This window comes from Bdellovibrio sp. BIS2 (assembly GCF_055398295.1).
In genome coordinates this window covers 2,012,075-2,467,512 of sequence record NZ_AP035879.1, presented here as the reverse complement: position 1 = coordinate 2,467,512, position 455,438 = coordinate 2,012,075, and the positions used below count along the sequence as shown (strand labels likewise).

424 protein-coding genes, 4 tRNA genes and 1 riboswitch (2 of these 429 running past the window's edge) are annotated in these 455,438 nt (G+C 50.5%); of the genes, 247 read left to right on the top strand and 181 right to left on the bottom strand.

Annotation, left to right across the window (positions count from 1 at the left end; all coding sequences use genetic code 11):
* A protein-coding gene (locus ACZ520_RS11850; protein ID WP_088564847.1) for an acyl-[acyl-carrier-protein] thioesterase crosses the window boundary here: on the bottom strand, positions 1–683 show its 5' portion. The gene continues 91 nt to the left of window position 1, outside the view; 683 of the gene's 774 nt are visible here — the first part of the coding sequence; the start codon lies at positions 681–683; its stop codon lies off the left edge, out of view.
* A 234-nt stretch (positions 684–917) separates the two neighbouring features.
* Between ACZ520_RS11850 and ACZ520_RS11845 the strand changes: the two genes are divergently transcribed.
* Both ACZ520_RS11845 and ACZ520_RS11840 read left to right on the top strand, forming a co-directional pair.
* On the top strand, positions 918–1,181 hold the full coding sequence (locus ACZ520_RS11845; RefSeq protein WP_038451964.1) for a helix-turn-helix domain-containing protein: 264 nt from the start codon (positions 918–920) through the stop codon (positions 1,179–1,181).
* A gap of 161 nt (positions 1,182–1,342) precedes the next feature.
* Positions 1,343–1,948, top strand: coding sequence for a hypothetical protein (locus ACZ520_RS11840; protein ID WP_464125680.1), 606 nt, complete (start codon positions 1,343–1,345; stop codon positions 1,946–1,948).
* A gap of 10 nt (positions 1,949–1,958) precedes the next feature.
* On the opposite strand, the gene ACZ520_RS11835 is transcribed toward ACZ520_RS11840, so the two are convergent.
* The 5 genes from ACZ520_RS11835 to ACZ520_RS11815 all read right to left on the bottom strand — a co-directional run bounded on the left by ACZ520_RS11835 (position 1,959) and on the right by ACZ520_RS11815 (position 11,318).
* Positions 1,959–4,748, bottom strand: a complete 2,790-nt coding sequence (locus tag ACZ520_RS11835; protein WP_464125678.1) for a POTRA domain-containing protein — start codon at positions 4,746–4,748, stop codon at positions 1,959–1,961.
* On the bottom strand, positions 4,745–8,713 hold the full coding sequence (locus ACZ520_RS11830; RefSeq protein ID WP_464125676.1) for a translocation/assembly module TamB domain-containing protein: 3,969 nt from the start codon (positions 8,711–8,713) through the stop codon (positions 4,745–4,747). Before ACZ520_RS11830 ends, ACZ520_RS11835 begins: the two co-directional genes overlap by 4 nt.
* Positions 8,710–9,771, bottom strand: coding sequence for a hypothetical protein (locus ACZ520_RS11825; protein ID WP_088564851.1), 1,062 nt, complete (start codon positions 9,769–9,771; stop codon positions 8,710–8,712). Before ACZ520_RS11825 ends, ACZ520_RS11830 begins: the two co-directional genes overlap by 4 nt.
* Positions 9,772–9,860: 89 nt before the next feature.
* Positions 9,861–10,427: an elongation factor P gene (gene efp / locus ACZ520_RS11820; protein WP_088564852.1), complete on the bottom strand. Its 567-nt coding sequence runs from the start codon at positions 10,425–10,427 to the stop codon at positions 9,861–9,863.
* Between the two features lie 66 nt (positions 10,428–10,493).
* On the bottom strand, positions 10,494–11,318 hold the full coding sequence (locus ACZ520_RS11815) for a tetratricopeptide repeat protein (protein WP_374030593.1): 825 nt from the start codon (positions 11,316–11,318) through the stop codon (positions 10,494–10,496).
* A gap of 85 nt (positions 11,319–11,403) precedes the next feature.
* Here ACZ520_RS11815 and ruvC point away from each other — a divergent pair, with 85 nt between their 5' ends.
* The 7 genes from ruvC to ACZ520_RS11780 all read left to right on the top strand — a co-directional run bounded on the left by ruvC (position 11,404) and on the right by ACZ520_RS11780 (position 19,957).
* Entirely contained in the window at positions 11,404–11,904 is a 501-nt protein-coding gene (gene ruvC, locus ACZ520_RS11810) for a crossover junction endodeoxyribonuclease RuvC (RefSeq protein WP_226988183.1), read from the top strand.
* Positions 11,901–12,491 carry a Holliday junction branch migration protein RuvA gene (gene ruvA / locus ACZ520_RS11805; RefSeq protein ID WP_088564854.1) on the top strand — a complete coding sequence of 197 codons (591 nt, stop codon included), beginning with the start codon at positions 11,901–11,903 and terminating at the stop codon, positions 12,489–12,491. The genes ruvC and ruvA overlap by 4 nt, the downstream gene beginning before the upstream one ends.
* Positions 12,488–13,477: a Holliday junction branch migration DNA helicase RuvB gene (gene ruvB / locus ACZ520_RS11800; protein WP_088564855.1), complete on the top strand. Its 990-nt coding sequence runs from the start codon at positions 12,488–12,490 to the stop codon at positions 13,475–13,477. The genes ruvA and ruvB overlap by 4 nt, the downstream gene beginning before the upstream one ends.
* A gap of 109 nt (positions 13,478–13,586) precedes the next feature.
* The gene (locus ACZ520_RS11795) at positions 13,587–16,973 is read left to right on the top strand and encodes a Calx-beta domain-containing protein (RefSeq protein ID WP_464125672.1); all 3,387 of its coding nucleotides are present in this window, start codon (positions 13,587–13,589) and stop codon (positions 16,971–16,973) included.
* Positions 16,974–17,207: 234 nt separating this feature from the next.
* Positions 17,208–18,212, top strand: a complete 1,005-nt coding sequence (locus ACZ520_RS11790; RefSeq protein ID WP_416480391.1) for an asparaginase — start codon at positions 17,208–17,210, stop codon at positions 18,210–18,212.
* Between the two features lie 21 nt (positions 18,213–18,233).
* On the top strand, positions 18,234–19,142 hold the full coding sequence (lpxC, locus tag ACZ520_RS11785) for a UDP-3-O-acyl-N-acetylglucosamine deacetylase (protein WP_088564858.1): 909 nt from the start codon (positions 18,234–18,236) through the stop codon (positions 19,140–19,142).
* Between the two features lie 89 nt (positions 19,143–19,231).
* A complete protein-coding gene (locus tag ACZ520_RS11780; protein ID WP_464125669.1) occupies positions 19,232–19,957 on the top strand; it encodes a hypothetical protein in 726 nt (241 codons plus the stop codon).
* Positions 19,958–20,150: 193 nt separating this feature from the next.
* Here ACZ520_RS11780 and ACZ520_RS11775 read toward each other — a convergent pair whose 3' ends face one another.
* Positions 20,151–20,405 (bottom strand): hypothetical protein, encoded by a 255-nt coding sequence (locus ACZ520_RS11775; RefSeq protein ID WP_464125667.1) that lies wholly within the window; start codon positions 20,403–20,405, stop codon positions 20,151–20,153.
* A gap of 278 nt (positions 20,406–20,683) precedes the next feature.
* The gene (locus tag ACZ520_RS11770; protein ID WP_464125665.1) at positions 20,684–22,336 is read right to left on the bottom strand and encodes a hypothetical protein; all 1,653 of its coding nucleotides are present in this window, start codon (positions 22,334–22,336) and stop codon (positions 20,684–20,686) included.
* Between the two features lie 175 nt (positions 22,337–22,511).
* On the opposite strand from ACZ520_RS11770, the gene ACZ520_RS11765 reads away from it, so the two are divergent.
* The 3 genes from ACZ520_RS11765 to ACZ520_RS11755 all read left to right on the top strand — a co-directional run bounded on the left by ACZ520_RS11765 (position 22,512) and on the right by ACZ520_RS11755 (position 25,015).
* Entirely contained in the window at positions 22,512–23,309 is a 798-nt protein-coding gene (locus tag ACZ520_RS11765; protein ID WP_088564861.1) for a nitrilase-related carbon-nitrogen hydrolase, read from the top strand.
* Positions 23,310–23,479: 170 nt separating this feature from the next.
* Positions 23,480–24,586 carry an alanine dehydrogenase gene (gene ald / locus ACZ520_RS11760; RefSeq protein WP_374033432.1) on the top strand — a complete coding sequence of 369 codons (1,107 nt, stop codon included), beginning with the start codon at positions 23,480–23,482 and terminating at the stop codon, positions 24,584–24,586.
* 177 nt (positions 24,587–24,763) lie between these two features.
* Positions 24,764–25,015, top strand: a complete 252-nt coding sequence (locus tag ACZ520_RS11755) for a hypothetical protein (protein ID WP_374030588.1) — start codon at positions 24,764–24,766, stop codon at positions 25,013–25,015.
* A gap of 9 nt (positions 25,016–25,024) precedes the next feature.
* On the opposite strand, the gene ACZ520_RS11750 is transcribed toward ACZ520_RS11755, so the two are convergent.
* A complete protein-coding gene (locus ACZ520_RS11750; protein ID WP_464125662.1) occupies positions 25,025–25,753 on the bottom strand; it encodes a ComEC/Rec2 family competence protein in 729 nt (242 codons plus the stop codon).
* Positions 25,750–26,664, bottom strand: coding sequence for a ComEC/Rec2 family competence protein (locus tag ACZ520_RS11745; protein WP_417868580.1), 915 nt, complete (start codon positions 26,662–26,664; stop codon positions 25,750–25,752). The genes ACZ520_RS11750 and ACZ520_RS11745 overlap by 4 nt, the downstream gene beginning before the upstream one ends.
* Before the next feature lie 303 nt (positions 26,665–26,967).
* Between ACZ520_RS11745 and ACZ520_RS11740 the strand changes: the two genes are divergently transcribed.
* The 3 genes from ACZ520_RS11740 to ACZ520_RS11730 are packed head-to-tail and all read left to right on the top strand — an operon-like array spanning position 26,968 to position 30,152.
* On the top strand, positions 26,968–27,495 hold the full coding sequence (locus ACZ520_RS11740; protein ID WP_374030585.1) for a tetratricopeptide repeat protein: 528 nt from the start codon (positions 26,968–26,970) through the stop codon (positions 27,493–27,495).
* Between the two features lie 27 nt (positions 27,496–27,522).
* Positions 27,523–29,160 (top strand): LysM peptidoglycan-binding domain-containing protein, encoded by a 1,638-nt coding sequence (locus tag ACZ520_RS11735; protein WP_464125659.1) that lies wholly within the window; start codon positions 27,523–27,525, stop codon positions 29,158–29,160.
* A 44-nt stretch (positions 29,161–29,204) separates the two neighbouring features.
* On the top strand, positions 29,205–30,152 hold the full coding sequence (locus ACZ520_RS11730) for a DNA-processing protein DprA (RefSeq protein ID WP_464125657.1): 948 nt from the start codon (positions 29,205–29,207) through the stop codon (positions 30,150–30,152).
* A gap of 172 nt (positions 30,153–30,324) precedes the next feature.
* On the opposite strand, the gene lptF is transcribed toward ACZ520_RS11730, so the two are convergent.
* Positions 30,325–31,428: an LPS export ABC transporter permease LptF gene (gene lptF, locus ACZ520_RS11725; RefSeq protein ID WP_088564870.1), complete on the bottom strand. Its 1,104-nt coding sequence runs from the start codon at positions 31,426–31,428 to the stop codon at positions 30,325–30,327.
* 159 nt (positions 31,429–31,587) lie between these two features.
* Between lptF and ACZ520_RS11720 the strand changes: the two genes are divergently transcribed.
* The 5 genes from ACZ520_RS11720 to ACZ520_RS11700 all read left to right on the top strand — a co-directional run bounded on the left by ACZ520_RS11720 (position 31,588) and on the right by ACZ520_RS11700 (position 35,318).
* Positions 31,588–32,610, top strand: a complete 1,023-nt coding sequence (locus tag ACZ520_RS11720) for an ANTAR domain-containing protein (protein ID WP_088564871.1) — start codon at positions 31,588–31,590, stop codon at positions 32,608–32,610.
* A gap of 70 nt (positions 32,611–32,680) precedes the next feature.
* Entirely contained in the window at positions 32,681–33,007 is a 327-nt protein-coding gene (trxA, locus tag ACZ520_RS11715) for a thioredoxin (RefSeq protein ID WP_011164878.1), read from the top strand.
* Between the two features lie 120 nt (positions 33,008–33,127).
* A complete protein-coding gene (locus tag ACZ520_RS11710) occupies positions 33,128–33,826 on the top strand; it encodes a hypothetical protein (RefSeq protein ID WP_464125654.1) in 699 nt (232 codons plus the stop codon).
* Between the two features lie 133 nt (positions 33,827–33,959).
* Positions 33,960–34,640 carry a hypothetical protein gene (locus tag ACZ520_RS11705; RefSeq protein WP_232469240.1) on the top strand — a complete coding sequence of 227 codons (681 nt, stop codon included), beginning with the start codon at positions 33,960–33,962 and terminating at the stop codon, positions 34,638–34,640.
* A gap of 30 nt (positions 34,641–34,670) precedes the next feature.
* The gene (locus ACZ520_RS11700; protein WP_088564873.1) at positions 34,671–35,318 is read left to right on the top strand and encodes an iron-containing redox enzyme family protein; all 648 of its coding nucleotides are present in this window, start codon (positions 34,671–34,673) and stop codon (positions 35,316–35,318) included.
* Positions 35,319–35,387: 69 nt separating this feature from the next.
* On the opposite strand, the gene ACZ520_RS11695 is transcribed toward ACZ520_RS11700, so the two are convergent.
* From ACZ520_RS11695 to mreC, 6 genes are all read right to left on the bottom strand, one after another.
* Positions 35,388–35,948 (bottom strand): hypothetical protein, encoded by a 561-nt coding sequence (locus ACZ520_RS11695; protein ID WP_374030576.1) that lies wholly within the window; start codon positions 35,946–35,948, stop codon positions 35,388–35,390.
* A 192-nt stretch (positions 35,949–36,140) separates the two neighbouring features.
* Entirely contained in the window at positions 36,141–36,860 is a 720-nt protein-coding gene (locus ACZ520_RS11690; RefSeq protein ID WP_088564875.1) for a lytic transglycosylase domain-containing protein, read from the bottom strand.
* Between the two features lie 307 nt (positions 36,861–37,167).
* On the bottom strand, positions 37,168–38,292 hold the full coding sequence (gene rodA, locus ACZ520_RS11685; RefSeq protein ID WP_464125651.1) for a rod shape-determining protein RodA: 1,125 nt from the start codon (positions 38,290–38,292) through the stop codon (positions 37,168–37,170).
* A 2-nt stretch (positions 38,293–38,294) separates the two neighbouring features.
* Positions 38,295–40,280, bottom strand: a complete 1,986-nt coding sequence (gene mrdA / locus ACZ520_RS11680) for a penicillin-binding protein 2 (RefSeq protein WP_088564877.1) — start codon at positions 40,278–40,280, stop codon at positions 38,295–38,297.
* Positions 40,277–40,813 (bottom strand): hypothetical protein, encoded by a 537-nt coding sequence (locus ACZ520_RS11675; RefSeq protein ID WP_015091519.1) that lies wholly within the window; start codon positions 40,811–40,813, stop codon positions 40,277–40,279. The genes mrdA and ACZ520_RS11675 overlap by 4 nt, the downstream gene beginning before the upstream one ends.
* Positions 40,810–41,832: a rod shape-determining protein MreC gene (mreC, locus tag ACZ520_RS11670; protein WP_464125648.1), complete on the bottom strand. Its 1,023-nt coding sequence runs from the start codon at positions 41,830–41,832 to the stop codon at positions 40,810–40,812. Before mreC ends, ACZ520_RS11675 begins: the two co-directional genes overlap by 4 nt.
* 203 nt (positions 41,833–42,035) lie before the next feature.
* Here mreC and ACZ520_RS11665 point away from each other — a divergent pair, with 203 nt between their 5' ends.
* Both ACZ520_RS11665 and ACZ520_RS11660 read left to right on the top strand, forming a co-directional pair.
* Positions 42,036–43,076 carry a SurA N-terminal domain-containing protein gene (locus ACZ520_RS11665; protein ID WP_088564879.1) on the top strand — a complete coding sequence of 347 codons (1,041 nt, stop codon included), beginning with the start codon at positions 42,036–42,038 and terminating at the stop codon, positions 43,074–43,076.
* 131 nt (positions 43,077–43,207) lie between these two features.
* Positions 43,208–43,720, top strand: coding sequence for a hypothetical protein (locus tag ACZ520_RS11660; RefSeq protein WP_374033034.1), 513 nt, complete (start codon positions 43,208–43,210; stop codon positions 43,718–43,720).
* A gap of 1 nt (position 43,721) precedes the next feature.
* Here ACZ520_RS11660 and ACZ520_RS11655 read toward each other — a convergent pair whose 3' ends face one another.
* Positions 43,722–44,483: a type 2 periplasmic-binding domain-containing protein gene (locus ACZ520_RS11655; protein WP_464125646.1), complete on the bottom strand. Its 762-nt coding sequence runs from the start codon at positions 44,481–44,483 to the stop codon at positions 43,722–43,724.
* A 171-nt stretch (positions 44,484–44,654) separates the two neighbouring features.
* On the opposite strand from ACZ520_RS11655, the gene ACZ520_RS11650 reads away from it, so the two are divergent.
* The gene (locus ACZ520_RS11650; RefSeq protein ID WP_374030569.1) at positions 44,655–45,461 is read left to right on the top strand and encodes a substrate-binding periplasmic protein; all 807 of its coding nucleotides are present in this window, start codon (positions 44,655–44,657) and stop codon (positions 45,459–45,461) included.
* 139 nt (positions 45,462–45,600) lie between these two features.
* Positions 45,601–46,680, top strand: a complete 1,080-nt coding sequence (locus ACZ520_RS11645) for an endonuclease/exonuclease/phosphatase family protein (protein ID WP_088564883.1) — start codon at positions 45,601–45,603, stop codon at positions 46,678–46,680.
* On the opposite strand, the gene ACZ520_RS11640 is transcribed toward ACZ520_RS11645, so the two are convergent.
* The 3 genes from ACZ520_RS11640 to ACZ520_RS11630 are packed head-to-tail and all read right to left on the bottom strand — an operon-like array spanning position 46,677 to position 48,388.
* A complete protein-coding gene (locus ACZ520_RS11640) occupies positions 46,677–47,393 on the bottom strand; it encodes a substrate-binding periplasmic protein (protein WP_374033413.1) in 717 nt (238 codons plus the stop codon). The genes ACZ520_RS11645 and ACZ520_RS11640 overlap by 4 nt on opposite strands.
* A 24-nt stretch (positions 47,394–47,417) precedes the next feature.
* On the bottom strand, positions 47,418–47,822 hold the full coding sequence (locus tag ACZ520_RS11635) for a cytidine deaminase (protein ID WP_011164863.1): 405 nt from the start codon (positions 47,820–47,822) through the stop codon (positions 47,418–47,420).
* On the bottom strand, positions 47,819–48,388 hold the full coding sequence (locus tag ACZ520_RS11630; protein WP_088564885.1) for a Maf family protein: 570 nt from the start codon (positions 48,386–48,388) through the stop codon (positions 47,819–47,821). The genes ACZ520_RS11635 and ACZ520_RS11630 overlap by 4 nt, the downstream gene beginning before the upstream one ends.
* A gap of 174 nt (positions 48,389–48,562) precedes the next feature.
* Here ACZ520_RS11630 and folE2 point away from each other — a divergent pair, with 174 nt between their 5' ends.
* The 5 genes from folE2 (at position 48,563) to ACZ520_RS11605 (ending at position 55,676) form a co-directional block, all read left to right on the top strand.
* Positions 48,563–49,477, top strand: a complete 915-nt coding sequence (gene folE2 / locus ACZ520_RS11625) for a GTP cyclohydrolase FolE2 (protein ID WP_417868562.1) — start codon at positions 48,563–48,565, stop codon at positions 49,475–49,477.
* A 97-nt stretch (positions 49,478–49,574) separates the two neighbouring features.
* Entirely contained in the window at positions 49,575–50,072 is a 498-nt protein-coding gene (locus ACZ520_RS11620) for a Fur family transcriptional regulator (RefSeq protein ID WP_088564887.1), read from the top strand.
* Positions 50,073–50,528: 456 nt separating this feature from the next.
* A complete protein-coding gene (locus ACZ520_RS11615; protein WP_464125642.1) occupies positions 50,529–51,794 on the top strand; it encodes a hypothetical protein in 1,266 nt (421 codons plus the stop codon).
* A 150-nt stretch (positions 51,795–51,944) separates the two neighbouring features.
* Positions 51,945–54,545: an excinuclease ABC subunit UvrA gene (gene uvrA / locus ACZ520_RS11610; protein ID WP_088564888.1), complete on the top strand. Its 2,601-nt coding sequence runs from the start codon at positions 51,945–51,947 to the stop codon at positions 54,543–54,545.
* A gap of 99 nt (positions 54,546–54,644) precedes the next feature.
* On the top strand, positions 54,645–55,676 hold the full coding sequence (locus tag ACZ520_RS11605; protein ID WP_232469241.1) for a DUF475 domain-containing protein: 1,032 nt from the start codon (positions 54,645–54,647) through the stop codon (positions 55,674–55,676).
* Between the two features lie 36 nt (positions 55,677–55,712).
* Here ACZ520_RS11605 and ACZ520_RS11600 read toward each other — a convergent pair whose 3' ends face one another.
* Both ACZ520_RS11600 and ACZ520_RS11595 read right to left on the bottom strand, forming a co-directional pair.
* Entirely contained in the window at positions 55,713–56,603 is an 891-nt protein-coding gene (locus ACZ520_RS11600) for a DMT family transporter (RefSeq protein WP_374030565.1), read from the bottom strand.
* Entirely contained in the window at positions 56,596–57,318 is a 723-nt protein-coding gene (locus tag ACZ520_RS11595; protein ID WP_088564890.1) for an FAD-binding oxidoreductase, read from the bottom strand. The genes ACZ520_RS11600 and ACZ520_RS11595 overlap by 8 nt, the downstream gene beginning before the upstream one ends.
* A 144-nt stretch (positions 57,319–57,462) precedes the next feature.
* Between ACZ520_RS11595 and ACZ520_RS11590 the strand changes: the two genes are divergently transcribed.
* From ACZ520_RS11590 to ACZ520_RS11550, 9 genes are all read left to right on the top strand, one after another.
* The gene (locus ACZ520_RS11590; RefSeq protein ID WP_232469244.1) at positions 57,463–59,511 is read left to right on the top strand and encodes a hypothetical protein; all 2,049 of its coding nucleotides are present in this window, start codon (positions 57,463–57,465) and stop codon (positions 59,509–59,511) included.
* Between the two features lie 265 nt (positions 59,512–59,776).
* On the top strand, positions 59,777–60,385 hold the full coding sequence (locus ACZ520_RS11585; RefSeq protein WP_088564892.1) for a DUF3943 domain-containing protein: 609 nt from the start codon (positions 59,777–59,779) through the stop codon (positions 60,383–60,385).
* A 1-nt stretch (position 60,386) separates the two neighbouring features.
* Positions 60,387–61,046 (top strand): hypothetical protein, encoded by a 660-nt coding sequence (locus ACZ520_RS11580; RefSeq protein ID WP_416480411.1) that lies wholly within the window; start codon positions 60,387–60,389, stop codon positions 61,044–61,046.
* 11 nt (positions 61,047–61,057) lie between these two features.
* Positions 61,058–61,624: a phosphatase PAP2 family protein gene (locus ACZ520_RS11575; protein WP_464125638.1), complete on the top strand. Its 567-nt coding sequence runs from the start codon at positions 61,058–61,060 to the stop codon at positions 61,622–61,624.
* A complete protein-coding gene (locus ACZ520_RS11570) occupies positions 61,621–62,322 on the top strand; it encodes a phosphatase PAP2 family protein (protein ID WP_464125636.1) in 702 nt (233 codons plus the stop codon). Before ACZ520_RS11575 ends, ACZ520_RS11570 begins: the two co-directional genes overlap by 4 nt.
* A 150-nt stretch (positions 62,323–62,472) precedes the next feature.
* Entirely contained in the window at positions 62,473–63,525 is a 1,053-nt protein-coding gene (locus ACZ520_RS11565; RefSeq protein WP_374030560.1) for a hypothetical protein, read from the top strand.
* A gap of 188 nt (positions 63,526–63,713) precedes the next feature.
* Positions 63,714–67,115 carry a hypothetical protein gene (locus ACZ520_RS11560; RefSeq protein WP_464125634.1) on the top strand — a complete coding sequence of 1,134 codons (3,402 nt, stop codon included), beginning with the start codon at positions 63,714–63,716 and terminating at the stop codon, positions 67,113–67,115.
* The gene (locus ACZ520_RS11555) at positions 67,112–70,213 is read left to right on the top strand and encodes a S8 family serine peptidase (RefSeq protein ID WP_464125632.1); all 3,102 of its coding nucleotides are present in this window, start codon (positions 67,112–67,114) and stop codon (positions 70,211–70,213) included. Before ACZ520_RS11560 ends, ACZ520_RS11555 begins: the two co-directional genes overlap by 4 nt.
* Before the next feature lie 54 nt (positions 70,214–70,267).
* A complete protein-coding gene (locus ACZ520_RS11550) occupies positions 70,268–71,173 on the top strand; it encodes a hypothetical protein (protein WP_088564899.1) in 906 nt (301 codons plus the stop codon).
* Positions 71,174–71,244: 71 nt separating this feature from the next.
* Here ACZ520_RS11550 and ACZ520_RS11545 read toward each other — a convergent pair whose 3' ends face one another.
* Both ACZ520_RS11545 and ACZ520_RS11540 read right to left on the bottom strand, forming a co-directional pair.
* Positions 71,245–71,967, bottom strand: coding sequence for a rhomboid family intramembrane serine protease (locus ACZ520_RS11545; protein WP_464125630.1), 723 nt, complete (start codon positions 71,965–71,967; stop codon positions 71,245–71,247).
* A 113-nt stretch (positions 71,968–72,080) separates the two neighbouring features.
* On the bottom strand, positions 72,081–72,476 hold the full coding sequence (locus ACZ520_RS11540) for a hypothetical protein (RefSeq protein ID WP_464125628.1): 396 nt from the start codon (positions 72,474–72,476) through the stop codon (positions 72,081–72,083).
* Between the two features lie 265 nt (positions 72,477–72,741).
* Between ACZ520_RS11540 and ACZ520_RS11535 the strand changes: the two genes are divergently transcribed.
* Entirely contained in the window at positions 72,742–73,371 is a 630-nt protein-coding gene (locus tag ACZ520_RS11535; protein WP_416480418.1) for a hypothetical protein, read from the top strand.
* Here ACZ520_RS11535 and ACZ520_RS11530 read toward each other — a convergent pair whose 3' ends face one another.
* Positions 73,372–74,034, bottom strand: coding sequence for a hypothetical protein (locus tag ACZ520_RS11530; RefSeq protein WP_088564901.1), 663 nt, complete (start codon positions 74,032–74,034; stop codon positions 73,372–73,374).
* Positions 74,035–74,205: 171 nt separating this feature from the next.
* Here ACZ520_RS11530 and ACZ520_RS11525 point away from each other — a divergent pair, with 171 nt between their 5' ends.
* Positions 74,206–74,853, top strand: a complete 648-nt coding sequence (locus tag ACZ520_RS11525) for an HD-GYP domain-containing protein (protein WP_015091488.1) — start codon at positions 74,206–74,208, stop codon at positions 74,851–74,853.
* A 36-nt stretch (positions 74,854–74,889) separates the two neighbouring features.
* Here the strand turns inward: ACZ520_RS11525 and ACZ520_RS11520 are convergent, their stop codons facing one another.
* The gene (locus tag ACZ520_RS11520) at positions 74,890–75,693 is read right to left on the bottom strand and encodes a DUF1338 domain-containing protein (RefSeq protein WP_088564902.1); all 804 of its coding nucleotides are present in this window, start codon (positions 75,691–75,693) and stop codon (positions 74,890–74,892) included.
* Positions 75,694–75,831: 138 nt separating this feature from the next.
* Here ACZ520_RS11520 and ACZ520_RS11515 point away from each other — a divergent pair, with 138 nt between their 5' ends.
* The 4 genes from ACZ520_RS11515 (at position 75,832) to ACZ520_RS11500 (ending at position 82,229) form a co-directional block, all read left to right on the top strand.
* Complete coding sequence (locus ACZ520_RS11515) at positions 75,832–76,848, top strand: M14 family zinc carboxypeptidase (protein ID WP_464125625.1); 1,017 nt, start codon at positions 75,832–75,834, stop codon at positions 76,846–76,848.
* Positions 76,835–77,575, top strand: coding sequence for an alpha/beta fold hydrolase (locus ACZ520_RS11510; RefSeq protein WP_464125623.1), 741 nt, complete (start codon positions 76,835–76,837; stop codon positions 77,573–77,575). The genes ACZ520_RS11515 and ACZ520_RS11510 overlap by 14 nt, the downstream gene beginning before the upstream one ends.
* 168 nt (positions 77,576–77,743) lie before the next feature.
* Positions 77,744–79,180 (top strand): transposase, encoded by a 1,437-nt coding sequence (locus ACZ520_RS11505; protein ID WP_232469247.1) that lies wholly within the window; start codon positions 77,744–77,746, stop codon positions 79,178–79,180.
* The gene (locus ACZ520_RS11500; RefSeq protein ID WP_416480421.1) at positions 79,170–82,229 is read left to right on the top strand and encodes a hypothetical protein; all 3,060 of its coding nucleotides are present in this window, start codon (positions 79,170–79,172) and stop codon (positions 82,227–82,229) included. The genes ACZ520_RS11505 and ACZ520_RS11500 overlap by 11 nt, the downstream gene beginning before the upstream one ends.
* 77 nt (positions 82,230–82,306) lie before the next feature.
* Here ACZ520_RS11500 and ACZ520_RS11495 read toward each other — a convergent pair whose 3' ends face one another.
* From ACZ520_RS11495 to rpmG, 3 genes are read right to left on the bottom strand one after another with little or no spacing between them, the layout of a single operon-like run.
* Entirely contained in the window at positions 82,307–82,954 is a 648-nt protein-coding gene (locus ACZ520_RS11495; protein WP_088564907.1) for a hypothetical protein, read from the bottom strand.
* On the bottom strand, positions 82,936–83,472 hold the full coding sequence (gene dcd, locus ACZ520_RS11490; protein ID WP_088564908.1) for a dCTP deaminase: 537 nt from the start codon (positions 83,470–83,472) through the stop codon (positions 82,936–82,938). Before dcd ends, ACZ520_RS11495 begins: the two co-directional genes overlap by 19 nt.
* Positions 83,473–83,478: 6 nt before the next feature.
* Positions 83,479–83,658: a 50S ribosomal protein L33 gene (rpmG, locus tag ACZ520_RS11485; protein ID WP_011164830.1), complete on the bottom strand. Its 180-nt coding sequence runs from the start codon at positions 83,656–83,658 to the stop codon at positions 83,479–83,481.
* 137 nt (positions 83,659–83,795) lie between these two features.
* Here rpmG and ACZ520_RS11480 point away from each other — a divergent pair, with 137 nt between their 5' ends.
* The 3 genes from ACZ520_RS11480 (at position 83,796) to ACZ520_RS11470 (ending at position 85,769) form a co-directional block, all read left to right on the top strand.
* Positions 83,796–84,674: a ChaN family lipoprotein gene (locus ACZ520_RS11480; protein WP_464125620.1), complete on the top strand. Its 879-nt coding sequence runs from the start codon at positions 83,796–83,798 to the stop codon at positions 84,672–84,674.
* A gap of 61 nt (positions 84,675–84,735) precedes the next feature.
* Entirely contained in the window at positions 84,736–85,140 is a 405-nt protein-coding gene (locus ACZ520_RS11475; protein WP_088564909.1) for a response regulator, read from the top strand.
* A gap of 62 nt (positions 85,141–85,202) precedes the next feature.
* Positions 85,203–85,769 carry a helix-turn-helix domain-containing protein gene (locus ACZ520_RS11470; RefSeq protein ID WP_011164827.1) on the top strand — a complete coding sequence of 189 codons (567 nt, stop codon included), beginning with the start codon at positions 85,203–85,205 and terminating at the stop codon, positions 85,767–85,769.
* Here the strand turns inward: ACZ520_RS11470 and ACZ520_RS11465 are convergent.
* The 3 genes from ACZ520_RS11465 to ACZ520_RS11455 all read right to left on the bottom strand — a co-directional run bounded on the left by ACZ520_RS11465 (position 85,766) and on the right by ACZ520_RS11455 (position 90,607).
* A complete protein-coding gene (locus tag ACZ520_RS11465) occupies positions 85,766–86,347 on the bottom strand; it encodes a superoxide dismutase (RefSeq protein WP_011164826.1) in 582 nt (193 codons plus the stop codon). The genes ACZ520_RS11470 and ACZ520_RS11465 overlap by 4 nt on opposite strands.
* A 145-nt stretch (positions 86,348–86,492) precedes the next feature.
* Positions 86,493–88,442, bottom strand: coding sequence for an ATP-binding protein (locus ACZ520_RS11460; protein ID WP_464125617.1), 1,950 nt, complete (start codon positions 88,440–88,442; stop codon positions 86,493–86,495).
* Positions 88,439–90,607: a FecR domain-containing protein gene (locus tag ACZ520_RS11455; RefSeq protein ID WP_417868529.1), complete on the bottom strand. Its 2,169-nt coding sequence runs from the start codon at positions 90,605–90,607 to the stop codon at positions 88,439–88,441. The genes ACZ520_RS11460 and ACZ520_RS11455 overlap by 4 nt, the downstream gene beginning before the upstream one ends.
* Positions 90,608–90,806: 199 nt before the next feature.
* On the opposite strand from ACZ520_RS11455, the gene ACZ520_RS11450 reads away from it, so the two are divergent.
* From ACZ520_RS11450 to ACZ520_RS11430, 5 genes are all read left to right on the top strand, one after another.
* Positions 90,807–92,558, top strand: coding sequence for a SpoIIE family protein phosphatase (locus tag ACZ520_RS11450; protein ID WP_464125615.1), 1,752 nt, complete (start codon positions 90,807–90,809; stop codon positions 92,556–92,558).
* 32 nt (positions 92,559–92,590) lie between these two features.
* The gene (locus ACZ520_RS11445; protein ID WP_088564914.1) at positions 92,591–93,061 is read left to right on the top strand and encodes a hypothetical protein; all 471 of its coding nucleotides are present in this window, start codon (positions 92,591–92,593) and stop codon (positions 93,059–93,061) included.
* A 130-nt stretch (positions 93,062–93,191) separates the two neighbouring features.
* Complete coding sequence (locus ACZ520_RS11440) at positions 93,192–95,090, top strand: response regulator (RefSeq protein WP_464125612.1); 1,899 nt, start codon at positions 93,192–93,194, stop codon at positions 95,088–95,090.
* Between the two features lie 524 nt (positions 95,091–95,614).
* Positions 95,615–98,356 (top strand): PKD domain-containing protein, encoded by a 2,742-nt coding sequence (locus ACZ520_RS11435; RefSeq protein ID WP_464125609.1) that lies wholly within the window; start codon positions 95,615–95,617, stop codon positions 98,354–98,356.
* Positions 98,353–99,066 carry a hypothetical protein gene (locus ACZ520_RS11430; RefSeq protein WP_464125606.1) on the top strand — a complete coding sequence of 238 codons (714 nt, stop codon included), beginning with the start codon at positions 98,353–98,355 and terminating at the stop codon, positions 99,064–99,066. The genes ACZ520_RS11435 and ACZ520_RS11430 overlap by 4 nt, the downstream gene beginning before the upstream one ends.
* Before the next feature lie 13 nt (positions 99,067–99,079).
* Here the strand turns inward: ACZ520_RS11430 and ACZ520_RS11425 are convergent, their stop codons facing one another.
* The 7 genes from ACZ520_RS11425 to ACZ520_RS11395 all read right to left on the bottom strand — a co-directional run bounded on the left by ACZ520_RS11425 (position 99,080) and on the right by ACZ520_RS11395 (position 104,868).
* Positions 99,080–99,595 (bottom strand): hypothetical protein, encoded by a 516-nt coding sequence (locus ACZ520_RS11425; protein WP_464125604.1) that lies wholly within the window; start codon positions 99,593–99,595, stop codon positions 99,080–99,082.
* Positions 99,582–99,812 carry a hypothetical protein gene (locus tag ACZ520_RS11420; RefSeq protein WP_464125601.1) on the bottom strand — a complete coding sequence of 77 codons (231 nt, stop codon included), beginning with the start codon at positions 99,810–99,812 and terminating at the stop codon, positions 99,582–99,584. The genes ACZ520_RS11425 and ACZ520_RS11420 overlap by 14 nt, the downstream gene beginning before the upstream one ends.
* A gap of 169 nt (positions 99,813–99,981) precedes the next feature.
* A complete protein-coding gene (locus ACZ520_RS11415; RefSeq protein ID WP_464125598.1) occupies positions 99,982–100,524 on the bottom strand; it encodes a hypothetical protein in 543 nt (180 codons plus the stop codon).
* 22 nt (positions 100,525–100,546) lie between these two features.
* Positions 100,547–101,278 carry an SGNH/GDSL hydrolase family protein gene (locus ACZ520_RS11410; RefSeq protein WP_464125596.1) on the bottom strand — a complete coding sequence of 244 codons (732 nt, stop codon included), beginning with the start codon at positions 101,276–101,278 and terminating at the stop codon, positions 100,547–100,549.
* A gap of 18 nt (positions 101,279–101,296) precedes the next feature.
* The gene (locus ACZ520_RS11405; protein WP_464125593.1) at positions 101,297–103,075 is read right to left on the bottom strand and encodes a hypothetical protein; all 1,779 of its coding nucleotides are present in this window, start codon (positions 103,073–103,075) and stop codon (positions 101,297–101,299) included.
* Positions 103,075–103,680, bottom strand: coding sequence for an ATP/GTP-binding protein (locus ACZ520_RS11400; protein ID WP_011164811.1), 606 nt, complete (start codon positions 103,678–103,680; stop codon positions 103,075–103,077). Before ACZ520_RS11400 ends, ACZ520_RS11405 begins: the two co-directional genes overlap by 1 nt.
* A gap of 45 nt (positions 103,681–103,725) precedes the next feature.
* Complete coding sequence (locus tag ACZ520_RS11395; RefSeq protein ID WP_374030534.1) at positions 103,726–104,868, bottom strand: phospholipase D-like domain-containing protein; 1,143 nt, start codon at positions 104,866–104,868, stop codon at positions 103,726–103,728.
* Positions 104,869–104,937: 69 nt separating this feature from the next.
* Between ACZ520_RS11395 and ACZ520_RS11390 the strand changes: the two genes are divergently transcribed.
* Positions 104,938–105,666: a hypothetical protein gene (locus ACZ520_RS11390; RefSeq protein ID WP_088564929.1), complete on the top strand. Its 729-nt coding sequence runs from the start codon at positions 104,938–104,940 to the stop codon at positions 105,664–105,666.
* Here ACZ520_RS11390 and ACZ520_RS11385 read toward each other — a convergent pair whose 3' ends face one another.
* Positions 105,667–106,509 (bottom strand): MBL fold metallo-hydrolase, encoded by an 843-nt coding sequence (locus tag ACZ520_RS11385; RefSeq protein ID WP_464125589.1) that lies wholly within the window; start codon positions 106,507–106,509, stop codon positions 105,667–105,669.
* Between the two features lie 4 nt (positions 106,510–106,513).
* Positions 106,514–107,806: an enoyl ACP reductase FabMG family protein gene (locus ACZ520_RS11380; RefSeq protein WP_374030531.1), complete on the bottom strand. Its 1,293-nt coding sequence runs from the start codon at positions 107,804–107,806 to the stop codon at positions 106,514–106,516.
* A gap of 166 nt (positions 107,807–107,972) precedes the next feature.
* Here ACZ520_RS11380 and ACZ520_RS11375 point away from each other — a divergent pair, with 166 nt between their 5' ends.
* Both ACZ520_RS11375 and ACZ520_RS11370 read left to right on the top strand, forming a co-directional pair.
* Positions 107,973–108,713, top strand: coding sequence for a helical backbone metal receptor (locus tag ACZ520_RS11375; RefSeq protein WP_374027320.1), 741 nt, complete (start codon positions 107,973–107,975; stop codon positions 108,711–108,713).
* A gap of 96 nt (positions 108,714–108,809) precedes the next feature.
* Complete coding sequence (locus ACZ520_RS11370) at positions 108,810–109,913, top strand: alkaline phosphatase D family protein (protein WP_464125585.1); 1,104 nt, start codon at positions 108,810–108,812, stop codon at positions 109,911–109,913.
* 45 nt (positions 109,914–109,958) lie between these two features.
* Here the strand turns inward: ACZ520_RS11370 and ACZ520_RS11365 are convergent, their stop codons facing one another.
* The 5 genes from ACZ520_RS11365 to ACZ520_RS11345 form a co-directional block, all read right to left on the bottom strand.
* Entirely contained in the window at positions 109,959–110,570 is a 612-nt protein-coding gene (locus tag ACZ520_RS11365; protein ID WP_374030529.1) for a hypothetical protein, read from the bottom strand.
* A gap of 64 nt (positions 110,571–110,634) precedes the next feature.
* Positions 110,635–113,931 carry a hypothetical protein gene (locus ACZ520_RS11360; protein ID WP_464125582.1) on the bottom strand — a complete coding sequence of 1,099 codons (3,297 nt, stop codon included), beginning with the start codon at positions 113,929–113,931 and terminating at the stop codon, positions 110,635–110,637.
* Complete coding sequence (locus tag ACZ520_RS11355) at positions 113,918–115,051, bottom strand: hypothetical protein (protein WP_416480446.1); 1,134 nt, start codon at positions 115,049–115,051, stop codon at positions 113,918–113,920. Before ACZ520_RS11355 ends, ACZ520_RS11360 begins: the two co-directional genes overlap by 14 nt.
* 213 nt (positions 115,052–115,264) lie before the next feature.
* Positions 115,265–115,735: a hypothetical protein gene (locus ACZ520_RS11350; RefSeq protein WP_464125579.1), complete on the bottom strand. Its 471-nt coding sequence runs from the start codon at positions 115,733–115,735 to the stop codon at positions 115,265–115,267.
* Positions 115,736–115,827: 92 nt separating this feature from the next.
* Positions 115,828–116,196, bottom strand: a complete 369-nt coding sequence (locus ACZ520_RS11345) for a hypothetical protein (RefSeq protein ID WP_464125577.1) — start codon at positions 116,194–116,196, stop codon at positions 115,828–115,830.
* Positions 116,197–116,575: 379 nt separating this feature from the next.
* Here ACZ520_RS11345 and ACZ520_RS11340 point away from each other — a divergent pair, with 379 nt between their 5' ends.
* The 10 genes from ACZ520_RS11340 (at position 116,576) to ACZ520_RS11295 (ending at position 127,154) form a co-directional block, all read left to right on the top strand.
* Positions 116,576–117,280 (top strand): MotA/TolQ/ExbB proton channel family protein, encoded by a 705-nt coding sequence (locus ACZ520_RS11340; RefSeq protein WP_038449640.1) that lies wholly within the window; start codon positions 116,576–116,578, stop codon positions 117,278–117,280.
* 16 nt (positions 117,281–117,296) lie between these two features.
* Positions 117,297–117,752, top strand: a complete 456-nt coding sequence (locus ACZ520_RS11335; RefSeq protein WP_011164797.1) for an ExbD/TolR family protein — start codon at positions 117,297–117,299, stop codon at positions 117,750–117,752.
* Positions 117,753–117,762: 10 nt separating this feature from the next.
* Positions 117,763–118,260 carry an ExbD/TolR family protein gene (locus tag ACZ520_RS11330; protein WP_226988172.1) on the top strand — a complete coding sequence of 166 codons (498 nt, stop codon included), beginning with the start codon at positions 117,763–117,765 and terminating at the stop codon, positions 118,258–118,260.
* 67 nt (positions 118,261–118,327) lie between these two features.
* Positions 118,328–121,291 carry a tetratricopeptide repeat protein gene (locus tag ACZ520_RS11325; RefSeq protein WP_464125573.1) on the top strand — a complete coding sequence of 988 codons (2,964 nt, stop codon included), beginning with the start codon at positions 118,328–118,330 and terminating at the stop codon, positions 121,289–121,291.
* Positions 121,288–121,542 carry a hypothetical protein gene (locus ACZ520_RS11320; RefSeq protein ID WP_088564940.1) on the top strand — a complete coding sequence of 85 codons (255 nt, stop codon included), beginning with the start codon at positions 121,288–121,290 and terminating at the stop codon, positions 121,540–121,542. Before ACZ520_RS11325 ends, ACZ520_RS11320 begins: the two co-directional genes overlap by 4 nt.
* Positions 121,539–122,669: an AgmX/PglI C-terminal domain-containing protein gene (locus tag ACZ520_RS11315; RefSeq protein WP_015091448.1), complete on the top strand. Its 1,131-nt coding sequence runs from the start codon at positions 121,539–121,541 to the stop codon at positions 122,667–122,669. The genes ACZ520_RS11320 and ACZ520_RS11315 overlap by 4 nt, the downstream gene beginning before the upstream one ends.
* A gap of 3 nt (positions 122,670–122,672) precedes the next feature.
* On the top strand, positions 122,673–123,833 hold the full coding sequence (locus ACZ520_RS11310; RefSeq protein ID WP_088564942.1) for a hypothetical protein: 1,161 nt from the start codon (positions 122,673–122,675) through the stop codon (positions 123,831–123,833).
* The gene (locus ACZ520_RS11305) at positions 123,830–124,537 is read left to right on the top strand and encodes an outer membrane beta-barrel domain-containing protein (protein ID WP_088564943.1); all 708 of its coding nucleotides are present in this window, start codon (positions 123,830–123,832) and stop codon (positions 124,535–124,537) included. The genes ACZ520_RS11310 and ACZ520_RS11305 overlap by 4 nt, the downstream gene beginning before the upstream one ends.
* Complete coding sequence (locus tag ACZ520_RS11300; protein WP_464125569.1) at positions 124,534–126,129, top strand: tetratricopeptide repeat protein; 1,596 nt, start codon at positions 124,534–124,536, stop codon at positions 126,127–126,129. The genes ACZ520_RS11305 and ACZ520_RS11300 overlap by 4 nt, the downstream gene beginning before the upstream one ends.
* Before the next feature lie 2 nt (positions 126,130–126,131).
* Entirely contained in the window at positions 126,132–127,154 is a 1,023-nt protein-coding gene (locus ACZ520_RS11295) for a VWA domain-containing protein (protein WP_464125567.1), read from the top strand.
* A 196-nt stretch (positions 127,155–127,350) separates the two neighbouring features.
* Here the strand turns inward: ACZ520_RS11295 and ACZ520_RS11290 are convergent, their stop codons facing one another.
* Together ACZ520_RS11290 and ACZ520_RS11285 are read right to left on the bottom strand one after the other, a co-directional pair.
* Positions 127,351–128,643: a 3-deoxy-D-manno-octulosonic acid transferase gene (locus ACZ520_RS11290; RefSeq protein WP_464125564.1), complete on the bottom strand. Its 1,293-nt coding sequence runs from the start codon at positions 128,641–128,643 to the stop codon at positions 127,351–127,353.
* The gene (locus ACZ520_RS11285) at positions 128,640–129,686 is read right to left on the bottom strand and encodes a glycosyltransferase family 9 protein (protein ID WP_374030512.1); all 1,047 of its coding nucleotides are present in this window, start codon (positions 129,684–129,686) and stop codon (positions 128,640–128,642) included. The genes ACZ520_RS11290 and ACZ520_RS11285 overlap by 4 nt, the downstream gene beginning before the upstream one ends.
* A gap of 120 nt (positions 129,687–129,806) precedes the next feature.
* On the opposite strand from ACZ520_RS11285, the gene ACZ520_RS11280 reads away from it, so the two are divergent.
* The 5 genes from ACZ520_RS11280 (at position 129,807) to ACZ520_RS11260 (ending at position 136,794) form a co-directional block, all read left to right on the top strand.
* Positions 129,807–131,174 carry a hypothetical protein gene (locus ACZ520_RS11280; protein WP_088564948.1) on the top strand — a complete coding sequence of 456 codons (1,368 nt, stop codon included), beginning with the start codon at positions 129,807–129,809 and terminating at the stop codon, positions 131,172–131,174.
* Complete coding sequence (locus ACZ520_RS11275; RefSeq protein ID WP_464125560.1) at positions 131,164–133,497, top strand: hypothetical protein; 2,334 nt, start codon at positions 131,164–131,166, stop codon at positions 133,495–133,497. Before ACZ520_RS11280 ends, ACZ520_RS11275 begins: the two co-directional genes overlap by 11 nt.
* Before the next feature lie 15 nt (positions 133,498–133,512).
* Positions 133,513–134,577, top strand: coding sequence for a hypothetical protein (locus ACZ520_RS11270; protein ID WP_464125558.1), 1,065 nt, complete (start codon positions 133,513–133,515; stop codon positions 134,575–134,577).
* Position 134,578: 1 nt separating this feature from the next.
* Positions 134,579–135,760, top strand: a complete 1,182-nt coding sequence (locus ACZ520_RS11265) for a THUMP domain-containing class I SAM-dependent RNA methyltransferase (protein WP_464125555.1) — start codon at positions 134,579–134,581, stop codon at positions 135,758–135,760.
* Positions 135,761–135,843: 83 nt separating this feature from the next.
* Entirely contained in the window at positions 135,844–136,794 is a 951-nt protein-coding gene (locus ACZ520_RS11260) for a hypothetical protein (RefSeq protein ID WP_232469254.1), read from the top strand.
* A gap of 196 nt (positions 136,795–136,990) precedes the next feature.
* On the opposite strand, the gene ACZ520_RS11255 is transcribed toward ACZ520_RS11260, so the two are convergent.
* The 3 genes from ACZ520_RS11255 to ACZ520_RS11245 all read right to left on the bottom strand — a co-directional run bounded on the left by ACZ520_RS11255 (position 136,991) and on the right by ACZ520_RS11245 (position 138,871).
* A complete protein-coding gene (locus tag ACZ520_RS11255; protein ID WP_015091436.1) occupies positions 136,991–137,242 on the bottom strand; it encodes a hypothetical protein in 252 nt (83 codons plus the stop codon).
* On the bottom strand, positions 137,226–137,507 hold the full coding sequence (locus ACZ520_RS11250) for a BrnT family toxin (RefSeq protein WP_464125552.1): 282 nt from the start codon (positions 137,505–137,507) through the stop codon (positions 137,226–137,228). The genes ACZ520_RS11255 and ACZ520_RS11250 overlap by 17 nt, the downstream gene beginning before the upstream one ends.
* Before the next feature lie 176 nt (positions 137,508–137,683).
* The gene (locus ACZ520_RS11245) at positions 137,684–138,871 is read right to left on the bottom strand and encodes an endonuclease/exonuclease/phosphatase family protein (RefSeq protein ID WP_464125549.1); all 1,188 of its coding nucleotides are present in this window, start codon (positions 138,869–138,871) and stop codon (positions 137,684–137,686) included.
* Between the two features lie 149 nt (positions 138,872–139,020).
* On the opposite strand from ACZ520_RS11245, the gene ACZ520_RS11240 reads away from it, so the two are divergent.
* Entirely contained in the window at positions 139,021–139,941 is a 921-nt protein-coding gene (locus ACZ520_RS11240; RefSeq protein WP_088564955.1) for a hypothetical protein, read from the top strand.
* Here ACZ520_RS11240 and ACZ520_RS11235 read toward each other — a convergent pair.
* Positions 139,938–140,687 (bottom strand): RluA family pseudouridine synthase, encoded by a 750-nt coding sequence (locus ACZ520_RS11235; RefSeq protein ID WP_416480458.1) that lies wholly within the window; start codon positions 140,685–140,687, stop codon positions 139,938–139,940. The genes ACZ520_RS11240 and ACZ520_RS11235 overlap by 4 nt on opposite strands.
* A 235-nt stretch (positions 140,688–140,922) precedes the next feature.
* Between ACZ520_RS11235 and ACZ520_RS11230 the strand changes: the two genes are divergently transcribed.
* Positions 140,923–141,561, top strand: coding sequence for a DedA family protein (locus ACZ520_RS11230; protein ID WP_088564957.1), 639 nt, complete (start codon positions 140,923–140,925; stop codon positions 141,559–141,561).
* A gap of 54 nt (positions 141,562–141,615) precedes the next feature.
* Here the strand turns inward: ACZ520_RS11230 and ACZ520_RS11225 are convergent, their stop codons facing one another.
* Positions 141,616–142,674, bottom strand: a complete 1,059-nt coding sequence (locus ACZ520_RS11225) for a hypothetical protein (RefSeq protein ID WP_416480459.1) — start codon at positions 142,672–142,674, stop codon at positions 141,616–141,618.
* A gap of 80 nt (positions 142,675–142,754) precedes the next feature.
* Here ACZ520_RS11225 and ACZ520_RS11220 point away from each other — a divergent pair, with 80 nt between their 5' ends.
* The 3 genes from ACZ520_RS11220 to ACZ520_RS11210 are packed head-to-tail and all read left to right on the top strand — an operon-like array spanning position 142,755 to position 144,598.
* Positions 142,755–143,579 carry a TatD family hydrolase gene (locus ACZ520_RS11220; RefSeq protein WP_088564959.1) on the top strand — a complete coding sequence of 275 codons (825 nt, stop codon included), beginning with the start codon at positions 142,755–142,757 and terminating at the stop codon, positions 143,577–143,579.
* Positions 143,580–143,597: 18 nt separating this feature from the next.
* Complete coding sequence (locus tag ACZ520_RS11215; RefSeq protein WP_088564960.1) at positions 143,598–144,452, top strand: tRNA threonylcarbamoyladenosine dehydratase; 855 nt, start codon at positions 143,598–143,600, stop codon at positions 144,450–144,452.
* On the top strand, positions 144,449–144,598 hold the full coding sequence (locus ACZ520_RS11210; RefSeq protein WP_198298056.1) for a hypothetical protein: 150 nt from the start codon (positions 144,449–144,451) through the stop codon (positions 144,596–144,598). Before ACZ520_RS11215 ends, ACZ520_RS11210 begins: the two co-directional genes overlap by 4 nt.
* A 12-nt stretch (positions 144,599–144,610) precedes the next feature.
* Here the strand turns inward: ACZ520_RS11210 and ACZ520_RS11205 are convergent, their stop codons facing one another.
* On the bottom strand, positions 144,611–145,384 hold the full coding sequence (locus ACZ520_RS11205; protein WP_464125543.1) for a hypothetical protein: 774 nt from the start codon (positions 145,382–145,384) through the stop codon (positions 144,611–144,613).
* Between the two features lie 132 nt (positions 145,385–145,516).
* Positions 145,517–146,353 (bottom strand): hypothetical protein, encoded by an 837-nt coding sequence (locus ACZ520_RS11200; RefSeq protein WP_464125541.1) that lies wholly within the window; start codon positions 146,351–146,353, stop codon positions 145,517–145,519.
* A gap of 141 nt (positions 146,354–146,494) precedes the next feature.
* On the opposite strand from ACZ520_RS11200, the gene ACZ520_RS11195 reads away from it, so the two are divergent.
* Together ACZ520_RS11195 and ACZ520_RS11190 are read left to right on the top strand one after the other, a co-directional pair.
* The gene (locus ACZ520_RS11195) at positions 146,495–147,547 is read left to right on the top strand and encodes a class I SAM-dependent methyltransferase (protein ID WP_232469256.1); all 1,053 of its coding nucleotides are present in this window, start codon (positions 146,495–146,497) and stop codon (positions 147,545–147,547) included.
* Between the two features lie 143 nt (positions 147,548–147,690).
* On the top strand, positions 147,691–148,662 hold the full coding sequence (locus ACZ520_RS11190; RefSeq protein WP_088564963.1) for a deoxyhypusine synthase family protein: 972 nt from the start codon (positions 147,691–147,693) through the stop codon (positions 148,660–148,662).
* A gap of 62 nt (positions 148,663–148,724) precedes the next feature.
* Here the strand turns inward: ACZ520_RS11190 and ACZ520_RS11185 are convergent, their stop codons facing one another.
* A complete protein-coding gene (locus tag ACZ520_RS11185) occupies positions 148,725–149,288 on the bottom strand; it encodes a hypothetical protein (protein WP_088564964.1) in 564 nt (187 codons plus the stop codon).
* Between the two features lie 136 nt (positions 149,289–149,424).
* Here ACZ520_RS11185 and ACZ520_RS11180 point away from each other — a divergent pair, with 136 nt between their 5' ends.
* Positions 149,425–150,216, top strand: coding sequence for an MOSC domain-containing protein (locus ACZ520_RS11180; protein ID WP_088564965.1), 792 nt, complete (start codon positions 149,425–149,427; stop codon positions 150,214–150,216).
* Positions 150,217–150,221: 5 nt separating this feature from the next.
* Here the strand turns inward: ACZ520_RS11180 and ACZ520_RS11175 are convergent, their stop codons facing one another.
* Positions 150,222–152,768, bottom strand: a complete 2,547-nt coding sequence (locus tag ACZ520_RS11175) for an NHL repeat-containing protein (protein WP_464125536.1) — start codon at positions 152,766–152,768, stop codon at positions 150,222–150,224.
* Between the two features lie 255 nt (positions 152,769–153,023).
* Between ACZ520_RS11175 and ACZ520_RS11170 the strand changes: the two genes are divergently transcribed.
* From ACZ520_RS11170 to ACZ520_RS11160, 3 genes are all read left to right on the top strand, one after another.
* Positions 153,024–155,111: an AarF/ABC1/UbiB kinase family protein gene (locus ACZ520_RS11170; RefSeq protein ID WP_464125533.1), complete on the top strand. Its 2,088-nt coding sequence runs from the start codon at positions 153,024–153,026 to the stop codon at positions 155,109–155,111.
* Positions 155,112–155,220: 109 nt separating this feature from the next.
* A complete protein-coding gene (locus tag ACZ520_RS11165) occupies positions 155,221–156,585 on the top strand; it encodes an MFS transporter (protein ID WP_088566811.1) in 1,365 nt (454 codons plus the stop codon).
* A 61-nt stretch (positions 156,586–156,646) separates the two neighbouring features.
* Positions 156,647–159,427: a hypothetical protein gene (locus ACZ520_RS11160; protein ID WP_464125530.1), complete on the top strand. Its 2,781-nt coding sequence runs from the start codon at positions 156,647–156,649 to the stop codon at positions 159,425–159,427.
* 7 nt (positions 159,428–159,434) lie between these two features.
* Here ACZ520_RS11160 and ACZ520_RS11155 read toward each other — a convergent pair whose 3' ends face one another.
* Positions 159,435–160,778, bottom strand: coding sequence for an MATE family efflux transporter (locus tag ACZ520_RS11155; RefSeq protein ID WP_464125528.1), 1,344 nt, complete (start codon positions 160,776–160,778; stop codon positions 159,435–159,437).
* Positions 160,765–161,325 carry a NifU family protein gene (locus tag ACZ520_RS11150; RefSeq protein ID WP_088564967.1) on the bottom strand — a complete coding sequence of 187 codons (561 nt, stop codon included), beginning with the start codon at positions 161,323–161,325 and terminating at the stop codon, positions 160,765–160,767. The genes ACZ520_RS11155 and ACZ520_RS11150 overlap by 14 nt, the downstream gene beginning before the upstream one ends.
* Positions 161,326–161,585: 260 nt before the next feature.
* Here ACZ520_RS11150 and ACZ520_RS11145 point away from each other — a divergent pair, with 260 nt between their 5' ends.
* Genes ACZ520_RS11145 through ACZ520_RS11130 form a run of 4 tightly spaced genes read left to right on the top strand, consistent with a single transcriptional unit; the run spans position 161,586 to position 165,322 of the window.
* Positions 161,586–162,509, top strand: a complete 924-nt coding sequence (locus ACZ520_RS11145) for a class I fructose-bisphosphate aldolase (protein WP_088564968.1) — start codon at positions 161,586–161,588, stop codon at positions 162,507–162,509.
* Positions 162,506–163,984, top strand: a complete 1,479-nt coding sequence (gene lysS, locus ACZ520_RS11140; protein WP_088564969.1) for a lysine--tRNA ligase — start codon at positions 162,506–162,508, stop codon at positions 163,982–163,984. The genes ACZ520_RS11145 and lysS overlap by 4 nt, the downstream gene beginning before the upstream one ends.
* 49 nt (positions 163,985–164,033) lie before the next feature.
* Positions 164,034–164,879 carry a sulfurtransferase gene (locus ACZ520_RS11135; protein WP_464125524.1) on the top strand — a complete coding sequence of 282 codons (846 nt, stop codon included), beginning with the start codon at positions 164,034–164,036 and terminating at the stop codon, positions 164,877–164,879.
* Positions 164,870–165,322, top strand: a complete 453-nt coding sequence (locus ACZ520_RS11130) for a YiiD C-terminal domain-containing protein (RefSeq protein ID WP_088564971.1) — start codon at positions 164,870–164,872, stop codon at positions 165,320–165,322. The genes ACZ520_RS11135 and ACZ520_RS11130 overlap by 10 nt, the downstream gene beginning before the upstream one ends.
* Here the strand turns inward: ACZ520_RS11130 and ACZ520_RS11125 are convergent.
* Genes ACZ520_RS11125 through ACZ520_RS11115 form a run of 3 tightly spaced genes read right to left on the bottom strand, consistent with a single transcriptional unit; the run spans position 165,256 to position 168,819 of the window.
* Positions 165,256–167,397, bottom strand: a complete 2,142-nt coding sequence (locus ACZ520_RS11125; RefSeq protein WP_464125520.1) for an ATP-binding protein — start codon at positions 167,395–167,397, stop codon at positions 165,256–165,258. The two genes, ACZ520_RS11130 and ACZ520_RS11125, sit on opposite strands and share 67 nt — an antisense overlap.
* 55 nt (positions 167,398–167,452) lie before the next feature.
* Positions 167,453–168,340: a trypsin-like serine peptidase gene (locus ACZ520_RS11120; RefSeq protein ID WP_464125517.1), complete on the bottom strand. Its 888-nt coding sequence runs from the start codon at positions 168,338–168,340 to the stop codon at positions 167,453–167,455.
* Positions 168,337–168,819, bottom strand: a complete 483-nt coding sequence (locus ACZ520_RS11115) for a DUF3465 domain-containing protein (protein WP_232469261.1) — start codon at positions 168,817–168,819, stop codon at positions 168,337–168,339. The genes ACZ520_RS11120 and ACZ520_RS11115 overlap by 4 nt, the downstream gene beginning before the upstream one ends.
* A gap of 199 nt (positions 168,820–169,018) precedes the next feature.
* On the opposite strand from ACZ520_RS11115, the gene ACZ520_RS11110 reads away from it, so the two are divergent.
* The 3 genes from ACZ520_RS11110 to ACZ520_RS11100 all read left to right on the top strand — a co-directional run bounded on the left by ACZ520_RS11110 (position 169,019) and on the right by ACZ520_RS11100 (position 171,166).
* The gene (locus ACZ520_RS11110) at positions 169,019–169,834 is read left to right on the top strand and encodes a S1 family peptidase (protein ID WP_464125514.1); all 816 of its coding nucleotides are present in this window, start codon (positions 169,019–169,021) and stop codon (positions 169,832–169,834) included.
* Positions 169,835–169,931: 97 nt separating this feature from the next.
* Complete coding sequence (locus ACZ520_RS11105; protein WP_015091405.1) at positions 169,932–170,681, top strand: ParA family protein; 750 nt, start codon at positions 169,932–169,934, stop codon at positions 170,679–170,681.
* Entirely contained in the window at positions 170,672–171,166 is a 495-nt protein-coding gene (locus ACZ520_RS11100; RefSeq protein WP_417868459.1) for a hypothetical protein, read from the top strand. Before ACZ520_RS11105 ends, ACZ520_RS11100 begins: the two co-directional genes overlap by 10 nt.
* Before the next feature lie 477 nt (positions 171,167–171,643).
* Here ACZ520_RS11100 and ACZ520_RS11095 read toward each other — a convergent pair whose 3' ends face one another.
* The 5 genes from ACZ520_RS11095 to ACZ520_RS11075 form a co-directional block, all read right to left on the bottom strand.
* Positions 171,644–172,375 (bottom strand): hypothetical protein, encoded by a 732-nt coding sequence (locus ACZ520_RS11095; RefSeq protein WP_374030485.1) that lies wholly within the window; start codon positions 172,373–172,375, stop codon positions 171,644–171,646.
* A gap of 110 nt (positions 172,376–172,485) precedes the next feature.
* Positions 172,486–172,863: a hypothetical protein gene (locus ACZ520_RS11090; protein ID WP_416480472.1), complete on the bottom strand. Its 378-nt coding sequence runs from the start codon at positions 172,861–172,863 to the stop codon at positions 172,486–172,488.
* A complete protein-coding gene (locus tag ACZ520_RS11085) occupies positions 172,864–173,808 on the bottom strand; it encodes an HD-GYP domain-containing protein (RefSeq protein ID WP_374030483.1) in 945 nt (314 codons plus the stop codon). It lies immediately after the preceding gene.
* Between the two features lie 123 nt (positions 173,809–173,931).
* Entirely contained in the window at positions 173,932–174,996 is a 1,065-nt protein-coding gene (locus ACZ520_RS11080; protein WP_464125510.1) for a lactonase family protein, read from the bottom strand.
* A gap of 18 nt (positions 174,997–175,014) precedes the next feature.
* Positions 175,015–175,761: a class I SAM-dependent methyltransferase gene (locus ACZ520_RS11075; RefSeq protein ID WP_464125508.1), complete on the bottom strand. Its 747-nt coding sequence runs from the start codon at positions 175,759–175,761 to the stop codon at positions 175,015–175,017.
* Positions 175,762–175,927: 166 nt separating this feature from the next.
* Between ACZ520_RS11075 and recG the strand changes: the two genes are divergently transcribed.
* From recG to ACZ520_RS11035, 8 genes are all read left to right on the top strand, one after another.
* On the top strand, positions 175,928–178,015 hold the full coding sequence (gene recG / locus ACZ520_RS11070; protein ID WP_416480474.1) for an ATP-dependent DNA helicase RecG: 2,088 nt from the start codon (positions 175,928–175,930) through the stop codon (positions 178,013–178,015).
* A gap of 117 nt (positions 178,016–178,132) precedes the next feature.
* The gene (locus tag ACZ520_RS11065; RefSeq protein WP_464125505.1) at positions 178,133–181,036 is read left to right on the top strand and encodes an RCC1 domain-containing protein; all 2,904 of its coding nucleotides are present in this window, start codon (positions 178,133–178,135) and stop codon (positions 181,034–181,036) included.
* Positions 181,037–181,117: 81 nt separating this feature from the next.
* Positions 181,118–181,522 (top strand): hypothetical protein, encoded by a 405-nt coding sequence (locus tag ACZ520_RS11060; protein WP_464125503.1) that lies wholly within the window; start codon positions 181,118–181,120, stop codon positions 181,520–181,522.
* A gap of 85 nt (positions 181,523–181,607) precedes the next feature.
* A complete protein-coding gene (locus ACZ520_RS11055) occupies positions 181,608–183,743 on the top strand; it encodes a S8 family serine peptidase (RefSeq protein ID WP_464125500.1) in 2,136 nt (711 codons plus the stop codon).
* A 217-nt stretch (positions 183,744–183,960) separates the two neighbouring features.
* Positions 183,961–184,455 (top strand): CarD family transcriptional regulator, encoded by a 495-nt coding sequence (locus ACZ520_RS11050; protein WP_088564983.1) that lies wholly within the window; start codon positions 183,961–183,963, stop codon positions 184,453–184,455.
* Between the two features lie 120 nt (positions 184,456–184,575).
* On the top strand, positions 184,576–186,048 hold the full coding sequence (gene gltX / locus ACZ520_RS11045) for a glutamate--tRNA ligase (protein WP_464125497.1): 1,473 nt from the start codon (positions 184,576–184,578) through the stop codon (positions 186,046–186,048).
* Positions 186,049–186,057: 9 nt separating this feature from the next.
* A complete protein-coding gene (gene cysS, locus ACZ520_RS11040; protein WP_464125495.1) occupies positions 186,058–187,506 on the top strand; it encodes a cysteine--tRNA ligase in 1,449 nt (482 codons plus the stop codon).
* Positions 187,506–187,976 carry a GNAT family N-acetyltransferase gene (locus ACZ520_RS11035; RefSeq protein WP_464125492.1) on the top strand — a complete coding sequence of 157 codons (471 nt, stop codon included), beginning with the start codon at positions 187,506–187,508 and terminating at the stop codon, positions 187,974–187,976. Before cysS ends, ACZ520_RS11035 begins: the two co-directional genes overlap by 1 nt.
* Here the strand turns inward: ACZ520_RS11035 and ACZ520_RS11030 are convergent.
* From ACZ520_RS11030 to ACZ520_RS11010, 5 genes are all read right to left on the bottom strand, one after another.
* Complete coding sequence (locus tag ACZ520_RS11030) at positions 187,960–188,763, bottom strand: hypothetical protein (RefSeq protein WP_464125490.1); 804 nt, start codon at positions 188,761–188,763, stop codon at positions 187,960–187,962. The genes ACZ520_RS11035 and ACZ520_RS11030 overlap by 17 nt on opposite strands.
* A 40-nt stretch (positions 188,764–188,803) precedes the next feature.
* A complete protein-coding gene (locus tag ACZ520_RS11025; protein ID WP_464125487.1) occupies positions 188,804–189,586 on the bottom strand; it encodes a hypothetical protein in 783 nt (260 codons plus the stop codon).
* A 57-nt stretch (positions 189,587–189,643) separates the two neighbouring features.
* Positions 189,644–190,135, bottom strand: coding sequence for a hypothetical protein (locus tag ACZ520_RS11020; protein ID WP_464125485.1), 492 nt, complete (start codon positions 190,133–190,135; stop codon positions 189,644–189,646).
* 75 nt (positions 190,136–190,210) lie between these two features.
* Complete coding sequence (locus ACZ520_RS11015; RefSeq protein WP_088564987.1) at positions 190,211–190,726, bottom strand: DUF3617 domain-containing protein; 516 nt, start codon at positions 190,724–190,726, stop codon at positions 190,211–190,213.
* Between the two features lie 12 nt (positions 190,727–190,738).
* Positions 190,739–193,045: a penicillin acylase family protein gene (locus ACZ520_RS11010; RefSeq protein WP_464125483.1), complete on the bottom strand. Its 2,307-nt coding sequence runs from the start codon at positions 193,043–193,045 to the stop codon at positions 190,739–190,741.
* A 124-nt stretch (positions 193,046–193,169) separates the two neighbouring features.
* Between ACZ520_RS11010 and uvrB the strand changes: the two genes are divergently transcribed.
* From uvrB to murJ, 3 genes are read left to right on the top strand one after another with little or no spacing between them, the layout of a single operon-like run.
* On the top strand, positions 193,170–195,245 hold the full coding sequence (gene uvrB / locus ACZ520_RS11005) for an excinuclease ABC subunit UvrB (protein WP_088564989.1): 2,076 nt from the start codon (positions 193,170–193,172) through the stop codon (positions 195,243–195,245).
* Positions 195,232–197,124, top strand: coding sequence for an excinuclease ABC subunit UvrC (gene uvrC / locus ACZ520_RS11000; RefSeq protein WP_088564990.1), 1,893 nt, complete (start codon positions 195,232–195,234; stop codon positions 197,122–197,124). Before uvrB ends, uvrC begins: the two co-directional genes overlap by 14 nt.
* Complete coding sequence (gene murJ / locus ACZ520_RS10995; protein ID WP_464125480.1) at positions 197,121–198,683, top strand: murein biosynthesis integral membrane protein MurJ; 1,563 nt, start codon at positions 197,121–197,123, stop codon at positions 198,681–198,683. The genes uvrC and murJ overlap by 4 nt, the downstream gene beginning before the upstream one ends.
* Here the strand turns inward: murJ and ACZ520_RS10990 are convergent, their stop codons facing one another.
* Entirely contained in the window at positions 198,684–199,088 is a 405-nt protein-coding gene (locus ACZ520_RS10990; RefSeq protein ID WP_088564992.1) for an Ig-like domain-containing protein, read from the bottom strand.
* A 77-nt stretch (positions 199,089–199,165) separates the two neighbouring features.
* Between ACZ520_RS10990 and ACZ520_RS10985 the strand changes: the two genes are divergently transcribed.
* Positions 199,166–200,362 carry an MFS transporter gene (locus ACZ520_RS10985; protein ID WP_416480483.1) on the top strand — a complete coding sequence of 399 codons (1,197 nt, stop codon included), beginning with the start codon at positions 199,166–199,168 and terminating at the stop codon, positions 200,360–200,362.
* Here ACZ520_RS10985 and ACZ520_RS10980 read toward each other — a convergent pair.
* Entirely contained in the window at positions 200,359–200,562 is a 204-nt protein-coding gene (locus tag ACZ520_RS10980; RefSeq protein ID WP_088564994.1) for a hypothetical protein, read from the bottom strand. The two genes, ACZ520_RS10985 and ACZ520_RS10980, sit on opposite strands and share 4 nt — an antisense overlap.
* A 149-nt stretch (positions 200,563–200,711) precedes the next feature.
* Between ACZ520_RS10980 and ACZ520_RS10975 the strand changes: the two genes are divergently transcribed.
* The 4 genes from ACZ520_RS10975 to ACZ520_RS10960 all read left to right on the top strand — a co-directional run bounded on the left by ACZ520_RS10975 (position 200,712) and on the right by ACZ520_RS10960 (position 204,528).
* Positions 200,712–201,209, top strand: a complete 498-nt coding sequence (locus ACZ520_RS10975) for a hypothetical protein (protein WP_038449588.1) — start codon at positions 200,712–200,714, stop codon at positions 201,207–201,209.
* Positions 201,206–202,480 carry an NfeD family protein gene (locus tag ACZ520_RS10970; protein WP_088564995.1) on the top strand — a complete coding sequence of 425 codons (1,275 nt, stop codon included), beginning with the start codon at positions 201,206–201,208 and terminating at the stop codon, positions 202,478–202,480. The genes ACZ520_RS10975 and ACZ520_RS10970 overlap by 4 nt, the downstream gene beginning before the upstream one ends.
* 12 nt (positions 202,481–202,492) lie before the next feature.
* Entirely contained in the window at positions 202,493–203,245 is a 753-nt protein-coding gene (locus ACZ520_RS10965; protein ID WP_088564996.1) for a slipin family protein, read from the top strand.
* 92 nt (positions 203,246–203,337) lie between these two features.
* Positions 203,338–204,528, top strand: coding sequence for a SpoIID/LytB domain-containing protein (locus ACZ520_RS10960; RefSeq protein WP_464125473.1), 1,191 nt, complete (start codon positions 203,338–203,340; stop codon positions 204,526–204,528).
* Here the strand turns inward: ACZ520_RS10960 and ACZ520_RS10955 are convergent.
* The gene (locus tag ACZ520_RS10955; protein WP_464125471.1) at positions 204,491–206,296 is read right to left on the bottom strand and encodes a methyl-accepting chemotaxis protein; all 1,806 of its coding nucleotides are present in this window, start codon (positions 206,294–206,296) and stop codon (positions 204,491–204,493) included. The genes ACZ520_RS10960 and ACZ520_RS10955 overlap by 38 nt on opposite strands.
* A gap of 641 nt (positions 206,297–206,937) precedes the next feature.
* On the opposite strand from ACZ520_RS10955, the gene ACZ520_RS10950 reads away from it, so the two are divergent.
* From ACZ520_RS10950 to ACZ520_RS10925, 6 genes are all read left to right on the top strand, one after another.
* A complete protein-coding gene (locus ACZ520_RS10950) occupies positions 206,938–207,708 on the top strand; it encodes a hypothetical protein (RefSeq protein ID WP_038449586.1) in 771 nt (256 codons plus the stop codon).
* Positions 207,709–207,830: 122 nt separating this feature from the next.
* The gene (locus tag ACZ520_RS10945) at positions 207,831–208,454 is read left to right on the top strand and encodes a hypothetical protein (protein ID WP_088564999.1); all 624 of its coding nucleotides are present in this window, start codon (positions 207,831–207,833) and stop codon (positions 208,452–208,454) included.
* Positions 208,455–208,547: 93 nt separating this feature from the next.
* Positions 208,548–209,426: a site-specific tyrosine recombinase gene (locus ACZ520_RS10940; RefSeq protein ID WP_088565000.1), complete on the top strand. Its 879-nt coding sequence runs from the start codon at positions 208,548–208,550 to the stop codon at positions 209,424–209,426.
* 82 nt (positions 209,427–209,508) lie between these two features.
* Positions 209,509–209,748: a magnesium chelatase domain-containing protein gene (locus ACZ520_RS10935; RefSeq protein WP_464125467.1), complete on the top strand. Its 240-nt coding sequence runs from the start codon at positions 209,509–209,511 to the stop codon at positions 209,746–209,748.
* A gap of 39 nt (positions 209,749–209,787) precedes the next feature.
* Positions 209,788–210,960, top strand: a complete 1,173-nt coding sequence (locus ACZ520_RS10930) for an ATP-binding protein (RefSeq protein WP_464125464.1) — start codon at positions 209,788–209,790, stop codon at positions 210,958–210,960.
* 62 nt (positions 210,961–211,022) lie between these two features.
* A tRNA-Cys gene (locus ACZ520_RS10925) sits at positions 211,023–211,096 on the top strand.
* 34 nt (positions 211,097–211,130) lie between these two features.
* On the opposite strand, the gene ACZ520_RS10920 is transcribed toward ACZ520_RS10925, so the two are convergent.
* Positions 211,131–211,790: a hypothetical protein gene (locus ACZ520_RS10920; RefSeq protein WP_464125461.1), complete on the bottom strand. Its 660-nt coding sequence runs from the start codon at positions 211,788–211,790 to the stop codon at positions 211,131–211,133.
* A 240-nt stretch (positions 211,791–212,030) separates the two neighbouring features.
* Between ACZ520_RS10920 and ACZ520_RS10915 the strand changes: the two genes are divergently transcribed.
* From ACZ520_RS10915 to ACZ520_RS10900, 4 genes are all read left to right on the top strand, one after another.
* Complete coding sequence (locus ACZ520_RS10915) at positions 212,031–212,480, top strand: hypothetical protein (protein WP_374030462.1); 450 nt, start codon at positions 212,031–212,033, stop codon at positions 212,478–212,480.
* Positions 212,467–212,769 carry a hypothetical protein gene (locus ACZ520_RS10910; RefSeq protein WP_464125458.1) on the top strand — a complete coding sequence of 101 codons (303 nt, stop codon included), beginning with the start codon at positions 212,467–212,469 and terminating at the stop codon, positions 212,767–212,769. Before ACZ520_RS10915 ends, ACZ520_RS10910 begins: the two co-directional genes overlap by 14 nt.
* Before the next feature lie 126 nt (positions 212,770–212,895).
* Positions 212,896–213,177, top strand: a complete 282-nt coding sequence (locus ACZ520_RS10905) for a hypothetical protein (protein WP_374030460.1) — start codon at positions 212,896–212,898, stop codon at positions 213,175–213,177.
* A 94-nt stretch (positions 213,178–213,271) separates the two neighbouring features.
* Positions 213,272–213,550 carry a metal-sensitive transcriptional regulator gene (locus ACZ520_RS10900; protein WP_417868431.1) on the top strand — a complete coding sequence of 93 codons (279 nt, stop codon included), beginning with the start codon at positions 213,272–213,274 and terminating at the stop codon, positions 213,548–213,550.
* 82 nt (positions 213,551–213,632) lie between these two features.
* On the opposite strand, the gene ACZ520_RS10895 is transcribed toward ACZ520_RS10900, so the two are convergent.
* Complete coding sequence (locus ACZ520_RS10895; RefSeq protein WP_374030458.1) at positions 213,633–214,388, bottom strand: hypothetical protein; 756 nt, start codon at positions 214,386–214,388, stop codon at positions 213,633–213,635.
* A 189-nt stretch (positions 214,389–214,577) separates the two neighbouring features.
* On the opposite strand from ACZ520_RS10895, the gene ACZ520_RS10890 reads away from it, so the two are divergent.
* From ACZ520_RS10890 to ACZ520_RS10865, 6 genes are all read left to right on the top strand, one after another.
* Entirely contained in the window at positions 214,578–215,207 is a 630-nt protein-coding gene (locus ACZ520_RS10890) for a hypothetical protein (RefSeq protein ID WP_374030457.1), read from the top strand.
* Positions 215,204–216,118, top strand: coding sequence for a hypothetical protein (locus tag ACZ520_RS10885; protein ID WP_374030456.1), 915 nt, complete (start codon positions 215,204–215,206; stop codon positions 216,116–216,118). The genes ACZ520_RS10890 and ACZ520_RS10885 overlap by 4 nt, the downstream gene beginning before the upstream one ends.
* A 28-nt stretch (positions 216,119–216,146) precedes the next feature.
* Positions 216,147–216,728, top strand: coding sequence for a hypothetical protein (locus ACZ520_RS10880; RefSeq protein WP_417868430.1), 582 nt, complete (start codon positions 216,147–216,149; stop codon positions 216,726–216,728).
* 14 nt (positions 216,729–216,742) lie between these two features.
* Complete coding sequence (locus ACZ520_RS10875) at positions 216,743–217,165, top strand: c-type cytochrome (protein ID WP_374030454.1); 423 nt, start codon at positions 216,743–216,745, stop codon at positions 217,163–217,165.
* Positions 217,166–217,245: 80 nt separating this feature from the next.
* Positions 217,246–219,324, top strand: a complete 2,079-nt coding sequence (locus ACZ520_RS10870; protein WP_464125453.1) for a copper-translocating P-type ATPase — start codon at positions 217,246–217,248, stop codon at positions 219,322–219,324.
* A 22-nt stretch (positions 219,325–219,346) separates the two neighbouring features.
* A complete protein-coding gene (locus ACZ520_RS10865) occupies positions 219,347–219,640 on the top strand; it encodes a hypothetical protein (protein WP_417868427.1) in 294 nt (97 codons plus the stop codon).
* A gap of 47 nt (positions 219,641–219,687) precedes the next feature.
* On the opposite strand, the gene ACZ520_RS10860 is transcribed toward ACZ520_RS10865, so the two are convergent.
* From ACZ520_RS10860 to ACZ520_RS10850, 3 genes are all read right to left on the bottom strand, one after another.
* A complete protein-coding gene (locus ACZ520_RS10860; RefSeq protein WP_374030452.1) occupies positions 219,688–220,011 on the bottom strand; it encodes a hypothetical protein in 324 nt (107 codons plus the stop codon).
* Positions 220,012–220,437 carry a hypothetical protein gene (locus ACZ520_RS10855; protein WP_464125451.1) on the bottom strand — a complete coding sequence of 142 codons (426 nt, stop codon included), beginning with the start codon at positions 220,435–220,437 and terminating at the stop codon, positions 220,012–220,014.
* A gap of 81 nt (positions 220,438–220,518) precedes the next feature.
* Entirely contained in the window at positions 220,519–224,046 is a 3,528-nt protein-coding gene (locus ACZ520_RS10850; protein WP_464125448.1) for a hemagglutinin, read from the bottom strand.
* A 302-nt stretch (positions 224,047–224,348) separates the two neighbouring features.
* Between ACZ520_RS10850 and ACZ520_RS10845 the strand changes: the two genes are divergently transcribed.
* Positions 224,349–224,501, top strand: coding sequence for a hypothetical protein (locus ACZ520_RS10845; protein ID WP_157678758.1), 153 nt, complete (start codon positions 224,349–224,351; stop codon positions 224,499–224,501).
* Positions 224,502–224,549: 48 nt separating this feature from the next.
* Here ACZ520_RS10845 and ACZ520_RS10840 read toward each other — a convergent pair whose 3' ends face one another.
* Entirely contained in the window at positions 224,550–225,119 is a 570-nt protein-coding gene (locus ACZ520_RS10840) for a class I SAM-dependent methyltransferase (RefSeq protein ID WP_088565004.1), read from the bottom strand.
* A 63-nt stretch (positions 225,120–225,182) separates the two neighbouring features.
* Here ACZ520_RS10840 and ACZ520_RS10835 point away from each other — a divergent pair, with 63 nt between their 5' ends.
* Positions 225,183–225,788 carry an HAD family hydrolase gene (locus tag ACZ520_RS10835; RefSeq protein WP_088565005.1) on the top strand — a complete coding sequence of 202 codons (606 nt, stop codon included), beginning with the start codon at positions 225,183–225,185 and terminating at the stop codon, positions 225,786–225,788.
* On the opposite strand, the gene ACZ520_RS10830 is transcribed toward ACZ520_RS10835, so the two are convergent.
* On the bottom strand, positions 225,785–226,864 hold the full coding sequence (locus tag ACZ520_RS10830; RefSeq protein WP_464125444.1) for a DUF3943 domain-containing protein: 1,080 nt from the start codon (positions 226,862–226,864) through the stop codon (positions 225,785–225,787). The two genes, ACZ520_RS10835 and ACZ520_RS10830, sit on opposite strands and share 4 nt — an antisense overlap.
* 98 nt (positions 226,865–226,962) lie before the next feature.
* On the opposite strand from ACZ520_RS10830, the gene mbhE reads away from it, so the two are divergent.
* From mbhE to ACZ520_RS10795, 7 genes are read left to right on the top strand one after another with little or no spacing between them, the layout of a single operon-like run.
* Positions 226,963–229,680 carry a hydrogen gas-evolving membrane-bound hydrogenase subunit E gene (gene mbhE, locus ACZ520_RS10825; protein ID WP_464125441.1) on the top strand — a complete coding sequence of 906 codons (2,718 nt, stop codon included), beginning with the start codon at positions 226,963–226,965 and terminating at the stop codon, positions 229,678–229,680.
* Entirely contained in the window at positions 229,677–229,973 is a 297-nt protein-coding gene (locus tag ACZ520_RS10820; RefSeq protein WP_417868416.1) for a sodium:proton antiporter, read from the top strand. The genes mbhE and ACZ520_RS10820 overlap by 4 nt, the downstream gene beginning before the upstream one ends.
* Before the next feature lie 2 nt (positions 229,974–229,975).
* Entirely contained in the window at positions 229,976–231,430 is a 1,455-nt protein-coding gene (locus ACZ520_RS10815) for a complex I subunit 5 family protein (protein ID WP_464125437.1), read from the top strand.
* Positions 231,427–231,765, top strand: coding sequence for a Na+/H+ antiporter subunit E (locus tag ACZ520_RS10810; protein ID WP_374033288.1), 339 nt, complete (start codon positions 231,427–231,429; stop codon positions 231,763–231,765). Before ACZ520_RS10815 ends, ACZ520_RS10810 begins: the two co-directional genes overlap by 4 nt.
* Positions 231,762–232,019, top strand: a complete 258-nt coding sequence (locus tag ACZ520_RS10805) for an MrpF/PhaF family protein (protein WP_088565010.1) — start codon at positions 231,762–231,764, stop codon at positions 232,017–232,019. Before ACZ520_RS10810 ends, ACZ520_RS10805 begins: the two co-directional genes overlap by 4 nt.
* Positions 232,016–232,351, top strand: coding sequence for a cation:proton antiporter (locus ACZ520_RS10800; RefSeq protein ID WP_088565011.1), 336 nt, complete (start codon positions 232,016–232,018; stop codon positions 232,349–232,351). The genes ACZ520_RS10805 and ACZ520_RS10800 overlap by 4 nt, the downstream gene beginning before the upstream one ends.
* A gap of 50 nt (positions 232,352–232,401) precedes the next feature.
* The gene (locus ACZ520_RS10795; protein ID WP_464125433.1) at positions 232,402–234,075 is read left to right on the top strand and encodes a glycoside hydrolase family 13 protein; all 1,674 of its coding nucleotides are present in this window, start codon (positions 232,402–232,404) and stop codon (positions 234,073–234,075) included.
* Here the strand turns inward: ACZ520_RS10795 and ACZ520_RS10790 are convergent.
* Positions 234,072–234,635, bottom strand: coding sequence for a HutD family protein (locus tag ACZ520_RS10790; protein ID WP_464125432.1), 564 nt, complete (start codon positions 234,633–234,635; stop codon positions 234,072–234,074). The genes ACZ520_RS10795 and ACZ520_RS10790 overlap by 4 nt on opposite strands.
* Positions 234,636–234,933: 298 nt before the next feature.
* Between ACZ520_RS10790 and ACZ520_RS10785 the strand changes: the two genes are divergently transcribed.
* A complete protein-coding gene (locus ACZ520_RS10785) occupies positions 234,934–235,257 on the top strand; it encodes a KH domain-containing protein (RefSeq protein ID WP_464125430.1) in 324 nt (107 codons plus the stop codon).
* Here ACZ520_RS10785 and ACZ520_RS10780 read toward each other — a convergent pair.
* The 4 genes from ACZ520_RS10780 to ACZ520_RS10765 are packed head-to-tail and all read right to left on the bottom strand — an operon-like array spanning position 235,254 to position 237,540.
* On the bottom strand, positions 235,254–235,661 hold the full coding sequence (locus ACZ520_RS10780; protein WP_374030443.1) for a serine protease spb1: 408 nt from the start codon (positions 235,659–235,661) through the stop codon (positions 235,254–235,256). The genes ACZ520_RS10785 and ACZ520_RS10780 overlap by 4 nt on opposite strands.
* Positions 235,662–235,669: 8 nt before the next feature.
* Entirely contained in the window at positions 235,670–236,563 is an 894-nt protein-coding gene (locus tag ACZ520_RS10775; RefSeq protein WP_417868408.1) for a serine protease spb1, read from the bottom strand.
* Entirely contained in the window at positions 236,564–236,986 is a 423-nt protein-coding gene (locus ACZ520_RS10770) for a FixH family protein (protein ID WP_464125427.1), read from the bottom strand.
* Positions 236,983–237,540, bottom strand: a complete 558-nt coding sequence (locus tag ACZ520_RS10765) for a thioredoxin-like domain-containing protein (RefSeq protein ID WP_464125425.1) — start codon at positions 237,538–237,540, stop codon at positions 236,983–236,985. The genes ACZ520_RS10770 and ACZ520_RS10765 overlap by 4 nt, the downstream gene beginning before the upstream one ends.
* 117 nt (positions 237,541–237,657) lie before the next feature.
* Here ACZ520_RS10765 and ACZ520_RS10760 point away from each other — a divergent pair, with 117 nt between their 5' ends.
* The 4 genes from ACZ520_RS10760 to ACZ520_RS10745 all read left to right on the top strand — a co-directional run bounded on the left by ACZ520_RS10760 (position 237,658) and on the right by ACZ520_RS10745 (position 244,797).
* A complete protein-coding gene (locus ACZ520_RS10760; RefSeq protein WP_088565019.1) occupies positions 237,658–239,748 on the top strand; it encodes a site-specific recombinase in 2,091 nt (696 codons plus the stop codon).
* Positions 239,748–240,473 carry a dolichyl-phosphate beta-glucosyltransferase gene (locus ACZ520_RS10755; RefSeq protein ID WP_464125423.1) on the top strand — a complete coding sequence of 242 codons (726 nt, stop codon included), beginning with the start codon at positions 239,748–239,750 and terminating at the stop codon, positions 240,471–240,473. The genes ACZ520_RS10760 and ACZ520_RS10755 overlap by 1 nt, the downstream gene beginning before the upstream one ends.
* A 334-nt stretch (positions 240,474–240,807) precedes the next feature.
* A complete protein-coding gene (locus ACZ520_RS10750) occupies positions 240,808–242,430 on the top strand; it encodes a S8 family serine peptidase (protein ID WP_232469269.1) in 1,623 nt (540 codons plus the stop codon).
* A 147-nt stretch (positions 242,431–242,577) separates the two neighbouring features.
* Complete coding sequence (locus ACZ520_RS10745) at positions 242,578–244,797, top strand: monovalent cation:proton antiporter family protein (RefSeq protein ID WP_464125420.1); 2,220 nt, start codon at positions 242,578–242,580, stop codon at positions 244,795–244,797.
* Here the strand turns inward: ACZ520_RS10745 and ACZ520_RS10740 are convergent.
* From ACZ520_RS10740 to ACZ520_RS10725, 4 genes are all read right to left on the bottom strand, one after another.
* Positions 244,794–246,197, bottom strand: coding sequence for an aldehyde dehydrogenase family protein (locus ACZ520_RS10740; RefSeq protein WP_464125418.1), 1,404 nt, complete (start codon positions 246,195–246,197; stop codon positions 244,794–244,796). The two genes, ACZ520_RS10745 and ACZ520_RS10740, sit on opposite strands and share 4 nt — an antisense overlap.
* 60 nt (positions 246,198–246,257) lie before the next feature.
* Entirely contained in the window at positions 246,258–247,268 is a 1,011-nt protein-coding gene (locus ACZ520_RS10735) for a gamma-glutamyl-gamma-aminobutyrate hydrolase family protein (RefSeq protein WP_464125416.1), read from the bottom strand.
* 118 nt (positions 247,269–247,386) lie between these two features.
* Positions 247,387–248,559 (bottom strand): hypothetical protein, encoded by a 1,173-nt coding sequence (locus tag ACZ520_RS10730; RefSeq protein ID WP_464125414.1) that lies wholly within the window; start codon positions 248,557–248,559, stop codon positions 247,387–247,389.
* Between the two features lie 29 nt (positions 248,560–248,588).
* A complete protein-coding gene (locus tag ACZ520_RS10725) occupies positions 248,589–249,725 on the bottom strand; it encodes a carboxylate-amine ligase (RefSeq protein ID WP_464125412.1) in 1,137 nt (378 codons plus the stop codon).
* Between the two features lie 571 nt (positions 249,726–250,296).
* On the opposite strand from ACZ520_RS10725, the gene ACZ520_RS10720 reads away from it, so the two are divergent.
* Positions 250,297–250,379: transfer RNA gene (locus ACZ520_RS10720), tRNA-Leu, on the top strand.
* A gap of 491 nt (positions 250,380–250,870) precedes the next feature.
* Positions 250,871–251,302 carry a hypothetical protein gene (locus tag ACZ520_RS10715; RefSeq protein WP_464125410.1) on the top strand — a complete coding sequence of 144 codons (432 nt, stop codon included), beginning with the start codon at positions 250,871–250,873 and terminating at the stop codon, positions 251,300–251,302.
* 99 nt (positions 251,303–251,401) lie between these two features.
* Here the strand turns inward: ACZ520_RS10715 and ACZ520_RS10710 are convergent, their stop codons facing one another.
* On the bottom strand, positions 251,402–251,839 hold the full coding sequence (locus ACZ520_RS10710) for a GNAT family N-acetyltransferase (protein WP_464125408.1): 438 nt from the start codon (positions 251,837–251,839) through the stop codon (positions 251,402–251,404).
* On the bottom strand, positions 251,832–252,428 hold the full coding sequence (locus ACZ520_RS10705; protein ID WP_464125406.1) for a histidine phosphatase family protein: 597 nt from the start codon (positions 252,426–252,428) through the stop codon (positions 251,832–251,834). The genes ACZ520_RS10710 and ACZ520_RS10705 overlap by 8 nt, the downstream gene beginning before the upstream one ends.
* A 124-nt stretch (positions 252,429–252,552) precedes the next feature.
* Between ACZ520_RS10705 and ACZ520_RS10700 the strand changes: the two genes are divergently transcribed.
* Entirely contained in the window at positions 252,553–254,049 is a 1,497-nt protein-coding gene (locus ACZ520_RS10700; RefSeq protein WP_464125404.1) for a MerR family transcriptional regulator, read from the top strand.
* A gap of 45 nt (positions 254,050–254,094) precedes the next feature.
* Here ACZ520_RS10700 and ACZ520_RS10695 read toward each other — a convergent pair whose 3' ends face one another.
* Positions 254,095–255,609 carry a DUF1254 domain-containing protein gene (locus ACZ520_RS10695; RefSeq protein WP_464125402.1) on the bottom strand — a complete coding sequence of 505 codons (1,515 nt, stop codon included), beginning with the start codon at positions 255,607–255,609 and terminating at the stop codon, positions 254,095–254,097.
* A 339-nt stretch (positions 255,610–255,948) separates the two neighbouring features.
* On the opposite strand from ACZ520_RS10695, the gene ACZ520_RS10690 reads away from it, so the two are divergent.
* Positions 255,949–256,218, top strand: a complete 270-nt coding sequence (locus ACZ520_RS10690) for a hypothetical protein (protein ID WP_157865691.1) — start codon at positions 255,949–255,951, stop codon at positions 256,216–256,218.
* 111 nt (positions 256,219–256,329) lie between these two features.
* A complete protein-coding gene (locus ACZ520_RS10685; protein WP_232469272.1) occupies positions 256,330–257,019 on the top strand; it encodes a carbonic anhydrase in 690 nt (229 codons plus the stop codon).
* A 30-nt stretch (positions 257,020–257,049) separates the two neighbouring features.
* Here ACZ520_RS10685 and ACZ520_RS10680 read toward each other — a convergent pair whose 3' ends face one another.
* Entirely contained in the window at positions 257,050–257,769 is a 720-nt protein-coding gene (locus tag ACZ520_RS10680) for a hypothetical protein (RefSeq protein WP_088565031.1), read from the bottom strand.
* Positions 257,770–257,965: 196 nt separating this feature from the next.
* Between ACZ520_RS10680 and ileS the strand changes: the two genes are divergently transcribed.
* Positions 257,966–261,136, top strand: a complete 3,171-nt coding sequence (ileS, locus tag ACZ520_RS10675; RefSeq protein WP_088565032.1) for an isoleucine--tRNA ligase — start codon at positions 257,966–257,968, stop codon at positions 261,134–261,136.
* Positions 261,136–261,885: a tRNA (N6-threonylcarbamoyladenosine(37)-N6)-methyltransferase TrmO gene (gene tsaA, locus ACZ520_RS10670; protein ID WP_464125399.1), complete on the top strand. Its 750-nt coding sequence runs from the start codon at positions 261,136–261,138 to the stop codon at positions 261,883–261,885. Before ileS ends, tsaA begins: the two co-directional genes overlap by 1 nt.
* Positions 261,886–261,910: 25 nt before the next feature.
* Here the strand turns inward: tsaA and kdsA are convergent, their stop codons facing one another.
* Positions 261,911–262,765, bottom strand: coding sequence for a 3-deoxy-8-phosphooctulonate synthase (kdsA, locus tag ACZ520_RS10665; RefSeq protein ID WP_088565034.1), 855 nt, complete (start codon positions 262,763–262,765; stop codon positions 261,911–261,913).
* A gap of 120 nt (positions 262,766–262,885) precedes the next feature.
* Between kdsA and gntA the strand changes: the two genes are divergently transcribed.
* From gntA to ligD, 4 genes are all read left to right on the top strand, one after another.
* Entirely contained in the window at positions 262,886–263,569 is a 684-nt protein-coding gene (gene gntA / locus ACZ520_RS10660) for a guanitoxin biosynthesis heme-dependent pre-guanitoxin N-hydroxylase GntA (protein ID WP_088565035.1), read from the top strand.
* Positions 263,560–264,159 (top strand): DUF1989 domain-containing protein, encoded by a 600-nt coding sequence (locus ACZ520_RS10655; protein ID WP_464125396.1) that lies wholly within the window; start codon positions 263,560–263,562, stop codon positions 264,157–264,159. The genes gntA and ACZ520_RS10655 overlap by 10 nt, the downstream gene beginning before the upstream one ends.
* 111 nt (positions 264,160–264,270) lie before the next feature.
* A complete protein-coding gene (gene ku, locus ACZ520_RS10650) occupies positions 264,271–265,101 on the top strand; it encodes a non-homologous end joining protein Ku (RefSeq protein ID WP_374030420.1) in 831 nt (276 codons plus the stop codon).
* Positions 265,102–265,104: 3 nt separating this feature from the next.
* Positions 265,105–267,429 carry a DNA ligase D gene (gene ligD, locus ACZ520_RS10645; RefSeq protein ID WP_416480514.1) on the top strand — a complete coding sequence of 775 codons (2,325 nt, stop codon included), beginning with the start codon at positions 265,105–265,107 and terminating at the stop codon, positions 267,427–267,429.
* Here the strand turns inward: ligD and ACZ520_RS10640 are convergent.
* From ACZ520_RS10640 to ACZ520_RS10600, 9 genes are all read right to left on the bottom strand, one after another.
* On the bottom strand, positions 267,413–268,531 hold the full coding sequence (locus ACZ520_RS10640; protein WP_088565039.1) for a DegT/DnrJ/EryC1/StrS family aminotransferase: 1,119 nt from the start codon (positions 268,529–268,531) through the stop codon (positions 267,413–267,415). The genes ligD and ACZ520_RS10640 overlap by 17 nt on opposite strands.
* A gap of 203 nt (positions 268,532–268,734) precedes the next feature.
* Complete coding sequence (locus tag ACZ520_RS10635; RefSeq protein ID WP_088565040.1) at positions 268,735–269,310, bottom strand: type 1 glutamine amidotransferase domain-containing protein; 576 nt, start codon at positions 269,308–269,310, stop codon at positions 268,735–268,737.
* A 9-nt stretch (positions 269,311–269,319) separates the two neighbouring features.
* Positions 269,320–269,508, bottom strand: coding sequence for a hypothetical protein (locus ACZ520_RS10630; protein WP_416480515.1), 189 nt, complete (start codon positions 269,506–269,508; stop codon positions 269,320–269,322).
* A gap of 55 nt (positions 269,509–269,563) precedes the next feature.
* Positions 269,564–270,520: a BON domain-containing protein gene (locus ACZ520_RS10625; protein ID WP_088565041.1), complete on the bottom strand. Its 957-nt coding sequence runs from the start codon at positions 270,518–270,520 to the stop codon at positions 269,564–269,566.
* Positions 270,521–270,685: 165 nt separating this feature from the next.
* The gene (locus ACZ520_RS10620; RefSeq protein WP_088565042.1) at positions 270,686–270,982 is read right to left on the bottom strand and encodes a hypothetical protein; all 297 of its coding nucleotides are present in this window, start codon (positions 270,980–270,982) and stop codon (positions 270,686–270,688) included.
* Between the two features lie 30 nt (positions 270,983–271,012).
* Complete coding sequence (locus ACZ520_RS10615) at positions 271,013–271,270, bottom strand: hypothetical protein (protein ID WP_088565043.1); 258 nt, start codon at positions 271,268–271,270, stop codon at positions 271,013–271,015.
* A gap of 120 nt (positions 271,271–271,390) precedes the next feature.
* Positions 271,391–271,825: a BON domain-containing protein gene (locus ACZ520_RS10610; protein WP_464125392.1), complete on the bottom strand. Its 435-nt coding sequence runs from the start codon at positions 271,823–271,825 to the stop codon at positions 271,391–271,393.
* Positions 271,785–273,398 (bottom strand): FAD-dependent oxidoreductase, encoded by a 1,614-nt coding sequence (locus ACZ520_RS10605; protein ID WP_464125390.1) that lies wholly within the window; start codon positions 273,396–273,398, stop codon positions 271,785–271,787. Before ACZ520_RS10605 ends, ACZ520_RS10610 begins: the two co-directional genes overlap by 41 nt.
* Positions 273,376–274,230 (bottom strand): YihY/virulence factor BrkB family protein, encoded by an 855-nt coding sequence (locus tag ACZ520_RS10600; RefSeq protein WP_088565045.1) that lies wholly within the window; start codon positions 274,228–274,230, stop codon positions 273,376–273,378. Before ACZ520_RS10600 ends, ACZ520_RS10605 begins: the two co-directional genes overlap by 23 nt.
* Positions 274,231–274,646: 416 nt before the next feature.
* On the opposite strand from ACZ520_RS10600, the gene ACZ520_RS10595 reads away from it, so the two are divergent.
* From ACZ520_RS10595 to ACZ520_RS10580, 4 genes are all read left to right on the top strand, one after another.
* On the top strand, positions 274,647–275,192 hold the full coding sequence (locus ACZ520_RS10595) for a hypothetical protein (protein ID WP_088565046.1): 546 nt from the start codon (positions 274,647–274,649) through the stop codon (positions 275,190–275,192).
* A gap of 156 nt (positions 275,193–275,348) precedes the next feature.
* A complete protein-coding gene (locus ACZ520_RS10590; protein WP_464125387.1) occupies positions 275,349–275,891 on the top strand; it encodes a hypothetical protein in 543 nt (180 codons plus the stop codon).
* A 28-nt stretch (positions 275,892–275,919) separates the two neighbouring features.
* On the top strand, positions 275,920–276,510 hold the full coding sequence (locus ACZ520_RS10585) for an outer membrane beta-barrel protein (protein WP_374030414.1): 591 nt from the start codon (positions 275,920–275,922) through the stop codon (positions 276,508–276,510).
* Between the two features lie 147 nt (positions 276,511–276,657).
* Positions 276,658–278,154: an FMN-binding glutamate synthase family protein gene (locus ACZ520_RS10580; RefSeq protein WP_374033248.1), complete on the top strand. Its 1,497-nt coding sequence runs from the start codon at positions 276,658–276,660 to the stop codon at positions 278,152–278,154.
* Between the two features lie 504 nt (positions 278,155–278,658).
* Here ACZ520_RS10580 and ACZ520_RS10575 read toward each other — a convergent pair.
* Together ACZ520_RS10575 and ACZ520_RS10570 are read right to left on the bottom strand one after the other, a co-directional pair.
* The gene (locus ACZ520_RS10575) at positions 278,659–279,081 is read right to left on the bottom strand and encodes a hypothetical protein (protein ID WP_088565051.1); all 423 of its coding nucleotides are present in this window, start codon (positions 279,079–279,081) and stop codon (positions 278,659–278,661) included.
* Between the two features lie 70 nt (positions 279,082–279,151).
* Positions 279,152–280,000, bottom strand: a complete 849-nt coding sequence (locus tag ACZ520_RS10570) for a DMT family transporter (protein WP_088565052.1) — start codon at positions 279,998–280,000, stop codon at positions 279,152–279,154.
* Positions 280,001–280,083: 83 nt separating this feature from the next.
* Between ACZ520_RS10570 and queA the strand changes: the two genes are divergently transcribed.
* From queA to ACZ520_RS10530, 8 genes are all read left to right on the top strand, one after another.
* Entirely contained in the window at positions 280,084–281,124 is a 1,041-nt protein-coding gene (gene queA / locus ACZ520_RS10565; protein ID WP_088565053.1) for a tRNA preQ1(34) S-adenosylmethionine ribosyltransferase-isomerase QueA, read from the top strand.
* Between the two features lie 4 nt (positions 281,125–281,128).
* Positions 281,129–282,304, top strand: a complete 1,176-nt coding sequence (gene tgt, locus ACZ520_RS10560) for a tRNA guanosine(34) transglycosylase Tgt (protein WP_088565054.1) — start codon at positions 281,129–281,131, stop codon at positions 282,302–282,304.
* A 127-nt stretch (positions 282,305–282,431) separates the two neighbouring features.
* Positions 282,432–282,773, top strand: coding sequence for a preprotein translocase subunit YajC (yajC, locus tag ACZ520_RS10555; protein WP_226988156.1), 342 nt, complete (start codon positions 282,432–282,434; stop codon positions 282,771–282,773).
* On the top strand, positions 282,773–284,467 hold the full coding sequence (gene secD / locus ACZ520_RS10550) for a protein translocase subunit SecD (RefSeq protein WP_464125383.1): 1,695 nt from the start codon (positions 282,773–282,775) through the stop codon (positions 284,465–284,467). Before yajC ends, secD begins: the two co-directional genes overlap by 1 nt.
* Before the next feature lie 9 nt (positions 284,468–284,476).
* Complete coding sequence (secF, locus tag ACZ520_RS10545) at positions 284,477–285,415, top strand: protein translocase subunit SecF (protein ID WP_416480524.1); 939 nt, start codon at positions 284,477–284,479, stop codon at positions 285,413–285,415.
* Between the two features lie 8 nt (positions 285,416–285,423).
* Complete coding sequence (gene recJ / locus ACZ520_RS10540) at positions 285,424–287,151, top strand: single-stranded-DNA-specific exonuclease RecJ (protein ID WP_464125380.1); 1,728 nt, start codon at positions 285,424–285,426, stop codon at positions 287,149–287,151.
* On the top strand, positions 287,148–287,843 hold the full coding sequence (gene queC, locus ACZ520_RS10535; protein WP_088565058.1) for a 7-cyano-7-deazaguanine synthase QueC: 696 nt from the start codon (positions 287,148–287,150) through the stop codon (positions 287,841–287,843). Before recJ ends, queC begins: the two co-directional genes overlap by 4 nt.
* A gap of 5 nt (positions 287,844–287,848) precedes the next feature.
* Complete coding sequence (locus ACZ520_RS10530) at positions 287,849–288,418, top strand: DUF366 family protein (protein WP_464125378.1); 570 nt, start codon at positions 287,849–287,851, stop codon at positions 288,416–288,418.
* A gap of 109 nt (positions 288,419–288,527) precedes the next feature.
* On the opposite strand, the gene ACZ520_RS10525 is transcribed toward ACZ520_RS10530, so the two are convergent.
* Genes ACZ520_RS10525 through ACZ520_RS10510 form a run of 4 tightly spaced genes read right to left on the bottom strand, consistent with a single transcriptional unit; the run spans position 288,528 to position 293,713 of the window.
* Entirely contained in the window at positions 288,528–288,956 is a 429-nt protein-coding gene (locus ACZ520_RS10525; protein WP_464125376.1) for a hypothetical protein, read from the bottom strand.
* A 10-nt stretch (positions 288,957–288,966) separates the two neighbouring features.
* On the bottom strand, positions 288,967–290,181 hold the full coding sequence (locus ACZ520_RS10520; protein WP_088565061.1) for a TolC family protein: 1,215 nt from the start codon (positions 290,179–290,181) through the stop codon (positions 288,967–288,969).
* Between the two features lie 11 nt (positions 290,182–290,192).
* Positions 290,193–290,591: a hypothetical protein gene (locus tag ACZ520_RS10515; RefSeq protein WP_464125373.1), complete on the bottom strand. Its 399-nt coding sequence runs from the start codon at positions 290,589–290,591 to the stop codon at positions 290,193–290,195.
* Positions 290,588–293,713, bottom strand: coding sequence for an efflux RND transporter permease subunit (locus ACZ520_RS10510; RefSeq protein ID WP_374030403.1), 3,126 nt, complete (start codon positions 293,711–293,713; stop codon positions 290,588–290,590). Before ACZ520_RS10510 ends, ACZ520_RS10515 begins: the two co-directional genes overlap by 4 nt.
* Positions 293,714–293,856: 143 nt before the next feature.
* Between ACZ520_RS10510 and ACZ520_RS10505 the strand changes: the two genes are divergently transcribed.
* Both ACZ520_RS10505 and ACZ520_RS10500 read left to right on the top strand, forming a co-directional pair.
* Entirely contained in the window at positions 293,857–294,138 is a 282-nt protein-coding gene (locus ACZ520_RS10505; protein ID WP_088565064.1) for a metal-sensitive transcriptional regulator, read from the top strand.
* A 6-nt stretch (positions 294,139–294,144) separates the two neighbouring features.
* Positions 294,145–296,319, top strand: coding sequence for a heavy metal translocating P-type ATPase (locus ACZ520_RS10500; RefSeq protein ID WP_464125371.1), 2,175 nt, complete (start codon positions 294,145–294,147; stop codon positions 296,317–296,319).
* Positions 296,320–296,332: 13 nt separating this feature from the next.
* On the opposite strand, the gene ACZ520_RS10495 is transcribed toward ACZ520_RS10500, so the two are convergent.
* From ACZ520_RS10495 to ACZ520_RS10485, 3 genes are read right to left on the bottom strand one after another with little or no spacing between them, the layout of a single operon-like run.
* Positions 296,333–297,922 (bottom strand): hypothetical protein, encoded by a 1,590-nt coding sequence (locus tag ACZ520_RS10495; RefSeq protein ID WP_464125369.1) that lies wholly within the window; start codon positions 297,920–297,922, stop codon positions 296,333–296,335.
* 43 nt (positions 297,923–297,965) lie between these two features.
* Positions 297,966–298,313 (bottom strand): DMT family protein, encoded by a 348-nt coding sequence (locus ACZ520_RS10490; protein ID WP_198298061.1) that lies wholly within the window; start codon positions 298,311–298,313, stop codon positions 297,966–297,968.
* Positions 298,310–299,917 carry a Na/Pi cotransporter family protein gene (locus tag ACZ520_RS10485; protein WP_374030399.1) on the bottom strand — a complete coding sequence of 536 codons (1,608 nt, stop codon included), beginning with the start codon at positions 299,915–299,917 and terminating at the stop codon, positions 298,310–298,312. The genes ACZ520_RS10490 and ACZ520_RS10485 overlap by 4 nt, the downstream gene beginning before the upstream one ends.
* Before the next feature lie 149 nt (positions 299,918–300,066).
* Between ACZ520_RS10485 and ACZ520_RS10480 the strand changes: the two genes are divergently transcribed.
* Complete coding sequence (locus ACZ520_RS10480; RefSeq protein WP_464125366.1) at positions 300,067–300,486, top strand: (deoxy)nucleoside triphosphate pyrophosphohydrolase; 420 nt, start codon at positions 300,067–300,069, stop codon at positions 300,484–300,486.
* On the opposite strand, the gene ACZ520_RS10475 is transcribed toward ACZ520_RS10480, so the two are convergent.
* The gene (locus ACZ520_RS10475; protein ID WP_416480531.1) at positions 300,471–300,860 is read right to left on the bottom strand and encodes a thiol-disulfide oxidoreductase DCC family protein; all 390 of its coding nucleotides are present in this window, start codon (positions 300,858–300,860) and stop codon (positions 300,471–300,473) included. The genes ACZ520_RS10480 and ACZ520_RS10475 overlap by 16 nt on opposite strands.
* A gap of 79 nt (positions 300,861–300,939) precedes the next feature.
* Between ACZ520_RS10475 and ACZ520_RS10470 the strand changes: the two genes are divergently transcribed.
* Positions 300,940–301,557, top strand: a complete 618-nt coding sequence (locus ACZ520_RS10470; protein ID WP_088565071.1) for an LON peptidase substrate-binding domain-containing protein — start codon at positions 300,940–300,942, stop codon at positions 301,555–301,557.
* Here the strand turns inward: ACZ520_RS10470 and ACZ520_RS10465 are convergent.
* Positions 301,550–302,458 (bottom strand): COX15/CtaA family protein, encoded by a 909-nt coding sequence (locus tag ACZ520_RS10465; RefSeq protein ID WP_464125363.1) that lies wholly within the window; start codon positions 302,456–302,458, stop codon positions 301,550–301,552. The two genes, ACZ520_RS10470 and ACZ520_RS10465, sit on opposite strands and share 8 nt — an antisense overlap.
* A gap of 89 nt (positions 302,459–302,547) precedes the next feature.
* On the opposite strand from ACZ520_RS10465, the gene ACZ520_RS10460 reads away from it, so the two are divergent.
* From ACZ520_RS10460 to ACZ520_RS10440, 5 genes are all read left to right on the top strand, one after another.
* Complete coding sequence (locus ACZ520_RS10460) at positions 302,548–303,480, top strand: cation diffusion facilitator family transporter (RefSeq protein ID WP_464125361.1); 933 nt, start codon at positions 302,548–302,550, stop codon at positions 303,478–303,480.
* Positions 303,481–303,695: 215 nt separating this feature from the next.
* Positions 303,696–306,716, top strand: a complete 3,021-nt coding sequence (locus ACZ520_RS10455) for a hypothetical protein (RefSeq protein ID WP_464125359.1) — start codon at positions 303,696–303,698, stop codon at positions 306,714–306,716.
* On the top strand, positions 306,716–307,177 hold the full coding sequence (locus ACZ520_RS10450) for a hypothetical protein (RefSeq protein ID WP_088565074.1): 462 nt from the start codon (positions 306,716–306,718) through the stop codon (positions 307,175–307,177). The genes ACZ520_RS10455 and ACZ520_RS10450 overlap by 1 nt, the downstream gene beginning before the upstream one ends.
* Positions 307,174–308,160: a hypothetical protein gene (locus tag ACZ520_RS10445; protein WP_464125356.1), complete on the top strand. Its 987-nt coding sequence runs from the start codon at positions 307,174–307,176 to the stop codon at positions 308,158–308,160. Before ACZ520_RS10450 ends, ACZ520_RS10445 begins: the two co-directional genes overlap by 4 nt.
* Before the next feature lie 19 nt (positions 308,161–308,179).
* A complete protein-coding gene (locus tag ACZ520_RS10440; protein WP_374030389.1) occupies positions 308,180–309,424 on the top strand; it encodes a penta-EF hand family protein in 1,245 nt (414 codons plus the stop codon).
* Between the two features lies 1 nt (position 309,425).
* Here ACZ520_RS10440 and ACZ520_RS10435 read toward each other — a convergent pair whose 3' ends face one another.
* On the bottom strand, positions 309,426–309,914 hold the full coding sequence (locus ACZ520_RS10435) for a TlpA family protein disulfide reductase (protein ID WP_464125354.1): 489 nt from the start codon (positions 309,912–309,914) through the stop codon (positions 309,426–309,428).
* Complete coding sequence (locus ACZ520_RS10430; RefSeq protein ID WP_416480535.1) at positions 309,915–311,315, bottom strand: ABC1 kinase family protein; 1,401 nt, start codon at positions 311,313–311,315, stop codon at positions 309,915–309,917.
* A gap of 48 nt (positions 311,316–311,363) precedes the next feature.
* On the opposite strand from ACZ520_RS10430, the gene ACZ520_RS10425 reads away from it, so the two are divergent.
* Both ACZ520_RS10425 and ACZ520_RS10420 read left to right on the top strand, forming a co-directional pair.
* Positions 311,364–312,671, top strand: a complete 1,308-nt coding sequence (locus tag ACZ520_RS10425) for a cryptochrome/photolyase family protein (protein WP_464125352.1) — start codon at positions 311,364–311,366, stop codon at positions 312,669–312,671.
* A gap of 9 nt (positions 312,672–312,680) precedes the next feature.
* Positions 312,681–314,051, top strand: a complete 1,371-nt coding sequence (locus ACZ520_RS10420; RefSeq protein ID WP_464125350.1) for a TIGR01777 family oxidoreductase — start codon at positions 312,681–312,683, stop codon at positions 314,049–314,051.
* Here the strand turns inward: ACZ520_RS10420 and gloB are convergent, their stop codons facing one another.
* Positions 314,052–314,807, bottom strand: a complete 756-nt coding sequence (gene gloB, locus ACZ520_RS10415; protein ID WP_464125348.1) for a hydroxyacylglutathione hydrolase — start codon at positions 314,805–314,807, stop codon at positions 314,052–314,054.
* Positions 314,808–314,916: 109 nt separating this feature from the next.
* On the opposite strand from gloB, the gene ACZ520_RS10410 reads away from it, so the two are divergent.
* Entirely contained in the window at positions 314,917–315,354 is a 438-nt protein-coding gene (locus ACZ520_RS10410; protein ID WP_088565082.1) for a (2Fe-2S)-binding protein, read from the top strand.
* Here the strand turns inward: ACZ520_RS10410 and ACZ520_RS10405 are convergent.
* Positions 315,351–315,614 (bottom strand): (2Fe-2S)-binding protein, encoded by a 264-nt coding sequence (locus tag ACZ520_RS10405; protein ID WP_088565083.1) that lies wholly within the window; start codon positions 315,612–315,614, stop codon positions 315,351–315,353. The genes ACZ520_RS10410 and ACZ520_RS10405 overlap by 4 nt on opposite strands.
* A 129-nt stretch (positions 315,615–315,743) precedes the next feature.
* Between ACZ520_RS10405 and greA the strand changes: the two genes are divergently transcribed.
* The 3 genes from greA to ACZ520_RS10390 all read left to right on the top strand — a co-directional run bounded on the left by greA (position 315,744) and on the right by ACZ520_RS10390 (position 319,025).
* Complete coding sequence (greA, locus tag ACZ520_RS10400; RefSeq protein ID WP_088565084.1) at positions 315,744–316,232, top strand: transcription elongation factor GreA; 489 nt, start codon at positions 315,744–315,746, stop codon at positions 316,230–316,232.
* 94 nt (positions 316,233–316,326) lie between these two features.
* Positions 316,327–318,228: an AsmA family protein gene (locus ACZ520_RS10395; RefSeq protein WP_416480537.1), complete on the top strand. Its 1,902-nt coding sequence runs from the start codon at positions 316,327–316,329 to the stop codon at positions 318,226–318,228.
* On the top strand, positions 318,228–319,025 hold the full coding sequence (locus ACZ520_RS10390) for a glycerophosphodiester phosphodiesterase (RefSeq protein ID WP_464125344.1): 798 nt from the start codon (positions 318,228–318,230) through the stop codon (positions 319,023–319,025). Before ACZ520_RS10395 ends, ACZ520_RS10390 begins: the two co-directional genes overlap by 1 nt.
* On the opposite strand, the gene ACZ520_RS10385 is transcribed toward ACZ520_RS10390, so the two are convergent.
* From ACZ520_RS10385 to ACZ520_RS10375, 3 genes are all read right to left on the bottom strand, one after another.
* The gene (locus ACZ520_RS10385; RefSeq protein WP_464125342.1) at positions 318,985–320,007 is read right to left on the bottom strand and encodes an alkane 1-monooxygenase; all 1,023 of its coding nucleotides are present in this window, start codon (positions 320,005–320,007) and stop codon (positions 318,985–318,987) included. The two genes, ACZ520_RS10390 and ACZ520_RS10385, sit on opposite strands and share 41 nt — an antisense overlap.
* Before the next feature lie 58 nt (positions 320,008–320,065).
* Positions 320,066–320,305, bottom strand: coding sequence for a Sec-independent protein translocase subunit TatA/TatB (locus ACZ520_RS10380; protein ID WP_011164633.1), 240 nt, complete (start codon positions 320,303–320,305; stop codon positions 320,066–320,068).
* 74 nt (positions 320,306–320,379) lie between these two features.
* Positions 320,380–320,853 (bottom strand): hypothetical protein, encoded by a 474-nt coding sequence (locus tag ACZ520_RS10375; protein ID WP_374033219.1) that lies wholly within the window; start codon positions 320,851–320,853, stop codon positions 320,380–320,382.
* A gap of 208 nt (positions 320,854–321,061) precedes the next feature.
* On the opposite strand from ACZ520_RS10375, the gene ACZ520_RS10370 reads away from it, so the two are divergent.
* A complete protein-coding gene (locus tag ACZ520_RS10370) occupies positions 321,062–321,952 on the top strand; it encodes a TIGR02285 family protein (protein WP_464125339.1) in 891 nt (296 codons plus the stop codon).
* Between the two features lie 3 nt (positions 321,953–321,955).
* Here the strand turns inward: ACZ520_RS10370 and ACZ520_RS10365 are convergent, their stop codons facing one another.
* From ACZ520_RS10365 to sohB, 6 genes are all read right to left on the bottom strand, one after another.
* On the bottom strand, positions 321,956–323,170 hold the full coding sequence (locus tag ACZ520_RS10365) for an ABC transporter permease (protein WP_417870127.1): 1,215 nt from the start codon (positions 323,168–323,170) through the stop codon (positions 321,956–321,958).
* An 11-nt stretch (positions 323,171–323,181) separates the two neighbouring features.
* Positions 323,182–324,153, bottom strand: coding sequence for an ABC transporter permease (locus ACZ520_RS10360; RefSeq protein ID WP_374033217.1), 972 nt, complete (start codon positions 324,151–324,153; stop codon positions 323,182–323,184).
* Between the two features lie 26 nt (positions 324,154–324,179).
* On the bottom strand, positions 324,180–325,871 hold the full coding sequence (locus ACZ520_RS10355; protein ID WP_464125337.1) for a peptide ABC transporter substrate-binding protein: 1,692 nt from the start codon (positions 325,869–325,871) through the stop codon (positions 324,180–324,182).
* 34 nt (positions 325,872–325,905) lie between these two features.
* Positions 325,906–326,889, bottom strand: coding sequence for an ABC transporter ATP-binding protein (locus ACZ520_RS10350; RefSeq protein WP_088565092.1), 984 nt, complete (start codon positions 326,887–326,889; stop codon positions 325,906–325,908).
* Positions 326,890–326,907: 18 nt separating this feature from the next.
* Positions 326,908–327,819, bottom strand: coding sequence for an ABC transporter ATP-binding protein (locus tag ACZ520_RS10345; RefSeq protein ID WP_088566822.1), 912 nt, complete (start codon positions 327,817–327,819; stop codon positions 326,908–326,910).
* Positions 327,820–327,889: 70 nt separating this feature from the next.
* Positions 327,890–328,909, bottom strand: a complete 1,020-nt coding sequence (sohB, locus tag ACZ520_RS10340) for a protease SohB (RefSeq protein WP_464125334.1) — start codon at positions 328,907–328,909, stop codon at positions 327,890–327,892.
* 110 nt (positions 328,910–329,019) lie between these two features.
* On the opposite strand from sohB, the gene ACZ520_RS10335 reads away from it, so the two are divergent.
* Positions 329,020–329,766 carry a hypothetical protein gene (locus tag ACZ520_RS10335; protein WP_416480545.1) on the top strand — a complete coding sequence of 249 codons (747 nt, stop codon included), beginning with the start codon at positions 329,020–329,022 and terminating at the stop codon, positions 329,764–329,766.
* Between the two features lie 233 nt (positions 329,767–329,999).
* Here ACZ520_RS10335 and ACZ520_RS10330 read toward each other — a convergent pair whose 3' ends face one another.
* Positions 330,000–330,716 carry a VC0807 family protein gene (locus tag ACZ520_RS10330; protein ID WP_464125332.1) on the bottom strand — a complete coding sequence of 239 codons (717 nt, stop codon included), beginning with the start codon at positions 330,714–330,716 and terminating at the stop codon, positions 330,000–330,002.
* Between ACZ520_RS10330 and ACZ520_RS10325 the strand changes: the two genes are divergently transcribed.
* Positions 330,715–332,517, top strand: coding sequence for a sensor histidine kinase (locus tag ACZ520_RS10325; protein WP_464125330.1), 1,803 nt, complete (start codon positions 330,715–330,717; stop codon positions 332,515–332,517). The two genes, ACZ520_RS10330 and ACZ520_RS10325, sit on opposite strands and share 2 nt — an antisense overlap.
* Here ACZ520_RS10325 and ACZ520_RS10320 read toward each other — a convergent pair.
* Positions 332,498–333,202 (bottom strand): hypothetical protein, encoded by a 705-nt coding sequence (locus ACZ520_RS10320; RefSeq protein WP_464125328.1) that lies wholly within the window; start codon positions 333,200–333,202, stop codon positions 332,498–332,500. The genes ACZ520_RS10325 and ACZ520_RS10320 overlap by 20 nt on opposite strands.
* Before the next feature lie 300 nt (positions 333,203–333,502).
* Between ACZ520_RS10320 and mutM the strand changes: the two genes are divergently transcribed.
* The 4 genes from mutM (at position 333,503) to ACZ520_RS10300 (ending at position 338,701) form a co-directional block, all read left to right on the top strand.
* Positions 333,503–334,315: a bifunctional DNA-formamidopyrimidine glycosylase/DNA-(apurinic or apyrimidinic site) lyase gene (gene mutM, locus ACZ520_RS10315; RefSeq protein ID WP_427720766.1), complete on the top strand. Its 813-nt coding sequence runs from the start codon at positions 333,503–333,505 to the stop codon at positions 334,313–334,315.
* Positions 334,316–334,452: 137 nt separating this feature from the next.
* Positions 334,453–334,668, top strand: coding sequence for a hypothetical protein (locus ACZ520_RS10310; RefSeq protein ID WP_011164613.1), 216 nt, complete (start codon positions 334,453–334,455; stop codon positions 334,666–334,668).
* A 258-nt stretch (positions 334,669–334,926) separates the two neighbouring features.
* The gene (locus tag ACZ520_RS10305) at positions 334,927–337,377 is read left to right on the top strand and encodes an acyl-CoA dehydrogenase (RefSeq protein ID WP_088565098.1); all 2,451 of its coding nucleotides are present in this window, start codon (positions 334,927–334,929) and stop codon (positions 337,375–337,377) included.
* A 106-nt stretch (positions 337,378–337,483) separates the two neighbouring features.
* Positions 337,484–338,701 carry a voltage-gated chloride channel family protein gene (locus ACZ520_RS10300; RefSeq protein WP_464125325.1) on the top strand — a complete coding sequence of 406 codons (1,218 nt, stop codon included), beginning with the start codon at positions 337,484–337,486 and terminating at the stop codon, positions 338,699–338,701.
* A 97-nt stretch (positions 338,702–338,798) separates the two neighbouring features.
* Here the strand turns inward: ACZ520_RS10300 and ACZ520_RS10295 are convergent, their stop codons facing one another.
* Positions 338,799–338,993 carry a hypothetical protein gene (locus tag ACZ520_RS10295; protein WP_015091261.1) on the bottom strand — a complete coding sequence of 65 codons (195 nt, stop codon included), beginning with the start codon at positions 338,991–338,993 and terminating at the stop codon, positions 338,799–338,801.
* Positions 338,994–339,115: 122 nt separating this feature from the next.
* Between ACZ520_RS10295 and ACZ520_RS10290 the strand changes: the two genes are divergently transcribed.
* Both ACZ520_RS10290 and ACZ520_RS10285 read left to right on the top strand, forming a co-directional pair.
* Positions 339,116–339,793 carry a response regulator transcription factor gene (locus ACZ520_RS10290; protein WP_464125323.1) on the top strand — a complete coding sequence of 226 codons (678 nt, stop codon included), beginning with the start codon at positions 339,116–339,118 and terminating at the stop codon, positions 339,791–339,793.
* A 55-nt stretch (positions 339,794–339,848) separates the two neighbouring features.
* A complete protein-coding gene (locus ACZ520_RS10285) occupies positions 339,849–341,141 on the top strand; it encodes a sensor histidine kinase (RefSeq protein WP_464125321.1) in 1,293 nt (430 codons plus the stop codon).
* Here ACZ520_RS10285 and ACZ520_RS10280 read toward each other — a convergent pair.
* From ACZ520_RS10280 to ACZ520_RS10270, 3 genes are all read right to left on the bottom strand, one after another.
* Positions 341,138–342,304, bottom strand: a complete 1,167-nt coding sequence (locus ACZ520_RS10280; protein WP_464125319.1) for a cation:proton antiporter — start codon at positions 342,302–342,304, stop codon at positions 341,138–341,140. The genes ACZ520_RS10285 and ACZ520_RS10280 overlap by 4 nt on opposite strands.
* A complete protein-coding gene (locus tag ACZ520_RS10275; protein WP_416480553.1) occupies positions 342,301–342,750 on the bottom strand; it encodes a hypothetical protein in 450 nt (149 codons plus the stop codon). Before ACZ520_RS10275 ends, ACZ520_RS10280 begins: the two co-directional genes overlap by 4 nt.
* 126 nt (positions 342,751–342,876) lie before the next feature.
* Positions 342,877–343,908 (bottom strand): hemolysin family protein, encoded by a 1,032-nt coding sequence (locus ACZ520_RS10270; protein WP_088565102.1) that lies wholly within the window; start codon positions 343,906–343,908, stop codon positions 342,877–342,879.
* 208 nt (positions 343,909–344,116) lie between these two features.
* Here ACZ520_RS10270 and ACZ520_RS10265 point away from each other — a divergent pair, with 208 nt between their 5' ends.
* Positions 344,117–344,689, top strand: a complete 573-nt coding sequence (locus ACZ520_RS10265) for a hypothetical protein (protein ID WP_088565103.1) — start codon at positions 344,117–344,119, stop codon at positions 344,687–344,689.
* Positions 344,690–344,753: 64 nt separating this feature from the next.
* On the opposite strand, the gene ACZ520_RS10260 is transcribed toward ACZ520_RS10265, so the two are convergent.
* Complete coding sequence (locus tag ACZ520_RS10260) at positions 344,754–345,179, bottom strand: response regulator (protein ID WP_011164606.1); 426 nt, start codon at positions 345,177–345,179, stop codon at positions 344,754–344,756.
* A 128-nt stretch (positions 345,180–345,307) separates the two neighbouring features.
* A complete protein-coding gene (locus ACZ520_RS10255) occupies positions 345,308–346,891 on the bottom strand; it encodes an Rnase Y domain-containing protein (RefSeq protein WP_374030358.1) in 1,584 nt (527 codons plus the stop codon).
* 212 nt (positions 346,892–347,103) lie between these two features.
* On the opposite strand from ACZ520_RS10255, the gene ACZ520_RS10250 reads away from it, so the two are divergent.
* The gene (locus ACZ520_RS10250) at positions 347,104–347,487 is read left to right on the top strand and encodes an OsmC family protein (protein ID WP_088566823.1); all 384 of its coding nucleotides are present in this window, start codon (positions 347,104–347,106) and stop codon (positions 347,485–347,487) included.
* Positions 347,484–347,885, top strand: coding sequence for an alternative ribosome rescue aminoacyl-tRNA hydrolase ArfB (gene arfB / locus ACZ520_RS10245; protein ID WP_088565105.1), 402 nt, complete (start codon positions 347,484–347,486; stop codon positions 347,883–347,885). Before ACZ520_RS10250 ends, arfB begins: the two co-directional genes overlap by 4 nt.
* Before the next feature lies 1 nt (position 347,886).
* Here arfB and ACZ520_RS10240 read toward each other — a convergent pair whose 3' ends face one another.
* Positions 347,887–349,125, bottom strand: coding sequence for an MFS transporter (locus ACZ520_RS10240; protein ID WP_464125314.1), 1,239 nt, complete (start codon positions 349,123–349,125; stop codon positions 347,887–347,889).
* 50 nt (positions 349,126–349,175) lie between these two features.
* Here ACZ520_RS10240 and ACZ520_RS10235 point away from each other — a divergent pair, with 50 nt between their 5' ends.
* Genes ACZ520_RS10235 through ACZ520_RS10225 form a run of 3 tightly spaced genes read left to right on the top strand, consistent with a single transcriptional unit; the run spans position 349,176 to position 350,779 of the window.
* Positions 349,176–349,565: a hypothetical protein gene (locus ACZ520_RS10235; protein WP_232469280.1), complete on the top strand. Its 390-nt coding sequence runs from the start codon at positions 349,176–349,178 to the stop codon at positions 349,563–349,565.
* Between the two features lie 6 nt (positions 349,566–349,571).
* On the top strand, positions 349,572–350,387 hold the full coding sequence (locus tag ACZ520_RS10230) for a sulfite exporter TauE/SafE family protein (RefSeq protein WP_088565108.1): 816 nt from the start codon (positions 349,572–349,574) through the stop codon (positions 350,385–350,387).
* Positions 350,384–350,779 carry a DUF1634 domain-containing protein gene (locus tag ACZ520_RS10225; RefSeq protein ID WP_088565109.1) on the top strand — a complete coding sequence of 132 codons (396 nt, stop codon included), beginning with the start codon at positions 350,384–350,386 and terminating at the stop codon, positions 350,777–350,779. The genes ACZ520_RS10230 and ACZ520_RS10225 overlap by 4 nt, the downstream gene beginning before the upstream one ends.
* Before the next feature lie 4 nt (positions 350,780–350,783).
* Here ACZ520_RS10225 and ACZ520_RS10220 read toward each other — a convergent pair whose 3' ends face one another.
* A complete protein-coding gene (locus ACZ520_RS10220; protein WP_015091248.1) occupies positions 350,784–350,996 on the bottom strand; it encodes a hypothetical protein in 213 nt (70 codons plus the stop codon).
* Between the two features lie 241 nt (positions 350,997–351,237).
* Between ACZ520_RS10220 and ACZ520_RS10215 the strand changes: the two genes are divergently transcribed.
* Positions 351,238–351,717 carry a DUF4442 domain-containing protein gene (locus tag ACZ520_RS10215; protein WP_232469281.1) on the top strand — a complete coding sequence of 160 codons (480 nt, stop codon included), beginning with the start codon at positions 351,238–351,240 and terminating at the stop codon, positions 351,715–351,717.
* Here the strand turns inward: ACZ520_RS10215 and ACZ520_RS10210 are convergent.
* Both ACZ520_RS10210 and ACZ520_RS10205 read right to left on the bottom strand, forming a co-directional pair.
* Positions 351,703–352,701: an NAD(P)H-dependent flavin oxidoreductase gene (locus tag ACZ520_RS10210; RefSeq protein WP_088565111.1), complete on the bottom strand. Its 999-nt coding sequence runs from the start codon at positions 352,699–352,701 to the stop codon at positions 351,703–351,705. The two genes, ACZ520_RS10215 and ACZ520_RS10210, sit on opposite strands and share 15 nt — an antisense overlap.
* Before the next feature lie 62 nt (positions 352,702–352,763).
* The gene (locus tag ACZ520_RS10205) at positions 352,764–353,390 is read right to left on the bottom strand and encodes a TetR/AcrR family transcriptional regulator (protein WP_088565112.1); all 627 of its coding nucleotides are present in this window, start codon (positions 353,388–353,390) and stop codon (positions 352,764–352,766) included.
* 605 nt (positions 353,391–353,995) lie between these two features.
* Here ACZ520_RS10205 and ACZ520_RS10200 point away from each other — a divergent pair.
* Positions 353,996–354,511, top strand: a complete 516-nt coding sequence (locus tag ACZ520_RS10200; protein ID WP_088565113.1) for a response regulator transcription factor — start codon at positions 353,996–353,998, stop codon at positions 354,509–354,511.
* Here the strand turns inward: ACZ520_RS10200 and ACZ520_RS10195 are convergent.
* Together ACZ520_RS10195 and ACZ520_RS10190 are read right to left on the bottom strand one after the other, a co-directional pair.
* On the bottom strand, positions 354,508–355,479 hold the full coding sequence (locus ACZ520_RS10195) for a universal stress protein (RefSeq protein WP_088565114.1): 972 nt from the start codon (positions 355,477–355,479) through the stop codon (positions 354,508–354,510). The two genes, ACZ520_RS10200 and ACZ520_RS10195, sit on opposite strands and share 4 nt — an antisense overlap.
* A gap of 152 nt (positions 355,480–355,631) precedes the next feature.
* On the bottom strand, positions 355,632–357,173 hold the full coding sequence (locus ACZ520_RS10190; protein ID WP_374030351.1) for an MFS transporter: 1,542 nt from the start codon (positions 357,171–357,173) through the stop codon (positions 355,632–355,634).
* 473 nt (positions 357,174–357,646) lie between these two features.
* Here ACZ520_RS10190 and ACZ520_RS10185 point away from each other — a divergent pair, with 473 nt between their 5' ends.
* Positions 357,647–359,263: a fumarate hydratase gene (locus ACZ520_RS10185; RefSeq protein ID WP_088565116.1), complete on the top strand. Its 1,617-nt coding sequence runs from the start codon at positions 357,647–357,649 to the stop codon at positions 359,261–359,263.
* Positions 359,264–359,294: 31 nt separating this feature from the next.
* Here the strand turns inward: ACZ520_RS10185 and ACZ520_RS10180 are convergent, their stop codons facing one another.
* From ACZ520_RS10180 to ACZ520_RS10165, 4 genes are all read right to left on the bottom strand, one after another.
* Positions 359,295–360,332, bottom strand: coding sequence for an AI-2E family transporter (locus ACZ520_RS10180; RefSeq protein WP_416480557.1), 1,038 nt, complete (start codon positions 360,330–360,332; stop codon positions 359,295–359,297).
* Between the two features lie 6 nt (positions 360,333–360,338).
* Positions 360,339–361,106, bottom strand: coding sequence for a nitroreductase family protein (locus tag ACZ520_RS10175; protein WP_464125308.1), 768 nt, complete (start codon positions 361,104–361,106; stop codon positions 360,339–360,341).
* Positions 361,107–361,436 (bottom strand): hypothetical protein, encoded by a 330-nt coding sequence (locus ACZ520_RS10170; protein WP_374030346.1) that lies wholly within the window; start codon positions 361,434–361,436, stop codon positions 361,107–361,109.
* A gap of 78 nt (positions 361,437–361,514) precedes the next feature.
* Positions 361,515–362,180, bottom strand: a complete 666-nt coding sequence (locus ACZ520_RS10165) for a PilZ domain-containing protein (RefSeq protein WP_374030345.1) — start codon at positions 362,178–362,180, stop codon at positions 361,515–361,517.
* A 593-nt stretch (positions 362,181–362,773) separates the two neighbouring features.
* Between ACZ520_RS10165 and ACZ520_RS10160 the strand changes: the two genes are divergently transcribed.
* Both ACZ520_RS10160 and ACZ520_RS10155 read left to right on the top strand, forming a co-directional pair.
* Positions 362,774–365,554 carry a CHASE domain-containing protein gene (locus tag ACZ520_RS10160; RefSeq protein WP_157678760.1) on the top strand — a complete coding sequence of 927 codons (2,781 nt, stop codon included), beginning with the start codon at positions 362,774–362,776 and terminating at the stop codon, positions 365,552–365,554.
* 1 nt (position 365,555) lies between these two features.
* The gene (locus ACZ520_RS10155) at positions 365,556–365,843 is read left to right on the top strand and encodes an Hpt domain-containing protein (protein ID WP_088565123.1); all 288 of its coding nucleotides are present in this window, start codon (positions 365,556–365,558) and stop codon (positions 365,841–365,843) included.
* Here ACZ520_RS10155 and ACZ520_RS10150 read toward each other — a convergent pair.
* The 3 genes from ACZ520_RS10150 to ACZ520_RS10140 all read right to left on the bottom strand — a co-directional run bounded on the left by ACZ520_RS10150 (position 365,838) and on the right by ACZ520_RS10140 (position 366,956).
* Positions 365,838–366,089, bottom strand: a complete 252-nt coding sequence (locus ACZ520_RS10150; RefSeq protein ID WP_088565124.1) for a GlsB/YeaQ/YmgE family stress response membrane protein — start codon at positions 366,087–366,089, stop codon at positions 365,838–365,840. The two genes, ACZ520_RS10155 and ACZ520_RS10150, sit on opposite strands and share 6 nt — an antisense overlap.
* Positions 366,090–366,205: 116 nt before the next feature.
* Positions 366,206–366,463, bottom strand: coding sequence for a CsbD family protein (locus ACZ520_RS10145; protein ID WP_374030342.1), 258 nt, complete (start codon positions 366,461–366,463; stop codon positions 366,206–366,208).
* Positions 366,456–366,956, bottom strand: a complete 501-nt coding sequence (locus tag ACZ520_RS10140; protein WP_464125303.1) for a hypothetical protein — start codon at positions 366,954–366,956, stop codon at positions 366,456–366,458. The genes ACZ520_RS10145 and ACZ520_RS10140 overlap by 8 nt, the downstream gene beginning before the upstream one ends.
* 202 nt (positions 366,957–367,158) lie before the next feature.
* Here ACZ520_RS10140 and ACZ520_RS10135 point away from each other — a divergent pair, with 202 nt between their 5' ends.
* From ACZ520_RS10135 to ACZ520_RS10125, 3 genes are all read left to right on the top strand, one after another.
* Positions 367,159–368,568, top strand: coding sequence for a sigma-54-dependent transcriptional regulator (locus tag ACZ520_RS10135; protein ID WP_374030340.1), 1,410 nt, complete (start codon positions 367,159–367,161; stop codon positions 368,566–368,568).
* Between the two features lie 124 nt (positions 368,569–368,692).
* Entirely contained in the window at positions 368,693–369,223 is a 531-nt protein-coding gene (locus tag ACZ520_RS10130; RefSeq protein ID WP_088565127.1) for an OmpA family protein, read from the top strand.
* Positions 369,224–369,283: 60 nt separating this feature from the next.
* Positions 369,284–371,083, top strand: a complete 1,800-nt coding sequence (locus ACZ520_RS10125) for an SLC13 family permease (RefSeq protein WP_464125301.1) — start codon at positions 369,284–369,286, stop codon at positions 371,081–371,083.
* Here ACZ520_RS10125 and lon read toward each other — a convergent pair.
* The 3 genes from lon to ACZ520_RS10110 form a co-directional block, all read right to left on the bottom strand.
* A complete protein-coding gene (gene lon / locus ACZ520_RS10120) occupies positions 371,058–373,439 on the bottom strand; it encodes an endopeptidase La (RefSeq protein ID WP_464125299.1) in 2,382 nt (793 codons plus the stop codon). The genes ACZ520_RS10125 and lon overlap by 26 nt on opposite strands.
* Before the next feature lie 63 nt (positions 373,440–373,502).
* Positions 373,503–373,910: a response regulator gene (locus tag ACZ520_RS10115; RefSeq protein WP_464125297.1), complete on the bottom strand. Its 408-nt coding sequence runs from the start codon at positions 373,908–373,910 to the stop codon at positions 373,503–373,505.
* Positions 373,907–375,247, bottom strand: a complete 1,341-nt coding sequence (locus ACZ520_RS10110) for an ATP-binding protein (protein WP_374030335.1) — start codon at positions 375,245–375,247, stop codon at positions 373,907–373,909. The genes ACZ520_RS10115 and ACZ520_RS10110 overlap by 4 nt, the downstream gene beginning before the upstream one ends.
* Positions 375,248–375,480: 233 nt before the next feature.
* On the opposite strand from ACZ520_RS10110, the gene ACZ520_RS10105 reads away from it, so the two are divergent.
* Together ACZ520_RS10105 and ACZ520_RS10100 are read left to right on the top strand one after the other, a co-directional pair.
* Positions 375,481–375,966: a hypothetical protein gene (locus ACZ520_RS10105; RefSeq protein ID WP_157678761.1), complete on the top strand. Its 486-nt coding sequence runs from the start codon at positions 375,481–375,483 to the stop codon at positions 375,964–375,966.
* Between the two features lie 131 nt (positions 375,967–376,097).
* Entirely contained in the window at positions 376,098–379,088 is a 2,991-nt protein-coding gene (locus ACZ520_RS10100) for a DUF3857 domain-containing protein (protein WP_464125294.1), read from the top strand.
* On the opposite strand, the gene ACZ520_RS10095 is transcribed toward ACZ520_RS10100, so the two are convergent.
* Positions 379,089–379,976 carry a 3'-5' exonuclease gene (locus tag ACZ520_RS10095; RefSeq protein WP_416480564.1) on the bottom strand — a complete coding sequence of 296 codons (888 nt, stop codon included), beginning with the start codon at positions 379,974–379,976 and terminating at the stop codon, positions 379,089–379,091.
* A gap of 138 nt (positions 379,977–380,114) precedes the next feature.
* Between ACZ520_RS10095 and ACZ520_RS10090 the strand changes: the two genes are divergently transcribed.
* Genes ACZ520_RS10090 through ACZ520_RS10080 form a run of 3 tightly spaced genes read left to right on the top strand, consistent with a single transcriptional unit; the run spans position 380,115 to position 381,730 of the window.
* The gene (locus ACZ520_RS10090; protein ID WP_464125292.1) at positions 380,115–380,729 is read left to right on the top strand and encodes a LuxR C-terminal-related transcriptional regulator; all 615 of its coding nucleotides are present in this window, start codon (positions 380,115–380,117) and stop codon (positions 380,727–380,729) included.
* Complete coding sequence (locus ACZ520_RS10085; RefSeq protein WP_464125290.1) at positions 380,702–381,196, top strand: ribonuclease H family protein; 495 nt, start codon at positions 380,702–380,704, stop codon at positions 381,194–381,196. Before ACZ520_RS10090 ends, ACZ520_RS10085 begins: the two co-directional genes overlap by 28 nt.
* Before the next feature lie 36 nt (positions 381,197–381,232).
* On the top strand, positions 381,233–381,730 hold the full coding sequence (locus ACZ520_RS10080) for a transposase (RefSeq protein ID WP_374030333.1): 498 nt from the start codon (positions 381,233–381,235) through the stop codon (positions 381,728–381,730).
* Here ACZ520_RS10080 and ACZ520_RS10075 read toward each other — a convergent pair.
* Both ACZ520_RS10075 and ACZ520_RS10070 read right to left on the bottom strand, forming a co-directional pair.
* On the bottom strand, positions 381,727–381,933 hold the full coding sequence (locus tag ACZ520_RS10075; RefSeq protein WP_464125287.1) for a SlyX family protein: 207 nt from the start codon (positions 381,931–381,933) through the stop codon (positions 381,727–381,729). The two genes, ACZ520_RS10080 and ACZ520_RS10075, sit on opposite strands and share 4 nt — an antisense overlap.
* Before the next feature lie 10 nt (positions 381,934–381,943).
* Complete coding sequence (locus ACZ520_RS10070) at positions 381,944–383,059, bottom strand: calcium:cation antiporter (protein WP_088565137.1); 1,116 nt, start codon at positions 383,057–383,059, stop codon at positions 381,944–381,946.
* Between the two features lie 225 nt (positions 383,060–383,284).
* Here ACZ520_RS10070 and ACZ520_RS10065 point away from each other — a divergent pair, with 225 nt between their 5' ends.
* On the top strand, positions 383,285–383,578 hold the full coding sequence (locus tag ACZ520_RS10065; RefSeq protein WP_088565138.1) for a hypothetical protein: 294 nt from the start codon (positions 383,285–383,287) through the stop codon (positions 383,576–383,578).
* A gap of 59 nt (positions 383,579–383,637) precedes the next feature.
* On the opposite strand, the gene ACZ520_RS10060 is transcribed toward ACZ520_RS10065, so the two are convergent.
* A tRNA-Met gene (locus ACZ520_RS10060) sits at positions 383,638–383,714 on the bottom strand.
* 137 nt (positions 383,715–383,851) lie between these two features.
* On the opposite strand from ACZ520_RS10060, the gene ACZ520_RS10055 reads away from it, so the two are divergent.
* The gene (locus tag ACZ520_RS10055) at positions 383,852–384,820 is read left to right on the top strand and encodes a hypothetical protein (RefSeq protein WP_464125285.1); all 969 of its coding nucleotides are present in this window, start codon (positions 383,852–383,854) and stop codon (positions 384,818–384,820) included.
* A gap of 52 nt (positions 384,821–384,872) precedes the next feature.
* Here the strand turns inward: ACZ520_RS10055 and trhO are convergent, their stop codons facing one another.
* A complete protein-coding gene (gene trhO, locus ACZ520_RS10050) occupies positions 384,873–385,925 on the bottom strand; it encodes an oxygen-dependent tRNA uridine(34) hydroxylase TrhO (RefSeq protein WP_374030330.1) in 1,053 nt (350 codons plus the stop codon).
* A 301-nt stretch (positions 385,926–386,226) separates the two neighbouring features.
* Between trhO and ACZ520_RS10045 the strand changes: the two genes are divergently transcribed.
* Genes ACZ520_RS10045 through ACZ520_RS10030 form a run of 4 tightly spaced genes read left to right on the top strand, consistent with a single transcriptional unit; the run spans position 386,227 to position 389,816 of the window.
* Positions 386,227–387,834 carry a peptide chain release factor 3 gene (locus tag ACZ520_RS10045; protein WP_088565141.1) on the top strand — a complete coding sequence of 536 codons (1,608 nt, stop codon included), beginning with the start codon at positions 386,227–386,229 and terminating at the stop codon, positions 387,832–387,834.
* Between the two features lie 33 nt (positions 387,835–387,867).
* Positions 387,868–388,785, top strand: a complete 918-nt coding sequence (locus ACZ520_RS10040; protein WP_464125282.1) for an ABC transporter ATP-binding protein — start codon at positions 387,868–387,870, stop codon at positions 388,783–388,785.
* Positions 388,782–389,555: an ABC transporter permease gene (locus ACZ520_RS10035; RefSeq protein ID WP_374030327.1), complete on the top strand. Its 774-nt coding sequence runs from the start codon at positions 388,782–388,784 to the stop codon at positions 389,553–389,555. Before ACZ520_RS10040 ends, ACZ520_RS10035 begins: the two co-directional genes overlap by 4 nt.
* A gap of 6 nt (positions 389,556–389,561) precedes the next feature.
* A complete protein-coding gene (locus ACZ520_RS10030) occupies positions 389,562–389,816 on the top strand; it encodes a hypervirulence associated TUDOR domain-containing protein (RefSeq protein ID WP_088565144.1) in 255 nt (84 codons plus the stop codon).
* A 51-nt stretch (positions 389,817–389,867) separates the two neighbouring features.
* On the opposite strand, the gene ACZ520_RS10025 is transcribed toward ACZ520_RS10030, so the two are convergent.
* Both ACZ520_RS10025 and ACZ520_RS10020 read right to left on the bottom strand, forming a co-directional pair.
* A complete protein-coding gene (locus ACZ520_RS10025) occupies positions 389,868–390,371 on the bottom strand; it encodes a hypothetical protein (protein ID WP_088565145.1) in 504 nt (167 codons plus the stop codon).
* Between the two features lie 349 nt (positions 390,372–390,720).
* Positions 390,721–390,990, bottom strand: a complete 270-nt coding sequence (locus tag ACZ520_RS10020; RefSeq protein WP_011164567.1) for a hypothetical protein — start codon at positions 390,988–390,990, stop codon at positions 390,721–390,723.
* A 190-nt stretch (positions 390,991–391,180) separates the two neighbouring features.
* On the opposite strand from ACZ520_RS10020, the gene ffh reads away from it, so the two are divergent.
* The 10 genes from ffh to ACZ520_RS09970 all read left to right on the top strand — a co-directional run bounded on the left by ffh (position 391,181) and on the right by ACZ520_RS09970 (position 397,087).
* Complete coding sequence (ffh, locus tag ACZ520_RS10015) at positions 391,181–392,512, top strand: signal recognition particle protein (protein WP_464125278.1); 1,332 nt, start codon at positions 391,181–391,183, stop codon at positions 392,510–392,512.
* A 68-nt stretch (positions 392,513–392,580) separates the two neighbouring features.
* Entirely contained in the window at positions 392,581–392,829 is a 249-nt protein-coding gene (rpsP, locus tag ACZ520_RS10010; protein WP_011164565.1) for a 30S ribosomal protein S16, read from the top strand.
* Between the two features lie 64 nt (positions 392,830–392,893).
* Positions 392,894–393,133 (top strand): KH domain-containing protein, encoded by a 240-nt coding sequence (locus tag ACZ520_RS10005; protein WP_038446499.1) that lies wholly within the window; start codon positions 392,894–392,896, stop codon positions 393,131–393,133.
* 111 nt (positions 393,134–393,244) lie between these two features.
* On the top strand, positions 393,245–393,763 hold the full coding sequence (gene rimM, locus ACZ520_RS10000) for a ribosome maturation factor RimM (RefSeq protein WP_088565148.1): 519 nt from the start codon (positions 393,245–393,247) through the stop codon (positions 393,761–393,763).
* Positions 393,756–394,583, top strand: coding sequence for a tRNA (guanosine(37)-N1)-methyltransferase TrmD (gene trmD, locus ACZ520_RS09995; protein WP_088565149.1), 828 nt, complete (start codon positions 393,756–393,758; stop codon positions 394,581–394,583). The genes rimM and trmD overlap by 8 nt, the downstream gene beginning before the upstream one ends.
* Positions 394,576–395,160: an RNA methyltransferase gene (locus ACZ520_RS09990; RefSeq protein WP_011164561.1), complete on the top strand. Its 585-nt coding sequence runs from the start codon at positions 394,576–394,578 to the stop codon at positions 395,158–395,160. Before trmD ends, ACZ520_RS09990 begins: the two co-directional genes overlap by 8 nt.
* Positions 395,161–395,210: 50 nt before the next feature.
* Positions 395,211–395,582 carry a 50S ribosomal protein L19 gene (gene rplS, locus ACZ520_RS09985; RefSeq protein WP_088565150.1) on the top strand — a complete coding sequence of 124 codons (372 nt, stop codon included), beginning with the start codon at positions 395,211–395,213 and terminating at the stop codon, positions 395,580–395,582.
* Between the two features lie 164 nt (positions 395,583–395,746).
* Positions 395,747–396,364, top strand: coding sequence for a ribonuclease HII (locus ACZ520_RS09980; protein ID WP_088565151.1), 618 nt, complete (start codon positions 395,747–395,749; stop codon positions 396,362–396,364).
* A 40-nt stretch (positions 396,365–396,404) separates the two neighbouring features.
* Positions 396,405–396,716, top strand: a complete 312-nt coding sequence (locus tag ACZ520_RS09975) for a YraN family protein (RefSeq protein ID WP_464128414.1) — start codon at positions 396,405–396,407, stop codon at positions 396,714–396,716.
* A gap of 32 nt (positions 396,717–396,748) precedes the next feature.
* The gene (locus tag ACZ520_RS09970) at positions 396,749–397,087 is read left to right on the top strand and encodes a hypothetical protein (RefSeq protein WP_088565152.1); all 339 of its coding nucleotides are present in this window, start codon (positions 396,749–396,751) and stop codon (positions 397,085–397,087) included.
* Here ACZ520_RS09970 and ACZ520_RS09965 read toward each other — a convergent pair.
* Positions 397,084–399,444, bottom strand: a complete 2,361-nt coding sequence (locus ACZ520_RS09965) for an LPS-assembly protein LptD (protein WP_232469287.1) — start codon at positions 399,442–399,444, stop codon at positions 397,084–397,086. The genes ACZ520_RS09970 and ACZ520_RS09965 overlap by 4 nt on opposite strands.
* 172 nt (positions 399,445–399,616) lie before the next feature.
* On the opposite strand from ACZ520_RS09965, the gene ACZ520_RS09960 reads away from it, so the two are divergent.
* Positions 399,617–399,943, top strand: a complete 327-nt coding sequence (locus tag ACZ520_RS09960) for an STAS domain-containing protein (protein WP_088565154.1) — start codon at positions 399,617–399,619, stop codon at positions 399,941–399,943.
* Here ACZ520_RS09960 and ACZ520_RS09955 read toward each other — a convergent pair.
* A complete protein-coding gene (locus ACZ520_RS09955; protein ID WP_464125273.1) occupies positions 399,940–401,073 on the bottom strand; it encodes a hypothetical protein in 1,134 nt (377 codons plus the stop codon). The two genes, ACZ520_RS09960 and ACZ520_RS09955, sit on opposite strands and share 4 nt — an antisense overlap.
* Before the next feature lie 141 nt (positions 401,074–401,214).
* Between ACZ520_RS09955 and ACZ520_RS09950 the strand changes: the two genes are divergently transcribed.
* Positions 401,215–401,805: a hypothetical protein gene (locus ACZ520_RS09950; protein WP_088565156.1), complete on the top strand. Its 591-nt coding sequence runs from the start codon at positions 401,215–401,217 to the stop codon at positions 401,803–401,805.
* Between the two features lie 33 nt (positions 401,806–401,838).
* Here the strand turns inward: ACZ520_RS09950 and ACZ520_RS09945 are convergent, their stop codons facing one another.
* Complete coding sequence (locus ACZ520_RS09945; RefSeq protein WP_088565157.1) at positions 401,839–403,047, bottom strand: vitamin K epoxide reductase/DsbA family protein; 1,209 nt, start codon at positions 403,045–403,047, stop codon at positions 401,839–401,841.
* A gap of 82 nt (positions 403,048–403,129) precedes the next feature.
* On the opposite strand from ACZ520_RS09945, the gene ACZ520_RS09940 reads away from it, so the two are divergent.
* Both ACZ520_RS09940 and ACZ520_RS09935 read left to right on the top strand, forming a co-directional pair.
* Positions 403,130–404,761, top strand: coding sequence for a ChaN family lipoprotein (locus ACZ520_RS09940; protein ID WP_464125271.1), 1,632 nt, complete (start codon positions 403,130–403,132; stop codon positions 404,759–404,761).
* Positions 404,758–405,162: a DUF4339 domain-containing protein gene (locus ACZ520_RS09935; RefSeq protein ID WP_088565159.1), complete on the top strand. Its 405-nt coding sequence runs from the start codon at positions 404,758–404,760 to the stop codon at positions 405,160–405,162. The genes ACZ520_RS09940 and ACZ520_RS09935 overlap by 4 nt, the downstream gene beginning before the upstream one ends.
* Here the strand turns inward: ACZ520_RS09935 and ACZ520_RS09930 are convergent.
* On the bottom strand, positions 405,155–405,427 hold the full coding sequence (locus ACZ520_RS09930; protein WP_011164549.1) for an HU family DNA-binding protein: 273 nt from the start codon (positions 405,425–405,427) through the stop codon (positions 405,155–405,157). The two genes, ACZ520_RS09935 and ACZ520_RS09930, sit on opposite strands and share 8 nt — an antisense overlap.
* A 171-nt stretch (positions 405,428–405,598) precedes the next feature.
* Between ACZ520_RS09930 and ACZ520_RS09925 the strand changes: the two genes are divergently transcribed.
* The 5 genes from ACZ520_RS09925 (at position 405,599) to pyk (ending at position 411,023) form a co-directional block, all read left to right on the top strand.
* Positions 405,599–406,312 (top strand): hypothetical protein, encoded by a 714-nt coding sequence (locus ACZ520_RS09925; RefSeq protein ID WP_416480576.1) that lies wholly within the window; start codon positions 405,599–405,601, stop codon positions 406,310–406,312.
* A gap of 41 nt (positions 406,313–406,353) precedes the next feature.
* Positions 406,354–407,028 carry a tetratricopeptide repeat protein gene (locus tag ACZ520_RS09920; RefSeq protein WP_088565161.1) on the top strand — a complete coding sequence of 225 codons (675 nt, stop codon included), beginning with the start codon at positions 406,354–406,356 and terminating at the stop codon, positions 407,026–407,028.
* Between the two features lies 1 nt (position 407,029).
* Positions 407,030–407,767, top strand: coding sequence for a hypothetical protein (locus ACZ520_RS09915; RefSeq protein ID WP_464125268.1), 738 nt, complete (start codon positions 407,030–407,032; stop codon positions 407,765–407,767).
* 86 nt (positions 407,768–407,853) lie between these two features.
* Positions 407,854–409,530, top strand: a complete 1,677-nt coding sequence (locus ACZ520_RS09910) for a hypothetical protein (protein ID WP_088565163.1) — start codon at positions 407,854–407,856, stop codon at positions 409,528–409,530.
* Positions 409,531–409,535: 5 nt separating this feature from the next.
* Positions 409,536–411,023: a pyruvate kinase gene (gene pyk / locus ACZ520_RS09905; protein ID WP_088565164.1), complete on the top strand. Its 1,488-nt coding sequence runs from the start codon at positions 409,536–409,538 to the stop codon at positions 411,021–411,023.
* A gap of 66 nt (positions 411,024–411,089) precedes the next feature.
* Here the strand turns inward: pyk and ACZ520_RS09900 are convergent, their stop codons facing one another.
* From ACZ520_RS09900 to ACZ520_RS09885, 4 genes are all read right to left on the bottom strand, one after another.
* Positions 411,090–412,073 (bottom strand): cyclic nucleotide-binding domain-containing protein, encoded by a 984-nt coding sequence (locus ACZ520_RS09900; protein WP_374033157.1) that lies wholly within the window; start codon positions 412,071–412,073, stop codon positions 411,090–411,092.
* 146 nt (positions 412,074–412,219) lie between these two features.
* On the bottom strand, positions 412,220–412,876 hold the full coding sequence (locus ACZ520_RS09895) for a CoA transferase subunit B (RefSeq protein ID WP_464125265.1): 657 nt from the start codon (positions 412,874–412,876) through the stop codon (positions 412,220–412,222).
* A gap of 9 nt (positions 412,877–412,885) precedes the next feature.
* On the bottom strand, positions 412,886–413,584 hold the full coding sequence (locus tag ACZ520_RS09890) for a CoA transferase subunit A (RefSeq protein WP_088565167.1): 699 nt from the start codon (positions 413,582–413,584) through the stop codon (positions 412,886–412,888).
* A 5-nt stretch (positions 413,585–413,589) separates the two neighbouring features.
* Entirely contained in the window at positions 413,590–414,765 is a 1,176-nt protein-coding gene (locus ACZ520_RS09885; protein WP_088565168.1) for a thiolase family protein, read from the bottom strand.
* A gap of 133 nt (positions 414,766–414,898) precedes the next feature.
* Between ACZ520_RS09885 and ACZ520_RS09880 the strand changes: the two genes are divergently transcribed.
* From ACZ520_RS09880 to ACZ520_RS09870, 3 genes are all read left to right on the top strand, one after another.
* Positions 414,899–415,879, top strand: a complete 981-nt coding sequence (locus tag ACZ520_RS09880; protein WP_232469289.1) for a DUF4097 domain-containing protein — start codon at positions 414,899–414,901, stop codon at positions 415,877–415,879.
* A 65-nt stretch (positions 415,880–415,944) separates the two neighbouring features.
* Complete coding sequence (locus tag ACZ520_RS09875; RefSeq protein WP_088565170.1) at positions 415,945–416,841, top strand: hypothetical protein; 897 nt, start codon at positions 415,945–415,947, stop codon at positions 416,839–416,841.
* 257 nt (positions 416,842–417,098) lie between these two features.
* Positions 417,099–417,196, top strand: a riboswitch (purine riboswitch).
* Entirely contained in the window at positions 417,189–417,668 is a 480-nt protein-coding gene (locus ACZ520_RS09870) for a hypothetical protein (protein WP_088565171.1), read from the top strand. Its footprint overlaps the riboswitch before it by 8 nt.
* Before the next feature lie 70 nt (positions 417,669–417,738).
* On the opposite strand, the gene ACZ520_RS09865 is transcribed toward ACZ520_RS09870, so the two are convergent.
* The 3 genes from ACZ520_RS09865 to ACZ520_RS09855 all read right to left on the bottom strand — a co-directional run bounded on the left by ACZ520_RS09865 (position 417,739) and on the right by ACZ520_RS09855 (position 423,327).
* Complete coding sequence (locus tag ACZ520_RS09865) at positions 417,739–418,494, bottom strand: substrate-binding periplasmic protein (protein ID WP_416480581.1); 756 nt, start codon at positions 418,492–418,494, stop codon at positions 417,739–417,741.
* Between the two features lie 96 nt (positions 418,495–418,590).
* Positions 418,591–422,580: a tail fiber domain-containing protein gene (locus ACZ520_RS09860; protein WP_464125261.1), complete on the bottom strand. Its 3,990-nt coding sequence runs from the start codon at positions 422,578–422,580 to the stop codon at positions 418,591–418,593.
* Between the two features lie 117 nt (positions 422,581–422,697).
* Positions 422,698–423,327 carry a hypothetical protein gene (locus ACZ520_RS09855; RefSeq protein WP_374030308.1) on the bottom strand — a complete coding sequence of 210 codons (630 nt, stop codon included), beginning with the start codon at positions 423,325–423,327 and terminating at the stop codon, positions 422,698–422,700.
* A gap of 94 nt (positions 423,328–423,421) precedes the next feature.
* On the opposite strand from ACZ520_RS09855, the gene miaB reads away from it, so the two are divergent.
* The 12 genes from miaB to ACZ520_RS09795 all read left to right on the top strand — a co-directional run bounded on the left by miaB (position 423,422) and on the right by ACZ520_RS09795 (position 441,225).
* Positions 423,422–424,783, top strand: a complete 1,362-nt coding sequence (gene miaB / locus ACZ520_RS09850) for a tRNA (N6-isopentenyl adenosine(37)-C2)-methylthiotransferase MiaB (protein ID WP_088565174.1) — start codon at positions 423,422–423,424, stop codon at positions 424,781–424,783.
* 2 nt (positions 424,784–424,785) lie between these two features.
* Positions 424,786–425,343: a bifunctional nuclease family protein gene (locus ACZ520_RS09845; RefSeq protein ID WP_088565175.1), complete on the top strand. Its 558-nt coding sequence runs from the start codon at positions 424,786–424,788 to the stop codon at positions 425,341–425,343.
* Between the two features lie 18 nt (positions 425,344–425,361).
* On the top strand, positions 425,362–427,602 hold the full coding sequence (locus ACZ520_RS09840) for a monovalent cation:proton antiporter family protein (RefSeq protein ID WP_416480584.1): 2,241 nt from the start codon (positions 425,362–425,364) through the stop codon (positions 427,600–427,602).
* Between the two features lie 59 nt (positions 427,603–427,661).
* Positions 427,662–428,879 (top strand): patatin-like phospholipase family protein, encoded by a 1,218-nt coding sequence (locus ACZ520_RS09835; RefSeq protein ID WP_464125258.1) that lies wholly within the window; start codon positions 427,662–427,664, stop codon positions 428,877–428,879.
* 41 nt (positions 428,880–428,920) lie between these two features.
* Positions 428,921–429,430 carry a gamma carbonic anhydrase family protein gene (locus ACZ520_RS09830; RefSeq protein WP_088565177.1) on the top strand — a complete coding sequence of 170 codons (510 nt, stop codon included), beginning with the start codon at positions 428,921–428,923 and terminating at the stop codon, positions 429,428–429,430.
* A gap of 77 nt (positions 429,431–429,507) precedes the next feature.
* Positions 429,508–430,971, top strand: coding sequence for an IMP dehydrogenase (guaB, locus tag ACZ520_RS09825; RefSeq protein ID WP_088565178.1), 1,464 nt, complete (start codon positions 429,508–429,510; stop codon positions 430,969–430,971).
* Positions 430,972–430,973: 2 nt separating this feature from the next.
* Positions 430,974–432,494, top strand: coding sequence for a glutamine-hydrolyzing GMP synthase (gene guaA / locus ACZ520_RS09820; protein WP_464125255.1), 1,521 nt, complete (start codon positions 430,974–430,976; stop codon positions 432,492–432,494).
* A gap of 138 nt (positions 432,495–432,632) precedes the next feature.
* Positions 432,633–433,601: a hypothetical protein gene (locus tag ACZ520_RS09815; protein WP_416480585.1), complete on the top strand. Its 969-nt coding sequence runs from the start codon at positions 432,633–432,635 to the stop codon at positions 433,599–433,601.
* 72 nt (positions 433,602–433,673) lie between these two features.
* Positions 433,674–437,213 carry a DNA polymerase III subunit alpha gene (gene dnaE / locus ACZ520_RS09810; protein WP_088565181.1) on the top strand — a complete coding sequence of 1,180 codons (3,540 nt, stop codon included), beginning with the start codon at positions 433,674–433,676 and terminating at the stop codon, positions 437,211–437,213.
* A gap of 2 nt (positions 437,214–437,215) precedes the next feature.
* Complete coding sequence (locus tag ACZ520_RS09805; protein ID WP_464125252.1) at positions 437,216–438,388, top strand: hypothetical protein; 1,173 nt, start codon at positions 437,216–437,218, stop codon at positions 438,386–438,388.
* A gap of 13 nt (positions 438,389–438,401) precedes the next feature.
* A complete protein-coding gene (locus ACZ520_RS09800; RefSeq protein ID WP_464125250.1) occupies positions 438,402–439,331 on the top strand; it encodes a hypothetical protein in 930 nt (309 codons plus the stop codon).
* Between the two features lie 229 nt (positions 439,332–439,560).
* Positions 439,561–441,225 carry a substrate-binding domain-containing protein gene (locus ACZ520_RS09795; RefSeq protein ID WP_374030302.1) on the top strand — a complete coding sequence of 555 codons (1,665 nt, stop codon included), beginning with the start codon at positions 439,561–439,563 and terminating at the stop codon, positions 441,223–441,225.
* Here ACZ520_RS09795 and ACZ520_RS09790 read toward each other — a convergent pair.
* From ACZ520_RS09790 to ACZ520_RS09775, 4 genes are all read right to left on the bottom strand, one after another.
* Positions 441,222–442,232: an LLM class flavin-dependent oxidoreductase gene (locus ACZ520_RS09790; RefSeq protein WP_464125248.1), complete on the bottom strand. Its 1,011-nt coding sequence runs from the start codon at positions 442,230–442,232 to the stop codon at positions 441,222–441,224. The genes ACZ520_RS09795 and ACZ520_RS09790 overlap by 4 nt on opposite strands.
* Before the next feature lie 105 nt (positions 442,233–442,337).
* Positions 442,338–442,736, bottom strand: coding sequence for a hypothetical protein (locus tag ACZ520_RS09785; RefSeq protein ID WP_038449303.1), 399 nt, complete (start codon positions 442,734–442,736; stop codon positions 442,338–442,340).
* Positions 442,736–444,634 (bottom strand): lipoprotein N-acyltransferase Lnb domain-containing protein, encoded by a 1,899-nt coding sequence (locus tag ACZ520_RS09780; protein WP_464125246.1) that lies wholly within the window; start codon positions 444,632–444,634, stop codon positions 442,736–442,738. The genes ACZ520_RS09785 and ACZ520_RS09780 overlap by 1 nt, the downstream gene beginning before the upstream one ends.
* Before the next feature lie 207 nt (positions 444,635–444,841).
* Positions 444,842–445,393: a TetR/AcrR family transcriptional regulator gene (locus ACZ520_RS09775; RefSeq protein ID WP_464125244.1), complete on the bottom strand. Its 552-nt coding sequence runs from the start codon at positions 445,391–445,393 to the stop codon at positions 444,842–444,844.
* 125 nt (positions 445,394–445,518) lie between these two features.
* Here ACZ520_RS09775 and ACZ520_RS09770 point away from each other — a divergent pair, with 125 nt between their 5' ends.
* Both ACZ520_RS09770 and ACZ520_RS09765 read left to right on the top strand, forming a co-directional pair.
* Positions 445,519–446,802 carry an acetyl-CoA C-acetyltransferase gene (locus tag ACZ520_RS09770; RefSeq protein ID WP_088565188.1) on the top strand — a complete coding sequence of 428 codons (1,284 nt, stop codon included), beginning with the start codon at positions 445,519–445,521 and terminating at the stop codon, positions 446,800–446,802.
* Between the two features lie 124 nt (positions 446,803–446,926).
* The gene (locus ACZ520_RS09765) at positions 446,927–447,322 is read left to right on the top strand and encodes a hypothetical protein (protein WP_374030298.1); all 396 of its coding nucleotides are present in this window, start codon (positions 446,927–446,929) and stop codon (positions 447,320–447,322) included.
* Between the two features lie 2 nt (positions 447,323–447,324).
* Here the strand turns inward: ACZ520_RS09765 and ACZ520_RS09760 are convergent, their stop codons facing one another.
* Both ACZ520_RS09760 and ACZ520_RS09755 read right to left on the bottom strand, forming a co-directional pair.
* A complete protein-coding gene (locus ACZ520_RS09760) occupies positions 447,325–448,125 on the bottom strand; it encodes a M48 family metallopeptidase (RefSeq protein WP_374030297.1) in 801 nt (266 codons plus the stop codon).
* Between the two features lie 125 nt (positions 448,126–448,250).
* Positions 448,251–448,326 (bottom strand) — tRNA-Val (locus ACZ520_RS09755).
* A gap of 133 nt (positions 448,327–448,459) precedes the next feature.
* Here ACZ520_RS09755 and ACZ520_RS09750 point away from each other — a divergent pair.
* From ACZ520_RS09750 to ACZ520_RS09740, 3 genes are all read left to right on the top strand, one after another.
* Positions 448,460–449,071: a glutathione S-transferase family protein gene (locus ACZ520_RS09750; protein WP_416480592.1), complete on the top strand. Its 612-nt coding sequence runs from the start codon at positions 448,460–448,462 to the stop codon at positions 449,069–449,071.
* A gap of 125 nt (positions 449,072–449,196) precedes the next feature.
* Positions 449,197–449,652, top strand: a complete 456-nt coding sequence (locus ACZ520_RS09745) for a hypothetical protein (RefSeq protein ID WP_464125241.1) — start codon at positions 449,197–449,199, stop codon at positions 449,650–449,652.
* Between the two features lie 80 nt (positions 449,653–449,732).
* Entirely contained in the window at positions 449,733–450,209 is a 477-nt protein-coding gene (locus ACZ520_RS09740) for a YcnI family protein (protein WP_374033134.1), read from the top strand.
* On the opposite strand, the gene ttcA is transcribed toward ACZ520_RS09740, so the two are convergent.
* Together ttcA and ACZ520_RS09730 are read right to left on the bottom strand one after the other, a co-directional pair.
* On the bottom strand, positions 450,206–450,985 hold the full coding sequence (gene ttcA, locus ACZ520_RS09735; RefSeq protein ID WP_374030293.1) for a tRNA 2-thiocytidine(32) synthetase TtcA: 780 nt from the start codon (positions 450,983–450,985) through the stop codon (positions 450,206–450,208). The two genes, ACZ520_RS09740 and ttcA, sit on opposite strands and share 4 nt — an antisense overlap.
* On the bottom strand, positions 450,969–452,024 hold the full coding sequence (locus ACZ520_RS09730) for a mechanosensitive ion channel family protein (protein ID WP_088565194.1): 1,056 nt from the start codon (positions 452,022–452,024) through the stop codon (positions 450,969–450,971). Before ACZ520_RS09730 ends, ttcA begins: the two co-directional genes overlap by 17 nt.
* A gap of 111 nt (positions 452,025–452,135) precedes the next feature.
* Here ACZ520_RS09730 and ACZ520_RS09725 point away from each other — a divergent pair, with 111 nt between their 5' ends.
* Positions 452,136–453,707, top strand: coding sequence for an OmpH/Skp family outer membrane protein (locus ACZ520_RS09725; RefSeq protein WP_464125237.1), 1,572 nt, complete (start codon positions 452,136–452,138; stop codon positions 453,705–453,707).
* Positions 453,708–453,894: 187 nt separating this feature from the next.
* On the top strand, positions 453,895–454,509 hold the full coding sequence (locus tag ACZ520_RS09720) for a L,D-transpeptidase family protein (RefSeq protein WP_088565196.1): 615 nt from the start codon (positions 453,895–453,897) through the stop codon (positions 454,507–454,509).
* Positions 454,510–454,581: 72 nt separating this feature from the next.
* Here the strand turns inward: ACZ520_RS09720 and ACZ520_RS09715 are convergent, their stop codons facing one another.
* Positions 454,582–455,438, bottom strand: the 3' portion of a protein-coding gene (locus tag ACZ520_RS09715; protein WP_464125235.1) for a hypothetical protein. It continues 112 nt past the right edge of the window; only the last 857 of its 969 coding nucleotides appear in the window; the start codon falls outside the window, past its right edge; its stop codon occupies positions 454,582–454,584.

Below are 455,438 nucleotides of genomic sequence, written 5' to 3'. Positions count from 1 at the left end.
GCCAACTGCACATCGGGGCTGGAGCAGTTGCGGTGGACTTCGACTTCATCACCCAGGTGGGTTTCCGCCAGGAAATTGACGGAGTAGGTGTTCAGCTTCAGGCTTTTATGCAGATCATAAGGAATGGCATCCAGAATCCACTGGGCGTACTTGGTGTTATTCACATGCTGGTTGATGTCCAGATCGGAGTTGCGCACACGGTACTTGGCGATTTTTTCGTAAGTGCCGGTCACCGGGATTTTTTCCGGCGTGATTCCCGTGGAACGGGCATGAGCGATCTGATCCCACGGGCGCAGGGTTTCTGCGGGCAGGATTTTTTTGCTCTGGCGATCCAAAGCCAGCCAACTTGTGGAACACAAGCCGATTTCTTCCCCCGACTGGGTGAGAATTGCAAATTCCCGGGCCACGAAAGCACCTTCCGGAGCCCGCAGCCAGGTTTGAATCTGGATGTTTTCCCCAAAGCGGGGCCAGGTCTTCATCTGCAGGCTTTGGCGGGTCAGAACCCAGAACAGTCCTTGTTGTTCCATATCCTGCATGCCAAAGCCCATTTTCTCGGCATGGATCCATGCGGTTTCCTGCAACAGGTTCAGCAACCCGTACAATCCCAAGCGTCCTAAGGGATTAACTAATAGACTTGTAATGTGGAAGTTCTCTGTCCAAGGGGCGTTGTTAATGTTTGCCATGCTCATATCCTTCAATCTTTTCTGCTGTAAAACAAGAAATGGCTCACATCTCAAACACGGAAAAGATTAGAAATTGCAAAAAAACAGGAAGTAATTTAGATCAAATAAGCTATAATGTATTTATCTGGATGAGAATATTTTGAAAGCTTTTTGAATGCAAAGGGCTTGTCACACTCGTCATGATGTGTATAAATAAATTCATCATTAGGTGGAAAACACATGAGACAAAAAAATATGTTAGCTGATTTTTTGAAGCAAAAACGTGTATCGGCAGGTCTTTCTCAGAGAGACGTTGCGGATAAATTGGGCTACTCCACTCCGCAGTTCATTTCCAACTGGGAGCGTGGTGTTTCTCATCCTCCAATCAACGCGCTGAAAAGACTGGGCGAACTTTACAAAGTTTCTGCTGATGATCTTTTCGAAGTGACATTGAACGCGACAATCCATGAAGTGACTCAGGATCTTCGCCGCAAGTTTGCCAGCAGCAAAGCTCGCTAAGCTACAGGTTTTTTGAAACTTGATTATCGAAGAGCTCCTTTGGGGGCTCTTTTTGTTTAAGTGACATAAATAAAATTTTGTTTCGAGAACGGCGCATCATGAGTGTGGCAACCCCAGGGCATCTTCAAAAATTCAAACTTCTCTGTGAAGAGTTGTCCTCTATGCTGGAGCAGGAGGGGTGGTCCGTTCGTCCTTATTCCCAGGACACTTTGCCTTACTTTCAACAGTTGAACGAATCCGAGCAGGCGCAGGCGACGGATCTGATGAATCAGTATCTGGAAATCTGCCGCTCGGTGCACCGCCAAGGCCGTCGTATCAAGGACATGTCATTCCTGGTAAAAACGGCCTTGGACTACTATGGGTATAAAATCAGCCAAGAGGGCATGGAACAACTGGTGAATAAGGAAGGGCGTATTGTTGAGTTTTATTCTCACAAGCACACCCAGTTTTTCCGTTCGTTCAATTTCTTTGAATTTTGCAGCTACACCATCGAAGACATCTTCTGTCGCAGTTGGCCTCATCTGTATTCCCGCGCTGAAGAAGTGACGATGCGTATTCTGGAACAGGCCAATTACGTTTTATCCGGTCGTTTGAATCAGCCGGTGATCATCACCGAAGTTCACAAGATCCAGGAACGTGTGTCCCTGGAGCGTCTGCAGATGTATATGACCCGTCTGTATCTGGAGCCTCTGATCAAGGACGGCAAAGTCGAAGGACTGATTGCCATCGAAGACTGTGTCTGGGATCTGGCTGATTTCACAATTTAAGATTTAAATTTTAGAAGGTTCCGATAGACAGGTGGAAGCGCCATGGTTCTTCACCTGGGCGCGCATCCAGTTTCCACGCCCACTCAAGACTTAACGGACCGACCGGGGTGTTGTAGCGTATGCCAAATCCGGTGGAATCACGGTAAGGGTCGGTGAAATGAAGGTCCGTGATTTTTACCGATCCGCCGTCGTAGAACACAGCGCCGCCCAGACTTTCCCAAACCGGGAAGCGCACTTCGGATTTGATCAGATACATGGTGGAATCCGTCGTCAGATAGTAAGTCGGATCGGTGTCGCTGAGGCCCAGATCCTGACGGTTCGGGAAGACCTCTTGAGTTCCGGCTTCATAGCCACGCACGGTGGATTGACCACCCAGCGTGAAGCCCTTTTTGTCCCAAGGCACGCCGCCGTCCTTGCTAAGATTTTTCAAATAACCGCCGCGCACCTGATTGGCCCAGACGACCGGTTGCTTGGACAGATGCCCCACGGTCCAATAGTGGGTGAAACTTAAAGTCGAACGCCAGTATTCAATCGTCGGGCTGCTGCCGATTTCCGGAGTTGAGTATTCCGCGTTCCAGCGCGTGAACGTCCCGCGAGTCGGGTTGAACGGGTTGTCGCGGAAATCCAGATCCAACTGCGGGCCGGTGGTGGCGATGTTTTGTTCCAGCGTATCGTACGGGTAAGAATCATCCAAACCGAAGTCACGGATGGTCGCCAAAGACCACAGATCCCAGATTCCCAGAATACGTGAAGTGAAGTCTTTTTCCAGAGAGTAAGTGGTCGAACGTACATCCGACACCTGCTTGATATCGTAATCAGTCACGGTACTGGAGCGGGTGACGTTGATACGGCCGCGCACGCGCGAATCAAAGATGTAAGGTTCAAGGTATCCAAGGACCACGCGGCTTTCCAGATACTTGATGTCAGCCACGTTGTAGTTCCCTTCCAGACGCAGGGAAATCCCGCGGCCGGTGCCCCACAGGTTGCGATAGGCAATCCCGGTGTATCCGCGCAAAGTCAGGGTTCTTTCGTTGGTGGCGCCGGCTCCCAGAGTAAAGACGCCCGGATCGCGTTCGGTCACTTTCACCAGCACGGTGCGGTTGGCGACGTTGGTTTTTTCTTCCAGTGTGCGGATTTCCACGGAACCAAAGAATCCGGTTCTTTGCAGACGTGCGACGGATTCTTCCAAATTGGAAGGTGTCAGCAGGTCGCCTTTGTCGAATTCAAGTTCCTTGTGAATCACGTAATCGGAAGTGAAGGTGTTGCCTTCCAGAATGATCGAAGCCACACGAACCTGGGGCCCTTCAAAAATTTTGAAATTTAAAGTGGCCTTGGTGTTGGTTTCATCATAGGTCACCAGATCCGCGCGTTCGTTCAGCAGCAGCATTTCGATGTAGCCCTGCTCGCGGTAATGATTTTTCAAACGGGCCACGGCCTCTTCGATCTGGCCCAGTTTCAGCGGCCCCGGGCGCAGGCGGGTGACCTTCAAAAGCTCTTCCGGGGTGAAGGCCTGATTGCCGGTGAAGGTGACAGATTCCACCACGGTCAGCGGGCCTTCATCCAGATTGATGTAAATCGTGACGGCGTCACGTTCTTTGTTGTACTGCGTGCGCGTGGAAAGAATCTTGGCCTGCAGGTAACCATTGTTCTGCAATTCCAGAATCAAATTTTTCAGGCCGGCGTCGATGTCGTCCTTGTTGTAATAACCGCTGTCTACGATGGCCGAACTGTGCTCTTCGATGAAGTTGATATAATAGCTGTCTTTTTTGCTATAGCGTCCGGTCAGGTTGTACTTTTGCACTTTCACCTGCGGGCCTTCCTCAATGTGGAAGGTCACCTTGCGCTGGAAGTTGCGCTGCTCTGATTCATCCGCTTTGACTTCGGCGCGGGCGTAACCCTTGGACAGGTAATAGCTGCGAATCTTCGCGGCCAGTTCGGCACTGACTGACGGGCTGGCAGAATAGTAGTTGTCCAGATCCAGCGCGTTTTCGATTCCACGGATCGCCAGGAAACGCACACCCTGATAGTCAAAGTTGTACTTTTCCGTTTTTTCCACACGGTAGGTTAAAGTCACCTGGGATTCGTCCGAGTTAAAGTCCGCCGTCGGTCCCACCAGATCGGCACGGATGTAGCGGTTCTTGGTCAAAAACTCGCGGGCGTCTTTTTGAATCTTGGAAAGGGTCGCATCGGTGTAGGGATCATTCAGGGCGCCGTCGATCTCTTTCATCAGGCGCTTGTTCAGATCCTCGTTCGGGCTTTGCAGCACGATATTGTGAACGCGGGTTCTTTTGTTTTCATTCACCCGCACCAGAATCGAAACCGACTCCGGGCTTTCCGGCGGCATTTCGATATCAATCACCGCATTGTAAAAACCGATGTCGCGATAAGCCTGGCGCAGTTTTTCTCCACCCTCGATCAGGGTCTGTTGGTCAAAGACGTCATCCGTCTTCACGCCGAACAGGTTTTCAGCTTCTGAAGAGGACATGGTTTTGTTGCCGTCAATCTGAACCTGGGAAATACGACGGGTCAGTTGGAAGTCCAGACGCCAAGGGCTGCCATTGCCATCATCAAAAACCCGCAGGCGTTGCAACTGGGGTTTTTGCTGCATAAAGCGCAGGATTTCGTCGACCTGATCCTGGCTCAGGCGTTCTTTGCGGGCATCCGGAAATCTTTTTTCCAGATCCTGCTGCAGTTCCTGTGGCAGCGTGGAATAGTTCAGATTTTTCTTCGCCGCCCACGCGGGAAGTCCCAGGGACAGAGCCAAAATCAATGCGGGTTTCAAAAGGGGTGTGCAGATCATTTAAACTCCCTTTTGAATTCCAGATCCAGACCGAAGATGCTTTGGGATTCCTGCTGCGTGGACTGCACGTTGGTGCTTTCCTCAGAACCACGGGTTTCAAATGAACCGATGGCCGTGATGTTGCTGTTCAGGAAGTATTCAAGTTTGATGTCATAAGACTGCGTATCACCCACGGGGCGGCTGCCGGACACTTTCATTTTTTCTGAAAGGCGGCGGCTTAAAGTGATTTTAGGAACTGAGATATTGCGGGTGGAATCGTACTGGGATGTCACGGCCAGGTTCAGGCCCAGGGTGCTTTCGAGCTGCTTGTTGATTGGTTTTGCCAAAACAGCGCCACCGATTTCAACACCCAGTTGTTCAGCCTGCTGACGGGACTGCAGGTTCTGATCCATTGCCGAGGATGTGACGCCCAAGGCGATCAAAGAGATAATGTCCTGCTCTGACAGCGGCGGAACGCTGTTTAAGTGAATTGTCAGATTCTTGGAAGGCCCTTGGGCCAGCAGGGTGATGTCGTATTCGTTGATGCGGGACACGGCTGAAATGTACAGGTTCGGATTGATCTCATCCGGATCGTTGAAGTCAATCATACCGCTTTGAACATCAAAGACTTTGTCTTTAAAGATGATCTTGGAACGTCTTTCCATGTTGATCTTACCCAGCAGAACCGGATTGGTCGGAGGCCCCTTGACCTGCAACTGCCCCGTGACTGAACCATCAATCAAAGAGTTTTTGATCACGATATTACGGCTGAGCAGAATCTGCAGATCCAGCAAAATGGCTTCAAACTGGCCTTCGCGCAGAAGCTTTGGCAGGTACAGGCTTTGACGAACACCCGTAACACCGCCGCCATCTTCGGTGAATTCTTTTTCGACCATGGCGCTGGTCACATGATAGGTTCCGGAAAGAGTGAACGGGAACCAGCGGCCCGAGAACAGCAAATCCGCACTGCCGCTGCTGCGCACTTTATCCGGCACATTGAAGGTGACACCTTCTAAGCGCGCACGGATGGTGGTGGGAATGTCTTTGATCCCGTTGATCTGAATGCCGCCGTCACCAGTCAAAGTTCCACCGGCAATCTGGCCGTTGATGGAATTAATCAAAATACGGCTTTGCGAGAACACCACTTCCGCAGAAACCTTTTCCAGCGGATGCGGGAACCCTTTGATTTTCACAAAGGTGTCTTTGGCGTTGGCGTTCCCCAGGATTTCAGGTTTTAGAACAGAACCTGAAACATTCGTGGAAAGATGAATCGGTCCCCCCATGTCTTCCAGGAACGGGGTGAAGATCTGCAGCAGGCGAAGATCCGCGTTGGCGGTCACACCCACGTTCAGATTTTCCGCCGTGAAGTTGGTGCCGCGGATCTGGATCAGATTGTTCGGACCTTGCAGGGTGAAGTTCCGGATACTGGCCACTCCGTGATCCATGGTGATGTCGATGGGGCCGTTATTCGCAAAACTGAGAGGTCCGCGCTTTAAGGTGAATGTGTCGATGTGAATTTTGCCCGTGGCTTTAAACAGTTCGCCGCTGTCAGATCTTAGGTCCACAGTTGAGGTCAGTGCGGAATCATACTCGTTGGCCAGATTCGCTCCACCGATCAGGCCGAGCAGGGTGGAATAATTCCAGTTGTTGGTATTAACCTTCATCACCAGTGGCGTGCGGCTGTTGGCGATCGGCAGTTGGAAATCGGCTTTGACTTTGTTTCCGAACAGGGTCATCTGACCGCCGAAGCTCTGGCGGTTGATTTTCAGGATCAGGTTTGAATTTGGAATTTCCTGATCTTCAAACAGGGTGTCGGTGATTGCGCCTTTCAAAAGAATCTGCGGCTGGGTGACGGATTCTTTCAGTTCAGCGGCAAAATTCAGGTTGCCGGTGATATTGGAATTGATTTTGCTGATGATGTCGGATTCTTCCAAACGCCAGTTTTTTCCATCCGCATACAGATTCATGATCTTGTCGGAAGAAATGCCCCCTTGCAGGGTGACGGTGGAATTGGCTCTTTGTAAAACAACTTTGTCAGCTTTGATGTTTCCCTGATTCGCGGAAGCATTGAATTGAAGCGAGTCGAAGTTTTCTAGACCAATGAAGACGTTCTTGAATGCTGATTCAAGCTTGTAATTCAGCTTCCAGAAATTCAGCGGACCTTCCACGTGGGCTTTGGCAGCGCCCACGCCCTGAACCTGAATTGGCAGCTTATAGATCGGCTCGAACACCTGAGCCACATCGGCAATGTCGGCCGTCGGCACGCTGAAATCGCCGCTCAGGGTTTCGTTATTCAGGTTCACATTCAGATCGCCCAGGTACTGGGTTTTGTTGATGGCACCGGCAATGTCTTCAAAGATCAGATGGCCTTTGCGGTACTTCAGGTCAGAAATCAGATTTCCCAGCGCAAAGTCTTCGAAGACAAAGTTGCGCGCATTCAGCTTCATGTCGAAGATCGCGGCGTCAGAATCCCCCGAAGTGGAACCCGAGATACTGGTGGATCCGACCATCTTCAAGTTTGCCAGATTGCGGATGTTTTTAAGATCCAGCTTGTCCGTCTTGAAATTGATCTTAAAGCCTTTGTCGAAATCAATCACCCCATCCGTGGTGCCCTGGCTGCTGCCGACGTTCAGAATTGCCGCATAGGTCACGCTTTGGGTGGTGACCTGGAACTGGCCTTTGGCTTTCATGCTGTCGATATTCACCAAAGGTTTTGTTTTGGGCTTCAGATCTGTTTTCACCCACAGGTCTTTACCTGCGATGGCCGCGTTAGTGCAGGTCACTTGGAAGGTTGGGCGGATGCGGCCTTCACATGGCAGTTCACCCTCAAGCCCGATGCCCACCGGGATGTTCGCCAGATCCAGGCTTTGGAAAAGTTTGTACAGATCCAGGCTGTGAACTGTGACCAGGGACTTAAAGCCGTAATTGCCGTCCAGCTCCAGTTGGGACTTGGTCAAAGTCGCTTCACCGGCCGGGTGGTTGACCTGCATTTCAGAAAGACTGATGACGCCGTTTTGGTATTCACCCTGAATGCGCGCATCGCCCAGTTCCAGTTTTCCCAAAGTGACGGAGCGGGTGTTGATGTCGGCGGAAGCTTTGACGTCATCAAGGCCGTTGAACTTGGCATCCATTTCGGTGACCAGTTCGCCGTTGATCACCGGCAGCTTGATGTCCGGGCGCAGACGCTTCATTTCATTGTAGATGTCAGTCAGGTTGACCTTTGCACTAAGATCCAGAACGCCGGAAGGTTTGATTGCGATTTTGGAAAAGTGGGTCAGTTCCCCGCGAGTCAGGATTTCAGATTCACCCAGGCGCACGCCCAGTTGAATGATTTTCAGCGACTGACGGGTTAGATATAGATGCGTGTCCAAAGATCCCGCAAAATCACCGACACGACCCAGCTTAACTTGCAGGGACGGGATGTTGGCTTTTGCTGTCAGATTTTTTCCCATGTTGGTTAACAGCAGGTCGCCGCTTTCAACATCGACATTCAGTTTCAATTGCTTTGAGGACACATTCACCAGAATGTTCTGCAGGAACACGCGCTGCAGAGGCAGCTTTTCCAGCAGGGCAAAGACTTCATCCATCGGAAGTTCTTTGGCCGGGGAGTCATCTTTCAGGAACGGATCGATATTGATTTGCGCGCGCGGGGATTCCGCCACCACCGCTGACAAAGTCAGGCGGCCACCCAAAAGGTGAAACACATCGACGAAGGCGCGCACACTGCCGATTTCAATCAAAGGCAGGGATTCAGCCAGTTCGCCTTTGCCGCGAATTTCAATCCCTTCCATGGCCACCGACGGGCGCAGGAATCTTAATGACAATTTTTTTGCGCGAATGCTGACGGGAAGGTTTTCGTCGGAATAGCTGTGGATTTTATTCAGCGTCCAGGTTTCAAGTTTCGGCGCAAGATAAGTCGATCCCACCGCCCATAAAACCAGAAAGCACGCCAGTGGCGTCAGTAAAATCCAAAAGGCCCTTCTCACTGGCCACCCCAGATGCTGAGCAGTGCGCTGGCCGCACGGTAGTGCGGACGGGCCGCCAGCAATCCTTCCATCACTTCAACGGCGGTGTGTTTTTGGCCAAGTCCCCACAGGGCCTGGGCACGCAGATAAGCCGTGGCAAAAAAAGTTTCCGGTTCGTGGGCAAAGACGACTTCGACTTTGGCGAGATCTGTCAGCAACTCGACAAAACGGCGGCACTTCAGCAGAACCTCCAGGCGGAACCAGATCAGGGCATCGGTTTCATCACTGAAGGACAGTAATGACAGCGCGTCTTCATAGCTTTCCAGCATGTAAGCGGCAATGGCGAAATCAAAAGCCATGGAAGGATCGGCTTCCGCGTGTTCATGCATACTTTGCATCAGCACTTGCAGTGCCTGTTCCGTTTCCGGATCTTTCGGCGAAAAATCCTCTGTCTTCACGCCCCGCGAGCGCGGCGTGCGACGGGAAAGAATTTCCAGGGCATAACGCTGCTTGTGTTCATTCACTTCGCGGCGGATGTCGCTGTCGCCGGGATAAAGTTTTTGCAGACGAGCCAGCAGGGATTTTTCCTGTTCATACAACTGCTGCGTGCGCAAAGTGATCAACTGATCCAGCAGCAGACGTTTGTTGTTCAGATAGTCTTTGTGAATTTTGTATTTGCGGTTGCTGCGCCACTCTCCCAGAGTTTGAATGGACTGGCGTAAAGCCAGAGAGCGGGATGCTTCCTCCTGGGCGCCGTCTTCCTCGATGCCGTCAATCAGGGCGCGCACGGATTTTTCATCCAGCTCTTCGTTGAAAGCGCTCAGGGCCTCCAGGAAGTACGGCCAGGGAATCGGGAAGGATTCATTTTCAAGATGGCGCAGAACAAATTCCACCAGCACCAGTTCGTTTCCGGACTGAATCAGAAAACGAGAAAGCGCCGTGATGTTATCAAGAGTAAAATGATCCGGAGAAGATTCGATACTGGAGACAAGACGGGATGCCACTTCAGCCAGATCGACAGTTTGATCTGAGCCTTGATTGAGTAAATTCTGGATTTCTAACTCAACATATGTGGACAAGAAAAAAGCCTCCGCAATTCATCTGAAACTTTATCTCATTATTTTGCGATAAAATTCAGTGGTTGCGGAGACTTAATACTAGGCGTTAATTACTTTTGGCTGACGCGCTCTACGTACTCACCTGTGGAGGTGTCAATACGAAGAACATCGCCTTCATTGATGTGCAAAGGAACGCCTACAGTCAGGCCGGTTTCCATCGTCGCTGGCTTGGTAGCGCCAGTCACACGGTCACCTTTGATACCTGGGTCTGTTTGTGCCACAGTCAGGTTCACAGCTTTTGGCACGTCACAAGCAACGGCTTTTTCGTTGTAGAACAAGATGACAACTTTCAGGTTTTCAGTCAGGTAGTACTTTGCTTCGCCCAGGTCGTCTTCAGACATGGCGATCTGCTCGAATGTCTCCTGAGACATGAAGTTGTAGCCCGTGTCATCCTTGTACAGGAAAGACATCTCTTTGTTTTCTACGTTTGGAACTTCAAATTTTTCACCGGATTTGAAAGTGGATTCAAGGTTCTGACCCGTCAGCATGTTTCTTAGCTTGGTGCGGGTGAACTGATTGCCTTTACCTGGTTTAACGTGTTGGAAATCCACGATCACGTAAGGCTTGCCCTCAAGCATGATTTTTAGACCTTTTCTAAAGTCCGACGTTTCGTACATTGTAAAATCCTTCCTAAATAAGATAAATCAAGGAAGGGCTATAATGTCCTAAACGGGCGTCAGAGGTCAACCTTGGGCGCGGTAGTCTTCTATTTTGCGAAGCATCATCTCAAGGACTTCCAGCTTCCGTTCGCGGATCAACTGCTCACGGGGTTGGATCGGTTTTAGGGGGATGGCCTCATCAGTGTCGTTATAGCGGACCTGAAGGGTTTTCATGCGTCTTTGGATCTCGGGATGGTCGCCGAATTCCACGCGGGTGTCTTTCAAAAGGGCATGGGCTTTTTCCAGATCGTTGCGCACAATAAAGGCATCAATCAGGGAAAGCATGCGCTCTAAAGCCTTGTTCGTGGTGATCGGAGCCGGGCGGATGACCACCTCTTCGATGCCAAAATCCGGGGTGCGCTCGGAGGTTGCTGGTGATTCCAGATTCACTTCCGGCAGTTTGGTCATGGCAAAGACGTCTTCGTCGTATTCATCCGCCGTCAGGGATTCCAGTTTTTGCACCGCTTTCTGGGCGCTTTTGGAATTTGGATTCAGGAACAAAACCATTTTAAAGGACTTCAAAGCTTCCTTCGGATTCTTTTGTGCCAGATGAACTTCGGCCATCAACTGGTGCGCCAGAATGTTTTCCGAGGACAGGGAGGTGGCTTTTTTCAGCGTCTCCAGAGCTTTGGAAAGCTCTCCCAAATCACGCATCACCTTGGCGTAAGTGACCAGGCCGCCGACAAATTGCGGGTGGCGTTGAACGCCTGCAGTCACGGTTTTGCGGGCTTCCTGCAGCATTCCCATTTCGCGATAAGCCTCGGCCAGCGGAGCAAAAACCTGAGAATTCGGATCTTTCTCGAGGAGGCTTTGGTACTTTTCAATGGTGCTTGCTTCAATTTTGGGCATGAATAGATACTAAAGCAGATTGATTGACTAAGCAATAGCTTCAGCTTCAAATAGGGGCGAGAGTTTAAAAACAGGGTGGTTGTCTTTGGTTATTCTTGGGGTCGATCCCGGTTCCCGCATTACAGGTTTCGGTGTTGTTCGCGTGGCGAACGGAAAGATTGAGCATATCAATCACGGCGTGATCGTCATGGACGGTGACGACGCCTTTCCGCGCCGGATGACCGAACTGGGTTCTGCGTTCCGTGAAGTCATGGAAAAGTACAAACCCGAACAGGTCGTCATCGAAAAAATCTTCCTGGGTAAAAATGCCGACAGTGCCTTCAAACTGGGGCATGCCCGCGGTGTGATCATGTATGAAGCCGGCCTGGGCGGCGCTGAAGTTCAGGAATACGCCACCCGGTCCGTTAAAAAAGGTGTCACCGGCAACGGCGGCGCCTCCAAAGAGGACGTGCAGGCCATTTTGAAAGTGATGCTGAGCCTAAAAACCATCAGCCGCATCGATGCCTCTGACGCCCTGGCCATGGCTTGTTACCATGCCTTTGAAATGAAAAAGAAAGCCCTAATGCAAAGAGCGGTGAGTTTATGATTGGATATCTGCGCGGTAAAATTATTGAAGTGATGAACGACTCCGCTTTGATCGACGTCAGTGGGGTGGGTTATGAAATCCACGCTTCCAGCAACACGCTGGGGGATCTGCAGACGCTTTTGGGAAATGACATCATTGTGTGGATTCATACTCACGTGCGTGAAGATGCTTTGCAGCTTTTCGGTTTCCACGACAAAGAGGAAAAAAATCTGTTCCTGTCTTTGTTAAAAGTAAACGGCGTCGGTCCGAAGATGGCTTTAAGCATTCTTTCCGGCGGCCGTCCGGCGCAAATTCATGAAATGATCGAAGCGGGTAATGCCAAGGCGTTGTCGGGTTTGCCAAAAGTGGGCAAAAAGACCGCCGAGCAGATTATTCTGACCCTCAAAGGCAAGCTTGTTTCCATCGAAGAAGGCGGTGTGGTTGCCAAAGCCAAATCCGTGGCGCACACGCAGATCACTTCAGCTCTTTTGAATCTGGGTTATAAATCCCAGTTGGTGGATCAGTTTGTTTCCTCCTTGCCAGCGGACATCGCGGTTGAAGACGGTATCCGCAAAGGCTTCCAGACCCTGTCTGGAGGATTGTCATGAGTCGTATTCTTGAAGGCGATCCGGTCGAAGGCGAAAAGAGCTGGGAAAACGAACTGCGTCCCCAGAAATTTGAAGACTTCCCCGGTCAGGATGATGTGAAGGAAAAACTGAAGGTGTTCGTGGCGGCGGCCAAACACCGTGGTGAATCCCTGGATCACGTTTTGTTGTGCGGGCCTCCGGGCTTGGGTAAAACGACACTTTCTAAAATCATCGCCAATGACATGGGTGCTGAAATCAAGATGACATCGGCTCCGGCGATCGACAAAAAGGGTGACCTTGCGGCGATTTTGACTTCATTGAAACCGCACTCGGTTTTGTTCATTGATGAAATTCACCGTTTGAGCCGTCATGTGGAAGAATACCTGTACACAGCGATGGAAGATTATTACATCGACATTGTGACCGGCGAAGGCCTGGGCGCGCGCTCGATGAAATTCACTTTGGCACCGTTCACTTTGGTGGGGGCGACCACACGTGCGGGGCTTTTGAATCCGCCGTTCCGGGATCGTTTCGGTATTGTGGAGCGTTTGCAGTTCTATGATAAGGATGCTCTTCGCCAGATCCTGATGAGATCTGCGGAAATTCTGAAAGTTGAAATCGACGAAGAGGGTGCTGATGAAGTGGCCCGTCGTTCGCGCGGAACTCCGCGGGTGGCGAACAGACTTTTGAAGCGTGTGCGTGATTACGCTCAAGTCAAAGGCAACGGTGTGGTGACGAAAGACATCGCCGTGTATGCGTTGAATCAGTTGGGTGTGGATCAGTATGGTTTGGACCTGATGGATCGCCGAATTCTCAGTCTGATACAGGACAAGTATGCCGGTGGTCCGGTGGGGATCGATACGATCGCTGCGGCCTTGAGTGAAGAGCGTGACACCCTGGAAGAGGTCTATGAGCCATTCCTGATTCAGGAGGGGTTCATTCAAAAAACCCAGCGTGGCCGTGTAATCACGGAATTCGCTAAAAACTCTGTCTTGGCGGACAAATAGCGAGTTCCGGAAACTCGCGGAAAATAGCAAAATTCTCATATTGAATCTACAGAAGCTCGGAAGCTGACCCGATAAAATCTAAGGAACACTTTGATTTTAAGGGGCGTCAATGAGCTATCAGAATGTCATCCGTATTTTCACGTCAGTTTTTCTGATGTTGGTGATGGTCGGCTGCGGAAACCTGAGTGCTGAAATGTTTGGTAAGGTCGGATCGATTTTGAATCCGTCTTTGCCGGGGCCGGCTCCTTTGCAATATCCAAAAATCTTGAAAGTCGATGCCGACACCACCGGAGCTTCTTCGGTTTCTACGCTTGCCTTGCCTCGCTATACCACGGCGGGGATTGTTCCTATCCAGGTGCACTTCAGCGGTCCGGTCAATGTGACTGGCAATCCCACGATTGAACTTGAAACCGGAGCGACGAAGCGTCTGGCGACATATGCCTCCGGTTCCGGCACGAGTATGCTGGTATTTGAATACGCAGTGGTTGCCGGGGATTCGGCTCTGACGTTGGATTACACGGGCACGCAGGCAATCAACTTAAACGGCGGCTCTATTGAGCCCGCAGAGGATGTCACAGGCACCGCTGATGAAGTCGCCAATCTGCTGACACTGCCAGCTCCAGGGGCGGCAGAGTCTTTGTCGCAGAGTACGCCGGTATTGATCCGCACCATCCCTGAGGTGAAAAGACTGAGCACCCCGGACACTGACGTGTACCTGGATGGCACCAGTTTGGAAGTCATTGTAAAATACGATCAGCCAGTGACCGTGACTGGAAATCCGCGCATCACCATTCGCATTGGCAGTAATAATCGTATCGCCAACTATGTGACTAAGGTATCCCCTTCGGAATTGCTTTTCCGATATGAGGTTGTTGTCGGTGATGATGATACGGACGGTATTGAAATGCCTGCGGCTATTGAACTGAATGGCGCCACTGTCACCAATCCCGCCAATGAAGTGGCGGTGACAGATCTGCCAGTCAAAGACACGACGGGGATTCTGACTTACACGTCGGCTTTGACGGCATCCTTTGTATCCAGCAGTCAGATTGTGAATGAAGATGCGGGCACTTTGAACATTCCGGTGGTGCTGAGTGCTCCCGCTCCGATCGCCTTTAAAGTGACAATCGCGGTCATGGGTGACGCAGGTGCAGAGGACTTCACCCTGACATCCAAAGAAGTCAATTTTGCCGTTGGTGAAACGACTAAATATATTCCGCTGACCATTCTTGATGATGCTGTAGCAGAGCCTGAAAAGCGGATTCGTCTGATTCTGGCGAAAAACTCCCTCGGAAACGGGGGGATGCTCTCGGTGCATGAGGTGTTGATCCGGGATGATGATTCCGCTGTTGTGGCACCCAAGGTTGTGTCGTTCAAGCAGGGCGTGGGTTTTGCCTGTGCACTGTATGACAATAACGATCTGAAATGTTTCGGTGCCAACGACTATGGCCAGCTTGGCAATGGGACTGTGGTCAACACGAATGAACCTTCCGCCACACCTGTTTTGCAGAATGTGGCGCATTTTGAGGTGGGCGGATACACCGTCTGCGCCGCGAACACTTCAGGCGAGATGTGGTGTTGGGGGCGGGATAATGCGAGTGCCCTGCCGGGATCCGTCGGTGGCAAAGTGCTGCAGCCAACGAAATATGTGAATTCCGGAGTCACTCAGGTGGCGGTCAGCTCGAATGCACTATGTTACCTAAAAACCAATAAAGACCTGATGTGTTGGGGCGATGACTATTCCGGTATATTTGGTACTGGATCGACCAATGCTTCGCGCACTCTGGCTGCTCCACAGCTTGTCACAGGGCAGGTGGAGGAAATGCGTCTTATCGCGGCTGTTACCGGAAACACTTTGTGTGCGGTTAAGTTGGATTCCGTAACTCCGTCGCAAAGAAATCTTTTCTGCTGGGGTAACAGATCGACCTGGTACTCTTCAGGAAGCACGTCCACTGTGCCCGCGACGCCCTTGGCAACCAATATCGTTTCCTATGACCTCTTCAATGACAACATCTGTGTGCAAAAAGATGAAGGTGCGCCGACAGTGCGCAAAAACTATTGTTGGGGCAGCGGCGGAAATGGTCAGTTGACTCCGGGAACCAGCGGGGCGGGTTCAACGGTTCCGGTAGAGATGAGTTCCGACTATAAAGACATGATGACTTCGCAAGAGTCGATCATAGGTTTGAAAAATGACGGAAGTATATGGACGTGGGGCTCTGGTGGCCGAATCCCAGGCGGCAATCCCGTTGTCGCAGCTTCGGCACCAGTGCAATTGATCAGCGGCGGAGTGAAAAGTCTGCTGCGAATGTCTAACAGATATGGCCCAACAGATGGTCTGGATCCACGCTGTGTGTTGATGTTGGATTCTTCGGTTCAATGTTGGATGGCCTCGCCGTTGCCAGTGAATAAAACACTGCCTGTGACGGTCATTCCTGCGGGCGTAGAATCAGTTTCAGTCAGCAATGTGTTCCATGAAAACTACTATTCGGCCTGTTCTTTGATGTCTTCGGGCGAAGTTCTTTGCTGGGGGCAAAACTCGGTGGGGCAAGTGGGTGATCGAACGCTGTTGCCTCGCTTGGTTCCGACTCAAGCCTTGTCGCGCAATCAGCGACAGATCGCCACAGGGCGAGAGCGCAGTTGTTCAGTTTCAACCTACGGGGAGCTGAGATGCTGGGGATATAACTCCGCAAACTTGAGTTTGGGTGTCAGTCCTTCCTTCACAAGCTTTAAAACTCCGAAGATTGTGATTGGTAAAGATGTCAGCAAGGTGGCATTGAATGATGACGGTGGGTGTGCGCTGTTGACGACCGGCGGACTGAACTGCTGGGGCGACAACAACAGCGGCCAGAGCAAGCCAGGAAGTGCCAGCGTCAACACTCTTCCAAATCTGGTGTTGTCGTCTGGAGTTCGGGATGTTGAAACGTCTTACCAGGCAGCCTGTTATATCGCAACCAATGATGATTTGTTCTGTTGGGGGGATAACACCCAAAAGCAACTGGGATTGGGAGACACTGTTGACAGAACAACGATACCAGCGACGCCGTTGTTGTCCGGGGTTGACTCCGTCTCTATGGGGGGGCATGAAACCAGTCCGGGCTCTTGTGCCGTCATGAAAAACGGGGACTTGAAGTGCTGGGGGAGTGGTTTGGCTTGTATGGGGACGAACGGCGACACTCCCACAACATTGCTGACGGATGTTAAGAAAGTCTCTGTGGGGCGTTCCCATATGTGCGCGATCATGGGTGACGAGCGCCGCTTGGTTTGCTGGGGGCAGAACCCGAAGGGGCAACTTGGGATAGGGACGACGGTTGATAAATGTTATTCTTCCGGTCCCGCAACCGTGGTTGCAGAAGGTGTTCGTGCTGTCTCTGCGGGCAGTGACAGCACCTGTTTCGTTCTGGAAACGGGTGAAATGAAATGCATGGGTGATAATAATAAAGGTGTTGTTGGAACCGCAGATCGCTTCCCATTCCCTCGCACGGTCTGGGGACTGTAGAATCAAAGGGCCAGGGATATCTTAAAAACGTGATTACTATTCGAAGCCGGCGTACCGCCGGCTTTGTCGTCTGTCGTATTTTGATCCTTTTGCAGGTTTTTATATTGGGGTCCCCTGCATCCTGATAGACTGATCAGCGGTTCGCCTGCGATGTTCGGGCGATGTTCTGCAGGACAATCTTTCGGAATCGTTTTGATATGAGAATCCTGGCACTAATTCTTTTGGAGAGCGTATATGGCATCAAAGCAGCCGTTGATCATTGAGGTGTTGCGCGGTCCCGTGGTGGAAAGCCAGCACCAGGTGATGGCCGTTGTTGTTAACGAGATCGGCAACCTTGTGCAGTACTGGGGGCATCCTCAGTATCTGACCATGCCTCGCAGTGCAATCAAGATGTTGCAGGCTCTGCCGCTGATTGAATCCGGTGCTGCGGAAAAATTCAATCTGGAAGACAAGCACATTGCTTTGGCCTGCGCCTCGCATCGCGGAGAAAAAGAGCACTTGGCCGCCCTGTCGCAGTGGCTGGAAAAAGCCGGCTTGAAAGAAGCTCAGTACGTCTGTGGTCCGCATTTGCCTTACGATGAAGCCAGTGCCCACGATATGATCCGCAAAAATCAAAAGCCCACCGTGCTTTGTAACAATTGTGCTGGTAAGCATTCGGCGATTATTTCGACCTGTCTGCATTTGGGCGAGGATCCGACGGGATATGAAAAGTACGAACACAATGCGCAGAAAAGACTGCGTAAGGTTCTAAGCGAAACCATGCGGATAGATCACTCCAAGGTTCCTTATGGAGTGGATGGTTGCGGTATTCCGACGTATGCCGTTCCGCTGCAGAATATGGCCATCGGGATGTCGACCTTTATTAATCCCAAAGAAGCTCCCGCGCGCAAAGTCGCAGCAGAGCGTATTTTGCACGCAGTCAGGTCCAACCCGTTTTATATTTCCGGCAGTGACAATTTTGCCACAGCTGTGATCGAAAAGTCACAAGGTCGTGCCGTGATCAAGGGCGGGGCTGAGGGTGTGTTCTGCGGGGTGCTGCCGGAAAAGAAGGTGGCTTTCGCGGTGAAAGCCGCTGACGGGGCCGGACGAGCCGCTCAGGCTGCCACGGCGATGTTGTTGTTGCAGTTGGGTGGCTTGAATGAAAGTGAATTCAAGGCGCTTTCTAAATTCACCGTGTCTCCTGTCACAAACTGGCGTGGCGACGTGGTCGGGCAAATCCGCATTGCGAAGGGCTCTTAGTTAGGCTAAATTGAAATCAAGATGTTCTTGCAAAAAACTATTCGTAAAAAGACTGTGGTTCAGGGGATCGGGATTCATTCCGGCGATCCTTGTACATTGACCTTCCGCCCGGCTCCGGCTGATACGGGGGTTTACTTCATCCGCACGGATCTGCCAGGCAGTCCTTCGCTGAAAGTCACAGCTCGCAACGTACAGGCAACATCTCATCAGACCACCATCGGTGGTCCGGCTTTTTCTGTAGCGACCATTGAACACTGTGTTTCAGCGCTTTCGGCGTTGCGCATCGACAATCTTTTCATCGAACTGGACGGCCCTGAGATCCCTATCGGTGACGGCAGTGCGCGAGTGTTTCTGGAAGCATTGCTCGCGGTCGGAATCGTGGAACAAGATCAGCCGCGCAAGTACTGCTATATCACTGAACCTATTTATTTCAGCGAAGGCGAAAAACACGCTTACGTGGTTCCGTATCATGGACTGCGCTTGACTGTGACCATTGATTTCCCCAATCCCACCATCGGAAAACAGACGCTGGATCTGGACATCAACGAACAATCTTTCGGGCGTGATGTGGCCAACGCCCGCACGTTTGGATTTATGAAGGATGTGGAGGCATTGAAATCCCGCGGTCTTGCCAAGGGCGGCAGTCTTGATAACTGCATCGTTCTTGACGGTGAAACTGTGGTGAATCCGGACGGGTTGCGCTGGGCGGATGAGTTTGTCCGTCACAAACTTCTGGATGCCCTGGGGGATTTGGTGACGCTGGAGATGCCATTGATGGGTCATGTGGTTCTTTATAAAGCCGGCCATGATGTCATGAACAAACTGGTGCGCAAGATCTGGGATTCTCCGACCAGCTATCGTCACGTGGAACTGGGTGCGGATATTTCCGACGAAGTTCGCCGTTATACGGGCTGGACTGTCCCAGTCTGAGACGAATCAGACTGATTCCATTTTTTCTCAACATTTGCCGATCAGTATAATGGTAAAGTAGCAATACTGTGCTTCTGGTGGGGGAATGTATGCAGAATCAAAAGAAAATCTGGGGCAGTGCCATCGTGTTTGCTGTCCTTGTCGTTTGTACCCTGAGTTTCCAAAACTGTGCGCCGAGCTCTTCTGGCTCGGCCTCCAGTGATAATAACAACTCCAACAGCACCGACAGTTCCGGGATTTTGAGTTATCCAAACTCGGGTACGCCGGTGGTTCTGGTTCCTGGTCAGGCAGTGACATTGAAACTGCAAAAGCCTTCCTATATGGGAAGTGCGGCTGACTATATCTGGATGGTGCCAGGGGATGATTATGCGCTGGCTTCTTATTATGGTCTGTTCACTGAAATCAACGGCTATATCTATGTGTCGCTGACGGTGAAGGCGTCTTATAAGTCGGCGAAGAATATGCGCCTGTATATCCTGAAAATCTCTGACTACTCTTATGCCGACACGACGGGTCTGGGCATCCGGGTGGATTCCTCGGCTTACGGCTCTCACTATTCCTCAGACATGGCGACCGAGATCTGTGACACGCGCGGCAGCTATGTGCCGACATTCATCTATGATCCAAGCAAGTCCGCTGCGGATGCTCTTATCGTCTTTGATAACGGTGCCGGTGTGGGATCTTTGGAGTGCAGTTTTGGCGGTACTTCGGTGGATTGCCTGAACACGCCAGCATGGCCATCTGATTGGGCTTCGAAGTCGCTGACGATCAGTGGCTATAACAGATGCGGGACTTCTACTTCTCGTACCTTCTAAGGGGGAAATCGTCTGATCACGCCCATTCCTTCGTTGGGCGTCGTCGGCGTACGGGGAGTACGCCTTCCTCCTTCCGCCTCGGACTGGGCGCAACCAGCCGATTTCTGTTTTGCGGGGGATGGGGGACTTGCTTGTTGCTCGCTTTGCTTGCAACTCGCGTTTGGGAAAAAGGGTTGGAGTCGCCAGCCCTTTTTTATTCGAGGCCTTGGATCTTTTTGCCGGATTTATCGAATTTGATCGTGAAGTTTTCGCCGCTGTTCATTTTTGATTGAATGAACTCGCAGTAGGGATGGCTGGTGAAGTCGTTGCCGGTTAATTCAAAGTAAGCTAGTTGTGGCGCTGAATTTTCAGCGGTGACATAAATCACCGTCCCGTAGCTCAGCGATTGCTCGCCTGCTTGTTGAATGCCGCATTGAAGTTGAAGTGCTGTCACAAAAGCCAAAATCATGACAGTGTTTTACAGCGTCTATCGATAAACGTAAATCCGCAGTTACATCTTTGAAATTATTTATTCTACAAGGTGATTCGTAATTCGCATCGGGGGAGTGGGGATGCGGTGGGCACGACGGACTCATGCCAGTGACGAAAGCGACCTCTGTGGGCGCCCGGATGGCGCGCACCCGCGCGCAGCGCGGGCCACAGCAGAGCCCGGACGGCGTGTCGCGAAGTCGCAGGCAGGAGGCCGGCGAGACCAGTGCAGCCCCGCTCTCCCGCCCGGGAGTATACTTATCTCTGAGACTTCAAGTAACCAACGATGTCTACATCCGGCGGATTCGCGATACCAACGCCCTGGATTGGACCTGTCAGCTCATTCAAGCTGTAGTCCATGCGAGCGTCATAACGACGTTCCCACTGGTTACGCAACCATTGCTCACGCTCATACCAAGAACGTTTGTTCGCGTCGTCCTGGCAGGATGCAAGTTCTGCCGGGATACGAGCGCCCCAGCGAAGCTCAATACAGTGATACGGGTCAAAGCTCATTGCAAACAGTCTTTGTCTTGCAGCTTCCAGATTCATCATCACAGTTTTTCCACTGGTAGTGGTGTACGAGAACTGACAAGCCTGGGCTTTTTGCGCGTAGATATTAAACAGATCCTGAGCCAGGTTGCCGCCATTGTAGCGGATGGATGGATCACGTTTTTTGTACTTTTCAATGTTCGCGCGGGTTGACGTCACCAGATCCATGTACGCCACTTTCAAACGGGCATCACGGGATGGGGTCGCATAGTTTTCCCACTCGCCTTCGGTACCGAAGATATTCACCGGCAGACGTTCTGGGTGAGGTTTCGCCGCCACACCGGAAGTTCTGGCAGCATCCACAGCGGCCACACGGTCTTTCAGACTGACGCAAATATCATCGGTCAGTTGCGCCATGTCTTTCAATGGATCGATGTGTGCTTCACCTTCAGTCAGGCTTAGGCGGATATAATCGTAATAAGTGACTTGCTGACCGCGGAACAGGAATTTGCCTTTGCTCCAGCCGGAATTGTCCGGCTGAGTTCCATAGAACTGCTCCAGGCTGTAATCACGCAGTTGGTAATTGTTTGCAGCCACGATTTTGCCGCCCGCATAAGCACCGGAGGAATCCTGTTTCGCATCAACCAACGTCAATGGACGGAATTTCTTAAAGCCCGCACCCTGATTCGGGTTTGATCGCACAAACTTCGGAGTGAACATACCCATCGTCAAAGAATTGTCCGGGTGAGCATCGATATAGAACACACGGCCGTCATCAGTGACTTTATACACCACAGCCACGTGGCCGTTTGGATCATAGATCACGGTGCCCGGACGGATGCCCTGACGGTCGATCTTCACCGGATAGAAATCAGTGTAAAGTTCCGCGTCTTCGCTGCCGGACATGCGCAAGGTGGCTGAATACGTCAGGCCAGGAACCACGTCATTCAGGATTTCCAAAGCATTTGGATAGGTGTTTTTGAAGATCCCGTTTTTAGTCAGGACATCATAACGTTTGGTGACCATGTTACCTTGGGAAGAATAACGAACGTCCTTTACCTTGTCGGTGTTCAGCGGACTTGGTTTAACCTCTGCTGTTACAGAGAACGGCAGACCGTTCTTCCAGGCGAAATAGCCACGCAGATAATAAGGAAGATCCGCGCAATCAGAATAGTATTTCAAACCCGACGGGTCGGTTCCATAATACATATTGGCGGTGCTGAGCATACAAGTGTTGACCTTGCCGCACTGGCGTTTTTCAACGGCGTCACCGAGGCGGGCCACGAACTGGCCGAATTGTTCTTCGTGATACTCCGTCCACGCAGGCTGGGTGATGCGCCATTGGGTGGCTGCATCTTTGCTTTGCGCGTGGGCGCTCAGGGACAACAGTAATATAGCGGAAACACGTACTGCTAATTTCATATTATTCTCCGAGCGGGGAGAATACTCGATGTCCGGGAAATCCGCCCCTGTCAGGATTTTGTACAGTAGAAACTTCCGGGTTGTCTAAAAACTGCCGGCAAGGGGCGACGGATTTCGCGTGTTTTTCGCAGGCTTTTATGGGAAGGAATAGAAATCACCTTTAAGGAGTAGACCCATGATCCGTGTCGCCGCCGCCCAGTATCTGTTGCAAAAGCATTCCAGCTTTGAGGGCTGGCAGCACTCGGTGGAATCCTGGGTGCGGGAAGCGGTTGAAAACAAAGCAACCCTGCTGGTGTTCCCTGAATATGGTTCTATGGAACTGGTGTCCTTGATGAAGGAAACGACTCAGCAGGACCCCAAGGCCCAGGTTCGTGAGCTGGACAAACTAAAAGACAAGTTCCTGGAGACCTATCAGGAGCTGGCCAAGAAATACCAGTGCGCGATCGTGGCTCCTTCGATCCCGGTCAAAACCGAGCAGGACACCTTCGTCAATCGCAGTTATTTTGTCGGTCCCAGTGGTGGAGTCGGGGTGCAGGACAAAAAGAACGTCACCAAACTTGAAGAAGAGTTGTGGGGAATCGTCAGCGGCGGGAACGCTTTCAATGTGTTTGAAACCCGCCTGGGTGACATGGCCGTTTGCATGAGCACCGATGTCGAATACCCGGGCCCGGCCGCATCAATGGCTGCTGAGGGCGCCAAAATTCTTCTGGCCCCCAGCCGCAGTGAAAACCAAATCGACTGCAACCGCGTGCACCTGGGCGCAAGAGCCCGCGCCATGGAAAACAACGCCTTCGTGGTCGTCAGCCAGCTTTTGGGGAAAGCCCCATGGACCGCCACCGTCACTGAAAACACCGGTTACGCCGCCATCTACAGCCCTTTGGAAGAAGGCCACCCCGAAGACGGCATCCAAGCCAAAGGCACCTTGAACGAACCCGGCTGGCTCTATAGCGAATTAAACCATTCCCCATCCTAATCCCGACCGAAAAGACGAAAAGGTGCCTGGTGATTTTTTACATCTACACTGCGTCAATGACGCGTCGTAGGTGTAAAAAATCACCAGGCACCTTTTTTGGGGTCGCTTGCTTTTTATTACCGATCTGGCATAGTTGCGGAGTTTCAAAACCGGAATAACAGGAGTAAATCATGATTATCGGTGTTCCTAAGGAGATTAAGATTTCTGAGAACCGCGTTGGTTTGACCGAAGCGGGCGTGCGTCAGTATGTGAGCGAAGGCCACACTGTGATCGTTGAAAAAGATGCGGGCGTTGGCTCTGGTATCTCTAACGAACAGTACGAAAAAGCTGGTGCGAAAATCATCGACACCAAAAAAGAAGTGTACGCAAAAGCGGACATGATCCAAAAAGTTAAAGAACCTCTTCCAGACGAATACGAACTGATGAGAGAAAATCAGATCCTTTACACTTACCTTCACTTGGCTGCCGAAGCGAAGCTGACGAAAGTTCTTTGTGAACGTAAAGTAAAAGCGATTGCTTACGAAACCATCCAGTTGGACAACGGCTCTTTGCCATTGTTGACTCCAATGTCTGAAGTTGCCGGTCGTATGGCGACTCAGATCGGTGCTTTCTACCTGCAAAAAGACCACGGTGGAAAAGGCATCCTGATGGGTGGCGTAACGGGTGTTAAACCAGCTAAAGTCACCATCATCGGTGGTGGTGTGGTTGGTACCAACGCAGCGAAAATGGCTGTCGGTTTGGGCGCTTCCGTAACGATCCTTGATGTGAACACAGCACGTTTGGAATATCTTGATGATATCTTCCAGGGCCGTTGCATGACTTTGTTCTCTAACGCGAAAAACATCGAAGACTCTGTCAGAGAATCTGACCTGGTGGTTGGTGGCGTTCTGATCACTGGTCACAAAGCTCCGACTTTGGTTTCCAAAGAAATGATCTCCAGCATGGCTAAAGGCTCTGTTGTTGTGGACGTTGCGGTGGACCAGGGTGGTTGTATCGAGACTTGCCGTCCGACTTCCCACACCAACCCAACTTACGAAGTTGACGGTGTGATCCACTATTGCGTTCCAAACATGCCAGGCGTTGTTCCTAGAACATCCACTTACGCATTGACGAACGTGACTCTGCGCTACGGTTCCATGATCGCAGCGATGGGCGTGGAAGATGCAGTTGCTAAATCCCCTGCATTGTTGAAAGGTCTGAACGTATACGGTGGCCACGTTGTTTACGAGCCGGTAGCGCGCGACCTTCACATGGAATACAAACCTTACAAAATCTAAGGTTTAAAATTTCTGAAATTTTAAAACCCGCATCTCGCAAGGATGCGGGTTTTTTTTATTTCCCGGAAAGTGCGCGGAATCCGTGCATTGTGGCAGCCCGGGCATTTTCCCGTGGTGAATCCGCCAAAAGCATTTCTAAAATTCTTCATCGGGCACCAACCCCATGGAGGATGAACAATGATCAAATGGATTTTACTTTTTGTCGTCGCAATCAGCCTGTCTGCCTTCGCCGAAGACCCGGTGGAGGTTTCTTCAGTCCGCGAGATTCAAGGCGAGTACGTGGTCGATCCCATCGTTGATAATTTCCGCATTTCCTGTCCGCGGGGCACTGAGGCGATTAACAAATACTGCTGGGACCGCGTAAAGAACGTTTATAATAAGTGCGGCGTCATCTGCAAAAAGATCGGCGACGAACGCTCGGGTCATTAACAGACGGAATCACTTCGCCGTACGTTGTTCCAGCCAAAGATTCCCCCAGTCTTCAGTTTTGAGCAGGGGGATCTTTTTTTGCTGCAGTCTTGCCACCACTGTCGGGTGGGGATGACGATAGCGGGGCCAGCGGGCCGAGGCGATACTGAACTGTAACTTTGGCAGGGCCTCCAAGAGCTCTTCGGAGGTGCTGGTCTTGCTGCCATGGTGGCCCAACACCAACACTTCAGCAGAGGTGAACAACTTGCGCGTCCTCCACAGTCGTTCTTGGGATTTTGGGGAATCTCCGGGTAACAGTACTGGCCCCGAACGCAGAATGTGGCTTTCGGCATTGCTGTCTTTATTCAGCGCCGGAGTCCACACCGGCAGATCCTTTTGCAAACACAAGGGCAGAGTGCGTATCAGCTTTTCCTTGTAGCGCGAGGACTTCCCCAAAGGCGGCAAAGCCAGACACAGGCCCTGAAGCTGTTTCAGTTGAAATGTCTTTGATAAAGCCCCGATATGATCCCAATCCCAGTGAGACAAAAACACCTGATTTTCTTTGCCGGCACAGGCAAAGTGAATGCGCTTCCACGGAAAGAATTCACCACCCATGTCAAAGTGGCGGCAGCGTAAAGCCGAAACCTCGCTGACCCATTGGCCCTGACCGACATTCCAGACGACATAATAGTGTCCGCTCAAAGCATGTTTCACGGGCGAGGCACTGAAAAGAATCAATAAAAAGAAAAAAAGACTCATCGGGAATCCCGGCCCTGCCACAGGTGCAAGCGCAGAAAGTGCATCACAACTTGCCAAAACACGATCCACCACCACAGTGCCGCCACCGACGGGGGGCGGGTTTTGTGCAGCACGATAGGCTCGGACAGGAACGTCAAAGTCTGGCGGAAGAAGTCCATCACCGTGTCAAAAACAAAGACTCCGGACGGCACGAGTGTCACCAGAAATGCCAGCGGCAGCAGGATATAGCTGACCACCGGCGCCAGCAGCAAATTGTAAATCAGACTGAGCGGATGCAGGCTGCCCAAGCCCCACAGCGGTGCGCTCATAAAGACAAAGATGCCGACTTGGGAAAGCAGCAGGCGGGGCAGGGGTGGCTTCACCCGCAGTAAACTTCCCCAGCACAGCGCCAAGGCGGCGCACCAGCTCATCAGCAGGGACAGGGAATCCCACCACGTCGGAAAAAGCGAGAGGGTGATTAGACCCGCTGCCAGCACCCCCAGATCGGGCGGCAGGTGCAGGCGAAAATGCTTCAGACTGTGGCGGGTGATCAGAGCTAAAAGTGCCCGCACTGCGGGTGGTTGCCAGCCCACGATCAGTGAATAAAAGCCCAGGAACAGGATTCTTACAAAGAGTGGAATTCGCAGAATGCTTAAGAGTTCATCAAGCAAAATCAGGTGAGATCCCGAAATAACAAAGATGTGAATCAGTGATGTGCGCTGCAGATTTTTTTGCAATTCTGCGTCTGTGATTTTTTCACCACAAAGAAGTGATGCTAAGGACTGCTGTTCTAGTGAATTCTTTGGCAGAAAGTGAACACACTTTTCCTGAAATTTCTGTGACAGATGTGTTGTGTTTGTCAGCAAAACATCGGGAGCGGCAATGCTTAAGCAAAGGGCAAGGCTTAGAAGAATGATCATGGTTCTAAGCACTTAGCAATTTTCATAACGCAGTGGATTTCTAAAATAGTCTGTTATTGGGTCCGCGCGTCTTCGAGGGACGGATTTTAAGATCTGAAATTCGAGAGCATAATTACAGGGCATTAATACTATTAAAGCTAACAATATTATATATTTAACTGCTGCTTAAGATCCGTGCAAATCGCTGAAAGCCTTGAAAATAAATAGGTCTAAGGTCTAGCATTACAATAACTCAACATTTTATGTGGATAACTCCTGCTTGTTTGCACTTCTCAAGGCGTGTCATACTAGTAAAAGATCAAGAGGTGTCGATAGATGAAGCAACTTAGACTATTAGCAGCAACGGTCCTTTTAAGCCTGCCTTTGGCCTCGTTCGCCAAACCAGCCACCACCAATGCAAAGAGCTCTTCGCGCGACCTGAGCCAGGAAGCTTTGCTTGTCGAACTGACGGGGAAAGACCTTTCGAAAGAAAGTGACATCGGTCTTTATGCTGAAATGGTAAGCGCCTATCAGAACAATGATGAAATCGCCTTTAAGAGCCGCCTGCAAAGCCTTCTGTCGCGCTATCCACAAAGCCCTTACGCCGACAATGCCTTGTTCGTAGCGGGTCGTATGGCTGTGGATAACGGCAATTACGCAGAAGCGATCAAGTACTTTGCGCAAATCGAAAAGCAATATCCGCGCAGCAACAAAGTCGCTGCAGCCAAATTTGCAAAAGCCATGACCTATAAAAAAATGAATCTGCCTGAGTTTTCTCGCAAAGCCCTGCTGGATGTCCGCTCCCGTTACCCGGGCAGCCCGGAATCTTTCCGTGCAGATGCTGAGTTGAAAATTCTGAAATAAAAAATCACGGCAAGGATGCAAAGAGTGATGAACAAGAAGTTCTCCGTAATGATGGCCCTGATCCTGACGGCAATGCTGGCGCAGGCGCAAGACAACCCACCGGATGCGACCTGGGAGTCGGATCCACTTGACGTGCTGGAAAGCCAGCAGCAGGAAGTGGTTGAGCCGAGCGTGCCTGAGTTTAAGGAAATTGACGAGCCTGGTGCAGATGTCCCGGCACCTCCGGCTCCGGAGGTGGCAAGCCCTGAACCAACAACAGAGGACGTCGCTCCATCCGCACCGGCCCCGGAAACCCAGACAGTGGAAACCTTCAGTCCGGCACCGGGCACTGGCGCCGTGGGGTCTGAACCCGATTACGCGCGTGAGGCGGAATTCCATCGCATCTACAAAAACTACAATGAACAACCCACTTCCGTAGAGCTGTGGGAAAAAGCCGTCGGCAATCGCGAGGCGGAAATCTATCAGGTGCAGAAAGGCGACACGCTGTGGGGGATCTCCACAACGTTCTTCGGTGATCCAAATTTCTGGCCGAAAATTTGGTCTTTGAACAACGGCGCGGTTTTGAATCCGCACGAAATTGATCCGAAGATGAATATTCAGTTCTTCCCTGGAACGGCGGATGAAGCGCCGACTCTGGATCTGGCGGCGGCTGATACTGCGGGCAAAGCGGATGGCACTGTGGTGACGGACGTGAAGCCGGAAGCGGGAGCCAAGGGTGATGCCGTGGTGTTGCCGCGTGGAAAAAAACGTGCTCCGCTGCTGAAGAATCTTCCCAACAGTCTGCCATCCTATCGCATGGGCGCGATGAATGACCCGAAGGTGGAACTTCAGATTGAGCTGCCGAAAAACCAGTTCCCTATTGCTCCTGAGTATCTGGAATACTATCTGGCGGACGCTCCGGTTCAGGGGGTTGGTCGTGTGACGGCTACTGAAATGGACATGAAGACGGCTGGTGAGTTCCAGTACATCTATGTGCGCTTGGACAGTAATGGCGGCAAAGACTTTGTGGCCCAGAAAAACCTGACTATGGTGAAAGACCCTTTGGTGAAAGACCGTCAGGGGCAAATGGTCGAGCTGCAGGGTGAAATCGAAGTTCTGGAAAAAGTGAACGACCAGCAGAATATCTACCGCGCGATTGTGAAAAAAGCCATTCAGCCGGTGGACGTGGGCGCGATCCTGACGCCAGGAAAGCTGCCGATGATTGATCCAACGCCGTCGGGCCTGGTGTCCGGCGTGGGGGCAAAAATCATGGGCGGGCAGTTCGATAAGAAGCGCAACATCTTTGGCAACAGCACTCTGGTGTTCCTGGATGGTGGTTCTGCTTCAGGGCTGCAGGAAGGTCAGACGCTGTCGGTGTTTGCGGATGAGCGTGTGCGCAACAAGAAAAACGAAGCGGTGATGAATGACCGCGTGGTGGGTTCGGTGAAGATCGTGCGTGTGTCGCCAAACTTTGCCACCGCATACGTGATCAAAGCTTCCGACAACATCCTGGTGGGCGACTATGTCGGCAAGCCGGTGGTTCAGGCCATGCGTGAAGCTCCGGTGGTTGAAGCTCCGGCCAAGGTGGATGAGGATTTTGAAAAGGAATTTGAAGATGCACCGAGCACTCCGGCAGAAGCTCCGTCGCCGGATGGCGGACTGGATGATTCCGATCTTGATTTTTAAGACCCTTTCAAAAAGGCTCTGCAAATTGCAGGGCCTTTTTTCTTATGAACGATCTTTATTCCATTTCGCAAATTTTAAAAAGTCACCCGCTGTACGCCCTTGAGCGCGACGGGATTCACGCCCTTTATCTTGAGCTGGCCCGTGCCGGAAGGCTTGCGGTCGATCAGGTGCTGGCCGAACTTCGCCCCCGGCTTCCGGATCTGGCCGACGCCCTGGTGAAAAACCATGAGCTGTTCAAAAAACACTGCGAGGAAAGTCTGCAACTGAAAATGCAGGGGGTGAACTTTGTCGTCTATGGCGAAGTGTTGTACCCGGAACTGTGCTATCAGATGGCGGATCCGCCGCTGACCCTGAGCTATCGTGGTTCGCCCGCGTGGTTGAATGCCAAAACCCTGTCGGTGGTGGGCAGTCGGGAGCCGGCGGCGGATTCCCTGTTGTGGATGGAAAAAGAGCTGGGAGCTTTTTGCGAGCAGGAAAGGCCTTGCATCATCAGCGGCGGTGCCCGCGGTGTCGATCAAAAGGCCCACAGTGTGGCTTTGCGCAAGTTCTGCCCGACGGTGGTGGTGCTGCCATCCGGTTTGGGTGAAGTTTATCCCGCCAACTTGAAAGAGTGGATGGGGCTTGTGATTGAGCAGGGTGGTTGTTTCTTAAGTGAATATGATCATCAGCAAAAAATGCACAAACATCTCTTCCATCATCGCAACCGCCTGATCGCCGCGTTGGGGCGGGCCAGTCTGCTGGTGGAAGCCCGTCGTCGCAGTGGAACGCTGATCACCGCCCATCAGGCCGCGCAGATCGGACGACCGGTTTGGGTGGTTCCAGGTCATCCTTTGGATCCGCACTTTCAAGGCGCTCTGGATTTGTTAATGGACGGTGGGCAGGCGGTTCGCGATGCCCAAGACTTGCTCATGTTTTTCCATTCGGAAAATGCTGGTGAACAAATATCACCAGCAGGGGTAGGTGAGGCAGTTGAGTCGCAACACTACCTGTAGTGGGGCTGCTAAGTGACCAAAATGCTTGGGAAAAAAATGAAATGATCTAAAAAAACCTTTTGCAAGCTCTTGGTATTGCCCCTACCATTTGAAGTAAGGGAGGGGCGATGTGGTCAGGGACGACCGTGGTAGTAAGGATGCTACTGCATCGCTCTATTTTTCAAGCCCGATCTTAGTTCCAGTTTCTTCTTAAAGTTTCCACACCCAAAGCAGCAAAAAGAACGTTCGGTGTCCAGATCGCAAGCGCCGCTGGTAAAGCACCACTGCGTGCCGCACCTTCTGCAGCCACGTACAAAATCCAATAGAAGATGATGATCCCAATACAAAGAATCATGCCTCCGGCTTTGGCGGCACGGCGGTTGGTGGTTGTTCCCAAGCCCACGCCGATCATCGCAAAGACGATACAAAGTACTGAGATGGCCCAGCGTTTGTGATACTCGCTTTGCAGAGTGCGACGGACTTCTTTGTCTTTGATGTCCTCTTTCAGACGGTTGCGGACTTCTTCCAAAGTCAAAGAGGGTGGTGACTTGGCTTTTTCTTCGATGTTCTGTGGTTCCGAGAAGCGCACATCATAGGTGTCAAAGCTGATTTTGGTATGGGTTTTTGCCTGACGGTGGATTTCACCCTGATTCAGTTGCAGCAAAATCTCATGTCCCGGACGTGTGGGATCCGGAACAATTTCGCCGGCCTTGGCAATGATGGTCAAAGGCACGTCACCGTTTTTCTCGTCATAGATAAAAACTTTTTTCAGCAGACCCTTGTCGGTGTTGACCTCGTTGGCGTAAATGACCATGTCAAAGAAGCCTTCGGCAAAGGTGCCTTCCTTGATGATGGCAGCGGCCTTGGTGTTGGCCAGACGGGAATAAAGAACCTCGAACTGACGATTGCCCCAGGGCGCGATGTTGAAGGACATCTGCGCGGAAATAACACCCACCAAAGTGGCCAGAACCAGGGCGGGCAGCAGCAAAGTGCCCATTGGCAGGCCCGAGGCTTTCATGGCCACGATCTCAGAATCCTGGCTGAGACGTCCATAGGTCAATAGAACCGAGAACAGCAAAGCCATCGGGAACAGAATCGGCAGCATGGAGATAATGACGTAACCAATGATTTCAGCGATGGTTTTCATGGCCACGCCATGGACCAGGGCAAATTCGGTCAAACGCAGAACCTGGAACATCAAAATAATGGAGACGAACACCAGCAATCCCAAAATAAAACTCGGGAGCATCTCAAAGAAAATGTACTGCGCGGCTTTTTTTCCGTTAAAAATACTCAAATCTGGTCTCCGTTTTGGTCGCCCCTGGGTCTCAGTGTCAGTCGCCGGGGGCTCCGTGTGTTGAACCTATTCTAGAGCGCCTTGGGCCCAAGGTCATCGCGCCCATTGTCCAGAAGAAGCCTTATTGACCCATGACTCTGCTTATCTGACAATAGAACTATGAACAAGATTCTTTTGGTTTACGAGGATTATGCTGACTTGATGTCTGTTGAAGGCACTTTGAAAAAGGTGGGCTTTGATGTCATCGGTCTGTCCAGCGAATACGCTGTGGCTGAGCAGATGCTGGCATTCAATCCGGATCTTGTTGTCGGTGCGGGGAAGGGCGGTAAAGTCAGCTCGCTGGGCGTGGGGAAACGTCTGAAAGAGATGACCCGCTGGCAGGGAAAATCCGTGCTTATTTTCCCGGCAAACTTTAAGCCCAATCCTCAGGATCTGATTAAGATCCGCGTCGACATGGTGCTGGAGTCTCCGGTGGCGCCGGTGCGCCTGGTGCAAGTGATCGGTCGCATGCTCGGGCATGATGAGGCCGTGCTGCTGGAGCGCCTGAACAAAGCCATGCACGTGGAAAGCCCGCAAAAGTCCGGGACCACGGTGGCGGGGGGCGGAAAGTTTTCTCCGGAAGAAGAAGCGATCTTTATCAAGGGCTCCACGGAAGAAGTTGAAGCCAACAGCGATCCGTCTTTGCGCACGGAAAGAATTGATGAAAACTCTGAAGGCCAGCTTGTAACTGATGAAGAGCAAAGGGAAAAGCCAACCTTCCGCTTTGGTGATCGGATGGCGGCAGCAGATGCTGAGCGCGGTGCGGCAGCGGAGGCGGCATCGGATTTTCCGGATGTCGATCTGAAGGCGTTTGAACGAGAGCTTTTGGGTGGCGGGGCGCCAGAGGTTGAAAAAGTCGAAGTTCCACTGCCGGGGACAGGCCTGGGGAATGAAGAAGACGAGCAGGCCCAGTTGATTGCACGCGCTCAAGAGAACTTGAAAAACGCTGATAAAGCACTTCAAGAAAAGATGGCTAAGTATGCGAAGCTTGTGGAAGATGTGAAGGTCTCTCCGAATAGCACCGTGACTCGGGTTGAGGCGCGTCGACGCCAAAAAGCCCTGGAAGCTGACTGGGATAGTCAAAACATCAACGAACTCGATAAGTTGCGCCAAGAGTTCACCAAAGCCCTCTTTAAAAAGTAATTGATCCTCACCGGGCTTGACGATAAGGTTTCCGTGATCACATTGAGTGTAGATATTACGGAGGCCATTCATGGGCACATTTACTAAAGCAGTTACAGACACGTCTTTCGATGCAGAAGTTCTAAACTCTTCGACTCCAGTACTGGTAGATTTCTGGGCCGAGTGGTGTGGACCTTGCCGTGCTTTGGCTCCTAAGCTTGAAGAAGTTGCACAGGAGTTGGGTGCGAAAGTGAAAATCGTAAAAGTGAACGTGGACGAGAATCCAAGCGTTCCTGGCAAATACGGCATCCGCGGTATCCCTGCGATGTTGTTGTTCAAAGGCGGCAGCGAAGTGGGCCAATTGGTTGGCAACCACCCGAAAGACGCTATTCTTGAATTCCTGAACAAAAACGTTTAATCGCGTCCCTGTTTAGAATTATTAGAAGTAGGTAAAGAAGGCTCCCAATGGGGGCCTTTTTTTGTTTGAATTGGACAAGAGTCCGGCGTTTCACTATGATACTTCACAGGATCCCAAACAATGTTTGTTGGGCCGACCGAGGATATCATGTACCCAGAAATTTACGTTAAAGACAGTGAACACGAAGTTCTGAACGAAGAGTTCAAGACGATCACCATGGATATTTCCCTGATGCTGAAAGCTGAAGGTAAAACCGTGCGCCCGTATGTTCCAGGTCTTCCGTATTTTTCCCGTTTGCCTCTGGATAAGAAAAGAGACGCCGTTGAAAAAGTGCGCTTCTATCAGGAGCTGTGTCATTCCCAGTTGGCTGAAGGCTACAAAATCAACGACAGTCTTTCTTTCACCTGGAAGGCATTCCGTCGTCTGGGACTGGTGCCAAGTTCTGATCTGTTCAGTCATATTCAGAACGAGGATATCATCGAGATCTATTCCAAAGAACACGTTCAGTTGTTCCGCAATTTCAATTTCTTTGACTGCTGCTCTTACACTCTTGAAGAACTGAACACCTATGAGTGGTGGTCTTTGTTTGAAAGAGAAGAAGCCGTCACCCAGAAAATCATCGATGCCTGCAATCTGGTGTTCAATGGTGAAGTGGATGGCACATTTGTTCCGGATGTTCCTGTTCATCAACTGCGCGAAGCCCGTTCGGCAGAGCGTTTGACGATGAACTGCGAAATTCGCAGAATGGCTCCGGTTTACCGCAACAAGCGCCCGGACTGTGTGATCGTTCTTGAGAAAGTTGAAATGATCCGCAACTGATTTTTTTGCAATGTGATTTTTTGAGAAACACAGCACACAAGTCACAGGTTCTCAGAATCAAACGTCTTAAATTAGTAAACACTATCAAGTTCACAACTGGAACATCCGAAACACTCTGCCGGAAGGAGAGTGTATGGGTAAGTTTCAGTATCACCTTTTCAATCCACGCGAGTTGAATCCCGAAACAGTAAAATTAAGCAACGACGTCTATGAAGTATGGAGGCGGGTCTATTCAGAGGTGCTGGGTAAAGTCGGCGAACCTTTGAATCCGGATGATTTTCATCGCAATGACATTGTTGTCTGCCTGACTGACAACGGAAAAGTTTTCGGTTTCCATTTGTACAGCGCCTTTGATCTGCGCTCGGACGCCCTTCGTGACCACCATTATATGAAAGCCTTTGATCAGGCGATTATCGACAAATTCAAAAGCCGTGGCATCAATACTTTGATGAGCATGGAGTACCTGACAGTGATTCCCGAATACCGTTCGCGCAATGCCGAGGTGAACTGGGCCGAAATCATCATCGCGCTGGGAAGCAAGGTGATGGAAGCTTCGCCATGGGACTGCTGGGTGGGCACAGCCCGCAAGGATCTGCACGTCCGGCGCAAAGCGGAAAAAAGCGGAACCGCCTATTTTGGCAGTGTGATGAAGATGAACTATGAGTGTGAAATCCTGATGACGGCAAAAGGGGAGGTTGTGCCTCTTCCGGATCCGAAGTCCAATGACCTGGTGGAAAGCCTGTGGGCCGATAAAAGATCCCACGTGACCTGTCTGCGTGAAGTTCGCAGAAACAATCTTAAAATTGCAGCTTAATGGTTTTATTAAACCTGAAAAGAGAGACACATGCCTAACAATAAGAACGTTAACGATGAACTGATGACCCTTCTGAGTTCCTCCAAAAAGCAGATCGAAGCTTTTCCGTGGGAGGACAAAAATGCCTATTCTGCCTGGGTGTCGCAGACATTCTATTTTGCCCGTCACACCACGCGGCTGCTGGCGATGGCTGGTGCGCGCACACCATTTGGAGCGCCCGAGTTTCATAATCGCTTCCTGGCTCACTGTGCAGAGGAAAAAGGGCACGACAAGCTGCTGGTGAATGATCTGAAAACTCTGGGAAGCAAAATGGAAGAGTGGCCGGAGATGCCAGGCACCTGCGCCCTTTATCAGACCCAGTACTATTATATCGAACATCATTCGCCGATGGCTTTCTTTGGTTACATTCTGGGGCTGGAGGCGCTGGCGGCGCACTTTGGTGATTACATGAATAAACGCATTGAAAAGGCCTGGGGACCGAAAGCCGCACATTTCATCCGCGTGCATGCTGAAGAGGACGTGGGGCATACGGAAGAGGCTCTGAGCAAGATCGCCTCGTTGCCACCCGATGATCAGGTGGTGGTGATGCAGAACCTGCGGCAGACCTTGAGCTATTATGAACAGATGCTGAACGAATGCCGCGAGATATCCCGGGCGCGGGGGCGCAACGCCGCTTAAAGCGCGCAGAAAACAAAAAAGCCGGAGGAACACTCCGGCTTTTTTTATTAGAGAAGAGAGAAATCAGAACTATTTGAAGCGAGCGGCAACCACGTCACAGATATTACCCTGCATCAGGGAAGCGCCACGATAGATTGTCGCATCCAGAACTGTCGGGTCCTTCAGTGTCTGCTGACGAAGAGCTTCGCAGTCGGATTCGTAGTTTTTGCAGATGCCACCGCTGTTTTCGTTTTCACAAACCCAGTAGAGGCTCTTTACTTTTTCGCCCACGATTTTCACATCCGCGATTTCAGAGTGAAGCTCGATAGAGCATCTGATTTTGGCGTGACCATTCTGATCCAGATCGCCGGCAACCCAACTGAAGGTGAAGTTTTTGTATTTAAGGTCAATCGCGCGCTGGGAGCCGATCACACGCTGGCGCTGTTCCAGATTATCGAAGAACTTCTCACAACGGGAACCCAACTCATCAACAGTGCCTTTGCGGGACCACTGCAAAACGCGTTTAGAGGGCTTTCCAGCGATGCAGGACGTGCCTTCCTCGTTACAGCCAATGCCAGTGTAATAAGGGGCTGCTTGGCCAATACTGCTTAATAGGAACAGGGCCACCAGGGCCGTCAGACTCTTTTTCATATGGTTTTCTCCTGATGGGAGGAAACCTTGCGATAAGTGTTCCAATGCGAGAAACCATTAAATAGTGGTAGAAGCCGGTGGGCTGTCAGAAACGCAAAAAAGGGGACAATCTTTGGCAACCTTAGCAGCCTATGGATTGAACCCCTGGTGAGGCGCTCGCTGTTCGAATTTGCGAGCGGGAACAGGATTGTCTTACAGAGCAGCCACGGTGTGTGGATTCTTGGAATTGATGTTGGAATAAAGAACGCTGTAGTTCTTCATTACTCGTGAGTTGTACTCTGCCGGTTTCACGTTTTTAGCCAGCAGACGGCGCACATTTGTTGGACCCATGTTATAGGCACTGACATACTTCATCGCCTTCTTGTCGAACTTCGCACGCAGATAGTTCATGTAAGCCATGCCGATCTTGATGTTCGCAGACGGGCTTTGCAAAGTCTTTTTACCGTTGAAAGGCAGGTCAAATTTTTTCGCGATCCATTCCGCCGTGTCGGGTTTGATTTGCATCAGACCAATTTCGCCGTGACGGCCGACAACCAGGGGATTGAATTTGGATTCCGTCTTGATCACCGCAAGAACAAACACCGGATCCATACCGTATTTGGCGCTTTCAGAAATCACCGTGCGGGCAATGGCGCGTGCCTGGCCTTTGAACTTTGCCGGCAGGTGAGTTTGCACTTTGGAAAGAATGGCTTCGTTCAAAGCCTTTTGGCCTTCGATTTTCTGGGCGTCACTGCCTTTATAGCCGCCACCCAGCAGTTCTTTCGCGTGAGAAACACGTGAAGCTTCGTTCACGCTTTCCATCGCTGGCACCTCAGGGCGCTGCCACTGGGTGAAAGAGAAGTTGTTAAATAGAACCGACGTGAGCGATGCGGTGACAAAGGCGATTCCGATTTTGAGATGTTTCGTTTTCATATCCGCGTCCTCCTGTTACAGAGGTATAGTTCAAGGGCCATGCCGAGTGGCCAGGTGTGCGGAATCTTTCAGGTCTTGCTTTGAAGCACCTTTTAAACGGAATCAATTGAGTCTGGCAAAGGGGGGTGTCAATCAAAGTATGAACACTGTCTGATTAGTGGTTAGTCGATCTGGGATAAATTCTGAGAATGAGACAGTCACTGAGAGACAGGGCCGGGCTGTGCCCGGATTCAGGGGAATCATCAAAATAAAAAAAAGCTCTGAAGGGGTGCTTCAGAGCTTTTTTGTTTCTTTGATTTTGGAATTTCTAGAACAGATATCTGCGGTAGGCGACGCTGGAAACCAATCCCAAGCCTGCCATGGTGGTCAGCATGCTGGAACCACCGTAGGACAGCAGTGGTAAAGGAACCCCTACGATCGGCAGCAGTCCAATCACCATTCCGATGTTCACAAACATGTGCCAGAAGATGTAACAAAGGACTCCCACGGTTAACAACGCTCCGAATTTGTCGCGGGCGTTCGAAGCGATACGTATTCCGGTGATGAACAGGAAGCAGAACAAACCCACCACTGCGATGGAGCCCACGAACCCGTGTTCTTCGCTAAGAACAGAATAAATAAAGTCCGTGTGACGTTCCGGCAGGAACTCCAGTTGGGACTGGGTGCCCTTCATAAAGCCTTTTCCGAAGAAGCGGCCGGAACCCACGGCGATTTTTGACTGGATGCTGTTGTAACCGGTGCCGCGCGGGTCACTGGTCGGGGACAGGAACGTCAAAACGCGGTTTTTCTGATAATCATGCAAAACGAATTTCCAGGCGATCGGAATCGCGATGATTCCCAGGGCGATGATCGTTGCCAGAATGGTTTTGCGGATTTTTGCAAAGATCAGCATGGATCCGCCGATCGCGGCCAGCATCATCGCGGTTCCCAAGTCCGGCTGCTCAACAACCAGACCAAACGGAATCAGAAGGGCTGTCAAAGGCAACGCCAGTTCCTTCAGGCCCATGCCTGAGCCGTGGGTGCTGCGAGTGGAAAGGATCTTGGCCATCAGCATGATTAACGCCAGTTTCATGGTTTCAGAAGGCTGATAACGGAAGAAACCCAAATCAATCCAGCGCTGCGCCCCCAAGGCGACCTTACCGAAGAAGGTCACATACAAAATCGCGCCCAGATTCAGGACATAAGCAATCAGGGCAATTCTGGTGACGATGGAATAATCAACAATGGTCACAACCAAAAAAACCGTCCAGCCCACGATCAACCACATGATCTGGGAAATGAACAGGGATGCCACGTCCTGAGTGGTCGGGCCGTGGGTCGCACTCCAAAGATTGATCAGGCCGATCACATTCAGGGCCAGGATCACGATGATCAGATTGATGTCTAATTTTTTGAAGAGGGTTCTTTCTTCAACATGCAAAGAGGTAAACACTCTTATTCTCCTTCAACTTCCGGTCCGGCGGCCGGTGCTTGCGCACGTTTTCCACCGGTGGCTTTCAACGCCGCTTCGATCACTTCAGGGTGATATTTCATGAAATAAGCTTCAACAATGTCGCGAACAATCGGGGCCGCACCGGAGCTTCCGTGGCACGAGTGTTCTGCCAAAGCGGCGATGGTGATTTCCGGATTGTCTGCCGGAGCAAACGCAATGAACCAACCATGGTGACGCATGTGAATCGGACGGCTTTCGCACTTCGCATAGATCTGATCCGCCGAGAAGCCCATAACCTGTGCTGTCCCGGTTTTACCGGCCATTTGCACGCCCGGAACCTTGTAGCGCTTCGCAGTTCCGCGCTCGCCATTGGCCACACGGCGCATGCCCTCTTTGACGGTTTTAAACGTTTCTGCAGAGATCTTCACACCATTAGGCTGAGTCTGTTGCAGATCACGAACCACCTGAGGGAAGTTTTCGCGCAGGACTTTTCCGTCCTGGTCGATGATCTTGCGAAGCAGGAACGGTTTTACAACTTTACCCTCGGTGCCGATCGCATTGTAGGCAATCGCCATGGAAAGCGGAGTTACGTTCACGAAACCCTGACCGATCGCTGTGGAAAGGTTTTCCCCCGGCTGCCATTCTTCGCCGACAGTGGATTTTTTCCAAGCCGAGTTTGGCATGGTTCCGGAAACCTCACGCGCCAGCTCGATACCGGTTTTCTGACCGATGCCCAGCAGACTGATATAGTCGAACATTTTATCAACGCCCAACGCGATACCCATCTTATAGAAGAACACGTTGGAGGATCGTTCCAAAGCTTCAAACACCGTGATGTTACCGTGACCGCCTTTTAAGTGGTCATGATAAGGACGACGGCCGAAGTAGAACACACCCGGAGCTGACACAATTGTGGTCGGAGTGATCACTTTTTCCTGCAAAGCGGGAACTGCCACCAAAGGTTTGAAAGTCGAACCCGGAGCATTGTGATCCTGGATAACTTTGTTACGCAGAGGTTTGAACGGATCGTTGATCAGTTTGGACCACGTCTGCGCGGAAATACCGGTGGAAAACTCATTCGGATCAAAGGACGGGGTGCTGACCCAGGCCAGGATTTCACCGTTGGTTCGCATTGCCACAACCGCACCAATGCGGTTTAAGCTCATGAAGGACTTAAAGGCGGCTTCCTGGATATCACGGTCAATCGTCAGAATTGCGTTGTTCCCGTGGACCGGGATCATGTCCTTGATCTGCTCACCGTAAATGTTTGGTGTCTGAGTCACCGTTTCCCGCCCGTGGGCGTCGACCTGGATGAAGCTGACACCGTCAGAACCACGGATGTCTCTTTCCAGGGTTTCTTCCAGACCTGATTTACCGATGATGTCACCCTGGTCAAACTTCAGTGCGCCTTTGTACAGGTCATTCAGTACCGGTAACTGACGCTTGGAAATCTCTCCGACGTAACCAAACAGTTGTGCGCCGTTGTCACGCAATGGATAGAAGCGCACGATGGATTCGCGGATCTCAAGGCCCGGAGTGTCCAGACGCATGCGTTTCAGACGGAAGACTTCTTCGCGGCTCAGGTTTTCTTTCAGACGGATCTGTGCAAACGGACCGTTTTGGCGGCGGCTTTTCTGAACCTTCAGAACCACTTTTTCCGGTTCCATGCCCAGAACCGGGCCGACAGTTTTTGCCAGCTCATCAAGGCTTTCGATGTACTGCGGGGACAGGATGGCCTCAAAGCCCGGCAGATTTTCCACCAGCACTTTGCCATCACGATCCAGCATCAGACCGCGCGGAGCGGTGATTTTGTTTTGTTTGATACGGTTTTTTTCCGAGAACTCGCGCAGCTCATTACCAGAAATGATCTGCAGATACCACAGACGCATCGTGAAGATGGTCAGGGCAAAGCCGATGGCGATATAAAAGATCTTGTACCGGCCCAGGTACTCTTTTGCCTCGTCCGGATTACTGACGTATGTACTCATAGCTCCAATCCTCCGGGCTCATGAACCAGCTCGTCCTGAGTGACCTTGTCGATCTTGGCCAGCAGCCAGTACATCGGGAATGCAAAGGAGGGAGTCAGGATGATTTGTACAAGGCGATCGACAATCTCAAAGCTCGCAGGGTTTTTCTCCAGCACCATGGATCCAAAGAAATAGATCAGGTGATAGGCCACGGCAGAGAATGCACACATAATCGTATAATATCCTGAGCCGGACCAAAAGACGCGACTCTTGATAGTATAGACCAAGGTAAAGAGAATAATGAGGCTGATCCACATCATCTTCAGCGGCATCGCGGTGAATGTGAGCAAAATGAAGCCCATGGCGTAAATCGTGAAGATGGCCGGGAACGGTTTACGATAAAGGATCATATATACAACCAGATTCAGCCACAGCAGCGGGGAAGGAACATTCCCGAAAAGCTGGAACCAGAAGGTTGTCTGGAATCCCGCCAGCAGCATCAGCACTGCCAGGAAAACCAGGAAATTCAAAAGGGCATTCCAGCGGATTTTCACTGTCTGTTCTCCTGAGGTTTAGGAGTCGCCGCCGGCTTGGCTGCCGGAGTTGCCGCTGGCTTCACAGCCGGAGTCGCGGCTGGCGTCGCAGCAGGAGCCACAGTCGCTGCCGGAGGCGTTGCGGGCGCAGCGCCTTCCGCCGTGGTTTCGGTTGTCGCAGTTGCAGATGCAGGCGCGAACTTGTCGCCGAAATCCTCATTGTTACCCTGAAGCACGACAAAGACCTCTTCCACTTTGTAAGGGTCCACCACCGGGCGCAGGTCGACTTTCAAGGATACGCTGAAAGTTTTCTTTTCCACGGAATCGACTACGGCCACCGGGAACCCTTTCGGGAAGATGTTGTCAAGGCCGCCGGTCACAACCAGGTCGCCTTCCTGAACGTCTTCTGTTCTTTCCACGTATTTCAGTTGCAGAGTGCTGCTGTACTGGGATTTACCCTCGACAATCCCGTGGGCACGGGTTCTTTGCACGATACCATCCACCACCGCATAGCGGTCGGTGATCAGCATCACATGCGAAGTGAAGGTGTCCGGCTTGAAGATGTAACCCAGAACCCCGCCAGTGGTGATCACCGCCTGGCCGGCTTTCAGGCCGTCTTGAGTTCCTTTGTTGATAGTGATGGTGTTGTGGTCAATCACCAGATCACGACCGATGACTTGTGCTGCCATCAGGGACATTTTGGTTTGTTCTTTGAACGTCAAAAGACCGCGCAGGCGGTCGTTTTCAATCAGCAACTCGTTCATTTTTTCCAGGCGCGCCTGAAGTTCATTGTTGGTGCTGGTCAGTTGTTCGCTGTGCTTCTTAATGTTGATAAGATCAAGATACATGGCGGTGGTGCCTTTGACGCCGGAACTGAAGCCATAGAAGGATTCAGAAACCGCGCTGCCCAGAAGGCTGAAGGGTTTTGCCAGCCAGTTGGACTCTTGCGGGCGCTGCTGCATGTTGATGGAAATCAGTGGCAGAGCCAGGACAATCCCGATCATCACAAGTTTCTTGAGATCAAAGTTGAAGAAATTCAAAGTCGTTCCTCTTTTTAAATACCATCTTTAAAACCAGCAAAGAGCATCGCGTCGTTTTCTGCGGACTGTGGCTTTGCTGTATTAATATTTCTCAACGCTAGTAAAAACCGCTAAGGAATACAACAATTTCCCCTTGAATATTTATAAAATTCGTAAGGTAATGAAGCGGTTTGTTTGATAGCTTGATTAAGGAAGGAAAAGTTATGAGCGATAATATGGCAGAAAAGATGAAGCGAGGAATCAACGCGAAGAGCGTGACGGCGATGGTTATTTTCGGTGCCATCATTATGGTTTTCGTCTTCTTCGGGATGCCCGAAAGAATGGGTGCGGGCGTTGGCTCCGTGGCTCGCGTGAACAACACTCTGATTTCTCTGGCGGACTTCCAAAATGAAGAAAACCGCATCCAGCAGTACTACCAAAACCTGTTCGGAACCCAGATGGACTTTAGCTCTCAGCGTCAACTTCTGCGCCAGCAAGCGCTGGAGAATCTGGTGCGCATGGAACTTGTGTCCCAGGCTGCTCAAAAGAACGGCATTTTGGCGACAGACGCGGAAGTTCGCGACTATATCGTGAAAGACATCCCGTTCCTTCAGCAAAACGGCATGTTCCAGAAAGAATACTACATGCGTTTTATCGAGCAAACGCGCACCACTCCGGCTAACTTTGAAGATAGAATCCGTAAAGACATCTCCAACGTTCGCACTCGTGCTTTGTTCGAACTGGCGACTCAACCAACAGCGGTGGAACTGAAAAAGATCCAGGATCTGCGCGCGGCAAAGATCAATGTTCTTTTTGTGAAAATCGACTCTGAAGCGGCGACTAAGGCTATGACCAAGGAAAAAGCCGACGCAGCTATCAAAGCTTTGGATGAGGCTTTGGTAAAAGGCGACGAAGCCGCAGTTAACGCACAACTGAAAGAGCTGAAAGCGACTTGGGAAGAAACCGGTTTGGTTGAACTGGGTTCTGAGACTTTCCCGAAAATCACCAGCTCAGTGGCTACGGAAGCGGTCTTTGAGCTGAGCAAAACAGAGCCTTTGTTGAAGCGCCTGGTTCGTGACGGCAACAGCAAATACGTTTTGAAACTGAAAGAAAGCAAAATTGAAGAAGTCAAAACCGCTCTGGAGCCAATGTCTGCAGAGATGATGCAAAAACGCCGTGGCGACGGCATGTTTGAAGCATGGATCAATATGTTCCGTTCCAAGTCCCACGTGACTATGAACACTCAAGTTCTGCAGTTGAACTAATGCTTCAATTTGTCAGAGAGATTCCCATTCGAATCACGTTAAAAGGAGCCCTGTCATCACGACGGGGTTTTCTTTTTCATCTGGCTGCCGGGTTTTCCCCGAAGAGCGGACGCATTGATCCCTTGTCCGGGATGAGTGTGAACCTGATGGACGTGGATCAGTGGCTGGGGGCTTTGAAGGCCGAGCTGGAGAGGGATTTGTTCGTTTCCAAAAGCGCCAGCTTGAATCACGCTTTGGCGGAAGTGATGGCGGTGGCTCGCCTGAAGCTTGCGGAAAATGCCGAGGCGGCAGACGCAGTGCTAACCAGCCTGACATTCCGTGAAGAGCGAGGCTGGAGTTTCCAGTGGAACTCGCAGCAATCCCCGGAACAGCAGCGTTTCGTTTATTCCCATTTCTTGGAACTGGTGCCTCAAGGGCAGGGCAGTCAGCTTCTGCGCCTTGATTTTGTCTGGTGCCGGGTCTTTGACTGCGAAGCAGACTATCAGCACGAAGGCTTCCGTCTGTTGAAGGGCCTGTCGTTGTCGGGGCTGGAGGATGTTCTGGCTCAGGCAGCGTCCCTGAAAGGCCATAAACTTTCCTCCGGCAGCAGTCTTGAATCCATCCGTGTCAATGTGTTGGCGGAAGGCGTTTGTCTGAGCGTTTAAGTTAATCAGTTAAGTGAGTTTTAAAATAGAGTTCCACCAGACGGTGGAACTCTTCTTTTTGAATAAGTCGGTTGAAAGTCTCAAGGTGTTCTTTGCCCTTGCCGCTGTTTTTGAAGGCGACGCCGTATTCATCCATGCGAATGATTTTGCCATTCATCTGAAGTTGATTCTGATAGGGGCGAAGGTTGGGGCTGCTTTTCATTAGATATTCAAACATGGTGGCGTCGATAAACGCCAGGTCCACACGTTTCTTGGCAAGTTTCAGCAAATTCTGCTCATCGCTGGAAACATTTTCGATATGGAACTTTTTCTTTTTCTGGGCTGGCACCAGGACTCGGGACAATTCATAACCCATCACATTGCCGATCTTATAGGGCAAAAGATCCTCGGGTTGATTCCAGATGATGGGCTTGTCTTTGCGTTCAGCAAAGCCCCAAGGGGTGACGTACATGATTTTGGAAAGCACATAGCCGGAAGCGATGTTTTCCTGGGCGGCGGGAAAAAATCCGGACACGTCGTCTTTCTGCAGAGCCTGAATTTTAGCCCGCAGGTAAGGGGTGAAAGTGACCTTCAGGTCATAGCCGTTCTTTTTATAGATCTGGCGAAGGGCATAGACCGCCGCACCTTGTTCCGGCAGAGAGTTGCTCATAAAGGGTGGCGCTTCCATGGTGAGCAGATGAATGACTGTGCCGGCTTTGGCAGCAAGACTTTGCTGTGACCATGCACAAGCAGTTAAAAGTAAAAACAGAACCTTGTGAACCAATGCGACCTCAGTAAGCTCCTGTTGTAAGAGATGCGGGCTCAGAAGACCAATTACCAAAACGCAATAGGAACAATCCTCATAGTTAATGATTTATTTTCCGGTGTTGGGGTTTTAGCGCATCATTGCTGTGCCTTAATGAAAATCAGTGGGAAAGAAACCGATAATAAAGGCATGAGATGGATCGTTCTGGCAGCTCTTTTGATGACCCCTCCAGCCTGGTCTAAAACTGTGAAGCTGAGCACAGATGACGGCTATGCACCCTATACCGGACAGAAGCTGTCACGGGGTGGTATGGTGACAGAGATTGTGCAGGAAGTGGTTTCCGGCATGGGGCATTCGATGGATCTGACCTGGTTGCCGTGGCGGCGCGGTTTTGAAAAGGCCCGACAGGCGCAGTTCGATGGCCTGTTTCCCTATTTGAAAACGAATGATCGTGAAAAAGAATTCCTTTTTTCTGAACCTCTTTATGAGGTCCGCAATACGGTGTTCACCGCAAAAGGGGAAAGCGGTTTCTATTCCAGTCTGGAAAGTCTGCACGGAAAAACCTACTGCCTGCCCCTGGGATGGGTTCCGGCGACTCCTGAACTGGCGGAGATGGTTCAGAAAAAACACGTGAAAGTGTTTGAAGCCTTAAACACTGCGACCTGTGCAAAGATGGTCAACAGTGGGCGGGCAGATTTCTTTGTCACCGATGATGCTCAAGGTGAAGCGGCTTTGCGGGAAACCGGGCTTGTTGAAAAAGTCAGCTTGATTCCGCATCTGCTGCCGAAAACGCAGTTGTATTTTATTGTCAGTCGCAGTCATCCAAACGGCGTGGAGTTGGTGAAGAAGTTCAACCAGTCCTTAAGCGATCTGAAAAAGTCCGGAACCTATGAGAAGATTGTTCTGCGCCATCTTCGCAGCGAAGGGGCTGCCACCGGAGAGTTCCCCCGCAACAGTAAAAAAAATCCTGTGAAAAAGTCCTATTCCGCGCTTTAATGCCGCACTCGGGTTCAGTGTCGATATCTTTGACAGTCCGGGGGCTGCGGCCTTCAATATAAAGCTTCCTCGGCTTTGCACGACTCTTGAAATATCAGTTCCCGGATGCCCTGAATTTTTAGGCGGCGAGGACTTCTTTATGAAACTTAAAGCATGGCTATTGGGTGGTGCTCTTCTGATGTCGGCTCAGGCCTTTGCCGAGCAGTATTGGGTTCCTGACAATCGACCGCCAAGATTCTGCCTGCAGAATTTCAATGCCTATGGTCCGGTGTACGCCAAGGGCATCGAAGAGCGCACGGGGCGCATGACGGCTCTTTTACAGGGCATTCCCAAGTGTGACGTGGTCCACTTGCAGGAAGTCTGGAATGATTCGCAAATCAATCAAATCGAAAATGACCTGAAAAGACAATACAGCATCAGTGCACCCAATAAAACCGAACGTATCGGGGTGATGTCTTTGTTTATGGGTGATGTGAAGGGCACGGAAACCCACTCTTTTGCGGTGAACAATGAAGGCGGTGTGCTGGATACGGTCCGTGAGGCCTTGAATGTGAAAAAAGCCTTCCACGTTGTTAAATCCGGATTCTTCGGTATCGACGAGGACTTTTATTTTATCAACACCCATTTGCACCCGACATCCGAAGCCGTGCGCCTGACCCAGGTTCTGGATCTGTTGCGCTGGCGCATGGAACATCAGGATCTGAAGATGCTTTTGTCTGGTGATTTTAACGCCAATGTCGACAGTGTTGAGCGCGGTTTTGTGATGGCGACTCTGGCCACGCGTGATGCGATGGAAGACGCCATGGGTGGATACCCTAAAAAAGGCTATTGCACTTACTGTGCAAGAAACCCGCTGGGCTGGCTGTTCAGTGATCAGGTTTTTGACTACATCTTCTATTCTAATGTTGGCGCTTCAGGCACGACCCTTCAGGTTGTGGACGGGCAGGTGAATATGCAGGGGACACCACGTCGTCCCTTGTCGGATCACTATGGTGTGCGGGTGCAGTTCTCGGTGGATCCGAAAACCTCTGAAACCAATGCGCTGGGGCTGGAGCTTCGCCGTTCCTATGCTTTGGATAACTTTGCCAAGGCTGAAAAAATCCTGGCGGCGGCCAAAGAGCCCGAGTTCAAGCCTTATCTTCAGGCTTTGCGCAAAATGACAGAACAACTGCAGGCCAAGTCGGGCGCGTTCTGGAATTACTTCTCAAGTTTCCGTTAATTCAAGGCGGACTTTGCCGGTGGCAGTTTCGAAATGCGCGCATTGATCTTGTCCAGATCGCGCGCCAGCTTGGATTTGTGTGAAATTCCAAAAACTCCGAATTCTTCAACAATAGGCGGACCAATGCGTTTGAAGGTCTTCAGCGGAATGCCTTCGCTTTTGGCGTAAAATTCCAGAACTTGAGTGTTGCAGATAAACAGGCTGATATCGCCGGACAAAAGCTTGCGCATGCCCTGAATCACGTCCTGCACTTCGACTTTTTTCGCCAGAGGGGATTTCAAGTAACTTCCGAAGGGCTCGGCGTATTCATAACCCAGAACATACCCCAGATTGTGATTGCGCAGTTCTTCTGTGGTCTTCCAGTTCAGTTGACTCAGGTACTGGCTGGAGGCCAGGGTCCATACGGCCTCTTCGGACGGAAAGACCTTCTTGGTGAACAGCAGATAGTCCTTTTTGGGATCGATTTGCATCGGACCGATGATGTCAACGCTGCCTTGTTCGGCGGCTTTCAGCGCGCGCTTCCAGGGAATAATGCGGATCTCGAGGTCTTTGCGGGGAATTTCCAGAATTTTTTCCAGGGCATCCACAGCCGTGCCCTTGGCTTCGCCATTTTGTTCATAGATGAACGGCGGATAGGGATCTGAGGCAAAGATGATTTTCTTAGCCTCAGCCCAGGGGGAAAAAAGAAATAAAACCAGCAGTAAAAACGGCATTGGATTTCCCTTTTCCCTGATTGTCTAATCCAAATGCTTTGGAGTAAAGGCTTCGGGGAAGATTTCCGGGAACTGGAAGGTCTTGATTTTACCCTGCAGGTTCGCGGTGTGAATCACGGTGTGTTCGTTGGCAAACTCTGCAATCACCTGACGGCAGAATCCGCACGGTGGCCATGGTTTTTCAGCATCGCTGACAACCAGCACTTCCTTGATCAGTTTTTGTGCGCCTTCGCTGACCGCTTTAAAGATCGCCACGCGTTCCGCACACACGGTGCCGCCGTAAGAGGCATTTTCAACATTACAGCCATTGAAAATCTGTCCGTCGCTCATCAGCACCGCCGCCCCAATCAGGGCGTCGGAATAAGGGGCATGGGCTTTTTTCTGGGCCTTGCAGGCGGCTTCAAATAGTTTTTTCTGTGTATCGTTCATAGGTTTGCATTCTCTAATATTTTGCCAAGCTCGATCAAGGGCAATCCTTGAATCGCGGTGAAATCCTGGCTTTCAATTTTATCAAACAGCATGATGCCGTGTTTTTCAATTTTGTAGCTGCCAGCGCAATCAATCGGATTGTCCAGTTGCACATAACGTTCGATCTGGGCGCGGGTCATTTTCTTCATGTGCATGCGGGTGATATCGGTATAGGCGATTTTCTTGTCGCCGTCATAAACGCAGATCGCGGTGATCAGATCATGAGTTTTTCCCTGCATGGACATCAGTTGCTCGACAGCGCGTTCCGCCGTGTGGGCCTTGCCGATAATGCGGCCTTCGAAGGACACCAGTTGGTCGCCACCGATGACGACTTTGCCGGCGGCTTTCAGGCTGGCCGCTTTGAGGTCCGCCAGTTTTTCCGCCAGAGCCTGCGGCGCCAGGGCCGGGTCTTTCTCTTTTTCTTCGTCAATCAAAGGCGCTTGGGCCGAATAGCTGTAAGCCAATCGAGAAAGAAGCTCTTGGCGGTACTTCGAGGTGCTTGCGAGGATCAGTTGCTTTTGTGACATAGGGGCCCAATATATCGCTTCTTATCGAGGGCGCCACCCATATTAAGGCTCTGTCTTGCGGTGCTTCAAAGGCTTCGGGGCAGTACCTGTCTGAAAAAGCTTCGCTGGGTGGGAAAAGTGAGAGCCATTTACAGGAAATTGCGATAAGACCAGCGGTGAATTGGATATAAATTTATGACGAAACAATCTCTTCCTGACGTAGCCAAAGAAACCCACTCTGAACGTTTTGCCCCGATCGACTGGGTCGGTATGGGCTCTATCGAACTGCCGGTGATGTTGAAGCAGGCTGATGGGGTTTATCGCATTCCCGCACGCGTGGATGCGAAAGTCAGTCTTGATAAAAAACCGTCCCGTGGCATCCACATGTCGCGCCTGTATCTTTTGTCTCAGGAGCTTCTGACCAAGTCGGAACTGTCCCTGGGGCTGCTGGGCAATGTGACCACAGAATTCCTGCGCACTCACGAAGACCTTTCCACCAAAGCTCTGGTGCAGGTGCAGTTTGAAGCTCCTCTGGTGCGCAAGGCTTTGAAAAGCAACAACCAGGCTTGGCGCTCTTATCCGGTGATCACTTCGGCCTTCAATGAAGAAGGGCAGATCAGCTACTTCGTTGAGGTTGTGGTGACTTACTCCAGCACCTGCCCGGCGTCGGCGGCGTTGTCCCGTCAGTTGATTCAGGATGGCTTTAAACAGAATTTTTCCTCTGACAAACCGCTGGATTTCGATGTGGTTCATTCCTGGCTGGGAACTCCGCAGGGGATCGTGGCGACTCCGCACGCCCAGCGCAGTTTTGCCCGTGTGAAAGCGGAAGTGGGGGCGAACTACAACTATGGCGATCTGATCGACATTGTTGAAGAAGCTTTGCAGACGGCTGTTCAGGGCGCAGTTAAACGCGAGGACGAGCAGGAGTTCGCTCTGCGCAACGGCCAGAACCTGATGTTCTGTGAAGACGCTGCCCGCCGTGTGAAGGAAGCTTTGGACGCCAAGGTGGATGTTTTGGACTACGTGGCTGAATTCAGCCATGTCGAGAGTCTGCACCCTCACAATGCCGTTTCTCATATTTCTAAAGGCTTGAAACTACGCAGTTTTTAGCCGTCCAGTGTCAGCTTACTGGAAACCAAATGAAAATGATTCTTAATAAATTGGACATCTTCGGGGCCTTCACCTATAACGAAGCCCTGAGGTGACCATGGGTAAAGACACAGTTCCATTTCTTCCAAGACAGCATGATGACGACATCGTCGTTCACGCCGATCAGTTCGACGAAGCTGAATTGAAGCGCATCATCCGTGCCTTGAACCTGAAAGTCACCAGTCAGCGTATGGCGATCTTAAAGGCCCTGCATGAAGGCCGTCGTCACGTCACCGCTCAAGAGCTTTACGAAAAACTGAATAAAGAACATCCGGACATTGGCTTTGCCACGGTTTACCGTTTCCTAAGAACCCTGACCGAAGGCACTTTCGTGACGGAAGTCCGCATGGGTGGCCTGCCAGCTCGTTACGAGTTGACCCCGAAAGGTCACCACGATCACTTGACGTGTGTGAAGTGCGGGAAGATCTGCGAGTTCGAGAACAAAGCCATCGAAGGACTGCAAGAGAAGGTGGCGAATCAGTTTGGATTTAAGCTGACCCATCACATCCTGGAGCTGTACGGGATCTGCCCCTCCTGCCAAGCCAAGAATCTTTAAGAAACGGCCGTTGAAAAAGGCCCATCTTCTTCGTTGGAGATCGGCCTTCTCGCTCCGACGTGCTCGGAGCACGCCTGCGCTGCGAGGGCCGACCTCCGCCTCGAATCTGGACCTTTTTGAACGACCTCTATAGTTGGGGATTGGCTGCGCTTCGCGGGCCGCCCGGACGGGGCTCGGCTGTGCCATCGCGTTTTTAAAAGGTGCCTGGTGACTTTTTACATCTACACTGCGTTATTGGGTGGGGGCTCAGTTTCGCCTGTCGTTGTGGGATTTTGGTCGGGGTCGGGACGTTCAAAAAGGTTCAGCGGCGAGGCGGAGGGTCTCAGCTGTAGCAGAAGCGTACTTAATGTGCGCTGGAGTGGAAGATGAGGCTCGACAACGAAGACGATGGGCCTTTTTCAACGTCCTGTTAAGTCTTGTTTTGGAACGGCCGATAACTTCTTTATGAAGTTGGCTATGAAACGGTGGGGAGTATTCCTGCTGATTCCTCTTATTTTGGGTGTGAGCAGTGGCGGGGTTGTTGAGCTCGAGGGCTACTTTAATGCTCGTTATTCGGCTAACTTTTTGAAATCCACTCGTAACGTCAAATTTGTCATGCCTCCGGGGACTCGGGGGAAAATTGAAGAAACAAAACAGTTTGCTTCGGGTAACTACGGTCTGAAAGTCGAAGTTCTTTCCGGGAAGCATAAGGGCGAGAAGGTTTGGGTTTATTATAAGCCTTCGGATCCGGGGATGAAACTTTTTGAAAATACCGAGGCGGCCGGCGAGGCTTTGGCTTCGGCGGATGTTGAAAAGGCCAAGTCGGCTGAGACGACTCGCAAGACTGAGGCTTTACGGGTTCCTGCGGCGGCGGAAAAAGCGGAAGAAAAGCAGGTTGTTCAAGAACTGAACCAGCAGATTCGTGATGCCAATAAAAAAGTTCAAGAGACCAAGCCTTGTGATGGCTGTGAAGTGACCAAGGAACAAGCTCGCGATACGGTGCCGAATGACTCTGCGAAGGTTGTAAGCACTTTTGCACCACGGTCTTCTTCCGATGCGCCGGTGTTGCGTTCTCCGACTCGGACGGTGAATCCATTTGGGATTCGTCCAACGCGCTGTCGAACTCTTGGGACCTATGACAGTTGTGTTTTTGAAGGGGACAGCTCCGAGGGGAAATTCAAACTTAGAAACATGGGCCCTAATAAAATTGTTTCCAAGGGAGAGTACCGCATTCGCGAATGGTCTTTCGAATACGAAGCCGGAGCCCGTCAGGATATTGGAATCAGCATCAGTGATTCTCCCAATGCGACAGTCAGCCATACGCAGGAAAGTTACATCATGCTGTTCCCGCGTAAAACTCTGCCGCACATCCGCGTGGAAGGGAACCGTCAGATCGTGACCCTGCCAACCGGGGAAACCGTGACTTATAATGCTCAAACCCGTGAAGTCATCGGTGGCGCCTTTTCTGAAGACGGTCCGATGACTGGCGGAGGTAAAATTTTGGCGCCTGCCAAAGTGTCCTACCGTGGTAACGGAGTTATGGTCCGGGTCGATCGTCGGGGTGAAGAACCTCGTCTGCTGGCAAACGGCACGGCGACGGTGACCAAACAAGGCAAATCCTGCAAAGTCCCTGTGCGCGATCTGTGGCCGAATCAGGCTCAGAACTCTCCCGTGCACTTTAAGTATTTCTCGGACTCCGACTTTGACTCTTATTTAAAACGAAAATGCGGCTTCGGCCTTTAATCGGCTGCTGAAAAGGGCCCATCTGACTGCGTTGTCAGGCCTTTCGCTTCACTGCGACGTGCTCCGTCTTGCCTATGGACCCTTTTGACCAGCTTGGCTTGTTCTTTTTCGGCTTTCTTTCTGCGAGGCTCGGGCTTAGACTTTGGAGTTATGTCGCATGCTGAAGATGGAATCGTAGTTAAGGGTGCAAAAGAGCATAATCTGAAGAATGTCAGTGTGACTATTCCGCGCAACAAGATCACGGTGTTTACGGGGTTGAGTGGCAGCGGGAAGTCGTCGTTGGCATTTGATACGGTCTATGCCGAGGGTCAGCGTCGTTATGTGGAAAGTCTTTCTGCTTACGCGCGCAACTTCCTTGAACAGCTTAAAAAACCGGAAGTGGATTCCATCACCGGGCTTTCTCCTGCCATTGCGATTGACCAGAAATCGGTCAGCACCAATCCGCGTTCGACCGTGGGGACGGTGACAGAAATTTACGACTATCTTCGTCTTCTTTTTGCCAAACTGGGAATTCCGGAATGTCCGACTCACCACATCCCGGTGAGCAGTCAAACCCCGCAACAGATCATTGAAGAGGTCTTTAAAAAAGGTGTCGGTACCAAGTTCTATGTGCTGGCACCGATGGCCTCCGGCAAAAAGGGTGAGTTCCTGGCCGAGTTCCAGCGCTGGGCCAAAAAAGGATTCGTGAAAGCCAAAGTCGACGGCAAGATGATTGAACTCGACAAGGCCACGAAACTTGCCAAAACCAAAACGCACGATATTGATCTGGTGGTGGATCAGTTGATCCTGAAAGACACGCTGAAACTGCGCCTTTCAGAAAGCATCAACACCGCTCTGAGCATGGCCAATGGCCGCGTGATCATCGAAACCCTGGACGGGGAGCGCACCAGTTATTCTTTGCACTCGGCATGTCCTGAGTGCGGTTACAGCTTCCCCGAAATTGAACCTCGCCTGTTCAGCTTCAACAACCCGCGCGGGGCCTGCCCGACATGCAATGGGCTGGGAACAATTGATCTGGAAGAAGAAGAGCAGTTCTCTGACGGCGAAGTGGGCGGCAAGAAGCTGGACAAAGTCGTCTATAAATACAAAGGCAAAAAAACTTCGGACGAGGATGACGAAGAGGGCGAAGAAATGGTTCTGAACGATTGCCCGGACTGTCACGGGGCTCGTTTGAAAAATGAAGCCCTGAATATCCGTCTGGGGGGAAAAACCATCGCCGAGCTGTCGGATCTGGGGGCGCATGAATTGCGCGACTGGGTGGCCAAGCTTCAGTGGAAGTCCAAAGATCAGTTGATTGCTGAAAAAATCGTTAAGCAAATTCTGGCCCGTCTGGATTACCTGATCCGCGTGGGCACGGGATATCTTTCCCTGAGCCGTCCTTCACGCACGCTTTCCGGCGGGGAAGCCCAGCGTATTCGTCTGGCAACCCAAGTGGGATCCTCTTTGATCGGCTGTCTGTATGTGATGGATGAACCAAGTATCGGCCTGCATCCGCGCGATCACCACCGGCTGCTCGATATCATCGGCGAGCTGAAAGAGCGTGGAAACACCATCTTGCTGGTTGAGCACGATGAAGACACCATCCGCTACGCTGACTTTGTTGTCGATCTGGGACCTCGTGCCGGGGTTCTGGGCGGAGAAATGATGGCGCAAGGCACGCCGGATGAACTGGCCGCCAATCCGAATTCTTTGACCGGAAAATATCTGAACGGTGAAATGCGCATTCCGATTCCGAAAGAGCGCCGCAAAGGCAACGGGCAGTTTGTGCGTTTGACCGGGGCGACGGGAAACAATCTGCAGAATGTGGATCTGGAAATCCCACTGGGGACTTTTACGACGGTGACTGGGGTTTCGGGTTCCGGAAAAAGTACGCTCATCATCGACACACTTTACAAGATTCTGGCGCAGCATTTTTACAAGGCTTTGGCGCAGCCGTCGCCTTATAAGAAAATCGAAGGCCTGGATAAGATCGACAAAGTCATCGACATCAACCAAAGACCGATCGGACGCACACCGCGTTCGACCCCGGCGACTTATGTGGGATTGTTCCCGATGATTCGTGATCTGTTTGCGAACCTGCCGGATTCCAAACTGCGCGGTTATGAACCGGGTCGTTTCAGCTTCAACGTCAAAGGCGGGCGCTGTGAAACCTGTATGGGACATGGGCAGATCCGTATGGAGATGCACTTCCTCAGTGACGTCTTCGTGACCTGCGATACCTGTCAGGGGCGCCGTTACAACCGCGAGACTTTGAATATCAAGTACAAATCCAAATCCATCGCCGACGTTCTGGAAATGAGCGTGGGGGAAGCTTTGGAGTTCTTCCGCAACCACACCCAGATCTATCGCAAGCTTGAAACTTTGCATCGAGTGGGTCTTGATTACATGACCCTGGGGCAGAGCTCGACAACGTTGTCGGGGGGTGAAGCCCAGCGTGTGAAGCTTTCCAAAGAGCTTTCCCGCCGAGGCACCGGCAAGACGCTGTACATTTTGGATGAGCCGACCACGGGATTGCACTTCGATGACGTCCGCAAGTTGGTGGAGCTGATTCAGGAGCTCGCCGATCAAGGGAACACCGTGCTGGTCATTGAGCACAACATGGAAGTCGTCAAATCCTCGGATCACGTTATTGATCTGGGGCCGGATGGCGGCAAGGGCGGAGGTCAGATCGTGGCCGCCGGAACACCTGAAAAGGTCGCCAAGGTCACTGCCAGCGAAACAGGCAAATTCCTGAAGCCACTGTTAAAATAGTCCTTTAAAAAAGCCCGGCTCGCTGCCGGGCTTTTTGACATCCCGTGTCCCCCGAGGCGGTCCTTGATTCTTGCTGGGGAATCAGTCAAATCTGTGGAAATGAAATACTTTACTGGTTCCTTTGTTTTTACTTTCTTCGGATTGGTAGCGTCCTACTTTGTGGGGCACTACTACGGCGGCACCGTGGCGGCGGGCTTTCAGGCTCTTTTTATTGCCACGATTCTGGCCATTCTTGAAATCTCTTTGTCTTTCGATAATGCGATCGTGAATGCGGTTGTTCTGAAAGAAATGACTCCGGTCTGGCGCCATCGCTTCCTGACCTGGGGTATGATCATCGCCGTCTTTGGTATGCGTTTGATCTTCCCGTTGTTGATTGTGACCTTCATGGCAGACGTAAATCCTTGGGAAGCCCTGGTGATCGCGGCGACGAAGCCGGATGATTACGCCAAGATGATGCTGGATGCACACTTGCAGGTGGCCGCCTTCGGCGGAAGCTTCCTGTTGATGGTGGCGTTGAAGTACTTCTATGACGGCAGCAAGGATCTGCACTGGATCCCGTTCATCGAAAAGCCAACCCGTTATATCGGCAGCAAAGTTGAAGCCATCGAAGTGTGCTTGACCTTGATTATTTTGATTCTGATCACCCACTTCCTGAAAAGCCAGGAGCAATTGCCGTTCCTGATGGCCGGTATGGCGGGCTTGATCACTTATGTGATCGTGGATGGTATCGGTTCCTGGTTGGAAGCGTCTGATGATCAAATGCACGACGTGCACAAAGCCAGCGCCGGTATGTTCCTGTACCTGGAAGTTCTGGATGCGTCCTTCAGCTTTGACGGTGTGGTCGGGGCGTTTGCAATCACGCACAACCTGTTCATTATCATGATCGGTCTGAGCATCGGTGCATTCTTCGTACGTAGCTTGACGATTATGTTCGTGGAAAAAGAGGCGCTGACGAAGTTTGCGTTCCTGGAGCACGGGGCTTTCTATGCCATCGGTCTTTTGGCAATGATCATGCTGGCAGATCCGTTCCTGCACATCCCTGAGTGGTTCACCGGATTGAGCGGGGGGATCATCATCCTGACCTCTTTCATCTGGTCTTTGAAAAAGGGCGATATACAAGCTTCTCACTAAAAACAAAAAAGCCTGCTTCAAATAAGCAGGCTTTTTTTATGTCTTGATGTTTTCAGTTTTGCTCGCGGTATCAGTCAGAATCTGCAGCACCGAGGCAACCATGATTATCACGGCCCCGGAAATCTGGAACCAGCTCAGCCGTTCACTAAGAATCAGGAATCCAAACAGCGCGGCGAACGGGGACTCGAGCAAAAACAGCATGCTGGCTGTGGAATCCGAAAGCACCTTTTGAGTGCGGATTTGCAGATAAAACGCAATGATGCTGGAACCCAGTCCCAGGCATAGGATTCCCAGAATCGGTTTATAGTCCGTCACATTCCAGGCGGTGCGTTCCTGAGTCAGCAACAGAGGCGTCAGCGCCAGCAGGCACCAGGCGGATTGGAAATTGTTAAAGCGAAACGCATTGCCCACTTTGTTTGAAATCTTTCCGATATAAATAATATGAAAAGCTGCAAACACCGAACAGCCCAAGGTCCACAGATCACCCGAGTTGATGCCGGATAGATTGGCATCGACCAGAATGAAAGTTCCCAGCAGCGCCAACGCGGTCAGGGCATAGTTTTTCCAGTTACCGGCAGATTTAAAGAACCACGCATTGAACAGCGGCACTAAAATCACATAAAGACTGGTCAGAAATCCGCTCTTGGTGGCGGTGGTGTATTTCAAACCGATGGTTTGCAAAAGCAGCATGCCGCCCAGAAGAAGCCCGGCGGGCAGGGCGCGGAAAATTTCTTCGCGCAGACTGGTGAAATTGGGTCCTTTGATGATCAGGTACAAAATCTCGCCCATGACAGAGGCGATGACAAAGCGGAAGAACAGGGTCTCTACCGGAGTGAAGGCCTCCAGAGCCCAGACAGTGGCCACAAAGCCGAAGCCCCAGAGGACTCCGGCGAAGATCAGCTCCAGGGCCGCGCGATTCTTAGTCAAACGCCTCGGCCCAGATTTTTGTTTTATCAAAGCCGTCAACTTCCAGAAGCTGGTGTTTTACGTCTTTGATCATGCCGCCGTTACCGCAAAGGTAGAACGTCGTCGGGATGTTTTTGTAATCAAATTCAGAGATGAAGTTTTGTACGTAGCCTTTTTTGCCCTTCCAGTCGTCTTGAGGACGGCTTAGAACAAATTCAAACTTAAAGTCAGGCAGGGCTTTTTGCAGCTCTTCGATTTCTTTTTGATAGTACATGTCCTTTTCGGTGCGCACGCCGAACAGCATGCGATAACGAAGATTTGGATACTGCTCTTTTTTGGAAAGCAGATAGCACAAGTGTTGGGACAGACCTGTTCCCGTATTCAGGAAGACGATTTGCTCTGTTGGAGGCTCTTGGAAGAAGACTTTTCCGAACGGGCCGGTGAAGTTCAGAAGTTCGCCGCCCTTAAGTTGCCACACGAAGGTCGAGGCTAAGCCATTTTCCACGAACTTGAAAAGCAGTCGGAATCCATTTTTGGTGCGGTCATCAGAGGCGATAGAGTAAGCACGCAATGCTGGTTTTGCCTCGCCCTGAGGCACGTGAAGCATGACGAATTGGCCTGCTTTGAAGCTGAATTCATTCGGAGTTTCCGTCTTCAGGACCAATTCACGCACCGTTGGGGTGTGGTCGATGATTTCTTCAACTCTCATGTGATAGATAGTACGAGCGGCAGACATAAGGCTCCTTCATAATCGGTCCCGTCTTCATAAACCGAAAAACCCAGACAGTCCAATATTTTAGCTTGTTACAAAACCTCGCATTCAATAAAATTGAAGCACAGCAGTGAGGTATATATCGTGAATAGTGCGCAGCATCTTGTATTGTCCGTATTATTGTCTTTTGCGTCCTTTGCACACGCTCAAACACCAGAGGGAACACCCGCAGCGGCGCCAACTTCGGCTCCAGCGGAAGCCGCTGAGTCCACGGAAGAGATTCCGGCGCCTCAACGCTCCTTGCTAAAAACCGCGGCGACTCGTGATTTCAATAAGCCCCTCTATTTTGACCAGTTGGATAACGGTGTGATCCTGCCTCCGTTGGAGATGGAATACGACCTGAGCGCGGCTGGTGGCAAAAACCTGAAAATCGGGAACGTGCAACTGAACGAAAAGAATTTCTTCTTCGCTCTTTTGCCACTGGGTAAAACTCACTCGCAGATCAATCAGATCCTGGGCAGCGGTGAAGCTGGTAAAGTGGCGTTGGTGATGGCGTGGCCGGAAAAGCTGATGAGTCACGGAACGATCGAAATGATCTCTCGCACAGGAACAGTTCTTTGGAGCTATTCTTTCACGGAAGCCGATCGCACCAAATGGCAAAAACAACTGGATACGTGGAGAAAAGAACTTGTTGCTAAAGGCGTTCCGTCAAAAGATGTGGTTCGCGCCGGTATCTTCGGCTCCCAGTTTGCGATTCAGGACGTTGAGTCCGCGAAAGCTCCATTCTGGGGTCAGAAAGAATCCTTCCGTTTCTGTGTGACTCAGACTGACGGCCGCAATTCCACGAAAATGTGTTCTCAGCGTTATGGTTCCAAATCCAGCGGCAAAACTGTTGTGATGGGTAAGGTGCGCGCAGATGCGGTGACTCCGCGAGTGCTGGTGAATAACGAAGAAGCGCCATTGAAAAATTCCGTACCCGTGGCAGCGGACATGCCAAGTTCTTTCTTTGCAGAATTGGGAACCGGGGAGTCTTATGAATTTGTGACTTTACCCAACAAACTGGAGCTGATGGATATCGCCGACACCAAAAAACCGGGTGTTTTGAGAATCGTCGGTTATGACACGCGCCCGGTGGGCCGCTCTGTGATTTTGAATCCGGATCAGTACAGTTCTTTGACCAAGATGCTGGGTTTTGAATCCACCATCGGCGACCCACGCAAGTTCTGGGCAGCGGCGATCAAGAAAGACGATCCAAAAATTTACCTTCCGGGGCAGGGCGGGGGTATCTTCAAACAGAAATTTGAACTGTCTGAAATTCCGCGCACCCAGTCCCGAGTTTATTTGAGCAAAAGGACTCCAACGGGAACATACATTGACGGCATCAAGCTGGAAGGCCGCAAACAGCCGGTGGCTCAGGTGTCTTCCGAGCAGAATTCCGTGAAGGAAAATCCGCAGGATCCGGCTTCTTTCGTGTGGGAATTCAAAGCCACCGAACGTGGTCAGATCAATCGCTCGTACTTGAATGTCGACATCGACGGCAAGACTTACAAATCTTACTATGAAATCTATAAAGGTTATCCGCGCGAGCTTTCCGGTCGTTTCACGGCGGTGCAGGCTTCCGGCGAATTCATCTTTATGGGTGAAGTGGCTTACAATCAGTGGTTCGAGGATCTGTTCGGTTGGACCAACTATTGGTTGTCCCGTCAGCGCTGGGGCTTCAGTGCAAAGTACTTCCAGTCCTTCAATCAGTTGAAAGTCGATGCTGCCGGCAACACAGCCCCGCTGAGTGTGATGACTGTGGATTTGAAATACCGTGCAACACCCGGCCTGTGGGGTCGCGATGAATCTGTTGGTGCGATGGTGTCCTATCAGAATGTGACCTTCGATCAATTGAAGGCGCCGATGTTGGGGGTAGGGGCCTTCTGGGCGCGCTCCATGCCGAAGGTGTTTGATGACTTCTTCAACCTTCTTCCGTTCATGCGTTATCCAAAATGGGTGGACATGGAATTTATCTACTACGCAAGCTCCATGGACTCGAATGTGAAACTGAATGCGCCGATGTCTCTGAACTTCCACGGTAAAGTTTTGTGGTCCGAGAGATACTTCGGGGAGGCAGGTTTCGGTATGAAACGATATGGATTCACTGATGAGTCTGTAAATCAGAAAGCCGAGCTGAACACGTTCTATGGAACCGTAGGTCTCGGAATCAACTTCTAAGCTGTTGAATTGTAAAATCAAAACAAAAAAGGAAGGCCCCCAAAGCCTTCCTTTTTTTATTCTGCTCACGCGAAGCTTCGTCCCCCAATACTCATTTTTTAAGTAATTGCTTGATTACTTATGCTTATTCCGTTAATTTGTTTTTCATATAAGTAAGTAATCGCGTACATACATAAGTGAGCTTTTGTTGATATTTAATCAACAATTACAGATAGATACTTCGGAGTCCAACTCACCGGGTGTTTCGCGATATGCGGAGTTTCCCATGAAAGCCCTCGTCACTGTTCTTTTAACCCTTCTGATTGCCGCGCAAGGATTCACGGCAGAAACAACATCAACACCTCCACGCACGGCCGGTGATTATGCGCTGAATTTTGGTGCCGTGTATGTGGCGCAGTGGAGCGTGTATCTGGTCACGCAGGAAAAAACCATCGCGGACCATGGCTCTTGGGACAACTTCACCAGCTATCCGTTCAAACCTGAATTTGATAAAGACAGCTTTGACTACAACATCTTCAAACATGCCCTGGCCGGGCAATACTACTATCTTTTCTATCGCTATCGTGGCTACACCGAAACCGAAGCCTTCGCCTGGACATTCCTGTCGTCACTGGCTTTTGAATTTGCGGTTGAAACCTACACCGAACCTCCGAGCTTTCAGGATATTTATCAGACACCGGTCTTTGGAACTTTGGTGGGGATGGGCTTTGAACGCGTAAGTCATCATCTGCGTGGGCAGGACTCCGCGTGGATGCGGGCTTTGGGTTATGCTCTGAATCCATTCGCTTTGTTGTCGAACTATCCACAGGAACTGGCAGCGATGCCTAATGTGGGCACGGACTCTTTGGGACTGAATCTGTCCTGGAGGTATTGATATGAAAAAATCCGTGTCTGTATTTCTGCTCACGATGCTGCTTTCTGTTTCGGCTTTGGCAACTGATTTTGAAACGGACCGCTGGAGCGATGGCCTTCATCTGCTGGCCGGAGGAGGTTTCAACTCGTCCTTGTACACATCCGATGATGATCATTCGGACGGGGGCATTGGCGTCAATCTGAAGACGGACCTGCTTTATGTCTTTCATCCCGAGTGGGCGGTCGAGTGGAGCGCCAGTGTGAAGTTCAACCGCATGGAGGACAGCTTCCTTTTATGGGACACATTGCTGACCATGGGAATTCGCACTCAGTTGCCAAAGCTTTATCCCGAAATGGAAGGGACACCTTACGCCAGGCTCTTTGTGGGGCGTGCGCCGACGGTTTTATTTCTGAATGGTGAAACTCCAAAAGGGGTTTCAGATCCCAGCACCAGTCGCATTCATTTTGACGGCCCGGTAGTGGGTTTGGGCTGGGGCATTCTGAAAAAGAATTCCAAAGGACAAGTATGGTTCACCGAAATCGCGGCCACTGCCCAGACACTGGAAAGTGAAGAGGACGTGATGATGGATGGTGAAGTGCCCTTGGTGCTTTCCCGCAATCAGGTCACGAATAATGCGCGCATTTACAGTATCGCCGTCACCTTCGGCATCCTGGCCTTTTAAGGAGTTCTGCGATGTGGGAACAACTTGATCAGCGGATTTTCTTATTCATCAACAGCACCACCGCCAACCCGCTGTTTGATGCCTTCTTTCCGTGGTGGACGGACTTTCAAAAGTCCCCATGGTTTTTGTTCATGGTGCTGCCAACGATTTTGCTGTGGTTGTTTATCAAGACCCGAATGAAGGGTGTGCTTGTTCTGGTGTCCGCCGTGGGGGTCGCAAGTTTTGCTGACTTCCTGTCAGGGGATCTGATCAAACCCGTGATTGAACGAGCCCGGCCGTTTCGTTCGGATTTTGCCGATCTGGTGATCTTGCGCGGGCCGGAGCAGGGCGGATTTTCTTTCCCTTCCAGTCATGCCGTGGACGCCTTTGCGCTGGCTGCTTTTATTGGTGTGTTTTATCCAAAGGCGCGAATCCCACTGTTGGTGCTGGCATTTCTAACCGCCTATTCCCGTGTCTATTGCGGAGTGCACTTTCCGGCAGATGTGGCGGCCGGGGCGATTCTGGGCGGCCTTCTGGGGGCTGTCATCGCGCTGATAGCACAGCAGATCACGATGAAATGGCAAAGAGGTCGGTCATGAAAAACCTCGTTGTCGCGTTTCTGTTGCTCTTTACTGCGGCGGCTCAGGCGGAAGAAAAAACTTTTTCCTGGCTGTGGCATCAGGAATTAAAACCCACTATCACCAATTCCTTCGACAGCGGGGGGCAGTTGATTCTGTTGGTGGGCGCTGGCGCCACAGTGACGGCACGGCAGTACGATCAGACCGTTTATAAAAACAATCTTAGTCCCGACAAGCTGATCATGGATAAAGACACCGCCGATATCGGCGCTTATCTGGGCAGTGGAGGGCCGGGCATAGCTATCGCGCTGACACAACTGTGGCTGGATCCACAAAACGGTCTGGCTCACAGCAAGGCCTTGGCTCTCACCGCCGCCAGCCATATCACCATGGCCTCTCTTATAGGCCGTGGACGCCCCAGCGGACGGGACTATCTGTCTTTCCCCTCGGGGCACGCATCCTCGTCCTATGCCACGGCAACCTCACTGGCATACGCCTACGGTTACAAGGTCGGCATTCCGGCCTTTGCCCTGGCAACTTTCGTGGCGGCCTCCAGAGTCAGTGAAAACATCCATTGGACAAGTGATGTGGTGGCCGGCGCCGCCCTGGGCATTTACTGGGGCCGCGCCAGCGCCCTGAACACCGGAAAAAGCGACTATAATATAGTTCCGCTCGTCGGGGCTGGGTTCACAGGCCTCAGCTTCCACCGCGAATTCTAATTCCCCGAATCCAATGTCCAATTCTCCAATCTCTAACTACCATTTTGGTCACCTGTTCAGGTCTTTGACACCTGAACAGGATTTAAACATGGAACCACTATGGATTGTGAATTGCTTTAGCATCCGACGTTGAAAATGAAAGGACGTTGTATGTTGAAGCTAGTAAAGACCGCTGTGCTCTTTTTATGTGCCTTTGCCACGGCCATGGCCGCAACGGCAGATCGCGCTTATGCCTGGGGTAAGAAGAGAAGCACTTCTGCCTCTGAGTTTATCTCCAACAAAAGAGTCACGGATTCTTTGGTGCAGGATCTGACCTGTAACAAGCTCAGTATCGAAGGCATTTACTATCGTATCAAAGCCGATGCTTTTCATGAATCCCGCAACATGCCGATCACGAACTGGCCTTTCAGAAGTGGAGTGGCGACGATTGCAGGGTGCTGGGCCCTTAGCAGCACTCAGCGCATGATCTCTTATATGGCCCGTTATAACGAACCCACCAGCTTGCGCATGGATCAGATATCCCCAGGGTTGTTGAATCAAATTCGCGGTGGAACTCTAGAGCTGGTTAATGACAATCATAACAATGATAACTACGCACTCAGATCCAGTTCAGAACGTATCATCACGCGTTCTTTGAAAGCCAACAGCGTTTTCCCGGTTCCTACCAATTCTCTGGCTGAAGACCAGTGGCATACCAACAGTCTGTGGATGCGCTTGCTGGAAGGTTACGTTGAAAACGTGGACGGCAAAAACGTTCACCGACATTTCCGTGCCGAGATTGAAGAAAATCAGGCCCGTCACTTCTTCCGTGCTGCCAATATTGGCATGGGTGCGGGTTCTGGAGATCGCAGCGCCAGCAAAAATCAGGAAACCGTGGCGACCATGCGCCGTAATGCTGACACCAAGCGCCTGACTTTGGTGAATTTGCGTGCGGGCAGAACGGCTCAGCACATCGTGATGGTGAAGTCTTACAAGGCCACTGGCGACATGATTACTTTCACTGTTTATGATTCTAATCAGCCATCGAAGGACCAGTTGCTTTATTATTCTGTGAAGAACAGCGCCTTCTATGCACCAGACATCGTCAATCGCTTCGTGCTTGAAAACACCAGCCGCTCGTTGGGCGTGTATGTGGTGGATGAAGACGAGCGTGAAATGCTTGAAGACGCGATGTTGGCCTACTATCGCGTGAAGTGCCGATAACTTAAGCAGAGCTTGTAAAAGCTACACATGACCGCCGTGCAAGGCGGTCATGTCGTTTCTGAAGCAGTTAAACGGGAATTTATTTCTAAATGACTGACAATTTGTGGCCCGTTCCTTGCTGTTCCGGGAACGGGGTCTGTTTAAGGCCCTTTTGACACCACTTTGTCACCTTTTGATAAGGAAAAGCTATGTCTCTCAGAATAGTTATAGTCTGCGCCCTGTGTTTGATGGCGCTCTCCATCGCAAGTGCCGAGAGTGTTTCCCTGCCATTGAACTCTGTAAAAAAGCCGGCGATGGATCTGGTCAACAGCTCCGGAACAGCTTTGGATGTCGGTCAGGCCGCAGCCCTTGCCAATCAGGGGACTGATCTCAGTCTGTTGAATCCTCTTGAAAACAAGATGTGGCAAAACCGTGTCTATTCAGGTGTGGAAGACATTCCTGGCAGCTATCCGGTGGCTCAGCGCGGGGTTCAGTTTCTTTCCGAAGAAGCCGCATTGCCGTTCACATACATGTCCCGCGTTCAGTCGCTGGAAAATCCTAATTTGTTCTATCGCCTCAGTCTGTCCCGTTTGACTCACACCACGCTGATGCGTGCAGCGCTGTTGAGAAAACTGGGCTACTATGTTCCGTCACCAAAGTATTACCGCAACCTGCGTGTATTCTTTAAAACGGAAGCAGAAAAAGAATCCTTCCTGAAGAACGCCCAGGAATCCATGATTTCTGACTTTGAAAGCCGTGGCTGGGTGACAGAAGACAACAAAACAAATCACTCGGTGGTGTTCTCGGACGCGGTTCTGGAGCCGGCTGTTGCCGAATACTTCGACATCCAGTGGGGTTATGCTCCAGATCCAAACAATCCTAATCAGCTGCCAGCCGTGCAGCGCTACTCCCGTTACAGAGCTTACCGCGCTCTGATCCTGCCATTTGCCTTGGTTGATTTGCCCGAGTCCGTGAACAGATTCAGCGCCAAGTTCGGTGCGGTACTTTCCGGTCACGTAGTGATCAATCATCCGTCCGCAGAATCCTTCTCGGCGGCAAGCTTTGAGGACGTGCGTTGGTTGGTTCGTCGTATGGCGGAGCTTCGTTACAGCGATTTCGTGGAAATCGTGCGTGCTGGTGCTTACCCGCAAGAGCTTGAAGACCTGATCCTGGCTAAACTTCTGCACCGTGCCCACAATGCGCTGGAGCTTTTCAATGTGAAGAACTCTTCCGCATTGCCATTGCCGGATCTGAACATCACGTCTCGTTCCGGACTGGTGAAAGACGGTAAAGTCACTCAGGAATTTGTTCCGGGCTATCCGCAGCGTTTTGCCCACGGGGACCGTCAGTCTCCGTTCCAGGACGGGGACCTTGAACGTTACATGGGTATCCGTGCTAAATCCGCCGTGATTGGCACTGTGATGAATCACATCAACGAAAAACTGGATCTGCTTTCCACCTCAGACCTGTTCCAAAACCGTCGTGATGAAATCACTCAGCGTGTTTTGGAGCACATCCGTGAGCGTCCGTACGAACCACTTTACCAGAAAGTGGAAGCGTGGGGCGGTCCGGTGGGTGGTTTCAATCTGGGAGCAACTCGTCACGTGACGACGGGTACTTACTTCGGCAGTTCCGCACCAATTCAATTGGTGGATAACGTGTCCGTGGCGGGTCGTCTGGGTTATTTCATGACTCTGGACGGTGTTCCTAAGATCACGCCAATGGCGGGTGCGAACATCATGGTAATGCGTGACTATACTCACGTACGCCCTTTGAACTCCATCCAGGAAGGCACGAAAGTGTCCTGGAAAGATCTGCTGATTCCACGTTTCATGAGCAAGCTTTCGGCGGTGCTGGATGAAAAGGACCCTATCAAGTCCCAGGAAGAAGGCAAACCAGCCCGCCAACCGCTGGATGCATTCTTAAGCGAACTGCGTGAAGGTGAAGTTTTCACTGTAACTGATTCCATCGCGCTGTCTGCTTACGCTCAAGCTTCGTCGTCTTTGGATGTTTTGATGGGTATTTCCCCATTGAATTTCCTGAACACCGTGGCTGTGGGTGTGGATGGCAATCGTGCGATCCTAAGACAAACCAGCTTCATGCGCACCAAAGAGGGTGTCCAGGTTTACGTTCGTTCCCAGAACAGCAAAGCCATGGGTATGACCCTGGATATCAACTACTTCATCAACGTGATGCGTGTTCGCGCCAACACCACGTGGGCGGAACTGAGCACGGATGCCTTCGTGATTGATTACAATCCTGAGTACGCGGAATACATTGATTCTGAAAACCAGGAAGCAAAGTTCGTGAAGGACTTCATCAAAACCCGCAATGACCTGAAACCGGCATTGCGCGCGTTGTTTAAGAGCAATGACCCGGAATTGTTGTACGCAAACTTCAATCACCGCAAGTTTGAGATCGACCACAATCTGAAAACCCGCGAGATCCGTAACAAGTTCTTCGCAATGCGTGTGAACTCCTTCAACGAAGATCACACTTTGAAAATCCGTTACCCGCGCAGTGCGGAAGCTCCGGATCTGGATCCTAAAGACGAAGAAGTGACGCTGTTCTCTAACAAGCGCGGCGAACTGATCGGTCGTGATTTGCTGGGCTTTGCCTTCGACTGGGTTGAAGGTTTGATGAATAAGTGGTGGCCTAAAGGCCGCGTGGATTTGGCTCGTTCTGATGATCCAAATCCGGCCAACACTCCGTACGGTAAAGCGTACTGGAGAACCGTGACCACCGAAGCGGATCTGACCACCAATGCGAAACAGTATCCATCCGTGGGTGTTGTTCAGCGCGTGTGGGGCGGCTGGCACTTAAACCGCAAAAAATTCCTGAAACTGATCGACGAGGTTCAGGGCGAGTTGAAAAACTCTCCGGTGGGATCTTACCGCCTGATTGAAAAGGAAGCGTTCTCGAATGTGACTGCGGTGGATTTCTATCGTATCACGGCGAACCTTTCCATCCTGCCGGGTGGTTTGGACAAGGTCAAAGACCTGATCCTGCAGCCGGATCAGGACGGGAAGTCCGTTCCTAAAGCCAAGTTCATTGGTCGTCTGTTCCAGAAACTGAGCGAGAAAATGGGCCGCAAAGCCCGTCCTCACGATCAGGAGATGTTCAACGATATGGTGACCGTATTGGGTAACGGGGACTTCAAACGCGGTAAGTCCGAATTCATCACGGCTTGTCAGGAAGAGCAGGATGCCCATAAAAAAGAAAAAACGATGAACTATCAGGGTTCTTGGGTCAACGGAACTTACTTTGATTGTATGTTGCCGTGGATGGAAAGACTGTTGAAGCTTTCTGCCAGCTACCCGAAAGACAAAAAATCCCAGACGCAGTGGATGACAAATGTCCTTTACACTCTGGAAGAGGCGATTCCATTGCCTCAGCTTTTGAAGTTCCTGGGTAAGGACAACTATATCTACTTCGTGCGTATCAACGGCTTCCGTGCCGGTGATGAGGACGGGGATATTGAATACTTCTCCAACACTTTGGGTGATCCGAAGCAGAACATCGAATACGCCAACGGTCTGATTCAGATGTTTGCGACGAAAACCCGTATTTCTCCAATCGAACTGGATAAATCCCTGGGGAGCTTCCGATGAGATCCTTGATTCTTTCCGTTATCTCAATGAGCTTCCTGGCAAGTCACGCTGTGGCCGCCGATCCTTTTGCTGACAAGCAATGGGGTCTGAACAACCAGGGCGTGCCGCAAATGATCGACTTGGATCCTTTGCACACCTATAAAATTCCTGCTCGTGCGCAGGAAGACGTGCGTTTGCCTTCCCCGGTAAAAGCGAAAAATAAAATCATCGTGGCGGTCTTGGATACCGGTATCGCCAAAAATCACCCGGATCTGAAGGGTGTGATCCGTCGCAATGAATCTGAGTGCCGGGCTTTGGCGAAGTTTGAAGCCTGCGTTGCGGACAGCGACCGCAAAACCTGTGAAAAGAAATGGATGGATTTGAACAATCCGGAAGTGGATCAGGATAAAAACGGATACCCACTGGATTGTCAGGGCTGGAGCTTGCTGGGGGGCGTGAATGCCGCCGGCATCATGGGCCGTCCGGACTTTGGCGATGATCAGGGACACGGGACTCACGTGGCCGGTATTATCGCGGCGGAAGTCGACAACAATATCGGTGTGCGTGGACTCAGTGAAAACGTCGAGATCCTGCCAGTGCAGGTGATCGGTGTTCAGCCTTCTGAGCCGATGAAACCTTTGTCGATCTATGATTCCCCACAAGAAACAGGCCGTGAAAACGTCACCCGCAGTCTGGGGGACATGGTGGGTCGTGGTGTGATCTATGCGATGCGCTCGGGCGCCAAGGTGATCAACTTCTCTATGGGGTGGCCTCAGGCGAAAGATTCTGATTTCATGCGCAAAGTGATTGCGGAAGCTCAAGCCCGGGGTGTGATCATCGTGGCTGCTGCCGGCAATGATTCGACTCGTGCGCTTCTTCGTCCGTGTGCTTATCCAAATGTGATTTGCGTGGGAGCGGCCGGTCCGGATGGCGCGTTCTCGCATTTCTCTAACTTTGGCAGTGGTGTGGATATCGTGGCTCCGGGTGTGAACATCTTGAGCACTTATCCTGAAAGCAAACGTCCCGTGCGTTTCCGTTCAACTTTGGGTTATGAATACCTTTCTGGAACATCCCAGGCGTCGCCTTATGTTGCTGCGGCTGTGGCCGAGCTGATGGCTCGTGGTGTTCCGGCGGATGAAATTTACGCAAGACTTGTACTGGGTGCCCGACCTTTGAAATCAAATCTGTCTTTGGTTTCCGGCGGCTCTCATGAACAAGGACAAGTCCTGAGCCCGGAAAGGGAAATTTACAAAAAATATTCTGTGGCCGGTAACATGGACGTTGAACAGTCCTTGAAAGTTTCCGCGCAGCCCTTGATCGTTCCTGCTGACAAAGAAAAAGTTGAAATCAACTGGGACCGCAAAAGCAAGGACCTGAGTTTTGAGATTTCTTTTGTGAACAAGTGGCAGGCCGTTGATATCGGCAAAGTGAAGATGAACGCCCAGTTCATCAAGCCTCATGCGGATGCAGTCCGCCCGTGGATCACCGCGATCAAAGAAGCGGCTCCGTACCCAGGCGTGTGGAAGCAGAATGAAGTGCGCAAATACGTGGTGATGATGAGTTTGGTGGATTCCCAGGATCCTTCCCAGTCCCGCATCCCAAGTGAGCTGGATTTGACGGTGGATGTGCGCGTTGGTGATGCCGAAGCCCGCCGCTATGTCTTTGAAAGTGAAGTCGTGGTCAGTGTGACGCCGGAAATGGCATCCAGTGATGTAAAGACATTTAATATCACCGGCATGCCAAGAGCCCGCGTGTCCTTCCTGCCTCTGGATGAAAATCTGGACAACCACCCTGAACAGCGTGATTACCTGGCTCTGAGCCAGCAAAACAACACCTGGCAGTTGTGGCTGGTGGCAGATAACGGCAATGGCGCTTACACTGCGGTGGGTGGCACAAAAATCCGCCCTGAAGGTGAAGCCGACAATCTGCGTGAACAGGTGCTGACTCGTTTGGATCTGAACGGCGATGGTCAGAGCGAATACGTGATGGGCATTCTGGAAGACAAATCCGAGCTGGATGAGCCAGAAGCGTCGCCAATGACGTTCTATATCTTTGATAAGGCCATGAAGCTTCTGGAGACGTTCAAGTATTCCGGTGAGGTGGCTCCGGCCCCTTATCAGATGTACTGGCAAAAAATCGGTGGCACCAAACGCCCGGCCTGGGTGGGTGGTGGTAAAGATCCGGCAAAAAAACGCGGTCTGAAAGAGCGCTGGGAAAATCCGGACAACTATGAAAAGCCTCAGACTCGTTTCTATTTCCTGAACGAAAAGAATGAATTGAAAGCCCTGGAAGAACATCAGGGTTACAAGATCATCGATGTGATCGAGCCACGCCGTGAACAGATGGTGGCGGGGCGTGTGCCGGTTTTGCTGGCGAAAAATCAGGGAACCGAAGCCAAGCCAAGTTATCTATATAATTTCGCCATCGCCGAGGTGGTGGAAGGCCGTATTGAAAACTTCATGGAGCTGGATCTGTTTGCCCATCAGACCACTTACCGCAACATCCTCGACACCCGTGTCGACAAGGTTCATGCCCTGGATTACGGCAAGGATGAATTTGCGGGCAGCTTCTGGTTCGGTGAAGGTTTGAACCGGCAGCAGCGTTTGTCGGTCTTTGATAATAAGAACTGGGAGCTGTTAGACCAGCAACTGGGTGCGGAACGGTCCCAATTTGACTCCGCCTTATGGGTGCGTGCCGTATTTGCGGGGCTGCAGCGTAAAGGAGCTTTTGTTCTAACGAACTCCGAAATCCAGTATCACGACCTTGTGACGACCCGTGTAGTAAGCAAAAGTTTTGAGCGTTACACGTTCTTCCCGGACATGTTGATGACGAATTTGTACTTCCCGCTGACTTTAAAGGATGCGCGCGACGCATCAACGAAGATTCCAGCGCTATTTACCACGGAAAGTTCGGAACTCAGCCGTGGTGTCAAAATGTTGGTACCGGTTTTTGCAAGGGATGGATCTGCGATCGAACTGGTGTCACCAGCGCGCTTGAGATTCAAGTCTTCGACAGGCTGTCGTCCCATGGATACACCGGTCTTTGACGGAGTTAAAGGAGCCCACTCGTTCGATTACTACTGCGGCGATAAATTGCTGAGAGTTAATTTAACTTACTAAACAAAAACGAATATAAGAGTTCGATTTTTAACAAACCTATAAGGGGGAACCATCATGAAAAATGTTTTGCGCGTAGTTCTTGCGTCTGTAGTTGCGACGAGCTTTGCTGCCTGCGGCGGCGGAGGCGGTGGTGGCGGCGGCGGCTCTGCACCAGTTATCTACTACCCATACGAAACAGTCTACGGTGACGTGTGCCAAACTCAGGAAGCTTCTCCAGGCTGTACTTTCCTGAAATCCACTGGCGAGCGTATCAAAGTAACAGACGATCCTGATTACAACAGAGGCGGCTACGGTTCTGACGACCTTTGGTATGTTAAGTTTGATTCTTCCGGTAAAGCGGCAGTTTACAACGATCTGGGCGTGTTCCAGTACTATGCTAACGTAAGCGAATTTGCTGGTTATGTTGGTGGCACTACGATCGGTGTGGGTACAACTGGTTTCTACTGGGAAGATATCACCAACGGTACTTACTGGTTGGGTAAAAACGGCGTTCTTTACAATGCGAACTCCGGTGAATCCAACTATGGTCAGGCTATCAATGACAAGACTTCTTCTTCTGCTTCAGACACAAACTTTGCTGCTTTGAACTCTGACGCAAATAAAGAGCTTGTTAAAATGGCTTCTGATCGTCTAATGAAAGAATACGGCTTCAAACAAGACAAAGCGGTTGCGGTTGCTTCTGCGTTGAATTCTTGGGCAGTTGCTGCTGCTGAACGCGGTACTACTTCTGAAAAAGACATGGACAAGACTTTCAAAGCTGTCTTCGGTGTTCAGTTCTCTGACGCTTTGGCTGCTGCTAAAGATCTTTCCTTCGGTGATAAATCCGGCATGCAGGACCTGACTAACAGATCTGCTGCGGCGTTGGGTTTGAAACCTCACCAGGCTCAGAAGTTCATGAAGGGCATGTACAAAAAAGCTCTTGCTAACTGGGGCTACGACGAATCCAGCTTCAACTGGTAATTGTCTTCGAAATTTAAATGTTGTTGTAAAAGAAGAGGCTCCCAAAAGGAGCCTCTTTCTTTTTTTGTGAACTAAAGAATCTCGGGGGGGACATTCCTTGGTTCTTTCAGGTTGTCTTCGGAGGGGGAGTCCTCAACAACCTGCTCAATAATAAGAGCCTTCAGGAAAGTCTTCCGGTTAACAAAATAATAAACAGCCCCGCTGGGCAGTCCCAGCAGAAATCCGTACCAATGGGCCAGATAACTGATCGAAGGGTCAAAGGCGGAGGCCGGGAAGAACACTCCCAGGGCCACGCCGAAAGCGCGCAGCATGCGCTGGGTCTTGGTGCGCTGCTGATCCAAAAGCAGATACAGAATCAACCACGCAGCCCCCATCCAGTAAACTACACCGCTGATTCCGACCAGTTTTACGGCCGGGTCATAGCTTAAAAGTGTCAGATAATTGGTTAGGCCCCCGACCAGCAACGCGGCCACTGGGAAAAACCACAGACTGAAATAGCCGCTTAAGAAATAGCCCAGAACAAAGATACCCAAAGAATTCGAGGCCAGATGTCCCAGGTCTGTGTGGGCAAACAGGGCCGTCCACAAGCGCCAATATTCGTGATTTTTAAAGACGGCCTCGCCCGAGGCCGGTAAAAGGGCGCCAATGCCGCCCCAGTTGCGCCAGTAGACGACGGACATGGCAATCAGGGCGAACACGCTCCAAGCGGCTATAAGGCTTGCACGGAAGTGAGGACGACGGCTGAGCCACGTTCGGCGAACGACCAAAAAACTATGGGGGGAAGGGGACTCCATCTGAACCTCCGAAGTTCAAAGGTGGGTCGGGAACCAGGGAAGTCAAGGCGGGTCAAAAAAGAAGGGGTCCCTTGTTAAGGACCCCTCTGATTATCATAATTTAAAATCGCCTTTTAGTGGCCGCGGGAAACGTAGACTCTTTGAATCAGCATTTTTTCAGGAACATCATTGATGTCGGCAAATGTTTCGTACGCGATCACCGTTTCACCCACACTGACACCGTCGATCTGGTGTTGAATGTCCAGATGGCATTCATAGATGCCATCGCGGCTGATAAAGACGCAGTCGTTCTTGATGATGGCGCCACCTTTGCCCGCAGAAATCAGAGAGCGGGAAAGAATTCCCGACAAGGTTTCACTGTCACGCACATCACCTTCAAGTTTGATGGAACCTGCGCTGCTGATAAGCACTTCCAGTGCCTTGTTGTTGGCCTCCGACGAGGAAATCCCTTTGGCGAAAGCGGGCAGGGTGATCAGCATGGACAAAGACAGCATCATCAGTTTTTTCATTTTGCGTGCTCCTGGCTTAATTCCGCTTTGTTGAACCGCGGATTGGTTTCGATTTCCAGTTAAAAATTGGCAAAGGTTCGCCACCAAGAGCCAGCAATTCAGATGCCTGCCTTAATGAGACTGTGTTGCTTTTTAAGTTCAATGGATTGTCCATGCAGACATTTTTTGTCAGCGATAACCCGTTCGGGTGAACCCTCTGGGGGCGCCCGGTTGTATTCTGATGGTGAAACAACCACTATCCTGTCTTTACGTTGTTAGAGGATTTATGGGCTTCGCGGATTTTAAAGTGCTTTGTGAAAAGTTAAGCCAGGTGTTGAGTCACGAAGGTGTCAGTATCCCCCCTTACCGTGACAGCTCCCTGCAGTTCTTCAATTCCCTGGCGCCAAGTCAGCAAGAGCGCGCCTATAAGACCCTGCGGGACTACGTTGATATCTGTGAAAGCGCCATGACTGAACACACCTCGCTCAGGGACTCGGAGCGTTTTTGTCGCCGCGCCCTGGAGCGCTGGGGGCTTTCGGTCGCCTCGGACTTTTTCCTGACAGTGAAACCTGAGGATTGTGTTGAGATTTACACCGATGAGGGGTTTCAGATCTTTCGCAATCTGCGCTTTTTTGAACTCAGCAGCTATTCTGTGGAAGAGCTTTATTCCGTTGAGTGGTGGAAGCTCTTTGGTCGAGACCCTCAGGTGACGGAAAAGCTTTTTTCAATGTGCCTGCAGACACTGCAGGGGCGCATTCCCGGCACTTTGAATTTTGATATTGCCGAGCATGAAGTGTGGGAAAACAATTCTGCTGAAAAACGCCGGTTTTTGATACACCCGAAAGTGGGTTCGGCGTTGCACCGTGAAGGCAAGATCCTGGGCTTTTTGGTCGCCCAGGGTGTGCGCAAGATTTGATTAGAAATAACCCATCAGGCCGGCTTGCATGGCAATGCCGGACACCACGTTGTCAGAGGCAACCCCGCCGGATTGTTTTTGATAGACGTATCCACCATCAAGACGGAAACCGACGTTGCTGCCTGTGGGGAACCACTTCACGAACGGGCCCACGAAGAATTCCATGATGTCACGTTTGGAGCCGGCACCGTTATCCAGTTGGCCGATATCAAACAGACCGCCCAAGCCATAGATGAAGATCTCGCCCGGGGTGTTAGCGATCATGTTGTAATCCGCCCAGCCGCCGAATTTGAAAAGGGTGCTGGTCAGGCTTCCGGTGGCGTCTGCAGCATAAGATGCCAAAGGACCGAACTCGTAGCTTGCGTAGTTCCAGCCAAAACGGCCCGAGATCGCAATATCTGTTTCGTTCTCTGCGCCTGCGGCATCAGACTTTGTGTTGGTCAGGTCGAAAGAAACGGCAATCAGGTAGCGGCGCATGGACTGGCTCATGGTGGTATCGCCGAATTCGTCCGGTGCCAGTTCATAGACTTGTCCAGGGGCCAGGCTGCCGCCGGAGAAGTCAATAATGGCCTGGCTGCCTTTGACTTTGCGGACCTTGATTTTTTGAGCAAAGGCGGAGCTTGAGAAAGCCAGCAACAGGATCAAAAGAAAGCACTTTTTCATAACACCTCTTCAAGTCATACAAGATGGATATCAAGACCAAAGTCTTCCAACCGCGGGCAGAGCTGTCAACGAGAAGTTGTCTCAAGACGAGACGTAAAACTTTCTCGAGTTTAAGTAAATGGCGCGTTTAGCCGAACAAAAGATGGTAAACAGGGGAACAAAGGGAGTGCCATGTCTTCTTCCTGGGGAAACATTCCAACTTGGGCTTACGATGCCGCCCAGGCGCTGATGCAGTCATTGAAGGTCGTGGACCCTTTGACGTATGCCCATTGCTGCCGTGTCGGGGAAATGTCCCGCAAGCTTGCGCGCGATGCCGGTCTGAATGAGTATCAGCAGAAGCTGGCTGAATTTGCCGGCTTATTCCATGATATTGGTAAAATTGGTGTGCCTCAAGAGATCATCGCCAAGCCGGGTAAACTGACCGATCAGGAATATGAACTGATGAAGTGTCATCCGGTGCTGAGTGAAGAGATCATAAAACCGTTGGCAACCCATGACTTCTTTGCCGAAATTCTGCCGGGTATTCGCGGACATCACGAACGTGTGGATGGGCGTGGTTATCCGGACAAAAAGAACGGCGACGAGATTCCCTTGATCGCGCGTATTATCCTGGTGGTTGACACCTGTGATGCCATGTCCGAAACCCGCGCTTACCGCAAGGGTCTGCCGATGGAAGTGGTGTACGAAGAACTGAAGCGTTGTTCGGGCACGCAGTTCGATCCGCAATTGGTGCAGATCTTCCTGAAGGCGCACGAGCACTGGAAGGACCAGAAGCAGGATCAGGACACACTGAATTATCTGATCAAAAAAATCGCATAAAAAAAGGGCCAGTCACCTGGCCCTTTTTCATTTGAACTATTTCTGTTTGTTCGTGCTTTCAAAGATCTTGTCGGCGGATTTCGCGACAAAGCCCTGATACAGTTGGCCGTTATCCAGCGCATAGCGTTTGGCGAACTCATAGTAGCAGCCTGGAATGTTGTGGGTGCTGCCGTCGTCGAATTTCACCGGGATTTCAGAAGCCATCGTGGAGCTTTGCTCCAGATAGTCCGCCTTGGTCCCTTTGATTTCGCCGCCGGATTTGTTCAGTGTATAGCCTTTTTCCTGAACGAATTTGTTCAAAGTCGGAAGATCGTTGAACTTGTTCAGTTTGTTCACATTCACGGTGAAGTGGTTCGGACGGAAGCCATAAGCCGCCACCCAGGAAGCGTATTCGGATTCTTCCGCCAGTTTTGCGTAAGTTTCCCAGTTTACTTTCCAAGGGCGTCCCGCCATAGCGAAGGTTTCGCTTTCAATCACAGAATCCGGAACCTGCGCCACCAGTTGGTTGACGGTTTCGCGAATGAACGGGGAGACCTTTTCAAGCTCGAGTTCGCTGATGAAGATTTTTGGATTGTCCATGTTCGGGTGTTCGTAGTGTTTGGCGTATAGCTTTTTTTCCACGAACGTGTATTCGCCTTTTTCAACGTAACCCAGTTTTTTGAAGTGTTTGGCCAGGGATTCGATCCCCAGGCGCGGGTGGTTGAAGGTGCGAAGAGCGATATGGTCATTCAGCACCGTTTCACCTTCGGCGGTGAAAATGTCATAAATGCGTTTAGCTGCAGGATTCAGTTGGCAGTAATCCACCCACATCTTTTGCAACAGAGTGTCCAGATTCATCATGGCGATCTCCTAAGTATTGATTCAGCACTGACGAGACTACCCCTCTTGTCAGAGTGGTGCAATCCTTTAATGGCCGCGAGCGTTAAGCGTTGGACACGGTGGAATTATCGCGAACAATAGGGGGCTCTGGGGAAAGAAATGACAACATTGCCTGAGATCCAGCAAATCGAGAAAAAGATCGCGCAACTGGGCTCCACCGCCCGGGCGGAGATTTTGACCCATAGTCAATCTGAAGACCTGCGCTTTCCAATTTACAAAGTCTCTTTCGGCAGTCAGGACCCTCAGGCCCCGGTGCTGGGTTTTGTGGGTGGGGTGCACGGACTTGAACGCATCGGTGCGCAGGTTTGTGTGGCCTTGATGAGTTCATTGGCTGAGCTGTCCCAGTGGGATGAAAGCATTCAGCAGACTCTTGAAAAAGTCCGCATCTTTTTCATCCCGACCGTGAATCCGGTTGGTATTTACCGCAAGACCCGCTGCAATCCTCAAGGTGTCGATTTGATGAGAAATGCCCCCATCGATGCTGACAATCCACAGTTTTTACTGGGTGGTCACCGCTATAGCAAAAAACTTCCGTGGTACCGGGGTGAAGTGGGCGCACCCATGCAACTGGAAGCCCAGGCGTTGGTGGACAGTGTGCAGAAGGAAATTTCACAAAGTAAACTTGCCATGACTCTGGATCTGCATTCGGGGTTTGGTCTGCAGGATCGTCTGTGGTTCCCGTATGCCAAGACCGTGAAGCCGTATCCGGAACTGCATCTGTGCTACGCGCTGAAAGAACTTCTGGATCGCACGTATCCGCATCACTTTTATCGCTTTGAGCCGCAGGCTCAGAATTACACCACGCACGGGGACCTGTGGGATTATCTGTATGATAATCACCGCGCCAATCCCGACAACGGCATCTATGTGCCGCTGTGTCTGGAGATGGGTTCGTGGTTGTGGGTGAAGAAAAACCCGTGGCAGATTTTCAGCGCGGAAGGTCCGTTCAATCCGCTGAAAGGCCATCGTCATAAACGCACTCTGCGCCGTCATAACACGCTGATGGAATTTTTAATCCGGGCGGTGAATTCACCGCAGGCTTGGATCACGCAGAATCAGGAACAGGTCCGGCAGCTTGACACCCGGGCCAGGGAGCTTTGGTATGGCAACATCTAGAAACTGGTTATTGCTGCGCGGACTGGCGCGCGGGGTGGGGCACTGGGGCTCGTTCGCGGAAAAAATTCAGCAGCATTTTCCGAATGATAAATTCGAATTTTTGGATTTGCCGGGGAACGGATCCCGTCATCAGGACACCAGTCCGGTGAAGATTTCTGAGTATGTGAAAGATCTGCGGGCGCGCTGCTCGTACGTGCAAAAAGGTGAACCGTTTCAGGTGCTGTCGGTTTCTTTGGGCGCGATGATCACCGTGGAGTGGATGAAGGAATATCCTCATGAAATCCGCAAAGCCACTTTGGTGTGCACAAGCTCTGGCGGTTTTTCTCCGTTCTATCGTCGTTTTATTGCCGGGAACATTCCCAAAGGTCTGAAACTGATTGGCCGGGAAAAGGATGAGACCGTCTGGGAAAAAACCATTCTGGGCATGATCACCAACAGCCACGAACGTCGCGAAGAGGAAATGGGCGCAATGATGGCTTATACCAGACAGTATCCCATGAACCCGCTGAACGTGATTCGTCAGATGTACGCAGCCTCTCGCTATCGCTTTCCGGATTCTGCACCCGGTGATATTCGCCTGTTGGGAAGTCACGGGGATCGTCTGGTTTCACCAACCTGCACTTTGAAGATTGCCGAAAAGTGGGGAGTCCGCGCTGAAATGCACCCTTGGGCAGGGCATGATGTGCCGATTGACGACCCGCAATGGCTGCTGGAGCACTTGCTCTAAAAAGCCTGTTTTTACACAGGTTTTCAAAGGAAGTTTTTTCAAACAGAGCGAGGTTTTTTTACCATCAGCTCTCATATAATCGAACTGGAGCCTCTCAACGCGTGGCTCCGTTGACTCCGAAAGCCTTTTCTTATTCTCTATCCCCTAGACTTTTATCCAGAGGCGGATGTGAGTAGTAGGACCTATTTGGCCGCGATGCTTTTGAGCGTTGTGGTGGTTTCAAAGTCCAAGGCACAATCGACGAGCTTGAAGATTCCTCAAGCCGAAGGGGTGAGCTCTATCCAACAGCCTCAGGTCTCGTCCAAACCGGCAACGGTGTATGGGCAGATCAGGATGGAGGGGATGCAGTATCTGACCCCGATTCCGGAATCTCCGAATTTAACTTACAGCCAGCTTCTTTCCGCTCGTCTTTCCGGTCTTAAAGAAACTTCCTGGATCGACTTTGCCGCCGACGTCTCCGGCGGAACCTTCTTCACCCGTGGACAATCTCACTTCGTTGTTTCTGAGGCCTATGTGGCTTCCAAGAAGGCGCCTTTCCGTGCATTTGCCGGTCGTAAAAAGCATGACTGGAGTGAGATGGACCGCCGCTGGCAACTGGGTCTGTGGCAACCGAAGTTTGCCATCGACACCCTTCGCCCCGAAGAACAGGGTCTGACGGGTCTGTTCCTGGATTATAACACCAACGGTTGGCAGATCGTGGGCTTTGCCTCACCTCTGTTCATTCCAAGCATGGGCCCTGATATTCGTGAAGAGGGTGGCGGCCTGGTTTCTGACAGCCGCTGGTATCGTGCCCCTTCGCGCGACTATGACTTCAATAACAACATCAACACCATTCAGTATCAACTCGACATCCCGGATGCTGCCAAGCTGACGGCCAATGGTGGTGCCGCGATGATGGGTCGCCTGGGCAGCAAAGAGCGTGGCCCGTGGGTGGTGGTCAGCGGTGGTTACCTGCCGGTGAATGAGCTGATTCTGAAGCGCAAAAACTTCAAAGACGTTTCTGAAGAAAAAGTCGACGTGACGGTGTCTCCGGATGTCACCCATCACATCATCAAATCCATCGACCTGGGTTACACCCATGGCCGTATGAAGGCTTCTGTTTCTTATCTTGAGGACGATCCTATTGAAAAACGTCCGGATGATCCGGAATGGTCCATTCAAAAGCTGGAGCCTATCCGTGCGTACTCGGCGGCGTTTGATTTCTCTTTGGCGGACTTCCTGGCAAAAACTCTGGCGATCCAGGTGGAATATCTGAAAGTTGAAGGCGGCGGTATCACGGACATTCAGTCCAATGGTCAGCCGGATGACTTCACGATGTTTGACGACCGTTTGAAATTCACGAACGCCCTTTCTTTCCGCGTTGAAGGGCAGCTTGCCAGCTTCTTCAATCGTCCGTTTGTGACCCGTTTTAAGTATTTGTATGATTATGATCAAAGAGGCTCGTTGCTCAACACCGAGTTCCTCTATTACCCAAGTCAAAAGTGGGCCGTGGTCGTCGGAGGAGACGTATTGGGCGTGCAGGATGAAAAGCACGATCCATCCGGATTCCTCAATCAATATCGCGCGAACGACCGTTTCTACGGGGGCATGACTTATGTTTTCTAAATGTTTGAAGGCCGTTCTGGCATTGTGTTTGGTTGCGGGACTGGCGTCCTGTGACTCGAAGGTGGGTGAAGAGCCACCTCCTCCTGAATCCCAGGAATTCGGCGGCACCCAGTGTTTGACAGAGGCTAAGCCTGTGGCCAAAGCCTTCGTTGTGGGCGATGCCCAAAAAGAGGAACTGGAAGCTGCTTGGGACTGTATTGGCAGTGCCGTTGAAAAGTTCAAACGTTACGTGCGTGGCAACACTGCGGATCGTTACACCGCTCAGGAACTGGCAACGTTCCTTGAAAAGAACTTCCTGGATCCCAAAGACAACGTCGTTATTTCCCAGCAGCTTCAGACCGAGTTCATGAAGCTGAAACAGGTCTTCGTCGGCGGCAGCCGCGAGTACCTGACCCGCAGTGAGCTTGATAAAACCATCGCTTTGGTTAAAAGTCTGCGTACGATCACGGTGAATCTGAATCCGTACATGAAAGTGATCTCTCTGAACTGGGAGGTTTCTGAAAGTCCGAACATGCAAAGTGACGTCCGTCACTTCGAAGAAGCCAATAAAGAACTGCAAAACGCCGCGCGAATGCTGGCGTCATTAATCGAGCAAAATGCGCAAGGTTACAACCTGTCTGACTTTGTTGTCCTGATGCGCGAGATGGGTCAGTTCTTCGGCGAAAAATGGGAATTCCCGTCTGTGATTCAGACCTACATGCCGGTCATCAAAAAAGTGAAAAAGGCCCTGGCGGGTGGGGATGAAAACTCCATCACTCCGAACGAGTGGCGCCGTTTCACTTTGTTGGGGGCGCGAGGCTATGTGCAGTTCCTGCGCTATCACTATTTCATCAAATCTGTTCCTGAAACCGGCACGGGTTATCGTCTGGGCTATCTGGCCCGCACGGTGGAAGACGTTTTGTCCGTGTTCCAGGATCTGGTGGCGGAAAAGCCCGAGGGCGTGGTTTCCCGTGACGAGGTCTTTGACCTGCTAAAAACCCTGGAAATCGTCTGGCCGGAATTCAAAGTGTCTTCAGGCTTGGTGTTTGAGGGGATGAAGGTTAAGCAACTGTTCTTTGGCGGCAGTGTTGATTCCCTGACAACCACAGACTTTGAAACGGCACGATTGAAGGTCAGCCGTATCAAAACTTTGATTGAACGTTTCATGCCTTTTTATTCCATTTACGGTCGCGAATGGGATCCGGACATGTATGATGCTGATGAGGCGCAAAAGCTCTTCATGGAATCCCAGTTTGTTCTGGAAGCCACAGTGCGCGAAGCCGGTGTGCTGTTTGAAGGTTCCTACGACCTGAATGATCTGAACAATATCGTGCGTGAAATCGAGATCCTGTATCCTCCGAAAGAGGGCCGTGGTCTGGCAGATCAGGTGAAAAGCTATCTGCCGCTGGTGATCGATGCGAAGAATATGGTTCTGGGCGGCAATGATTCATCTTTGCGCAAATCCAACTGGAGTGTGTTGCTGGGCTTTGCGGCCCGCGCATATTCAGACTTCCTTTACTATCAGTACTTCCTGATGGGCGAATCCCTGCAGCAGCCGGTGAACCTGAGTTATTTCTCGGTGTTCGGCAATCAGACTCTGAACATCCTGCGTGATCTGCTGCTGGTGAAAAAAGAGAATCAGTTCACTCGTGTTGAATTGAATAAGATTGTGAAACACCTGATTCGTTTGGAGCTGGTTCCGGGTGCGATCAATGAACAGTCCGCTGATAAGCTGCTTAGCGTGGTTCTGAATAATATGCTGGTGGCACCGGAAGCTCGTCTGTCCGGTCACAAGCCCGATGCCCTGACTTTGACCTCGGTTGAAGTGGGTCGTCAGGAAATGCAAATCTGGATCGACACCGAGTTGATGTTTGCCCAGATGGCCGAAGGCTGGAAACCGGAAGAAGGTTTAACGGCTAAGGATCTGCTGGCGGTGTTGAAGAAAACTGAAAAGAACCTGGACGCTCACGCCTTGCCATTGCAGGCGGCGCTGACGGAATTGATTTTGTCAGTGGAAAGCCCGGTTCCAATGACCACGGACTATCGTGGTTTTGTGATTATCTCGAACAAGTTTGAACAGCTTTACACGTTCAAGAGCTTGCGTGACCTGAACCGCAATCGTGCGGTGGCGCGTTTGTTGATTCGTTCCTTTGCCAATGATTTGAACCGTATCAACACCTTCCAGGGTGCGACCCTGCCGGAAGTGGAAGGGGCCTTTAACGAGCTGAAATCCATCTTTGTTGAGATGGGCTTGCTTGATCCAAAAAATACTTCCTTTGCGTCTTCGCGCTTCCGTGAAGCCAACATCTTTGTTCCGCACTCTGATGGGAATGCCTTGGCTTCCCAGGCTGAAATCACCGACTTGATTGGTATGATCTGGTCGGGTGTGGGGATCAACTCACGTCTGCGCACCGAGCTTGTAAAGAAATGCTTCGGTCGTGATGAGGAAGTGACTGACAACAGTCTGGTGACGTTAAGCTGTGCTCGTGCGGCTTATAAGGACGCGATGCCGGCCATCATGTCGGCGACACCGGAATATATCAAGTTCATGAAGAAGGCTTCTGCCGACGATTGGGCTTACTATATGAACAACGTCTTTATGGCGGCAGGCTACATCCCGAACGACAAAAATCTGGCGAAGATGGGGGACATTGCCCTGACTCCGCACGTGATTCAGTACGTGGAAATGGTCTTTGCCCGTTTTGATAAGAACAAAGACAATATTATTTCCACCAGCGAGGCGATCAAAGCATATCCGGCATTTAAAGGTCTGTTGAAAGAACTTGCGGCGGATCAGTTGAAAAGCGGTGTACTGAAAGAAAAAGACCTGCTGGATGTCTTCACCTTCATCCTTCGTTATGGCAAACCGCCAACAACACTGATGGAGCAGGCAAGATTCATGTTCAAGTGGAAGGGCAAACAAGATAAGTGGGACGTATGGGCGGACCGCGTGCAGTTGGCTCAGATCCTGGGTTATATCGCCGATCAGGTGAATAAAAGTGCCAGTGCCAAGATCGTTCAGGAGCCAGCCTCCCAGGACGCTCTTGAAAAAGCCGCAAGCCAGCTTTAATTCAGAATCAAAATCAGAAAAAACAAAAGCCCCTGAACAGGGGCTTTTTTATTGCTTAAAGATTGTCGTGAAACCTTTTAATCGAGCACTTTAGGTGTCGACACTTGTGCTGCCGTGACGGTCGCATAGTTCAGAATCAACCCGGCAAAGACCCCGGGGCCGACCGCTGTTGGCAGCGCCGAGGACACGTCCGAATTTGAATCCACATCCGCGCTGGTTGGGGCATACACCAGGTTGTCGCGTCTCCAGATATAGACGCGGGACTTGGTGCCGACGTTGTGAACGTCAATCACCACATCAATATTGTTCGGGATGTAAAAGCCCATGTCGGCACTGGTGACGGTGCGGGTCTGGCCATTGAAGGTGATCGAGGCATTCACACTGGCGCCCGTGCGGCTGAAGGTCACCACAATTCCGGTGGAGCCCGACACGCTGGAATCGCTCGCATAGAAAACGGCACTCACATCACTCAAAGTGACGTTGTTTAATGAAGCTTTTAAAGAGATAGAGCGGGAAGAGCTGACGCCCGGCAGTGTAGAGGTGAAGCGAACGACACCGGTGGTGCCGGCAATATGCAGGGCGGTCGAGTCAGCCTGGCTGAACGAGCCGGAAACGACAGAATAGCTGTCTAAACCGGAAATGTCGTCGACCTCGCCCCCTGAAGAACAGGCGGCGGTAGTCAGAAAACCAAGTATGAGTAGGGATTTTAGAATGAATTTTTCCACATCATGGACTCTACCGGGATTGGTTGTTTGTCGTTATATTTTGCGGAAGGTTTGACATTATAAGGAGTTAAAATGTCGCCTTTCACTTCAAAGTATATCAACTGACCAACCGGCATTCCAGTGTAAACACGCACAGGCTGTTTCACGGAAATTTCCAGAGTCCAATAGTTGCAGAAACCGACGTCTCCTTTGCCAGCAGTGGCATGGATGTCGATTCCGAGACGGCCTACGCTCGATTTGCCTTCCAAAAATGGGACATGCTTCAGAGTCTCAGTGTACTCCAAAGTAACGCCCAAATAGAGAGTGTCCGGCATCAGCACGAAACCCTCTTCTGGAATCTCAAAGGTACGAATCTTGTTATGCTTCTTGGCGTCCAGCACCTTGTCTTCATAGACAGCTAGAGTTTTACCCAGGTGAACATCATAAGAGTTCGTACCCAGGCATTCTCTGCGGAAAGGTTCCACTTTAATGGAGCCTTCCTTCATGAAATCCAGAATTTGCTGATCCGTCAGAATCATTACGAATTACTTCGTTTCTCTGTGAACAGTGTGGCGCTTAAGATTCGGATTGTATTTCTTCTTCTCAAGACGGCTTGGAGTCTTAGTTTTGTTTTTAGTCGTAGTGTAACGAGAAACAGGTTTGCCTTCAGCGCGAGCTTCAGTGCACTCAAGAGTTACGATGATTCTTCCTGTCTTTTTAGCCATTGCGATACCCCTTAAATTGAACCATTTGTATTGCCACGCGTTGTATAGAAAAAATGACAATACCTTTTCAAAGGGGCTCAAGGTATCAAAGGAAAAAGGAAACTTCAACAGACAAATTCGCGTCTAGAGGAGGAATCGTGAAGACTTTGGGCCTTTTTTTAAGTTCCCTGCTCATGTTGGCCTGTGCACATGCTCAAACTAGTGGCATTTTGCGTGGAAACGACCTCCAACCGGTGGATTTGGCTGAAGCCGCCCGTCCAGTCGCTCCGGGTTCTATCGTAGTTATCGGCGAAAATCACGGCTTCAAAGAACACCAGAATCAACAGCTCTCCATTATGCAGGCTTTGCGGGCTCAGGGCCTGAAGGTCTCAGTCGGGATGGAATTTTTTACATACACCGACCAGCCCGTGGTGGACTCTTACCGTCAGGGACTTTTGAGCGAAACTGACTTCCTCTCTCAAATCAAATGGGGCAACCCTTCTTATGATTATTATCGCGGGCAAAGCCTGTTCCCGAACCTGTCAGAAGGGTCCAAGACGATTGCTTTGAATGCTCCGCGCTCTTTGACCGGCAAGGTTTCCAAGGGCGGCCTGCAGGCGCTGACTCCGGATGATTTGAAACTGATGCCTCCGCAATTTGCGGTGGGGAACGATGGCTACAAACGCCGTTTCCTGTCCATGATGCCACATCTGCCGAATCCCGAGGCGGGCGAGCGCTATTTTACGTCTCAGTCCATCTGGGATGACACGATGGCGTGGCAGGCGGTGGAGTTTATGCGCTCCCATCCCGAACAAGTGCTGGTGATTGTGGTGGGGGATTTCCATGTGCAGTACGGGGGCGGTCTGCCGGATCGTCTGCGTGTGCGCGGGTCCGAGTTCCCCGTGGTGACCTTCTCGCAAGTAAATACGGCAGGTCTGACTGAGGACGAAATCGCGACTGAAATCAACCCAGGCACTCAGGACGGTCCCCGTGCTGATTATCTGTGGTTGGCGCCAGCTCTAAGTCCAGCATTGTAAAGATTCTTTGAGATTCACCACAGGTTTTCTAGAATAGGGGAATGTAGAGGAGACCTCGTCTATGTTCCCCCCTGAGACCCGCATCCTAGTTATTGATGACATGCCCTCCATTCGTGATCTGGTGAAGAACACGTTAAAAGCCATGGGTTATAAAAACCTGCAGGAAGCTGAAGACGGGGAAGCCGGTCTTAAAATTCTTATTCAGAACAACACTCCCGGTTCTCAGATCCAACTGGTGATTTCCGACTGGAATATGCCGAAAATGAAGGGCTTGGAATTGCTGAAGCAAGTTCGCGCCACGGCGGAATTTGCCAATCTTCCATTCGTGCTTCTGACGTCAGAGTCCGAGCGTGATCAGGTCACTGAAGCGGTTCTTGCCGGTGTGTCCCAGTATATCGTGAAGCCATTTTCGGCAAAGATCTTTGAAGACAAATTGAAAGCTGCTTACAGCAAACACAACAAATAGATTCTTTAAAGAGTGCTGCGCGCGTGCGTTGCACTCTTTCCTGCAAACATCTACCATAGGGCATGACTTCTTTCGACGTATTGGCCCAGAACCTTGCCGCTCAAATCACTGAACTTCGTAAAAAACGTCAACTGACTCAAGCTGCCTTGGCGAAGCTGGCCGGGGTGCCACGATCCACACTGACCAATATGGAAAGTGGGATGGGGAACCCTTCGCTGGTGAATCTGGCCAAGGTTTGTGCGGCTTTGCAGGTTTCATTCGAAGAGCTGCTGGCAACGCCCAGATCCCAGACAAAATTGATTCGCAAGGATGAAATTCCCGCCAATAAAAAAGCCAAAGGCAACGTCACTGTTTACAAACTTTTACCGGATCCGATTCCGGGGATGGCCATTGATCGCATGGAGCTTGAAGTGGGGGCTCGCATGGGCGGGATCCCGCATTCCAGCGGTACGAAAGAGTATTTGCACTGTGTGCAGGGGCAGATGACCGTGGTGGTCAGTGGGGAAAGTTTTGAGCTGAAGCCCGGAGATGTTTTGGCATTCCCGGGGGATTCAGCCCATAACTATGTCAACACGGGCGCTACAAAAGCCATCGGCCTGAGCGTCGTGACGATGACACCAAGATATTAGCCTTTAAAGTTTTTTGCGGCAAATTCCCAATTCACCAGCTTCCAGAACGCGGCCAGGAAATTCGGGCGGCTGTTGCGATAGTCGATATAGTAAGCATGTTCCCACACATCGCAAGTCAAAATTGCCGTGTGACCTTTGGTCATCGGGGTTTCGGCGTTGCTGGTGCTTAGGATCTCCAGTTTGCCTTCTTTGTTTTTCACAAGCCAGCCCCAGCCCGAGCCGAATTGTTTGATGCTGGCATCAGCAAACAGTTCTTTGAATTTTTCGATGGAACCGAAATCGCGAACGATGGCTTGCGCCAGTTCACCCGTAGGTTCACCGCCGCCCTTTGGGGACAGGCAGTTCCAGAAGAACGTGTGGTTCCAGATCTGAGCTGCGTTGTTAAATACGCCGCCTGAGCTGCTCATGATGATTTGTTCCAGAGTTTTACCTTCGTGTTCAGTGCCGGGAACAAGTTTGTTCAAGTTATCAACGTAGGTTTTGTGGTGTTTGCCGTGGTGGTATTCCAATGTCTCAGCGGACATGTGGGGAGCCAAAGCGTCTTTAGCGTAGGGAAGTGCTGGAAGTTCGAAAGTCATGGGGGTCTCCTTGTAGTACAGGTTGAAATTCCATGATCAGAATAGATGGCGGACGGGGATCAGGGAACCCGTTGGTCTTTATATTGGCAAAGGGACGATATATTGGCAGAAATGACGCTAAAATGCCCGAACTTCAGGCACCTTTTTAGGCGGCGGTTGGAAGTTTTTTGTCTTTTTGGAATTCGGTGATGTAAGGAACTTCCACAAACAAGGTAGATCCTTGTCCTACGGTGGATTCGACCCATACGCGGCCGGCCAGCTCTTCGGCGGCGACTTTGATGGCGTCCATTCCCACGCCACGGCCTGAGATGTCCGTGACGTGTTCGCGGGTCGAGAACTGACTGTCGAAGATATGCTGAATGATCTGCTGATCGCTTTCAGCGGACACATCCAGGCCCTTGCCGGTAAGCTTTTCGCGAATACGGGCAGGGTCAATACCGCCACCGTCATCCTTGATTTGCACCAGCAGCCAGGAACCTTGAGAATTGTGATTCAGACTGAAAGTAACATCCACCTGGCCTTCGGCAGGTTTGCCGATGTCCACGCGATGATCCGGCATCTCGATACCGTGATCCACAGCATTTCTGAAGGCATGCACGAAGGTAGAGAACAAACCGCTGTAAATTTCCGGAATCACCATCAGGTTGCCATTGTGAATCTTCAACGGGGAGACCATTTTATCGACCTGAGCAGCCACTCGCAGCATCACGTCGTTATAAGGCTCGACAAATCCAGCGACCGGCTCCATCGCAAGTTCCAGCAGCAGCTCCTGCGCCACGGCACCGCCACCAGGCAGTGAGCCCACTTTGCGGGCGATATGGTTCAGTTTGCTGATAGCGACTTCGATCTGACGCTCTTCTGGCATGTTCGAGCTTCCCAGAATTTCTTTGGTTTGATCCAGGAACTTGTGGAAGAACTCTTCCACTTCAAAACATTTGCCGCGAAGGGCGATAAAGCCTGGATGAGTCCAGGACTCTTTCAGTTCGGCCAGCAGGCCCTCGGCCTGATGGCAGGCTTCGGCGACATCTTTGATCGAAAACAGCGCTGCGCCGCCTTTGAGCGTGTGCAGACTGCGGAAAAGCTCTTCGGTGTTGTAAGGACCGTTGTCCTTGCTGACTTCATCACGCACCTGACCCAGCAAGCCTTGAGCTTCCTGGATGAAGCGGTGAATTTCACGTTTGGATTTGATCATGTGGATGATCAATTTTGCATGTTCTTTTTCGCGCTCAGCTTGTTTTTGTGCTTCGACCAGCGAAGTGATGTCCGAAGCGACAACAACCACACCTTCCATCACGCCTTCGCTGCTGCGAAGTGGGTGGTATTCAAGGGCGATGTTACGCTCTTTGCTGTGCGGGTAGGTTTCAGGTCCCAGGCAGGACAGGTCTTCAAATGGCAGCATTTCCATGAACAGGGTCTGCATCCATTTTTTGAAGCCTTCGACTTTGTTTTCCGGAAGTTTCAGCACATCCCAGATCAGTTGACCGTCAGGTTTGCATTCCACCGTGGCTTCGCAGGCCTTCGAGGACACATCCAGGATTTTACCTTCAGCATTGAAGATAAAGAAACCCTGACCCAGACTGTCCAGCAGGGCGGACATGGTTGTGTTAAGACGGGACAACTCGCGCGTGCGGTCGGCCACCATCTGTTCCAGGTTTTTACTGTAGTTTTCAAGCTGAACTTTGGCTTCTTCCAGCGCCGTGATGACGCCTTCTTTTTGCTCAAGTTCAGCGCGGTATTTTTTCTGCAGACGTTCTTCCAAAGTCACGTCACGCACAAAGACAATCCAGTTCTTGTCACCCATGGAATCAAAGATCGGCTGCAGAGTGATCTGCACCTTGCCTTCTTCCGCGTGGAGGGCTTTGAAATTGACCTCTTTATACGGGGTCGCATCCGATACACCGATCAGATTGTCCAGAGCTTCAATAGGTTCGCTGAACTGGAACAGTTCATTGAACTTCATGCCTCTTGTGATCTTGCGAATGGAAAGGCCGGCCACAATGGCGGCAGTTTCATTGCAATAGACAACCTTTTGATCTGCTGTCAGAACAAAAACAGGCTCTAAAAGGGTGTCGAAGAGGGAGTACTGGATTCTCATTTTACGAAGGTCTCATTCTTCTGGTGATAAAGGGTGAATTCACGTTTTTCCGCCCACTCGGACATTTCGGCGTCACCTTTGGCTTCGGCACGAACTCTCCAGTAGATTTTCCCCAGTGGAACCTTTTCCTTGATCAGGAAGCGGTTGCCGGCCAAAGATTTTGCAATCAATGTGCGAGAGAAGTCCGGTTTGTCGGAAATCTCGATGCGGTAGGAAGTCGCACCTTCCACCTTTTTCCATTCCAGCCAGATGAACGGTTCCATCTCGGTCTGCAGGAAGATTGAGGCATTGTTAAATGGCTCCATCAGTGGTGGCGCCACCAGTGGGGTGCGGAAGGTGTACATGACTTCCTGAATATTCGAGAAATCAGTCAGGGGCTTGTTGGCTTCATCCAAAGCCTGCACGCGCACTACATAGGTGCCCGGATCCTGCAGCGTCAGATTTCCGCCTGTGGCAGAATATTCCAGTTGCTGAGGGGCCGTGAACTCTTTCGATTTATCCACCTGCACCAGATAGGATTTAGCAAACGGCACTTCGCTCCAACTGATCGGGGTTTCTTTAGGTCCCGCAGCCTGGCCGACGGCATTGATGGTTTTCAAAGGATTCAAAGTCAGGCCGCCGACGCTGACGTCGATGGTTCCCACTTCACTGAAGTCACTGTTAAGGCCATTGATGCCTTTGGCTTGAACACGGTAATAGTGTTTGCCCGGACGGAACTGCGACCACGCCACTTGATTTTGGGTGATGTCGTATTTTTCCACTTCAGCAAAGCTGATGTCCTTGGAGATTTGCAGTTGATAGCCCTTGCTTCTCAGAACTGGTTTCCAGGCAAGTTTCGGAGCTTCAGGGGAGGCAGGGTTGCGTTCACCCGTTGGCGCCTTGAAGTCGACTTGCTTGGTGATCAGCACAGGCCTGTTTGGACGCTCTTCTTTATGAGCTGCCAGATTTAAAGTAAAGGAAACAGGCTCAGACCAAGGCGAAACATTGTTGCCGGCCGTTTGCCCCTGGACACGCACCCAGTAAGTCCCGCTTGGAAGGCGAGGGGTCACGGCTGCCAATGAATCCGTCTGACCATCTTTGATGATCTGCTGGAATTCCGGGTCTGCCGCGATCTGCCAGGTGAAGTGTTTCAACTGGGCCATGGCCTTCCATTGCACCTCGGTGGTGGTGGCCAGTTCTTCCTGAGGTTTTACTTTCAGTTCCAGATTGATTTGGGCTGCTTGAACCGGGGTCACGATCTGCGGGCCGGCCAGATGAGTGATGCTCATGCGCTGGGCCGGGGACACAACACCGACTTCGCCATTGCGGTCATAGGTTTTTAGGCGCCAGAAATAAGGGCCCGGCTGCAGCGGCTCGGTCACCGCGACTCTTTGTTCGTTGGTCATTTTTGAAAGGGCCACTGAGCTGAAGTCCTCGTTTGGAGAAACTTCAAGTTCATAGCGGGCGATGTCGCCTTTACCTTGCCATTCAAATGGCAGTGGATCATCCGGGTTCACACGAAGCCAGTTCATATTGTCCGGAGTTTTCACAAGTAACGTTGGTTTTTCAACCGGCTTGATGTCGCCGTCTTTTTTAACTGCTACGACTGCGTTCTTAGGCAGTTCTTTGACGGCCTGTTTTTTCTTGTCGATGTATTTCACGTCACCGGAAAGCAGTTTCAAATCAACTGTGCCACTGTGAGCTTTGTTGAACTTGATTTTGGGCTTTTCCTGCGTGTTTGTAGGAGAGCCTTCCAGTTTGAACTCTTCGGTGCCGGACTTGATCGTCAGGGAAGAACCTTGCGCCAGTTCCCCGACCAGATTTCCGTAACGCAGATCCAGATTCATCTGACCGTTTTTAAGATTCAGGGTGATCAAAGAATTCGGTTCGATGCGGATCTGGGTGCCATCCTGTAATTGGATAGTGGCTTCGGAGCGATCACCTGTGAAGATAGAATCGTTCTGGAAGACATTGTCTTTGCGCGAAGCGGGTAGCCAACTGAAAGTATCCAGATTTTTGCGGCGCACGTCGTTCTGGGAAATGGCAACGGAACCAATTAGTTCGAGTTCGCCAGTATTTGATTTTGGGAATAGCAAAGAGTCGTCGTACAGGAAGTACGAGAAGACCATGAGCACAAGCAGGGCTCCGGTGAAGATCATTTTTTCTGTTCGTCCAAAGCGCGACATAAGACTCCTGCTCAAAGCTTATCGGTTGGAAATGACAAGAGATTTACAGACCTTAGGCTAAGTTATGTGAGAATTTGTTTTCGGCCAGTGCTTGAACGGGCATACTGGAGTCGTGAAAAAACGTGGATTATCAATTAGATACAAGATTCTTTTGTTACTCACTTCGTTGCCACTTATTACACTTACGGTGTATTTGGTTTTGGCGCTGAAAATTTTTGAGGACGATAAGATCGCTTACGTCTTTGATTCCTCCAGCAGCATGTCCGGAACCATGGCGGCTCAAATTAAGACACAATTGAATGCCGTGCTTGGAACGACCAAACCAATCTTCCAGGATTATCTGAGCCAGCAGAAATTTTCTTCTGTTGGGGAGTCCATCTTCCAGAACGAATTCAATCTGGAATCCATTGTGGTCTTTAAACCTTCAGCGACCGGTGCTTATGAAAAGGCCGCGGTGCTTGAGAAAGTTCCCAATCAGACAGACGGGGTGTTGAACAGTCTGCAATCCCAGATGTCCGGTTACTTTGCTGAAGTGGAAGCCACCCGCCGTGTGGTGAAAGTTCCTTTCAGTGATGACCGTGTGTTCATCATGGAAAAAGTCAGTGACGAAACCAACACCCGCAACACGGTGTTTTTGGTCATCGTGAAGATGAGTGAAGCGTCCGAGATGTTCCGCGCGGCGATGTCGCAAAAAATGTATCTGATTTCTTCTGACGGGACCGTGTTGTTTGGACCGGATGGAATGCCGGGGCAAAAGCTGCAATCCACCGTCAGTCCCCAGTTCCTGGAAAGCACCAACAAACAAATTGCCCAAGGGGCTGAAACGGATCGCTCCGCAGACGGCAAGGAGCTGCTGGTGTCTTTCTCGCGCGCGGGTTTTGGTGATCTGATTGTTGTGACCACGGTGGAAAAAGAAAAAGCCCTGGGTGCGGTTCAGATCCTGATTCGAAAATCTTTGATCTTCTTCGGCATTCTGATTTCGGTGACAGTGATCTTAAGTCTGTTTGCCTCCAGCGGTTTGACTCAAGCCTTAACACAATTGTTCGATGCGACCAAAAAGGTGGCGGAAGGCGACTTCAATATCCGTGTTGATGTGAAGTCCAATGATGAAGTTGGAAGCCTGGCTGATAACTTCAATATCATGGCTGCGGAAGTGTCGCGGCTTCTGGATCAGGCGGCAGAAAAAGCGCGTATGGAATCTGAGCTGCAAACCGCGAAAACCGTGCAAGAAACCCTGTTCCCGGAAACACAGGCCAAAATCGGTCCGCTGTCGATTGCCGGTTACTATGAGCCGGCCAGTGAGTGCGGTGGCGACTGGTGGCACTACTGTCAGATCGGTAACAAGATCTTCTTGTGGATCGGGGATGCGACGGGGCACGGGGCTCCAGCGGCGTTGATCACCAGTGCGGCGAAATCAGCCTCCACAATCATTGAGCGTTTGAATATCACTCCGGCCAAAGCGTTGGAGCTTTTGAATCGTTCTATCTATGATGTGTCCAAGGGGCGCATCATGATGACGTTCTTCCTGGCGTCTTTTGATCTGGACACCGGGGAGCTTGCTTACTGCAATGCTTCGCACGAGGCGCCGTTCCTGATGAAGAAAAATGAGGGCGGCACACTTAAAAAGAAGGACCTTGTTCCATTAAATGAAGTGAACAATCCCAGACTGGGACAGGCCCGCGATTCGGTCTACGAACAAACAACCATTCAGGTTGAGCCGGGAGATCTGGTATTCTTCTATACAGACGGAATTCCTGACATCCAGAACCCTGGTAAAGAGGCGTGGGGCGAGCGTGAGTTTATTAAAGCTTTAATCGCGGCCAACAAGGATTTCCCGGGCGTTAATGATTCGGTGGAACGTTTTGCAATGAGCTTCCAAGCCCATCGTCAAGGCGCGCCCTTAATCGATGACGTCACGTTTTTTGTAGTGAAAAATGAAGGTCTTAGTTAAAGTTAGATTTTGTGAACGAGGAGATTGGAACTATGGGTAAACTCGATGTGAAAATGAACAAAGCCGCAGATAAGCTGACTGTCCAAATGGCAGGCACTATTGATGAGGACGTTGATTTTTCTCAGTTCAGCCTTGGCGGCAATCCACAGATTGAAGTGGAGCTGAGCGGACTGAAGAGCATCAACTCCTGCGGTATCCGTGAATGGATCAAATGGATGGGCACAGCGGGCCCGGCGCAAATCAGCTTCAGCAACTGCCCGAAGGTGATCGTGGATCAGATCAACATGGTTGATGGCTTCCTGCCAGCTTCCGGCAAAGTGAACTCATTCTTTGTCCCTTACTACAATGATGATTCCGGCTCTGAAAAGAACGTCCTGTTCCGTTATGGGACGGAGTTCAGTGAAGGCAGTGTGAATCCTCCTGCATCCGTCAAAGATGATGAGGGTAACGAGATGGAAATGGACGTCATCGAATCAAAGTATTTCAAGTTCTTAAAGAAATAGTCCATCGACAAAAGTCCAGTTCTTAAGGCGGGTGCTGTATTACAGCCCCGCTTTTTGCTTTTATCCTAAATGGAAGGGCCTTTAGAGCCGACAAGGAAGCGTGGAATCAGGCAAATCTAAGATCTTGATATTGGAAGACGACGAGTCAGTCAGATCGGCCTTAAAAGAAATTTTAAGCCGCGCTGGTCATTCCGTCTTTGTCGCGTCCCGCCCGGACGAGGCCAATAGCATTCTTGCCAGCAATTCCAACATCGAGTTCCTGTTCTGTGACTGCTTGCTGCCACAGATGACGGGCCTTGATTTCATCAAACAAGCCCGCGCCAATTATCCCTCTGCCAAATTCAAAGTCGTTCTGATGAGCGGTATTTATACCGACAAGTCCTTCATTCAGGAAGCGACTCAAAGCACCCAGGCCGTGGCTTTCATGAAAAAGCCCTTCGATATGGAGCAGGTGCTGAAGATCGTTAAAAAAGAAGAAGCTCCACGCCGCGAGGAATCCAGCGCGCGCAAGCTGCTGTATCAGATGTTCGCCAACCCCACAGTGACCAACCGCCAGAAAAGAAAGGTGATTGAGTCCATTGAAGAGGTGAGCGGTTTTGACTTGCCATTCCTGTATTCACTGCTGGTTGAAACCAAGAGCGGTGGTTATTTGAATATCTATAATGCCGACGGTTCTGTGTCCGGTATCTCGTTCTGTAACGGGAATATCGTGGGCGTGGATGTGGATGATAAAACCACCTTCCTGGGCGAGATGCTGATCCAGAGTGGTTATGCGACTCCGCAAGACGTGCAGGAAGCTCTGCGTGTCAAAAACAACCGCCGCATTGGTGACTATCTGATTCAGAACAATCAGCTAAGCCCCCATGCCTTTGATCTGATCCTGATGGAGCAAATGAACATCCGTCTGGTGCGCACGATTGTTGATCAGAAGATCCGCGTAAACTTTGCGTCTGCGGAAGTTGAGATGAGCAATCCAAGTATCGATGCTGACAGTCTGTCTTATTATCTGCATGACTGGATTGCCTCTAAAATCTCTATTAACTGGCTGAAGTCCTTGTATGTGATGTGGTCCGGTAACATCATCGTGAAAAGTCCGACTTTCCGCGATGACCATCCGGCCTTGAGTATGTCTCTGGTCAAATCCCTGGAAGGTCTGACCGTGAAGCTGAACAACCAGATCACACTGACGCAGCTTCTGGATATCAAAGGCTACAGCGAAGTGGCGGTCTATAAGGCCATTCACTTCCTTTTGACCAAAGGTCTGATTGTCTTTGCCCAGCGTGCGGCCTTTGCAAACCCGGCTGAGCAATTAAAAGTCATCAAGAAGATCGCGGCCGAACTGGAAAACAAGAACTCATACGAAATCGTTGCTTACATGGAAACGGGGACCGGTGGTGGTTCTGCCGAATCCATGTTGTCAGACTTTATGACGTTGCTGGGAGATGAGCCGACCGACACCGCTTCGGAAGTGTACACCCAGTGGCACAAGGTGCAGAAACTGGCTGAAGATGCCATGAATGCATCCAAAGACACCAATAAAATTGATCAGATCCGCCAGGCAACGCAAAGAAATGAAGCTGAAGCCAAGCTTCGCGCCAATTCCTTGATGGAAGAAGTCAAAAAAGCCCTGCAGTACACCCAGTTCGCGAAAGCACTGGAACTGTTGGCCGAGGTTGCCAAGCTGAATCCGCAAACCCAGCAGCTGCACTTGTACAGCTCTTGGGCGAAGCTGGGTTCTGTTGACGTGGCCAAAAAGAACTTTGTTCTGAAAGAAGTGGAACTGGAGTTGATGCAGGTTCCGCCGGATGAGCGCTATGACACGCTTTTCCCGTTTGTGATTGGTCTGTTCAATAAAACCAAAGGCGATATGGTGGCCGCACGCAAATCCTTCGAGAAGAGCGTGGCACTGGATCCTTCCTTCATTCCTGCGCGTCGGGAAATCTCTGTCTTGGCGGCTGCCAATAAAAAGCAGGACGTCTTTAACGTCGACCTTAAACAGGTTGTTTCGGGCTTCTTTAAAAAGAAATAAATCTTTGTAAACGGGGATTGCCGGACTGAGGGCTTTGGGACCCTGCCGCTGCGGTGGTCACGCGTCCGTGCTCAATCGGCGCCGGGGCTTTGCCCCGGTTCGCGCATCCTGCGCCGCCGAAGGCCCACCTTCGGGCAGAGTCCCAAAGCCCTCAGCCCGGCAATTGTTTTCATCTTTTTTTCTTTTTAAAGAATCCCGAAACAACTGAGGTCTCTGTATGTGGGTGCCTTCATTGTTGGTCAATAAGGTGTGATTTGGTTTTGTGACATGTATGAAATGGGGCCCAGTGATGCTTTTGGAAGGATTTGTGGTGGCGGGTTTCGTCATTGAAAGATGTATTGGGATTAAAGCTTTTCTCTGAGGGGAATGATCAAAGATTTTACAGAAAAAGGAACATTCAAAAAATGTTCTTTAAAGTGTCTAAAGCGTTGATAAGACGCTAAATCAATATGACTCGAATGTTGTAAAAGTATGGAGATTTTAGTTGCGGCTTGTAAACATGAACGTAAGCAAGGAGTCGCACGATGAACTACGGAAGAGTCTTACTGCCCCTGAGTTTAATCGTTCTAGCAGGATGTCAGAAAAGCGCTTTGAGTGAAGGTTCAGCAGATACTATGGAGGCGGCAAGTTACTGTGCCGGTCAGCTTTCCAAAGCTTCCTCTGAAGAAGTTCGCATCGTGGGTAAATCAGCTACAGAAGCTGGAAGCACTGTCAGCTACTCCTTGGATCAGGCCGGGAACTGTGTAAGCAGTTCTGATGTCACATGGAAGGTGGCAGGGGCCAGTCGCACTAAAACGTCAGCGTCCGGGATGACGTCGACATTTAAAGTGGCCGGGACCTATGTGGTGACTGCGCAGGAAAAAACTGCGGGTTCTGAAGACATCTCTTTGTCTTTGGTGACGACGGTTGTGAAAGAGGATCTTAAGATCTCGGGTCCACAAGCCGGTTTTGTCTTTAATCCTATGAGTTTTGAGGTTGTGATTCCTTCCGGTGTGGATGCTCAGTCCATCGTTTGGAATTTTAATGATGGCACTGCGACTGTCAGCAACGCCAGAACTGTTGAACACTCCTTCTTTAATGTGGGGACATACCAGGTTCAGGCGACTGTGACTGATGCTGATGGCAAGGTTACGGTTGTCAGCCATCGTGTGACCGTGATGACGGTGATTGATGATATGGACTGCCTGGAGGACTTGCGTATTTCCGGGGCTAATGAGGCTAAAGTGAAGATCGCCACGGCGATGCACGTTTATCTTCCGCCTTGTCTGGTTAGCAAGGTCGGTGCCGTTCGCTGGAACTTCGGTGACGGAGGTACAGCGGCCAATCAGTCTGTGACTCATGCTTATCAGGCAGTGGGCACTTATCCTGTAACTGCGACCCTTTATTTGGGTGACAATCAGGAACCTTGGGTGACTTTGGATCATTCCATCCGTGTGATCGAGGATCTGGATGTTGATCCCGAACCAGAAGTTCCTGTGGATCCAAATGCTTGTACCGTTGCGGGTGCAACCCGTGAATCCCAAGGTGAACTGGTTTCAGAAGAAGTGGCCTGCGGTGTGAACGGTAAAAAGACTGTTTCTTACCGTGACCGTGTGGTTGAAGAATGTAAGCTTGTCGTAGAAAAACTGAACTGGGTGGAAGTGTCTCGCACGAAAGAAATCACCAACGAAGGTTCTTGTGAAGGTCAGTCTTGTAAATTGCCTGATGGCAGTCTGCTGGCGCACGGGGCTTCCCAGGTTCTATATTCCAGTTCGACTCCAGTGGGTTCTTGTTCCAGCGTGAGTGAGTCCCGTACTTGTAATAACGGTGTATTGTCCGGTTCCAGCACGCACAACCAGGTGACTTGTCACGAGGGTTGCGGCAGCTTCGGTTCCCATGGCACTGTAAAAACGGGTGTGATCACCGGTGAAACGAAAGTTCCATTGAAATGTTCTTTCAATGAAGAAGGTTTCTTTGACCTTTATAATGAAATCTCGGACCAGACTTGTACTGACGGTCAGATCATCAGCTCTAACACTCGTCAGGGCACGATGAAAGAAGCAGGGAAATGTCCGGTTTACAAATTCGCTCCTACGGACAACTTCACGGCTTGTACCGCGGATTGCGGCGGCAAACAAAACCGTATCTTTGTCTGTGTGGACGATAAGGGTGTGACTGTTGATGACAGCCGTTGTGCGGACCAGGTGAAACCAGTGGAAGAGCGTCTGTGTGATGCCAACCCTGAAGCGGTTCGCAGCCAGTCCTCTGTAACGACAATCGAAGAGGCGAATTCATCTGCAACATGTCCGGCGAACCAAATTGGTGTGATCGTCAAAACCCGCGAGGTTGTGACGACTAAAACCATGGCTTGTATCGATCACTCTGTTCAGTTGGAAAGCGAAGTGGCGGTTCCAGGTGCTTGGGTTGAGGAAAAATACTGCCGTGACTACGTAGCGCGTCGTTGTTCTCACGACAGCTTGAGCAACACCGAAGCTAAAGGCCGCTACGACTGGATGGTGAAATGTCAGGACGAGCTGCCAGTGATCAAGGAATTCCTGACCAGCTTTGCCAACGTGACAGTGACTGTCGGCGGTAAAAAAGTGGGTCTGGGTTCTGCCGGTCAGGAAATCTATGCGACCTTCATGGATCGTGCATACAATCCTGAAAAAGCATGGATCGCTCCGAAGAAAGCCAATGCTCCATGTACAATGCCTGCGACGGCTTACGTGGCTACAGTGTGCGTGTCTTCATGTGCGACTCCAGAACAGCAGATTCTGGCTGAAGAGGTCGTAAGCAAGAAGCTGAAATACATGTCCTTCTTTGATGCTCTGACTTCACAGTCCGCTTATGTGGGTACAATGCAGTCCGCGGATTCTTTGAACAAGAATGCGGTTGTGAAAACCAAAGTGGATCAGTGGGTGACCGAACTGGTGGACGGCGACCACGAGATCCTGGTGTTCAAAATGAAGTCCGGCCGTGAACTGCGTGTGACGAAAAATCACCCGATCCTGAGTCAGGACGGATCCATGAAAGTGGCTGAAGAGTTCAAAGTCGGAGAGTCCTTGGTTCAAAGTGGTGGAACACTGGATGCGATTGTCTCCATCAACGAGATCAAGTACTTCGGTAAGGTGTACAACGTGTTTGTTCAGTCCAATGCGCCTCATAAAAACGTGGTGCTGATTAATGGATACCTGAACGGATCCGCATTCTTCCAGAATGCCGGGGCGAAGGAAATGAACAGAACGATCTTCCGTAACAACATGACTCGTGGAGTGTTTGGCAAATGAGAATCAGAACACTAGTAATGCTATCCGGTGCAATAACAGTCCTGGGTGTGGGTTTGACCGTGATGAGTGAAAAGAGCAAGCCTGAGACGGAGTCCCAAGCGGCCCCGACTCAGGAAGCTCCGGCGGCAAACCCCGTTGAATCTGAAAAAGAGACCGCCATCGCAGCAGGGACGAAACCTGCTGCGATGGACGTGATTAAATCTTCGCAGCCAATGCCCGTGGTGTTTAAGGAATTCAAGCAGGCCCGTGACCTTAAAAAATACGCGGACCTGAGCCGTAAGGCCTTGTTGCTGGAGCCTGACAAGATCGTCAAGCGCCGCTTGTTGAAAGATGAAGAGTTCCTGAAAAGTTTGGAAGCTTTGTTGAAAACCGCACCCAATGATGAAGAATCCCAGCAAATGCAAAATTCGGCTTTGGATTTTGTCTTTGAGGCGTTGAACACCGACATGAAATCCGCTGCGATTGAGGTTTTAAAGGGTGTGGTCGCTGATGCCACAGTGGAAAACAGTGCTGTGAATGAAATGGATCGCAAAGTGCTGGCAGGGGTGAAGGCAGAAGCTCTTCATAACTGGGCGGCCGCAGATCCATCCGCGGAATCCAGTATCAACAGCCTTCTTCCAGGCCCGGTCAGTCAAAAGATCTGGGCGAATGTAAAACACCAGCAGGAAAGCAACCTGGGTGAGTCAGCAATGCTTCAGGCGGGGCAGTAGAATCCTGGAAATATCATAGCTTCACCGTGTAAATGCTCGCCTTGGAATACACTTTCAAATGTCCCGCGCCACTGACAGGTCCGGTATCCAGGAACAACGTTGGCGCTAATTCGCGGCCTCCGGCGGTGGCAGCTCCTTGCAGAGTGATATTATTTTCCCCCTCAATTAAGAACTCCTCAGAAATGAATTCAATCTGTTCTTCAAGTTGCAGGGTCAACTTGGCTGGCAGTTTTGCGATGTCGGTGTCTTCATGACAGCCGAAGGACACGATGCCTTCGTTGGCGCTAAAGTTTCGAAGGTGGACTAGAGACCCTGTCAGTATGAGGTGACTTCCCGGGCTTGATTCACGCTCAAATTCCACTGAAATCTGCTTCGGCAGATCCGGAGATCTTCGATTGACGGCTGCATGTCGAACGACGACCAGGCCTGAAATCCCAATCTTGGGGCCGGAGTAAGGTCTTTTGATATCGGCCAGCTCGTCATGCGGTCTTCTCCGGTCGTGTTGATAAGGTTTATTAGAACCACGCATGTTCACGCGGGGAATAGAAGTGCTTGCGGGATTCAGGAATCTTTTCGGACTCTTTTTCTTCAATGCGTTTGTCGTCGTGGGCATCGGCTTGGCTCCAGGCATTGGCGGCAAGCTTCTGGTTTTGTTCAAGCTTGTTACTTAGTTCCAAGTCAGAAGCTTGGGCGTTGGAAGCCATTAGAAGACCGATAAATGCGTAAAAGATTGCTTTGGATTTCATGTTTCCTCCTCAGGAAAGTGTTTGTTGTGAGGAGGGTATTGCGCGGTCCGTGCCGCGGGACTTTAGGGTTATAAACCGCCTATATTCGATCTGGCGTCCGAATTGTCCGGTTGTGGATTCTAAAATCTGGGAAATAGGACTGGGAAGCTCCTTAGGCGAGGCCGAGATTTTAAAGACATTCGCTTTGGTCAAGTTCGATAAGTAGTGTCCCTGCTAAGCTGACAGTATAGCTCTTTTTATCTGTAGTAATTGTGATTTTATGAAAATAGTCACCAGTATCGGTAGTAAAATATATGTTGGCTTCGCCTTGACGTGAAGTATGAACGGCGCCTGAAATTGATTCCGAAATATTCCATTTTACTTTCTTGTCGCTGAATGGGGTCGGGAAAATGCTGTCTCTTCCGCATATCAGTTTGAAGGAAATTTTATGATGGTATTTATACTTGCTGTTGCCTACATGAATTGCTGCATTTGGATCGCCAAGCGACCAAGATGAGATCTTTTCTTGAGTTATAGTATAGGCCTTTGAATTAGACTTTGCTCTGATGATGTTTTGCGCTTCCTCGTGCTCTCGTTGTTGGCGTCTAATTTCGTCTGCATTGCGCGGATTCTGTCGAATTTGCTCATCAAGAATAGTTTTAGAGTCGGTATATTTTGGATTTATGAGACATCCAGAGCATAATAAAAGCAAAGAAACTAAAATTTTATGCATGCGGCCTTTGTCCTATAGAACCTTACTTGGCCCCAGTCTTTTTCTGAGCATCCGCAGCTTTAGGGGCCGAGGTATTGGCAGGGGGATGGGGCTTCAATTTGCTGATTTCTTTCACCACCGATTCACCCCAGGCGGCCGAGTCTTTCGGGCCATAGTGAATGCCATCGGATTTGCCGCCGGGATATTTCGTTAGTTTGGTCGAATCAATGAATTGACAGTTGTTAGCGTCAGCCCAAGACTTTAATTCCTTCACGCCCAGCTCAAGATTCTTTTTGAAGGGGTCTTTTTTCAAGTCTGGAGGTCCCACCCAGATGCACGCAGAACCTGCGGCATTGATCTGCTTCATCATCTTTTCAACATGGGCTTTTTCGCTTTTGATGTTGCCAGGGCTTGCCAGGAAATTCGTTCCCAGCGTGATCACCGTCAGATCAGGCTTCGTGGCAGCAAGTTCTTCACTGAATGAAGGCAGTCGCTGGCTGGTCACGCGGGTTTCTTGTCCTTTGGCGTTCTTTTTCCAGAACCCACAGTTGGTGCTTTTAAAGTTTTCAGAGCTGGTGGTCCACGTGGACGGGGATGAACCGCAACTGGATAAAGATGTGACCTGGGTGTCGCCCTTTCTAAAGTGCGCATCCAGCACCGAGCCGTAACGGCCGTAAGCGTGGGAATCCCCCAACAGCAAAACGCGCGAAGGACCTTCGGCAAAGGCCGATGCGAATGAAAGCAAAACTATCAAAGTCAAAAGTGTGCTTTTCATAAGGTCCTTCGTCAGAAATTAAAACTTCCAGTAAAGGCTGGTGGACAGGCCGATTTGCATGTCTTCTTTGGTTGCGGATGGGTCGAACTTATAATCCGACAAATCAACGCCATAGCGCCAGTACCATTGATTAGAGAACTGCAAGTATGCTTGTGCTTTCAGGTTATACGCCGACTTCACTTTGAAATCGCTTCCAGAAGAACCTGCATAGTACTGCAGCTTGTATTCCGACCAATCCATGAACGGGCGCAACCAGCGGCCTGGTTTTTTGATGATATAAGCCCCCAGCCCGTAAGCTGTGGCACTGGAACTTTCGCCGGCCACCATTTGCAGTGGTACTGTAAGACCCCAAGTGGCATCCACAAGGTTAAAGCCTTCGTGAGCGCGCCACATCAGTTCTACCGTGGTCAGATCGACCTTGGCGGTATCATCGTTTTCGGTCAGGTGCTGCTGGCGTTCAATCGACAATCCCCAGTGGAATCGGGTCCAGTCTGAGTTCATCCACAGGAAGTTTTCAATCCACCACTGGAACTCAATAGTCCCAAATGCAATGCCTGACGGAGTCTGATAGCGCGCCCCCAGGCCCAGTCCAAACGGCTGCCCGCGGAAGACGTCGTTGCCGGCAACAAACGTGTGGCTGTCCGCTGTGACCGCCAGATAACGACGGTTTTCTACGCCGGCCGGGATGTCATCAATGGTCCATGCGAATTGGTTTTTCTTGGTGCCTTCCAGTCTTGCGGCCTTGTCGGTATCAAGTACTTTCACCGTGACACCCTCTGGTGCCACACCCGCAAAGCTTAAAGATGAAGAATAAGTGCGCACGGCCGAGCGGTTGGAAAGATAAGGGCGGTTCTTTTCGCGCGGCAGCTGACCACGGATATAGAATTCCTGGCGCATCGGGATGTCGCCATCACCTTTTAAGTAAAGCACCGGACGGGACTTCGGCAAAGAGATCTGCCAGTCTGTCGCAGAAAGTTTTTTCACTTTCTTGGCGTCCACAGGCTCAGCACCGGAAGCTGTCAGAATCAGATTTTCACCGTCATCAGACACAACCACGTCTTTGAAGTCGACGTCTTTTTTACGGGTTTCAATTTCCAGGAAGGCGCCAGAGCGGGTGGCCGCTTTAAATGCCACGTTTTCACTGCGGTCGTTCAGATAGATGATCCCTTGATTTCCGACCACCTTGCCGTTGATCTCAATCTGTGAGGCCTTCTTGGTGCTGGTGCGGGCTTTCACCGCCATCTGACCTTGCTGGGAACTGAGGTAAAGTTCGTTCGAGCAAAGATACAACCGAGTCTCTTCACTTTCACGGTAAATACAGAATGTCATGAACGGCAAATATTTCATGTCGTCGACAAGGCTGTTTTCGATTTCTTCCACCACGAATTCCGCTTTTTCCGAACGAAGGTCCCCTTCTTCGGCAGGCAGGGTGTCGGTGGTGACTTTGACGTTGTTCTTGTCCAGAACAGCGTTGAAGATGGCTTTACCGGAATTGTTTTTCACTGCCAGCTCGCCATCTTTGATCAGTCCCGCCGGCCAAGAGAAGCGAATACGGTAGGAGCCTTTTTTAGACGGGGATGGTTCCACCTGGAAAGTGACTTCGGTGGTGTCAATCAGGATGTCGCCGACTTTCAGACGGTTTTCATCCATCAAGGTGTATTCAAAGCGCTGAGGCAGAACCTGCAGATTGTTTTTGTCGGCCTGAAAGTACATGGGCTTCAGGCGGCTTGTGCGGGTTTGTGCCGCCACAGGCAGGGCGATCGAAAGACTTAACAATGCAAGCAGGGCGGATTTCATTACAGTAGCTCCTTCTTGATTTCTTCAGCGCTTTTATGGGCCATGATAGCTTTGATCACTGCCAGGGATGTTGTCATCTTGGAAAGGAAGTCGGCGTTGTGAGTGATCACCACACGGCGGGGATGTCCGTCCCAGGCATTTTTAATACGGTCATTCAGGTCCCAGGCCTCCTGATAGGTTTCAGTTCGGATGGGATTGGAACTGTCATAGTCATCAGCTGCGGCGGTATCCAGATGAATGACCCAGTCATAGCGGGCCAGTTCTTTTTCTTTGGTTGTGTTCATGCTGGTGAAGAAATCACTGCCCAAAGATGTCGGCCAGTAAGCAGCACTGTCCAAAGAACCTCGGTCACAAACGATCAGACTTTTTTGACTGACGTAAGAAATCATCGCCTCCAGTTCAAACTGAGTCGCATAGATCGCTTTTTGTGCATGCACCACAGTCTGCGGATCTTTGTAGCGTGGGAAACCTCCGCGATACAAAATACTGGCCGCTTCCGGCACGATGGCACAGCGCTGGCCCAGCTCTTTTTTCAGAGCTTCGATAAGTGTGGTTTTTCCCCCTGACGGGCCTCCGGTGATCGCGACTTTGACGTATGAATTCATACCTCTATGGTCCCTAATAAACGGTCCTCAGGTCAAAACAAAAAACTAGAGCATATAACGCAATCGGAAGGCGATTTTATACAGGATTCGGGTCAGCCATGATGGGGTCGCAAAATCCTTTTCTGAGGCAGGTCGGGAGTTTGCAATATCCTTGTTCCATTGCTCCAGCATGTTTTGCACCAGGGGCGGATCCTGCAAAATCACTTCGACCTCCAGATCATGCAGAATACTGCGATGATTCAGGTTGAAAGAGCCCACAAAGGCCTCGTTGTCGATGATCATCGTCTTGGCGTGCAGAATGGACTTTTGATACTCAAATATCGGGATCTGGCGCTGGATTAAAAGGCGGACAATATAAAAAGCCGCCCATTTCACCATCGGAACGTCGGACTTTCCGGGGATCAGCAGTTGCACGTCGACGCCGCGTTGAGCGGCTTTCAGCAAGGCCCGCAGCAGGGATCGTCGTGGCAGGAAATAGGCTGTGGTCAGGTAAATGCGGTTTTCTGCGTGGCTGATTCGGCGAAGCAGATCGCGATAAAGTTTTTTTCGCGTGCGCTGGGTGGTGTTCAGGCGAAGCACACTATGGGCGACGTCTTCGTTCATGCGCCAGCGGCCGACCCACGTCAAAAGGCCCTTCATGAATGTGCGCAGGTAAGAGATCTGAAACGCCAGCACCAGGCGCTTGACGGGTTCACCTTCGACCCATACGCCGGTGTCACGCCAGGCTTTGTCACCGACATAGCTTATGCAATGTTCCTGAGTGAAGTTCATGCTGCCCAGATAGGCGCGTTTTTCATCGATGATGGCGATCTTGCGGTGAGTGCGGCGATTCAGGCGTTTAAACAACAAAGACCCGCGCCAGGAGTATTTCAAAACAAACTGATGTGCCCAAATCAGCGGATACGGCAGGGGGTGAAAGACCCGCAGTTCCAGTCCGTTGTCCGTGCAAAAGCGGTCCAGATAAGGGATTGAGGAGTAGGAGCCAAAACCGTCGACAACGATTTTGACGGTGCAGCCGCGCTCCCGCGCGTTTGTCAATTCCTGCAAAATCGTCTTGGTAAGCTTATCTTCAGCAAAGATGTACGATTCAATGGTGACGCTGCGACGAGCCTGTCTTATATCTTGGGAGAGACTTGAAAAAAAGTCGTCACCTGAGTGAAAAATTTGAACTTGGCTCCATGACTCCATATGTCGCAATTGTTCATTAATTTATTAAAAAAGTCGACAGCAAAGCAAGGGGGAGGGCACACTCACTTTATGGCATTAAGCAACATATCTCTGGACATCAAAAGTCTTAAAAAATTCCTGACGGGAAGTCTTCTGATCCTTGCCTCCTGCGGGGCAACATGGGCTCAGGCTGCGGTGCCGTCCTCAAAAACGACGGTGATCTATTTCGGTCAGAACAAAGCAGAAGACTTTGAACTGAAAGTGAAGCCTGTTTTTGCTGATTTCGTTAAATCCTGCAAATCCTGCGAGATCCTGAATTACACTCCATATACCAAAGAAGGCGAAGTGGACATGGCTTCCCTGCAAGAGCGTGTGGAGTCCCTTCCGGACAACGCGGCTTTTGTTTTCTTTGATTTCAACATGAGAGCCAATGAAGCCAATAAAGAGCTGGTGGAAATCCTGAACAAGAAAGCCGACTCCGGCCTTGTTATTGTGGGGGCCGCAGGTGGGCCGGGGCCCGCGGAGGTTTCAAGTCCGTTGAGCCGTACTGTCCTGGGGCAGGTTCATGGTGCATTGATCATCGGCGAGCTGGGCGAAAGAGACCGTCTGTTCCCGGTGATTGGGTTCTATGGCCCGGAAATGCTGACGGCTTTGCGTGCGCCACGCGATATCGTGGGTCAGGGTTACAGTCCGTTGATTTTCTCTGCAAATTTGGCCAGCAACTGGCAAAAACGCACGTCTTCTGAGTGGGTGGAGCACTTCCGCAGCAAGAAGATGAAAACCCGCAAGCTGTGGCTTGATTTGGGTGATTTGTTCTAATTAACGGCCTGGAAACAGTTCGACACGATCCCGGTATTCTGCCGGGATTTTTTCTTGAAGCAGGCGCAAAGCCTCTTTGTCTGAATATCTGCTGGAAGCATGAATGATAACGATCTTCTCGCTCTCAATGTCCTTGAGGCGGGGGATGATTTCGTCAATATGGGTGTGACCCCAGGTTCTGGCGTGTTCAACGGATTTCTTGTCGTCCAGATAAGTGGACTCCATAATCAGGATCTTGCTTTGGCGAACCCAGGGGCGGGAATCCAAAAACTCGATCTGGGTGTCGCCGGTAAAGCTGACCACCGGGATGTTGGTGGTTTCGTTGACTTCAAGACCCTGACGGCGCAGGTCCACGATTTCGTCCTGTTTCAGGCCCAGGTATTCTTTCTTCAGTTTCTTGTGAACCTCAAACAGGGTGTAGCCGTAGGACTCGATTCGGTGAGTGGTCGGGAAGACCTTGATGAAGGCTTGGGGATTCAGGGGGATTTCGTCATCGGCTTTAATGGGGATGAATTCGTACTTGTACTGATGGTTTTCAATCTGCTCCCAGAGCTTCATGATTTTATCCAAAGGTTCCACCAGCGTGCCCGGCATATAGAACTTTCCGGGCGGCATTGAATTCATCGCTTTCTGCGAGATGATATAGGGAATCCCTGCCGCGTGATCCAGATGGCCGTGACTGATAAAGAATTGCTTTAAGTTTATCAGGAACGGATAACCTTGTGCGACATCAAAGCTCAAAGAGAGTTCGGGCATGGAAATCGCCGTGCGGATTCCCGACAGCGACATTCCATGGAACTTGTACTTGTTGTAACTCCAACTCTCTCCGGCTTGAACTGACATACAATTACATGCAGCGGGCTACGAGGTCGTGACCAATCCATGCCACCGGAGCTTTCGGCTTCCAAGAGTCATGAAGCATCACGTAACCACAGGATTTAAACACCACTTCAGACAAAACGGCCGTCAGTAGATTCTTCGGATCTTTGTGCATTTCAAACAAAGCGTCCGAGTTTTTCAGCATGAACTCCATCTGATCCTGGCGGGAATGCTGAGGCCATTTGTCGAACTTGGTGAACTCCAAAGTCAGATCATTGGTCAAGTAGTCGTCAGTGGTTTTGATGATTTGTTCAAGTGTTACGTCATCTTTCAGAAGGGCCTTGCACTCGTTCAGAACCTGCTCCGCGTGTTTCTTGTCACCAGCGTCTTTCTGAATAGCTGCGAGCAAAGGGTAAAGTGATACTTCAACCCCTTGGAAGATGGAGCTTGAGTTCGTTAGAATCTCTGGGCAGTTGTAAACGCAGCAGTGAACACCTTGTTGCGCAAAGTCTTCAGCGTGTTTTTCCAATGCCATTTTTGCCCAGCCCTGGAAGTAGCACGTGTAAGTCTGCCATTTGTACTGGCCACGGATCAGGACTTCGGTGCCATGGTATCCGTAAGCAGTGTAAGAAACGTGGCTGCCTGAGGCTTCCAGTTTTTTGCGCAGTGGGGTGGAAAGTTCCACCAAATGCTTGAACGTTTCTGCTGTCACATCCTGGAAGTTACGCAGGCACAGTTTGCCGATCTCAGAGTCCATCAAGGCCTGAGAGGAAATGTGGCGGTCCCCGGTGCCTTTGGCAACGCGGTTCAAAACTGGCATGATCACTTTTGTGCGCGGAACGCCGCCGGCCATCAAGTGCGCAAACAGAACATTGGCACCCGCCGGGATGTATTGTTCCAGTTCTTTCAGGAAAAGTTCGGTGTTTTTTCTGAAGCGAGCGGTCCCGTTTTTCTGGGATTCATCAATGGACGCCCAGTCCAAGTGGACCTTGTCCCATTCGCTCATTTTAACGCCTTCCAACTGCTGGCAAGGAGTCACGCCCTTGGAGTCTGGCTCCATGTCAAAACCGGCCTCCATCGGCACGTTGATGAATGGGCGAGGGATGTTGGCAGTTTCTTCTGCATTCAAAGCGCGCAAAGAACCGTCTTTTTCGCGGCGGCCCACAGTGGCACGGACAATCGTCATTCCACGGCGCTCAGCCTCTTCAACCAAACCGTTGGCATAGCCACGAGTGAAAAGCTCACCGAACAACACCAGGACATCGCCTTTTTTGTACGGGCTCAAGGATGGCTTCTCGGTCAGAGGGAAAAGTTGCGTCATAAATACCTCACTCAAAATTGAAAAAAACATACTTGTCCTCTCTGGCAGCGGGGTCAAGTTTTGACTAGCGGCAGTTCAAAATACAGCGCAGAGTGCTCAAGGCCGGGGCCGTTTTTATTGCTTTGGGCGCTGGGGGACGTTTAGAATGGGCTTTCGGAGGAATATTGTGCGAGTTGTTAGTATGGTTCCGTCATGGACCGAGACACTTTTAAAAGCCGGCGTTCAGGTTGTTGGACGCACGCGTTTTTGCATTCATCCGCCGAAACAGATCACCAATATCCCGATCGTCGGGGGCACCAAGGATGTGTCCTGGGATCTGGTGGTGGATCTGAAGCCTGATCTGGTGCTGCTGGATCAGGAAGAAAACCCTCTGGAAATGGCTGAAGAATGCCCGGTGCCCTATCTGGCGACCCATGTGCATTCGCTGGCTTCTTTGCAAAAAGAGCTGGCTCGGCTTGGCGAGCATTTTGAAAATCCACAGTTGATGGAAATGTCTGTTGAAGCTTTGGATCTGGTCGAGGCTGCGCCGCTAAAATGGGATCTGCAAAAAATCCCGGGCTTTCTGGAGTGGGTGCGCCCGCCGGGAAAAAGCTATGACGAAGTTCTTTATCTGATCTGGAAAAAGCCCTGGATGAGTGTCAGTCGTGAGACCTATATCGGCTCGGTGCTGGAAAAGCTGGGAGCCAGGGTGGCCGCATTCCCCGAGGGCGAAAAGTATCCGGTGGTAGAGCTGGAAGATTTCAAGAACGCTTTCTATTTGTTTTCGTCTGAACCGTTCCCGTTCCAAAAAAAGATCGGCGATTTGAAGGCGCTGGATATTGATGGAGCTATTGTCAACGGGGAGTCCTATTCGTGGTTCGGTGTTCGCAGTATCGAGTTTTTGAAAGAGGCTTATCTCCAGAAGTAGGTCTGGTGTTTTCGAGTTCTCAGTGACAGATCCTGATGATTATATACAATAAAATCTCATGATTTCATTGAATGAACATCAGGAAGGATCTGCCTCATGACTGTGACTTCGTTTTCGGCCCGTGTGTCCTTGTTGGCTTTGACCACTATTCTTGCAACGTCTTGTGCGGAAAAAAGCCAGGCGCCCGAGTCTTTGACCTTAAAAATGATGCGCATGCAGGCGGAAAACAACTATCAGTCTGAAATTCCGCAAAAAGATCTGAAATCAGTCAAAAAAGTTCAGCGTGTGGCCTTTGTTTGCTGCGCCCATCAGGATCAGGAGCAAAACCTGTGGCAGCAGGTTTCTGCGAAAAATCCGGACGTGGTGGTCTTTACCGGGAACAGTGTCAGCGCGGTTCGCTACGATGAAAAACCATTGGGCGCGCAATACAAAAAACTGGATCAAATCGAAGGTTATCGTCAACTGCGCGGCAAAGCGCCTTTCATGGCGGTGTGGGATGGGCTGGATTTCGGTCTTCGTCACGGGGACTCGGGCTTTGAAGGCAAATACGAAAGTCGCGAAGCTTTCCTGAATTATTGGAATTACATCCCGAAACTGCAGCCTAAAACCGCCAAGGGGGTCGAACACTCGGTCATTCTGGGGGCGCCGGGGCAGCGTGTGCAAATCATCATGCTGGACACACGTTTCTATGCGACACCATGGCTGGACACCGGTGTGGACGGGGTGTTTAAGAAAAATTGGAACCGCTCAGATTCTTTGTTGGGAACCGGGCAGTGGAGCTGGCTTGAAAACGAACTTCGCAAAGAAGCCGAATACCGTGTGATCGTGTCCCCGTTGCAGATGGCAGCCAACACCGGTGGCCAGGAGCGCTGGGGCTTGTTCCCGCTGGATCGTCAGAAGTTCTTTGATACCTTGCGCGCCACCAATGCCAGGAAAGTGGTGATTGTCAGCGGCAACCGTGGCTTTGGCTCTGTTGGTAAAGTGGATCTGCTGGAAGGTTATGGGCCGCTGTATGATCTGACCGTGGGCCCGATGAACGGTGAAACCAGCCCGCGTGAAAAAGACTTCCACTATGTGGGTAGCGCCTTAGAGGCCTTTAATTTCGGCCTGCTAGAGTGGGACTGGAAAGCCAAAACAGTTCACCTGAAACTGGTGGATGAAAGCGGCAAGACGGCGCAGGAAATGAAATTGAGTTTGTAATTTGAAAATTCCGAAAATAAAAAACCCGCGATCTTCGCGGGTTTTTTATTTGTGGCCGGCTTTGCCTTTTTGGTATTTGTAAGACGCTTTTCGGTGCAGCAGTTTTTCGTAAAAGGCACTTTGTTTGTCGATGCTCACTTCTAGCTCTTTGGATTCGACCTGGCGGCAGATGTTCAGAGCGTGCAGGGTGTCTTCTGGATCGTATTTGTTCTGGTATTCACCGGTGACACTGTTCATTTGGCGTAAGAGTTCTTTTTTAATAAGGGCGATGGAATCCGGATCCAGTTGGGCTTTGGGGGTGACAGCCTGAGCTTTGGCCTCCTTGGTGGTGTCTTCAAAAGACACGTTACCAATGGTGCCGTCCTTTTGGAAGTTGATCGTGCGATAGAAGGGCTGGCCTTTTTCTTCCAGTTTCACGGTCATGCTTTGATCGGCGTATTTGTGATCCAGAACACTGACAGAATCACTGGTGATGAAATAGATCTTTTTTCCGGAAATCAGCGTAAAAGGAGTGGGGGAGGTGACTTCCAGCTTAAAGGTGCGGGCGTCGGATTTGCCATCCAAAGCCTCGTGGCAGGCAATCAAGCGCGACAGCTCCTGAGAAGCCATAGCAGGCACTGCCGACAAAAACATACCAGCGAACAAAAGTATTTTCATGATTTCAGGATAAGGGAATTCCCAAGGACCGCAAAGCAGCGCTTCAGGAATTCCCGATTTGAGACTATTTCACCAGGTACATGCCCGGATAGCTCGGTGCGGGCATCTGGAACAACTGCTCCATCATCTTGGTCGCCTGAACCTGAGGATCTTCGTCTTTTTCCGCACCCTGAGGCATACCAGCGTTACCGCGCATTGCGATCACGAAGCGGTTGAAGTCTTGCGTGGATCTCAGCGCGATAAAGAAGTTGCGGTTGCGGGAATCGCCACTGTCCTGCATCTGAGAGCTGCTGGTTTCCTGAGCGATCAGGTAGTAGTTCTCAGTGATGTCCATTGGCTCAGTGTGAGTCACACCATCACACACCATGATACCACGAGTGACTGCCGCTGCTTTTTCAGCATCCGTCAGTTGTGAGTTCAGCACCATCAGATAGTCCTTGCGACCAAACCAGGATTTCGTGTCCTTGATGAACAAAGTCGGGTTCAGACGCACGATTGCGCACTGTTCGTACTTGTTCACGCGAATCTTCATCTGGCTTTGTTGAACCGTCATGGAAGTGGAACCATTCACAGAAATCGAGTTGCTGGAAGCTTTCGCGTCTGTAGTGGCCCAGGACATCGTGTAACCCAGGTCCGCGCTGACAGACAAAAGATCCATGAACTTCTTGGACAAACCAATCTTAGCAGACACACTTGTGGAAGAAGTCACGGATTTAGAGTGAGAAGCGCTCAAAGAGAAGCTTGTCCCCACAGTCAGACCCTGATTCAGACCCTTCAGGTATTGAGTGTTGCCGACTTCTTTGATCAGCATCTGTTTTTCAACCATGAAGAACTTGGAAGCGTCTTTTTTAACTGCGTGGAAGCAATCCATGCCGAATGCCGGAGCAATATTAGGCATGATCGCGCCGCCTTTAGCAGCGTACATTTTTCTCATGTAATCACTGGCCCAGAAAGCACACATTCTTTGTGCCGCTTCGTTGGACAACTTGCCTGTGGAAACCAAGGAATACAAATCAGACTTCGTCACAATCAGGCGGTCCGCCAGGTTCGTTGAACCTACCAAAGCTTTTACCAGTGGCTGCTCTTTTTCAAGGTTTGGCAAAGCCAGCAGATCCAGATTGTTTTCTTTGGCAAACTGCGCCGCCTGAGATCGGTTCTTGATGTTGCTTGCGATCTCGGCTTTCACTTTCAGACCTTCGGCCACGATACGAGCCACCACGTTCTTTTCAGAAGTGTTGTTTTCGCCTTTACCTTTCAGCAGGTAAGTGCTGATCGCTGCCGGGTCCATAATGCGAAGCGGACGGGTCGTTTCATCGATATTCAGAGTGATCGGACCAATGAAAGTTGGATTTTCCAACACAGAACCAGCATCAATCGCAGAGTCCACGTGCTGGGAGGCGTCTTTCAGGCGCACTTCGCCTTTTTCAACCACAACTTTGGATTCATCCACTGGGTGCAGTTCCACCAGAATGTTGTTGCGGTTACCCAGGGCTTTCAGATCCTGCGTCTGGAAAGTCACGTCCGTGTTGATCAGGCCGTTCATGACGTTCACGAAGCGGTCTGCAGATGTAACATAAGTGTTCTTCTGGTCATAGTCGCGGTTTTGCACGATGGCCAGTTTCATCAAGTAAACGCCATCACGCAGTTTTTGAGCTTCCGCGCGGCCGTTGGCCAAGCTTGAATAGATCAAAAGGCGAGGGTCCATCTTGAACTGGATTTTCTTGGTCACAGTCAGGTTCAGTTGTGCATCCACGTTGTAGTTGTAGGACAAAGTGTTGTAGCTGAAGCTGTCCAGCAGGATTTGCGTGCGTGGACGACTTTCTTTTTCACAGCTCAGGATCAGCTTTTCAGTTGGATCCACATAACGCATGTCACGAGCCACCTGACCCCAGGATTCCCATGGGTTCACGATGATTTCCAGTTTTTCCTTCATGCCCAGGTCTTCGTTTTCGATCTGAACATAACCTTTCAAATAGCGCTGACAATCGAAGTATTTAAATGAAATGCTTTCATCCCAGCTCAGGCATGAGTTGTTGTCCGTCTTCAAGGACACAGAAGAAGACGTCTCCGCTTCGTTTTGGCGGAACTTAGTGACTTTGAATGTGTGAGCGCGCGTGTTCTTCTGATCCAGGCCATTTCTTACGCAGGCCTTGATGTTATAGAACACTTCGCGAGTGGACGTTGTTTCAGAGCCCACGCGGATAAAGCGGAATTCCAACTGGGATACTTCAATTTTAGGTTTCTGGTAAGTGTCTTCGTTCATTTTGCCAGCCGGAGTGACTTGTGCCACTTCCTGCATCTGAGCATTCACATAGTTTTCGATCTTGAAGCCTTTGGTCTGAGCCACAATTGTGTTCAGTTTCAGGAAGGAAGACCCTTTGATCTGATCGTATTCACCCAGGAAGTAAACGCCATCAAATGCCGTCAGGCCCGCAGGACCGTTGACTGGAGAAAGCTCCAGACCCAGCATGATCTGACCGCGAGTTGGCAAAGCCGGAAGGTGCATTGGGGATTTGATCGCCAATGAACCGTTTTCCATTTTGACGTCCATTACCGGAGTCTCAGACATCTGGCGGCGGATTTCCTTGTTGTCGTGCTGATAGATATGGATCAGCTTCATGCGTGCTTTGAACGAACCTGCCGTCAGGGCGCGCAGGAACATTTCGCCGTTCATTTTTGTAAGCTGAATGGATGGATTTGGGCGCATTTCAACCAGCAGGGTCACGCCGTCCGTAGTCATTTTCTGTTCTGTTACGAACAGACGACCGTCTTCCACCCACAAAGGGCGTGTTGCTTGAGTGTTGTCAGCAGAAAGGCCTTTCAAAGCCAGTTTGCCTTGTTCCTGATTGTCCACCAGGCGAGGAATACTGTTGCCATCATCCGGATTCAAAACCGGAGTCAAAGTTTCGCCATGAGACCATGGGTTGATCGCATAAGCCACTTTTTGAGAACCACGGTGCACGCCGGTGCCTTTGATGGTTCTTTCGATGCGGATGTATTGGGATTCTGCCAGGAAGTTAAAGCTCACACGCTCTGCCCAAGTCAGGCAGCCGGCTTTGTCGGTTGTAACTTTCTGCTGGGTTTCTTCCACTAGGAAGTCATGACCCGCCACGACCTTGTCATAAGCGACGTCTTTGATACATGCCTGAAGATTGAAAACTTTGGAAGATGGCAGGGCGAAGTCGCCCTGAACGCTGACTTCCAAAGCTTTGGATTTATCAGCCATAGGTTGCGCGGTGAAAGTCGCGGCACCCGTGCCCGTGCTTTCTTTGTCCTGCGGAGAAGGAAGATTACATCCTGCCAGTGACAATGCGTAAAGACTTAAGATGGCTTTAAGGATTGTCAGTTTAGATGTTTGCATAGAAAGTCTCCAGCTTGATCATCAAAGTCTTTTCGCGGGATTGGGGATCGCGATTAAACATCACTTCTGAATCCGTGTATTTCACGCCGATATTGAAACCTTCCTTTTTAAAGGACAGGTAGCTTTCAGCGGAATAACCCACGCGGTTGGTTTCAAAACCACCAGCGTTAAAGTAAGCCACCGCTGCTTCCGGAGCGATGGAGAAATAACTGCCTTCAATGACCAGGTCCGTGTTTTTGCCGAAGTGGAACTCACCCGCGGCAAAGTAACGGGTTGCGGTGTTCTGGTCGGATGGAGCTTTGGTGTTTTGCAGGTACTCGCCACCAGCTCTGAAATCAAACAGAGCAAAAACCGGGAATTCAAATTCAGTTGCCGCCTCGATGCCTTCGTATTTGTACATGAATGCGTACTGGGCCTCAGAAAGCTTTTCCACTTCATTTCCCAGCAGATTGGACTGCTGAGCCACCGCAGATGGCAGGTTGTTATACATAAAGTAGCCAACAGAGGACTTCCAGAAAAGATTCTGGGCGGCCTGTACTTGGAATTTAAGGGCTGCCGTGTTCAAGGACGGAGTCTTTTCAAGCTCTTTGGTGTTCGTGCTCAAAGAAGTTGAAGTCGGGATTGCGGATTCCACAGAAAGACTGGTCTTTGTCAGGCCCGCTTTCATCAGGGCTTCCAGACGAGCTGCCGGGAAGGCAATGCCATCCACCAATAGATTTGTATGCATGTGGCGCTGATTCAAAGCACCTGCAGACAGGCGCAAGAAAGAGAATGGCAGATAGTGAGCTGCCGCCTGGTTCAGAATGATTTTATTTTCAGCTCTGTCGGCGCCATCCACGCTCTGGGTTTGACCTGATTGCAGGCGCAAAGAAGGCTGGATGTCCAACTGCAGGGAACGGCTGAGAAGGTATTTGGCTTTAATATCAGTACGGATATCAACGACTTTGGATTGGCTGCGTTCATCGTGCACGTCAGAGCCTGCAAGGCGCAGTCTCCACTCGGCATCAAAGCGGCTGCTTTCTTTTGTCTCAGGCATAGCTGCGCTGATCTGACTTTGCGCATAGCTTTGCGCCGTCAGTATCAGAATGAGACAAAGTGTTGATAATGCAGTTCTTTTCATGCCAACCCCATATTCCTACCCACATCATTTCAAGTTCCGTGCGCGGGTTTGGCGTTACCATTTCAAAGATATAAGACTTAATAGAAAGGCCTTGGACAGTGTGCCCTCAATTGTCACAGCCAGGTAAAAAAGCCAACAAGGGCTCACAATCCCCAATAGAGGGCTGCAAGGAGGGATTTCGAATGAAATTCTTAATTTCAGAATTGAGACAGTTTATTTATAGACCTGTTTGCAAGAGCTTTCGCAGGCGGCCGCGTCTCGGGCCGATTCGCCAAACTGTGCGCCGCGAGCAGTGGCTTTATAGTCGTCTTCATCGAAGCGCGTTTTGTAATTGCAATCGGTGATGTCCCGGTCTTCTTTCAGCCAGCCAACATAGTCCGCCGTGTGATAGCTGGTTTCCTGAGAAATGCGGCAGCCGATGTAACAATGAGCCAGCTTGTCGGTGCCCATCTTTTCGGCCTTGGTTTTTTCGCTCTTGTAAACGTTGTAGGCCTTGATCAAAGAAAACGGATTTCCAGCTCCCGGGTTTTGCTCAGCCCAGTCGGCGCGGAAGGCGTCGTATTCGTCAGCGCTGGTGAAGGCCTGACGGGTGTTCGGGTTTCGTTCTTTTTGATAGCACAGTGGGTCTGCCGCCTGCGCAACAGAAGAAAGACTGACGATAAGGGCGATCAGAAGTTTTGCCATAAGGGCCTAATCTAGCAAAAACAGATTTTGAGAGCCCGTGAAAGTTCGGCAAGGTTAAATTTTATAAAAGCGGTGACGAAAACCGTCGCCTTTTAAGGGGCCAGTGAAATTCGCACAACAGAGGCACAGCTTTGACAGATCTCTGTGTGCTCTTCGAAGAAGGCGGCTTTGCCAATTGTCACCGGCGCCTTGCAGTGAGGGCAGTGGATCGAGCCTGACAAGATCTCGTGGCGGAACTTGCGCGCCCGCACCGCCAGAAAAATTCCCAAAATAAAAAACAAGGGTGTCAGGACAAAGTGCACCACGGGAAGCAAGATGCTGAAAACCGCCAGCCCCCAGAACATCCCCAGCTTTTGCAAAGACTTGATTAAAACCTCACGCGGGGAATAAGAGCGAATATCCGCAGTGCCGTATTCGACATGGTCGCTGGTGGCAGTGGCTTGAATGCGTTGCTGGCTCATGAGTGGGCTCCCTTTCGTTAAAACTTCTGCCGGCACCTGCAAAGGGTCAATGCTTGAGGCTTTGCATCGAAACGGTGTGTCATTGATCTATATCTATAATATGCATCAACAGAAAAATAATTTTGTTCCGCCATGTGTGGTGAGGAGAGCCGGGGTGGAGACGGGTGAAGTCAGAAACTGCACAAAAGCAGTTTTTCATTCGAGAAACTTGTTTGTACAGTTATAGGAATCGCGATTTTCTTGGAGGAGGAATCGTTCGTTTCGCCAACTATTCCCTGACCTAAAAATAATATTGTGTTGTGTCATCTTGCATTTGTCCCTTTACGATTTGCTGGACCATGGTCTGTAATTGAAATGTTACATTAATGAGGGGGTAACAATGGAGTTTCTGACAAAAATGGCTGTAGCATTCGAACACGGTGGTTTCTGGATGTGGCCAATCTTGCTTATTCAAGTCGCATCTATCGCAATCATGATCGAAAGAGCTTACGCTTTGTTCGTTCGTCGCAAAATCACTCAATTTGACTTTGCAATGGGCTTTGAAGAGTCCATCCGTCGCGGTGAAATGGATGCCGTGATCTCCAAGTCCCAAGCGGCTATGGCGACAAATCCAGTGGCTCGCGCAATTGCAGCGGGTGCAACTGCGGCTCGCAACCTGGGCGGTAAAGAAGAAATCCAAGGTAAAATGGACGAAGTTCTTATCCAGGAAAATGCAGCTTTGGATCACCGCACGGGCTTCCTGACTATGTTCGGGAACGTGGCGACCCTGACTGGTTTGTTGGGTACGATCTCTGGTATGATCAGCTCTTTCGCGGCCGTGGCGTTTGCGAATCCGGCGGAAAAAGCTTCTTTGCTTTCTGCTGGTATCTCTGAGGCGATGAATGCGACCGCTTACGGTTTGATCACTGCGATCCCGGCTCTGGTTGCTTACGCAATCCTTCAGAACCGTGCCAACCGTCTGGCTGAAGACCTGAACCAAGCGGGTCTGAAAGTTTACAACTGGTTGAGCTACTCTTACGAGCCAATGACTTCCTACAACATCAAAACTTCCAAATCCGAGCGCGCTGCTGAGCTGGATGCTTAATTTTTAAGGGGGTTCAATGAAACACTCCAAGAAGCATCTGGATTTTGAGGTCAACCTTATTCCGTTCATCGACTTGCTGTCGGTATCGATCTGTTTCCTTTTGATCACCGCTGTGTGGTTGAACGTCGGATCGATGAACGTGAAACAAGCGGTTGGCGGACAGGCTCAGGAGGACACGAAAAAAAGTCCTCTGGTCTGGATTCGCATGACCGCTACCGGAGATCTGGATCTGGAGGTGCAGCAAAGCTCTCTGGTGCCGGCATCTTTGCGCAAGTTTCGCGTTGCTCACGAGGGCAAACAGGTGAACTGGGCAGGGTTGGAAAAGGCTTTGACCAATCTGAAACAGGTCGAGCCATCTTTGAACACAGGACTGATTCAGCCGACAGCTTCCACCGCGTACGAGGAAATCATCGACGTGATGGACAAGCTTAAGAAAACCGGCATGACAGATCTTGGCGTTTCTCCATTATAGTGGGGGTTTTGTGGTTACTGATGGAATTTTAAAACATTCAGTGCTGACCGGGATGATCGAGGGGCAATCCACGATCACTCCGCGCGGCGCCAAAATGAAAAGGCAGATCGCTGCGGATCTATTGTTGACCGCATTGATTGATGCTTTCTCTATTCTTGTGATCTTCCTTTTGATGAATTTCTCCAGCACAGGCGACATTCTGATGATCGGCAAGGGACAGGAACTTCCCAAAGCACACATGGCAGACGTACTGGAAAGAAATCCGGTTATCAAAGTCGAAGACGGCAAAATCTTCGTCGAAGATAAACTGGTGAATGCCAACACGATCACGGCCGAGCTGCTTGAGCTTCGCAAAAAGTACCAGGAGCTGCATCCGAATACGGAGTTCCCGGGAACCGCGACCATCCAGGCGGATCGTCGTGTGAAGTACGACTTCCTGAACCAGATCATTCTGGGGATGAATCAGGCGGGCTACAGCGATATCAAGTTTGCCGTCGTTATGAAGTAAAATCTGCCAAAGTAGTTTAGAGACAGAGGGGGTCTCGACAATGAAAAAAGGACTTTTAATTTTCTCCATGACAGTTGGGGTGGCTACGGCCCCTCACGCCATGGCCTCAGGGTCGACTCAAGACCTTCTGATCCAAAAACTGACTCAGGTACAACTGGGCTTGGCTCCGGCAGATCCGGCCCGAGCCGCTGTGCTTTTGCGACTGGCGGATCTTCACGCTGAACGCAGTCGCCAGCTTTCCATGAAAGAACTGGCTGACGGCTGCACGGTTTGCACTGCGGGTGCAAAAGACCGTGATAAAGCACTGACTTATTATACTGAAGCTCTCAGCAAAGTTCCTCCCACGTCTGTGGCGAAGGTTCACTTGCAAATGGGACATCTTTACGAGCTTCAAGGCCGTAATGACCTTGCGGAAAAAAGCTATCAGGCCATGCTTGCCAACGGTGGCATGACCACGCCCATCGAGATGGCTGAAGCCAATCTGTCTTTGGCGGAAATGGCTTTCCGTCAGTCTGACTTTGCGAAAGCCGCAGGTCTGTACGACAAGGTTCTGGCAACTGAAGGGGCGAGCTCTCAGGGGTTGGCGGCTTACCGTCGCGCTTGGTGCTCTTTCCGTCAGGGGAATATGGATGCCTCTATCGCCCAGCTTCAGGTTATTCTGAAGAATCTGAAATTGCAGTCCCGCATGGCGGCGTCCCGTGGTGTGGCGGATGTGCAGTTCCTGGAAGAGGTTTCCCGCGATATGGCGACCTTCATGGCCGCGCGCGGAATCAAGGATGGCGATGCAGAAACTCTGTACAGCCTTTCTCCGGAACAGTTCAAACTGCAACAGGTGACGATGCTGGCCCGCGAAGGCTTGCGTCTGGGACAAAAAGATCAGGCTTTGAAAACCTGGGACTATGTCTATCAAAAACAAAGCGATCCAAAAATGCGTCTGGAAGCCCAGGTGCGTATGGCGCAGTTGAACTTTGATCTTAAAAACACTCAAGCTGCGGCAAAATCCTATCAGACTGCTTTGGGTCTTTGGGGTGCCACGGATTGTACGACTGCAACCTGCGAAGAATCTGCAAAAGGCCTTCGTCAGTTCATCGTGGGCTGGAACCGTCTGGAAAACAGCAAACCAAGTGCAGAGCTTCTGACAGCGTACCAGGAATATTTCCAGGTGTTTGCTGAAGATGAAGACATGTATGTGTGGGGTGCTCAGGCGGCGGCGACGGCGGGTAATTATGCTTTAGCCTCCCAGTGGACTGCTTTGGCGAACAAGGTAATCCTGGCTAAACACAATGTTGAAAAAGATGCGGCAGCAAAAAAATCCCAAGCTGAAAAACTTGAGAAGAACCTGCTTTTGGGTATTGAAAATGCTGAAAAATCCAAAGATGCAAGTCTGTTGGTTGCGGCTCAGGATGACTATCTTCAGAACTCGGTTCTGAAACAAAAGTCCTTCGACGTTCAATATCAGAAAACTTATGCAATCTATCAAAAAGGCGACTATGCCGTTGCGGCGGACCAGTTGAAACAACTGGCTTTGAACACGCAAGGCAGTGCTGCGATTCGCACGCAAGCCGCGGAACTTTCACTGGATGCTTTGGCATTGCTGAAAGACGACGCGCGCATCATGGCGTGGTCCGCAGAATACGCGGGCAAGTTTGCTGATAAAAAAGCGGACTTCCAGCAGATCCAGCAAAAGTCCATCCTGACTCAGTCGGCGAAACTGGCTGAAAGCCAGCCTGAGCAAGCCTTGGCTGCATTGGGTTCTTTCCATGCTGTTTCGGCAAGTGCTGAAGACCGTAAAGTATATTTGAAGAACAAGATTCTTCTGAGCGAAAAGCTGAACAAGATCACCGAAGCCCGCGTGGCCATCGAGGATCTGTTGCGTGAAAAGACTTTGACTGCCGAAGAGCGTGAATTCGCCCTGGGCCGTAAAGTCTGGTTCGCAGAACTGGAACTGGATTTTGCGACGGCTTTGAAAACAGCAGAGCAAATGAATTTTGCCGGTTTGTCTGCGGATGACAAGGTCCTGAAGCTTGCGATGTATTCTGAGCTGGCGGAAAAAGATCCCCAGCAGTACTACGCTCAGTATCTGAAGCAATCCAAAGACGACAGCAAAAAGCCTTTGATCGCGTCTCAGTTGATCCGTTTGTCGAAAAATCCGGTGAAGGATCTTGAGACTTACAAAATGTACTTTAAAAGCAACAATGGTCTTTATGCCCGTGCCGCTTTGGAAGTTTACGGACGCACCAAAGATCGCAAAGCTTTGGATCTGGCTCTGAAGGAAAAAGGCGCATCCAAACAAGATGCGTTTGTGATGATCGAAAAGATCGTCTTCCTGGCAGACTTGAAAGCGCTGAGCGCGCCTTTGGCGTCTCACACGATCGACACCAAAAACCAGAACACCATCGCTCAGGGGCTGAAAGCCCGTGTGAAGCTGCTTGAAAAAGCGGAAGCTCTGGCAAACCGGGCAATCAACACCGGGGACTGGTCTTCCCAGTTGCTGGCTTTGGATCTGGTGGCGAAGGAAAACACGCGCTTCTATAATGAAGCTTTGTCTTTGCCAATGCCTGCGGGTCTGACTCCGGAACAGGAAAATGAATACCTGACGATTCTGTCCCAGCAAGTGGCTCCGAATCAGAACACGGCGATGATGGCTGAAACCAAAGTCAAAGAATTCTGGGCACAAACCGGCGCTCTGGAATCTTACAAAGCCTTTGCCACTCAGAACAACGAGTGGGCCCAGTACACTTCCCAGGAAGTCGAGGCGGTGGCGGCGATTGCTCCAGAGGCTCAAAAAGCCACCTGGACTGCGGCGGTAGCGCAAATCAAGGCGGAAGAGTCCGCGCAAACCAAACCAACTCTGGTCGAGCTTGAAAAAGCCCGCACCCACCTGAAACAGAATCCATTCATGGCCAGCGCCATCGAAGAGGCTCTGGTTCTGGAGAAAAAAGCCCAGCGCAAATCCATGGTGGAATACCTGGAAGGCCGTTTGGCGACACTGGCTAAGAAAGACACCGAAGTGAAGGAGAAGCAGCAATGATGAAGTACGTATTGATGATGCTTGTGATGGCAGGCTCCGTCCAGGCGGCTCCTGAAAAAACAGCTCCGGCAAAAAAGAATCAGGACGTGAACTTCGAAGACCTTTTGGTCAGCGGTCAGTATCACTTCTCTGATGAGGCCGTGACCACGGTGGAAGAAGACAAGGTTCTGAACAGCCTTATCGGCGTCAGAGCAGACTTCAAGGATCGCATGAAACAATCTGCGACCCTTGGTGAGGTGAAAAATCCATGAGTTTAAGACTGGTTATTGAAGACAATTTGGGCAATGTGACCCGCCAGATTCCGGTGACGGAGAAAAAAGCGCAGGTGATCCAGCGCTTTGACACCAAACGCCTGGAAGTTGTGACGAACACGGCGGCTCTGGATAAAAACAAAATCAAATTCTCAGTTATTGCGGATCTTGATTTTGACGAAATGAAAGACAAAAAAGTCCAACTGGGCAAGTTCGGCTCTATGCGCCTGGTAAAGGAAGTCAAAGCCGTTCCGGCAGACCTGCTGGTTCGTACTGATGACAAGAAAGATCTGAAAGCATCCGTGATGATGGCTATTGCCATCTTGTTGTTGCTTCTATCCATCTTCAAGCTGGCTCCAAAAGAGAACGCGAAGGTGACTGAACAGCTAAAACAGGAAGTCGTGAAGATCGTTCAGGCCAAAGAACAGCACAAGCGCACGGTGGCTCCGACCACGAATATGATGGCGGATCCAACCGCAACCAAGATGCCGGTAAAACGTGCGGAACTGGTGAAGCGTTCCGGAGCATTGTCTGCCCTGGGCAGTCTGCGTTCTGGCAAGCAGCGCGGTGGTTTGAATCTGGGTGCCGTGAACACCACAGCCGGCGTCGGCTTGGGTGGCACGGGCGGCAGCGGTGGTGTGCAGACGTCTTTGTACGGCAAAGGCATCACATCGGCTCCGTTGGGCCCTGGAGCTAATATTGCCGGTGGTGGCGGTTACGGCACCAAAGGTAAAGGCGGCGGTCAGGCGGGTTACGGCAGCTTGTCCCTGGTGGGTTCTGCGGGCGGTGCTCCGGTTCCATTGGGTGCCGAAGCTGAAGTGGCTCAAGGTCTGGATCGTTCTGCGATTGATGAAGTCATTCGTCGCAATCTGGGTCAGGTTCGTTTCTGTTACGAGCAGGCCTTGCAGGGGACTCCAAGTTTGAGTGGTCGTGTGGCGATGGGCTTTACCATCGGCGGCAACGGTTTGGTGAAGTCCGCGTCTGTGGAAAGCTCTTCCATGGCGAACAAGGGTGTTGAAGATTGTATTACCATGCGTTTGAAAACCTGGAAGTTCCCACTGCCTCAAGGGGGCGTGGATGTAAAAGTAACTTATCCGTTCGTTTTGCGCAGACAAGGTCAGGGGTAAAAAATGAAAGTATTGTTGGCACTATTGACCAGCGTTTTGTTCCTTACTGCTTGCGAAATGCAGCAGGATCCATTGGCAAATGCTTCCGATCAGGTTCGTAACGGACACCTGCCGGATACAAACAAACCGGTTCCGGAAAAGCCAATCCCGCAGGATGGCCTTTTGGTGGATGCGCCAGAGCGTGTGAACGCTCGTGTCGGATCTGAAGTTCAGTTCAAAGTCGGCGGCCGCGTGATGATTCCGGGCGTGACCTTTAAAATGATTGTTCTGAATCTGGCGGACTTCCCAGGGGCAAAATTTGATGAAAGCACCGGTGAGTTCTTCTGGACTCCGTCAAAAGCCCTGCTTGGCAGCCTGCCAAACCTGGCGATGAGCCTGAAAGTGGTTCTGGCGACGGACTCCACTCCGACTCATCCGACCGTGTCCGTAAGAAATCATGAAGTTCGTTTCTTCATTGAGAACACTTACACAAAACCGATCGTGAACACGATTGAAGGCAGCTCCGGTGTTTTGATCGCAGGTAAATCCTACGAGATGACGGTGACTTTGGAAGATATCGATGCTTATGCCAAAGAAAACGTGTCTGTTCAGGTGCGTGACTGTGCAGCCAGCTATTCCTCTGATTCCATTTCTCACTTTGTTGAGGTGAAAAATATCAAGGACGTGGCCGGCTCCACGGGCAAGTACACCGGCACAGTGGTGGTGAATCTGAATAACGCCGACACCCTGGCTTATGGTACTTACTGCTTCGGTCTGGTTGCGGTTTCCAAGCACGGTGTGGTTTCGGACTTCTACAAGCGCGAAGTGACGGTTGAACCGCGTTTGCGTCCGACAAAAATGACGATGGAAAACGTCCCGAACATCACTGCGGGTGAATCCGTTCAAGTGGCGTTCTCGATCTATGATCCGGCTAACTTTGCCAACATCCGTCTGGTTTCCATCGATGATGTGGCAACAGCATTGCCTGGCAGTTCCTTGACCTGCAAAAAAGCCTATGGCAGCAGCTCTCAGTTGGATTGCGCTGGTTTGATTAAAACGGATGCGACTACAGCGGCAAAAACTTTGACTGTGACTATCAAGGTGGAAAGCGTTTCTCCGCGTTCTATCCAGACCGCAAGCAACACTCACACACTTCGTATCAATGTAAAGGCGGCGAACCCATGAAATCAGTAAGCATTATCTTTGCTCTTCTTTTGTCTTCTGTTTCCTATGCTCAGGTCGAGCAGGAAGTGGATTCTTTTGGTGGCAACGAGGCATTGTACATGAAAGCCAAAGCCCTGAATCCGGAAGTTGAAAATGAAGTGGTGCAAAACCGCTTCATCAACCGCACCAAGCGTGTGGAGCTGGCGCCAGAATTTTCCGGCGTTTTCGGCGGGGATTCCTACAACAAAACCAACAACGTGGGTTTGAATGCTCACTACCACATCAATCCAAGCTGGAGTGTGGGTGTGAAGTACAACTATTCCTTCAACACGTTGACTCCGGAAGGAAAAGCCATGGTTTCCAAGGCCGATCAGGCGGCGGCAGCCAATCCAAAAGATCCCCAATACCTGTTCCCTCAGGTTGTTTATCCAAAGTCTGAGACTCTGGGTCTGGTGAACTGGTATCCGGTTGTGGGGAAACTCAGCTTCGGCAAATTGGGCGTGGCTCACTTCGACACCTACCTGACTGCGGGTTACGGCCAGATGGAGCTTTCCACGGGGACTTCTCCAGCGGCGACTTTGGGTGTGGGTTTTGGCTTCTGGCTAAGCAACAACCTGACAACTCGTATTGAGTACCGCGCTCAGCAGTACAAAGCGGAATACTACGACAAAACAGAAAACATGATGACAAACGTTGCCTCTGTGCAAATGGGTTGGATGCTATGATGTTGATTAAATCCCTGACAGTGGCTTCTTTGCTGGTGGGTGTGAACGGCGTCGCTCTTGCAGAAGACGACCTGATGAGCATCCTGGAAGGCAAAACAAGCACTGCCCAAGCTCAATTCGTGGAAAGCGAAGAAGTGGCCAAGCTGAAAAAAGCGGTGAACCCGTCTTCAGCCGAGCAAAACATCTTCTTCCAGTTCCTGGTGGAAAAGAACTATGAAAAAGCTCTGTTCCAGTGGAGCCAGGCTTTCAATCAGTCCGCTTTCCAGATGACTGAAACCGGGAAAGCTCTGGAAGCTTTCCTGAACTATAAAAACGGTCTGAAGCTGACGGGCGTTGAAAACCTGCTGGCGATTTCCAATCCTGAAAAGATTGACGCCACTGTGATCAGTCTGTGGAAGGAAAACCTGAACGACAAGGATCCGGTCTGGGGCATGGCTCAGGTGACTTGGAATCCTTATTGGACTCAAGTTTTTGGTCAGGCTGCGGAAATGGCCGTGGTTCTGCAAAAAAGCTATGTCACTGAAGACATCGCGGCTTTGACGGAGCTGATCAAGAAGACTCCGGTTGATTCCAAAGAAAGAAACATTCTGCAATGGCAGCTGGTTCTGAATCTGGGTATCAAAGGGGATGCCTCCAAGGCCGCTCAGGTTTTGGCGCACTTGATGAAAGCGAAAAACAACCCGATCGACAAGGATCTGATGACCCTGACGGCGGGACGTTTGCTTTATCAGAACGGATTCCTGGATGCTTCATTGAAGTATTACGAAAAGATCTCCAAGAAATCTGATTATTGGTTCCAGGCTCAGGAAGAAATGGCCTGGGCTTACATGAGAAAAGGCGAGCCACAAAACGCGATGGCGATCACCAAGACTTTGACTTACCCGCACTTCAAAGGCTGGGTGGGTATTGAGTCTTATCTGTTGAATTCTTTCACCAGTTTGAAAGTGTGTGATTATTCCGGCGTTCTGACGACCATGAAATCCATCAAAGGCCAGTTCGGCGAGCACCTGATTGCCCTTGAAAAACTGAGTGCAGATCCTCACCAACCGGCTGTGGCAAACCTGATGAAGGCGTTGGCCCAAGGCCCGGTCGGCACGGCGAAGCTGGGTAAAGATGCTCATCTTTTGCCGGCAGTGGCTTCTCGCGACGAGGTTTTGAACCTTTTGGTGAAAAGACATCAGTACATGAATCAGGAAGCGGATCTTGCTGAAAAGCTGTATGCGCGTTCTTTGACCTTCGGAAATCTGCAAGGCCAGTTTGAAACCTTGAAAAATCAGGTGAAAACCCGTGCAGACATGACCCAAGGTGCTGGTTACCAGCGAGTCCAAGAGCTGGCAAAGGCCGAGCTGGAAGATTCCAAACAAGTGATGCAGCGTCTGCGCATCGTGGAAGTTGAGATGATTCAGCAGGTGGATTCCGCCAGCAAGTTCATCAAACACGCCGGAGCAGTTGAAACCAAAAAAGGTTCCACCGGTGCTTCTGGCAAATATGCGATGAGCTTCTCTAATGACAAAGAAATCTGGTTCGACGAATTGTCCAACTTCAAAGTCGATGTGAAAAAAGGCTGTGCTAAAGACAGCGTGAAGGAGTAAGGATGAAGTCTTCGATCAAGGCTTTGAGCCTGCTGATGGCTTTTGCAATGGTTTCCGGTTGTGGAAACGAATCCACAAAACTGATCCCCAAGGCTAAAATCAACAAAGAGGAAGTCTCTGAAAAACCAGCGGACTTCGCCATCTTCAATCCGAAGGTGGATATTCTGTTCGTGATTGATAACTCGGCCAGTATGGACGATGCCCAAAGCAATTTGAGTCGAAATGCGGCGGCTTTTGCTGATGGTATTTCCAAGGTGTCCATCCTGGATTATCACATCGGTGTTTTGACGACAGATATGGCTTGCCGGTATTCGAACAAGCCAGATGCCTGCGGGAAACTTGTCGGGACTCCGTCATTTGTGCAAAACTCGACTCCGAATCTGGTTAGTATCTTGTCCAGTAAGATGATGGTGGGTTTGGACGGGGACGTCAGTGAGATGATGTTTTCTCCGGTGGTGGCGGCGTTAAGTCCGCCTTTGGATGTGGGGGTGAATGCCGGCTTCTATCGTCAGGATGCCTTCCTTGCTGTGATTTTCATCACGGATGCGAAAGAGCAATCGACACTGTCGCCGAAGGACTTCCAGCAGTTCCTGAACACCAAAAAAGGCGATCCTAACAAGGTTCTTGCCTATGGTGTTATCAACAAACTGGCAGAGGAGGATATCTGTCCTTCCAGCGAGTCGCTAGATGGCAAGCTTGAGGAGTTCTTGGGGTCTGTGGTTAATGGTGATAAAGCTCAGACTAATGTTCTAAGTCTTTGTGCTCCGGATTTTGGTGTGAAGCTGGCGGAATTTGCCCGTGATATCGTTCGTCGCACGGCAGGTTCAGTGAAACTCAGTCGTACTCCGAATGAAAAAACCATCGTGGTGAAGTACGGAACGCAACTGATTCCAAACAGTGTGACGGAAGGTTGGGTTTACGAGCCTGCCACGCGTTCCATCCTGCTGGCTGAAGGTATCAAGTGGGACTATCAAGGGCCCGGCGTTGGCTTGACGATTGATTTCGAAGCTATCGACATTGAATAGACTTGCGTAAATTAAGTAATAGACCCCACTTGCTGGGGTCTTTCTAAAATGCATGAACAAACTAAGACCAACAGCAATGTTCGGTCTTTTTTTGTTTTTGATGTATTAATTCTGATTTTAGACGGTTCGTGATGAGTGAATTCTGCGGTCCGCCATCGCTACGAGGACGGACTGCGTTGTGGTCAACGTGTGATTATCAGTAAATGACTTTTTCAATGGCGGAAAGAACTCTTTGCGTGGAGTTTCGGTTCTTGCCGATTTCGGATCTGATTTCCTCTTTGATGTGCGGGATCTGTTCCTGTTGTTTTTTCATTCTTTGTAGCAACACTGCGATGTCCGCCGAGGAATGAACCACCTGCACAATCATGCCGGATGAATAATTCTTTTTCTGATAGAATAAAGCTTCGCGGTTGTTGCGATGGTGGGGCCCCACCATGACTGGCAATCCGGCGGCCAGAGCTTCCATCACACTGTGTACTTGTTTCTTGAAGGATCCGCCGATAAAGGCGATGTCGGCCCAAGTGTAAAGTTCAGCCAGAATGCCGACTTGATCCACCAGCAGAATACTTCCTGCCGGCCATTCCTCAGTTTGAGAGTAACGAACATAAGAAAGTCCCAAAGCCTTCATCTGGTTTTCCAGATGTTCCAGGTGGGCGGGTGTGGTTTCATGCGGCGCTAAAATCACGCGCATGTAAATGCCCTTCATCTTTTCCAAGGCTGGCAAAAGGACAAGTTCGTCTTCGCCCCAGGTGGAACCGGCGATAAAAACGAAATCTTCAGGACTTGGAATCAGTTGGTTCTTGAGCGCCTTTGGGTTTTCCAAACGGTGAAAGACTTGATCAAAACGGGTGTCACCGCTGACCAGCATTGGGACTTTCAGCCCCAGTGTATCCAGATTCTGAATGTCTTCCGCCGACACACAGTGAATCTCTGAAAGATGATTCAAAGAATAACGGGTCAGATGGCGGGTGATGCCTTTAAGACGGGAAGAATTATCTGCAAAGGTGGCTGAAAAGAGCGCTGAAGGAATGCCCATTTTGCGAGTCACTGACACCAGCACGGGCCACACATCCGTGCGCGAGAATAGCAAAACCCGCGGATTCCAGCGTTTGATAAAGTCCTGCATCTGGAAATCCAGATCCCAGGGGAGGGCGCACCACACATCGACATCGTGCAGGCTTTCCAGAATCTTTTTTGCGGAAGGGGACGAATAAGTCACCAGGACCGGGATGTTTGGATGCTGTTTTTTCAGTTCCCGGATGACGGGACGGGCATATTCGATTTCACCACTGGCCGCGTGAATCCAGAAGGGGCGTGCCTGGGCGATATCAGCTTCGCTGCCAGCCTTTTTGATCTTGTAAAAGCCTTTGTTCTTGTCCTCGATCATCTCGCGCAATTTGCCTTGCAGGAACGGGCGCAAAAGCTGCAAAAGCAAATAGGCCAAAGGGACTATGGCGAGTTTATAGAAATAGAAAATCAAAGCGCTCATGGATGATTCCGTTGCAGCAGCTGTTTTAGTTCCATCGCCACTTGTTCGGGTGTGATGTCCACCAGACACTGGTGATATTTGAATTTGTTCACGCAAGGGCCCTGACCGTGTTTGCTGCACGGGCGGCATTTCAGTTCAATTTCAAGAATCTTCGTGGATGGGCGGGACGGGAATCCAAACGGAGCAGGTCCCATCAGGGCGATGGTTTTTTGTCCCAGTTGTTCGGCCACGTGCAAAAGACCTGTGTCATTGCTGATCAGTGCTGCAGACAAGCCCACGACGCTTGAGCTGACTTGCAAAGAGCATTTGCCCGCCAGATTTAAAACTCTTTCCGGAGCTGCGGCCTTGATGTCCTCGATAAAGGAATCCTCAGGACCACCCAGCAGCACAAAGCGCTGATCCGGGCACAGCAGAATCAACTGCTGCCAGTATTCCTTCGGCCAGCGTTTTAAAAAGAACGCCGCTGACGGAGCCAGTGCAACTGACCCGGCATAGTGACCCAGCACTTCGCGCGCTTTTTGATAGCTTTCTTCACTGGGGAAGATTTGCGGGGCGGCGGGGGCTTTACGGGAAATTCCCCAAGGCTGCAGTGGTTCCAGCAAGTCGCGCTGGCCATTAAAGGGCATTTCGAAAGTGTTGATGCGGAATTTGAACAGCAGCAAACGCTTCCAACGGCGGATCGAACGGCGGATGAACTTCGGCCCCATGCCCAGGATTCCCAGCGGACGCAAGATCCAGGAAATCACGCGGGAGCGCATGTTGTTGTGGGCGTCGTAAATGTGCGTGAAGCCTTCCTTGCGCATTTGCAGGCACAGTTTGATCAGACCTTTGAGACCGGCTTTGCGATCAAACTCCCAGATGCGATGGATGTTGGGATGGTTCTTCAGTAAAGGGGCCATGTCCTTGCGGGTGATCCAGTGGATCTCTGCATTGGGATAGGTTTCTTTGATAGCCGAAGGAACGCTCAAAGTCTGAACGACATCTCCAAAGCTGGAAAAGCGAATGATTAAAAATTTAGCACTATTAGGGTCCCGTACCAACATGGGACTAATCTATCAAAGGCGCCGAAAAAGGTCACTTGTTTAAAAGGTGGAAAGGGTAATCGCCTATAGGCGTTCTGGCCGGGCATGGGCATTGAAGTAAAGCTCATTGATGGGAGGCCCATGGCTTTCAAACAAGTCCCCGTTTTGGGGGCCCTTAACACATCTCTGATCGGGTTCATGCTGCTGGTTTTGACCCCGTTTTTTGCGTCTGCGCAGGTGCAGACGGAGATGCGTTTATTCTCGGATTCTTTCATCAGCCCGACCTTTGAGGCCGCGGAAAAGACCAATTATCAGTTTGTCGGAGCCCAGTTAAAAAGCGAAACCTTCAGCGAGGCGCCATTTAAGATGGACGTTTCCGGTGGTGTGGCCATTGGGGCTCCGTTGCTAAATTACCTCAATATTTCCGAGTTCTATCTGGAAACGCGCCTGAGTGAAACTGAGAATTTCTATATGGGGCGCAAAAAAATGCTGTGGAATGAACTGGACGCCCGCTGGGATCTGGGTGTGTGGGAGCCATTGTTCAAGTGGAATCCCCTGAACGCCGAAAGCCAGGGGTTGACCGGGATTTTCTGGCAGGTTGACAAGCCTTATTACACGCTTTTGTTATTTGCTTCACCGATCTATATTCCGGATCAGGGGCCGAGCTTCGATATCGAAAACGGCAGCTTCGTGAAAGGCAACCCTTGGTTCCGCCGTCCGCCAGAGAGCATCCGTATCTGGGAAGAGGCCACGGCCATCGATTATACTTTCGAAAAGCCGTCAGAGACGGAAGTGGTATTGCAAAACTCCTTTGGTATGAAGCTGGCCTTTGGTGACCCGCAAGGGTTGCGCGGGCAACTGGCCTATACCTACAAACCATCCAATCAATTGGCTATCGGTTATGAAGGCAATTTGAACGTCGCCGAACTTAAAGGGGCGGTCAATCTGCAGCCGCAAGTCTTCTATCACTCGTTGGTGGGTGGTGATATCAGCTATAAATCCGATCGTCTGCGCTTGGGCGTCAGTGGATTGTATGACAAGCCAAGCAAGGATGAGATCTTTGAAGAAAAATGGACCCATCCGACATTTGAAGATGCCGTTTTGGTCAGCCCGTTTATTGAGTGGACTAACTCCTATTTCGGCGTGGCCTTGCAGCACTTGGAAATCTATGGCGGCAAAGTCACTGAAGAGGGCGAACTTGCCAATGAAAACCGTGCGCCTTTGATGACCCGTTACCCGTATCAGCAGGCAACCCAGTTGTCGTTGATGGGGAACTTCAGCTTCAAGCGCACGAAAAAACTGATCACCAAAGTCAGTTATACACATTCGGAAAAAAACAAATTTGACCTGATCCGCGTCAGCGCCAGATTCCGTCTGTCGGGCCTTTGGTCCTTCATCGGAGAAATGCAGATGGTGAAAGCCGAACCGGCAAGCCAGGAAAATCAAAACGACATCGCCCAATTCGAGAACAACGACCGCCTGATGTTAGGAGCAGCTTATGTGTTTTAACGCTCGTAACAAGGCTTTTATGGCGGTTTTGAAGAGGGCTGCATCTTTGATTTTGGTGTCGGCATTTGGTCTGTCTTCTGTGGGTTGTAGTGACTTCTTGAATGGGAAGAAGGCTGAGCCGGAAGTGATTGAGTTCTCGGATACTCGTTTTGCTTGTCTTCAGATGATTCCGCAGCATCTGGAAAAATTCTCGGTCGGTGAGGCCAAGGAATCTGAAATCCGTCAGGGCTTTGATTGCATGACGGATGCCTTGAATTACTTTAATAAAAAGACGTTTGGGTCCTTGGAAAACGCTTACACCGTCGAGGAAATGCGCCGGTTCTTTGGCAAGTACTTCCTGAAAAAGAACAACGTGACCCCGGAATTTGCCGCCGAGCTAATGAAAATCAAACGTGCTCTTTTGGGTGGGTCGACCAGTCATATCACCAAAGACGAGATCGTGCGTCTGGTTGAAATCCTGGGGCTGCTGCGTGATGAGTCCATCGAGTTGTCACCTCATGTGAAATTGCTTTTGAATCAGAATCAGAACGACAAGACCGAGTGGGAGCAGATTTCTGCAGCCGTGGATCAGTTGCGCCGTTCATTGCAGCGTTTGCTTGAAAAAACACAGATTGCCAAATCTGATTACAGTTTTGAAGACGCCAAGAAAGCCTTGTCTGGATTCGCCGAGTTCATCCGGGGTGAAGAGCCCTTTGCGCCTTACCAGAAATACAGTCAGTGGGTTCCAATGGTGGAATCTGTCAAAGTCGTACTGATGGGTCGTCGCGCGCATTTTGCGGGCCTTTATCAGTGGAGTGAAAGTCTTGATACTTTGCTGGATCTGTACGAACTGGCTTTGAAATATCATTATGTCATTGGTGACTTTGAGTTCACCAATGCCTCCAAAGTCCGTCAGACCAGTCAGTTCCTTTCCCAAGGCCTGGGCTTGTTGTTGAACTCCCACCAGATGAAAACAGCGGGCCGCATTCCGGTTGAAGACATCGACAATCTGATCAATCAGATTCTGCCTTCTGCGACGGACATGATTCAGCCCAAATCCCTGATCAAGACTTATAAAGCCGTGCTGATGAAGATTCTGGATCCGGCGCGCGTGGCGGATTCCCGCAGTCTGCTGGGACTAGAAAAGAAGCACATCCTGAGCATCCAACGCGAACTGAATATCTTCCGACTGCATCAGAGCTTTATCGACAACATCCCCATGGATGAATTGGGCGGAGGGGTCACACAAAAGCAGTTGATTGAGTACTACAACAAGTTCAACAAGACCTATGTGATTGAAAAGGGTCTGACTGACGACGCCTTTGAACAAAAGGCCCTGGAAAATGCCTGGGCTGACATCGGGGATCTGATCAAGAATCCAACGATGGTGAACTTCAATGCCGATGGACGTTTGATTATTTCAGCCACTGGCAGCCAGACCAAACAGAGCTGGGCGGCGTTGACCAAGTTCAACTTGATGCGTGTTCTTTCGCGCATGCTGATGCTGGGTTATGCCGACAATGTTGGCGGCCGCTTGAGTCAGTCCCAGATGAGTGAAAAGGGCCTGGTGTCCTGGTATGAAGACTTCCAGGAACTGGGGCTGGATCTGAAAGCTTTTGACCCGCGTTCAGCGAATTCCGGTTCCCGCAGCTTCCTTGAGGCGAATTTCTTCACATTCAGTGGGAACGGCAACGATGGCATGGATCAGAAAGAGACTTTCGAATTTGTGACGACGCTGTTCTCGGCCGGTCTCGGGACCTCCAATGCCGTGTCTGATCATATGAAGCTGGCTCAGTGTGCGATTGAGGAAAAGGACGTCTTTGGCTTTAACTACTACAAAGAAGACTGCTTCCGCGAACAACTGCGCAAGCATATCGGTGTGTACTTTGGAAATATGCCTGGCATGGTGAATTACGTGCGCGGTTTAACTGCCGCCCAGTGGAAGCAGTTCTTTGACTATCTGCTGGCGGCTTCCGTGACGCCGACCCAACGCGCAGGTTTGATTGAAACAGCCAACGTGCGCACGATGGTGACGATTCTTCATTATATTGAAACCATCATGGTCATTTACGACACGGACCATAACCAAGGCCTGTCGGTGGACGAGGTTTATGCCTCGGCGCCAAGATTCATGTCCTTCTTTAAAAAGGTGAATCCGGGCACCTATGAGTTCCTGATTAAGGAAGGTTTTGCACATTTGGTGTTCTATGGCGAAATTCCGGGGGCGGGCGGCATTGCTGGCTTCCAGTTTAAAAAGATGTGGGGCATTGACGATGCTCAGCGCATGGAAATCGCCCGTCTTTTCGGCACCCTCAAGGACCAATTGAACAAGGTGGAAAACTAGGTTAGGCTCCGGAACATGCTGCGGCTTGTTCTGGTGCTGACAACCTGTTTTGTGTCCTTTATGGCACAGGCTTCATCCTCCATGGATGAAGAGGTTCCTATTATTTTGCGTGAGCCCGCCATGGAAATGCCAAAGCCCATGGCCGAAGCCCGCGGGCGCATTGATTCCTTCATCGACAACAAAACCTTGCGCGTGATCACGACTGCCAGTGACTGGTACATTGGTGAAATGGTCGCCATCGAGTCTCAGACCCCCTCCGTGGGCATTGTGGGCTTTGTCGAGGTGACCGGCATCGAGAACAAGCAAGACGGCACCTATGAGCTGATCTGCGAACTTCAGCGCCAGTCCCGTATGAACTTTATCCAGATCGGCGATCAGGTCATGCATTTGGATTTAAGCTCTGAAAACAATCGTTATAAAGGCACCACCGACCTGATCATTAAAAAAGGCACGAAAGAAACCTCGTCCAAGTACAAACCTTTGTTTACCCAAGGTATCGCGGTTGGTGAGACCGCCGAAACCCTGTGGGAGGATGAATTCCTGATCACCTGGTTCGGTCAGGTGAACTATGGATGGAAAGAGTGGCTGACGGTTTCTTCCATCATCCCGGCGGACATTCTGGGGGCTTACAATGCGACGATCAAATCACGTCTTTACCAGTCCGCTTCCAATAACTTTGCCGGGGGTCTGAACTTTGCGCGCATTCCGAACGAAAATCGTTCCACACTGAATTTAAATATCTACTGGGATTCAATTTCTTCTGAAAGCGTGGTTTCGCACACGCTTTTGTCCGTGGCCCTGTTCAGCTTTGAGGACGCTGCCAATGCGACCGCGATCAAGTCCCTGGGAACAAGCTCCTTCCAGACGGGTTATGAATTCATCCTCGACAACTGGGACCGCGTTTTGTTGGGTCCGTCGTACAACTTCGAATCCAAAGCCGTCGGGGGTTATCTCAGCTATGTCAAAATCTGGGATCAGTTCCATCTGAGCTTCTCTTTAAACTCCACCGACATCACCTCCCTAAAATACGCCCCCGAAGACGGCTATTATCTGCTGTTTGATGCGTATTGGAGATTCTAAAATGAATCGATTCTTTGTTGCAACACCGCTTGATTTTGAAAAGTTGGCTTTGGCTGAAATGAAAGAGGTTTGGCCGTTCCTGTTGGGGAAGGATGCCAAGCCTCATGCTTTGCCGTTTCCGGAAGTCACCGTGCTTGAGGGCGGTTTTGAATTCGAGACGGAATTGTTCATTGGTCTGCAGTTGAATTTCTTCCTGAAGACCGCCAATCGTGTGTTGCTGCGAATGACCTCGTTCAAAGCGAAGGATCTTCCCAAGTTCTATCAAAAGTTCAAAGCCCTGCCGTGGATTGATTTTCTGCCTCACGCCCATGTCGAGTGGGAAGTGGCGGCGCAAAAAAGCCGTCTGAACAACGAAAAACGCCTGCAGGAAAGTGCCGAAGCCGCCCTGACTGAAATCTTCAAAGGGGTTAAAGGCAAAGAAACCTGCGCCAGCATCTTCATCCGCATGGATGATGATACCTGCACGATCAGTCTTGATTCCACAGGGGAACATCTGCACAAGCGCGGCTGGGCCACACTGAAAGGTGAAGCTCCTTTGCGAGAGACTTTGGCGGCGATCCTGTTAAAGGAAATCATCGGCAACAGCAATCCGGCAGAAACGGCGCAAATCACCCTGGTGGATCCGATGATGGGTTCAGGCACCTTCCTGTGCGAGGCGCGTGCCCTGTGGGCCGGGCAGTTTGTGCGGGACTTTGCTTTCAAAAAATGGAAGCGCGCCCCGAAGCTTTTCCAGTCTTCCAGTTTTGCTCTGAACTATAAGCTGCCTGCGGTTCATCCGTTTAAGGCCTATGTCGGCTTTGATATTGATGCCGCTATGATCCCGGCCGCGGAAGGAAACTTCAGCGAAGTCGAGCGTCAGTTGCAAGCTGTGCAAAAAGCGGCATTTGTGAAAGCACCTCACAAGTTCATCCAGGGAAATTCCCTGGAGATCAGCGAGGACGTGGGCCCTTCGTGGCTGGTGGTAAATCCGCCCTACGGCGAGCGCCTTCCGGTGGCCGGAAGCGGGGGGCTGAAGACCCTGGTGAAGCTTCTCTGTGAGCGTCATAAGCCCTTGAAATTGGGCGTTCTGTACCCTGAAAAAGAGCGTCTTGGGACGGTGCCGGCGGGCTATAAACTGCTTAAAGAGGTTAAAATCAACAATGGCGGCTTGCGCTGCCTGTTCACAGTTTTGACACGTCTGTAAATTTTCAGGAATTGGTTAGAATTATTGAAGGAATCGACGGACCCACTGGCGGAAAACGTCCTTTCCGGCTACATTCCTTTTCCATGAAAACAGCCAAACTACTTTCAGTCCTATTTATTTCATCTGCACTTTTGACGACAGCTTGTACGCCGAAAGACGAAGCGGTTACCACCGATGCCGTTCGTAAAAAGATCATCGCGCAGAACGAGCGCAAGAACAAAAAGAACACTAAGCCTGGTCAACAGGGCTTCAAGTTCCAGTTCGGCTCTTTCTCCAGCACGACGCTTATCGTAGGCAAGCAACTGGAAGGTTTGGAAGTACTTCGTTACGCTCTGGATTCTCAGGACGTTAACAAGTCTGTTTATAAAGCGGAAGTGACCAAGCGTGATGACGGTGGCGACACAGTGAAACTGGTGGCTGATAAAGTTGTCACTGCCTACACAACATCCAAAGGTGAATTTGCGAACACTTTGACTAAAACATGGGAAGTCGATGTGACTTATGTTGATGGCCAGGTGGCGACGGTGAAGGCTGTTTCTAAAAAATCCCGTAACTCTTTGGATCAGAAGAATCTGGAAAAGACCTTCGTGAACATGAACGAAGACGAAGCGGTTGTTGAGGCGCTGAACGAAAACGGCGTTTTGAAAGTCAGCATCACGGCTAAAGGTGTTATCAATGGCCGTCTGAAAAATGCAGCGACTCGTGAACAGTATGAGTTCTCTGAAAAACTGGAAGTTTCTTTGGAAGAACTTCTGGCGGGTAAAGTAGCTGTGAAAAATGCTGACGCGAAACTTGATTATATCAAAGAAGGCGGCAAGCCTTGGACCTCGTCTATGAAAGCTGGCAAAATGTCTGTTGAGCTTCAGGGGCTTTGCAACGTCGCGATCTTTGATACGGTGATGAAGGGTAAAAATCCTAAGAACATGATCTCCACCGCTGAAGGAATTGAAGTGACTCAGTCCAGCTTCAAGTCCACTTACGGTGCTTGTGGCTCCCGCCCGACGATCGATCTTTCCCTGATGCTGATCTACTAATCGAGCGCGGTTGGTGAAAAAGGCCCATCTCCTTCGTTGGAGGTCGGCCTTCTCGCTTCGACGTGCCTGGGGCACGCCTGCGCTGCGAGGGACGCCCTCCGCCTCGGATCTGGACCTTTTTGACCAACCGCTTGGTTGGGTGGTTGGGTTCTGAAAATAAAAAAAGCCGCGATCTTTGATCTGCGGCTTTTTTGTTTTAAGAGACGTCTTTGATCATCTTGAGGATTTCAGCGCCTTTTTTGTCCAGGAGTTCTCCTGTGATGTAGCGATGCAGGATGCTTCCCATGAGGGTTTGGTAGGGTATTCCCAGTCGATCTGCTTCGGTTTTAAGATCAACCAGATCGTTGGTGTTGATGCGCATGCTGATAAGTGTCTTGCCTACCTCGTCTTTGGAGACAGTACGGCTTTTCTTTTGTTTCAGATTTTTAAGATCATATTCTTTCTTCATAAAATCTTCTTTCCTTGTCGGTGGCCCTGCGGGACGAGATAAGACGAATTGTATTGCCATGTACGCGCTCACAAAAGGATGTCATCAGCAGGCGTCCTTTTAATGAGTACCCAAGCTTTAAAAAGCGATCCTCGGATTGGCTGTGAGGCTCGTCATAGAACTCCAGTGAATGGCTGTCTGACCAGCAGGTCTTCGCTTGGTCAAACCAGATGCCGTGCTTTTTGTGGTTAATCCTCTCTTTGGACGAGTTCCTCTCGAATTCCAAAGCGACCTCCTTAGTGTAATACAATGTATATACTTTTTCAATAAGGAGATTTTGCAAGAAGTGAGGGAAGTGCGAGGAAGAACAGATTCGATTTGGGGAGCAGAATGGTGCGTGATTTGGCAAAAAAAAAGCCGCGATCTTTGATCTGCGGCTTTTTTATTTTGAGCTTCTGAAGACTACTTCTTTTTGGTCTTTTTAGCGTCTTTGGCGGGCTTTTCGGCTTTCGCCGGAGCATCTGCCTTCACTGGGGTTTTCGCCTCACTACGCTGTTTTAAACGAACATACAGAGGGAAGTGATCGGCCACGCCGATTTGGCGGTCATAGTCCCAGCGCAGTGGGTACTTGCCCTTTTTCAAATGAACTTCATCGTAGCGGATCACGTCGATTGTGCCTGGCTCCATTTTATAGCTGCCAGAACCTTTTTCCAGAAGCGCTTTGGAATAGATGTGCGCATCCAGGAAAGACCAGCTCTTACGATAGTTGTGAGTGCCTGGGCATTCTTTGCAGCCAACAAAGTGAGACACGTCACCCACCGGGCTGAAGGTGTCACGGAAGATGTGCTCTTTGCTTTCTTCCTCGTGGGTGATGTTCAAGTCACCGCCGGCAATAACCATGGTGTCCGGACCCTTGTCTTTGATCAATTTAGCCACGAACTCCGCAGCCTGTTGACGCCAGTAAGTCGGGTTCGCCTGGGACGGGAAGTGGGCTGTCAGGAATGTGATAGGATCGCCATTAGGCGCCTTCAGGGTCACTTCCAGGACGCCACGGGAGGCTTCCATCCATTTTTTGTCTTCGTCGTTTTTAGGCTTCCAAGGGATTGGGTGCAGAACCGGCTTTCCAACCACTGGCAGGCGGGACATCAAGCCCACGTCGATACCGCGTTTGTCCGGGCCCTCGATCAGAACCACGGTGCTGTAGCCGGCTTTTTGCAGGTATTTTTTGTTCCAGATATTAAGAACATTTTCGTTCTCTACTTCGATCAGCATCAGAACGTCCGGACCATTGCCGTCTACGCCCAGAACCACCTTGGAAAGGTTTTGCAGCTTTTTATCGAGTTGTTCCTCGCTCCAGTCGGTGGAAAGGCACTCGCCCACGCGGTAAGCACTGTCGTTGGTGTCTTTGCAGGCTTGGGCAATTTTTGCGTCTTTCTGCTTCACCGCCAACGGCAGGTAAGTATAGTCGTTGCGGTTTTCATCGTGGGTCGTGTCGAACAGGTTTTCGACGTTGAAAGACATCACGGAAACCTCGTCAGCGGCCTTCGGTGGAAGGCTAAACTCGGCCTTTTTGAAGGTGACGGCACAGCCAACTAACAGGGACAGAAGAAGAGCAAGGGTCAGGTTCTTAAGTTGCAGTAAATTTTTCATGTCCTCAGTTGTAAGGGATGGGGACAGGGGACTCAAGTTGAAAGAGTTTTAGGAATTTATTGAGACTCATACTGTCTAAATATTCGCTATTGTGTAACGTGGCGCACTATGGCATATTTCCAGCGAATTTGATCCCTTAAGGAGCTTCCATGTTTAAAAAGGCCCTGGCACTTTCTCTTGTTTTCTCCTGTCTTGCCCCTTTCGCTCAAGCTCAAGAGCGTGAAGAAAGCATGGTGATGTCCGTAGGTGATTCCCTGCGCAGAAACTGGAACTTCACGCTGTTCAACGTGGTTTCCCAGGCCAACATGAAGCCAGGCAAGAAACAGACGGACGGCCGCTCCCAGGATTCCTACACTTACATCAGCATGAACTACAAAGTGAATGCGGATGAAAAGTTCTCTTTGCGTGTTCCTTTCATCTTCAATACGGCCGGTCAGAATGAATACGGTGATCAGGTTCAATCGGAAACCCAACTGTCTGACGTGCACGCGGTTTATTCCATGTACGACCTGGGTTATATCGGTGATGTGGATCTTTCCGGTAATGCCAAAGTATATCTTCCAACAAGCAAGTTCTCTCAAGACTCCGGTCTGATCGCAAAGTTCCGCGCAGAGCTTTATCTGGAATATTCCATCGGACGATTCTCTTCCATCTCTTACGGTATCAAACCTGATTACTACTGGCAGAGCCGCACGGCGAGCTTCAACTATGACATGCCTCAGTTTGATGACGGGAACTATGTTTCCGATCCTCGTCAGGCCAACAAACAGGCTTCCCTGGAGCACTTCCTTGAAGTGGTTGCTGATATCAACAAGTACTTCTCCTTCAAACCACGCATCGGTATTGAAGAAGACTGGTACCACTCTTCCACAATCGAAGGCATCGAGCCACGTCACGTGACCAAAGCGTTCTATCAAATCAGCCTTGGTATTCGTCCGGTTCGTGGTGTGAACTTCCTGGTGGGTGCGACGAATACAACGGTTCTTAATTCTTACCGCGGTAAAGACATCGCTTTCGGTCAGCCAGAGAACACCCAGTACTTCGTAATGACCAACGCTTTCTTGTTCTAGATTTTAAATTCGTGATTTTCACCTGTGAGCGGGTTTGTAAACGCCAGCTCACAGGCTTCAAGTTCGATTCTTTCCTCTTCCCAGACTTTCAACGCTCCATAAGCCACATCACCCACAATCGGATGACCTTCTGCTGAAAGCTGCGCGCGAATCTGATGCGTGCGACCGGTGTGAAGTTTGATGCGCGCTTCGCCCAGGCCGTTTTCCAGCTTTGAAAACTCAAGAATCTCAAGAAGGCATTCCTGCCACTTGGGCTGCTGTTCTTTGCTGACCACTTTCGGGGCGCGCGGGGACGGCTCCATATAATGCTGCAGCAATCCGGTGGAAAGACCTTGGCCTTGCACGCGGGCGCGATAGATCTTTTGCATCTCGCGTGCGATCAGCAGTTTGTTGAACTCGGTCTGAAATTCGGGTGTCTTGGCATAGACGATCAATCCTCGTGTGGGCACATCCAGACGGTGAGTCACATAGACGGGTTGATTTATAGTCTGCTGCAGATACGACTGTAGATTCTCATGCAGATTATCAACGCTGGCGTGAACGGGAAGGCCCGAAATTTTGTTGGCCACCACAAAGTGTTCGTTTTCAAAGACGATACGCGATCTCCAGTGTCCGTCGTTGGCGGTGAATCGACGGGGTTTAGTATGGACCCTGATGTAATCGCCGACGGAAACCGAGGAATTTTCTGTCGTGCGCTGATGATTGTGGTAAATGGCACCCAGATGCAGAAGAAACTCGATTTGCATGCGATCAAGTTCCAGATTGCCTAATAATACATCACAAAGCCCTCCAGCCTGGGGGCTTAATATATGTCTAACTCCGTATTCAAATCCTCTGGCACTCTGCATACTTCAATCTTCTGTTAGAAACACTCATAGCACGGTGTAGCAAGGGTGTTCAAGTGAGACAGTTTCATCCATAGTAAGGTCCTCAAGGAGAGATTGCAGTTTGGAGTTTGCTAACGAGCCAATATTTCAATGGATGTCTCAGTTTGCGTATCAGCCGGGGATGGTTTACGCCGGTTTGATCGCGATGATGGCATTATCTGCCGTTGGTTTTCCGCTGCCGGAAGAAGTCACTCTTATTAGTGTGGGTATCTTGGCCTTTATGGGCGCCCACCCAGCGCATTTCCCGCCCCCGTACGAGGGCGCCCCTGTCGTCAACGTTCATACCGCTGCCATCATAGCCTTTACGGCCGTCGTGGCCAGTGACACCCTGATCTATGTGATAGGACGGGTGTTTGGACGAAAGCTTCTTTACCATCCCAGAGTTCACAAGTTCTTCCCCGAGCACATGATGAAACGTGTGGAAGAGTGGACACACAAGTACGGCGCTTATGCCTGCGGTATCTTCCGTTTCACTCCAGGTTTGCGTTTCCCAGGTCACTTGGCTTGCGGAATGCTGAGATACCCAGTCTGGAAGTTCCTGGTGATCGACGGTATCGCCGCTCTGATCAGCGTGCCGACGCAGATTTACCTGTTGGCGCATTACGGGGAGCCGATCCTGAAGTACCTGCGTCAGTTCAAGCTGGTTCTGTTTGGAATCATCGGATTGTTGGTTGTTTATTTTGTAGCCAAGAAAATTCATCAACGCTGGTCGGCCCGCGCAGCCAGTCGCTAAAAAGAAAAGCCCAGCTCGAAGCTGGGCTTTTTAGTTTTAAATCAAACAAACAGATTATGCGGCGTTGCTGCCGAAAACCGCTTCCGGTGTCACTTCACAGCACAGGTGCAGGCTGACTGGTTTAGAGTGGAATTTCGGCTCCACATCCTTCCAGAAGATTTTCTCATAACCGCTTTGCAGGGCAAAGATCTCTTCACGGATTTTGAACAGCAAACCAGCAGGGGAACCCAGCAGCCAGTCCATCTGAACCAGATAAAAGGCCTCTTCCAGCTCCATCGGGCTCAAAGATTCGATGAAGTTTTTCGGCAGGTTGTCCACCAGGTGGCAGGCGTTGTGGGAATACTTATGGAAGGCTTTTTCCATAGGATTCACCAGCAGTTTTTCCACGCGGCTGTCAGGAGTTTTCGGACCCGCAAACGGTTGAGAGAACTTTTTGAAGTTCCAGTACAACAAAGCATCATTCACCACATATTCGGCGCGCGGCAGATAATCGGTGATAGCGTCCACTTTAACACCTTCATGGGACGGGTCTTCAACATGAGCGTTGTGATCCACAGCCACCAGGCTTCTGAGGTTGTACAGGAATGAATAAAGGTACTGAAGCTTGTCGATAAACGGTTTAGAGAAGTTCAGACCGAAGTTGTACATCAACGGCTGACCCATTTTGTTTTCAAACCAACTGAAGCTGTCCAGAAGCGGCCACAAAGCCGTCAGATCCACACCCCACGGTTTCAACGCCGTTTCAAAGTGTTCGTTGAAGTGAGATTCAAATTCGGCACACAGATCCGGATTCACAACCGCGATGTGGGACTGCAGTGCACGCACGCGTGGCAAAGAGCGTTCATAAAGTTCGGTGTGGGGATCCAATGCCTTCCAGGCTTCGCTCGCAAAATTATAATCCAGGTGAGGAGTTGCCACCGGGCTTTTAATGTAATGATTCAGTTTGACCAGAGACAATCCTACCAAGGCGTCAGACATGTACTTGAACGGCTCAGAGGCTTTGAATTTGTCGTAAGCGGAAGGTTGATTCCAGAATTGAACCTTGACGGGTTTCCAAGTGGAACCCTTTTCCATGGTGACATCAAAACCCAAACGCAAGCTTTTATGCTTCATACATACTCCTACATGTCTGTTGTTATCGGTTGAACTGCGGCCTTGTTCGAGTCCGGGTTTTCAGGATATAACCTAGACCTATGGTTGGATTTGGCTATTGGATCGATGCTCACGGACATCTTGCGGACCTGCGATGGCAGGGGCAGGTGGACACTATTATCGATGAGGCCCGCTCAAAGGGCATCGCCTTCTTCATGCAAGGGGGCGTGGACCCTGAAGATTGGCAGCGTCAGCGCGAAATCAAAGCGCGCTACCCCAGTCATATCGGTCTTTGTTTTGGCCTGCACCCGTACTGGGTGGCGGCCCACGATGACGATGAATGTGAGCAGGCTCTGGATCTGCTGGCGCAGGCACTGCCTGAAGCCGATGGTTTGGGGGAGCTGGGTTTGGATTTTCGCCCGCATATCATGAAAGATTCAATGGAACGCCAGATTGGCGTATTTGAGCAACAGTTGGAACTGGGGCATATCACGGGGAAGCCTCTGGTGCTGCATCTGGTGCAGGCCCACGAGGAAAGTCTTAAGATCATGGACGTGTGGGGGCTGCCAAAGCAAAAAGGCATGGTACACTCGTTCAACGGCAGTGCTTATAAGGCGCAGGATTTCCTGCAAAGGGGCCTTATGCTGTCCATTGGAGGCCCGGTGTGTCGCCCGGACAATCAGAAGCTGCATCAGGCGGTGCGTGAAATTCCCCTGGAACAGCTTTTAATTGAAAGTGACAGCCCGGATCAGGGGCCTCCTGCCTATAAAGGCCGCTTAAATCCCCCAGAAAGCATCTGGGAGGTGGCAAGAACTATAGGGGAGCTAAAATCACTTGATCCTCTGGAAATATTAGATATCACTACTGCAAACTTTCGGAGACTGGGCATAGGCCCACAGAGCGCAGGGCCTGCGGCCCGTAGCTGAAGTAGCTTGGAGAAATTAATGGAAACCACACAATCACCTAATTTGCCTCAACCTCAGGAAACCGAGTACGTTTTGCACCGCCGTTTCGATCGTATGGGTCGTTTGGTGGGTGACGAGGTGATGAAACGCCTTTTCAACACCCATGTGATGGTGATTGGTTTGGGCGGCGTGGGCTCTTGGGCTGCGGAATCCCTGGCTCGCTCCGGTGTGGGCAAGCTGACGGTCATTGATTTCGATGAAATCTGCATCACCAACGCCAACCGCCAGTTGCATGCTTTGCAGGGCCTTGTGGGGAAAAAGAAAGCCGAAGTGATGGGCGAGCGTCTGCGCAAAATCAATCCGCAGAACACGGTCACTGTGATCCCGGAATTCTACAACGCTGAAAACTCTGAAATGATGTTGTCCCATAAGCCGGACTATATCGTGGACGCCATCGACAACCTGACAGCGAAAACCCACTTGCTGGCGACCTGCCGCGAGCGTGGTATCAAAGTCATCACTTCTGGTGGTTCCGCGGCGAAGATGGATCCGCTTCGTATCAAAAAAGCGGATCTGGCTGACACATATGTTGATCCCATGGCGGCGCAAGTACGCAAAATGTTGCGCCAGAAATATGATTTCCCGGAAAAGAATTTCGGTATTCCTTGCATCTTCTCGGATGAAACTCCGATTCAACCGGTGGAATTGAAATACGACAACGGCCAGGGTTTCAAATGTGTATGCCCTAAAGGTCAAAACGATCTGCACAATTGTGACAGCCGTAACGTGATCTGGGGAACTGCAAGTTATGTGACGGGGGCTTTTGGTTTGGCCATGGCTTCTCACATTGTAAATGAAATCCACGCTCAAGTTTGGGCCGAGGCAAAAGCATGATCGTTCTTGCCTGGTTCATCCTGATAACTCTTATTATTCTGTTCAGCTTTGGTTTTTTGGGTGCGACGTTCTGGCACTGGTACAAAGAAGGTAAAGCCAAAAGAAAAGCGGCCGCTGCAACCGCCGCCGCTTCCGTTCAAAATTAATTCTCAAAACTGTTAAATACCGACACCGGCCGGATTTGGTATCGAGATGTTGATACTGGATTTGTCCCCGGAAGAATCAAATGGCGTCACCTTCACGGTGTCGCCATTTTGCCATGTGTACGAACCGGGAAGCTCTATCGCATCTATCATACTTTCCTGGGCCCCAAGGCTTAAAAGAGCGGAGCCAGATCGATAGATTTCCACGCGATATTGATATTGTGCTTTCTGCGTCAGCCCGATGTGCGAGATGACTTGGGAAAATCCTCCGGTGCTGATAGTGCCGCCAACATACAAAAATAGAAAACTTTTGCCATTTTGACTGCTGATGCTGGAGCCCGCGCCGGCAGGAGGAATCGTCGTCGGAGAATATGTGAAGCGAATGTCGACGGAAACATTGGAGGTCCCTCGGGTGCCCGCGGTGATCGGTTGCATGGAGTCACTGGAGCTGTAACCCGCGAGGTTGCTCATGTCGAGGTCGATGGACCAGATGCCGGTCTCGGGACAGAACACGGATGATTTTTGCGCGATTCCGTAGGATCCCAGAATGACGATCAGATTGCCGGGCTTGCATACACCTGTGACTACGGCTGTGGTCGTGTTTTCATCATAGATTCCAAACAAGGGTGTGTTGTTGGCTTTGAATACGGCCGTGAATCCGCTTTGCGACGAGCCCAGGTTGGCTTCACTTTCAATGTTGGCAATGGCTGGAGTCAGATGCGCTTGCAGCACGCAGCCAGTGGAAAACAGCGCAGTCGTAAGACAGAGCAGAACGTACCGAAAGTTCATAAGGCCTCCGCTCTAATTTGTCGGAGTAAACGCGAGGCCTTGTTAGCAGAATCCGTAGGATCTCCATGTATTCCGTTCCCGCCACGGACGGGAACGGCCCAGCTTGATACAATCTGTTTTGGGGATGTGGCCTTACGGTCTGTATCGTTCGCAGGCAGATACGATATCCAGGTCGCTGATGTTTTCACAGCGGCCATTGACCTCAATTCCCCAGGCAGAGGGCAGGCCTCTCAGGAGTTCGCAATTGGTGGAGTAGTCCACCGCAGCCACCATATTCCCAGAGCAGGAATCAGAATTGAAGATTTTTACAGCGCCCGGTGTGCTGGCGCCTTTGAAGGCGGCGCAGGCTTTGGCTGGTGCGGTGTCGCTGATGTTCTGGCACTTGCCATCGATTTTGACAGCCCAGGCGCTGGAGCCCGTGCTATCAAAGTTCTCGCATCGGGAAGGGGCGCTGATAGCGGCGATCGCATTGCCGGAACACGAGTCCGAGGTGAAGATCGTGACGGCGCGGGGATCGGCTCCACCCTTAAAGGATTCGCACGCTTTTACGGTGGAAATGTCCGGGATGTTCAGGCACTGCCCCTTGATGCGAACAGCCCAGGTGTCGCCAGCAGAAGAGAATCTTTCGCAGCTGGAAGCCGCACTGACGGTGCCAATCAGGCTGCCCGAGCAGGAGTCGGAGCGGAACAGTTCCACGGATCCGTAAGACGGCGGCGGAGGAGAAGATCCGCCACCACCCAGGGCCTGACGCAGAAGTTCTTCAGCGGAAGTCAGGCGGTCACTCACATAGCGCAGTCGTTCCTTCTGATCTGGGCTGGAGACTTGGCCCATGACCAAGCGGGTTTGCTCTTTGGCAACAGTGATTTCTTCCAGGCTGCGGCTGACTTTAGAATCATCAGCGGCCAGAGAGATGGAACAACACAATGACATCAACAGACTGACAGTGGCGGTTTTAAAAAGCACAGGCATCTCCTTTATGGTGACAGCATTTACAGGCAAGAAAGACCTTACAACCTTTGTGCCAGACCAAAGTGACACCGGGGATCAGGCCCGGCGGAATCTTGTGTTTTTCCAAACTCCGGCGGTAAAATAGGGATGGAGGCCTTGTCTATGAAGATCAAGATTCCTTATCAGGACAAAATCACTCTTGGGTATTCCTTGGCGCGCTCTGCGGGCTTCGCAGCCCAGCAGTGGACGCTGCCGTTCTTTGAATTTGTGACGACGGGTGCCCGGAAGTCCCACAAAGCCATGGATCCCCACAAACTGCGCCTGGCTTACAAAGAGCTTTTTCGGCTGCTAAAGAAAGACAGCGAAAACATCGCCCAGGGAATTTATCCGGTAGAGGTTTTGAAGCCTGAAACCGTCACCCGCCATTTCATGCGTTATCCGCGCATCATTTATGATGGCTATTCCATTGCCAAGCGCCGCAAGGACAAGTCGGCCCACGATTTTGATGCGGAAGCCGAAAACTTCATGAAGGACCTTCCGGAGTATTATCAGCGAAACTTCCATTTTCAGACCGGGGGTTATCTGACCCGGGAATCGGCAGAGCTTTATGAACATCAGGTTGAAATTCTTTTCTCGGGCTCGGCTGATGCCATGAGACGCCTGATCATTCCTTTGGCCAAGCAGGTTCATCCCGGCGATGGGGCTGGCCTGCATTTTCTGGAAGTCGGGGCTGGCACCGGACGACTGACCCGGTTTATGAAGCTGGCGTATCCGAAGGCCAAGATCACCGTTCTGGATTTAAGTTATCCTTACTTGAAAAAGGCACAAGACAACTTGCACGAATTTGACCGCCTGGATTTTGTGCAAGGGGCGGCAGAGGATCTGCCGTTTTCTGATGCCAAGTTTGATTTTGTCTATTCCTGCTTCCTGTTTCATGAACTGCCTCACGAAATCCGCCGGCAGGTGATCCGCGAGGGTTACCGGGTGCTGAAGGGCGGGGGGTGTTACGGTCTTGTGGATTCTTTGCAAGCTGAAGATACTCACGATTTTGAATGGGCGCTGGAGCAGTTTCCCGTGGATTTCCACGAGCCGTTCTACAAGAATTACACCCAGAATCCGATGGAAGGGCTGCTATTGGCGGCCGGTTTTGAGGGGCTGCATAAGGATCAGGGATTTTTTGCCAAAGCACTGTTGGCGCGTAAACCCTCAGAGTAGTGTCGTTTTTTTCAATTGGGGTTTTCAGAACCTGGGGGTGAGTTAACACTCCAGAAGGACTGACTTTTTTAGACTTGTGTTTTCCTTTGTTTCTGGTAGTTTCCTTGCCACTTGATAAAAGCTAGAAACTTTCAGGAGAAATCATGGGTCCTATTACTCAGTTTATCGATCATCACTACCGTCACTTCAACGCTGCTGCATTGAAAGATGCTGCTAAAGGCTACAAACTTCACATGGACAACGGTGGCCAGATGCTAGTGACTTTGGCAGGTGCCATGTCTACAGCAGAACTGGGTCTTTCTTTGGCTGAAATGATCCGCCAGGGTAAAGTTCATGCGATTTCCTGCACAGGTGCGAACCTTGAAGAAGACGTATTCAACCTGGTAGCGCACAATCACTACGAGCGCATTCCGAACTACCGTGACTTGACTCCGGCTGACGAACAAAAGCTTCTGGAAAGACACTTGAACCGTGTAACTGACACCTGCATTCCTGAGGAAGAAGCCATCCGTCGTATCGAGAACGTGGTTCTTGAATACTGGCAGGACGCTGATAAAAAAGGCGAGTCTTACTTCCCGCACGAATTCATGTACAAAATCCTTCTTTCCGGCAAATTGGAACAGTACTACCAGATCGATCCAAAAAATTCCTGGTTGTTGGCTGCGGCTGAAAAGAACCTTCCAATGGTTGTTCCAGGCTGGGAAGACTCCACTTTGGGTAACATCTTCACTGGTCACATCATCAAAGGTGACATCAAAAAATCCACCACTGTTAAAGGTGGTATCGAGTACATGAAAACCTGGGCAGAGTGGTACATGGGCGCTTCCAAAAGAGCTCCTGTGGGCTTCTTCCAAATCGGCGGTGGTATCGCTGGTGACTTCCCAATTTGCGTTGTTCCGATGCTTGAACAGGACTTGGGCCACGAAGACATTCCTTTGTGGAGCTACTTCGCTCAGATCTCTGATTCCACAACTTCTTACGGTTCGTACTCTGGTGCGATCCCGAACGAGAAAATCACTTGGGGTAAATTGTCTCCAACAACTCCTAGCTACATCGTTGAATCCGATGCAACTATCGTTGCACCTCTGATCTTCGCTTACGTTCTAGGAAAATAGTCGTTAAAGATTAGATATTAGAAATTGGAAAAAGGGCACCGGAGACGGGGCCCTTTTTCTTTTTAGCGAACGAATTCAATTTCCAGGCGGCCGCGGCTGCCGATCAGATTCGGGCTTTCGATGTCCAGAATCAGAGTGCGCACGTCCAGGGTGTCTGAATATCTTTGGCCGAAGTGGCGGTCGTATTCGTAGTGACCCAGATCAAATTCCAGAGTTTCGCCGGATCTCATTTTATAGATATATCCCAGGTCCACGCGCTCTTCGCTTTGAGCGATGACTCGTGGGTTGTTTTCAAAACGGACTTCACCTTCCACGCAGCGGATGATGATTTTGCGGTATGAACCCCAGACATCCAGGCTGTGGCGGCTGGCGCCGAATTTGTCGGCTTTCACCGTGCGAACTTCATTCGGGATTCGCGGGGTTGGTTTGATCGGCGTTTTGGCAAGGTGTTCGTCGGTCAATGCGATCAGCTCGTCGCTGATTTGCAGAATTTCTTCCGTGCTTTGTGCTTGTGCCATGCGGGCTCTGAGTTCGGCGATACGCTGCTCAAGGTTGTCCTGGCTTTGAGCAAAAGCGGTAGATTGAAGAAACAGTCCAAAGATCAGTGTGAAAATGGTGGTTTTCATGTTTTTTGCCCCTCCCAAGTGGCGAAGGGACGCATTGCAATCGCAGGGCCAACGTTTGAGGTGGCAGTTTGGCTCCAAGCCTGGTGGCGGGTAGTCATGGCTTGCAATAAGGACGGCAAAAGGAAAGCATATTGCCATGAAGATTGAACAGCTTTGCATCTATCCCCTGAAGTCCGCGCGTGCGCAAAAGATCAACCAGATGACCATGACCCATGAAGGTCCGGTCGGGGATCGTCAGTGGATGCTGATTGATGAAAACGGCAAATTCATTTCTCAGCGAACTCTGCCAAAGCTTGCCACAGTGGAAGTGTTTTATGAAGACACGGCCTTGACTGTTGGTTTTCAGAAAATGTTCTTTAAAATCTCCACCAATAATTCATTCAAACGTCAGGTGAAGGTTCAGGTTTGGAATGACACCTTTGATGCGGCTTTGGAGCCCGACCTGTATTCCCAGGCGCTGTCCCAGTATCTGGGGGTGAACTGCCGCCTGGTGCGCTATGCGCCCTATTCCCAGCGCCGTGTGCTTTCCACAGACAAAACGTGGAAGCCGGAAGTGCGTTTTGCAGACGGACGCCCAGTGCAACTGATCAACACGAAAAGTCTGGAAGAGCTGAACTCGCGACTGGCAGAACCAGTCGGCGTGGACCGCTTCCGCGGTAACATCATCTATTCCGGACAAGTGCCATTTGAAGAAGACAAATGGAAAAAGATCCGCGTGGGTGAAGTGGTCTTTTCCCAACCCAAGCGCTGTTCCCGCTGTACGATCACCACCATTGATCAGGCCACGGGTGTGGCCATGGGTCCTGACCCGCTGAAGACTTTGGCGGGCTATCGTCGCGAGGGAAGCTCTGTTTTTTTCGGCACACTGTGGATCCCGGAAAACACCGGGGTGATCAAGCTGGGTGACGCTTTGGAAGTGCTTGAATAGTCGCTTTAGAACAGTTCTCCGGACATGTTCAGACGATAGGCCGTGCCGTCGAATATTTTGAAAGAGTTATCGTTAGAGTCCCAAAGAACGTCGTCAAGACTGCGGTACTGACTCATGGGGAAGTTCAGGGTTTGGACGCTGTTGTTACCAAAGCTTTGGTTTTCGGAACCGTCACCTTTCCATGATTTCATGACGAGGTTCTGACTGTAATCAAGACCGAAAACATAAAGGTTTCCCTGGGAGTCAATGCTTAAGGCATCTCCACCCCAGATATTTGTATCGATCCAGAAGTCCGTGGTGGTGCTGATATATCCATTTCCAGAACCGAATGAAGTATCCAGCGTTCCATCGGGTTTATAACAATTGATGAAGATCATTCCATCCCACGATGGCATTTCATAGCCGTCAAAGACTGTATAAAGCCGGCCGTCAGGCGCAAACTCAAGGCCCATAGTGGCGTGATCAGAGTCGGTGTCCATGCGCAGTTCCACATAGCCGTCTCCACTGAAGCTGGAATCGACATAGCCATCCTCAGCAATCATCAGCAGGAACTGGGCTGCATTCATGGAGCCATCATAGGAAAGACCTGCTATCACCGTGCGGCCATCGGCCGCCTGCTTCATCGTAATCAGATCATAAACATCGCCCGGAGGGATTGTGATCACATTCAAACCTGTGCCTCCGAATCCCAAGTCCCGCGTCCCATCCGCCAGAATTTTTGCAGTGATAATGTTGTCACCGTTGTTGAGGATTCCCACGGACTCGCCATTGTCGTGAAATGCACAGAACCAGGGATAGGCATTGCTGCCGTTATTAATTGTTTCAGTGTAAATTCCATTGACCCCGAAACTTAAGTCCCGGCTGCCATCGGGATGGAACTTTGCGACTGAAAACTTTGTTCCCGTGGACTCGCCACACACCATGATACTGCCGTCGGCCAAGTGTTTCAGGGTGAGTATTTTTTCATAATCGTTCTCAAAAACATCACGAATATAGCCGTCGTCACCAAATTGAGTCTGAATGACGCCGGATTTGTCTGTCTTCACAATGAAGACTTTTGCGGATCGGGCCTCGAATCTTCCGGCATACAAAAAGGTGTTGTTGTCCAATTTGTATTGCATATCGGGCTGGCCATTGTCGGTGGCGGCGGCAAAGATGGATTCGTGTTTTCCCGCGCTGGCAAAGCCAGGATCCGGACTCATCGCCGTATTAAACTTTCTGATCAAGGCTGAATAGTAAAGCGGTTCTAGAGTGGTGCCCTGGCCCGCGGCGACGATGTCGCCATTCGCTACAAAACGCAGCAGGCGAAAGCTGTCGCTGCCGTTATAGGTGATCGTGCCACCCGTACCATGAGAGGCATCCAGCGTCCCGTTATAGTTGTACTGGGAAAGAAGAACTTTGCTGAACGTTCTTAAATTATCATAGGGAAAGGACAGTCTTTGGGTTTCGGTATAGGCGATCTGAATGTCGTTGTTTGAACTTCCGTCAAGAACACCTCTGACATCAAGCACGCCATAACTTAATGTGGCGTGAGTGAACATCAGTGTTCCGGTGGAATTGAAGCCGGTGTCAGGGGTTCCGTTGAGGTTGCAGACAACAATCAATCCCTGGTCTCGTTGATTTGATCCGCCCGCCGTGGCCGTGTTGCCGAAAATAACAAGGCGATCATTGTTTAATTTTTTTAAGCCGATCCAGCGAACCGTGTCGACAGCCGCCGTTGACGGGTAGGCGGTCGTAAAGCCGCCATCTTCAACACCGCTGATATTGAACTTTCGCAGTTTCACTCGGTCTGCGGTTGGCACGTGGTTCAGCAGATAGATTTCGCTGTCCGAAACATATAATATATCCTGCGGGTTTTCAGCACCGGCCGCGTTCGAGAAGACCTGAATGCCTCCCGTGCCGTGGTTGGTATCAAGAGTTCCGTCAGTGTTTATCAGAAAAGTCGTGGCTTTGTATTGGGTGTCCATGCGATAGGAAGCAACCAGAATCTTTCCAGAGTCCGTGATCGCCATCTTCCTGCCATAAACGGCGTTACCAGTTTCTGTGCGATTGTATACGCCCTCGCTTCCAAAACTTGTATCGATGTGTCCTGTTGTTGAAAGCTTCAGAACGTTGAATCCATTTTGAGTAGGATTTGAAAATAGGATGAATGTGCCCTCATCTGAAGTTTTCATGTCGACGATGCCGGAAAGCGTGCTGCTGGGAAGGTCAACATAGCCATCTTGCCCGTAGGTCAGATCCAGCGAACCGTCTGTATTTAATCGAAAAAGAAGGGGCTTGGTATAGTCGTAGAAATTTGAATGATAAATTTGTCCAACAATGGTTTTACCGTCTGATTGAGTGTTCAGCAGGCGGGGATTCATGTTCACTTTGTTGGACCCGTTGATTTTCAGAATACCAGACACCCCAAATTCATGCAGTGCGACCGAGGGCGCAGATTCTGTTTTCATCGTCAGATTCAGAATGTCGGCTTCCAAAGTGCAACCCGTGAAGGCCACAGCAAAGTACAAGTGACCCACGATGGAAAGGGCTCTTTGAGTAAGAAATCTCATAAAACGCGCAGAATTACTCATATATTATTGATCGGTTTAAAAGGATGCAATCTCAAGGAGGCGGAGGCCTTCTTAAAGCGAATAGGCCTTTCATTGCAGCTACTTAATAGGTGAGTCTCGGAGTTGCACGCGCCGGAACTGACACTTCTGGCGCGCTGACAATTCCTTAACCATACCAGATCCCATAAAAGCACAAGCCCGGCGGGTCCAAACTGTGCAGCTAGATACCTGAATTATTTAATTTAAGGGTGTATCATGTTGAGACAGTTGCGGTTCTTGATATTATTCATACTAATCCTCGGTCGCTTTGCCTGGGCGGTGACGCCAGAAAAAGTGGGCCTTCATCTTTCTTTCGAAGAAAGACTGGCGCTGACCTATGCCCTGATGGCGCAGGGTGAAACCGCTGAAAATAAAGAGCAAATTCTTGAAAGAGCCAAAAATTATTTCTCGGCTGTTTATCAAGCTGAAGTCGAGACTGTCAAAGTCCGCAACTTTGATGAGTTTTTAAAACTTCACAAAGGTGAGTGGCCGAACACTCACAGCGTGGCTTTGGATCTGGAAATGATCGAAGCCCGTGGGGCGAAAGCCATGCGCACATACACTTCCGACAGCGCGCGCGTTCAGAAGCAGATTGAAAACTATTTGGAATGGCAGCAGCAAAAACTGAAAGACATGGTTCCGCAGGATCAGCTTGAGCAAAAGATTCCTATGGAAGCCCTTGCGGCTCAGGTGATGGCTTTGGCGCAAAACCCGGACGGTCAGAAGCTGGCTGAAGGCTGGGTCCTGGCTGAAAGTGATGCTCTGTTAACTGAAAAGATGAAGGAACTGGATCGTGTGGGCGAAAAGATCGCGGAATCCAAGCTGGGTCAACAGCAGGATGCGACGATGAAGATCTTCCTGCAGACCATGTTCAGTGAATACTTCCGTCGTTTAAGCCCGGCTTCGAAAAAACTGATTGTGTCTTCTTACCTGGGCAGTGATCTGAATATGCCGGAGATGAAAAAGTTTGAACTGATGGTTCAAAATAGTGGACCCCAACTGCAAAAGTTGCTTCAAGTGGTGGCTCGGCAGGCGGACTTGGGACCTGATATGGTTGAGGTCTTCCGGGGTCTTGAGAATTCTGTGCGCCCGGTGCCTTGGTCGCAAGTGGAAAAACTTTTGAGCTCTGAAAATGGCAACTATAAGTTCACTTATTTTGAAAGAAAAGCACTGGGTGTGGGAACGATGGCTCAGGTTCACCGCGCGAAAGTCGTCATCGATGGCGAGCGCCGTGATGTGGTTGTGCGTTTCATCAAACCGGGCATTGCCGACAGAGTTGAAGAAGACAAACGCATTCTGATGGATGTGGCTGAAATTCTGGATTCAAACCCCGAGTTCCGTAAAACCGGGGCTCCGAAACTGACTCCGGTGGTTCAGGATATTACGGACACCGTTTTGGCAGAACTCAGTCAGGAAGACACGATTGCCCGTCAGAAGCTGGCGGCGACTCGCTATGAAAAAATGGCTTTCATGAATACGCCGGATTATAAGAACGACATCCAGTTCCATGTGCCGAAGATCTACGACGGCAAAAAAGGCTCCAAATTCATGGTGCAGGAGCTTGTTATCGGGAAAAAACTGGATAAAGAAGTGGCCCTGTACAAAGAGATTGCTCCGGAAATGAAACGCGTGATCATTGAGCAAATGGCCCGCGTCTGGGCCCAGGAAGTGATGTTTGGTGGCGGGTTCTACCATTCCGATCTGCACCAGGGGAACTTCATGATCCAGGTCACCGAGCCAAAAATTATTGTGAACATTCTGGATTATGGAATGGGTGGGGTGATCACTCGTGACATGCAGACCCAAGTCATGTTGTTGGGGGCAGGTACGGAGCTGTTGAATTCTGAAATCATGGCGCGGGCCTTCTGGAATATCGCTGACAAACAAAAAAGCACGATCACTCAAAGTCGTCTGCAGTTTATGATCGAGGCAAAAATGCATAATATCCGTCACGGATATGAGCAGCCTTTGACGATGGAAATGTGGACGGCCTGGGTTATGGATCTGGGACTTCGTCTGCCTTATGAGTTTGTCAGTTTGAATCGCGGTATCGTGATCGTGAATAAGCTGCTGGCCGATGCCGGCAGTAAAATGTCCATCAGCTCATTGATGAAAAGTATGGCCGTTAAAAACCCGGCCCGCGTTTACAAGGCTTTGGCGATTGAGGGTAAGATCTCTCACAAAGAATTGGTGAAGCTTGGGTGGATTGAAATGAAAGACATGCTGGGCTTGTCTCCGAAGGTCCTTCCTGCAAAAGTGGCGACTCCGGCAGCGGTTGTTCGTTGTGAAATGGTGTTCAACTAGGGACTGCGCAGCGACAGTCCCTTAATTAATACTTTGAAATCGTCATTGAATTTGTTTGTTGTTGCTCCTGGCTCCTGATCAAAATGAGGAAAATCAGGAGGGAACGTTCATGGCCATATCTACTGTCAAAGATGCGGGCAAAGCCGTCTTGGATAAAAGCAAAATTTGGAAAGTCATCGGGGCCTCCAGCGCCGGAACCCTGATTGAGTGGTATGACTTTTACATCTTTGGCAGTCTTGCCACTATTATCTCCGCTCAATTTTTCCCTAAAGGTCATGAAACTGTGGCATTGCTTAGTACGCTGGCCACTTTCGCCACTGGCTTTATTGTTCGTCCATTCGGCGCGCTCGTGTTTGGCCGCGTGGGCGATGTGGTGGGGCGTAAGTATGCCTTCATGGTCACCCTGCTGATCATGGGCCTTGCGACCACCGCCATTGGTTTATTGCCAGGGTATGAAACGATTGGGATTCTTGCGCCGATCCTGCTTTTGGTACTGCGTCTGTTGCAAGGTCTGGCTCTTGGAGGAGAATACGGAGGTGCCGCCACCTACGTTGCCGAACACAGTCCGGATGGCAAGCGCGGATTTTATACGTCGTTCATTCAAACCACGGCCACTTTGGGGCTCTTTGTTTCATTGGGCGTGATTCTGGTAACCCGTTTGACGATGGGTGAAGACGCCTTTAAGGACTGGGGCTGGCGGATTCCGTTTCTGCTGTCGGTGGTTCTGGTATTGGTGTCCTATCTGATCCGACGAAAGATGCAGGAATCACCGGTCTTTATTCAGATGAAGGCCGAGGGGAAGTCCTCGAAAAGTCCGCTGCGTGACAGTTTCCTGCATCCTGAAAATCGCCGCCTGGTGATTCTGGCATTGTTGGGTGCGACGGCTGGGCAGGGGGTGGTGTGGTACACCGGGCAGTTCTATGCACTTTACTATTTGCAGACGGTTTTAAAGGTGGACTTTGTGGTGGCCAATCAGATCATCGCGGTGGCATTGCTGTTTGCAACTCCCTTCTTTGTGGTGTTCGGTGGCCTTTCTGACAAGATCGGACGCAAGAATATTATGATGGCGGGGTGTTTGATCGCGGCCCTCACTTACTATCCGATCTATCAGGCGATGGAATATTATTCTGGATGGAATCCTGCAGAGCCTTTGGCGACGGCGGTGAATCCCAATGTCGTGATGCTGACCTTGTTGGTGTTCATTCAAGTGATCTATGTGACGATGGTGTACGGGCCGATTGCCGCCTTTCTGGTCGAGCTATTCCCGACACAAATTCGCTATACTTCGATGTCTCTTCCATATCATATCGGGAACGGCGTGTTCGGGGGACTTGTTCCGTTCATCGGCACGGCGATTGTAGCGGCCACTGGGAACCACTTTGCCGGCTTGATATATCCTATCGCAATCGCCTTGATGACATTTGGTATTGGGATGATCTTTATCAAAGAAGACCGGAACGTTCGTTGGCATTAACTGGACGCAGTTTCTCAATTTGATACTCAGGTCGCTTTCCACAATCTCCGATAAGATAAACATGCACGTTGGTAGGTGGGAAGTGGCCGAAATTCAAAAGAAAATCAAAGCAGCAGCAAGTCTGGTGCTTTTTTCTATTTTGGTTTTGGGTTGTACCGAGCGCACCCTTGAAATGGACTTTTTAAATAAGGCCATCAACGGCAAAGGCGAATTCACCATCGACAATCTGACCGGAACGGGTTCTTTCGAACTGGGGTCCTCGGCTGACGGTGTGGATTTCAGTATTACTTGTGACCGATCCATTGAAAAGATCGAAGCTGAAAACCCACAAACCAAGATTTGGCGTGATGTCACGGAACTTGCTACAGATGCTCAGGTGGACTGTGCCGACACGGGGAAAGCCACCTTCAAATTGCCGTTGGAGCATATCTTCCCTTATGCAGCCCCCACAGTTGCCGGGAATGTTGGTCACGACTTCCAGATCCGCTGGTATGTGAAAAATCTTGAAGGGGAAACGTTTGTTTTCAACAAAACCCTTTCATTGGTGATTTTTGCTCCGAATGTCAGTTTGACCGCGGAAAGTATCAACACCCTGAAGTTAGGTCATCAAAGCTACGAAATCAACGGCACCTGCCAAATCGAAGGTGGGGTGGTGAATCTGACCGGTCCCTTTGATGGAGGACCTCAAAGTGCCAATTGTTCGGGCGGCGTCTTTTCAGCGGCAGTGACCTTGAAAAGCAACTTGGGTGATGGCGTAACCAGTATTTCAGTCAATCACATGGCCACCGGCGCTTACCGGGTTTTTGGTTTTGAGCAGAAAGAAGTTTTGGTTGATTTGACGGCTCCTGAGGTGGTGATCACATCGCCAACCGGCAATACAAAATTCACCCAGTCCTCGGTCAACGCTGATGGAACGATTACTGTTCGCGGCACTTGTTCTGAAGATTTAATTCCCGTAAAAGTGAACATTGGTGCTGTTGTTCGTGAAGTGACCTGTTCGGCCGTACGCACTTTTGTTGCCGACGTGGCCGTCAGTAATGGCATGCCAGCAGTCCACGCTATGCAGACGGATGCGGCTGGTAATGCTGGGGATGCTGTTGGTGTAAATATCATTGTGGATCTTGAGGGGCCTGGGGCCTTTACGATCACCGGGGTTCGCACGATGGCCGGTGCAGACGTGACGGCAGATGGATTCCTTCGTGACAAAGGACCGGTGATTGATTTCACGATGCCGTCGGACCTTGATCATGTCGAAGCTTTTATCAAAGACAGTGCGGGCGCCACGACGATTTGTCAGGCCAGTATTGCCGCCTCTGCGGTGGATCTTTCTTCTTGTGTGCTGGCTCAAGGCACCGTCTATTCCATTTATATTCTAGCCGTCGACGTAAATGGCAATAAAACTGCGGCTTCGAATAATGGCTTTATATTCACAACGCAGTTCCCGGTTCCGCAAATCACGCGGGTTTATGCTGCCGTCCCGGGGGCGCATTTCGGGAATGGTACAACTGTCAGTATTCGCGTCGAGTATGACCGTGAATTGAAGGTGGTTGGTGGAGTCATGCCCAGCATGGTTCTAAATGCCGGCGTCCTTGTGACAGCGGCGTCGCTGCAGGCGGACCTGCGAACACTGCAGTTCAACTATGTGGTGTTCGCGGGGAACTATGCATTCCCTCTGGGAGTTACTTCCACGTCCTTCAGTGGCTGTGCGGGCTGTCTGGTGGACAAGGCCAATGATGTTGTTCAGGCATCAATGGTATTGCCCGCGGATGCTGGAGCAAACGGGCTTCAAGCATCCAATGTAAAAGTAGATGCGATGGCGCCAAATAGCCCACCGTCGTTTAATCTGGGAGCGGTTTTGCCTCTGTACACAGAAGCACCCATTGTGAATTTCACATTACCTTCAGATCCAGATGTGTTGACAGCGGAGCTTCGTCTGCAGCAGCAGTCCAATGGCGCCATCCTTCGTGACTGGACTGAGGTTGCTAGTCCGGTCAAATTCTCTTCTCTGTCGACGACTCTGCAGCCGGGTTTGACTTATTCTCTGAGCCTGCGCCTGAAAGACCCGATGGGGAATTATAGCAGCACTTTGACAAATAACTTTGTCGCGTTTTCGTGTCCTGCGGAATTTATCTATGTCCATAATGCGAGCATCGTCGCCAATCCGTTCTGTATAGGTCAGTATGAAGCCAAGAACGATGGCTCGCCACGCCCGCGCTTTATCGCGGATTTTGTGCCCGAAAGTTTAAGCAATATGGGGGCGGTGTCGCGATGTACTTCTTTGGGGGCAGGTTATGATCTGGTCACCAATAGCGAATGGCGGGCTGTGGCGGACCTCATTGCGAAACAGGCCGGAAACTGGGCCAGCGGTGTATATGGGTCAGGTCTTTTGCATCGCGGGAACAATCAATCTGGTTCTCCAGTGTCTGCCACGGGCGGGGACGTTTGTGCGCCGAATTCGGCTCTTTGTACCAGCAATGCTTTAAGAAGAACACACTCCCTGCCGTATGGTCAGACCATCTGGGACTTTGCCGGCAATGCCACGGAGGCAATCAAAGACACCAATGGTGTTATTTACAATCCGGCCTATGTGTATCCGGCGCAGAACACCGGTGATGCTTTGAATCTGGCATTTGGTACAACGGCCGTGACCTGCAGTGGAGGGGGCGGACCTGAGTACTGTGGTTTTGGTAAAATCGACTTCAGTAATTCAGCCGTGACAGGTGTTTGGCGCGGAGGCGGAACTGGAGATGGCAATTCCGCCGGGGTCTTTAGTGCCAAACGCGCTGCTGATGTGACATCGGTCCTGACCAACAGTGGATATCGCTGCGTTTATCATCCGTAATTGAATTCTAATTCTTCAAAAAGCGCTTGCTTAGGATGTGGAATCTCCATGTCAGAAGAACTGAGGCAAAGATCAATCCCAACAGCAGGCCGATCCAGATTCCCACCGGACCCACGCCCAAATGGAATGCCAGCAGGTAACCACCCGGAAGCCCCATCACCCAGTACGCAAAGAAAGCGATGATGCTGGGCCATTGCGTGTCGCTCATGCCGCGCAAAGCGCCAATCGCCACGGCCTGAATGCCGTCAAAGATCTCAAAGATCGCAACGACGACAAAGAACTTGGCGGCCCACGCGATCACATCCTGATCGGTCACATAGAACGTCGGGAACCATTCGCGCAGGAAGAAGAAGCCAAGCGCACACAAGCTCATGTAAGCCGCCCCCAGCTTGATCGCGGTGAATCCTGCAAATCTTGCCAGGGAATAATCCCCACGGCCCAGTTCAAAGCCCACGCGGATGCTGGCGGCAATGCCGATCCCCAGGGTGATCAGAAAGCTTGTGCTGGCCAGGCTGATGGTGATTTGGTGCGCTGCCAAGGGGGTTGATCCAAACCAGCCCATCATCACCGCCGCGGCGGAAAAAGCACCCACTTCAAACAAATAAGTGAAGCCGTTGGGAAGTCCCAGGCGGATGATATTTTTCAGCAGGTGGTGATCAAAGCGATGCACCCAGCGCTCGACCAGATATTTTTTAAAGTGCGGGTGCAGGTGCACATAAGTGATCATGATGAAAGCCATCAGGCAGCGGGCGATCAGGGTCGCCCAGGCAGCGCCGTTCAGGCCCAGCTTTGGAAAACCGTAAAGACCGTGGATCAGCACCCAGTTCCCGGCGATATTCAAGACCACACCAAAGATCATCACGTACATGGCCACTTTGGTTTTACCGATGCCATCGGTGAACTGTTTGTAGGACTGGTAAAGCAGGCTCGGCAACACAGACCAGATGGTGATCTCGAAAAAGGCCGCTCCCATTTCCAGAACTTCATGGGTTTGTCCAAAGACCTTCAGGTTCGGAAGAAGGGCGTACAAGAGTCCGATGATGAATGCACTGACAGCCAAGGCCACCACCACACTATGACGAAGCAAAACCCCGCCATAGGGATAATTTTCCTGGCCCTGCATGCGCGCAAAAAGCGCTGTTACCGGAGCCAGCATTCCCAGACCGAAAATCAGAAACACAATAAAGACACTGCCGGCAAATGCCGAAGCCCCCAGGGCCACGGACCCCAGGGCGCCCACCATGATCGTGTCCGCCAAAGTGATCAGGTTCTGACCGACCTGGCCAACGACGATAGGCCCGGAAAGACGGGCCAGCATTTTGCTTTCGTGAATGAATTTAGACTGCGACAACTTCTTTGATCTCCGGGAAAAGTTCCTTCATGCGCACTTCGACGCCTTCTTTAAGGGTCACGCTGGAACTTGGGCAGCCGGAGCAGGCGCCTTTCATGTGAATGTAAAGGATGTTGCCTTCATATTTATGGAAAACGATGTCGCCGCCATCCAAAGCCACTACGGGACGGATTTCGCGGTTCAGGACCGATTTGATATTGCGGACCATCGGGCTGTCGTTTTCATCATTTTCGTCGGCTTCAACGAAAGTAACCACCACAGGTTCATCGCGATCCAGGTGTTCCTGAATCAGGCCGCTCAGGGGGTGAGCCAAAAGTTCCCAGTCCACCCAGTCCTGCTTGGTCACGGTGATGAAGTCCGGGCCCACGTAAACGGAGCTGGTCCATGGGAAGCCGAAGATTTTGGCAGCCAATGGCGAACGTTCCGCCTCCTGAACGGTTGGGCAGTCAAAGCCCTGATCCGTGACCTTTTTGTGAAGCAAAAACTTCATCGTGGCAGGATTAGGGGTTGGTTCGAAGCTGACAGGCATTTTTTCACTCGTATTCATACAGACCTCATAGGGACAACGAACATTATACCACAGCATGTTTTCTGCCAAGCGTGTTAATCGCAGAGACGCGCTTGATTAAACTTGAAAAACTTCATAAATTTACCCCGGCCTAGGGTGTGCCTGAAAACCTCCATTGCTGCGTTGCTCGTCGTCGGCGTACAAAGAGTACGCCTTCCTCCTCGCGCCTTGCACTGGAGGCTTTCAGACACACCTTAATAATATGAATGTAAGTTTTCTTTAGGTTATAGGAGATCTAGATGACGCCAAGAGTTAGAGAGATTTTGAGCTGGTACGGAGCTGATAATCCAGGGGTATTAACGAACCTGGCTCGCATGTTGAACCACGGTAAGTTGGCTGGCACCGGTAAGTTGGTGATTTTGCCAGTGGATCAGGGCTTCGAACATGGACCTGCTCGCTCTTTCGCGAAAAATCCAGATGGCTATGACCCGGCTTACCACGTAGAGCTGGCGATCGAATCCGGTTGCAGCGCTTACGCAGCTCCACTGGGTGCTATCGAAGCTATCGCCCGTGACTATGCTGGTGAAATCCCGTTGATCCTGAAAATCAACAACTCTGATTCTCTTTATGCCAACAAAGCCCCGATCTCTGCGATGACGTCTTACATCGACGACGCTTTGAGACTGGGTTGCGTGGGTATCGGTTTCACGATCTATCCGGGTTCTGCAGAACGCAAAAACCAATACGAAGAAATCGCTCAGGCGGCACGCGCAGCTAAAGAAGCCGGTCTTGCGGTGATCATCTGGTCTTACCCTCGTGGTGAGCAGCTTTCCAAAGAAGGCGAAACTGGCATCGACGTGATCGCATACGCGGCTCACATCGCGGCTCAGTTGGGCGCTCACATCATCAAAGTGAAACCTTCCTCTGCGCACCTTGAGCAGGCCGCGGCGAAAAAAGTTTACGAAGAACAGGGCATCAAAGTGTCCTCTCAAGTGGACCGCACTCGTCATATCGTTCAGTCCTGCTTCAACGGCAAACGCATCGTGATCTTCTCTGGTGGGGAAGCCAAAGGCACTGACGACTTGTTGAAAGAAGTCAGCGAACTGGCACAAGGTGGCGCGTTTGGTTCCATCATGGGCCGCAATGCCTTCCAACGTCCGAAAAAAGAAGCTCTGGAACTTTTGCACAAAGTAATGGAAGCCTTCGCAGGTAAAAAACTATGAGCATCAATGAAAATCCGCTAAGAGCCGAGAAGCGCAAAAAACTTCATGCGCTTCGTGAAAAAGGCATCAACCCTTATCCGTACGTCTTTGAAAACAAGGCGAAGATCTCTGAAGTGACTGCGGAACACGCGGCCACTTTGCAGGCGGGAGAAAAGAAGCCTGAATTCTCTTATCGTATTGCCGGCCGTCTGATGACCCTGCGTATGATGGGGAAAGCGTCTTTCTTCAATCTTCAGGACCAGACCGGTTCCGTTCAGGTCTATGTAAAAACTGAAGAGCTTTCTGAACAGGACCGCGCGGCTTTCGAGCTGGTGGATCTGGGTGACATCGTCGGTATTGAGGGCTTTGTCTTCAAATCCCAAAAAGGCGAGTTCTCAATTTACGCAAAATCCTTCCAGATTCTGACGAAAACCATCGAGCCTTTGCCAGAGAAATTCCACGGCGTTCAGGACATCGAAATCAAGTATCGTCACAGACACCTGGATTTGATGACCGATGCGGATTCCCGCAAGGTGTTTGAAACACGCTCCAAGATCATCAAAGAGGTTCGTCGCTTCCTTGATGATCGTGGTTTTATGGAAGTGGAAACTCCGACATTGCAGCCGGTTTACGGCGGTGCTGCGGCGACTCCGTTCACCACACACCACAAAGCTTTGGACATGAAGCTTTACATGCGTATTTCGCCAGAGCTTTATCTGAAACGCCTGATCGTGGGTGGTTTCGAAAAAGTTTACGAAATCAGCAAAAACTTCCGTAACGAAGGTATCGACCGCACTCACAACCCGGAATTCGCGTTGCTTGAGTTCTACGAGGCCTACACGGACTATAACTATCAGATGAAGCAGTTCGAAGAGCTGATTTCTTCTTTGGCTTTGAAAATCACCGGCAGCATGAAGGTGACTTATCAGGGTAAAGAGATCGACTTCACTCCTCCGTGGAGACGTCTGACGGTTCATGACGGGGTTAAAGAATACGCTGGCATTGATCCGGACAAGGCAACTGATCAGGAAATCTTCCAGGCCATCCGTAAAAACGGGGGCGATATCGATGAGCCGGGTAAACGCGGCGAAATGATCATGGAATTGTTTGAACTGACAGCTGAACAGCACTTGTGGCAGCCAACCTTCGTGATGGATCACCCGGTGGAGATTTCTCCGCTGACGAAGATTCACCGTCGCGATAACAGACTGGTTGAACGTTTTGAACCGTTCGCCGCCTGCATGGAAATCGGTAATGCTTATTCGGAGCTGAATGATCCGGAAGACCAGTTGGCCCGTTTGAAAGAACAGGAAGCCAACCGTGCGAAGGACGAAGAAGCTCACCCGATGGATGAAGACTTCCTGCTGGCGATCGACGCTGGTATGCCTCCAACAGGGGGCGTGGGAATCGGTATCGAGCGTATCGTGATGTTGCTAACGGATAGACCAAGTATCCGTGACATCATCTTTTTCCCAACAATGCGTATTACAAAATAGTCTGCAAAAAGGGAGCGAAAGCTCCCTTTTGTTTTTTCAGGGGTATGTTATGAAGTTTGTTTTGATTGCAGCATTTGTGGTGCTTTCTGCGTGTCAGATGAAGCCGACGAAGGTGACGGTGCAAGAGCCGGTGATGGGTGAAAATGTCACGGCCGAACAATTGATCAAAGGCAAGACGGTGATCCTGGATGCTCGTCCGGCGTTTGAATTTAATCTGGCGCATGTGCCGGGCTCTATCAATGTTCGTTGGGAGGATTTCTCTCAACAAAATCCCAAGTCCCGTGGATTGTTGCAAAATGACCTTTTTGCGATTGCTCGCAGACTCGCTCTGGTGGGCGTAGATCCGTCGACTCCCGTAGTGGTGTTGGGTAAAGGTGCGCAAGGGGCTGGGGAAGAAGGTCGTGTGGCCTGGACACTGAAAGTCCTGGGGGTGAAAAACGTTTATACTTTGGTTCACACTTCTTATCGAGAAATGAACACCAATCCCAACCGTGAAGCGCCTCCGGTTCAGAACAAGCCTTACTGGAAGCCGGAAGTGGCGGAAAACCTGGATACATCTTTTAAAGTGTTCAAGGCAGACGTCACTCAAAATGAAAAGCCTGTGATCGTACTGGATGTGCGTTCCGGTCAGGAATTCGCATTGCGCAATCTTTCGACAGAAAAATCCGTGAAAGCGCCGGTGGTGAATCTTGAGTGGCGCGAGTTCTTTGACGATAAAGGCCTTCCATCCAAAAAAATCGAGCGGGCCCTTTACGAGAAGAACATTTCTAAAGACAGCCGCATTCTGGTTGTCAGCAATCACGGTGTTCGCTCCGGTGCCGTGGTGTATGCTTTGAATTATCTGGGTTATAAAAAAGCCACAAACTTTGCCGGGGGCTATGAACAATGGAAGTAAACCCGCAGGAACTGATTCAGATTCTGAAGGACAAGATCACTCTGTATGAGCATCTTGGCATTGAAGTGAAAGAAATCAGTTCCGCGCGCGTGCACTTTCGTGTGTCGCTGGATAAGAGCAAAAACCACAAGGGCACAGCCTTTGGTGGCAGTTTGTATGCTTCGGCTGTTCTGGCTGCCTATGCACTGGCATTGGCAGGGTTAAAGCAGCGGGGCCTGGACACCGAAAATATCGTTATTGCCAAGGGCGAGATCCAGTATCTGCGCCCGGTGGAAACTGACTTTGATATCGTCAGCGAGTTTCCGTCTGAAGACGACGAAGAAGCGTTCTATCAGGAACTGCTTTCCAAAAAACGCGTTCGCGGAAAAATCCGCTCTCAAATACTGGGTGATGGCGGCTCTTTAAAGGCTTCCTTGGTCGGGGATTTCGTCGTCAAGTTGTGAGCCAGAATTTCTAAAATCTCGGCCTTCTTTACCGGCTTCACGGCGTAGGAATCACAGCCGCTGCTGATGGCTCGTTGCAGGTCTTCCACCACCGCAGTGGCCGTCAGGGCGATGATTGGCGTATGGGGAAGTTTGTTCATTTTTTCATAGTATCTGATCAGTTCGGTGGACTTATACCCGGTCATGATGGGCATTTGCATGTCCATAAAGACCAGATCGTATTTACGCTCTTTGAATTTTTCAAACGCCTCCTGGCCGTTGACGGCTTCGTCGCAGTCAAACGGCAGGCTTTTTAAATAGTGAATCATCAGAACGCGGTTGTCTTCTGAGTCATCCACCAGAAGCAGGCGGAAGCGTTTGTCGGTGGGAAGCTGGCTCCATACCATGGCGGGCTTGGCCTTTTTCTCGATGTTGCTGCTAAAATCAGGACGGTGTGGCAGTAAAATCCGGAACGTCGTTCCGCGTCCGGCAAGGCTTTTCATCTCCATGGTTCCACCCATGATTTCAACCAGGTTCTTTGAAATCACCAGACCAAGCCCCGTGCCGCCATATTTGCGGGTGATCGTCGGATCGCCCTGAAAGAACGGTGAAAACAGTTTGGACTGTTTGTCGCGAGGAATGCCAATGCCGGTGTCCTGCACCTCGATCAGCAACTGTTCGGGGGTTTCCTTGGTCAGATCCACCTTCACTTTGACATGGCCTTCATTGGTGAATTTTAGCGCATTGCCGATCAGATTGAACAGCACCTGTCGCAGGCGGGTCGGGTCCCCCCATTGCAGAGCGGGGACATCCTTGGAAACCTGCAATTCAAAGTGCAGGCCTTGTTCCTCGGCTTTGATTTGCAGGATTTCAAAAACGCTGCGAATGGTGCTGTGAATATTATAGCTGACGTTTTCCACAGTCAGCGCTTTGGCTTCAATCTTTGAAAAATCCAGCAGGTCATTGATCAGGGCTTTCAGGTTTTCCCCTGCATGACTGAATAAGGTCAGATAACGTTCCTGATCTTTGGAAAGTTGGGTTTCGCGCAGCAGTTCCAGCATTCCCAGAACAGAGTTCAAAGGTGTTCGGATTTCATGGCTCATGCGGGCCAGAAATTCGGATTTTGCACGAGACGCTTCTTCGGCCTGCTCTTTTGCCGCTTTAAGCTGGCCTTCGGTTTCACTCAGCTCCCGGATCTTTCCGGTCAAAGATGTCACGGCAGAGCCCGTAATCAGAGAGCAGAAACACAACGTCAGCAAGGTGGCCGGGGTTTGCACCTCGATAAAGCTGTTGGACCACGGAAGATTGGTCATCTTTGGCAGAATGATTGTCAGGAAGACCACCCAGGTGTTCACGGCCAATGCGGCGTACATGCCGTACCACGCAGCTGAAAGCAGCATCAATATTCCATAGACGTACCAGGTTTGGGGCAGATGAACGGATACAGCCAGCGCCAGCATTCCCGTCAGGACGACTGCAAATAAAACCTTTTCTTTGCGACTCAATGTTTCCCAATGCATTGGCGGAAGAGGTTTGACTGCAAATAGGGACAGATTGTGTTTGCGCAGCCACGGCGAAATAAGAATCAGTGCCGGGATACTTAAGAAAATGGCACCGGTGAGATCGCCGACGGCTGTGATCAGGGTGCTCCAGCCGAACAGGGCTTTATCCTGAGTGCCGGTTAAAACAAACAGGGCCTGAATCGCGATAGAGCAAATCACGGACGGAATCAGCAGACCGTATACAAAATAAAGACTGATGTTTTTGGGGCTGGGTTTCCAGGCATGCAGGTCCTTGAAGCGTTCACGAACCAGGAACCACGAGAAAATTACTTCCAGAGTTTCAGGCAGGGCAAACAGGGGATAAAGTGTTGGTCGAGGCAGGCCAAACAGCGAAACTGCGACCAGAGCATTCAGGAAAACGGCAGCAAAAACCCGAGGCCCCCACCACAGAGCCATGATCACGCCGAAGTTGATCGGGAAATAGATCCAGTAGATCCCCTGGGATATCTTGAAGGTGAGGCTTAAAAATGTGCCTCCAAGTAGGATGAAAAAGGGAAGGACCCAGGTCCACCAGGGAAGTTGTTTTTGGTTCATGCCTCTAGTTTAAGGGCAAAGAACCTTAGCCCCTAAACGAGAAGCTATGAATATGCTAAAGGTCAATGCGGGGGGCTTTATAATAAGTCTGACCAAAGCAAAGGCCGACGGCGCAGGCGTTGAAGTTGATGCAGCCGCCCTCTTTTTGCACGCGATAGATGTCGTCTTGTAAAATGTCATCCATACCGCGAGAAAGGATTCCGACAATTTCACCCTGGGTGTTGTAAAGGGGAGATCCTGAACTGCCAGAGAACGTGTCCACCTGGACTTTGAAAGTATGCATCTCTGGTGTGTCAGAAAGCACGCGTGCATAATCCTTCTTTACTGGCAGACCCAGTGGGTGCGACAGACTTAGCAGAGTTTGATCAGGCTTCAGCAGAACTTCTTTGGCGATCTTGGCCGGGCGCACACCGGGAACGGGGCGATCCAGTTCCAGAATCGCGTAGTCGATGTTTTTGCGAATGTTCAGTTCAAATTTCACAATGCTTTTGCAGTTGTAAATTTCCGAAGACGGCAGCAGGGTTTGACGGGATTTTTCCTCGGTCCAGCCGAATATGAAATGACTGTCGTTGCAGTCTTTTTGGTTTTCCACGCAGTGACCGGCCGTCAGTACCAGATTGGGCGCAATCAAAGTTCCCGTACAGAACCCCAGCGTCGGCTGGGTCAGGAACTTTTCATTCGGGCACAGGGGATAAAGCTGTTCCAGTGGGGTGGAGTTCAGTTTAACGACTGGGTTTTGCGCTGGCACCAGTCGGTAAGAATGAACCAGTACGGCCGTAGCCTTGACCAGTTCTTTTTCCGGGGACGACGAGGTGCTGACATCTTCACGGGTGTCGCCGTTGTAAATAGCACCCGGAGCCTCTATTTTGGATAAAGCCTCAGGGGTCGAACCTGTGCAGGCGGCCAGGCCCAGTGGAAGAAGGGCGCAGAGAAGGAATCTCACTTTTTAGATCCTTTGCTGTCAGTCAGGCCGGCCACTTGTCCGTTGATGGCGATAAAGCCGTCTTCATGAGGACCGCCTTTTTTGGGGTTGATGTGCAGCCAGTGGATCACGGCCTTGTGCGGAGAATACTTGTCGACCACAAAGTCACCGCAGGCGATGATGCGATCGCCGGGTTGATATTCCGGAAGCTTGCCGTATTTCACGTTATAGATCACTTCAATGCGGTCATCGTCGGTGTTCAGGTTTTCATCCAGATCCACTTCAAAGTGCACATGTCCCTGACGGTCTTCCATCAGGCGCACCAGGGTGCCATCCACAAAGGCGCGGGCGGTGAACTTGTTTTCCATGAACTCGCGCCAGGTCAGCACCTGGCTTTCGTTAAATTCCATACGGTCTTTGCGATCGAAACATTGAGGAATGCGATCGCCCGCAAATGCCGAACACGAGATCAAAACAAGAAAGAAAATAAGCGATTTCATAGGTGCTGAATATAACAGGATTTTGCGACGGTTTTGATGACCATTTCCCCTCTGGAAAAGCTTTCAGGTGGTGTCTAAAGTTTGGCCGTTTTTGCTGGTGAACTTTTGGGCGAAAAACAATAAACGTCACTCTGTCGATTTCTTCACTTTTCCCTCTGAAAATCTGGTAAAACAGAGGTCCAAAACCGCGAGGTGTGTGATGCTTAAGAAACTTTCTTTGACTTTGTTGTCAGTGGCGATGCTTGCAGCCTGTGGGCAGCAAAATACCGCAGAAATTCTGTCGGAAGACTCGCAATCCGGAGTCATTGGCGGTGAAAAGGTTGAAATGGGCAGCCGGATCATGCGTTCCACCGTAGGGCTTTATGATGAAGGCTCTGGTACGTTGTGTACGGGAACTTTGATTTCGAAAGAACTGGTTTTGACGGCCGCACATTGTGTGACCCCGGGTTCCACCCATCAGTTGGTGTTCTTTACTGACGACATTAAAAACATGAATGCTTATAATTCCCGATATGCCATCAAAGCTTTGCGCCATGAGGACTATGAACGAAACCGTGGCCGCAAATATGACACTGCCGACATCGCGCTGGTCCGAATCCGGGGCGAATATATTCCGGTGGGTTATGCCCCGGCACCGATCTTTGCTGACTTTCAAAGTCTGAAAGAAGGTTCCGAAGTCGTGGTTGCAGGATATGGACTGAGCTGGGCGTGGGGCGTGAAGAAAGGTTCTGGAACTCTTCGCACCACGAAGCTCAAAGTCGGTGAGGCCCGCTACGGACAAAACGAGGTTCTGATAGCTCAGTCAGTAAAAAAAGGTGTGTGCAGTGGCGACTCCGGCGGCCCGGCGTATATTGATAAAAACGGTGAATTGTATCTGCTGGGCGTGACCAGTCGGGGTGACTCGATGGCGACACCGCTAACGCCGAAATGTTTCCAGTTTTCCATTTATTCGCGTGTGGATGCTTACCTTCCATGGATCAAAAAAACCTCGGAGTTGTTGTTGAAGGATCGTTAAGCAGCCGCGTCGTGAATTCGAAATCGCGCTTCACATTGCCCAAAAAAAACAGCTAGACTTAGGTGTTGAATTTTATCTACCACGAAGGGAATCGTGTATGGGCAGCATCGTATCATTCATCAATCAAAAAGGCGGCGTGGCAAAAACCACCACCGCCATCAACGTGGCATCTCAGTGGGCGAAGGAAGGCAAGAAAGTTCTTCTGGTCGACCTGGATCCTCAGTCTTCCGCCACTCGTGCGATCTTTGGCGACGAGGATTTTGAAGACACAATCTATGACGTTATCACTGGCGAAGTGCAGGCACAGGACGCCGTTGTTTTCTCTGAAGCCTTCGGCATCGATGTGATCCCGTCTGAAATCATGCTGAGCGGTATTGAAATCTCCATGTCCACCAAGTTTGGCCGTGAAAGCATCCTGAAAAGAGCCCTGGCAGAAATCAAGGAAGAATACGACATCGTTGTGATCGACTGTTCTCCGTCTTTGGGTCTTTTGACCGTGAATGCCTTGATTGCCTCCAAGGACATCGTGATTCCGATCTGCCCAGAGTATTTCTCTTTGATGGGCATTGATCTGATTCTTGAGACTTTGAAAAGCATCAAGAACGGTCTTGGTCACACCATCAACGTGCGTGGGATCATCATCTCCAAGTACCGCAACCGCCGTATCGTGGAAAAGGTCATCCAGGATCTTCGCACGAACTATTCCATCCCGGTATTTAATAACTTTATTCCAGAATCCATCGCGGTTGAGGAAGCTCACCACAAGCATTTGCCGGTGAATGATTTCTCTCCGAAAAATCCGGCGGGTCTTGCTTTGGCAAGCCTTGCACAGGAAATGTGGAATTGAAAAAGCACAACCCCTTGTTTCTAGATTCAACCCAGCCCGTTGGTGACAAACTGATCACCAACGTGGAGCTATTGGATGCGAGTCTGGCGCCAGGGGAATCGTTGTATCTAGAGGTGACTGACAGCTTCGGGGTGCAGCAAAAGTTTGCTCTTAAGACTGTGGCGACGAAAAAGTCCGTGCGCCACAGCGCTGAGCTTTGGCTGAATCAAAATGAGCAGATCAAGTACAGATTCATTTTGATCTCTGCCGGAGCCGAACTGCTGTCGACAGCAGAAAAGACGGCGCTAGCTGGCGGCGCGATATCTGAAAAGTGGGATCCGGCCACAGCCCTAAAGGCCTCTGCCGCGCCCAAGGCGAAGAAGACAACGCCCAAGGCACCGAAGTCCTCTGAAATCAAGAAAACCGCCTCTATCAAGTCCCAAGGCCTTCTGGGCACCGCTCAAGACTATCAGCAGATGAAGTTCCTGCTGGGCGAGTTGGAGTAGTCTTTCCTATAGAAAATTGACTGAATCTTTATTGTTCAGGTCTGTGGCTATATGTAAACATAAATATGATTAATGCGATTCAAGGGAGTTGGATTTGGCAGTGCCTCGTCCTAACGGCTATGATCTTTTCTATGCGATAGTAGGCCTAGTAGTTGTTATTTATCAGACAATGTGTTTTGTCGAAACAGGATGCATCCGTGGGCGGTCTATATATTTGTGTGGGGAAATTGCACCCTATGGTTACATTCTAATTCTTGCGGTCTTCTCAGCATTTCCAATTTTATATCTGTATCGCAGGTTTAGAGGCGGGCGGGATAGCTGATGATTGGAAAGTGGACTGTTTGGGATTTTGTCGCATGCTCTCTTTGGAGTATCTACAATCGGTCTTATCGTTTGGCCGTTCGGTTATTTGATTGCGTTAAAAAAGGCACTGAGATTCTCAGTGCCTTTTTTTTGCTTGTTGGATTTAAGAGACGATTATTTCGCCCCGGCCTCAATCCAGCGTTTCATGTAACTCAACTCGGCTTCGGTCAGCGGAGCCAGGATCGTCTTGCCTCTTTGCGGAGGCATAAAGCGTTTATTCATTCCCGGAACTGTCACCTGATATAGCACACTTTCTTCGGCGGTGGCTGCTAGCAGGTTGTGGTTATGAAGATCCGCCACTGTTTCCAGGATCGTGCGTTTCGCTGTTTCGGTGCTATGGCAGACCATGCACTTCGGCGCCAGGATTTCTTTTTTCAAATTCTCAAAGCTCAGTTCCAAAGTCGCAAGATCGGTTTTTGGTTTTTGAACAGGAGCTTCAGCTTCGCCACAGTTGGAAAGCTCACCGACCTTCTGAACGTCAGAACGGCTGCGCATTTGATCATCAATCCACGTTTCAAGGATCTGTTTTTCACAGGCATTTAATGCCTGATAACCCGAAGAACGCGGGGGCATGGTGCCTTTGTTGATGACAGACAAAATGGAATCTTTTTGCGCCAGAACTTCTTCTGCCGTGTCCATGCTGCGAGAACCCGTGGTGTGACACTCAAGGCAGGTGCTTAGGGCGGTGGATTTCACCACGTCGAAGCTGACTTTTTCGTTTTGGAATTTACTGAAACCTTTGACCTCAAGACCGCCGGTTTTAAACAGACCCAATTCTTCCATTGGATAGCTGCAGCCCACCATTGAAAGTCCCAAAATTGCCAAGAAAACGAAGTGCTTTTTCATAGTGGCAAAGGTTCTATCAAATTTTGGTGAAGTCAGGGGATTTGATTCAGTGCCGAAGAATAAAATACAAGGGACTGTCAGCTTTTTCGACAGCCCCAGAATGTGGGGTCCTATTTTTTAACTTTTAAAGGCTGAAACGGAGCCACAGAGGCAGGCTTACGACCCCCACGGGCAGCATCAATACAGCTTTGGCGCTGGGTATCGCTGGCTTCCGTATTCTCTCCACATTTGGAAAGCTCGGCCGGGTTGTAGCTTTGCCCTTGGATGCTGTCCCAGCATGCCCAGAAGGCTTTGTCGTCTTGTTGCAGGTGGCAGACAGTCGCGGCATACCAGTCAACGTTTTCGGTCTTAGTGCGGTCTTGGCATTCGCTGATTTCTTTTTCGCCGATGAAGCGGTCGCAGAAACCAGCAGGATTCGTGGGTTCAAGGGCAATGGCAATTAGCGGAACGCAGGCAATAAGAACCAAAGAATGCAAAACGAGCTTCATCTAAGCGACCTTTATTTTGAAAAGTACTGAATACATGGCTTTCAACATGTCGGGATCATAACGACCGGCCAGTTTTTCCTTCATCATGGTGACGGCATCCATCGGTGTCATCGGCACGTTGTAGGATCTTTGCGTGGTCATGGCGTCATAGGTGTCGGTGATGGCAACAATCCTTGCAAACGGGTGGATTTCTTCTGCCACCAGTTGCTGAGGGTAACCGTTGCCAGCCCAGGATTCATGGTGTTCAAAGCAGGCAGCTTTGATGGCGTCACTGATGTTCGGGTGATTGTTCAAAATCACCAAACCATACTGTGGGTGCATTTTCATCTGCTCCCACTCGGCATCCGTCAGGCCGCCTTTTTTGCAAAGAATATCCAGGCTGACGTTGCGTTTACCGATGTCGTGGAAAAGGGCGCCCACGCCCAGCTCTTCCAAAGTTTTTGCATCATAACCCAGGGCTTTTCCCAAACCCAAAGAATAAATGCTGACGTCCAAGGAGTGATTGTAAGTATAGAAATCATGCCCGGACAAAGAAATCATAAAGCCCATGGCTTCCGGTGCGTTTTCCATCAAATCAATGAAATCGGTGATAATCGGTCGGGATTCATCCAGGGCCTTGTTCACATCCGGATTTTCAAAGAGATCTTCCATCAACGCGACTGAGGATTCGCGCAGGATCTTGGCTTTATCAAACGGGTTCAGAAGGTCCGAGTTCATTTCTTCCTTCACCCAGTCGCGATAAGTCTGTTTGTCTTCCATGCGCACGAAGAAAGAATCCCCCGTGTCACGTCCGTGCAAAGTTTTGATTTTACCGGAAGCAAGTTTGTCGCCGGCGCGCAGGTAAAGAATATGTTTACCATCCACAAGGATGTAAATGTCAAAACTGGTGACTTTGTCAGGACGAATCGTGCTTAGACGGATGCGGAAGTAAGTCGTGGAATCCATAGGAAAATTCTGCCACGGAAAGGGGGCTTGAAGGAACTAAATCCGCAATAAACAAACAGCTCAGTCCTTGGTCCAGACGTAGAGGGGCGAGCACCCCTCACAACGTTTCAATGCGGGACGGGATTAGCGTTTCAGCAGCATCTGCACTGGAGTCAATCCCGTGCTAAAAGGAGTCGCACTGGTTCGGGTCAGCGACCCGTCGGTGCCCAAGTGAAACTGCAGTATTTGGTTTTCAATATAGTCGAGCACATAAGCGGATTGGCCAGCAGCATCCACAGTCACCGTTTCAGGCGAGGCCCCGGCAGGAACTGTTGATTTTAGCTCCAGTGTTCCGCTGTTTTGAATTTCATAGACACTGACGGTTGAAGAAAACGCATTGGCCACATACAGGTGGCTTCCGCTGATGGTCATGCCTTGCGGGCTTGATTCCGTTGCCATCACCTGACGGGATTGCAAAGTGCCATCTGAACCAATGGCAAACACTTCGACTTCGTCAGTGCTGCAGCTAAGCACATAGATGAATTCACCTTGTGAGGTCCTGTGGGAACTGATCGGGCCCGAAGGACAACCTTTCGAGGTCACCCGGTCCGGCACCAATGCCGTCAGCGCGCCATTGTTGTCCACTGCATACTGGGAAATACTGGCATCAAGAATGTTCACCACATAAGCATACTGACCCTGACTGGAAAAAAGCATGCTTAATGGACCTGCTGTATGCGGCGTGCTCCCCATCGCAGTAAGGCGCCCATCACTGCCTTTGCTGTACTGAGTGATGGATTCACTGCGCAGATTCAGTGAATAAATAAATCTTCCGTCTGGAGAAATCTGCACCGACTGGGGAAACTCTTCCGTGGCAACGAGGCCCAGGGACTGAAGCTTGCCATCAGGGCCGATTTGAAACTGTGAAATCGTGTCGTCACTGGCGTTCACCACATAAAGATGCTCTTGGTTTTGATCCATCAAAAGTGATTTCGCATAATTCCCGGCGGCCGCGACCTCCAAAGGTGCAAGGGTGCCATCGGATGCAATCGAAAAAACACTGATGCTGTCGTCGGAAGAATTCAACACATAAGAAAACCTGGCCGGAGCAGGCGTGGGTGAAGGGGAGGGGTCAGAGCCAGAGCTGCCAGCACAAGCAGCAAGAGTCAGTATCCAAAGCAAGGTCAAGCCAAGGCGCAGGGTTTTCATGGGTTCTCCGTAAAAAAACTAGCGCCCTGGGGCGCTAGTCACGACAAGTCGAAGGATGGATGGGTTGTTGCCGGGAACCAGCTCGATTTCTTCATCCAGGATCATGAAGCCTGCACGGCATAGTTCCTGACGAATCACTTCAGCGGGTGGCAGTCTTTTTTGTGCTGTCCAGTGACGGCCATTCATGGCAACCACACCCGGAGCATCTGATTCTGGAGTTTGTCTCCACAAAACATAGTCGGCATCCAGGCAAATGGACTCGAAGCTGTCATCCGGATCGAACTGTGGGCTGAGGATGGAGGTGCGAATCACCAGTTTGCCATCTTCAGTCAGCATTTTGCGAAGGCTTTGCAGGAAGCGCGCTCGATCCAGAGGTAGTGGAATATTAGTCAGGCAGTCGCGATCGTGGATCAAATCGAATTTTTCCTGCAGCTGCTCGATTTGCAGGCTGCCGCCCACGCGGAATGAAATATTCAAGTGCTGCTCCATGGCCATTTTGTGAACAATCGCCACAGAAGAACGGTACATGTCGTAAGCCGCTACTTGCATGCCCAGTTCGGCCAAGGCCATTGCACAAACCCCGTGCGCCGCACCCATGTCCAGGGCTTTCAGCCCTTGGGGGTTTGGGAACAAGTCGGCGCAGACGTCTTGCAGATATTCGACATGATTGCGTTCAGTCAGGCCATTTAAGGCCACCAGAGTTTCACCGTTGATGGCAGTTTTGTGATTGTGAGTGCGGATGAATTGTTGGTATTGAGCTTTCATAAGATCTCCTTTATGCCAACCTATAAAGCACAGGCGGTGCCAGCGGATTTCGCTCTGAAAATGGCTTAATTTTGAGCTGATTGGCCCCCCCGCCGAGTTCCCGGCAGGCTGCGTTGCCGGGGGTTCGGCAGTTGCCGAAATCCCGGTGATTGGCCATAATCACCGCATGGCTCTTCGTCTGGATACGCAAATACAATTTCTTAAAGGTGTGGGTCCCAAGTTGGGGGATCTGTTTTCCCGTAAAGGTCTTAAGACCTTGGGGGACCTTTTTGAGTTCTATCCACGTGCCTACGAAGACCAGCGCGCGGCACGAAACATTTCAAGCCTGCGCCCGGATGATATCGTCAGCATCAAGGCCACGGTTGTCGCTGTTCACAGCGTGAACATGGGGCGATCGGCACGCAAGATGTATGACGTTCTGGTCAGAGACGCCTCCGGACAGATTCACTGCAAATACTTCCGTGTGCCTTACAAAGGATACTTTGAACGCTTTAAGCCCTTCACCGAAGTTCGTGTGGTGGGAAAAGTCACCGAGTACCGCGGCCGTTTGGAATTCCATCATCCCGATATCAAGGATGTGGAGCCCGACGAAGAAACCCAGGACGCGCTGATCCCGCTGTACACGGAAATTGAAGGTCTTGCCACGGCCAAGATCATGAAGCTGGTGCGTTCGGCGTTTGCGCAAATCGAAGAATGGCCGGAAGAAGCGTTCCCGAAATGGATGCGCGAAAAGTACAATCTGATTCCGCGCAAAGACGCCTTGAAGGACATCCATTTTCCGGATCCGAACAAGGCCAAGGAGTATTCTGAATTTAAAACTGCGGCCCAAAAACGCATCATTTTTGATGAGTTCTTCTGGTTGGAACTTTATCTGGCCTCTAAAAAGGCAGGCTTCCAGAAAGAAGGGGCTCCGCAGATCAGAAATTCCGGCGAAAAGATGCGGGCATTGCTTCAGTCTTTGCCATTTGAAATGACAGGCGCACAAAAGCGCGTCTTCACTGAAATCAAAGCCGATCTGGAAAAAGGCCACCCTATGCACCGAATGGTGCAAGGGGATGTGGGAAGCGGAAAGACGCTCGTGAGCTTTATGGCCGCCATCTATGCCGCAGAAAGCGGTTATCAATCCTGTTTGATGGCGCCGACAGAAATTCTGGCTGAACAGCACTTTAAAAATGCGCGCAAGGTGCTTGAGCCTTTGGGTATTCGTCTAGGGCTGCTGGTGGGTAAATCCAAAGCCTCGGAGCGAAAAGCTCTGCTGGCGGCTTTGGCAGCCGGCGAGATTGATTTGATTATAGGCACCCATGCCCTGATCGAAGATGAAGTGCAGTTCTCAAATCTGGGACTTGTGATCATCGATGAACAACACAGGTTCGGGGTTGAGCAGCGCGGGGTTTTGAAAAACAAAGGAAACTCTCCGCACTTCCTGGTGATGACCGCGACTCCGATTCCCAGAACTCTGGCGATGACGGTGTACGGGGACCTGGATGTTTCCATCATCGATGAAATGCCGGCCGGCCGAAGCCCGATTCAGACGCGCGCAACGTTTGAAAGCAAACGCCCTCAAGCCCTGCAATTTATGCTGGAACAAATCCAAAAAGGCCGTCAGGCCTATATCGTTTATCCTCTGGTGGAGGAAAGCGAAAAGATTGATCTGAAAGATGCGGTGTCGGAATACGAAAAGCTGAAAGAGCTTTATCCGCAGTTGAAGATCGGTCTTTTGCACGGGAAGATGAAACCAGATGAAAAAGACCAGGTCATGGATCAGTTCCGCAAAAATGAAATCCAGGTTCTGGTTTCCACCACCGTCATTGAAGTCGGTGTCGACGTGCCGAATGCCAACATCATGATCATCGAACATGCTGAACGTTTTGGTCTGTCGCAACTGCATCAGTTGCGCGGCCGCGTGGGACGGGGAGAATACAAAAGCTTCTGTATTCTGATCATGGGTTATGCCGTGTCTGAAGAAGGCAAAGCCCGCACCGAGATGATGGAAAAGACCTCGGACGGATTCAAGATCGCTGAGTTCGATCTTGAAATGCGCGGCCCGGGTGAGTTCATGGGGACCAAGCAGTCAGGTCTTTCCGGCTTTAAGCTGGCAAACCTGGTGCGTGATATGGCCATCCTGCAGGAAGCCCGTGAAGCGGCTTTTGAGGTTCTAAGAAAGGATCCAAAGCTTTCCTACGTCGAGAATCAAGGTTTGAAGGCCGAGCTTCTGCGCGAGCACGGTCCAGCCGCTCTAGCTGGCATTGCCTAATGTGACAACCTTTCCTGTTTGAAATATTCGTGTGTCATTCTGAGAAAATGCCTTAAGTGAGGGTTGTTAAGGGCCGATCAATGATGGGCTGTTAACTGAACGTTTCGAGGAATTGGAATGACCACGAAGTATATTCGCAACCTGCTTCTTACACTGAATCTTCTGCTGCTGACGGCGTGTTCGTTGGATGCGGAACTCTTTGAAAAAATCAAATCCACCTCCGAAGCTTCCACCGATCTGAGTCTTAAGATTTCTGATTTGCCCACGAACGTTCCTGAATCCTTCCCTTATTATGGACAGGTTCAGGTCACAGGTCTTTCCAGCGGTCTTTCAAGTTTCAGCACTCCGGCTTTATCCCTTCAAGACAGCACGTGTCCGGGGCTCTCCATCAATGCCGACGGCTGGATTTCCGGAGTGCTTGACAAGGTTTCTGGCGAAAGCTGCGAATTCAAAGTCAAGGTCACTCAAGGCTCTGTCAGTGTGGTGTCCGATGTTATCAGTCTGGGTGTGCAAAACAGCCTGCAGTTGACCTTATCTCAGGAAAACTTTAGCTTTGATTCCGGTGCGCCAACGCAAAATACGGTGTTGAATCTTTCAGCTCCGGCGCCTTTTGCGACCTATTTGGATTACTCCATATATTCCGCCAATTCCGAATCATCACTGTTTAATGGAATGAACACTGGGAAGATTCTGGTTCCAGCCGGAGCCACCTCTGTCGTTATTCCTCTGACTTTGCAGGCGGGTCTGTCTTTGTCATCCGCCGAACATCAAACCATTCAGCTCAACAGCGGTATGAGTGGGCTTAAACCCAAAATCGAACTGGTCATTCCGTTGGAGTTTGCTGGCGGAGCTCCTGCGCAGGTTTTTCAGGACATCAATGTCTCTGATACGCATCTCTGTGCGATTTCGGACGGCAAGCTGTATTGCTGGGGTAATAACGACAAGTACCGTCTTGGGTTGGGGGCCGGGGATCTGGACAATCGCACAAAGCCTGTCCGTGTGGGAACTTCCACGACATGGCAAAAGGTGGCATTAAGTTCTGAGGGTACCTGTGGGCTCAATGGTGGCAAGCTTTATTGCTGGGGTCGCAACGATTCCGGTCGTTCTGCGACAGGTTCCAACGTTCCATCTGAAGTGACAGAGCCCACTCAAGTCGGAGGCAATTCTGACTGGCAGGATTTGACAGGTGGGACGCATTTCTCGTGCGGTATCAGATCAGGTGAATTGTACTGCTGGGGTTATAACCAGTTTGGTCAGCTCGCCACCGGAGATATTCTGACAAAATACAGTCCTACAAGAGTTGGCGCCGGTACAACCTGGCAGAAGATTTCTGCAGGTGGATCCCATGTGTGCGGTCTTGATTCCGGCAAGCTTTATTGCTGGGGCGCGGGGTCTCGTCTGCAACTCGGGAATAATGCTAGCGTGACTCGGCAGCAGTCGGTTTTGCAGGTGGGTGCCTCGGCATCTTGGCAGGATGTTGTGGCCGGAAATGATCACACCTGCGGTATCAATGCTGGAAAGCTTTACTGCTGGGGTGACAACTATTCCGGGCAGTTGGGGCTGGGAGCTGCAGAGGCGGGCAATATCATCGGTGCGATTTCCCAAGTGGGTACTGCTTCCGACTGGGAAAGTCTTGCGGCAGGGGGGAATCACACCTGCGGAATTCGAAACGGTGGCGATCTTTACTGTTGGGGTGCTGTAAGTTATCAAAGCGGCGTGTGGGAACCAACCCGCATTGGCACCGACAGTACTTGGAGCAAAATTAGCACAAGCTATTACATGACCTGCGGAATCAATAACGGATCCGTGCTGTGCTGGGCGCATGACGAGAGCACGATTAATTTTATCGGATTGGGCGAGGATCGGGCCGAGATTGCCCACAAACCTCATAGAGTGGGCCTGTCTACATCCTGGTCTTTGCCAAGTGCGGGATATGGTCATTCTTGTGCGATCAATGCGGGTCGCCTGTACTGCTGGGGTGATAACTCCAGTTTCCAGTTGGGGCAAAATGACAACGGATCTTTGGCGTCAATCATTGTTCCTCAACAGGTTGGAAACTCCAAGGCCTGGCAGAAAATCGCCAGTGGCGGGGGGCACACCTGTGGCATTAAAGAGGGTGAATTGTACTGCTGGGGCTTAAACGTGGGATTTGACTTCGGCGGAGGAGGTCCACCACCACCTCCTCCGGGCGGCGGTGGTTTTATGCCGATGAATGTTTCACCGGTTTCGCAAGTTCCTACGCGCGTGGGGACTTCCAAAACGTGGACGGCCATTGCCGCGGGTTCCGGTCAGTTGTGCGGAATCAACGGTGGAAAAATGTATTGTTGGGGGCAGAACTCCGACGGGCAGATGGCGGCTGATCCGGCCACGGTGCCTTTGGTGGAAGAGCCTACCCAAGTCGGCACTTCTGATAAATGGCATGCCGTGGGGATCAGTTCCTATCATTCCTGTGGTATCGATGACGGCAAGCTTTATTGCTGGGGTTACGGCGATGACGGGGAATTGGGTGACGGCAATAACACCTCTTCCCACACGCCTGTTCGTGTGGGATCTGACTCTGATTGGACTGCCGTTGTGGCGGGCAACCTGCATACCTGTGGTATTCGCTCAGGTCAGCTTTACTGTTGGGGTGGATCCTATCAGGGGGCTTTGGGGACTGGAAGCATGGTTGATGCATCGACTCCGCAGCGTGTGGGTGTCTCGTCATCTTGGACTGAAATTGCCTCGGGCTTTGAAAATAGTGCTGTCTGTGGCATTGATGGCGGCAAACTGTTCTGTTGGGGTTCTGATGGCTGGGGGCAGCAGGGCAATGGTTCTGCCTTCACTGGCGCGGAAGTTGTGCCTATTCAGTTAGGAACTTCTACCAATTGGCAAAAAGTTTCTGTTGGCGAAAGAAACGTGTGCGCGGTGAATGCAGGGAAACTCTTCTGCTGGGGTGGCAATAATAACGGCCAATCGGCACTTCCTCCGACACCGGGCGCTGCTGATCCGACAACGCCAACGCTGATCACTGGTTTCTAAGAAAAAATAGCGGAACATTTTGCTGTTGCATCCGCGAATTTTGTTTGTCATCCTTTTCTTAGATCACAAGGATGTGCTCTTATGAAATTGCTCTTCAGCGTAGTTACGGCAACAGTTCTTTTCTCTCTTCAGTCATTGGCGGCGGCTCCTTCTTATAAGGTGAACATGCGTGTCGGTTTGAAGGGGGCTTCTCCTATTTCTATCAATACTGTTGCAAAATCCGGCAAAAAAAGCTTCGTCAGTGAAATTTCTGACGATGGACAAAGCGAAACGCTGGTGGAAGTGTTTGCGCGCAAATCCCAAGTGAATAAAAAAGACGGTCTTTATATGGATGTGACCGTGACAAAACGTGTGCGTGGGCAAAGGAAACTCGCGGAACGCGCGCAGATTTTTGCTCCTGACAATCAAGAGATGGAATTTGGCATGAATTCCAAGGGGCGCACGGCAGGGAATCTTTCTCTGGCGGTGATGGCTCATCAGCTTTAAAAAATCACTCAGCGCATCAATATACTAAGTACCCCTTGCGACTGGACTTCGGTCGTGATCTGATTTTGTACTCAGAGGGGGTATTATGAATCATCTTGTGAAGGGCATCACGGTCTCTACGGTCGCGGCAGTTCTTTCTGTCAGCGCGGCACAAGCAGGCACAGTATTGAAATTCAATGCTGGCGCTATCGACACCAACAAACTTACCAGCAACTACGCTGCTTCCTGGATGATGGAAGCCAAAGCAACTGAATACATCGTTCAGTTCAAAAAAGCGGTGACTGAAAAAGACAAAGCGGCCTTGAAGGCTCAGTTTGAAGTGTTCGGCTATCTTCCTGATGATGCTTTGGTTGTTCGCGGGATCTATTCTGATCTTGTGACTTTCAAAACCAACCACCCTGGTGTTCAAGCTGTGGTGAAGTACTCGGCTCAATATAAAGTGAGCACGTCCTTCGCTCCGGCCAGCGTCTTTACCAAAGACAATATGGTTGCAGTTCTTGTGAACACTTTCAAATCCCACGAAGTGGAAGTGATCGCCTCTAAAATTGAAAAAATGGATGTTAAAGTAGCAGTTCAAGTTGTTGATGGAAAGCACATCACAGCTTTGATTCCTCGTGGACTTGTTCCAGCGGTGGCTGCTTTGACAGGTGTTGAGCACGTTCAACCGGCTCCAGTAATTGAATCCTTCCACTTTGCGATGGATGAGGACCTGGCCGGTCAGGTTTCTGCAACTGCAGCGGGTGATTATTCAGACCTGACGGGCGATGAGTCCGGCACTCGTTTGATGAACTTTGATGCAGCTTGGGCCATGGGCTATGCAGGGAAAGGTCAGACTGTTTCCATGGCGGATACAGGTCTTGATTCTGGTAACACCGGCGCGATCCATCAGGATTTCGCAGGCGGCGTGATCTCGGGTTATCCTTTTGGTTTGTGGTCTAAATCATGGTCTGATCCAATGGGTCACGGGACTCACGTTGCCGGATCTGTGATGGGTCGTGGTACAGCTTCCAAGGGCTTGCTGAAAGGCGGCGCTTATGAAGCTAACATGGTGGCTGAAGGCATGTGGTCTCCAATGATGAAGAACTTGAGTGTTCCATCCAAACTAGGGGATTTGTTTGAAAAAGCCTTCGCTGATGGCGCTCGTATCCACACCAACTCTTGGGGTGGTGCTCGTACCTTCGGTGCTTATGACAACTTCGCAGTTCAAGTGGACGAATGGTCTTACGCGAACCCGGATATGTTGATTCTGTTTGCGGCTGGTAACAGCGGCGCGGATAAAAACAAAGACGGCCGCATTGATTCCAACTCTATGGCTTCTCCGGGCACAGCGAAAAACGTTTTGACCGTGGGCGCTTCTGAAAACGTGACGAAGTCCGGTGGTATTCAGGTTCCAATCAGCAAGCTTCGCGCGGCTAAGGATGAATGGCCGGCAGAACCAATCTACAGCTCTTACATCTCTGATAACGGCAACGGTATCGCGATGTTCTCTTCCCGTGGTCCAACGACAGATGGCCGTACCAAGCCTGATATCGTGGCTCCGGGCACAAACATCCTGAGCGTGTTCTCTCAGGAAAAAGATGCTTCTCCACTTTGGGGCGCTTACAACAAAGACTATGTCTGGTCTGGTGGTACGTCCATGGCGACTCCGCTGACGGCGGGTGCGGCGGCGATTGCTCGTCAGGTGCTTGTTGAAAAATTGGGCATCAAAAATCCATCTGCGGCTTTGATGAAAGCAACTATGCTTCACACGGCTGTTGATATGTACCCAGGTCAGTTCGGTGAAATCGGTGCAGCTCGTGGTCAAGAGATCCTGACTCGTCGTCCGAACTCTGATGAAGGTTACGGCCGTGTGGACGTGGCTAACATCGCCAACTTGGGCGGTGCTACTCAGTTCGTCGACAACCGTCAGGGTGTGGCTCAAGGAGCTGAGGTTTCCTACGAATTCACTTTGAATGCGCCAGGCAGCCTGTATGCGAACCTTGTTTGGACCGATGCTCCGGGTTCGGCGAATGCGGCCCAAGCCTTGGTGAACGATTTGGATCTGGTTCTGACTTTGCCAAACGGTCAGACCCTGAGCATGAACGATCACATCAACAATCTTGAGATGATCGAAAAGTCCGGCTTGCCGGCGGGTACTTACAAGCTGACTGTAAAGGGCTTTAAAGTTCCGCAAGGTAAGAACGGCGCTCAAGCTTATGCTCTAGTCTATACGGCTAAATAGGTCTTGATAATTGCTTTAAGTATCTGAAAATACTGAAAAAAGGCTCGGATGATTCCGGGCCTTTTTTGCTTTTAAATGGCTTCTGAAATAATTTCCAATGCGCTGCTCCCGTTTGATAACTCGTGTCAAATTTGATAGAACTGTCGAGGTTGCAAGTCTGTCCTAAGGTCTAGGCCTTATGGATGTGTAGTCCCTTTTCCCTTGGGGAGGTTCGTGAATGCAGACGTTTGAAGTCGGTGATAATGCAGTTTATCCTGGATACGGCGTTGTTAAAGTGGTTTCTATTGAAACCAAAGAGATGCTTGGTACTAAGACTACGTTCTACAACATGCAGTTGGTGGACACGGGTCTGAAGATCATGATCCCTACCACGAACGTGAAGTCCGCGGGTCTGCGTCCTATCATCTCCAAGTCCGAAGCATCCCGAGTTGTTGGAATTCTTAAAGAAAAAGACATCAAGATCGACAATCAGACATGGAATCGCCGTTATCGCGAGTACATGGAGAAGATCAAAACCGGTTCCGTATTCGAGATTGCTGAAGTTTTACGCGATTTGTTCCTTTTGAAAGCGGACAAAGAGCTGTCCTTCGGTGAGCGCAAGATGCTTGATTCTGCGCGCAGCCTGCTGTTGAAAGAGCTGACTTTGGCGACAAGCCAGGAAGAGCTGTTCAAAGAGGAAGAAGTTAAAGCCATCTTCGGTATCACGGGTTAGGCTTTTTTAACCAGCCGAGAAAGGCTGGACGACTTTCAAAAAACATAATAAATTCGGGGCTTGGTTTAATGACCAGGCCCTTTTTGTTTTTTAAGGCCTTTCCCAGCTTTGGAGTTCCGCATGTCCTCGAAAATCTCTCCGCATGTTCGTGTTCGTTTTGCCCCATCCCCAACGGGTTATTTGCACGTGGGGGGCGCAAGAACCGCTCTTTACAACTACCTTTTCGCCAAGAAAAACGGCGGTGAGTTCATCCTGCGTATCGAAGACACGGACGAGGCCCGTTCCACTCAAGAATCCCTGCGTGGGGTGGTGGATGACCTGGTTTGGCTGGGTTTGAAATGGGACGAAGGCGTGGACCCGGTGACGTTGAAAGACGTGGGCCCGAATGGTCCTTACCGTCAAAGTGAGCGTTTGCATATCTACAAAGAAATCGCTGATCAGCTTCTGAAAGAAGGCAAAGCGTACTATTGCTTCATGACCGAAGAGGAAATTGAAAAGCAAAAAGCCGCAGCCGGAAGCTTTGCTCACCTGGTGTCGCCTTATCAGGATTGGTCTTTGGATCAAGCTTTGGAGCGTCTGAAGACCGGCGACAAAGCCGTGGTTCGTTTCAAAACCAAAAATCTGGTGAAAGATTATATCTTCACCGATCTTGTGCGCGGTGAAGTGAAGTTCCCATCCGACATGGTGGGGGACTTTGTCCTGCTTCGTTCTGACGGAATGCCGGTTTACAACTTCTGCTGCGTGGTCGATGACCACCTGATGAAGATGACCCATGTTTTCCGTGCGGAAGAACATCTGCCAAACACTCTTCGTCAGTTGATGATCTATGAGGCGATGAACTGGCAGGCGCCGGAGTTCGGTCATATGGCTTTGATTCTGGATGAAGACCGCCAAAAACTTTCCAAGCGCAAAGGCGCTGTGGCTTGCGGTCAGTTGAAAGACGAAGGTTATCTGGCAAGTGCCGTTTTGAACTTCATCGCATTGCTGGGATGGTCTGATCCTCAAGGGCGTGAGATCCTGTCTGTGAAAGACATGCTGGAAGTGTTCGATATTTCCCGTTTGAATCCATCCGGTGCGATCTTTGACCGTGTGAAATTCAAATGGATGAATGCGCAGCACCTGCGTGCGTTGCCAAACGCGGAACTTTGGACGGCGGTGGCTCCGTTCCTGGCTCGTGAAAGCATGGATCTGCCAAGTGATCCTGCATGGCAAAGCAAGTCTTTGGATTTGTTCAAGCCCTACATGGAAGTCCTGGCTGATGCGATCGAACTGTATCGTCCGTTGAATGACAAATCTTATGTGATCCTGCCGGAAGCCGATGAAACCCTGAAGTGGGAATCCACCAAAGCGGTTCTGACCTCCTGGAAAAACCTGCTTCAGGCGCACCCTGCTGACTATATGACAGAAGAAGAGTTCCTGAAAATGCAGGATGAAGTGAAAAATCAGACCGGTTCCAAAGGCAAACACCTGTTCATGCCGATTCGTGTGGCGGTGATCGGGAAGCCTCATGGTGCGGAACTGAAGACACTTGTACCGTTGATGAAAAAATCCTCGCTGGTGGCCCGCGCAGAGCAGGCTCTGGCAAAAGTGTAGGTTTTAACTATGTTGAAGATTCACAATTCTCAAAGCAAGCAGCTTGAAGATTTCACACCACTGACGCCGGGGCAGGTGAAAATGTATGTGTGTGGTCCGACGGTGTATAACTTCCTGCATGTGGGGAACTTCCGCGGGCCGGTGGTCTTTAACATGGTTCGCAACTGGCTGGAACATCTGGGTTACAAAGTGACCTACGCCCTGAATTTCACGGACGTGGATGATAAGATCATCAACCGTGCGAACGAGCTGGGTATGACTCCGACTGAGTTGTCTGAAAAATACATTGCTGAATATAAAAAAGATTTCGCGATGCTGGGGCTTCGCCCGCATGACATGAATCCGAAGGTGACGGAGCACATGGATGACATTCGCTCCATGGTGGAAAGCCTGGTCAGTCAGAAAAAAGCCTATGAAGCACAAGGCGATGTTCTTTATTCCATCGAATCCTTCAAGGACTATGGCAAGCTGAGTGGTCGTAACACCGACGACTTGTTGGCGGGTGCCCGTGTTGAAGTCGATGAAAAGAAACGCAACCCTATGGATTTTGCCCTGTGGAAAGCGGCAAAGCCGGGTGAAGTGTCCTGGCCATCGCCTTGGGGCCCAGGGCGTCCGGGCTGGCACATTGAGTGCTCGGCGATGATCAAAAATCTTTTCGGCGATCAGATCGACATTCACGGGGGCGGCATGGACTTGATCTTCCCGCACCACGAAAATGAGATCGCACAAAGTGAAGGCTGCACTGGCAAAGCCTTCGTAAAATACTGGATGCACAACAACATGCTGAACTTCGGCGGGCAGAAAATGTCCAAGTCTTTGGGGAACATCGTTACCATGCGAGAATTCCTGGAGATGTACAACGCCGAGATCTACAAATGGATGATCCTGTCTGCGCACTATCGCACATTGAGTGACTTTGGTGATGAAGCAGTTGAGCGCGCCGTGGGCGGGTTGTCCCGTGTGTATTCTGCGCTTTCCATGGCTGAAAGCTATCTGACTCCGGAAGTGACTCAGGAAGACCCGGCTTTTGCGAAAATCACGCAGGAAGCCTGGAAGAAAGTGGAAGAAGCCATGAATCATGACTTCGGAACACCGGATGCGTTTGCGGCGATGTTTGAAGTGGTCCGCCAGTTCAATGCTCAGGTTCGCCGTGGCATGAAAGTGAACCCGGCGATTCAAGGCAAAGCTTTGGCTTTCCAGAACTTCGTTCGCAAAATGGGTTCAATGATGAGTTTGTTCCAGGAACCAGCGCACGCCTTCCTGATCAAACTTGATGATATGTTGCTGAAGAAAATGAACCTGGAAAGATCTGCAGTGGATGCTTTGGTTGCAGAACGTGGCGAGGCTCGCGCGGCGAAGGACTTTGCGAAGTCTGATGAGTTGCGCGCGAAAATCACCGCATTGGGTATTTCTGTCAGCGATACGCCTGAAGGCAGCTTCTGGGAAGTGACGAAGTAGTGTCTGTGGTCATCCGCCATCTTTACGAGAATCCGGAACTGCTTCCGGAGGTGGGTGACTGGATCTATCAGGCGTTTTGGACCGATCAGCCCGGTGTGACCGTGGTTGATTTGAACGAGCGCCTGCAAGAAGCGGTCAACCGCGAATCTGTGCCCCTGTCCTTGGTGGCTTTTCTTGACGACAAACCTGTCGGCACTGTGAATCTGATTGAAAGTGATGACGATGCAAGGCCTCATTTGAAACCGTGGCTGGCGGCTTTGTATGTGAAGCCGGAAGTTCGCAGTCAAGGTGTCGGGGCTAAGCTTGTTCTGGAGCTTTTGGCAGAGGCGAAACGTTTGAATATTTCAGAAGTGTATCTGGGGACGGAACGTCCTGATTTCTATGCAAAACTCGGGGCGTCCATTCATGAAATGGCGAGCCCCACATTTGCGATCATGTCTTTTAAAGTCTCGACTATCGCAACAGTCTAGATAGTTTTGTTTTGTTGCTAACAGAGATTTGAAGTTCTATGAATCTCTCTACTTCTTGTGGGTCATAGGATTTTCGAGTTGGCTCAACAATAAACTCATATGTATCGTAGTTAGCCGGGTCTTCGAAGACTATCAAACCGACGCCAAACCGCTCGCATTCTTCTGAGATTCTATCCTTGAGCTCTTCAGGGGGAGGATTTGTTGCATCTAGATGAAGAGCTAAGTAGCTACGTGAAGCAAAGCGCGAATGTGCTGCTGCTTCAAAGACAGATCTAATTGACCATTCATTCTTTGGCTTAATTTCAAAGGTAATGACGTCTAAATACTTATTTGGCACAAACTGATATGTGGCTACATTTATTAGAACGAGATCTGGTCTGGTCCAAATCCCGCCCGTTCTTCTGGAACCTTGGGAAGATGTGTCTTCGATGAAGTAGTTGAGAAACTGAAGTTCCTTTGCCCATTTATGGAGTGATTCGCTTACAGGTTGATATAAGTCTCTTTCTAGATCATATGTAGATGCTGGTGGTGATATGACTGAGGGGGATTCTGGAGTTTCCGAATCCGAAGTAATGTGTTTGAGACGGTAAACGCTGCCTCCGCGCCCCATGCCGATTAAAACAAATCCTCTATTTATTAATTGGTCTCTTACTGACCAGTATTTGTCCTCATCCCAGTTTAATGACGTGCGTAGTGATTTGTTGCCAATTGAATCTCCATTTAAAGGAATCTTTGTGAAGAGAAGGTTTTCGTCATCACTTAGTTCTGAATATCTTTCGTCTGGCATGTGATTCTCCAACTAAATATGAGGAAGTAAATTAATACTTCTAAATTTCGATTTTTTTGTTGGTTAGTAAGTTTGTAATTTCCTGCATAAACCTGCTTTGTTTTTTTACGTAATCTCTGTATGCAATGATGGATGCTTGCTCCTTCGAAGAAGTGTTGGAGCCAACTTTTTCTCTTATTTCCAGCTCTAGGTTGTAGTAGAAGCAGCTTTCACTGTGTCCGTAGCTGCAGCCTTGTTTGAGTAGGGTGGTCATTAGAATGTTGTCGCTGTCGAAGTCCGCCATTACAGCTCCGACTAAGCATGCAGATTGATTTCTTGATATGCATTGTGCTTGAAGGCTCTTTCGCCACTGCCTAAATGTATCGAGCCAGATACAGGATTCATTGTTCTTTAGTGAACATGATTTTTCCGAAAGAGAAACTAATTCTCTGATATTTTGATGTATTACTGCGCGACGGACGAGTTCTACGCAGGAAGTCTGAATTTCATTGTTGCAGGAATGTCGTAAAGTTTGTTCAGGGACTTCCTTAGGGTCTTGGCAAGTGTAGTATTTTACTGAGTTGTTAATTCCGGATGTGGTAGCAACTACGTCTGTTGCGCCCAAGGTATTTGCACTCTCTGCGATTTGCTTCTTCAATGCTTCCTCTCTGCCTGGGAACACTAATCTTGAAAATGTTTCTTTTTCAATTAAGGTGCAGTTGCGATCAACTGAAGCAGAGAAGTTGATGTTGTTTGTTTTGGAGCCAGGTAAAAACGTATGTTGGCATCCTGAGCAAAGAAGAAGAATTGATAGTATTTTAGTTTTCAATATTACCTCGCGCATGCAAGGTAATATCGGCGAAAAACTCAGATAAGTTTAGCTGTGTAACATAAGTAAATATCAAAGTCCCGCGATAATCGAATTCAGATCTGGTTTTGAGATCGGCATTTTACCGCTGTCGCGGGTGCTTTTGCTGACGACTCCAAACGGGATGTCACCCCACCAGCGTTCAACCATGGTTCCGTCGGCCATGGTCATGCTCATTTTGCAGGTGTCATAGGTTCCCGCCGGGGCGCTGAGCTTTTCCAAGGTCCCGCCATTTTTTTCGCAATCCGCGATCAGGGCTTTGTATTTTGCTGGGGAGTAGAGGTCTGAGATCTCCATCGTTTCACTGGTTTTGTCAGTGCCAACGACGGCTTCGATTTTGATTTTCCAGATGTTCTTTTTCTCGTCGTGACTGATGACTTCTTTGGTGATTTTCACGGCGTTGGTTTCACCGCTGACAGTGCTCATGGTGCCTGTCCAGGATACTTTGTCGCCGACATTGGGATAGGCCAGGGCGGTGGTGGCAAACAGGGTGGTGAAAGCAGTCAGTAAAGATTTGGTAAACATAAAGCCTCCTTCCATGGAATGCCACTAATATGGCATCCAAAGAAGAAGGCTGAAAGTCCAAGACCGGATCGGGTGCTAAAGTACAGGCTTCACTTTACCGCAATCAGCAGAAATAAACTTACCCTGATAGCGGATTTGTGTGTTGCTACCCTTGCTGGTTTTGCCGTTCATCAGCCCTTCGTATTCGTTGCTGGATTTGGCATTCCATTCAAAGTCACCCTTGGCGTCGTCTTTCGGACAGTCAAAAGTTCCCGCCAGCTTCTTGGCAGTTTGCGTGGTGATCTTGGTGGTGCAGGCCTTGGTGCCTTCCATCACTTTGTTGGGATTTTTCAGCATGTCGGCAGTGTAGCAGATACGATAACCATTTTTTGTGACGGGGATTTTGTCAGAGCCCGACAGCATCGCTTCCATCTTTTTTCTTTGCTCGGGTGGCAGTTGTTCCAGGGCTTTGTTCATTTCAGCCATGGGATCAAAGGCTTTTCCGTCCAGGGTCATTTGCATTTTTACTTCCCAAAGGCCGGGCTTGATATCAAAAGCTGCGAATGATGTGGAAGCGGTAAAAAGTGCGGTGAGCAAAATCAAAAACTTCATGAAATCCTCCGGTTATTGGGGTGTCAGTTTCAGTTCGTATTTTTTGTTCTTTTCAATGTCTTCGGCCGCCATGTATTGCGGGCGATATTTTCCATCCAGGAACAATTGCACCTGGTCTTTATAGAAGGGTGACAGGATATGCCCGGAAATGCCAATGGGATTAATGCCCCAACTGGTTTGTGGGCGGGCAAAATCAATCACCCGGCGAGTGCTGGGTCCCGCCACCACTTTGAAGTCACCACCAAGGCCGCGCATCTTGTTGTTGTTGATTTCATTGTAGGCGCCCGGCATCGGGTAGGGCCCCAGATTAAATATCTTGTCCAGAGGGAAGCTGCGGCCCAGCGGGTGTTTGTATTCCACCGTGTGCAAGTCGCCCCAGGGAATGTCCTGCACTTTTTCAATCGCGGTTAAGAAAGCTTGCGTGATCAGTTGATCCTGATTGCGATCTTTCCACCAAGGCGATGTGTCGTCCAAAACGGCGCGCTCATAAAAGGCCCAGGCGTACGGAGTCGTCAGATAGGTGGCCTTCATTTCTTCCGGTACATCTTTTAGCAGCAGCAATACCAGTTCGTTGTTCCACTGATGGTACAAGCTGGCTTCGACGGATTGAACATCTGAACGCAGGTTCCAGTTTTTCAGGGCGTTCAGTTCAGTTTCGTATTTTAGATTCTGCGCTTCATCCAACTGCAGGTGATCGTTCAGTTTGTCTAACAGCTCGCGGGTTTTATAGTTGAAGTTGTCTGTTTGCAGGGCGCGCACATCCTCGGCACTCCACAGGTCTTTTTCGCCCAAGGCACGCACCAGGGTCTGATAGCGGTCATCGGACTGCCAGTCTCCGCGGATGTTTTCGGCGATGCCATCGGGACGGGAATTGGCCGTGACGATGATGCCGTTTTCAGGATTCACTTTGTGGGGTTTGTCTGCCCATGCAAGCACACGCTCGTATTCATCCAGACCCGAAGCTCCGTCCAAAATCATATCCGAGTTCGGATTCTTCTTAATGGCGATATCACCAAAGATCCACCACGCGATATTTTCGGCATCCGCGTACATGACATTCAAGCCCGGTGCGGTTCCGTATTGCAGGGCTGTTTCAAAGGCTGCCATGTTCGGCGCTTTGCCCATTTCAAAAAGGGCCTTCATCGGATTGTTTTCGGGGCGGTGATAAGCCCACTTTAATGCCAAACCTTTGCGTTTCAAGGTTTCATCCATGATCGGGCCATGATTGGTTTCAATCATGTTCAGCACCAGATCTGGTGCATCTTTGATTTTGATGGTTTCAGTCCATTCCTGATAAGGGACTTCCTTTCCCATGAAGACGGCGGTTTTCTTGTCCGTATTCAGGGTTTCGGCAAACAGATCCATATCGTCGGATAAAGACATAGTGAAACCCCAGGCATGCTGGCGGCTGTGGCCTAGGATGGCGAAGGGAACCAGCGGAAGGTAGTGGCCGTAAAGTTCAAACTCCGGGGTTTGGATGTGGGCTTCGACCCAGGTTGCGGGGTGAGAAAAGCCAATGTGAGGATCGTTGGCAAAAATACTTTTGCCGGACTGCGAACGGTCCGGCCCGATCAGCCACGCATTGCTGCCTTCAAAAGAGGCGGTGAAAAGATTTTCAGTCAGCAGTTCAAACGGGGTGAATCCGCCCTGAAGGGATGTGATCTTTAGTGGGGCTTTCAGCGGCACATTGCGAAGTCCCTGGAAGGATTCCGGGGAAAGCTTCCCGGCAAGTTCGGTCATCAACGGGTCGGCTTTTAGTGCGATTCCAAAGCTGTAAGCCATGTGGCCGGTCATGATGTAAGCATCCAAAGGCGAAAACGGGCGGGGTTTTAGTCCCACCAGCGCCATTTCATAGGGGGCTTTTTGAGTGCTGATGTATTGATTCACACCTTCAAAGTAGGCCTCCATCTCATCCCACATACTCTGATCAAAACGGCCCTCGGCTTTTTCCTTTGCAAGCATGCGTTCGACCGATCGGCGAAGCATCAGGCTGCGGTACAATTTGTCGCTGGGAAGGGCCAGCTCTCCGAAGATCTCGGAAAGTTCCCCTTGAGTCATACGGCGGGAAAGCTCCATTTGGAAAAGTCTTTCGCTGGCCATGACAAAGCCCAGGGCTTTCAAGGCGTCTTTCTTATTGGCCGCTTTGATATGAGGAATGCCGTATTGATCGCGAATCACGGTCACGGGCTCAGACAGCCCTTTAAGCGGAAGTGAGCCCTCCATCGGTGGCAGGGACTGGCGCAAGAATAGATAACCCCCCAAGCAGAAGACGGTAACCAGGATGAAGAATACGAGAAGGCTTCGTTTGAGTGTTTTCATCCCTCAACTGTCGGCGGGGTCTGGGAGGGAGGCAAGAAAACCTTTAATTGCCACCTCGCATATAACGCAGAGTAGAGCCAAAAAAGGACGGGTACTTTTATATGATCGTGCTATTCTTGGAGGGATGGCCTCTGCATATAAAAAGAACTTTCAATTGGTGTCCGAGTTTAAACCTTCCGGCGATCAGCCGAAAGCAATTGAGCAGATTGCTGAAAACTTCAAAGCGGGTTTGAAACATCAGACGTTACTGGGTGTGACCGGGTCGGGAAAGACCTTCACCATGGCGCACACTATTGCAAACTTGAATCAGCCGGCTCTGGTTCTGGCGCCGAATAAAACTCTGGCGGCTCAGTTGTATGCCGAGTTCAAAGAGCTGTTTCCGCACAATGCCGTGGAATACTTTGTCAGTTACTACGATTACTACCAGCCGGAAGCTTATATTCCTTCTACGGACACCTATATCGAAAAAGATTCAGCCATCAACGAGCAGATCGATCGCATGCGCCACTCGGCGACGCGCTCCTTGTTTGATCGCCGTGATGTGATCATCGTCAGTTCTGTATCGTGCATTTACGGTTTGGGTTCGCCAGAGGCCTATGAAGGCATGATGATTCAAATCGTGTCCAACACGTCGATGAAGCGCGATCACTTGCTGCGGGAATTGATTCGTATTCAGTATCAGCGTAACAACGTGGATTTCTCGCGCGGAACGGTGCGCGTGCGCGGGGACAACGTCGAAATCTTCCCGCCCTATGAAGAAGAGCGCGCCGTGCGTGTGGAATTCTTTGGTGACTATATCGAACGCCTTTCCTGGATTGATCCTTTGACCGGGCAGATCCTTGAAGAAATTGACCAGATCGGTATTTATCCGGGAAGCCACCACGTCACCAGTGATGACAGCTTAAAGCGCGCGATCAAGACCATTCAGGACGAGCTGCGTGACCGCCTGGTGCAGTTGAATCAGGAAATGAAGCTGCTTGAAGCCCAGCGTTTGGAACAAAGAACCTATTACGACATCGAGATGATGGAACAAATGGGTTTCTGTCAGGGGATCGAAAACTATTCCCGCCATATGACGGGCCGGGGGCCGGGGGAACCACCTCCGACGCTGCTGGAATACTTCCCCAAAGACTTTGTCACCTTTATCGATGAGTCCCACGTCACCGTGCCTCAGATCGGGGGGATGTATCGCGGGGATCGTGCGCGCAAGATGAATCTGGTGGAGCATGGCTTCCGTCTGCCTTCGGCTTTGGACAACCGTCCTTTAAACTTCCAGGAATTTGAAGCCATGATGGACAAGGTCGTCTATGTTTCGGCGACTCCGGGCACTTATGAGCTGCAAAAATCCGAAGGGGTGATTGTTGAGCAAATCATCCGTCCGACGGGTCTGATTGATCCTGTCGTCGAAGTCCGTCCGGTGAAACATCAGGTTGATGATCTGCTCAAAGAAATCCGTGTCCGAATTGCCAAGCAAGAACGTGTTCTGATTACAACTTTGACCAAACGTTCTGCTGAGGATCTGACCGAGTACTATGAAAATCTGGGTATTAAGGTGAAGTATCTGCACAGCGAGATCGACACCATGGAGCGTATGGAGATTCTGCGCGATTTGCGTTTGGGGGTCTTTGACGTTCTGGTGGGGATCAACTTGCTGCGAGAAGGCCTGGATATTCCCGAGGTCAGCCTTGTCGGTATCACCGATGCCGATAAAGAGGGTTTCCTGCGTTCAGAAAGATCACTGGTGCAAACCATCGGTCGTGCCGCCCGTAACTTGAATGGCCGGGTGATTTTGTACGGGGACACGATCACCGAAAGCATGGAAAAAGCCATCAACGAAACCGATCGCCGTCGTCGCATTCAAAGTGAATACAACGAGGCTAACGGGATCACCCCTCAGTCGGTGAAAAAACGCATTAAAGAGGGTCTGGGCGAGATGTTCGACGGAACGGTCTCCAACCCATTGGGTGGTGAAAACAAAGCTGCTGCCATCATGAACAAGTTTGCGCAGCAGCCGGAGAAAATCCAGCAAGAGATCACGAAGCTTCGTGCCCGCATGAAAGAGCTTTCTGCGAACCTCGAGTTTGAGGAAGCGGCGAAAGTTCGCGACGAAATCAAACGTCTGCAGATTGTGGAACTGAACGTGCGCAGCGGGGAGATCGAACAGGAGAGTGCGGAGGTCGTCAAGGATGGCCTCAAGTAAGTTCGAGGAAGTTCGCGACAAGGTGAAAGAGTTTCCCACGCAAAGTGGTGTTTATCTGATGAAAAACACCGCCGATAAGATCATCTATATCGGTAAGGCGAAGAATCTTAGAAACCGTGTGCGCAGCTACTTTAACGACAGCAAGGATCACAGTCCCAAAACGCGCCTGCTGGTTACGAACATCTGTGAAGTTGAATACATCCTGACCAAAACCGAGGTGGAAGCATTCCTGCTGGAAGCCTCGCTGATTAAAAAACACCGTCCCAAATACAACATTCGTCTGCGTGATGATAAGGCCTACCCTTACATCCGCTTCAGTTGGGGAGACCAGGCGCCAAGACTGTATCTGGCGCGCAAAGTGAAAAAAGACGGGTCTTTGTATTTTGGCCCGTACACTTCGGGCCTGGCCGTGCATGGCACGATCAAGTTTCTAAACAGAACCTTTAAAATCCGTGATTGCACTGATGCGGTCTTTAAATCCCGGACCCGTCCGTGCATGACCTATCAGATCGGTCGCTGTACCGCGCCGTGTGTGAAGTACATCTCTTTGGAAGATTACCGCAACGAAGTTGAAGGCGCGAAGCTGTTCCTGAAGGGGCAGAATAAAAAAGTCATCAAAGCCATGACCGAAAAAATGATGGGCGCTGCGGACGAGGAAAAGTTCGAGGTTGCTGCGCGTTTGCGGGATTCTATTGAAGCCATCAAGGCGATCCTGCAAAAACAGGCCGTCATCAACGACACTTCCGAAAAAGACCAGGATGCCCTGGGTTATTATGGGGATGAGCGGGGCTGCTTGATTGAAACAGTCCATATCCGTGCCGGACGGGTGATTGGAACAAGGCCGCATTACCTGCCGCACTTTGATCCGAATGACGCTGTTGAAGATCCACGCGAGTGGCTGGTGGACTTCCTGAATCAGTACTATGAAGACAACTTCATTCCTGACGAGGTTTTGCTGCCATTGGATATCGGCAATGACCTGACCAAGCTGATGGAAGAGGTTCTTAAAGAACGTTCTGGCAGCAGGGCCACGGTGCGCTTTGCAACGGATGAGCGCGGCCGTAATCTGGTTGAGATGGCCCATGAAAACGCCAAGTCGCATTTCCTGAAATACGTTTCCAAGTCCGAAGAAAAACTGCGTGGTCTGGAGGAAATCAAAGAACGTTTCAATCTGCCGGAGCGTCCGCGCCGTATTGAGTGTTATGATATCTCCACCTTCCAGGGGGCTGAAACCGTGGCCTCCCAGGTGGTGTTTGAGGACGGGGTCCCTGCCAAAGAGCACTATCGTCGTTATAAGATTAAAACCGTTCAGGGAATCAATGACTTTGCCTCGATGTACGAGGTGTTAAGCCGTCGTTTCAAGCACACCGAATACGAGGACCCTCAGTTGATCGTGATCGACGGTGGTAAAGGGCAGTTGTCCCAAGCCATGAAGATTCTGGAAGAAATCGGGCGCAAGGACATCCCGGTGGTGGGCTTGGCCAAGGCACGCACCGAAAGTGATTTCCAAAAGCAGGAAGTCGAGTCCACCGAAGAGCGCTTCTTCCTTCCGGGGCGTTCCAATCCGGTGATCTTTAAGCACAATGCCGAGGCTTTGTATATTCTTTCGGGCATCCGCGATGAGGCCCATCGTTTTGCCATCACTTACCACCGCAAATTGCGTGAAGGCACTTCGCTTGAAAGCGAGCTGGATTACGTCGTTGGTTTGGGGGAAAAAAGAAAGAAAGTTCTTTTGACTCAGTTCAACTCTGTTGATGAAATCAAAATGGCTGATGCAGAAGAGATTGCTAAACTCAAGGGCTTTAACCGGGTCCTTGCCGAGCGTATTTTGCTTCAGCTTAACGAGAGTGAAGAAGAAGAAACTGAGGTTGAAGAGTGAAGAGTCATGCGCTCTTAGTCGGACTGGGGATTTTTTTAAGCCGTATCGCGGGTCTTGTCCGTGAAAGGGTCTTTGCCCACTACTTCGGAAATTCTGATGCCGGGGATGCCTTCAAGGCCGCTCTGAAGATTCCAAACTTCCTGCAAAATCTGTTCGGTGAGGGCGTGCTGTCGGCAAGCTTTATCCCGGTCTATGCCCAGTTGCTGGCAAAAAAACACGATGAAGATGCCGCCAAAGTGGCGTCGGTGATCGGCAGTTTGCTGTTTCTGCTGACGTCAGGTTTGGTGCTGGCTGGTGTGCTGGCAACGCCTTTTTTGATTGATGTCATTGCGCCGGGATTCACCGGTGAAAAACGTGATCTGACCATTCAGATCGTGCAGATCCTGTTCCCGGGCACGGGGTTTTTGGTGATGTCGGCGTGGTGCTTGGGGATTTTAAATTCTCATCGCAAGTTCTTTCTTTCGTATGTGGCGCCGGTGATCTGGAACCTGGCGATTATCGCCGCGCTGGTGATGTGGGGCGGGAAACAGGGGCAGTTCGACCTGGCTGTGACGGTGGCCTGGGGGCTGGTGGCGGGAAGCTTCCTGCAATTTGCAGTGCAGTTGCCGTCGGCTTTGCGTTTGGGGAAAAAGATTTCGCCGTCCTTGGATTTAAAGCTTTCTTCCGTTCGCACGGTGGTGAAGAACTTTGTGCCCGTGGTCTTTTCCCGCGGTGTTGTTCAGGTTAGTGCCTATATCGATAACGTTTTGGCCAGTTTGCTTCCTACCGGAGCGGTGTCGGCCTTGGCTTACGCGCAGACCCTTTATCTTTTGCCAGTCAGTCTTTTTGGAATGAGTGTGTCGGCCGCGGAGCTTCCGGCCATGTCCCAGGCGACGGGTTCTGACGAAGAAATCCGTCACTATTTGCAGGGGCGTCTGAACAGGGGCCTTGAACAGATTGCGTTCTTTATCATTCCATCTGTGGCGGGCTTTCTGATTTTGGGCGATTTGATTGTCGGCGCGGTTTTCCAGACCGGAGAGTTCACGGCACAAAACACCCACTATGTGTGGATGGTTCTGGTGGGATACACGCTGGGTCTTTTGGCGTCCACATTGGGGCGTTTGTATTCTTCAACCTTCTTTTCTTTGAAAGACACCAGGACGCCGCTGCAGTTTGCAATTGTGCGTGTGATCTTTGCGACCTTGCTGGGCGCGATGCTGGGGTTCTATGTACCTCAGGCGCTGGGGCTGGATTCCCAGTGGGGAACAGCGGGTCTGACGGCGGCGGCCGGGATGGCGGGCTGGATTGAATTCTATCTTTTGCGCAAGTCTTTGAACAAACGCATCGGTCGCACCGGATTGTCATTGAAATTCCAAGGCAAAGTCTGGTTGATGGCTTTGATCGGGGCAGGTGCAGGGGCACTGGTTGCCAAAGGATTGCTTGATGCTTCAGTGCACGTCATTGCCCGTGCCGCGGTGGCATTGGTGATCTATGGCCTGCTCTACTTCACTTTGGGTTATATCCTGAAAGTAGAGCAAGCTCACAGTTTGCTGCAGAAAATTCTGCGCCGTGTTCGTTAATCACCAGCGCACACCCCAGCCATAAAGCTCAACAACGATGCTGCCGTTCGGGAATGCGAATCTGAGTGCGCCGCTGAAATAGCCTTCATACCAAGGGCGGAACTCAACACGGGTCAAACAGCTTTGGCCCGGATATAGATAGTTCGGACATTGGCTCCAGGCCCAGAAGGCGGCGCCGCTGATATAAACGCCACGGACATACAAAGGCTCATGTCCCGTGTTGCGCAGATAGATATCGGCGTATTGACTCCAGTTCACCCGCACACTTCCAAAGTTGTAGTAATAGTATTGATGTGATTGCGTCTCTATCGTGGATGGAGTGACGGTGACTTCCAGTGGGGCGGCCTGGGTTGTTAGGGGCAGGCAAAGGCTTGCGGCAAGGAAAATACTTAGTAGAAGCTTCATAAGCACCTCCTGACACTTCTATTTTTTCCCAAGAAGAGATTGGTCGCAAAGTTTTTCAGGAGTATGCTGTTCTTGTCATGAACGAATCAGTCTGGTCTCCGATGAAAATTTCCATCTATCGATCCTTTTGGATCTGTGCCTTTGTGTCGAATTTGGGAACCTGGATTCAGGATGTGGCGGCCAGTTGGGTGATGACACACTTATCAACATCACCTCTGATTATTTCTTTGCTGTCCTTCACCGGAAGTCTGCCGGTGTTGTTCTTCAGCATCCCGTCCGGCTATTTGTCGGATCTGGGGCATCGTCGAAAATTGTTGCTGTTCGCACAAGGTCTGATGTGTTTTGCCGCGGGCCTTTTGGCGTATTTGGTGTGGACCGAGCAGGTGACGGAAGTCAGTTTGTTGGGCCTGTCTTTGATCATGGGCGTGGGCTTTGCGCTTTCCAATCCGGCATTTCAGTCGGTGCTCACGGATCTTGTTCCTCATCCTATGCAGGCACAAGCGGTGCTGGTGTACTATATGGGGATTAACATCACCCGCGTTTTGGGGCCCACACTGGGGGGCGGTATTTTAAGCGGCTTTGGTCCCAGCAGTGCCTTTGTCGTGAACAGCGTTTCTTATCTGGGGTTGATTCTGTTTTTCTGGAAGTGGCCAGTGCCGCAGGCCGTGGAAACGCAGAAACTAAAAGTCCGCATTCAGGAAAGTGACTGGAAGCCGTTGTTGTCATTGCATAACATGAAGCTGTGGGTGGAAATTTTCCTGGTCACTTTCTTTGCGTCTTCGTTGTGGGCGCTTTATCCGACACGCGGGCGTATTGAGTTGCAGCTAAGCTCGCTGCAATATGGGTCGCTTCTGGGTTTTTTGGGGCTTGGGGCTTGTGTCAGTGCTTTCTTGTCAGGAAAGATCATGCATCCGGATCGCACGCAAAAATCCTTGGCCGGATCGTATGTGATATATGCCGTGGGGATTTTGCTTTTGGGGCTGGCGCCGGGCTACTTGCTGATGTGTGCGGCGATGTTCTGTGGCGGGGTGGGGTGGCTGGTGCTTTCCACGTTGATGAACATGAGCTCAAGGCAAATCACCGGCGCTTCGCAGTTGAAAGCGACGATGCTGGGAGTTTTTCTGGCGGTATTCTATGCCGGCATGGCGTTGGGGGCCATTTCCTGGGGAGCCGTCGCGCGTGTGGGGTCCACTTCGGTGGCCCTCATCATGGCCTCGGTGGGGTTAGGTCTGATTGGATTTTACAAAGGGCTTAAAGACTTCACACGCGTTTAGTGAACGCGGTGATTTTCTTCTTTGATTAAAGCACAGCACGGGCAGGAAGCTTCTTCCGAAAGCACGGCAAATTCATTTAATTGTTTGTAGCTGAATTCCAGGGCCGTGCCGCACGCTTCACAGTTGTTGATGGCTTTGCGGAAGGCTTCACGTTTGTTAAATTCTTCAGTCGGGATGATGTTGAATTTGAATACTTCCATGTGATGCCTCCTGTTTGTGCGTGGTATCTTTCTTATCGGTAAAGTTTGTATCAACTTGAGACAAAAAAGCGGGTTTTAGCCCCCTTTAGGCAGTGCATTAACCCCGGTTTTTGGTGTCTCCAGACCAAGGTCCAGATACAATCGGCGCCATGAAAGACTACATCCAGTATCTTCAAGACGTTCTTGGTCTTCAAAATGTCATGCTCGCCCCGGAACAAGCCGGGGTTGAGGCTGCCAAGACGCAGTTTTTCACTGCCAAGGGGCCCTTCACGGTCTCTGAACTTCGCCATTATGAATTGGTATTTTTGAATATCCTGACTCAAAGCAAAGAAAGTCTTTTCCTGCCGGAAGTGAACGATCTTTATTCCAAGATGAAAGCGGCGATGAAGCTGCGCAATCTGCAGGTGCTCGAGCTGGATTGCACGGTGGAAGACCGTTCCCAACTGCCGTCTGAACTGGCGAAAATCTGTGAAAGCAAAGTTGTGGTTGTCTATAGCTCGTTTCCGAAAGACATCGGCGAGCTGATCTTTAAAGGTCCGGGAAAGTGGCTTGAGACCTACAGCCCGGCTTATCTGCTGGAAGATCCGGCAGCCAAAAAAGTCGTTTGGAATGACCTGCAAAAAGTAATGAAGGAGCTCGGAGTATGAAGTCTTTGATGCTGATTCTGGTTGTGTCTTTGCTGTCGGTGGTTGCCAAAGCGGACTGTACGACCGCGATCACCATCAATGAGGCTATTTCGGCCAGCACTTCAGATTATCTGGAACGCGCGGAAAAGCGGGCCGTCGAGGATAAGTGCAGCTCCCTGTACCTGCGTATCAACACTCCGGGGGGCAGCCTGCAAAGCACGCGTCTGATTGTTGAACGTATTTTGGCGTCACCGGTTCCTTACCTGTGTCTGATTGCTCCTCGTGGGGGGCATGCCGGCAGTGCGGGGGCTATCATTCTGCAAGCCTGTCACGTGAACGGTGGCCTGACTGCCACTAATATTGGCGCCGCGACCCCGATTCTGGGGTCGGGTGAAAAGACCCCGGAAGATTTGCGCAAAAAACTTATTAACGACACCGTCAGCTGGATGGAAGGTGTGACGAAACTTCGTGGTCGCAGTCTGAAGTTTTCAAAAGAAATCATCACGGAAGCGAAATCTCTTTCCAGTGAAACGGCGCACGCCGAAGGCGCTTTGGATATTCTGGCGGGTACCGAGCTGGAGTTTTTGCAGCAGGCGCAAGGGCGCAAAGTCCTGGTGGGTGAAGACAAAGAACCCGCAGTTGTGGCAGTTCATGACTTGCGCGAGTTTGTGCCGGACCTTCGCTATAAGGTTTTAAGTTTTGTGGCCGACCCTGAATTTGCTTATCTGCTGTTTATGGGAAGTTTGGCTTTGCTGTATGTTGAGGTCACGCATCCGGGATTGATCGCGCCGGGAGTGATCGGGGGGATCGGTCTGGTGCTTTCCATGGTGGCCTTCCATAAGCTGGATGTTGCGTGGGGCGGACTGGCGTTGATCTTGTTAGGGGTCGCGTTCCTGATTGCGGAAATGTTCATCCCAAGTTTTGGTGCTTTGGGCATTGGCGGCCTGATTGCCGTATTTGTGGGAAGTGTGTTTTTGTTTGATGCGCAGACAACGGGGTATGTGTTGCCAATGTCTTTGATTGTTTCAGTGGTGGGTGTTTTGGGGATCTTCTTCCTGGGATTGGGTTATCTGGCGGTGAAAACCATCCGCTTGCGCACCCAGGACGCGGATGCGCAGATGCAAAGCCGTGATGGTGTGGTGATGACGGTGGAAGGCAACGGCCACAGCGGGCAGGTGGAAATCATCGGCGAGATCTGGAAGTTCGTTTCTGAAGATTCCCTGATGCCTGGCGACCGTGTGCATATCACCGGACGTCAGGGTCTGACTTTGAATGTGAAAAAGAACAAATAAGGAGATAGCAGCATGGAATTTATAATTGGTATTATCGTCATCGGCGGTATCATTGGCAGCTCGATGATCAAAATCCTGAATGACTGGGAACGCGGCGTGGTTTTGCGTCTTGGTAAGGCTGTGGGCGTGCGTGGTCCGGGCTTGATTCTGTTGATTCCGTTTGTCGAGCGCATGATCAAGATCGACACTCGTACCATCACCATGGATGTTCAGCCTCAGGACGTCATCACGAAAGACAACGTATCCATGCAGGTGAATGCGGTTGTTTATTTCAAAGTGATTTCTCCGATGGAAGCCATCACCAAGATCGAAGACTACTACTTTGCGACCAGTCAGTTGGCGCAAACGACTTTGCGTTCTGTGATGGGTCAGTACCACCTTGATGACGTGCTTGAGCATCGTGACAAAATCAATGCGGCTTTGCAGGTGATCCTGGATAAGGCGACGGAATCCTGGGGTATCAAAGTCACGATGGTGGAAGTAAAACAAATCGACTTGCCAAAAGAAATGCAAAGAGCCATGGCCCGTGAAGCGGAAGCAGAGCGTGAGCGTCGTGCGAAAGTCATCAGCGCGGAAGGGGAAGTGCAGCGTGCGCAGAAGCTTCAGGAAGCTTCCAACACTCTGGCGGGTTCTCCATCAGCTCTGCAACTGGCTTATTTGCAGACTTTGACGGAAATTGCCGGCGATAAAACCAATACGATCCTGTTCCCATTGCCGCTGGACATCATTAAACCGTTCATGGAGATGGCGAAAAAGGAAAACTAGACTTTCATCGCTGGACCACTGTTGGTTTAATAAAGGGGATAAAGCAAGACGCTTTATCCCTATTTTTTTGCTCTACGGACGGAGTAACAACAGTGAAGCTCGTTTTTGCAGCGTTGATCTTCAGCATTGGTTTGGTCAGTTTCACATCAGAAGCCCGCGCGGAAGACAAAGAAATCGTGCGCGTGCGCTTAAGCTCATTGGCGGGGAAAATAGCCTTCACCGGGACAGGTTTGCAGTTTCAGAATCTGACCCAGAATTTTCGTCCTGTTGCCATTCCCAACTCTTCTTCAGCCGAAGTGCGTGTGCTTTCCAAAGGTAATAAAAAAATCTGGGCTCTTCGTATCAATAACCGCGATCCGGAACATCTTTTCACCGACAAGTACCTGATGATTCAGGGACACAATCTGCGCGCGGGCACGCAGGCTCTGCCGGGCCGTGTATTGTTAAATCTGAATTCGGAAAAGCAAATTGATGTGATCGGGGTGATGCCGCTGGATGAATATATCACCGGTGTTCTGGCCAGTGAAATGCCGCTGTCCTGGCCTCTGGAGACCTTGAAGGCTCAGGCGGTGGCGGCAAGATCCTATGCGCTGGCGGTGATCCATGAACGCAAAGACAAAGCTTATCACTTGGAAAGCAGTGTCCTGGATCAGGTGTTTCGTCATGTGGTCGCGGAAGATCGCAAAAGCCCGTTGATTCAAAAAGCTTTGCAGGCGGTGGAGTCCACCAAAGGAATCAAACTTTTGGGGAATAAAGACCGCGTGCTGAAGGCATTCTATCATTCTGACTGCGGTGGCAAAACCACGACGTCCAAGAATGTCTGGAACTATGGCGTGAACACCGGTGTGGTGGTGGACAGCTCTTGTCCGACGAACCCGCGTGGCCACTGGAAGTTGTCACTGACGAAAATGGATCTGCAGAAACGTTTGAAGGTGGAAGACTTCAGTGACTTGCAGTTGGAACGAAATCCTGCAGATCAAAGAATCAAGTCTGTGCGTGTGGCTTTCAATGGCCTGCCGGACAAGGTGATTTCAGCCAATGACTTCCGTCAGGCATTGGGTTTTCAGGATCTGCGCAGTGCTTTGTTTGATATGAAGCAAACCGGGGATCAATTCCTGTTTGAGGGCCGCGGTTTTGGTCATGGCGTGGGTCTTTGTCAGTGGGGCAGTCGTGCTTTGGGGCAGAAGGGTTATACCTTCCGCCAGATCCTGAAGCACTATTACCCGCTGGCCTCTTTGAATCAGCCTACTTTGATTGCCCACGCACCTCAGTCTCAAGACTGACAATAATGGATTTCAGCAGCGAGGATTGTTCCAGAATGGATCCCGCGGCCTCTGAAACTTCAGTCATGTTTTTCTGATTGTCTGACGTCTCTTTTTCAAAATCAGACATCGTGCGCGCTATTTGCGCCAAGCCCACGGACTGCTCTTGGGCGGCGTTGGCGATCTCGTTTGAAAGTGTCGAGACGTTTTTGATCGAGGAGACAATGTCATCCAGAATCGACACGGCTTCATCGGCCCGTTGTTGGCTGGAGTTCACCAGGTCCACATTGGATTTTAAAAGCTCGTTGATCTCTTTCGCTGACGTGGCACTTTTTTGCGCCAGAGCGCGAACGGCATCTGCCACGACGGCGAAACCTTTTCCTTGTTCTCCGGCGCGGGCGGCTTCGACTGAGGCATTCAGTGCCAGCAGATTCGTTTGAAAGGCGATATCATCAATGACCGAGATCGTTTCCACGATCTTTTTGGATCCTTTGGTGATGTCATTCATTGAATTCAAAACACTTTTGATCTGTTTTTGTCCTGAATCGGCAGAGTCATTGGCTCTGCGGGCCATCTCAGAGGCTTCTTTGGAATTGTCAGCACTCAGGTTCAGCATGCTGTTGATTTCCTCAATTGCCGCAGCCGTTTGTTCGACGGCCGCCGCCTGATGGTTGATGCGGCTAAATACACTCGTGGTGATTTCATTTAGGTGAGAGCTGATGGAACCTGACGATTCGGAGCTTTCCTTCAGTTTAAGAACCGAAGCCAGAATGGTCTTAATACTTTTATGAATACTAAGCCCGATGATGACTGAAATCAGAATCGAGAAAAGCAACGCAATACTGGAATAGGTGAGAGAGCTTTGTCGTCCGGCCTCCAGGGTCTTGAGACGGCTTTCAAGCAAGACATCCATTTCATTTACACTAGAGTGCCAGGTTTTGAACGATTGCTCCAGCGCCTGATTGGCGTCAGTAAAGTACTGATCTTTGCTGACTGCTTCACCACGGGACAGAGCGCGCAGGCTGTCGATCATTTTCCTGGTTGGGACGGCAAGAGCGTCTACGGTGGCGGGCAGATTTTTCTGCAGGCTTTCCGATGTACCATAGAAGTTCTTGTCTTCATTGATGGCGGTTTGGGCATCGGCGAGCACGCGGTTTAAGTCAGATTCTTCCAGCTGGCTGGCGTACAGAGCGGCTTGGATCCGGGTTGCTTGTGAAGTCTCACTGGTAAAGAACTGGTCGCTGTTGTGAAGAATGGTTTGAATACGGTCTTGCATCTGAGGTAAGGCCAGCAGGGTGATGTCCATCACATAGTAACTGTCCAGATCCGGATCCAGGATCAGATTGGAGATGTCCCCCAGGTGAGCAATGGATGTCTTGACGGATGAAATCGCGTCATTCCAGTTCTTGGCTTCAATCTGCTTTGACAGATATTCGAAGCTTGCGTTTTCGCGTTTGCGCGCGGCAAGGTTGTGATCGTCAAAGAGCAGCAAGGGGCCGACTTCGGCGTAGATCTTGTTGAGCTCGGTCATCTTGGTTTCAAGATTGGCGGTGGACTTTTGTTGTCGGGCAAGATCGATATGCCATAGGACTTCTTCGTAAGGTCGCTGCAGCCTGGTGCCCAGTTCTTCTTTTTTGGTGAAGTCGATGTTCACGGTTTCTGATCTGTACATGAAGACCGTCAGGACGATGATCGGTACAGCGAAGACGATGATGTTAAGAAGGAGCTTTATCTGCAACGGGATCTTTTTCATGATGAACCACTCGTGATGTTGTAAAAAAATCTTCATTACAATCGGTAAAATTATGAGGTGCCGCAGAGGTGAGTTGGTCCAGATTTGAATATTGTAAGCAGATAAGTGGTCGATTTTTTTCAGGTTCGGAAAGTGGTTTTAGCCCGCTTGGGGGATTGAGTAATACGAGGCAGGAGATTTTGTTTGTGGCTGGAAAAGTGAGGAAGTGGGAAGTGCTCTGCTATGGCAGAAAGAAGAAATAAAAAAAGGGCTGTGTAAAGCCCGATTCAAGAGAGTGTACTTTTGGTTCTTTTGGAAGTTCTAAATATTAGAACGCCAAGAAAACGCGGGCTGCAAACATGAATACTGCGCCCAGGATCAATGCGTTTGTTGCTGTGACTGTCATCTATAATTCCTTGTTTAAATTGATACATCCCATTTCGGTAAGATGAGGGAAAATCTTAAATATTTCTTTTTTCGTCGAAGTTTTAGGCGGCTCAGGATGTGACAGTGGTGCCCCTTTTGCGCACCTTCCTCAAGGATTAGACGATTACGGGTGTTTGTACCACCCTGAGATTAGTCGAAAAAGCCCCGTTGGATCATATAGTTAGGTCGTTTTGGTAAGGTTGGCACACGCATAGCAATAGAGTCTTGGTGAGAGGTCCATCAATCAACCGGACCTTTTAAGTGAGGCTGATATGAAAACATTCAACTCTAAACTGATCTTCCTGCTGGCGGCGTTCTCTTTGATGGGCGTTGGTTGCGGTAAGAGCAATCAGTTCCAGACTGGATCCAACACCAACACACCAGTTGTTGATGGCGGAGTTGATGGCAGCGTACCAACTTCCCCAGATGGTTCTGGTTCATCTTCTTCCGGATCCACTTCTGGCAGCAACACGGTTGATTTCGTACCGACATCATTTACTGAGTTCAGTAACTATGTGGCATCTCACCCGCTGAACAATCCATCCAACTATAAGTTGACCGTGGATTTGCAAAAGCTTGAGAGCGGCCGTTATGCCGGTTCTGTAAAGATCTCTTATGTGGATACAGGTTATCAGTATCAAGGTGTGTTTGAATCCGGTTCCGGCACCAATCAGAAGCTGAGCGGTCTGCAGGACAACAACATGCTGGAGTACAACTATAACTACTGGTTCAAATACGGCAGCAAGACAGTGTTCAGCGCTTACTTCCAGGATGCTCAAGGTGCGATTGTCCTGATCGTGGATAACGTAGTGAACCAAGGTGACGGTCAAGGCGGCGGATATGTAACAGGTTCTGTATACTACAAGAACTTCGCACAGTCCTACGTACAACAGTCTCCATACAGAAAATGCTGGTACATCCGCTCTGGTCCATATAACTGCCGCGCTTCCGCAGTAATTGACAAGACCAGCCTTTACCCAGCAGACGGCTTCAAAAAGCTTGGAACATTCTCCGGCTTGGCGAAATCCGCAGCGTTTAAATAGTCGGCCCCGGCCGGCAGAGCTCGGGCCTGCGCCCGGCAGAGCTGGAACGCCGGCAGGCGTGAAAGCTGAAGCAGCTTAAGAACTTTTAAAAATGAATTTATTAATTAACCAGGAGAGAGAAAATGGAAGGACTTAACAACAAAACTTTAAGTTTTCCAGCAAAGACAATCACACGAGCTTTCGCAGCGCTGGGAATGGTACTGGCTTTAGCAGCCTGCGGTAAAGGCGGAGGCGGCGGGACAAACACCAATGTGGGTTTGAACTGTCTGTCGCAAGCTTGTGGAAATATCACAGCACCGGTTGTGCTGACGACGTTCCAGTCTCAGTCTTCGACAAGCAATCCAGAGATCATTTTGCAAAACATGCAGATCATCGTTTCAGCGAACCTGATCCAGCAAAATGCCTCCGGTAACAACTATAATAACTACCAGGGGCCGATTGCGATCCAGGGGCAGATGGTTGTGACCAAGCAAATGGTGGATGTGGATACAATCACCGGGGCTCAGTTGACTCCGTGTGTTTTGCCAGCAGGAACTTACAATCTGCAGACTTTGACGACAGGAACCATGGGCTTGGCGGGCGGCGATGTGAATGTGCCGGCAATGCTGAGCAACGTGGGTAACATTGAAGTGAAAATCGAAAACGGTCAGTTGTTCACTTCTGGAACCCGCCTGTTCGCAAAAGTTTCTGTGACCAGAGTGAATGGCTATGTCTGCTCTGGCAGATTCTTCGGCTCCTTCTACTAACCCTTATCAAATCCAAATAAATGAATCACCAAGCCCCGGGGAAACCTGGGGTTTTTTCTTGCGTATGGATGAAAGTCTGGGTCTAATAGGGGTATGGAACTACCTCTTTGGATCGACTTCTTTGATGAACTGCAAAATGTACGAGGACGCTCCCAGAATACGGTGATGGCATATCGCCGCGATTTGGAACTTTATCTTGAGTACCGTAAAACCGGTAAAACGGTGCCGGGCTTCTATGAGTTTATGAAGAAAAATAAACTCTCCACACGCTCTCAGGCCCGCGTAATTTCTTCTTTGCGCACTTACTTCAAATTCTGTGAAACCCGCGGGATGAAGTGCCCGGAGCTGCGTGAACTTCGTCCACCAAAAGTGAAAGTGGGCCTGCCAAAGGTTCTGACGCCCCAAGAGTTCCAGCAACTTTTTGATGCGGCAGAAGTGCCGGATGCCGTGAAAACCGCGCGCAACCAACTGACGTTGTTGTTCCTGTACGGTTTGGGCTGCCGTGTGTCTGAATTGATTGGTCTGAATGTGGTTGATTTCAACCAGACAGACCGTTGGATCAAGGTTTTGGGTAAGGGCAATAAAGAACGCCTGGTGCCTTTGACTGAAAAACTGGCAGAAAATCTGACTGTTTATTTGAAGGAACATCGTCCGACGCTGATGAAAGAAAACAGCCCGTCGATTCTGATCAACGATCGTGGTCATCGTCCGTCCCGCGTGGATGTATGGAGATGGCTGGCGGCGTGGTCGGCTCGCGCTGGTTTTGCTGAACCGGTGAATCCGCACAGATTCCGTCATGGTTGTGCGACCGCGCTTCTGGAAAGCGGAGCGGATCTTCGTTCGATTCAGATGTTGTTGGGGCACGCAAGCATCCAGACAACGCAGATTTACACGAATGTCACGACCAACACGATGACCAAAACCATCGAAGAACACCATCCGCTTTCGCAGATGGTTGATGCGGATAAATAATCCGGCTTTCGAAAAGGCTCCTCTCTGAGGGGCCTTTTTTATTTGTTCTATAGCGGGCCCGAACTTGCTTTTGGGCCCTGTCATGAAAATCCAATCACTTATTCGAAACAACGACCGTCTGGTGCCCGTGGAGGTGGAGCTGAGCTTCGTTCCGGGGTTGCCACAAATTCAATTCTTAGGTTTGCCGGATCAGGCGATTAAAGAAAGCATCCACCGGATCAAAAGTGCCATTCGCAATCAGGGGTATGAATTCCCGAAAGCGCAGCAGATTCTGGTCAACTTGCGCCCTTCGCATTTAAAGAAAACTTCGCGGGGGCTGTAGCTGGCGGTGGCTTTGGGCATCTTGTGGGAAACAGAGCAGGTGCCTAAGCCCTTGGATGGGGAGGCTTTGGTGTATGGTGAGCTTTCTTTGGGCGGAGAAGTGTTCGAACCAGGGGATCTGCATGAAGACTTTGATCCTGAAGTTCCACTGACCGTGTGGACCGGAGACGGTGACGGGCGTTCTTCCCCCTTTGCGCGGTCTTGTTTGCGTGAACTAAAATCCGTGACGGCTCCTGAGATCGTGGCCCATGCTCCGCGCGAGTATCCGATTGAGCGTCCTTCCTTCGGTCTTGATCTGGAGTTTCCAGAACGTCAGGCCAAGCTTTTAAAACTTGCTGCCATTGGTGAGCACTCTGTGTTGCTGGCTGGGCCTGCGGGTTCGGGAAAAAGCACGATCGCCAAGGCCCTGCATGCGTTGCTGGCAGCTCCGACTCAGAAAGAGATGCATGAAATTCGTCAGAACAACAAAGGCGGGGCTGAGGCTCCGCTTTCCTGGCGTCCGTTGGTGCATCCTCATCATTCCACAACGCCGCTGGGGTTGATCGGCGGGGGCGTTCCGCCATTTAAAGGCGACATCACCCGGGCGCACAAGGGGATGATGGTTTTGGATGAATTATTGGAGTTCAACCCGCGCGCGCAAGAGGCGTTGCGAGAACCCATGGAAGACTTCCGCATCCGCATTCGTCGCGGAAGGTACGTGGAGGAACATCCGGCGGACACCCTGGTGGTGGCGACCACGAATCTGTGCCCTTGCGGGGATTGGGTGCCGCAGACGAAGGTCATCTGTGGGCGCTCGATTAAGAAGTGTCATTCCTATATGGAGCGCCTGTCGGGGCCCTTGGTGGATCGCTTTCAGATCACCTTCTTTACTCGCAAGCGGGAAGAGGGCGGGACCGTCACCGGGATCAGTCTTTTAAAAGAGCTGGAAGAGGTTCGGGCGTTTAGGGCCGCCATGGCCGGAAAAGATCCTCGGTTTTTAAGGGTGGCTGCCCGCTGGAGTTGGGAGGAGCTGACCCAGGATCTGCCGGGGTTTTATATGCGGGAGCTGTTCCCAAAAGAGCTGTCCTCCCGGCGCAGGGAGCTTGCGACGCTCCGGGTCGCAAGGAGTCTGGCGGACCTGATGAAGGCTGAAAAGCTTCATCCGCTTCATGTTGAGGAGGCCTTAAAGATCACCCACCTTCCGTTTGAAGCTTTAAAACGACTTGGGGGATAAATATTGACTTAAACGGGGGGAAGGATTAGTTTGGTCCTTCCTTCGCATAAGTAAATGCACATGGTGATGTGGCCGAGGGGTTAGGCTCAGCTCTGCAAAAGCTGCTACAGCGGTTCAAATCCGCTCGTCACCTCCAACTTTAAACCCGCTTAACAGCGGGTTTTTGCGTTTTAAGCCCCTTTGGAATTTAGAGCGGACATGAATTTTTTAACGTAGGTCTCTGATACCCCAGTGGGCATGATTTTCATCGCGAATAGCAGGACGAGCCAGGACTGCTGATAACCAATGTTGATTTTAGTCCTTTGTTCGGAAAGCTCAACTCGAATATCAACGATCAGGCTCGATCTTCCTCGGATCAAAGTGACGCTGTCAGTTTTAGTAATATCAATCCGCATCGCTTTCTCATTTAGTATATTTAGAACTTGTTCTTGGGTGAGGGGTTTGTCGCCGGTGTACCGCCAATTCCAGACTGAAATTCCTCGTCTTAAAGACATCGCGTTGGCGTTGACTACAATAATGACCAGTAGAATTAGCGTTAGATTTGTGTTGTCCGTTATTTTCCACCCGTTTATGAAGAGAGTTGCGAGTCCGCCTAGCATGGCGTAGTGAATCGGAGAATAGTAGGCCTTATTCTTTCGATAGGTAAAGCTTTGGTCAGTAGCGCCCACAAAAATCCATGTAAGCACGGCAAAGAGTAGAAGCAGTTCAAATATATCTGCGCTAAGCTTTGACGGATGGTGCTCCCATGCAGCCACGACGAAATAGATGATTGTGGCAGCTAAGGCCGCCCATCCTATAATATTAGCTAGTGTGAAGAAAGTACGCTTCATGGTTTGCTCCGCTCGCGCTCTGTTTGATCTAAAAGATAGCAGGGCCCATGCCGAAGAAATTGAGCTTCTGGTGCTCTTAAAATGGATTTGGTACATTTACCATTCTTTATTCTTAGAACTTATTTTAAAGGTTAGGAAGGGGCGTTGGCCTAGCAAGCGTTGGGGGGCTCTATTCTCAGAATGGTCCATTGACTGAAACTTGGTTGGGAATGTTCTAAACAGGTCGATATCCTAAATCATATGACGATGGTGCCAAAGTACTTATTGGATATGCCTGCGGCAGGAATTGCCGGAGTAAAATTTCGAAATGATTTTGTAAAGTGGGACGATATTCGGTCTGTCGCTATAAAAGGCGATCATCTGGTGTTACGTCGAAAAGGGATGGTTGTATCAATGTGGGTGCCGTTGATGCCATCTCAATATCAAAGATTCCGGAACCAAGTATTGGAATTTGCTCCATTAGAAAGTGAAGTCCGAACTTTGCTAAAAGAACGCATGGAATGTCCGGTACAACCTCAAATTGTTAAGGTCATCTTTGCTCTGATTCTATTGATTACCGCAGGAGTATTCATTGTTGCCTGGGCCTATAAGGACAAGTTGAAAGAGCATTTGGAGGAGCAAGTTAGCCCCCTATACGCACATAAAGGCGATAACCCGAGTAAGGGAGCAGGACAATATGGTCAACTTTGAAAAAGAAGCTAAAGTTCAAGCTTGGTTTTTGGGTATGCCAGTTATTTTTGGCATACCGGCATTATTCATTCCGTATTTTGGGATAGAAGGATCCGTTCCGGCGGTACTGCTCTTTCTCGGCGGCTGGTTTGTGCTAGCCTCAAAGGTAAATTCTAAGCTTAGAAGTCGAGTGTTAATTGAATGGGGGCCTCAGAGAATGCTTCCTCGGGAAAAGCACAGATATTTCGTCGGTTATCTTCTAATTGTTCTCGGTGTTTTATTAATTCCAACGGTAAATTACTTTCTTTAAGAGTGGAACTCGCCTCCATTGCTGTTCGGCAATTCTCCTTTCGTTTTTACTATAAATAGAATTGTATTTGCGATGAGATGTAAAAGCAGTTACAGGATGGTCTACATTTTTAAAAAAAGGATTATTATGAAAACAGTGATCGTTGTTTCTGCCATTCTTTTCGCACAAATCTCCTCTGCTGCAAATCTGACAAAGGCTGATTGTGAATTGATACTGAGTATTCCCGAGGTGACTGAAGAATATCGCCAGGCTGAATATAACAAATGTCTTGCTGAGATTTCTTATTCAATCGACGAACAAATGACCTGTGCAAATCACTGTGATTTGTTGGTTCAGTATGGTGCTGCAGATGAGCAGTTTGGACAGTGTGTGAGTGATTGTCTTGATATGAACAGATCCTGCCAATAGATTTCTTGAAGACGGAGACTTAAAAGCTGAACCTGCTTGCTATCACGTGCTTTTTTGAAGTATGGTCCGTGCAATTTACAGCAAAGAGGTGTTTATGGCCAAGACAATTGAAGGAATGGATCATAGCTCAGGAAAGCGACGTCTGACAAAGGTGAGAGGTCAAATCGACGGTATCATCAAAATGATAGATGAACGACGTTATTGTCCTGATATTTTGATACAACTCAGAGCTGCATCAAAGGCATTGCAAGCTGTAGAGGCCGAGATCATGCAAACACACATTCATGGTTGTGTGCAAACCGCAATTAAATCTCGAAATGAAAAAGATGTGACGACCAAAATCAATGAAATTATGCTTTTAATTAAACGATAGGTTGATGATCAGGGTGTTGAATCTAAATGATAAGACCTGCAATAAAATAAAAAAGGGGCGCCAACAGGCGCCCTTTTTATTGCTATTTAATGACAGTGACGGACAGCGGGATTGTTTTAAGTGTCCCTCTGTCTATAAGCTGAATCCAGATTCTATAGTCACCATGGGTTGGGAATGTGGCGTGAAGCATGCCTGAGTTTGGACGGGATCCTTCCATTGGATGAACGTGAATTAGTTCATCACCGTCTGGTGATACGGCAATGACATGGGCGAATGCGCCAAGGTAAGGCGAGATTTCAGGAGTCAAACCATCCTGTCTTGAAACGACAAAATTCAGCATTGTCATTTTGCCCGCTTTGACCTGATTTTTTGCAAGCTCTACGACTGTACCGTCATGGGCAGACTTTCTGACGTCGCCCAGGGGTTTTGTCGGATTCTCCGGTGTGCCACCTTGAGTTTGTGCTTTTGTGAAAGTTGAAAATTCGGTGCCATCATTCAGTTGCCCTTGGGCCCAGATGAAGTAGGTGCCATTTTTAGGCAGTTCCAGTGTGGAGTTCCACGTTGTTCCGTCAAATGTGGGATGAGTGTGGTTGAACTCCTGCAAAGCCTGGTCATATACGATCATATGAAGTTTTTTTGTGTGAGTTTCATCCAGATCAGTGTCGCCCACAGTTCTGGCTGCCTTGGCATCAAATATTTTAAATGGAAATGAAATCTTCCCTGCAGTCAGAGGTCCCTGAATTTCGGGTTCGATTGAGAATCTCTCTTCGGATTGTCCGTGGGCCATGGCCTGACTTGTGCTGAACAGAATCGCCAAAGAAAAAATTAACTTTGTCATACGCATCTCCATAGGTTTCTTGGTTGTTCAAATCTAGATACCCCAGGCGGGTATAGAAAATCGAGAGAAATAGCAATGCGTCATTGCTGGTGAAAGCTAAAGGGAGATTGTTTTTTGTAACAAATCGGACTGTTGACTTGATACCCCCTACGGGTATAGCACCATGGCCTTGTTACAAAAGGGGGAAGCTTGAAGAAGATTTATGCGATATTTCTGTTGATCAGTTCATTTGTGCTGGCATCTCTGGCCGCACATGGGAGTCATAAGGCGGGCAGCAGTGTCAGGGTTCCAGAATCCACAGACTACCGGGCCATGACTTTGCGGATCAGATCTGTCGGAGAGTTTTCCATTCCTTTCCCGGGGGTTCAGAGCTCTATTAAATATCATTTTGACTTTGATAAACCGGTCTATGATCTGCCAATGGTCTCGGATCATCATGTCGGTCTGAATGAACGGTTTTTCTATAGAATGTTCTGGGATCGTGTTTTGTTTAAAGATGGTTCCTTCCTAGAAATCAACGGTGAAAAGTTGCCACTGACCTGTGTATTCATAGACGGGCAGGACAATCGATTCAGCAATGAAAACCCTTCCCCGTTGTTCCCCGAGTTCGTGGTCAGGGTTTATCTGGTCGCCAATGACTATGCCTGCCAAGGTCCAAAAAGAGCTGGCTGGCCACAGATTGGTGGGAAAGAGGAAAGTTGGGACACGTATTTGTACTTTGAAATCAGGGACCCCACCATCATGCTGCCGACAGAGGCAAAAATTCGTTATCGTTGGAATGAATACCACCTGGTCTTGGTGGACAGAGGTGAAAAATGAAACATGTATGTTTCCTTGCGCTAGTTTTTGTTTTTGGCTCATCTTCTCTGGCGGCCCCGTCTTGGTTCCCTCTGCCAAAAGAGGCCTACAAGTTCGGACAGCTGTATCCTGAAGCACAACAACTTCTTTATGCTTTTGATTATGGTCATGCTCTTGTTTACGAAAGACTTTTGCATAACAAAGGACAGATTAAAAATCCCAAAGAATTTGAGCGGCAGATCCTGCGTGATATTACCGAGATTCTTAAAAATCCCCCGAAAGTGAAGGTGGATGAAGACGATATTGCGCCAGAATATGTCTTTACCTTTCCTCTGATGGTGAATGCCTTTGACTGGTCTCACATGCTTCACCAGTTCGTTCTGGACGTTCTGGCAACCTCTGAGGATCGCGGGCCGGCAATGAATAAACGGGTTCACGAGATCTTCAGTCAATACAAAGCGAATCAGTACTTGGCTATCACAGACGTGTGCAAAACAATGCTCTTTATGGACGGGCACTACTTTTCAAAAGACTTCAGAAGGACTTATCCAAGTTTCAACTTGCTGATCTGGTCTTATCACTGGTTCCAGATCCGACTGTATGAGGCCTTGATGAAGCCGACAAAGCAACAGAGAGATCTGGCGGTCGGTCAGACGGTTGATGAGTTCTGGAATCTCATCAGCGACCTGCCGGATTCTGCTGAGTTTGACATGATGCCAGAGACACGCAAAGAGGCCCCGACATTCTTTGCTCAGTTCCCGCTGATTTCTGCCTCATTTGATAACAACCATATGTTGCATGATATTGTTTCAGATATTTTGTCTTCCGCGAAAGTGCCCAAGGAAAAAATGAGAAGTCTGGGCGTGGAGTACGGAAGGATGGCCCTGGATCCACTTTCTTTCAGATCGAATCAGTGCAGTGCTTATCCATAGTTTTTATTCAATTGTTAAAGGAGTTTATATGAAGAAGATTTTTTTGGTTTGTTTGATGTTCTTCCTGTCACTTGATGTAGTTGCTCATGAGAATGGGCCAGGGGTCAGTAATGCGAAAGTGGCGGAGTTGGCCGCGCATCGAATTGATCGCCTTGTGACACTGGGGAAGATTGATGCCTCGTTTATGGGCCGCCTTGATAAAATGGAGGTTGTTGTCGTGAACAATCCGCCTGTTTACTACATGGTTGTTGTAAGTCAGACACCACCGACGCAGGGAGCTCCATTGCAGCTTGAAATTTCTTTCGATGATGATGGCAAACCGTTGTCTTACAAAGCAATTCCTGGTGGCGTGGCTGGGCCTGACTACGGCTGGTCTGTCAAAGATGCGGTTTCATTGAGTGAGAATGCGCTTCACTATGTGCTTGAGAACACCAACGATGCCCGGGTCGCTTTTTTTGACAAAGGCCTTAAGTCCTTTGAGATCAAAAAAGGAACCTGGAATGGACAGGAGGTCGTTGTGGGGAAAATGACATCAGATCTGTCAGCGGAAAATTTGCTGGTATATCTGACTCTTGATGGGTCTTTTGTCGCAGCTGAATTTGTTAACTAAAGGTGTTGAGGGCTATGATTGGCTTTTTCTGCGCTTTGCTGGTGAGTGCTGTGCTGTTAGGCTGCAACCGTCCTGCTGAAAGTGATCGTGGGGGCGAGAATTCAAAGTCTGAGGTGGACTACTCAGTTCCACGGCCAGAACCATTGCCAATCGAGCCGACCTTTGAGTCAATTGACCGCTATGTCTTTCAACGGTCCTGCGTTGATTGTCATAATCCTTCCGGGTCCGGCAAGCGCGTTCCTTTGGATAAAGAATCTCTGTTGGATTCTCCGTTGGAGCTGGTCATTCCTTTCAACTCAGAGGAGTCGGGTTTGATTATCTCTCTAATCAGAGAAGACTCCAAAGGGATGCCACCGTTGAGTGACGGGTATGCTCCTTTGACCTCTGAACAAATCAATGTCATCCGCAGGTGGATTGACCGAGGGGCGAAAGATTAAAGCTGGGTCTTTCGCAGGCCTGCGAACTAACAGATTGCGCGGTGTCGGCCTGTAAGGAACTATTTCTTAGGGGTACTTCAATGATGGCGCATCATCACGACCACCATTCTGTCACGCACGAGCAGACTGCTTCCGGGGAAAAAACGAGTTCTTCCCGGAGGTCTTCGAAACCAGCTCATAGTCATGATTCCCATTTGGAAATGGTGGATGATTTTCGCAGCAGATTCTGGGTGTGTCTTTTTCTGACCCTTCCGATTCTTATCCTTTCGCCTATGATTCAGCATTTCGCAGGGCTTGGCAGTGCTCTTCGTTTTCGCGGTGATTTGTATGTCAATTGGGCTCTTTCGTCCTTTGTGTTCTTCTATGGTGGGTATCCGTTTTTAAAGGGATTTGTCCATGAACTAAGGATGAAATCTGCAGGGATGATGACCCTGATCGCCATCGCCATCAGCACGGCCTACGTCTATTCGACAGCGGTTGTTGTGGGGCTGTCCGGGACGGAGTTTTTTTGGGAGTTGGCGACCCTGATCGATATCATGCTGCTGGGGCATTGGATTGAAATGAAATCCATCTTGGGTGCCTCAAAATCATTGGAAGAGCTGGCAAAGCTGATGCCTTCAAGTGCTCACAAAATTGCGAGCGATGGCCTTGTTCGGGATGTGCTCATTGGGGACTTGGTGCCCGGGGATCGTATCTTGGTGAAGCCCGGTGAAAAAATACCCTCCGACGGCATTGTGGTGGACGGAATATCATCTGTGGATGAATCCGCATTGACAGGAGAATCCAAGCCCGTCGCCAAAGAAGAAGGTGATGAGGTCATAGGGGGAGCCGTCAATGGGGAAGGCTCGCTGACGCTTCGGATCCATAAGGCCGGGGCCGATTCATACCTTAATCAGGTCATTGAACTTGTTCGTCAGGCTCAGGAAAGCAAGTCAAAGACGCAGGATCTGGCCAACCGGGCTGCGTCTGTTTTGACATTTGTGGCCTTGGTGGGAGGTGTGCTGACACTGGTAGCATGGTTGGCATTGTCAGAGCAGAGCTTGGCATTTGCAATCGAACGGGCGGTCACCGTGATGGTGATTGCATGCCCTCATGCTTTGGGTTTGGCAGTCCCTTTAGTCGTGGCGGCATCGACCTCCATTGCTGCGACCAGTGGTTTGCTGATCAGAGATCGGGCCGCTTTTGAACGTTCGCGGAATGTGAACGCAATAGTCTTTGATAAAACGGGCACACTCACTGAGGGGCGATTTGGTGTTACAGATATAATTTCATTTGGAGAGAATTTTCCAAAAGGTGAGGTGCTTTCTCTTGCGGCGGCGATCGAGGCCCATTCTGAACACCCCATTGCCAAAGGGATAGTTGCTTCGGTGGATGCCACCCGGCCGGTGTCTTCCTTCAGGGCGGTTCCAGGCAAGGGGGCCATGGGGGATGTCGATGGAAAAAATGTTCTTGTGGTGAGCCCTGGATATCTTCGTGAAAATCAGATGCAGATTCCGAAGTCAGCTCATAAGGATTTGGACCAACTTTCTGTGCAGGGAAAGACGGTTATCTTTGTTATATGCAATAAAGAGCTGATCGGTGCGATCGCATTGGCCGACGTAATCAGAGCGGACTCGAAGAAGGCAATTAACATTCTTCGGGATCAGGGGATAAAGTGCATGATGCTGACTGGTGACAGCCGACTGGTTGCTAAGTGGGTCGCCGATGAGATTGGTCTGGATGAGTATTTTGCGGAGGTTTTGCCTCATCAGAAATCTGAGAAGATTTCCGAGGTTCAGAAGCGGGGAATGATTGTGGCAATGACTGGCGATGGCGTGAACGATGCTCCGGCGTTGGCACAAGCGGATATTGGGATTGCGGTCGGAGCTGGCACTGACGTTGCCATAGAGACGGCGGACATCATTCTGGTTAAAAGCAATCCAAAGGATATCGTCGCGATTATCACTTTGGCCAAGGCAACTTACAGGAAGATGATTCAGAACCTGTGGTGGGCCACGGGATACAATATTGTCGCGATTCCTTTGGCAGCAGGTGCTCTTTATAAAATGGGAGTCGTTCTGAATCCGGCGGTGGGGGCAGTGCTTATGTCGGTGAGTACTGTTATTGTTGCCTTTAATGCCAGATCATTAGGGATTTCAACTGAAAACGAAAGTTCATAAATTAACTTGAAAGGATCATCGTATGAAGACGTTTATGAGAAGCTTTATTGTTGTATTGGCCTGTCTGAGTTTTGAGACCTCTATTGCAGCTGATCAGAATAAAGAGCATCATTCTGAAGAAAAGGGGATGCCAATGAAGGCAAAAGGTTCCGGGATGATGGATATGCATGAGATGATGAGTCAGTGTATGAAAATGCATAATGATGAAAAGATGTGCGGTCACCAAACAATGGAAGAGTGCAAAGGCAAGATGGCTCATGCGGAGTGTGAAAAGATGATGAAAGCTGGACCTGCTCCAAAAAAACAGAAAAAGTAAGGCGCCCCGGGGTGTGGTAGCTGGCTGCGGTGAGAGGCTTGCTTTGTCTATTCTGTTTTTTTGGAAGACTCCACAGCCACCAAATGAAAATCCGACCAGCGGGTTTTCATCAGCCATTGAATTGATACTGCGTGGGCCAGGATTCCCCCGAACATCATCAGGAACCACATGATAAACAGCGGCCCCAGAGGCATATTCCTTTGAATTTCTTCCGGCGTGGTGCCGGGTTCTGGGGTGGGCATAATAAAGAACATCAGCACGCCCGTGATGACCATCACGGGGATCATCAGCACCATCATTCGCCATGACCAACTGACAAGAATTTTAACGGCTCTTTCAAGGGTGACTTCGGTGGTTTGCATGGCGTCCATTTAACTCGCTTTCGGGATGTTTTCCTGCTCTGGTTTGTCTGTCGGGTTTTTCTTTAAATAATCCAGCGCGCGGATGCAGGCGATAAAGCTGCAGATGAAGATTACGGCAATTGCCAGGCCTCCGACACCCGTGTGTTTGATCGTGTACACACGATCGCCCAGATACACGATCAGGGCCATCCATCCCGCTGTTTTGGAATGCTCCGAGATAAAGTAGGCCAGCACCCCATAAATCAGAGCGCTGCCCCAGGCGTCTTTTGCCAGGGGAATGTCGATGATCTGGTACTTGTACAGAAGACTGAGTGTCAGGCTCATGGCAGCGATAAAGATACAAATCCCCACAGCTCGCTTTACAAGGGCCTCGGCGTCGATACGATCGTTGATTTCTGGCCAGAACAAAGTTGGCGGCTTGCGCTTCTGCTCCATAAATCCTCCGCATGTTCTTATCGGCCGAATACTAAATTATTTTATGTTTTCTAATGAACTTACTAAATTGAGACGCCGACATTACAATGGCGTCGGGAACAGGGCGGTTTTAAGAATTCGCTTTTTAGTTGTATCCAGCAACAGCAATCCCAGCGGAGTGATCTGAAGGGTGATCGGGCGGAAGGTTGAAAGACGCGACGGCAGAACCCAGCCTGTCGTAGGAATCTGCACGAAGCCCTCATCCGGATGCGCGGCCCACACTTGGCCCTGAGTGGTGCCTTCGGTGTGTGTGACGAAATAGCTCCAGCCCGTGGCCGTGTCATGAACGGCATGGTTCCACGAGGCAATGGTGGGCTTGTTCGGCAATGCCGCGAAGTTGGTCAGGTCGTAGATTTTAGGATTGGCGGATTCGGTAGCGATGGTGACCTTACGCAGTCTCCATCCATCAAAAATCAGCAAGTCTCCATCGGCATTGGCCTGCAGGCCCGAGATATCGCTCAGGTAAGCACCCCAGGCATTTTGGCCGTGATCTGTCGCCACATAGTTCGAAGCGCCGGCGCCGCCGACGACGGGTTTGATTTTGCCGGTGTCTTTGTCAGATTCAAAGATCCACAAATTGGCTTCATCCAGCAAACCCGACGAACCATAGAAATACAGTTTGTTATTCGGAAGGAACGTCGCAATTTTGCGGTAAGAGTGCAGGTTGTATCCGGTGTTCGTGGTGTTGAACTGACCGACATCAACGGCGGGATAAGCGCTGGAGGCGGGCGTGGCATGATAGTAAGACGGGCCCACGGTCAGATTGTATTCCAGGGTGCTGGCATCCCAGGTGCTCATGCCGTAAGAGCTCCACAGGTTGGCCGGGGTGCCTGCGATTTGCGAGAAAGCAGCAATGCCGGTTCCAGAGATCGTTAACGAGGCATAGGCCGAACTGTTACCCGCCGAGGCATGATAACCTGTGGCAATGTGATCAATGGTTTCAGATCCGGGGACAGAGGTATTGATGTGCAGACGTCTTAGATGGCGGGGGCCTCGTACATACAGGTACTGAGAAGCAGGTTCATATGCGATGCTTGAAATCTGGGTGAAGGCCGTTTTGGACGGGTCTGTGCCGTTTCCGAAGGTAAAGAACGGAACCCCCGCGACCATGGAGTTTGTGAAAGCGCCACTGTCATCCACAACTTTAAAAAGTTCGTTCGTGGTGGTGGAGAAGGCATAAATAAAGTCTTTCGCCGCGCCCATATAGAAAATGGTCGACATGTTTTTGTAGTGCTTGTCCAGATTGAAGGACGCCGACCATGTTTCCGTCGCCAGATCGAAGTAGGCGAGCTTGTTGCCCTCGTATTGAGCCCGAAGGCAATAAAGTTTGCCAGGTAATCCGGCCACCTGCGTGCAGCGGTTAAAGAACGTGTTCCACGTGCCCGTGGTCATGCCCACTTGGGCAATTTTATACTTTCCGTAAGCGGCCTGTTTGTGCAGCTCAAAAGTGGAACCGTTGATCTGAACCCAGATTTTATTCAAGTCAGGTCGAAGCAACGTCAGATAAAGATCCGATGTCGGGCAAGGAATCGGAGAAATATCCGCCATCGTATCAACAGCTCCCATGGTGCCACAGGTGCCAGGGGTCCCCATGACCAGCACCGGATTTTTATCGGCAGAGTTGACGTCGACCATCCAGAAGGCCTCATTTGAGAAATAGAACAGATGGCCCGTTTTCACATATCTGATGCTGGAGGCTTGCTCTTTATTCAGGACCAGGCTGTTGATTTTAATTTCCGGCAGAGTCTTGCTCCACAGAACGGCCTTGTCAGAGATGCGAATACGGAACAACTGCGAACAAGGCAGGCTTAGCACCAGCATTTCATCAGATTCGTTGATGTCCAGAATCATGGGGCTTGAGAACTTTCCGTTGGCGGGGTCACAAGCCGGGCTGAATGGTTCACCCATCCAGGTGGACACCAAACCCGTTTCCGAATTCACCGTCGAAATGCTGTTGAATTTGGTATAGTAAATTCGATTCAGAGAGTCCGCAAAGAAGCCATACATCCCCGTTGTGGCGTTGGCGGTCAGATCCGCAGCATTCATGTGCACGCCGTTGCTTAAGTTCCCCGGTTCACCGACCAACACAGTCCATTGTGAATTCACTGCATTGGAAATCGCACTGGTCACAACACCGGCGTCTGAAACGCAGGATATCAGAATTTTTAAAGGTGTCGTGGCACTGACGGTCTGTCCCGTGGGGGTCTGAGAAGGCACCACCCAGGAATGATTCCCGGTGGTGGCACTTAAGTTGTTCGGGCGATTTGTGGATATGGTGTGGAAGCTGATGCCATCATCAACGGTGTATTGAATCAAACTGATCGGGTTTGTCGCCAACGGGATGGGCCCGGCCCCCGGACTGCAGGACCATTCGATATTGACGGTAGCACCTGAGGCATAAGTTTGTCCGCCCACAGGCGAAGTCAGATATACCAACGGGGGATTGCCAAGGTCCAGGGTCACAGTGTCTGTCAAAGTGTTGCTGACGGTGCCTGCGGCGTTTCTGACTTGTGCATAGATTGTTTTTAAACCGCCAGGATTTTTCAGAGTGGTTGTACCCGATGCGGAATAAGGGACCCAGGTGGCGTCAGAAAAATCTGCAAGCTCAGAAAATCTCATGCCGGTGATTGCGGCAAAAGCTGACGATGCGGTCATTTGGGTTGTGGTGTAAGCAAGACCGATAGTTGCCGCGTTGTTGGCAATAGTGAAGCTTGACAGGGTGACGGTGCCGGAATCCACAATCCAGTTATAGATTATCGGACTGCTGACATTCCCAGCCGTGTCTTTGGCGCGAATCGAAAAGCTGTGTGCCCCTTGGGATAAAGAGGCATAGGCCTGCCCGGACACGCAGTCAGCATAGTCGTCGGTGTCGATTTTGCACTGATAGCCGTCAAAGACCCCACCACCGGTTTCGGTGTTGGTAAAATTGAACGTGGCTGAGGCGCTGGTGGTTGCTGTGGCCGGCTTGCCAGTGATTTGTACAGCAGGTGGAGTCAGATCCACAGTCCAGGTGTAGGTGTATTCTGCTGACTGATTTCCGGCCTCGTCCACGGCTTTGATGGCATAGGTGTGAACGTCTTCAATCAGGCCCACCAAAGGCACAAGCGGGCTGCAGGTTTCAAAACTTCCTGCGGGCTGGGTCAGGCTTGTGTGTTTGCACTGATAACCTTTGATGGGCGATGTGACATCAGCGGCCGCAAAATTAAAGAGCGCCGTGCTGGAGTTGTTCAAGGCTGTGGGGTTTTGCGTGACTGTCAAAGACGGCAGATCCGTGTCGACAGTCCACTGGAACGAGGACTCACCAGCCAGGATGCCTTGTGCTTCGAAAGACTGCACTTTGAATTCGTGGGCACCGTGTGAAAGTCCACTCAGGTTTTGCGGGCTGCTGCAGTCGTACCAGTCGCTCTGATCCAGAGAACACTTGTAGGACTTGATCACACTGTTGGCGGCTTTGAAATGGAAGGTCGCCGAAGTGGAAGATGAAAATGCCGTGGGCTTTTGTGTGAAAAATGGTGTTGAAGACTGGACGTCAGAAATTTCAAGCTCAGCCGTACATGCTGAAAGGATCATAACAAAAAATAAGAATCCGCCCGGCAACAAGGTCGGTCTTAAATGTGATAGATTCTTCAGGAAATACGTGCCTTTAAACATCTTTACTCTTATCGGTGGCACGCTCGGAGTTTGAAGAAGAATCCTTAGGCAAACTGAACATTAGTGTTCCGCAGGGTCTGGCTCTGTTTCAAGGTGATACACACTCAAGGCGAGTGACGGCGAGCAAGTCATACAGACGTTTTTTTAAATCTCAGAAATAAAGACGCAATTTAGAGACATCCTTGTGTTGGCGTTTACACTCAGACGAAAAGGAGGTCGCTATGAAAGGCACCAAAAGCTCAAGCCGCTCTGGCAAACAAAGCCGTTCGTCCACATCTTCGGGTAAAAGCTCCGGCCGCTCTGGTAAGCAGACAGGTCGCAGCTCTTCCAGTTCATCACGCTCCCGTGACGAGAGTGAACAGGACGACGAATAGTCTGTGAAATAATCTGGCATCAGGCCAGAAGGGAACCCGGGGATGCTCTCACCGGGTTCGAAACTCCCACATCTGAAGCTGGGCTTTCAAATCTGCACCGTAACTGGTTTCGGTGCGTTCCAAATCAAGCCCTGCCTGGGTGGCCGCGAGGGTGATTGCTTCTTCGCTGTGAATGTGATTGGCGGGTGGTGCAGACTCGGTGTGGACTTCGGATAAATATAAAATGCCGTTATTTACAAGCACCGCCGCCGCTTGTCTGAACAAGTGGGGAAGATCCTTGACAGGTTCGGCTACCAGACTTGTGACAACTGCAGAAAACTGATGCGGGCTGAAATCCTGAAAAGTCAAAAAGTCCCCGTGAATCATTTCCACATTGTGAGATTCGATAAAGTCCCGGGCTTTGGATATTAAATCCAAAGAAGCCTCGATGCAGGTGACTGTGTTGCCAGCATCCACGAGGCTTTCCGCCAGATGGCCATGCCCCCATCCTACCAGAAGAACGGTTTGGTTTTGCAGATTTTGCCAGAAGGCGGGAAATGCCGTGGCATCCGCCTCAAGCAGGACCTGTTGCGGGCTTTTTGGAGCTTCAGAATAAGGGGACTCATGTGTGGGTTCCACGTCATCTAGTCTGGAAGGACACGTGAGGTTCCGTCAACGGCCAATCTGTGATATCGTCAATGTATGTCGGCACAAGCAATCTTTTTGGATATTGGTGGAATTATTCTGGAAATCAACTGGCGTAGGACAGTGGAGGCTTTGGGGATTTTTGATCGAGCAAAACAGGATCAGATATGGTCGGTGTTAGGAAGTGCAAAAATTCACTTTGAGCTGGAGCGGGGAAACGCAACTCCGGACGAGTTCTTTTCCTTTGTTCGAAGTGAATTAAGGCTTTCTGCCGAGACCCCGTTGGAATTCGCCTGGAATAAATTGATTCTGGGAACTTTGCCGAATGTGGAGCAGATTTTTGATCGTTATGCTGGAAAGGTTCCGTTGTATGCCCTGTCTAATACCAATCTTCCGCACTATGATTATTTTATGAATCAGTTTCCGGTCATGAAACGATTTGATCGGATTATGACCAGTTTCGAGCTGGGGCATCGAAAGCCGGATGCCGAAATTTATCTGTCCGCCGCTGCCCAGGTGGGATTGCCACCGTCATCCATCGTCTTCATCGACGACAGCCCCGCCAACGTGGACGCTGCGGAAAAGCTGGGATTCAGATCATTTCATTCGGTGAATTCCGTGCCTGCCACCCTGGAAATCCTTCAGCGGCAGTTTTCGCTTTAGAATTTAAACTGCAATTCAAAGCCCCAGACCGGAGCGCGCTCGACAGAAGGGTGGCCGCCAGCACCTGTATGACGACGCACAACCCAGCGTGCACTGGCACTTTTAATGACCTTGCTGCCAAAGAGTTTGTTCATCTGATCACTGAACGCGCCCATAGGGTTCATCAGAACAATCAGCACAGAGCCGAGCTTTTTTGAACCCCAGACTTTCCCGCCATTTTTCTGAATCTTCAGTTCCGCGCGATAGAACAGCTCACCCATAATTGATCCGATGATGGGGGTGATGAACAAGTCCTGAATAGAGGGCTTTTCAGCGAAGGCTTCAACTCCGTATTCCCAGAAGAATGTGGACATCAAAACAGAATATCCGAAAGAACCCATCGGTCCTACGCCAGCGTGACGGGCCACCTGGTAATAAATGGCACCGGAATAGGGGTGACCGATGTAGTTGATCGCCCAGTCGTCTTTGTCCACCACCGGGCCGTCCTTGACATTTTCCTGCCAGTTCTTGCCAAGGTTTTTCATTTTTTCTTTGTCCCAGTTGGTTACGCTTTCAGGCATCATGTATAACAAGCCTGCCACACCCACGGCACCCAAGGCCACATTGCGGGTGCTGGTGTAAAGGTCGGATTGATCCGAGGTCAGTCCGCTGATATCCACCTCGCGCTGCCATTCAATTTCATTGGACTCGCGCAGCACCATCACGCTGGCAATAGGTTTCGTGTTGTCCTGCACACAAAGTCCACGCACGTCGTTGACGGCTTTCATGTTTCTGTTACCGGTCAACTGGTCTTGAATCTTTTGGCAGGCCTCCTGATCCCGAGTGTCCACCATAATCAGCTGCCCTTTGATCAGCCGCTGTTTGCGATGTTCTTCGGCGCGCATTTCCTGACTGATTCGTTCGATATCGGCTTTGGTAAAATACTTTTGATAAGGGTTTTCTATGAGTTCTGCCACAGGATCTTTGGCCGCCGGAACGGACTGATAAAACGGCTCGGGTGTTAAATTACTGGCAGGGTTACGAAAATTGCTGGCGGCAGCTCCTTGCAATTGCAAAAGAGCCAGCCCAAATGCCATATATCGCATTAGAGAGATCATAGAACCTCACTTCCAGAGACACAAAGTACGAGAATTCAGTAAAGCAAAGGCAGGGCCACGAAGTCCCTTGGGGACCTATGAAAATGCCTTTGATTTTATCCCGAAAAGCCCCTTCAAAGTTGTCGAAATCCATCCTGTTGGGAACACTTGAGCAGATAAACAAAAAAGAGGTGCAGATGCTGATGTACTGGGTGATTTTGTTTTTCCTTTTGGCGCTGATGGCCCCGTTGTGTTTACGGCTGCCGTCCGCAGTATGGCGTGTGCTTTTTTTGCTGCCTTATCTTGGTGCCTTTGGGGAAAGCTTAAAACCCTTTATTGAACAATCCTGGCCTTTTCCCCGCGACGGTCTGTCCGAGTTCTTCGCCTGCATTGTCAGTGGTATTGGTGCTTGCGTCAGCGTGTATGCTGGCACCTACTTTAAGACCGTGGAAAGGCGCAGATTTTTTCCGCTGTTTTTTGCCTTCACCGGGAGCATGCTGGGCGTTCTTTGGGCTGACAATATTTTTGTGTTCTATGGCTTTTGGGAGGCCACGGGCCTTTGTTCGTTTTTGCTGATCGGATTTAAATTCACTGATCCTGATGTGCGCAAAGGTGCCAAACAGGCGCTGGTTCTTAATATTGCCGGGGGCTTGTGTCTGCTGCTGGCACTGTTGATGTTGTCACAAGCTTCGGGCAGCAACTCGCTGCTGGAAATTCTGTACGGGCACACGGAATATCAACACAGCCAACTGACGATGCTGATGATTATGATTGCTGCGATGATCAAGTCGGCACAATTTCCATTTCATTTCTGGCTGCCCGGAGCCATGGTGGCCCCGACGCCGGCCAGTTGTTATTTGCATTCGGCCACGATGGTTAAGCTGGGGGTGTTCCTGCTGGCAAGGTTCAGCCCGTTGTTTGATAAGAATCTGGATTGGCTGATGACGCTGGGGCTTGTCGGCGCGGCCACTCTGATCTGGGGCATGATTGTTTCGCTGACCAAGACGGATCTGAAGCAGTTGTTTGCATGGACCACGGTCAGCTCTCTGGGCGGGATGTGCATGCTGGTCGGATTGCACGAAGCTTATTCCTGGAAGGCTTTTTTTTCCTACATTCTGGCTCACTCTTTTTACAAGGCCAGTCTGTTCATGTGTGTGGGAAACATCGACAAACAAATGGGCGGGCGCAGTTTGGATCATGTCTCGGGTCTTTATCGCCGGATGCCTTTGACGTCGCTGGCTCTGTTGATGGCTTTGGGGTCGATGATGGGGCTTCCCTTCAGCATGGGCTTTCTAAGCAAAGAGTATCTTTTTAAGTCCGCTCTGGCTTTGAAGTTCCCGGGATCATTTTTGGTCTTGGCCTTGCTGGGGGCCAGTATCCTGTCCATCGTGGTGGGGTATCGTTTGATCGTGGTGATCTTTGCCCGGCAAGAGGACCGGCAAGTCCTGCATGAAGTGCAGGCGAGTATGTGGGGGCCTCCTTTGTTGCTGGCTTCTGGCGGCTGGTTGGCGGGCTTTTTCTTAAACGACATCAATAAATATTTCCTGAATCCGGTTGTGTCGGCCATCGTGTTGCGGGATGTGGAATTGAATCTTGAAATGTGGACCGGAGTGAATCTGGCGCTGATTCTTAGTTTGATTTCCATGGGCTTGGGGACTGTGCTTGCCGCCCGGTACGCCGGCGTCGTCACCAAGGCGGCCGTGTGGATGAAGGGTTTATACAAGCCTTCACCGCGAGTCGGCTATATGGGAACGCTGGCCAAAAAAGTCATGGACCGCCTGCAAAGTGGGCGTTTGAGTTTTTATATTCTGTGGATGTTGTTGGTGCCGTGCCTGGTGCTGCCGTGGTTTTTACCGCTTCGGGACTATGCGCCTTCGTTGAGGAGCGACGAGCTGATTCTTTTTCAGGTCATTCCCTTTGCGCTGGTGGTGCTGGGACTGCTTCCGCTGATTTTTAGTCTAAAGCCTCTTTTGAAAGTGGTCGGGGTGGGGGTCGTTGGTATCGGTATCAGTCTGTTTTACCTCAGTGTCGGTGCCACCGATCTGGCTATGACTCAGATGGCGGTGGAAACTCTTTCAGTCGTGGTATTGACTTTGTCGCTAGTGTTCTTAAGGCCGAATCCGTCGGGATTCAGCGTTTTGTATCGCACCGTGCGCGCGCTTGCAACGGCGGGTGCCTTTGTCGGCGCACTGCTTTTGTGTGGAGTCATGGCTGACGGAAAGCTTTCTTCGCGGGTCGCGGATTTCTATCGTGAAAACGCGCTGCCTTTGGGAAAGGGATCCAATGTTGTGAATGTGATTCTGGTGGATTTTCGCGCGCTGGACACCTTGGGTGAAATCACGGTTCTGGGAATTGTCGGCATGGGAATTCATTTTATGCTTTTGCGAAAGCGGCGCCTGAATTTGACTTTGCGGCCCTCTATCATTTTGCATACTTCCGCCCGGGTGATGGCTCCGTTGTTCACCGTGATTTCCTTGATCATTCTTTTGCGGGGTCACAACACCCCAGGGGGTGGTTTTATTGCGGGGCTGGTCCTGGCCATCTCTTTCACATTTTACGGCCTGGTGTTTGGCGAAGATGGGGCGCGCAAGGTGCTGGTGATGAAGCCCTTAAGCTGGATCTGCACCGGACTGCTGCTGGCGTTCACGGCGGGGATGCTGCCGGTGTTCTGGGGTAAACCCTTTCTGACGGCATTGTGGTTGCCGGGGGGGCTGGCTTTCCTGGGCACGCCTCTGTTGTTTGATATGGGTGTTTATCTGTTGGTATTGGGAATGGGGACCAGCCTGTTTTTTGCCTTCCTGCGGAGGGACGTATGATTGACTTTCTCTCGCTCAGTATTGCGCTGCTTTTTTCCGCCGGTGTGTGGTTGATCCTGTCGCGCGACTGGCTGACTTTGATTCTGGGGATAAGCGTTCTGGGGCATGCGGTGAATCTGCTGATTTTAAAAAGCGGAGGATCCCAGGGCGATGATCACCTAAGTCAGGCGCTGATTTTAACGGCCATCGTGATCGGTTTGGGAATGACGGCAGTGCTATTGGTGCTGGCCAGTCAGGGACTTAAATATTCAAAATCCCGGGATGCGGATTTTCTGCCGGAGGATTCGGAATGATAATGGCCCCGTTGCTGATCAGCTTTGTAACGGCGTTGCTGACCTATATGTGCAGAAAGAATTCGCTATTGCTGCGAAGTGTGTCCCTGGCCGGCTCGGTGGCGGCATTAGGGGCCGCGGTGCAATTGTTTTTGCGAGTGGAGGAAGGCGGCATTCAAACCCTGCAACTGGGGAATTGGCTGGCGCCTTTTGGCATTTCATTTTCGGTGGGCTTGCTGGCGGCAGTCATGCTGGTGGGAAGCTCTGTGGTTGCTTTGTGCGGAAACCTTTCCATGCAGGCACTGCTGAACCGGCAATGGGAACTGCGGGGGTACTACAGCTTGTTCCATTTCATGATGATGGGTGTGTTTGGCGCCTTTTCCACCGGAGATTTATTCAACCTGTACGTGTGGTATGAGGTGATGCTGGCCTCGTCCTTTTTCCTGGTGGCGATGAGCCGCTATCGCACATCGGTGACCGGCGCCTATAAGTACGCTGTGTTGAGCATTCTTTCTTCAGTCGCTTTTTTGATTGGCATTGCATTTATTTACAATACGGCTGGCAGTCTGGATATCGTGGATTTGATTCAGTATCAGCGCAGCTACGGTCAGAATCTGGGGATGGTCGTGGGCCTTTGTTGTCTGGTCATGGCTTTTTCTGTGAAGTCGGCGCTGTTTCCGTTTTTCTTCTGGATGCCAGCGGCGTATCCGGTGACGTTGACGGCGGTGGCCGGGGTATTTGCGGGTTTTCTGACCAAGGTCGGCGTTTATTCGCTATTGCGGATTTTGGTGCCCGTGTCGACTTTACCCGGCAGCGAAAGACTGTTGCCCCTTCTGTTTTCGTTGGCCTTGTTGTCGATGATTCTTGGCGTGCTGGGGGCGCTTTCCCGGGACAATATGAAGGGCATTCTGGCCTTTCACAGTACATCCCAGGTCGGATATATGGTGCTGGGATTGTCGCTGGGAACTTCGGCGGGCATAGCGGCCTGTGTGTTCTATATGATCCATCACATGCTGGTGAAAACGAATTTATTTTTTGCTGTGGCGGTTATGGAAAAAGCCAGCGGCACCAGCTTTGTTTCTGAATCCGGAGGCCTGTGGAAGGCTCGTCCGCTACTGGGGGCTGTCTTTGCATTTTCAGCGTTGTCATTGATTGGTGTGCCTCCGCTGTCTGGTTTTTGGGGCAAGGTGCTGACCCTGCAGGCGGCGTTGGGTGAAGAGCGCTGGCTGGCTGTGGGGATGGCGTTGGCAGTCAGTCTGTTGACTTTGATGTCGATGCTTAAAATCTGGAACGGAGTGTTCTGGAAGCCTGCCGTGTCTTCGTTGCCTGAAAACGACCGGCAAGGCCGGGGGCGCTGGATGATGGTGCCACTGTTGGTGATGAGTTTATTGATCCTGAGTGTGGGGCTTGGTTTTCAGCCTTTGATGAATCTGACGGAAAGGGTGGCGCAGGAACTGATGGAAGGAGGTCTGCGATGATGCGGGTTGTGTGGGTGGTGGAAGTGCTGCTGAAGTTTGCCTGGGATTTTTGTGTTGCCGTTTTACAAGTGGTGTCCTGGGTGTTTCGTCCCAACCGGTTTATGAAGCCTGTTATTGTGCGTCTGCCGTTGGATATTAAAAGTGAATGGGGGATCTGGTGGCTGTCGCTGATCATATTCCTGATTCCCGGTTCTATGGTGATTCGGGTGCGTCAGGATCTGGGGCTTTTGTATGTGCATCTGTTGCATACCGATGATGCCGATAAGGATATGGAAGTTTTAAAATCCCGTTTTGAATACAAACTGCGTTTGATACTGGGGGAGGTGAAGTCATGATTTATTTGATGATCACAGCACTGGTGGTGTCATCGGGGCTTGCCATGTATCGCTGTATTAAGGGGCCGGACTGGATGGACCGGGTGATGACCTTTGATCTATTGAACAATATCTCCATCGCTTCGGCGGTCTTGTATGCCGTTTTTAGCAACAGCGAAGAAGCGGTGTCTTTGATTCTGGTGCTGGCGCCGCTGTCATTTCTTTCAAACACGTTCTTCGTGTTTTTACTGGAGCGTAAAAAGGACATCTTATGACGATCATCGTGCAGGGGCTGTTATTATTGGGATGCCTTTTGATTTTACTGGCCTCGGTCGGAGGAGTGAAGTTTCCCGACACGCTGACACGAATGGCGGCGGTTTCCAAATCGTCAACACTGGGGGTGGTTCTTTTGTGTGCGGCCGCGGCCCTGCATTTTGGTGATGCCTATATGGGGGGATTGCTGGGATTAGCGGCTTTGGTGCTGTTCCTGGGCATTCCGGTATCTTCGTATTTGATGGGGCGTGTGCGGGTGCGCCATGCCCGGGTTATCCCGCTGCAACTGAAAAGAAATGATTTGCAGTCCGATGAGCCCTCAGTCTTTTCTTGACGGGTCCTTTTTTAGAACTTTACATTCGAGACTTACAAGGGGTCTTAGTCGTGTCCGAAGTTCAAAAGAATTGGTGGAAAGAAGCGGTCGTTTATCAGGTTTATCCTCGCAGCTTTAAGGATTCCAATGGCGACGGCATGGGGGACCTGCAGGGTTTGATTTCCAAACTGGATTACCTGAAAGATCTGGGCATTGATGTGATCTGGATTTGTCCTATGTACAAATCCCCGCAGGACGATAACGGCTACGACATCAGTGATTATCAGGATATTCACCATGAATTCGGCACCATGAAGGATTTTGATCAGCTTTTGCAGCAGGTTCACGCCCGGGGTATGAAGCTGATCATTGATCTGGTGGTGAATCACACCAGTGACGAACATCCTTGGTTTATCGAGTCCCGCAGTTCAAAAAACAATCCCAAGCGGGACTGGTACATCTGGCGCGACGGAAAAAACGGCAAAGAGCCCAACAACTGGGAAAGTATTTTCAGCGGGTCGGCCTGGAAGTTTGATGAGCTGACCCAGCAGTATTTCATGCATATTTTCTCAAGCAAGCAGCCGGATCTGAACTGGGAAAATCTGGACATGCGTAAAGCTGTGTATGACATGATCAACTGGTGGCTGGATAAGGGCATTGATGGTTTCCGCGTCGATGCCATCAGCCACGCCCGCAAAGAGCCGGGCCTTGCCGATATGCCCAATCCGAACAATCTTGAGTACGTGCCGTCTTACGACAAACACATGAACGTGAACGGCATTCAGGAATACCTGAAAGACCTTTGCACCAATACCTTCAATAAGTATGACATCATGACGGTGGCGGAAGCCAACGGTGTGTCGGCTGAAAACGCGGAAGAGTGGGTGGGCACTGCCCAGAAGAAGTTCAACATGATTATCCAGTTTGAACACGTGGGTCTGTGGGATGCAAATCCCGAGCGCCGTGTGGATCTGGCAAAGCTGAAGTCAGTTCTGGGCCGTTGGCAAAAGGGTCTTGAGGGGCGCGGGTGGAATGCTTTGTTTGTGGAAAACCACGATGTCCCCCGCATCACTTCCAAATGGGGTGATATTCAGAACTACTGGCGTGAAAGCACGACGTCGATTGCAACCATGTACTTCATGATGCAGGGAACGCCGTTCATCTATCAGGGTCAGGAAATCGGGATGACCAACACGGTCTTTAGCGGTCCTGAGGACTTTAACGATGTGTCCGCGAAAAACATTTTCACCATTCGTCGCAAACAGGGGGCAACGGATGCGGAAATCACGGCGGATCTTGCCCCGGCTTCTCGTGACAATGCCCGTACGCCGATGCAGTGGGATTCTTCCGAGCAGGGTGGTTTCACGACCGGACGTCCTTGGCTTAAGGTGAATCCCAATTATAAAGACATCAATGTGGCAGCTCAGGACAAGGATCCAAACTCTGTTCTGAATTTTTATCGCAATCTGATTCGCCTGCGCAAAGATCATCCGGTGTTCATCTATGGAACCTATGAAGAGGTTCTAAGCAAGCATGATCAGATCTATGCCTACACCCGTGATGACGGAAAAGAGAAAATGCTCGTGATGGCCAACATGACAGGGAAACCTGCGAAGTTCGACCTGCCGGGCTTGAGCCTTTCTTCTGCGAATCTGCTGATGGCGAACCAGGCCGTGGCTGAGCACAATCAACTGACCGGCGGTGAGCTTCGTCCCTTTGAAAGCCGAATCTATAAAATCAACTAATGGCGAGAAAGCGAGATCTGGTAAAACGCCAGAGTCTCGCTTCCGGTGTTTTGGATTTTGACTTGTTTTTCCTGAGTCAGTTTAAAGCAGTCCTGGGCCTCGGCCGTCTGATTTGCGACACGCATTTTTCCAGTCACAACATAGAAAAATTGAATCTCCTCACTCAGTGAGAAAACAGTTTCACTGACGGCGGGCAGGGAATGAAACTGCATGCGGGCTTTGAACAGTTTTGGGTTGTAGATCAGCCCCAGGTCCCGAACGGCAGAACCCATCAACTGGCAATCCGTGTGATCATCCCCGGAAAAGTCGCAGACCTGAAAGGGCACGAGCGGAGTTTGATTCAGGATCAAGCCGTCGCCTTCGACCACACTGAGCAGGCGATCAAACCCTTCAAAGATTGAAAAGGGATTGGAGGCTGTCACCAAAGCAGAACTTAAGCGCCATGCATAGGGTTGACTGCTTTTGACTTCGGACAAAGCAAGATCAATCTGGTCAGTGACTCCAAGTCCGTTTTTCCAGGGCATGCGTTGATAGTCGGAACTTTTCAAAAGTTGAATCATCACATTATTAGAAGAAACTTTCGAAAGGATGTCCAAGAGTTCTCGTAAATGAAATTACACAAAATCATTGGCTCGGACAGTGCGATAAAAACTCGAGAAGAATTTCGTGAACCATTCAACTTGGCATCAAGTAACCCTCAAATTTTCGGTAACTGCGAGTCGCTTTGAGAAATCCAGAAAAAGTGCCTAACACTTGGTGGGGTTCTTGAAGAATTTGAATTACATTTGGCGAATCGCCCTTTAGTTTGATTATTACAAAACCGAAATGTTTCTTGTTGATATAATTGGAGTGAAACAAATGTCTGGCCTGAAAGAGATCAAAGTCATTAGAAAAAGACCTGAGATCAGTCCCAACCAAGACCAAGATCGAGAAAGCGGTCGCAACCTGCTGGAGACTTTGATCCGAGGTTTAGTCGATTATCCTGACACAGTTTCTGTGACTTATATGGTTGGCGACAAGACAACTGTTTACAAAGTGGAGTGCGATCAAAAATGCCTGGGCCAGGTGATCGGCAGCAAAGGCAAGAATATCGGTGGCATTCGCGCTGTTATTTCCGCAACATTGGCCCGAAAAGGCATCCGGGCCATCGTGGAAATTCCTTATTTTGTGGTTGAAGCTTAAGGCTTCACCACAACTGTCATTTCGCTTTTTTCCCCATTGATCCATACGCGGATCAGCCATTTACCCGGCATAACAAAGTAAGCTTCAGAAATCAGGAAGGTACCCACTTCCTGTTTTTCAATTTTCACCGGGGAAGTGCCGTGTCCGTGATGACCCATATTCATCCACAGATCCACTTTCAACTGAGCCGGGTCCACCAAAGCAGGCGCACTTGCCGTGCTGGTCTGATCATAAACCTTCAGTACAAATGGAGAGTCGGCATTTTGGTTGGGCGCTTGCGCAAACTCGACAGAGGCACAAAGTTCACTGTCCGGGAAGTAAAGCGGGCATTCCGGGGATTGTTCGGCGGAAGCAGCCCCAGAAGACAGCACCAGGCCTGCAGCAAAAATGATTTTTTTAAACATGGATTCTCCTAACGGGGCCACCGCTGTTGGTAGCTCAGATTAATGGTATTTGATAAACTTGAATTTACGGGATTGCCGATCAGGCTTTGGTCGGCGTAACTGACGGTCACGGCCGATTCCAGATTGATCATATAGCTTCCGGCGACACTCAAGGTGAAATTTTTCTGAGCGTGCCCGTCAGAGGTTGTCGAGCCACTGATGGCTATCGGCTGTTCATAAAGAAAGGCCAAGGTGCTTCCTAATCTGAAGTCACCACGATTCCAGCCGGCGCCCAGGCTTTGGGTTGTGCCCCAGCCCGGACGGATGGTGGCCTCGCCATTGTAAGCTTCGCCTGAAGCGGTTCTTTCAAAGGACCGGTGAATTTCGGAACTGAAACTAAAGTCCCACACCTTCCAAGCTTTGATCAGCGCAAGGCCGCCACCCAGGGAATAAAATCCGCGGCCACGAATATCGGAGGCATTCAAGGCACTGTCGTAAATGGAAGGACTGGTCGGCAGGGTCAGTTGCAGGAAGGTGACCCCGCGAGGTTTCCACGCGGAATAAGTCAGTTCGGGGAAGGTTTCATGCCCCAGATACAGTGATACGTCGCCAAGGCCTGAGTTGGTGTCAGAAGTGCGGCTGTTTTTTGAATGCACCGGCAGGGAAAAACCGCCCTGAATGCTGTCCGTGAAAAGCACGGCACCTTCCAGTTTTAGCATCTGCGCGCGGTTGTCATCTTTGCGGCGGATCCACTTGCCGCTGGCCAGAACATCGTCAGTGATTTCAGACTGACTGAGGGTTCCAGTGACCTGAGCCTTGTCGTCGCCCAGGATCAACGCTGGAAATGAAAAGCTGCCGCCACAGCAACTGGCAGCCAATGCTGGAGAGCTTGCGAAAATCAAAGCCAGCGCCAGCAGTTTCATTTACGGCACCACCAAAGGCACATGCGCCTGATCCAGAGTCGCCTGGCTGTCTTTAAGCACGATGCGAATTTCCCAGTCACCGGGCATGATGAAGAACACCTTAAACACGCGGAATTTACCGTCGCCCAAAGATTCAATTTTTACTGGAGAGGAGCCATGTCCCATGGAAGGCATCCACAGAATCACCGACAGATTCTCTGCCGGTATCGAAGCGTTGAAGCGAAGTTCGAATTCGGAAAAATCGGTGCTGGTGGGGGCTTGCTTCCAGAGCAGCTCAGCGCAGATGTTTTCTTTGTTGAACAGGATCGCACAGTTTGACTGTGGATCGTTTTGCTCGTTGTTCACCGCGGTTGCTTCTGGCAAATAATCAGGACGGGCGCAGGCGCAAAGGGTCAGTGCCAAAAACACAATCAGATATTTCATGCTTCATCCGCTCGTTGGATGTAACACCCCAAAGCGCGTCCTTCCTTGTGGCGGGAGGGTTTTCCAGCCTGCAGGTCTTCCAGAACTTCTTTTAGGAACTGCTTTTTAGCAGAAGGACCCACGTGACTGTCGGTCACGCCACCGTGATAAATCATTTCGCCGGAAGGATTAAGGACAAAGGCATGAGGAGTTTTCAAGGCACCCAGCTTGTTTGCCCACTGGCTGCGCGTATCTTGTATCACCGGGAACAGCAGATGGGCTTCGCGGAAATGCTTTTGTGTTTCTTCAGCGGTTTCGTCCGAGTTGGAATGTATGCCCACGAATTGGAAGTCTTTGTATTGTTGGGCCAGCTCCTTTAGTAAAGCTTCGTGGCTGGCAGAGCAAGGGCACTTCGCGGATAGAAAGACGACAATCGTGGCTTTGTGATTGGCGGTGGTAATGGTCTTGGGTTCACCATTCAGTACATCCGCTCCGGACAGGCTGGTGATTTTATCAGCTCCCATACAGATTTGAGAGATCATCAAAATAAGGGTGAAAATCAGACCGTTTCGCATGGCGAATTTTTAGCACGGGCAGGGATGGGGAGAAATGCCACAAATGGTTGCGTTGTGCGTTGCGGCTTTGGGCAGAATCCCGCGTGCCTTTGAAATGGGATTCTGTAAACTTTCTATATGTTTACAAAGATCAAAGCCTTTAGAAACCGGTTCATTCAATACAAAAGAAGCAGCAAGGTTCACAGTGACCTGGATGTGCTTTTGGGTTCGGCCTCTGAACAGAAACAACTGGAAGATCAGCTCCAGTGGCTGGTTCGGCTGCTGCAGTGGGTTCGCTATGAAGGCGCTGTGGATGCGCACATAGAAAAGGAAACCGGCCGTCTGCCGGTGGCTCGTTTGCGTTACCTGTTGATGGTTTTGGAGCGCAATCCGCAGTGGAAAAAATCGGTCGCCGTGATTCTTAGAACCGTGGTTCACGAAGTCAGCGGTCTTGAACTGTACACAGAAACCGGTCTGCCCAGAGAATTAGGTCTGTGGAGTGAGCTTTCAGATCGTCTGATGATGAAGATGCTGCCAACCCCGCCGCTGGATCACGAACTGGGGTATTTGTTCTGGGCGCTGTTCCCGGAAAAAGAAGATCCATTGTGGGTGGCCTCTATTGATCCGGCGACGTTTGACCGCCTGGTTGAGTTGTTTAATTACGAAGTCGGTTCTGATGAAAAAGACTGGAACCGTTTCGGCATGGATCTGGAAGATGCTCTGGTTTATCTGGTGATTCAGGTGCGTGCGATCGGTCTGTCACCGGCCATCCGTTATCGCCTGGATAAACCGAACTTCCGCGATTCGGCGTTCTTTGCGCTGGTGCGCGGGCTTGAGGAGTTCATGAATGCCTATCACGCCGGGGATCGCAACCTGGCATTGGAAAAGGCTTCGCGCTTTCGCATGATCGTGTGGGAATGCCGCCGTGAAATGGCGCAGGTCCACAAGCATCTGGATGAATATGGTGTCAGTGTCAATCTGGTGTTCCAGATGGCGCGTCTGCGCACGTATTTGCAGCGTATTGACAGTCTTTTGGAAATCCTGCTGAACGAGCGCGTGGATTCAAAAAAAGTCACAAGCTTCCTTTCAAAACTTATTGAGGAAAATCAGGACCTGCGCAGTATCTCGTCGCTGTTTTCCCAGAACGTGTCTTTGCTGGCCCGCAAGGTGGTTGAACGAGCCGCCGAAACCGGCGAGCATTATATCACCCGCACCAAGGATGAATACCGACGCATGCTTCAGGCCGCGGGCGGGGGTGGGGCCCTGACGGCGATCACGGTCTATGTCAAGACTGGCATCCTGGCGCTGGGTCTTTCAAGCTTTATGGAAGGGGTCTTTGCCTCTTTCAACTATGCACTCAGCTTTGTGGCAATTCATTTGGCTGGATTCACCCTGGGTACCAAGCAGCCGGCCATGACGGCTCCGGCGCTGGCGGCAAAAATGCAGGATGTGGATACGGAAAAAGGGATGAATGATCTGGTGACAGACATCACCCATCTGATTCGCTCGCAAGTGGCGGCGATTGCCGGGAACGTCATGTTCGTGGTTCCGTGTGTGATCCTGATTGATGCCTTGTTCTTTATGCTCTTTGGCGGGCATCTGATGTCCCACGAAAAAGCGGTGTACGCATTTAAGTCTGTGGATATTTTTGGCCCGGCGCTGATCTTTGCGGCGTTTACCGGGGTTTTGTTGTGGTTGTCCAGTTTGACATCGGGTTGGGCGGACAACTGGTTTGCGCTGAATTCTTTGCGTAAAACCCTGGCGCGCAGCCCGACGCTGAAAGCAGTTTTTGGCAAGCGCGGAGCACGCAGCATTGCCGTGTTCTTTGAAAATAACATCTCGGGCCTGGTCGGGAATATTTCCCTGGGTTTTTTGCTGGGGATGACTCCGGAAATTATGAAATTCATTGGTCTGCATCTGGATGTGCGCCACGTGACTCTGTCGTCGGGCACGCTGGGCGGGGCTTTGCCAGTGCTGGGTGTGGAGTTTATGAAGTCCTGGGAATTCTGGCGTGCGGTGATCGGGATCTTCTTTATCGGTGCCCTGAACGTGCTGGTCAGCTTCGGCCTGGCATTGTGGGTGGCGATCAAAGCTCGTGGCATCAAGCCGCCACAGCGTAAAGCCATTCGCAAAGCGGTGATGAAAAGATTCTTCTCCAGCCCTTTGAGTTTCTTCCTGCCTGTGGGGGCGACAGTTCCCAAGTCCTCCAGCGGAAACCACGGCCACTGATGCAGAAAGTTTCGGTGGTCATTCCTGCATACAACGAAGAAGAGCGTCTGCCGGCAACCCTGCAGCGCCTGCGCGAGCTTTCTTCAGCAGGAATGTTTCAGGCCGAAATCTGTGAGGTCGTGGTGGTTGATGACGGGTCCCGTGATCATACGCGGGAGGTTGTCGAAAAGCTTCGCAGCGAATGGTCGCCGCTTCGTCTTTGCAGTTTGCGTGAAAATAAAGGCAAAGGGGCCGCAGTTAAAAAAGGTCTGGTCGAATCCCACGGAGACTGGATCTTGGTGGCCGACGCGGATATGGCAACGCCCTGGGAGGAGTTGAACAAGCTGCTGTCTTATTCCGACCGTGCGGATCTGATCATGGGGTCGCGCGCCCTGCCGGAAAGTCAGATTGAAGTTCGTCAGCACTGGGTTCGTCAGTCGATGGGAAAGATCTTTAATCGCATCATGCGCTTTTTTATCGGCCTTCCCTATAAAGACACGCAGTGCGGATTCAAGTTGGTGCGCAATGAAGAGGTGTTTCGCAGCAAAGTACTGCCGCTTCTTTCTGTTGAACGCTTCGCCTGGGATGTGGAGCTGATTTTATTCATGGAAAGATTCCGTCTGCGCGTGTGTGAAGTGCCGATTCGCTGGCAACATAAAGAGTCTTCGCGGGTGCGCCTTATCCACGACAGTGTTGAAATGCTTTTTGCTATTCGCCAGATGCGCCGACGTCTTAAAAAGGCCTGATGCCGAGGTATTCCGGCTGCTCAAAGACTGCTCATGAACAAAAAAATGACGACGCAAACGGTCATTTACTTTGATTTAATATTGTGCAGCTAATTCCAAATAAATGATGGTATCTATAAGAGAATCTAATAATAAAGGCCGCTCTGGTCCTAAAATCGAACTGGGGTGCCACTTTGGAACCCCCACCCTCATGACAGATTTTTTCACTTTTCTGGTGCCAAAAAAATATTTAGGTGGTTCCAAAAGAGTACTTGATAAATCTTTCAAGCTGAAATGAAGTGCCTCTCCATGAGGACTTCAATTGTTGGAGTCCATGGATATGGGGGGAATTTTAATGAAATTCAACGTGTTTGCACTCATCGTGTCAGTGCTTTTCGCGACATCAGCTCAAGCAGAGCGCGTTCTAGTGATCATGAAAGACCAACAGTCTTTCAATAAAGCTCACATGGCTTATAAGATGAAGGGGTCTTATGCGTCTAAGGGCTTGGACTTGGGAGTTCAATCTCAAGCAGTAGGTCAACTGGAAGACAGTCTTGCGAATTTGAATTCTTTGGTTGTTAATACTGACAACGACGCTCAAATCGAAAAATTGAAAGCAAATCCAGCAGTAGCTTACGTTGAGAAAGAAGTTTTCCACGATGCTCCAGCTCCGGTAAAAGGCTTCCTGGGTCAATCCCGTCAATCTTCTCAAGCTAAATTGGGTCAAAAAACTCCATGGGGTATCCATGCAGTAAAAGCGACTCAGGCTTGGAACAAATCCGGTCGTGGTGCTGGTGCTCGCGTACTTGTGTTGGACACTGGTATCGACGAAGCTCACCCATCTTTGGCTGCTAACTTCGAAAAAGGTAAAGACTTCACTGGTGACAGCAACGGTTCTGACTTCTCTGATAAAGTAGGTCACGGTACTCACGTAGCTGGTACTATCGCTGGTGTTCTGGACAACACAGGTTTCACTGGTGTTGCTCCTAAAGCAAAAGTTCTTGCGGGCCGCGTGTGCTCTGAGCAAGGTTGCTCCAACGTAGCGATCGCTCAAGGTATCAACTGGGGTATCCAGGAAAAAGTTGACGTGATCTCCATGTCTTTGGGTGGCGCTTGGTCCACTCCTGCTGAAAGAACTGCAGTAGCTGCCGCTGATAAAGCTGGTATCACTGTTGTAGCGGCTTCCGGTAACAACGGTTCCAACCGCGTTTCTTACCCAGCGGCTTTGTCCACTGTTATCGCAGTAGGCGCAGTTGACGTGAACCTGCAAAAAGCAGACTTCTCTCAATACGGTCCAGAATTGGCTGTAGTTGCTCCGGGTGTTGCAGTTGTATCCTCCGTACCACAAGGTACTGGTCGTGAGTCTGCAGTAGCTGTTTCCAACGGTCAGAAAACTGTAAAAGTTGCTTCTTCCACTTTCCAAGGTGCGAAAGAAATCCTGACTCCAGAAACAAACGTACTTGTTCACGCAAACCTGGGTAAACCAGAAGACTTCGCTAAAGTTGACGTTAAAGGCAAATACGCTTTGATCTCCCGCGGTGAAATCACTTTCGGTGAAAAAGTTAAAAACGCGATCAAAGCGGGTGCAGCTGGTGTGGTTGTTTACAACAACGCTCCTGGCCTGATCCAAGGCGCTTTGACTGATGACGGTTCTGTTCTTCCAGTAGGCGTGTTCATGATCGAACAAACTGTTGGCCAAGAGCTGGTTCGTGTAATCAACTCTGGTAAAGTGGCAACTGCAACTTTGCACACTATGGCAACTGACTACGCTCCGTTCGACGGAACTTCCATGGCGACTCCTCACGTATCTGGTGTGGTTGCTTTGATGAAAGCTGCGAACAAAGCTTTGACTGGTGCTCAAGTAAAAGAAATCCTGAAGCGCACTGCGACTCCACTGACTCCAAACTCTGCTAACGAGTTGGGCGCTGGTATCGTGAACGCTGAAGCGGCTGTTCAAGCTGCGATCGACGCGAAGTAATTTTCGCTTCAAATTCAGATCTTTTAAAGACGGCTTTCCTTCGGGAAGGCCGTTTTTCTTTTTGCGCAGCGCTTCGGAAAAAGGTACCTGGTACTTTTTTGAAAAGGTAGCTGGTGCCTGCGGCTGAAGTGTGGGCATAATTTATCTATGCAGCATTTACCGGCGATGATTCACGACCTGGCCCTGATTCTTGGTACTGCGGGGCTTGTTACACTTCTATTTAAAAAACTCAATCAGCCCATAGTTCTTGGATATTTGGTCGCAGGTTTCCTGGTGGGGCCGAAAACTTCGATTTTCCCGACAGTGATCGGGGTGGCTAGCATCAACCTGTGGGCCGAGATCGGGGTTATCTTCCTTTTGTTCGCCCTGGGGTTGGAGTTCAGCTTTAAAAAGCTAGTGCGTGTCGGGGGCTCGGCCAGCTTTACGGCATTGTTTGAAGTCTCATTGATGATCCTGTTCGGTTTCACCACGGGTCGTCTGCTGGGGTGGAGCACCATGGACAGTTTGTTCCTGGGTGGCATCCTTTCCATTTCTTCCACATCCATCATCATCCGCACGGTGGAAGAGCTCGGAATGAAGAACATGAAGTTCGTGGGGATGGTCTTTGGGGTTCTGGTAATTGAGGACCTTGTGGCCGTTCTTTTGATGGTTTTATTGACCACGGTGGCGTTGACCCGGGACTTTTCCGGATCTGAGATGCTGGGGGCGGTGCTGAAGCTGGCCTTCTTCCTGTCGATCTGGTTTGTGGCGGGGATTTTCCTTTTGCCAAGCTTCTTAAAGCGGGCGCAAAGACTGTTGTCCGAAGAAACCGTTTTGGTGGTGGCCGTGGGACTTTGCCTGATGATGGTGGTCTTTGCCAGCAACGTCGGGTTTTCCTCCGCTTTGGGGGCGTTCATCACGGGCTCGATTTTGGCTGAAACCATCGAAGGCGAGCGCATTCACCACTTGATTGCTCCGATCAAGAATCTGTTTTCGGCCGTGTTCTTTATCTCGGTCGGGATGCTGATCGACCCCCATGTTATTTCGATCTACTGGAAAGAAGTGCTGCTGCTTTCGGCGGTGGTCATTGTGGGAAAAACTTTAAGTGTCACTTTAGGGTCGGTGTTGTCAGGACAGACCTTCAAGTCTTCCTTGCAGTCGGGAATGAGTCTTGCGCAGATTGGGGAGTTTTCCTTTATTATCGCAACCTTGGGTTTAAGTCTTAAGGTTATCAGTGAAAAGATTTATCCGATTGCGGTGGCTGTGTCAGTGCTGACGGCGTTCACGACTCCGTATATGGCACGGTCGGCGGAAAAGACCTATGCTTGGCTTGAAAAGTTCCTGCCACCTCGGTTTATCCAGTCCATCGACAGTTACAGTGTGATTTCATTTTCGATGTCCGGGAACCGCGAATGGCGTGAACAGGTTCGTGCCTATATCTTAAAGGTTCTCTTGAATGCCGTGGTGGTGGTGGCGGTGTTTTTGACCATGGCTCGTGTGTTCCTGCCTTTCCTTTTGGAACGTCAGATGGAAGAGGGCCCCGCCAAGTTTTTAACTTTAAGTGCCACTCTGGTGATGAGTGCCCCTTTCTTGTGGGCGCTGGCTTTCGGCCGCACCAAGCAGTTTGAAGCCCTTTTGGTCGAACAGGGGAAGGGCAGTCATAACTATGTTTTCCTGGTTTCCCGGATCATGCTGGCGGTAGGACTGCTGGGCGCGATGGTGGGGCAGTTTGTGCCGGTTATGTGGGCGGTGGCGATCACTTTATGGATGGTTGTGGTCGTGGGTTATGTGTTGTCCCAGAAACTGCAGGACATATACGGCTGGTTTGAAAGACGTTTCCTGACCAATTTGCACGACGATGTTCAGAAGGTGCACGCCCGCAAGAACAGCCGTTCCCTGGCTCCGTGGGATGCCCACATCACAGAATTTATGATTCCGCCGGAAGCTCCTTATGTGGGTGTGCCGTTGCATCAGCTTTCGATTCGGGAAAAGTACGGGGTCACAATTGCCCTGATCGAGCGCGGTCGTCGTCGTATTACCGCTCCGGGGCGGGTGGAATGTCTGATGCCTCACGATCATGTGTTTGTCATCGGGACGGACGAACAGTTGATTCTGTTTAAGGACTTTATCCAATCCGAAGTCCCGGAAGTGGCCTTGACCGAGCCTGAAGCAGAGTACAGCCTTGAGCAGTACCTGCTGACGGAAGGTTCGCCGTTCTTGAATAAAAGCATTCGGGACTGCGGCTTGCGTGAAATTACTCACGGCCTAGTGGTGGGAATTGAGCGTGAGGGCGGGCGTATTTTAAACCCGGACTCCAGCGAAACGCTGAAGCGCGGGGATTTGTTGTGGATTGTGGGCGATCGCGAAAAGATCCTGCAACTGACTTAAAGGCGGAAGCGAATCAGACTCTTTAGCGCCTTCATTTTAAAAGGCGTATAAGGGGGATACATGATTCGCAAAAGCTTCCCGAAGAAGGACTGTTTTAAGACCGCCTTTTCATGGGAAAAGGCGCGGAAGCCATGTTTGCCATGATAGCTGCCCATTCCACTGTGATTCACGCCCCCAAAGGGCAGATGCGGGTTCACAAAGTGAATTATGGAATCATTAAAGACCAGGCCGCCTGAGCTTGTTTCCTGCTGAATTCTTTCCATGTTCATCTGACTGTGAGTATAGCAATAAAGCGCCAAAGGCTTTTGGCGTTCATTGATGAAATGAATCACTTCAGAGATCTCGTGGAAGGTCAGCACCGGTAAGATCGGGCCAAAGATTTCTTCCTGCATGATCAGGGCATGGGCATCGACGTTTTCCAAAAGGGTCGGGGAGCAGAAATGCTCGCCGGGAGATGTTTCCCCGCCGAAGAAGACCTTGGCATTCTTACTGACGGCATCATCCACCAGGTCTTTCAGGCGTTGGGTGTGGTTGATGGACACCATGCGCGCCAGATCCGGTGAGGTGTGGCGAAGGTCTGCGGATTTTCCATAGAAGTTTTCGATGGCCGCGATCAGGTGTTTCTTAAACGCCTGATGAATGCTTTCGTGCACGAAAAGATAATCCGGCGCCACGCAAGTTTGTCCGGCATTGATAAACTTGGCCCAGGCGATCTTTTGTGCGGCCTCAGAAAGATCGGCTGTGGCATCCACAATGGTCGGGGATTTTCCGCCCAACTCCAGAGTCACACTGGAAAGGTGCTTGGCTGCGGCTTCCATCACGATTTTTCCCACCCGCGTGCTGCCGGTGAAGAAGATATGATCGAAGGGAAGTTTCAGTAATTCCTGGGTGGTTTCGACTCCGCCCTCAGCAACAAAGACATGTTCTTCCGTCAGGGTTTCGGTCAGGATTTTTTTAATCACATAACTCGTATGACGGGTCAGTTCCGAGGGTTTCACAATTGCGCAGTTGCCTGCGGCGATGGCTGACACCAAGGGTAGCAGGCACAGTTGGAAAGGATAGTTCCAGGGTCCAATCAGCAGGCACACCCCTCGGGCTTCCGGCAGTATATAGCTGCGGCTTCCAAACAGTGTCAGGGGTGTTTTTACTTTCTGTGGTTTGCTCCAGCGGGAAAGGTTTTTGCGGATGAATTTGATTTCTTTTAAAACCGGATAGATTTCCGACAGCAGGGTTTCCGCTTCGGGTTTTTGGAAGTCTTTCTTCAGGGCCTCGATGATGTCCGGCGTGTGAGCCTCGATAGCTTTTTCCAGGGCCTTCAGTGCCTCGATGCGGACTTCAAGGCCTTCAGAGCGAAGTTTTAAGGAGTACTGCTTTTGATGAAGAAAGATCCGTTCCAGCATGCCCTTTATGTTAGATCACTGTCTGTAAAGGGCAATAGATTAGTGGACCGTCTGGCTGTGTTACAGAGCAAAGATCTTGGAGCAACGGGAAGGCATCACGACGTTCTTTTGCTGCACAATACGCCAAAGGATCTTGGATCCCAGTTGATTGTTCATGAGTTCCGGGTGGAACTGCAAAAGCAGGCCCCGGCCGTTTTTAAACTCGGTGGCTTCGGTGACTCCGTCATGTCCCTGCGCGGCCAGTTGTAATGGACCATTTTCTTTATAGATCACCGCCTGATGGTGTAATGAATTTACCAATAGTTTTCCATCCGCGTTTGGCACCAGTGAACCCAGAATGTTGTGTTTGGTTTTGTGAACCTGAATTTCATGCCAGTCATTTCCGTGGCTGACTTTGTCGCCCACGTGGAAAGGCACATCCTGCATCAACTGATAGCCCAAGGCCACCGCCGAAATCTGAGAACCCCGGCAGACCCCCAGCAGGAAGCCTTTTTCCTGTGCAACATAAGACTTGATCAGTTGAATCTCGAACTGATCGCGCGTCGGGATGGTGTTGCGGGAGTGAGTGTTTTGTTTTTTATAAAGAGTCGGCTCAACGTCATCACCCCCCATGGCCACCATGAATGGGAATTTTTCCGAGATTTGTTTGAACAGATCGCGGGTTTCGTCAAGGCTCAGTCCCAGGTTGGCGTTCATGGGAAGAATGAACGAGCTATGGCGGCTTTGCGCAAAGATTTTTTTAAAATTGATCACGCGCTGGGAATTCATGCCGTAATCTTTGGGAAGATTCGCAATCAAAAGAGCGCGCGATTCGCGGGAATTTTCATTTAATGGTTTAAAACCCGACAAAGCCAGGTCCGGAGTTCTTCCTTCGAAAAGTTCCATCAGTTCGGGTTGTCTTTGCAGCTCGCGCATATAGCGGGTGGCGGCTTGTTGTGGTGTTTCACCCGACTTCACCGGAAGGATGATGGGCGCCAGGGTGTTTCCCGGACTCCATTCATACAGACGAACCAGATCCCCGGTGGCCCAGGCAAATCTGGCAAAACTTAGAACCAACAATAGAATCCACATACTGTAACCCATACCAGAGTTCCATTCAAAAGCGGTGCCTGCTTTGCGGTCCTGAGATTTATCCTGGTGGTTTCGGCGGAGGTGGCGGCGTTTCAGTTTGAGACAGCGACCAATTTCGTTATTCAATCACACGATAGTTGTCGGGATTTGAACAGGTGCGACCGAAGCGTTTTTCAAGATGCACGGCTGTCTGGGCAAGACTTGAAACATAGCCCGGGCCTCCATGGCTTTGCCACACTTGCAGCCATTCAGGGAAGCTGTACATCGAGGCCGAAACGTTTCTCAGCACTCGTGAAGCCGCCACGTCGATTTGTGTTTCGTTCAATTGGCGGTTTTGTTCGCGCAATTGTTGTTTCAGACTGTTTTTGTGTTTGTGGAATTCTGCCAGACCCTTTTTGAAATCAAAGTCTTTGGCCTGGACATAGGACAGCGCCTGGGCGCGGTCTTCTTCGGTCAGGCTTCCCAGCAACTGAATGTTGAATTCCTGGCTTTTGCGACGAATGAAATCCACGCGACTGAAAAGATAGTCCTGCAGATTTTTTACGGCCACAGCCCCGCCCGTGTTGTATCCCAGGGTGATCAGAATGCGTTTGATCTGAATATAATCCTGACGGGGATATCCCGCTTCGCGCAGCAGGGCCGGGATGTTGCGTTTGGCGAATTCGTTGTCGACGTATTTTTCATTCAGCTTGTGAAAGATCCCGGCATAAAGCAGGTTTTTCACCGGGTTCGAGTTCTTTGACATCAAAGAGCATTTGCTTTCTTTCAGCAACGGACGCCAGAAGCTGGCGCCCCGGTACTGGGTGCGGGATTTGATCCACTGGCAGGATTTTTTGCGGCTTTTAAAGATCTGCTCCTTGTAGGCAGGCAGAACCTGATCCACATCCGCGATGGCTTTTCCGGTCAGTTGCCCGATGCCGGCGTCCCCATTGGGATTCTGAATCTGCACGTGAAAACCGCTTTCCATCATCAATTTCGGGAACAGCCACTGTGGATCAATCTCCAGACAATCAGTGATGTTTTCAAAAGCCTGACTGAGGGCTTTGATTTCAGAGGTGGTATAGCGTGGGCGCGGCTGACCGGCCTCGGGCTGGCTCTTTTCAGAGGAGCATCTCACAAAGAGACGCGACTTTTCCCCCACAGCAATACGCGGGAACGAGTTTGTCAGGGCGTGGTCCATGCAGGTGTCGAAGTTCTCTGCGGAGGCAAAGAACGGCAACAGGCTGACCACGAATGTGACAAACACCGCTTTTAGAAGCTTTATAAAGGTTTTGGAAAAGAACCCTTGCATGCCGTCTTAACAAAGCAAGGGCTCTGCCATCAGACGACGTCGAGGTCCTTTTCAAAGACGTCGCAAAGTGAGTCGACGACATCTTCAAGTGATCCGGTTTTCTCAAACAGGGCGCGCTGGATTTCATAGGAAGGATGGGTCAGATCCTCTTCCACCAGTTGTTTTAGATATTCTGTGTAGCCCATCTCGGCGGCATCCTCTTTCATCGCGGACAGCAGATCGTTGATGTCCGCGCGAAGATTCTTGGTCATGCCATCATTATCAATCAGCACGTCGCAATCAAGTCCATGGCGGGACGCACGCCATTTGTTTTCGCGCACCATCCAGTCATCGGGCGTCTGACGGCGAATGCCCTGATCCAGACGTTTTTGCAGGTGACGGGCCAGTAGGTGAATGAACGCCACAAGGCGCGTGGTTTTGCGAATTCCCGGAACACCGTCACAGATGCGGATTTCCAGTGTGCCATAGTTCGGGCTGGGACGGATGTCCCACCAGATGTCCTTGAAGCTTCCGATGGATTTGCTGCGGGTTAATTTCTGTACGATGTCTTCAAATTGCGCCCAGTTTTCCACACGGCACGGGGTGCCTCCGGCCGGGTGAGCTTCAAACACCGTGATGCGCGAGGATGCCAGGCCTGTGTCGTGGCCCGTCCAAAAAGGGGAGCTTGCCGACATCGCCAGCACGTGCGGCAGATAGTATAGGAATTCATTCATCATGGCGATGCAGTGATCACCATCTTTCATTCCCAGATGCACATGCAGGCCGTAAATCATCAGACGGCGGGCAATGTGCTGGTTTCTTTCAATCAGATACTCATAGCGATCCGATGGATAAAATATACGATGATGCCATTGAGCGAACGGATGGGTTCCGTTGGTCGCAAGTCTTGCACCGTGCTTTTTACAGATACGCGAAAGCTCGCGGCCAGTTAGCAGCAGTTCATATTCCACTTCCTGCACGTTTTTGCAGATCGGGGTGTCGATTTCCAGCATACTCTGAAAAATTTCAGGTTTCAGATGCGGGCTTTGTAAGGACCATTCTTCCAGGATATCCGGAGATATGGGGTAAAGGTTTCTGGTTAGCGGGTGAATGATTTGAAGCTCAACTTCTACACCCAGCGAGAATAAGTCCGATTTTCCAAAAGGAATGGGTTGAGGCTTAGTCATAAAATCACCTTAGGGAGTTATGACCATCGGGGCAAATTTTAATGATGAAAATGTAGGAATAATATGACTTGGTGCGCTTAAATAGGCCTGAAAATAAAATGGGGGGCCTCATCGGCCCCCCGGACTCGTGTGAAGGGAACCACCAAACCTTCACTGAGTCGCCCAAAATAAATTTTTAGTTTCAGTATCGTCTTTTCCTTGCTTCAACCCGGGCGGGGCTTCGTGCCACCGTTATCCAGAGAGCGTACATCACGACTCCCGAGTAGAAGAGGCAGAACATCGCTACATCTTGTAAGTCTGTCATGTACTCTCCTTCCTTTACTTTTTGCGGCCTTCCTTGGCCTCGGATTCCTGAGGTGCCATCCTAGCGTCCCCTTGTTTCCGTTTGTAAGAGCGTCCGTGCTCTTATTGATATGACAGGGAGGGGTGGGGTTGGGGTTAATCTTTTTTGCTAAATTTGTGGGCAAAAAAAGGTCTAGTTACTGGCCGGGGCCCAATGGGCATCCTATTGACTCTGAGGGGTCAAAATGGTTAATTAGTTGTTCCCTCTATCAGAATTTCTTATAGGTGCGCGCGGATGGTGGAATTGGTAGACACGTACGTTTGAGGGGCGTATGCGCAAGCGTGAGGGTTCAAGTCCCTCTCCGCGCACCACTCTTTGGGGCTCTTGCCCTCCTTGGCTTCGGACAGTCCTCGCTCTTTTCTTTATTTTACTAGTTTAGGTCGCTTTTGGGTTCGTCGGCGTCTTTGGGTGTTTTATTTTACTGCAAAGGCCTGCGGAACTTGCCAATGAGGGCAAGAGCCCCAAAGAGCGCTGCGCGCAGAGGGCCGTTCACTGCGTGGGTGGGGCAAGGGTTGGTGGGTTATTTGGGGTGTTGCCAGTCGATATCATTCCATTAATTGTCACCTAGGGAGAAAGTAATATACACCCTTGTTTAAGTGGTTGATTTTCCGTTCTAATCCAACCCCATCCAATCAAAATGAGCGCCGTGCGCCTGGGGTGTAAGTTCTTAAATCAAAATATCCGAAGCATCGCAGTGGCATGATTATCGCAACATGAGGCACATATAATAGCTGTGCCAAATGTATTCAAAGGGATCCTCCCTCAACATTTGGAGCGGTATCAAGCATGTATAGGATTTTTTATGATCAAATTATTTGCGTTACTAGGTCTATTTTCATCCCTCTTTTCAGCAACAGTTTTTGCTGAAGAACGCCAGACCGTTGACAACCAAGGGTACGAAGCCTTTCACATTGAAGGGTTAGAAAAACTTGCTGAAGGCAGTTCGGGAGTTATCAGAACACAAACACATTCATTCTACCAATTGAGTTCAGGCAATCTCTGTTACGCGACGGACGATTCGAAACTTTGTTATGAGCTCAGTTGTCCGACTCAAGGCATTGATAACAAATTGGGTATTGTGTGCCAGGCTAAGATGAATAGCCAATTTCTTATTATCTTCCATGATGAACCGAGAAATATGAAGAACGGTTTCGAGACGACCGTAAAAACAGTTACCGGAATCCGTAGTTTGGATAAAAAATTTAGCGTTAAAATCGAAAGAGCACAACCATAGTATTGAAGGCCGAAGCCCCTAATTAACCAAGAAAAGAAGCCTGCCAAGAAATTCGCGGGCTTCTTGCATTTTGGGGCATGGTGGGGCTGCGCTGGTTTTTTAATCTCTGCGCATGAACATGAATTTGTCGTCGGTGTTTTTGCGGTAGGTTTGAATGCGGTCTTGTAAGAAGCCTGGGGTTTCTTCTTCCTTGATTATTTTGAAGCCTATCATGCCATAGAAATTTTCCAGGTGGTCGTAGGGGATGCAGTAGGTGGGGTGGTGATTGTTTTCATCCAGGTACTGCGCAAATCTTTCCAGGATCTTGGCGCCGATTTTTTGCGAGCGCAGCGGGGCGTGGACGATCATGCTTCTTAATAGCGGGGTGTTTTCTTCGATGCAGAAGCGGCAGATGCCTACGATGGTGTTTTCGATAAAGGCGGCGAAGAACAAATCGGTATCGCGCGCGCGATGAGTTTTGCCTTCTTGTGCGTAGAAGGCGTCAACAATGGATGCCGCTTCAGATCCTGGGATGAGTTTAATGTAAACGTTAGACATAGGTGCGTAGTTTCAACGGGAGGTGTCCCGTATCTGAGAAGCCTAGCAGGATGATGTTGCCGTTTTTGGATACCCGGATGGTTGTCAGCGACGTGTGGCTTACGTCCATCTTGAGCCATTTTTCTTCGGAGATGTCCAGGGCCTTGCACACCCAGTAGCGTATGACGTTTCCATGGGCCACGACGACTTCAACGTTTTGTCCTCTTACCGGAGCTTTAAACAATTCATTAAAGGCTGAGTCCGCTTGCTTGCGAGCGAGTTTGGTTTTGGCAAAATGGTCCTTTATTTGCGCTGGGGTTTTGCCAGTTGTGACGAAATTGTTAAATGCGACCGTTCCGGGCAGCAGTCCTTCGCGAAAAACATCGTTTGCGCGAGCTTTAAGACCCAACTCCTGACCGATGATCGCGGCGGTTTCGATAGCTCGTGGCATTGTGCTGCAATGAAGTTTTGAGGGTTTTAACCCGCGCAGGGCCTTGGCTGTCTGTTTGGCCTGTTTGCGGCCAAGGGCTGTGAGCTCTTCAGGATTTGATGAGTACTGCCCGTGACGAACAAATATAACTGTGCGAAAGACCTTTGGTTCAAACTCCATGTGAAGATTAGAAGGTGAAATCTGCCTCCGATCAAGCGCGCGGCGCGTCTGGATTAAGGTTCGCCTCTTTTTTTCCACTTTACTCTGCCCCAGGGGCGGACTTGAGCCTTAGTATCAGAGGTTCATGATGAAGAACTGGCTTACTATCGGTGAATTTGGCGAACGTACGGGGCTTTCGATCAAGGCCTTGCGTATCTACGAGGAGCGGGGGATTTTGAATCCTCACACCCGCAGTGAAAGCCGTTACCGCGTTTATACCGCTGAGCAGGTCTTGGTGGCAGAGCGCATTGTGCATTACAAGCAACTTGGTTTCTCGCTGGAGCAAATCAAGGCGTTGTTGCGCGAAACGAACGGGCAATCCCTGCAGGAACTTTTAGAGGCGCGTCTTTGTGAAAGTCGCAAGAACGTTTCGCTGATGCAGCAGCAGATAAAAAACCTGGAATCCATTTTGACCTCTTTAAAACAGGACAAGGAATTGTCTGAAACCGAGAGGAGTCAGGTTATGGAAAACATCATTGAAATCAGCGAAAACAATCTTAAGCGCAAAGGTATCATAGATGAGCGTGCGTTTTTGCAGGTGCGGGAGGAAATCGCACTTTATTCCAGTGAAAAGAAACAGGTCGTTGCCGGAATTCGCGAGATCATCGACTACGCGAAAAAAGAGAATATTCTTTTAGGGCCGGGGCGGGGGAACTCTGCGGGCAGTCTGGTCTTGTTTGGTGAGGGGTATTCCAAGCGCAATCCGATGGATTACGGCTTGCTGCCGGAGCTGTTCAGTGCTTCCAAGTTTATCTGGCTGGATGTTGAGTACTCCCGTCACCAGGAAATCGGTCGGATGTGTGATGAACTTTCACAGAAAACCGGTGTTGAGGTCATTGCCTTCCGCAGTCCTCTTCTGGATATTTTCAAATCTCTGGAGCAAAAAATCGGAAAAGTGGAGTTCAATTCCTTTTCTGACTTTGATCCGATGATTTTGCATGCACCCAAAAACGGCACACGAGGTCTGTTCTGGCTTGATTGGAGCCCCCATTTCCATGCCCACCAAAACTCCACTCAGGAATGGAAAGAAAAATCGCGGTGGAAAAATGATGAGCTAGAGACCTTCTTTAAGGCGAATGTCTTTAAGGGTCCGATGGATTACATGGTGCAGGACTGTTTGATGTCGCTAGGAATGCGCGAAGAGTTTTTTGCGTATCCGCGACGAACCATTGCGGACTGTCCTGAATCACTGCCTGAACTTAAAGACACCAAGGGGTTGCTGATCTTCCGGGAAGACTGGTTGAAAATTCTTTCCAGAACGGCTGCTGTTTCAATTCTGGAAGCAAATAGGATTCAAAGAGCCATCGCGAATGATGAACAGGCGCCTGAGTTGGAGATTCTGGAGCAGGTGACGGATTCTGAGATTCGTGAGCGTCTGCGTTCCAGTTGCAGGTCCGTGTATTCAAAAGCTCACTCTGTGAACGGTTGGCTGCAGTACAAACAGACGGCGATCTTAAAAGGTCTGTGGCCGAAAGAATATCTTGGAGCAATAGATGAGTGGGAACAGAAGCACGGTCTTGTCTGGTTTGAGTTTGGCTATAAGCCCGGCCCGAATGAGTTTTACTTAAAGGCCAATTCGTAGAGGTGCTTCGTGGTCAAGGGCCCCGTTAGAGGGGCCCTTTTGGTTTTATTGATTCATCCCGATTTTGCCCGGGCTTTTTGGGAAGGTTGTGGGTTCAAAATCGCCGGGTCTCCAGGAACCGTCGAAGGTGGGTTCGGTCGGGCCATAGATTCGGAAGTAGGTGAACCAGCCGCGGCCGGGCACTGTTTGAATCCAGAAGTTTTCTTTGCCAGCCGGGGCTGTCGGGCCAAAGTACAAAGTCACTTCCTTGGTATCTTGAGGGATGTCTTTTAATTCGAACAAAGATCTTAAGGCCGCCCGGTTTTGAGGTGCTTGCACCTGGCTGCGTGTTTTCGCATCGTAGGCTGTGACGGACCAGAAAAGTTTGCCAGGGACAGGATATGGGACTTTCAACTGATAGGACTTGCCACCATCAAGATACTGACCTTTGCTGTCGCGAAGACCCAGCCAGTACAGGGATCCAGCGCCGGGCTTGCGACTGAACATGGCAGGTGAAGCCACGATGGCTTGAGCAAACCATCTATCGCGGGCAATCATGTCAATACCTGACTGGGTCATGAAGTCTCCGTTGTCAGAGACATAACTGGCCCATTCCCATTTGCGGTCTTTCCAAGTGATACGTTCAGGACGTTTATCGCCAAACGTGGTGACGATCATCTGGGCGTGGCCGTCCTTGGCGGCTCTTTCCAGAATTGTTTTCATGCGGGCATTCGGTTTGAATTCTTTGCCTTTGGCTATGCCCAGATTTTCCAGGATTCCATACATTGCGATCTGTTCTGGATTCAAAGGCTCTTCGTTGATCACCTTGTGCAATGCTGTCCAGTATTTCATATTATCTTCCCATGACAGCGATGAGATATCCATTTTACGGTCTGTTACATCAAACATCTTCACCGACTTGTCGGGACTGTTCAGTGCATGGATTTTCACCCTTTGCATTTCAGCCATGGCTTTTTTTAGGTCTCCATCGATAGGCAAAGAACGAATAGCCACCAGAATTTTGTTGGTGGCGGATCGTCCGACCTGATAGCCATCGGGTATTTTACCCGTGTAGTTCGGCGGAAGAATCAGGTGCTTGCCGCCTTTTCCTTTGTTAGGCCCCGGCAATCCGAAATCCAGAATCCATTTTTGATTGTGATCATCCACCAGGCCCACAAAATTTCCGGCAGGTACATCCACAACGATCGGACCTTCCGATAAATCCATATTGGCGCCACCATAGGGAGTGTCTGAGTTCAGTGTCAGTCCTACGTGGTGGGGTTGGGCTGCCACAATGAACATGCTTTGGTTGTCTTTGGCTCCGAGAGCTCGGGCCCCTTGGAAAATTCCTTCCAGTGAAACTGTGGGATACCAAAAGCGATAGGCAATCAAGGCGCGCTGATAGTCCTGATCATCCAAAACAGATTGCACTGACTTTTCTACAGGGAATCCATTGGGTTGAATGGTGGCTTTGGTTCTTGTGTCTTTGGCCCATCCGGCCGACACAGACAATAACAGGCACGATAGTGCTAACGTATGCTTCAGCATGGTGACTCCAATCAAAAGATAGTTTGTGTTCATTTTATGCTTGAAAGTTGGGCTTGCATTGAATTCTGCCTTAAACTGCACAAATGCAACAAAAACCCTCTGAGGGGACTTTGGCTGCTGTTGGGAGGCAGACAAAGTCCGTAAATGAGACTGGCCCTAGTTCTGGAAGCAGCGATTTACAGCTTTCACACGTTGTGGTAAGCTCACCGAATGTTTGTAATTAGTTTTTCTGTCTCAGAGTAGTTTTGCGAAGAAAGGCTTGAGCTGGGCTCGCCTTTCTTCCGCTTCTTGTTCAAATCGGAAAAAATTATGGATGGAGTTCTGCTTCTTTAATTTGAAGCAGGGCGGTTGCTTTTGTTTTATGGGAATCAGATGAATATGAAAAAAGAAGAAGTGCTAACGACAGAATCCAGCAAGGTCGAAAACTGGGAGCGCTGGTGGCATGCATTGTCTATTTCTGACACCTTGTTGTCCCGGGCGGAAGAGGACCCTTCGATGAAGGAAATCTGCAACTATCTGGAGAGCATCGAAGTCGTGTTCGAAGACGCCTGTGATCCGGCTGATGACTTTAAGGCTTATGCCATCCGGTCGCTCTGTCAGGCGGTGCGACGGACCCTAAAAAATAAGCAGGAGTCGACGTGATTTCGAGCACTTGGACGCATGCGACGCAACTGGTTAGGTGGGCCGGGTTTTCTTTGATGTAGAATGTATAAAATTCTTTTCGCCTGTCCAATCCGGTGGTACAGAAATCCCATGGCTTTACAGGAACGCACTCTTAAAAAAGAAATTCTGAAGATGGTTGTTGGTTTTCATCGCTTTCAGCAGCGATTCTTTAACAATCAGGATTCTCACCTGTACGAACACCTTTCCAGCATCGGTCAAAGTCCCAAGACGCTGATGATCGCCTGCAGTGACTCTCGTGTCGATCCGGCTATTTTGTTCTCGTCCTCGCCGGGTGAAATGTTTGTGGTTCGCAACGTTGCTAACCTGGTGCCTCCGTTTGAATCCAATATGGGTTTCCACGGGGTCAGTGCCGCGATCGAATTTGCCGTGGCCAATTTGAAAGTCGAAAACATTGTGGTTCTTGGGCACCGTCAATGTGGTGGTATCCGCTCTCTGTTCCAGCCTGAAAATGTCCTTAAGGGCGGCTTTGTGGCGCAGTGGATGACCATCGCGGAAACGGCGAAGCTGAAGGTTCTTGAGAAAGATCCACATGGGGATCTGGATACCCACTGCCGTGATTGTGAAAAAGAATCCATCGTGACTTCTTTGCAGAATCTACGTTCGTTCCCGTTCATCCAGGATGCGATCAAAAACCGCGGACTGGAACTTTTCGGGGTTTACTTCGACCTGGAAAACGGTCACCTGTGGAACTACAACGACGCCACTCACGTGTTTGATGAAGTCACCCTGAACGGTCTTCGTGCCACGAATTTGCCTTAAAATTTCAAAAGAAAATCAGAAGGCTTCACGCTAGTAGTGAAGCTCGCCACCCGGGAACTTGATCACGCGCTCGTTCCCCGGAGCCACTAGGTGCGCCCACAGTGGAAGCTTTTGGCGCTCTGGCGCCGCCAGCGTGTAGATACGCTTGGTTCTGACTTCGCGCAGTTTCAGCGTGTATTTGAAGGCCAGAGTGAAGGGGATGTATTCTTTGCTGATGGCGACGACCTCAAACCTGTTGTAGGCCGCAATCGTTTTGCCATTAAGAATCACCGATGCAGAATTCACCACATGATCCCGCACGGCCGCGCGTCCGGTTTGCAAGGTGGGGCTTCTGTAAAGCTGGTCCGGGATCATATTGAAATTGCCTATCACCGATTCAGGATCCGCCTTGGCTCCTACAAAGTAAGTGACCCCGGTGGGCTGAAGGTTTTTACCCAGTTCAACCAAAGACAGTGTGTAAACGGTGTCGACTTTCTTGTGGTCTTTCAGGCCATAGGAATCAAAAGAGTGAACGTAACTGACGCGATACAGGCGGCCTTTGCGGATGGGCGACTGGCCGTATTCGGTCAGGGTCATCGCAACGGTTTTTTCCGGGGGCTGCAGCAGTTCAGGTTGAGTGACCACCTCGGACAGGTCGGCAGTGGCCTGTAAAAGCAGGCGGGGGCGCAGGTCGCCATAGGTGGCCTGCTCGGCTTTACCGAAAGCCGCCGTGGAAATCAGAATAAGGGTCAGAAAAACCAGCTTGGTCATCGGGCTTTAACTAGCAGAATCCGTTCCATGGCCAGATTCAAATAATGCAGTCCCAGGGAAGAGGGCCCTGTTCACTCTCTAAACAAGCTCCGGGAAGTGTCATTTTCTGACGCATTGCCAAAACAGCAATCTGGTCCCGGAAAGCGGGCTTCTAGACGTGCAAGTTCTGGGAAAACCTGATAGTTATTAAGGACCTATGACAAATGCAAACACTCGTTCGACACCGTATTCAGCCGTAAAACCAGATGTGAATCTTGCCAAGCAAGAAGAGACCATTTTGGACTTCTGGGATCAGGAGAAAATTTTTGCTCAATCATTGAATCCTGAAGGCAAAAAAACTTACAGCTTCTATGACGGTCCTCCGTTTGCAACCGGTCTTCCGCACTATGGTCACTTGCTGGCGGGTGTTTTGAAAGATGTTGTTCCTCGTTACTGGACGATGAAAGGCTACACAGTGCCTCGTCGTTTCGGTTGGGACTGTCACGGTCTTCCGGTCGAGTATGAAATCAACAAGACTCATAAAATTGAAAGCCGCAAAGACGTTTTCAAAATGGGTGTTGCCAATTACAACGACGCTTGTCGTTCGATTGTTAAACGTTATTCCACTGAATGGAAAACCACGGTTCGCCGTGTGGGGCGCTGGGTGGATATGGAAAATCCTTACTTCACCATGGACGTGTCTTTCATGCAGTCCGTGTGGTGGGTGTTCCAGCAGTTGTTTGAAAAAGGTTTGATTTATGAAGGCTACAAAGTCGTTCCTTACTCTGTAGGGATCTCTACTTCGCTTTCAAACTTTGAAGCCAATCAGAACTACAAAATGGTTCAGGATCCTGCGATCACCGTGATGTTCAAACTGGTGAATCAGCCGGACACAGCGATCATGGCATGGACGACGACTCCTTGGACCTTGCCTTCCAACCTGGCGTTGGCTGTGGGAAATGATATCGAATACGTCAAGGTTCAGGAAAAAGCCACGGGCCGCAAGCTGATCATGGCGCAGGCTTTGCTTTCTTCCGTCTTCAAGAAAGCGGACGAGGAAGTGGAAGTTCTTCAGATGATGAAGGGCACAGAGCTTGTGGGTCTGACTTACGAGCCTCTTTTCCCATACTTCGGCGATCGTGCTGACAAGGGTGCTTTCCGTATTATCTCTTCGGATCACGTGACCACGGAAAGTGGTACCGGTGTGGTGCACATGGCGCCTGCATTCGGTGAAGAGGATTACTATGCTTGTGCGAAAGCCGGCATCCCGATGGTCAATCCAGTGGATGACGATGGTATGTTTACTGCGGAAGTTCCTGATTACGCAGGAAAACGCGTGAAAGAAGCTGATAAAGATATCATCGCGGATCTTAAAAAACGCGGGAACCTGTTTAAGCAAGACACTATTCAGCATAGTTACCCGTTCTGTTATCGTTCCGACACACCGCTGATTTATCGTGCGGTGTCTTCTTGGTTTGTGGCTGTTGAAAAAATCAAAGAAGAGCTGATTGCAAACAACAAACAAACCTCCTGGGTTCCGGATCACCTGCGTGATGGCCGCTTCGGAAACTGGCTGGAAGGCGCTCGTGACTGGGCGATTTCACGCAATCGTTTCTGGGGGACACCACTGCCAATCTGGCGAAATGCCGAAGGCGAAGTGATTTGTGTTGGTTCCCGCGCGGAGCTTGAAAAACTCTCCGGGCAGAAGGTCGACGATTTGCACATTGAATTTGTGGATAAAATCACCATCCCATCACCAACTGGCAAATCGCCGTTGAAGCGTGTGGACGGCGTATTGGATTGCTGGTTTGAATCCGGCTCCATGCCTTATGCACAATGGGGTTATCCTGAAACGTCTGTGGAAGATTTCAAAAAAGCCTTCCCGGCAGATTTCATCGCAGAAGGTCTGGATCAGACGCGCGGTTGGTTCTACACGCTTTCCATCATCGGAACGGCGTTGTTCAATCAGGCTCCATTCAAAAACGTGGTGGTGAACGGTTTGGTTCTGGCTGAAGACGGTCGCAAGATGTCCAAGTCGTTGAAAAACTATCCGGATCCAATGGAAGTTCTGAATCAGCACGGTGCGGATGCTTTGCGTTTGTACTTGATTGATTCTCCGGTGGTGAAAGCTCAGGAGTTGAAGTTCTCTGAAAAAGGCGTTTACGATATCGTTCGTAAGATTTTGTTAAGATGGTGGAATTCTTATTCCTTCTTTGCGAACTATGCCAATATCGATGGCTTTGTTCCAAAAGGCGATGCGAAGAAGTCACCGAACATTCTGGACCAGTGGGTTTTGTCCCGTCTGAACGGTCTGATTGCAAACACGCACAAAGAAATGGACGCCTATCGTCTGTACAACGTTGTGCCTCACTTGCTTCAGTTCATTGAAGACCTGACGAACACCTACATCCGCTTCAACCGCAGCTTGTTCTGGCAAGACGGCATGCCGGAAACCAAACGCTATGCTTACGAGACTTTACACGAGGTTCTGGTGACCTTGTCACGTCTGATGGCTCCGTTTGCTCCGTTCATGTCAGAGGTGACTTACAAGAATCTGGCGCAGGTTCTGAAAGACAAGAAAGACTCTGTTCATTTGGAATCCTTCCCGACGGCAGATCTTTCCATGCTTCGTCCTGAGCTGGAAGAAGCCGTAAAAGCCATGGACACATTGGTGACCCTGGGGCGCAATCACCGTGAAAAAATCGGCGTGAAAGCAAAAATCCCGCTGAATGAAATCAAGATCATCCACAGAAGTGCAGAGCTTCTGGAAACTTTGAAAAAGTTCGAACCGTTCTTCGTGGACGAACTGAACTTCCGCAAAGTTGTCTATAACCCGAATGAAGATCAATTCGTTCAGGTGTCTGCCAAGGCGAACTTCCCGGTGTTGGGTAAACGTCTGGGGCCTAAGATGAAAGCTGTGGGCGCAGGTATCATGTCCCTGTCCCTGGAAAACATCCTGAAGCTTGAAGGCGGTGGTACTGTGGTCATCGAAGGTGAGGAAATCAGTCTGTCTGATGTGGAGATCCGTCGTGCACCTAAAGGTGACAACGCGAATTTGTCCGTGCATCAGATCGTATCCATTGAGGTGGATCCAACGGTGACTCCAGAGCAGGAGCGTGAAGGTCTGGCTCGAGAGATCATGCGTAAGATCCAGGTGGCCCGTAAAACGGCGGACTTCCAGATGGATGACAAGATCACTTTGGAAATTGCTTGTGACGGTGCTTTGTTGGAGGCATTGAATGCCCACAAGGACATGATCACAGGTGAAACCCTGACGAAGAATCTGAATATTCTGGCGTTGACGGCAGAGCCTAACGGCAAGCACACCGAGACGTCAGACATCGATGGTCAGACGATCAAAATCGGCGTCACCAATCTGCCAAGATAATGAAACAGCTGGGAGAGGTTTTTGAATTTTCGGCAATAGGTGTGGTGAGAACTCCGTTCAAAGACAGATTCGGAGTTCCGCGCCAGCCCGGGCTTGCGGCGCAGGCCAAAGGGGTGATTAAAATCAACCCCGATCCGGATTTGAAAACCGCTCTGCGTTCGCTGGAAGAATTCACTCATATCTGGATTGTCTTTGTCTTTCATGATCATGGTGGCAAGGGCTGGAAACCCGGCATTCGTCCGCCACGATTGGGTGGCAACCGCAAAGTCGGTGTTCTGGCTTCGCGTTCTCCGCACCGCCCGAATCCCATCGGGCTTTCTGCAGTCTTAGTTGAAAAAATTGATTTTGATGCCGAAGGTGGCCCTGAGATTCACATCGGTGGTGTGGATCTGGTCGACGGCACTCCTGTGCTGGATATCAAACCCTACATCGCTTATGCGGATTCAATTCCCCAGGCCAGTGCAGGGTGGGCGTCTGCACCTATTCCTCGTTATCCGGTTATTTTTTCGGATGAAGCTGAAAATGAAATTCTAAAACGTGATCCTCAAGGGAAGCAGAACCTGCGTGCCCTGATCGTGGATGTGATGGAGCTTGATCCTCGTCCCGCGTTCCAAAAACGTCAGAACCCGGTGACCGACTCGGCATCGTGGGGACAGCGGTATGGCATTGATGTTCTGGGAAATGATGTGAAGTATGAACTTCGCGAGTCGGGGCTTTATGTCTACGACGTTCAGGATCTGAAAAAGTAAAAGCCCCAGTGATGGGGCTTTTTTTTTAGTTTTCGGTGTTTAGTTCTGGGAAGGATTTTACCAGATCGTCCAGAGCTTTCATTTGCTGCAGGAATGGCTCTACTTTAGAAAGAGGCAACGCCGACGGTCCGTCGCAAAGGGCTTTGTCTGGATTTGGATGGCTTTCGATGAAAAGACCTGCAAGGCCTACGGCAAGACCCGCGCGGGACAATTCTGCCACCTGGCCACGGCGGCCACCAGACGCTGCACCAAATGGATCACGGCACTGCAGGGCATGGGTCGCATCCAAAATCACCGGGCTGCCTTTGGAAACTTTCTTCATGATGTTAAAGCCCAAGGTATCCACGACCAGATTGTCGTAACCAAAGTTCGTACCACGATCACACAGAATGATTTTGTCATTACCGCACTCTTCAAATTTATCAACGATGTTACCCATCTGTCCTGGGCTCAGGAACTGCGGTTTCTTCACGTTGATCACGGCGCCAGTGCGGGCCATGGCTTCAACCAGGTCTGTCTGGCGCGCCAAGAAGGCGGGAAGCTGGATCACGTCGACAACTTCCGCCACGGGTTTGGCCTGATGGATTTCGTGAACGTCCGTGATGACTTTCACGCCGAAAGTTTTTTTAAGCTCCGCAAAGATCTTCAAGCCTTCTTCCATGCCCGGTCCACGGTAAGAGTGGATAGAGGATCGGTTGGCTTTGTCGAAAGAGGACTTAAAGACATACGGAATATTAAGTTTGTCGGTGATTTTAACGAAGTGCTCACACACTTGCATGGCCAGATCGCGGGATTCCAGGACATTCAGGCCTGCAAACAAAACAAATGGCTTGTTGTTCGCTACTTCAATATTTCCGATTTTTACGACTTTATTTTGCATGGGTAATACCATAGCACCCTTTATTGGCTTTTGACATCCAATATTCTCTGTCGGAACGGGAGTGCGGAAAGACACGAAGCCCGACCTTGTTAGGGGCTCAACCGACACAGACAATGCCTTATGGAAACCCATCAAATTGAAGCCGACCTTAAATCCCTGATAAATCAACGTCATTACCCCTGCGTGGCCGCTATTCAGGCGCTGCATCACCGGGACTACACTTTTGACGTCTATGAGGACTTCGGCACCGGGGATTCCCGGCATCGCCTTGCGCTGAACCTGATACGATTTAAACACGAGCAGCGGCAAAGTCAGGTGCCTTATCTGAGCTACTTTGCCATCTATCCCAATGACCGGGCCAACACCGAAGAAGAGTTCGAACGAAAGATGTGGCGCGAGCTTTCGGCCCTGTGGGAAGACGAAACTATTGCCGGTAGCTGGGATCCTCAGTTCAGTGACAATCCCGAGGAACAGAATTTCTGTTTCAGTCTGGATGGCAGTGCGTATTTTGTCGTGGGTCTGCATCCCGCGGCCAGTCGCATTTCCAGGCGGCTTCCTTACAATGTTCTGGTGTTTAATCTTTACAGTCAGTTCACCGAGCTGATGAAAAAGGGGACCTACGATGCCATGGTGAAAGTCAACCGTGACCGGGATCGGCGCTTTCAGGGGTCGGTCAACCCGATGGCTGAAACTTACAATGAGTCGTGGGAAAGCATTCAGTTTTCGGGACGTAACAATCCTCCCGATTGGAAATGTCCTTTCACGAAGGGGCTGGGAATTTTGCGGAGCAAGCTGTGGAAGTAAGTCGTCTTTCTCCATTTTGCCGGATTCCCGCCCAGCAAGGGGCAGGATTCCGAATGAGTAAGGGCCAAAAGCTTCGGGTGGTCACCCCAGAGGATATGCAGGTGGCGGACCTTTTTTGCTATGCAGTTTCTGATGTCACCGAAACGTTGTCCAGTGGGCGCTCTATTGATTATAACGACACCATCTATTTGACTCAAGGTCATGATCTTTATTCCAACCGCAGCAATGTGATGTTGTCGGTTCTGCAGGACAGTTGCGGGCGACATGATTTTTTGATGACCCCCTGCAGTTTGCGCATGTTTCAAATCGTTTCGGGAAGCTCCCATTATCATCCCAGTTGTCACGAAAATCTGGTGCGGGCCTTTCAGGAACTGGGGGTCGAGGGTGACACAGTCGGCACCACATTCAATCTTTTTATGAATGTGGCTGTGGATTCTTTGGGCTTGATTTCCATTCAGCCTCCCTTGGCGCGAGCGGGGGACTATATTCTGCTGCAAGCGCAAATGGATCTGCATGTGGGGCTGACCGCGTGCTCTCATCCGGAAACAAATCACTTTCATTGCAAACCCATTCACTATCGGCTGGAGTGATTGTCTTTTCCCACTGGACTGGACGGGCAAAGCGGGGCTTGTTGGCAAAAGGCGGCCTTAAGGCTTTTCAAAATGCCACTGATGGTTTGTCCTTTTTAAAAGGAGAACTTTATGGCGGCAAGTATTTGGAAAGGCTCAATCAGTTTTGGGCTTTTGAATATTCCAGTTAGTCTGCAGAGTGCTCAAAGCGAAAAAGAGGTTCATTTTTCCATGCTGGACAAAAAAGACCTCTCGCGCATCCGCTATCTGAAGGTCAGCGCCAAAACCGGCAAAGAAGTTCCCAGTGACCGTATCGTGAAAGGCTATGAATATCAGTCCGGGCGCTACGTCATCATGACCGAGGCCGAGCTGAAGAAAGCCAATGTCAAAGCCACACAAACCATCGACATCGAGGATTTCGTTTTGTTGGATGAGGTGGATCCGATGTTCTTTGACCGGCCTTATTATCTGGTGCCGCAAAAAGGGGCGGAAAAAGGGTATTACCTGCTGCGGGATGCATTGGAAGGAACCCGCAAGGTCGCCATCGGAAAACTTGTTATCCGGATCAAACAGCATCTGGCCTTGATCATGCCGCGCGGCCCGTACCTGGTGCTGGAGCTTTTGCGTTTTTCCCATGAAGTTAAAAGTGAAAAGCAGGTTCATTTTCTGGCAGCTTCGGCAAAAAAACCGTCTTACAGCCCGAAGGAACTGAAAATGGCCGAAGAGCTTGTGGAAGGCATGACCAGCGAGTGGAAGCCGGAACAATACAAAGACACCTATTATCAGGATGTGATGAAAACCATTCAGCGCAAAGTCAAAGGCGGACAGGGACATCGGGTCAGTGAGGCTAAAGAGGAAAAAATCGCCACAACCGACAACGTCATTGATTTGATGCCGCTGCTGCAAAAAAGTCTGATGGCGAAAAAGAAGACCTCCCGTCGCAAAACCCGGGCAAGGGCTTAAGCTATGCCTTTAAAAGAGTACCATCAAAAGCGGGATTTCAAGAAAACCCGGGAGCCACGGGGACGCGCGCAAAAGAAGGCGAAAAAGCCCGCCAAAGAGCAATTGATGTTTGTTGTGCAGGAACATCATGCTTCGCATTTGCACTATGATTTCCGGCTGGAGTGGCAGGGGGTTTTGAAAAGCTGGGCTGTACCCAAAGGTCCCAGTCTGGATCCTCACCTGAAGCGGCTTGCCGTTGAAGTGGAGGATCATCCGCTGGAGTACGGAAGTTTTGAAGGGGTGATTCCGGAAAAACAATACGGTGCGGGCCAGGTCTATATCTGGGATACCGGGGTTTGGATTCCCAAAGGCAATGCCGCAGCCGGATTCAAAAAAGGTCACTTGGAATTTGAGCTAAAGGGAAAAAGACTGAAAGGCACCTGGGATCTTATTCGCACGCGCATGCAAGGGAGACAGGTGCAGTGGTTGTTAGTCAAACGTGAAGATGCTTATGCCCGGGCCGGGTATGAAGCGCCACTGATTGGCGAAAAGACCCCGGCACGGCGAATTCATTCGCAAGAGTCCTTTCAATTTGTCAAACCGATGCTGGCCCTGCTGGTAGATGAACCGCCTCACGGGAAGGAATGGATCCACGAAGTGAAGTGGGACGGCTATCGCATTCAGGCCCATGTCCACGGCACCAGTGTGAAGTTGTACACCCGGGCCGGGCATGACTGGGCTGGCAAGATGACAACAGTCGCCCATGATGTTTCAGGCCTGAATGTGCAGTCGGCCGTTTTGGACGGGGAAGTGGTGGTTCTGGATGCAAAGGGAGTCAGTCATTTTCAAAAACTGCAAAATTACTTTGAGTCTGATCCCGATCAAAAATTGACCTACTTCGTTTTTGATCTGCTGATGTTAAACGGAGAAGATCTGCGCGATCGTCCGCTGAAAGAACGGCGCAAAAAACTTCAGCAGATTTTAAGAGGCAAGCGCAAAGGCCGTCTGCAACTTAGTCGGGAGATAAAACTCACAAAAGGTTCCTGGGCGCAGTTGCAAAAGCAGGGGCTCGAGGGAGTGATTTCAAAAAAAGCGGACAGCACCTACATTTCAGGCCGTAAGGGCGAATGGGTGAAGAGCAAATTTTTGAATCGCCAGGAATTCGTGATTGGCGGATACGTTCCCGGGAAAGGCAGTCGCAGCGACTTTGGGGCCTTGTTGTTGGGGGTTTATGAAAAAGGCCAGTTGCGCTTTGTTGGCAAGGTCGGGACTGGATTTAACCAGAAAAATATTACTTCGTTAAAGCGTCAATTGGACAAAATTAAAACCGCTAAAAAGCCCTTCACTGCCGGGGATCCACCGAAAAAAGATGCCATCTGGGTGAAGCCGCAATTGCTTGCGGAAGTGCGCTTTGCGAACTGGACCCACGGCATGCACCTGCGGGCTCCGGTGTTTGTCGAGCTTCGTAAAGACAAGCCCGCGCCCGATGTCACTTCCGACGCGTTGATTCTGACCAGCCCGGACAAAGTGCTTTACCAAGACGAGGGAATCACCAAGCTCGAGGTGGCCGAGTACTACATTGCCATCGCTGAGCGCATGCGGCCTTATCTGGAAAACCGTCTTCTGGCCTTGGTGCGCTGTCCGGAAGGTTCAGCCGGGAAATGCTTCTTTCAAAAGCATTTGAACGCAAAGGCGGATGCTGTGGCGATCTTTGAAAAAGACGATGCCTTGTACGTCAAGGACGTGCGCGGTCTTTTGGAACTTGTGCAGATGGGTGGTTATGAAATCCATGGTCGCAACAGCCGCGCGGAAGCGCCCGCCAAGCCGGATCAGTTTGTTCTGGATCTGGATCCGGGATCAGGAGTGCCCTGGAAGGACGTGGTGGCCGCCGCTTTGTTGTTTAAGAAGGATCTGGAGGCTTTGGGGCTTCGCAGTTTTGTGAAGCTCAGTGGGGGCAAGGGACTGCACATTCATGTGCCTTTCAAGCCCGGGCCAACGTGGGATGAGGTAAAGCATTTTACCCATGCTCTTGCGCAAGCCTGGGAGGATCGTTATCCGGATCGGTTTGTCAGTAAAATGTCCAAGAAGATCCGCCACGGGAAAATATTTGTCGATTATCTGCGAAACTCAAAAGGGTCGACCAGTGTTCTGCCATATTCACTGCGTGCCCGTGATAAAAGTTCGGTGGCGCTGCCGGTGGCGTGGAATCAGTTGAAAAAATATGAAAGCGGGGATGCCGTCAGTCTGAAAATGGCTTTGCAGGAAATCAAGAAAACCCGAGACCCTTGGGCAAATTACTTTGCCCGGGCCCCGGTTTTGCCATTGAAGAGAACTAGAAGTGCTTCTTGACTGTATCGCAAACGTACTGAAGCTCTTCCTGAGTGATGTAAGCATAACAAGGAAGATTCAAAACCGCTTGAGAGATATGGTGAGCGTTGCCGTTGTCGATCTTGCCAGCCAGGTGACCTGCAGAACCGGATTGGTGGCTCATCGCGCCCGGATAGATGGTGCCGTAACCCACGTTGGCTTTTTTCAATGAATCAATCAAAGAAGCGCGCAAAGAAGGTTCGATCATCGCAACGGCGCAGTAGCCGTTCTCTTTCACTTTGGAAGTCGCACGGACTGGTTTCAGAGGAAGACCTTTCAAAGACTCTTCATAGAACTTCACAGCGTTCATGCGGCTTTGGATGCGTGCATCGATGTGTTTCAAAGACATGTTCAGGAACAAAGATTCATAAGCTCCGATACGGGAGTTCCAGCCGATCATGCCGTGAGAATAGTGATCAGTTCTGCCGTGGTTGATAAGCGTGCGGCAGTTTTTGGCGTATTCATCGTTGGTCGTGAAGATCGCACCTGCGTCTCCGGAAGCACCCAGAACCTTTGCCGGATAGAAACTGGTGGTGGAAATCAAAGCCGTGCCCAGGATGGACTGGCCGTCGATTTCAGTGCCGAAGCACTGGGCGCCGTCTTCGATCAGAAGAACGCCGGCTTCTTTGGCGAATTTGCGGATTTCCAAGGTGTCAGCAGAAGCCCAGCCGTAAAGGTGAACCATCACCGCGGCTTTGGGTTTGAACTGTTCTACAGCTTGTTTGAAAGTGGCAAGGTCCCAGTGGCATGTTTCACGATTTACATCCACAGTCACAGGGTTCGCGCCCACGTTCACAACGGCTTCGAAAGTGGCCCAGAAAGTCATATCAGGAACTAGGACCTTGTCGTTCTTGTTAACGCCCACTGCACGCAAAGCAATTTGGATCGCGTCAGTGCCGTTGGCACAACCGATAGCGTGTTTGGATTTTGTGTAAGCTGCAAGGTTGGCTTCCATTTCGCCAACAATAGGACCGCCCACGAATTGCGTTTTATCGAAAAGATTTGCAACGCCATTCAGGAACTCATCACGGAAACCAGGTTCAAAACGATTCAGGGTGATAAATGGAACTTGTTGAATGCTCATAGTTTTCTCTCTCGGAAAATGTTAACTGGATGAGAGAATTATCCAATAAGTCCTGGCAACTTGCAACCCGTGGGTCCTTTTACGGACCGCGCGGTTTTAAGAAAAAAGTGAAGGAAACTGTATCTTTACGGACTCGGTGGTGCTTTCTCGCAACACACTCTGCCCCGTACAGGCTTAAAATGCAGCACATTCCCAAGGGGGGCTCATAAAGGGGGCGTGGCGTCTTTCAATTGCTGATCACCCATTGAAAAGACCTCGATCATCTTTTCGCTAAAGGCGGAGATGTCTTCGGGCTTACGACTGGTGACCAGTCCGTTATCGACGACCACCTGCGTGTCAAACCAGTCACCCCCGGCATTGATCAAATCCGTGCGCAGGCTGGGCCAGGAAGTGATTTTTCGACCTGAAACAATCCCGGTTTCGATCAGTAGCTGCGGACCGTGGCAGATGGCGGCAATGGGTTTGTGGGAATCCACAAAGGCCTGTACAAACTTGACGGCTTTTTTATCCATTCGCAGTTTGTCTGGATTGATGACTCCGCCAGGAATCATCAGGGCGTCAAATTCAGAAGGGTCGACTTCATCCAGGGATTTGTCGACGGCCAGGAAGTCACCCCATTCGCCTTTTTTCCAGGCCTTGATGTGACCTGGCTTTAATGACACAAGCACCGTCTGTGCGCCGGCCTTGTCCAGATAGTTGCGGGGTTCGATCAGTTCTGATTCCTCAAAACCGTCAGTGGCAATGATGGCTATCTTTTTACCGGCCAGTGATTGATTCATGGGGGCTCCCTAGTGGGTGGTTTTCTTGCGGCTGGATTTCTTCTTTTTGGCAGCGCCGCCGGTTTCTTTATTTACTGTGGCCCACGCAATACGTTCGGCCTTTTTCGTGGAGGCTCCTTTTTTCTTGTAGCCCTCTTCAATATGCTGGGCCATGCGTTTTTGTTTGCTGGAATAGCTTTCTTTGCTTCCGCGAGGCATGAAAGGCTCCTTTTCAGAAAGAGCAAGGGAGGCCGTCATGGCCTCCCTTGGTGAGTTAGTGATTCGGGGCGTTTGTGGACGTGCTGGAGGAAGAGGACTTCTTCGTTCCGCTGGTTCCTGTTGTGCCCGTTGTACTTGAGGAACGTTCACTGCTCAGGGAGGAGGTGGAGGACGTGTCCTTTTCAGAAGACGATTCGCGGTTGACGCGAATGTTGTTGGTGACATCCTTCACACCATAACAGCCTTCGGCGCAGTCTTCCGCCATATGTTTCATGCGGCGGTCAGGCACCGTTCCCGACAATGTGACTTCACCGTCTTTCACTTCAACCTCAATGCCTTCGGCATCGATGTTGTTGTCACGAGTCAGCATTTCGCACACATCTTCCTTGATGCGTTCGTCTGAGCGTTTGTAGGACTTTGGACCGCGACCGAAGAACTGGGAACGTCCTTCAGAGCGCTCCGAGCTGCGTTCAGACCCTCGCTCGGAAGAGCGATCACGATCTGTATCGAAAGAGGAACTGGTGCGGTATTGGTCCGATCCTTGGCGGGTCAGATCACTGGTGCCATAAAGCCCGCGACGGGAATCAAAACGGCCGGCTTCATAGCCGGAGCCTCTTTCGGATCTTTCTGAACGATCCCAGGAACGTTCATTGCGGTCATCGTAAGAGCGCCCGTAAGACTGTTCACCAGAGGAACCGTAGCGATCCTGACGGCCGCTGGCGCTGGATTCATAGGAAGAGCCGGAGCGATTGCCGTCGATAGAGCGGCTGCCACGGGATAGTTCACGGGAACCCTGTGTTCGGCCGTAGTCCTGATTGGAGTAATTAAAGTCACGGCGATAGTCAGAAGCATCGCGATATTCAGAGGAGGGACGATAGTCTTCATCGCGGTATCCGGAGCGCTCGTCCATTTCATCGCGCTCATACCAGTCTCTGCGTTCAGAGGCTTCACGGCGGGACGGACGTTGTTCATCCCTGCGCAAGTTGCGAGGTTCACGTTGATCATGTCTCATTTAATACTCCTTTTGTTGTTGGAGCGTTGATGTTGAGACGAGATTTCAGGGTTGACCACCTTCCTTTAAGTAATGTTTCAGAAAACAAATCTGCCGTATGAAAAAAAAAGAAAGGTCTTCTGCAAGAAGACCCTCCTGATAATGGATGACGGTGACATCCCGGATTTAGTCCCAGCTTCTTCCATCCGGCATCAGATTTTGTGAATCGATATCACGTGGCATCTGACGACCGCGCATTTGCCGGTCAAGCTGTTCCTGACGACGTATCATTTCATCCTGACGTCGGTCCCAATCCTGATCCAGAGTGCTCTGGGAAGTTCGCGGAGTGGGTTGAGGGCGTCGGTCCTGCGGTCCGGTGGGAATAGGACGTGATTGATATTGGGTTTCAGAAGATCGGTACTGTGCCTCGGCGTAGACCGATGGCAACAGCAGAGAAAGGACAACAATTGCGGTGAGTTTCATAGTATGCCTCCAGATGATGTTGTTTTGAGTTCAGTGTCTTCTTCTTAAAAGATAAGCCGCCAGTGCGCCCACGCCAGCTACGCTCACTGCTCCCAGAATTATCTGATAAGGGTGTCTCACGGCGTACTTGCGACCGCTTTCCAGAATTTCACCGGCCTGCTGGTAGATGCTGTTGAAGTTCAGCGACGATGATCCGGTGATGGAAGGTCTGTGGGTCGGTGATGTGGGTTTTCGTTGTTTGGGACTGCCATAGTGTGTGGCAGGGTTTCCTGCATGCTGGGCTGCCATAAAAGCCTCCTTGCTTGGTTTTTCTTTATTGTCGCGCGGGGCGGGCGGGCAGAGTACAGAACATCGCAATTTCTGTCAGAGACCATGCAGGACCAGGGACCTTGGTGGGTCCCCGGACACCTACTTTCGTTTGAAGTGCAGATCATTGTGGATGTCTTTGACGCCGGAACAGCGTGATACCTGTTCTTCCACGAATCTTTTCATCTTGCGATCGGGTACGATTCCCCGCAAAGTGACTTCGCCCTGGGTGACAATGACCTCCACGTCGGCGATGTCGATGTCCACGTCCAGCGCCAGAGTTTGTTCGACCTCGTCGCTGATGTTGCTGTCGCTGACGTCCATGTCCTTGCTTGACGTGGACCCAAAGCGTGCATCATCAAAGGGCGGCCGGAAACTTTGGGTGCAGCCGGTGGAGCCTTGGCGCTGACGGTTGATATCAGGCCTGCTGGATTGCAGCTCTTTCTGCGAATCCAGATCATGATAGCAATGAATGCCGGCATCGCGGGTCTGAATTTTATCTTTCCGCGGAGGTGTCGCTCGGTTTTGCTTTTTCATATTCAGTCCTTTCATCAGGCATGGCGATGGTTTCCGCCTTTTCCTGTGGTTTTTTCATCACGGCTTGTTTAAGTCCTGAAATCGCCGGACCATTGATCACTTCGCCGGTGCAGGCAAAGCGGGATCCGTGACAAGGGCAGTCCCAGGTTTTTTCGGCGTCATTCCAGTGCACGATGCCGCCCAGATGCGGGCACACGGCATTGAGAGTGACTGTCTCGTTGCTTTCGCTGGTGTAAACTGCGAATGTCTTTGCTCCCTGATGCACCAGCCGTCCTTCACCCGGATGGGCTGAAACATTTTTGAGTTCTTCGCGTAAAGCAATCCGGTCGCGGTATTGGGCCAATGTGTTCATGTTGGCCGAAATCACTTTACCCAGGTTTTTCACTTTAAAACGTGAAGGCGAATAGATGTGAGTCCACTCGTTGTGATTTTGCTGGATCAGATCGCGAATCACCATGGCGCCGATTGCGGCGTGAGTCAGCCCATGACCGGAGTCGCCGCTGACAATATAGGTATTGCGATTGCCAGGGTTTCTTCCAATGTGGGCAAGGCCGTCGACGGGCTCGATGATCTGTCCGGACCATTTGTAAGCGATCGGCCCGGAAATGCCGAGGTTGAACAGAGCCCAATCGTGCAGGGTTTCAAATTTGGCTTCGGGATGATCTTCCTGGCCCACGCGGTGATCTTCACCGCCAATCAGCATAAGGTCCTTTCCTTCGGCATGATTTTCGACTTTGCGCACATAGTGATAGGGATGAGAGGTATCCCACATCAGAATGTCGGGGAAAGCATCGTGAGGCACTTCGATTCCGATAATATAGCTGCGGTGGGCGGCTTCCATGGTGTGAATCATCACCCGGTCATTGACCGGCACATTCGTGCAGACGACGACATGCCGGGCGTAGACATAGTGTCCGCTGTCGGTTTTCACGGAAGGCAGGGCGCCGTCCTTGAATTCCACCGCAGGAGACTTGCTGTGAATTTTTCCCCCCATGCCCACGATGGCCTTCAAAAGTCCGTTGATGAACTTCAGACTGTGAATGCGGGCCTGACGGGGGAAGCGCAGGGCCGGACCAAACTCGGCGAAATGAGGTGGTGAGGAAAGCAGTTCCACATCCTTAAAGCCCAGTTTTGCTGCGGCCTGGGCTTCTTCTTTCAGGTAATCTTTGTTCGTCTCGGGGCTTAGATAAAGATATCCGTCCAGTCGACGGAAGTCGCAGTCGATGTGTTCTTCCTCGACAATTTTTTCTATCAGATCAATGGCATCACTGTGGCTGGCAATGGCCTTTCGGGCATTGTCTTCCCCCAGATTGTCGAGAAGTCTTGAAAGTCCTTCGTCGAGCACATTGGAAAGGTGCGCGCTGGTGCGGCTGGTTTCGTTGTGGCCCAGAGTGTCCCTTTCCAGGAGTGTCACCTGAAAGCCGTTTTTTAATAGGACATAGCTGTTCAGAAGTCCGGCGATACCGGCTCCGATCACACACACATCGGTGGATGCGTCTTCGCGAAGTGGCTGGAACTCGGGGACCTGAGTGTCCTGCCAGAAAGAGGCGTTATTCTGTTGATGTGGCTGCATGGGAAAACTCCTTTCTCCAGGCATAAATCGAATGTGCACCTATAAAAACAATCAAAGTTGAATAATAGACCCACGCCAGTAGTACGACGATGGAACCGGCTGCGCCGTAAGAGGAGGTGATCGGGCTGCCTCCCAGATACAAACCGACCAGCTCTTTTCCGATCACGAAAAGCAGGGCCGTGATGATGCCGGCATGAAAGGCGTCCCGCAGGGCCAGGCGGGGCACGGGCAGAAAGTGAAAGATGCCGGTAAAAAGCAAAACGTAAAGCAGCAAAGAAAAGATGATGTTTATCACGAAAGCCCCCTCGCCATTGTCCAGCAGGCCCACGCGGATGACCGTGTTTAATGCAGTCGAAACAATCAGTGAAACCATCATGGCAAATATGAACCCAAATGCGAGACCGATCTGCAGCAGGCGGCTTTTTACGTAGGCGATCGAAGCGTGCAGGATGCTCAGGTCTTCCTCTTCCACAGTGTGTCCGAGTATTTCCGTCAGGGCTGCGCGCATTTCACCGAAAATCAATCCCGCAGAAAGAACCAGGGTGCATGTTCCCAGAATTCCTGCCCATGACATCAGATCCACACGGTCATTGGCATTTTTCACCACGGCTTGCACCGCTTCTGCGGCGGTAGGGCCGACCAGGGATGAAACTTCACTCATAAACGTCTGCTGCAGTTCCAGGCCCAGGTTGGCCACCACTGCCAGTGAAATCATCACCAGCGGGGCCAGGGAAAAGCAGGTGTAAAAAGCCACCGAGGCTGCCCAGGTCATGGTGTGGCAGTCACTGAATCTGTCTGCGAATGTGAATACGAAATTCTTCACTTTCGTCATGCAACCTCACCCCTCAATTATCGGACCCTTGAGGGGTGGGAGGAAGGTAAAAGTCTTTGCAAATATACACACACAATCACCCCTCATTCGGAGGAGGCGTGCCGGGATCTTTGGAGGGATTTTCCCGTGGCATGCCCGGATCTATTTCCGGCACGACCTTGGGACGTGGTGGTTCTTTCACTGGCGAAGGGCGTGGCTGTGTTGAGGGTGGGTCCTGCGGAATGGGAATTTCATTTGGTCGTGGTGTCATGCAGATCTCCTTATTTTTTTTCATTAGGCGGAGTTCTGAAAATGCGGGCAAAGATTTTACGATTACATGTGGGAAGGTCTGTTCATATACATGCGTGAAGAGATAGGCCTTGTGAAAAAAAAAGATCATAGTTCAGGTATTCAACAACCCTAAGAAAGGATCAGCCATGAAGACATATCTGTTAATTGCATTGTTTGCTGCTGCAACGGTTTCCTGTTCCCACAAGGAAAAGACCGCCAGCACCATGCCAAGCACGGAAGCTAAAACCGTGGCCGTTCAGGAAGAGGCGACTCATGTGACTGAGTTTGGTTTTAAGAAAGGTTCCAGCACCCTGACCTCGGATGCCAAAGGGGATTTACAGCGTTTGATTGATGAAGCCAAAAAGACCGGCACGATCAAAGAGATCAAAGTGATCACCTGGGGTGACAAGGACTATCCATCCACCGAAACCAAAAAACTTTCTTCTGCCGAGGTGAAGCTGGTTAAAGAGCGCAACAAAGCGATTGAAAACTATATCAAGTCCTACGACAGATCTCCGGATGTGGATTTGTACAGCATGGCGGAAAGACCAAATTTGTTGCAGGACATGCTGAACACTTCCGATGCCCGTATCAAAAAGAATTTGGAGACGGCGGGAATTCCAACGACTGACACAACAGCGAAAGCACCGTCAAAAGCTTCAAAGTCCATCGTCATGGTTATTATGGAATAAATCCCCGCGGGGCAAAACTCCGCATTGCGGGAGGGCATTTAGGGACGACGGGGCTGTGAGCTGCAAAATAATATGGTCTGAGCCCCGGTCCAAGAGATGCAATACCCACGGATGCTGACAGTCGTAAGATTTTAACAACAACAAAGGAGAATGAAAATGAACATTCAATCTGTGATTGGCTCTTTGATTTTGGCAGTGGCTTTGTCTGCAAGCACATCGTTTGCTCTGGATAGTTCCACCGAATCCGCCGGAAAAACCCTGGGCGCGAAAATGGTTTCGGAAATTTCTTTTGACGAAGGCAAATCCACACTGACGGATTCTGCCAAAGACGACATTCGAAAAATGGTGAATGAAGCCAAACAAAAAGGAAAAATCGATGAACTGAAGGTTGCTGTCTGGGCGGACCGCGAATATCCGACGGAAGGGGCCAAGGCCTCCAAGCAGGATGTGAGTCTGGCCAACGACCGTGCACGTTCGGTGAAGAACTTTATCAAGGACGAATTGAAGGTGGGCTCTGTGAACACTTATAACATGACCGAGCGCCCGAACGCCCTTCAGAAATTCATGCACACCGACACGGCCAAAACCAAAACAGCCATGGAAGACAGCGGGGCTGCTCCTCGCACTCAGGATGAAACCGGCTTCTTCAATCAAAAAGCCAAGTCATCCAAAGCTGTCATCATGGTCTATATGAAGTAAGCATTTGGAATTCACAACGGAGGCTTTTATGAAAGCAATCAGCGCGATACTTCTGGGATGGGCCTTAACAGTTGTCATGCCGGCCTATGCAGGATTTTATATTGAACCTGGAATCACCTATGAAAAAGGGGATAACGAGCTGGAGTGGCCAGCGCCTTTGAGCAACTCCACCGGAACAGGGCAGGGCCTGGGATTTAACCTGAAGCTTGGCTATCATGCCAATGACGTTTTCTTTATCGGTCTGGACGGCTCTTATTCCAAACCGAAATTCGAAAGCTCCGCTTCCACGGACTACTCAGCCGAAGCGACATCGACACTTTACGGGGCGGTGATCGGGGCACAGATGCCGGTGGCGGGACTGCGAATCTGGGGCGGATACATCTTTGGCGGTGATCTGGATCCGGAAGAGGACGGGGGCGTGGACGTGAAGTTCGAAGGTGCCAAGGGGCCCAAAGTGGGGGTTGGTATCAAGATCCTGATCGTCAGTCTGAATCTTGAGTACATGGATCTGGAATACGGCACCTCCAAATTGGAAGAGGCCGGTCCGGTGACCGGGGAGCTGGGCAAGTTCAAGAATAAGGTCGGTCTGCTGAGTGTGAGCTTTCCTCTGACATTCTAAGTTTTAAGACGAAAGAAAGGCCCGGTTTTGACCGGGTCTTTCCCTTTTGCCTTTTCAGTCCAGTTGGACTAGATTGGCTGTGCTTTGTGTTCGATACTTTGTCGGAAAGCGCAGTTTATTTTAAGGCAAGAGGGTCTTGAGGCTGAAATGAGAAGAGAGTTTTATATCGCATTTGCGGTGGCATTGGGTCTGAATGTGTTGTTCTATCTGTATTGGACGCCAGGACTGTATTCTCTGATTCTGTTTGTGCCTTTCTTCCTGCTGGGATTCCGCGACATTCATCAAAATCGCCATGCGATCAAGGCGAATTTCCCGGTGTTCGGTCACTTCCGTTATATTCTGGAATCCATCCGACCTGAAATAAATCAATACTTTATCGAATCCAACACCGATGGAAAGCCTTTCAATCGTGAACAGCGATCCGTGGTTTATCAGCGCGCGAAGAAAGTGTTGGACACTGTTCCCTTTGGAACCCAGCACAACGTTTATGCGCAAGGGTATGAGTTTGTGACCCATTCCATGTACCCGAAGCATGTGGACCGCAAAGACCTGCGTGTGACCATCGGGACGGATTTGTGCAAACAGCCGTATTCCATGTCGCTTTTGAATATTTCCGCGATGAGTTTTGGTTCTCTTTCCACGGCCAGTATTCTGGCGCTGAATGGCGGTGCCAAAGACGGTGGTTTTGCGCACAACACCGGTGAGGGTGGTATTTCCCCTTACCATTTGGAGCCGGGCGGCGATCTGATCTGGCAGATCGGGACGGGGTATTTCGGTTGCCGCACGCATGACGGTGACTTTGATCCTGAGTTGTTCAGAAAAAATGCATCTCACCCCCAGGTGAAAATGATTGAGATCAAACTTTCTCAAGGTGCGAAGCCAGGGCACGGCGGTATGCTGTCCGGGAAAAAGGTAACTCAGGAAATTGCCAATATTCGTAACGTGCCAATGGGTAAGGATGTGATTTCGCCTCCGGGCCACAAGGCCTTCAGCGACAGCCGTGGCATGCTGGCCTTTATCACGAAACTGCGTGAGCTTTCCGGGGGAAAACCCATCGGTATCAAACTGTGCCTGGGTCACCGCAATGAATTTGAAGAGCTGGTCAGTCTGATGACTGTTGAAAAAGTGTATCCAGACTTTATCGTCGTGGATGGTGCCGAAGGTGGAACGGGTGCTGCTCCGTTGGAGTTCACCAACTATATCGGTATGCCAGGTATGGATGCTTTGGTGATTGTTGTCGACACGCTGAAAAAAGCCGGCTTGAAAGACAAAATCAAAGTCATCGCCACAGGCAAGATCACCACAGCTTTTGATATCATCAAGTTGTTGTGTCTGGGCGCAGATGCGACATACGCGGCAAGATCCATGCTGCTGGCATTGGGTTGTATCCAGGCCCTTCGCTGTAACAACAATAAATGTCCTACGGGTGTTGCCACTCAGGATCCAAACTTGGTTCGTGGCTTGCACATTCCGACAAAACGCGTGCGCGTAAAGAATTTCCATCAGGAAACACTTGAGTCCGTTGCGCACGTGATTGGCGCAATGGGTGTGGCTCGTCACCAAGACTTGAACCGAAGCCACCTGTACAAGCGTGTCGAAGACGACACCATCAAAACTTACGCCCAAATTCACCCAGGCGTTTAAAATAAATCGTAAGACAAGTTGCTTCGAGCGGGGGCGGGCCTTGGGTGGGACTCTTAGGTCCCGCCACTCCAGTGGGCACGCATCCGTGCTCAGTCGGTGCCGGGACTGCGTCCCGGTTCGCGCATCCTGCGCCACCGAAGGCCCACTTCCGGGCGGGTCCTAAGAGTCCCACCCAATTCCCTCAGTGCTAGATTCATTTTGCCTTTCGTTTTTTTAAACGTGCCCGCGCGCGCGACTCTCGGTTTTTTTGCTTTTATTTTTTTTGCACTGAGCTTTGTGGGTTGGCGCCGAAAATCAGGGTCGTTGATCATTCATAAATAGCAAAATTTGGGGAGCGAGGAAGGGCCCTGGCGGCCAGAGAGAGGCCTTCGCGGGGCCTGGATGGCCCTCCGCTGAAGGCGGAAGCGACGAGGCAGGATGCCGTGCCGAACGGCGCGCCGACAGGGGCCTTGCTCGGGCCCCAAATCGTCGTGTTAAAGGCAGATCAACGACCCGCCCATTTTCTTACATGCATTTGAATTTCATTTCTACGTTGTAGCCGTTACCCAGAACTCCGTCGGCGACGGCGCCGCCCAGGCCTACGATGCCGCCGGCGGTGGATTCAGTTTGGCCGCCCAGAACGTAAGTAGCGCTGCCAAGGACTTGGGCTGCCTTGCTGGCTTTTTTTGCGTTTTTATAGGTTTTTTCGTCGTAGTCGCCGTTGTATTTGGAAGACTCATTGATGAAGGCTGCGGTCTGATTGCGTTCTTTGCAGAAGCTGTTGGCTTGGCGGATGGCTTCGCGGGAACCTTGATCGGTGTCTTCGCTGGCAATGACGACACGGTGGATGCCGTCAGCTCCGGCGCGAACATCCGGGTGGTGGGCGCAGGCTGCGGTGAAAATTGTGGCTGCTGTGATCAAACCGAAACGAAGATAAACCTTGTTCATGTGAGCATTCCTTTTGTTGTGAAATAACAATCATAGGAGACGCTGAACTATGCAAACAGTCCAGATCTTTTTAAAGGCTTAGAAGCAAAGCTCCAAGTCCGATGGTGGTCGCGCCCAGAATCTGTGTCCGGGTCAGGGACTCTTTTAAAAAGACCGAGAATACAACCGCAAAAAAGATGGAAGAGTTTCTAAGCGAGATCGCAAAGCCGGGGGCCGAGACCTTTAAGCCATACAAAAAGATTAAAAACGATGCCGTGGCGAAGGTGCCACACAGAAGAACCCGCACCGGGTGTGAGGTCATGGTTGCTTTGATTCGCGGCCAAGGGGCGCTGCGGATTCCGTAAAGCAAAAACGGCAAAGACACAACCATCGCCACTAAAAAGAGCGGCTTGGGGTCGGTGTTTTCGGTCAGAGCCTCATGATAGGCCAGGTGATAGCCGGCGATAAAGACGGCGCTGATATAGGCCCAGATGTCGTTTTTCAAACTCTGTCTTTTTCCTTTTAGCAGGTCCTGGAAGTTCATCGCCAGAATTCCTAAAAGAACAAAAACAGCTCCCAGGAACTGCAGGCCGTGGGCGCGTTCCCCCAAAAGGACGGTGGAATACAGCCACACCAGCACCATGGCACCTCCGCGCATGATGGCGTAAGATTTGCCAAGGCTTGAAGCTCGCAATGCTTTGGACAACGTCAGGAAATAGAACCCCTCAAAAATACCTGAAAGAACTGCGATCGCAAAGGCGCGGTTGTCCGGAAAAATGAACCCCGTCCCGCTGATCGGCAGACTGACCGCTGTCAGCAAACCGCTCAGTAAAATGGTCAGAAAAAGGAAGCTTTCCTTGTCTTTAGAAGCCTTGGCCAGGCCATTCCAGGCGGCGTGAAGCAGGGCAGAGAGTAAAAGTAACAGGGGTCCTAAAGTCATGGTTGTTGTTTTAAACCCTTTCCATGGGTCGAAGCCACAAAAAACTGCCTCGTATGGGGGTTTTATGATATCAGAACCCACCTATGAAACTGACCGATTTGGACTTTTCCTACCCTGAAGAGCTTATTGCCACGTCCCCTGTACGGCCGTCCCGCGTGATGTGGGTGGAAGGCGAATTAGAGCCTCAGGAAATCAGTTTGCAGGAACTGTTGTCACGTATTCCCGCCGGCGATGTGCTGGTGGTGAATAACACCCGCGTCTTAAAGCGCCGGGTTTTTTCTGGTGACGTTGAAATCCTTTTCCTGAAGCAGATCAATGCCACGGACTGGGAAGTTTTATTTCCGTCCAAGAAATTCAAAATCGGTGCGGCGCTGGAACTTCCGTTGGGCGTGCAGATGACCTTGCTGCAAAAAGGTCGCCCGCAAACCGTTCGGCTGAGTCAGGAAGTGGGCGAGGATTACTTCCAGAAGGTGGCGGAACTGCCACTGCCTCCGTACATTCAAAAAGCCCGGGAGCAGCGTCACACTGTCGAGGCGGACGAGTCCTGGTATCAGACGGCGTGGAATAAAAGTCCTGGCAGTTTTGCGGCACCCACGGCCAGTCTGCATTTTTCCGCCGACGACATTGAAGGTCTGAAAAAACGGGGCGTGAAAGTTTTGGAAGTCACTTTGCACGTGGGCCTGGGAACCTTCCTGCCGGTGACGGCGGAAGATCTGAATGATCACGACATGCACGAAGAATATGTGGAAATCTCTGCCTCCACATGGGCGGCGGTTCAGAATGCCAAAGCGGAAGGTCGCAGGATCTGGTCCCTGGGCACCACAACCAGCAGATCGCTCGAAAGTGCGGCTCAGGGTCTTTTGGGTGAAATGTCTGAAGCCGGTTTCAGTGGCTTTACCAAGCTGCTGATTCAACCCGGATACCAGTACAAAGTGGTGGATTGCCTGATGACGAATTTCCATCAGCCGCAGTCGACTCTGGTGGCTTTGGTCGCCGGATTTTCTTCCTTGAATCGAGTAAAAGCTTGCTATCAATGGGCCATTGAGCGAAAGTTCCGGCTCTTTTCTTATGGCGATCTGACAGTTTGGGTCGCGGCCGCAAAGTCGGCAGTTCACGAAGGGTGAGGTTATGTTGGACGGTCACAATTCCACAGCCGTGGGTCCTAATTCCACTGCAACAGATGCAAACATGAAACTGGGTGAATTCAAAGTTCACGCGACTGACGGCAATGCCCGTCGTGCCACCCTGATGACCGCACACGGTCCGGTGCAGACGCCGGTCTTTATGGCCGTGGGTACGAAGGCCACCGTGAAAGCCATGACTCCGGAAGAACTGAAAGACTGCGGCACTCAAGTGGTTTTGGGGAACACCTACCACCTGCACTTGCGCCCTGGTGAAAAAACCATCGCGCGCATGGGGGGCTTGCACAAGTTCATGAACTGGCATGGCCCGATTTTGACGGACTCTGGCGGTTTCCAGGTGTTCTCTTTGTCCCAGCTTCGCAATATGACTGAAGAGGGTGTGGAGTTCCGTTCGCACCTTGATGGCGCGAAGCACTTTATCTCTCCTGAAAAGTCCATGGAAATCCAAATGGACCTGGGTTCAGACATCATCATGGCCTTTGACGAGTGCTTGAAGTACCCGGCCACCGATGAAGAAATCGAAAAGTCCATGGCGCTGACCTATCGTTGGCTGCTGCGTTCCCAGGCCGCGATGACCCGCAAGGAAAGTCTGCTGTTTGGTATCGTTCAGGGCGGTTTGAGCCTGAAACATCGTTTGAAATCCATGGAGCAGATCTGTTCCGTGGATCTTCCGGGTTATGCACTGGGTGGATTCAGCGTCGGGGAGCCGATGCACCTGATGCACGCATTGCTTCCGGATGTGGCACCAAGAATGCCAGCCAATAAGCCGCGTTATCTGATGGGCGTTGGGACGCCGACGGATTTGATTATCGCAATTGATTCCGGCGTTGATATGTTTGACTGCGTCATGCCTACAAGAGTGGCACGCAACGGGACGATTTATACCTGGAACGGCAAGGTCAGCATCAAACGTTCTGAGTATAAGGAAGATCCTTCGGCTTTGGATCCGGAATGTGATTGCTATACTTGTAAGAACTATTCCAAGGCTTACTTGCGTCACATGTTCATGAGTGGAGAAATCCTGGGCTCCCGCCTGAACACCATCCACAACATTCATTTCTATATGAAAGTGATGGAAAAGGCGCGTGAGGCCATCGCTGAAGGCCGCTGGGCAGAGTATAGAGACTTCTGCTTAACACGCTTCGCCAAGAAAGATTCTTAAAGCCGATGAAGGCCCTCCGCCTTGCATCCGAACCTTTTTGATCGACTTTCTACTAAAGTATTGATTCTTCCCAAGAATAATGCTGAATTTTAACGTCAGTTAGAATTGTAAGTTTATGGAGGAATCAATGTTATACGGACTTCTTGTATCCACAGCTCACGCACAATCAGCGGCTCCTGGCGGTCAGCCATCAGCTTTCGAAATGTTTGTGCCGTTCATCTTTATCTTCGTCATCTTCTATTTCCTTATTATTCGCCCTCAGTCCAAACGTCAGAAAGAACACCAGAAGTTCCTGACTGAAATTAAAAGAGGTGACGAAGTTGTCACTTCCTCCGGCATCCTGGGCCGTGTAGAAGGCATCACTGAGCAATTTGTGACTTTGGAGATCGCAGACGGCGTTAAGGTGAAAATGCTTCGCAGCCAGATCGCAACATCTCAGAAAGCAGCAACTCAAGAGGAAAAGAAATAATGGAAGGTCTTCGCTGGAGAACGTTTGTAGCAGTATTGGGCGTTGCCGCATCTTTGGTGTGGGTATTGCCTAACTTGGTTAACTTGTCGGAAGTGTCCTGGTGGCCTTCCAAGCAAAAGCTGAATTATGGTCTGGACATCCAGGGTGGTTTGCACCTTGTTATGGGTGTGGATGTTGACGGCGTGGTGAAAGAATCCACAACTCGTCTGATCAGCACTATGAAAGCGGAAATGACCAAGGAAAACGTGGCTTATGCTGACGTTAAATCCGAAAAGCCAGAATCCGGAGAGGTTCAGGTTGTGGTGGTTGATGCTGCGGGCAAGGCTGCTGTCGAAAAGTTCATCTCTGACAAATATTCCACTGTTTTGCAGGTTGTTGGTTCCACTGACACTTCTGTGACGGCTCGTTATTTTGATGCTTACCTGAATGACTACAAAAACCGCGTTATTCAGCAGTCCATCGAAACAATCCGTAACCGTATCGATGAATTCGGTGTGGCCGAGCCTTCTATTTCCCAGCAGGGTGCCAACCGCATCCTGATCCAGTTGCCTGGTATGGCTGACGCTGAAAAAGCGAAACAGCTTATCAATACAACTGCGAAACTGGATTTCATGATCGTGTCTCATGAAAAGACACCTCAGGAACTTCAGGTGATGATTGCTGAGGCGGAAAAAGCTGGCAATTTCAACATGGAAAACACCAAGTACTCTGACTATGTGACTCGCGTGAATGAGGCTTTGAAAGGAAAACTTCCAGAGAAAACGGCAGTTTACTTTGAAAAAGCACCAAATGCGGCGACGATCGATGCCGGCGCAATTCCTTACCTGCTAAGAACTGACACTGATCTTGGTGGTGGTGCTTTGGATGACGCTTTCGTGGGTTATGACCAATACGGTTCTCCACAAGTGTCTTTGCAGTTCAACTCTGCGGGTGCTCAGAAATTCGCTGATTTGACTGGCAACAACGTGGGCAAACAGATGGCCATCGTTCTTGATAAAGTTGTTAAATCCGCTCCAAGCATCCGTGACCGTATTGCGGGTGGTTCTGCTGTCATCACATTGGGTGGTGGTCGTGACCGTAACGGCATGATGGATGAAGCAAAAATGATCTCCACTTCTTTGCGTGCGGGTGCTTTGCCTGCTTCTTTGGAGCAGTTGGAAGAGCGTCGCGTGGGTCCAACTTTGGGTGCTGATGCTATCGGTAAAGCCAAACTTGGTTCCTATGTGGGTGCGGCGATCATCGTGATCTTCATGCTGGTTTACTACAAATCAATGGGAGCAGTGGCGTCCGTGGCTTTGGGTTTGAACATCCTGGGCATCTTCGCTTTGCTGACGACTTTCGGTGCAACTCTGACTTTGCCGGGTATTGCGGGTATCGCATTGACCGTGGGCTTTGCGGTTGACGCCAACGTTCTGATCAATGAGCGGATCCGGGAGGAACTGCGAATGGGTCACGGAATCAAGGTGGCTGTGGCTGAAGGTTACAACCGTGCGATGTCTGCGATCATCGATGCCAACGTGACGACGGCGGCGACGGCGGTGGTTCTGTTGTACTTCGGTACGGGCCCGGTGCGTGGTTTCGCGGTGACCTTGTTGATCGGTATCGTGACTTCCATGTTCGCAAACGTGTTCGTTTCCAAAGTTATCGTTGATACTTTGGTGAATAAATTCAACTTCAAGAAGTTGTCGGTTTAGTAGGTATATATGGCTAATAAAAATACAGAATCATTTGGACGTTTTGATTTCGTCGGTAAAGCCTGGTTCTTCGGGGGCGTGTCCCTGATCCTGGTTATTGCTTCTTTGATTTATCTTGCGGTTCACGGGATCAACTACGGTATCGACTTTAAGGGTGGTACCGAGATCCAAGTGAAATTTGACCAGGGTGTGACCATTGATCAGGTTCGTGACTCCGTGGCGGGTCTGGACTTGGGTGAAGTGGGTGTTCAGTCCTTCGGTGAAGGCAACGAATTCATCATTCGTTTCCAGGGCCGTGAAGGTAAAACGGACAAAGAGACGAATGAGATTTTGAATGCGGACCTGACCAAGGTTCGTGGCATCATCACTGAGAAATTCCAGGCTTCCAATCCGGACATCCGCCGTATTGATACCGTGGGTCCTCAGGTGGGTGCGGAGTTGAAGCGTAACGGTTTGCTGGCAGTATTCTATTGCTTGCTGGTGATCCTGATCTACGTGGCACTTCGTTTTGATTACAAGTTTGCTCCGGGCGCAGTACTTTGCTTGTTCCACGATGCGGTGATCACTTTGGCGGTCTTCGTTCTTGTGGGTAAAGAAGTGAATGTGTCTATTTTGGCTGCGATCATGACGCTGATTGGTTTCTCTCTGAATGATACCATCGTCGTATTTGACCGTATCCGTGAGATCGACACTGGAAACCACGATAAGGGCTTCAAGTTCGTTATCAACAAGTCCATCAACGAAATGTTGGTGCGTACTTTGATTACGTCCGGTACCACTTTCGTTTCCGCGCTTTGTCTGTACATCTTTGCTGATGGTACAGTTGAGGACATCGCGTTCTCTATCTGCGTGGGTATCTTCTTCGGTACTTACTCTTCTATCTACGTAGCGGCTCCTTTCGTTCTTTTGATGGACAAGCTCCAGTTCAAAAAAGCTAAAGCGGCGTAAGGATTTTCATGAATCCTTTGTGGACGCTGCGGGAATCTGAGAATGAGCCAGTCATCCCCTCGAATGTCGAGGGGCAATGGCCGAAGCTCATCACAAAGGTTCTTGCAGCCCGCGGTTTTGCTGAAGCTTCCCATGTTGAGAAGCTTCTATTCCCGAAGCTCGCTGATTTGAAAGATCCTCTTGTGCTTAAGGGGATGTCTCAAGCTCTTGAGCGCCTGGGTCAGGCGTACCTGAATAAAGAAAAAATCTGCATCTATGCTGACTTCGATCTGGATGGAACTTCCGGTCTTGCATTGCTGAAAACCGGCATGCTGGCTTTGGGGTTCCCGGATGTTTTGCACTATCAGCCAAAACGCCTGGCGGAAGGTTACGGCTTCCACGCCCATGCGGTCGAGGAGTTGAAAAAGCAAGGTGTCAGCCTGATCATCACCGTCGACGTTGGTATCACCGCGCACGCGGCGATTGATAAAGCCAATGAACTGGGTGTGGATGTAATTCTGACGGATCACCATTTGCCAGCAGAAACAATTCCTGCGGCATTTGTGGTGGTGAACCCCAATCAAGGGGATTGTTCGTCGGGATTGGGTTATCTTTGTGGTGCGGGTGTTGCCTTCTATCTTTTGCGTGGATTGAAACGTCACTTCCACGATCATCCGCAACTGCCTAAAAATAATTGGGATTTAAAAGAAGTACTAGATTACTTTACCATTGGTACGCTGACGGACATGGTGCCGCTGGTGGACGACAACCGCGTGCTGGTAAAGCATGGTCTGGTGAAGCTTGCTGAAACCAAACGTGCCGGACTTCGAGCGTTGCTTGAAGAATTAGACCTGACCGGAAGACCGCTGACAAGTCAGGATGTGGCGATTCGTTTTGCGCCAAAACTAAATGCGCTTTCTCGTATGGAATCCGGCATTCTTCCGATTGATATATTCTTGTTGGATGATCCCAGCCAAGCCCGCGATATGGTTCGACAAGTGATGAAGAATAATTCCACCCGCGTGCAATTGCAGGGGGATGCGGAAGCAGAAGCTCAACAATTACTTCAAGGCTGGCCTCATCAGGATTTCGTGTTTGTCGCTTCCAAAAACTTCCACCGCGGAGTTCTTGGGTTGATCGCGACGAAGCTGACTCAAGTCTATAACAAACCAGCCTTTGTGGGGGCGGTGGGTGATGACGGCATGATCGTGGGCAGTGCGCGTTTGCCGCAAGGTCAGGAAGCCTGTCTTGTGGAAGCGATGTCTTCTGCACAGGAATTGCTAAGCCGTTTCGGTGGTCATTCGGCCGCGGCGGGTTTTGAGATTGCGGAAACCAAGGTTTCCACTTTCGTGGGTAAGCTGGCGGATCATTTCTCGGATTTGCGTGAAAAGCCAAAACCGCTGGAAATCTTCTATGATGTTGAAGCTGGACTTTCCGAGGTCAGTGAAGGTTTGATGAAGTGGTATGACTTCGTCGGTCCTTTCGGCGCGGGGTTCTCGATTCCTTTGATTCATTTCACGAATGTTCAGGTCTTGTCCAAACGCGAACTCAAGGGCGGGCATCTTCGTCTGAAAATTGCTGATGCTGATGGCGGGGCTTCTGCGGAAGCGTTGTTGTTTACTCCGACACCGCGCCAGTTGGATACTTTGACCAATGTGCCGGGGTTCTACCATGTTCTGGGTGAATTGCAGTGGAACTATTTTGCCGGGCAAAAGACAGTTCAGATTCTTATTCGGGATTTAAAGGCAGCCACATGAAAAAAAACAAAAAGGTCGTAGTGCTTTTATCGGCGGGGTTGGACTCGACGGTGAATGCGTATGAGGCTATCAAACACCACCATGAAATTGTTCTGGCTTTGACTTTCAATTACGGGCAGCGTGCCGCGAAGAAAGAGCTGGAGGCTTCCGCAAATATCGCAAAACACCTGGGGGTTCCACACAAAGTGGTCGAGCTTCCATGGTTCAAGGACTTTAACAAGTCGTCTTTGCTGGTCGAGGATCAGACGGTCCCTACCGGGGCGGCAGTGGAAATCGACAATCAGCAAAAATCGGAAGAAACCGCGAAGTCAGTGTGGGTTCCCAATCGCAACGGGATCTTTTTGAACATTGCGGCGGCTTACGCAGAAGCTTTAGGTGCTGATGCGGTCATCCCGGGATTCAACGCTGAAGAGGCGGCAACTTTCCCGGACAATTCCCGCGAGTTCCTTGAGCAGGCCACCAAGTCTCTGTGGTATTCCACGTCCAATCATGTGACGGTGGGGTGTTACACGGCTCATTTGAAAAAGCCTGATATCGTGCGGTTGGGGCAGGGGCTGAAGATTCCCTGGGAATTGATCTGGCCTTGCTATTTCTCGGGCGACAAGTGGTGTGGGCAGTGTGAGTCCTGTCTTCGCTCCAAGCGGGCTTTTGCTTCAGCCAACATTGATGTGAAACATCTTTTTAAGGAGTAGTGCGGATGGAAACTTCATTTATTGAAAAGAAATTTGCCTATGACGGTTCTCAGCTTCGCTCGCTGTTTGCCTATCTGGAACACGGAATTTTGGGACCTTCCATTGTTTCCTGGGTGGGTGCCTGCTCGATCCCATTTGATCACATGGTGGACGGCGAAGACTTGCTTGAAAAGGCCGTGATCCAGTCCGATGAAATGCTTCATTTTATTATTGAGGTCTTTGATCGTGATTTGTTCTCGGGCGTGGCGTTGCAGCGCCTGTTTGCCTCGATCGCGAAAGATTATGTGCAGTCTCACGGGAAGGGTCTTCTGACCGGTAAATCGGTTCGTCGCGACGGAGATGATATTTACCTGGATACCAAAAAGTTAAGCATTAGCATTGCGACTCGCTCACCAGTGTCGGTGATGGTTCATTTCGCCATGAACGTCACCAACAAGGGCACTCCGGTTGAAACCCTGTCTTTGCAGGATCTGGAGCTGGATCCAGTGCGCGTGGCCGAAGACCTGATGTCCCTGTTCCGCCGCGAATTCGAATCGATCACCGTAGCCACCCAAAAAGTCCGCCCCGTTCCTTAGGCGGGCCTTCTCGCTTCGACGTGCTTAAAGCACGCCTGCGCTGCGAGGGTCCGCCTCCGCCTTGCATCTGGGGCTTTTTGAGCCGCCTAAGTCCCAGCACGTTTTTCGCTTAGTGGTGGTGGGAGTGGTCTTCTTTTTTGGATTCCTTCTTGGATTCTTTGAAGGCTGGAAGAGGGAGCTTGTAGATGGCTTCGTTACCTACGGCTTTTTCTCTTGTTGCCTGAATAACCAAATTTGTTTTTGCCGGAACTTTTCCATTCGGAATGCAGTGATAGTGGTCAGTGCTCATCACGGAGCATGTGTATTTTACTTCTGATTTTTTATTTTTTGCTGTCACCGCTACGGATGAATCTTTGATGGTTGGGTTTTCAAAGTTCATATCCAGCAGGTAAACGTGAACGCTCTGGTCTTTGTCCACGGTGATTTCCGTGTGGAAAGCTCCCGGCATTTGGACATGGCCACCATGCGGACCTGGTTTGTCTTCGCCATGGGCCCAGGACAGTGCGGGAAGAAGGATAAGAGTTGCTAGCAGTTTCATGTTGTTCTCCTTAGATAGTCAGTTCGTCAAATTTCAATTTCAGGATTGCGAGTTCTTTTTGTACTTCCAGCAGGCGGGTGCGGTTGTCAAAAAGGCTGTTGGTGGCGCTGGCAAGATCTGAAGAGTTTTTTACTCCACGACGGTATTCAGACAATGTCAGGTCATAGTATTTCTGAGTCAGTGTCTGGCGTTTCTCCAGCAACGTGCGCAGTTGTAAAAGTTCCCGGGCTTTGTTGCGCAGGCTGGAAACTTGCGTATCCAGTTGCAGGCGGGTGCTGGTTTTCTCCAGGCCTTGAGCTTTTTCGATTTCTTTCGCAGCGGCGCTTTTAAAACGCGTGTCAAGACCCGAGAACAGCGTCCAGGTCATCAGCACCGACACACGGGACTCGCTTGCTTCCAGAGGGTCGTCGTATTGTGGAACCAGGCGACCGTACTGGGCATTCACGTCAATGCTGGGAAGGTACGCCCCTTGGGTCTGCTGGCGGCGCAGTTGTGAGCTTTGCTCGAGCGCTTCCTGCTTCTGTAAAGTGGGGTTGCCAGCTAGGTCAGACTTTGCAAAATCAGCTTCGCTGATGCGCGGGAAAGTTTCTTTTGTGGTCAATTGCACGGGTTCTGAGCTGTTGATCAGGGTTTTGATCACATCTTTTGAAACCTGCAGATCGGTCTTATGAGTTTCGATTTCCGCTGACAGTGTGCTTTCTTCCAGGTCCAGTTCAATGGCATCCACGTTCGACGTCAGACCGGCATTGATTTTTTTCTGAGCCATGGCGCGCTGGTTGTGCAGGAACTGCAGTTTTTCCGAATCCACAGCAATAAAATGCGTGTTGAGCAAAGCTTCGTAGTACGCTTCCCCCAACTCGCGGTGCAGTCGGCGCGAGGTGATTTCAAAGTCGAAGTCGGCAATGCGGCTTTCCTGAGTGGCAACGCTTTTTGCCTTCCAGTCCTGGCCGCCGCGATACAGGTTCCAGCGTCCGCTGAGATAGCCGACATATCCATCATCTTTGTCATGCAAAGTGCTTTCTTTGCCATAACCGGCAGAGGCGGATATCTCTGGCAGGAACGGACTCCATTGGCTTTTTGCCTGACTCTGGCTGGCTTGTTGACGAGCGGCGCTGGCCCGCAATTCCGGGTTGTTGCTGACCAGTTGCTGTTGCAGGCTGGTCAGGTTTTGCGCGTTCGTTGTTAGACTGAAGAACAGGGCCGTCAAACCCCATTGCCACTTCATAGAAACTCCTTTTATTTTTCCACCAGAAACTTGAAGGTGTCAGATTTACCTTCGTAGTCGACTTTGATCTCAAGATTTACGCGGTGGGAACCCTGGAAATCCACAGTCGTGTCGAATGAATTGGCGTTGGCGGTAAATTGCAATGGGGCCGCTTTGCCCTTGGGGGACTTGGCCGTGCCGCTGATTTTGATCTTTTTGGTGTCCAGGCTTTCGCCCTCGTGAGCGCGCGGGAAGAATTGAACCTTGTTTTCGATTGCCAGCATTTCCATATTGAACAGTTTTCCGGTTTTTGGAATACCCCCATGCTGGGCTTTCAAAGTGCCTGGCACATCATGGCCTTCATGCGCCATGGCCACAGGGGAGAGGGTCAGTGATGCCAGCAGAATCAGGCTTTTCAGGGTGCGTTTCATGAAAGGACTCCTTGTTTTTCGTTTTCTTCAATATGTTTTAAAGCGGACTGTTTACCAAACTTCCAGAATATCGCCGGAGTCAGATACATATCAAGCAAAGTGCTGCTTAATAGACCGCCGACAATCACGATAGCCACCGGATGCAGAATTTCCCGTCCCGGAGCCCCCGGCGAAAGAGCCAAAGGCAGCAATCCAAGAATGGCCGTCAAAGCAGTCATCAGAACCGGAACCAGGCGCTCTAAAGACCCGCGCACGACCATATGTTTGGAGAACTCCTCGCCCTCGTGTTTCATCAGATGCAAATAGTGTGAAATCATCATGATGCCATTGCGGGATGCAATACCACATAATGTGACGAAGGCCACAAGGCTGGCGATGCTCAGAGTGCCGCCCGTGATGTAAATCGCGATGATGCCGCCAATGAAGGCCATGGGGATATTGAGCATAATCTGAATCGAAATAAAGGTGGATTTGAAATGAGCATACAGAACCAGGAAGATCGTCAGGATTGAGATCACTCCCAGAATGGCCATCATATCAGAGGCCTGTTGCTGGCTTTCAAACTGGCCGCCATAAACCACATAGTATCCGGCAGGCATTTCCACTTTGGATTCGATGTTCTTTCTAATATCGGCAATGATGGCATCCAAAGAACGGTCGGTGGAGTTCGCCTGAACCACGATTCTTCTTTGCGCATTTTCACGCTGGATAATATTGGGGCCGGTGGATTCGTAAACGTCCGCGACTTTTTCAACTGTGATACGACTTCCGTCCGGCATAATTTTCACCGGTGTGCGTTTGATAAGCTCAAGGTCCGTACGGGACTTGTCGTCAAAACGCATAAACACATCCACTGTCTTATGGCCCTCAAGAATCTGGCCGACCACTTCGCCCTGCAGCGCTTTTTCAAGCAACTGGGCCAGATCGCCGACCGTGATGCCATAGCGGGCAGCCTCATCGCGCAGAAGATGTATTTTCACCTGGGGAATCAGAACCTGCTGCTCAACCTGAAGGTCGACAAGGCCGGGAACATCTTTGATGGCCTGATAAACTTCAGCCCCTTTAGCGCGCAAGGTGGAAAGCTCAGGTCCAAAGACCTTAATGGCAATCTGCGCGCGCACGCCGGACAGAAGGTGATCCAGGCGGTGAGAAATCGGCTGACCGACGTTCACACCCACGTTCGGGATGGCTTCCAGATTTTTACGAATCTCTTCCAGCACCACTTCGCGGGGGCGGCCTTCGTCTTTAAAGTCCACTTCAATTTCCGAAGTGTTCACGCCCTCGGCGTGTTCATCCAGTTCGGCGCGTCCCGTTCGGCGCGACACGGTCACGACTTCCGGAGTTTTTAGAATGATCAATTCAGCCTGGGTTCCAATTTTATTGGACTCCGCCAAAGAGATTCCCGGAGGAGCCACAACGCTGATCATCGCCGAGCCTTCATTAAAGTGCGGCAGGAAGTCGCGTCCGATGATCAGAGACAATGCGATCGAGCCGGCAAACAGCAGGCCGGAGGCCCACAGAACTGGCTTTGGATTATCCAGGGTTTTGTTAAGCAGCTTTTCCTGATGTTTTTTCAGCCAGCGCACCAAGGCGCCGTCTTTATGTTCCAGCAGTTCGCCTTTGGAAAGGAAGTACGAACACAGCGCCGGAGTCACGGTCAGCGAAACGACCATGGAAGCCAGCAGTGAAACGATGTAAGAAATCCCGAGTGGTACAAACAGGCGGCCTTCAATTCCACCCATGCTAAACAGCGGCACAAACACCAGCACCACGATCAAAGTCGCAATGACGATGGAGTTACGAACCTCTGACGAGGCCTCATAAATCACTACCAGAGGATTGCGGGGATTCGCCAGAAGTTTGTTCTCGCGAAGGCGGCGATAGACGTTTTCCACGTCGACAATGGCATCGTCCACCAGCTCACCGATGGCAATGGCCAGCCCCCCCAGGGTCATGGTGTTGACGGAAAGATCAAAGAACTTAAACACGATGGCCGTCAGAACGAAGGACAGGGGAATGGCTGTCATCGTGATCGCTGTTGTACGGAAGTTCATCAGGAACAGGAACAGAACGATGAAGACCAGGAACACCCCATCGCGCAGGGCCATTTTTACGTTGTCGATGGCGGTCTCAATGAACAAGGACTGTTTGAAAAGGTTGGGTTGCAGCTCCACACCCGCAGGAAGAGTGGTGGCGAACTGCTTTAAGGCTTCGTCGATTTTTTCTGTCAGCTCCAAAGTGTTGGCGCCGGGTTGCTTTTGAATGGAAAGAATAACCCCGGGTTTTCCGTTGATGCTGCCGTCACCGCGTTTGGTTTGCGGGCCTTCAACGACGTCAGCGATTTCTTTGACCAGAACCGGGCGGCCCAGATGCATGCCGACGACCGAGTTCATGATCTCTTCCTTTTCCTTTACCGCGCCGATATTGCGGATCAGGAACTCCTGTCCTTCAAGATCAATAAAACCGCCGGTCGAGTTTTGCGATACATCTGAAAGGTTGTGTTCAACCTCGTCCATGGTCAGTTGCAGCTTTTGCAATTTTTCTGCGGAAATCAGAATCTGATACTGGCGGACTCCGCCACCAATGGAGATAACCTGCGACACGCCCGGAATGCTCATCAGGCGGGGGCGCAGTGTCCAGTCAGCCAGAGTGCGCAGATCCATGCCGGACACCTTGTTGTCAGGTGAACTTAAACCCACAAACTGGATTTCGCCCATAATGGATGAAATGGGTCCGAGGGTGGGGGAGATGTTCTTAGGCAGCTTTTCTTTGGCCAGAGCAATTTTTTCCTGAACCATCTGGCGGTTGCGATAGATGTCGGTATCCCAGCCGAACTCAACATAGATCACACTGAGTCCCACGCCTGAAGAAGACCGAACTCGTTCGACTCCGGGCAGACCATTCAGGGCGGTTTCCAGCGGGAAGGTGACCAGGGTTTCGACTTCTTCCGGAGCCAGGCCATGGGCTTCCGTCATAATATTAACGGTGGGGCGATTCAGATCTGGAAAGACGTCCACTGGCAGATGAACCAGGGCCCAGCCTCCATAGGCCACCATTAAAGCAGCGACTGCGATCACAATGAGACGATGAGTCAGAGAGTATTTAATAATTCTATCAAGCATAGGTCTACTTTAATGCCTCCGCACACCCTACTAGGAGGGGGTATCCGGCCTTGTGACAATCCGAGGAAAAATATTTTTCTTCAAGGCCTCTTGAAATACATACCCCAGGGGGGTATATACTGGAACTGAAATCGAGGTGTGTCATGAAAAAAGAATCCGGTCAGCATCCCGACCATAGTGGTCATTTAAAGCGTCTCAACCGTGTCCGCGGTCAGTTGGATGGCATTCAGAACATGATCGAAGAACGTCGTTATTGTCCTGACATAGTTTTCCAGATCCGCGCGGCCGCAAAAGCGCTGCAGGCGATGGAAAATGAGATTATGCGGACCCATGTCCACGGTTGCGTAAAGACCGCGATCAAATCCAAGGACGAAAAAGAAATCTCTAAAAAAATCGACGAGATCATGAATCTCGTCAGTAAGTAGGTCGTTATGGAAACACAAAACAACAGTACCGAGTTGCAACTTATTGGCATGTCCTGTGTGAATTGTGCAGGCAAGATTGAAAAGACATTAAATGGTTTGCCAGGCGTGACGGCAACAGTGAACTTTGCCACAGAAAAAGCCCAGGTGAATCTGGGGGACAGTCCCCTGACAGTTGAAAACCTGATTAAAACCATCCAGGAGTTGGGGTATCAGGCTTTTGAAGTGAACTCAGAAGTCGACGCCCAAAAGCTGAAAGAGGAGGCTGCGGCCGAGTACCGCAAAGAACTGCGTCTGTTCATTATCTCAGCGATTCTGACGGCGCCATTTCTGGTTGAGATGGCCGTGATGCTGAGTGGGGCGGGTCATGAAATGATTCCGCGCTGGGTGCAGTGGATTTTGGCGACGCCGGTTCAGTTCTGGGTCGGGTGGAGATTTTATCGTGGATCTTATTACGCCTTGAAGTCGGGCAGCGCCAATATGGATGTGCTGGTGGCCTTGGGGACGACGATGGCATATGGCTTGAGTGCGGTGATGACGGCCATGAGCTGGCATCATCATCACGTTTATTTCGAGGCCAGCACTGCGGTCATTACTTTGATTCTGCTGGGTAAGTTAATGGAAAGCCGCGCGAAGGGGAAAACCTCGGAAGCGGTGGAAGGTCTGCTGCGCCTGCAGCCGAAAAAGGCCATGGTGGAAAGAAACGGCGAAGTGGTTTCTTTGGATATCAGCGAACTGGTGGCCGGTGACATCGTGGTGGTGAAAAATGGCGAATCCATACCGGTGGATGGTGTGGTGGTGCAGGGACTTTCGACTGTGGATGAGTCGATGCTGACCGGCGAAAGTATGCCGGTGCAAAAGGCTGTCGATGATCACGTTTATGCCGCGACTCTGAATCAGGATGGCAGTCTGCGCATTAAAGCCACGGGTGTGGGCAGCAAGACTCAGTTAGCGCAAATCATTAAGATAGTGACGACGGCTCAAGGTTCGAAAGCTCCTATTCAGCGTCTTGCGGATAAGATTTCAGCGGTCTTTGTGCCCGTGGTCGTTGCTATCAGCGTGCTGACATTCTTTGGGACCTGGCTGTGGACCGGGAATTTGACGATGGCGTTTATTTCGTCCGTTTCGGTCCTGGTTATTGCCTGTCCGTGTGCTTTGGGTTTGGCAACGCCGACCGCCGTGGTTGTGGGAATTGGCAAGGGCGCTCAGGCCGGAGTTTTGTTCCGCGACGCCAAAGCCTTGGAGCTGGCCGAAAAAATTGATGTTCTGGTCTTGGATAAAACCGGCACTATCACGGAAGGAAAGCCCGTGGTCACAGAAATTCATGTGACTTCCGGTCAGGATAAAAAAGAGGTTCTGACTTTTGCGGCAAGTCTTGAGGCGGGATCGTCGCATCCTTTGGCTCACGCTATTTTGGAAGAAGCCAAAAAAGAGGGATTGTCCCTGGTTCAGGTTGAAAATTTCCAAAGCGTGATGGGGCAGGGTGTGGAAGGCCGCATTCAGGGACGCTCACTGAAGCTGGGTAAGAGCGGCTGGGTGGCGCCGGAGTTTTCCTTGAATCAGGAGCTTTTAAAGACTCTTGAATCCAAAGGTCAGACTTTGATGGTGCTCGCGGATGACGCTCGTGTCCTGGGGTATATCGCCGTGGCAGACCGTATCCGGGAAAGCTCGAAAGAAGCCATCGCCGAAATTCAAAAGCGCGGTGTGAAAGTCATGATGCTTACCGGGGACAACGAAGGCACTGCCAAAGAAATCTCCCGTCAGGCAGGAATCACTGACTACAAACACAGCGTGAAACCCGCCGACAAAGCCAATGTCATTGTAACCCTGAAACGCAAAAAACTGCGTGTGGCGATGGTGGGTGACGGTATCAATGATGCTCCGGCATTGGCGATGGCTGATGTCAGCTTTTCCATGTCTTCTGGAACTGATATTGCGATTGAAACTGCAGATGTCACTTTGATGAAGAATGATCTGAAGTCCGTGGCGCAGGCCATTGAACTGTCACATCTGACATTAAAGAAAATCCGTCAGAACCTGTTCTTTGCTTTCATCTACAACGTTCTGGGGATCCCACTGGCCGCATTAGGAATGCTCAACCCTGTCATCGCAGGGGCGGCCATGGCCATGAGCTCAGTCTCTGTAGTCAGCAACTCGTTGTTGCTGAAAAGAAAGAAGATCTAAAAGAACCAGGAACTTATTTTTCTTTGGTTTTGATATAGGCTTCGCGCAGCCAGAGGCGGATGTGTTTTAGATAGTAGTCTTTCATTCCGAAGAAGACGAAGTGGTTCAGGAAGTAGTTTCCGCCACCTTTGTCTTTTTCGGTGTAATTCACGGTGCCGATGATTTCCGGGGTTTCCAGTTCTTCCGGGCGCCAAAGGACGAATTCACGGAAGGCCCCGATGCTGATCTCGCGATAGTATTTCATGATCAAGCCCGCTTCGGAAATCTGGGTGATCTCAACGGGATTGGCCACTTTCAGGGCGCTGCTGTCCTTGCGGCTGGCGATAGTGGTTTCGGTTTTGTTCACCAGCGAAGTTTTTGTCTTCAGCAGCTTTTTGAATATGTAAGTTTTGTCCAGCGGGGTGAAGAAGATTTCTTTGGTCCATGCAGACAAGGCCTTTACCTCATCAATGATCAAACGCTTGCGAGAGATCATGTAAAGCTCCGGGGCCTCGCTGAATTCCTGGTTGTAGATTTTGCAGCGATCTTTCAGGTATTGCTGAATCTGTTCCCATTTTTTCTGTTTTTCAATTTCAAAGTCAGCATAGTTCACAAAGACCATGTCAAACTGGGCCGGCAGCTCCTGGCGGTTCGGAGTTTCCTTGTTGGCAAGATCTGACAGCAATTGGCCAAAGTTGGAATAAGTGAAGACTTCGGTGTTTTCAAATCTTTCTGCCAGAAAGGTTTTCATTTCGATGGCCAAAGGCACATCTTCATCCAGCACCAGAATGCGGTTCTTGTTACCCAGAGAGTTTTTGATTGGTTCCTGAGAATGAGTTTTGTCCGTCAGGATATTTTTTCGAATCTGGCTGAGCTGCTGGTTGTCAGCGCCGAAGAACATGAATTCACACAGAAACTCTTTCGGAGAGATTTCTTTGCACGAGTGGCAGTACGCCAGAACCGAACGCTTGTGGTCCGTGGTGAAGGATTCGCTGTAATACTTGGTCATGGCACCAATGCGAATCTCGTGGTTGTTGATGGTGGTAAAGCCAATTTCGCTGATGCTGTGAAGCTCAACTTCTTTCAGCATTTCGATGGTTGAGCTGATCTGCATGGAGGCCACGGCGGTGGAGCTGACCGGGTGGTGGCCTGACAGGGCAAACTCCAGATGCTGGCGCAGAATCAGTTTGTCGAAGGGTTTAAAGATCACATTGTTGATAATGCGCTCTTCAGCCAGAGAGATATCAAAATCCGGGCTGTCAAAAGCCGTGATGATCAGGGCTGTGGGTTCTTGTGCCGAGCACATTTTCTTGCGCAGGAAGAAATCACGGGCGCGTTTGATCAGGCCCATGTTCTGCACGCCCAGGAATTCGTTTTTGGCGATCACCAGGCGAAGTTCGTGGGTGCTTGCTGGTGTCACATCCGGAGACGTGTCATCAGCATGGCGACGACCGCCGCCAGCCAGTGCTTTTGGCCCCTCAGTAACCGAAATTTTCAGCCATTCGTGGAATTCAGCCAGGTTCAGGAAAAAGCGAATAGAAAGCCCGGAATCTATGCTTTTTAAGGTCTCAAATAGATCCTTCTGTATGCGTTCATCATCTTCCAGGACATAAATGAACTTCATACTTTAATCGTATCCTAAAATGAGGCAAATAAGGGATTTATTTTTAAGGACTGCGAAAAATGAAATAAACCGCCCCCACAAGGCATAGGCCCGCCCAGAGGAAGTCCAGCTTCAGGGACTGTTTCATATAGAGAACCGAAAAGCCCGCAAAGACCACCATGGTGATCACTTCCTGCATGATTTTAAGCTGTGGCAGGGAATAGTAATCAGAGCCCAGGCGGTTGGCCGGAACCTGAAACACATATTCAAAGAAAGCCACGCCCCAACTGATCAGAATCACCAGCCACAGTGCCGAGGACTTCAGAGTCTTCAGATGACCGTACCAGGCAAATGTCATAAAGATGTTGGAAATGATCAGCAGACCAATAGGGGCAATAGCGTTATTCATCATGACTGGGACCTTTGATTGTAAGCATGGTTGCACAGAAGACTTGCGATACGACGGTATTCACTCAGCAGATCCAGGTGAATGGAGCTGGTGTTGATCGACGTGTTCAAGCCACGGTTCAGACGACTGATATGGTTTTCACGCAAAGAGATCTCGGTTTTCGCCAGGTCCCGCTTCAGCTGAATGGCGGCTTCCGCCAGCTCTTTATTCTGATAGGCATTGATGGCCATGGAGGCCACTTTTACCACTTGTTCGTGCATTTGACGAATCTCTGCCCAGCCTTCATCAGAGAACTCCAGTTTCAGGGCGTTCTTTTTGATCGCCAGGGCCAGGATGTTGATGTCAATGGCGTCTGCCGCACGCTCAACGTCACTCAGGAACATAATCATGTTCATGACGTTCTGATGCACCACTGTGGTGGATTTGTTCGCGTGGTCCAGAAGGAACATCTTGGTTTCGCGATAAAGGAAATCGACCTTGTTGTCGCGGTCCTTGATAGAATCAAAGTCTTTCGGGTCATTCGTTTCAAACAAACGAATGGAGTCCTTGATCATGCCCAGAACAATGTCCGCCGTGCGCATGATTTCGCGGTTGGCATAAGAGATGGCCAGAGCCGAACTTTGATAGTTGTTCATGTTCACGAACTCGGTTCCAAATTCTTCAGAGGCTGCTTTCGGGAACATCTTTTCAATCAGTTCAGCACCCTTGTTGATGAACGGGAAGAAGATGATCGAAGACAGGACGTTGAAGATCAGATGCGCGTTGGCGATCGACCGGGACTGGGTGGTGTCAAATGTCATCAGGAAGTCGATAAAGATCTGCGTGAATGGATAGAAGATCACCACGCTCAATGTTTTATAGAAGAAATGCGCCCAGGCCACCTGACGGCCGATGTAGTTTCCACCGGCTGCGGCAATCAATGCCACAGAAGTCGTTCCGATGTTCGCACCATACACCCACAGCATGGCATCATAGAAGGTGATCGCTTTGACGGTTGCCAAACTCATCGCCAGACCAATTGTTACAGCCGAACTTTGCACGAAGGCACAGAACACGACAGAGATCAGCAGGGAATATCCAGGGTTGTCACGCAGGCTTTGGAAAACCTCGGTCAGCATTGGATTTTCAGCAAAGTGATGGGAGGAAATCGAAATCAGCTTCATCCCGAAGAACAGCAAGCCAAACCCCATAAAGACCAGGGACAGGTTCTTGAAGACTGTTTTCTTGGCTTTGAAATAGAACGCAAATGCCACGGTGAACACTGGCAGGGCGTACTGGGTCAGATCCAAAGAGATCAATTGAACCGTCAGGGTCGTACCGATGGCGGTTCCGATAATCACGCCCATCACCTGGCGCAGGTTGACCACGCGGGCCGAGCCCAAACCGACCAGCATGGACGTCACCGCCCCCGAACTTTGCATCAGGGTGGTCAGAACCACCCCGGTCAGGATGGCCAGAAATTTACTTTGCGAAAGATGATTCAAGAGGCCGGTGATTTTTCCGGCCATCAGTTTCTCCAAAGAGCTGGAGGCCATGCTCATTCCGTAAAGGAAGAGTGCCACCCCGCTGACGAGGAGAATGAAGTACGAGTTGCCCGAGTCGATCATGATGCGTGTTCCCTCAAAACTCTGATGTTATCAAGGGGCTTCAATTTAAGGAAGCACCAATACTGTGCGTGAATCTTTCTTAGAGTAAAACAAATCCTTAAAAAACTCAAAAACCGCTTATATACTTTGGTCTTACAAAAGGAAATCTCATGACCAAGCAGCCGGTGTTAGTCGTCGCCGCCGTGATTCAAAGACAGGAAGACCCTGAAGGGCGAATTCTTGTGGTTCGCAGAGGCCCCGGCCAGTCCGGAGCAGGTTTTTGGGAGTTTCCAGGCGGGAAGGTGGAGGCCGGCGAGGCTCCCGAGCAGGCCCTGGTCCGCGAGATCATGGAAGAACTGGCCCTCAGTATCCGGGTGCATGAGCTGATTGGTGAAGAGGACTTTGCCTATCCGTCCAAAACCATCCGGCTTCGGGTGTATTGGGCATCGGTGAAGGGCGGCGAGGATCTGGTTCTGAGTGAGCATGACGACTTCAAATGGCAGCGGCCTGAAGAGATCGATGTGATGTCACTTTCGGCGGCGGATCGTCCGTTTGTTGAGTTGATTCAAAAAACTTACGGCAAAAGGTAAGAACGTTCCGCCGGGGTTGGAAGGCGACAAAACTCACGTTCGCCAAACCACGAGTAGCGGTTCTTGGCGATCAGTTTGTAAAACACATCACGCAAAGGGCCGGGGATGATCCAGGCCAGCGCAAAAAGTTTGTAGGCTCCACCGAGGCCGGTGAGGATCTTCAGGATTGCGGCAGAACGGTAATAAAGTTTGCCTGACTCAAAGTAAATCACTGTATCAAGATTGGTCCGGTCCTGAGCACTCAGAACCTCTTCGGCGGTTGTTCCTTGCAGAGGAGCAAAGAGATAAGTGTGGTTTTTGTCCCTGCTGATCACAGCATCGACAAAACCATTGCAAAGGTGGCAGACGCCATCAAAAAAGACCACATTTCGCATTGATATATCCACCTTTTCCATAGCAATTACAGGCTACAGTCCTTATAATCAAAGTTCAAGCAAGAGGAGTCGTGTTCGCATGGAAGTCTTTCTTTTTCCTCTAGTCAATGTGACCTTGTTCCCAAGGACCACCAAGCCTCTGAACATTTTTGAGCCCCGCTATCTTTCCATGATCAAGGAAGCTGTGGAAACCCAGACCCCGATTGCCGTGGGGTTTATTGAGGATCCCGCGAAGGTGATACCTGTGCGTCCAGGGGAGACGGTTCCCTTTGTGCGTGAGGTGGCCGGATACGGGTATGCTCAGATTATCGAAGAGCGCCTGAACGGCACTCTTTTGGTCTTTATTCAGGGACAGGGCAAGTTACGTCTGGGAAAGGTCCTTGATCGAGGAACCCCCTACATGGTTTGTGAGGCGCAGATTATTCCAGAGAAAACCGTGCTTGAGCCCAGCCTAAGGTTGGAGCTGAATTCGCTGCACAAGATTCTGACCCGTTGGATCCAGACGCATATTCCGGACCCGGCTCAGAGGGATATTTTCATGAGAAATCTGACTCACCCCGAGGAAATCGTGGGGAGTTTTGCTTCCTATCTGGTGCGCGACTATGATTTGCAGCAGATGGTGTTGGAATACGACGACATCAACGAGAAGGTGCATTTCCTGCACCGTCTGATGGAGTCCAACGAACTGACTACGTAAGTTTGTTGCTGCGGATGAAGAACACCCATTGCAGCAACACCACCCAGATACAGTGAGCCAGTGCCAAGTGCACGATCTTCATCCACACCGGCGCATGCAGAAGCAGCGTCGCAATTCCGAACAAAATCCCCGCAATCAAAAGACCCGCCATTTGCACCGAACGCTTTTGCACAAGCTGTGATTCGGTTGTCTGTGCCTTCAGCCAGAAGAACAGTGCAAGGCTGCCGCCGCCCAACAATGCCAGCACCGGGTGGAAACCGCGAATGCGCACCAGGAAGTGGGATTCGCTTGAGAAATCATCCAGCAACCCCTGGAGCAGGTTGTCCGTCGGGAAAAGTGAATTTGAAAGAGACGCCCAGGCGCCGGTGATGCCGATAACGACAATCACCCAGGGAAGCAAACGATAACGGCGGTCCTGGGTTGTGAGAACTCGCAAGTCTTCAGTTAACAAGGCGGCGGCATAGGTCAGTGCCACCGATCCCGTCAGCAGGAAAGAGTTGATCTGGTGTAGCGCCATGATGAACGCGCGATAGGGAGTGTCGTTCGTGGTGACCAGGCCGAACAAAACCAGTTTTGCTCCCAGCAGAGCTTCTGAAATTGTGAAAATCAAAGTGGCCAGGGCCGCTTTGCGGGCATAGTGACCTTTTGGGTAAAGCTTGCGGGACACCCACCAGAAGTAAATCACCACCAAACCGTAAATTCCCGACATCAGACGATGGCCGTATTCAACCCAGGTTTTTCCGCGTTCAGCTTCCGGGATCAGTTGCCCGTGGCACAGCGGCCAGGTGTCGCCGCAGCCATCACCAGAATGAGAAATCCTCACCCAAGCACCCCAAAGGATCACCAGAAGGGTGTAAACGAGCAGGCCAAATGCAAATTGCTTGTATTGAGAGCGTTTCATAGTGATTTTTGAAGTATCACGCCCGTTGGAGGGGGTCAATTCAAGGCTGTTCGATTGACTTCCAATCCCAGAAAAGCGTTAAATGAGCTATGTCTGAATCCAAGCACGCTCATCATCACCATTCGCATTCTCACGGCCACCACCATCATCATTCCCATGGCGCGGCGGTGGGGCGGATGACCTTTGCTTTGGTGCTGAATCTGACCTTCGCGGTGATTGAACTGATCGGCGGGCTTTGGACGAACTCGGTGGCGATTCTTTCAGATGCGCTTCATGATTTCGGTGACGCCATCGCGATGCTTTTGGCGATCATTCTGGAAAAGGTGTCGCACAAACAAAGTGATGGCAAGTTTTCCTATGGTTATCGTCGTTTTTCCACCCTCGGGGCGGTGATCACCGGTCTGATTTTGGTCTTGGGTTCGATCTTCATTCTGGTCGAGGCTGTGCCGCGTTTGTTCGCCCCTCAGCAGCCCCATGCCGACGGCATGATTTTGCTGGCTTTTTTGGGAGTGGCGGTGAATGGTTTTGCGGCCTACCGCGTATCCAAGGGTGAGTCGCTGAATGAAAAAATGCTGATGTGGCATATGATCGAAGATGTTTTGGGCTGGGTGATGGTCCTTGTCGGCGCGCTGGTCATGAAATTCTTTGATGTGCCACAACTGGATGCGGGGATGGCGATCGCCCTGGCGTCGTGGATTCTGTACAATGTGGTTCGCAACTTGCGGGAAGCCTTGAAGGTGTTCCTGATGGCATCGCCAAGTCATATTCAGGTGCTGGATGTGGAAAAAGCCATTTTGGAAGTGGATCAGGTGGTGGGTGTGCACCATGCGCATCTGTGGTCTTTGGATGGTGAAAACCACATCTTTACAGGGCATGTGGTTGTGGCCAGCGGTGCGGGGGCTGCGGATATTGAAAAAATCAAAAATCAGGTCAAAAAAAGGGTGCGTGATTTCGGCATTGTTGAAGCCACCATCGAAACGGAATCTGATGGTACTCACTGCGCGGATCCGGAACACCACTAAGACTGTTTACAAATGAAACGTTTTGTAAGCCCGGCACAGCCGGGCTTTTTCTTTTCCACAATCTCTGTCTGAGTCAGCTTCATTCCACAGTCGGCGCACTTCGCTTCAGCGTGAGACACGGCTTCATTTCAAATTCATAAAACTTTGTGATTTCCATCAGTTTTTTCACATAATTACCGATAAAGGTACGGGTCGTAGAAAATAAGGAACCATTTATGCTGAATACGGTACGTAACACCAAAGGTAATATTTTGCTGCAAATTCTCGCGGCCACCGCGGTGATGAGCACGTCCTTTTACTTTCTAACGAATTACGTGATCGGGCAAAGGCAGCAGGTCAGTAAGACCTCCAACGTCGTAAACCTGCGATTTGCTTTGAACAGTGCCATGGATTACGTGATTTTCGGGGTCCGTCAGAAGTACTGCTTCTCCAGCGACAATCTGCTGATGAATGACCTGGGGGCTGAGTGTAACTTGGCGCACACGGGAAGTGTTGAGCGTCTGATTATGTCCACTGAGCAGGAAAACTTCATTCGTCAGTTGGTGAATGACGGAAAAAATGTGGGCCCGCTGGAGTCCAACGCGCTGACTCAGAACAAGATTCGTCTGAAAACAATTGTGCGCCTGCTGGAAGTTGGCAAGGCAACAACAACGCATCCCTTATTCCCTGTCCTTGAAAGCTTAAAAACAGTTCGCAATGAAAACGGTGAAGTTGTCAAAGTCGCAGCTATTCGTGTGACGTTGACTCGCAATGAAAGCATCAACCTGCCAAAGGCAGGTCGTGAGGTGTATGTTGATTCCCGTGTCGATCTGGTGGATTCCCTTGGCAATATTAAGCCGATTAAAGTGGGCAATAAAGAGCTAAGTCTGAAATCCCAGATCGTTATTTACCCGCGTGAGGTGGGATCTTTTGCCTTGCTAGTGCCGCAGGATCTGTACATGGACCGCTCGTGGGATTCGCCGATGAATGCCGGGGATGTGGCTTTGCACAAGTTCTCCAGCCGCAAAGAAATGGCGGGAAGCTCCGGCCTTGTTTTCCAGAGCCCGGTGTTTGTAAATCGCAATATCTATTTGCCAACGGATGAGTCGGGTGATGATGCTTCTCCGGATTCCATCAATTATGCCGGTGTGACGTTTGCTGACCGGGTGTATATGGGGAACGGTGATATCATGACTTCCAAAGGGAAGTTTTCGCCGAGATCCTCCGGCCAGATGGGAGACCGCTTCTGGGCGGATGTTCGCACCTTTGGGGGATTCCTCAAAGGGGTTGAAAACGACGGGGGGCTTGATGCCGGTCTCGTCTATCTTTCTGATAAAACCAAAAGCATTAATGTTGATAAAACTTTGATGGCCAAGTGTCAGGACATGAGCACCAAGCAGGCGGATAAAACCAGCGTTTACCGTTCAGAGTTGGGCGCTCGCATGACCGATGACGGCTATAATGAAGCCGATTACCGTCTTTATCTGTCGAACTGGAACTATTTCAGTCGTCAGAGTAATGCCCTGCAGGTCGATAAAACAAGATGGGGTAACGGAAAAGTCGAGGTGGACTCCAATGATTACAATGATGCGGTCGTGAAGATTATGCTGGCCGTGGGTGATCGCGTTGTTGAGGCCCAGTTGCCTCGCACGGGGTCTGTGACCTTCACTCCTGAAGTGGGATCTGCGGCATTTGAATCCGCGTTGAGGAGCAAAGTCAAAGCCTCTCAGACGACTTATGATGCTGCTGTAAAGGCGGAATCCGATCTGACTGGCTCTCTGGCTTCTTATCGTGCGGATCTTAAGGATAAAGAGGCTGATCTTTCCGCTGAAATGGCTAAACCCGTGAAGGGCAGTCTTGCTGGTGGCAGCACAGGCTCCGGATCAGGTTCTGGCACGGGTTCCGGCACTGGTACTGGAAGTGGCACCGGCAGCGGTGGCACTAAGACAGTTGAAAAAACTTTGGAATCAGAATCGACAGTGGAAGATTCTGGCGTAGCGGACTCAGGCTCTGGTTCCGGTTCCGGCTCCACTAGTACGGGCGGAACCAAAATTGACTATCGCGATGAAAAACTCGTGGCAGAGCTGGAAAGAGCAATCAGTGATCTTAAAAAAATTATCAGCGATTTGAACAATAATAAAATTCCGGCACAGTCTTCGGTGGTGAATCTGGCATCCAAACAACTGGATACAGACAAAACTGCTTTGAATACTTATGAGCTGCAAAAAGCCAATCCGCCAAAAATTACGGTGGAGGTTTCCAAGGCTTCCAACGCCTATTACTTTGACAAGCTCAATCTGGAAGTGTCTGCGAAAAACGTGCAGAACATGATTGATAAAAACGGGAACTATTCTGAACCGTTCATCGGTGTTCAGGCCTACGACAGTACATACTATAAAAGTAACCCGATCGATCCAAAGAACGAGAACACCAAATTGTTGGGTTACATCAACATGACCTTCAATAATAACAAGACCCAGTTGAATTTCCCTTCGAATATTTCCCGCGAACCAAAAGGCGGATCAGCGGTTCAATTGGCCGAGGACAATGACCTTGAGACCATGATGACCGAATGTTCGAAAGCCTATGGTACGATGACCTCGGCTTCCTTTGGTGGTGCCGGCTGGGATGTCAGCTTTGCGCCTACTGCACGAACCTCCTGGAACTTTGCGGGGGCGGATGACAGCAAGGATATGAAAGCCGACCCGGCGTTGGCCACTTTTGAGTTCGACAATATGACCCAGGCAAATGCGACCTTCCAGGTGCGCTCTATCGTCGGGAAATGTGTGATCAAGGCCAGTTCGACTTTTGTTGCCGGCTTTATGACCTGTGATGAACTTCATATTGAGGCCAGAAGTGCTCCTCTAAGAATTATCGGGACCTTTATTGTGGGTCGAATGAAAATTCATCCGACCGCCATCAAATCCGGGATCAACTGGAGCAGCGTCTATCATCCTCAGGCCACCCGCGAATTGCGAGCGGCAGGAAATCCACGAATTCTTCGTTCATTCAGTGGCACGGACTGTAATGCGACCAGCAATGAACCCATTTGGCATCCCATCCCTTCAATCAAGGCCGTGGCCGATCGTATGAATTGCAATACGATCAGTCTTCGTGCCAAGGCTGATCCATTCCAGTGGACTTCAGTGGATCCGGATTGTGGTATTGCGGCGGGAACCATGGCATCCAACACCACATGTAAACGCCGTTTGGTTCGATTCTTCGTGGTTGAACAGTCCCGCGAGGGAGGTATTTAATGAAAATGCAGAACGTAATTGGCAATCAGAAAGGTCAGACCATTGTTGAAGCCATTGTGGGCTTTGGTTTGATTACCATGGTGGGATTGACCTTCGTTGGCGGAATGGTGTCCCTGCGTAACACCACGAAAAGCACAATCCTGCTTTCTTCCACTGACAAGCAGGTGACTGATATTGCTGAAAACATCAAAGCAGGTGTTGAAAACTATCAGATCAATTATGACTCCAATCGCAGTGTTTCCGAACTGCTGAATCCGGATAATCTGCCGATGGCATGGGATAACGGAAAGGTGGCTTTGCGCAAGGAATGTGAAACCTGCCAGGGCACCTATGGCTATGTGATCCAGCCTTATCCAGAATTCCGCGGACTTTATAAAGTGACTTTGCGAGTGACTCATAAGTCGTGGATTGAAAAGGGTGAGGCCTTTAAAGACTATCATTTCGTGGTGAGTGCAAAATGAAGAATTTAAACAATCACGGTTTAACGGCAGTTGAATTGGTTATCGGGGTGGGGTTGGTCGCCATTCTGACAAGTGTCGTTGTAACGACGCAGCTGACTGTTACCAAAGATCAAGTGAAGATGACCAAAGAGCTGGAAGACTCCATTGATACCAAGCTGGCAGAACGAATTCTGTTCAGTGATTTTAACAATGTGGATCCTTCCTATAACAATCTGACCGTGAAGGATGATTCCGGGAAGATGTTTTTTGACTATTACCCTGATGTTCCTGCCAACGCCATCAAAAATGGACTTGAAAGGAATGCGACTCTTTCGCTGACGGGCAGAAAAGAATTCGTGATCATGACACAGGATCCGGCAGCCGGTGGCGTGCTGGTGTACGACCCGGTTTTTGCTTATGAGGTCGGACCCGCTCCGGATGATTTCAATGTGGCTGCAAGTCTTACATTCAAGGGTTTGAATTATAACGATAAGGTGGCTTCGCAAAGACCTGCGATGTGGAATACTGGTCGTACCGTCATGCTGGATACACCGGCCCGACTGCGCCCGCTGGTTAATGGCGTGGCCAATATGCAGGTGGCGCCGCGAAGTCCCATTTACGTGGGTACAGTTCATGGAATCAGCACGGTTTCAGACTCTAATATCAGTACGTACGTGAATATGAATCACCCGGAAACGGGCGAACATCTGACTTCTGCGGACTTGTTCCTGCGTCGAGCACCTTCCATTGGGGGTGGTCAAAGTCTGATTCGTCTGCGCGCGGTGCATTTGATCAAATACTATCTGGAAGAAATGAAAGAAACCGGCAGTACTCAGCGTATGGCAAGACTGTACAAGGTGAGTTATGCAGAGGGGCGTTGGGGAACGCCGGTTCTGCTGGCCGATCGGGTGGAGAAATTAAGTCTTCGCCGCGATTCGATTCTGAAACGAATGATTTATTTTAAAGTTAAGAAAGTTGATACGACTAAGACCGCAAGTCTGTAGTTGTTTTCAGGGGGAAATTATGGGGAACAATAAATTCAAAATGATCGTAGTCGCGGGGATGTTGATCTCTGGCGCAGCTCAGGCTGAAGACAAAGACTTCCCGATGTCGGTGAACAGTGCCAGTTCCGGTGAAACGGTGACGGCGGCGCCTGCTTCCGGCATGGTCAGTCGCGCAGCAAAGGACACAGTCACAGTAAGGTTGAATAACTCTTGTTTCCCAACGAATCTTCGCGGGGTGACAAATCCTTTGGCTGCGACGGCAATCATCACAGCGCAATTTACCCTGGTTCTTGGTGGTAAGGACTATGCATTCACAGTGAAGTACCCCAGTGACCTGGTTCTGAAAACAGGAATGACGACAGGAACTCCGGCGCCGATGGCGGCGGACAAATTTGTTGTCAGTGGCGCTTCCGGCACGGCCGCTCTGTTTGGAAACACAGTTGTGATGAAAACAAAAGTTCCGACCACGGTCAGTGTTGATGACGAGGGGCAGGTGATGATCCCTGAAAAAGGTGACGTATCCCTGAAATCCTCAAGCTTCGTGCAGACTGTGAACTGTGATGGCTCGGCAGCGGTATACGGTCAATACGGCTATTCCTCTTATACTCCCACCCGCAAATGCGGTGACTATATGGGTAAGGACGGCGCCATTACAGCGTCTTTCGGTGGAATTTCAGTGTCAGCGGATAAATCGGTGGTGGACATCAACGTGTCCTTCCCGGGTGAAACGGGTTTCTGCGGTGGTTACTGGTCGCCGTTGATGGTCTTCTTTGACGATCAAAGACCGAACTTCAATAACATGAGCGACTTCCCGTTGAATCCGATTGGCAAAACGCACTGGCCTGAAGCCAACGCTCCAGGCTGGTTCGTGGCTTTGGACCGTGACAAATCCGGAAAAATCGACCAGAAGGATGAGCTCTTCGGTGACAATGCCTCTCAGGTGAACGGATTTGAGGTGCTAAGAGCCTTTGATTCCAACAAAGATGGCGTGATCGATCATCGTGACAAGGGCTTCAAAAAGCTGGTGATGTGGCAGGATAAAAACGGGGATGGCATTTCTCAGAAAGACGAGATGATCCCGCTGCACACCAAAGTCACCAAGATCTCATTGAACTATGAAAAGGGCGTGGTAAGCCCGATTGGTGCTTATGCCGAGGCCCGCGAGCGTGCGGATTTCTGGTATAAAGACGGCAAGAAGATCAAAAAAGGCAAGATCGTGGATATCTGGCTGGCTCCGGCAGAAACGAAGCTCAGTCAAAGATAGGTCACTGCTTTAAAAGTTCCTGAATTTTCTTTTCCAAAGCCTGTGAGTTTTTTTCGTCATAACCACGATAAAAAACCACAGGCTTTAACTTTTTATCAAACACATAAAGTGTCGGCAGAGCGAGAACTTTAAAGTCCTCCAGGACCAGACGTCCCTGGTCGTGATAAAGCGGGAACTCAAGTTTGACGGTCTTTAAAAAGGCCTCGCGTTCAGCGACCTCTTCGTCTTCGTTCACTCCCAGCACCACCAGTCCCTGACTGCGATACTTTTTATAGAGGCTGTTATAGTGCGGCAAAGCGGCTTTGCACGGCTCACACCAGGCCGCCCAGAAGTCCACCAGAACAACCTTACCCTGAAGGTCCTCGAGTGTTTTGATATCGCTTTTATTCAAAGCCACCGTCGGCAGTCGTTTGAATTCCACGGTGGAGGGCATTTCTTTGGCAAAGACCGAAGAGGCGCAAAGCAAAAGCAATACAGGCAGAAATCTCATTTAAGAGATCCTTTCAATATACTTTAAAAGCAAATCCCGCCCGCGCACCTTGGCCCGCAGGACCGCGAGGAAGATAAACACCCCGCCGGTCTTGCGATCCAGGAAAATGATTTCCCGCGGAGGCGTGCGGAAATGGAAGCCACGGATGATCTGAAATACTTTTTTGGAAAGTCGCTGGGGCAGGGTGGTGTTTTTCCAGTCATAAGTTCCATCCGCTGCAATCTGTCCCTGGTTGTTGCGGGGATCGGTGTATTCAATAAACGGCTCGACCGTTTCAAAGCAAAATTCTTCAAACACCTGCTTTAAGACCGGATCATCATTGTCATGGACGAACTTTAAATCCATGGCCGCCTTCATAAACAGAGCCCGGTCGTTCAGCAGTGAGCCCTTGACCATGCGGCGATAAGGAGTCAGGAAGTCCAGATCATAGGAACGGGTCGCGCCGAAATCAAAAAGAACCAACTGATCCCGCCCCTGGGGATCAATGCGGATGCGATAGTTGCCGGCGTGAGGGTCGGTTTGAACAACGCCCCACTCAAAGATTTCTTTGAAGTAAAGATCCAGGAAATTCAATGCCAAGCGGTTGCGGCGTTCCTGTGGCAGGCTTTGAATCAGGGAATCATCGGCGCGCAGGCCTCTTTCAAAGGTGGTGGCCAGAATGCGGGGCCCTGAAAATTCACGAATGACTTTGGGAACCACAAAGCGGCTGTCGCCAGCCAGGCGGTTGTGAAAATCCTCTGTCAGAGTGGCTTCCATCTCATAGTCGGTTTCCTGCACCAGCATTTCCCGAACCTCGGCAAACACCGGATCCATATTGAAATCCTTGGGCAGAAGTTTCAAGGTGCCCAGAAGTGTCTTGATCGCGCGAAGATCACTGTCGATGGCGCGGTCCACATTCGGGTACTGGATTTTCAGCACAATGCTTTCGCCCGTGGCCTTGATGCGCGCACGGTGAACCTGACCCATTGAAGCGGAGGCCAGGGCTTCTTTTTCAATTTCCAGAAGCGCCAGCTTTTCCGGAGGCAGTTGCTTTTTCAAAGTCGGCTCGATCGCCTCCCAAGAAAGAGGTGGGGAATCATGCTGCAGGGACTTCAACAGGTCATTGGCTTCCGGAGGCAGAAAATGTTCGCCATACATGGAAAGCATCTGGCCGGCCTTCATCAGGCTGCCTTTAAGTTCACCCAGTTCCGCACTGATGCTTTGAGCCTGGTTTTGCAAAAGCTGTTTCCAGGTTTCCTCTTTGGATTCTTTGGATTTTAAAGCGGTGGTGACCCCGTGCTGGGCGATGGAGGCTCCGGCTTGGATGGTTAATTTGGCCAGAGAAAGACTGCGCGAAAAGACCGAGGATTTGATCTTCTCAATCTTTTTTGTATGTTTTTTGGCAGACTTTTTTTCGTCCATAGAATCCCAATTTACCTTAAGTAGGTGAAATGTTAAACTTTTATTCCTATGTCAAAAGTCACAGTTTTTTGGTTCCGCCGCGATCTCCGTCTAGATGATAATGCGGGGCTGTATCACGCCCTTAAAGAACGCTCTGCGGTGTTGCCGCTGTTTATCTTTGATTCTGAAATCCTGGAAAAGCTCGACGACCCGGCGGATGCGCGAGTGACATTCATTTATGATCAGATTCAGGATCTTAAACAGCAATTGAAAGCCAAAAAATCGGATTTGCTGGTTCGCCATGGCAAACCCCTGGAGGTCCTTAAAGACCTGTCAGCCGAAATGGCAATTGAAGCCATTTACACCAATCATGACTATGAGCCGGCGGCCCGCAAACGGGATGAGAAGGTCGCAGTCTGGGCGGCGAAAGAGCACATTGCGTTTTTAACTTTCAAGGATCAGTGCCTGTTTGAAAAGGACGAGATCCTGACCGATGCGCGAAAGCCCTACACCGTGTATACGCCTTACAAAAACAAGGTGCTGGCGAACCTGACTCCGTTCTATCTGAAGTCGTATCCCAATGAGCTGTATGAAAGCAGTTATGCCAAAGTCAAAAAAACCGAGGCGATGCCGACGTTGAAAAGTCTGGGCTTTGAGCGCAGCCAGATCGAGTTCCCCCCGATGGAACTATCCACAAAAATGTTGAAGACCTATCAGGCGACGCGGGACTTTCCGGCCAACGAAAAGGGCACATCCCACCTGGGACTGCATCTGCGCTTCGGGACTTTAAGTGTGCGGGAACTGGCGCGCGAAGCCAAAAAGTATTCACCCGTTTGGTTGAGCGAACTGATCTGGCGTGATTTCTTTATGCAGATTCTGTGGCATTTTCCCCAAGTGGAAAAACAGAGTTTCCGTCCCGAGTACGACAAAATCGCCTGGCGTACGTCCAAGGCCGATTTTCAGAGGTGGTGTGAGGGGCAAACCGGGTACCCTCTGGTGGATGCAGGTATGCGGGAACTGAATGCCACTGGATATATGCACAACCGCGTGCGCATGGTGGTGGCAAGTTTCCTGTGCAAGCACCTTTTGATTCATTGGTATGAAGGCGAACGGTACTTTGCCAAAAAGCTTTTGGACTATGATTTATCAGCCAACAATGGCAACTGGCAGTGGGCGGCAGGATCAGGTTGTGATGCGGCTCCGTACTTTAGAATCTTCAACCCGCAAACTCAGTTTGAGAAGTTTGATCCGGATGGCAAGTATGTGCAAAAATGGGTTCCAGAGTACGGAACGGATGCATATCCAGAGCCCATGGTGGATCACAACGAAGCCCGCGGGCGCTGTTTACAGGCATTCACCAAGGTTTTGAAAAAGTAGGAGGCAGTCATGCGAATTCTGATGACCGGAGCGACGGGATTGATCGGACGGGAGTTGGGGAAAGTTCTGGCGGAAAAAGGCCATGACCTTTATGTCGTCAGTCGTGATCAGGCCAAGGCCCGCGAACAGCTCCCTTTTCCCTGTGAAATCATTGAAGGGGATTTAAATACAAATCCGCTGCATGATTCCCGTCTGGCCAAGGTTGAGGTCGTCTTCAACCTGATGGGCGAATCCATTGCGGGTGAACGCTGGAGCGAGGAAAAAAAGAAGCGCATTTATCAGTCCCGGGTCATAGGCACGCGCCATTTGGTACAAAGCCTGCCCGAAAACTTGAAGTGTTTTATTTCCTCATCCGCGATGGGGATTTACGGGGATCAAAGTGACACTCCACTGACTGAGGATTCTTCGCACGGAGAGGATTTCCTGGCCACCGTCTGCAAAGAATGGGAAGCCGAAGCCGCCAAGGCGCCGGGTCGTTCAGTCTTTGTTCGTACCGGGATTGTGCTGGCCAGGCAGGGCGGGGCATTGGATCAGATGCTATTCCCGTTCCGCAGCGGTGTCGGCGGGGTCCTTGGTGACGGCAAGCAGTGGATGAGCTGGATCCACTTAAAGGATATTGTCGGTCTTTATCTTTTTGCTCTGGAACATCATGATGTGGAAGGCGCGTTGAATGCGGGGGCTCCGCATCCAGTCACCAATCGAGAGTTCTCTGAAACTCTGGTGCAGTCTTTGGGGACCCGTCTGGGGCCGGCCGTGCCTCTTTTTGCCTTGAATGTGTTATTCGGTGAACTGGCGAAGTCCTTGGTGGCCTCGGCTCGTATGGTTCCGGAAAAAGCGCAGCGTTTGGGATACAAGTTCCACTATGAAAACCTGCTGGAGGCGCTGAACGAAATCTGTCTGCCATTCAAGATGGGGGAAGAGATTTTCGTGGCTGAGCAGTTTGTCCCGGCACCTCCGGAAAAGCTGTTTCCGTTTTTCAAGGATGCCCACAATCTGGAGCGCATCACGCCGCCCACACTGAATTTTTTGATTGAGAAAATGTCGACACCGGAAATCGGGCAGGGGACCCTGATAGATTACCGGCTGAAGATTCACGGTGTTCCCGCCAAATGGAAAACCGAAATCGACGAGTGGCAGCCGCCCTTTAAGTTCGTCGACAATCAGTTGAAAGGCCCTTACCGGCTTTGGCATCACACGCATGAATTCCGTCCATTCTGCGGGGGGACTTTGCTGGTGGATCGGGTTCGCTACCGCATGCCGATGGGCTTTTTGGGATGGCTGGTGGCAAATCGTTTCGTCAGAAAAGATGTGGAAAACATCTTTGCCTTTCGTCGCAAGTACATCGCCAATATGGGAACGTTGCCAACCAAGACCGACTGATCACTGACGGTTGCGCAGCTCGCGCAGGTATCGGAACTGTTCAGCGTCTTGGGCCAGCAAAAAAGGATTCGTGCTTTCTTCGATGGAAAGTTTCAAAGGAACGCTGGGAAGCCCCAGGTCCCGGCGATTGGACAGTTCGTTGGCGTAAAGTTCCAGCGCTTCGGAATCGCCGGTGATGGGGGTGTTGTCCTGATTTGTCAGAATCCGGCAGAAGTCCAGGTTGCGTTCGGTGTATTCATGCGTGCAGTAAATCAGCGTCTGGGGCGGAAGCTTCTTGATACGCTGAAGACTTGCATAGCCCTGTTCGTGGCTGCCTTCAAACAATCTTCCGCAACCCAGCCCGAAAATCACATCGCCGGAAAAAAGCCATTTGTGCTGTTGATCCCAGTAAGCGATATGCCCCAGAGTGTGACCGGGAAGCTCCAGAATGGTGAATTCCCAAGGGGACAGTTTCACCACATCGCCTTCTTTCAGCCAGTGATCTGCCTGGGGGATCTGCTTCTGATTTTTTTCAGGGGCATACACCGGACAGCCGAAGGTGTTCTTCAGGGCAGCGACTCCGCCAATGTGATCTGAATGATGATGAGTCACTAAAATGGCTGTGAGGTCGAGCTTTCTTGCGCGCAGAAACTCGGTGACGGGCCCCGCATCGCCCGGATCAACAACAACGGCCTTTTTCCCCGCGTTGTCGATCAGGACAAAGACGTAGTTGTCGTCAAAGATGGGGATCAGCTCTACATGCTCGTTTTTCACCATGTCTTATTCTTGCAGTTGTACGGGGCTTCGACAAGACCAAGGTGGGTTTGATTAACAGCACAACTGGCCTTGGGAAAACCGGGCGTTTCCTCTAAACTTAGAGCTTATTATGAAGATCAAAGTAGAGCTTGAAGGCCGTGATTTTATTGAAGTTCAGTGCCAGGGGGACAACGCCCAGGCACCAGGCCCTGTTGAAAAGGTTTCGATCATGGGTTGTTCCCAGTTTATGGATATGATGCAGACAATGCGCAAAAACTTCGGGGCCGACCTGAAAAAGTGGCCGTTGCCGGAAGCTCAGGATCATTCCAGCCTGCTGTTGCGGGAAATGATTTTACGTCTGCGTGGAGAGTGGGCTTTCCCTTATTGTGAGGAAGAGCTTTGTCATTGCCGTTCTGTTTCTGCGCACACCGTGGATCAGGCGATCATCGCCGGGGCTCATTCCACGGAAGTGGTCAGCCGTCAAACCAACGCCAGCACCAACTGCGGGACCTGTCGTCCTGAGGTTCAAAAGATCATTGATTTCCGATTGGGTAAAAAGACCGCCTAGGTGTCTTTTTTCGGGGGGACCGGGGCTTTTCCGGTCAGGTCCTCGGTGATCTTGTCCGGGAAGGTTCCATTTTTCAGATAATAATCCAAAAGAGGCCCCAGCTTGCGGCGGCAAGACCCCCCGCAGGGTCCAACCCCGGCCGACGTGGTGTCGAAGATGTCATTCAGGGTCGTGGCGCCGTTTTTAATAGCCTGCTCAATGGTCTCTCGACTCACGTTATTGCAACGGCAGATGATTTCGGTCTTTTTCTTAGCGCCCATGGACTAATTGTAATGCCCCGCATCCGAAAAGGATACTTCTGAACCCTTAGTATTGCTAAGCGTCATAAGTGCATTGAAAAGCCCGCGGGAATCCTGTAAAACAAATGTCCTTCTAACACTGGAGCTGAAATGGCTATTGCTACACCTGATAAACTTCCTATGACCATCCGCGGAAAAGCGCTGCTGGATGCAGAGTTGAAAAAGCTTCTGTTGGAAGAAAGACCGTCCGTGATTCTGGCGATCGAAGAAGCTCGCGCTCAAGGCGATATCTCTGAGAACGCTGAGTATGAAGCAGCTAAAGAGCGCCAGGCCATGATTGAAGGTCGTATTGCTGAAATTCAGGGCAAACTGGCGGGTGCAGATGTTATCGACACTGCGCAAATCAAAGCAGACCGTATCGTATTCGGTGCGGTTGTTAAGATCGTAGACACTGAGTCCGAAGAAGAATTCCAATACCAAATCGTGGGTGTGGATGAAGCGGACGTGAAAAAAGGCATGATCTCCATCCTGTCTCCTTTGGCGCGCGCGTTGATCGGTAAAAAAGACAGCGACACCGTGACCGTACAAAGCCCTAAAGGCGACAAAGAGTTCGAAATCATCTCCTTCGAGTATAAGTAATTTTCTTGTCGGTCCATGACCTTCTCTGTGAGAATGGGTCATGGACTCGCGCAGACGCCTCTCAGACCGACATCTTATTGCTGAACAACCTGGAATGACCATTCTTCTGACCGGTCTGATTCTGGCGTTTCTTCTTGGTTACACCACCAAATCCCTGCTGTCGCCGGCCCGGCTGGCAGCGCGAATTGAAAAAGCCGCAAGCCACATTCATAAAGACGTTAAAGTCAGCTTTGGTTCCGCTCACGTCAGTTTGAGCAACGGCATTCTGCCACGCTTCGCAGTGATCATCTCCAATGTGCGTATGGAATCCAGTCAGACCTGCTGGGCTGCGCCCGTGATGGAAATTGATGAGCTTCGCCTGCCATTGTCGTTCTTGAATCTGATTCAAGGCAGGGCCCCCGTGCGGGTGGTGGAGGCCAACAGCGTGACTCTGACTTTGCGAGACGACTTCAAGGACTGTGACCCCACTGATCCGGAACAGATCCCGGCCAGCCGCCCAAGACCGGCCGTGACGCTGTCGCCTTCAGAACAAAGTCAGAAGTACCGTAACGATGTGCGGGGGATTTCGGTTCGCACCCTGAAGATCACTTCAGCAAAACATCCGCAGTATTCAACAGAGCTGATGAATTTTGCAGTGAAAGTAAAATCCTTTGAACCCAAAGTGATTGAAGTCACCGCAAAAACCCATCTGATGAAAGACAGTCAGGTCGGGGATTATCTGTCCCACGCAAATCTGTATCTGCAATACAAAGAGTCCCCGGAAGCGGCAGTGCAGGCCCACTTCTTTGGAAACTGGCGTGAAGGGCACTACAGTGTGATTGCCAATTACACTTTGGGCGACCAGTTGCTGGCTGTGGAAACTGATTTGAAGCACATCCCCTTAAGTCAGATTCTGGCTATTCTGCAAAAATATCAGTTGGCTTCCCGCGACTTGAACGGCCGTCAGGTGTGGATGTCTTCCAAAGCCCGCATGGCGGGTCCGGTGGATGAAATCCGCACGCTGCCTTTGGAAATCCGCGATCTGCGCCTGGAAGGCGACTTGGGGGAAATGCATGTTGAAAAAATCAACATCGGTTCGCTGGAACCTTTGAAGTATGAACCGATCCTTGTCGATGTGAAGAAACTGGACATCGAAAAATTGCTGGTGCTTTTAAATCGCACCAAGCAGACCAGCATCCTGGGGCACCTGGGAAGCTTCACCGGACGTGCGGAGATCGTGTCGGATCAAAAAATGCGCATGAGTGGGGAGCATGCCGGGCTTGAGTTTGTCTTTTCAAATAAAGGCCAGCGGGAGCTTCAGGTGATTGAAAGCATGGTCGGCGACATTGCTTTGGATCAGGATCAATGGAGTTTCCAGATTAAACGCGTCGAGCCCCGTGGCGGTGTCTTTGTCGGGGATTTAAGTCTGCGTGCCGATCGTGATTTCAAAGCGGTGGCGGTGAAAACCCACATCGATGAACTGCAACTGGCTTTGCCAGTGCAAAAGCTGATGACCAACGGAGGCGAGATCGGCCTGATGAGTCTTGACGGCGATTTGCGTTTTGGAGAAGGCAAAGTGCAGTCCTTAAAAGGTCTGCTGCGCTTGAACTCCATGAATGTTGAGGGTGTGGCCTTGGGGAAAACCCGAGCCTCCTTTGACTGGAGCAAGGGAGAGGTTTTGCTGAACGCCCAGGTGCAGTCCATGAAGGTTTCACCCAATTCGCCAACAGCCGAGGTGCTGCGTCCGGTGACTTTGAACTCGTGGTGGCATGACGGTGTTTTGAATCTTTCTGGTTTAACCGGGCAGTTGGGTGCAAAAAGCGCGAAAGACTTCTCTTGGAAGGGGTTCCAGGCGCAGGCCTCCAAAACCGGAAAGCTTAGCACCGAGGGATCCTGGAATGAAGAAGCGCGCTTAAAAGGACACGTGCAGGTCAAAGACGGCAAGATCCAGCGTCGCTGGCAGATTCAGGGAACGCGCGAGCTTCCGCAGTTTGTGGAAGAAAAGGCGCGGCGCTGATGATGGCCGTGGTGCTGGTCCTGGCCGTGGCAGGATTCTTGTTTTATCGCCATAAAACCTGGAAGGCGCAAAGCTGGCCAGCCGAAGGGGTGAGGCCCCCTGCCTGGCAGGCGCATCGCGGATTCTGGAAAGCCGGTGCCCAGGAAAATTCCTATTCGTCCTTTGTGAAGGCCCGTGAGATGGGTTTTCAGATGTTTGAGCTGGATGTGCGCCTGTCAAAAGATGAAGTGCCAGTGGTGTTTCATGACGGCGATTTAAAACGAATTGCGCAAAAAGATCTGCGCGTGACGAATGTGGCCGCCGCAGACCTGAAGGCCTGGGCCGGAGCCTGCACGCTGGAAGAAGTGCTGGCCTCCCAAGACATCCCTGCCAAGATAAATATAGAAATCAAAAGCAATGCGGTATTCGATTCCCGTCTGGAAAAACGGGTGGCTCAGCTTGTGCGAAAATATCACCGTGAAAAAGAGGTGATGTTTTCAAGTTTCAACCCGGCTTCCATCTGGCGACTGGGGCGTCTGTTGCCACAAGTGCCGCGGGCACTGCTGGCGACCGGGGAAGACGATCCGGAAAATAAAATCTATCTGAAAAAACTCTGGCTGGCTCCGTACATTGGAACCAACGCTTTGAATCTCGATTATCGCTTTGTGACTCCAAACGAAGTGCGCGCCTACAAAGAACGCGGGATTCCGGTGGCTTTGTGGACAGTGAATGATCTGGATCGTGGGAAAGCTTACCTTCAGGCCGGGGCCATCAGTATTATTTCTGATGTAGAGAAAGCAGCGGATTCATTTTCTTAAAGTACAAAGGCGGCACAAAAGCCAAAAGGGCCATGGTTGAATAGCCGTGGGGAAGTTTCATGGCACCGGGCTGTTCCTGTAATTCAGTGAACGGCAAAGTGGCTTTCAGGTGATGATGGGAATGGTATCCCAGATTGATCAGACTGTAGTTGGTGATGACCTGATAACTGTCCCAGGAATGCAGGGCCTTGGCGCCTTCATAGAATCCGTCTTCTTTTTTAGTGCGCATCAATCCATAGTGCTCAATATAGTCCGCAGTCTGAAGCAGAATCACACCCACGAACCCCTGACCCAGCCAGAACAGAAGGGCTGAGTTTCCGTAAAGCCCATACACCGCCAGACACAACACCAACTGCAAAAGAAGATACCACACAATGCGATGGCGAAACCGCTGCCAGGCGGGCTTGCTTTTCAAGCGTTTATTTTCAAACTTGAAAGCATCTATCAGGCCGCCAAAGAACGAGCGGAAGTGATATGTGTAGATCCATTCATTCTTGCGGGCGGTGGCGGGGTCTTCCGGTGTTGCCACGTTTTTGTGATGCCCGTAAACATGCTCAATGGCGTAGTGAGCAAAGTTCGCCAGCAACAACAGTCCAACACCCAAGCCGCGCAGGGGTTTTTCACGACGATGCACTAACTCGTGAGCCGTATTGATGGCCAGGACTCCGGTGATGGCGCCGAAGGAAAGAACAAGGCCTGTCAGTTCCAAAACCGTGGCATCCAGTGAATGGATGACTCCGGTAAATAAGAACACCGACATAAATGGAAGAGCGAAAATCAACAGGGCATCGGGCAGGCGACTTTTGGGGCGGGCCTGGGGCACATGTCTTGTGCGCAGAACGTGATCCCAGATCGGGTGGATCACAAAAAGCCCAATGACTCCCAAAAAGGTCCATGCACCACCCAGGGCGGCTCCGAGCAAAGCCGGCAGGGCAAAGAGATAAGCAAGACTGTAACGGGAATAAAATAAAAAAGCCTTCATGGTTCTAAGTAAAGCTTAGCTCCAGGAAGGCTTCAGTGAGAAACAAAAAAACTAAAACTTAGGAGTTTTGGTTTTCGCCTTGTTTCTGAGTTTGACCCATAGACTGTTTGTTCTGGTGGGAAACTTGTTGGTTGTCGTGAATGTCTTTGGCATCAACGTCGATTTCGTTCAGGCCTTGTTTGAAACCACGGATGGCTTTACCCATGGACTGACCCAATTGTGGAAGACGGCTTGGACCGAAGAAAATCAAAAAGATAACAGCTAGTAGCAGAATGTGCGTAAGGCTAAACTCACCCATGGGGTTCCTCCCAAATTTCTTAAAGTGTACACTTTTTAGACCTGTCTGGGAGGAAAATCAATGCTTGTCTGGCGTTATTCCACTGGCATATCGATAATTTCGACCTGATCGGCGTCAGCGGCTTCTTTCTCTAGACCGTCAGTTTCTTCAGAACCCACGGCAACGACTTTTGTCCCTTCGCTGACCGTTTGTACGGGGATGGCTTCAGAAGTCTGAGCTTTGCCTGGAAGCTGTTTTGCGATGCCTTTGGTTGGTACCGGGGCTTGAACTTCGCGAGCCACTGGAGCGGCCTTAGAGGCCTTTTTAGCACTGCCGTTACCCATCTTCTTAAGCTCTTTGTCGTATTTGGACTTCAGATCAGCGAGCTCTTTTTGATAATTTTTTCGGATTTCCTCAACCTGAGTGTTGCGCGCTTCCGTGATACAGGAAGAGTAGGTCTGGAGAGCTATCTCTTTGGCCTGGGCGCGGCAGGTCAGCTCTGCAGCAGTTTGTGGCATGGCTGAAAGCGAGAACATAATAGTGGCAAAGAAAGAGAATACGGTTTTCATATCAACCCCATTTATCTATAGCCCCCTATAACAAGATCCGTGCCGGGGTTGCGCCAAACCACAATGGCTTTAAGAGGGCTGGATCTTACCTTTTTACATCCTTGATCAGTCTTTTGTCGGCACCCTGGGAACGCGAAGAAGGGTCAAATTACATATGGAGACTTCCAGCCAGGGGAGTAAATTGAATCCAGAGGAGGACACCATGGTAATGACCTCCATATTTTTTGCATTTTTGCTGGGTGTGGGACAAGCGCAGCCCCCGTTGATGAAGACAGAAAAAATCACAATCCCCTGGGCTGTGACTGATTGGGAACCTTATTACATTCAGGAGGGGCCCAATGCCAACATGGGCCGGGTGGATCGTTTGCGCCGGATTCTGGAGGAGAATCTGACAGGCTATCAGTTGACTGACGTTCAGGCGGATATGTCCAAGACGATAGAACTCTGGAAGCTTGATAAAAATATCTGTTCGGGTTCGGCCTTGATGACGCCGGAGCGGGAACAACTGGCCTATTTCACGGCGCTGTCTTTTCAGGTGCCTCTTGAATATGTTCTGGTGACTGCAAGAGCAAAAGTGCTGGAAGGATCTGCGCCAGAGGTGTCTTTGAAAGAACTCATAAAGAATAAAATGTGGCGCGGGGTGTTTGTCAAAGACCGCTCGTATGGTCCGGAGATTGATCGTCTGCTGAAGGATGTCTCTGCCCGGGACGGGCACCTGACCCTGAAAAAGAGTGTGACGGACGGATACACCACGTTGCTGAAAATGGTGGAGAAAAAACGTTTTGATTACATGATTGAGTACGAGGCCGTGGTGCGGGCCTATAACGAAAAGATATTCCCGGCAAAACCGCTTTTAACAAGAGCGGTGAAAGAGTCGCGTCCTTCCGCCATTTTTCATCTGGCTTGCACAAAAAATCCCTGGGGTCGTGATGTTGTTCGCAAGGTGGATCAGCTAATGCAGAAATTGGCGCTGACCAATGAATATCAGCGGGCCGTGGAGTCATGGCTGGAGCCTGACCTGCAAAAGAAAAATCGCAAACTTTTGGATGAGTTCTATCAGAAAAGAGCCAAGGGACCGTGGATGACGGCCCCGTGGTAAAAACTAGCGACGGATCGCTTTAGGATCGATGGCGTCTTGCAGGCCGTCACCCAGATAGTTGAAGCTGACTGTCGTCAGGAAAATCAACAGACCCGGCAAAACCGCCAGGAACGGAGCCTGATAAATCAGTTCTTGCGCATTGTTCAGCATGTTCCCCCAGCTTGGTGTCGGAGGCATGATCCCCAGACCCAGGAAGCTTAAGGCCGCTTCAAACAAAATGGATTCACCTACACCCAAAGTGATCGCCACCAGCATAGGTGCAATCACGTTCGGGAACATGTGGCGGATGATGATTGTGCTGTCCTTGGCACCCAAAGTGCGCGCTGCCAGAACGAACTCACGTTCACGGATGGACAAAATACTTCCGCGAACCAGGCGAGCCACCGACATCCATGAGAACAGGCACAGAATGATGATCATCTTAAAGATGCTTTCGTTGGACGTGCTGATGATTGCCTTCAGCCAAGGGATCTTGGAAAGATCGATGGCCGCGATTACAATCAGAACCGGGATGTGCGGAAGGGACAGCAGGGCATCCGTCACACGCATCAGGAATGTATCAATGATACCGCCATAGAAGCCGGCAATACTTCCGATCAACAGACCGATCAGAGCCGAGGCCAATGCCACCAAAACACCCACACCCATGGAAACGCGGGTGCCGTAAACCAGACGAATGAAAACATCGCGTCCCAGTTCATCGGTGCCGAACAGGTGGAAGGTTTCAAAGTTCTTGAACATGGAAACCAGGCCTGCTGTTTCAGCGAGGTTCAAGCTTTTTAGATCCGACAGGGCTTTGGAAATTTCCTGAGCCCCCAGTTCATAGATCGCGTCCGCTTCTGCCACGGCCACAATGCCTTTTTCAACCAAAGCTTTTTGCACGACATCGGCCGCTTCCGGATTTTCGGTGATGAAACGCTCAATTTCGGTTTCGCGTACGTCCAGGCCCACAGAGGCGGTGGTCATTGGTGCCAGATAACGGTTCCCCACGTTTTGGGCATCCGGATCAAGGCCGGTCACGGCCTGAATGGTGCCGGCAAACACAGCCACCAGCAGGAAGAGGCTGATGATCACAGCGCCAGCCACAGCCAGTTTGTGATCCATAAACTGCGACAGAACCATCTTCCACATCGGCTGGGCTTTTTCCAGCTCCGCACGATCTTTGGCTGACAGTTGGTTGGAATCAATTTCAATTTCGTTCATGGTCATTTCGCTCATACTTTATGATCCTATTGGTAAGAGATGCGAGGATCCGCAAAGCCGTACATGATGTCCGCTACCAGATTCATCAGCAAAACCATGCTGACGGAAATCACGAAAGAGATCATGGCCACGTTGTAGTCATTACCGATGATGGAGTCGTAAACAAGTTTACCCACGCCCTGATAAGCAAAGACAGTCTCTGTCAGAATGGCGCCGGAGAACAATCCCGAGAAGCTCAAAGCCAGGATTGTGATCAGCGGGATCAGGGCATTACGGAAGCCGTGCTGCCAGATCACTGTTTTGCGGGAAAGGCCTTTGGCTCTTGCCGTGCGGATGAAATCATTGCGCATGGCTTCGAGCATGGTGGAACGGGTGAATCTTGAGAAACGTCCGATCTGCTGAATGGACAGACTCAAGACAGGAAGAATCAGATAGATAGAGCGGTCTTTGATATCAGCCCAAAGGCCCAGATCCGAAGCTCCGATGGTTTGTGTGCCCCCGGCCGGTAAGATGGGGAATTTCACGGCAAAAAGAATAATCAAGACGATGGCCAGCCAGAATGAGGGGATGGAAATGCCCCCGAACGAGAACAGATTCACAATGTAATCGGTTCGGCTTCCCGGCTTCAGCGCCGAGATCACGCCCAGAGGAATGGCAATGGCAATGGAAAGGGTCAAAGAAATTGCAGAAAGCAGGAAGGTGTTCCACAGACGGGGACCCATCAGTTCCTGAACCGGAACACGATAGGTACGGCTGTAACCAAGATCACCCTGAAGGATGGAGCCCATCCAACTGGCGTAACGTTTATAGACCGGCTGGTCCAAACCGTACAACGATTTCAGACGGGCCACGTCTTCAGCGGTGATTTTGGGATTGGAGGCCACCATCATGTCCACCGGGTCACCGGGCATTAAGCTCATCAGATAGAAACACACGTAGGACAGGATCACTATCACAGCGAGTGTCTGCAAAATGCGGCGGGTGATGAATGTAGTCATAACAGGGGTCCTCCAGAGTCAGGGATCTAGTTCAGGTTCCAGTCTTCGATGTTGTTTGTCTCGTAGAACTGGTGACCAGCCATTTTGTAACCCTTCAAGTTTTTCGGAGTCACAGAAATGTCAGAGCGGTAGTAAAGTGGCAAAACCGGAACTTCCGCAGTGTAAAGCTTCAGGATTTCATGAACCAGGTCGGCGCGTTTCTTCGCGTTGAATTCAAGATCCAGAGCGTCCAGGTTTTTATCAACAGTTGCGTTTGTCCAACCGTGATAGTTCTGACCGGACCAGCCGTTGCTGTTGTTCGGAATAGCTTTGGAATAAACCGTAGAACGCGGGCTGTTTTCCGGAGAAGAAACCCAGGCAAACAAGGCCATGCCCTCGAACTTGCGTTTGGACATGGTTTCACCGAAGAACACACGTGCTGGTTCATTCTTGATCAGCACTTCGATACCAGCCTGTTTCCATTGGTTTTGCAGGTAAACCTGAACCAGCTCACGGGTTTTGTTACCCGCAGTTGTCTGGAAGACGATGGAAAGCTTTTTGCCGTCTTTGTAACGGTAGCCATCTTTACCCATTGTCCAGCCAGCAGCATCCAGAAGTTTTCCGGCTTCACGCTTGGAGTAACGGTACACAGTGATCTCTTTTGGATCCGCAGTGAACCAAGGATCTTTCGGGGATACGTTGTGCAAAGCCACTTGTTGTTTGTTCTCGAACAACGCTTTCACCAGGTCGTCGCGGTTGATGGAATACAACAACGCTTTACGAACGTTCACATCTTTCAGGATTGGATTGTCCAAACGAAGGTCGATGTGCTCGTAAGTCACGGACGGAACGAAATGAACCACGTAAGGCAGGTTCTCAGACTTGTTTTTCTTTTCGAAAGCAAGTGCCTGATCCAGATCCAGACCCAAAGTGGAGATCATGTCGATTGTGCCGGAACGAAGGTTGGCCTCCATAGTCCCGGTGTTCGGGATCAGCTTCACGATCACTTTTTTGATGTTCGGCTGTTTGCCATAGAAGTTCGGGTTGGCTGCAAATGCCACGTGAGAACCCAATTTGACTTCGCTGATCACATAAGGACCGTTGTAAAGGCCCGGATTGGTCGGGTTGCGAACATAATTGGAATTCTTCTCGTAGCCTTCTTTTTGCTTGGAGTGTTTGTCAAACACAGGTTTTTCCAGGTGAGTTGGCACCGGGAAGAACTGAGCCAGAGTGAAGAAATCCCATTTGGCTTTTTCGTATTTGAATGTGCACTTCTTTGGATTTTTAGGATCGATGTCGATCTTTTCCACCTGAGTCCACTGTTCTTTTTCACCCACGCTCACAGTCGGGCTGGTCGCGATAGTATGGGAAGTGATGAAGTCCTGGCAGATAACCGGTTTACCGTCGCCCCATTTGGCGCTTTCGATGATTTCCCAGTTGGCTACAATCTTCTTTTTGCCGCCTTCTTCGATGATCTTCGCAGTGCCTTTGTCCAAAGAAGGAATTTCTTTGGCAAGCTGAGTGACCCATTTGCCTTCAGGAGTCAGAACCACCAAAGAACGGCCCACCATGCGGTACATGTAAGCAGAAGCAGACATGGTCATGATCAGCGGATTCATGGTTTCGAATTCCTGAGAGATACCGATTTTAAGTTCGGTGTTGGACGGAGCTGCCACAGCCTGGACACTCATGCCCAAACCTGCAACCACGCAGAGACCTTTCGCAAACTTTTTCAACATCACTTTCTCCTTGTTGATTAACTTTAAAACAAAACTAAACCGACATCTTTGGTGCGGACTCAAGCCAGCACGCCTTCTGATGATTTCCCTGACCTTCCAAAACCGGGGTCTTTTGTGAACAGATGTCCATTTTATAAGGACATCTTGTGTGGAAAGAGCAGCCGGAAGGCGGGTTGATCGGGCTTGGCACTTCGCCGCCCAGGGATTTTTTCATTTTCTTTTTACCGTGACCCACGCGCGGGATCGCGCCGATCAAAGCCTGCGTGTACGGGTGCTGAGGATTTTTGAAAAGCTCATCACGCGGGGCGATTTCAACAATCTTACCCAGGTACATCACGGCGATACGGTCACAGGTGTGTTCGATCACGGAAAGATCGTGGGAAATAAAGACATACGTCAGTTTCAGCTTTTCCTGCAGGTCTTTCAGCAGATTCAGAATCTGCGCCTGAATGGAAACATCCAGGGCGCTGACCGGCTCGTCACAAATGATCAGTTCCGGATTCAAAGCAATCGCACGGGCGATGGAAATGCGCTGCCGCTGACCCCCGGAAAATTCATGCGGGTAACGATTCACATGACCTTTGCGCAGGCCCACGACTTCGATCAGTTCCAAAACGCGCTGAGTGCGCTCTTCCGCAGTGCCGACGTTATGAATATCCATAGGCTGGCGGATGATCTGGCCCACGGTCATACGGGGATCCAAAGACGCATACGGATCCTGGAAGATCATCTGCATGTTTTTGCGTTTTTTGCGCAAAGCTTCGCCTTTAAGTTTCAGGAAATCCTGGCCATCAAAGTTGATGTCACCGGCGGTGGGTTCATAAAGGCGAATCAAAGTTCTGCCCAAAGTGGACTTGCCACAACCGGATTCACCCACCAGACCTAAAGTTTCACCTTTGCGAACGTACAGGGAAACATCGTCCACGGCCTTAACACTGGCCACTTCACGCAACAACAGACCCTTTTTGATAGGGAAGTGTTTTTTGATATTTTTGGCTTCAAGAATGATTTCGTTCATCTTTATTATTCCCGAACCTTAAAGAGGGTTGAAGCAGGCCACTTTATGACCCGGTCTGATTTCTACCAAAGGCGGCTTGGTGCCGGCGCATTCACTTTTCACGCGAGAACAACGGTTCACAAAAGGACAGCCTTTCGGCAGTTCGTACGGTGCCGGGACCGAGCCTTCAATGGTGGTCAGGCGGCTGACGCGTTCGCCGAATTTGGGGCGGGATGCGATCAATGCTGCTGTATAAGGATGGCTTGGGTTCAGGAACAGTTCAGACGTGTCTGCTTGTTCGCAAGTCTGGCCACCATACATAACCATCACCCGGTCCGAAATCTCGGAAATTACACCCAGGTCGTGGGTGATAAACTGAACAGTCATGTTCAGCTTTTCCTGCAAGCCTTGGATCAGCTCCAGGATTTGGGCCTGAATCGTCACGTCCAACGCGGTCGTTGGTTCATCGGCGATCAGGAATGTTGGGTCGCAGGAAAGAGCCATGGCAATCATGGCTCTTTGTCTCATGCCGCCGGACAGTTGGTGAGGGTAAGCCTCATAACGTTCTTCCGGTGAAGGGATGCCCACCAGGCGAAGCATTTCAATGGCACGTTCGCGGGACTCTTTCGGTCCGCACTTTTTGTGCTTCATGATCTGTTCATCCATCTGGAACCCGATGGTCAGAACCGGGTTCAGGGCCGTCATCGGCTCTTGAAAGATCATTGCCATCTCGCCGCCGCGAACTTCGGCCATTTCCGGTTCAGAAAGTTTCAAGATATCACGGCCATTCAGCAGGACCTGGCCGCCGGTAACTTTGCCCGGTTTTTCAATCAGACGCATCAAAGAATAGGAAGTGACAGATTTGCCGCAACCGGATTCGCCCACGATCCCCAGGGTTTGACCTTTATAGATGTCATAACTGACGTTGTTGACGGCGCGGACCGGGCCCATCTTTGTGTGAAAGGTGGTTTCCAGATTCTTAACTTCAAGTATTGGTTGAATAGCCACTATTTAAGTCCTCTTAAAGAAAGCGTCTTGTTTCAAGTTCTTCCATGGCAGAAAGGGCGCCTTTTTTTAGGGCCTTTCCCAAAACGCCGGTCAGCTTGTCACTTAAGCTTTCGTGGTGTTCAAATTTTACTTTAACTACCTGATGCTTTTCAGAAAGGGTCAGAAGGTAGTCATCGCTGGTGCGAATTTCGTCCACCAGCAGTTTTGTCAGGGCTTGTTCGCCATACCAATATTCGCCGGTGGCAACTTCAGCCAGATTCAACTGAGGGCGGAAACGGCTGACGAAGCTCTTAAACAGGGTGTGCGTGTCTTCAAGCTGTTGTTTGAACTTTTCTTCGCCCTTGTCGGTGATTTCCCCCAAAAGGCTCACGGTTCGCTTGAACTCTCCGGCGGTGTATTCTTTGTAGTCCACATCGTGCTTTTTTAGCAGGCGGTGCAGGTTTGGAAGTTGAGCCACCACGCCGATAGAACCAACAATCGCAAACGGAGCACACAGGATTTTGTTCGCAGTCACGGACATCAGGTAACCACCGCTGGCTGCCACTTTATCCACGCAAACGGTCAATGGGATGCCTTTTTCTCGGATGCGCAAAAGCTGGCTTGCCGCCAGACCGTAACCGTGAACCACGCCGCCCGGGCTTTCCACGCGAACGACAACTTCGTCAGACGGGGTGGCCAGGGTCAAAACAGCCGTGACTTCTTCGCGCAGGTTTTCAACCGCAGACGCTTTCACGTCGCCTTCAAAGTCGATCACGAAGATTTTTTTGTCGCCATCGCTGGATTTGGATTCAAGGGCTTTGCGCTCTTCTTTCAACTTTTTCTTGAGCTCTTTGCGCTCGGACTTGGTGACGGTGTGGGCTTTCAGAAGATGACGGAAGTTTTTGTAGCGCTTATGCAGAAGTTCGATTTGAATTTCGGATTTGTGACTTGCCTTGGCAGCCAGCAGGGCGATGACCAGAATCACCGCAAGGACGGCGAAAAGGATCAAAAAGGTCTGTGCTGCGAAAACTCCGATGCTCTGCAATGCGTCCATAGTACTCCTTAGGGGCAAGTTGGTACGTTATTGAGAAAACAGACAAAGGTCGAGCATCTTTTTTGTTTGCTCAAAAAAAACCGGGAGCCCTGATAGACTCGGAAGTACGAATGAAACCTTCAGGGCGTCTGACCTCTCTTCTTCTGCTTAGTTTTTTTGCTTCCTCTGCATGGGGGGAAAGCCCGGAAGAGGCTCGTCTAAAGGGTTTTGCTCAGCATCATAAGGCGCAGGATCGCTTTGAACAGGCTCGTCAGCAGGGCGAGCGTGCCTATCTTGAAGAAGAAGAGCAGTGGGAACGTCAGAAAGACCGCCAGCTTGAAGAGTACAAGAAAAACAAAAAATCGATTGTTATGACTGAAGACGGCCCTGAAGCTCAGGCTGATGCGGCTGCTAAGAAACGCTGGGACGAATCCTATGAAAAGGAGCGTCGAGTGTATGCGGCCGAAAGTGCGCGCCGCGAATCCTTGGATCGTGGGGCAAAGAATCTGCCGTCTGAATCTCAGGAATTGGGTTTGCTTGAAGATCGTCCACGTTACGACTATCGCAAGCGCGCCATGTTCGGCGGTAAGCCCAAGTTCGGCTCCAGTGCCAGCTCGGGCTCTTCCGGCGGTTCCAGTTTTGGTGGGGGATCTAGCAGTCCCTCATTCCCGCCACCTCCAACATTTGATGATTTTGGCGGCGACGGCGGCTATGTGCCGGCGCCCAATATGCCAGAAGATTACGGTGATATTCCACCACCTCCGCCACCACCACCTCCACCGCCGTTTGGCGATGACTTTGGAGGAGGATTCGGAGGCGATTCAGACTTCCCACCACCACCACCGCCACCACCATTCGAAGGCGGCGGCGACTTCTAAGCGAAAGCTGGAACTTGCCCAAACTCTGCGTTGCTGCGTCGGCGGCGTGCTGTTAGCACGCCTTTCTCCTTGCGCCTTGATTTTGGGCAAGTTGCAGCTTTCTTGGTTCCCGGTTTTTTTTTGGGGGGGGGGCGGGCCAAATGCCTTTGGCAGTTGTGCCAAGGGGACGGGGGCCAAAACGGCTTTGCCGTTTTGAGCTTGGGATGCCACAGTGCACTTGGGCATTGTGTGCTTTAGCTTTCTTTTAGGAGTTCTTCGGTGGAGAGGCCGGAGTGTTGTTTGATGCCTCTCATGAGATACCAGAAAATGCCTAGCAGGAAGATCATGGATGGGACCATGATGATGGCCATTGACCAGGTGGTCATTTGGGCAATTTGTTCGTTGAGCACTGTGGACTGAGCGTCTGCGGACAGTGTTGAATCAATATTAATGAAAATCTTTCGAGCCAGGACGAAGTTGCAGATGGCGCTGAAGGCGAACGAGAGCGATAGCCATACGGTGGCGCTCTTCATGTGATCGTGGAATTCTTTTTGTTTTCCTTTTTCTTTCAGGCGCTCTTCTAATAGTTCCACCTTCATCAGTGAAGGGTTCAGGAACAGAGTTTCGATGAATGGTTTTTTGGTGAAAGCGGATCCCAAAACGAACAAACCAACCAGGGCAGGGAAGGCCGCTTCTTTTACGGCGAACCAGAATCCGTGCAGACCCAATAGGGCCAGGCCGCCGGTCAGTAGTACGTTCAAAAGACCCAGGGCTGAAAAGGCGTTGAATTTTTTGCGTTTGATCAAGTCATAGGCACCGTATCCCAACGGGAAGGCCAACGCCAAAACCAGAGCCCAGAAAGGTCCGATAAACTTGGACAGTTTATTCAGGATCAGCACCGGAAGTACGATATTAAAGACGATATTTAAAAGGCCGTTTTCTTTGGGTGGTGCTTGCTGAGTCGTAGACATGAATAGCATCCTTGTCGGCTTCGCGGAAAAAGGCAAGTCGGCGCTGTGCATAAAGATTCGTTGCACTCAAAGCCCGGCCGAGTACAATTTGCCGATGGCAATCATATTGGTCTTCCTATCCACGGCGCTCAGCTTTTTTATCAGTTCTGTCTTCGCCGCTCGTTCTTGGGCGTACCGCAGATCTTACATTCATCGGCTGGTGTTTATTATTGAAGTCGGCTATGCGCTGTGGGCTTTTTCCATCATCAGTGTTTTTGCCATTGATAACATGGCATTTAAGATTTTTATGACCCATGTGCGGATGCTGGGTTTGCCCTTGTTGTTTCCGTCCTGGGCCCTGCTGGGGGCGGGCCTGTTTTTGCCAAGGGTTTCGGCGAAGCTTCGTCAGTACTGGTATGTGGTCTTTGCCTTTCCGGCGCTGGTGATTGTCGGTAATTTGCTGGCGATGGCCGGGCTTCCTGCGGCCTCAAAATGGATGTATTACGACTTTCATTTGATCCCGGGCATGAGTGGGCTTGTGGATTTTACTCGCGGGCCGGGGGTGCTGGCGACCTTTGCTTTTGGAGCCGTGGTAATTGCAGTGGGATTTGCGTTTCTGATCTATGCTGTTTGCACCCTCAAAGGACGTCGTTGGAAATATGCCCTGGTGTTTTTGGCAGCAGCCTTATGGCCTTTTGCTCTTGAGGGGCTGGTTTTAATGAGCTCCGAGGATCTGCCTTTGCGCCAGTTGAAAATTGCGGCCCTGTGGCCATTTATCTGGGGTCTTCACTATGCGGCGAACAAGGGTGATGTTCTGGAAATCACTTCCTTGGCGCAGCAGAAAGTTTTCGAACAGTTGCCGGGCCCTGTGGTTATTTTAAATGCGCGCTCTGAATATTGGGGCGGTAATGCGGCGGCGTTGCAGATATTGGGTCTTAAAGAAAGCTGGCGGGGGCGTCTGGCCGGCGACATTCCGGTTCTGCAAAAAATCATTTCGGGTGGGGATCGTTTTCAAGTTCACGGGCACAGTTATCAGGTTCGTCGTCATTACTTGGAAGGCGATGATAAGGAAAATCCGGCTCAGGTGTATTTGCTCAATGACGTTACTGAGCTTGAGGAAAGCAACAAGGCTCTGAAGGACCTGAATGAAGAGATCCTGAAAATGCACACGTTCAACAAGCGCGTGCAGACAGTGCTTGCTCATGATCTGACAGGGGCTCTGGCGGGAACTCAATTGTTGCTGGGTGGGGTTTCCCGTCAAGACGGTGTGTTGACTCCGGATTCGCTGGTTCGCGTGCGGGAAGCGCACAAGGCCTCTTTGGAGTTGTTGAGAAATATTCTGGCCTGGAGCCATGAAGGGGAAAGCCGGGGCGGTGTTGATCTGAAGACGCGTGTTAATGCGGCCGTGGGGCATCTGGCTCCTCAGATTCTGCAAAAAAATGTCTCGGTGAAAGTGGATCTGCCGAAAGAGGAAGTTCAGTTGTGGGGCTCCGTCCGTGTTGTGGAAACGATTTTAAGAAATCTGCTTTCGAATGCGGTGAAGTTCAGTCCTGAGGGTGGAACTATTCAAGTGACCGGCTTGATTATGGGAAATCAGGTTGAGCTGACCATTCAGGATCAGGGGCCGGGTGTGTCGGCGGAAATCATGGCGTCGTTGTCGGATTCAGGTGCGGTGATGTCGTCGCAGGATGACGGCTTCGGAGTGGGACTTAAATTCACCAAGGACTTTGTGAATCAGATGGGCGGAGTGTTGATCTTTGACCCGAATGTCGCGCAGGGCACCCGGGTGTCGGTTCGCTTTCCTATCGGGTTTCCAGTTTAATATGCACGGGCTGTTTTGATGATTCCGTGATGGATTCAAACAGTCGGTCATTCACATAAAAATGAAACTGATGCGTCTTGCGGGAGACGTCATCAAAGGTGCCGAATCTGTAGTTTGCATTTGCAGTGCGGGAAGGGTGAAAGAAGTGGGCAAAGTACTGCTCGTTGCCGTCGTCACCGGCGCCGTCATTTCCTTCTCGCAGAAAATACATCGTGGCAAAGGGATACTTTGTATCGGCATGAATCAGCGGGCGATGGTTTTTCAGAAGATAGTCCCTCTGATCCTTCCATTCATCGTAAAAATAGGTGGCCTGTATCGGCACATGGATGGTCAGTGGTGCCTGGGACAATTCAAAGTGCATGCGAATGGCGTCACGCATGGAAAGAGCATGACATCCTGGCAGTGTGTCGGTGCTGCCAAAGAATCCTCCGACAATGGTCACTTCGCTGGCGGCCAGAGGAATGTTGTGTTCGCCGCCGTCAGAGAATATTTCAAAATCAGGCGAGCGATCTTCAGTGTACCACTGACGATAGCCTTCGGCGCTTTGGTCGCTGACCAGATAAATCACCGGGCGGCCCAGGGCTTTGAACTCTTTTACGATCTGATCAATTCCGGCTGCGGCCGATCGGGTGATGTCGAAGAATTCCGAGGCATGGGTCACAATCAAGACATGCTGATTTTTCACCTGCGACAGATGATCCCGGCTGAACCGCGGTTTTAGGGCGGATTCCGAAGATGGGTGTCTGTGAGCCGTGTGCTGGCAGCCTGCAAGGGTGATAATTAAAGTTAGAAATAGGATCGCATGTCTCATGTTGGACTCTTCGGCAGATGGCGAGGAAGCAAGATGGGATTAAAGGCGGGGTCAGGGTAATAGTGCTCCGCTGGATATGGATCATTTAAATAAGTTAAGTAAAATTAGGTATTTGCCGGATTCGCCCGCAGTAGCTGAAAAAGTGTGATAAATTGGGCTCACACGAGGTGAGTGATGCCTGAACTTCCAGAGGTCGAAGTCGTCCGCCGGGGACTTGAGACTATATTAAAAGACCAGCCGATTTTGGAAAAAGTCGAACTGATGCGCAAAGATCTGCGCGAGCCCATTCCTGCTAAAAAAATAAGCACTTTAGTTGGCCAGCCGCTGACTTCTATTGAGCGTCGCGCCAAGTATCTGCTGCTTTGGACGCCCAAAGGGGCGATGCTTTCCCACTTGGGAATGACCGGAACCTGGCGGGTGGCGGTGCCGGGGGATGAGCGGCTGCATGACCATATATATCTGCATTTTTCTGGAAACCTGCGTCTGGCTTACCGCGATCCGCGCCGTTTTGGCTGTTTTGACTTTGTTCAAGACCCGTTAAAACACCCTAAGTTAGCGGATTTGGGGCCGGAACCGCTAGAGGCGGAATTCAATGGACCGCTGCTGTGGGAAAAACTGCGCGGCAAGGATGTGGCTTTGAAAGTTGCGCTGATGGATCAGAAGGTTGTTGTGGGGGTGGGGAATATCTACGCCAGTGAAGCGTTGTTTGCCGCCGGAATAAAACCCACGCTGCCAGCAAGAAAGCTGTCTTTGGAAAGAGCTTCGCTTTTGGTTGGCGAGATTAAAAAAATTTTATCTCAGTCAATTAAAGCGGGTGGATCTTCGATCAGCGACTTTGCCCAGGCCTCTGGGGAAAGTGGTTATTTTCAGACGAGCTTTCGGGTTTACGGTCGGGACAAAGAGCCTTGTGTGACTTGCGGGCAACAGGTGAAGTCGAAAGTTCTGGGCGGGCGAAACACCTTCTGGTGTTCGCGTTGCCAAAAATAATTTTGCAAAATTTCGTTTGCTAAGCGGGCCAATTTTTGTGTAACTTAGGCCTTAGTCGAGTTTTAAAACAAACGCGGGCCCACTGTTGGCAATAAAGTCAACAAGGTCAGCTTAAATAAATAACGAAGGGATCATCAATGAAAGCAATCGTAGTAGCAGCTTTGCTTGCACTATCTTTCACAACTGGCTTCACTTGCTCTAAAAACCAACCAGAGACAGCTCCTGCTGAAACTGCTCCTGCTGCAGAAGCAACTGCTACTGAAGCAGCTCCTGCTGAAGGCACTCCAGCAGCTACAGAGACTGCACCTGCTGCAGCTCCAACTGAAGCAGCTCCTGCTGGCGAAACTAAGTAATTAGCCTTTAGGCTTAGTACTTAAGTTACGACAAAAGCCCTCGCAAGAGGGCTTTTGCTTTTTTCCCGTCTGATGTTTTCTTTGAAATTTGTGATTCTCCATCTTCCGGGATCACCCAAGAAGATTAGTTCTGCTCCCAAAGGTTAAATCAATTTCTCCTCATATTCCGTGTATATATAGATAACGGGCCAGATGCGCTTGCACATGCTCACATTATTGAGTCTAATTATTGGTGTATTTCAATAAAGGAGATTCATCGTGGATTCTATCAGCTCATTCTATGGAATGTTTTTGGAGAACTACACGGGCCTGTGGGTATTGGGCTCTGTGGTGCTTCTGTTGTTTGTGGGCTTTTTCTCAAGCCCTCTGATTGTGTGGGCGATTGCCCTGGCCGCAATTCTTGTCGGCTTTGGAGCGCCAACCTGGCTGCTGGCAGTGTACGCTGTCATCGCCATCATCTTCCTGATCACGCCGCTGCGTGCAGCACTGGTAACATCCGGTTTGCTGGCGTTCATGAAGAAGATGCAGTTCCTTCCGAAAATCTCCGACACGGAAAAAGCGGCGTTGGACGCCGGTGCCGTGTGGGTTGAAAAAGATCTTTTCTCCGGCAACCCGAACTTCGGCAATCTTCTGAAAGAAGACTATCCGCAATTGACGGCGGAAGAGCAGGCCTTCATGGACGGCCCGGTGAACAACCTGTGTAAGGTTTTGGATCACTGGAAAATCCACAAAGACAAAGACATCCCTAAAGAAGCCTGGGACATCATCAAGAAAGAAAAATTCTTAGGCATGATCATCCCGAAAGAGTACGGCGGTCTTGGATTCTCTGCGCTGGCGCACTCTGAAGTGATCATGAAAATCTCTTCCCGTTCTTTGTCTACGGCAATCACGGTGATGGTTCCAAACTCTTTGGGTCCTGCAGAGCTTCTGGCTCACTACGGAACTGATGCACAGAAAAACCGCTATCTTCCACGCCTGGCGACGGGTGAAGAAATCCCTTGCTTCGGTTTGACAGAGCCAACAGCGGGTTCTGATGCGGGTTCTATCACTTCTACCGGTGTTCTTTTCAAAGGTCCGGATGGCAAACTGCAAATTAAATTGAACTGGAACAAACGCTGGATCACTCTGGCTGCGATCTCCACCACGATTGGTCTAGCGTTCCGTTTGCGTGACCCTGAAAATCTTTTGGGTAAAGGCGAAGACGTGGGTATCACGTGTGCGTTGATCCCTTCCAGCACTCCGGGTGTTGTTTTGGGTCGTCGTCATGATCCACTGGGTATTCCGTTCTACAACTGTCCGACTCAAGGTAAAGACGTTATCGTTAACGCAGAAGATGCCATCATCGGTGGTGTTGCCAATGCCGGTAAGGGCTGGCTGATGTTGATGGAGTGTCTGGCTGCAGGTCGTGGTATCTCCTTGCCAGCTCAGGCAACCGGTGGCGCGAAACTGGCGGCTCGTGTTGTGTCTGCGCACTCTTTGGTTCGTCGTCAGTTCGGTATGTCCATCGGTCGCTTCGAGGGTGTTGAAGAACCTTTGGCGCGTATCGGGGCGGCAGCTTACCAGCTTGAAGCCATGAGACGTTACTGCCTTGGTGCCATCGACAAAGGTATCAAGCCGGGCGTTATCACAGCGATGCAAAAGTACTATGCAACTGAAATGGGCCGTCATGTGATCAACGACTCCATGGATATCATGGGTGGTGCGGGTATCTCTATGGGTCCTCGCAACGTGCTGGCGGAAATCTATATTGCGACTCCAATCGGTATCACGGTTGAAGGTGCAAACATCCTGACTCGTACTTTGATGATCTTCGGTCAGGGGGCTCTTCGTGCCCATCCATTTGCTTACGCGGAAGTTAAAACTGCGGAAGCAGGTGATTTGAAAGGCTTCGACAGAGCATTCTGGGGTCACATCGGTCACGTTGTGCGCAACACTTGCCGCGCGATTCTGCTTTCTTGTTCCCGTGGTTTCCTGGCGTCCACTCCGGATGTGCACCCGCAAATGAAAGTTTACGTTCGTCGTTTGACTTGGACTTCTGCAACGTTCGCGTTGTTGTCTGACGTGGCGATGGGTGTTTTGGGTGGTCAGTTGAAAGCAAAACAAAAAATCACCGGTCGTTTCGCGGATATTCTGGCGAATATGTACATGGCAACAGCAATTCTTCGTCGTTTCGAGTACGAAGGTCGTCGTGAAGAAGACCTGGCGTTTGCTCACTACAACCTGAAACGTTGCATGGCGAACATCCAGACCGGTTTTGATGGCATCTTCGACAACCTGAAAATCCCGGGTCTGCGTTGGTTCTTCAAAGGCTGGATCGGTGCTTGGTCCCGCATCAACTCCATCGGTTCCCAGGCTTCTGACGGCTGGTCTCACGCGATCGCGGCTTCCATGCTGAAAGAAGGCGGCATCCGTGAGCGTCTGTCTGATGGTATCTATCTGCCAACAGATAAAAACGAAGCTATCGGTCGTCTGGAGCACGCATTCTCTGTGACGAACAAAGCTGAAGCGGCCGAGAAAAAAGTGAAAAAAGCCATCCGTGAAGGTGTTCTGCCTAAAAAGAAAGTTCACTTGCTGCTGGATGAAGCCCTTCAGAAGAATGTGATCACTCAGGACGAACTGAAGCTGATCCAGGAATCCGATGCGGTTCGCTACGACGCGATCCTGGTGGATGATTTCTCCCAGGAAGAATACATGTCCCGTCATTCTTAAGACGGAACTGATTCCGAAACTTAAAACCCCCGTGTGAACCACGGGGGTTTTTCTTTTTCAAGGGCTTGACCACTTGGGGATGCAGGACTAGCGTCTGATTCCAGGGATGAATTTTCAGATCAGAAGAATACTATTAAGTGCTGCCGTGGGAGTGATGGCCGGAATGGCCGCCGCAGTGTTCTTAATTGCGTTGAACGCGGCGACCCTGTTGCGGGAGTCATATCCCTGGCTGATATGGCTTTTACCCGCGGCTGGAGCGGTGATCGGTTATGCCTACTACAAGTATGGACAAGGCACCGACAAGGGCACAGGGTTGATCCTGGAACAAATCCATGACCCATCCAATATCATTCCATTTCGTATGGCGCCGATGGTGCTTTTGGGAACTGTGCTGACTCATCTTTTCGGCGGATCGGCGGGGCGGGAAGGCACGGCCGTGCAGATGGGGGCTAGCCTTGCTGATCAGCTCAACCGTTTTTTTAAGATGTCCCCTGAAGATCGTAAGGCGCTTTTGATTGCGGGGGCCGGGGCGGGTTTTAGTGCGGCTATTGGCGCACCTTTGGCCGGAGCTTTGTTCGGTCTGGAAGTCATTCAGGTGGGCAGACTTCGCTTGTTCGCCTTGGCAGAATGTCTGGTGGCTTCGTTTGTGGCCTATTACGTTTGCCGTCTGCTGGGGGCTCCGCATTCTGTGTTCGGCCCGGTCGGGGATGTTTCTTTCAGCGCGCTTGGTTTTGTCGCTGTTGTTGGTGCGGGTTTGATCTTCGGGCTTGCTGCGAATATTTTCATGCGCTTCACACATTGGATCGAGCGTTGTCAGAAAAGATATATCAGGCATCCGGCATTCAGACCCGTTGTGGGAGGCGTGTTGCTGGTGATTCTTTATCAGCTTGAAGGCAGTTTCCGTTTCGTGGGGCTGGGAATTCCCGTCATTCAGGATTATTTCTCGCAAAGTGCTGCCTTTCTGGATCCGGTTTATAAAACCCTTTTCACAGGTTTGACCGTCGGATCAGGGTTTAAAGGGGGAGAGTTTATTCCTCTGGTCTTTATCGGCTCGGGCCTGGGAAGTGCGCTTTCTGTGGTTTTGCCGGTGTCCGTTTCCCTGTTGGCGGCACTGGGTTTCGCCGCCGTCTTTGGTGCTGCGGCCAACACTCCGTTGGCTTGTGCGGTGATGGCTTGTGAGATTTTCGGATGGCATATCGCCCCTTATGCATTCTTAGCCTGTCTGGTGGCGTATTTCGTGTCAGGCCATCTGGGGATTTACAAGAATCAAAAAGTCGTGCGCAGCAAGCGCGATCAACTGTTGTGGGTGTTTCGGCGCAAGTAAGCCGCAAACAAAAAAAAGCCTGAAGACTTTGGGTCTTCAGGCTTAGAAGAATGTATGAAGGGAAATTCAACACGCTTCTAGTCGAGCTTAAATCAAATTATGTCGTCGCGGAGGCTTTCGCTTTTTCTTTCACGCACTTGCGGATTTCTTTTTTGCTGGCTTTTGGGTTTTCAGATTTGCAAGCCTGGCTGTAAGCTTTCAGTTCTTTCTTAGAGGCTTTTGCAGCGTAGCCAGGTTGAGTGACAGCAAATGTCAGAGCTAGAGCGAAAAATGCAATCCATTGGGTTTTCATCGGGACTCCTTTTTGTTTAAGCCTAGCAAATGGCAAAGAACCAACAATGGCTGAAAATAAAAAATCTTTTAACATGGAAAATAACTTACAGAGTCGAGTCCGGATTGGGCTATAGTGACGCCATGAACATCCTGTTGCTGGAAGACGACGAAGAGATCTGCAAGCGTCTTGTAATCACATTTGAGTCTCAAGGCTGGGCGGTGAAAGCCGTGCAGTCCATTTCAGAGCTTGCCGCACTTTTAAAAGCAAAATCCTTTTATCCGCAAGTGGTGGTGCAAGACCGCATGATTGCGGGCACCGATTCGGCTCAGTATGTCGAGCGCATCAAGACGTCCTTTATTGATACAAAGATTCTGGTCCTGTCCGCCATCGATACCAGTAATGAAAAAGCCCGTTTGTTGGACCTGGGGGCTGATGATTATGTGGCAAAGCCGTATTCAACCTCAGAACTGGTGGCCCGAGTCAAGGCTCTGGGGCGCAGATCCACGCTGGTGGCGTCTAGTCAGTTGATCACCGTGGGAAATCTAACTGTCGACATGGGACTTCGCCGGGCGGAAGTGGCTGGCGAAGTGGTGAACTTGTCGCAAAAGGAATTTCAACTTTTGTCCTTGTTTGCGCATCATCCGGGCAAGGTTTTTCCGAAAGAGGTCCTGCTTGAAAAAGTCTGGGACAATAAGGGCGATGTGGAATCCAAAGTGGTTGAAGCCACGGTGAACAATCTGCGCCGAAAGCTTGAATCCGGGAAATGTTCCTGCGGAATAAAAAACGTGCGCAATGTGGGGTACTGGCTTGAGGCTTAAGTTTTTTCTTCTATCACTTCTGACTCTGGTTTTCACAAGTCTTTGCATCACTTTTTTGCTGGCCTATTTTTATCAAAGCGAGCGTCTGGCTTTTATCGACGATCAGGTTCGGGAAACGGCCACGGCCATTGTTGATTCAGAATTGTCAGATCTGAAAACCTATGACTACCAGATTGCCAATGCCCTGATTTCTGAAGAACTCGGGCCGGACCGCGTGGGTAAGTTCTTTATCGTGCGAAACTCCAAGGACGAGATTTTGTTTCAGACTGACAACGTCAGTCTGCTGGATGTCGCCATTCCGCGCAGTCCCCAGTGGGTGACGATCGAACAAGACGGCAGACTTTTGCGAGTTCTGAATCTAAGTCTGCCCAAATTTCCCAACCGCACTTTGCAGGTCGGAGCGATCACGGACTCTAATTTCATCTTCTGGTCCACGCTGACGCAAAGATCCGTGGTGTTGATTTCGTTGATCGTGGGAATTGTTCTGGTCATGACCTGGTTCCTGTCAGCCCAGTTGTTTTCACCTGTGCGGGATCTGGAAGGCTTCCTGCATGAAGCCAGTGCCATGCTTGAAAGTAAAAAGGATATTCCCGAAATCCCGCATCGCCTGTTGTCTCCGCAGATAAAATATCTGCGCCGCCGGGACGAATTCAAATCTCTGGTGGAGGGTATTTCCCAACTGGTGGGGCGGGTGAATATGAATAACAAATTCACCAAATCTTGGACCTTTCAGATGGTCCATGAAATCAAAACCCCATTGACCCTTTTAAACCGCGAGCTGGAACGCCTGCAGGAAAAATACCATTGGGAAGCCAGCGAAAATCACGAAGTGCAGAGGCAGTTGAACCGGGTTTCCCGTACCATCACCAATTTCCTGGACTGGGCGGATCTGGCTAACGCCGAAAAGCCCCAGAATCTGCACGTTTTAAAGACTCAAGTCGTGGTGCGCGAAGTATGCAGTTCGATTCAGCGTGCGTATCCGGATCGTCTGAATCTGGATCTTCACGCGGATTTTCAGGTGATGTGTAATCCACTGCATTTGGAACAGGTGATTGAAAACCTGACGGTGAATGCTCTTCGCTATACAAACGGTCCTGTGAAAGTGATCTTAAAACAGAACCAATTCATCGTTCAGGATCAGGGGGACGGAGTTCCGGCGGAAGTGATCGAGCGTTTGGGGACTCCGTTTAACCGCGGACCACACCGCTCCGGGCAGGAAAAAGGCAGTGGCCTGGGGCTGGCGTGGGTGTTCTCGGTGGCGACGCTTTATGGGTGGAAGTTCACTCTGATCAATGATCAGGGCACTCGGGCCAGGATTGAATTCCCGGCCTTGGATGAGGCTGATTAGCTGGTGATCAGCTTTTTCACCACATAGATAAAGCCTCCTGTCAGAATAAGATTCAGCGCCAGCGATAAAAATGCCACCGCAAGATAAGGTCCTTGTATTCCATAGGACAAGGATAGTGCGAGCACGCCTGCCCCGACTTCTCCGCGCGGAAACAAAGCGATAGAAACTGCCAGGCGTTCTTTGAAGCGGGCCTCTTTTTTGTAACAGAAGAGTGTAAACATTTTGCCGAGATTGGCGACAACAGTAACGGCCAGTACATGCAAGGCAAGTGTGGAGATGTTCATGTTGAGCACAATGGCCGGATTTGCCCCGGTGGCGGCGGGCATGGTAAGCCCGACAAGCAGCATGAAGGCGGCTGAAACGGCCACGCCCACTTTTTCTTCAGCCTTTAAACCTGGTGGATTTTCACCGGGCACGATGACTTCGCGGGGGTGTTTTCTGGAAAGTGCGCAGCCCAAAAGAAAAGCCGGCAATAGGACTTCGATGTGCATGCCGACTCTGGTTTGTTCGTCCCGGGTCAGAATGTAGGCGGTTTCGCTCAAAGCGGTGATACCCAGCGAGTACAGGAAGATCCAAGGCCACGAATACGGCCAGCGCAGTCGGCGATACAATTTCCAGCCCAGTAATAAAAGAGCTGCCATTGTAAAGACTGCCGCCCCCATTTGCCATGCCCAGCCCACGATCAGGATTTTCAGGGGGATCATAAACAGCACCGTGTCCAGATCATCAAAGATGGCCAAAATACGGGTTTTGCGAAAGGTCCATGTTGCCGACAGCCCGGCAGCGGCCAGCATGGAAAACAGCACACCGGCAGAGGTGGGGGCGGCAAAGCGTGCCGCCAGCAGTGCTTCGATCCAGGGCGGAGTGTTTGAATGGTTTTGTTCAGGCATCAGAAAAGCCAGAAAATAGAGAGTACAAAAGATCCAGGGGAATGCGGCGGCGGTGGCGGCCACTCCATAGTCCACCAAATACTGGTGCTTGTTTTTCAGATCAATTTCAAATTCCCGTCCGACTTGAATCATGATGAATGCCAGCAGTGTCATGGTCATCACTTGCAGGACTTCTTTGTAGTGGGGTGATGTCTGACCAAGAATGACAGGGATAAGCTGCGACAGGACAAGCCCCAGTACCAGAATGGCGGTCAGCAGGGCTGCGCGCTTCATCGCAGGGGACTTTCTTGATTCGGTTTTAAATTGAACTCAGGCACGTTAAAGACGGGCTTCAATTCACTGCAGGAAAGAAATCTTAGATTGTTGTAGTCATGCACATAAAAAACAACAGCATTCAAACCGTTGAGATGCAACTGCTGAAGGGTCTGCCGATGAAAGGTCCGCACAGACTGGGCAGTTCCTTCGCGGTTGGTGATTACGGATCCTGCAACAGGTTGTCGGGTGCGATGATGTTCCGGGGTCTGTTGCTGACAGTTGTTCACCAGACGAAAAGAGTACATTGTAAACGGCGGGGCATTCAGGGAAATGCGCAGTTGAACTCCCTTGTTGCTGTCAATCAATGTGACGCTTCCATAGCCTGCAATAGGAGCTGCAACCTCGCTGGCTCCAGCAGAGGAAATCGAAAGAAGTGAAAGCAGCGCCAAAGATAAAAGAGTCATGCCGTGCCCCTTTCACCTGAATTTTATCGGAAAATTCAGCAACTGTATGGAAAGTGGCATTTTACAGGCATGTCAGGTCCAGAAAGAAAAAAGCCCAAGGGAAACTTGGGCTTTTGTATATGTCCTTTAGATGGGACGGCGGCGGGACTTGGAGGCCAGGATCTTTTTCATCAGACCATCGTCATCTTCATCAAAGACATCGCCGATGATTTCTTCAAAGATATCTTCCATGGTCACAAGACCCATCGGGTTTTGTTGTTCATAGATGATGGCCATATGCGATTTTTGCTCCTGCATTTTCAGCAGAATTCTGAAAAGCGGCTCGAAGGCCTTAAAGCGCAGGATCGGGCGGATCACACTTTGCCATTCCGCTTCGCCATAGCGGCGCGCAGTCAGGAATTCTTTGGTGTTGATCAGGCCAATGACCTCTTCGCCGTCCAGTACCGGCAGGCGGGTGTGGCGGGAATTCATGATGATGGTTTCAACGTCCTCGACAGAGTCCGTCTTTCTGACAAAGATGACGTCCTTCCACGGGAGCATGATTTCACGGGCCATCTTTTTGTCAGCGCTGACCAGATTCACAACGTATTGTTTGGTCTGCTGTGGCAGATCCTCAAATTCAATGTGCGTTTCTTTAGGGGCGCCGTGGAAGTTCCCGAAAGTGAAAAGCTTCAAAACCACGTTCGTGGACCACTCCAGAATGGTCACGGCCGGGGACAGCAGTTTTTCTCCCACATACAGACCTTGCGCCGTGAAAAGCGCAATGGCCAGAGGATTTCGCAAAGCCAGAGTCTTGGGAACGAGCTCGCCAATAACGACGCTTAAGTAAGAGATCGGCAGAACCACCATACCGATGGCCACGGCCTCGGCGGTTTGTTCGGACATCGCAAATGTGCTCATCAGCCACGGACTTAAAGCTTCTTCGGCCCCGGCACCACCGACGGCCGCCGCGATCGCACCCACCAGGGTGATACCGATCTGGATGACGGACAGGGTTCGCTCCGGATTTTCTTTTAACTTCAACAGGCGGCGGGCATTTTTGTGAGTCGGTGCCAGGCGTTTTAATTGCTGCCGGTTGACCGTGACAAAGGCCATCTCGGAACCGGAAAGAAGCATGTTTACGAAAAGACAGGCGGCGACAACGATGAACTCAGTCATGTGCGCTCCTGCGGGAAAGGGACGAGTATTTCGGGTAAGGGTCAGGATCCATAGGGTTCCGATAGTACAACGGGCGGGCCCTTCCCGCAAAGGGGCACTGCGTTTTCGGCTGGGGAGTTTGTGGTGGCGATGCGTCATAAAACTTCGTGGACAATGTAGTTGCTTTTGGTGGCGCGACCCGGCAAAAAAGGGGCCTCGAGGGGGCTCTATGAAAGTTGTATCGTTGATTCTTGGTCTTTTGCTGTCTGTTTCCACGGCGTCTGCAGACTGGGCTCAGGATTTTTCTGAACTAAAAGACATTCCACGCAGCTATGAAGATTCCGGCGCCATCTGTGAAGAAGTCGCGCGTCTGGAAATGCAGCGCACGTACCCGGCGCCACAATATAAAGTGGAAGTGGGCATTGCGTACGGCGATGGCTCCCGCATCATTGGTGAATTGGATGTGGTGATCTTTGATAACAATCTGAACAAGGTCTTGAAAATCGCTGAAGTCAAATGCTGGAAAGACGTTCGCGGCGGTTTGCAAAAAGCCCAGGAACAAAGAGCTCGCTTCTTGAAGTACAACCGTTCCGGAAAACCATTGTTCTTCCGTTCGACCTCTTCGAATCAGACGTTCGATAAAGAGCAGTTTGCCTTCGTGAAAGAGTTCTTCTCTATCGCACAGAAAGGTTCTGCGTCCCAGGGGTTTGAGGTGGAGCTTGAATACACTTTGAAAGAGATGCATCAGCATCGTTATGAAATGATCCGTTGTCAGAATCAAGGGCAGTGCGCGAAGCCGTAAGGTGATAGTTCAGGGGCCACGGACATCATGCCCGCGGCCCCGTTGCATACGTTCCTAAGTTGCCTTAGATAGAACGCAAAATAAAATTAAATGATCTCATCATGGAACTGAACGCCTGGCGCTTGTTGATAAAGCCCATATAGGTGAAGTTTCTGACCAGTGGCAGATCCAGTTCTTCTTCGCTGTGGCCGGTGTAAATCACAACCGGAATCGGGCGACGGATCTTATGAACCTTCCTTTCAGTCAAAAGTCGATCCATCAAAAGTAAAGTGTCACGGCCGCCCATTTGTGGCATTTGCCAGTCTAAAATCACCAAATCAAAATGTCTGTTCGCAAGAAGTGGGATGGAATCTTGACCGTCGAAAGCCATCGTGACATCGCATTTGTAGTGATCAAGGATGTGTGACATGAGTTTCACAGAATCCAAGCTATCGTCGATCACCAGAACGCGAGGTGTGCGTTGTTTTTCGAGATTAGTTTCTAAGACCATGAATATTCTCCCTGTGTGTCGCTACTTCAGTAATTGAAACCGAAGTAGATCGGAGAATCTTCTAAAAGAACTAGCATGAAGGGATTTTAATAGAAGGTCTGTCTAAAGACAGAAAGAACTCACATTGCTTATGCGAGTTCTTTCCTTGTTTGCTCGGTGACAACTGTTTCGCGCACCACAACCACTTTAATTGATCCTGGATAGTTGCACTCTTCTTCGATGCGTGCCGCAATTTTGCGCGAAAGATCCATGGCTTGAGTGTCATCCACCTTTTTGCCATTCACCATCACGCGGCATTCGCGGCCACCACTCAATACGAAGCAGTCCGTAACCCCAGGGAAGCTGCGGGCGATATCCTGCAGTTCAGAAACTTTCTGATTGTAAGATTCGATTGTCGAACGACGCGCACCTGGGCGAGCCCCGGAAACCGCATCGGCCGCGATCACCAGGAACGCATGATCGGTGCTGGGTTGTTCGTCAAAGTGGTGGGCTTTCACGGCATGAACAACGTCAGGTGCTTCACCGCGAGCCGCGATAAAGTCAGCGCCGATCACGGCGTGACCGCCCTCGACAGTGTGGTCCATGGATTTACCGATGTCGTGAAGCATACCCACGCGGCGCGCTTTCTTGATGTCAATACCCAGTTCGGCCGCCATCAGGCCCGCCAACCAGCCCACTTCACCGCAGTGGAAATACTGATTCTGAGTGAAGGAATAACGATAGCGCAAAGAACCCATCATCTGACGGATCTCGGCGTTCAAACCTTCCAGTTTCAACTCTTTGGCCAAAGAATCGCCATCGTGTTTGATGTTTTTGAAAAGTTCCTTTTTCTGGTTTTCAGCAATTTTTCTGATGAAATCAGGATTGATGTTTTTCTTTTCTTTGAAGATGCGCTCCAAAGTACGGCGGGTCAGTTCGCGGCGAACAGGGTCAAAGCCGGCAACGCCGACCATTTCCATGCCTTCTTCCACGATGATGTCGCAACCGCAGGCATCCTGCACGGCCTTGATGTTGTTGCCCGCTGGATCACAGAACAGCTTGCGGATGTGGGCATCCGGGAAGTTCACGGCCCCAATACCGCGCTCGGCGCAGTAAGGACGGGCAAAACGGTCAATCACCAGGCTCAAAATGCGCTTGGCTTCGGATTCGGCGTGTTCTTTGGTGTCAGCTTCGGTTTCCTGGATCATGCGCGCGGCACGACGGCGGGATTCCTCTTCCATCTGGTTTTTCAACTGGGTCTTGAACTCTTCTGCGGAAGTTCCCAGGCGCTCTGTCAGCTTCTGAACCAGTTCCTGGTTCAGGGCTTTTTGCGCTTCCTTGAGTTTTCCAAGTTCAGCTTCCTGACCACGCAGGGCCTGTTCCTGAACCTTGACGTCCGCTTCGCGATCCTGAAGTTTCTTTTTTTCTTCCTGAACGATGGCGTCGGCTTTGGCTTTTTTCTCGTTGGCGACTTCCTGCAGATCCTCGATGCGTCCTTCGGACTTCAGCATCTCGGGTTCCACTTTGGTCCACAATTCCATTTCGATTTCCTGGATGCGTTCTTTTTCCTCCAGGTTGCGAAGTTCGATGACTTCATTGGCTTCGTCCAAAATATCCTGGGCCTCTTCGCGAGCCAGACGCAAAGTGCGTGCTCTGAAGAATTTGTGCAAGGCCCAGCCCAAACCACCACCGGCGACAATTCCAATTATGGCTGTAGCAATCATTGCAATCATAAGGGTACTCCTAACCCCGTTATTGTACCTCCCAAAGGAAGGTCATTGCAAACCTTTGCCGCGCCAATGGGGGCCTTTACTTCTGGCGTTATGGACGGTAGGCTACCTCTCAAAGCGCGTTGCAGGAGGTTTTAATGGGTCATATGGCGTGTCAAACGAAGTGGGTTGGAGGAATCGGGTTCGAATCACAGATTCGTGACCACAAGGTTGCTATGGACTCACGCAGCGACGGAGGCAAGGACCAAGGACCATCTCCAAAAGAGCTGCTTTTGGCCAGCATCTGCGGGTGCACCGGAATGGACGTGGTTTCCATTCTGCAAAAAATGAGAGTCGGGCTTCAGTCCTGCAACGTGGACGCAGATACCGACACCACGGCGGGCTATCCGTCCATTTTTGACCGCGTGAAACTGAAATTTCTCGTAAAAGGCGACATGAAAAACGAGCAGTTGATGAAGGCCGTGACGCTGTCCATGACCAAGTACTGCGGTGTCAGTGCCATGGTCGTGAAGGCTTCCCCTATTGATTACGAAGTGTTTCTGAACGATGTAAAGATTGGCGAGGGACAGGCCGATTTTGAAAGCGCAGCCAAGGCATGATCGAAATTCAGATTCCTTTTGCCGAACTTGACTTCACCTATGCCCGGTCTCGCGGACCCGGCGGGCAGAACGTCAATCGCACCAACTCGGCGGCGATCCTGCGTTGGAATCTGATGAGCTCCCAGGTGATCAGTGAAGAATTAAAACTGCGCCTGCAGGCCAAGCTGGCAGCGCAGTTGACCGAAGACGGGGATATTCTGATTCGCAGTGATGTGCATCGCGATCAGGATCAGAACCGTTCTGAGTGTATTGCGCGTCTGCATGCACTTTTAAGAAAAGCACTCTTTGTTCCCAAAAAACGGGTGGCCACCAAACCTTCTCGCAGTTCTGTGCGCAAGCGTCTGGATACCAAGCGCAAGCACTCTGAAACCAAAACCCTGCGCCAAAAAGTGAAATGATCTAAACGGCTGGTTCTGCGACGTGCTCCACTGGAGCCGGACCGCCACCTTCGGCCGCTTCAATACGACGGGACAGGAAGATCGCCACAAAGGTGAAGCCGATGGCGATGTAGCCCACCGTCGGGTAGTGCTCCAGCCGTCCGTTCGCTCCGGTGGTGACGATCAGTCCGCCGATATAGCTTGAAACTGCCGATGACAACTGCTGAACGCAACTGACGATACTCATGAAGCTCCCGCGGTTTTGCGGGCGGGCTGTACCAGAAACCAATGCTGTTGCGGGAATCATGCGCCCGCCGGAAACCACAAAGAAGAAGGCGCAAATCGCCAGCACCACCCACAGCGGACTTGGTCCCAGATGGGTGATCACCCAGTAAGGGATCAGCGTCACCAGGGCACCCCACAGGAAAACTTTGTGTTTGCCATAGCGATCCGCCAGGCGACCGATAAACGGGGAACTGAAGATCGTAAAAGCCCCGCCGATCATGTACATCAGTGGCAGTTGGGATTCGCTTAAGCCGGCGTTCGCAACCAGTGAAGGGGACAGGAAAGGGATGATGGCAAAATGGCCGAACATCACCGAAGACATGAAATACAGTCCACGGCGCTGGTTTTTGTTGCTCGCGATGCGCGTGATGGTGTTCCACATCGGCTCTTTATTCGTGCCGCCTTCAAGGTGCTTGCTCATGGCGGGCACTTTGAACCAGATCACCACACAAAGTGCCAGGGACGTGCAGCCCAGGAAGATGAACGGGGCGTGCCAGTTGAACTGGTTTGCCAGGTACAGACTGAACGGAACCCCCAGGATGGAAGCCATGGAAAACGAAGTCATGATCACGCCCATGGCGCTGCCTCGGCGCTCGTAGGAAATCGCATCACTGACGATGGAAAGAACCAAAGATCCCAGCACACCGCCAAAGACGCCGGTCAGGCCGCGGGCCAAAAGCAGCATTTCATAATTGGGCGCCAGACCGCAGGCCACTGTTCCCACGGAAAAGCCGATAAAGAAAAACAGCAGGCATGCTTTGCGATCGAACTTGTCCAGGAAAAAAGAGGCGGCAAAGCCGCTCAGTCCCGCAAAGAAGGTGTACGATGACACGAGGAGTCCGAACTGGTGTGGATTGATCGCAAACATGCGCATCAACTGCGGTCCCAGCGGCATCATGATCATGAAGTCCACGATGGAGCTGAACTGAATGGAAGCCAGGATCGCGAGAAGGAGTTTTTCTTGTTTGGAAAACACGGGGGGTCCTTTTTGTTGACGTGTTTAAAACTTACCGATAAGCCATGGATATGGCAACAATTTGGAAGTTTACAAAGTTTGTTATTGGTTTGGTTGTACTTGGTTTGATTCTGTGGGCGGTGCTGGCGAACTACAGCGTGATTTTCTCTAAAACTGTGATTGGTGAAATCACCAGTGTTGAGCGTGTGGAGCTTCCTGTGGCGCTTGTCACACGCGCTGAAGGTAACATCACTTCTCAGGTGTTCTCTTTCGCTATTGGTATTAAGGACACTAAAACAAACGAAATCTTCACGGCGTCTTCTGAAGACCGTCAGTGGGCGGTGGCGCAGCCGGGTCAGTGCGCTGAGGCTGTTTTCCTGCCTTATCCGCCTTGGCAGTTCACAAAGAAAGACACTTATTTCGGAGCTCGTCTGGTAAAACTGTACGAGTGCGCAAAGTAAGGCACGATGTTTGAGTTACTGCTGCTGATCACTTCCATGGCCGCCGGATTCCTCGGGGCCCTTTTGGGGCTTGGTGGCGGAATTATTGTGGTGCCGGTTCTGACGCTTGTGTACCACGTTGATATTCGCTATGCGATTGCCGCCAGTCTTATTTCGATTGTGGCGACGTCTTCGGGCGCTGCTGCCAGTTATCTGAAAGATTCTTTGACCAATTTGCGACTGGCCGTGTTTCTGGAAGTGGGAACGGTCAGCGGTGCCATTGTTGGTTTTTTGATTTCATCCTTTATCAAAGCACAATTCCTGTTCCTTTTGTTTGGCACCTTTTTGCTGTTTTCGGCGCTGATGATGCTGCGAAAACGCGGCGAACACATTGCGACAGTCAATCACCCTTGGGCGGAAAAACTGAAGCTGGATGGTATCTATCCTGAAAGCGACAACCGACTGGTTGAATACAAAGTCCAGAATGTTCCACTGGGATTGTTTGCCATGTTCGGTGCGGGTGTGATGTCGGCTCTTTTGGGTATCGGCAGTGGCATTTTCAAAGTTCTGGCCATGGATGGGGCGATGAAGCTTCCGATCAAAGTTTCCAGTGCGACGTCCAATTTTATGATTGGCGTGACGGCCTCTGCCAGCGCCGGGGCGTATCTTTTGCGCGGGGACATCCGTCCTGAAATCGCGGCGCCCGTGGCAGTGGGAATTATCGTGGGATCCTTTGTGGGGGCCAAGGCCATGGTGAAAATCCCGGCCGTGCGCATTCGTCAGATCTTCGTGGTGGTTCTAAGCATCGTTTCCATTCAGATGATCATCAAGGGGTTGAAATGACGCCAACGCCGCAAACAAAACCTGACAAAGATTCTTTGCATGACCTGGAGCTGACAATCAGTCAGATCCTTCGTGGCGGCGTACTGTTTGCCGGAATCTTTCTGCTGACGGGCTGGGTGTGGATGTGGTTGCGTGACGGCGACAATTTGCAGTCTTTCACTGTTTATGAACCTCGTCCCTTTGTTGAGAATATTCAGTGGGCGCTGGTGATGAATGACCGGGCTTTGTTGATTGCTCAGTTCGGGCTGGTGGTGTTGGTCTGTCTGCCTTTGGTGCGAGTCCTGATGACTGCGATTTTGTTCCTGAAGCAAAAGGACAAGGGCCTGGCGGTGATGGCGCTGACGGTGTTTGTGGCTTTGGTCGGCAGTTTCCTTTTGGGGATTGATTTGTAAAGTTTTAAAGCAAGTTCTTCGCCAGATACCATGGCAGAATGATGTACAAAGTAATGTCCCGAATCAGATAGTACGCGAAAAAGACCGCAAAGAATTTCCATCCATAACGGCGGATCACGCCTTTTAATCCGCTTTCGCGGAATATCTGCTTCGCTTCACGAAACACCCGCGGCGTCCAGCGATCCAGAAATTTTGTCTTGGGTGGAGCTTGTTCCATATCTAAAAAAGAACCCCTTGCTGTATCTATCCTCTCCTTTAAAGGCGAATAGTCAAGGGGTCAATAAACGGGGCAGGAGTCCGTGAGAAGGAGGGAATGAGAACATGAATGAGGGGAAAATTCACGGAGCTCCTGTCTGATTTCATTACACTCCTGATGGTGCGTTTTGTCAAAAGGTCGAGGCGCCAGTGAAAAACGCTGGTCCATCTCTGGGCGGGAGTCCTACTATCAAGATATGAATATGAAAAATCTCAAATACACTCTGTTCGTTCACCTTTATGGTCTTTTCAAAATTCCTTTGGTTCTGTTTGTCAGTCCACGTGTGGTGGAGGCGGGAAAAAAGCGCTTTGTGATCAAGATCCCGCTGGGGTACCGCACGAAGAATCACCTGAACTCGATGTACTTTGGCGCCCTGGGGATTGGCGCTGAGCTTTCGATCGCCGCGGCGGCGGTGTTTGCCATTGCCGAAAGCAAGCAGAAGATTGATTTTGTCTTTAAGGATTTCAAGGGCGACTATCTAAAGCGCGGTGACGGCGATGTTCATTTTATCTGTGACGAAGTTGAAATGGTGAATTCTTTGATCGAAGAATCCAAAACCAATCCGCATCGTATCGAAAGAAAAATGAAAGGTTACGCGATTGTTCCTTCCGTCAGCGAGACTGAGCCCATCATGACTTATGAGCTCACTCTGTCGGTCCGAAACAGATCACTCAAGGCCTAACTGGGAAAGGCTTTTTACGCTCTCATCGTATTCGTTGATGAGCTTGGCGTAGATCTCTTTCACGGTCAGAATTTCCTCCACCAGACCGACGGATTGGCCTGCAGTCCAGACGGTTTTCCAAGTGGGTTTGGTGGCAGCCGCTTCCAGGGATTTCATTCCCATCAGGTGAATCAAAGGCACCATGTATTTCTTCGTCAGTTTGTAGTCTTTCAGGATTTTCATCGCCCAAGGCAAATCAGTTCCCATTTTCTGTACATAAGGAGTGTTGATCACTGCTGCGGGTGTGCCTGACACCCGCGTGGTCATCACGATGTCTTCCGGGGTGGATTTGACGATGGCATCTTTGTAGGACTGATCCACCTGTGCTTCGCGACTGGCGATAAAGCGGGTTCCCACGCTGACTCCGGAGGCGCCCAGCGCCAGGCATGCGGATATCATCGAGCCGTGAGCAATACCTCCGGCGGCAATGATCGGAATCTGCAGGCGGGTCTTAAGCCACGGAATCAAAACCAACGGAGAAATCGGGCCGGCATGGCCGCCAGCGCCTGCGCCCACGGCAATCACGCCGTCCGCACCCATGTCCTGAACCTTCAGGGCGTGCTCAAGATTCGTCACATCACAGAAAACCTTCGCGCCGTTTTTGTGGGCGTCCTGAATTACAGATTTGGGACTTCCCAAAGAGGTAATGAACATGTCCACGCCGTGATCCAAAGCGACTTTGATGTCTTCGTTTTGGCGGGTATTGCTTTTGTTCACAATGACGTTCACGCCAATGGGTTTCTTGGTGCGGCTTTTGATGTTCTTAAGGGCTTCGGCGTATTGTTCAATCGGACGATAATTCAGGGCAGGGAAGGTACCGATTCCGCCGGCCTCGCTGGCTTCAACGACAATGTCCGTGTTGCTTACCAGAAACATCGGGGCGGCGATGATGGGATAATTAATGCCCATGGTGTCGGTGAAACTGGTTTTGATCTTTTTGAGCATAAAAAAAAGCCTCCCTGCTTTCATAAAGAATACGGGGAGGCTTGGAGGACGCAAGTAATTTCTTAAGGCTTCAGGTATCTGCTGAACAGAGTGAAGACTTCTTTTTTGATCGCTTCTTCGCGCTCGACAGTTTGCGGTCCCAACAATCCCAGTTGCAGGATGTTGTTAAAGCAACTGACCACGAAAAGGGCCATCATGTCGCGGTCACGACCCTGGTAAGCCGGCATGTGTGCCAGAACCGCTTTTTGATAGTGTTCAAAGAACACGCGGCGTGTTTCCCAGTAATCCAGCATACCCTGAACGCCTTGCAGGGCCGTTCTTAGTGGGCGGTTGTCGTGGAAGCGCGTAAATCCAATGTCGATGAAGGCATGGATCTTGGCATCCAGGTCCGGCGTTTGAAGATGAGCCAGTTTCTCTTCAATATATGCCAGATCTTTCTGCAGAAGATCGTCGATCACCGCAGCCACAATGGCTTCTTTGTTGGCAAAGAACTGATACAGAGACCCGATGCTGACGCCCGCCATTTCGGCGATCTTGTCAGTAGTGATAGCGTGGTAGGGCTCTTGAACCAGAAGGCGTGCGCAGGATTCTACAATGCTAGCCACCGTCTCTTTGGAACGTTTCTGGACGGGGATTTTCAGCATGTACTTCTTTTCAGGACTTGTGTGAGTTTGTGGAGCTGCACCCATAATTTCCTCCTTTTTGAGGTTATAAACTTGGCTCAGGTTCATATTCGGCCAAGAGGGTTTATAATTCAATACTAGTTCCCTAAGTATCATTTAGCGGTACCGACGTCCTCCCTAGAGGTACATCTTTACCGGTTCTTAACATAAAATTAAAACTATCGTCTTATTCTGATCCTATACCCCTAAACATTAGAAGTATTGCTCTATCGTAATCAAAAAGCAGTAGAAATGAGAGCTTTTAATTATGTTTATGTTGAAATACGTGTTTTCTGCGAGATGTTTTTAAATATTCCTTCTAACTTTGTGAATGAAATTTTTGAGCTCTGCTGCGGAAACTCACCGAAAAGTTCATTTGAAAGCAGGATTGGGGATCCAATACGTTGCTTTTATTCCTGCCGTTCATCGCTGCGCGCAATGCCCCTGGGAGCGATCGACCTCACATTTTAAACCACCATTAGTAAGGCTGCTAAGTATACGAAGTTACGAGTCTTAATTAGTTTTGCAAAGCATCTGGATTGCGAGAGGTCTTTAATTATTTTGGGTCCTATGATGGGCATCATGTTTTGCAGAGCTGCTTTCGGCGACTATGAAATGGATGGAGGTGGTGTGTGGATGGCCAGAATGATTTAAAGCACTTTGCAAATCTGGGAACCAAGCTGGGTTTGTGCGTGAAGGATCAGGACAAACGAGTTCTTTATCAGAATGGAAACAGCATCCGCACTTGTGGCAATATGCTGGGGCAGCAGTGCTCCAAGACATGCATGACTCTGTACAAGAAGATCGAAGAGTGTTCGGCCATCTCTGAAGGCATGAAACTTTTCAAAGCCACTGAAATTGAAGGTCACAAAGTGGATGCGCTGATCGTGAATGACGGCGACAAGATCACCACCATGCTTTATCCACTGGATGAAAGCGAAGAAAAGTTCCAGAAACAGGAAGCCTACTTCCGCGAAAAAGGTCTGACCAAAAGTGAAATCCGTATCATGCAGATGGTTCTTCAGGGTATGACCAACGCCAACATCGCCGAGAAGCTTTTCATCTCCAAGGCGACGTTGAAAACTCATTTGAATAATATTTATAAGAAACTTCCGGAATCCATGCGCCCATCCCAGGTGCGCAACTAAGGGGACGGCTCGACAAAGCGGTCCTCTTTCTTGTCATAGAAGTGGCGGGTCAGCACGTACACCGGGCAATGGGCCTTGCGAACGACGTTGCGGGTGTAACTTCCCAATAAAGCCGCGCTCATCGGGCCGCTTTGAGCTTCCATCACCACAAGATCTGCTTCGGTGCTGTCAATGGCCTCCATCACCAGTTCATCCACGCCACGGAAAGAATTATCAATAATGAATTGCGCTTCGACGCCTTCTTTGTGGGCCCAATCGACCCAGTGCTGAGCGCGGTGGGATTGTTCTTCGATGGTGTGCTCGATGATTTGATCCAGCGTCAGCATCTGCCCTTTGAAATTATAAATTCGCGGACGGGTGTCCAGATCAAAAAGGCTTTCAATCGGGCGGGCAATCGCGTGCAACAGGGTCACACTGGATTTCAGGTTTTTCGCCAATTCCAAAACGTGACGGAAGTTGTCCTTGGAATGCTCCCCAAATTCGGTCGGGAACAGGATGTTCTTAGGTGAGCGGGTTTTGGTGGTGTGGGCTCCCACCACGCAGACAGGGACTTCGCTTTGCAAAAGCAGGCTTTCGGCGAAGCTTCCCAGAATAAAACGCTGGAATCCCTCGCGTCCATGGCTGCCGACAACGATCAGGTCGGTTCCGGTGCGCAGGGCATAATGGGACAGGGTTTCTGCAGCCCCAGCGTGCGACTGTGAGGCGTGCGGGATGACCTTGGGGGCGAGCAAGAAGGGAAGATTATAATCCGCCAGAACCTCTTTAAAGAGCGATTCGGCGGTCTTGGAATGATCCGTGACCCAGGCTGGGACTTCATAGGTCGGCAGCACGATTTCGTTTTCACGCAGAAGGTACAGGGGCTCTATTTCTGCGAGCAAAGTGTGATGCAGGCTGGTCAGATAGTCCGCCATACGCTGGTTGAGTTCTTTGTTGTCTTCAAATGCATCTAAAGCCCAGATGATTCTCATAGAACCTCCCGGCCCCTATTGTGCCGTGAAGGGGAGGCGCAATAAAGAACTCGCCTTAGAGCATGTCGGGAATCAGTGTGGCAGGTGACAGGGTTTAAAAACGAAAAAAGCCTGCCGGGAAGGGCAGGCTTTTAAATTAAACCAGAAAGGTCTTATGTGGACGGAGCCGGATCAGAGCTGCCCACTGTTGTGGTGCCAAGCTTCTGAGCTTTTTCTTCGGCCTTTTCGATCTCTTCGATGTATTTCTTGGTCGCTTTCGGAAGTTCATTCCACATGCGCAAGGAAAGAAGAAGACCCATCACCGCAAACGGGATCAGGAACAATGGCCAGTAAGCCCAGCTCTTGTGGGAAAGATAACCGATTGCCAGGGACTGGATACCAGATCCCAGATACACGCAACCATCCACGATACCGGAAGCAGTAGCCGTCATTTTTTTACCGCCGAAGTCAGCCGCCGCAGTACCGGACATCAATGAGTGAACGCCGATAACTGTCAGGGTGATCATGATGGCTGCCAGACCCAGCACAGTTGGGTTGGAGAACAGGCTGAACGCCATGATGATCAAAAGGATGATCATGATGAAGTTGTTGATCGCTGCTGGAGGACCGCGACGGGACTGGAAGAAGCGGTCAGAGATAATCCCCGCCATGAAACCACCAAAGATACCAGTCATGCAAAGCAACAGACCCCAGTTTTTGATGAAGAACTGAGAGCCTTCAAAGAACACGGCATCTTTGTCTTTCATTTCGTGCGCAAATACCAGATACCACTGCATGATGCCGTTACGCAGAACGCCGGAGGTGAAGTCCACCAGGGCGATTGTGATCATCACAGGATTTGTGAAGATCTTTTTCAGCATGAAGCCAATAGTGATTTTAACGTTGGAATCATCATAGTCAGAAGAAGCATCCGCCGTGTCGAAGTCGCCGAAGTTCGCTTCTGCCGGGGAGTCTTTTAGCAAAACGAAGTCGATCAGGGCCCAGCACAGAAGCAGGAAGGCCGGGATCGCAAACACCAGCCACGTTGCGTTGGTTACGCCCGTATCGATGGCAAAGATGTGACGGATGAAGCTTTGGAAGGCTGTTGGTTCGTGGCCCAGTTGCAGTTTGGAAGCCTCAACGATCGCCTGACCCCAGTCGAAGGCAAAGTAAACCCCGAAAGAGATCAGAGTACCGAAGATCGCACCGAAGACGCCGCGCTCACGCACGTGGAACCAGTATGCTTTGACCTTGATGATAGAAACCGCACCGTAAGACTGGAAGAACATGTTCAGCGCAAACAATACAGAGTACGCCACCACGATGTTGGTTTTCAAAGTGCCCATCAGATACAGATAGGTTGCACCCGCCATCAGCATATTCATGATGGAAGAGCCCAGAGCCGCGATGATGATACCTTTTTTACCGCCGATCTTATCAACGATCGGACCATTCAGAAGGAAAGAGAACCCGTAGGTGATTGTACCGGCGGCGAAGATGATACCAAATTGTTCTTTGGTCATCAGGTCGCCCAGAGCGTTCTTGGAAACGTTCAGGTTGTAACGTGCCATGTACAGGAAGGCATAGGTCATACCCAGAGGGAACCAGTTTACGAAACGACGAATCATGAACTTGCGTGAATGTCCCAGCGGGTTGTTCTTGAAGTACAAGAAGATAACCGCGAACAGACAGGCGCTGACGAGTAGTAAAGCCATGGAACCTCCGGTAAAATTTCGAGGAAGCTAAAGGAAAATGAGCCACTTTGCAATCTAAAGAGCCTTCAATTCCTCCGAAGTTATTTCAAGATTGTGTCAGGGCGCCGGGAAACTGGTTCCAGAGTGGGATTTTATTTTCCCCTCTCTGTGATACGCTGCAAAAACTTCACGATGAAATCTCTCAAATCTGTTTAATTGGACCCCTGAATTACCCATAAGCAAAACTTATGGAAGCGCTAAAAATTATGACTTTGTGCTTATAGGTCCAGGGCGATATGTTGTGTTTCAGAAGGAGACGTTACAAACGAAACCTTCTAACCTCGGTAGGTTCCTGACCACTCTCCAGCGAAGAGAGACCCGGTCCCAAGAAAACCGCCGCAATCGCGGCTCACAAAGTCCCACCCAAATAGCCCACCTAAAAAAAGCCTACCGGGGCTTGCGCGCGAACACGACGCAATGCTACTTTCAATCCCATGTCATTTAAATATTTCCCCCTCTACGAAAAACAAAAAGATACTACCCAATATAAAAAGATCTCTTCTGATCACGTGCGTGTGGAAAAGATCGGCGAGCGCGAGGTTCTGATCGTGGAACCGGAAGCTCTGGAATTGCTCGCTCAAGAGGCCTTGAGCGATGTGTCGCATCTCTTGCGTCCCAAACATCTGGAAAAGCTCGAAAAAATTCTGCAGGACCCTGAGGCATCCCCAAATGATCGCTTCGTGGCGGTGGATTTGTTGCGTAATGCGGTGATCGCGGCACAGATGGAGTTCCCGTCCTGTCAGGATACCGGAACAGCGATTGTTGTCGGAAAAAAAGGCGAGCGCGTGTTTACCGGTGCTGATGACAAGGAGTTCCTGTCCAAGGGTATTTACAACACCTATCAAAAAAGAAACCTGCGCTTCTCTCAAATGGCACCGATTTCTTTCTTTGAGGAAAAAAACACCGGCAGCAATCTGCCGGCACAGATCGACATTTATTCCGAGCAGGGTGATGAATACAACTTCCTGTTCCTGGCAAAAGGTGGTGGCAGTGCGAACAAATCCTATTTGTATCAAAAAACCAAGGCGGTTCTGAATCCTGAGGGTTTTGAAAAGTTCGTGCGCGAAACGCTGAACTCTTTGGGCACAGCCGCATGTCCTCCTTATCATCTGGCGTTCTGCGTGGGCGGAACTTCTGCCGAAGAAACGCTGAAGATCGTTAAATACGCCTCTGCGGGTTATCTGGATGGTCTGCCAACCACGGGCAGCGAAGGCGGCCGTGCCTACCGTGATCTGGAAATGGAAAAACAAGTTGAGCAGTGGGCTCGCGAAACCGGAATCGGCGCTCAGTTCGGTGGCAAATACTTCGTGCACGACGTGCGCGTGATCCGTCTGCCTCGCCATGGTGCAAGCTGCCCGATTGGTGTGGGGGTCAGTTGTTCTGCGGATCGCAACATCAAAGGCAAGATCACCCGTGACGGCATCTTCCTTGAGCAGTTGGAGCTTCACCCGGAACAATACCTGCCCAATCACCTGCAGGACGCGGGCGCTGAAGCAATTGAAATTGATCTGAACAAGCCAATGGCGGAAACGTTGAAGGTTCTGTCGCAGCAGAAAGTGGCAACCCGCGTGATGCTAAACGGTCCGATGATCGTGGCGCGTGATATTGCCCATGCGAAACTGAAAGAAAAAGTCGATCGCGGTGAAGGCGTGCCTCAGTATTTCAAGGACTATGCGGTTTATTACGCAGGTCCGGCGAAAACACCAAAAGGCTATGCTTCGGGCTCCTTCGGTCCGACCACCAGTGAGCGCATGGATCCTTATGTTGGCACGTTCCAGGCTTTGGGTGGTTCCATGATCATGCTGGGTAAAGGAAACCGCAGCCCGCAGGTCACGGAAGCGTGCAAGCAGTACGGGGGCTTCTATCTGGGATCCATCGGTGGTCCGGCGGCCCGTCTGGGCAAAGAGTGCATCACGAAAGTGGAAGTGCTTGATTTCCCGGAGCTGGGCATGGAGTCCGTGTGGAAGATCGAAGTCAAAGACTTCCCGGCCTTTATCATCGTTGATGACAAAGGAAACGATTTCTTCAAGTCCGTTATCAGAAAGTTGTAAAAGTAAAAAGCCTCCCAGCGGGAGGCTTTTTTTATGTCTCTTTCAGCAGGATCGGCGAAATGCCGACAAAGAGATTCATGATCACCGGTCCAATCAGCAAGCCCGGCAGCCCCATCATGATGATGGCTCCCACCACGCACGTAAACCCAATCACCGGAGAGATGTCCTGATCACCGCCCACGATGAAGGGCTTCAGAATATTATCGATACTGCCGGCGATGGTTGCCACGATGAAAAGCCCCACCGCCGCGCCGGTGCGGTCCCCGATAAAGGCCAGCACGCAAAGCAAATATCCCACCGGCGCGGCGCCGATCACAGGAATGAAGGACACAAAGAAGGTCACAGTCAGAACCAGCCAGAAATCACCCTCACCAAAAATCAGACTGCCGGCACCAATAAGGCTTGCCTGAATCAGACCAATCACCAGAGTTGAAAACAAAGTGACCCAGCAGCTTTTTTTGGTGATCACAATCAGCTTTTCGGTTGTTTCAGCTTTCAACGGGCTGTAGCGCAAAGTGAAGGCTTTGATGCCCGGCGCTTTGATCAGCATGACCGTCATGGCAATCAGGAACACAAAGATCATAAGCAGAATCGCCGGAAGTTGGCCCAGGAACTGGGTGGAATATTCCAGGGCGCCGCTGCCGATTTTGTGCAGAACATTTTCCATGACCTCGCGGGCAGGGCCTGCCAGATCCGTTCCGGTGAAATCAGAAAGCTTCTGCAGCAGATTCAAGGCATAGTTTTTCAGATTGTGGGCCTGGGACAGAATCTTGTCGGTTTCAATGTCCTTGGGCTGGCTGGCATAGACGACAATGCGGTAGATGGCCAAAGACAGCGGGATCAGGAACAGGCCCATTCCCAAAAGCATAAAGATCAGTGACCAGGATTTACGCCCCAGACGCCCTTTGGCGCTGAGTTTTTCTATCCAGTCATTCAGTCCCAATGCAAAGACGCCCGCCAGGGTCAATGGCATCAGAAATGGAATATTGATGAAAAGAAATGCCGCCAGAAGAAGTATCAATAAAATCCAGTGCACAGCTTGAGGTTTGTCTTTAAAAGAATTCAGCATAACGTCCTACACTTTCTTGATAAATAAATCCTGGCTGCCGCGAATACGTTCAGCATAGATGCCTTTTTCTGATCTTTTTCCCGCACTGATGATCATGGTGACGGCGGCTCCGGACGGCAGGTCCAGCAGCTTTTTCACGCGAACTTCGTCAAAGCCCTCCATCGGGCAACTGTCGTATCCGGCAGCGCGGAAAGCCAGCATCAGGTTTTCACAGGCCAGGGCCGTGGTCTTCGTGGCCCACAGTAAATTGCCGCTGCGACCAAAGGGGCCGCGCGGGATCACTCTGAACATTCCCAGAAAAAACACGGCAAGACTTTTAAATGGCGCCAGAATATTCAGCGGACCGTTGCCGTACACGAAAGGCACCAGCTTGTTGTAATAGGCATGAACACTTTTCGGAGTATCCTGACGATTGGAAAAATAGATCTGGTTGATCTTCTGACCTCGCTGCCACTGATCAGGACGGGCAACGCAGGCAATCAGCGTCGGGGCAGTGCGTGCGGCAGGCTGATTCAGGCAGAACTCTTTCAGACGCTGAAGTTTATCGGGGCTTTTTACCCAGTAAAACTCCCACGGCTGCAGATTGGATGAATTGGGTGCCAGCAGACCCAGACGCAGGCATTCTTCAACAACAGAATCCGGAATCGGTTCATTGGCATAGTGGCGGACAGAACGGCGGCTTTCGACGACTTTCGTGAATTCACCAAAGTCACAATCGACCGCCGGCTCTGAATACATCACGTCAGGGGCTTTGCTGAAAATATTGTCGGACATTTAGTTTTGAACCTCGCACTGCATGCGCGCATCACTGCGACAATTGACCCAGGTGCCATCATGTCGGGGTGGCAGATAATTCGGACTGCAGAAGGTGTTGGTGAAAGTGGTGTAAGTCAGTGAGCGCCCGCGATGAGTCATCTCGCAAGTCCAGCGGGCGTCGCGTTCGGCTTCATCTTCAGAACGCTGTTTGATGTTGTTAAAACAGAAACTGCCGCTGTTGGCATTGCAGTAAGAGTACTCGGATCCGCGACCGGTAACCTGGATGGTTTTGGCAAAAACAGACTGTGACATAAGAATTGCAAATACAGCAATGATCAATGTTTTCATAAAGGCCTCCGCCTCTCAATCAACGCACAGTTTAGAGGGGGAGGCAACAGGCACTGTTATCAAGGCATAGCGTCAGTGTCAGGCTTGGGTAAGAAACTGAACGCCCAGCTCCTGAGCCTGCTCAGTCTCGTTCCAGCGCGACCAGCGGACTTGTCCTTCGACGCTGACATATTCACCTTCTTTGTTCTGGTAGGTGAGGTTGACAAAGTCTTTCTTCGTATAGAATGGAGCCTTAATCTTAAGGCAAGAGCCGTTAAGTGAAATGTTCTCAAAGGCACCTCCCATGATGGGTTGAAAACCGCGGTTTTCCATTCCCGACGGCAGCATGGAAGGGCTGACCATGGCCCGGCTTTCCTGCATTTCCCGCTTGTCCTGGCGAAGCTCCAGCGGGCGGCCACTCAGGTATGCCTGAATGTCTTTCAGCAGGTTGGCTTCTTCCGTTTTCCATAGCACCACGAAATCATTGCGGGACTTCAGGCGGATTTTCATCGAACTTGAAAGTTCATTGACCACGAAGAAAGTCTTCACATTGCGTGTGGTTTTTTGCAGATAGCTGTAAAGATCAAAGTGCCGGATCTCCAGAAAAGGCAAAAAGACGATGATGATTTTTTCGACGTCGTTATTTTGCAAAAGCGGGCGCAATGAATAGGGATTGTCGATCAGTGTGCAATCGAAATTTTTTTCATTTTTCAGTTGTGCAGGAATGCGGTTTGTTCCGGTGATAAAGATTTGTGTGTTCATCATTCTTAGGTTCCCCCTTGTTCAGATTCCCTAAAGCAAGCATGAAGCCAACTCCAACCAGCGCAAAAGGGCTCTTCAGAAAAAGTGCGTGAACAGGTGTCTAGAATTTACTGACAGTGTTAAGTTCCTTCCTCTCAAAATGAGACTCCGACGGGAGGAGGGGTGAGAGGGCCTCTTGCTCAGGCCCCCTCACTGGAGGGAAGGGTATTTGAATGGATACAGCGTAAATGCCGCCTCCTATATAATAGGAGTGAAGATCGCCAGGCTGATCTTTCTCACCATAGAGACCACCCTGGGAGAAGTGCATGGGCTCTGTGGTATGAAAGCGCAAGTGAAGCTGTTGATCAGGGCTATTTGCCGTTACATCGTTCATGCTAACTCAGTAATGCAAGCGATGGGCCCCGTGTGAAAACGCATATATTTCATCTGGCAGAATTTGGATGATTTTTCGGGGCAAAATGACCCAGGCGGCTGGAGAAAGACCCCCATGCATTTCTACAATAATATTAGTCTCTTTTTCTTGCGGTGAGAGCTTTCTTCACCTAAGAATGAATTAAGACTGAATAAATCATAAATCCTGGGAGAGAAGGGTTTTTGTGAAAAGACTAAAGCGGTTGTTCGTTCTGTCACATGAATGGAATGTCTTTCTTGTTCTGTTGATTATCATCTCTGTCAGCGTCCTGAGCTGGTGGATGGTCAAAGTGCATCTTGAAAAAGAATGGAATGCACGTCTGGATTCAGAAATAGGAAGTGTTCAGGCGGTTATCAACCGCGAGTTCTTCGGCTATGGCCAGTCGTTGATGGACACGCGCGCGTTCTTCCAGTTGGCGGGCATTCCCACAGCCAAGGAGTATCAGGACTATGTGGACTCCTCCCAGGTGCTTCGACGTTTCCCGGGACTTCAGGGGATCGGGTTTGCGCAGAAAGTTGAAAAAGACGGTGTCGCGAATCTTGAGCGTGCCATGCGGGATCAGGGATTTGTTGATTTTAAATTCTGGCCTGAAGGGGAGCGCCCTCTTTATACCTCCATCACTCTGATTCAGCCCCAGGACTGGCGTAATAAAAAAGCCATGGGCTTTGATATGTATTCCGATCTGACCCGCCAGTCGGCCATGGATAAGGCTCTGTTGGGGAATTTGATGGCTGTATCTGATCCTGTGGTGCTGGTGCAGGATGATCAGGAGGAATTTCAAAAGGGCTTCCTGATTTATTTGCCCGTGACCAAGACCATCGATGTGTCCGGCGAGGTGGAGCCCAAAAATATGCTGCTGGGTTTCGTGTATTCCGTAGTGCGTATCAATCGTTTCTTTAACGGGGCGTTTGGCGTGCCGCAGTTCTACGATGAAAAGGTCAACTATAAGATCACCATCTATGATCAGAAGATGGGTCGCACCATTCCCATCTATGAACGCTTTCCCTCGAAATCGGAAGCCAAGGTCCTGTCTGACATTTCAGTCAGCCGGGAAATCAAGGTCTTTGATAAAACCTGGACAATCCATTTTGAGCCCTTGCCGCATTTCTTTAACTGGTATGAGCGCTATGTGCCGATTCTTTTTGCATTCGTGACGCTGGTGATGTTGTCGGTGATCTTCCTGGCTCTGTGGTCAACGCAGCAGTTCCTGAAGTTCAGTGAGCGTCACAAGGCCTCGTTGTCCCAGCTTTCCAAAAACAAGTCCGAGGATATTGCCATGTTCAGAAAGCTGAACACCGTCAAGGCCGACCTTTCCTCGGCGATCGAGGGAAGCTCGTTGTTTGAAAAGTTCTGCAAGCACATGGAGTCTGTTTTTGGCATTGAAGACTGTGTCGTCTTTGTTCGCGAGCAAAAAGGTCCTTACGAAAAGCGTTTTCAGAAAAAGCTGAATGTATTCCCTGATGTTTTGGACATCCCAAACGAATTTGACGAGCATTTGGGCGAGGAGGTTCTGGCAACTCAGGGGCACGCGGAGGCGGCACAGAAAGCCCTGGCGCTCGTGGCGCCGGAAGTGCGAAAAGTCCTGGATCAGTCATCTTATTACATGAGTCGAACAGTCATGCACGAATCCGGCAAAGAGACTTCGGTGCTGATGATCCTGAAGGGCCCGAAAAATCTGCTGGACTCCGAGATGAAATCCTATGCTGTACAGCGGGTGGTCGGACAGTTCACGATGTCCTATGATAAGGCCATTTTGCTTCGTCGCGCAGAGGATGCAAACTTTATGAAGAGCTCCTTCCTGGCTAATATGAGTCACGAGATCCGCACTCCGCTGGGGGTGATTGTCGGCTATTCCGAAATTCTGGCTGATGATGAGCTTGAATCCGAGGATAAGGAGCAGATTGTTAAAAGCATCAAGCGCAACGGCAAAGAGCTGGCGCGGCTGATCGATGATATTCTGGATATTTCAAAAGTGGAGGCCGGCAAGCTGCACTTTGAAATGGCTCAGGTGAATCTGGAAAACCTGATTCAGGAAATCAAATCCATCATGGAAGTGCGCGCTTCTGATAAGAAAATCCAGTTCAGCACGGCGAAGCTCAGTAATGTGCCGTCGCTGGTTGTGACTGATGATGTGCGCCTGAAGCAGATTTTGGTCAATGTGGTCGGTAATGCCATCAAGTTCACCGAAAAAGGCGGTGTGAAGCTGCTGTATAAAACCTATAGCAATGATAACGGCGAGCAGTTCCTGGAATTTCAGGTTCAGGACAGCGGTGTTGGTATCAGTGAAAAGGGCCGGGAGATGCTGTTTAAGCCGTTCTCTCAGGCGGATGTTTCCACGACTCGCAAGTATGGCGGGACCGGGTTGGGGCTGGCCCTTTCCAAGCGTCTGGCAGAGCTTTTGGGCGGGGATTTGTTCCTGCAGGAATCCTCTGTCGGCAAGGGCTCGACCTTCTGTCTGCGCATTCCTTTGAAGGATCTGGAAAAGAAATCTTTCAACGTCCGACCGGAAAAGAATGTGGTGAAAGTGGAAAGCGCGCTGGATGACGGTCCAAAGCGTGAAATCGACTGGGGGGCGCTGGATCTGAAGAATCTGCTGGCCGGATCGCGCATTCTGCTGGTTGAGGATTCAGAGGACAATCAGGAGATCTTTGAACACTTCCTGCGCAGTGCCGGCGCGGACGTGATGATTGCTGACGACGGTGAAAAAGCCGTGGATCAGGCTTTCCGCTACAATCCGGATCTGATCCTCATGGACATTCAGATTCCTAAATTTGACGGCCGCGAGGCGACCAAGCGCATTCGCCAGAAGGGCTTCACCCGCAGTGTGATCGCCCTGACGGCCCATGCCCTTCATGAAGAGCTGCAAAGCTGCCTTGAAGCCGGTTGCAACGGTCAGATCACCAAGCCTGTGTCCGGTGAACTGCTGGTGCAGGAAGTTTATTTCTATCTGAATCACAAGGTGTAAGATGACGGCGATGAGTGTACCGGTGGAATCAAAAGTGAAGTATCTGCGCCGTCGCGCTGCCGAGCTTGAGTCCCTGCTGGCGATGGGGGAAGGTGTCGAGTTGTTTGAGCTTGGAAAGAAAGTGGGTCATCAGGTCAAGGGCAATGCCGCCACGTTCGAGTTTGCTGAATTGGCGGAGTCGGGAAAAAAGCTGGAGTCGGCGGCTCTTTCAGAAAATGCCAAAGCTGTGCTGGAAGCGGCCCGGGAGCTGATGCAGCAGGTGACCGCTCTTTTGCAGCAGTATTCATGAGTGACTGGTTTTCCCCACCAGCAGTCGATAAACAAATAAAATCAGCATGGCGCCCAGGACCGACGCAATAAAGCCCGCAGGTTCATAGGGCGCATAATATCCTGCACCCGTGCCAATAAAGTGGGCCACAAAAGATCCGGCAATTCCCAGGGCGCAAGTGATGATCCAGCCTCCGGGGTCCCGTCCGGGCATTAGTAGTTTGGCCAGGGCTCCGACCAGCAGTCCCAGTATGATGGCGACAATCATGATGTGCTCCTTTCAGTGTGAAGTGTTGATGGAAGGCCACCCCTTCGGAGAATGCTTGAAGGGGTGGCTGCTTATCCGTCATCCGTCGTGGTCAGATGACGAACAAATTTTAAATACTATTGTGGGGGACGGCGCGAAGGAGGAGTCGGCTTGTCCAGACTTTCTCTTGCGCTGTTCGCGTACTTTTCAAAAACGCTGGAGACTTTTTCTGAAGCCTCTTCTTTTGCCATGCCGTACTTCTGCTGCAGAATGCCTGCGATGGCTGTGGCATCGCCCTTGGTTTTTTCCCACTCGTCATCGGTGATATTGCCCCAGGCTTTGTGCAGGTCGCCTTTGATCTCTTTCCATTTTCCCTGAATGATATCCTTATTCATGGTGTTCTCCTTTGTTGAGGGTTGTTGGGTTGTATGTGATCAGCACCAAGGCTTTGGAGGCTTTGGCGGTGTTTAATTCTGAATCCACTGGGTGAAGGTTTGCGTTACGCTCATCAATCACCGTCATCTGCTGAAGATCTTTTTTCAGCAAAGCTTTAACTGCCGCGGCTCGTTCATCAGCAAGTTTAGAATCTCCCTGGGGGACATTCTGCCCTGACGAGGGATAGTCCCGATCGGCCCAGGCAAGAATCCGGATCTCGTGAATGTGGCCATGGCGTTCGGCCAGTTCGGTAAGCTGATGAATCTTGTTCTGCTCTTCTTTGCTAAGTTCCTTGGTGCCGGGTTGAAAATTCACAACGGTATAGTGAGTGGTGCCGGGTAAAGCATCCGCTGATGGCAGTGACGGTTGGGTATTCGTGGGGCTTGTCGAGCAGCCAATACTCAGGAAGAGGGAGCTGGTGATGGTGATTATAAGGCCCGCAGAGCGTAACATAATGTCTCCTTGTGGTGTATTTTCATGGGGCCAGAAGCCCGTTGCTATAATGTGGTTGCAACTGGGGTGCCTTGCTTTAAAAATGCTCAGAACAAAATAAATAGATATAGAAGTCTTATTTTTGGCCAAAGGTGGCAAAAAGCCACAAAAATGTTGCGGATATATGCCCCATGGGTTTAATTCTGTAAAAGAAGGGGGCTTAATGGACTCTCAAAAGAAAATTCTGCTAATTGAAGATGATTTGGATTTAGCCGAGCTGGCGACAGCCTATTTCCGCCAAAAAGGCATTCAGGTTCTGCATATGGAAGATCCGCTGGAGGCTTTGAAATCCATCACTTCCAAAAAACTTGTGCCCGATGCCATCATCACAGATTTGAACCTGCCAATGATGTCGGGCTTGGATTTTATCAAAGCCGCACGCAATGAAGGGGTGGCGCTTCCGATTATTCTGATCACTGTTTCCAATGATGTTGAAACTGCGGTGGAAGCCATCAATGCCGGCGCTTATGATTTTGTGGTGAAGCCTCTGCATTTCCCCCAGTTATTAATTTCGGCGCAGCGGGCTTTTAAGTTTAATTTATTAAATGAAGAAAACGAAAACCTGCGTCAGACGCTTGATTTCAGCAAAGGTGTGAATCCAGAGGGCATCATCGGAAAGAGTGATGCGATTCGCAAGGTGGTCGACCTGGCCCGCCGGGTGGCCAAAAGCGCTTCCACCGTTTCCATCACTGGTGAAAGCGGGACCGGTAAAGAGGTCTTTGCCAAAGCCATTCACAACTGGAGTCCGCGCGCTAAAAAACCTTTTGTCGCAATCAACTGCTCTGCCATTCCGGAAAATCTTCTGGAGTCAGAATTGTTCGGTCACGCCAAGGGTTCTTTCACCGGCGCCGTGGAAAAGAAAGTCGGTCTTTTTGAGGAAGCTGACGGCGGCACGCTGTTCCTGGATGAAATCGGGGATTTGAATTTGTCTCTGCAGGCAAAGCTTTTGCGGGTGTTGCAGGAGCGTGAAATCAAACGGGTGGGTGAAAATCAATCCCGTCCGGTGGATGTGCGTGTGATCGTGGCCACTCACAAAGATCTGCGTCAGGAAGTGGCGGAGAAGCGCTTCCGCGAGGATTTGTATTTCCGTCTGAATGTGATTCCGGTGAAACTTCCCCCGTTGCGCGATCGTCGTGAGGACATTCTTCCTCTGGCAGAGCACTTTCTTAAAAAGTACAACGCCATCAATGGCACCCAGGTTCAGGGCTTTAAAAAGTCGGCGAAGGAATTTTTGCTGACACAAAGCTGGCGGGGAAATGTGCGTGAACTTGAAAATGCCATTGAAAGAGCCGTGGTTCTTTCATCAGGGACCGAGATTGACGTGGCCGCGTTCACTTTGTTTGATGAACCGGCATTGCAGGATGCATTCCTTGGCGGTGAAGACAAAAAGAATGCATTCGTATTCCATTTCGGTGACGAGGTAGAACCATTGCATGAACTGGAAAAGAAGTACGTCCAGTTTGTCTATGAACGAAAAAACCGCGCAAAAGAGCTGACCGCGAAAGCTTTGGGCATTGATCGCAAAACCCTGTATCGCAAGTTGCAGGAGATTGATCCTCAGACGTCCATCTAGGGAGAAAATCCCAGGTAAATCGGGGTGATTTGCCTCGTCTTGGGGCTTAGGGCGATTTAATGCGTTTTAAGCCCTGGTGGTTCCCTTGCATTACCTTCCTTGTGAGATAACAAGGAGGGTTTTCATGATTTCAATGATCCGTTTGGTGCTGGCTTTGGGTTTTGTCGGCGCTATCACATACGCTCAACCCGATGTGGAACTGGCCACTGCTCGCATGGTGGGGGCGTCCCAGGTGGCCCCTGTCTTTTTTGATCCGGGAAAAAACAGCCTTAGTAACGAAGAGAAAAAAGAACTGCGCACGTTCTTCACGTCATTGCGTGAATCCGAAAAGATTAAATCGGTGCGCGTTCTAAGCTGGGGGGATCGCGAGTATCCGGCGAAGGACGAAAAGGTGTCCAGCAAGCAAATATCCCTGGCGCAGGACCGCGCCGAAGCCATTAAAAAATTTCTGAAGCAGGATTTGAAAATCGACTCTGTGGATACGCACAATATGAGCGAGCGTCCCTCCAAATTGAGCGAGCTTTTCAAAACTGATGACTACGAAGTGAAATCTTCGGCTGAAGCCACGGGAGCTGCGCCTGCGCAGAATAAAACCGGCGTCTTTGAAGAAATGGCCCGATCCACCACCGCATTGGTGCTGGTGGTCCTGCAGTAAAGGAGAGAGCTTTCCCAGTTGAAATTTGGATTTCACTGGTGTGCAGCTCATAATCGCAAGATGGACTATAATCAGATCCTATTCTTAATAATCCTGGCATTGGCGTTGTATTTTTTTGTCAGCGAAAAGCTGGGTGTGGATATGACAGCGCTGTTGATCATTCTGTCTTTGGCCGTCACGGGTGTTCTGGATCCCAAAGAAGCCTTTGCCGGATTTTCCAGTGAACCCGCGCTGATTGTGGTGGCGGTATTTGTGCTGTCTGCGGGGCTCTCTGCGACGGGTCTGACTGATGCCATCGGAAATGCCGTGGGGCGGGTGGCTGGAAAAAATCAGTGGACTGCGAATATCGTGATTATGACGACGGTGGCGGCTCTTTCGGCTTTCACACATCATTTGATGGTGACCGCAATGATGCTTCCGATCGTCATGCGGCTTTGTCGTGAACAAAATCTTCCTTCTTCGCGATTGTTGATTCCCATGGCTACGGCAGCTTCGCTGGGGACCACTCTGACGTTGATTGGGGCGCCGGCCTTTCTGCTTGCCAACAGCGTTTTAAAGCGCTCTGGAGAACCTGCCCTGCGCCTGTTCTCTGTGACCCCGTTGGGAGCTGTGCTTGTCGGCGTCAGCTTTGTGCTGATCCTGCTTTTGTTGTGGGTTTTGCCGAAAACCTCGGGCCGTGATCAACAGGATGAAAAGTTCCGCATCGATGAGCTTTTCACTGAACTTGTTGTGACTCCGGGGTCGCGCTGGGCGGGAATGGAGTTGTCCCAGTTTCAGAAAGAAACGGCCAAACGTTTTGAAATCGTCGGCTTAAAAAGAAACGGCACCAGAATTTCCACTTTGGAAGCCCGGGTGCAGCTTGAGGTTCATGATGTTCTGCTGGTCAAAACCTCGCCGGATGAATTGTTGTCCGTGGATGAAAAAATGGGCCTGGCCTTAAGAACTGTAAGAAAATACGGCGAAGAAATCGCGGCTGCCGCTGAGGACGGGCACAGCAAGGCTGCGGAACCGATGATCGTGCAGGCGTTGATCGCGCCGCAGTCATCGTTGGTCGGTAAAAGCATCGGTGAAATTGATTTTGTCCGTACCATGGGGGTGATTGTCATCGGTCTGTGGCGGCGGGGAGGCTGGATGTACCACGAGCTTTCCCAGGTGCGACTGCGCGAAGGGGATCTGATCATTTTGTGGGGTCATGAACCTCAGCTCGATGAGCTGAACGCCAAGTACAGCCATCTGCTGATGTTGTTCCCGATGAATGTGCGACCCAAAAAACGGGTGAAAGCCAAAACCGCGGCTTTAATCATGGCGGCCTCCGTGCTGGTGGCGGCCACCGAAACTCTGCCGCCGCATATTGCGTTTATGATCGGGGCTGTGGCCATGGTGCTGAGTAAATGCATTTCTGTGCGTCAGGCCTATGATTCTATTGAAGTGAAAATATTTGTGATGATTGCCGGGGTGATTCCGTTGGGGATTGCCATGGAAAAAACGGGACTGGCGACCCTGTTTGCGGAAAATCTGGCTCGGGTGATCGCGCACTGGGAGCCCTGGGCCATCATGATGACCTTCTTCGTGGCGGCCGGGTTGTTAACTCAGATATTATCGGATGCGGCGACCACTGTTTTGATTGCCCCGATTGCGATTGCCTTTGCAAAAACCGCCGGTGTTTCTCCAACAGCGGCGGTGGTGTGTGTGACCGTCGGAGCCGTTGCGTCTTTCCTGACTCCGATTGGTCATCATGGGAATTTACTGATACTGGGGCCGGGGAACTACCGATTTGTTGATTTCCTGAAAATCGGTTTTCCTCTGACGGCCCTGATCGCGGTAGTGACTTCTTTTATGTCCCTGCATCTGTGGGGCTAAGCGGGGATGGCGGAGGAAGCTGCACCTGATCCCACTTCGGCACATCCAGGCCCAAAGTGATCTTCAGAACTTCATTCACATCCTCGACAAAGTGGAAGCGCAGGTCTTTGCGAATATCTTCCGGGATCTCTTTCAGATCCTTTTCGTTTCTTTTGCAAAGAAGAATTTCCTGCACTCCCGCCCGGTGAGCGGCAATAACCTTTTCCTTGATCCCGCCAACCGGCATCACACTGCCTCGCAAAGAGATCTCACCCGTCATGGCAATCTTCGGATCCACGGGCTTATTCAGCAGCATGGACGCCATGGAGGTCAGCATCGTGATTCCGGCGGAAGGCCCGTCTTTCGGGATGGCTCCGGCAGGGACGTGCACGTGGATGTCTTTCTTTGCAAAGTCCAGCAATGGATCCAAAAGTGGCAGACGTGACTTCAGCAGGGTCAGGGCGATCTTCGCGGACTCCTGCATGACTTCACCCAGTTGGCCGGTCAGCAGCAGATTCCCTTTGCCGGGCATCTGCGCAGATTCGATAAACAGAATGTCACCACCCACCGGCGTCCAGGCAAGGCCTGTCACCACGCCCGGAGGCAGCAGACTGCCAATCATGTCGGCCGAGAATCTTTCAGCCCCGAAGATTTCCTCAAGGTCTTTTTCCTCCACGCGCAGTGGAAGGCCTTCGGCTTTGATGATCTTAAGACTCATGTGTTTGCAGATGCTGGCGATTTTTCTTTGTAAATCGCGCACACCGGCTTCCCGGGTGTAATGGGTCAGAAGTTTCGTCAGGGCCAGATCGGTGATCTGCAACTGATTGTCTTCCAATCCGTGCTCTTTTAGTTGCTTCGGCCACAGATGGTTGCGCGCAATCTGGCGCTTCTCATCGATGGTGTAGCCACTCAGGTCAATCACTTCCATGCGGTCCAGCAGCGGTAAGGGAATGCCTTCCAATGAGTTTGCTGTGGCGATAAAGAACACCTTCGACAAATCAAAGGGTGTGTCCAGATAGTGATCCTGGAAGGTGTTGTTCTGTTCGGGGTCCAGCACTTCCAGCATCGCGCTGGCGGGGTCACCGCCAAAGCCACGGGTCAGCTTGTCGATCTCATCCAGGATAAAGACCGGATCGTTTTCGCCGGCTTTCTTGATTCCCGCAATGATTCGACCGGGCAGGGCGCCAATGTAGGTGCGGCGATGCCCGCGGATTTCCGCATCATCTCGCACGCCACCCAGGGCCACGCGCACATATTTTTTACCCAATGCACGCGCAATGCTTTTACCCAGGGATGTTTTCCCCACGCCCGGAGGCCCGATAAACATCAGGATGGAGCCCTGCTGCGACTTGCGAAGTTTCATCACGGCAAGATGCTGCAGGATTCTTTTTTTGATTTTATCCAGACCATAGTGATCCTCGTTCAGCACGCGCTCGGCGGCCTCAAGGTCGATGTCCTGCTGGGCGGATGACTGGTTCCACGGAAGACTTGTCATCAGCTCCAGATGGGTGCGGATCATTTGGTATTCGGGCGAGGCCGAGTTGGACGTTTCCAGCCGGCGCAACTGGTTCTTGGCAAGTTCCAGGGCTTCCGGTGGCATACCGGCTTTGTCGATCTTGTCTTTGAATTTGGTGAAAAGATCTTCGCCTTCGTTGTCGCCCAGCTCTTCGCGGATCACACGCATTTGTTCACGCAGAATGCTTTCTTTCTGATTCTGCTGGAAGCTTTCCTGCAATTTGTCGCGGATGCCGCGCTGAATTTTCAGGCGCTCTTTCAGCTCCTGCAGACGATCCAATAGCTTCAGGGCGCGGTCTTTCAGAACCGGGATTTCCAGGATTTCCTGTTTGTCAGATATATTGATGTCTGCGTATGCGGCACACATGTTTACGAGTGTTTGCAGATCTTCGATTTCAGCAATCATCTCACGGATCTGCCTTGTATTTCCCGGCAGAAGGTCCAAGAGGTCATCGCTGAGCTGGCGCAAAGAGGAAAGCAGGGCTTCTTCCGTCTTTTTATCAAGACGTCCGGTGTCCTCAAGGGCTTCAGTTTGCGCTTCGATGTGTCCTTCTGAATCACGGCTGTGAATCAGGCGAATGCGCTGGTGCGCTTTGACGAAAATATTGTAGCTTCCGTCTTCTTCCATGCGGAATGATTCGACTTTTGCCAGTGTTCCCACTTGATAAAGGTCTTCGATTTTATCCACGGATGCATTGGGATTTTTTTGCGTCAGCAAAATCACCCAGTGATTGTCGCGCAGGGCTTTTTGTAAAGCCGATATACTTTTTTCACGTCCGATTCGTAAAGGCATACTGATGTCAGGAAACAGTACGGAATTCTTCAGAGGAATGACTGGGACGTAACCAGAGACGTATGACACGTGTTACCTCGTTTCTCCCCATTATTGGGGGCTTTCTTAAAGATGAGCACGATCCGCCAGCCGTCAAGCCAGGGTCACCCCATAATCTTTTTCCATGCGGGATATGAGTTCTTTATAGTTTACAGGTTTCGTAAAATAGCCCTGCGCACCAAGATTCAGGGATTTTCGAATACTTAGTTCGTCGTCATAGGCACTCATCATATAGACATCAATATCGGGGAAGCGCTGCTTAACTTTTTTAAGCAATTCAAAACCCGAGACGTTGGGCATGTTGATGTCCGTGAATAAAACTTCGGAGCCCGGACTTCTTTGAGAGTTTTCCAGATATCTTAAGCAGGACTGGGCGTCTTCAAAGAAATGAAATTGAATATTGCCTTTTTCAATGGGCTTTCTGAACTTCAGTTCGCACAAGGCACCGACACTGCTTTCGTCGTCGACCACGACAACATTTAAAGGTGCTGCAACATTCATAGGCTGACCTCCGCTGTGCGGGGGGCACTGGGAAGTTCGATGGTGATCTGGGTGAATTCATTTTCTTTGCTAAGAATCTGGAATGATCCGCGGTTTTTTTCAACGTTCTGCTTGGCAATCCAAAGCCCCAGTCCGGTGCCTTCTCCGGGAGGCTTGGTCGTGTAAAATTCATCGCAGACATTAGGCAGGTGATTTTGAGGAATGCCGATACCATTGTCGCGAACAGTAAGACGACACAGGGTTTTGCCCGGAGTCAGTTCCACCTGCAGTTCCGGAACAAAGGAAGTGCGGTTTCGTTGGAATTTTTCATTCAGGGCGTACAGGGCGTTGTCGATGATATTGATAAACACACGCTCCATTGCAGGGGCATCCACCAGTCGCGCCTGCACACGGGGGGTGATATGGATCTTTTGCACCAGGGCTGTTTTCAGGTCGATATCCGAGATAGACCGCAGGAACATATCCAGCGCTCTTTCAACCAAGGCGGAAAAATCAATCCATTCCGGTTCCTGACTGGTATCCTGGCGGGCTTGTTTCAGCATGTTGGTGATGATTTCGCTGGCGCGCACGCTGTGTTGTTGGATCATTTCCGCCGCGCGCAGATGCGATTCCTTGTCCAGGTCGTCATCCAGGAGCAGCTCTGAGGCGTTAATGATGATGTTTAACGGATTTTTCAGTTCGTGGGCGATGCCGAAAGTGATGCGCCCGATGGTTGCGAGCTTTTCCTGGGAGATCAACTGCTTTTGTGTGGCTTGCAGCGAGGCAAAGGCTTTTTGCAGTTCACTGGTGCGTTCATCCACCAGTCTTTCCAGGCTTTCATTGATTCTTTTCAATGAATCCTCAGCCGCCAGTCGGCGGTATTCAGTGCCAATGCGGGCTGCGAAAAATTCCACGATGGCAGTGGGTAATTCAGTACTTGCAAAAGGTTTGTCATCCATAATGACCAGGAGGCCGATCAAACGCCCGTCGGTGTGCAGGAACGGTGCGCCCAGATAGGACTGAACATTCATATCCTTGAGCATCTGGTCTTTGGGGAATTCCTGCTGCACGTTCATCGAATAGCAGGCCACACGGGTTCCGCAAAGAACCTGAGTGCAGGGTGTGTCCTCAAGACTATAGACGACATTGTCGGTGAATCCTTGATTTGCCCACAGAAAATCGGTCTGGATGGACTTGCGTTCTGGTTCGATGGCGTGACCGACCATCACATACTTCACGTCCAGGGTGGTGGCCAGGCGATGCACGAGCTCGCGAATGTATTCTTTTCCAGAAAGCAACTGGTCGATATTGTAGATGTCCTTGATGACCTCCAAAGATTGCCGTGTGTTGCTTTCCATAGCTGGCCTCCAGCCAGTCCATTTTATCACTCCCATGAAAGAAAGATCGCTTTGGTCTGTGGGCCTGTTAAAAGTCATCCTGTTTTCCGGATTTCCGGACAGTTAATCCTGGATTTCAGATGCGCAAAAGAGCTTCGGCCGCGCCCTTTTGGCTTCTGATTGCATCTGGCAAGGCACATCCCTTGCTGATGGGGTTGAACATCGGAAATGAGTTTTTTCCAGAAAGGTCAGTTATGAAAAAGTTAGTATTTTTGGTTATTGGATTGTTGGTGGCGGCGGGTGGGGCCGGTGCCCAAACTGCAAAGCCCTCTTTGGCTGAGCGAGCGCAGAAGCTGTCAGCTCATTTAAAGGCCGTGCAAGGTCAGTTGATCTATGCAGACCATGAGGAGGTTCGTGACAGTCTGGACCGCTTGGAATTGGTGTTGAGCCGCTATCAGAATTCAGAGGTGCGATCTGCCTTGGCTTGTATTTCTGATGGCAATGCGGATCTGTTTGAGCGCTTTAAACCTACGAATTTGGACACGGGTACTGTCTTTGGTGGAGGGACGTCGAAGAAAAACTGTGAGACTTTGATTGAGCAGGCAACAGAAAACTTTATGTGTGTCTCTGACGGCAACGCAGACCTTTTTGAAAAATTCGTCCTGCACGACATAAAACGTGCGCGCAGTATCGGAGGAGGCACCACGCTAAAGAACTGCCTGGCCGCAATTCCCCGTTAGTTGTTGATAAGTTGCAATCCGAAACAGGACCTCCTCCTTGTAGGGGTCCTTTTTTTTGCCTCAGACTGAGACTGGCTGTGAAATAAACTTGATGTTGTTAAGTACTGCATTGGTCAGCCGATGCGAATTGTATGAGCAAAAAGTTGTTTATATTAGTAGTGGCAGTTTCCTTGGCAGTTCCGGTTTTGGCTGACTGGGCCCCTTTAGAGAGTGCTCCCTATGAAATCTCATCTTCCCATGATGAAATTTCGGTCTCTAAAAGCGGTGCCTCGCAAATGACTTCAGATGTGACCTTGAAGGTATTGAATGAGCAGGGGCGAAATATGCTCGTGCTTAAATCGATTCCCTTTATTCCTGATATGAACAAAGTGACGGTTCTCAAAGCGTCCAGCCTTACAGATGGGGTGGATACTCCTGTTAAGCTGACAACTATCAAAGAGAGAGCCGCAGCCGGGCCGAAAGAAGGGATTACTCATGGGAAAGAGAAAGTAATTCCATTCACTAATATCAAGATTGGTTCGCAGGTGAAATACAAATACCGCGATCAGCAGTTGCGCACCTTGGTTCCCGGACATTTCTCTATGCAGTTTGTATATGGTGCCTCCGTTCCGGAGGAGAATTCCTACACTATTATCAAGTCGGAGCTTCCACTTTACTATGCGGTCAGCGACCCATGGCAGTCGTTGCAAGTGCATCCTAAAAAAGAAGGAAGTCAGTACATTCTTGAGATACGCCAGACCAGGAAGTTGTTCAAGTTGCCTCTTGAATTAAATCCACTAATTAGGAAGCATCAGATAACCATGGTTGAAGTCAGTACCTTAAATTCTTGGAAAACCTACGTTACTCCGCTCGCTCATCGTTATGAAAAGGAATTAAAGAATGTGGCATTGCCGCCGGCTCTTTTGAAGATTTCCGAAAAGGCGGCAAAGGCGGCCTCTGTACGCGAGAAAGTGGATATAGTTACTTCAGAGTTGCAGTCAAGTATGACCTATTCTGGAGACTGGACGACTTTTGAAAAGATGTTTATCCCAAAACCTTTAAAGGAAATAGGTGCGTCTAAAACCGGCGACTGTAAAGACTTTTCGTTGGCGACTGTGGCAATTCTCAGAAAAATGAATATCGATGCTGAAGTGGCTATGACTTTCAGGAAGATGCCATCCAGTCAGTTGGGCGTCGTTGTTGTGGACCCATTGGATTTGAATTTACCAGCGCAGCGATTCAACCATGCAATCGTAAAAGTACGCGATGGTAGCAGTGTCCTCTGGGTTGATCCCACCAATATAGTAAGTAATGCCGGATATGCATTCAATGATATTGCCGGTTCCTACGCCCTGGAAGTGTCCAGTCGTGCCTCTGAACTGGAGCGAATCCCGTTTCCTTCCTCTTTGCAGAGTGTACTTGAGTTAAAGAAGGAATACCGAATTCGCGAGGACATGAGTGCCGAGACAATATCGAACTTTAGTTTAACAGGGGGCTATGCTAAGTACGTCGCGGAGACTGCGATTTCGAGCAGCGTTAAGGACGCGAGTAAAATGTTGATGATGTTTAATCGGACAGATGGTGCGAGTCCACATTATGAAGGTGTTGATTTTCAGTCTCGCATATCCTCACGAATTACGGGTGTGGAGAAAGCGATTGGCGATGTTGTTGTTCGGGAAAAGGAAGGGAAGAAGTACTTCCATGCGCCATTATCAGTCACCTTAAGAGGGTTGTTGATGCTGGCTGGCTCCAAAAGGGTGACAGATGTGAATATTGAGGCGCTCTCGACAGAAACAGCATCTTTAAGTGTTCCTGGATTTGATATTGTTGATTTTCCCGTTGGGTGCACAATTTATACTCCGTGGTTCAGTCTGCAGAGGACATTTATAAAAACCAAGACGGGATTTGAGGTCAGAGATTTCTCTCAGTTTAAAACCGTGGAAATCTCGGCTGCGGACGTGAACTCGGATAAGTTTAAAATGGCGGTGCATGATGTTTTTGAGTGCACGAATACCCAGCAAGTTGAAATAAAGAAGATCGACGCCGCTGACACGTGGGAATCTCGCACGAAGGAATACACGCCCGCAAAAGCGAAAAAGTTTGTTGATACCATGGGTCCGGGAATGGTGGAGGCGGCCAGACGCGGATTGCACATAGTCGATAATCTTCTTGCGGAGAATCCAAAAAACAAAGAGGCAATGCTTGAAAAGGTTCGGGCCTTGAGATGGGTCGGCTATAAAAGCAACGACGTAGATGGAAGTGAGTACCACAACTTGTCAAATGCGGTTTTATCGATGGTGGCTGCAGAGCACCCGGCTGATCCAGAGGTCTTGAGGCAAAAAACATGGAGTGCGTGGTACGCCAAGAACAATTCTGAGTTGGCAGCTAACTTTCAAAAATATCATGCGGTGGCGGCAAAAAATTTTGATTTCTATAATCTCGGAGGAAACGTTGCGGAAAGATTAGGGAAGAAAGACGCCGCGCTAGGGGCTTACTTAAAAGCGTTGGAGTTTGCAGAAGGCAATAGTCATAAGAGCAGTGCTATGGTGAATATTGCAGAAATCCTGATTGACAAAGGTGAGATCGACAAAGGCATTGCTTACTATAAAAATGGAGCACTTGCTGATCCTCAAAACACCTGGGTTCAAGGCAATCTGATGTCGATTCTTAGCGGAATGAGACGCTGGGATGATGCTATTGAGCTTGGTGAGTCCGTTATGAAATCCGGAGCCTATGGTGTCGCAAGAAGAGGTTTGGCGTATGCCTATCAAGGCAAGGCTGAAGAAATATATTTCAAAGGTCTTCATTTTGATGTGAGGACTGAAGACGGCAAGAAATATTTGGATGAGGTTGAGTCAGTTTTGATGAAGGCCCTTAAACATCACTCGGATTGTGGTTCTTGTTTGGTGGCGATGGGGGCGGTTTATCGAGTTAGAGCAATTGCGTACCTGGATCGCGATATGGCGATCAAATCCAAAGCATACTACGAGAAGGCAACCAAAATGGGTGAAGTAAAAGATTCGCAGGTAAAGCTCAGCTTGCTGGAAATTGAGTCTATTATTTCGGGTCAGCGCAAACCGGCAGAAAACAGTCCCAATGGGGGGCCTGCTTTCAGGCGCAGTCCTGCTGATTTGAAGCGCTAGCTAGCTTTTAAACCCGTCCACCAGCGCAATATCCCGGGTCATGCCACCGAAGGGGCCGCAATACACGGTCTCTTCAAGCCATTTGGTTTCATCCGGGACTTCGTCTTTGAAAATGATTTTGGACCAAAAACGATTGATGCTGTCCCAGTTGTAACCGCGACCCTTTAGATGGTCTTTTGATTCAAACGGCGCGGATGTCGCAATCACATGAGTCATCGGACGGCGGGCATTGTTGATCAATTCAAAAAGATAAGGTTTCTGGGTTTCTGCATCCGGCAGGCTTAGCAGATAAAGCAAAGCATCTACGTCGTTGATCGCACGGTGGGAATCCGTGAAGAAGCCGTGATAGATATTCAACAGCTCCAGTTTTGGACTGGTAAAGCCCTTGTCGGACCATTCCACTTGTTTGAAGGAACATGCCCACACGCGCTCGGCAGAGGTTTTGGATCTGCGATCGATGAAGGGACGGTCAAACTTCGCGTTGTGCGCGATAATCAATTGGCATTCATTTAAAAGCGCATCCACAGCAGTCCAGTCAATGTGCTTTCCGGCGACCATTTCGTCAGTGATCCCGGTCAAAGCCTGGATTTCTGCACTGATAGGCTTCCCCGGATCCTGGAAGCTGGAGTAAGACTTCGTAACGGCCAGGACTTCCCCGGTGTTTTTATTGAACAGGAACTGGCGAATGCCGATTTCGATGATGGTGTCCTCGGCCTGGTTCAGGCCAGTGGTCTCGACGTCCAAAATGGCGGCAACGCGAACGATATCGGCGTTATCCCGAACCCAGGTCGTGGTCGCATAAGGGGGCGTGTTTAATTTGCAGTCCTCAAGGTGTTTGAGGGTGACTGACTTACCGTCTGCTGATTTGCCGATCCAACGAAATGCCAAGGGACAACTCCTTAAAAATCGGCCCATTTTAGAGGGAGCCCCGTCCACTTGTCACGGAGGGCCTGAGGCGAAGCGATGCGGCGAAAGTCTGAAGTCGCCTGAATTGACTTTTTTAAGCCGGGCGTAAAGACTTTTAGTATGAGTTTGGAAAAAGTATTGATTATTGATGACCATCCGATTGTCCGCGCCGGTTTGAAAACCGAAGTAGAGCGTCTTTCTGACACCTTCACGGTTGTCGGAGAGGCTGAAGAAGCCGTCCGCGCTCTGCAGATGATTCAAACTGAAAATCCCTCAGTGATTTTACTGGATCACCATTTGCGTGGCTCCAGTGGTTTTGAGGTTTTGGAATTCATCCGCAAATTCAATGCTTCTATTCGTGTGATTGTGTTTACGCAATCTCTTGAATCCGCTATTTTGAAAACCTACTGGAATTCCCCGGTGGTGGCGATTGTCAGCAAGGCGTCCTATATCGAGGATGTTCCAAAGGCATTGCTGGCATTGAAAAACGGGGACCGCTTCCTTTCTGAAAATATCCGTCAGGCCATTGATAAAGCCGGCGTCGAAGTTCTGACCAAGCGAGAGATCGAAGTCGCAAGAATGGTTGCTACAGGCCGTTCGAATAAAGAGATCGCTGAAGCTTTGGGTTGTTCTGATCAGACTATCAAAACTCACAAGACAAACATCATGACCAAACTGGGTGTGAATACCTCTGTGGAAGTTGCCATGTGGGTGACGAAGCAGGGTCTATCTTAAAAACTTTAAAAGCATTCAATCAAATACTGCGCAGGCTCTTTCTGCCGCGCTTTGAAGTTTACACTGACGGCAGTGTTAAGCATGGGCGAGGTTCCTGGGCCTATGTGATCGTTCGCCGTAACCGTGTGCTTCGCGAAGCCAGCGGGGCGTGTTTAAGGCCCACCAACAATCAAATGGAATTTCAGGCGGCTATCGAAGCCCTGTCGTCTTTGCCGGTAAAGTCCCGCATCGATCTTTATACTGACTCTCGTGTATTGATTGAAACCCTGCAAAAGGTCCCGGAGTGGAAAACGCTGGGCTGGATGAAGTCGCGAGGTCAGGCGATTCCGCAGGTCAGTCAGTTAAAGGAACTGGATCGGTTGCTGGCGGTGCGGGAAGTTCAATGGAAATGGGTCAAAGCGCACTCGGGAATTAAGCACAACGAACGATGTGATCTGCTTTGCATACAGGCGCGGTCTGGGTCCTGAGTTGACTTGAGGCCGGGTCGAGGTCATCATAAATTCATGCTTAAATCCAAAATCATCCTGGTGTTGTCTTTGTGTACTTTGTTTGCGGCTTGTTCTCCGATGAGTTCGATGACGGCAAACAAGCGTGATGCGGAATTTTATGGTCGCTTCGTAAACCCTGCAGATCAAATGGCGAGCGCTCCGGAAAAGCTGGATCAGGTCAAGCTTCTTGAAACAGGTTCTGAGTACCCAATGCGTATGGCTTTGTTCACCAATGGAAAATTCTACTATCAGGTGGACAAGCTGGGGGACGGACAGGGACTGTGGGATGTGACGGACGGAGTTTTGCGTCTTAGAGCGATCCGCCCGTTGTTTGATATGCACTTGTTTGTATCCGGGGCTCAGGCTGACGGGGATGAAACCGTGATTCGTTTCATCGATCGCCACGGATTTAATTCAATCAAGATCCAGTTGCGCGATCCAGAGCTGATGAAGCAGCAGGGGGTTGTTCCTCCGGCGCTGCCGCTTTATCAGGCTTCTGAAAAAGATATCTAGTAGTGAGGCGGCTTTTCATTGCCGCGAATCTCATCACCCTCTGCTCCCAGAACTTCCTTCAGACGGCTGGTCAGACCCTGCAGCAGGGTCTCCAGTTTGTCGATGGTCTTTTGCTGTTCATAAAGCACGTGGTGCAGTTCTTCCAGTTTTTGTTCCTGGTGAGTCAGTTTGATTTCAAGGTCCACGAATCTTTCTTCGCTCATAAAAAACCTCTTAAGGGATAAAGGACATCACAAAGTAAGTTAATAGAATCACGCCGTGCACGGCGCCCTGAAGCAGGGTCGCTTTGCCTGTTCCCAGAGTGATCGTGCCGGCCATGAACGTCATGATCAGAAAGACCATGTTTTTCGGGTCAAGACCCAGCATCAGTGTCTGGTTTGTGTAAAGGCAGAAAGCGATCACCGTCGGAATCGTCAGCGCAATACTGGCGATGCCGGAACCCAGCGCCAGATTCAAGCTTGTTTGCAGGCGGTTGGCGCGAGCGGCGTTGATGGCGGCCCAGGTCTCAGGCAAAAGCACGATGGCTGCAATCAGCAGACCCACCATCGATTTCGGAGCCCCGACATAATCCACGCCCTGTTCGATCAAAGGTGAAATCATTTTTGCCAGGCCAATCACCGCGATCAGGCTGACTGACAGGGAAATAAAACTCAGCCACGCGTCGGTCGTGGTGATTTCATGGGTGGAGTCGATGGGTGAAATGTCACTTTTGGTGTCCACAGCTTCGAAGTATGTTTTGTGTGTGGTCGTTTGGAAAAGAATGAACAGAAGGTATAGGACCACACAGATGATACCGATGAAGATCATTTGGGGCGGGTTGTAAGTGCCTGCCGCTGTTGTGGTGGTGAAGTTTGGAAGCACGAACACCAAAAGTGCCAGGGTCATCAAAACGACCATCAGACTTTTAGAGCCTTGAACCTGGAACTCCTGCTCTTTGTACTTCATACCGCCCAGGATCAGGCACAGGGCCACCATCCCGTTGGTGATGATCATCACCGCAGCAAACACGGTGTCACGGGCCAAGACGGCAGAATCAGCGCTAACGGTGGATTGATTCATCAATGACACAATCAAACCAACTTCGATAATGGTCACGCAAAGGGCAAGGACCAGGGTGCCCAGGCCTTCGCCGATCTTGTGCGCGATCACTTCGGCGTGGTGGACCGAGGACATGACAGCAACGCCCAGGAAAACGGCGGCTGTGATCGAAACCCATAGATTGTCCGTGGCGAAGATGCTGGAAAGCAGGAATACAACAAAACTTAAAGAAGAGACCAAGTGCTGGGGTTCCAGTCCTTTACGGATGAATTGGGCTGCGCTCATGATCATAGATGTCCTCCTGTTAAGTGTTGAATAAAAGCCTTAGAACGGGAGAGTCCTTGTGCGCAAGTATAAATCCAAAATAATCCAAGAAATTAACTATTTGAGAACGATAATGCCCGATATGTGGGCAGATATTTCCGGGCCTGATAAATAGTGAGAGATTTACTAAAAAATCACAACGGCATTGACCTAAATCATGAAATCCCCGAAATCATTTACTGAGGAGTTCTTATGAAGCAGTTGTTCTTGGTTTTGGTGGTGGTATTTGGGTTTGCGGGAAACGCCCTGGCGTTCGATTGCAGCGATAGAGTTCTGCGCTTTCCGATGAGCGAAATCACGCGCAAGGTGCAAGTAAATCCAGAGGCTGCGGACACGCTGGAAGGTATTCATCTGTATTGGATCGCTTGGGAAAGTTATCCCGAAGCTATCGAAGTGACTCAAGCGGCATTGGCCTGCCTGGAAAGTCAGGGTGTCATGGAGCAATTCCGTATTGCGAATCGAGTGCTGTGGAGACGTGCTCGCTAGAGCTTAAAGTAAAGGCCTAGAAATGGAAAAGGCCCGATGGTTTACCATCGAGCCTTTATTGGTTGCGGGGGCAGGATTTGAACCTACGGCCTTCGGGTTATGAGCCCGACGAGCTACCAGACTGCTCCACCCCGCGACAAGGAAACATAGGTATAGGTGCAAAGCGCCGAGGGGTCAACCCCTCATTATTAATAATTGTAATATAGCACCACGTATCATTGTCAGTGCTCGCATTTCATGGTTCAGTTCGACTGTGTTGCAGGAGACGTGAATATGAATGCGAAAAACTTGCTAAAAATTCTGGGAATCAGCTTTGTTATCTCCGCAGTAGGTCTGCTGGGTTTCTTGTTCTGGGGTCTTTCCAAACTTCCCTCAGCTTCTGATCTGAAAAAAGCGCTGACTCCACCTGCTTTACAAAAATCTGCTCATGCAAACAGCACTGAATCTGCGAAACCTTTAGCTGCAAACAATTCTGAGGCATCTGTCGCGGCGGCCGAATCATCACCTGCGCCGACGGCTCCTCCTGCCCTGAGTGCGCGTGAAAAGCTGGCGCAGGACACAGTGGATGTGTTGCTGAAGGATTTTGCTGATCCTCGCAAACCACTTGTGGATGGGTGCCGCAATCTTGAAAAAGCAGCACAAAGCGGGCTTTTGCGTGATCCGCAAAATGCCTCGGCGAAATACTTCTTTAGCAGCTTGTCGGATGGGAATCATGATCCGATGGTTGAAACCGCAGCGCCGATCCTGCGCTTTATTTTCCGTGCACCAGGTATGGAGCAAGTCGTGGAACAGATCATGAGTGCGGATGCGCAGAACGATCAGGGGCTGCTGAAAAAAGCCGAGTTCTATTATGAGATCTATCGCGCGGGCGATTACCTGCAGAAGCACACTTCGGAAATGGATCAGATTCTGCAAAAAAGCTATAACATGCACTATCTGGCGCGCGCGGTGGCGGCAAAGCCGGAACTGGCCAAGGACTCTGCGACTTTGGATTTCTGCGATCAGATGGAAAAGAATATCAATGCAGGCGGTGAATTCGATGCTGATGAAGCGGCATCAGAGATGTCGAAGTTTTTGGATAGCGCCGGGCTTGATGCCAAAGCGATTGGCTATGATCCAGCTTATCGTTCCAAAGTGAAAGTGCAATTCAACAGCACCCGTGTGGGGGTGAATGACTCCTGGGTGGTCAGTTTGTTTGCCCGGGATATTGAGAGGGCTCAGAAAGCCCCCTCAGGAAAATAGATAGCTACTCCAGCTTTCGCGACTGCCGTCGCTACAGCACTGTGGCTGGCGCCTACTCAGCAGTTTCTTTGGTGGAGCGGGTTTCTGCTTCGCCGTTTTTATTCAAGGAAATGTACTTTGTGCGAGTCACGCGAATCTGCGGCAACGCAGACGGGTCCTTGCCTTCAGCCTTCATTTTTTCGATTTCAAATGGCACCAGTTGTTTTTGACCTTTGCGGGCCGGATGTTTTTCCAACTGGTAAGCACAGTTCTTGGAACAAGTGTCTTTTGCGTAGTCCACTTTGATGCAGTCTTCGCAGATCAATTCATGGGCGTCACAGCGCTTGCATTCAATTTTGATCGTGGAAGGCTGACCGCAGTGCGGGCACAGGCCGAACTTTGTGGTCGGCTGCAGGTTCTGATCCACGGCCACGCGGTGGTCAAAGACGAAGCACTCACCCTCGAACTGATCGTTCGGATATTCTTTCATGTAATTCAGAATACCGCCATCCAGTTGGAAGACGTTGTTATAGCCCTTGTCCTGAAGCTCCAGAATGCCTTTTTCACAGCGAATGCCGCCGGTGCAGAAGATCAGCATCTTTTTGTCTTTCGGAATACCTTGAGATTCAATGTACTGCGGGAACTCCGTGAACTTTTCAATGTTCGGGTTCAGCGCGCCCTTGAAGGTGCCGATTTTGTATTCGTACCAGTTGCGCGTGTCGATCATCACATAGTCAGTTTCTTCTTTCATGACCTTGTTCCACTCGGTCGGGGACAGGTGATGATTGACGCCTTCCGGAGGCATCACGCCAGGAATGCCCGTGGTCACGATTTCATTGCGGACTTTGACTTTGAATCGACGGAACGGAGACTTTGAGGATTCGGAATCCTTGAAGAACTGATCCGGAGAATTGAAGTACTCGCGGATAAAGGCTTTCCAGGCCTCGAAGGATTCTTTAGTGGAAGCTGCGCAGGTTGAATTGTAACCCTCATCGCCCAGGATCACGAGTCCTTTGACGTTAAGTTCTTCCGCTTTGTCTTCCAGAGCTTTTTGAATGGCTGGCAGATCCGCCAGTTTGGTAAAACGATAATAAGCCGTAACATAATAGTTCAGCGATTCAGACATTGTGTCACCTTCGTGTCCTGCCGGCGCGCGAGCGTCCGGGTAGCTTGGCTCCAAACCAAGGGGAGTTCAAAGTAGTCGGACGGTTATAAGGGCTTTTGCATTTTAGCGCAAGGGGGCCTCGCCATTCCGGCCGGAAAACGAGGAGAAGTCTGTATGAATTGCCCGGTTTTGGGCATGATCGCCGTCAGGTTGGGCACAAATCCACCCAAGGAGGGTTTCAAGCGCCAAGGGCAGTGCGGCAAATGCTTGTAACCTGTGGGATTTCCCCGTAAAAAGAAGTTTTCAAAGGAAAGATTCCACAATGCAAGTCACTCCTCAGATCCAAAAAGAAATTCAGCGTCGTCGGACGTTTGCCATCATCTCTCACCCGGATGCCGGGAAGACCACGCTGACTGAAAAATTGCTTTATCACGGCGGCGTGATCCACGAAACCGGGGAAGTCAAAGGCAAGCAGGGGACCAAGGCCGTGACCTCCGACTGGATGGCCATGGAGCGTGAAAAAGGGATCTCCATCACATCCTCTGTGATGACTTTTGATTTCGATGGTTTGCGCGTGAACCTGCTGGATACACCGGGACACAAAGACTTTTCCGAGGATACTTACCGCGTCTTGATGGCCGTGGAATCCGCCTGCATGCTGATTGACGTTGCCAAGGGCGTGGAAGAACGTACCAAGAAACTTTACGAAGTCTGCCGCCTGCGCAATATTCCGATTTTCACATTTGTGAATAAACTGGATCGTGAAGGTAAAGATCCGCTGACGTTGATTGATGAAGTTGAAAAGACTTTGAACATGCAATGTTATCCAGTGACGTGGCCTTTGGGTATCGGGCAGCGTTTCCGCGGTATTTACAACCGTCTGACCAAAGAAATCTGGATCTACGATCAGCGCCGTGAGGAAGTGGAAGACTACAAGATCATTCCATTTGAAAAAGGCAAAGACGACAAAATCCTTTACGACTATCTGGACAAAGAATCCGCAGATCAGGTTCTGGAAGAACTGGATCTGATCGAAGGAGCACTTCCTCCATTTGATGTGAATGACTTCCTGAATGGGACTATTTCTCCGGTGACGTTCGGTTCTGCAAAACAGAACTTCGGGGTGGATACATTCCTGCAGTTCTTCACTAAGTACGCTCCGGGTCCGCAGCCCCGTCATCTGAAAGACGGCAAGGACATGGATCCTTGTGATGCAAACTTCTCTGGTTTTGTATTTAAGATTCAGGCCAATATGGACAAGCGTCACCGTGATCGTATTGCCTTTATCCGTATTTGTTCCGGTAAGTTCGAGCGTGGCATGAAGGTGAAGCATTCCCGTCATGACAAAGAGCTAAGACTTTCTTACGCCAGCCAGTTCGTGGCGGCCGACAAAGAAACCGTGGATGATGCTTACGCAGGCGATATCGTCGGGGTCGGTGACACCGGGAACTTTGCCATCGGGGATTGCGTTTACGCTTCCGGCAAAATCCATTTCGAAGACATTCCAAAGTTTGCGCCGGAATTGTTCGGCAAGCTTTCTGTGCGTGATGCTTTGAAACGTCAGAAAATGAACGAAGCCCTGAATCACCTGTCAGAAGAAGGCGCAATTCAGTTGTTTATTGACCCTATCATCGGACCTCAGGATCCTATCATCGGCGCGGTCGGGGAGCTTCAGTTCGAAGTTCTGATCCGTCGTTTGCAGGATGAGTACAACCTGGAAGTGAAGTTAAGCCGTCTGCCATATGGTGTGGCCCGCTGGCCGCGCACGGAAGACGGAAAACCCGTCACGGACCTGAAGGGCGGCGCCAACATGTTCCGCGATTTGCAGGACAACCCGGTCGTTCTGGTAAACCAGGAATGGGATTTGAACTGGCTCAAGCGTGAAAACCCAACAGTGGAATTCCACACCAGCATCTCGCGCGCCCGCTAGCGCAAAGTGCTAAAGCGGCGGAGGGTAAAAACTATGAATTTGCCATTAGAGATTACCGATCTTAGAAAAATCTACCGCGGCGGCACTGTCGAAGCGGTGAAGGGTATGACCTTTTCCGTAAAACCCGGCGAGATCTTCGGACTGCTGGGGCCGAACGGGGCGGGTAAGACCACGATCATTTCAACCATCACGACGCTGGAAAAGCCCACGTCAGGGACGGTGAAAGTGTTCGGGGTGGATGTCTGCACAGATCCGATGTTCACCAAAAAACAAATCGGCGTCGTTCACCAGGAAGTGATCACTTCCGGATTCTTCGACGTTGAAGAGATTCTGACTTTCCATTCCGGCTATTATGGTCTGCGCAAAAACAAAGAGCGCATCCACTTCCTGCTGGAAAAACTGTCGTTGTATGAACACCGCCACAAAAAAGTAAAACAGCTTTCCGGCGGGATGAAGCGGCGTTTGATGATCGCAAAGGCCCTGGTTCACAATCCAAAGCTGTTGCTTTTGGATGAGCCCACGGCCGGGGTCGACATTCGTCTGCGTGAAGATCTGTGGAAGTTCGTTCAGGAACTTCGGGGCGAAGGCATGTCGATTCTGCTGACGACTCACTATTTGGAAGAAGCGCAACAGCTCTGCGACCGGGTGGGTATTATCAATCTGGGTTCACTGGTTGTTTTGGGTGACACCAAAGCTATCATCCGTGAATACACCCATAAAAAAATCCGTGTTCTTCTGACTGAAAAGCATTTGATCCAGTCGGAGTATCTGACGGAAGTGGACGGCAAAGAATACAGTTTCGTCGTCCCTCAGAATAAGACTCTGGGTGAGTTCCTGAACGAGGTCCGCATTCCGACAGGGCTTATTGCGGACGTGCAGATCGAAGAAGGCAGTTTGGAAGACGCTTTCCTGAAGCTTGTTGCCAAGAAAGAATCGCAGGTGTCTCTATGACCGGTTTTGTGACTATTTTCCAGCGCGAAATTGCGCGGTTCCTGAAGGTTTTGGTGCAGACGGTGGTGACGCCGTTCATCTCGTCTTTCCTGTATCTTTTGATCTTTGGTGTGTCTTTGGGTGAACAAATGGCCTCGCATCAGGGTGTGAGCTATCTAAGTTTCCTGATTCCGGGTCTGATGATGATGGGTATTATCAACAATGCCTTCCAGAACTCATCCTCTTCGATTGTGTCGTCCAAGTTTTCCGGCGACCTTGAGGATCTGCGTGTGGCGCCGGTGACTGATCAGGAGATCATCTGGGCCATGAGTCTGGCCGCCCTGGTTCGTGGCAGTATCGTGGCGGTGATTACTTATATTGTGGGCTCACTGTTCATGTACTATCAAAATGGGTCCTGGCTGGTGATTGCTCACCCGGTGGCGGCACTGTTCTTTGTGGTCCTGGCGGGTTTGATCTTTGGAATGATCGGTATCAGCATTGCCTTTTGGGCCAACACCTTTGATCAGTTGTCGGCTTTTTCCGCCTTCATTCTGCTTCCGCTGACTTATCTGGGAGGGGTGTTTTTGTCGATCGAACATTTGCATCCGTTCTGGCAGGCGGTTTCCAAGGCCAATCCGCTGCTGTATCTGATTAACGGCCTTCGTTATGGAATTCTGGGGGTCAGTGATGTGAATGTGTGGACGGCTGCTTTGATCTCGCTGGTGGGGATCGGTGTGTTCTATACGGTTGCCCGGATTTCTTTGCGCAAAGGCTCGTTCCAGCGCTGGTAGGTGTTTATGAAACCTTTTAAAGTGCATGACAAAGTTCAGTGGCAGTGGCTTGGAAGAGCCATTGTTGGCACGGTCGAAGAGGTGTATCTGGAGTCGGTGACCCGAATCATCAAAGGGAAAAGCATCACCCGGCATGGCAGCCCCGAAAAGCCCGCCTATCTGGTTAAATCCGAAGCCGGCAACGAAGCCCTGAAGCTGCATACAGAACTTCAGCCACATAAGAAATCCAAGAGTCCGTTCAAGATCTTTTCAGACGAATAACAGACCCCGGAAACTTTAAAAAGGCCCTGATTATGAGTCAGGGCCTTTTTTTTAGTGAGGGTACACACCTTCACATGTTGGGAACGTGAAACGCTTCCAGAAAGACTGGTCAGCTTCGCCACGAGTGATGATCACTTGCGTGTCGATAGTGCGAGGGACCGTCACGATTTTTGAACCAAAGCGTGTGCACTCTGGAGTTTGATCGCCGTTTGCTGGAGTGAACTCTTCACACACGGGCTGTTCGTAGCTGCGGGAAACTGCCAAAGTTGTAGTTTCATAGCGTGCGCAAACCCACTCAGTGTAGCCACCTTGCTCGCTGTTGGGATTGCCGACCTGGCGAGGCACCAGTTCCGCACATTCGCGGGTTGGCGTGATGGAGCGGATTTCAGTGTCAGTCATGCAGGCATTTTCAAGCTTGATGCCGCCCAAGGCATATCCGTGGGTCACAACGGCGTGACGGGACGCAAAGATTTCAGACCAGGAACTGCCCTGGTGAACTGCGTGAGCGCTGACAGAAACCAGAAGTGCGGCCATTGTGAATAGAACCTTTTTCATTGGAACTCCTTACCAAAATTGGTGTGGTTATTGTTTGTTTCGCAAAAGGAGCAAAACACTCCAAAAGCGCACGACAAAACCTATTAAGAAACTCGTGGAACGGTCTAAATACAAAAATGTAATTGGCAACTGACACGAAAAAACCGTGGCTTTCCGTGTGTATCCACAGAATTCCAACAAAAAAACCATTTCAAACGTGTAGAGGTTCAAAAAAGAAATAAAAAATGGGCGCAAGTTTTACGCCCATTTTTAAATTAAATCGAGATCGCAGTCGCGGGATTTTCTGAAACAATCGTTTGGCAAAAATGCGCAGGAAGTGTTTCGAAAAAATCCGCGAAAATCCGGTTTTTTAGAATGAAGAAGTCGTCGGTGCGGACGTTTGAGTGTCGTCGTTCACCACGCTGAAGTTCAAGGAATCAAATTCACGGAAACGTTTCTTTTCGTCTTCCATGCGTTGTGCTTCCAGTTTTTCCAAAATGGAGTTTTCAGTTTGAACTTCCATTTGTTTGCGGGCGTCGCGAAGACCTTCCATTGTCGTAGAGTGAGTCGTTCTTAGTCCTGTCTGCGCATTTGCGATTGCAGCAGTCCCCAATACAGAAACAAGTACAATTTTTTTCATAAAAGTGCCCCTTTGCGAACTCTCATACACACAAAGCATGGAGAAAGAATGGATTGACGCTCTGCCGGAGTATATTATTCCCAGTGTGAAAAGGTGCCCGGCAACCCGCGCTCGGGGCGCAGCGCGTTAAGTGTGGTTCTTTGTCATTCCGTCCGACTTGTTATAAAGAAAGATCCTTCAGGAGTTTCACATGTTTGAGAATTTATCAGATAAAATCATGACAAGCCTTAAAAAGGTCCGCGGTCAGCACAAGATCAGCGAAGCCAATATTGAGGAAGTGATCAAGGAAATCCGTCTGAGCCTTCTTGAAGCCGACGTGAACTTCAAAGTGGTGAAAACCTTTATCGACAAGGTGAAGGAAAAAGCCCTGGGTCAGGAAGTTCTGACCAACGTCAATCCCGGCCAGATGTTCGTAAAGATCGTCCATGACGAACTGGTGAACGTTCTTGGCGGCGGTGCGGTTGATATTAATGTCCGTGAAAATCCCAGCGTGATCTTTATGGTGGGCTTGCAGGGGGCGGGTAAAACCACTTCTGCAGCGAAACTGTCTCTGTATATCCGTCAGAAGCTGAATAAAAAACCGGGTTTGGTTCCCGCCGACATCTATCGCCCGGCGGCGATCGACCAGTTGCAGGTTCTGGGTAAGCAAAACAACATCCCGACTTTCCCAACCCAAGTGGGCATGAAGCCGGAAGAAATTCTGGAAAAAGCAAAACAATGGGCCCGCGACAATATGGTCGAGGTGGTCATCGTCGATACAGCAGGACGCCTGCAGATCGATGAAGACCTGATGGGTGAGCTGGGGCGTTTGAAGGAGATCTGGACTCCACAGGAAATCCTGCTGGTGGCCGACGCGATGCTGGGTCAGCAGTCCGTGAACGTGGCTGAGGGGTTCCATAAGCGCCTGAATCTGACGGGCCTGGTTCTGACCAAGGTGGACGGGGATTCGCGCGGTGGTGCGGCCTTGTCGATCCGTGAAGTGACCGGCATTCCAATCAAGTTTCTGGGGGTTGGTGAAAAAGTCACCGCTCTGGAAGTCTTCCACCCGGACCGTCTGGCCGGCCGTATCCTGGATATGGGCGACGTGCTGTCGCTGGTTGAAAAAGCCCAGGAAGTCATTGATGAAAAGTCTGCGCGTGATTCCGCCAAGAAACTCATGAAGAATGAGTTCACTCTGGAGGATTTCCTGACTCAGATCCAGCAGCTCAAGAAAATGGGCGGCTTTGAAAGTATTTTGAAATTTTTACCGGGCATGGGGGAGCTCAGCAAACAGCTGAAAAATATGACCCCTCCGGATGCAGAAATGAAAAAGATTGAAGCGATCATTCGCTCCATGACCTATCAGGAACGTCATAACCATAAGATTTTAAACGCTTCGCGTCGTCAAAGGATTGCGAAGGGGAGCGGGACTCAAGTTCAGGACGTGAACAAGCTTATAAAGCAGTTTGAGGATGCAAAAAAGATGATGGGCGGTATGATGAAAATGGGTATGGGCCGGGGCGGAATGAAGTTTCCATTTTAGGGCTTGATATTTAACCACGATCCAAGTACAAACTTGGACTTACTGTTTTTGATACATGAGGTTTAGAAATGGCAGTTGTAATTCGTTTGGCTCGTATGGGCGCTAAGCATGAACCTAAATACCGCGTTACTGTAGCGGATTCCCGTCGTTATGTGACTGGTAAATTCCTTGATATTCTTGGAACTTACATTCCATCTCCAAAAGGTAACGACAAAAAGATTGAGCTTGATCTGGCTAAAGTTGAAGAGTGGATCAAAAAAGGTGCTCAACCTACAGATCGCGTAAAACACGTGATCAAATTGGCTCAAGCTAAATAAGTTGTTGGCTTCCTACTTGGTTTTGCTAAACTAGATCAGGTAGGTACTATCTGTGGGGGTAAATATGGATAGCTTGAAAGACCTCGTTGAGTTCATGGCGAAGTCCCTGGTGGACAAACCTGAAAATGTCGAAGTTGATGAAATCCCTGGTCAGCAAACCACACTTCTTGCTTTGAAGGTTGATAAAGAAGACCTTGGTAAAGTGATTGGTAAGCAAGGTAAAACTGCTGCTGCAATGAGAACTATCATCCGCGCAGCTGGTACTAAGCTTAACAAACGTTATCACCTGGATATCGTAGAGTAGTTTGGTTTAAGTAAATTTAGAGTTAATTCTCATGGAAGGGGTTACCAAATAGGTGACCCCTTTCTTATTTGTGCCGGCGGACTTACAGTTTCGCCTCACTGGAGTCGTAAAATGAAATTGGTTGGAAAAATCCGCGAAGCTCACGGCCTTAAAGGAGACCTTTATGTCCTGGTCTTCTCTGGTGAAATTGCCTGGGCAAAACGTATGAAAACCTTCGGCCTGAAGGCGAAGGATTCAGACGAAATCAAAACTTTCACAGTGGAACGCACCAAGCCCTTCAAAAAAGGTCTGATCGTGAAAGCTGCTGAAGTGGCTGACCGTACAGCGGCCGAAGGTCTGGAGCACATGGAATTCTTCATCGACGATGAGCTGATGGTGTCCAAACCGGGCGAAACCATCTTCCTGTCCGAGATTAAAAACTTCAAGTTGAAGAATCCAGAACAGACAGTACTGGGTGAAATCGTTGGTTTTTCCTCCAACGGTGTTCAGGATCTGCTGGTGGTTGAAACGGCTGACGGCAAGACCGCTGAAATCCCGTTCGTGGATGCTTTTATCAAAAAAATCGATTTCAAACATCAGGCTGTCGTGATGGATTTGCCTGAAGGGCTTCTTGATATCGAAAATGCTTAAAATCGATGTGATCACTCTTTTTCCTGAGATGATCCAGGGCGCGGTTTCTCACGGCGTCCTGGGGCAGGCATTAAAGGGTGATCTTTTGTCGGTGCAGGCGCACACTCCGCGCGAATTTGCCACCGACAAGCACCGCACGGTCGATGATCGCCCCTTTGGCGGTGGTGACGGCATGATCATGCTGTCTGAGACTCTCGAAAAATCCCTTCAAAAAGTGCAACATAAGAATTCCAAAATCATCTATTTGTCTCCGCAGGGCTCGGTGCTTACGGATGACAAAGCCCGGGAGTTGTCCCAGGCGGAACATCTGGTTCTGGTCTGTGGTCGCTATGGCGGCATCGATCAGCGAATCATCAACAGCTATGTCGATGAAGAGATTTCGATCGGGGATTATGTGCTTTCGGGCGGGGAGCTGGGAGCCCTGGTGGTGATCGATGCACTTTCTCGCTTCATTCCTGGTGTTCTGGGGCATGCGGATTCGGCGGACAAAGACAGTTTTTCTGAAGGGCTGCTGGAGCATCCCAATTTCACCCGTCCTCGCGAGTACTTAGGACAGGATGTTCCCGAAGTTCTTTTGAGCGGCAATCACAAGCTGATCGCGGACTGGAAAAAGAAAGTGTCGGCGCTGGTGACCCTGAAGAAACGCCCGGATCTGTTCATAATCTATCTGGCGGAAGAACGTGAAAAGTACCGCGCTTTGAAAAAGAAAAAAACCGCAGAGCCCCTGAAGGAGCTCTTTAAGTTCTGGCAGCAACTATCCCCTCAGGATCGCGAAGTTTTGGGTCTTGAGGATTTGAATGAGGAAAGCTTCAATGGCTGAAGAAACACCTTACGTGCCCCGTCTGGCAATTGGACTGGTTCATTATCCGGTCCGCGACAGCAAACAAAAGACGGTGGCCACTAACATCACCAATTTTGATATTCATGACATCGCCCGGGCGGCGACCGTCTTCGGAGTGGAAAAATATTACATTATCCATCCCATGAAAGAGCAGCTCATGTTCGTGGACCGCGTGCTGGATCACTGGCGCACCGGTCAGGGGTCGAAGTTCAACCCCATGAGAAAGACCGCCCTGGGGAACGTAAAAGCCGTTGAGAGCGTTGAAAAGGCCTTTGAGGACTGGAATGTCCCGGAGGCGCTGACGATCGCGACAACGGCCCGTACGGAGTGGGCAAAGCACAAGTACTCGTTTGCCGAGCTGCGCAATGAAATGCATGTGGCCAAAAAGCCAGTTTTTATGCTATTTGGTACGGGCTTCGGTCTGACGGAAGACCTCATCAGATCCTCTTCAGGGGTTCTGGAGAGCATTAGGGGTGCTCCCCCCAAAGATTATCGGCATCTTTCAGTAAGATCTGCCGTAAGTATCTGTCTTGACCGTGTCATGGGTCCATGGTAGACCCTTGTTTTACTTTTTGTGAAAATTGACTGCTATAAGGATTTTAAGCAATGGCTAAAGAAACAAACCTCGTTCGTCGCGTTAGTGTTAAAGCTGCTAACAAAAACATCCAATCCTTCAACTCTGGTGACACTGTTAACGTATTCGTTAAAGTTAAAGAGGGTGAGAAAGAGCGTGTTCAGCTTTACAAAGGTATCGTAACTAAGATCCAAGGATCTGGTGCTGCGAAGTCTTTCACAGTTCGTAAAATGTCCGCTGGTGTTGGCGTGGAAAGAACTTTCCCGTTCGCATCTCCAGCTTTGGATAAAGTTGAGATCGTAAATATGGGTAAAGTACGTCGTTCTAAACTGTACTACCTGCGTGATCTTAAAGGTAAAGCAGCTAAGATTGAATCTGAGCTGGTTTCCTCCAAAGCAGAATAGTTTTTTAAAAACTAAATACAGCTTTATGCAAAGACCTGGGATTTTACGATTCCGGGTCTTTTGTTTTTTCTGAACAATGGCAGCGTCTGACGCACTCAAATCTTGAGTGACCTGTCTTGCCTTCTTCCACTATCATCGCAGGCCTTAAGCATCGAGGCATCCGCATGGCGAAAAAAGAAAAAATCGAGTTCCCGAAAATTGAATGGCGCGACTATTCACCGACTCCGATCATTGGTGTGGATGAAGTGGGGCGTGGCTGTTTGGCGGGGCCGGTGTATGCGGCGGCTGTGATTTTCAAGTCCGATGCCCTGAATGATCTGGTGACTGATTCAAAACTTCTGTCCGAAAAACGCCGTGAAGAACTGGCGGATCTTATTTTAAAAGAGCACATTGTTGGTATCGGTTCTGCTTCCGTGGAAGAGATCGACGAAATCAACATTCTCAATGCCTCACTGCTGGCAATGAAGCGCGCGGTGGAAAAATTGGGAGTGAAGAAAGGCCACGTCCTGGTGGACGGCAACAAAAAGATTCCGAATCTGAAGGGCTTTGAGCAAAGCACCATCGTGAAAGGTGACTTGCGAGTGGCGCCGATTTCGGCGGCATCGATTGTTGCGAAAGTGACCCGTGATCGTCTGATGAAAGATCTGGGGGCAATGTATCCGCTTTATGGATTCGAAGTGCACAAAGGCTATTCCACGCCAATTCACAAACAAAGCATCGTCGATCACGGCCCGTGCATCGCGCACCGCCGATCCTTCGCCGGCGTCAAAGAGTACGTTTAATAGTTCTCAGCGCCCGTCTTATTGGGCGCATGAACGGGGACTGCAGTCCGAGTCTCTGGTTATCAAACACTATCAGCTTAAAGGTTATCAATTGCTTGGACAGAGGGTGAAGACACCTTTTGCCGAGGTGGATCTGCTGTTTAAAACTTCCCGGCAGACATTGCTGATGGTGGAGGTGAAAACCACCAATCTTTCGGACTTTCAGCCTTTCCGTATCAGTAAAAAACAAAAAGCCCGTCTGGTGCGGGCGATGCTGTTTCTGGCTTCACGCTGGGACATCCCGGTGGAGGTTCACTGGGCCTTTGTCACGAAAGACGGGCAGATCACAGTCTTTGAAGATATCAGTGATTGACTGAAAACCCCGCTTTCAGGGGACAATGTCTTATGAGAAAAATTCTGCCACTTCTGATTTTTGTTTTGCTTCAATCCCAGGCTGCTCAGGCGCAAAGTCTAAAACGTTTCCTGACCAGTTGTGCCTGGGGAACATTGGGTGGAGCGGGGCTTGGGGTGGTCAGTCTGGCCGTTGAAGATAAACCCAGTCAAAGCTGGAACAATGTGGCCCGCGGGGCCTCGCTGGGGTTGTATGCGGGAATTGCTTATGGGATTTATTCCATGAACAAAGAACCAGAAATGTCCCAGCAACCGGACTTTGCCATCGCACCGACTTTTAAAAAAGGTCAGATCGACGGCGCTGAAGTGTTTGCCACGGTTTTGAGTTTTTAGAATCCGTATGAATCCAAAGCTTCCGGCGGCAGTGCCGGTTTTGGATTTCCGTCGAATGTGAATTCGAAATTCAATTTGAAATTCGTATCCCCACCGGTTACCTGATCGTGAATGAAGGTGATCATCATACAATCGCCCGGCGGCTTGAATTGCGCAATGTACGCCCAGGATTTCACCTGGTCACGCGTGGTGGATTCAGCCCAGTTGGCATCATACACGAACTTACCCATCAGGTTGATGAATCTGGAAGTAAAGCCCGCCGAGAATGTGTAATCTTCCTGACGATCACTGGTATTCACGGCTTGTCCCGGAGAGATTTTATATTGACGGGTCAGCTGCACCTGGAAGAACTGCCCCATATCGTTCAGCAAGCGCACACGCGAAGACGCATTGGTCACGTTCTGATAGGGGAAGTAATTGAAGATGGAGTAAGTCTGAAAGCGATCCAGGCGCACATCCAGTGTGGCGGTCAGATCAGACCAGGGTTCTTTCACGCCGACTTTGTTTTCCTGGGTGCCGTCATAGGATTGTGCCAGTTTCAGATAGCCGACCTGGCGGTATTCAGGGCGTTCACCAATCCAGCGCTTTTCGGTGATTTTGTTGATCAGAGCCAACGTCACCAGATTTCTGTCATAGACGCGATCGTAATAGTCAAACTGCACCCCATAGTCACTGGCGATATCAAGGTCTGTGATACTGTCACGAGCCGTATAGGGCGCATCGGAAATGGACCCGGTGCCGAAGAATGGATTGTCATCCTGAGAAACCCACGGCAGGCGCGTGTAGGTCACTTCCGGGATGATTTCGTGTTTATAGCGGGTGGCCTTGGAGTTGACAGTGTCGCCATAGATGCGGCTCAGGTTTGTGCGTGCGCCGATTTCTGTGCGGATGTAGCGACGTGCCAGATACTGGTCTTCGTCGATATTGAAGCCGTAGTGTGTTTCACGATAGCTGACTGCCGGAATCACATCCAGGCCATCGCCGAATTTGAGCGGGTAGTACAATGCCGGCATAAAATCCAGGCGCTGACCAGTGCGGATCTGATCCAGACCCGGATCGTAAGAGCCATCGTACACGCGGCGGCAGTTGGGATTGTCTTCCCAGCGCGGGTCGTTGCAGGTGTTTGTCGGGAAGCGAATTTTACTTCCGTTAATAGTCTGCTCGGTCATGTCATCATAAGCCTGACCGGCGCGGGTGAAATTCACATAGGTCAGATTCAATGAATAAATGAAATTGGTCTCGCCAATATTTTCCTGAGTTTGCGAAAAGCGCAGTTCCGGAATGCGGTGAACGGCGTCTTCGTTTCCTTCCTGCGGATTCCCGTGCAGCATGTTCACATAGTACGATGAATCCACACTGTAGTGCTGATCCAGAGTGTTCTTGGTGAAGGACATGCGGTTTTCCATCGCCGAGTCCCCGTGGTTCAGGGTCTCCGTCGGGAAGTCCTTCGGATATTGAAGGTCGCTGGCCAGATTTAATTGGGCACGGTGGATGATGCCATCGGGCATGTCATAGTAGTGATCATAACGCAGGAACCAGCGTTCCAGAGGGTCGCCTTTTTCCGTGGCCGGGCGGTACAGATTCAAACGATCATCCTGCGCGAACGCCTGGTCGAAGATCGTTCCGAAATTCATGGTTCCGCTGGAGGTCTCATTCAGCATGTAGCGATACTCAACCAAACCTTTAAGACCCCGCTTTGCGTAGTCTTTCACTTCGATGGTCGCATCGGTGCTGCGTGAAATCGCCCAGAAGTACGGTTGGGAAATCGCGAAGCCCCCTTTGTCGGAAACTTCAAAGGTCGGTGTCAGTAAACCGGATTGGCGATCACTCTTCAGCGGAACAATCAGATAAGGCATCCAGAAAACCGGAACGTGGCCAAAGCGCAGAACGGCATTTTTGATGTAAGCGTATCCACCCAGTTCGGCGCGCACCGTGGTGCCTGAGAAACTCCACGAAGCCGGACAGTTGGTGCAGGCCGTGTAATCAGCAGAGCTGACGACGAATTCGGATTCGCCGGTTTTTTGCAAAACATCCCCCGAGAACATGATCGGGCCGGATTGCACTGAACCGTTATAGATCATCCCGGTGTTGTTTTCATAATCCAGGAACACCTGATCACCGACGATGGTGTTTTTGGCATCCATGATTTCCACGTTGCCGTACAGTTCCACCTGGCGGGAGCGCAGGGAGGTGATAGCTTTGTCAGCTTTGATGTGCTGGCCTTTGTAGACGATCTGGATATTGCCTTCCAGCTCGACGATTTCTTTTTCGGTATCGCGGTACATGCTGTCGGCATTGATCAGCATATCATGGATCTTCGCCATGGGTTCTGCACCCAGGGCAAAAGAAGATGACATCACTGTCACCAGTAAAAATGAAATCAAGACGATCCAGCTTCGAAGCACCAAAGTATTCTAGGGATGGTTTAGGGCCTTTGTCGAGGTGAAACTGGTCTCTTTTTGGACTCAAAATGTCATAGATTTTGGCCGTTAAGATAGAACACTTAACTTAGGTTGATGAGGTCTTAACATGGAAGTCAAACTCGTGCTCGATGGTGACATCACCGTTGTGTCTTTGAGCGGTCGCATTGAAATCGAAAAAACTCAGTCCTTTAAAAAAGCCTGCCTGCAGAATTTTTCCGACCGCAAAGTCGTATTTTGCATGAAAAACCTGCATTTTGTCGGTTCTTCCGGGATCCAGTCTTTCTTTGGTGTTTTGAATGAATTGAATGCGGGGAGCCGCATGAATGTGAAGATCGCGGGTTTGACCCCGGACTTCCAGCGCCTATTCTCATTCTCTGAGTGTGCCAGCCTGGAAGTGCACGAAAGTATCGAAGGGGCCCTGCAAAGCTTTTAAGCTGTGGGCCCGTCCTGTTTACGCAATTCATTAAGTTTCTGACTTAGCTCAAGGTTCAAACGCTCCAAAGCGGCGGCTGCAACCTTGAGTTTTTCGTTTTCATCGTTCTTGGCAGTCCACATGTATCTGAGGCTTTCCAGTTGCTCCTGGGCCTGATAGTGGTCTTTTTCAAGTCTTTGGATCTTTTCCTGATCTTCCACCACGCGAATCTGCAAATCGGCATGCTCCACACCCAGTTTTTGGTTCTGGCGGGTCAGCTCGCTGATGCGCTCCTGCTGGCGGGAGATTTCCTGTTCGTAGCGGTCTTTCAGCTCCTCTTTGCTGCGGCGAAGAGTCACTACTTCGTTTTCCAGTGTGTCCTGACGTTCCAGGGCGCTGTGCAGCTTTATGGATTTCACTTCAAGTTCTTCTTGAATCTGATGTAGCTGTGCGACTTCCCTGGTCAGGCGCTCGATCTGCTCTTCATAGAAGTGAACCATTTCTTGAGCTTTTTTCTCGGAGGCTTCCACTTGATAGCGGGAGTTCTTGGTCACCTCGATGATTTGGTGACGCAGATCGCGCAGTTGGGCCTCTTTATGGCTGGCGGACTGTTCCAGCTCCTGCAGGCGCAAGTCCTGGGTGCGGGAGTACTCCTTCAGCTCAGAGATATAAGGTTTAACCTGGGTTTTGATGCGCTCGTGGTACTTTTCATGGCGAGCCAGTTCGGTGGCCATGTTTTGTGTTTTTTCAGTCAGCGCGCGCAGCTTTTCAGCCTGGATTTCTTTTTCTCTTTCCAGTTGATCGACTTTTTGTCTCCACAGATTGTCTTTTTCTTTCCAGACCAGAATTTGATCGGTCACAGAAGATTGGGAAAGACGGGCTTTGTTGGCCTCTTCGCTGAATTTCTGATTTTCTGTTTCCAGCAAAGAAAGACGGCGCAAAGTCACCTTCAGGCGGGCCATCAGGTCTTCGTTTTGTGAAATCAGATTTTCAACAGTGGAGGACTTCAGGATCTCTTTTGGGAGATGGCTGAAATCGTTCTGGCGGGGCAGCTCATCAGGCAATGGGATATTGCCCACCGGCTGGGATTCCCGAGGTGAATCAAAATCTAAATGTCCAAGTTTCGCGGTCTGGAAAGATTCGGTTTCCATAGCCCTCCTCCATGAAGTCTAGGTCGCCCTAAGTCCATGTTCTCAGGATGAGACATAATTAGTCAAACCAAGGTACTAAGACTGGACCTAGGTAATAAGAAAAGACCTTAATATCGCCGCCAAACAGCCGAAAAGATACTCATGTCAGTACCCGCATTAAAAGACGCCGCAAACGCTGCGGATCCAGCTAAAAAAAGGGAAGAAGGCGCTTTCTTCGATATGAATGTCGACAAGTCGGATCTGGGTCGGCCGGAGTCGCTGCGCTATAACATTCTGACATGGGTTCTGGATGAGCGTTATGATCGCGCCATCGAAGAGCTGAAAGACTTTTTGGAAAAACCCTCCGAGTACCCGAACTTTCAGGATAAAGTCACTCGATACATCAATCATTCCATCGACTTGATCTATGCAATTAAAGCCAAAAGAAGCTTTCCGGGGATCAACTCCCTGACGCGCGCCAAGCAGCAGGAGCTTCGCGAGAAATTCAAAGAGCACTTCCGCGAACTTCAGTATGTTTTGAAAATCGTTGAAAAAGTTCAGGGCGATTTGCGTATTCAGGATGTTCGTTCCACCATTTATGTGGTGAAGGCGGCGTGGTTTGCATCCTTGGCAATTATTGTCCTGGCGTTCTGGCTGGATATCGTCAACGGCCTGGCAAAGACCAGTGTTGTGGTGTTTGACGACGGCTTCGGGAAGCTCGCCAACATACTGGCCGAAATGATCGGATTCTAAAAGAAAACGGCCTCTTAGAGGCCGTTTTTCATCTTACTTTTTCAGTGTTTTATAAGCAGCTTCAAGGACCGGGATCAACTGACCGCCGTCCAGCAGTTTGCCATTCACAAAGATCGCCGGTGTTCCGCGGATCTGCGCCACTTCGCCTTCTTTGGCTGTGTTGCGCACGATTTCCGGGATCTCAGTGCCTTTCACGCAGGTTTTCAGTTCTTCCAACTGGATGCCAGTCGCTGTCGCGATAGATTCAAGGTTCTTGTCCAGGTTCATCATGCGCGTGATTTCTTCCTGATTCTCGAAGATATAGTCGTGCGCCACCCAGCCTTTTTGTGCGATTTTTTCAGAGCACAAAGTCGCAAATGCCAGACCGCAAGAGATGCCATCGCCGCCGCCGTTTTTCATGGCTTCATTGCACGTGCCATCCAAAGGGAATGGTTTGTAGATCAAGCGCACATCCGGGTGGTTTTTGGTGAAGTTGTGCAAAGGAGCGGCTGCATGCTTGCAATGACCGCAGCGGAAGTCAGCAAACTCCACGATGGTCATCACGGGTTCGTCAGTTCCTTTTTGCATGCTCAGACCCTTTGTCAGGTCAAAGTTCTGCTGGGGAGCCACTTGCCAGTAAGCCACTTTTTCTTTGGCCATCTTTTCAACATCGGAAAGACCATGGCTTTCCAGATACATAATATTTGCAAGGAATGCAAAAGCCGGAATCGCCAAAAGGAAGCCGGCAACCCAGCGTTCGGAGGTGAAGATGTCTTTGATGTCATTGCTGATATTTTCAGCAGACACATCTTCAGCCCCCATCCAGGTAAAGATGAAGCCGATGATTGAAAGAACGTAAGCCGTGATGCAGAAGATGCAAAGATTGCTCATCGCCGTGACAGAGATCACCGCCATCACAACGGAAGCCAGCACCGTCACCCCGGAAAGCAACAAAGCGTAGCGGGAGGTGCGATCCGGATCCTGAACAAGATTGAAGCGGCTGACGCCCAGGAAATACAGCAGAACCAGATTGGTCATCACGCCCCAAAGAGCGATTGGCACACCCAGGAAAGCAGAGAATCTGCTGGCGGTCACAGCGTCACAGTTCAGCACTTCGTTGATATTGCACATGGAATCGCCGGCAGACAGGCCGAACTTGATGTCATAATAGTGCAGGGTCAAATAGATATGAACGCCCACGCCGATCAGGGTGGCAATCATGGCGAAAAGCAGGAACTTGGATTTGCTGACTGTGTTTTTCATGACCCCATTGAATCTTAGAATCGTGTTTGAAATCAATCGAAATTATGTAAAAATACTTCGGAATGCTCTCAAGGAAGACAGCTTGAACGACCTACAAAAATGGATACGTATTCGCAAAGACCTGTATCTGCAGATGGAAAAGCAGGTGCGGCATCGACTGGGCCGGGACACGCCCGAATTGATGCGCTATCAAAAGGTCTATGAAAAGGAGTTCGCCAAGAAATGGACGGCCTCCACCAAGGAAGCTCTATGGGAGCAGATGAGCCATTCCCAGGTCGTTATGGTCGGGGACTTCCACGCCCTTCATCAGTCGCAAAAGGCCCAGGCGCGCATCCTTCGTAATATCCCCAAAGACCGCAAAACCATTCTGGCGGTGGAGTTTCTCGAGGCCGCAGATCAGGAAAAAATCGACCGCTTTATGTCGGGGAAGATGTCTGAGCGTGATTTTCTTAAGTCAGTGCAATGGCAGACCAAATGGGGATTTCCATGGGAATACTATCGTCCGCTGTTGCGCTGGGCGCAAAAAAACAAGGTGGCGGTCCGCGGAATCAATCGCAGTTATAAAAAACGCAATGCCACCACTTTAAAGTCCCGGGATGTCTTTGCGGGCAAAAAAATTGCGGAACTGGTGAAGGCTCACCCTGATCATTTGGTTTTCGTTATCTATGGGGATTTGCATCTGGCTGCGGATCATATCCCTGCCGAGATCGTGCGTATTTTGGGGGCGCCGTTTGCCAAGCGTATTTTGCGTATTTTCCAGAACTCCGAGAAAATCTATTTCCAGTTGCTGAACCGGGAGCTTGAATCCACTACGGACCTGGTACGTCTTTCTCAGAATATTTTTTGTCTGATGAGTGTTCCGCCGTGGGTGAAGTGGCAAAACTATTTGATGTATCTGGAGCAGACCTATGATCTGGGACTGCATGACGACGACGAAGATGATGATGAGGATCTGCTGGATTATACGGATCACGTCGGCCGTTATGTGAAGATCATTTCAGAAGAGTTGGGGTTGACAGTTTCAACTTCAAACTTGTCTGTCTACACGGCCCGTGACAGTTCTTTCTGGAGCCAGGTGCGTGAGCATTATGACCCCAAAAAATTGCGCTGGATCGAAATGATGATTGCCGATGAAAACTCGTTCTATCTGCCGGAAATCAGTGCGGCCTATCTGGCGCGGGGAACGGTGAATCACGCGGCCTCTCTGGCAATGCATTTTGTGCATGCTCAAGTCAGCGGTGAAAAACAGATCCCGATGGATGTTCCCAGTGATTTTCTGCGTCTGATTTGGAAAGAGGCCGTGGCCTATTTTGGCTCTAAAATCATCAACCACAAACGCAAGACTGACACAATTGCAGACATCAAGGCCAGCCTGGCGGCTCGTGGTCCGTCGGATTTGGGGAAAGAGGCCTTGCAGTTGGCGCTTGCGCAGAAGATGCATGAGCTGATGGTCATCACCGGAGTTCCTGGCCATCGCCTGCAGGCGCGTCCGCGTAAAAAGTGGAGCTATGTTCTGGCAGCATCTTTGTTGGGTGGGATGATGGGGGAGCGCCTGTTCGGCGGATATCAAAAAAAGCTGATTAAGGCTGCCACTTTGGCCACCTTCCTGAAAAAGCCATTAGGAAATCCGCATTTTGATGTGGTTTACTATGAAGCGCTGGAGGTGATTGAATCCCTGCCGGCACCATTCCTGAGCAAAAAGGAAAAGTTATGAAAAATGACCGTTGGTACTACAATAAAAATTTGAAACCCCAGGGCCCTGTCGGTTTTGAAGAGATCCGTCAGCTCATACTTAAAGGTGACATCGGTCCTCACGATTTGATTTCCTGTGATTCTGACGGAAGTTGGAAATCTGCCTGGGAGTGGGGGTTTGATCGCAGTTTATTCCCGGCCACACAAGGTTATGTGCAGGGTATGGATATCGCGGCTGATGATAAAGAGTGGGTGCTGCTGGTGGCATCTGATGATGGCAAAGCTCTGGTTCAGGAAGGACCCTATTCTGTCCGTGAAGTTCAGGAGTCTTTGCGCAGTCAGCGCGTCAGTGCTCAAAATTACATTTGGAAGTCCGGCATGAGCGGATGGTCGCGAATTTTAGATCGACCCGAATTTAATTAAGGGCGTCTTTAAGGTCTTTGCCGGGTTTGAATTTTGGAATGTAGGCGCTGGGAATTTTCACGGTTTCGCCGGTTTTAGGATTGCGGCCCTGGCGTGCTTTGCGGGAACTGCGGGAGAATGTGCCAAAACCTACAAGTTTAACTTCATCACCATCTTTTAATGCTTCTTGAATGGCTTCCAGAGTGGCGTCGAGAATCAGCTCGGATTGACTTTTGGTTGTCTTTGTTTTTTCTGCGACCAGTTCCACCAATTGCGCTTTGTTCATAGCTTTCCAATCCTCATCCCGAAGGAACTTACCCTAGTTTTCTGTGTCGGGATGGTCAAGCGAAATGAAATTTTCCGGTCCAGGATGTGTTGCAGAAATTAATGGCTGTTAAGTGTCATGCTTTTTATTTTTTGTTCCATTGGGTACTATGGACTTTAGATGGGGGGCTTTATGGCGTTGATTCTGGCACTTTTGTTTCCGGCATTCGGATTTGCTCAAAACTATTCTTCCGCAACCCTTTACGATTTGAAATCAAATCGCCAAAAAACTCTCTTTACATTGAATGTGGATCTTGCGGCTCTCGCAGATGGAGTGCAGACGCAGACGGAGTTTCGCGATCCCGATGGCAAGATTGTGGTGACGGAAAAAGGTCTGATCAAAGAGGCTGAGGTGCTGTCCTATGAAATCGACCGCAAGCAGACTGGTGAAAAAGGCCGTTTCCAGGTGCGCGAGGGGCGCATTTACTTCGAATACGAAGGCCCGGGTGGGAAAAAGAAAAGTGCCGATGAAAAGCTGAGCGGGTTTGTGTTAAGCACGCCGAATTTCAACGCCTTTGTTGAGAAAAACTGGGGCGCGCTGGCCGGTGGGAAACCGCTGGATGTTCGCTTCGCTGTTTGGGATCGCCTGGAGACCGTCGGCTTCACTCTGCAAAAGGTCGGCGAAAAAGACGTGGCTGGTGGCAAGTGGATGGAGCTTCGTATGAAGCCCACAAGTTTTATCATCGCCGCTATTGTTGACCCGATCCATCTTTGGTATTCCCATGCCGACAAAAAGCTGCAGGTGGTTAAGGGGCGTGTGGCGCCGAAAATTCAGAAAGACGGGAAGTGGAAGGATCTGGACGCCGAGAGTGTCTATACCTACGACCAGAAGTCTGTCTCGAAATAAGACAGTCTCAATATTTATCGGTTTTTGCCGATAAGTGAGACATGAAAAATCAGAACTCTTTATTTGTCGTTTTCTGCCTGTGCCTGGCTGTCGGGTTCATGGGAGTGTATGCCACATTCGTGGCGCATTTTAATGGTCATGAAGAGTATGAAATGCGCCTGGCATCCCTGCAAAAACAGGTGGAAAAAGAGAAATTCAACAACTCTCTTTTGACGTATCAGTTAAAGGACTTCCAGCAAACCGTCGCGCAGGTCCTTCCGAACGACAAAACACTTCAAGCAAAGTATGAACTTCATAATCTTTCCGCAGTGGTGCGTGCGCCGGCCAGCGAAGAGGCATTGGATCTGTCTGGCGCCATCTATGAAAAGGGCAAGCGTTACTTTAACGGTCAGGAATATGACCGCGCCATTCGTGAATTTGGTCAGCTTCTGGAAAAATACCCGTTGTCCCAGCACAGTGTAGAGGCGCGTTTTTTCATTGCTGAAAGTTACTTCCTGAAAAAAGACTATCGCAGCAGCCTGGGTCAGATTGATGAAATGGTGACTCAGTATCCGCAGCATGATTTGACAGGTTTTATTTTGCTTCGTATGGGGCAGATCAGTGAAATCAACAGCCAGACTGAAGAGGCCGCTGAAATCTATAAAACCGTGGCTAAAAACTTCAAGAATGAAAACCTGAAAAAACAGGCGCGCAAACTGGCGCAAAGTGTTGAGTAGTATGAAGAAAATCGTGCGCTTGATGTTATTCCTGATGGCATTTCAGATGGAGGTCCGGGTTCGGGCCGCCGGTGATCTGATCGAGCAGCCATCAGCCTGTCTGAAATCCCAGGAAAGCTGCGCGATTCAGGTGACAGGTTCGGCCTTTCATTTTGAAAAAGGGGATCATCAGTTGCATGCCACAGGTGGATCAGCCGTGGTTCGCCTGACGCCGGATCAATGGCGTCTGGTAAAAGGCGCTGTCTGGGTTGAAGGGGGAAAAAACCTGCAACTTGAAAGTCTTTATGCCAGCACTCAGGCGACGATGGGTGAGTACTGGGTGATCTCTCAGAATTCCCGTATTTTGATCCGCAATATGAATGCGTCTTTAAAGGTGACTTTGCGCGATGGAAAGACTTTGGAGATTCCAGAGGGTTTCGAGGTCTGGGTTGCCGGATTGAACTCTCAGGGTAAGACCGAGTACGGCATGATTGAGCCTATCAATATGAAAGAGCACCTGCCGATGTGGAATTCCCTTTATCGTGGCAGCAAAGAGGATTTCGTAAAAGAAGTGCGGCTGTACCGCGATAACTGGGGTGATCTGGCACAGAAATCCAGCCGGCTTTATCAGACACTGACTGAAAGAAAGATCGCCTCTATTGAGGCCCAGGAAAAGGCCGAAGAAGCGCGCCGTCAGCGAAAAGCCGCGGAACTGCAGCGTATGAAAGATCTGTATCGCCAGCGCGTCTTTGAGCGCTAGACTCTGGTCCTGATTTTAATTTGCATTCCATGTCATTTGAAGTTTCTTCCCATGCCTCATGTTAATCTGAGGTCTGGGAGGATAGGATGTCTTCTATTTCATCATCGGATCGTGCGCGTCAGGACGAAAAAATTCGCAAGACTCGGGAAGAGTACGAAAATCGCGAAAGCGAGAATGCCAAGCGCCGGAATGCAGAAATCAAACGCCTTGAGCAGCGTCATCACGACGAAATCAAGAATATCACTGATGAATATGAAGGCCGCATCGCCGAACTGAAGGATCGCAACCGCGAAACCTTGAGTGAGCGCGACTATGAAAACTCCAAGAAAATCGATGAAGTCCGCCAGACTTATCGTGAGTCTTTGCGCAATAAAACTGAAGATGCTTACAATGCGCGTGAAGAACAAAAGGCGGCCTACGAAAGCACCATCAAAAAGCAAAAAGAAATCAATGAATCCCAGAAACAGAATCTGGTGGGACAACTGAATTCTGAAGTCAGCAATCGCGACGAAAGATTCCAGACTGCCATTGAGGAAAACCGTCTTAAATCCCAAAAAGCCATCCACGACAACGCCCGCAAGCTGAATGACGCCCACGAACGTGAAAGAGAGGCGATTTTAAGCAGCCACGACGAGACGCTGAGATCCAAGGATCGTAACGAGCGTGAAATGCGCAAGTCCTATGAGTCCCGCCTGAAGCAGACCGAGCGTCAGCGTGAGGCGGATAATTCCCGCTGGTCACAGAAGTATTCTGACTATGTGACCAACAGCAAGGAAGAGTACGGCGACAATCTGGAGATGAAGCAGCAGATCATGGATCAGGAGCGCGTGGCGGTTCGTGATAAATACGAAAACACCCTGGCGAAAAAATCCAATATGATGGATGAGCAGAATCAGGATTTCCGTGATTCTGTGAATGGCCGTATCAACAGCCAGATCCGGTCCCGCGACAGTCAGATTCAGCGCCTGAACAGTCGTTTGAACAATGAAATTTCCAAAAATGAGCGTCTGCGCGGCATTGAACGTCGCAACCTGACGCAAGCCTATGAGCAGCGCCTGAACCTTTCTGAAGAGCAGCGGGAAAATGCCGTGGATCGCATGAAAGAGATCAACGACGAGCGCATCGGCAAGGTGTTGACTGAAAATCAAAAGCTTTTGCGCAATACGGACCGTGAAAACAAATCCCAGGTCAGTCTTATGAACACCCGTCATCGCGAGGAAAAAGAAAATCTTCTGATGACTCATAAAGATCAGGTCACCCAGGTGGCGAACAACGCCGAGGCCCGGGTGAAGAAGGTGATTGATCTGACCAACAAGAATCAGGATCAGTTGGAGCGCTATTACAGCGATTCTTTGGACACCATGAAGGCGAACTATATGGAACGCATGGACGTGGTGCGCGAGAAAAACAGCGCTGATCATTCGGCCACCAACAAGGCTATGACGGAGCGCTTCAGAACAATGGAAGCCAGTTTTAATTCGAAGCTTGAGCAGACGGTAAAGACCTATGAGGACCGTCTGGCGGCCCTGAAAGACAGTCAGGATCGTGAAATCAAGCGTATCGAGAAAATGTACGCAACTCGTGTGGATGAGCGCGACAAATCCGGTAAAATGGAAAAAGAATCCATGCAGATGAAGTACGAGGCGAAGATTGCCCAGTTGAACAATTCGCATCAAGATCAACTTGATAGAATGAATAGACGCCATCAGGAAGATATGCAAAACTTGTCTGTGAAGATGAGTTCATATAGCAGGAAGGCGTAGTTCAAATGTTAGCAGATCGTCGAGCGAAGATTGTGGCCACTATCGGCCCAGCGACACGTGATGAGAAAAATCTGGAAAAAGCAATTAAGGCGGGCATGAACGTGGCTCGCCTTAACTTTTCGCACGGAAGTCATGAAGACCACCTGAAGGTGGTTCATTCCCTGCGTAAGCTCTCTAAAGAGCTTCAGGCGCCCGTGGCAATCCTGCAGGATCTGCAGGGCCCTAAAGTCCGCGTGGGTAAATTTGAAAATGGTTCCATTGAAATCAAGCCTGGTGAAAAACTGGTGGTAACGACGGCAAAAGTTCTGGGCAAGCCGGGGCTGGTTCCGTCCGACTTCCAAGAGCTGCCTTTGGCCTGCGTGCCAGGCACGCGCATTCTTCTGGATGACGGTTTGATGGAAGTGAAGGTTTTGCAGGTTCGCGGTGAGGAGATCGACGTGGAAGTTGTCTATGGCGGTATCCTGAAAGACCGCAAAGGCATGAATCTTCCGGGTGTAAATCTGCCGGTGGACTGCATGACGCCAAAGGATCTTGAGGATCTGCAATTTGGTATTGCCAATAAAGTTGATTATATTGCCCTGAGCTTCGTTCGCCACGCCCGTGATATTCGCAAATTGCGTGAACTGATCGAGGCGGGTAATTCCAACGCAAAAATCGTAGCCAAAATCGAAATGGTGGAAGCGATTGAAAATCTGGAAGAGATCTGTCGCCTGAGTGACGCTGTCATGGTGGCGCGCGGGGATTTGGCGGTGGAAGTCGGTCAAAGCCGTCTGCCGGGTTATCAAAAACGCATCATTCAGGTGTGCAATCAATTGGGTAAGCCGGTGATCACAGCGACGCAGATGCTGGACAGCATGGTTGAAAACCCTCGTCCAACCCGTGCGGAAATCACGGACGTGGCCAATGCGGTTTTGGATGGTTCTGATGCTTTGATGCTGTCAGCGGAATCTGCCAGCGGCAAACATCCGTTCAAGTGCATCCGCACCATGCACGAAATCATCACTGAGGTGGAACGCAACGAGGAAGAGTATTATAAAATCTCTCTTGAAAACGAGTTCCTGAGTACGCCGGCGTCCATCGCCGCCAGTGCTTCATTGAGCGCATTGAAGTTGAACGCGACTGCGATCATCTGTCTGACGACTTCCGGTAAAACGGCAAATATCATTTCTGCCTTCCGTCCGAAGGCGCGCATTATTTCCGTGACTCAGCATCTGGATGTTTTGAATGGCATGGAATTGGGCTGGGGTATTCAGACCCATGCGATCAAGCCCTATAAGACGATGGAAGATATCCTGCGTGAAGTGGATCTATTGTTGGTGTCTCATGGCTTGGGTAAGACCGGGGACCGTGTGATTCTGACATTGGGTCAGCCGATTGCTTGTGGTGCAAAAACCAATTCGATCTATGTGCACACAGTGGGCGGGGAAAACGTGGCGAAGCTTCCTAATGACAAGTTGCCTCTGCGCTGTCAGGAAGAGCCGGTTGTTGAATAGGATCTGTGTGAAATGAAGAAATAAAAAAAAAGCCAGGGAACCCCTGGCTTTTTTCTTTTCCGCTTATTAGCGAAGCTTCTTTTTTAGATTGTTCACGATGGTCCAGTTGCGCGCCAAAGGCTCAACATAAGGCAGTTCCACCATGATGTAGACGCCTTTTTCATCCATGATTTTTTCCGTCAGATACTTTTTCTCAATCAAAGAATTCACATCGTCTGCGCGGATCAGTTGCCCCAGTTCTTTCATCGATTCGTTCTGCACATCGGTCAGATCGACTTTGTACAAACCCTTGTTGTTCGGCTGGGCACGGCGGGCAAACAGCAGGATGCCGTTTAGAATGTTGACCTCAGCTTCAGTCAGGGCTGGCAGGCGGTCCTTGTCCTGTTTAAACAGCCACTCATTGTACCAGTCGACAAAGCCAAACAGTTCCTGCGGCTTCAGGTTGGTGATTTTTTGGGTGCCGTCGCCACGGTCTTCCTGGGAAAGATAGCCAAGATCGGTCAGGGCGTTGGTGATGCTTTGCATTTTGTTGGTGGCTTCCTGGAAAATCTGAATCGTGTAATTGCGAATCAGAACAGACGAAAAGCTCAGGCCTCCGCCGTCTTCCGGTTTTCCGTATTTGTTGCCGACCAGATTCAGAATGGAAATGTATTTGTTCACGATGTGAGGCGGGAAGCGCTCTTCATCGGGATTGGTGTTTTCAAGCAGACGGATCTTCTGGTTCGCATCGCGCAGTTTTTCATTCAGCGTTTTCATGATGGCACGAACCCACACTGGCAGTTGATCCATCTGTTTGTTCAAAGAGTCATAGGGAAGTGCGATCACTTCAGAGTCTTTGGTGGCTTTTACATTCGCGCTGCGGGGTTTTTTATCAAACAACGCCATTTCGCCAACCATCGCGCCTGGCTGAATTTCTGCGATGACAACTTCAGTGTTGCCTTTGCTTTTGGTGATGGCAAAGCCGCCGGTCTTTACGATATACATGGCATCGGGAGCATCCCCATCTCGGAATAGATAGGTGTCTTTTGCCACTTTTTTTGCTTCAGCCACGAAAACCCCACTCGCAAGTACGTGAAGATTTATTATCTATGGGATTTTCAGACAGAGCAACGAGGTGCTGGACCTTGGTGGGTGAGAGGCGGGGAAGTGTTTAAAACCAAGACGGCTTCCTTGTGAGAAGCCGTCTTGAAGTGAAACTAGAATGTCATCGCTTTGCAGTCCGGGGCGATTTTTATTTTGCCCTCAGTGGCTGCAAGAACTTTTTCCGGAGTTAGATCCGGAGCATATTCTTTCAAAACGAAACCTTCAGGTGTGATTTCGATCACGCCGAAATCGCTGACGATTTTCTTGATGCACTTAACACCAGTCAAAGGCAGCGTGCACTTGGTGCGAAGCTTGGAATTGCCTTCCTTGTCAGTGTGCTGCATGGCCACGATCACGTTGCGTGCGCCCGCAACCAGATCCATCGCGCCGCCCATGCCTTTGACCATTTTGCCAGGCACCATCCAGTTGGCGATGCTGCCGGTTTCATCAACCTCCATCGCGCCCAGTACGGTCAGATCCACGTGACCGCCGCGAATCATCGCAAAGCTGTCAGCACTGGAAAAGAAGCTCGCACCCGGAAGTGCCGTCACGGTTTGTTTGCCGGCGTTGATCAGGTCGGCATCAATATCAGCCTCTTTCGGGAATGGACCCATACCCAAAAGACCGTTTTCACTCTGTAACATAACGAATTTGTCCCGAGGGATGTAGTTCGCCACCAAAGTGGGAATACCGATACCCAGATTCACGCAATAGCCGTCTTCAACTTCCTGAGCGATACGTTGAGCAATTTGCTCTCTTGTTAATGGCATTTTGCTCTCCTATCCCTTGGAAACGGTTTTTTGTTCGATGCGTTTTTGATAGTCAGTGCCCTGGAAGATGCGCTGAACGTACACACCCGGAGTGTGAATCTGATCCGGATCCAGTTCGCCAATCTCAACCAGCTCTTCAACTTCAGCCACGGTGATTTTACCGGCTGTTGCCGCCATCGGATTGAAGTTGCGCGCAGTTTTTCTGAAGATCAGATTTCCGAACTTGTCGCCCTTCCACGCTTTCACAAATGCGAAGTCGCCTTTAATGCCTTTTTCAAGAACATAGTCGCGTCCGTCGAATTGTTTGATCTCTTTGCCTTCAGCCACCAGTGTGCCCACTCCTGTCGGAGTGTAGAAACCAGCGATTCCAGCGCCTCCCGCGCGAATGCGTTCAGCCAGTGTGCCTTGCGGGCAGAATTCCAACTCCAGTTCGCCGCTCATGTAGAGCTTTTCAAACAGAGCATTTTCGCCCACATAAGAAGAGATCATTTTTTTGATCTGGCGTTTTTGCAGAAGCAAGCCCAGGCCGAAATCATCAACGCCCGCATTGTTAGAAACGCAGGTCAGGCCTTTTACGCCCATTTCGTTCAAAACGGTGATGCAGTTTTCCGGGATGCCGCAAAGGCCGAAGCCTCCCAGCACCAGAGTCATGTTGTCTTTGACGTCAAAGAGCGCGCTCTTGGCGTCTTTAAACACCTTTTTGCTCATGATGATTACGCTTTCTCGATGATCAATGCCACCGCTTCGCCGCCACCGATGCACAAAGTCGCAAGGCCGTAGCGTTTGTTGTGAGTGTGCAGAGCGTGAACCAAAGTCGCCAGGATGCGCGCGCCAGAAGCACCGATCGGGTGACCGATAGCCACAGCACCACCATGGATGTTCACTTTGGAAGCCGGGATTTCAAGTTCTTTCATCGCCACTTGAGTCACAACCGCGAAAGCTTCGTTGATTTCCCAAAGATCCACATCGCCCACTTTCAGGTTGGCTTTGTTCAGAGCGGCTTTGATCGCGCCCACTGGAGCTGTGGTGAAGTATTTTGGTTCGTGCGCAAATGTTGCGTGAGCCACGATTTTTGCCAGAGGTTTGATGCCGCGTTTTTTTGCTTCACTTTCAGACATCAAAACGTGAGCCGCAGCGCCGTCGTTGATTTTGGAAGCGTTGGCCGCCGTGATGGTGCCGGCTTTGTCGAATGCTGGTTTCAAGCCAGGGATTTTGTCGAAGTTCGTGTTGAACGGCTCTTCGTCTTTATCGATGGTCACAGCGCCTTTGCGGCCTTCAACCACAACCGGAGCGATTTCGTTTTTGAAAACATTCTTCGCCCACGCATCCTGAGCTTTTTTGTAGGAATCAATTGCGAAAGCGTCTTGTTCTTCACGAGTGAAGTTGTGCTCTTTTACGCAGATTTCCGCGGCATTACCCATGTGGAAGTTGTTGTATGGATCCCAAAGGCCGTCTTTGATCATGGAGTCGGTCATTTGTGTTGGACCCATGCGGTAACCGGAACGGGAGTTTTCAAGCAAGTGCGGAGCCAAAGTCATGTTTTCCTGACCGCCGGCCACAGCGATTTTAGTGTGACCCAAAGCGATGGAGTCCGCTGCCAGCATCACAGATTTCAGACCGGAACCGCACACTTTGTTGATGGTCATGCACGGAGTGGAGTTTTTCAAACCCGCGCCCAAAGCCGCTTGACGCGCTGGAGCCTGGCCGACACCTGCAGTCAGGACTTCGCCCATGATGCACTCATCGATTTCGTCAGCAGAAACACCTGCGCGAGTGATGGCTTCCTTGATGGCTGCTGCACCCAGTTTTGGTGCAGGAACAGAGGCAAAGCCTCCTTGGAAAGAAGCTACAGGGGTTCTTACGCTGCTCACAATTACGACATTTTCCATATTTCACCTCAATTAGTCTTGGGGCGCATTCCGCCCGAAGCTTTATAAATACCTTATTGTAAATGCCCGGATACTTTTTTATATTTTAGGAACAGAGTCAATAGCCCCCGGGATGGGGCAGGGGAGTCAACGCATGTCAGCGATTAGTTTCATTCTTGCCCACCTCGTTTTTCAGCCAGTGATGGCGGCGACTTTCGACGTGCCGGTTTCTGAAGGGGATCGTCTGGTCCTCAAAGGACTTGAGGCTCAGGTTCAGATGGTGGCGCAGCCTGGTGCCGCGTTGCGGGTTTCCGGAGTGGAGCAGTCCGGCGCCGAAGGCGTTTTCATCGTCGAAAAGAAAAATAATATCATCGAAGTGCGCATGAATGAATACAGCGGGAAAAGAACCTGGCTGAACATCTTGCCAAAAGCGAATACACAACTGAAAAAAATCGAAATCACCGGGCCAGCAGTACCCACAGAAGTTCAGTTGCGTGGTGGCTCCGTCGTGGCGCAGAAGTGGAATAAAGACCTTAAAGTGAGTCTGACTCAAGGCCGCGTTGCGGCACTTAATGGGGCGGGGACTTTGCAGGTCTACGTGCAAAAAGGCGACGTGTCTGTGTCCGATCATCTGGGCAAGGTGGAGGCAGACTCCTATTCTGGCAGTATGACTTTGAAAAACATCCAGGGGGATGTTGAAGCGTCCCTTTTCTCGGGTCAGATGAACATCGAAAAAGTGCGGGGATTCCTGACTGTGTCGGCGCAACAGTCGACAGCGAAGGTCAACCAAAGCAACGGGACCATTCAGTTTGAAAGTGGCAAAGGCAGCCTGAATATTCAGGGCTTCCAGGGCCGCATTGAGGGTCAGAATCAGGATGCCGCAATCACCATCGGCATGACTCTGGACTCTGAAGTGGACGTGAAATCCAAGTCTGGCAAAGTCAGCATTCAGACGCCCCCGGGTTCGGGCGCTTCTTTGAACTTGATGACGGTGGAAGGTGAAATTGTTGTTCCTTCCGAACTTCGTGTGACGAAACTCAGTGCAGAGAAAAGCGTGCGAGGCCGCCTGCGTGGCGACGCACCTAGAGGAAGCATTTTTGTGCGCAGTCAAGATGGCACTATTTCAGTGAAATGAGTTGACAGCTTTTCTCAAATGTCTGACAGATGAAATGATCATCTAAAGCACTACCAGGTAGAACTATGGCAAAAATCGTTAAAAAGAAGCCCGCGGCCAAAGCCGCTGCAAAACCAGCTAAGAAAGCGCCCGCAAAAGCCGCAAAGCCAGCTCCAAAAAAGCCGGCTCCGAAGGCTGTTGTAAAGAAAAAGGCCGACAAAGCCCCTGTTAAGGCGGCTAAAAAGCCTGAGGCGAAGAAAAAGCCGGAAGTAAAACCGGCTAAAGCCCCGGTTAAAGCAGCTAAAGAGACCAAAGAGGTTAAAGAAACCAAGGTCGAAGCGGCCAAAAAAGCCGAAAAAAAGGCAGCCCCGCAACCTGCTCCTGAAAAAGCTGCGCCTAAAAAAGAGGCAAAAGCCCCTAAAAAAGGCAAAGCGAAGAAGGAAAAGGACGAAAACGAGCTGGAAGACGATTTTATCGCCGATGACGATCTGATGGGCGATGAAATTGGCGAGTACGAGGAAGAACTCAAAGCCGTCGAGGAATCCGAAGAGGAGATCGAGGTTGATGAAGAGTGGGTTGCCGAGGAAAAAGCCAAGTCTGACGAAGAAGTGGTTCTGACGGATGCCGAAGGCCGCCGTTACTGCCGTGCCCGTGATTGCGACCAGATCGCTGCCGTGGATGCTTACTGCCGTTACCACTACCTGATGTTCTGGAAGAAAATCCAAGTTCGTAAGAAGATCCTTCAGGATGGTAAACTTGAGCGTTATGTGGAAGAGCTAACCTCTCGTTATCCGGACAAATTCCTGGAAATGATCCGCCGTGATTTGCGCACTGAAAAAGACTTCCTGGCAGCCATCCAAGAGCTGGAAATCGACGAATCAGCGAGCGACAATGACTTTGAAGAGGATAACAGCGCATTCATCGAAGAAGTTCGTGGAATGGGAGAAGGATCCGGCTCTGGAGTAGAAGACGACGAGTACTAGTCGGCCGTTGAAAAGGGCCCATCCGACTGCGTTGTCGGCCCCTTTTCTTCTCTCCGACGTGCTTGGAGCACGCCTCCGTTGCGAAAAGGGGCCTCCGCCTTGCGGCTGAACCCTTTTGAACGGCCTTGAAGTTGTTCTTGTATAGAGTTTTTAGAAAGACCTGCCTGATGAGGGTGGGTCTTTTTTTTTGTTTGGGGACATAGGCTGGGTGCGTTAGGGTCCTTAGTTTTTTATTGCAAAGAGGAAATCTCGCCGTTACTACTAACCGCGGTTACACAAATATAAGTCGGAGATAGGGTCCGACGTTTCTACCTGCCACCGTAAAGGGCAGTCTATTTGGAGCGAATATGTTGAAGAGCGCAGTTCTCTTTGTTGTTGTTTTGTTCTCTGTTTCCATGTCCCAGGCTTATGAAGCCTTCCCAAAGGGACCGGATGCCACTCTGACTCCGGGTGCTCTTTGCAACCGTCCGTCTGAATACCGTTACCCTGAAAAAATCAAATACTGTGAGCGCGATGTGTCTTCTTCTCAGAAGGCGGCTATCTTCCAGAAGTACGATCAGATCGGTTACAGAACGCGTTCCATGAAGCGTCTGGCGTTCAAGATTGATCACTACATCCCGCTTTGTGCAGGTGGCAGCAATGATTCTAAAAATCTGTGGCCACAGCATGAGTCTGTTTACGAAATCACTGACAAATTGGAAGCTCTGATCTGTGAAAAAATGGCTGCCGGCCGTTTGCTTCAGAAAGATGCTGTCGAAATCATCATCCAGGCGAAAAATCACCTGAATGAAGTTCCAGAAATTGAAGCTCGCGTTCGCGAACTTTAATCCTTAGATTTACAATATTCTCTGTTCGAGGGGCGCCCGTGTCTGAATTAAGGCACGGGCATTTTTCGTTTCAGGGGTTCAGGGCGTGCAGGCTGTTGAAGCGATTCATGATTCGGTCATAGGTTCCGTCAGCCCGGATGGCCTGCAGACCTTTTTCAAAAACATGGGCGTAGTGCGCTCCATCCTTGTGACTTTTTGAGAAATTCAAATACAGTCCATCTTTGGAAAGACGACCCACCGGCTGAATTTTCTTGGCCAGTTCGGGATGGTTTTTTAGAAGGTATTCTCCGGTCAGGCCCCATACGACGGCGTAGTCAATGCGATTGCTGGCCAGTTTTTCCAGTTGGGATTTTTCCGTGGGACTTTGTGAATGCAGAATTTTTTTGTTCTGCAAAAACTCCGTCGGGTAGGTGTAGCCGTTGGTGGTGCCAACCACTTTGTTTTCCATATCCTTCAAAGTGACGTTTTGCCGACCGTCGCGGATACGGCCATAGACGACCATTTCCGCTTCAAACATCGGTGTCTTGTGAAAGATGTATTTGTCTTTGGTGTCCTGGTTGATGATGGTGTCAAAGCAACCCAGGGATTTCCCTTTTTCAACTTCATAAATACAGCGGGCAAAAGGAACAGGGCGGGTGATCACTGTGATCCCCTGACTTTTGAAGGCGGCTTTCACGATTTCCGGCGCCAGGCCCACGACATCTTTATAGTCGGCGGAAGCCGAGGAGTAGGGTGCCCAGTCATCTTCACCATTGATGACAATAGTCGTGGCGTGGGCGAAATTCCCGGAACAGGCGAGTGTCAGTATTAGAAGTAGTTGCAGCATCCTGAGTCCTTCAAACATGCTCTTTCATTATCTCGATAAGCCACAAGAGAGCTAACTAAAAAAGCCGCTGAATAAAAATTCCGCGGCCAATGTTGTCTATTTGCAGATAGGATTTTGTGGTTCTTTTTCGCAGACATATTTTTTGAACTGCTCATTTTGTTGCTTCAAAGTTTGAACCTCCTCTTTCAGGGAGGCGATTTCTCTCTTGGTGATTTGTGAATCTTTGCTCCAAAGCTCGTAGAATTCTTTTAAGGCATTGAATAACGGCGCCACCAGGTTTCCGTAAGTAACGGACTTGTAACCATCTGCATCCGTTTTCACGGCTTGAGGGAACACTGTTTCTACTTCCTGTGCGATCACCCCGATTTGCTGACTTGGATCTGGATTCACGCCCGGCTTCCAGTGGTAGGTCACGCCCTGCACCTGCAGCGCTTTTTTCAACGCATCCGGGATGACTTCAATGTCAGTCTTGAAACGTCGGTCGGAACCGTTGGAATAAGTTCCGGCGATCCACATGTTTCCGGAAGAGTTCGTGAAGTTCATGCGTTGCCCGGCGGTGCTGTCCCAGAAACGGAACATGCCGGTGCTGGCCTGATAGCCATAACCGAAGTATTTTCCGCTATCAGAGCCTTCGTACGGAACGTACACATCCAGGTTGGCGCTGGCGGCGGATCTGCGCAATGTGAAGATGCCTTGGTCGTGGCCATAATCACCTATAGTCAGTAAACCGCTTTGAAAGGCCGTGCCCGAAGCACCGATAGAGACTTGTCCGTTCTGCCCGACAATCATGCGCAGGGTGTTGGTGTTGGGGCTTCCCGGAGTTAGTCCGTTGGCTCCATAAAACACAACCCCATTTGGACCGACGGCCAATGCCGCAGCGGTGGTGCTTTCAGCGACCCAGGCGGAGCCTGTATACTTTGTGCCTCCGGAAAGAATCAGCCCCGGAGAGCTGGTTGGGACCGTCAGGTATCCTGCGTAGCTGCCATTTGAAATGCGGACAGCAGAAGCAGTTGCAGGCCCTGTGACATTCAGACGGTTTGAATCTGTATTGAAATCGCCGATGGAAACGTTACCCGTGGTGTGCATCGCCATCACATGCCCTGAGCTACCACCCACGCCGGTATGGTCATGCCAGAAGTTCAGAGATCTGTTATTGCCTGCAACATCTTGCACGATAGTCCAGCGATTTGTCAGACTGTTCCCCATGACAAAACCGCTTTGGCTGGTGTCGGCACCAAACGTTCCGACAATGGAATCTCCGGCGGCATTGACTTGCAGTTGATAGCTGGGTGATGTGGTGCCGATGCCCACTTTGCCGCTGCCATCGATGCGCATTTTCTCTGTGCGTGTGGCAGATCCGGTTGTGGTGGTTTCAAAAATCATTTTGCTGCCGCGATTGGTGGTGCTTTGTGTTTCCGAAGCGCTGACTTCGATGGCGGCGTTGGTGGTTCCGGTGCCGGATCCATCGTGGGCACGGAAATACAGACCACCGATGGTGTTTCCAGAATTGACTGCGGTACCAGATGCTATAGTACCGCGGGTTCGTGTCAACATCAGTGCGGCCCCATTATAATCGGCGTCTGAAGCATGGAACAGGCGCTGCTGGAACGCATCTGAAGTTTGGACATCAAGTCTGTAGGAGGGGGAATTGGTGCCAATGCCGACATACCCACCATTGGTAATACTCAGCTCGTTGCTAGAGCCTCCTGTGCCCAGATCCGTTCGGTTGGTCGCAAAGTCCATAGCTAGAAAGTCATTGGTGCTTGTGCAGGTCGTGTTGGTGCATTTGCCCATGTTGAAGCTGACGCCATTGGTGTACATGGTTGTCATGTTGCCACCACGATCCAGTAAGAATCGCGCAAAAACGCCAGGGTCTCCCTTTACAATGAAAGGATGCTCTGTGCCGGTGTAGGTGGTGCCGGCTCCGCCAGCGACGATAACGCCATCATCATAATACAATTTTGTCCCCGAAACCTGCCATTGTCCCAAAGTGGAAGGCAGGGCGCTCGCTGGCAGTTTTCCACTTCCATCCAAAAGTAGAACTTCACCCGCCGCAGTCCCGGCCGCTTTTGTTGAAGCAGTGCCAAGGCCTGTGACCTGTGTGTTGGCGATAGAGATGTTCTGACATTCAAATTTATCTGTGATTGAGCTCCAATTCAAAGTCTGCGCAGCAGTGCAACCAGCCGCATTGAATGCGCTTCCGCCGGTCAGGTTTTGCAGCTCACTTAGTTTCACAAAACCCGGAGTCCATTTGCTGGTGCCGTTGTCCCATTTTAAGTAAGCATTCGCGGTCGGTGCGGTTGTGGAAACTTCATAACTCTGAAGTTTTGCAACAGTCGGATTTGGATAAGTCCCGGAAAGATCGCCTCCGGCGGTGCCTGTTGGAGGAGCGCCGGTTGTGGCGATGGAAATACTGCCTGTGCCATTGGTGATGGAAATACCTGAGCCCGCCGTCAAAGTGGCTTTGGTCAGTGTATTTCCGGTGGAGTTACCAATCAACAGTTCACCATTCACAAAACTGGTCTGACCCGTGCCGCCCTTGTTCACGGGGATTGTCGGAAGATCAACGGCTGTGATCGCTGCGTTCACCCAGTTTGTGCCGTTGTGTTTGATCACGTGGCCCGAGGCCGGGGAGGCAAGACTTAAAGCCACTCCGTTCAGTTTGTCGATCGTGGGGTTGGGATAAGTGCCGGTCAGATCTCCACCTGCAGATCCTGAAGGGCTTGTGCTGGCATTAATAGAGGCGATGCTAACCCAGGCGCCGGAATTGTACTGATAAATGACTTTGCTATCGGTGGCAAAGTAGATAGCACCGGCAGCGGGACTTGCAGGTTTGGCTGTGTCCAGACCTGTTTGAATGGAGGGGCTGCCTCCGGCATTTTGCACCCAGGATTCTGTCGCGGGCGCCCATTTGGTGCCGTCATATTTAAGGACCTGTCCTGATGTTGGAGCTGTGGCATCGACACTGACGCCTTTGATTTTATCAACGCTGACGGCACCGATTGAGCCGCTAACATCACCTGCAACAGACACATTGATCGCCTGACAAAGGAATTTTCCGGCGACGGAACTCCAGTAGGCAGTTTCATAGGCTGCACAGTTGGCGCTGCCAACAGCGGTGTTAAAGCTTGCCGTCGACAGCAGTCCGCTGAGGGAACTGGTCAGATTCGTCACATCGCCAATGGCTATCGCGGAACTGCTCCACTCGGTGCCGGAAAACTTCATGAAGTGTCCGGAGGTCGGGGCAGAGTTTGAAACAGCCACGCCCTGGATTTTTGCGACCGAGGGATTAGGGTAGGTGCCACTCAGGTCACCAGCCGCATTTCCTGACGGCGTGCGCGCATCTGTGAAGCGCGTATCATTGCCGGCAGCCACTGTGTTGGCGGTTGTGCCGACGTTGACAGTCAGGACTGGTGTGGAATTGCCGGTAGCGACAGTCAGATAGTTGTTGGCGGAAGTGACGTCCGTCACTGTGCCTCCGGCTGCGCCGGTTACCGGTGCACAAGAAAAGCTGGTGCCGTCGAAGGTCAGGAAGTTATTTGCCGGGCAGGCCGTGACGGTGTTTTTCAAAACAAAGTCCGTGGACTGATAGGAGCCCAGCTTTTGCGCGGACAAGGAATAAGCGGCATAAGGAACAGAGCGGATTTCATTGTCTGGAGAGATCGTCTTCCAGCCTGTCCCATCATGGAATCTGACGCGCAGGCGGCGTTGATCGTTGGCGGCCGGATTGTAAGTGGCGCCACCATCACAGGAAAGGCTGCCGGAATTTTTAAATGAATCAAGCAATGTGAATGTGCCCGCTGTCGGATGGCTTTGTGAGCCGGTTCCGATAGGCACATCGAACACGCCACCAGAGTTTGTCAGATCAATGTGATCCACTTGCTCGCGATAAATGATGCACTGGCCGTTGGGGCTGGTGATTTCAAATTGAAAGCTGACGTTGCTGTATTCCAGCGGAGTGCCGTCGTTTTTGAGAATTCTTCCCTGATACGTGAGGGAATTGGGTGTTGCTGATGCGGAAGCAGCCAGCATCAAGGAGGCCGTTAAAATACCAACAAGCGACGTTCCGTATTTGCGAGTTTTCATGAACTACTTATCGGAAGAAGTTCGCTTTTTTTGGATATCTGTCTGATTTTTCTGGAAAAAATTTAATAAAGGGGATGTCTCAAAGTGAGAATTAATCCCCCAGAAGGGAGAGAGCAGCTAGTGAAGCTGCTTCTTTCCTTTGCCACCGAACATTTTTGGACCCTTGTCTTCAGAGTCTTCCTCATCTTCTTCGGCAGATTCGTTCTCTTCGGAATAGTCTTCATCGTCACGTGGAGGAGAAAGCTCTTCGCTTTGTTCTGCGCGGCTTAGCGCATCTTCGTCTTCATCCTCATTGGTGTCGTGAAGCATTTCATCTTCGCTGAGACCCAGAAGTTTATTGGCTTCAGCTTCCAGGTTGGAATTTTCAGTTGAGAACTTCAGATAGACTTTCTTTCCTTGGAACGGCACTTCTTTCCAGTTGTAAGGGAAGTCGACTTCGCCTTCGTTTTCTAGGAACTCCAACATCATGCTGGCTGCGGCGTCCACGCAGTTGTGGATACGGGAAACGGCGTCTTGCTGCTCTTGAGAATAGCTCATGGACACTTCGAAATTGGCTTGCGCCAAACGGCCCTCTTCCAGATAACCAACGCGCAGCACAATTTCTTCCTGATAGATGCGGCCTTCAATAATCAACTCGGCATTATCCAGGTATTGGGCGAAATTTTCTTTAAAAACAGCCTGGATCTGATCTGAGTATTCTTTAGGGAAGGATGTCCATTTTTTTGAACTTTTCAGTCTTGGGATCATGACGAAGGCCTCCATCAGGTTCGGGCTTTTTTTGACATTCTTAAAGCGCTCCTCTATAACTCACTTTCTTTAATGACACAAGAGGTAAGAGCTCGTGGACGACATCACCCAAAATCTTGAAAGTGTTGAGAAAAATCCCGATATCGGGATGGGTCGTGGCGTCTATATTTCGACCTACGGCTGTCAGATGAATGTGAACGATACCGAGCGCATGTACGCTTTGCTGGAAATGCAGAACTTTGTTCCTGTGACGGATCCAAAGAAAGCATCTTTGATCATTATCAATTCCTGCAGTGTGCGCGAAAAACCGGTGCATAAGGTTTATTCTGAAGTCGGCACTTACAAGTACATGAAGCGTAAAAATCCGGATCTGAAGATCGGCGTGGGTGGCTGCGTGGGGCAGCAGGAAAAAGAAAACCTGATGAAGACCCAGCCAATGATCGACTTTGTGTTCGGCACCGATCAGATCGACAGTTTACCGCAACTGGTGGCAAAATCTTTTGCGGGCGAGCGCAGGCTGGTGAACTCCCGCTTTGAACATCGTTCCCCGTATCACATCGAAACTTTGGTGCGTAATCCGGGTGTGGCCACTTATGTGAATATCACCAAGGGTTGCGACAATTTCTGCACCTTCTGTGTGGTGCCTTACACTCGCGGTCGTGAAAAGTCGCGCCCGGTTCAGCACATCCTGACTGACATCCGACATCTGGTGAAACGCGGGGTGAAGGAAGTCACTTTGCTGGGGCAAAACGTCAACTCCTATCAGGGTGATGAGGGTATCGACTTTGCTGACTTGCTGGCGAAGGTGGCCAAAGAAACCGACGTCGAACGCATTCGTTACACGACATCTCATCCCAAGGACTTCAATCAGAAGCTGGTGGATGTGATGGCGGAACATTCGGACAAGATCATGGAATACATCCATCTGCCGTTCCAGGCGGGCAGCACCAAGGTGCTTGAACGCATGAATCGCAACTATACGCGTGAAGAATATCTGGAGCGCATTGCGATGATTCAAAAGGGGCTGCCGAATGTCTGCTTCTCAACGGACATCATCGTTGGTTTCCCAGGTGAGACTGAAGAGGACTTCCAGGACACGCTGAATATGGTGACGGAGGTTGGTTTTGAAACCATCTTTGCGTTCAGCTATTCACCGCGTCCGTTCACCAAGGCTGCGAAGTTTGAAGACCAGTTGCCGGAAGATGTGAAGAACGAGCGTTTGAATCGTCTGTTTGATGTGCATGAGGCAATGGCCTTTGAGCGGGTCAAGCGTTATGAAGGCACAACCATGAAGGTCCTGGTGGAAAACGTGGACCGTGATCACGGAAAAATGCAAGGACGAAGCACCGGCAACAAGCTGGTGCACTTCCTGGGAACCGCGGATTTGATCGGTAAAACGGTCGATGTGAAAATCACCAAGGCGTTCCCGGCAGTGTTCAGAGGAGAAATGATTTAATCATGAAAGACATCCACAATTTCAACTCACTTAAAGCACAGATCGTGTTTTCAAATGAATCACGTGAAGAGGAAACCTTCCATCAGAATGAACTGGTGCAACTGTTCCCTTATGGTTTGTCAGTGACCACGGATGCAACCCGTCCGTTTTTGCTTTTGAAGGACGAGGCTCATCAGTACACACTGCCAGTGGCGGTCAGTGCCATTGATGCCGGTGTGGCGCTGTCTCAAAGCAATAAGATGATTTTAGAGTCCTCGCCGCACAAGTTCACGGCGTTGATGCTGGAATCTTTGGGAATCGAAATAAAACAGGCGGTTTTTGTCGAAATAAAAGGCGCTCATCAATATCTGCGTCTTTATATCAGCGGTCATGCGCAGATGAATTCACTTAAGCTGCGCGCCGATGAGGCGATGTCGCTGTGTCTTTATCTGGGCGTGCCTCTATTTGCGACAAAGAGCTTCATTGGTCGTTCCCGCGTGATGAATGCGGAAGTCGAGGGCGGCGCGCAAAACATCCAAAATTTTGGTCTAATGGACAAAGGCTCTGGATATTTGAACTAGTTTTTGTAACTATGAGGCATGCATCATCTACCTCATTTGATTACGGATCTTGGTTTTATTCTTATGATCGCAGCGCTTTCCACGCTGCTTTTCAAAAAACTCGGCCAGCCTCAAGTTCTGGGATATCTGATTGCAGGATTTCTGGTCAGTCCTCACGTTCCCTTTTTACCCACGGTCACTGATCAGGCCAATATTCAGGTCTGGTCTGAAATCGGTGTGATCTTCCTGCTGTTCAGTCTGGGGTTGGAGTTCAGCTTTAAGAAATTGTTCAAGGTCGGTGGGTCGGCCAGCTTTACTGCGGTCTTCGAAGTAGTTTTCATGGTGGCCCTGGGATATCTGGTGGGCCGTCTGCTGGGCTGGAACAATATCGACAGCCTGTTCTTCGGGGGTATTCTTTCCATTTCCTCCACAACAATCATCGTTCGTGCTTTCCAGGAACTGGGGATGAAAGGCAAAAAGTTCGTTGAACTTGTCTTTGGCATCCTGGTTGTGGAAGACATCGTGGCGATTTTGCTGCTGGTGCTGCTGACGGCGATTGCAAGCTCTGACACCTTTTCTCCCGCCGAACTGGCGTTCTCGGGGCTTCGTTTGTTGTTCTATATCGCACTTTGGTTCGTGATCGGGATCTTCCTGATTCCGATCTTCCTGCGCAAGATCCGCCATCTTTTGGAAGACGAAACCATGCTGCTGGTTTCTATTGGTCTGTGCTTTATGATGGTGATGATTGCCGCCGGTGTGGGGTTCTCTCCAGCTTTGGGCGCTTTCGTGATGGGATCTCTTCTGGCGGAAACACCGGAAGGTCATAAGATGGAGCACGTTCTGCAGCCGGTGAAGAATCTGTTTGCAGCGATCTTCTTTGTCTCTGTCGGTATGATGATCGATCCAAAGGTTCTGATTGAGCGCTGGGATCTGGTGATTCTGGTCACTTTGGTGACGATCGTTGGTAAATTCGTCAGCACCTTCCTTGGGGCGATTTTGTCCGGTCAGGGGCGCAAACAGTCCTTCCAGTCCGGAATGAGTCTGGCGCAAATCGGAGAATTCTCTTTCATCATTGCCGCCCTCGGTGTCAGTCTGAAAGTCACCAGTGATTTCCTGTATCCGCTGGCGATTGCGGTGTCGGCCGTGACGACCTTTACCACTCCTTATCTGATCAAGGTGGCCGATCCGTTGTATCGCTGGGTTGAATCGAAACTGCCTGAAGGAGTTAAGCGCAATCTGGATCAGTACCAGGCGTCTTTTAATCAGGCCGGTGAAAACAAAGCGGGTGCTTTGATTATGAAAACCTACGGCATGAAGATTCTTTTAAACACCGTGATGGTTGTGGCCATCATGGGGGCGTTTAAAGCCGTGGTGAATGCGGAAATTCAGAAATATCTGCAGGAAAGCCCCTGGGCCAGCGGTATTTCGCTGTTTGTGTGTCTGGCGATATCCGCTCCTTTCTTCTGGGGTATTGTGATGAGTGGTCCTTCCCTGCGCGCTCAGCGTGAAGTGGAAGAGCTGCAGAAACTGCGCGGTTTGCAGGCGGGCCTGTTTGTCGGTCGTCTGGTGCTGGCTGTGATTTTATTGGGCGCTTTAATCAGTCAGTTTGCAACGCTCAAAGTCGCCTCCGGCGTCATTGTGGCGGTGGTGGGTGTGGCGGCTTTGGCCGGTCAGCTATGGGTTCGTCATCTGTATCAGTTTATTGAAAAGAACTTCCAGAAAAACCTGACGGAAAAAGAACGTAAGGAACTGGTCAGCAGTTCTGTGGCAAAAAACTTCCTGCCTTGGGAAACAACCCTGGGGAACTATGATATCGCATCAGAGTGTTCGCTGGTGGGTCGTACCTTGAGGGACCTGTCCTTTAAGGAAAATTACGGTGTGACGGTGGCGGCAGTTTTCCGCGGTGCCAAACGTTACTTTGCTCCGGACGGGGAGTTCGTTCTGTGGCCGCATGACAAACTGATTTGTTTCGGAAGTGAAGAAGAACTGCAAAGTTTCCACACATTCCTTGAGGGTGAAAAGGCAGCGCAGGTGCCAGAACCTGAAATGACCACCAGGCAGGATGATTACAAATTGTCTTCGTTTGTGGTGTCTGACGATTCCAAATTCAAAGACAAAACCATTCGCGAAAGCGGCATCCGTGAATCCTATCACGGCATGGTTGTGGGGATTGAACGTGGCCCCCAAAGAATTTTGGGCCCTCGTGCCAGCTTCACTCTGCGTGAGAACGACCTGGTCTGGGTGGTATCTGATAAAAAGCAAAGTCAGGCGACAGTTTAGCTCGAGTTCTTTACGTCTTCATTGGTCAAAGTTAGCATAGACACTCGGGGAGGGTGTTTATGCCAACTCTGGGTCTTGTACTTTCCGGGGGCGGCGCCCGCGGGGCTTATCAAGCCGGCGTGCTTGCGGCTATTGCGCACATCTGTTCCCGTCATCAACTGGATGATCCATTTCAGGTTTATTCCGGAGTCAGCGCCGGAGCCATCAACGTGGCTTTGCTTGCGGGGAATCCCTCGTCATTTGTTCAAAGCAGTAAAAATCTGGTGAACCTGTGGTCTAAGATCGACAGTGACAATGTTTTCTATGCGGATCTGATGGCCTTGTCCCGGGGTGGACTGCAGTGGATGACAGAGTTTTCCCTGGGGGGCGGGAAAAAAGATTCCGGTCTTCGCTCGCTTTTGTCCACGCACCCTTTGCATAACTATATTCTGGGAAAATGTCAGTTTGGTGAAATCCAAAAAAAGATCAACGCCGGCATTTTGAGGGCGGTGTCGGTGTCTGCTCTGGACTACGACAGTGTCGCCACCGTCACCTTCTTTCAGGGGATTCCCGAACTGAAGACCTGGGAGCGGGGCATGCATCGCAGTGAAAAGGTGAATCTTTCGGTGGAACACATCATGGCCTCATCGGCGATCCCGATGTTGTTTCCTCCGGTCAAAGTGCAGGATCGTTATTACGGTGATGGTTGCATCCGCAATCAGTCCCCTTGTGGACCGGCGATTTATCTGGGGGCCAGTCGTTTGCTGGCCATCGGGGTGCGCCGACGGCAGGACACGTTTTACAGCTATCATCATGCCAGTGGCGGAGAGATGCCGACGGTGGCTCGGGTCGCCAATGTGCTGATGAATGCCGTGATGATGGATGGACTGGAATCCGACATTCAGCGTATTCAGCAGATCAATGAAGGCCTGAAAGGCCTTTCCAGTGAAGAACGTCGTCGTTCGAACTGGCATGAGCTTGAGACGCTGTGGATTTCCCCTTCGGTGGATTTTTCAGAGCTGGCAAAAAAGAAGGGAAACGAGCTTCCAAGGATCATTCGCTACTTGTTGCGGGGACCGGGTTCGGTGGATGAATCGGCGGAGCTTTTAAGTTATCTTATGTTTACGCCCACCTATTGTCGCCAGCTGATTGATATCGGGTTTTCGGACGGGATGAAAGAGCATGAGAGGATTGCAGATTTTCTTGTGCGCGCTCAAGAAGAGACCACGGTACGAAACTTGGCCGGCAATCGCAAAGAAACAGCGGCGTCGAAAAGAATTTCCGGAATCAAAGGTTGATTCCTTCAAAACGAAACTTTAGCCTAGAACAGAGGTGTTCTATGAGCAACAGGTTAGTGAATGCACGCGGCATGTCTCCGGTGATTGGTGAAAAAGTTTTTGTGGCAGACACTGCCCGCATCATCAGCAACGTGGAAATTGGTGACAATTCCTCGATCTGGTATAACGTGGTGATTCGTGGTGACGTGATGCCGATTCGTATTGGCAAAGAGGTCAACGTTCAGGATGGTACGGTCATTCACGGAACCTATGGAAAATGGGGCACGACGCTCCATGATCGCGTGACCATTGGACATTTGGTGATGCTGCATGGCTGTGAAATCGGTCGTGGCACTCTGGTGGGCATGGGATCTATTATTATGGACGGTTGCAAAGTGGGCGAGCATTGTCTGATCGGTGCCGGAACCCTGATCACGGAAGGCACGGAGATTCCGCCACGCAGTCTGGTCGTGGGACGTCCTGGAAAAGTCAAACGCGCACTGACGGATGAAGAAGTCGCGCTGCTTGAAAAGTCTGCCGACAACTATCTTTTGTACAAGACCTGGTACTGATAAATCATCCTCGTTTTGCTTGAACTCAAAGGGATTTCCGCTCAGAATAACAAAAACCTGCCTCTAGGAGCTTTGTTATGGATCGTGAAGTCCCTTACGCATTGACGTTCGACGATATTCTTCTTCTTCCCCAGTATTCTGAAATCACCCCGACTGATGTAGTGCCTCGCTCTGTGTTTGCCCGTGGCAAATATCTGAACACGCCGATCATTTCTGCGGCGATGGACACGGTGACGGAAAACCGCATTGCGCGAGTGATGGCTCAGCATGGTGGCCTGGGAATCATTCACAAAAATCTGGATATCGACAAACAGGCACTGGAAGTTGAAAAAGTAAAAAAATACGAAAGCGGCATGATCATGGATCCGATCACTCTGGGGCCGGATCATCTGGTGGAGGAAGCTGTCGCCTTGATGGAAAAGTATTCCATCAGCGGGGTTCCGGTGACGGTGAATGGCGAACTGGTGGGGATTTTAACCAATCGCGATCTGCGTTTTGAAGAAAACTTCAATCAGCCGATTCGCAATCTGATGACCAAAGAAAATCTGGTCACCGCGAAAATGGGAACCACTTTGGATGAAGCAAAAAAGATTCTGCAAAAACACCGCATTGAAAAACTGCCGGTGGTGGATTCCAAAGGAAAACTAAAAGGTCTGATCACCATCAAGGATATTGAAAAGGCCAAAAATTACCCTCAAGCCACCAAAGACGAACATGGTCGGTTGTTTGTAGGGGCTGCGGTGGGCGTGGGCCCTGATTCCCGTGACCGCGTGGAAGCGCTGGTGGCGGCCGATGTGGATGTTCTTTGTGTCGACACCGCTCACGGTCACTCTAAAAACGTGATCGAAATGGTGAAGTACATTTCCCAGAAACACAAAGATGTCATCGTTGTGGCGGGGAACGTGGTCACTGCCGACGGCACAAAAGCCCTGTTGGACGCCGGTGCGGAAGTGGTCAAGGTCGGAGTCGGTCCGGGCAGTATCTGCACCACGCGTGTGGTGGCTGGTGTCGGGATGCCGCAAATTTCTGCGGTGATGGAGTGTGCAAAAGTCGCCCGTTCCCGCGGTAAAACAATCATCGCCGACGGCGGTATTAAATTTTCGGGTGATATCACCAAGGCGCTGGCGCTGGGTGCAAACTCAGTGATGATCGGAAACCTGCTGGCCGGGGCTGAAGAATCCCCAGGCGAAACGATTTTGTTCCAGGGTCGTACTTATAAAGTCTATCGCGGCATGGGCAGTTTGGGGGCGATGTCCAAGGGCTCCAAAGACCGTTATGGGCAAATGGATGTCGAAGAAAATGACAAGCTGGTTCCGGAGGGCATCGAAGGTAAGGTCGCTTACAAAGGATCTGCTTCCGGCGTTATTCATCAGTTGATCGGTGGTCTTAAATCCGGAATGGGTTACGTGGGCGCCCGCAATATTGATGAGCTTCAAAGCAAAGCGAAGTTTGTGCAGATTTCAGCCATGGGTCTTCGTGAGTCCCACGTGCATGATGTCAGCATCACCAAAGAAGCACCTAACTATCGAATTGAGTCTTAATTATGCGTGGTTTTGTCATTCTTGATTTTGGTTCCCAGTTCACTCAGCTCATTGCCCGTCGTCTGCGCGAGTTGGGCTTTTATTCCGAAATTCATTCTTTTGAATATCCTACGGAAGAAATCCGCAAAAAAAATCCTTACGGAATTATTCTTAGCGGCGGTCCGAACTCCGTTTATGAAGCGGGTTCTCCGCAAAGAAATGTGGCGGAACTTCGTAACATAAGTCCTGTGATGGGTGTTTGTTACGGAATGCAGCTTTTAACCCATCAACTGGGCGGCAAGGTCACTCGCGCTGAACATCGTGAGTACGGGCTGAATTATGTAACATGGTCCAGTCCGGTCGAGGGTGTTCCTGAACGACAAAAAGTTTGGATGAGTCACGGTGACGTGGTTGAAAAAGCGCCGGAAGGCTTTCAAATCATCGCAAATTCCGACGGCCATCATCCGGCGGCAATGCAAGGTCCCGGCGTTCTGGCAGTGCAATTCCATCCTGAAGTGGCGCACACCGATCACGGAATGGATCTGCTGAAGTATTTCGCGCAAGGCATGTGTCAGGCCCCTGCGGACTGGGATGCTCCGCACATCAAAGACATTCTGATTAAAGAAGCTCAAGACAAAGTCGGTCCGACAGACCATGTACTGGTGGGCCTCAGCGGCGGTGTTGATTCCACCGTGGTGGCGACACTTTTAACGAAGGCCTTGGGGGCTGAACGCGTTCATTGTGTGTTTGTTGATAACGGTCTTTTGCGTAAGAACGAATACGAAGGTGTTCTTGAGTCTTATCGTCGTATCGGACTTAACGTGCGCGGCGTGGATGCTTCTGAAGAGTTCCTTTCGGCCCTTAAAGGCAAGTCTGATCCAGAGGAAAAACGCAAAACCATCGGCCGCGTCTTTATCGAAGTTTTTGATAAAAGTTACGATCACAAACTTCCGATCAAATGGCTGGCGCAAGGAACACTTTATCCGGACGTGATTGAAAGTGTGTCCTCTGTCGGCGGCAGCGTGACGATCAAGTCTCACCACAATGTGGGTGGTCTGCCGGAAAAAATGAAACTCGGTCTGGTGGAGCCGGTTCGCGAATTGTTCAAAGATGAAGTGCGCGCGTTGGGAGCTCAGTTGGGACTTCCCAAAGAAATGCTGTGGCGCCACCCATTCCCTGGTCCGGGGTTGGCGATTCGAGTGTTAGGTGAAGTGACGAAAGAAAAGCTGCAAATTCTTAAAGAAGCAGATGATGTTTATATCTCAGAACTTCGCCGTCGCGGCCTTTACGAGAAAATCTGGCAGGCCTTCTGTGTCCTGCTGCCAGTGAAAACCGTGGGCGTGCAGGGGGACTCCAGAACTTACGATCACGTTCTGGCCCTGCGTGCAGTCACCTCCAGTGACGGCATGACCGCAGACTGGTATCCATTCGAATTCCAGTTCCTGCGCGAAGTCTCCAATCTGATCACCAACAAAGTCAAAGGCGTCAACCGCGTCGTCTACGACGTCACCAGCAAACCCCCCGGCACCATCGAGTGGGAATAACCAAAAGGTACCTGCTTACTTTTTCCGAAGCGACGTGCTAGATGCGCTGCTTCGGAAAAAGTAAGCGGGTACCTTTTTTGTTTGTCATGATTTTTGTGTAACTGCTGATTGGGGGTTGGTTTTGTTAGCCTTCTTTGAATGAAGACAAAACACATCCATAAAATTTCCAAGGGTATTACTTTACTGATCGTTCTTTCCTGTATGGCGGCGCTTGCGGCGGCGGGGCAGATTCTTTATGAAAGCTCTGGCATTTCCAGTTTTAAATTAAAACAGGCCGAAGACGGCAGTCGTGTAATTCAGCGCACTTCTCAAGACTATCAGACCTATCGCTCTTATTCGGAAGTGGATGGGGATCAGTTGTACTTGATCGGCAGTGCAAAAACCACTGAGCAATATTTAAATGCAGAGGGGATATCCGGAAGTATTTCCTGGAGTGTTCGTAAAGGCGAGCGTCTGGAACAGGTTTTGTGGGGAAAGACGGAATCCGCCACTGAGCTGAATGTGCACGACAGCTATCCTGTGCTGGTTTCTGGTTTGGGCGGCTGTTGTGCTGAGATGACGGGATATCGCCTGTTCAATCTGGAAGATGGGCGCCTGCTGATGTCCTTTAACGATTTCAAATATCGCGCACGAGTCACCCAGCCCTTTTCTTTGGAGGTTCCGAACTCGAATTTGGGCATTCGCTATATCGGCATGATTTCCCAGGATAGCACCCGCGATCGTGATTTTGTCACGCCAGCGGCGGGCAAAAGTGCCGTGCTTCTGATTAAGTACGCCAACGAAATGCTTCGTCAAAAACTACAAGTGGATATGGAAGTGGCCGACGGCTATGCCGCCAGTGTTCTGGAGGCAAAACTTGAAAAAGACCCGGCAGCTCCGAATAGCGATAAGATTGAATTCCGCGAAGATCAGGCGACACTTTGGAATATCGACGGGGCGACCAATCCGGCTCAGATTTCTGGAGTTATTCTCACAGTCGTCATGGATGCCGGTTTGGGGCAAAAAACCATCAAAATTCCCGTCAAAAACGACAGATTGGATCTGGGATCTGCTCAGATTCCGGGCGGAGTTTCCATTCAACCGTTGGTGCAGCTCGGAGTCTTTTAACGCGCCGAGCGAAGTGTGATCCAAACACCCCCTTTTATTGAAACAAAAAGGGGGCTAAGATATGAAATTGTCATGTCTTTTGTTCATCTACACGTCCACTCAGAATATTCCCTTTTGGAAGCCGCGTGCCGGGTTAAAGCCATTGCTAAAAAAGCAGCGGCGATGCAGATGCCCGCGGTGGCTCTTACAGACAACGGCAACATGTTCGGTGCTGTTGAATTTTTCTTTGCCTGTAAGGACAACAACGTAAAACCAATTCTGGGCTTGGATGCGTACATCGCTCCGGGATCGCGTCTTGAAAAAAAGCAGGACCGAGATCAGGTCAACACCGGTCCGCGCCGTCTGGTGTTCCTGGCGCAGAATAATGATGGCTATCGCAATCTGTGTAAACTTTCTTCCATTGGTTATCAGGAAGGCTTTTATTGGAAGCCTCGTATCGATTACGAAGTCATTCAGCAGTACAATGAAAATCTGATCTGTCTGACCGGAGGCCTGCGTGGTGAAGTCGCGGAATCCTTCCTGCGGGAAGGGCCGGACGCGGCTTTGGCGAAAATCCGCCAGTTGAAAGAAATCTTCAACGATCGCCTGTATCTTGAGATGTGCCGCACGGGTGTGCCCGAGTGGGATCGTATCAATCCGTTCCTGCTAGAAGCCTCCAAAATCGCGGGAGTTCCTGTGGTGGCGTCCAATGACGTGCATTATATGACTCAGGACGATCAGATGGCTCAGGAAGTTTTGATCTGTATCGGATCGAATAAAACTTTGAGCGATGAATCCCGTTTCCGTCTGGGGACGGATGAATTCTATCTGAAAAAACCAGAGCAGATGGTCGAGCTTTTTGCTGACGTGCCGGAAGCGATCTCCAACACTCTGCAAATCGCCGAACGTTGCGATGTTAAATTCAAACTTAAAGACGACCAAGGAAAACCGATCTATCACCTTCCGACATTCCCGACAGATGATGGGTTGTCGCTGAAAGAGGACATTGCCCGCAAAGCCAAAGCTGGTCTGTTGGTGCGCTTTGAAGAAGCGGCGGCACGCGGTGAAATGGTCCCTGAAGATAAAATTCCTGAATATGACAAGCGTCTGGAATACGAGCTTGGCATTATCGACCGCATGGGCTTTAACGGTTACTTCCTTATCGTTCAAGACTTCATCAACTGGGCCAAAACCAATGATATTCCGGTCGGTCCGGGGCGGGGTTCCGGGGCGGGTTCTTTGGTCGCTTATGTTTTGCGTATTACGGATCTGGATCCGCTGCCGAACTTCCTTCTGTTTGAGCGTTTCCTGAATCCAGAACGTATCTCCATGCCCGACTTCGATATCGACTTCTGTCAGGATCGTCGTCAGGAGGTGATCCAGTATGTGACCCGCAAGTACGGTCAGGAATCTGTTTCCCAGATCATCACTTACGGAAAGTTACAGGCCCGCGCCGCCATCAAGGACGTGGGCCGCGTGTTGGGTATGACCTTCCCTGAGGTCGACGCGGTAACAAAACTTATTCCGGAAAAGCTCGGCATCAACCTGAAAGAGGCCATGGAAATGGAACCTCGTATCGGAGAGATGATGGAGATGAATCCAACAGTGAACACGCTGATGGATCTTGCTCAAAGGGTTGAGGGGATGGTTCGCCATGCCGGGATCCACGCCGCCGGGGTTATCATCGCCGACGGCCAACTGGTTCGTCATGCTCCACTTTACAAGGGTGCTGACGGAGAGCAGGTCGTTCAGTACGACATGAAGCACGCCGAGAAAATCGGCCTGATTAAATTCGACTTCCTGGGTCTGAAGACCCTGACTCACATCAATCACGCGCTGAAGCTGATTGTGAAAAATCGCGGCAAAAAAATTCTGTCGCAGATGATTCCGATGAATGACACGGCGACGTTTGAGATGATGTCGCGCGGGGATACCGCAGGGGTGTTCCAGTTTGAGGGTGAGGGCATCACCGATGCCACCCGTAAAATCAGACCTTCTTCTTTTGCCGATATCACCGCGATCACGTCGTTGTACCGACCGGGTCCGATGGCGAATATTCCGGACTTTACCGATCGTAAGCACGGCAAGGCGCCGGTGGAATACCTTCTGGAAGACACCCGTGAGGTTCTGTCTGAGACCTACGGGATCATGGTCTATCAGGAACAGGTTATGGGTATCGCCTCTCGCATTGCCGGATATTCTCTGGGTGAAGCGGATATGCTTCGTCGTGCGATGGGTAAGAAGATCAAAGAGGAGATGGACAAGCACCGTGAGCGCTTCATGCAAGGGGCGATCGAACGCGGGCATGATAAACAGCGCTCTAATGATCTGTTTGATTTGATGTACAAGTTTGCCGACTACGGATTCAATAAATCCCACGCGGCGGCTTATTCCGTTGTTACGTTACAGACTGCCTGGTTGAAATGTCATTACCCGGCGGAATTCTTTGCAGCCCTGCTCAGTACGGAGCTTTCCGACACTGAAAAGATCGTAAAATACTCCAAGGATGCGACCAAGCGCGGTCTGACCGTGCGTTCGCCAAGTGTGAATTTCTCGGATTACCTGTTTGATGTTCATGGCGATGAGATCTACTTCGGTCTGGGGGCGATCAAAGGTGTGGGGCAGAATGCGGTTGAGGCCATCATCGAGGCCCGCAACAATCTGCCCGAGAAAAAGTTCACTTCTTTGGATGAGTTCTTTAATTCCATCGACACCCGTCGTGTGAATAAAAAAGTGATCGAATGTCTGATTAAGGCCGGGGCCTTTGATGGCTTTGGCGCGCACCGTGCGCAGTTGATTGCCGGTTATCAGAAGTACCTGGATCGCGCGATTGGTCTGCAAAAAGACCGCGAGATGGGGCAGTCTTCATTGTTTGATCTGGGGCCTTCGACTGAAACCAAAGTCACTTTGGAAGATGTGAAACCTTGGGCTCGAACGGCGTCTTTGACCTATGAAAAAGAAGTGCTGGGCTTTTACCTGAGTGATCACCCGCTGAAGGGGTTTGACACGCTTTCAGAGCTTTGGACGACCTGTAAGGTGATTGATTTGCCAGCGCAGATGCCGGCGCCGGGCAGTCCCGAGGCGGAAGCACTGAAGGCTGCCAAGAAGGATTGGAAAAACCGCGATGCGGGTAAAAAACGCGTCGTCGTGGCCGGTCTTATCACTGAGCTTCGCGAACTGATCACGAAAAAAGGAACCCGCATGGCGTTCGGCAAGGTCGAGGACCTGACGGGCAGCTGTGAGCTTGTGATCTTCCCGGATTCTTATGCTCGCTTTGAAGCCCAGCTTCGCGATGAAAGGCCGGTCCTGGTCGGGGGTGGTCTGGAGGTAGAGGACGGATCAGCCAAGATCATGGTTGATACCGTTTCTCCGTTGGAAGATATCCTTAAAAAAACCAAGCGAATGGTACTAAGATTGGATAAGATTAATCCTGATGATTACCCACGCCTGCAGTCGTTGATGAAGGACTATCCGGGAACAACCTCGGTCAGTCTGGAAATCGAGCTGGGTGAGCTGAACCGCCGTGTCCTGATGGAAATGGAGGAGGCTCAGGGGATCAGTGTGAATAATGAATTCTTTGAAGGCGTTCATTCCCTGTTTGGAAGAACGGACTTTATCGAGTTGAGGAGCTAGGAATGCGTTTAGTAAGTGTGGTTGCAGCAGCATTGATGATCTTCGTAAGTGGCACCGCCCTGGCCCAGCAGGCAGAACTGGTGGACCGCACCTATTCCGGTGTGTCCAAGGAAACCAACCCTCAGGTGGCAAAAAGAGTCATTCAGGATGAAGCGGCTCAAAAAGTTTCTGAAGAAATCATTCAGGAGCTGATCGGTAACGACCGCTTCCTGAAAAACAAAACCCTGATTCAGAATAAAATCATCCGCAATTCGGCGCGATACATTCCGTTCACGAAGCCTTCGGCGCTGACTCAAAGCGCGGATGAATTCAAGATGTCCGTGGCGATGAAGGTGTCTTTGAAGGATTTAAAGCAAATGCTTCAGGACAACTCGCTTTTGAATGAAAACGAAGCCGTGCCGGTGGTGTTGCCACTGGTCAGTTGGCAGGATCGTGTGGAAGGCCGCAGCTATCGCTGGTGGTTGCCACTGGATAAAAATCCTCAAGGCTTCCTGGTGAAAGAGGGCCGCCTGCTGGAGGAAGCTCTGCGTGGGGCTTTTCAGAAAAACAACTTCTATCTGATCAAACCGATTGAAGCGGGTTTGGCAGCCAGTGTGCCCGCGGATTTCCAGAATGAAAAAGTCGGTGGTGAGGATGCTCAGTTCTTTGCCCAGTATTTCAATGCTCCAGTGGTGGTTGACGGACAGGTGAACCTGACCAAAGGGGAGCGTAATAACTTCCGTATTGAAATCAAATTGACCGCTTTGCAGGTCAGCAACGGCCGCGCGATTGCGGATGTGTCCCGTCGCTTTGATACGGACGGCGGTTCTTTCGAAAATGCGATCGATAAAAAATTGCGCGAGGTTCTGGAGGGCACGGCCAACGATCTGGCTGTCCAGGTGATGGACGCATGGCAAAGAGGTTCTGTGGGGACTTCTGTGATCCGTCTGACCATTCAGGGTCGCCAGCCATTGCCGGTTCTTGAGGGCGTGAAAGAAAAAATCCGCTCACAGTTGACGCAAGTGAAGAATATCCGTGAACGTCTGGTCAGCGCTGACAGTGTCAGCTTCGAGGTCGACACGTCGGTGCCGGCGTCGGAACTGGTCGGCAAATTGGAAACCCTGGATTTGGATGGGAAAAAACTTTCCCGCGTGTCCGAGGGGCAAAATGAGATCGTTTTGAAGTGGGCTCAGTAGGAAAGGACTCCTGGTGAAAAAGTTATTTTGTCTGGCAATCGTATTTTGTGTGACTGCGTGTACAACTTTGGATCGCAGTGCAAATCCCACCACGCGCCGGGAAATCAAGGATGTGAACTATGAGGCGCGCAAGGATGATTCCGTACCTCGCAAGCGCATGATGGTTCTGCCGTTCCTGGATGCGGGTGACAAGCGCCCGCAGGAATTGCGTGATCAGGCTCGGGCGGCCTTTATCGCTGATCTGAACCGCGCGGGTGAAGTGATTGCTCTGGACAGCCGTGAATTGAAAGTGGACCTGGCCAAGATGATTGAAAACGGTCAGTACAAGCTGACAGAAGTGGCCAAAGCAGCCCAGGCCCTGGGTGTAAATACGGTTCTTGAAGGCAAGATCATCGACATTCGTATCAAACGCAAAGCTGATAACGTGGGTGTGGTTCGTCATTTGACCACGGCCTTTGAGGTGGTGGCGCAGGTGCGTGTGGTGACGGGCCGTGCGGGGCGCGAAGTGTTTAATACGGTGAAAACAGTCACCGTGGAAGAGCAGGGCGTGCGTGTTGCAGAACGTGTTGAAACAGACAAGTTTCTGGCCAACAACCCGGATATGATCACCGTTTTGGTGAAAGACGCGTTTCTTGATTTCACTCCGCAGGTGCTGGCATCGTTGGATAAAGTCACCTGGGAAGGTCGCATTGCTGCGATCAATGGCGACAGAATTTACCTGAATGTCGGCAGAATCTCTGGCCTGCAAGTGGGAGATCTTTTAAAAGTCACTGAAGACGGTGATGATGTGTATGATCCGGAAAGTGGCGGTCACATTGGTCGTGTTCCGGGGCGTCTGAAAGGAACACTTGAGGTCATCAGTTACTTTGGTAACGATGGATCTATTGCTGTCATACATTCCGGCTCTGGATTCAGAGAGAATGATCGCATTGAGTTGTATTAGTGCCGCGGATATCTGTGGAACATCAGCGTTTCGTTTATCTCTGTAAATATATCTTGTTTTCTTTCATTAACAGCTCGCAATTCTGAATTGCTTGTTTGGAGCCCATAACGGCATCAGCTATACTCGCTGTGTGGGCACAAATAAGTTTTGTTTTTTTATCATCGCATTTATTTTTTCTTTTTCTTCACATGCTTCAACAACGTGGAATGTTCCCGCATTGTACTGGAGCATGAAGATTGAAGGCCAGGTCGCAATGCGAAAAGGCTTCGAAGAGGAAATTGAAAAATTCAACAAAGCCAGCGCTGATAAAATCAAAGTGATTCCTTACGTGGCCGGGGAAGGCCGCAAAGGTATTTTGAATCAAACGGCCCAGTTGGATGATGCTCTTAAAAAAGCCCCGAATGTGATTGTGATTCAGCCCACTGACAATTCGGCCCTGGCGCGCGGTCTGCAAGAGGCCAATACCAAGGGCATCCCGGTGATTGCCTATGATCAGTATATCGTGAATGGCAATCTGGCGTCGTTTTTAACCAGCGATAATTATCAGGGCGGCCGGGATAACGGCGATTATATCGAAAAGACCTTTGAAAAAGGCAGCACGATTCGCATCGTGGTGTTTGAGTATCCGCAGGTGTCTTCCACGATGGACCGGGTGGATGGATTCTTTGATTCCCTTCGTGAACACAACCGCAATTTCAAAGTTCTGAAGCGCTATCAGGCCGTGGATCCGGCGTCCGGGGAAGCGGCGGTAAAACAATTCCTGAAGGACTTCCCTGAAAAAGGCAGTGTGGATTTGATTCTGACGGTGAATGACGGAGGCGGGATCACGATTGTGAAAACCCTTTGGGAAAAGAAACGCACCGAAATTCGGCATGCCACTTTCGACGGGGATCCGGAATCCGTTGAGAATATCAAAAACAAAAGACTGACGATCATTGATTCTGCGCAGTTTTGTGCAGAGTTGGGGCGGGAAACTGCCCGGAATCTGATTGCGTATCTGAGAAAAGAAAAAGTTCCCACGAAAAAACTGGTGCCCACTTTCCCGGTGACCGAGCAGTCCGTAAAAGATTATCCGGGCTGGATGGGACGTCCGTCCTCAAAGTATGTGACGGTGACTCCGGAGAAAGCGCCGGTTCGCGTGAAGACAGCGGCCATTCCCGCATCGTCCTCCAATCGTGTGATCGTAAAAATCGGCGTGGCCCCTTTGTGTCCCTATCTTTGTGAAAAAGGCCCGGGAGTCTGGGGCGGATATATTTATGATATTTTGAAAGACATCGCCCAGAAGCAGGGTTTCATTCTGCAAATGGAAAGTATTGCCAACACCCGCCTGGTTTCAAATCTTTTAACCCGGAAGGTGAATTACATCATTGTGCCGTCGTATATGGTTCGTTATCTTCCGAATATCCGCGTTGTCGGGCCGGATCTGGGGATGAGCTATCTGGGTGCCCTGGTGCCTCTGAATTACAAGGACTCGTTGATCGACAGTGAATCCATTGCCACAAAAAAGATCGTCTATGCGGATGTCGGCAGTGAAGGCAGTGCCGAGGTGTTCTCAACATCCGGCGGGTCCCGCGTGATCAAACTGACGGGTTCTGATGTGGCGGATCGCATGATTAAGATGATCAATGATCGTCGTGTGGATCTGGCCCTGGGCGATTACAATTTGCTAAGTTATTCCGTGGGACGAAAAGCGGGTGTGAATCTGAAGCTGGTGCCGACCTCACTGACGGGATTCAGCTCTTTGGTTCTGGTCAGCGTCCCGAAAGAGCCTGAATTTGGTTCTATTCCTCAGCTCTTGCATAACTGGTTCCTGCAGGCCCGCCAGAACGGCGAGCTGGAAGGTATTTTGAACAAGTACAATCTGAAAGACTGGCACCTGATGTCTCAGGACTAGCTTTTCCACGCTTGCGCGGTCAGTTCAAACGAGCGCAGGCGGTCTGCGTGATCATACATATCCGATAAGATCATCAATTCATCTGCGCCCGTGCGCTGGATAAATCTTTCCAACCCGGCTTTGACCTCATCCTTGTCGCCAATGACGGCGTTGCTTAGTTTGTTTAAGACGAGCTCTTTTTCACCAGGGCGCCAGATTTGTTCCATGCTGCTGACCGGAGGCAGCAGATTCACGCGCTGATTGCGGATGATTCCCAGGAATCGCAGATAAAGCGTTGTGGCCAGGCGCTGGGCTTTTTCACTGGTGTCGGCGGCGACAACCTGCAAGCCCACCATGACGTGGGGTTTTTTAAGAAAGCGCGAAGCCTGGAACCCGGATCGGTAAATATGTATCGCTTCTTCCATCAGTTCCGGGGCGAAGTGACCGGCAAAAGAATAAGGAAGTCCCATCACCGCCGCCAGTTGGGCACTGTAAAGGCTTGAGCCCAGCAACCACACCGGGACTTCTGTTCCCATGGCTGGAATCGCGCGTACGCGTTCATGCCCGTGGCTTTTTGCAAAGTATCCGATCAGTTCACGCACATTTTCCGGGAAGTCATTTTCATTTCCCTGAATATCGCGCCGTAAAGCATGCATGGTCAGGCGATCGGTGCCGGGTGCTCGTCCCAAACCCAGATCAATGCGACCCGGGTATAGATGGGCCAGGGTGCCGAACTGTTCTGCGATCACCAAGGGGGCGTGGTTGGGAAGCATCACGCCCCCAGAGCCCACGCGGATGGTTTTGGTTCCGCCGGCCACATAGCCAATCAGAACTGAAGTGGCGGAACTGGCGATACCATCCAGATTGTGATGTTCGGCCAGCCAGTAGCGATTGTAGCCCCATTTTTCTGTGTGCTGGGCCAGATCCAGAGTGTTGTGAAAGGAGTCCGCAACGGACTTGCCGTCGATGATGGGGGCCAGGTCCAGAACAGAAAGTTGAATGTCAGAAAGCTTTTTAGTATCAGTCATAGGCACATTATAAGCCTGTCTGTCTGAAACAACAACTCGTATCCGTAACAAAAAAAGGGACTGATTTCTCAGTCCCTTTTTCGTGGTCCGAAGTAAAAACCTGAACTAAAGGCTTTCAGCTCTTCTCATAACCAAGTAAGCCACTTCCTGATCGGAAAGTTCAGCAGAAGCTTCGACTTGCGCACGCGCCAGGAAATCACGCTCATAGTTCATTGCCTGCGCCAGTGCCGGAGTCGGCTCGCCACCTTCAGCAAGGAAGGTTGCCGCGTCCTGATCGGCGTGCAGGTAAACTGCCTGAGAATGGTTGGCAGTGATGTCGCTCAAGAACAGAGCTGACGTGGAAAGCAGCAAGCCTGCCAATACACCATCACCGAAATCGCTGTGACCATGATGGCCACCGTGGCCACGGCCGTGCTCCGGGCGCGGTCTGTGGTGAGGACGAGCCATTGCCGATTCCATGCCGATACCCATGATCAACAAAGAGACCAGTACTAGTTTTTTCATTAAAACCTCCTGCGGTTTGTTAGTAGTTCCAGGTTCTGTTTAATTCCAACAAGCTCCCGGTCGATGCCGGGGAACTTTTTCATAACCAATTCTTTGTAAGCCCCGCCCCACTTGATGCCCTCTTGCAGGCGCAAGGCGACTTCTTCATCAGAAACCACTTCGGCGGCCACCGGCACACCGTAACCCCCTTGAGCCAGCTTCCATGGCAGTCGGTTTTGCGAAGCCTGATTGATGCCGGCAATGACCTGCACAAACGCAGCTTCGCGGTTGTCGCCTTGAAGCAGGCGGGCAATCAGTTTTCCCTGCAGGCCTTGCTGCACCAGATGGGCGTACTTTTCCAGCATGTAGGCATTGCCGATGTCTTCGAAGGTCTCAAGCGTTTCATACACTTTTGCGCGGTCTGAGGCTTTGGAATATTCTGCCCATTCGGACAAATCACGATACCCGAGGAAGAACGGGCGCATGTGATTAAAGGCCTTGTCCAGGGATTCTCTCTGACTTGGGAAGAAGTAACCTTTGCGTTTGGCATCCTTTTGATCTTTTAAAAGGCCTTCATCCACCAACTGATGCAATTTCAAATTACGATAAACTCCCAGAGGACTTGCCGCAAAGGTGTCCTGATAGGAATGATTCTTTGGCAAAGCTGCGCGCATCAATTGGTCGGTTTCTGAAGCACAGTTGTTGGACAGGAATTTGTAATCGCCCGCGTAACTCCAGTAATGTTCCAGGGCACTTTCCACCAGAATTTTCTTTTCCGCGGCAGAGATCTTTAACGGCAGGCTGATCAGATCGCGCCATTGACCGCGGGTGTATTCATCAATCACTTCATTCATTGAAAACGTCATGATTTGTGACGGATACTTTCCGGTCAGGCCGTCCCAGTAATTCACAATCACATCATCAATATTGGCGCGATAACTTAGCACCACGTGGTAGGCCACATCCGCCAGGCATTCCGGGCCTACAGTTTTGCGCGTCGGTGCGCAGACCACCAGTCGAAGCATTGAGTGCCCCCAGCGGCTCATAATCTCTTCACCCTTGCTGGCAAAAAGGAAATGGACTTCGTAAACCTTGGCAGGATCGATGTCGATTTTCCACGCCCCCGTACTGGTGTAAAGATGAGTGACGGGCGCACAGTTTTCGGCAGCAAATGGAACAAATCCTGTCAGGCGCTGGAAATAAGTGTGGAAAGAAGGTTTACGGCACTGATAAGAGGGGTCCGTTAAAAACTGCGTGAAGTTGTATGCAAAATGCTCATCCGGAGAATCCAATTCGTGGATGTTTCCCAGTCGCACTGGAAGTTCATTTTTGCTTTGAATGCGATTCCCCTTAAAGTCCGACAGGTTCTTGTAAGCAGGGGAGCCGGAAACACGGTAAGAACTTTTCAGATAATACTGGCAGATCGGAAACAGATTGCCATTCTGACGATCGGTTTCGTGCTGGAATTCACAACTGGAAAGAGCGGCCTTGTCGGTGGCATTGTCCCAGTGTTTGTCTGAGCGGTCATACAGGCGGGAAATTTCAAAGATCAAGGCCCGTGCGGCGATGTTTTGAATGCTGTCGCCGGCGCAAGGGGACTTGGATCCTTTGAGGTAAGGCAAAAGACCTTTATGCAGATAGATGCGTTTACGGAATTTTAAGATGCTGCTTTTAACCAGGTCTTTATAGTTCACATCTTTGCTGCACAGATTTCCTGGAAGTGAACCCATGTCTTTAAAGTCGATTGTTTGTGGACCCACGAACTTGATCACTTGTGGTGGCAGACGCATTTCTGTTTTTGAAAGGAATTCCCGGATCAGTGTCGTATTGACCTCGGAGTCAGCACTCAATGACGCGGCATTCGCGCTGATCATCGCAAAAAACACAAGGCCCAGAACTGTAAGTGATCTGTATTTCATATGAATACCATTCCTCTGAGCCCATCAGAAATGGGCTGGTCGCACAATGACTCCAAAAAGCACAAGCAGTGTCCTTAGAGCAAACTCAGTGCCAAAAGGGTGGTAACAAAAATTTAGTAAATTATGGAATTACTAAGAGGAAATGATGGAACAATTGTGGAGCAGAGCGTAGAGATTCTGAGTCCTACGGACTGCTCAGCGGAACTATCACTTAAGATTCTGAATCAGAGTTTTGCCCAGGGTTTTGAAGCTTTTCATTTCGCCGCGAATGCGCGCCACCTGCAGTCCCCCTTGAATGCTGGCTTGAATCAGATCAGCGGTTTCCTCGATGGGAAGATTTTTTCGGAAAGTTTTTTCGCGAATGCCCTGCTTCAGTGTGCGGATCAGCCACGCTCTTTGTCCCAGATGAAACTGCAGCAGTTTTTTCTTCATGGGGTTTGAGACCGCCCCAAAATCCGCGCACAAAACTCCCCCGGGGCAGATCTTGTGATCCGCACCGATTTTGACAAACATCTGGATCAGTTGTTCCATTTTTTCTTCGGCAGAGAGATGCTCTCTTTTTAAGGCCCAGTCGGCATAGGACTTTTGGTATTCCTCGATCAGAGCCATACCCAGGTCTTCTTTTGAGGCGAAATAGTAATGCAGACTGGCTTTGCGGATGCCCAGGGCGTCTGCGACGGTCTGAAAGCTGAAGCCGTTAAACCCCAGGGTTTGCAGATAATGGCGTCCCAGGTCTAGGGCGCGGGTTCTAGTGTCCATACTCTAATCCTTTTCAGCTCTTGCATTCACGGGCCGACAGGGATATTATCTACCTATCAGTAGGTAGGTATCAAGCAGAATTACTGCAGGTAACCAGAATAGGTACCAGAACAGGACAGGTAAATATGAGCAACCGTAAAACCATGAGACCCGTCGCCATCCTGGCCGGCTCCAGAACTCCGTTCACAAAATCCTTCACACATTATTCCCGCACTTCGAATCGGGAACTGATGACGGCGACGGTCCGTGATCTGGTCGACAAGACCCAGTTGCGCGGGGCTTTGTTGGGGGATGTGTCTTTGGGGGCGGTGATGAAAAACGCCTCTGACTGGAACCTGGCACGGGAAACTGTTCTGGGGGCCGGACTTGATCCACACACGCCGGGTTATGATGTGCAACGTGCCTGCGGTACGGGTCTTGAGACGGTGGCACAAATTGCCCTGAAGATCGCCTCGGGCCAGATCGAAAGCGGCATTGGCGGCGGTACCGACACCAACAGTGATATCGCCGGTGTTTTGCCGCATGAGTTTTCCTGGATCATGATGGAAGCGCAAAAAGAAAAAACTTTGGGTGGGCGTCTGAAAAAGTTCGCCGAACTAAAACTTCAGTATCTGAAGCCGCGTTTCCCGAACGTGCAGGAACCACGCACTGGCAAATCCATGGGTGATCACACGGAAATGATGGTGAAAGACTGGATGATCACGCGCGAGGCCCAGGACGAACTGGCTTATCACAGTCATCAGAACGCCGCCAAAGCGTATGCAGATGGCTTTTATAAAGACCTCGTGTTTGAATTCAAAGGTCTGAAGCAGGACATCTTTGTCCGTCCCGACACGACCATGGAAAAGCTGGCAAAACTCAAACCCGCCTTTGATTTCAATGGCACGGGCACGCTGACTGCCGGCAACAGCACTCCGCTGACCGATGGCGCCTCCGCCGTGCTTTTGGGCAGCGAGGAATTTGCTAAAGAGAAAAACCTGCCGGTGCTGGCGTATTTTGTGGATGCTGATTACGCGGCCGTGGACTTTGTAAAAGGCGAAGGTCTTTTGATGGCCCCGACACGCGCGGTGGCTAATCTTCTTCGCCGCAATAACCTGACTTTGCAGGATTTCGACTTCTATGAGATTCACGAAGCCTTCGCGGGCCAGGTGCTCTGCACTTTGAAGGCCTGGGAAGATGAGCAATACTGCCGCACACAACTGGGCTGGGACAAGGCGCTGGGATCCATTGATCGTTCCAAAATGAACGTCAAAGGTGGAAGTCTTGCACTGGGCCATCCCTTTGCGGCGACCGGTGGAAGAATTGTGGCCAGCCTTGCCAAGATGCTCGCACAAAAGGGTTCCGGTCGTGGGCTGATCTCCATCTGTACCGCAGGTGGTATGGGTGTGGCCGCGATCATTGAAAGATAGTAATCGTTTTTCTTCCGGGCAGGACCTCCCACTGCCCGGACCACCTTTATTAAAATCTCCTAACTCGATCTTTAGCTAAGCTTTGTCTATATTCCCTCGCCATTAAACAATGCAGGAGAATTATATGATGAATCTGTCCATTTTTATTTTGATCAGCTTGCTTTCCGCAGCCGCATTCGCTGACACCACCATGATTTGCCGTATGGGAGACATCGCCGATATGGACATTCAAGTGCAGTCACTTGAAGGCCAGCAAGAGCGTCTGACAGTGACTGTGTACTCTATGGACGGAGAGACTAAAACATCCTATACGAATTCGTCTTTTGAGAACTCTTCATTAAGTCATTCCTTGTCGACGGGGCATGTGGATGCACTGGTGTCAGTCAGTGATTTGCAAGACACCTTTGGTGGCGCATATCTGGAGGCGGGTCGTCTGTTGATGAAGTATAATAAGTCTGAAGACCGCTATGATGTGCAGTTTGCGGCAAAGGATGTGATCTTCACCGCGTCCTGCAAGTAAGACTACTTGATGGTTGCACCCAGACCGTATTTGCTGGGTGACTGGGCGTAAACGGATTCGGCCTCTGGCAGCCAGCTTTTCAGATTGTTTTTACGGGTCTGATCAGACGGGTGCGTGGAGATAAACTCTGGCGGAGCCGCGCCCTGTTTTGCGGCATTCATGCGATCCCACAACACCAAAGATTCTTTCGGGTCGTATCCGGCTTTGGCCATATAGATCTGACCCTTTTTGTCTGCGGAGGTTTCGTCTCCGCGGCTGAATTTTCTTTCCAGGAATGTCAGGGCAAAGCCAGCGGCTGCGCCACCCAGGGCGCTCCACTTGCGGCATTCATCTGTTTTACAAAGCAACTGTCCCCCGACGACGGTGGCGCCCGCAATCAGGATGCCGGCATAGCTTTGTTGTTTGGCGCGGATATAGCCTTCCATCCCGTGGCGCAAAGTCGCGTGAGCCACTTCATGCCCCATGACCGCAGCCAGGGCGCCTTCGGTTTTTAGCACGGGCATGATGCCGGTATAAACCGCCATCTTTCCACCGGGCATGCACCAGGCATTCACTTCGGGGCTGTCGATCAGGATGACTTCCCACTGAAAGTTTTCACCAGAGGCCTTGGCGATTCGATCGGCCACGCGCTGAACCATCGCGGTCCATTCTTTGTTGGTGGAGATTTTGGATTTGGTTTTGATTTCCGCGTAAGCTTTCGCCGCTTCGGCGTTGATGTCCGCTTCGTTCACTTTCGGTGTCAGAGTGGAGCAACTGATAAGCATGGATGTCATTAGCAGGGCGATGAGTCTCATTGTTTTCATGAAACTAAGATAGCGCAGAAAAAGCGCAAAAATCAATCTGCCGGAGCAAGAGCCTTTGTTTACCAAAACTGTTTGTGATCTGACGGGGAATTGCTTGAAAGCAGACAGGAAAAAAAGGAAGAAAATGGTGCGAATAACTGGACTTGAACCAGTGACCTCTTCCATGTCAAGGAAGCGCGCTACCAACTACGCTATATCCGCACATGTGAAAGCTGAACAGACCAAAATCTATCTTATTAAGAGATAGGCAGCAATCATGGATGCGGGTGGTCAGGGGTCCCGTTTTAACGAAAGGGGGTCTAAACTGGGGCCTTTCGCCTGAAGGAGTTCATCTATGATCGAGTTTTACACCGCCTCCACCCCCAACGGCCGCAAAGTGACCATCATGCTGGAGGAATTGGGCCTTGCCTACAACCTGCACAAGGTGAGCCTGAAGGATCTGGAGCAAAAAAAGCCGGAGTTTCTGGCGATGAACCCGAATGGAAAAATCCCCACCATCATCGACAACAAGGGGCCGGAAGGGCAGACGACGGTGTTTGAAAGCGGTGCTATCCTTTATTATCTGGCCGAAAAGCACGGGAAGTTTCTGGGCGATTCTTTGCCGGAAAAGACCCGCACGATGCAGTGGGTGATGTTCCAGATGTCGGCGATTGGGCCGATCTTTGGGAATTACTATTATGGTCTGAACACGCTGACTCCGCACAACCCGGGGTTTATCGAGCGCTTTGAAAAAGAGGCACGTCGTCTGGTGGGGGTGATGGAAATCCAGCTTTCCGGGAACAAGTACCTTTCGGGTGAAAGTTACACCATCGCCGACATGGTGACATATCCTTGGGTGGCAGGATTTATTCATGCCCAGCCGGGCTGGTTTGAAGACAAGCCGGCAGTCAAGCGCTGGGCTGAGCTGGTGGGAGTTCGCCCCGCAGTTCAAAAAGCCATGGCTTAAGCGCCCCTTCTTGGCCTTTGCCAACTCTTTAGACAGTGTTCCGCAGTTATCCGAGAATAGATTGATTTTGGAACAGGCACAGTTGTCGCTATTCTCCGCGATGAACATTTATAAAGGAGAATACTATGAAAGCCTCTCATTTGTTGTTTGCGGTTGTTATGGTGGCCAGTGCCACATCTTTCGCTGAAAGAGCCGGGAACGCCTGGAAAAACGAGGTTCGTTCCGAGGGTCAGGGTCAGTATTTTATCGATCAGGAAGGCAATAAATACTGCACGCATGAAGGAACGCGTTTTGCGCATTCAATCCAAGACGGAACTCTGGTTGTGATGGATAAAGAGACTGGAAAGTCTGCGAAGTATTTCAGTAAAGTGGGCTTCACCAAAAAAGGATTTGTAGTGTCGATGAAAAGTGAAACGGGTGATGAGTCACTGCCGTTATTCATCGGTGAGTCTGAGCAGGGAACACACTACTTCAACAGTCTTGGTGATGTTCAAGCCGGACAATTGGATGAGGGTTTTTCTTTTGGTGAAATTGCCAATGTGAAGACCAAGACTTATACGCTGATGTGCTCTAAAAAATAAGCTTCAATTTCACGCAACTAATTGCTGCATTGTGGGCCTTCTTGAAGTGGATTAAAAATCCATCCATCAAGGAGGCCTTTGTGCTTAAAATGATCCCTGTTCTGTCTTTGTTACTGGGCTCTCAAGCCCTTGCCCATGTGTCCCTGGAAAATCCTCAAGCTGCTGCTGGCAGCTATTACAAGGCTGTTGTGCGCGTTCCTCATGGCTGCGATGCCACAGCCACCACGTCTCTGACGGTGCATTTGCCCAAGGGCTTCACCACGCCTAAACCCATGCCGAAGCCAGGCTGGGATGTGGCGGTTGAAACAGACACCAGCGGTGTTGCCACGGCAGTGAAGTTCAGCGGTGGAAACTTGCCGGATGCATTCTATGACGAATTTGTGATTCGGGCGAAAATCACGGCCCCGGCAAATTCAACCTTGTATTTCAAAGTCTCACAGGTCTGTGAAAAAGGTCAGATTGACTGGTTTGATATCCCGGCTCCAGGTCAGGATGAGCACGAACTGGCGGCTCCGGCGGCAAGCTTGAAAATCACCGCAGGAGCTTCGGGCCACTAGGTCTTGAGGTTCTTAAAGTCCCACAAATCCTGATCCATCAGTTGACTTGGCTTGATATTCGTCATGGAAGTCTGGATGGAGGCATAGATGTTCGGGATCTCTTTTTCGAGGTCTCGAACCAGCTTTTTGATGCGCTGACGTTTCAATCCGTCCTGGGATCCGCACAGGTTGCACGGGATCACCGGGAAGGCCCATTCGGCCGCCAGTTCTTCGATATCTCTTTCAGAAACATAGCACAGTGGGCGGACTAGAATATTGCGTTCGTCGTCAGATTTCAGTTTTGGTGGCATGGCCGCAGTGGTGCCGACATAGAACATGTTCAGCAAGGCCGTGTGAACGACGTCATCGCGGTGGTGTCCCAGTGCCAGCTTGGTGAAGCCGTTGTTATGGGCAAAATCATAAAGAATCGCACGGCGCAGACGTGAGCAAAGAGAACAGAACGTTCCGCCCTGAACTTTTTCTTTCACGATGGAATAAGTGTCTTTTTCAACGATATGAAAAGGCACGCCCAGGCTTTCCACCCAAACTTTGAATTTGGAAACATCGAAGCCCGGTTGTTTTTGATCCAGGATCGCAGCTTCGATTTGGAATTTGCGCTCAGAGCGTCTTTGGATTTCGGTCAGCAAAGCCAGCAGGACACTGGAATCTTTGCCGCCGGAAACGCAGACCATGACCTTGTCGCCGTCTTCAATCATGTTGAAGTCGTTCAAGGCCTGCACGATCTGTTTGCGGATTTTTACCGCCAGGGGAAGTTCAAAATTAACGGCTGATTTCATGGCCTTGGGTTGTATCCGATAGCTCAACCACTTGTCGAGCTAATTTGATGCCCTGAGCCTTCAGAGCCTCAATCCCGCGCACATAAACCTTGTCGCCGATGTTGAACTGGGAACCGTAATTATCGATGAAATAGATGATTTTCAGTTCCACCCAATGTTCGTTGGTGTCGCTGACATAGGCCCAAGGTGCCGGAATGCCTCGGATTTCGCCAACTCCGGCGACCGTGCGCTCCAGGATCTGCTTGGCCAGCTCGATGTTCTGCCCGAATGCCAGGCGGAAGATCTGACGGCGAACGATAGGGTTGTCCGGCGGGGAGAAGTTTGAAATCTGAGCATTGGCCATAAAGCGATTCGGGAAGGTGATCAGCTCATCAGAAAAGCCCACCAGGGTTGTGGAGCGCCAGGTGATCTCGCGCACTTGACCCGTGGCTTTCTGAATACCGCTCGTGATTTCCAGCCAGTCACCGATTTCAAAGTTGCGATCCAGCTGCAAAGAAATTCCGGCAAACAGATTTCCCAAAGTGTCCTGCAGCGCCAGACCCAGAATCACCGAGGCCGCCGCCGACGTCGCAAGCAGCGGTCCCACCTCCAGGCCAAACACGTGAGTGATGCCCCAGAACATTAAGACGATAGAAAGAATCAAAGAGAAAATGTTCACCAGAAGCAGAGGAACACCGTGCTTCATTGATCCCAGGAACAGGTACTGCAGGACGATCAGACGGGATGTTTTCACAAACACCACGTTGCCCCAAACAAAAGTCAGGAAGGCGACATAAGGAATGAACTTCGCAAAACGCCCGATCTGGGGTTCGGAGGTCTGCATGAAAATAAAGAGCAAAAACAAGAAGGCCAAAATCACATAATGGCGAAGCAAAGTGCGGAAATGATTGCGGATGCTGCGATGTCTTTCGTCGGAGGCTTCCTTCAGGAAAAACTTGTAGAAGATCCAGGTGATGGCAATGAGCGCCCCCAAAAGTATGAAAGGCTCAAGTTCAAGGAGTCCATAGAGTGCCTGAATTTTGATAAACTTTTCTGCCATGCTGATGTGTCCCTCTTGAACTCTGATTATAGTGACTATTTTTTAGTCTAGTCGAGTCTAAAATTCATCCCGGGTGTAATCTGTCCAAGTCAGCCTGCCGATAAGTTCCCTATGAAAACACACGGAATGGTTTTGATCTTAGGGATGATGATGACGGCCTGCGCACCACAGGGGTATGAGGCCATGAACAATATCGCTTCGCAGGTGGGTAATGACATTGCCTGCAAAGACAACAAGCTGGAGATGAAGCTCTGGGACGGCCTGAAGGCCTATCTGATTGAGCAAAAAGAGATCCCGGCTTCCGAAACACTAAAGCAGGCCATGCGCGATCAGGTGCAAAAACTGGCTGCTGAAAATCCAAGCATGACAAGTGAGGATCAGGAAAAGCTGCAAGCCCAGTTGGACAAGCTGGTTGTATCCTTGCTTGAAGAAGCTCCCAAGGGTGAGCGCGTGGAAACACCAGAACAGCTTTTGATGCTTCTGTCGGCGATCGACGTTGGGGACCGTTCCACGGTCTTCAGAAGCTACATGCAGGACAAAGTGCGCGGCAATTTCACGCAGCTTTCAAAAACAGTGGAAAGCTTTGAGTTGAATTGTCCGTCCGGCGACAACTCCACAGCGGGCACAGACTCGGGATCTGATTCCGGCAGCATTGATGCGGGTTCAGGATCGGGGGGCAGTAATGTGGTTGAAGAGCCTGCGCCAGCGCCGAATCGTGATTATGAATACCACAAAGCCCAGGCTTTGAGTGCCGGGGAGCCTTTGGCTGTATTCGGCGCCCGTTGGGCCTTTGCGACCTCTTATCAGACCTGTCAAAGCGTGGCTTTGCCGGATCTGAATGCGCAGACCGAGATCATCTCTGGGATCTCGATCGTGGGCAAGCACTCTGACGGTGTCGGCAGCAAGCGAGAGATCGCAAGCCTTTCCAAGGTTCAGGCCACGCATCCTTACATCAAGGGTGTGTCAGGATACGGTGAGGGTTGCTTCAGTGTTAAATCCAATCCTCTGATTTATGACTACGGTGGAAAGCCTTACGGCACAACTGCCGCCGATTCCCCGATTGATATGTTTAAGAACAACGGTGATGGCACCAAGGTTCTGGGGATTGACTGTTCTGGTTATGTTTACACCTCCATGGCCACCGCGGGGCTTCGTTTGAAGGCAGGCCGCGCACTGAAAGCTTCAGATTCCTGGGCGTGGGGTTCCAGCTCTTATGTTGAGCCTCAGAACAATGGGCTGACGTGTTTATCCAAGATCTCTGTGACACCTTCGACGTCCCTGAAAGCCGGTGACATCGTGGCAGTCTATGGTCACGTTCTATTGATCGATAAAGCCGGTTCTGATCCGTTTGGCATCGCTTCGGCAAAAACCGAAAGCGATTGTTCGAAAATCAAATCCAGCGGTTTTGATTTCACGGTCGCGCAGAGCTCTCCGAACGTGGGTGGTGTGGGTATCAACTTCTTTGATGCCCGTGTGTACCTGCCGACCAGCGCGAAGATGCAAACGGGTCTTGAGAAGTACGCTTATTATGCGTGTCTGGCGAAAGTGAACAACAAGACCTACACTCCGAACGTGGGGACATTGTCGGTGATTCGCCACAAGGGCACCGCGGACTGTATGGCTCCACGAGTGAAAATGGCCCGAGAGGCTTGTATCTCATCCTGCTCCTCGCTTCGCAGATAGTCCCCGGCCGGGCCAGCAGCTCTGCAGGCTGGCGGCGATGAATAACTTTTTGACAGAGTGACAATAGGGGTCTCCGTGAAAAACACGGGGACCTTTTTATTTGCTTTTTACGACGGGAAAACGATTACAAAAAAATATCTTTTTGGGGTGGATGTGAATGAGGGGCGAGTGTGATATAACTCTCGTCATGAAAAAGACATTGCTTCCCCTCATTGCTCTAAGTCTGTTTGCTACAAACTCTTTTGCCGCGGGCTCCAAGGCCCTGGATAAGTCTTTCCGCTATTGCCAAGACATTTCCCAGGTCGACAAACTTCTGGATCGCAGCCGGGAAAGCGTGGACCGTCTTCAGGCGGAAGATCTGACGGTGGAAAGAATTGTGGTTTCCAAAGACCGTAAAGAGCTTTATCTGATTTCTGGCGAGACCCTGTTGAAAGTATACCCAGTGGCCTTTGGCAGAAACCCTGTTGGTCACAAGCAGTTCGAGGGCGACAACAAGACGCCGGAAGGTTTGTATTCTATTGATTATAAAAACCCTCAAAGTCAGTACACCAAGGCTTTGCACGTTTCTTATCCGAATAAATCGGATGTGGAGTTTGCAAAATCCCAGGGTAAGTCTGCGGGTGGCGATATTATGATCCACGGTCTGCCTTCTGAAGAACGTAAAGGTCAGGCGGTTGGTTTAATCCATCCAATGAACTGGACCCAGGGGTGCGTGGCAGTGACAAACCCGGAGATCGAAGAGATTTATTCTTTGGTCAAAGAAAAGACTCTGATTGAAATCTGCAAAATGTCCAGCAACTAATAAATTTAAATTCCGGCACGTTTCAACGAAAAAGCCACCTTATAAGGGTGGCTTTTTTATTTCTGCTTCAGCTTAGGTGCCTGTCGCGACCGAGCAGGCTTTCTCGTAGTGTTTCAGTAAGGCCGTGTCGACCAGGCTTCGTTCGTATTCATCCACAATAAAAACCCCGATGGCGTCGTTGGCGTTTTTCACCCGTGGCAGACCGCGCACGATGTCCGGTGCATAGAAATCGTCTTCGCGGCCATCAAAGGTCACAATCTGATCCCGCAGGGGCTGGTTGGAGTCGTACACGCGAATTTCAATTCGTCCGTTGCTTTTAACCTCAAAGGACTTGGCCACGACAACGTGCTGGGCGGTGCGAGTGGGACGCAACAACAGTAAAGTCAGACGGTGGGATTCAAGATTTCTTAAAAGCACATCGCGGGTCTGGCGGTTCTTGCGTCCGCTGCGGGCGTCGTCGCCGATCACGTACTTCAGGTTCTTTGCGAATTCGTGAAAGCGTTCTTTCTGATAGTGTTCAATTTCATGCTTCCAGGCACGATACAATGTTTTGCCATTTGAAAATTTCTGGGAAAAACCATACTGCATCTGCGACCACAAGGGCGTGTTGGTGCGCCATTGGGAATCCTTCTGACTGAAGACTTTGAATTCACTCAAGGCCGTTTCTTTCAAGCCACTGCCAGAGGCATAGGGGCGGCTGCCGCGCACCATGTCCAGTATCTCGGTGGTCTGCTGGGGTGTGGGATCGCTCCCCTGATTCCAGCGCGACAGATAAAAGAACAGACGCTGCGTGCGCGACAAGGACCAGCAAGCGGCCAGATCATAAAGGCCGGCCGAGAAGGGCCAGTTTACTGACAGATTGTGATAGCTGCTGCCTAAGGACTCGGGCCGGATGCGGCGATAGATTTCCTCTGTAGAAACGCGGTCGC

Excerpts from the sequence above, each read along its gene's own strand:
- ACZ520_RS10625 (WP_088565041.1), bottom strand. The coding sequence starts at position 270,520 with ATGAGACATGATCAACGTGAACCTCGCAACTTGCGCAGGGATGAACAA.
- ACZ520_RS11350 (WP_464125579.1), bottom strand. The coding sequence starts at position 115,735 with ATGGCAAAACTTCTGATCGCCCTTATCGTCAGTCTTTCTTCTGTTGCG.
- ACZ520_RS11105 (WP_015091405.1), top strand. The coding sequence starts at position 169,932 with ATGGGCAGCATCGTATCATTCATCAATCAAAAAGGCGGCGTGGCAAAA.
- ACZ520_RS11650 (WP_374030569.1), top strand. The coding sequence starts at position 44,655 with ATGAGATGGATCGTTCTGGCAGCTCTTTTGATGACCCCTCCAGCCTGG.
- ruvB (WP_088564855.1), top strand. The coding sequence starts at position 12,488 with ATGAGTCGTATTCTTGAAGGCGATCCGGTCGAAGGCGAAAAGAGCTGG.
- ACZ520_RS10105 (WP_157678761.1), top strand. The coding sequence starts at position 375,481 with ATGAAAAAGTTAGTATTTTTGGTTATTGGATTGTTGGTGGCGGCGGGT.
- ACZ520_RS11410 (WP_464125596.1), bottom strand. The coding sequence starts at position 101,278 with ATGAAAAGCACACTTTTGACTTTGATAGTTTTGCTTTCATTCGCATCG.
- ACZ520_RS09880 (WP_232469289.1), top strand. The coding sequence starts at position 414,899 with ATGTCAGCGATTAGTTTCATTCTTGCCCACCTCGTTTTTCAGCCAGTG.
- ACZ520_RS11615 (WP_464125642.1), top strand. The coding sequence starts at position 50,529 with ATGAAACGGTGGGGAGTATTCCTGCTGATTCCTCTTATTTTGGGTGTG.
- ACZ520_RS10435 (WP_464125354.1), bottom strand. The coding sequence starts at position 309,914 with ATGAGATTTCTGCCTGTATTGCTTTTGCTTTGCGCCTCTTCGGTCTTT.
- ACZ520_RS10915 (WP_374030462.1), top strand. The coding sequence starts at position 212,031 with ATGACGATGGTGCCAAAGTACTTATTGGATATGCCTGCGGCAGGAATT.
- ACZ520_RS10615 (WP_088565043.1), bottom strand. The coding sequence starts at position 271,270 with ATGGCAGCCCAGCATGCAGGAAACCCTGCCACACACTATGGCAGTCCC.
- ACZ520_RS10865 (WP_417868427.1), top strand. The coding sequence starts at position 219,347 with ATGAAGACGTTTATGAGAAGCTTTATTGTTGTATTGGCCTGTCTGAGT.
- ACZ520_RS11585 (WP_088564892.1), top strand. The coding sequence starts at position 59,777 with ATGAAAGCCCTCGTCACTGTTCTTTTAACCCTTCTGATTGCCGCGCAA.
- ACZ520_RS10350 (WP_088565092.1), bottom strand. The coding sequence starts at position 326,889 with ATGAACGAAATCATTCTTGAAGCCAAAAATATCAAAAAACACTTCCCT.
- ACZ520_RS11095 (WP_374030485.1), bottom strand. The coding sequence starts at position 172,375 with ATGAAAAAGCACTTCGTTTTCTTGGCAATTTTGGGACTTTCAATGGTG.
- ACZ520_RS10335 (WP_416480545.1), top strand. The coding sequence starts at position 329,020 with ATGAAACCTTCAGGGCGTCTGACCTCTCTTCTTCTGCTTAGTTTTTTT.
- ACZ520_RS10940 (WP_088565000.1), top strand. The coding sequence starts at position 208,548 with ATGGAACTACCTCTTTGGATCGACTTCTTTGATGAACTGCAAAATGTA.
- ACZ520_RS11165 (WP_088566811.1), top strand. The coding sequence starts at position 155,221 with ATGGCCATATCTACTGTCAAAGATGCGGGCAAAGCCGTCTTGGATAAA.
- ACZ520_RS11230 (WP_088564957.1), top strand. The coding sequence starts at position 140,923 with ATGTCTCAGTTTGCGTATCAGCCGGGGATGGTTTACGCCGGTTTGATC.
- ACZ520_RS10225 (WP_088565109.1), top strand. The coding sequence starts at position 350,384 with ATGACGCCAACGCCGCAAACAAAACCTGACAAAGATTCTTTGCATGAC.
- ACZ520_RS10375 (WP_374033219.1), bottom strand. The coding sequence starts at position 320,853 with ATGAAAACCGTATTCTCTTTCTTTGCCACTATTATGTTCTCGCTTTCA.
- queC (WP_088565058.1), top strand. The coding sequence starts at position 287,148 with ATGAAAAAAAACAAAAAGGTCGTAGTGCTTTTATCGGCGGGGTTGGAC.
- ffh (WP_464125278.1), top strand. The coding sequence starts at position 391,181 with ATGTTTGAGAATTTATCAGATAAAATCATGACAAGCCTTAAAAAGGTC.
- ACZ520_RS10495 (WP_464125369.1), bottom strand. The coding sequence starts at position 297,922 with ATGAAGTTCATTTATGTCCTGGAAGATGATGAACGCATACAGAAGGAT.
- kdsA (WP_088565034.1), bottom strand. The coding sequence starts at position 262,765 with ATGCAAAATAAAGTCGTAAAAATCGGAAATATTGAAGTAGCGAACAAC.
- uvrA (WP_088564888.1), top strand. The coding sequence starts at position 51,945 with ATGTCGCATGCTGAAGATGGAATCGTAGTTAAGGGTGCAAAAGAGCAT.
- ACZ520_RS10425 (WP_464125352.1), top strand. The coding sequence starts at position 311,364 with ATGTCAAAAGTCACAGTTTTTTGGTTCCGCCGCGATCTCCGTCTAGAT.
- ACZ520_RS11400 (WP_011164811.1), bottom strand. The coding sequence starts at position 103,680 with ATGAATTCATACGTCAAAGTCGCGATCACCGGAGGCCCGTCAGGGGGA.
- ACZ520_RS11515 (WP_464125625.1), top strand. The coding sequence starts at position 75,832 with ATGACAACATTGCCTGAGATCCAGCAAATCGAGAAAAAGATCGCGCAA.
- ACZ520_RS10130 (WP_088565127.1), top strand. The coding sequence starts at position 368,693 with ATGATTTCAATGATCCGTTTGGTGCTGGCTTTGGGTTTTGTCGGCGCT.
- ACZ520_RS11775 (WP_464125667.1), bottom strand. The coding sequence starts at position 20,405 with ATGATTTTGGCTTTTGTGACAGCACTTCAACTTCAATGCGGCATTCAA.
- ACZ520_RS11210 (WP_198298056.1), top strand. The coding sequence starts at position 144,449 with ATGATCGTTCTTGCCTGGTTCATCCTGATAACTCTTATTATTCTGTTC.
- ACZ520_RS11595 (WP_088564890.1), bottom strand. The coding sequence starts at position 57,318 with ATGTCTGCCGCTCGTACTATCTATCACATGAGAGTTGAAGAAATCATC.
- ACZ520_RS10770 (WP_464125427.1), bottom strand. The coding sequence starts at position 236,986 with ATGAAATATCTGATTGTGTTTTTGGCACTGACCCTTTGCGCCTGCGCC.
- ACZ520_RS10875 (WP_374030454.1), top strand. The coding sequence starts at position 216,743 with ATGATTGGCTTTTTCTGCGCTTTGCTGGTGAGTGCTGTGCTGTTAGGC.
- ACZ520_RS10410 (WP_088565082.1), top strand. The coding sequence starts at position 314,917 with ATGAAGATCAAAGTAGAGCTTGAAGGCCGTGATTTTATTGAAGTTCAG.
- ACZ520_RS09960 (WP_088565154.1), top strand. The coding sequence starts at position 399,617 with ATGGAAGTCAAACTCGTGCTCGATGGTGACATCACCGTTGTGTCTTTG.
- ACZ520_RS11285 (WP_374030512.1), bottom strand. The coding sequence starts at position 129,686 with ATGTTGGTACGGGACCCTAATAGTGCTAAATTTTTAATCATTCGCTTT.
- ACZ520_RS09760 (WP_374030297.1), bottom strand. The coding sequence starts at position 448,125 with ATGAAAACAATGAGACTCATCGCCCTGCTAATGACATCCATGCTTATC.
- ACZ520_RS09840 (WP_416480584.1), top strand. The coding sequence starts at position 425,362 with ATGCATCATCTACCTCATTTGATTACGGATCTTGGTTTTATTCTTATG.
- lysS (WP_088564969.1), top strand. The coding sequence starts at position 162,506 with ATGAGCATCAATGAAAATCCGCTAAGAGCCGAGAAGCGCAAAAAACTT.
- ACZ520_RS11310 (WP_088564942.1), top strand. The coding sequence starts at position 122,673 with ATGAAAGTATTGTTGGCACTATTGACCAGCGTTTTGTTCCTTACTGCT.
- ACZ520_RS10630 (WP_416480515.1), bottom strand. The coding sequence starts at position 269,508 with ATGCCTCGCGGAAGCAAAGAAAGCTATTCCAGCAAACAAAAACGCATG.
- ACZ520_RS10270 (WP_088565102.1), bottom strand. The coding sequence starts at position 343,908 with ATGACTGAGTTCATCGTTGTCGCCGCCTGTCTTTTCGTAAACATGCTT.
- ACZ520_RS09890 (WP_088565167.1), bottom strand. The coding sequence starts at position 413,584 with ATGAGCAAAAAGGTGTTTAAAGACGCCAAGAGCGCGCTCTTTGACGTC.
- ACZ520_RS10030 (WP_088565144.1), top strand. The coding sequence starts at position 389,562 with ATGAAACCTTTTAAAGTGCATGACAAAGTTCAGTGGCAGTGGCTTGGA.
- ACZ520_RS11175 (WP_464125536.1), bottom strand. The coding sequence starts at position 152,768 with ATGAGATTTCTTACTCAAAGAGCCCTTTCCATCGTGGGTCACTTGTAC.
- ACZ520_RS11010 (WP_464125483.1), bottom strand. The coding sequence starts at position 193,045 with ATGAAAACACTCAAACGAAGCCTTCTCGTATTCTTCATCCTGGTTACC.
- ACZ520_RS09910 (WP_088565163.1), top strand. The coding sequence starts at position 407,854 with ATGTCTTCTATTTCATCATCGGATCGTGCGCGTCAGGACGAAAAAATT.
- ACZ520_RS09945 (WP_088565157.1), bottom strand. The coding sequence starts at position 403,047 with ATGAAAAACACAGTCAGCAAATCCAAGTTCCTGCTTTTCGCCATGATT.
- ACZ520_RS10530 (WP_464125378.1), top strand. The coding sequence starts at position 287,849 with ATGGAAACTTCATTTATTGAAAAGAAATTTGCCTATGACGGTTCTCAG.
- ACZ520_RS11190 (WP_088564963.1), top strand. The coding sequence starts at position 147,691 with ATGGGTCCTATTACTCAGTTTATCGATCATCACTACCGTCACTTCAAC.
- ACZ520_RS09955 (WP_464125273.1), bottom strand. The coding sequence starts at position 401,073 with ATGGAAACCGAATCTTTCCAGACCGCGAAACTTGGACATTTAGATTTT.
- ACZ520_RS10405 (WP_088565083.1), bottom strand. The coding sequence starts at position 315,614 with ATGGGCGCTAAGAAAAAGACCGAAATCATCTGCCGTTGCAATAACGTG.
- ACZ520_RS10525 (WP_464125376.1), bottom strand. The coding sequence starts at position 288,956 with ATGAAACTGCTAGCAACTCTTATCCTTCTTCCCGCACTGTCCTGGGCC.
- ACZ520_RS10190 (WP_374030351.1), bottom strand. The coding sequence starts at position 357,173 with ATGGCTTTACTACTCGTCAGCGCCTGTCTGTTCGCGGTTATCTTCTTG.
- lpxC (WP_088564858.1), top strand. The coding sequence starts at position 18,234 with ATGTTCTTGCAAAAAACTATTCGTAAAAAGACTGTGGTTCAGGGGATC.
- ACZ520_RS11535 (WP_416480418.1), top strand. The coding sequence starts at position 72,742 with ATGGGCTTCGCGGATTTTAAAGTGCTTTGTGAAAAGTTAAGCCAGGTG.
- ACZ520_RS10985 (WP_416480483.1), top strand. The coding sequence starts at position 199,166 with ATGAACGAATCAGTCTGGTCTCCGATGAAAATTTCCATCTATCGATCC.
- ACZ520_RS11770 (WP_464125665.1), bottom strand. The coding sequence starts at position 22,336 with ATGAAATTAGCAGTACGTGTTTCCGCTATATTACTGTTGTCCCTGAGC.
- ACZ520_RS09815 (WP_416480585.1), top strand. The coding sequence starts at position 432,633 with ATGAAGACAAAACACATCCATAAAATTTCCAAGGGTATTACTTTACTG.
- ACZ520_RS10790 (WP_464125432.1), bottom strand. The coding sequence starts at position 234,635 with ATGATTCAACTTTTGAAAAGTTCCGACTATCAACGCATGCCCTGGAAA.
- ACZ520_RS11520 (WP_088564902.1), bottom strand. The coding sequence starts at position 75,693 with ATGATGAATCTGGACACTCTGTTGCAAAAGATGTGGGTGGATTACTGC.
- ACZ520_RS10075 (WP_464125287.1), bottom strand. The coding sequence starts at position 381,933 with ATGAGCGAAGAAAGATTCGTGGACCTTGAAATCAAACTGACTCACCAG.
- ACZ520_RS10255 (WP_374030358.1), bottom strand. The coding sequence starts at position 346,891 with ATGATTGCAATGATTGCTACAGCCATAATTGGAATTGTCGCCGGTGGT.
- ACZ520_RS09920 (WP_088565161.1), top strand. The coding sequence starts at position 406,354 with ATGAAAAATCAGAACTCTTTATTTGTCGTTTTCTGCCTGTGCCTGGCT.
- ACZ520_RS09725 (WP_464125237.1), top strand. The coding sequence starts at position 452,136 with ATGAAAACACACGGAATGGTTTTGATCTTAGGGATGATGATGACGGCC.
- ACZ520_RS10900 (WP_417868431.1), top strand. The coding sequence starts at position 213,272 with ATGGCCAAGACAATTGAAGGAATGGATCATAGCTCAGGAAAGCGACGT.
- ACZ520_RS09865 (WP_416480581.1), bottom strand. The coding sequence starts at position 418,494 with ATGCTGCAACTACTTCTAATACTGACACTCGCCTGTTCCGGGAATTTC.
- ACZ520_RS11245 (WP_464125549.1), bottom strand. The coding sequence starts at position 138,871 with ATGAAAAATTTACTGCAACTTAAGAACCTGACCCTTGCTCTTCTTCTG.
- ACZ520_RS10710 (WP_464125408.1), bottom strand. The coding sequence starts at position 251,839 with ATGTCTAACGTTTACATTAAACTCATCCCAGGATCTGAAGCGGCATCC.
- ACZ520_RS10855 (WP_464125451.1), bottom strand. The coding sequence starts at position 220,437 with ATGGAGCAGAAGCGCAAGCCGCCAACTTTGTTCTGGCCAGAAATCAAC.
- ACZ520_RS10905 (WP_374030460.1), top strand. The coding sequence starts at position 212,896 with ATGAAAACAGTGATCGTTGTTTCTGCCATTCTTTTCGCACAAATCTCC.
- cysS (WP_464125495.1), top strand. The coding sequence starts at position 186,058 with ATGTTGAAGATTCACAATTCTCAAAGCAAGCAGCTTGAAGATTTCACA.
- ACZ520_RS10820 (WP_417868416.1), top strand. The coding sequence starts at position 229,677 with ATGATTGACTTTCTCTCGCTCAGTATTGCGCTGCTTTTTTCCGCCGGT.
- ACZ520_RS11385 (WP_464125589.1), bottom strand. The coding sequence starts at position 106,509 with ATGTCAGTTCAAGCCGGAGAGAGTTGGAGTTACAACAAGTACAAGTTC.
- ACZ520_RS10330 (WP_464125332.1), bottom strand. The coding sequence starts at position 330,716 with ATGTCTACGACTCAGCAAGCACCACCCAAAGAAAACGGCCTTTTAAAT.
- ACZ520_RS09720 (WP_088565196.1), top strand. The coding sequence starts at position 453,895 with ATGAAAAAGACATTGCTTCCCCTCATTGCTCTAAGTCTGTTTGCTACA.
- ACZ520_RS11380 (WP_374030531.1), bottom strand. The coding sequence starts at position 107,806 with ATGACGCAACTTTTCCCTCTGACCGAGAAGCCATCCTTGAGCCCGTAC.
- ruvA (WP_088564854.1), top strand. The coding sequence starts at position 11,901 with ATGATTGGATATCTGCGCGGTAAAATTATTGAAGTGATGAACGACTCC.
- ACZ520_RS10695 (WP_464125402.1), bottom strand. The coding sequence starts at position 255,609 with ATGAACACAAACTATCTTTTGATTGGAGTCACCATGCTGAAGCATACG.
- uvrC (WP_088564990.1), top strand. The coding sequence starts at position 195,232 with ATGGCCTCAAGTAAGTTCGAGGAAGTTCGCGACAAGGTGAAAGAGTTT.
- ACZ520_RS10860 (WP_374030452.1), bottom strand. The coding sequence starts at position 220,011 with ATGGACGCCATGCAAACCACCGAAGTCACCCTTGAAAGAGCCGTTAAA.
- ACZ520_RS10295 (WP_015091261.1), bottom strand. The coding sequence starts at position 338,993 with ATGAAAACCCAATGGATTGCATTTTTCGCTCTAGCTCTGACATTTGCT.
- ACZ520_RS10885 (WP_374030456.1), top strand. The coding sequence starts at position 215,204 with ATGAAACATGTATGTTTCCTTGCGCTAGTTTTTGTTTTTGGCTCATCT.
- ACZ520_RS11180 (WP_088564965.1), top strand. The coding sequence starts at position 149,425 with ATGAAGATTGAACAGCTTTGCATCTATCCCCTGAAGTCCGCGCGTGCG.
- ACZ520_RS10730 (WP_464125414.1), bottom strand. The coding sequence starts at position 248,559 with ATGCAAGGGTTCTTTTCCAAAACCTTTATAAAGCTTCTAAAAGCGGTG.
- dcd (WP_088564908.1), bottom strand. The coding sequence starts at position 83,472 with ATGATTCTGACGGATCAGCAAATTCTGGATTTCATGAAGGAAGGCTCC.
- ACZ520_RS11030 (WP_464125490.1), bottom strand. The coding sequence starts at position 188,763 with ATGCCAGACGAAAGATATTCAGAACTAAGTGATGACGAAAACCTTCTC.
- ACZ520_RS10360 (WP_374033217.1), bottom strand. The coding sequence starts at position 324,153 with ATGACTACATTCATCACCCGCCGCATTTTGCAGACACTCGCTGTGATA.
- ACZ520_RS10760 (WP_088565019.1), top strand. The coding sequence starts at position 237,658 with ATGTTTACAAAGATCAAAGCCTTTAGAAACCGGTTCATTCAATACAAA.
- ACZ520_RS10815 (WP_464125437.1), top strand. The coding sequence starts at position 229,976 with ATGGCCCCGTTGCTGATCAGCTTTGTAACGGCGTTGCTGACCTATATG.
- ACZ520_RS10080 (WP_374030333.1), top strand. The coding sequence starts at position 381,233 with ATGCTTAAATCCAAAATCATCCTGGTGTTGTCTTTGTGTACTTTGTTT.
- ACZ520_RS11500 (WP_416480421.1), top strand. The coding sequence starts at position 79,170 with ATGTTTTCTAAATGTTTGAAGGCCGTTCTGGCATTGTGTTTGGTTGCG.
- ACZ520_RS11275 (WP_464125560.1), top strand. The coding sequence starts at position 131,164 with ATGTGTTTTAACGCTCGTAACAAGGCTTTTATGGCGGTTTTGAAGAGG.
- gntA (WP_088565035.1), top strand. The coding sequence starts at position 262,886 with ATGGAAACCCATCAAATTGAAGCCGACCTTAAATCCCTGATAAATCAA.
- ACZ520_RS10610 (WP_464125392.1), bottom strand. The coding sequence starts at position 271,825 with ATGAAAAAGCAAAACCGAGCGACACCTCCGCGGAAAGATAAAATTCAG.
- uvrB (WP_088564989.1), top strand. The coding sequence starts at position 193,170 with ATGGCCTCTGCATATAAAAAGAACTTTCAATTGGTGTCCGAGTTTAAA.
- ACZ520_RS10780 (WP_374030443.1), bottom strand. The coding sequence starts at position 235,661 with ATGTTTAAAAAAATCATTTTTGCTGCAGGCCTGGTGCTGTCTTCTGGG.
- ACZ520_RS11075 (WP_464125508.1), bottom strand. The coding sequence starts at position 175,761 with ATGAAAGCTCAATACCAACAATTCATCCGCACTCACAATCACAAAACT.
- sohB (WP_464125334.1), bottom strand. The coding sequence starts at position 328,909 with ATGGACGCATTGCAGAGCATCGGAGTTTTCGCAGCACAGACCTTTTTG.
- ACZ520_RS11085 (WP_374030483.1), bottom strand. The coding sequence starts at position 173,808 with ATGGATTCCACGACTTACTTCCGCATCCGTCTAAGCACGATTCGTCCT.
- ACZ520_RS10070 (WP_088565137.1), bottom strand. The coding sequence starts at position 383,059 with ATGATCATGAGCGCAGCCCAATTCATCCGTAAAGGACTGGAACCCCAG.
- ACZ520_RS09730 (WP_088565194.1), bottom strand. The coding sequence starts at position 452,024 with ATGGCAGAAAAGTTTATCAAAATTCAGGCACTCTATGGACTCCTTGAA.
- ACZ520_RS10480 (WP_464125366.1), top strand. The coding sequence starts at position 300,067 with ATGACCAAGCAGCCGGTGTTAGTCGTCGCCGCCGTGATTCAAAGACAG.
- ACZ520_RS10505 (WP_088565064.1), top strand. The coding sequence starts at position 293,857 with ATGAAAAAAGAATCCGGTCAGCATCCCGACCATAGTGGTCATTTAAAG.
- ACZ520_RS11540 (WP_464125628.1), bottom strand. The coding sequence starts at position 72,476 with ATGAAAAAACTGATGATGCTGTCTTTGTCCATGCTGATCACCCTGCCC.
- arfB (WP_088565105.1), top strand. The coding sequence starts at position 347,484 with ATGATCGAAATTCAGATTCCTTTTGCCGAACTTGACTTCACCTATGCC.
- ACZ520_RS10830 (WP_464125444.1), bottom strand. The coding sequence starts at position 226,864 with ATGGCATTTGGGCTGGCTCTTTTGCAATTGCAAGGAGCTGCCGCCAGC.
- ACZ520_RS10895 (WP_374030458.1), bottom strand. The coding sequence starts at position 214,388 with ATGACAAAGTTAATTTTTTCTTTGGCGATTCTGTTCAGCACAAGTCAG.
- ACZ520_RS09770 (WP_088565188.1), top strand. The coding sequence starts at position 445,519 with ATGAGCAACCGTAAAACCATGAGACCCGTCGCCATCCTGGCCGGCTCC.
- ACZ520_RS10745 (WP_464125420.1), top strand. The coding sequence starts at position 242,578 with ATGCAGCATTTACCGGCGATGATTCACGACCTGGCCCTGATTCTTGGT.
- ACZ520_RS10165 (WP_374030345.1), bottom strand. The coding sequence starts at position 362,180 with ATGATGAACACACAAATCTTTATCACCGGAACAAACCGCATTCCTGCA.
- ACZ520_RS10345 (WP_088566822.1), bottom strand. The coding sequence starts at position 327,819 with ATGGGCCCGGTCCGCGCCGTCAACAACGTCAGTTATGACATCTATAAA.
- ACZ520_RS11580 (WP_416480411.1), top strand. The coding sequence starts at position 60,387 with ATGAAAAAATCCGTGTCTGTATTTCTGCTCACGATGCTGCTTTCTGTT.
- ACZ520_RS11170 (WP_464125533.1), top strand. The coding sequence starts at position 153,024 with ATGTTGAGACAGTTGCGGTTCTTGATATTATTCATACTAATCCTCGGT.
- trxA (WP_011164878.1), top strand. The coding sequence starts at position 32,681 with ATGGGCACATTTACTAAAGCAGTTACAGACACGTCTTTCGATGCAGAA.
- ACZ520_RS11640 (WP_374033413.1), bottom strand. The coding sequence starts at position 47,393 with ATGCCGTTTTTACTGCTGGTTTTATTTCTTTTTTCCCCCTGGGCTGAG.
- ACZ520_RS11265 (WP_464125555.1), top strand. The coding sequence starts at position 134,579 with ATGAATCGATTCTTTGTTGCAACACCGCTTGATTTTGAAAAGTTGGCT.
- ACZ520_RS10520 (WP_088565061.1), bottom strand. The coding sequence starts at position 290,181 with ATGAAGTGGCAATGGGGTTTGACGGCCCTGTTCTTCAGTCTAACAACG.
- ACZ520_RS09970 (WP_088565152.1), top strand. The coding sequence starts at position 396,749 with ATGAGAAAAATTCTGCCACTTCTGATTTTTGTTTTGCTTCAATCCCAG.
- ACZ520_RS11320 (WP_088564940.1), top strand. The coding sequence starts at position 121,288 with ATGATGAAGTACGTATTGATGATGCTTGTGATGGCAGGCTCCGTCCAG.
- ACZ520_RS10990 (WP_088564992.1), bottom strand. The coding sequence starts at position 199,088 with ATGAAGCTTCTACTAAGTATTTTCCTTGCCGCAAGCCTTTGCCTGCCC.
- ACZ520_RS09765 (WP_374030298.1), top strand. The coding sequence starts at position 446,927 with ATGATGAATCTGTCCATTTTTATTTTGATCAGCTTGCTTTCCGCAGCC.
- ACZ520_RS11645 (WP_088564883.1), top strand. The coding sequence starts at position 45,601 with ATGAAACTTAAAGCATGGCTATTGGGTGGTGCTCTTCTGATGTCGGCT.
- ACZ520_RS10045 (WP_088565141.1), top strand. The coding sequence starts at position 386,227 with ATGCAAGTCACTCCTCAGATCCAAAAAGAAATTCAGCGTCGTCGGACG.
- ACZ520_RS11750 (WP_464125662.1), bottom strand. The coding sequence starts at position 25,753 with ATGAGTCTTTTTTTCTTTTTATTGATTCTTTTCAGTGCCTCGCCCGTG.
- ACZ520_RS10215 (WP_232469281.1), top strand. The coding sequence starts at position 351,238 with ATGAAAAATCTCAAATACACTCTGTTCGTTCACCTTTATGGTCTTTTC.
- ACZ520_RS11565 (WP_374030560.1), top strand. The coding sequence starts at position 62,473 with ATGTTGAAGCTAGTAAAGACCGCTGTGCTCTTTTTATGTGCCTTTGCC.
- ACZ520_RS10980 (WP_088564994.1), bottom strand. The coding sequence starts at position 200,562 with ATGGAAGTATTCAAATTCAACATCATCCCGACTGAAGAATTTAACAAA.
- ACZ520_RS10355 (WP_464125337.1), bottom strand. The coding sequence starts at position 325,871 with ATGTTGAAAAAGTTTGCGAAAGGTCTCTGCGTGGTTGCAGGTTTGGGC.
- ACZ520_RS10595 (WP_088565046.1), top strand. The coding sequence starts at position 274,647 with ATGAAGACATATCTGTTAATTGCATTGTTTGCTGCTGCAACGGTTTCC.
- ACZ520_RS10180 (WP_416480557.1), bottom strand. The coding sequence starts at position 360,332 with ATGCTGAATTCTTTTAAAGACAAACCTCAAGCTGTGCACTGGATTTTA.
- ACZ520_RS10945 (WP_088564999.1), top strand. The coding sequence starts at position 207,831 with ATGGAAGGACTTAACAACAAAACTTTAAGTTTTCCAGCAAAGACAATC.
- ACZ520_RS10585 (WP_374030414.1), top strand. The coding sequence starts at position 275,920 with ATGAAAGCAATCAGCGCGATACTTCTGGGATGGGCCTTAACAGTTGTC.
- ACZ520_RS11145 (WP_088564968.1), top strand. The coding sequence starts at position 161,586 with ATGACGCCAAGAGTTAGAGAGATTTTGAGCTGGTACGGAGCTGATAAT.
- ACZ520_RS10090 (WP_464125292.1), top strand. The coding sequence starts at position 380,115 with ATGAGTTTGGAAAAAGTATTGATTATTGATGACCATCCGATTGTCCGC.
- ACZ520_RS10835 (WP_088565005.1), top strand. The coding sequence starts at position 225,183 with ATGTCGGCACAAGCAATCTTTTTGGATATTGGTGGAATTATTCTGGAA.
- ACZ520_RS10810 (WP_374033288.1), top strand. The coding sequence starts at position 231,427 with ATGATGCGGGTTGTGTGGGTGGTGGAAGTGCTGCTGAAGTTTGCCTGG.
- ACZ520_RS10620 (WP_088565042.1), bottom strand. The coding sequence starts at position 270,982 with ATGAAACTCACCGCAATTGTTGTCCTTTCTCTGCTGTTGCCATCGGTC.
- ACZ520_RS09980 (WP_088565151.1), top strand. The coding sequence starts at position 395,747 with ATGGCGAAAAAAGAAAAAATCGAGTTCCCGAAAATTGAATGGCGCGAC.
- mutM (WP_427720766.1), top strand. The coding sequence starts at position 333,503 with ATGCCTGAACTTCCAGAGGTCGAAGTCGTCCGCCGGGGACTTGAGACT.
- ACZ520_RS11315 (WP_015091448.1), top strand. The coding sequence starts at position 121,539 with ATGAGTTTAAGACTGGTTATTGAAGACAATTTGGGCAATGTGACCCGC.
- secF (WP_416480524.1), top strand. The coding sequence starts at position 284,477 with ATGGCTAATAAAAATACAGAATCATTTGGACGTTTTGATTTCGTCGGT.
- ACZ520_RS11720 (WP_088564871.1), top strand. The coding sequence starts at position 31,588 with ATGAACAAGATTCTTTTGGTTTACGAGGATTATGCTGACTTGATGTCT.
- ACZ520_RS10275 (WP_416480553.1), bottom strand. The coding sequence starts at position 342,750 with ATGACTCTTTTATCTTTGGCGCTGCTTTCACTTCTTTCGATTTCCTCT.
- ACZ520_RS11530 (WP_088564901.1), bottom strand. The coding sequence starts at position 74,034 with ATGAAAAAGTGCTTTCTTTTGATCCTGTTGCTGGCTTTCTCAAGCTCC.
- ACZ520_RS11665 (WP_088564879.1), top strand. The coding sequence starts at position 42,036 with ATGAGCGATAATATGGCAGAAAAGATGAAGCGAGGAATCAACGCGAAG.
- ACZ520_RS11370 (WP_464125585.1), top strand. The coding sequence starts at position 108,810 with ATGACTGTGACTTCGTTTTCGGCCCGTGTGTCCTTGTTGGCTTTGACC.
- ACZ520_RS11295 (WP_464125567.1), top strand. The coding sequence starts at position 126,132 with ATGAAGTCTTCGATCAAGGCTTTGAGCCTGCTGATGGCTTTTGCAATG.
- ACZ520_RS10690 (WP_157865691.1), top strand. The coding sequence starts at position 255,949 with ATGAATATGAAAAAAGAAGAAGTGCTAACGACAGAATCCAGCAAGGTC.
- ACZ520_RS10685 (WP_232469272.1), top strand. The coding sequence starts at position 256,330 with ATGGCTTTACAGGAACGCACTCTTAAAAAAGAAATTCTGAAGATGGTT.
- trmD (WP_088565149.1), top strand. The coding sequence starts at position 393,756 with ATGCTTAAAATCGATGTGATCACTCTTTTTCCTGAGATGATCCAGGGC.
- ACZ520_RS11340 (WP_038449640.1), top strand. The coding sequence starts at position 116,576 with ATGGAGTTTCTGACAAAAATGGCTGTAGCATTCGAACACGGTGGTTTC.
- ACZ520_RS11605 (WP_232469241.1), top strand. The coding sequence starts at position 54,645 with ATGAAATACTTTACTGGTTCCTTTGTTTTTACTTTCTTCGGATTGGTA.
- ACZ520_RS10870 (WP_464125453.1), top strand. The coding sequence starts at position 217,246 with ATGATGGCGCATCATCACGACCACCATTCTGTCACGCACGAGCAGACT.
- ACZ520_RS11835 (WP_464125678.1), bottom strand. The coding sequence starts at position 4,748 with ATGATCTGCACACCCCTTTTGAAACCCGCATTGATTTTGGCTCTGTCC.
- ACZ520_RS10325 (WP_464125330.1), top strand. The coding sequence starts at position 330,715 with ATGAATAGCATCCTTGTCGGCTTCGCGGAAAAAGGCAAGTCGGCGCTG.
- ACZ520_RS10880 (WP_417868430.1), top strand. The coding sequence starts at position 216,147 with ATGAAGAAGATTTTTTTGGTTTGTTTGATGTTCTTCCTGTCACTTGAT.
- ACZ520_RS11445 (WP_088564914.1), top strand. The coding sequence starts at position 92,591 with ATGGGTAAACTCGATGTGAAAATGAACAAAGCCGCAGATAAGCTGACT.
- ACZ520_RS10715 (WP_464125410.1), top strand. The coding sequence starts at position 250,871 with ATGATCAAATTATTTGCGTTACTAGGTCTATTTTCATCCCTCTTTTCA.
- ACZ520_RS11425 (WP_464125604.1), bottom strand. The coding sequence starts at position 99,595 with ATGCGTGGTTCTAATAAACCTTATCAACACGACCGGAGAAGACCGCAT.
- ACZ520_RS11280 (WP_088564948.1), top strand. The coding sequence starts at position 129,807 with ATGGCTTTCAAACAAGTCCCCGTTTTGGGGGCCCTTAACACATCTCTG.
- ACZ520_RS10735 (WP_464125416.1), bottom strand. The coding sequence starts at position 247,268 with ATGTGGATTCTATTGTTGGTTCTAAGTTTTGCCAGATTTGCCTGGGCC.
- rimM (WP_088565148.1), top strand. The coding sequence starts at position 393,245 with ATGAAATTGGTTGGAAAAATCCGCGAAGCTCACGGCCTTAAAGGAGAC.
- recG (WP_416480474.1), top strand. The coding sequence starts at position 175,928 with ATGGCTCTTCGTCTGGATACGCAAATACAATTTCTTAAAGGTGTGGGT.
- ACZ520_RS10765 (WP_464125425.1), bottom strand. The coding sequence starts at position 237,540 with ATGCGAAACGGTCTGATTTTCACCCTTATTTTGATGATCTCTCAAATC.
- ACZ520_RS10395 (WP_416480537.1), top strand. The coding sequence starts at position 316,327 with ATGACCATTCTTCTGACCGGTCTGATTCTGGCGTTTCTTCTTGGTTAC.
- ACZ520_RS11405 (WP_464125593.1), bottom strand. The coding sequence starts at position 103,075 with ATGAAATCCGCCCTGCTTGCATTGTTAAGTCTTTCGATCGCCCTGCCT.
- ACZ520_RS10460 (WP_464125361.1), top strand. The coding sequence starts at position 302,548 with ATGTCTGAATCCAAGCACGCTCATCATCACCATTCGCATTCTCACGGC.
- ACZ520_RS10110 (WP_374030335.1), bottom strand. The coding sequence starts at position 375,247 with ATGGAAAGCAACACACGGCAATCTTTGGAGGTCATCAAGGACATCTAC.
- ACZ520_RS10210 (WP_088565111.1), bottom strand. The coding sequence starts at position 352,701 with ATGCTCAAAAAGATCAAAACCAGTTTCACCGACACCATGGGCATTAAT.
- ACZ520_RS09805 (WP_464125252.1), top strand. The coding sequence starts at position 437,216 with ATGCGTTTAGTAAGTGTGGTTGCAGCAGCATTGATGATCTTCGTAAGT.
- ACZ520_RS11205 (WP_464125543.1), bottom strand. The coding sequence starts at position 145,384 with ATGAACTTTCGGTACGTTCTGCTCTGTCTTACGACTGCGCTGTTTTCC.
- ACZ520_RS10450 (WP_088565074.1), top strand. The coding sequence starts at position 306,716 with ATGAAAATGCAGAACGTAATTGGCAATCAGAAAGGTCAGACCATTGTT.
- ACZ520_RS10970 (WP_088564995.1), top strand. The coding sequence starts at position 201,206 with ATGAAGTCTTTGATGCTGATTCTGGTTGTGTCTTTGCTGTCGGTGGTT.
- ACZ520_RS10135 (WP_374030340.1), top strand. The coding sequence starts at position 367,159 with ATGGACTCTCAAAAGAAAATTCTGCTAATTGAAGATGATTTGGATTTA.
- ACZ520_RS11690 (WP_088564875.1), bottom strand. The coding sequence starts at position 36,860 with ATGAAAACGAAACATCTCAAAATCGGAATCGCCTTTGTCACCGCATCG.
- ACZ520_RS10455 (WP_464125359.1), top strand. The coding sequence starts at position 303,696 with ATGCTGAATACGGTACGTAACACCAAAGGTAATATTTTGCTGCAAATT.
- ACZ520_RS10490 (WP_198298061.1), bottom strand. The coding sequence starts at position 298,313 with ATGATGAATAACGCTATTGCCCCTATTGGTCTGCTGATCATTTCCAAC.
- ACZ520_RS10380 (WP_011164633.1), bottom strand. The coding sequence starts at position 320,305 with ATGGGTGAGTTTAGCCTTACGCACATTCTGCTACTAGCTGTTATCTTT.
- ACZ520_RS09930 (WP_011164549.1), bottom strand. The coding sequence starts at position 405,427 with ATGAACAAAGCGCAATTGGTGGAACTGGTCGCAGAAAAAACAAAGACA.
- ACZ520_RS11255 (WP_015091436.1), bottom strand. The coding sequence starts at position 137,242 with ATGAAGAAAGAATATGATCTTAAAAATCTGAAACAAAAGAAAAGCCGT.
- ACZ520_RS10515 (WP_464125373.1), bottom strand. The coding sequence starts at position 290,591 with ATGAAACGCACCCTGAAAAGCCTGATTCTGCTGGCATCACTGACCCTC.
- ACZ520_RS11300 (WP_464125569.1), top strand. The coding sequence starts at position 124,534 with ATGATGTTGATTAAATCCCTGACAGTGGCTTCTTTGCTGGTGGGTGTG.
- ACZ520_RS11290 (WP_464125564.1), bottom strand. The coding sequence starts at position 128,643 with ATGAGCGCTTTGATTTTCTATTTCTATAAACTCGCCATAGTCCCTTTG.
- ACZ520_RS10845 (WP_157678758.1), top strand. The coding sequence starts at position 224,349 with ATGAAAGGCACCAAAAGCTCAAGCCGCTCTGGCAAACAAAGCCGTTCG.
- ACZ520_RS11790 (WP_416480391.1), top strand. The coding sequence starts at position 17,208 with ATGGCATCAAAGCAGCCGTTGATCATTGAGGTGTTGCGCGGTCCCGTG.
- ACZ520_RS10725 (WP_464125412.1), bottom strand. The coding sequence starts at position 249,725 with ATGACTAAGCCTCAACCCATTCCTTTTGGAAAATCGGACTTATTCTCG.
- ACZ520_RS11840 (WP_464125680.1), top strand. The coding sequence starts at position 1,343 with ATGCTGGAGCAGGAGGGGTGGTCCGTTCGTCCTTATTCCCAGGACACT.
- ACZ520_RS09780 (WP_464125246.1), bottom strand. The coding sequence starts at position 444,634 with ATGAAATACAGATCACTTACAGTTCTGGGCCTTGTGTTTTTTGCGATG.
- ACZ520_RS10365 (WP_417870127.1), bottom strand. The coding sequence starts at position 323,170 with ATGAGCGAAATGACCATGAACGAAATTGAAATTGATTCCAACCAACTG.
- ACZ520_RS11345 (WP_464125577.1), bottom strand. The coding sequence starts at position 116,196 with ATGAGCCAGCAACGCATTCAAGCCACTGCCACCAGCGACCATGTCGAA.
- ACZ520_RS10235 (WP_232469280.1), top strand. The coding sequence starts at position 349,176 with ATGGCAACAATTTGGAAGTTTACAAAGTTTGTTATTGGTTTGGTTGTA.
- ACZ520_RS09875 (WP_088565170.1), top strand. The coding sequence starts at position 415,945 with ATGGCAAAAATCGTTAAAAAGAAGCCCGCGGCCAAAGCCGCTGCAAAA.
- ACZ520_RS11395 (WP_374030534.1), bottom strand. The coding sequence starts at position 104,868 with ATGGAGTCATGGAGCCAAGTTCAAATTTTTCACTCAGGTGACGACTTT.
- guaA (WP_464125255.1), top strand. The coding sequence starts at position 430,974 with ATGCGTGGTTTTGTCATTCTTGATTTTGGTTCCCAGTTCACTCAGCTC.
- ACZ520_RS10485 (WP_374030399.1), bottom strand. The coding sequence starts at position 299,917 with ATGATCGACTCGGGCAACTCGTACTTCATTCTCCTCGTCAGCGGGGTG.
- ileS (WP_088565032.1), top strand. The coding sequence starts at position 257,966 with ATGACAAATGCAAACACTCGTTCGACACCGTATTCAGCCGTAAAACCA.
- ACZ520_RS10475 (WP_416480531.1), bottom strand. The coding sequence starts at position 300,860 with ATGCGAAATGTGGTCTTTTTTGATGGCGTCTGCCACCTTTGCAATGGT.
- ACZ520_RS10040 (WP_464125282.1), top strand. The coding sequence starts at position 387,868 with ATGAATTTGCCATTAGAGATTACCGATCTTAGAAAAATCTACCGCGGC.
- ACZ520_RS10065 (WP_088565138.1), top strand. The coding sequence starts at position 383,285 with ATGAAGCAGTTGTTCTTGGTTTTGGTGGTGGTATTTGGGTTTGCGGGA.
- ACZ520_RS11090 (WP_416480472.1), bottom strand. The coding sequence starts at position 172,863 with ATGAAGCTCGTTTTGCATTCTTTGGTTCTTATTGCCTGCGTTCCGCTA.
- ACZ520_RS10635 (WP_088565040.1), bottom strand. The coding sequence starts at position 269,310 with ATGAATCAATCACTGGCCGGTAAAAAGATAGCCATCATTGCCACTGAC.
- ACZ520_RS09990 (WP_011164561.1), top strand. The coding sequence starts at position 394,576 with ATGGCTGAAGAAACACCTTACGTGCCCCGTCTGGCAATTGGACTGGTT.
- ACZ520_RS10220 (WP_015091248.1), bottom strand. The coding sequence starts at position 350,996 with ATGGAACAAGCTCCACCCAAGACAAAATTTCTGGATCGCTGGACGCCG.
- mrdA (WP_088564877.1), bottom strand. The coding sequence starts at position 40,280 with ATGAGTACATACGTCAGTAATCCGGACGAGGCAAAAGAGTACCTGGGC.
- ACZ520_RS11220 (WP_088564959.1), top strand. The coding sequence starts at position 142,755 with ATGGTTGGATTTGGCTATTGGATCGATGCTCACGGACATCTTGCGGAC.
- queA (WP_088565053.1), top strand. The coding sequence starts at position 280,084 with ATGAAACTGACCGATTTGGACTTTTCCTACCCTGAAGAGCTTATTGCC.
- tsaA (WP_464125399.1), top strand. The coding sequence starts at position 261,136 with ATGAAACAGCTGGGAGAGGTTTTTGAATTTTCGGCAATAGGTGTGGTG.
- ACZ520_RS11755 (WP_374030588.1), top strand. The coding sequence starts at position 24,764 with ATGATCAAATGGATTTTACTTTTTGTCGTCGCAATCAGCCTGTCTGCC.
- ACZ520_RS11020 (WP_464125485.1), bottom strand. The coding sequence starts at position 190,135 with ATGTTTACCAAATCTTTACTGACTGCTTTCACCACCCTGTTTGCCACC.
- ACZ520_RS11730 (WP_464125657.1), top strand. The coding sequence starts at position 29,205 with ATGAACGATCTTTATTCCATTTCGCAAATTTTAAAAAGTCACCCGCTG.
- ACZ520_RS09885 (WP_088565168.1), bottom strand. The coding sequence starts at position 414,765 with ATGGAAAATGTCGTAATTGTGAGCAGCGTAAGAACCCCTGTAGCTTCT.
- ACZ520_RS11240 (WP_088564955.1), top strand. The coding sequence starts at position 139,021 with ATGTTTAAAAAGGCCCTGGCACTTTCTCTTGTTTTCTCCTGTCTTGCC.
- ACZ520_RS10805 (WP_088565010.1), top strand. The coding sequence starts at position 231,762 with ATGATTTATTTGATGATCACAGCACTGGTGGTGTCATCGGGGCTTGCC.
- efp (WP_088564852.1), bottom strand. The coding sequence starts at position 10,427 with ATGTACGAAACGTCGGACTTTAGAAAAGGTCTAAAAATCATGCTTGAG.
- ACZ520_RS10385 (WP_464125342.1), bottom strand. The coding sequence starts at position 320,007 with ATGAAGGCTTTTTTATTTTATTCCCGTTACAGTCTTGCTTATCTCTTT.
- ACZ520_RS11630 (WP_088564885.1), bottom strand. The coding sequence starts at position 48,388 with ATGTCACAAAAGCAACTGATCCTCGCAAGCACCTCGAAGTACCGCCAA.
- ACZ520_RS10850 (WP_464125448.1), bottom strand. The coding sequence starts at position 224,046 with ATGATCCTTTCAGCATGTACGGCTGAGCTTGAAATTTCTGACGTCCAG.
- pyk (WP_088565164.1), top strand. The coding sequence starts at position 409,536 with ATGTTAGCAGATCGTCGAGCGAAGATTGTGGCCACTATCGGCCCAGCG.
- ACZ520_RS11225 (WP_416480459.1), bottom strand. The coding sequence starts at position 142,674 with ATGAAGCATAAAAGCTTGCGTTTGGGTTTTGATGTCACCATGGAAAAG.
- ACZ520_RS10935 (WP_464125467.1), top strand. The coding sequence starts at position 209,509 with ATGAAAATCCAATCACTTATTCGAAACAACGACCGTCTGGTGCCCGTG.
- ACZ520_RS10005 (WP_038446499.1), top strand. The coding sequence starts at position 392,894 with ATGGATAGCTTGAAAGACCTCGTTGAGTTCATGGCGAAGTCCCTGGTG.
- ACZ520_RS10140 (WP_464125303.1), bottom strand. The coding sequence starts at position 366,956 with ATGTTACGCTCTGCGGGCCTTATAATCACCATCACCAGCTCCCTCTTC.
- ACZ520_RS11115 (WP_232469261.1), bottom strand. The coding sequence starts at position 168,819 with ATGAAATCGCTTATTTTCTTTCTTGTTTTGATCTCGTGTTCGGCATTT.
- ACZ520_RS09830 (WP_088565177.1), top strand. The coding sequence starts at position 428,921 with ATGAGCAACAGGTTAGTGAATGCACGCGGCATGTCTCCGGTGATTGGT.
- ACZ520_RS11815 (WP_374030593.1), bottom strand. The coding sequence starts at position 11,318 with ATGCCCAAAATTGAAGCAAGCACCATTGAAAAGTACCAAAGCCTCCTC.
- gltX (WP_464125497.1), top strand. The coding sequence starts at position 184,576 with ATGTCCTCGAAAATCTCTCCGCATGTTCGTGTTCGTTTTGCCCCATCC.
- ACZ520_RS09860 (WP_464125261.1), bottom strand. The coding sequence starts at position 422,580 with ATGAAAACTCGCAAATACGGAACGTCGCTTGTTGGTATTTTAACGGCC.
- ACZ520_RS11160 (WP_464125530.1), top strand. The coding sequence starts at position 156,647 with ATGCACGTTGGTAGGTGGGAAGTGGCCGAAATTCAAAAGAAAATCAAA.
- ACZ520_RS11460 (WP_464125617.1), bottom strand. The coding sequence starts at position 88,442 with ATGAGAATCCAGTACTCCCTCTTCGACACCCTTTTAGAGCCTGTTTTT.
- ACZ520_RS11845 (WP_038451964.1), top strand. The coding sequence starts at position 918 with ATGTTAGCTGATTTTTTGAAGCAAAAACGTGTATCGGCAGGTCTTTCT.
- ACZ520_RS10265 (WP_088565103.1), top strand. The coding sequence starts at position 344,117 with ATGAAAGTTGTATCGTTGATTCTTGGTCTTTTGCTGTCTGTTTCCACG.
- ACZ520_RS10370 (WP_464125339.1), top strand. The coding sequence starts at position 321,062 with ATGACCTCCATATTTTTTGCATTTTTGCTGGGTGTGGGACAAGCGCAG.
- ACZ520_RS10965 (WP_088564996.1), top strand. The coding sequence starts at position 202,493 with ATGGAATTTATAATTGGTATTATCGTCATCGGCGGTATCATTGGCAGC.
- ACZ520_RS10910 (WP_464125458.1), top strand. The coding sequence starts at position 212,467 with ATGGTCAACTTTGAAAAAGAAGCTAAAGTTCAAGCTTGGTTTTTGGGT.
- ACZ520_RS11525 (WP_015091488.1), top strand. The coding sequence starts at position 74,206 with ATGTCTTCTTCCTGGGGAAACATTCCAACTTGGGCTTACGATGCCGCC.
- ACZ520_RS11795 (WP_464125672.1), top strand. The coding sequence starts at position 13,587 with ATGAGCTATCAGAATGTCATCCGTATTTTCACGTCAGTTTTTCTGATG.
- ACZ520_RS10230 (WP_088565108.1), top strand. The coding sequence starts at position 349,572 with ATGTTTGAGTTACTGCTGCTGATCACTTCCATGGCCGCCGGATTCCTC.
- ACZ520_RS11235 (WP_416480458.1), bottom strand. The coding sequence starts at position 140,687 with ATGCAAATCGAGTTTCTTCTGCATCTGGGTGCCATTTACCACAATCAT.
- ACZ520_RS10125 (WP_464125301.1), top strand. The coding sequence starts at position 369,284 with ATGGACTATAATCAGATCCTATTCTTAATAATCCTGGCATTGGCGTTG.
- ligD (WP_416480514.1), top strand. The coding sequence starts at position 265,105 with ATGCCTTTAAAAGAGTACCATCAAAAGCGGGATTTCAAGAAAACCCGG.
- mbhE (WP_464125441.1), top strand. The coding sequence starts at position 226,963 with ATGAAAATGCCTTTGATTTTATCCCGAAAAGCCCCTTCAAAGTTGTCG.
- ACZ520_RS09775 (WP_464125244.1), bottom strand. The coding sequence starts at position 445,393 with ATGGACACTAGAACCCGCGCCCTAGACCTGGGACGCCATTATCTGCAA.
- ACZ520_RS10580 (WP_374033248.1), top strand. The coding sequence starts at position 276,658 with ATGAGAAGAGAGTTTTATATCGCATTTGCGGTGGCATTGGGTCTGAAT.
- ACZ520_RS09750 (WP_416480592.1), top strand. The coding sequence starts at position 448,460 with ATGATCGAGTTTTACACCGCCTCCACCCCCAACGGCCGCAAAGTGACC.
- ACZ520_RS10100 (WP_464125294.1), top strand. The coding sequence starts at position 376,098 with ATGAGCAAAAAGTTGTTTATATTAGTAGTGGCAGTTTCCTTGGCAGTT.
- ACZ520_RS10640 (WP_088565039.1), bottom strand. The coding sequence starts at position 268,531 with ATGAGCATTCAACAAGTTCCATTTATCACCCTGAATCGTTTTGAACCT.
- tgt (WP_088565054.1), top strand. The coding sequence starts at position 281,129 with ATGTTGGACGGTCACAATTCCACAGCCGTGGGTCCTAATTCCACTGCA.
- ACZ520_RS11620 (WP_088564887.1), top strand. The coding sequence starts at position 49,575 with ATGGGTAAAGACACAGTTCCATTTCTTCCAAGACAGCATGATGACGAC.
- folE2 (WP_417868562.1), top strand. The coding sequence starts at position 48,563 with ATGACGAAACAATCTCTTCCTGACGTAGCCAAAGAAACCCACTCTGAA.
- ACZ520_RS11510 (WP_464125623.1), top strand. The coding sequence starts at position 76,835 with ATGGCAACATCTAGAAACTGGTTATTGCTGCGCGGACTGGCGCGCGGG.
- ACZ520_RS10420 (WP_464125350.1), top strand. The coding sequence starts at position 312,681 with ATGCGAATTCTGATGACCGGAGCGACGGGATTGATCGGACGGGAGTTG.
- ACZ520_RS10430 (WP_416480535.1), bottom strand. The coding sequence starts at position 311,315 with ATGGACGAAAAAAAGTCTGCCAAAAAACATACAAAAAAGATTGAGAAG.
- ACZ520_RS10570 (WP_088565052.1), bottom strand. The coding sequence starts at position 280,000 with ATGACTTTAGGACCCCTGTTACTTTTACTCTCTGCCCTGCTTCACGCC.
- ACZ520_RS09935 (WP_088565159.1), top strand. The coding sequence starts at position 404,758 with ATGAAAAATGACCGTTGGTACTACAATAAAAATTTGAAACCCCAGGGC.
- ACZ520_RS11335 (WP_011164797.1), top strand. The coding sequence starts at position 117,297 with ATGAAACACTCCAAGAAGCATCTGGATTTTGAGGTCAACCTTATTCCG.
- guaB (WP_088565178.1), top strand. The coding sequence starts at position 429,508 with ATGGATCGTGAAGTCCCTTACGCATTGACGTTCGACGATATTCTTCTT.
- ACZ520_RS11735 (WP_464125659.1), top strand. The coding sequence starts at position 27,523 with ATGAACAAGAAGTTCTCCGTAATGATGGCCCTGATCCTGACGGCAATG.
- ACZ520_RS11110 (WP_464125514.1), top strand. The coding sequence starts at position 169,019 with ATGCTTAAGAAACTTTCTTTGACTTTGTTGTCAGTGGCGATGCTTGCA.
- ACZ520_RS09950 (WP_088565156.1), top strand. The coding sequence starts at position 401,215 with ATGTCAGTACCCGCATTAAAAGACGCCGCAAACGCTGCGGATCCAGCT.
- ACZ520_RS10175 (WP_464125308.1), bottom strand. The coding sequence starts at position 361,106 with ATGTCCGACAATATTTTCAGCAAAGCCCCTGACGTGATGTATTCAGAG.
- ACZ520_RS11415 (WP_464125598.1), bottom strand. The coding sequence starts at position 100,524 with ATGCATAAAATTTTAGTTTCTTTGCTTTTATTATGCTCTGGATGTCTC.
- ACZ520_RS10280 (WP_464125319.1), bottom strand. The coding sequence starts at position 342,304 with ATGAAGCGCGCAGCCCTGCTGACCGCCATTCTGGTACTGGGGCTTGTC.
- ACZ520_RS09870 (WP_088565171.1), top strand. The coding sequence starts at position 417,189 with ATGTTGAAGAGCGCAGTTCTCTTTGTTGTTGTTTTGTTCTCTGTTTCC.
- greA (WP_088565084.1), top strand. The coding sequence starts at position 315,744 with ATGGCTATTGCTACACCTGATAAACTTCCTATGACCATCCGCGGAAAA.
- ACZ520_RS09745 (WP_464125241.1), top strand. The coding sequence starts at position 449,197 with ATGAAAGCCTCTCATTTGTTGTTTGCGGTTGTTATGGTGGCCAGTGCC.
- ACZ520_RS11430 (WP_464125606.1), top strand. The coding sequence starts at position 98,353 with ATGAGAATCAGAACACTAGTAATGCTATCCGGTGCAATAACAGTCCTG.
- ACZ520_RS11555 (WP_464125632.1), top strand. The coding sequence starts at position 67,112 with ATGAGATCCTTGATTCTTTCCGTTATCTCAATGAGCTTCCTGGCAAGT.
- ACZ520_RS11185 (WP_088564964.1), bottom strand. The coding sequence starts at position 149,288 with ATGAAAACCACCATTTTCACACTGATCTTTGGACTGTTTCTTCAATCT.
- ACZ520_RS11470 (WP_011164827.1), top strand. The coding sequence starts at position 85,203 with ATGACTTCTTTCGACGTATTGGCCCAGAACCTTGCCGCTCAAATCACT.
- dnaE (WP_088565181.1), top strand. The coding sequence starts at position 433,674 with ATGTCTTTTGTTCATCTACACGTCCACTCAGAATATTCCCTTTTGGAA.
- ACZ520_RS11575 (WP_464125638.1), top strand. The coding sequence starts at position 61,058 with ATGTGGGAACAACTTGATCAGCGGATTTTCTTATTCATCAACAGCACC.
- ACZ520_RS11705 (WP_232469240.1), top strand. The coding sequence starts at position 33,960 with ATGGGTAAGTTTCAGTATCACCTTTTCAATCCACGCGAGTTGAATCCC.
- ACZ520_RS11455 (WP_417868529.1), bottom strand. The coding sequence starts at position 90,607 with ATGTCGCGCTTTGGACGAACAGAAAAAATGATCTTCACCGGAGCCCTG.
- ACZ520_RS10115 (WP_464125297.1), bottom strand. The coding sequence starts at position 373,910 with ATGAATGTTGCAGCACCTTTAAATGTTGTCGTGGTCGACGACGAAAGC.
- ACZ520_RS11550 (WP_088564899.1), top strand. The coding sequence starts at position 70,268 with ATGAAAAATGTTTTGCGCGTAGTTCTTGCGTCTGTAGTTGCGACGAGC.
- ACZ520_RS10290 (WP_464125323.1), top strand. The coding sequence starts at position 339,116 with ATGAACATCCTGTTGCTGGAAGACGACGAAGAGATCTGCAAGCGTCTT.
- ACZ520_RS10785 (WP_464125430.1), top strand. The coding sequence starts at position 234,934 with ATGTCTGGCCTGAAAGAGATCAAAGTCATTAGAAAAAGACCTGAGATC.
- ACZ520_RS10155 (WP_088565123.1), top strand. The coding sequence starts at position 365,556 with ATGACGGCGATGAGTGTACCGGTGGAATCAAAAGTGAAGTATCTGCGC.
- gloB (WP_464125348.1), bottom strand. The coding sequence starts at position 314,807 with ATGGTGAAAAACGAGCATGTAGAGCTGATCCCCATCTTTGACGACAAC.
- ACZ520_RS11025 (WP_464125487.1), bottom strand. The coding sequence starts at position 189,586 with ATGCGCGAGGTAATATTGAAAACTAAAATACTATCAATTCTTCTTCTT.
- ACZ520_RS10700 (WP_464125404.1), top strand. The coding sequence starts at position 252,553 with ATGATGAAGAACTGGCTTACTATCGGTGAATTTGGCGAACGTACGGGG.
- ACZ520_RS10185 (WP_088565116.1), top strand. The coding sequence starts at position 357,647 with ATGTCATTTAAATATTTCCCCCTCTACGAAAAACAAAAAGATACTACC.
- ACZ520_RS09835 (WP_464125258.1), top strand. The coding sequence starts at position 427,662 with ATGCCAACTCTGGGTCTTGTACTTTCCGGGGGCGGCGCCCGCGGGGCT.
- ACZ520_RS09915 (WP_464125268.1), top strand. The coding sequence starts at position 407,030 with ATGAAGAAAATCGTGCGCTTGATGTTATTCCTGATGGCATTTCAGATG.
- ACZ520_RS11435 (WP_464125609.1), top strand. The coding sequence starts at position 95,615 with ATGAACTACGGAAGAGTCTTACTGCCCCTGAGTTTAATCGTTCTAGCA.
- ACZ520_RS11560 (WP_464125634.1), top strand. The coding sequence starts at position 63,714 with ATGTCTCTCAGAATAGTTATAGTCTGCGCCCTGTGTTTGATGGCGCTC.
- ACZ520_RS10950 (WP_038449586.1), top strand. The coding sequence starts at position 206,938 with ATGAAAACATTCAACTCTAAACTGATCTTCCTGCTGGCGGCGTTCTCT.
- ACZ520_RS10260 (WP_011164606.1), bottom strand. The coding sequence starts at position 345,179 with ATGGTCTTAGAAACTAATCTCGAAAAACAACGCACACCTCGCGTTCTG.
- ACZ520_RS10440 (WP_374030389.1), top strand. The coding sequence starts at position 308,180 with ATGGGGAACAATAAATTCAAAATGATCGTAGTCGCGGGGATGTTGATC.
- ACZ520_RS10680 (WP_088565031.1), bottom strand. The coding sequence starts at position 257,769 with ATGACCAAGCTGGTTTTTCTGACCCTTATTCTGATTTCCACGGCGGCT.
- ACZ520_RS11420 (WP_464125601.1), bottom strand. The coding sequence starts at position 99,812 with ATGAAATCCAAAGCAATCTTTTACGCATTTATCGGTCTTCTAATGGCT.
- ACZ520_RS11050 (WP_088564983.1), top strand. The coding sequence starts at position 183,961 with ATGCAGACGTTTGAAGTCGGTGATAATGCAGTTTATCCTGGATACGGC.
- ACZ520_RS11195 (WP_232469256.1), top strand. The coding sequence starts at position 146,495 with ATGAAGATCAAGATTCCTTATCAGGACAAAATCACTCTTGGGTATTCC.
- ACZ520_RS11355 (WP_416480446.1), bottom strand. The coding sequence starts at position 115,051 with ATGAAAAGAACTGCATTATCAACACTTTGTCTCATTCTGATACTGACG.
- ACZ520_RS10575 (WP_088565051.1), bottom strand. The coding sequence starts at position 279,081 with ATGAACAAGGTTTATCTTCGTTTCGGTTTGATCACAGCAGCCACAATT.
- ACZ520_RS09785 (WP_038449303.1), bottom strand. The coding sequence starts at position 442,736 with ATGAAAAAACTAGTACTGGTCTCTTTGTTGATCATGGGTATCGGCATG.
- ACZ520_RS10920 (WP_464125461.1), bottom strand. The coding sequence starts at position 211,790 with ATGAAGCGTACTTTCTTCACACTAGCTAATATTATAGGATGGGCGGCC.
- ACZ520_RS09795 (WP_374030302.1), top strand. The coding sequence starts at position 439,561 with ATGAAGATTGAAGGCCAGGTCGCAATGCGAAAAGGCTTCGAAGAGGAA.
- ACZ520_RS09925 (WP_416480576.1), top strand. The coding sequence starts at position 405,599 with ATGGCGTTGATTCTGGCACTTTTGTTTCCGGCATTCGGATTTGCTCAA.
- ACZ520_RS11465 (WP_011164826.1), bottom strand. The coding sequence starts at position 86,347 with ATGACTTTCGAACTTCCAGCACTTCCCTACGCTAAAGACGCTTTGGCT.
- ACZ520_RS10145 (WP_374030342.1), bottom strand. The coding sequence starts at position 366,463 with ATGAATAAGGATATCATTCAGGGAAAATGGAAAGAGATCAAAGGCGAC.
- ACZ520_RS10025 (WP_088565145.1), bottom strand. The coding sequence starts at position 390,371 with ATGAAAAAGGTTCTATTCACAATGGCCGCACTTCTGGTTTCTGTCAGC.
- yajC (WP_226988156.1), top strand. The coding sequence starts at position 282,432 with ATGTTATACGGACTTCTTGTATCCACAGCTCACGCACAATCAGCGGCT.
- ACZ520_RS11740 (WP_374030585.1), top strand. The coding sequence starts at position 26,968 with ATGAAGCAACTTAGACTATTAGCAGCAACGGTCCTTTTAAGCCTGCCT.
- ACZ520_RS11080 (WP_464125510.1), bottom strand. The coding sequence starts at position 174,996 with ATGAAAACCCTGCGCCTTGGCTTGACCTTGCTTTGGATACTGACTCTT.
- ACZ520_RS10605 (WP_464125390.1), bottom strand. The coding sequence starts at position 273,398 with ATGCAGCCACATCAACAGAATAACGCCTCTTTCTGGCAGGACACTCAG.
- ald (WP_374033432.1), top strand. The coding sequence starts at position 23,480 with ATGATTATCGGTGTTCCTAAGGAGATTAAGATTTCTGAGAACCGCGTT.
- ACZ520_RS10775 (WP_417868408.1), bottom strand. The coding sequence starts at position 236,563 with ATGAAACTGCTGGCGCTGGCTTTGATTTTCGCAAGCTCTCCAGCATTG.
- recJ (WP_464125380.1), top strand. The coding sequence starts at position 285,424 with ATGAATCCTTTGTGGACGCTGCGGGAATCTGAGAATGAGCCAGTCATC.
- ACZ520_RS11150 (WP_088564967.1), bottom strand. The coding sequence starts at position 161,325 with ATGAATACGAGTGAAAAAATGCCTGTCAGCTTCGAACCAACCCCTAAT.
- ACZ520_RS11260 (WP_232469254.1), top strand. The coding sequence starts at position 135,844 with ATGAAAACAGCCAAACTACTTTCAGTCCTATTTATTTCATCTGCACTT.
- rplS (WP_088565150.1), top strand. The coding sequence starts at position 395,211 with ATGGCTAAAGAAACAAACCTCGTTCGTCGCGTTAGTGTTAAAGCTGCT.
- ACZ520_RS11125 (WP_464125520.1), bottom strand. The coding sequence starts at position 167,397 with ATGAACCAAAAACAACTTCCCTGGTGGACCTGGGTCCTTCCCTTTTTC.
- ACZ520_RS11700 (WP_088564873.1), top strand. The coding sequence starts at position 34,671 with ATGCCTAACAATAAGAACGTTAACGATGAACTGATGACCCTTCTGAGT.
- ACZ520_RS11015 (WP_088564987.1), bottom strand. The coding sequence starts at position 190,726 with ATGAAGTTTTTGATTTTGCTCACCGCACTTTTTACCGCTTCCACATCA.
- ACZ520_RS11695 (WP_374030576.1), bottom strand. The coding sequence starts at position 35,948 with ATGAAAAAGAGTCTGACGGCCCTGGTGGCCCTGTTCCTATTAAGCAGT.
- ACZ520_RS10510 (WP_374030403.1), bottom strand. The coding sequence starts at position 293,713 with ATGCTTGATAGAATTATTAAATACTCTCTGACTCATCGTCTCATTGTG.
- ACZ520_RS10390 (WP_464125344.1), top strand. The coding sequence starts at position 318,228 with ATGATGGCCGTGGTGCTGGTCCTGGCCGTGGCAGGATTCTTGTTTTAT.
- ACZ520_RS11570 (WP_464125636.1), top strand. The coding sequence starts at position 61,621 with ATGAAAAACCTCGTTGTCGCGTTTCTGTTGCTCTTTACTGCGGCGGCT.
- ACZ520_RS10590 (WP_464125387.1), top strand. The coding sequence starts at position 275,349 with ATGAACATTCAATCTGTGATTGGCTCTTTGATTTTGGCAGTGGCTTTG.
- ACZ520_RS11130 (WP_088564971.1), top strand. The coding sequence starts at position 164,870 with ATGGAAGTAAACCCGCAGGAACTGATTCAGATTCTGAAGGACAAGATC.
- ACZ520_RS10470 (WP_088565071.1), top strand. The coding sequence starts at position 300,940 with ATGGAAGTCTTTCTTTTTCCTCTAGTCAATGTGACCTTGTTCCCAAGG.
- ACZ520_RS11660 (WP_374033034.1), top strand. The coding sequence starts at position 43,208 with ATGAGTGTGAACCTGATGGACGTGGATCAGTGGCTGGGGGCTTTGAAG.
- ACZ520_RS10740 (WP_464125418.1), bottom strand. The coding sequence starts at position 246,197 with ATGCTGGAACGGATCTTTCTTCATCAAAAGCAGTACTCCTTAAAACTT.
- ACZ520_RS10035 (WP_374030327.1), top strand. The coding sequence starts at position 388,782 with ATGACCGGTTTTGTGACTATTTTCCAGCGCGAAATTGCGCGGTTCCTG.
- ACZ520_RS11710 (WP_464125654.1), top strand. The coding sequence starts at position 33,128 with ATGTTTGTTGGGCCGACCGAGGATATCATGTACCCAGAAATTTACGTT.
- ACZ520_RS10195 (WP_088565114.1), bottom strand. The coding sequence starts at position 355,479 with ATGAGAATCATCTGGGCTTTAGATGCATTTGAAGACAACAAAGAACTC.
- ACZ520_RS10170 (WP_374030346.1), bottom strand. The coding sequence starts at position 361,436 with ATGAAAACATTGATCATTGCTGTATTTGCAATTCTTATGTCACAGTCT.
- ACZ520_RS10465 (WP_464125363.1), bottom strand. The coding sequence starts at position 302,458 with ATGAAACGCTCTCAATACAAGCAATTTGCATTTGGCCTGCTCGTTTAC.
- ACZ520_RS10150 (WP_088565124.1), bottom strand. The coding sequence starts at position 366,089 with ATGATTGTCGCCATCATACTGGGACTGCTGGTCGGAGCCCTGGCCAAA.
- ACZ520_RS10310 (WP_011164613.1), top strand. The coding sequence starts at position 334,453 with ATGAAAGCAATCGTAGTAGCAGCTTTGCTTGCACTATCTTTCACAACT.
- ttcA (WP_374030293.1), bottom strand. The coding sequence starts at position 450,985 with ATGAAATCAGCCGTTAATTTTGAACTTCCCCTGGCGGTAAAAATCCGC.
- ACZ520_RS11055 (WP_464125500.1), top strand. The coding sequence starts at position 181,608 with ATGAATCATCTTGTGAAGGGCATCACGGTCTCTACGGTCGCGGCAGTT.
- trhO (WP_374030330.1), bottom strand. The coding sequence starts at position 385,925 with ATGTCTGAATCGCTGAACTATTATGTTACGGCTTATTATCGTTTTACC.
- ACZ520_RS11215 (WP_088564960.1), top strand. The coding sequence starts at position 143,598 with ATGGAAACCACACAATCACCTAATTTGCCTCAACCTCAGGAAACCGAG.
- ACZ520_RS10750 (WP_232469269.1), top strand. The coding sequence starts at position 240,808 with ATGAAATTCAACGTGTTTGCACTCATCGTGTCAGTGCTTTTCGCGACA.
- ACZ520_RS11390 (WP_088564929.1), top strand. The coding sequence starts at position 104,938 with ATGGCATTAAGCAACATATCTCTGGACATCAAAAGTCTTAAAAAATTC.
- ACZ520_RS10445 (WP_464125356.1), top strand. The coding sequence starts at position 307,174 with ATGAAGAATTTAAACAATCACGGTTTAACGGCAGTTGAATTGGTTATC.
- ACZ520_RS11060 (WP_464125503.1), top strand. The coding sequence starts at position 181,118 with ATGAAATTGCTCTTCAGCGTAGTTACGGCAACAGTTCTTTTCTCTCTT.
- ACZ520_RS11270 (WP_464125558.1), top strand. The coding sequence starts at position 133,513 with ATGCTGCGGCTTGTTCTGGTGCTGACAACCTGTTTTGTGTCCTTTATG.
- ACZ520_RS11780 (WP_464125669.1), top strand. The coding sequence starts at position 19,232 with ATGCAGAATCAAAAGAAAATCTGGGGCAGTGCCATCGTGTTTGCTGTC.
- ACZ520_RS11360 (WP_464125582.1), bottom strand. The coding sequence starts at position 113,931 with ATGCAAACATCTAAACTGACAATCCTTAAAGCCATCTTAAGTCTTTAC.
- ACZ520_RS10755 (WP_464125423.1), top strand. The coding sequence starts at position 239,748 with ATGCAGAAAGTTTCGGTGGTCATTCCTGCATACAACGAAGAAGAGCGT.
- ACZ520_RS11635 (WP_011164863.1), bottom strand. The coding sequence starts at position 47,822 with ATGAACGATACACAGAAAAAACTATTTGAAGCCGCCTGCAAGGCCCAG.
- ACZ520_RS11065 (WP_464125505.1), top strand. The coding sequence starts at position 178,133 with ATGACCACGAAGTATATTCGCAACCTGCTTCTTACACTGAATCTTCTG.
- ACZ520_RS11765 (WP_088564861.1), top strand. The coding sequence starts at position 22,512 with ATGATCCGTGTCGCCGCCGCCCAGTATCTGTTGCAAAAGCATTCCAGC.
- ACZ520_RS10600 (WP_088565045.1), bottom strand. The coding sequence starts at position 274,230 with ATGACGAAAGTGAAGAATTTCGTATTCACATTCGCAGACAGATTCAGT.
- ACZ520_RS10705 (WP_464125406.1), bottom strand. The coding sequence starts at position 252,428 with ATGGAGTTTGAACCAAAGGTCTTTCGCACAGTTATATTTGTTCGTCAC.
- ACZ520_RS09895 (WP_464125265.1), bottom strand. The coding sequence starts at position 412,876 with ATGCCATTAACAAGAGAGCAAATTGCTCAACGTATCGCTCAGGAAGTT.
- ACZ520_RS10975 (WP_038449588.1), top strand. The coding sequence starts at position 200,712 with ATGAAAGACTACATCCAGTATCTTCAAGACGTTCTTGGTCTTCAAAAT.
- ACZ520_RS09855 (WP_374030308.1), bottom strand. The coding sequence starts at position 423,327 with ATGATCCCAAGACTGAAAAGTTCAAAAAAATGGACATCCTTCCCTAAA.
- ACZ520_RS10955 (WP_464125471.1), bottom strand. The coding sequence starts at position 206,296 with ATGAAGATTTTTTTACAACATCACGAGTGGTTCATCATGAAAAAGATC.
- ACZ520_RS09965 (WP_232469287.1), bottom strand. The coding sequence starts at position 399,444 with ATGTCATCTTCTTTTGCCCTGGGTGCAGAACCCATGGCGAAGATCCAT.
- ACZ520_RS10250 (WP_088566823.1), top strand. The coding sequence starts at position 347,104 with ATGGACTCACGCAGCGACGGAGGCAAGGACCAAGGACCATCTCCAAAA.
- ACZ520_RS10500 (WP_464125371.1), top strand. The coding sequence starts at position 294,145 with ATGGAAACACAAAACAACAGTACCGAGTTGCAACTTATTGGCATGTCC.
- ACZ520_RS11545 (WP_464125630.1), bottom strand. The coding sequence starts at position 71,967 with ATGGAGTCCCCTTCCCCCCATAGTTTTTTGGTCGTTCGCCGAACGTGG.
- rpmG (WP_011164830.1), bottom strand. The coding sequence starts at position 83,658 with ATGGCTAAAAAGACAGGAAGAATCATCGTAACTCTTGAGTGCACTGAA.
- ACZ520_RS11365 (WP_374030529.1), bottom strand. The coding sequence starts at position 110,570 with ATGAAAATACTTTTGTTCGCTGGTATGTTTTTGTCGGCAGTGCCTGCT.
- ACZ520_RS10300 (WP_464125325.1), top strand. The coding sequence starts at position 337,484 with ATGAATTTTCAGATCAGAAGAATACTATTAAGTGCTGCCGTGGGAGTG.
- ACZ520_RS11305 (WP_088564943.1), top strand. The coding sequence starts at position 123,830 with ATGAAATCAGTAAGCATTATCTTTGCTCTTCTTTTGTCTTCTGTTTCC.
- ku (WP_374030420.1), top strand. The coding sequence starts at position 264,271 with ATGGCGGCAAGTATTTGGAAAGGCTCAATCAGTTTTGGGCTTTTGAAT.
- ACZ520_RS10205 (WP_088565112.1), bottom strand. The coding sequence starts at position 353,390 with ATGGGTGCAGCTCCACAAACTCACACAAGTCCTGAAAAGAAGTACATG.
- ACZ520_RS11475 (WP_088564909.1), top strand. The coding sequence starts at position 84,736 with ATGTTCCCCCCTGAGACCCGCATCCTAGTTATTGATGACATGCCCTCC.
- ACZ520_RS11135 (WP_464125524.1), top strand. The coding sequence starts at position 164,034 with ATGAAGTTTGTTTTGATTGCAGCATTTGTGGTGCTTTCTGCGTGTCAG.
- ACZ520_RS09790 (WP_464125248.1), bottom strand. The coding sequence starts at position 442,232 with ATGACTGATACTAAAAAGCTTTCTGACATTCAACTTTCTGTTCTGGAC.
- ACZ520_RS11200 (WP_464125541.1), bottom strand. The coding sequence starts at position 146,353 with ATGCCTGTGCTTTTTAAAACCGCCACTGTCAGTCTGTTGATGTCATTG.
- rpsP (WP_011164565.1), top strand. The coding sequence starts at position 392,581 with ATGGCAGTTGTAATTCGTTTGGCTCGTATGGGCGCTAAGCATGAACCT.
- ACZ520_RS10020 (WP_011164567.1), bottom strand. The coding sequence starts at position 390,990 with ATGAAAAAAATTGTACTTGTTTCTGTATTGGGGACTGCTGCAATCGCA.
- ACZ520_RS10055 (WP_464125285.1), top strand. The coding sequence starts at position 383,852 with ATGAATGCGAAAAACTTGCTAAAAATTCTGGGAATCAGCTTTGTTATC.
- ACZ520_RS10800 (WP_088565011.1), top strand. The coding sequence starts at position 232,016 with ATGACGATCATCGTGCAGGGGCTGTTATTATTGGGATGCCTTTTGATT.
- secD (WP_464125383.1), top strand. The coding sequence starts at position 282,773 with ATGGAAGGTCTTCGCTGGAGAACGTTTGTAGCAGTATTGGGCGTTGCC.
- ACZ520_RS09845 (WP_088565175.1), top strand. The coding sequence starts at position 424,786 with ATGAAAGACATCCACAATTTCAACTCACTTAAAGCACAGATCGTGTTT.
- ACZ520_RS11325 (WP_464125573.1), top strand. The coding sequence starts at position 118,328 with ATGACAGTTGGGGTGGCTACGGCCCCTCACGCCATGGCCTCAGGGTCG.